The organism is Idiomarina sp. HB, from assembly GCF_048059115.1.
In the GTDB taxonomy this organism is placed as follows: domain Bacteria; phylum Pseudomonadota; class Gammaproteobacteria; order Enterobacterales; family Alteromonadaceae; genus Idiomarina; species Idiomarina abyssalis.
The window spans coordinates 57,424-518,796 of sequence record NZ_JAYLVU010000001.1 but is presented as its reverse complement, the minus strand read 5'-3'; the positions used below and the strand labels follow the sequence as shown (position 1 = coordinate 518,796).

The window sequence follows — 461,373 nt, the reverse complement described above, 5'->3', positions numbered from 1 at the left end:
GCAATTGCAGTTTCGTTAAGACCTGCTCTATTCGCGTATTCACCTGCCACCCGTTAATGGCGTCCAATTGATTCTGCAATTTATCCATTTCATCAAGTGTGGCACTGCTTGGCGAGTCAGTAAGGCTGGCTGAGAGTTCATGATAACGAGCCAACGCTTTACCCGATTCCGCCAGGGCTTCGGCAACGTAGTCAAATACTCTCTGCTCTGACTGTTTGGGCGGGTCCTGAGGTAAGCGTGTTACCTTAGTATCTCCAACCCACTGTATTTGTCCCGAGTCCAGAACCACTTCACTGTCGATAGCTTTCAGTAAAGTTGATTTGCCCGCACCATTTCGGCCAACTAAACAAACCCTTTCACCCGCTTCAATAGTAAAATCAACACCGTCTAAAATGGCATCGGCGCCAAAGGCCAGGTGCGCATCCTGTACACGTAATAAACTCATTGCTCTACAAACTCCAGCAATTGATTAGCATCGAAAGGCCAACGCAACTCGGCGTCGTCTTTTCCTCGAATAAATACTGGCACTAACCAGCCGTATTCTTCCTGCAGCTCCTGCTGTTCGGCTATATCGACCACGCCAAGTTCAACCGGCTCTTCCAGATCAAGCAAATGCAATAACTGAATAGCCTGCGTGCAAAGCGGACAATTTGGTTTGGTTAGCAAATAAAAATCCGACATTAATTACGCTCTTGAAATAATAAAATAGTGGTGAATACCCTTATGACGTTTAAAATCTTCCGGTATCGACGCTTGAGTTTGATCATTTACTTCAAGACCGGCTTTATCCAGGCCTTCGGTGTCGATGCGGAATTTCTTTCTATTGTTAGAGAATAGAATCACGCCATCCTCTTTCAACATTCCCGTGGCGGTTTTTATCAAACCGACGTGGTCACGCTGTATGTCTAAGGTTCCGCTCATACGTTTTGAGTTACTAAAGGTGGGCGGATCAAGGAAAATAACGTCAAACAGTTGCTTGCCCCTTTGTTCCCGCATCCAGCTAAAGCAGTCAGCCTGAATAAACTGGTAGTCGCCTCGTAAGCGGTTTAAGGCAAAGTTACGCTCGCCCCACTTCAGGTAAGTTTTCGACATATCAACAGAAACGACTCGTGCGGCTCCGGCTCTGGCGGCCTGAACAGAGGCTGTGCAGGTATAGGCAAATAAATTCAGCACATCCAATTCTTCGCATTTATCCAGTAGCTCTTTACGCACTAATCTGTGGTCCATAAATAAACCGGTATCCAGGTAGTCGGTTAAATTCACCTCAAACTTGGCGCCGTATTCGTTAACCGCTAATACTGTGCTTTCCTGCGACTGCTTTTCGTATTGCTGTTTACCGCTTTGGCGCTGGCGGCGTTTCAAAATGATTTTATCTTCTGACACCGGCAAGGCTGAACTCAAAGACTCGAGCATGAACCACAAACGGTCATTGGCAACGCCTTCCGGAATGTCTTTTGGAGCTGCATATTCCTGCACAACCACGTAATCCTGGTAGATATCGATAGCGGCGTTGTACTCAGGAATGTCCGCGTCATAAACACGCCAGCAATCCAGTCCTTCCTTGTCCGCCCACTTGCTTAATTTTGCGTAGTTTTTCTTAACCCTATTAACCAAGTCATCAGCTTGACTCTCTGCGAAGTCAGGTTGCTCTTTAGTTAAGTCGTAAAGCGCCAGATTAACCGGAATTGCACCGTTTAATAGCGGATATTTCTTATGGCTGCGCAATTTAAGGCGTTTAAGTAACTGTTCGTCTCCAGCCAATACGGCTATATGCCAATTGTGGAAAGTGTCTTTTAATTGACGGCCAAAACGGCGGTACAATAGTAAGGTTTCAACGGCCTCACCCAGACGTTCCCCGTAGGGAGGATTACAGACTAACAGGCCACTTTCCGCCGGTGCTACACAGTTTGTCGCATCTGCAACTTCAAACTCTATCACTTCATGTAATAACACCCGCTTGGCGTTATCTTTAGCTTTAGCGACCAGGTGTGGGTTGTTGTCAGAGCCTTTTAACTGGCCTTTAAAGCTCATCTTCCCTTCTTTAAAGCGCTGTTCTGCCTGCTCGAGTACGTCATGCCATAATTGCGGCGAATGCTCATGCCAATACAAAAAGCCCCAATGCGCGCGGCTCAAGCCTGGTGCGTGATCCATAGCCATCATGGCTGCTTCTATTACTAAGGTGCCTGAACCACAAAACGGGTCAAAAATAACAGGTTCATCTTTTTCTAATTCATTTTTGATGCCCGCACGAACTAATATGGCGGCGGCTAAGGTTTCCCGCAACGGCGCTTCGCCCTGCTGCAGGCGGTATCCCCTTTTGTGCATACCGTCGCCGGTAAAGTCTAAAGACCAGGTTAGCTTGTCTTTATGCACTCGTACCGCAATACGAATGTCCGGATCCTGCTTATCAATACTGGGGCGTTCAAACCCGTTATTGCGAAAGTTGTCGACAATGCAGTCTTTAACTAACTGTGCGCCAAACTGGGTATGGCGAATGTCGTCATTACCGCCGGAAAAATCAACCACGAAAGTTCTGTTCGCATCGAAAACCTTGCTCCAGGAGAATTGAGTCAATGCCAGTTTAATCTCATCCAGGCTGGAAACTTCCTTTTCACCCAGTTGTAATAGCATACGGCTTGCTAACCTGGACCACATAGCTACGGTATAAGCCTGCTGCAAATCAGTCTCGATATAGCAACCCGCAAGGGTTTGCTTAACATGACTTAAATTGAATTCTTGCAACTCATCAAACAAAAGCCCTTCAAGACCTTTGGAGCACGCAATAAAAAAACGATACATAGAAACTTCGCCTAAAAAATTAAGGGGACAATTATAACGGAGAGCTCAGTGGCTGTCTGTAATTCCAGCTGAAATAAGGGAATTACAGAGAGAATGACTAATAAAGCAACAGTTAAACCGTATTTGTATAAATACTATGCGGTTGGTTTAAATAAAGCTTGCGCGACACGAATTATGACTATACTATGCGCTCTCAATCGGACGCGGGGTGGAGCAGTCTGGTAGCTCGTCGGGCTCATAACCCGAAGGTCGTAGGTTCAAATCCTGCCCCCGCAACCAACGTCCGGACAGAAATATCTTCATATTAATTCCCCAGAACACATCTGTACTTTCTGTACTTCCCTGAAAAAATTAATAAATAAACTTACTAAGCCAGCTGTTGGCTCCAGTTAGACTGCGCTGACATTGCTAAGTCGACTGTCGCAGGTAAAAGTCGATTTAATGTGACTTTTATAACGTAAAACTGTTTTAACGACTTAATTGCCGAAAGCTGCATTCCATCGCTTAATAATAAGCAGGTTGCAAATTCATCATCTGCATCAAGAATTAAAAATAACCCTTGGTCGAAGCCTGAATTTAACTCGCATAAGGTGCGCTCTGCCGGCCATTCATTAATGTCGGACTTTTGGAAATGCCAGCTTTGAGGCATTTGAGGACGACCAAAACGACTCCATGCAGTTGCATTGAGTGCCGCACTACATGGGGTACAGGGGATTTTATCTGAAGGATAAGACTCTAAAACCTCACTAACCTTTTGGAAGGTTGTAGCATCCTCAATATCCATTAGCTGTTCACTAAAGTGAATATTGACTAATTGACTCGGTTTGTAAGGTGTTTCAAAGACGCTGTCTTCGTTCAGCTTAATGCTGAGCTTGCCAGTTTCTGCATTGAACAACCATAGCCAATGGGATTCCGATTCCACAGTGTTAGCCTTTATAATTAGAAGAATTTAAGCCTTGCGATAAGATACTAAACTCGCACGGCTATTACAAGCGGTTAACAATTGAGCGAATAAGCCCCGGCCCCTGATAAATAAACCCTGTATAAATTTGCACCAGGCTAGCTCCAGCCCTGAATTTGGCCTGCGCCGCCTCGGGTGAATCTATGCCACCAACACCAATTACTGGTATCTGCCTTTGCAAAGTTTTACATAAGAGCTCTATCACTCGAGTACTTTTATCCTGTAGTGGTTTACCGCTTAAGCCCCCTGCTTCCTTAGCCTTATCATCACGCAAACCATCTCGCGAAAGTGTCGTGTTTGTGGCAATCACACCATCCATTTTATTTCGCAACAAAGACTGAGCCATGACTTCAACTTCGCTTTCTTCAAGATCCGGAGCTATTTTCACAACCAGCGGAACATAACGATCATATTTATTCGCCAGTTCAAGTTGCGACTCCTTAAGCCCGGAAAGCAAAGCATCAAGACTTGAACCATGTTGAAGATCTCTTAAACCAGGTGTATTAGGTGATGAAATATTAATTGTCACGTAACCGGCGTAAGGGTAAACCTTTTCCAGGCACGCAAGATAATCATCAAGGGCTCGCTCTTCCGCGGTGTTTTTATTCTTACCGATATTGATGCCCAGCACACCTTTATAAGATGAAGCCTTTACGTTTTCGAGCAATACATCCACACCGTGGTTGTTGAACCCCATGCGGTTGATAATTGCTTCATCTTCAACCAGTCGAAATAAACGCGGTTTATCATTTCCTGGCTGTGCTAAAGGCGTAACTGTACCAACTTCAATAAATCCAAAGCCCATTTGTGCAAAGGCATCGATACACTCAGCATTTTTATCAAGCCCCGCCGCTAAGCCTACCGGGTTAGGAAAGTCTATCCCCATAACCCGGACAGGTTTACTTGGTAGGTTTTGCTTCCAAAGCAAAGACAACGGAGTCCGATGCCATTTACTTAAGATCCCGAGCGTAAGCTCGTGCGTTTTCTCGGGATCTTGTTTAAACAACCATGGTCGAATCAGCTTATACATTAACTGACAACTTTCGGTGCACAGTTGTGGCTTAACAGCATCAGCTCTCTCAGAGCAACCGAGAACTTAGCAAACTCATGGCTCTTCGTTGTACGGAAATCCGATAACATCTGCTGCCAACGGGAAAGCAAGACTTCATTTTGCTCTATCCACTCACTGATCATTTTCTCAGGGTCACTGACATCCGGTGTGGAACGCAGCACAACCTGAGTCAAAGAACGTTGCTGCCAGTCAAGCTCTTCCCGGAACGCTGCTCGTGCCAGTGCCTGCCAGTGATTTGCAACAGGTTGATTATTAATTTGAGTTAAGAACCAATGCAGGTTTATCTCTGCGCCTAAACGGAAATACAGTGTGCCCACAGTCTTAAACGATTGACCTGTTTCGTTAGCCACTTCCGCTAAGTCCATAGCAGAGAACACTGTGCTCAGGCTGGCAACCTGCTTAGCAAGGTTAGCCGGGAAGCCATGTTCTTTGTACTTCTCAATGCTTTGCTCAATGACATTCGCTTCCTCTTCCACCATGTACTTAAGGCTATTTTTGCGCAAGTCATCGAAGGCGCCCATATAGAAGTCCAGGTGTTCCTGCACTCCGCTCAATGCCGGGTTACGATGGCGTAAGAACCAACGCGTTGCCCGACGCACCATACGACGGAGCTGGAATAGAACGTCATTCTGAACTTCAGCCGGAACTTTGTTATTCAAGGCTTCAATTTGTTCCCAGAGCTCTTCAACTTTAAAACATTCACGTGCAACCACATAAGCTGATGCAATTTCTGCATACGATGCGCCGGTAGCTTCTTGCTTACGGAATACGAAGTTCGGTCCCATATCGTTAACGATATTATTAGCCAACTTAGTAGCAATAATCTGACCTTTTAGCGGATGTGATGTCATGCTATCCGCAAAGCTTTCACGCAATGCTTCCGGGAAAGAATCAAATAACTCGCGCATGTGATACGGATCTTCAGTAATTTCATCCGTAATCAGTTGCTCTTTCAGAACCATCTTCCCATAAGCCGTTATAGTGGCTAATTCTGGGCGTGTCAGGCCTTGGTTAGCTGCCTGACGTTCGACCAGTTCGTCATCATCGGGTAAAAACTCAAGCTGACGGTTTAATGCATGTTCCCGCTCGAGATGATGAATGAAGCGCTGGTATTCTTTAACCTGATCGGTACCACGCAATGCCGTTACAGAGATAGATTGTGTTTGTCTGTTACAGTCATCAAGCACAATCTTTGCAACGTCGTCGGTCATATCATAAAGCAGCTTATCGCGTTGCTTCTTAGTAAGGTCGCCATTATTGACCAAACCGTTTAGCAATATTTTGATATTAACTTCGTTATCCGAACAGTCGACACCACCAACGTTGTCGACGAAGTCCGTATTGACTCGACCGCCCTTCTGGGCAAATTCAATACGTCCTAACTGAGTAAAGCCTAAATTACCGCCTTCTCCAATAATTTTAGCGTTTAGATCCCGGCCATTTACGCGTAATGCGTCGTTAGCGCGGTCGCCAACATCACTGTCCGTTTCGGCCTTACCTTTAACATAGGTACCAATGCCGCCGTTCCAGATAAGATCGACTTCCATTGTTAAGCAGGCTTTTATTAACTCGTTAGGCGTCATGGATTTCTTCTGGGTGCCCAGCATTTTCTTAATTTCAGGCGTTAGCTCAATAGCTTTCGCGCTTCTTGAGAATATGCCACCACCTTTTGAAATTAAGTCGCGATTGTAGTCGTCCCAGCTTGAACGAGGCATTTTAAACAAGCGATCTCGTTCTTCCCATGACTTCGCCGCATTCGGTTCAGGGTCAATAAAAATGTGTAAATGGTTAAATGCCGCCTGCAAGCGAGTGTGTTTGGACAGCAGCATACCGTTACCGAAAACATCCCCTCCCATATCGCCGACAGCGACACAGGTAAAGTCGGTTGTTTGACAATCGATACCCATTTCCCGGAAGTGACGTTTTACAGACTCCCAGGCGCCGCGAGCGGTGATACCCATTTTCTTGTGGTCATAGCCAACGGAACCGCCTGATGCGAAAGCATCACCGAGCCAAAAGTTGTACTCAGCAGAAATGCCGTTAGCAATGTCAGAGAAAGTAGCGGTACCTTTATCAGCAGCAACCACTAAATAAGAGTCATCTTCGTCGTGACGAACCACATCTTTAGGTGGAACAATCTCACCTTCAACAATGTTATCTGTGATATCCAGCAAAGCACGGATAAAGGTTTTATAGCACTCTTTGCCTTCGGTCATCATACCTTCACGGTCTTCTGGTAACGCTTTGCAAATAAAGCCACCTTTAGCACCAACAGGAACGATAACTGTGTTTTTAACCTGCTGCGCTTTAACCAATCCAAGCACTTCAGTACGGAAGTCTTCCCGACGGTCAGACCAACGCAAACCACCACGCGCTACTTTTCCACCACGAAGGTGCACACCTTCCACTCTCGGAGAGTAAACAAAGATTTCAAACTTAGGCAACGGCAATGGCATTTCCGGAACAAGTTCAGGTAAGAACTTAACCGAAATATAGGGTTTATCGTTACCTTGTTCATCCTGCTGGAAGAAGTTAGTGCGTAACGCGGCATCAATGAGCTCAACATAGCGACGAATAATACGATCGTCATCAAGGTTTGCTACGTTATCCAGTTCAGTATTGATACGAGTATGAAGCGCTTCAATTTTCTTCTCTGCGCCTTTTGTTCCCGGCTCAAACTTGCTGTAGAACATTTTCACAACCAGCTTGGCCAACAGCGGATACTTACTGAATGTGCTCTCTATGTAACTCTGACTGAATGTCGTTCCAATTTGACGCATATATTTGGCAAACATGCGCAAAATAGTTGCCTGGCGACCATTCATGCCAGCACCTAGCACCAGACGGTTGAATCCATCATCTTCTAATTTACCATTCCAGACGAGTGCAAACGCTTCCTGGAAAGTTTCACGACTTTCTTCCAGGTTCAGTGAACCTGCGGTATGCAACATATGAAAGTCCAGTACCCAGTACACATCGCCATCGGCTGTTTTTATCTGGTACGGACTCTCACCAATGACGCGCAAACCAAAGTTTTCCAACATCGGTAAAACATCTGACAAATGAATCGGTTCATCTTTATGGAACAACTTCAGGTGCAAATGCTTGCTGTCGTCTTTTTCTTCCTGCGCACGGTATAAAACCATACCCAACTTATGTTCGTCATTTAGCGACTCAAGCTGCTTAATGTCTGATATAGCAACTGAGGGAAGTACGTCTTCTTTATAAGCTCGTGGGAACGCTGTGGCGTAACGTTTGTTTAAACGCGTTGCATTGGCTTCCCCAAATGTCGACTGCAAAATACGTTCGAAATTATCTTCCCATGTGCGGGCCGCTTCAATTAAATTCTGTTCTAATTCTTTCACGTTCACATCCTGATGATCTTGGCTCAAACGCACAGTGTAATGTGTTCTCGCTAATGAAGACTCGGAGAAGTAAGTGGTAAAGTCCACGTCATATTCAGTTTTTAATGTACGGGCTAAAACGCTTTGAGTTCTCTGGCGCAACAGCGTGTTATAACGCTCTTTTGGTACGTAAACCATGCAGGACATAAAGCGGCCGAAGATATCACGACGCAGAAAAGCGCGGGTCATGTCACGCTCTTGCATTTGTAAGACGCCCAGGCCAACAGTCAGCAAGTCATCTTCTTCAGCCTGAACGATTTCATCTCGCGGATACGTTTCTAAAATGTTCAATAACGCTTTTGCGGCGTGGGACTGTGGAGCAAAGCCTGACATCTCTAACACACGAGAGATTTTTTCGCTGACAAGCGGAATATCACGGGCGCTGTTATTGTAGAAGTTTGCTGAATAAAGACCGATGAAACGATCCTCACCGACCACTTCGCCTTTCTCGTTAAATCGCTTAACACCGATATAGTCAGAATATGCCGGGCGATGCACCCGCGATTTAGAGTTCGTTTTTGTTAACAACAACAAACGATCATTTTGGGTAATTTCGCGGGCATCTTCCGGTAAACTTGAAACCATACGGCCTTTGTCGCTGACGGAATTTTTCATCAGACCCAGGCTGGAATCTTTTACTTGTTTAAGTTCGTAGTCCCCTTTTACCGGGGTTAATTCATACGAGCGATAACCTGTTAACGTGAAATTATCGTTTGCCAGCCACTGTAAAAAGCGCTGAATTTCTTTTTTCTCTTTTTTTGAGCCTGGGTAATAATCATTACTCAATTGTTCCGAAACAACCTGCAGACGGCTGCGCATCGACTGCCAATCTTGCACCGCAAGACTGATCTCTTCCATAACAGAAACCAGTTCACTTTTTAAAGTCTTAATTTCTTTCTGGCTTGTCTGACGGTCTATTTCAATCAAAAATACCGTATCTACATAGTTGTCATTGCTACGGGTGCCCGGCTTTTGCAGCTCTGTAACCTGGCCTTTATTGTCGCGTTTATGGCTTAAAGGCATATGCAACAGCAAATGAGAGGTGATCCCTAGTCTAGCCAACGCCATCCGCACAGAGTCGACCATAAAAGGCATGTCACTCTGAATGATTTCAATAATGGTATGCGGTGACTCCCAGCCATCGGTTGGAACTTCAGGGTTGTAAACTTTAATCAGCGCTTTATCACCGGACTTATATTCATTAAAACTGTGCCACAGGCCTAAAACCGCACCATACATATCGCTGTCGTGGCGGTTAGTTAAGTCATCACTGGCAATATTACGATATAGGCGCTTGGCAAAATCTGCTACTAAGTGCGCCTGAGAGGAAGGAACTTTCTTATTTATCAATTCAACGACTTTTTCCAGTAAAACCGGAGATTGACTATCGACCAACGACATAATTACAGAGTCCTTGAGGTTGTTGGTGAAACGTCGTAGGCAAGCCCAAATGCGGCCCACGGCCAGAGAATATATGATTGATGTTATTGTCGAACATTTACGCTGGGGTTTCAACGCTTATTCGCGCTAAAAACAGGTGTTTAGACCAGATATGACGGGGAAACTAATATAAGTATTTAGTTTAACTGAATGGACTCTAGGTCAGTCGCTTTAAACCTACAAACTTTTGTTGCTCGTCAACCTGTAAAAGGAAGCGTCCGTGTATTCCCTGGGTGTCAATAAAAGGAATTAAACGACCCGCGGGAAGTGCAACCCGCGTGCCGTTAACCGTTGTAACAACGACTTGTTGATAACCTTTACTGTAATAAACATCGCAGAACTCTTGATAGCTCATTCCCAGGTTAAAAACATATTCAATGATCACCGTCGCGTTATACCTTTAGATAATTATTCACTTAGACAACTTTCTATCTTTTCAAACAAATCACTCGCCAAGTTTGGCAGTTCTCGTAATGTCTCAAGCTCTTTACGCATAAGTTGCTGTCGGCTACTGTCATAACGTCGCCAGCTAACAAAAGCGGAAAGCAAACGCGAAGCAACCTGAGGGTTGCTGGTATTTAATTGCTGAATGACTGAGCCAATTAATTCGTACCCGGTTCCATCAGCTCTATGAAATTGCGGCTGATTCTGCGTAAATGCTGCTAATAAAGAATATATACGGTTAGGATTTTTCAGTGAAAAGTCCGGATGCGTCATTAAACTTTTAACTCGTTCAACCGTTTTTTCATTGTTAGCAAGTGCCTGGGTGCTGAACCATTTATCCATAACCAGTTTTTCACCACGCCACTGTTCTTCAAACTGATTTAACAAAGGTTCCGCAACGACGTTATTCGCCCAGACAGCCGCCTGTAAAGCGCCAAGCTGGTCGGTCAAATTATCAGCCTGGTTAAATTGTTGCTTTAAGCGATTAGAAGTTTTGTCACCAAGTTCAGCTAAGTAGCTTAAGCAAACCTGCTTCAATTGACGCTTAGCAATATCCTCGCCATTTAACTGGTAAGCTTTTTCAGAGACACAAACATCCAGAAGCTCTTTGAAGTCATCCTCTAATGCTTCGGCCAACTGCAGTTTTAGCGACTTCAACTGAGCATTAATGGCTTCAACCGGAATGGTTTCATAACCATCAGCGATAGTTGATGCCGTTGGCAGAGTTAAGGCGAGAGCTTTTAAAGCCGGATCCGTATTTGCCTGAAGTAAGTTCCGGCACGCCTGAATGGTTTGTTCGGACAGTTCGGCGCTGCTTTTAGTAGCAATGCCCTTTTCCACAATACGTGTAAACAGAGACTGGGCAGCATCCCAGCGGCTGAAATCGTCTTCGCTATGAGCAAGTAAGACTCTTAGCTCGTCATCGGTTAACGACCGTTTTACTTTTACCGGAGCCGAAAAGTTGTCAAATAAGGACAAAATCGGTTTCTCTGGAACATTGTCAAAAGCAAAAGTTGCCTCGGCATCTTTCAAATGCAAAACATCATCATCGCTTAATGACAAACGTTGACCTTGTTCGCTATAAGCGGACCATTTAACGGGAATATGGAACGGGGCCTTTTCTTCTTGGCCGGGAGTTGAAGCTGTTGACTGTTTTAATATCAACGTAAGACGTTTTTCGTTTTCTTCGTAAACTTCCTCAACGGTCACAACCGGTGTGCCAGCCTGCGAGTACCAGTTACGGAAGGTGCTGAAATCTTTACCGTTAGCATCTTCCATAGCTTTGACAAAGTCTTCGCAGGTTACTGCGTTGCCGTCGTGACGCTCAAAATAAAGCTTCATGCCTTTTTGGAAACCTGCTTCGCCAAGCAGAGTGTGGATCATACGAATAACTTCAGCACCCTTATTATAGACCGTTACCGTGTAGAAGTTGTTCATTTGAACCACTTTATCCGGTCTAATTGGGTGCGCCATTGGACCTGAGTCTTCAGCAAATTGGTGGCTACGAATAACCCGAACATCCTGAATTCGGTTAACTGCGCGAGAGCCTAAATCTGAACTGAATTCTTGATCACGAAACACCGTTAAGCCTTCTTTTAAGCTCAGTTGAAACCAGTCACGACAAGTGACTCGGTTGCCGGTCCAGTTGTGAAAATACTCGTGACCTATAACCGACTCAACATTGAGAAAATCCTGATCGGTTGCGGTTTTTGGGTTCGCTAGTACATACTTTGCGTTAAAAACATTCAGACCTTTGTTTTCCATCGCCCCCATATTGAAGAAGTCCACAGCGACGACCATGTAGATATCAAGATCGTAAACCAGGTCAAAACGCTCTTCATCCCACTTCATCGCATTTTTAAGCGACAGCATGGCATGATCAGCGCGATCAAGATTGCCTTTATCGACAAAGAGTTCTAAATCAACAGTTTGCCCTTCCCGGGTGGTAAACTCATCACGTAAAATATCAAAGTCGCCGGCAACCAGAGCGAACAAGTAACAAGGCTTAGGAAAAGGGTCTTGCCAGGTGGCCAAATGCTTACCGTTTTCAAGCTCAAGATGTTTGATCCGGTTACCATTTGATAGCAAGTACGGAAAGTCACTCTTATCGGCAATAACAGTCGTGGTGAATTTAGCTAAAACATCCGGGCGGTCAAGGTAGAAGGTTATTCTCCGAAAACCTTCCGCTTCACACTGTGTGCAGAACGTATTTTCTGCCAGGTATAAACCTTCGAGAGCTTCATTAGCCGTCGGATTAACACGGTTCTCAATTTCTAAAGTAAAAGAGTTGAGAGGCGTTTTGAGGGTCAGACTATGCTCATCATGCTGGTATAAGTCTTCCGAAACCTCTTCCCCATCAACTTTGATACTCAGCAAAGTTAACTGTTCTCCATCAAGTACCAAAGGCTTTTCATGTTCGCCTTGTCGTACAACTTTTAAGACGCTCTTTACCCGAGTTTCAGTCGGATGAAGATCAAACGTTAAATCGACATCCGTTATTGTGAATTCAGGTTCTTGATAATCTTTACGATATTTAGCCTTTGGTAATTGTGTCATAGCTTCCTTCTGTATTGATTAAGCTTTAGCTGTCTCTTCTTTAGGGTTTAGATACAGTATCGTCCAACCCGTGTAAGCAAATACAATGGCAATAAGCGGTGTCAGATAGTTAAAGAACGCATAAATACCATATTCAAACGGGCTCACTGCAAGTACTGAGAACATATAAGCACCACAGGTGTTCCATGGAATAAGAGCCGAGGTGATCGTACCGCTGTCTTCCAGAGTTCGGGACAGAACGCGAGGGTCTAAATTACGGCGCTCATATTCTTCTTTAAACATACGCCCTGGCAATACAATAGCCATATACTGATCAGCCGTTAACACGTTTGCCCCAAAGCAAGTAAAAATGGTGCCTGTAATTAGCGAGCCAACACTTTTAGCCGACTTCAGCATGCCGCGGATAAAGCGTTCTAACAGGCCGACTTTTTCCATGATAGCGCCAAAAGTCATAGCACTTAAGATAAGCCAGACAGTGTTCAGCATTGACACCATTCCGCCCCCACTTAGCAGGGAATCTAAATTGGCACTGCCGGTACTGACCTCCACACCGTCTGATAATGCTAACCAAACGACTTTAATGGCCGGCACCCAACCTTCTTCTCCGGCAATAAAACTGATCATTTCAGGCTGAAAAATAAGCGCCCAGGCACCGCCCAGTAATGCGCCAAAAAATACCGTTGGTAACGCAGGCTTTCGAGTTGCAGCCAAATAAAGCAATACAGCTAATGGAACTAACATCGGCCAACCGATATTAAAGGTACCCTGCAACTGTTCCTGCATAAGCTCCAGGCGCTGTAAACTCACATTAGTATCGGCATTAAGGCCAAGAATTAAAAACAGCACGACTGAAATAACAAACGCAGGGCCTGCGGTGTAGCCCATATAACGAATGTGTGCGAACAGTTCCGTCCCCGAAACCGCTGGCGCAAGGTTTGTGGTATCCGATAATGGCGACATTTTATCGCCAAAATAAGCCCCTGAAACAATAGCGCCCGCTGCAATGCCTGGCTCTAAACCCATTCCTGATGCTACGCCCATTAAAGCCACACCAATAGTCGCGGCGGTAGTCCAGGAGCTACCGATAGACAAGGCAACAACACCACAGATAATACAGCTAGCGGCATAGAATAAGCTCGGATTTAGCAGCTCAAGGCCAAAATAAATGAGTGTAGGGACGGTACCCGATAAGAGCCAGGTACCAATCAATGAGCCAACCGCAAGAATGATAAGCATTGCACCCAGAGCAACGGAAATGCCCTCGGTAATACCCTCTTCAATTTGCTGCCAGCTAAAACCATTTCGGAAGCCGATAATAACGGCAATGCCAGCCGCAACTAACAATGCTATCTGGTTCGGTCCGTAAGAAGAGTCTTCGCCAAACAAATAAACCGACGAAGACAACATAGCAATTAGCGCAATTAAAGGGATCAGCGCTTGTAATAAACTGGGTGCTTTTGTTTTATGACTCATTAATTATTCAACCTAAAGTTTTATAAAGCCAATTAGCTGTAAAAAAATAATAATGATGGCGACTGGAGAAATGTATTTAACACAAAGTAACCAGACATCGAAAATGCCTTTTTTGGTATCCAGTTCGTCTTTTGTGAATTCAGAACGCATCACCCAACCTGCTAATACCGCCAACAGTAAACCGCCTAGTGGTAGTAACAAGCTCGATGTTAAAACATCTATGATATCAAAGAGTGAATTAATTGGCTTACCAAACCATTCTCCGCTTAACTGCGCCCATTCAGACCCGGCAAAGGAATGGATCGTTAACTGCCCAAGAAGCCACAATACTCCGGCCGATACGATTGTTGCCGGCCAGCGACTTAAGGAAAATTTTTCAGCAACAAAAGCCACAGACGACTCAATCATCGCAATGGCCGATGTAAATGCTGCAATAACCAGCATGATAAAGAACACTGTTCCGACAAAACCACCCGCCGGCATCTCACTAAAGGCTAAAGGCAAGGTTGTGAAAATAAGCCCGGGGCCTTCACTTGGAGTTAAGCCATAACCAAAAACCAGCGGGAATATGGCCAGACCGGCAAGCAATGCTACAAAAGTATCTATAACAGCAATCCAGAGGCTGGTTTGCACAATTGAAGTTTCACGTGGAAGGTAGGCGCCATACATAATGACAACGCCAGAGGCCAGGCCTAAAGTAAAGAATGAATGGCCTAGTGCTATCATGACACCATTAACACTGAGCTTGCTAAAGTCAGGCTCAAACATAAAGCCTATTGCAGCAGAGAAATCGCCAATACTGCCGGAGTAGACCGCAATGACCACCAATAGAACAATCATGCAGGGCAGTAATAATCTAACCGACCTTTCAAGGCCATTTTTTACACCATTACCAACAACCAAAACTGTGGCTATGATCACCAGGCTGTGCCAAAGCATTAGCTCACCAGGAGATGCCAATAAACCTTCAAAGGTTTTTCCTATCTCTTCAGCTGAAGCCTGGGTAAATGCACCCTGTCCTGCTTTGAATACGTAAGCTAATGCCCAGCCTGCGATCACGGCATAGAAGCTTAAAACTAAGTAGCCGGTAAGCATGCCCAGCCATCCGGCCGATTGCCAGGCAGAGTGCTTACCGGATTCTAACGCAACTGATTTTGCGGCATACCCTGGAGAGTGGCGCCCACGCCGTCCTATAATGACCTCAGCCATCATAATGGGTATGCCAATAGCCAAAATACAAAGCAGATAAACAAGGACAAAAGCACCGCCCCCGTTTTCGCCCATTACATAAGGAAACTTCCAAATGTTACCTAAGCCAACAGCAGCGGCAGAAGAAGCCAATATAAAACTTAGCCGGCTTGACCACCGGCTCGAGATAGCTTGATTATTTGTTGTCATTATTATTAATCGTTTGTGTTTATTAACGCGCTATATGACCACAAAAACAGGGTCTATGACAAGTTCACAAAAAAATACCGCCGTAAAGGCGGTACTTTAAAAATTACACTCTTAATTCGAAGCAAGTTGCTTATCATCAATAAAATCGAATGCAACCAGAGCGGCCTGGTCAAGGTAAGGATCCACCTCAACAAAGTCTTCCGGCGCTTCTTCAATATCTTCAACAGGCTTTTTACCCGCACGCTTTAAACGTTCATTAACGCGCTCTAGCTGTATTGCTTTCTGCTTTTCCTGTTTCTCTTCACGCTCAGCTAAAACCAGGCTAACCCAGGTTTTATCACGTTCCTTTCTGAATCTTTCGATTTCCTCAAACACATAAGAAAATTCAGGATCATCCTCTATTCGTTGATTCAGCTGTTGTTGCAACTCTTTTACCTCTGCACTATTGATGTTGCCAACTGTGCTATATGTCGCTTTATCAATTTTATCCCAGGGCAAAGCATTGTCTTCTTTACTTTCACCCCATTCAGAAGCTTCAACAAAAGAAGGGAAAACAACGTCAGGCTGAACACCTTTCAGTTGGGTGCTACCACCGTCAATACGGTAAAACTTCGCAATCGTATACTGTACGCTTCCTAACGGATTATCGTAAAAGTCAAAGCGACGAGCCAGACCGCGATGCTGCTGTACAGTGCCCTTCCCAAAGGTGTTTTCACCAATAATAAGTGCCCGTTCATAATCTTGCATAGCTGCAGCAAAAATTTCAGAGGCTGATGCACTGTAACGGTCGACCATAACGAACAATGGTCCTTCATAATATGTCTTTCCGTCTTTATCTTCACTGACGTCAATTCGGCCACGCCCATCGCTCACCTGTACAACCGGCCCCTTATCAATGAATAAACCACTTAAGCTAATAGCCTCTGTTAACGCTCCGCCGCCGTTACCACGTAAATCTACGATAAGGCCTTCGACATCCTTGCTTTCTAAGTCTTCTATTAGCTTTTTAACATCAGCAGTTAAATTATTGTAGAACCCCGGGATTTCAATAACTCCCAAGCGTCGGCCTTTATAAGGGCCTTCTTCAAATTCTTTTACTTCTGCTTTGGCCGCGCGATCTTCCAGCTTAACTTTGTCACGGACAATCTCAACTTCGCTTGGCGTACCGCCAGCGCCCTGGCTAGCCTTTAAGACCTGTAAGCGAACCGTGGTTCCTTTTGGCCCTTTAATGAGTTCAACAACGTCATCCAACCGCATGCCAATAATATCAACGAAGTCTTCTTCATCTTCACCTTTACCCTGGCCAACAGCGATAATCTTATCTTCAGGTGAGAGCTCTCCAGTTTTGTCCGCCGGCCCCCCCGGAACCAGGCTACGGATTACGGTGTAATCATATTCTGACTGCAAAACGGCACCGATACCTTCAAGTTCAAGGTTCATATTCTGCTGAAAACGTTCTGAATTAGAAGGAGATAAATAACTGGTATGCGCCTCAACCGAGCGAGCAAATGCATTCATCAAGGTTTGAAAAACGTCTTCACTTTTAGATTTGGTCAATCGGTTTAATGCGCTGTTATAACGCTTGCCTAAGGTTTCAACAATTTCCGGCCATTCTTTACCGGCAAGCTTCAAGTTAAGAGCGTCGTATTTAACCCGGCTTTGCCAAAGTTCATTGAGCTCTTCCAGAGACGATGCCCATTCTGCGTCTTCCCGGTCGTAGTAGTACTTGTCATCTTTTGCTGAGAAGTCCATAGGCTCCTCTTCATCAAGCAAAGACAAGGCATACTCATAACGCTGGAAACGGCGTTCCAGGCTTTTCTGATAGATATCGAAAGCAACATCCAACTCACCACGCTTCAACATGTCATCGAATAAATGGCGATATTCAGCAGCCGCTTCTATATCTTCTTTGAGTAAAAACATCTTGCTGTAATCAAGCAGCTCAAAATAGCGTTCGTGGATATCTTCAGACAGCTCATTATCAAGCGTCAGACTACTGAAGTGATAACGGGTAAAATAAGAGGTAATACGCTCACTGGCTGTATCGTGTTGAGCTTCTTGCTCTAATTCTGGTAACTCACTGATTTTGTGTTCTGGCGGTATCGCAACCGCAGCAGGAACAACACACATCAGTGCCAATGCACATTTTCTTACAGCCCAGTGTTTCATCGACTACTCCTACGCGCGCAGAAAAATTTTATCTGCTTTAACTTTCATGGTTAACCCGTTTTGCAACTGAACCTGAACATCATCTTTGTCCAGTTCCAAAATTGTTGCTGACATTGGGGTATTCCCTGCTTTTACCTGTACCTGTTGACCAACGGAAAGGTTATTGAGTTCCACATCGGCCAATTTAACTTCAGGTTTGTTAGCTTTTTTGGTGGGCTTAGACTTAGGTTTACCTGCACCTTCCGTTTTCTTCTTAGCCGGCGCCTTCTTTGCATTAGCCTTAGCAGAAGCCTTATTCTTTTCGGCAACTTTCGCCTTTGACTCTTTTAATGTCTCCTGAGCGTGTTGCTGATGCTCTTCAGTAACCGCTTCAACTGACTTACCATCAAGATCCACGCGCTGACTACCAGCTTTAATACTGTGAAGGTAACGCCAACTGTTCGTATAATGACGTAACGCTGTTCTCAAGCGCGTTTTACTCACTTTGTCATCATTTTCCAGACGTTTCGCTAAGTCTTCAAAAATACCGATTTTTAATGGCTTAGCATCGCCTTTAATACTAAAACACTCAGGAAATTGCTCAGTTAAGTAGGCAATAACATCTTTGCTCTTCGTCAGCTTTTCAGGTTCACTCATTCCATTCTTCTTCCTGTTCGCGGACAACTTTCATTAAGTTTCGAACATAGTCGTCCATTTCATCAAATGACAAATCTAATAAGGCAGGCTCTTCGATCCAGTCGTACAGCGTACGACGAACCATTTCTTCAAGCTGCTCTGTTGTATCGTCATCCTCTCGTAATGCATTAATGTGATGAAGCATTTCGTTGATTCGGTCAGCGGCTTCTTCTTCCTGCTCTTCGAAAAAAACAACGTCCTGCTTCGTCACTAAATAGCTATGAATATCGAATTCAACAAACATATCAGCGCTGCAACCCTGACCAATCTAATGATTGGCAATATTCAGCAATCGCTTTAATACCCTTTTCATCTTCTTCACTAAAACGGCCGATTGATGGGCTATCGATGTCCAGTACCGCAACCGTTTTTCCATTTACAACAATAGGTGCCACCACTTCGCTGTTTGATGCCGAGTCACACGCAATGTGTCCGGCAAACTGATGAACATCTTCGACTCGCTGGCACTCTTGTGACTGTGCCGCTACTCCGCAAACGCCTTTGCCAAAAGATATCCGGACACAGGCAACTCGCCCCTGAAAAGGACCAAGCACTAATTCATCGTCTGAGCGGGTTAAATAAAAACCTAACCAGTTAACGTCATCAATATGTTCGTAAAGTAGCGCAGAAATATTCGCAAGGTTTGCAATTAAATCGGGCTCGGCCTCTGTTAATGCCCTGCTTTGGGCTAACAAATCTGAATACAGCTGAGAGCTCATAGTCCGCCTTCTTGTCCATCGAGTTTAAAACGCGCGATTGATTCTTCGGGAGTGTCTTTAAACTGCTCTTTAAGCTCGCGTTTTGTTTTTGTCACCATCTCTCCATTAGCACCAATAGTAAAGGCCTCATCGGAGCTTGCATAGCGCGCCTGATAAGCCATAACTAATTGAATGGAGTTTTCACGTTGCTCGTCAGATAAACGGTTGCCGTCAGGCCATTTCCCCGTTTCAACAGCTTGTACCAGGCGTTCATAGACTTCCTGGTTCATACTTTTAATTAAATCGTCGAATTGCATAGGGGTTACCGCTTTTTCTTTTTTAAGAAGAGAAGCTGCACACGGTTGATTAAAAACCAGACGACTCCACCAACCATTGCACCAACAGCAATACCGTATTGCCAGGTATTAGGCATAGGCTGCTGCATGAACAAATAAGTAAAAGCAGCAATAGCAATAAGTAAGGCGAGCATTGAACGTGAAACCAGCTTATCAGACTTTTCTTGTTTAAGTCTTAGCCACTCACGTTCCATATCTTCCTTTGACTGACCGGCCAGCACAAACTGGCAATGCGGACATTCTTTTACTTTGCTTGAAATTCGTTTATTACACGAAGGACATTGTGTTAACGCCATATACAACCTATCTCTTATGCAGTCCTTGCAATATAAGGCTTTTGCTCTTAATTTCAAGCGTTACCCGGGAATAAAAGTAAAACGGCCAACTTATCGTTGGCCGCTTAGCTTCAGTTTATTGCAATAAATCACTTCTTCTTATCGGCATCACCAAAGTCTTTCCAGTACGACTTAACGGTCGATTTCATTTCGCGGTGAAGCAAAATCATGCCCAGTAAGTTGGGTAATGTCATTAAGACAATGGCAACGGCAGAGGCTGTCCAAACCAGCGTTGTATCGGCAAAAGACGCCCAGAAGAAGCCCGCCACATACAGTATGCGATAAGGCATGACCCCTTTCTGTCCAACCAGGTAGACAACCGCCCTGTCACCATAATAGGACCAGGCAATGGCCGTTGAAAATGCGAACATTAACAAGGTAATTGGAATAATATACTGACCGTAATCACCAAAGTAACCGTTTGCAAAAGCCAGTGAGGTAAGAGCCGCTGAGTGCACTAATGACTTACCAACAACCTGAATATCCTCTTTGATCAGATTACCATTTTCAATTCTAACCTGACCGTTGTAGGCATCTTCTCCTGCGATAACAAAACGTACATCTTCAGCAACAGAACGCGCGTGTAAAATCGTGATTTCACCATTCGTCTGAGCCTGGCCATCTACAACTTGTAAAGTGCCCGAGTAACGTTTTATTTCAGTATCGCTAATACCATTTAAGTACTTATACAGTTCTTGTCTGTCTTCGCTGTCAACGTCGTTGTATTCACCGACAACAAAATCCAGATCACTTCGGGCAAAATTGTTCTCAAACTTCTCAGTCCAAACACCCGAAGATAAAATAACCAAACCGGTTAAAGTACAAATTAAAATGGTATCCAGGAACGGCTCAAGAATCGAAACCAAACCTTCAGCTACAGGGTCTTTCGCTTTTGCCGATGCGTGTGCAATAGGAGCAGAACCCTGACCGGCTTCGTTCGAGAATAAACCACGGTTTACACCACGGTTAAAGGCATAAGCAAAGCTTGCACCAAGGAACCCGCCAGCCGCAGCTGAACCAGTGAAGGCATCACGAAAGATAGAAACAAACGACTCACCAATGTTATCGATATTGAAGAAAATAACGCTCAAAGAACCGATAACATAAAGAATCCCCATTATCGGTACGATTTTCGAGGTAACCGCCGCGATTCGTTTAATACCGCCAATAATAACCATCGCCAGCAAAATCGATAAAATGGCGCCAGTCCAGATCGGATCAATCTCAAAGGTCTGTTCCATCGACTGGGCGATATTATTAATTTGCGGCATATTCCCGGTGCCAAACGAACTGATGATTGTTGCAATGGCAAAAATTACAGCCAGCCATTTCATATTCAGACGACGATCCATGTAATACATTGGACCGCCTGCCATCGTTCCGTCTTCGGTTTTAACACGATATTTATGCGACAGAGTAACTTCGACAAATTTCGTGGTCATACCAAGGAATGCTGTCATCCACATCCAGAAAATAGCCGCCGGACCACCTAAAAAAATGGCTAGTGCGACGCCGCCGATATTACCGGTACCGACGGTACCGGATAAAGCGGTAGATAACGCTTCAAAGTGGCTGGTATCACCTTGCGAGTCTTTTTTATCAAACTTGCCCGCTAGTACTCTCCAGGCATGCCGAAAATAGCGCACTTGAGGAAAGCCAAGATATAAGGTGAAAAATAAACCGACACCGAGCAAAATAAATGGGAAATAGGCTGCAGAACCTAAGAACCCATCAATCCAAAGCAAAAAATTGTTGAGCACTTCCAAGGAAGACCCCCTTTGTTGTTATTATTTTGTGATACAACTCTAGTTTTAACGTAATTTAGGTGAGACTGCCAACATTGCCGTTAAAACATCTTCCCCTAACCGCTGACAACGGGCGACAGACCAACCGAAATCTTCGTCTGGTAAATTCGCGTTATCTTTAAACGGCATTTCAAGCGTGTAAGACAAACACTTGAAGCGCTCGCCAACTGCCGAATTGGCAACCGTCATGTTAGCTTTACCCGGCTCATCTCGTTCGTAGCCATATTCCGTCTGGAATTCAGGTGTTGCTGCCAAGAACGCTGCTTTAAAGGTATCTTCCAGCTCTTTATGGCGATCATCGTAAGATGGAATGCCTTCACAACCTGCTACGAAGTTATAAGGTAAGTCTTCGTCACCATGAACATCAAGGAACATGTCAACGCCCGTTTCCTGCATGCGTTTTAGCACGTAGAAAACTTCCGGACTTTTTTCCAGACTCGGCTCAGCCCATTCACGGTTCAGGTTAGTACCTACGGCGTTGGTTCTCAGATGGCCACGAACGCTGCCGTCTGGGTTCATATTCGGCACGACATAAAATACGTTTTCATCAAGCAATTTGCGAGCTACGCCGTCTTCGTCGTCCAATAAGCGAGTAATAAAGCCTTCCATAAACCATTCGGCCATTGACTCACCCGGATGCTGACGAGCGGTTACCCAAATGGTATTTTTACTCTCATCCGGCTCGCCAATTACTAGCAAGTTCAACTCACGCCCGTCAATGGTTTCACCCAGTAGCTCATGGTAGCAATCGATAGACTGTTGAGCAGATTGGATAAGATCCTGATGACGCTCATACGAATAAGGAATAAAGTAAGCGTAATAAACACTTTCTTGTTCCGGTGTGTGACGAATAACCAGCTCTTTACCATTATATTCAGTCGGCACACGGAACCAGGTTTCACGATCATAAGAAGCTAATGTCTGATAACCTTTCCAACCGTCTGGATAAGCTGACCCAGATGCGTTCTCTATTGTCATTACATGCTCTTCGCCGGCTTCGGCAAACAGCTTAAAATGGAACCATTGGTAAAAATCGGATTGGTGATCTTTTCTGATTGCCAGGCGGATATCATCTGCATTATTTGCGCTGATAACCTGAATATTGCCACTGTCAAAGTTTGCAGTGATATGCATACGTCACCCTTTGCTTTGTTAAATAAGAAATACTAGAAAAAAAGCGCCTTAAAGGCGCTTTTTCAATTATTTAGGTAAATTAGGTACTTTTAGCCCAGCCATAGCTTCTGCTACACGTACAACCTGGCAACTGTAACCAAATTCGTTGTCATACCAAACATACAGTACAGCCCTGTCATCCTCTACGATGGTCGCCTGAGAGTCGACAACGCCGGCATGACGCGAGCCCACTAAGTCCGACGAAACAATTTCGGTTGAGGCGGTATAGTCTATCTGATTAACCAACTCTGAATGCAACGCTACCTGACGCAGATAATCATTTAACTCATCACGGTTAGTCGATTTTTCAAAGTTCAAATTCATGATAGCCATTGAAACGTTCGGTGTCGGTACACGAATAGCGTTTCCTGTCAGCTTTCCTTCCATTTCAGGAAGTGCTTTTGCAACGGCCTTAGCAGCACCTGTAGAAGTAATAACCATGTTCAATGGCGCAGAGCGACCGCGACGGTCGGCTTTATGATAGTTATCAATCAAGTTTTGATCGTTTGTATACGAATGCACCGTTTCAACGTGACCGTTACGAATACCATACTCATCATTCAAGGCTTTAAGAACAGGTGTAATAGCATTCGTTGTACAACTTGCAGCTGAAACGATGCTATCGCTGTCTTCAATCATATTGTCGTTAACACCGAATACGATATTCTTAATGTCACCTTTTGATGGCGCCGTCAGAAGAACTTTATTCACACCTTTTGACTTAAGGTGCAGACCTAACCCGGCTTCATCCTTCCAAATACCTGTGTTATCGATAACGATTGCGTTATCAATACCGTATTGGGTGTAGTCAACTTGATCTGGTCCATCAGAGTAAATAACTTTAATATTAGTGCCGTTGGCTTTTATGCTCTGGTTTTCGTGATCGACGGTGATTGAACCGTTAAACAGACCATGGATAGAGTCGCGACGTAATAAACTTGCCCGTTTCTCTAAATCTCCGTCACGGCCACCACGAACAACAATTGCACGCAAACGCATTTTATTGTTCGCACCGTTACGCTCAATAAGTAAACGCGCCAGCAAACGACCGATACGGCCAAAACCATATAGAACGACATCGCGCGGCTCAATGTTATCTTCCGAGTCGATGATGTCCGCTAATTCACGCTGAACATACTCAGTAACCGACAAGTTATCGCCTTTGCCACCAAACAAATAACCATAGGCAAGTTTACCCAAATCAACTCGGGCTGGTGACAGCTTCAGTTCTGCCATAGCCTGCAGGAAAGGAAAGCTTTCACGTAAGCGAACTTTCTGCCCTTCGTGACGAAGAATAAGACGATGTGCCTTAATGATATTGATAGTTGATACATTCAATAATGAACGTCCGTAAACTAAAATTTCGACACCGAAGTTGCGGTACAACTTACCAAGCAACGGTTGCATTTGCTCGGCGAATTCCTGGCGTTCCTGCCAACTTGATAAGGTTGGATCTTGCTGGTTAGAGTTCATAGTGAGCCCTGTCCTCTATGCTAATGTCAGTGAGCTAATTAAAATGCTACGCTTTAAAAACCGCGATATTGTACTGAAAAGCTTGGCATGAAGCCAATTTTAAGAAACAATCGTATTTCACTAATTAAATGTTGAAGCCTATGTTAAAAAGAATCGCCATTACAAGTGCTGTCGTTGCCCTCGTCGGTTGTGTTGAAGGAAAACCAACTGTACGTGAAATTTGCCAGTCCAACCCCGCAATGTGCAGTGACTTAAATGACGATAACTGGTGTAACTCTGAGCGCAGGCAGCTTATATTCAGTCGTTACGAGCGACACCAGAAAGATACCAGTGAAAACCAATACTTTTTAATGCGTGACCTGCAAGAGTACGCCCAATGTATGGAATTAGCTTCAACTATTGAGCACAAAAAGCTCAAGCAAAAACAGTCAAACCGTATTGAAGCCTATATCAACTCGCAAAAAAACATTAAAAAGTTAGCCGATAAAACGGCCGGTTCCGACCACCCGCTTTGGTTATATTGGCATTGGTCAAACCGGGGAAACGACCAGGCTTTACAAAAACTGCTGTCCTTAGAAGGGACTCCGCAAATGGAGACGCCTGAACTGAAGTTGGCCCTGGCCACCTATTATGCAAAGCAGGACTCGCAAAAAACATTCGAGCTTCTCTACAATGCATTACGGTTATATAAACCCGGTGATCGTATTAACCCTGAAATACCGTCAACCTTAGTCTCCATGTACCTCAAAGAAGGTAATGGGTCTCAAGCCTATATATGGTCTCAGGTTGCCTGGCAGCTTGGTCAGGACAACCTGGAGAAAAACAGTATGAAGAACATTGTTAATGCCAGCGAAGAACAATACGAACAGTGGGACGAACAAGCCGAAGACATAGTTGAGAAAATCGAAGAAGGAAACTTTCGCGGTTATTACTCATCGTCTTCGTGACGCATAGCTAGCGAGTTAACACAATAACGCTGTCCGGTCTCGGTGGGCCCGTCATCAAACACGTGGCCCAGATGACCACCACAGCGACTGCAGAGTATTTCCGTCCTTATCATCCCATGGCTTGCATCTTTTACGTAGTCAACTGAACCTTGTATTGCCTTATCGAAGCTTGGCCAACCACAGTGTGCATCGAATTGATGGTTAGCGTCGAAAAGTTTTTGCCCACAGCCCGCACAACGGTATATGCCCTCTTTATCACAACTTAGATACTTACCTGAAAAAGGCCTTTCCGTGCCTTTTTCCCTTAAGACATAATAGGCTTCATCACCTAGCAATTCACGCCACTCCTGCTCGCTTTTATCTTCCCAGTTATGCTCACTCATAAAGGACTAACCTCTTTATCTTTCAATTAAATTTCGTACTACTGTCATACTGCGTATGCTAAACTTAAGCTAACATTCATGGCTAATTTTTGCTGAGGTTTTGCATGCTTCGTCGTACCAAAATTGTGACCACTCTTGGACCGGCCACAGACTCTGAGGAAACTCTCAGAGAACTTATCAGAGCTGGCGCCAATGTCGTTCGCCTTAACTTCTCTCACGGTAATGCAGACGATCACAAACACCGAGCTTCAATGGTCAGAAAAATAGCCCGCGAACTAGAAGCGCATGTTGCTATTTTAGGTGATCTACAAGGCCCTAAAATTCGCGTAGCGCGCTTTCAACAAAATAAAATTATGTTATCCGTTGGCGATAAGTTCATTTTAGATGCTGAGCTTGAAAAAGACAGTGGTGACCAGAACAGAGTCGGGCTGGACTATAAAGATTTACCTAATGACGTTAACCCCGGCGATATTCTGTTACTTGACGACGGCCGTATTCAATTAAAAGTTGAAGAAATTAACGGCAGTCAGGTAATGACTGAAGTAACCGTTGGAGGTCTCCTCTCCAACAATAAAGGGATTAACCGTCAGGGCGGTGGTTTATCAGCCGCAGCATTAACTGAAAAAGATTATACTGATATAAAGTTGGCCGCAGAAATTGGTGTCGATTACCTCGCAGTTTCTTTCCCCCGCTCCGGAGACGACATAAATCAGGCACGTCACCTACTGCGAGAAGCTGGCGGGCAAGGCGTGTTGTGCGCAAAAATAGAACGCGCAGAAGCTGTCGCCAGCGAGCATGCTTTAGACGATATCATCAGAGCTTCTGACGCTGTTATGGTTGCCCGTGGTGACTTAGGTGTTGAAATTGGCGATGCACAATTAGTTGGCAAGCAAAAACAGATTATTTCTCGTGCTCGTCAATTAAATCGTGTTGTTATCACAGCGACTCAAATGATGGAGTCGATGATCGAAAACCCTATGCCAACTCGTGCTGAGGTAATGGATGTTGCCAACGCTGTATTAGATGGCACAGATGCCGTTATGTTGTCAGCTGAAACCGCTGCAGGAAAACACCCGATAGCGACAGTTAAAGCAATGGCGGATATTTGTCTTGGCGCTGAAACTCACCCTTCAGCTCAACTGCGCCATCAGGACCTGGAAGAAATGTTTTCCAGTATTACCGAGGCTACTGCAATGTCTGCAATGTACGCTGCCACACATCTCAATGGTGTGACCGCTATTATTGCTCTGACAGAATCGGGCTTTACTGCCAAGTTAATGTCTCGTATTACCTCGCACCTGCCAATATTCTCGTTATCACGCCATTCTCACAGCCGCGATAAGTCAGCGCTTTATCGTGGTGTCTATCCTATAAACTTTGATTCCACCAGTGTAGAAAACCCAATCACTGAAGCTATCGAAGTGGTTAAAAAGAGTGGTCACATTAAAGCGGGTGATTTAGTCATACTCACTCATGGTGACGTTATGGAAACCGTAGGCTCAAGTAACACCTGTAAAATTATTGAAGTGCGCTAGTTACTAAAATCTTTAATTAACGAATCGAGAAGGTCGATATATTCATCGGCCTTTTTAATCACATTCTTACGCTGTTCCTGAGTCAAACTTTGATACATATCCCAAAGAAATTTATTTCGCAGTTCACTGCTTTCTTCTGATTTCTGTTGAAAAGACTCACTTCTGAGTTGTTTAGGATCAAGGATTAAAGACGACATCCTTTCTTCATCAACAGGCTGTTTCAGTAGCGCCTTTTCAAATTCGGTTATCCAGCTTGCACGGTAACTTAACCAAGGCTCCCGTAGCCGGGGTGAATCACTTACCCAACTACGCAATAACTTATCTTGCTCTGTTGTTAAGTCACCGAGGATATCCTCTAAATCTTCCTCAACGTCGGAAATGCGATCAAGACGTCGTAGTATGTCACTCTGTTCTTTATCTTCTTTCAAACGCTGATAGCGTTCTTCCTGAGCTTCCTCTAGTCGGCTTACCAGTTGCTGGCGCTGTTTTACAGAAAGTGTTGCGAGTAAGTCGGCTTCGGACTCAATTTTTATGAGTACGTTTTCCCAAAAAGCCCATAAAGTATCTTCAAAATCACCAATATCGTTTTGTGTTAACGACTTTTCTTTAACCTTATCGCGCAATGCTTTTAGTTCCTTGCGGTACAAAGGAAGCTGTGTCTGAGCATGCCACTGATGAAGTTCATCGACTTTTTCTGATAGCAGCTCTTGTTGTTCACCGTTCAAGTCAACGTAGTCCTTTACCTTCCACTCCACCAGAGTATCAGCAAACTGATAGCCTATATTAGCTGTACAACCAGCAATAAAAATAAGAACGGTAAGCACGCCTGTCAGTCGATACATGTTCAGCTCAGAATAAGTTGTTTAATACGGTCTTTATAACTACGGCTGACTTTCAGTTTTTGACCATTTTTTAATTGTAAATGATACTCACCATTTTGCTGGTTACACAACTTCTCCACCTGTTTTATATTGACGATAGCTGAGCGGTGAACCCGTTGAAATAACTTAGGGTTTAAGTCCTGTTCCAGCTCTTTCATGGTACGACGCAGTATGTGGGTCTCGTCTCCGGCATGTATGCACATGTAGTCACCTGCGGCATCAACCCACTTGATATCTTTAACCGCCACCCGAGTAATTTCGCCACTATCTTTTATTGCAATGTAATCCGGATATTCATCAGCAGTAATGTTCTCTCCTGCTGACAACCTTTCCAGCAAGGTGTCAGCGTCCTGCCCGGTCACCTCAGCTACAAGGCTGATTAATTTACTCTGCTGTTCGTCATTGACATTTTGATGCTCACTTATCACACGTTTAACGCATTCCGCTAAGCGAGCATCATCCACGGGCTTTAACAAGTAATCCAGTGCCCTGACTTCAAATGCCTTTATCGCATATTCATCATAAGCGGTTACAAAAACCACAATAGGCAAGTCCTGCCCTTGCTCCTTAACCGCTTTCAACACTTCAAATCCATTAAGGCCAGGCATTTGAATATCAAGAAAAATCAAATCGGGCTTTTCTTTTACAATAATTTCCACAGCCTCTCGACTGGTTTTACACTCGGGCATCAGCTCCAGTTGCTCAAATTCTTTTAAACGAATAGCCAAACCTTTTCTGGCAAGTGACTCATCGTCAACAACCAAGGTTTTCAATCGATTCATTATTGATTCTCCACCGTTTCGATCGGAATAGTAATGCGAACACAAAGACCACTTTCTTCACCTTTGAGCATCTCAAAACGATAATGCTTGCCGTATAAAGATTTTAATCGTTGTCGAGTGTTATTGAGTCCCACACCATCTTTACGGAAAAGCCTTTCAGGGTCTGTTTGTATTTCGGGACCGTTGTCACAAACTTCCAGTATCAAATTGCCATTATCAGCCCACGAGCGCACTTTTATTAGCCCGACCCCTTCAACGTTAGAAATAGCGTACTTTATTGAATTCTCAATCAAAGGCTGGCAAATCAAACTTGGAACCAACGCGTGTTTTGTCTCATCGGACAAATGAATATCAATTTCAAGTTGCTCGTCAAAACGAACTTTCTCGATATCCAGATACAGCAACAGCGCGTCAACTTCTTTCTCTAGCGTCACTTTTTTAATCGGCTCATTATCTAACGAAAAACGCAAAAAGCGGCTAAGTTTGTTTACCATTAAATTGGCTTTTTCGTTGTCTTTTAGCAGAATCAGTGTCGATATCGCATTTAAAGTGTTGAACAAAAAGTGCGGGTTCAACTGATATCTCAGCATTTTTAACTGTGCCTGATGCGCCATAGACGAGGCAAGCAACGCTTTTTGCTTTTCTTCTTGCAGCATCTGATAGTACTTAATGCCAAAGTACAATCCGCTCCAGCTAAGAACAATGTAGAACTTAGCCAAACTGTTTTTTAAATAGAAAAAAGGACTGTCCGGCCGAAACCCAAATTTGTAAATTTCCCAATAGGTTGCGTTATCAACAATGGCCCAGGCTACCGCTGTAATGTATGAGACACCTATTGCGATAAGGACCATCAAAGGTGGCGGCAGCTCCCATATTCTGCGATACAAATACCGCAAAGGGATTGTTATCAAAAAACCAGCATAGGCACCAAGAATGATGATCAAGGTGTATATGTCTCGCATTTCATGCATTAGTGAGCCAATATAATTCACTAATGCGTAGCCTATCCAGCCACCCGCCTGCAGCAACCAGAAAAAGCGGTTACGATTGTCCATCAGTAACTGCCACTGCGTTTTTATCGGTTTTTTCATCGCGCTGAAGACTCTAGTCTCGATAGCTCATCAATATCAACTAAGCTTCCTGAGAAAAGTGAATTGACTTGCTCCTTCTGATTTCCCATAAACTGCACGCCTAACTCAACCTGCTCCTCAAGCACTTTTATTTGTCGGACTATTGCATTAAGGGTGAGATCACCATTTCTTTTTTGTTCTATATTCAGAACAATTTTACTGCCATTTTCCCATAGTTCTTCCAGCTTACCGTCCGGTTTTTCATGCTTTAACCGACAGCCACTTTCTGAAACATCCAACACGTGGCCTTTAAAAGATACTTCGTCACCGCTCACCGACTTTCCGGCTACTTCGGCAGGCAAAAAAGCGTCAAACCGACGCCCTTTTCTAATGACTCTGTGCTCTATCTGGTTAGGCCACAAAATGAAAAGCATTTTTGTTGGATGTGAGATGACGTAACTTACCTCGCTACGAAAAGCACAGATCTCCCCATTTTCATTTTCGAGTACAAAACGAACAATAACTGGCGTTTTCTCTTGCAAAAAATCTCGAACATCCTTGTATTTGCGTACGTCCGGCATATTAATAATGACCCAGCGGTCATTAACTGCACCTATAAACTCTGAGAAAAAACGAGCCGGGACATTTGAGCTGGCTAATTGAACTTCTATTCTTTGACCGGTTACGAGCTCCGAAATTTTGCTTGTCATAGGGGTCTCTTTGAGATGAATCGATATGTTACTATGATCGCTAGTTGTCTGGCTGTGTCAAGCAAAGGAGAGTCCCTTGGTCGCTTACGATATAACCCCCATCGATTTACACGGGCATTTATTTAATGTCTCGCTCACTATTGAACGAGCGGTTGACGAACAAGAACTTTGGTTACCGAACTGGATCCCGGGCAGTTACTTAATACGAGACTTTAGTAAGCACATCATAGGGCTACATGCTGAAAGTAACGGACAAGAGTTAACGATTGAGCAAATAGCAAAGAATCGTTGGCGTCTCGACAAATCAAACCATCCCATTACCGTCTATTATCAAGTCTACGCCTGGGACTTGTCTGTTCGCTCCGCATACCTTGATCAGTTCCAGGGGTTCTTTAACAACACAAGTTTATGTCTGGCAGTTGAAGGACAGACCGATCTTCCCTGTGAACTGCATCTTCACGCGCCACCTGAAGCACCTCAGTGGAAAGTGGCAACCGGTATGCCAAGAAAAAATGGACAAGCACACTCATGGGGAACATTTCAGGCGGAAAACTACGACGCTTTAATTGATTATCCGTTTTTAATCGGTGACTTGACCATTGAGGAATTTATCGCTCATGGGATAAAACATTCCTTTGTTTTAAGTGGCAGGCACTTTGCGGATACCTCAAGAATAACCGCTGACCTTGCTCGTATTTGTGAAACCCAATTGCAAATGTTCGACGAAGCCCCCTTCCAGTCTTATACATTTTTGACCATGGTTGTCGGTAACGGCTTCGGTGGACTCGAGCATAGAAACTCAACTGCCCTACTATGCAGCCGTAAAGATCTTATTAGTGCTCATCAATATGAAATGAATGACAACTATCAAACTTTTCTGAGCCTTTGTTGCCACGAGTATTTTCATAGTTGGAACATTAAAACCCTAAAGCCACGAGCGTTTCTGCCGTATCAACTGGACAAAGAGTCCTATACCGAGCAGCTCTGGTTCTACGAAGGAATGACGTCGTATTTTGATGACTATCTGCTTCATGCCAGCGGTATCATTGATGAAAAGCGCTATTTAAAAGTGCTTGGTGATACGCTCTCAAGAGTTGAACGAGGCGCGGGTCAGTATCAACAAAGTGTTACCGAGTCGAGTTTTCTGGCGTGGACTAAGTTTTATCAACAGAACGAAAATGCGCCTAACAGCATTGTCAGTTATTACGCTAAAGGTGCATTAATTGCTTTAAGTCTGGATTTAATGTTACGCCTGCAATCTGAGCATAAGTTAACTCTGGGCAACGTCATGAAAGACCTGTGGCACGAATTCGGTAAAACCTCAATTGGCACAGCCGATGATACCGTTCTGAGTTGGCTAAATCATTATCCTGGCATTGATGTTTCCGACTTCTTAAAAGACGCGCTATACAACAAGGACTCCATACCACTTATCGAGTTGCTGCAAAACTTCGGTATCGACGTTCAACGGCAAGTACCAGTAGATGACAACAACAGTGGAGGCAAAGCAGCCGATCAGCCAGCCAGAGTAAACTTCGGCGCAAAATATAAAGCATCTGCACAAGGGCTGGAGATCATCAATGTTTACCACGACGAAAGCGCCTATCATGCAGGGTTGTCAGCCGGAGACCGAATTATTGCGGTTGATCACTTGCAGGTAAATGAGCTGTCCATAAAAACCATTCTTGAACGCTACGTTCCCGGGGATACAGTAACGGTTCATGCATTCCGAAGAGATGAATTGATGACCCTGGAGCTTACCTGGCTGGAGCCCGCGAAAAGCAGTTACCTGTTAAGCGTGAAACAACCTGATAAGTTGAAAGGCTGGCTAACGCCTTCCGGTTAGTCCTGATAAAGCTGGGGAAGTAACGCTGGATCGAGTCGTTCATTTCCCCAGTTAACCCGCCAGTCAAGATGAGGCCCGGTTGCACGACCGGTAGCACCAATAGCACCGATTAACTCGCCCTGCTTAACCTTGTCGCCAACGTCCACGTTAAGTTCGCTCAAGTGCAAGTATGTGGTCGTGACTTTATAGCCATGCTCAATAATAATTGTGCCGCCCGAATAGAATAAGTCGGGTTCAGCTAACACCACCTCACCCGGCCAAGGGGCTTTTACCGGAGTACCCGTCGGCCCTGCGATATCTTCACCATAATGCGGGTTACGAGGTTCTCCGTTAAAAACTCTCTGACTTCCGTAAACACCACTAATACGCCCCTTTGCAGGTTTAACGACTGGGGTTAGAAAGTCCGTTCTCTGCGTTTCTTTTTGCCGCGCTACCCAAACTTTCTCTGCTTCTTTTCTTGCCCTTTTAACCTGTGCGGGATCTGGTGTTACCGTCTTTTGAGGCACTCCGTCGACACGGTCAATTTTATATTCACGAGGCGTTAACGTGAGCTCTTTGGTTATTCTGCTGTCACCTTTCTGAATTACTAAGGTGTTTTTAAGCGGAGCTTTTCGTGCGAAACCAAAAACAATATAACCCTGCTCGGTCACTTGCAGAGGTTCGTCATTCAAAGTGGCAGTAACTCCGGGCTCAGATTTAGCTAAAATAAGCGCTCCCTGAGTCAATGGCCCTTTTATCTCCAGTTCAATAGGTTCGTCCGCCAATGCAACGTTTATTGAGCAAAGCGACAAAATAAAAGCGGTAATTGTTCTACGCATAGGCAATGGCTCCCTTCCCAACCCCTTCAAACGCACGAACTTCGACTTTTTTATCGGGGTTTTGTGATTTTATTTCTGCAACTAAATAATCCGCGATACATTCAACGGTTGAGTCGGTATCAATAACAAAGTTTTCTGCATTAGGAACCACAAGCTCAAACAGGCCCTGATCAGCAATATAGCTATAAAAAGTATGGTTGGAATCAGAGCTCAAATCACTGGCTGCGTCAGATAATTGAAGATTGCTGCGAGTGCAGACATCTTCCGTTGTACCTAAATAAATATCCTGCCATTTATCCGACCACTCTTTTTCAAGTACCGGCTGTCGTATGTTATCCAGCTTAATCTGGATTTTTGAGCGATGGCCATGGGCTATACGTTGGCAATTTCCATCGTGCTTTTTCAGACCATGAGTGTAGTGGTAATAAAAACCATCAATATTCTCAGGTCGTAAAAACAAGCTAAGCCCTTCAACGTTAACCGGCAACTCTCTTTTTATGACGGCTTTAAGGTAGTCAGTAACCGTTTCAATGGAGACAACTTCCGCATCTATAAAAGCAAAGGCATCCGCAGGACAGAACAAATGGATAGAGCGCTGTTCCGGGCGCACAAAGTCAACCCAGTTAGCACTGTCGTCGGAGTTATGCGTGACTTTTGTGTATGGATGTTCCGCCGGCACAACCAACTTATGATCAACCGAATTATCGATAATGGCTTTAACTTGCTTTTTCACACGACCAAAATCCAGCACCATAGATTGCTCATTTAGAGCGCCATCCAGCACAATATCAACAATCCAGCTCTCACCGACTATTCCCCTCTCAGGGCATAGGTAAGAGCAATCAATAACGGTCAAATCATTCACAAATAACTGCATAGTGAGCTTTTCTCATCTCTTCTTTAAGAACTGCAACCAGTATAACCTGAAACGCCTTATCCGATAAGCTCAATCAGGTTGGCCCATTCCCACAATAATTTCAGTGAAAGCAAAATTAATGCAGCGCCCATGGTGCGATCTACCCAGTGGCTGTAGTGCCAGAGTGTTTTAAAAATACGGGGCTGAGTAAGTAGCCAGGTTAAAAACAAAAACCACAGCCCAGTTGCAACAATAAGGTACACGCCGTACCCAAATTGGATACTAAAAGGTGTTTCCGGCGCAATAATAGTAGTAAATAGGGTTAAGAAGAAAATTGTTGCCTTAACATTGAGACCATTGGTAATAAAACCAACAATAAAGGCTTTACGCTTACGTGGTTGAGTAGAGGCAAGCTCGCTGTCCGACATATCTTTTCTTGGCTTCGCTTTAATTGCCTGAGTTCCGATAAAACCTAAGTACAATGCACCTGCACAAAGCAGGGTTTGATATAGCCAGTCTGTCTGGTGAATGATGAGCGCAACGCCAACAAGTGAATAAGTCACATGAATGACAATTCCTGCGGCTATTCCAAGACTCACCCAGTAACCTGCCTTACGCCCAAAACTTAAGCTATAACGTGATACGACCGCAAAATCAGGGCCAGGGCTTGCAACCGCGAACAGATGAATCAAGGCAATGGTTAAAAACTCACTCCAGTAAGACAACACAAACTCCTTATTGCGTATTTACACTTTAACTGCCAGAATCAAAGTTACTTTTTATTAATTACAGATTACTATTAATCAATATGAAAAACTCGAAACTCCCCTCATTAAATGCACTGAGAGTGTTTGATGTTGCTGCCAGAAGCGGATCGTTTAAGCAAGCCTCACAAGAGCTTGGAGTCACTCAGTCCGCGGTAACCCGGCAAATACAAACTCTGGAAGAGCAGCTCGAAGTTCGCTTGTTTCAACGCGACAACCGAGTTCATTCGCTCACCCCGGTAGGTCTTGAGCTAGCTCCTCAAATTGAACAAATATTCGAGCAGCTGGAACGGACGATAGAACGCACCCGAAACCTAAGTGACAATACAACAACACAGCTAACCGTCGCAATCAGTTCCGAGCGTTTACGTTTCTGGCTGGCCGGAAAGCTTGCAGACTTTCATTCTCTGTATCCTCACATACAATTGAGTTTTAGTCGTTGTAATGAGCATTTTGTTAATGAAAGTGCCGCGGAAATGGCATCAGCAATACAACACCAAAGCTGGGATCTCGCTATTGGTTATGGCAAGACGACGGACAAAAACATTCAGTCTGTTACATTACAGAAGAACCAACTGGTACCGGTTTCTGCTATTCAGACAAATGAAAGCCCGTTTCATTTACCCTGGTTAATCAACCCGGATAACCCGGATCATCAGGCTATGTTAAAAGCTTACAGCCAGGAGTTAGCCTCTACACGTATGATCCACTGTAACGATGTACAAATGTCTCTCGACTTATCTGCGGCAGAACAAGCAATTGCACTTATCGACAGCAGCCTTATCACGCCCGGTCTGTCTAACTTAAAAGTTTATAATGATTTCGCCCGACCCTGTCAGTATCCGTTAAGTGTTTACTATCGTAAGCGACAAAGACAGCCTGTTGCCCTTGTTGCTTTTATAAAATGGTTACAGCTAATCATTTCATGAATTAACGGTGACGTCCTTGTTTACATACATTCATGTTTGTATGTAAAATATTGCTCTTTTTTATTATTGGAGAGTGATATGTGGCGTATAGCATCACTGGTTGTACTGATAATCTTAAACTTCCCATCTTTTGCTGATGAGGTTCACTTTACCGGAGCTTATTCTGCGGATCAGCTAAGGGGCGTCAGGGCTGGTTACAGGGTAACAAACTTACCAGTCGAATTGCCGACATGGATTGGCTCACCAAAACTTCATGTCGAGGCGGCTTTAAACCACTGGCAAGACTCAAACAATACAGAAGATAATATAACGGCTTTTACTATCAGCCCGATTCTTTCCTGGCACATAGCAGGAGCTCAGCGACCGTTATTTTTAGAGGCTGGTATAGGTGGTAGTTATTTCGACAAAACACAAATAAGTAATCGCCGCTTATCAACCCAATTTCAATTTGAGGACAGAATATCACTCTCCTGGCAATACAACCGCAGCTCTACTGCTCGTATCGCCTTGGGGTATACCCACTATTCAAACGCTGATATCAAACGGCCTAACGACGGACTCGATTTCTTTTGGTTAAGTTGGGCCCTACCATTTTAACCTCCGGATGAATTAGCGTTATCTGTCTGAAGTTGCTACATTTAGTCTTAAGTTCTATTCAACTGGAGGTCAAATGAGAAAACAACTTCTTAAACTATCGGCTATTGCGGCTACGGGACTCTTTGTTTCAGCTTGCGGCAGTCCTGAATCAGGAATGACGCAGTGCACTATGGAGCCTAAAGAAAACTGGTTGGATCAGGAGCAATTTCAGAGCTCGTTGAAAGAGCAGGGTTATGAAATAAACGAGTTTAAAGTAACCGACGGGAATTGTTATGAAATCTACGGATTTAACCAGAATAAGCAGAAAGTTGAAATTTACTTTAACCCAGTAGATGGCAGTATTGTTAAGCAAGAAACTGAATAATAACGGTAAAGGCAGTGCCAATGATCATTTGGGATAAGTTTATAAGAACCTTTCATTGGTTATTGGTACTGTGCTTTTGTCTGAACTATTTTTTCCTCGAACATGGCAGCAGCATCCATCAGGCAGTAGGTTATACTGCCGCAGCTTTGGTTATGAGTCGTGTTGTCTGGGGCTTTATTGGGCCTCCTAATGCGCGCTTTAAAAGTTTTCTCCCTTCATTTTCTGGTATAAAAAAACATCTTAATGAACTGAAAGAGAGAGAGGTGAAGCAGACTCAGGGTCATAATCCACTCGGTGGCCTTATGGTGTTTTCTATACTAGCTTTGTTTTTAGTTCAGGCTGTTACTGGCTTTCTTCGTGAAGAAGTGGATGCACTATATGGAGACAGCTTTTTAACCTCATTGCACGGCATATCCGCCAACATCATTTTTACGCTCGTGATTATTCACATTATTGCCGTATTTATTACCGCTTACTTTGGTAAAATAGAGCTTATCCGACCTATGATTAACGGCAAACGCCGGGTAAAGCGCCATGACTGAGGAAAAAGAACCCAGAGAACGTATATACCAGGTTTCCACTAACCGTGAGCGAGCATCTCATAAACTGCGTTATGTCGAAGCCTCAGCCCCCATCGAGGAGGACTGCCGTTTGTGTGTCGGTTCGCTAACAGCAACTGCTCACAATGAGAATGAGTTCTCCATCGCCAAAACGGTTTATGATGACATTGCCAGAATGGCGTTTCTGGAAAAGCAGCTCTACTCAAACCAGGCATACCCTCCTCTATTTTTTTATCAGGCTTTGCAACAGTGGCGCGACACATTTTTATCACTGAAAGTTGATAACAAAGTGGCTGGCTACAGCCTTATGGTCCCTCTGGCTGACAACGCTTTAGCACTTATGTCCTTGCTTATTGGAAAAAGCTTTCAGGGACAGGGATTGGGTAAGGAATTACTGCAGCAGTCTATTTTGCTTGCCCAGTCACTTCATTATAAACGCCTTGAGTTGAGCGTTTCCCCGGAAAATAAATCCGCCGTTTGTTTATATGAAAGGTTTGGCTTTCAGGCGACTGATTCTTATAAAGATTACTTAGGGCCTGGTGAAGATCGCATTCTAATGAGCTTACCTTTAGCAAAGACATAACATGACCTCTCTGGATTTATTCGGCAACCTGGGTTCTGAACCACTGCGTTCAAATATTAGTGAACAGGCAACGCTGTTTCATCAGTTTTTAGCTAAAAGTGACGATGCTTTGCTAACTGACGTTCGCGGTGTACTAAAGAGCGCTCCCTTACGTCACTTACAAACGCCCGCCGGGCATAAAATGTCGGTTAAAAGCAGTAATTGCGGCGAGTATGGCTGGCTGAGCGATAGCCAGGGCTATCGGTACCAGAAGATTGACCCAGTCACCAAAGCGCCCTGGCCCCAAATGCCCTCTCTCATTAAAACTAAAGCAATAGAAGCGGCAACACTTGCGGGGTTTGAAAATTTCAAACCAGACTCCTGCCTTATTAATGTTTATTTACCCGGCACAAAAATGGGCCTGCATCAGGATAAAGATGAGGCGGACTTTACAAAGCCTATCGTTTCTTTTTCCTTTGGCTTACCGGTTAACTTTTTATGGGGTGGTTTTAAGCGTTCGGAAAAATACCAGAAGTTTCAGCTTCAACACACGGATGCTTTAGTTTGGGGTGGGAGTGACAGACTCCGGTATCATGGGGTACAGCAGCTTAAAGACGGCATTCACCCCGTTACAGGGCGCTGCAGAGTTAACCTGACCATTCGTCAGGCAGAATAATTAAAAGCGCTTTAAGTTCTGCATATAGTGATGAATGTCATAGCTTTTAGCCTTCTCCATAAGCTCATTTCTTTTTTCAAAACACAGGCTTTCCGTCGCAACACTAAACTCTTCAAGTAGCTGAAAGCTCTGCGACAGTAATGCTTGGTCTCTTTCATTAAAGACACCCTGGTGCCTGCTGGCCCAGTAATGAGCATGATGAAAGAGTTGCTCTGAAATTCGGGCAAATACAATAGGGTTCAGTACTCGATAATGCCGGTACTGTTGAAAACGTTGGTAGTTAGTCTTGCCCTGCTCCGTTAAAAGATCCATAGGCTCATCAATCAACATATACTTGTAAAGATAACTGTTATTGAATGCTGCAAGACGTTGCCAGTACTCACGCTCATCCTCATCTTCGCTACCGTCAATGCGAGCGCTTAAATCCGATATATCGTAAAACCGGAAATTGGTTAAAAGATGACTGCGCATGAACCGGACAAAAGATTCAGGTTGTTGCACTGAAAAATTTTCAAACACTTCAAATAACTCAAGTGTTACGTAATTAAACCGAGGCTTAAGTGCTTCGTACTTCCGTGAAAGCTGACGAAACCTTCGGTTTTTTCTAAGTCCCTGAAGGTCTTCATCTGCTAATAAACTGCCCATACCTGAATAACGGAAGTTAAGAGCTAACTCGATGCAATCGAGAGCATTCTCCTGCTCACCGGCTAACCAGTAAACACAGGCCGCATTATGCAGAATAGATGGGTTTAGCCAACTGTAATGAGCCATACTTAAATAAAACTCAATTCCTGCATCCAAAAATGCTGTGTCCGCCTTTTGTTTATAAGCGTCGCAGCTAAGTGCCAGGTAGTATTGAATAAGATTGTAAAATTCAGAGGTTTCTCTATAGGCTTCCCATTTAGCTTCAAAGTCCGTATTAAACCATTCCTCTATCCTGGTTAACGATTTTATCGGAGACAATTGCTCGATGGTAGGAAGTGCCGGATGTTTACCCGGGCTATTATCATTGGAAGCATTTGCGACAGACACTTTACTTCTGGCTTTTTGAGCTTGTGTGACAGAACGAAATGCCTTATCACCGATAACAACGTAATGCTTATCGACCAATCCGTAAGGCTTAACTATGGTAGTAGCAACATCGAGCTCAGTAAGGCAGGCACAACGACCTGTCGTATGGTTGTACGAATAGATGAAACAGCCATTAAAGAAATAACTGTACTGAGCATCATTTTCCAGCGGATTACTACTTCCCAGAAACGCTGGGCTATCCGGCGTCACATTGACTGCTGTATTGGTTATCGTGCTCACGGTCAGCTCCTGTCACAAGTTAATCAAAGCCATTACAGGTGAATTATTAGACAGCTCTCAGACTATCTTTGTCACTCAGCCTATAAAAGAGCCTTTACAGAACTTTAACCTTTGCTAGCAATTTCTGACTAGAAGCCAAAGAAAATAACGGGTAGACCTGAAGTCAGCGCAATTAATTATATAAACTTATGATAATTGGCACTTAAGAATAAGTGGGTCAACTATTTCTATAACAATAGAGTATACCCTCTTTATGAGTTGGTCAATTTTTATACAGAACACTAACTTGTAGAGAACCCAAGTGCTGGTTATATTGATTAGACTACAATTGGGACTTAGCGTTTATCAAAGGGAATGATATCGGAATGAAGCTATGGCGCGTACTGCTTACAATATTAGTTATTGCATTCGCTATAGGTCTATTAGGTTATTCCTATTTGAATCAACAACTAAAATCGCTTGGTATCAGCGACTGGAGCATAGAGTTTGAACGCTTATCGATTAATCACATTGTTATTGAGCGGCTGGAGTTAACAATAGACTCATTACCAGAGTCCTCCGCAAGTCAGTCATCAACCGTACTAAACCTAACACAGATACTCTCCGCCGAAGTGCCGGCCATAGTTCCGGAACGCTTTGATATCAAATCTCTGCGCGTAAAAGGAACATTATTACCAGAGCCAATTTCAGCGACTTTTAAGTTATTAAACCGAGAACCGCTCCAGCTAAAAGTTAACAGCCGGGAGCCTGTTACAGCCTCTCTGCAACTGACCCGAGAAAATGGCAGTCTTGATCTCTCCGCTCAACACGACAGTGCAACTTTGCAGGCAAATTACAACTATAGCTCAGGCCAGCTCACCGCCGATGCGAGCTACTTACTCGCAGCACAGAACGTTGCAGATAGCCTAAGCACCGGGCAAATTCCAATGAGTGCACAATGGCAAGGTAACTTTTCACCTGATACTGAATTCACAAACCTTGAAAGCATTACATCCGCCCTGTCCGGTGAATTATTGCTGTCGGTTAAAAATAGCGTTGAAATAGTCGCGGCTGATAGCACCACCGCAGCATCTGGCAAGCTTCAGCTTAATTTGAGTAAAGGCGTTATTAACTTCTATACACTTGAATTGAATGGTGAAACCAACAATCTAATGTCCTTAAACGTGCCTGAGTTGCCGGTACAATTAGAATCAGTAACATGGCAGTTAAGTAGCAATGATCAGCTTGCATTGCCGCTGCTTAAAATTCAGCAGGCAGTAAATAGAACTCACTGGCCTGTTAGTGCCAAAGCCGTTGCTAAAGGCAAGAAAAACGAAACACTCAACCTCTCATCAGAGCTGTCCGTTGAGCAAAAACAGTGGCAGTTTAATTCAGTTAATTTCGATCATTTAAACCTTCAGCTCCACAACGTAGCTTTACCCGTTGCAGAGCAATCATTGATTATTAATAAGCTTACAGCAGCGTTTTCCGGTCAGATTTCAAATGAGACTGCCACGCTCCAAAGCACTGAGTCGATGCACATTGAGTTCTCGCACTTAACTGACGATGCCACTGCAGTCGTCAATTTCTCACATGTTTTTTATCCATACTCAGAGCCTGACGACATTACCGCTGAGCTTGGTCTCAGTATTCATGCCGACGCGCTTAGTTTTGATCAGCTACCTCAAATAAAGGCGGCTTTTAACAGTGACTTTAAATATCGACAGCAAAAGCTTATCGGTAACGGAGAACTTAGACTTGGCGAGCACATTCGTGTACAACATCACAGCGAAATTACAACCAACCGCTTACAAAGTAAGGTTAAAATTCACGACTTTAACTGGAAGCAAACACCACAACTCGATACGCTACTCAAGCACTTCACGCCTCAGGTTGTTATCAGTAAAGCGACGATTAATGGTCACGCAGACGTAAACTTCGACTGGAATGATAATCGCTGGCAGCTCGATAACGGTCACGTCGATATTCAGCAAAGCGACTGGGTTGCGGATACTTTATCGGCGGTTGATAGTAGCCTCAACTTTCAGTTTAATGCCAATAACGAACAGCTCCATGTTAATAACGCTCAACTTTACATCGGTAGTGTGCAACAGGGATTTACGCTAGGCCCTGTAACGGCTGAGTTTGGGGCTCAAATACCCTTTGATAACCCCAAACAGTCCACGCTTAACTTAACCAGCCACAGCATAAAAGGCCTTGGCGGAAGTATCAGTATTCCTAACCAAAGCTATTCTATGGCCAACAAGTTTGCACTGCCCGTTGTTTTCGAAGAAATTTCTCTGGGCGAGCTTATGCGCCAATACCCAAGTAATAAAGTGGCGATAGACGGTAATGTCTCCGGAACCATACCAGTGCACTGGGACTCTAACCAGTTTACAGTTGACCGAGGTTATTTAAATGCCCTGGCTCCCGGTGGTCACTTGCAGGTAGATTCATCGGCGTTAGTGTCGGTAGCCGGCAATAATCCGAGTTTACAGACTCTGGCCGGCGTTCTTAGTAACTTCTATTATCAGCAGCTATCCACGGTGATCGACTATGATAAAAACGGTAAGTTGACCTTAGCGGTGAAATTAAAGGGCTCAAACCCTGAGGTAGAAAATGGACGCCCGGTAGAACTTAACGTAAATTTAGAAGAGGACTTACCTGCATTGATGAAAGGACTAACACTTAGTAACAGCTTGAACGAAGCCATTCGTAAGCGAGTACAACAGAAAATCAATTAATCAGGGGATGATATGAGACAATTGTTTTTACTAGTAAGCGTACCTTTTTTTGTTTTGGGGTGTACCCCAACTGTTCAGGTAGCTGCGCCTAAAGAGCCCATTACTATCAACCTAAATGTTAAGATTGAACACCAAATTTACGTCAAAGTTGATAAAGCGCTCGACGATGTAATTTCTGAATCCAGTGGCTTATTTTAACGACAAAGGAATGCAACTATGAAATATTTACTGACGCTGCTATTAGTTACTTTTATTGGTTTATCAAGCCCGCTGGCGCAAGCACAACAGTTAGATTTGCAACAGGCAAAGGCACAATTAAGTGAAGCGAAGGAACAAGGCCTGGTGGGCGAAAAAGCTGACGGTTACCTGGGAGTAGTAGAATCGACAGAAGTTACTGAGCAAATCGTTAAGAAAATTAACGAGGCTCGCCGTAAAGAATACACCCGAATTGCTAACGAGAACGACATTGCTGTTGCCGATGTTGAGTTAGTAGCCGGAAAGCGTGCCATTGAGCTGACTAAATCAGGCCTTTACATCAATGTCGATGGAGATTGGCGAAAGAAGCCTTAAGCGGCTTCTGAATGCTACCTTCCAGATGTCTTAGAGCGACTCCCAGTCTTGTGCTGGGTATGAGGGCAGTTCTAACGGTTTTGACGGTGCTGCACGTCCTTGCTCTGCAAGGCCACAAAATGCGAGAGGAATGATTGTGAGACCAGCAATACTAGTTAAAGTTAGCTAGGGAAAACACTAAGATAGTTCAAAAGGAACTGAAGTTTAATCTAATCGGAATTGGTGCCCGGGGCCGGACTTGAACCGGCACGAAGTTACCTTCGAGGGATTTTAAATCCCTTGTGTCTACCAATTCCACCACCCGGGCACTACATAGAAGTGTTCTCGAATAATGGAGGCGGGTCCCGGAGTCGAACCGAGATCCACGGATTTGCAATCCGCTGCATAGCCATTCTGCCAACCCGCCAGAATTTGGAGCGGGAAACGAGATTCGAACTCGCGACCCCAACCTTGGCAAGGTTGTGCTCTACCAGCTGAGCTATTCCCGCACCGTCATCTGCCGTGGCATTCTACTGTTTAATCATTTTCAGTCAATGACTTTTTATCAATTTAGTGACTGTTTGCGCAAATTTACGGCAAAGCTGTTATTTTCTGGTCAATTCACCCTTGGCTCCGCGTAAATATTCCCACATTGACCAAACCGTTAATACAAAGGCTGCGTAGAATAAAAACATCGATAACCAATAAATATAAATATTAGCGTTCCAGAGCAATCCAATTAAGGCAATCATTTGTGCCACCGTCTTCCACTTTCCTAAATTGGAAACCGCGACTTTTGCTCTATTGCCACTTTGTGCCATCCACTCCCGCAGGGCGCTCACAATAAGCTCTCGGCAAATCATTGTTAAAGCGGGAATAGTAATAAAGGCGGAGTTGTAATCTTCGACAATCACCACCAGAGCAGCAACAACCATCGCTTTATCTGCTACCGGATCAAGAAACTCACCAAACTTAGTGAATTGATTAAAGCGCCGGGCGATATAGCCATCTAACGCATCGGTAATTGCAGCTAACCAAAAAATAAATGCAGCCCAAAAGCGCGCATCTTCCATTGGTAAATAGAAAACCACCAGAAACACCGGTATCAGTACTATCCGAAAGCTGGTCAAAATATTAGGGATATTCCACTTCATTATCCGCTCATTCCTTATTGTTTTTACTCATCACGAAATGAGTAATAAATTTTTTCCGCCAATGCTCGGCTAATACCAGGTACGCTGGCAAGTTTCTCAATACTAGCGTTTTTTACCTCTTGTAATCCACCTAGATTTTTCAAGATTGTTTGTCTGCGCTTTGCCCCTACCCCTTCAATTTGTTCTAAGGTTGAGGTTTTCTTAACTTTCGCTCTTTTCTGTCTGTGTCCCGTTATAGCAAAACGATGCGATTCATCACGTATGTGTTGAATCAAATGTAGCGCGCTGGCGTCTTTACTTAACGGAATAGTCTCGTGACTACCGGCCATAATTAAAGTTTCCAGTCCGGGCTTACGCGACTCTCCCTTCGCAACACCAATTAAAACCGGCGCCTCTTTGCCCCAGTCACTAAAGTAATTCTCTGCTTGGGCCAACTGTCCCTTACCGCCGTCAATAAACAATATATCGGGTATGTTGCCTTGTTCTTTGGCGTTATCATAACGCTTAGCCAGAGCTTTTGACATTGCTGCGTAATCATCTCCCGGAGTAATGCCGGTAATATTATAGCGACGGTAGTCAGACTTTTTAGGTCCGTTTTGATCAAACACCACGCAGGAGGCTACCGTTTGTTGCCCCATAATATGGCTAATATCAAAACATTCCATACGCTGTATGGGCACGCCGAAATCTAACACTTGTTGTAATGCCTGAGTACGACGGTTCATTGTACTTTGTTGATTTAACCGGCTTTCCAGCGCATTAACGGCATTTTTCTGAGCCAGCGACTGATACTGACGTTTATCCCCTCTCACTTTGCTTTGCAGTTTGACGGGTTGTGACAATGCATCACTCATCACTTCGGCTAATACGTTGTCCGGCTGAATATCGACGGGAAGAACCACTTCCTTTGGAATTTTGCGTCCAGCCGTATCCGACAAATAAAACTGCAACAAAAAGGCTCTGAGCACTTCATCGTCAGGCGTATCGGTTGGCACCTTAGGAAAATAGCTACGACTGCCCTGTAAGTGGTTATCTCGGATAAAAAGCATCTGTACTGTGGTCATTCCATTACCACGCGCTAAACCAATAACGTCCAGTTCCTGCTGGCTACCGGTCACCGAGTTACGCTCCTGCGTTTTTCTTAATGCGGCAATCTGATCACGAAACCTTGCAGCCCTTTCAAAGTCCAGGTTTTCACTCGCCTGCTCCATCTTGCTCATAAGCTCGTCAATAACCTGCTGGTTTTTCCCTTGCAGGAATTGCCGCGCCAGAGCCACTTGCTCACTGTATTCCTCATCAGTGCAGACATTAACGCAAGGCGCAAGGCAGCGTTTCAGCTGATGCTGCAGGCAAGGCCTGGTACGTGCCCGATAATAGGTATCGTCACATTGGCGAATCGGAAACAGCTTTTGTAGCAGGTTTAAGCTTTCACGCACTGCTGAGCCATTTGGAAAAGGCCCGAAGTATTCGCCCTTGGTGCGACGGGCTCCGCGGTGAAAACCCAGCCTGGGATGTTGGTGCGCTGTCAGAATAATGTACGGGTAAGACTTATCGTCCCGCAGTAACACGTTGTAACGTGGGCGATACTTTTTAATAAAGGAGTTTTCGAGTATTAAAGCTTCAGCTTCGGTGTTGGTTACGGTGACATCCATAGAAGCAATTTGCTTAACCATGACCTGAGTCTTTACACGATCAACTTTATCGCGAAAATAGCTGGATACGCGTTTTTTTAAGTCTTTTGCTTTACCAACATAAATTACGTCACCCGACTCATCGTACATGCGGTATACACCGGGTTGATGAGTCAAGTGACGAAGAAAGCTGTCGCTATCAAAATGTTTCTGTGTATTACCTTCCGTCATCTACCTTCAAACTGAATTAGGTCGACAAGACCGTGCTGAATTGCAAGATGGGACAATTGTACATCACCATCGATACCGAGTTTAGAGAAAATACGATAACGGAAAGTATTAATTGTTTTACTACTTATACACAGATGCCGGGCTATTTCTCTGACACGAATACCACGACTGAGCATTTGCGCAACTTGCAACTCGCGTTCACTGAGCATATCAACCATGCTTTTCTGTTTCTGAGAACGTGGGTTTTGCGCCAAATATGCCGCTACCGGCGCCGCGACATAAACATTGCCCTGTTTTAATGACCGAATTGCCTGAACTAAATCGGAGCTGTCACATGAGTCAAGCAAGTAGCCATCGACAACACTGATACCACACTGAAAATCCAGTATATCCTGCTGGTTTCTTCCCCACACAATGAGCTTTAAGTCGCAATGACGCCTTTTTAGACGCCGCCAGTGCTCAACTGTAGCGGCCCCGCCAAGTTGACTGCAAAGTACCACCACAGCATCTTCATATTCATAACACGTGCGACGCAAGTCAGCTATTCCCGTAACAGTCAGCACCTTGTCGCTAAAATGCTGCTGTAAAACAGAGGCCATACCGGCACTTATAATTGGATTGGGAATAGCTAATATAATACGGTTCATAGGTTACATTCCTTATTTGTATACCTTGTTGGTCATCCTTATTAGTTTAAATCCGTACCGCCCTGCCCGAATTCGCGTCGCATATTCTGAGCTTTTAACGACGATAACAAGTTGCTTTTACAGAATTTTACAAAAGCTCGGGAAAAGCCAGTTTCAGGGTTTGCCAATAGCTATTGAAGACAAGCGAAAGGTGGAGTTTTTGAGTAGAGGTTACAGGCGGGCCTGGTCCAACATATCCCACAAATAACAAGCCAGGTAGCTTCTGTAGGGTTGAGCCCTTTCCGGAATAATTAGGATATCCTGATCTTTTAAAAGACTCATAGCTTTACGAAGCGAGCTGTCCTGAATTGGGAAAAGATCCTGATGGGCAAAGTGAAACATCGCTAAAATAGAGGCAGTCCACGGACCAACCCCCTTAAGCCGGGTCACATCGGTAATTAACTCTTTCGACCTCATGCCAGACCACGACTGTACCCTATCCGGTTCTTTTTGCTGACATTGCGCAACACGACTAATAGCGGCAGCTTTGGTGCGACTAACTCCGCAACTCATAAGTTCTTCGACCGGAAGATAAGCGATACATCCGGCACCAAGTGATTTAGCCTTTTGCTCAGCTCTTTCAATGATGGTCGCCGACGCTTTCAATGACAGCATTTGACGGATAATGATCCGGGGTAATGCCTCAATTACCGGCATATGTGAAGGAGCCAGCAATTCTCGTGACGGTAACTGTAACAACAGCAAATCGATACCCGGTTGAGTATCGATAAGGTGCTGTCGGATTATTTCAGGTGTTGTTTCCATAAACCTATTATGCGAACACAGTGAAGCTCTGTCGACTGATAGCTAACAATTTCCCTTCTTCACTCCATAAGCCTGCTCTGCTGTGGCCATAGCCATGTTCCGCATGCTCAATAAAAGCTTCGTACTGAAACCAGTCGTTGGTGTTAAATTCGTCCAGGGGGAGATCCGGAAATTCGATAGTCCAGGTAAGTGACGAAGCCGGTGCGGGGCTATCCAGGTGAGGGAGTACCGCAGGTGGCCAGGCATCAACTAACGCCAAAACTGCTGCTGTGGTCAGTTCTTGCTGCTCTTTACGAAAGCGTATCCACCCACCAAAGGTTCGACCCGGCTGCCCACTAAATGGCATACCGCCGGAAGTAATACGGTAATCAAAGTTTTTTGCAAATTCAGGAACAATATCGGCTTCAGGTAAGCCAGGACCGTCATTAATTGTTTTTAAGTCAGGCGGTGTTTCACCGCTAACCGATACAGAGGATGAGCGCCCTTTACCTAAACTGGCTAATCCAGCTAATATGACTTCGTCATTTTGTGTTATTTCAACCGACACCTGCAACACAGAAGATCCCTGTCTTAATACCCGATAACTTAACGTTGCATCCCCTGGTGTCGCCGGCGCGACAAAAGAAATAGCTAAACTACGCAAATGGTAATCTCCCGGGAACTGTCGCAATAGAAACTGTGCAGCTAAAGCCGCACTAAAACCACCAAAAAATGCCCTACCCTGTGCCCAGCCTTCCGGTAGCTTAATGGTTTGATTGTTTTTGTCGTTTTCTATTAACGCTAAAGTCTCGTGAAACAGCATGACGCTTCCCTGTTAAACAGTTGTTTGAATTAGCTATTAAGAATACCAATTATCACCATGATGACAAAGGATGTTATTAGCAAAAACCAATAAACCACGTTAATACCATAGAGGTTTTATAAACATATCAGCTTAGGAGAAATTGTCGAATAACTCTGGAGGTGCGTAAAAAGCAAAAAAGCCCAACTCAAGGAGCTGGGCTTTTTTGCTAAATTTGGCGGAGAGGGAGGGATTCGAACCCCCGGTGGGAATGAACCCACGCCTGATTTCAAGTCAGGTGCATTCAACCGAGCTCTGCCACCTCTCCGTATTGTTTGTTCTCTTCAACTGCGTCGTTGAGAACGAAGCGAATATTAAAGACCTAAATTACGCTTGTAAAGGAAAAATTTGAACAAAGTGTCCGTTTGGGCGTTTATTAGACAAACTGAACGTTTTTCGCTAGAAATTACCCTTTAATTTCCTACCCAAGGCCCCCATTAATGCTGTAGTATTTAGGAAACTTTTTAAATAAAAAACCGTCTTAACAGACAGTAAGTTCAACACGGAGAAATCTATGAACAATCGCAGTCAGACTTATGTCGGTCAGAACGAATCGACGCTGGCCGTTAATAAGGTACTACGCAACACTTATACATTATTGGCAATGACACTGGCTTTCAGTGCTGTTGTTGCAACTATCAGCACTATGATGAACTTACCTTATCCGGGCCTCATCATTACTTTAGTTGCCTACTTTGGTTTGCTTTTTGGTATTCACAAGACCAAAGATAGCGGCATGGGTATTGTATTAACCTTCGCTCTAACTGGCTTTTTAGGTTACACCCTTGGCCCTATCCTTAATATGGCACTGTCAATGCCTGGGGGCGGCGAGATGGTTGCTACTGCGCTAGGTGGTACAGCCCTGACGTTCTTTGCAACTTCAGCCTATGTCTTAACCACTAAAAAGGACATGTCTAAATTAGGTGGCCTGGTTACTGCCGGTATTATCATGGTCTTTGTAGCGATAATAGCTAACCTGTTCTTCCAGTTGCCAGCATTACAGCTTGCAATCTCTGCTATCATGATTCCATTAATGGCTATGTTGATTATGTGGCAGACCAGCGACATCATTAACGGTGGCGAGCGCAACTACATCCTCGCAACAGTGACTTTGTATGTCTCAATTTATAACTTATTCCTTAGCATGCTACAGCTGCTAATGGCGTTTGGCGGCGACGAATAAAAGCGACTGCCTACAGGGTTACAATAAACGCCCCGCCATGCGGGGCGTTTTTGTTTAAAGTGAGTATTTATGGCCAAAATAACGCTCATAGTTCAACACAGTGCTGAAGAACAGCTAAAGTCTCAGGAAGCTTTATCCTTTGCTCTCGCTGCAATTAACGGGGGCCATGAGATTGCTTGTATCTTTTTCTACCGGGAAGCCGTGAATCATGCACTACTGACAACATCGGTTGAAAATAAGGCTTTAATAAATCAATGGGAAGCAATGAGCCGTCAGCATAATGTCCCCTTAGTGGTATGTCACACGGTAGCAGAGCGTAAAGGAATTGAAGAGTTCCACCCAAGTTTTCAAGCTTCGGGCTTGACCGCTCTGGCAACAGCTATTGCCGACAGTGACCGGACTTTACAATTTTAACCATTATGAAGAAAATCGCTATTTTACAATGCAGTTCAGACACTAACGCAGCAACCGAAGCATTAGATGTCGCTTTATCGCTGGCAAGCTTTGATCACCCTGTTCAACTCATACTGGCAGGCGAAGCAGTTAACTGCCTACTCAATAGCCCCTCAAAGCGTTACGGCATGCTGGAGCTACTCGATGCAGAACCTATCGCTATAAGCTCAGAGTCTACAATTAACATAGACGCTCTGCCGGATTCGTTAGACACAGTAATTATTTCTGCAAATGAACTAAAGCAGCACCTGGATCAATTTGACGAGGTTCTACAGTTCTCATGACATCTACCCTGCACTGGTTAAGAAATACGGCACTAACTCAATGGTTAGCACAGTACAGTCATTTACTCGGCAATAGGGACGCTCTGCTTATTTCCGGGGAACAACTGGGTCAGTTACCTGATAAACAGCCTGTAAAGCAGTCAATATATGCCAGAAAAAATGACGCTGAGTGTTTAGGAAATACCTTACCAACTTATGTCATGTTAAAATCTGACGAAGAGTGGGTTGAACTGGTTCTCAGTTTTCAGCAGCAAATTACCTGGTAGTCCGCATGATTGAATTTAACGGTAAAACATACGAAACCGACAAGCACGAGTATTTAGCCAATATTGATGACTGGAATGAAGAGCTGGCCCTGCATATTGCGGAGCTTGAAAGCATTGATATGACACCGGCACACTGGGAAGTTGTCAATTTTGTACAAGACTTTTACCGAGAATTCGATACCAGTCCGGCTATGCGTGTTTTGGTGAAAGCCATGAAAAAGCAGTTGGGGGAAGATAAAGGCAACAGTCGTTACCTTTACAAATTGTTCCCGAAAGGCCCGGCTAAGCAGGCCACACGAATTGCGGGCCTGCCTAAACCGGCTAAATGCATTTAGGGTTAACCTTAGCCCTTAATAACTTCAAGGCCACCCATATAAGGCCGCAGAGCTTCAGGCACAACTATTGAGCCGTCTTCCTGTTGGTAGTTCTCCAGTACAGCGACTAACGCCCGGCCTACTGCCAGTCCAGAGCCATTTAGTGTGTGCATAAGCTCTGGTTTTTTCGCACCCTTGCGACGAAAACGAGCCTGCATACGACGTGCCTGAAAGTCCTGCATATTTGAGCAAGAGCTGATTTCACGGTACGCCTGTTGCGCTGGTAACCATACTTCTAAATCGTAAGTTTTAGCGGCGCCAAAGCCCATGTCACCTGTGCAAAGCAGTACCTTACGGTAAGGCAGCTCAAGCTTTTGCAACACGGTTTCAGCGTGGCCAGTCAGTTGCTCTAAAGCGTCCATTGATTCTTCAGGTTTCACTAGCCAGACAAGCTCGACTTTATCGAACTGATGCTGTCGAATAAGGCCTCGAGTATCACGACCATGAGAGCCAGCTTCACTGCGGAAACACGGTGTATGCGCCGTAAATTTAAGCGGCAGTTCGTCTTCGTCGGCTATCTCGTCACGGTATAGGTTCGTTAACGGTACTTCGGCCGTTGGAATCAATGACATTGGTATTTGGTCTTGTGACTCGCCTTCAATGTGGAATAAGTCTTTACCAAATTTAGGTAACTGCCCTGTTCCCAGCAAAGAATCCTGATTCACCATATAAGGCACGTAGGTTTCCAGGTAACCGTGCTCTTGTGTATGCAAGTCCAGCATGAACTGAGTCAGCGCACGATGCAGACGAGCAATGCCACCACGCATAACCACAAAGCGCGCACCGGTTAATTTCGCTGCAGCTTCAAAGTCCATGCCTTTGGCTAACGCTTCGCCAAGATCAACGTGATCTTTTACTTCAAAGTCGAACGACTTAGGTTCGCCCCAGGTCAGTACTTCCTGGTTTTCACTCTCGTCTTCACCTTGCGGCACTTCGTCTGCCGGCAGGTTAGGGACACCCAGAATAATGTCGTTTAGTTCATCCTGAATGGCTTTAAGTTCTTCTTTTGCGCTATCCAGCTGGTCACCTAAATCACTCACCGCATCGAGTAACGGCTGTATATCTTCACCCGCTGCTTTCGCTTTACCAATCGCTTTGGAGCGACTGTTACGTTCAGCCTGAAGTTGTTCAGTACGTACCTGTACCTCTTTACGTTGTTCTTCAAGCTTGCTGAGTTTAGCAACGTCTAAGTCGAAGCCTCTTTTAGCAAGTGCTTCTGCGGTATTGTCTAATTCCTCACGGAAGTATTTAGCGTCTAGCATGAGTGTCCTATTTAACCGTTGTTGAGTACAACATCATTGCTGCAACAACAGCAGCAATACAGATAATTACGTTTAAGCCTATGTGTAAGGCGGCTTTTAGCATTTCGCCCTGGCTGGCAAGCGTCACAACCTCAACCGAGAACGTTGAAAAGGTTGTAAATGCCCCTAAAACCCCAACACCAAGGAATAAGCGGGTTGTCTCTGACACGGATTGTTGTTGCCCATACGCCAGTAACAGCCCCAATAAAAAAGAGCCTAATATGTTAACGGTCAGCGTCGCAAAAGGGAATGCCCGCAGTCCAAATGATTGCATCCCAAGGCCAATAGCGTAACGTCCCGAGGCGCCAATGGCTCCGCCGGCAGCTACGCAGAAAAAATGCAGCAATAAGTTATTCATCCGGCTCCCTTTTCCAGTCTGACTTAGCGTCCATGTCCTGTAGCCAGCGCAGCTTTTCCTGCAACTTAATTTCTAAGCCTCGCGGCTCGGGCTGATAAAACTGCGCTTCTGCCAGTTCTGACGGTAAATAACGTTCACCGGGCACATAAGCATTTGGGTAATTGTGCGCATATTGGTAATCAGCACCGTAGCCCTGCTCTTTATGCACTTTGGTGGGTGCATTGCGTAGGTGTTCCGGTACCGGCGCGTCGCTGTGCTCTTTTGCCGCCCTGAGTGCCCCTTTAAACGCATTGTACACCGCATTACTCTTAGCGGCACAAGCACAATAAATAACGGCCTGAGCTATGGCTCTTTCGCCCTCTGCCGGCCCTACTCTGTGATACGTATCCCAGGCGTTTAACGCTAGCTGCAGGGCTCTTGGGTCAGCATTACCAATATCTTCAGAGGCAATAGCCAGTAACCTACGTGCTATGACCAGAGCGTCACCGCCGCCTGTTAATAAGCGCGCGTACCAATATAAGGCACCGTCTGGCGAAGAGCCTCGTACCGATTTATGAAACGCCGATAGAATATCGTAATAATGGTCACCCTGATGGTCGAATGCGGTTGCCTTTTCACCAATAGCGGCGGTAATTAGCTCAGGCGTAATAGGCTGACTGCTGCTTTCAACAAAGTCGGCCACCACCTCAAGGTAATTCAGTAGCCGTCGAGCGTCACCACCGGCTAAGTCCAGTAACTTTGCTCTGGCCTCTCCTTCAAGTTGAAGCTGTCTTTCTCCCAGCCCTCTTTCAGAGTCTTTTAACGCTCGCTCCAAAGCAACTTCAAGATCGTTTTTTGACAAGGTTTGCAAACGATAAACTCGAGCACGTGATAACAACGCATTGTTTAATTCGAACCCGGGGTTTTCTGTCGTCGCGCCAACAAACACAATAGTACCGTCTTCAATATGGGGTAAAAATGCGTCCTGTTGGCTTTTATTAAAACGGTGCACCTCGTCGACAAACAAAATAGTCCGTCGCCCCTGCTGTTGGGCAACCTGCTTTGCTTCTTCAATGGCTTGTCTTATGTCTTTTACACCGGAAGTAACCGCACTGATGCGACTGACAGTGGCATTGGCGGTAGTGGCGATGAGCTCAGCCAAGGTGGTTTTACCGGTACCCGGAGGCCCCCAGAGAATCATTGAGTGCAAATGACCTTGTTCAACCGCCACTCGCAACGGCTTTCCGGGGGCTAATAAATGCTGTTGCCCGACATACTCTTCAATAGTTTGCGGACGCATGCGCGCCGCAAGAGGTTTGAAATCAGGCTGAAAGTCTAAATCAAGGCTGGCCACAACAGTTAACTTTGGTCGTCAACATCAACGCCGTCAGGCACGTCAAAAACGAATTGCTCATCATCAATACTTTCGTTTAAAACAACGTCACTTAACATCAACTCGGTGCGTTCACCTTGTGCCTGAACCATCGTTATCTCTTTTAACTTTTCATCGGAGAAAAGAAGCTCAAGCTTCCGACCATTGGTTTCATGCTCAACGAAATAACGTCCTGCTTCTGAACTCACGCTATAGTTTTCCCATTGCTTGCCATTGCTGTCCAGCACCAACAATAACGGACTGTCATCCACCATGTCCTGCTGTGCATAGACAGTGACTTGCTCGACAAATGGGTTGTAGTACCAAACCTTAGTACCATTAGCGATCATTACACTCTCATCCGGCTCTTTAGTATGCCAGTAAAGGCTTGCCGGACGCTTTAGCTTTAATGTGCCACTAAGGTTTTGCAATACACTGCCCTGCTCGTCTCTCACCCTTTGCTGAAAGTCGGCAGATAGGCTTTGCGTTTGTTTCAGGAGTTTCTGTAACTCATGCTTATATGACTCAGGCTCTGAAGCAAATGCACTAAAAGAAACGGCCATAATCATGGTAAATACAACTGCTTTCATGAATTTAATCCCTTGGAGTTCTTGGGGCCAACACTTCGCGCTGGCCATTGTTACCGGCACTGGTTACGACACCGGACATTTCCATTTGTTCGACAATACGTGCAGCGCGATTATAACCAATACGGAATTTCCGCTGTACACTGGACACAGATACTCGTTGAGTTTCGGTCACGAAAGCAACAGCTTCGTCATAAAGCGGATCGGACTCTGCGTCATCCATTTCTTGTTGCTCACCCGGCAGTAAACCCTCTTCACCCTGGTCGCCGGACAGTATTTCTTCCAAATAATTTGGTCGACCGCGTTTCTTCCAGTCTTTAACCACGGCATGCACTTCGTGATCATCAACAAAGGCTCCGTGAACACGCACCGGAGAACCACTTCCCGGCGGTAAATAGAGCATGTCACCCTGACCTAAAAGCTGATCTGCCCCCGGTTGGTCAAGGATAGTACGAGAGTCCACTTTGGAGGACACCTGAAACGCAATACGGGTTGGGATGTTAGCTTTTATCAAACCAGTAATAACATCCACTGACGGGCGCTGTGTTGCCAAAATAAGATGGATACCAGCGGCTCGGGCCTTTTGAGCTATGCGAGCAATAAGCTCTTCTACTTTTTTGCCAACAATCATCATCATGTCGGCGAATTCATCAATGACAACAACTATGTTTGGCAACTTCTCTAACACCGGTGGCAACTCATCCATAGAGTCACCCGGTTTCCAGATAGGATCCCGCAGCGGTTCGCCGGCTTTTTCTGCCGCTTTAACTTTGGCGTTATAGCCTTTTAAGTTACGCACACCTAATGCTGACATTAACTTATAACGACGCTCCATTTCGCCGACACACCAGCGTAAAGAGTTTGCCGCATCTTTCATGTCGGTCACAACTTCTGTCAGCAAGTGTGGAATACCCTCGTAGACAGACAACTCGAGCATTTTCGGGTCAATCATAATGAGTCGGACATCTTCCGGTGTGCTCTTATAAAGCAAGCTCAGAATCATCACGTTGACACCAACGGACTTACCTGAACCTGTCGTACCTGCGACCAGGAGGTGCGGCATTTTAGCTAAGTCCACAACCACAGGTTTACCCGCAATGTCTTTACCTAAAATCATTGTCAGTGGCGAGTCGCTGTTCGTGAATTGGTCGCTGTTGATCACCTCACTCAGCTGTACGATTTCGCGATGCTTATTCGGAAGCTCCAGCCCCACATAAGACTTACCGGGTATAACCTCAACTACCCGCACTGCAACAGCGGACAACGTACGAGCAATATCTTTTGCTAAATTCGATATTTTCGAAACCTTAACCCCCGGCGCTAAGTCCAGCTCAAACCGGGTGATAACAGGTCCCGGCTGAACGTGGGCTACACGAACATCAACGCCAAACTCTTTTAATACGGTTTCAACCGTACGTGAAACTTGATCAAGTTCTTCCTGGGTAATGGGGTTGTCTTTTTTGTTTGGCCGGTCCAGAAGCTCTATCGACGGTAAAGGAGGAAGTAATTCGCCTTCGTCTGCATCATCGCTTTCCGGCTCTTTTGTTTTTGGTGTTGCCGGTTCGCTACTGTTTGTTTTTTTCTTCGCAGCTTGTTTGCTGAACCGTGGTGCACCACTCTCATCATGCTCATCATCGACAGAGTTTATCGACGGCAGGCTCAATACCGGCTCTTGTTTATCCGCGCCAAATAAGTCGCTGGTTAAGCTCGAAGCGCTTTTTTCTTCCAGCGCTTGCTCTCGCTTTTCATTGTAGGTTTCGTCATTTTCACTATCTGATGCTTCTGTGCTACCTCGGCTATTCCATAGAACTTTTGCCTTTTCTATCAGCCATAAAACACCGTCGATAACCCACTCACCTAATTTGTCTGCAACCTGTAACCAGCTTATTCCGGTAACTAAGGTTACTCCGGTAAAAAAGAAAGTCAGTAGCAGTAAGGTGGTACCCACAAAATTCAAATACGGCAGTAATGAAGCGGCGATAACGTCGCCAATGACGCCACCGGCTGAAAAGTAATAAATATCATCGAAGTTAATGGAAGACAGCGCAGAAGCGCCAATCAGCGCGAGCATTGCGCCAATCATACGTAAACTAACTGCCAGGTAATCCATTTCCAGCAGTTGGTAGGTTTTTCGGAATAATAAGTAGCCTACACCGACAAAGCCAAAAGGAATAAGATAGGCCACAAAGCCAAAAGCAAATAGAAGGACATCGGCCACCCACGCGCCTACGGCTCCACCCGCATTATGTATGCTTCCTTCATAACCTGTTTGTGACCAACTGGGATCAGCCGGGTTAAAGCTCACCAATGACAAAAAAATGAAAATGGCTAGCGCACCACTTATTAGCAACCCTGCTTCTAAAACTCTTTGTACACCTGTCATTATCTTATTGCAGCGCCTTCGTTAATATTATTATTGGTATTCATTAGTATTCGCATGATTGTAGCGGATGTCAGCCCTAATGTTACCCCTTTACTAATACTTTATTTTCCTGTTTTACCTCTTCCATGACCACATAAGTTCGTGACTCATCAACCCCGGGCATCATTAACAAAGTTTCACCCAGTAATTTACGATATGCACGCATATCGGGAACTCGTGCCTTTATCAGAAAATCGAAATCACCCGCCACTAAATGGCACTCTAGAATTTCATCCGTTTTTCGTGCTGCCTCACTAAACTCCGCAAAAGCGTCTGCGGAAGTTCGCGTCAACGTTATTTCAACGAAAACCATCAGGTTAGCACCTAATTTAGCAGGATTAATTTTAGCATGGTAACTTTCTATAACCTGTTCGCGCTCCAGCTTGCGAACACGCTCCAGGCAGGCTGTCTGGCTAAGGCCTACACGCCTTGCCAGCTCCACGTTTGACATGCGTCCATCGTCTTGCAATAGACGAAGGATCTTCCTGTCAGTTTTATCAATAGTGACTTCTACGGGCTGCTCGGCATTAAACATCATAATTCTCTAAATAATTAACTTTAAATAGTGTATCACACCAAAAAATAACTTAAAAAAAGTAAGTAATACACTAGGGTTTACGTCTATAATTTGCGCCAAATAATTTCCCTTAAACACGAAAATTTTAAGAGGCAGACAATGCTAATTGGTGTACCAAAAGAAATTAAAAACCACGAATACCGCATCGGCTTAACACCTGCTGCTGTGCGCGAGTATGTGGAGAATGGCCACGACGTTATCGTTGAAAACAACGGTGGTGCTGCTATTGGCTTCACGAACGAACAATACATGGAAGCCGGCGCGACTATTATTGATACACCAGAAGAGATTTTCCAGCGTGCCGACATGATTGTAAAAGTAAAAGAACCTCAGCCAAACGAATGCAAAATGCTTCGTGAAGGCCAAATTCTTTATACTTTCCTGCATTTAGCCCCAGACCCAACTCAAACGGAGTTACTGGGTAAAGCAGGTTGTACTGCTATTGCTTACGAAACGGTCACAGATAACCGCAACGGTTTGCCTCTTTTAGCACCGATGAGTGAAGTTGCCGGTCGTATGTCAATTCAGGCAGGTGCACACTACTTAGAAAAAGCACACGGTGGCAGTGGTACCTTATTAGGTGGCGTTCCTGGCGTAGCGCCGGGCAAAGTACTGATCATCGGTGGTGGTGTTGTTGGAACTAATGCTGCAAAAATGGCTATTGGCCTGGGTGCTGAAGTCACTATTCTAGATCGCTCTCTGCCTCGCTTACGTGAACTGGATGATATTTTCGCTGGCCGTGTACAAACGGTTTACTCTACCGTTGATGCCATCGATAAATATTCTCAGGAAGCCGATTTAGTCGTTGGCGCGGTTCTTATTCCCGGCGCTGCAGCACCTAAACTGCTTACGCGTGAAAACATCAGTAAGATGAAACCCGGTTCAGTACTGGTTGACGTAGCTATTGACCAGGGCGGTTGTTTTGAAACATCAAAAGCGACAACGCACCAGGACCCTGTTTACATCATTGATGACGTTGTTCACTACTGCGTCGCTAATATGCCAGGTGGCGTTGCACGTACCTCTACTATCGCTCTTAACAATGCAACTTTGCCTTACGGCATTGCACTTGCGAACAAAGGCGTTAAAGCCATGTTGGAAAACGAGCACCTGTTACGCGGCCTGAATATGCACAAGGGTAAAATTACCTACAAAGCTATTCACGACGATCTGGGTCAGCAGCTAGGTCTGGACTACCAGGACCCACGCGAAGCTCTGCAGGGTTAATACTGACTCTAATAGAAACAAGCCCGTGAACAAAAGTTTGCGGGCTTTTTTGTTGCGGTTCTTGTCGGTCAAGCTTGTAAACCCTACAATCAATCCCCATAGCTAAATAATAAACAATCAAAAACGCATTAATGGAGTTTTTCTAATGGCTGAAGCCAAACACTGTAAGTTACTTATTCTGGGATCAGGACCTGCTGGCTATACAGCTGCAGTCTATGCTGCACGCGCTAATTTAAACCCTGTTATGGTCACAGGTATGCAACAAGGTGGGCAGTTAACCACCACGACCGATGTAGAGAACTGGCCCGGGGACGCAGAAGGTCTGACCGGTCCTGATCTTATGGTGCGTATGCAACAGCATGCGGAACGTTTTGATACAGAAATTGTGTTTGATCATATCAGCAGCGTCGATTTTTCTAAGCGCCCTTTCCAGTTAAAAGGTGACGTTGGCGAGTATACCGCGGACTCAGTTATTATCAGCACAGGCGCTTCAGCTAAGTACTTAGGCTTAGACTCAGAAGAAGCCTTCATGGGTAAAGGCGTTTCAGCTTGCGCAACGTGTGACGGCTTTTTCTACAAAAAGCAAAAGGTCTGCGTTGTCGGCGGTGGTAATACAGCCGTTGAGGAAGCGCTATACCTGTCGAACATTGCCAGCGAAGTACACGTTATTCATCGCCGCGACACTTTCCGTGCGGAGAAAATCCTGGTTGACCGGCTGCATGAAAAAGAGCAAAACGGGAACGTTACCTTCCACCTCAACAAAACCTTAGATGAAGTTCTGGGTGATGATGCAGGCGTTACCGGTGTTCGTATTAAAGACACCAAAGACGGCAGTACAGAAGAGCTGGAAGTCGCTGGTTGCTTCATTGCTATTGGACACCAGCCAAATACCGGTATTTTTGACGGCGAACTGGAAATGCAGGACGGTTACATTCAGGTGCAGAGCGGTCTTCAGGGCAATGCAACGGCAACCAGTGTACCGGGTGTTTTCGCTGCAGGTGATGTCATGGATCATATCTACCGTCAGGCTATTACTTCTGCAGGCACAGGCTGTATGGCTGCATTGGATGCCGAGCGTTACCTTGACGCACTGACTAAGTCTTAGTCGTCTACAGTGATTGTCCAGCTCGATCCGGCATCGATCAGTTTCCCACCAACAGCGACAGCTTTGCACGAACCCAATGGGCTACTCGCTGTCGGTGGTGATTTATCGCCGGGTCGGCTAATACATGCTTACCAACAAGGTATATTTCCCTGGTTTTCTGATAACGACCCTATTCTTTGGTGGTCTCCCAACCCCAGAGCCGTCTTTTTTCCGGACAAAATTCACGTCAGCCGCTCTCTTGCCAAGGCAAACCGGAAACCAAACTGGCAAATCAGTATTAACCGTTGTTTTGTTGATGTTGTTCGTGCCTGTGCCGATCAGCGTTCAGAGAACGAAGGTACCTGGATAACCGAAGAAATGATTGAGGCTTATTGCAAACTTCACCAGTTAGGTCATGCACACTCGGTCGAGGTTTGGTTCGATAACGAACTCGCCGGCGGTTTATATGGTATTTCTGTTGGTCGTGCATTTTGTGGAGAAAGCATGTTTCATTATAAAACTGATGCCTCTAAAATTGCATTAGTGCGCTTTGCCCAGCATTTTAATAACTGTGGCGGACAACTTATCGATTGCCAGGTCGGTAACCCTCATCTATTTTCATTGGGTGCGGTTAATCTGCATCGGGAACGCTTTTTAATGAAATTGAATATAGCTCAACAACAGTCCATGCCGGAAACTTTCTGGCAAACTCGCGAGCTTTCTAATTTCGGAGAGTTATAGTGCAGTTTGGAGTGACGAAAGAAAGTCAGTGTCACTACTTAACGGCAGAAGACGAACGTCTCGTTGTCGCCCTCCCCAATGAGCTGGAACCACTTAACGCCGATCTTTATCAGCAATTAATGCAACACGGCTTTCGAAGAAGTCACAACGACGTTTACCGCCCTCATTGTCGTTTATGCAGCGCCTGCCAGTCTCTCCGGGTAGTTGTGCCCGAGTTTCGCTTTAGTAAGAATCAAAAGCGACTGTTAAACAAAAACAGCGATTTAACTCTTAGCATTAAACAAGCACCGGAGGCTGACTATGATGAGCTATTCTCGCGCTTTATTAATGAACGTCACTCTGACGGCGAGATGTACCCGCCTGACCCTGATAAGTTTTGGAACTGGGTTTCCTGTGACTGGTTAACACCGGAATTATTAGAATGGCGTAATGACCAGGAAGAGCTCATTATTGTTTCGGTTGTCGACAGAACCGCGGACGCCATGTCAGCAGTTTATACCTTCTTTAATCCTGATCACGACAAACGCTCACCGGGAACATACGCCGTACTGGAAATGCTCCGCTTAGCGCAGCAAAGACAGGTATCGAGACTGTATCTTGGGTACCAAATTGATGACTGCAAGAAGATGAATTATAAGACTCGATTTGCGCCATATGAACGACTGGTTGGCAATCATTGGAAAAAAGAGCTAAAATCGCACACACTTTAGGCTTCAAACAAATATTAGAGGATTTTAATGGCGAAAGAAGACAGTATTGAGATGCAAGGAACGGTTCTTGAAACCCTTCCTAACACTATGTTCCGAGTAGAGTTGGAAAATGGTCATGTGGTTACTGCCCATATTTCAGGAAAAATGCGCAAGCACTATATCCGCATCCTGACAGGCGATACCGTGACTGTACAGTTAACTCCGTACGACCTGACTAAAGGCCGCATCGTCTTCCGCGCACGTTAATCCGCACTGAGGATTAAAAAAACCGGCCTGGTTAACGGGCCGGTTTTTTCATTTCTGACTGACGTCCTAAATTAGCCTTCGACAGTTTCGTTCTTACTGTCGTAGTCAAAGGTTAATCCGTCTTTGTCGTTCGCGCTGACCTTCACGCTTCCGCCACGGGCAAGCTTACCGAACAGAATTTCATTGGCTAACGTCTTTTTCAGGTGTTCCTGGATAACCCGGCTCATTGGACGGGCACCCATTTCCTTGTCATAGCCCTTCTCTGCTATCCAGGCATGAGCTGAAGGATCAACCTCAAGAGAAACGCCTTTCTTATCCAACTGAGCCTGCAACTCGCAAATAAACTTATCAACGACTTGTTCAAGCACTTCCCGCGTCAGGTGGTTAAACCAAACAATACCGTCCAGGCGGTTACGAAATTCCGGCGTGAAAATGTTGTTAATTTCAGCAAGCGCATCAAAACTGTGATCCTGCTGCTTAAAGCCAATGGATTTACGAACAGTTTCACGAACACCTGCGTTTGTTGTCATAACAATAATGACGTTGCGGAAATCAGCCTTACGGCCATTATTATCCGTTAAAGTACCGTTATCCATTACCTGCAGCAGTATGTTGAATACATCGCTGTGAGCTTTTTCAAGCTCATCCAGCAACAACACACAGTGTGGCTGCTTGATAACCGCATCGGTTAACAAACCACCCTGCTCATAGCCGACATAGCCGGGAGGTGCACCGATTAAGCGACTCACTGCGTGGCGTTCCATGTATTCCGACATATCAAAACGTACCAGCTCAATGCCCATAGCTTTAGCCAGTTGCTGAGTAACTTCCGTTTTACCAACACCCGTTGGCCCGGCAAAAATGAAAGAACCTATTGGCTGGTTTTCGTTAGCAAGGCCTGAGCGTGACAAGCGAATAGCCGCTGTCAGCTTATCAATCGCTTCATCCTGACCAAAGACAACCATTTTCAGATTGCGATCAAGCTGTTTCAACAAGTCTTGATCGGACTGGGAGATCGACTGCTCAGGAATACGGGCTATTTTCGCAATAATGGTTTCAATATCCGATACACCGACCGTTTTACGACGTTTCGATGGCGGCAGTAAACGCTGTGAAGCACCGGCTTCATCCATGACATCGATGGCTTTATCCGGTAAATGCCGTTCATTAATATATTTAGCAGAGAGTTCTGCCGCTGCTTTAATAGCTGGCTGCGTGTAGCGAATGCCATGATGGCTTTCGTATCTCTCTTTTAGACCCATTAATATTTTTGTGGTGTCTTCCACTGAAGGTTCAACCACATCTACTTTCTGGAAGCGGCGAACTAATGCTCTGTCTTTTTCAAAAACGTTCTTAAACTCGTTATATGTCGTCGAGCCAATACATTTTAACTGACCACTGGAAAGCAGAGGTTTTATCAGGTTAGACGCATCCAATACGCCACCGCTGGCCGCACCGGCCCCAATAATGGTATGAATTTCATCGATAAATAAAATGGCATGCTCTTTTTCCTGAAGCTCTTTCAAAAGCATTTTAAAACGCTTCTCAAAATCCCCCCGGTATTTTGTTCCCGCCAGCAGGTCACCCATATCCAGTGAATAGATGGTTGCATCGGAGAGAATTTCAGGCACTTCGCCCTTAATAATTCGGTAAGCCAGGCCCTCGGCTATGGCTGTTTTACCCACACCGGCTTCACCCACTAAAAGCGGGTTGTTTTTGCGCCGACGGCAGAGAATTTGAGCGCAACGCTCAAGCTCGTAATCGCGGCCTATCAGTGGGTCTATTTTGCCTTCTTTAGCCTGCACATTAAGGTTAGAGCAGAAGCGTTGTAAATAACTCTGCTGCTCGTCATTACCTTTCATTGCCTCTTCTTCGACCATTTCTTCATCTATCGGCTCGTCATCAATACGAGATATTCCGTGTGAAATGAAGTTAACAATATCCAGCCGGGTAATGTCGTTCTTATTCAATAAATAAACAGCTTGGGATTCTTGCTCACTAAAAATAGCGACAAGAACGTTCGCTCCGGTAACCTCAGCGTTGCCAGAAGACTGCACATGAAACACAGCGCGCTGCAGCACACGTTGGAAGCCTAATGTCGGCTGTGTATCAGGACTTTCCTCGTCAGGACCGAACAATGGTGTACTACGGTCAATGTAACTCAGCAGTTCTTCTTTCAATTGTTGAAAGTTTGCCCCACAGGCACGAAGCGCTTCAGATGCATCTGGGTTATCCAGCAATGCAACCAATAAGTGCTCAACTGTCATCAGTTCATGATTACGTTCGCGCGCTAGCCGAAACGCATCGTTTAGCGTTAATTCAAGGGCTTTATTCAACATAGACCACTCCTTCCCAGACAACTCGGCTCATTCCTGCTCCATAGTACACAATAACGGATGCTGATTTTCCCGAGCGTATTGGTTTACCTGTACGACTTTAGTTTCGGCGATTTCCGCAGAATATACACCGCAAACGGCCTTCCCTTTATAATGCACCTGTAACATGGTGTCCGTGGCGCGCTCCTGATCCATCTTAAAAAATCTCATCAACACTTCAATCACAAAATCCATGGGCGTGTAGTCATCGTTATTAATGATGACTTTGTACATGGATGGTGGCTTGAGCTCCTGCTTTTCCTCTGTATCGCTAAGGTGCTGGTGGTCAAACTGACTCATTTATTAACAACCTGCCATAATAATAGTTTTAAATTTACCCGAAATGATAAAAAAACAACCAAAATATTAACAACGTAGGTTATTTTTTAAACTTTAGGGCTTGACTAATCACTCACGTCACCTAGAGTTAAACATGGTGCTAAATCGGCGATTTTTCAAGCCACCGCACCTAATAATAATAAACTATCTGTTACAGAAGAAGGATGTAGAAGTATGGCTACCGGAAAAGTCAAATGGTTCAATAATTCGAAAGGCTTCGGCTTTATCGAAAGCGAGGACCGCGAAGGTGATATTTTCGCTCACTATTCAACCATTGAGATGGAAGGCTATCGCACACTGAAAGCGGGACAACCCGTAGAGTTCGAACTCGAGGAAGGTCCCAAAGGTTTGCACGCCAACAACATTGTTCCCGGTCCTGCCGATAAATAATACCGGCTTAACCAAACAATTAAGTGCCTTTAAAACGCCGGCTTGTCCGGCGTTTTAATTCACTAAAACATCTTCTAACTATCTATACCAAAATAACGCCGTAATTGATCACGTAAATTCGGTGGCGTCCCGTTTATTGTCAACGTATCAGTGGCTGCATCGTAATGCACTCTCTCACCTAAGGCTGTGTGATCAAAGCCGACACTAACACCGCCCCCCTGTCCTTGAAACTTCACCAGCTTACGCAATGTCGACTTATCCGCCGGAAAATCATCAACTAATTCGCGTGAATTCTGTTCTGCAAAATCTTTAGAGAAACTTTCAAAGCTTTTCTCTGCAGGATAAGCCTCTGCAAACTGCTCTGAGAGATCTTTAATTTTTACCGTATCGCCTTGCTTCCATTGGTCGTCACAGTATTCATAAGCGGCTTTGCTTAATGCTTGCCGTTGCTCATTTTCCAGCTCAGACTGCTTGGCATACTCTTGCACGGAATCAACCAGTTGTTGTGTATGAGCTTTTGAATTTAAGCGCTCGGTACAGCCTAAAAAATCTAAAAAGAAATCGGAAACCTTACGTCCGGCACGACCTTTAATAAAAGAAATGTACCTTTCGCTTTCAGGCGCCGTTTTCCATTCAGTTAAATCAATTCGTGCCGCTAACTGTACCTTTGTAATATCAAGTTGAGACGAGCGGTCAACAGCTAAGTCAGGGTTAATTGTGACCCCTTCCTTTACCGGTAAGAAACACACCAATAAATATTCAATACTAATGTGCTGGTAACGAGTAACCAACAGGAAACCCGCTTCCAATAAGTTATAGTTTTGCAGCTCTTCTAAAAGTAACTTGGCAGACTGCTGACTGAATTCAACAAAGTCCAGTTGTCCGTCATACCAAGAGGTTAGCTGCTCGGGGAAAGGCCCCGGCTCGCCCTCTTCGCCTTCTTTTATAAAGCTGGCATAACCTTTTGCGGGTTTGCTGGTATAGACATCCGTTAACTCAACTAATAAGTCATGTAACTGGTCATCTTCCGTTAACGCTGAGGGAGCCAGTCGCAAGCCGACCTGTCCGTCATTTTGGTAAAACTGGTGAATAATGCTTTCTTCTATCCGCAATTGCATAACGGGGACTATCCTTGCTGTTTTGCTGTGTTACTATACCGACATTGTAACACGGGACTGACGAACGATGGGAAAGTACCAACGTAGAGATAAAATTGCCCGACTAATAAGCTGGGGACATTGGTTTACCTTTGCCAATATCATTCTTTGCTTATTTATTGGCCTTTTATATATTGAAGCGGCTCCCAAGCCATCTAGTGCTATTGGCAACCTCTATATGTTGGTTAGCTGGGTTGGCCACTTTGCATTTTTACCCTTCGTTTTCTTTATCATTCTGATATTTCCATTCTGTCTGGTTGTGCCATACTCAAAGATACTTAGAGGTTTTGCCGCATTAATAACCTCGTTCGGCCTGATAGCACTTATCGCCGATGCATTATTTTTCCGTCAATACGGTTATCATTTAAATACCTATTCTCTGGCGCAAATGACCCGGGACGCCGAGGCCGTGTTCACCGGAGCCAGTTTCGTTATCATTTCTGCCATTTTACTTGGCTTCCTGCTTATTGTCGGTATTCAGCTTCTGCTCGCTAATTTAGCCTGGAAGCGTCTCGATGATCTGCAAAACCGTAAAATTGGTGCTCCGGTCACAGCGGTTTTTGTTCTATGCTTTTTTGTTAGTCACAGCGTTCATGTGTGGGCTGATGCGGTGCTTTACGACCCCATTACGCAACAAGACGACATGTTCCCCTTGTCCTACCCGACAACGGCAAAAACCTTAATGGCGAAACACGGGGTAATAGACGTTGAAAGTTATCAGGCCAGACAGCAAATGCTCATGGCGACTGATCAGATCAAACTAAAATATCCTCAGCAGCCCCTACTGTGTTCAAAAACCGACACACAGCAGTCAACCACTCTTGTACTCTTTGACCGGGCAAGTTCCGACATACAGCAGGTATTAGAGACTCTGGCAGCTAAACACCGGCTGGAGAAGCCCAAGCTGCAATTGCTGGCACACCCTAACCGCGAAGGTGGTCTGTTTCAGGTTCTGTATGGTCTGCCCGACTTTTATCAGGAATCTATTGAGCGTCAGCAACTCACTCCGGCGTATCTGAAGCCGCTGAATGACTTTAACTTTGATATTCGCTGGTATCATAGTCAGAACTGGGAAGATTCGCTTAGCCTGAGCCAGTTCAACAGTGATTGGCACAGCCAAAATCTCACAGAGTTTTCGGCCCGTAGTCAAAATCAACTGAATGTTGTTCTAATGACCGAAAGCGATATTTCAGCACTAGACAAGGTACTTCAGCAAACGGCAGGTCATCAGTTGCTGATAACATCCTTATCACCCGCACAAAGTGAAGAGTTGTTAGGGAATAAGCAGTTTGCACTTGAGAATATGCAAGTACCACTTTGGCAGCGTGACTACCAGCTGGCTAATCAACCGATTGCCGGGCTAATGGACATTGTACCAACCATGCTGGAAAACCGAATTTCCTGCGCAGGCTCTCATAAAAATTATACAAATGGCGAAAGCTTGCAAACACTTAAACGCCGCTGGCCTTTAGTTGAAACCTACAGCCCTTACATTGTTATCTACGATGAAAAAGAGATTACGATTCTGGATAACAGCGGTCAGTTTAGCGTATACAGCAGCGACAAATTTGAATTGAAGAAACAAGCCGAGCCACCGGTTCCTGTGCTGATTGACGCACTTAAAGACTTGAAGCGCTTTAGCAAAACGGAAGAAACCAATTAATTGATGAAAATAGCAGCAGTTGACTGCCCTAAACCGCGTTCGTGCTTGCTAATTCAGACCAATACAGTAACATAGCACTCCTCGGTCGGCGTGTAGCGCAGCCTGGTAGCGCACTGTCATGGGGTGTCAGGGGTCGGAGGTTCAAATCCTCTCACGCCGACCAATTCTTCCATAGGATTTCAAACAAAAACAGTACGTTAGAACACCTCACTCAACATCTTATGTTTCAGTTGGGATGTTCCTTTTCACCAAATGTAGCACCAGTGTAGCGTCCTGTTTTAAGCCTAAACATTAAAATTAATCATACGAATACCTGATACCCGAACCAACTTTCAATTCTAAAAGAAGCCCGTCAGGTCTAGTTTCTCAGAGTGATATTTAAGAATACAGTACCTAAACCTTCCCCCCTTTTATAAGGCATCTGTCTTTTCCTTTTTATCTCACTAGCCTTAGATTCGAAACTAAGCTAAATTGGTGTTTAACAAGGTTTTTAAAGCTAATGTATTGCGAGTTTCCTATACAAGCTACTTAGCTTGCCGAAGTTTTGCTTTAATAGGTTTAAGGGAATAGAAATGAGTAGATGGATTGAAAACTTCGAAAATCACCCATTTCAGGCAAAGTGGTCGGAAATACTAGAAGCATCAGATGCACTTATAATTGACGACTCCTCTGTAACTACGGAAGTTCAAGAGCTCTCTAGATTTAAGAAAGCAGTTACTTTTGTCAATGAATTGCTACAGTCTATTGATCCAGAACTTACTCCAGAACAAACTTGGGCTAACTTTGATGGGCAAGCTCAACACTGCCTTCAAAGGTTGAGAAATTATCAATCGGATAGAAATGTCGGTCATATTAGGAATGCAAATACTCACGTTGATAACCTTTTAACCTATATTCGCCCTTATCAGGTAACGGCGTCCAACCAAGCAAAGTCTGCGAAGAGATCTTATACGGAATATTCAAAAACCATTAAACAGCATTTATCAAGCTTTCATGATACTGCGAATAGATTATTAGAGGATATTAAAGCGTTAAGAGACAGTGATGCTACGGAAACAGTCAAGAAGCTCAATGAACTACTAGATGAAGGGCAAAACGCTCTAAATAACTCTAGAGATATCGAGTATGAGATAGAGTCTCTTCGAACACGTCTTCTGGTTGATACTGATGAAGCGGATAGTGTAGAAAAGCAGGTTGATGAACTGGTCATTCAACTTGAGGAGTCAAGCCGAAAAATTAATGGCTTTAAAGCTCAGTTACTTGAGGGGGATGACGACGAGCCGTCTATTGCTTATGAAATTAAAGAAGCAAAACAGGCTGCTGCTGACGATAGTACGGAAATAAAAGAGCTTCTATCTGACACTAAGAAGAAGCTCTCTCAGTTTCACGACTATTATTCTGAGGTTTTTGGTTCTGTTGATGAAGCCGGCAACAGGCAAGGCGGGTTAAAAAGTGAGCTCGAACTGAGGAAAAAAGAACTAACTGATTTTGAGGCGGTTCAAAAGAAAAGGTATGAAGAGCTGAACTCTGAAATAAATAGCCTTATTCCTGGCGCTACGACTGCTGGATTGGCGTCCGCTTACAGAGAGTTAAAAAACCAGTTCTCTGGCCCTATCAAAATATATACATGGGTATTTTTCGGCTCAATAGCGCTCATAGCTACAGTTGCTCTGTTCACGGTTGATGCAAAGAGCTTTTCTGAACTGTCTAGTAACTTTATCAACCGTTTACCTATTTATATACCACTAATTTGGATAGCCATGTTTTCGTCTAAACGAAGAAATGAAGCACACCGGCTACAACAGGAATATGCCCATAAAGAGGCTATCGCTAAGTCTTACCAAAGCTTTAAGATGCAAATAAATAACCTTAATGATAGCGATGACGCAATGATGAAGCAGCTATTAACGGCCGCAATCAAAGCTATTTCGCGTAACTCGTCAGAAACCCTTGATAGTGCGCGCAGCGACGGTTCACCGGCTCAAGAAACCATAGAGAGTATAAAAGGTACAGGTAAGTCCACAAAGTAGAAAATTTAACGACTATTGCTCTGACAGACTCATCATCGCTATCGACTATGGAGTTATTGATAAGTCCTATTTTAGCTACTTATCCGATTATGCGTCTTAAGTGAAAAGTACTTCTTAATTTTAAATTTTGTTTGAAATACTTTTAGCTATAAAGGGCGGACAACAAACACAAAAAAGCGACTTTTTTTTGATGGCGGGTTTCTTTCAACTGAATGGACACGGTCGGAATAAAGAAAGCTTAGAGGACAGGCATCGGTCTAAAGCGCCCACAGACTCGGCCTTTTAGACCAAAAAAAAGGGATGAGCGAGGGAAAACACAATATAGTCTGTGCAAAAATTAATTTTCAGATCTAAACAATATAAAAGACCTTCAGATTTCGTTACTTCAAAAACTGGACATGTCACTTTGCAGCACTACTATCCAGGTGATTTTCGCTGAATATAGAGGTTAAAAAACAGCACATGTGCTGTGCTCGGTATTAACCATAGACTTCGCGACAAGCAAAAGAGTTTGAAAAAACGGAAATGTCCAATTTTTAAAGTGAGCCAGTGGCCTTGCCTTTACGCAATAAGATCGAGCGCAAATTACTGCATTAACAATAGTTGACGTATTCAAATACGCGGTAGGAATACTTATTTAACGTAGTTCTCTAAAGCATCGAGCAATTCGTAAACATCGACATAAGGATTAAGTTGGTAAGGCGCTGTTTTTCCGTGTTCAGCGCAATCCATAGATTGTTGATTTATTCTCTTAGCATTATCAATAGCTACTGCCACTTTATCTTTAATCTTATCGTAGAGTTCGGGCTGAACTTTGTCGTAATCTAGCCCAATACTCTGATAATACTCTTTGATCCCACTATGCTTTTCAAGGTCAGCACAATTGCTGTAAGGGGTTGTCGTTTTTTGGAAATGAAGTAATATCCAGTATTCGAAACACACATTCGAAAAGCCTATATTTATCCCGTGAGCTTCAGCTTTTTGTCTAGCTCGATGGTGAAGCTCATCTTCGTACTTTGCCGGAGACTCTCGGTCATAAACAACCCACACCTCGTCTCCTTTCACACCTGCCTTTTTACTTTTTATCGCTTGTTCCACCAACTGTACAGGAGTGTTTTTGTCAGTATCTTCAATGACGATTATACTTCGATGTTCAGGATATTTATCTTCTTTCAAGCCTTTAAAATAAAGAGGTTCAGTCTTTTCTCCCTCACAGAATATTCTGAATACTGGCTTTACCCTTTTTTCCTTATTCTTTCGGCGTTTCGGCATCCCTTACTCCATATTCTTCAAAGTATTCGCAATATCTTTGTAATTAATTTCGGGAATCCCACCAAAACGTCCCTCGTTGTACCATTTTGAAAATGGACTACTATCTCTCAAGGAACTATCAAATTGATCCAAAGAACTATACTCGGTTCCCGTTTTAGCAGTTTTGGAACACAGATAAACCTGGTCCTTACGAAGCAACCGCTGAGACATCAGAGAAATATCATGAGTCGTAAAGATTAGCTGGGCACCATTTCTGTTAACACTTTGATCATTAAACAATCTAATAACTAGTTCTGCAATGTGAGGATGCAAACTCGATTCAATCTCATCTATCATGAGAACCTCCCCATGCTTTAAGACCATCGAAATATACGGTATTAAATCCAAAAGACTCCGAGTTCCGTGCGACTCGAGTTTGTAATCAAACTCGATTAACTCCCCACTTTCTCCCTTGTGATAAAAGAGCCGCTCTTTGCCAAATCTATCGAGTACCTCTTCTCTTATAGGTTTCGGCATGCTATCAGGAAATTTTTCTAGTCCCTCTGGCAAGTCGATCTCATTTATTTCAAATTTCTCGATCCCGAAGTCAGCTTTTGATAAAAAAGCGTCGACAACGTTCCTTATATATGAGCTCTTTTCCCAATCCCTAACACCAAATCTTGCACCATTTTCAAGTACGTTCACAGAACGATAAAAGTAATTATAAATATCCCGAATGAAATCCGGAGACTCAGGGTTATTACCAGCTTTGGACAAGTAAGAGTTGTTTCGGAAAAAAGCGTGAGCTTTCCTCCCCCCTCTAAACGAATCTCCAAACTTTATCGTCTTTGGATCTGAGAACTCATCTCTAGTGAATAGATTTGATGGTCTAGAACTTCTGTACACATCTAGTTTTTCAAAAGAGATTCGCTCTCTATTATAATGAATACTGTAGCTGTAACGAGTTTTCTTTACTATAAACTCAATTTCGAACTTAGTGTCACTTTCTCTAGAAGAACTGGACAAGAGGTAAGGCTCATAACCTTTTATTGCGTCTCCATCTTTCAAGCTTCCACTTTCTACTACCATTTCTCGCAAAGCGTCTACAGCCAATAGTAGATTGGTTTTCCCTGAAGCATTTGCTCCATAAATCGCAGCTGTCTTAAGAATACCGATATCAGGATCTATAAATTCAATATTTCCAGCATGATGTTTCGGTTTTCTCTCAGCATACATACTGAAAAGTTGCTCGTCTTTAATAGATCTAAAATTTTCAACAGTAAAGTCGATGATCAATTTATCGTCCCTCTTGGGCGTATTCGTCAATTTTCGACGAGAAAATTAGTTTCAGCACATAGGTTAGCCGATTTATGTGTTTATTGCCAACCCTTTTGCGGAGGGGATATCACCTAAAATCCTACTCTTTTGACTAAAGCAGATATCTGTTATAGGATTTTTTTACTTTCAAATGGCGCTTGGGCTGCCGAATAACCTCGAGGAGAACGTAAACTTAAAAATGCCCGAACCCACCACTGTATCAACTTGATACTTCGGCTAGTTAGCCGCTTGAGTGCTTGCCCCTTTAATGAATCATCATGCTTAAAAAGTGCGCTTTTTGAGCGGGGTTTAAAACTCACCAAACTTCACACGCACTCAATATTCGGGCCTTTATTTTATTTGGAGGAGACGAATATGAGCCAGCTAGGTTACACAATCAATCAATTGATAAAAAAGCATCGTGGAGGCTCCTTTGCAACGCAAACAGCATCGAAAAGAATTTTAAATCAGATAGCAAACGAGCTTATAACTGGCGGCTTTAAGCTCAGAGCCCCGAACCAACTAAAGCCAAAGCACGTTGAATTTCTCGTTACCGAGTGGAAACGAAAAGAGTTATCCTCTTCCACAATCAAAAATCGCATGTCTGAACTACGCTGGTTATCAAGAGTAATCGGCAAGCAAAATATAATTTTACAGCTCTAACGGGTCGTATTCAATTGATAGGTGAGTATTTGTCGGACCAAACAAAGCGAGAGATCTGGACATGTCCAGATTTCAAAACGTGAGAGACATCCAAACACGCTATTCGTTGCTTTTACAATCTCATTTCGGGCTCCGCAGAGCCGAAAGCATAATGTTCAACGTTGCATACGCAGACAAAGGTGACCATATTCGATTAAAAAGTACATGGACCAAAGGCGGCAAAGCACGAGAAATTGCTATAATCCCCCCAGAGCAAAAAACACTAATATCTGAGCTCCGGCAGAAGTTGGGAGCGAGATCTCTCATCGCTTCGGATCGTAACTTCAAGGAACAACTAAAAGTGTACGAGTACGAAACATCCCGAGTTGGTTTGGATCGGAACCACAGATTGAGACATCAGTTTGCCCAAGAGCGTTTTTATGAAATCAGCGGATACAAATGTCCTCATCAAGGAGGCCCCTCACGCAGAAATATGACAGATTTGGAGCGACATATCGATAGCGCTCATAGAGCAACTCTCAGCAAAGAACTCGGACATGAGCGAACTCAAATTACCTCTATCTACATAGGGACCTAATATGCTCGTTCTTACAAATGAATGGTCTCAGATGAGATCCCGATACAATGTCCCCCAATAACAAAGTGCTTCTCTCATCTCATCAAAATAATCGTGTTGGTCATACACTTCGATGCATTCCTCCTAGGGAGTGACCTAATATTCGTTCTGCACATGCCACGCTAAACGTTGAATAACGACCTGTCGAACCTACATTTTTGACGGAGATTAGGTGGGTTCTGATCGATCTGCGTATGTCGTGAGGTGTAAAGTCCGCAAGCTCAATAACGTGTTTAGAACGTATTCTATTCATTGCACGATTAAGGGTCTTTGTGTCCATATTTCCATCGGCTGTAGAAGCTGTGCTCGAGTCTCGTTTACGCGGAAATACAAATTCACTTTTTAGGTGCTCAGTTATAGTAGCCTGATGTTCGAATACTTTTCTGAGTTCTGGGGACATTAGTACAGACTGGTATATATCGTTATGTTTAGTGCTTTGCTTTTCATTTATCGCGTTCCAGACATCGTTCTTAAAGTCTATATCCTTCCACTTGGCCGTTATCTCAGCCTTACTTCTCACACCACTTAGCGACAAAACCTTAAAACAATTGAGGTTCTGGAGTGAAATTCCTCCTGCAACTAGTTTGTTCAAGCTGTCTCGGAGTACTTCAACACTTGGGGTAACTGCTCTGGGTGAGTATTTGCCCGCATACAGTGTTTTTGACGCGCCTTGTAAAGGATTTACGTCCAGTCGGCCAACGCCTACCGCGTAGCTAAAAAACTGTTTCATAAGAGCCACTGTCTTTCCTGCTTGGCTTGAGGCCCCTCTCGTAGCTATTGGTTGAAATACATCATCGTGAAGTTGCTCTCTAGTAACATTCCCTAACGCCACATGCCCAGCTCTCGGTAAAATATCCTTCTTGAAACTTGCTTCAACTATCTCAGGACGCTTTCTTTCCTTTAATATTTTATTGTTAAAAAACTCTTCATAAAAGCTCGCAATAGTATGGTCATTCTTAAAATTTGAAGCCCCTTGCTTCTTGCGCTCCATTTGTATATCAAGCCAATCTCTTACTTTTGCCTTGCATTCAAGCGCTATATTGCGAGCTGTATCTATATCAACCTCATGGATATTTCCAATACGGAAGTTCGCTGTTCGAACAGGCTTAGTTCGAGTTCGATAAAATAAATAAAAGACTTTTGACCGGACACCGACGTTATCCACCTTCCCCAAGCGGACATGTAACCCCTTAATTTCTGGATCGTTTATTCTATAAACTTCGTCATCAACGTTGTTCAAAAGTGTTTTTGTAAGTTTCTTTGTCATCGACCGCGAGCTCGTGTTGAAACTCAAGCTACTATTTCCCCGCCCGATATCTTCTTTATGTTGCAAGTTCATAATAGTTTCCCAAGCAAATGTTTCACGTATGTAGCAACGTAATTTCTGTCCGCTTGTTATGGGACATATCCCTTCAATAACGGACAACCGAAATCCCTTCAAATAGACGTAGAAATACTAAACTAATCATGAACTTATAAAAGGATGACATCTACCTTCATGGACGGACATTACAAAAAAATTAATGCTAAATTTGCTTGGATTTGTCATGGGGTATCAGGGGTCGGAGGTTCAAATCCTCTCACGCCGACCAATTTCCTTCTTCCAACAATTCAATTCACCACACGAATCTAAACACGTCGCTTCTTATCTGACTTATAAATGAATTCACCTAAAGCCCACCCAAGGCTTGCGGCAACAATGATATAATAATTACGCTTGAAATTTTCTATGCCTAGATACTCTGAGCTGAGTCCAACAGCATACAAAATGTAACTCACACCATGAAACAGCACGAGAAGAACGAGAAAAGCCGCTAGAGCACGTAAAAGAACAAACTTAATAAACCGAGTCACAACCTAACATCCAGATAAACCAATCATTTAGTTCCAGTCGGCTGGCAAGCTCAATTGCTCTTCTATTTCGGTTGTTACTCTCCAGTAACCTCCTCTGGCAGAACCTTTTCGAACTAACAGGCCCTGATCTTTCAGTTTTGAAATGTGTTTTTCCACCGCCCGCGAAGAAATATTCAACACCTCTGCCACTCTGGCCGCGCTCCAGTCAGGTTGTTCATTAAGTAGTCTAAGAACCATATTTCTTGTATTTACACCAGAATAAGCTCGCTTCTCCGAACCATTAACCGAACAAAACAACGAACTTTTAACCGAACCTTCGGCTTGCTGGAGAGTTAAAGCATTAGCGGCATTACTCTCTTTTTTAGCAGTCGCTTTAGCTGTCTCGGATTTAACTGTGCGGGAAATTGTCTGCTGCATACAGCTCAGAACGAATTCAACCATCGGCACCTTGTCATTCTCTGCAATTGATCGTCTTAAGCAGTCAAGGTACTCATCTTTACTGGCTTTAAATGTCTCTTCAAAACTCAACCATGCAACGGCCGGATGCCAGTCCGCAAGAATGAGGCTAAACCAGAGCCTCCCGATACAACCATTTGCCACAGAAAAAGGCTGGATAAACTCAAATTGCTGCAAAAATATCGCCGCTTTAAGCAATGGATGTTCGTCGCTTTGCTGCAGCCAGTTAAGCAGATCTCTGACCGACTTTCGGGCTTGCCCGGCCGGCGCAGTCATATGTACAAGTTTATTATTCTGATAAACGCCCATTCCGGTAGCACGATAGCTACCAGCACTTGGAGTGACACCTGCACAAACTAACTGATGAGCATTCTTTAAGTCAGCCTCTGAAGAAAAGCTCCACTGCGCCAACTGCGTATAAGCTTCATTTAAACGAATGTTCTGCAACAATTGTGATTGTTCTTCAATGCCGACCGAAGCAAATACTTTCAACGGCATTTGTTGAGACTGAAACTCTGCTAAGTCGCTACCCTCTGACTCTAACAAAGCCAGCCATCGTCCAAATTCAGTACTAATTTGCGCCACTAGGTTAACGCATCGACTGGTAATCAAATAATCTGGTGTTGCCATTATTCTTTTAGTAACCCAAGAGGTTACTCTCCGTTATTTGTTCTAATATTTGTATTATTCTGGTCGATACAACATCTATCAGCTTAACGCATATAATTGCGGTCGGGTAACTATTTGAGGTTCTCATGAATTTACAGAATAAACTCACTCTCAGCATGGCAATTGCGTTAACCACGTTACTTGTCATCGCCCTGGGAATATCAACCTTCATGATGCGCTCTTTAATTGAAGAGCGCGTAACCAAACAAGAACTCCCGGCCACACTGGGTGAAATTAGAGGGGAAGTTGGCCAATTAATAGCGACTCCAATGTTAATTTCCCAGGAACTGGCTAATAACCAGTATTTAATTGACGCATTAAAGAATGGTGAGTCGCAAACCGATCAAAACGAAATTGTTAGCTACCTTAACCGTATTTACCAGCAGAGAAATGCCGTGGCAGCATTTACAGTCAGCGCCGAAAGTAACAACTATTACACCGCAGAAGGTCTATTTAAAACCGTTTCAGCTAACGAAGAAAGAGACCAGTGGTTTTTCGACTTTGTAGAAAGTAATACCGAGCAAGAACTTAATTTTGATGTTGATGAACAGTCTGGAATTCCCACTGTTTTTGTCAACGTTCGTATTCAGGATAACGGGCGCACTCTTGGCGTCGGTGGTATAGGGCAAAGCCTCGAAGCACTGCAAAATGCCATTGCCGATTTTAATGTGGGAGAAAACGGTATTGCTTACCTGGTAGATGCTGAGGGACGTATTCAAATTCACCCTAGCATTAGTGATTTTCGACAGCTGTCATCGGAAGTCGGCAATAAAGTCGCGAATAAATTAATGAGTAATAATGAAGTAGAAATTGATTACACCAGCCAAAGTGGCGATGACCTCATTGTAGCCAGTACCAACCTGCCTAACAGTGACTGGCGAATTGTCATTGAACTGCCGGAAGATGAACTTTATTCAGGCCTGAACAATACCATTACGGCAATTGTTTTTATCAGTTTAGTCATTGGACTGGGCTTTGTAATTGCCAGTTGGTTTTATGCCCGCCGTATTGTTCGTCCTATTAAATATGTCGCTAATAGCCTCAACAGAATGTCCAATGAAGGCGGTGACTTGACTCAGCGTTTAGATATAGAGAGTAATGACGAGGTCGGTGACCTGGCGAAAGGCTTTAATGCTTTTATAGCCAACTTAGGCAGTATTATTACCCACGTTCGAAATACAGCCTACGAAGTTAATGAAAAAGTACAAACTATTGATAAGTCCATGCTGCAAATTGATGGTTTGTCTTCTGAACAGGAAAACAAAACCGACCAAGTTGCGGTGGCTATGAACGAAATGGAAACCACTGTCAGGGAAATAGCTGAAAACGCAAACCAGACGGCCAATCATGCCAGTGAGTCGCGAACGACCACCTCGCAGAATCAGGAGCAGTTGCAACTGGCCGTGGAGACCATGCAGGAACTATCAACTTCCATGCAAAGTGCCGCAAGCTCAGTTGAGCAGCTCGCCGATGAAGTAGCCAGCATTGTTACAGTGATTGATACAATTCAGGGTATTTCCGAACAAACCAATTTGCTGGCATTAAATGCAGCCATTGAATCAGCGCGCGCTGGTGAAGCGGGACGAGGCTTTGCTGTCGTCGCTGACGAGGTTCGTACCCTGTCTCAACGCACCAGCCAGTCAACCGAAGAAATACGGGAAAAAATTTCACGACTGCAAAAAGGGTCTAAGTCCGCCGTTTCAGCTATGGAAACCAACCGAACCCAAGCAGATAGCACCAGCGAGCGTATTCTGAACGCGAATCAAAAACTTAATGAGTTAGTTGTGCTCATACAGGAAACCGCAGATATGAGCACACAGATTGCCACCGCAACGGAAGAGCAGGCATCGGTCAGTCAGGACGTCGCTAAGAACATTCAGGCAATTGCCGATTTCTCCAGTCAGGTTTCAACGGCGGTTAAAGGCAGTCACAACGAGTGTGATCAAATGTCTGCACTCGCAGATAGCCTGCGCAACCAACTGGAGCAGTTTAAAACGTAATATCAGCAAATACCGATTGCAGCCGTGCTACCTCCCCATCATTCAGAGGTTGCATTGGCTGCTTCCCCCATATCGGAGCCGGCCAGGCAACATCCGTTTGAAAACGTGCAATGTGGTGCACATGCAACTGCGGAACCACATTGCCTAGCGCCGCAACATTCAGCTTGTCCGGTTGGTATTCTGCTTTTAACCAATGGCACAAAAAACGACTTTCTCTTAACAACTGCAGTTGGTCGTCTTCACTTAAATCAATTACTTCGCGCACATCGGCCACTTTCGGCACTAGCAAAAACCAGGGAAACTGTCCGTCATCCATTACCCTGACTTCACATAATGGCCAGTCAGCTAAATGGTAACTGTCTCTGGCTAATTCCGGAGCTATTGTGAATGACATAAAACCACCCTTATTTTTAAAGTGTTTGAAGAAACCGTTTAAACAGTGCGTTAGTCTGCTGCAGGCTGTCAACTAAACGATGGTCGTCATCAACGACGTGCAACTGCGAGTGAGTCCTTTTAGCGTAGCGCCAACTGTTTTCTACCGGGACAATATCATCGTTCCAGCCGTGGACAATTTCCGTTACGCAAGTTGGCGTTATTTTGTCAAAGTCGGCTTCACCACCTAAATAAAAGGCCGGCGCCATTAAAAACAAGCCTTTGCAATCAGGTGCTTCTGCTGCAACAGTCGCGACATAGCCTCCCATACTCGAACCAACGAGCACAAAAGGCTCTGATATAGAGCGAATAGCTTGCTTCAAAGTGTCCACACGTTGGTCTGGATTATCAATGCCCTGATAATCAATACTGCTCACTTCCATTCCCAAAGTTTCAGCTGTTTTTGCTAATACTTTGATCTTAGTCCCCCAGGGACCGCTTTCTTTACCGTGATTAAAAATAACCTGCATTTAACAATTGCCTATTTTTCGATGCTTAGATAAATTGGAATGAACGTTAATTATTTGGTAACAAAGTTAACCCATATCATGACAGTAAAATTAGACAGCGTGAAACTGTTAATTTGTTTCTTATTATTGAGCGGCAGTGCAATTGCTCAAGAAGATGAGCTGTCCGCGCCCTTGATTTTTGGCGTCAATGAGTCTCCCCCCTTTCATATTACGCAGGGAGACCAAGTGAATAGCGGTTTTTGTGATGTTTTGGTTGAAACCATCAAGGCCGAACTGCCCGATACTGATCAGGTTATTCGTAAAATGCCACATGGTCGAATCCGAACCATTATGAAACGCGAAGGCAGCATGTGCTTTCCCTGCATGATAAACCGTACCAGCTACAACCCTAACTACTACTTTAGCAAAACCACACATTTGTACGCTCCTCACGGCATTATTACCCGCGCTTCTCTGGCTAAAGACATTACAGAGAGATACGGCAACCCTGTGTCACTTGAAAAGCTACTAGCCGAGTCTGAATTGCGTTTCGCTCAACCTGTTGGCCGCCGTTACGGTGATATTCAACACCTTATTGATGAGCATTTGGTGGGTACCAAACACCATAAACAAGTATATGGCGAACTTGCGTTATACAATTTACTTGCCATGATCCTTATTAACAGAGTTGATTTTACCATCGACTACGAAATGATGATTCAGTCATACCAACGGAACGCGGGAGCTCAAAAGAGTAAGGAAGCTCTTAGCTTTATTCCAATAAAAGAATATGAAGGCAAAGTCATTAGAGGAGCTGTCGGTTGCAGTAATAACGAATGGGGTAAGAACGCAACTCAATTGATTGATAAGGCCATTAATGACATCCGTCGTAATAAGGATTTTCAACAAAGCCTTGATTACTGGTTGGGTACGGACAGGCCTAAGTTAAACGAGCTAACAACCAAATGAGGGTAGACTCTATGAGTTTTCAAAAGCTAGTAACTGCTCTTTTTTTTACCCTGTTGCTTTGTCAAAACAGTCACGCTGCGTATGAAGAAGATATTATATGGGGAGTAAATTCATCGCCTCCTTTTCATATTTTTTATGGCGAATATAAAGACCTTGGCTTTTGTGACGCCTTAGTTACAGCGTTTCAGCGTCAACTCCCTGAGCTGTCCCACAAAATACGTAAGTTACCATCCCGTCGAATTACCATGCTCATGAGAAAGAATAAAAACCTGTGCTTTCCCTGCCTAATTAAAAAAACAAACTACAACTCGGAGTTTAGTTACACCGAAACAACTCATCTCTATCAGCCTCATGGCATTATTACTCGTGCATCCATCGCTTCTCGAATTATAAAAAACTATGGCCAGCCCGTTGTATTTTCACAGTTAGTGAAAGATCCGGATTTACGCTTTGCACAGCCCACTGAAAGGCGATACGGCCGATTACAGGCTGTTCTTGAAGAGCACCTTATTGATTCAGATAACTTTAGTTTCATTAGCGGCGATAATGCAAATGTTAACCTATTAACGATGATCGTGAACGAACGAATCGACTACACCATCGACTACAGCAGCATTATGACCTACTACAATGAAACTCAAAGTAAACGAAGTGAATTAGTATTCTTGCCAATCGCCGAGTACGACAATGAATTCATAGAAGGTGCAGTTGGTTGCAGCAATAATGAATGGGGCCGCAAGGCTGTCAACCAACTCAATCGAGTTATTCCTCAGATAAAAACCGACCCGGACTTCCAACGCGCTCTGGATAAGTGGATGGGAAGTAACCGCCCCAGAACAAACTAAGCGAAACGGTTTTCTAAATACTGGTTAATATCGTCAGATTCGTACATCCACTGTACTTTATCACCCTCTTCAATTCGCAGGCATGGCACTTTAACGCGTCCGCCACCATTCAATAACGCATTGCGATGCTCATCGTTATTCTTTGCGTCTCGTAACTCAATGTTCAAATTAAGACGGGCTATTTCTTTGCGAACTTTCACACAAAACGGACACGCAGCAAACTGATACAAGGCAAGTGACTTGCACGCTTCGTCAACTTGCTTTTGCTCTTGTTCTGAGCGTTCTTTTCCCTTTGGCGTTGTTAATTTTTCAACCAATAACACTATGGGTGTCAAAACAAGTCGCAAACCCCGGAAAAAGTAACGAATAATAATTCTCATAAATACAACCAAATAGCTTGTTTAAGATGGCTCTATTCTAACGCGTTTAAAGCATCAGCGGCAATTTCAAAGGAGCGTAACCGGGCGTCATGATCAAACACATGACTGGTAAGAATAATTTCATCTATTCCGGTATCGTCAATAAACTGTTGCAGGTGTCGCTGAACCGTTTCCTTGGTACCTACTGCTGTATAAGTTAACGCATGGTTCGCGCCTGCCAGCTCATGCGGAGCCGCGACCGCTCTTATATCATCCACGGGGGCTTTTAGAGGACCCGGCATACCACGACGTAACGCAATAAACTGCTGTTGCATAGAACTCATCATTTTACGTGCTTCACTTTCATCATCTGCCGCAAAGATATTCATTGCCGCAGCCACGTAAGGTTTACTGAGGTAACGTGACGGTCGGAAATTATCACGGTAAGCTTTTAATGCATGTTGTAGATAATCTGGTGCAAAATGCGATGCAAAGGCGTATGGCAGACCTAAATGCGCCGCGAGCTGAGCACCAAATGTGCTTGAACCTAACAACCATACCGGAATTTTCTGTTGAAACCCGGGAACCGCTTTAATCGCATCGCTTTCCTGGGCTTCTTCCAAATACCCCAATAGCTCCTGGACATCGTTCGGGAACTGCTCGGCATCGTCCGGCTTACGCCTTAGCGCTCGTAAAGTACGACCGTCTGTTCCAGGTGCTCTGCCCAGACCAATATCCACACGGCCAGGGTACAACGCATCCAGCGTACCAAACTGTTCAGCCACCACAAAAGGTGCATGGTTAGGCAACATCACACCACCCGAGCCAATTCGAATTTTGTCGGTTTTACCAGCGACATAACCTAAAGCAACCGCGGTTGCGGCCGAAGCGATTCCGGTCATATTGTGATGCTCAGCCATCCAGAAGCGGTGGTACCCCCACCGCTCTGCATGCTGGGCTAAATCAGCAGAGTTACGCAATGATTCAGCCACTGACCCACCTTCCGTGACAGGCGCTAAATCAAGAACTGAATATTTCATAACAAATTACAGTTCTTGCTTGGTTGGACGAATGATCATTTCATTCACATCAACTTGCTGAGGTTGTTCAATAGCAAAAGTAATGGCACGAGCAATAGCAGCTGAATCAATTGCATCTGAATATAAATCGTCAGCCATTGCTTTCGCGTCTTTGTCGCTAATGTGGTCCGTCAGTTCTGTTGCTACAGCGCCGGGCGAAATATTCGTTGCACGAATTTCACCATTAGATTCCTGGCGAATTCCTTCAGAAATCGCTTTTACTGCAAACTTAGTTGCACAATATACCGTTCCGCCAGCAAAAACTTTCTGACCAGCAACCGATGATAAATTGATGATATGACCCACGTGCTGTTCACGCATGACCGGTAACACAGCGGCAACACCGTATAGAACACCTTTAATATTCACATCTATCATAGTGTCCCACTCGTCCACTTTCAGTGCATCGAGAGGCGCCAGCGGCATTAGTCCAGCGTTATTAATCAATACATCAATACGACCAAATTCAGCTTTAGTGTCATCTGCCAGTTTTTGAACTGCGACTTTGTCAGTCACATCAACTACTCGGTAAGCTGCCTGACCACCGTCCTTTTTAATTGACTCAGTCAATTCTTTTAAGCGATCTTCACGGCGCGCCGCTAACATCAGTTTTGCGCCTTTTTTAGCAAGCATACGAGCTGTTTCTTCACCTAAACCACTGCTTGCCCCTGTAATAATCACAACTTTATCTTGTACTTCTGACATAGCTTTACCTCCGGTTGACGCTATTGGTCCACTGCCCCTAACTGCTTTAAAATCATGTTTTCAAAGCGCAGCAGCGGCAGCATAGAACGTTGTACTTTGGCCCGCAGCAATGCCCCCTGCCAACCAGACAGGATAAAAACGCCCATCTGTTCAGTGTCGACATCCGGCTTAATTTGCTGTGTTTCTTGCGCCGCTTTTAAACAATGCGCAATACGCAACTCCCAGTCAGAAAAAATATCGTCTAACCGTTCACGGAAGAGCGGGCTCTGCGAGGCCAATTCCTGCCCCAGATTGCCTATCAGACAACCCTTGGAAAAATCACACGACTTCATATCTTCAACTGAACAACGCAAGTACGAACGTAACCGATCGACCGGCTGTAAACTTTCGTTGCCCAGAGTTTCATTCATACGCGCTTCGTACTCTTCTGCGTATGTTTCAATGACCGCCAGACCAAAGTCGTTCTTACTTTTAAAGTAATGATAGAACGAGCCTTTTGGTACCTGCGCTTCACTCAAAATTTTGTTCAAACCGGTGCTGCCGAAACCATGAATGGAAATCAGGTCAGCACCTATGGTGATGATGTGTTGTCGTGTATCGTTCTTTTTCATGCTTTTAATATTAGACCAGTCGTCTAGAACTTTCAAGGCAAGTCATAAATAAGCCCTCATAGAGCTTCAGCTATAGGCTCTGGCCATACCCCACACTGAACTTTGGCAATATGATCGCTTTGCAGTATTTGCATCACCACGCGAGACTGACCTACTCCCCCACCAATAGTTAAAGGCAGCTCGTCAGCCAAAAGTGACTGGTGCCAGGCTAACTGAAGCTTTTCCTCCTGGCGTCTTAAACGTAACTGTCGTTTTAACGCCTGCTGATCAACGCGTATTCCCATAGAGGACAACTCCAATGCGTCATTCAACCCCGGATGCCAGACAATAATATCGCCATTTAACCCCGTACTGCCCTGCTCATTAACAGAGCTCCAGTCATCGTAGTCTGGCGCGCGCGCATCATGAGCATGACCATGACTCAGTTCACCACCAATACCGACCAAAAACACAGCGCCATACTGTTTTACGATTTTGCGTTCTCTCTGTTTAGCCGTGAGCTCCGGATAGGCTTTCATTAACTCTTCCGTATGAACCACATGGATAGTTTCAGGCAGAACATTTTTAGCGTCATAGTTCTCAGCATACAGGCGCTCCGTTTCACGCAAAGCCGAGTAAATTTTCTCAACTGTCTGGGTTAAAAAGTTCAGTGAACGCTGCTCCTCTGTAATGACTTTTTCCCAGTCCCATTGATCAACATACACCGAATGCACTGAACTCAAAGCTTCCTCATCAGGCCGCAGTGCCTTCATCTGTGTAACGATTCCTTCGCCAGCACTAAAGCCATAGCGACCTAAAGTGTAACGTTTCCATTTTGCTAAGGAGTGAACCACTTCGTAGCTTTTGTCCGGCACGGCTTTAACCTTGACCGAAACGGCTTGCTCCCAACCTGAGAGATCATCCTGAATACCACTACCATGCTCACTAAGTAATGGCGACTGCACCTCAATAAGCCCCAGTTGATTTTGTAGTTGCTGGGTAAAGCCGCTTTTTACAAATTGAATTTTCTCCTGCTGTAACCTGTACTTTGATTTCATAAACACTCCGAATCGTTAAACAAAAGAACCAAAAAACGATTCAATTAATACCTTTTTGACTTTTTTATTCAATATTATTTAACAGAAATAGCTTTACTTAATAATTTCCGTTAATTTAAAGACACATTAATTATTGAAGCATTAATAAACGATGAAAAAATCAGCTGAAAATTATCAAATCGATGATCTGGACCGCTCAATACTTAACGCCTTAATGGAGGATGCGCGCACTCCTTATGCTGAGCTGGCCAAACGTTACAACGTCAGTCCGGCCACTATCCATGTTCGCGTTGAAAAGATGAAACGAGCCAAGATTATTGAAGGCACGCGTTTACAGGTTAACGCCAAACGCTTAGGCTACGATGTCTGTTGTTTCATCGGTATAACCTTAAAAAGCGCAGGTGACTACCCGGCAGCAATAGAGAAACTGGAAAAGCTCGAAGAAGTTATTGAGGCTTACTACACCACCGGACAGTACAATGTTTTTATTAAGATCATGACACCGTCAATTAACCAGCTGCAGCACACGCTTATCAATCGAATTCAGGCTATTGATGAAATACAATCAACAGAAACGCTCATATCGTTACAGCAACCTATCAACAGAGATATACAGCCATGAGTCAGGACGTTAAATTAACTGAGTACAGTCACGGCGCCGGTTGTGGCTGCAAAATATCCCCACAAGTGCTATCGACCATATTACAAAGTAAGCTCGATATAGCACCCGACCCTAAACTGTTGGTGGGAAACAGCACCCGTGACGATGCCGCAGCTTATGACATGGGCAATGGCCAGGTTGTATTAAGTACCACCGACTTCTTTATGCCTATCTGTGATGACCCTTTCGACTTCGGCCGCATAGCTGCTACCAATGCCATTAGCGACATCTATGCCATGGGCGGTCAGCCCTTAATGGCTATCGCTATTTTCGGCTGGCCAATCAACAAACTGTCAGCGGAAGTCGCCCAACAGGTTATTGACGGTGGGAGACAAGCCTGCGCTGACGCGGGTATTATGCTGGCCGGCGGACACAGCATTGATGCGCCAGAACCCATTTTTGGGTTAGCGGTAACGGGTCAGGTTGAGAAACAGAAACTCAAGCAAAACGATACGGCTCGCGAGGGAGATGTATTAATGCTGACTAAGCCTTTAGGGGTTGGCATTTTGACGACCGCGCAAAAACAGAAAAAACTGTTACCCGAACATAGCGGAATTGCGATTGAAACCATGTGCCAAATGAACAAAATTGGTCCTGTTTTGGCCGATATTAAGGGCGTGAACGCAATCACTGATGTTACCGGCTTTGGTTTGGCCGGACATTTAATCGAGATGTCCGAAGGTGCCGACCTCTATGCAAAAATTCAGTTCGACAAGATCCCAACACTGCCTCACGTACACGACTACCTGAGTCAGGGATGTGTCCCCGGCGGTAGCTCGCGAAATTTTGATAGTTACGGTCAACATATAAGCCCGGTGCCGGAGCAGCAGCGTAACCTCTTATGTGACCCACAAACTTCTGGTGGTCTGCTCATCAGTGTGGCAAAAGAAGACGTTGAAGTTGTTTATCAAACCTGTCGCGAGCATAATCAGTTAATACAGGTTATTGGTGAGCTTTATTCTGCGCAGTCACAAACATACCGGGTGGTCGTCGAATAAATGACCGGTAAATGGATAACTCGCTCACAATTCGACGAGCTGTTTATTAACGATACGCCGTTGCTTGATTTAAGGGCACCTTCAGAATTTAAAAAAGGCGCTTTTAGCACAGCCGTTAATTACCCGCTGATGACGGATGACGAACGGGCGAAAGTTGGCACTTGTTATAAACACCATGGCCAGAAAGCAGCAATTGAACTCGGCCATGCGCTGGTCAGCGGCGAGACTAAAAAACGTAGAGTGAATGTCTGGAAAGATTTTTTCAGTGCTCAACCTAAGGGTGTTATCTATTGCTTTCGCGGCGGTTTGCGCTCTGAAATAGTGCAACAATGGCTAATTGATGAAAACATACAACGCCCTCGTGTAAAAGGTGGTTACAAAGCTTTAAGACAGCATTTAATACAACGTACCGAGGAGCTTGTCTCGCAGTTTCACTGGATTGTGGTCAGTGGCCGCACCGGGTGCCAGAAAACCGAGTTTATTAAAGAAAAAGCCCACTCCATTGACTTAGAAGGTTTAGCGCATCACCGAGGTTCAGCGTTCGGCCGTCTTCCTGAACCTCAGCCGACCCAGATAGACTTTGAGAACCAGTTAGCTATTGAGCTTATTAAGTTAAAAGCACAAGGTGCAACGACCCTTTTCATTGAAGACGAAGGCAGCCATATAGGCTCGGTTTCTGTTCCCGAGTGCCTGCGTCTGGCAACTCAAAAAGCAGAGCGCTATCGTATTGAATCCACCGTTGACCAACGTGTGGAAGTTATTTACCAGGAATACGTTGTTGAGGCGGAAAAACGTTACTCAGCAAGAGCGCAGTTTGAAAACTACCTGCTGGACAGTTTGGCCCGCACTCGCAAGCGATTAGGCGATCTCAGGTTTCGTCAACTTAGCGATACGTTGCAGCAGGCTCTGGGCAGCAACAGTAAAGAGCTGCACAAGCAATGGATAAAAGGACTACTGGTCGACTATTACGATCCCATGTACGACTATCAAATGAAAAAGAGATAAGCATCGCTAAAAATCTGCGACCTACCGAAAACAGCAGTTAATCTCCAACGCTTTTGTTATGGTGGAAAAATAATAACACCAAGGGGATCTATCTATGTTGAAGCGAATGTTAAGCCGTTTAACAGCGGCCGCATTGGTCATCGTTGCCCTGCCCTCTATGGCAGCAACAAAAGACCTTTCGTATTACCTACCACAGGATGTCAGTTACAACCCGGAAATTACTAAGCCAAAAGATGTTCTTGGTTACCAGGTTGGTGAGTGGCATGCACGTCCCGAACAAATCGTTAAGTATATGGAAGTTCTGGCCGAAGAGTCAGACCGTATTACACTGGAAGTTACCGGTCGTACGCATGAGCAACGTCCGTTATTGCTGCTTACGGTCACCTCAGAAGACAACCACGCCAATATTGACAATGTTCGCGAACGTCATTTAGCGGCAGCCGACCCTGACCGTGATGCTGATCCGGACAATACACCGGTAGTCATGTATATGGGTTACAGTATTCACGGCGATGAATCCAGTGGCAGTAACGCAGCGATATTATTCGCCTACTACCTTGCCGCTGCTGAAGGAGAAGCCGTTGACGAGCTTCTGAATGATTCTGTGATTCTGCTTGACCCCGCATTCAATCCTGATGGATTGGCGCGTTTTGCACAGTGGGCAAACCAGCACCGTAGCCAAAACCTGGTTGCCGATCCACAGCACCGTGAACACGTACAGCCGTTCACTCGTGGCCGGGTTAACCACTATTGGTTTGATATGAACCGTGACTGGTTGTTATTACAACACCCAGAGTCACGTGCACGAGTGGCTAACTTTCAAAAGTGGAAACCGAACGTTCTGACCGATTACCACGAGATGGGCACCAACAGCACCTATTTCTTCCAGCCTGGTATTCCGTCGCGCAAAAACCCGCTAACGCCGGATGAAAACGTTCGTTTAACAGAGATTCTAGCCGCAGAACACGCTGACTCTTTAGACGATATTGGCAGCCTTTATTACACCGAAGAATCGTTCGACGACTTTTATTACGGCAAAGGTTCAACCTATCCGGACATTCAGGGATCAGTCGGCATTTTATTTGAGCAGGCCTCCAGCCGTGGTCATTTGCAGGATTCGGTTAACGGTGAAGTCAGCTTCCCGTTTACTATCCGAAACCAGTTCGTAGCTTCGCTTAGCACCATTTATGGCACGCACAAGAACAAAAGTCGTTTTATAGAGTTTCAGGAACGGGCTTACGATGAAGGCCTTGAAGCCGCTAAAAAAGCGAACTTTGATGGTTACTTAATTGGTGACTCAAGTGACCCTTCACGCGTTGAAGGCTTGCTGGAAATTTTTAAGCAACACGATATTAAAGCTTACCGTGTCGAAAAAGACATTGAACAAAACGGTAAAGAGTTTAAAGCCGGAAGCAGTTACTACATACCACTGGCACAAGCGCAGTACGGTTTAATTCAGGGTATTTTCAGCACTCGTAAGAGCTTCCCTGACAATACCTTCTATGATGTATCTGGCTGGACGCTTCCGTTAGCCTTTAATGTGCCATTTGAAACACACCGTGGTCGCATCCAAATTGCTGACGCAGCCTGGGATGCTCCTGAGCGTAAGTCCTCGGCGCTTACCGACGCTTACGCCTACGCGTTTAACTGGGATGACTACCACGCTCCGGGTTTGCTCCAGGAGTTGTTAGAGCAGAATATTCACGTACGTCAAAGCACCAAGCCGTTTACTGTCGAGGCTCAACAAGGTCGTCAGGAGTTTTCTCCCGGCTCTGTCATTGTGCCTAAGGCTTACCAGGAGAGTGACTGGCGAGATGTTCAGCGTCGCCTGGCAACTGCAGCAAAAGAAAAAGGCGTTCACGTCACTTCTATAGAAACCGGGTTGACCCCAGAAGGTATTGATTTAGGTAGCCGCAATATTCAGCCAGTAGAAGAGCCCAGCGTCATGATGCTGACTGGTGCTGGTGTAAACCTCTACGAAGCTGGCGAAACCTGGTACTACCTGGACCGTCATGTGGGCATTCCGCTTTCTATGATCGATACAGAGCGACTTTCACGCGCCGACCTAACTCGCTATAGCCATATCATTATGGTTGATGGGCGCTACGGTAACCTCGACAAAGCGTTACGCAAAAAGCTCAAGCAATGGGTTAGTCAGGGCGGCACAATAATTGGTCAACGTGGTGGTGCTGAATGGCTGGCAGAAAATAACCTTCTGCATACACGCTTCATCGAAGACTCCGTCTTTCAGGATGCCTTCGCTAAAGATCGTATGAGTTATGACGATCGCGATAGCTTCTATTCGGAACAACGAATTGCCGGTGCGATATTCTCCATGGAAGTCGACACGTCTCACCCACTCTTCTTTGGCTTCCCACGTGAGCAAATGCCGGTATTTAAGAACTCGGTTGCTGCCATGGAAGAGCCTGAGTCTCCTTTTGTTTCAGTAGCTCGTTATTCAGAACAACCATTAATGAGTGGCTACACTGATGAACGGAACCGGGAAATTCTGAAAGGAAAAACCAACATTGCCGCTCATCGCTATGGTAGTGGACAGGTTATTGGTTTTGCCGACAACGTCAATTTCCGCGCCTACTTCTGGGGAACAGCGAAATTGCTGAGTAACGCTATTTACTTAGCGCCCCGCATTCAGGTTTACGCCGATAAGCTAGATGATAAAGCAGCAGCGGACGCAGCAGCAGAAGCTCACTAATCATCACTCCTGAAAAACTGAAAACTGCTAAGGTTTATACGCCTTAGCAGTTTTTTACATTTCTGAATACTAGTTATTCTCATAATCATGGTCTACCTTACTAATTGAAACTTCTCAAATAATTAGTGAGGTCACTATGTTACGTTGGGTTCTTATCTTTTTCGTCGTTGCAGTTATCGCAGCCATTTTAGGATTCGGTGGTATTGCTGGAGCAGCCGCTGAAATCGCTAAAATTATCTTCTTTATCTTCGTCGTTCTATTCGTAATTTCATTGGTTGTGCGCCTGCTTCAGGGGAACAAAAGGCTCTAAACGCTTTAAGCTTCTATAGATATTAGACATTGGTCGTATGCCATCGGTTATTGAATCTACGCTACAATAACCGATGGTACTTTACGTTATCTGTCTAACACCACAACAATGAGGCTTTGCCATGAACGCAATCGTAATGATGGTTCTGGGTTTAGGCGCTATGTTTCTCGGTTATGTTTTTTACTCAAAATTCATTGCTGAGAAAATCTTTAAGCTTGATCCAAACTTCAGAACACCAGCTCATGAATTAGAAGACGGCGTTGACTTCGTCCCTACCAATAAATATGTTCTTTGGGGTCACCACTTTACATCTGTAGCCGGCGCAGCGCCTATTATCGGCCCTGCTATCGCCGTTATTTGGGGCTGGGTTCCCGCCTTCCTATGGGTCATTTTCGGAACCATATTTTTTGCTGGCGTACATGATGCAGGTGCTATTTGGGCAAGCAACCGTAATAAAGCAAAGTCTATTGGTAATTTAACCGGCGACGTTGTCGGAAAACGCTCTCAAACCTTATTTATGATCGTGATATTCCTCGTGTTGTTGATGGTTAATGCCGTTTTCGCCACAGCAATATCAGGTCTGCTCATCAAGTTCTCGAGTTCTGTAGTTCCTGTTTGGGGAGCGATTTTCGTTGCACTTATTATCGGTCAGATAATCTTCCGTAAATGGATGGGTCTTGGTGCCATATCGATCATTGGTGTTTTGGCACTATATGCACTTATTTGGGCCGGTCCATCTTTCCCACTTCAGTTACCTGAAACCGTTATGGGAATCAGTGATAACGCCCAATGGGTACTTATCCTGTTTGGTTACGCTGCTATCGCCTCATTGTTACCTGTTTGGGTATTATTGCAGCCTCGTGATTATATTAATGGCCTGCAGTTATTTATTGGTCTTATTCTGCTTTACGGTGCAACTTTACTGCTCGCCCCGGAAATATCAGCTCCGGCCTTTAACAGCAACACCCCGGAAGGCACTCCTTCCATGGTGCCATTGTTGTTCGTCACCATAGCCTGTGGTGCTATTTCTGGTTTCCACGGGCTGGTAGCTTCAGGAACAACGTCCAAACAGCTGGATAAAGAAACCGATGCCCGCTTTGTTGGTTACTTTGGTGCTATTGGTGAGGGTTCTCTTTCGTTGGCAACCATTATTGCTGCGACAGCAGGTTTTGCTACGTTAGCCGACTGGGAAGCCGTCTATTCTTCCTTCGGTCAGGGCGGTGTAGCAGCTTTCGTTGAAGGTGGTGCCAATATCATTAGTCAGGGTCTGGGTCTGGACGTAGGTATTTCCGAGACTTTACTGACTGTCATGGCGGTGCTGTTCGCCGGTACGACCATGGATACCGGTCTGCGCTTACAACGTTATATTTTTCAGGAATGGGGCAACCTGTATAACATCAACTGGATGCAGAAAGCCCTTCCGGCAACTCTGTTAGCTGCAGGTAGCTGCTTATTACTGGCATTTGGTGCCGGTGGAGCGGACGGTACAGGGGGGTTAGTCATCTGGCCTCTGTTCGGTACCACAAACCAGTTACTGGCCGGTTTAACTTTATTGGTCATTACTGTCATGCTGGTACGCTTGGGTCGTCCTATGTACTACACCCTGTTACCCTTAATTTTCTTACTGATCATGACCGTATTCGCGCTTATCGTTCAGCTTAAAGGCTTCTACGATAGTGGCGACTGGTTCTTAATGGGTCTGGATTTAGTGGTACTGGTTGCGGCTATCTGGATTGCCCTTGAGGCCAGTGCCGGATTATCTAAAATCCGTAAAGAACAAAAGGCTCAGAAACAAGAATAAACAGGAGTAAGTAGCATGAACATTCAGTCCGTGCGCCGTTGGTTTAGTCGTGCAAGCGACTTAGCAAACGAGTTTTATAATGCGCCCTATCGCTCTGCTATTGCCCGTGCAAAGCGTGATGAAGACGACTTGTTCATGCTACTGGTTTTTTCTGAAATGATGGGCGTGCCGAACCCGGCCGCCTATTATACGCTGGAGCTACAACCACTAATGTTGGAACGCTTCCACGAGTGGCATCAACGCATGGGGATGGAACACTCACCTCTTGATCACTTCCGTTGCTGCTAATTTATAACCCGACCAGATACAGGGTTCATTTCTCATGTTGTTAAGCGATAAAAAAGTTTTGCTGATTGGCGGTAAAGGCGGCGTTGGTAAAACAACGGTTTCTTCTGCGCTGGCGGTGCTGGCGGCTCGTCATGGCAAAAAGGTTTTGCTGGTCTCAACTGACCCCGCCCACAGTCTGGCTGATGTTTTTGATCAGCAAATCGGTGATCACAAAACGGTTGTACGAGAAAATTTAACCGCATTAGAAATCGATCCTGACCACGAAGTAAAGGCACATATCGAGCGTGTCAGTTCACAGATGAAGCGCTTTACTAACCCTGATCTTTTTCCTGAAATTGAACGGCAGATGCGCTTAACACAGCAGTCGCCCGGAGCACAGGAAGCCGCTTTGCTGGAGAGAATTTGTGCCGTTATTGATGAGGCAGAAAAAGATTACGACTTACTCATTTTCGACACAGCCCCCACTGGCCATACATTACGCTTGCTAACTTTACCCGAAGCAATGGCAGCCTGGACTCAGGGCATGCTGCGTTCACAAAAGCGCTCTGAAAACTTAGATTCGGTATTGGATCATTTATCCCCTAAAGCGGGTAAAGACATTAATAACCCCATGTCCGATCCTAAAGACAACGCCAGCGATGGTATGACCGACCGCACTCGTGCAATTACCGAACAGTTGTTAAATCGGCAACGCTTGTTCCAGCGAACCCGCCGATTATTACAAGATGAAAATTACACCTCTATTTTCTTTGTTTTAACTCCCGAGCGGCTTCCTATTCAGGAAACGGACCGGGCGCTGCAGTCTCTAACCACTGAGAAGTTGCCTGTTGGCGGCGTTATCATTAACCGCATTTTGCCTGAACAAGCTGACGGAAGCTTTCTTGCAAAACGACGCACACAAGAAAAGTCTTATTTAGAAGACATAGCAAAGCGTTTTAACGCCTGGCCAAGTTACTCTCTTTATTTATTAGAGGAAGACATTCAGGGAGTCGCTGCTCTGGAAGCGTTTGCAGATAACCTGGAACAAGCCGGCTTTTCTTCTTAACTGCCACTTTTTTGTCATCGCTTTCTCTTATAATACGTATACAGTGTCATCATTGTTACTAAGGAGAGCACTATGCGCGCTGTAGGATATAAAAAATCACTTCCTGTAGAAGACTCAAACTCATTACTGGACATTACGGTTGATGACCCAAAGCCAGAGGAAAACGACTTACTCGTTAAAGTAAAAGCTATTGCAGTTAACCCCGTCGATACAAAAATTCGAATGCGAATGGCACCTGAATCCGGCCATAAAATTATAGGCTGGGACGCTGTTGGTGAAGTTATATCAATGGGTAATAAAGTGACAGGTTTTGAACCAGGAGACAGAGTCTGGTACGCAGGTGATTTAACCCGTCCAGGTTGCAATGCTCAAATGCAGGTTGTTGATCACAGAATTGTCGGAAAGGCACCTGAAAACCTCGACGACTGTCAGGCAGCAGCCCTGCCTTTAACCAGCATTACCGCCTGGGAAGTACTTTTCGACCGGTTGCAAATTGATAAACCCTCTACTCACGCAAAGAGGACTTTATTGGTCATTGGCGGTGCAGGTGGTGTTGGCTCCATCTTAATTCAACTCGCCGCTCAATTGACCGATGCTACGATTATTGCCACAGCCTCACGCGCCGAGTCTCAGCAATGGGTGAAAGCCTTAGGCGCAGACCATGTTATTAATCATTACGACGATTTAGCCGAACAAATTGAAAGCACGGGTTCAGCTCCGGTAACGGACGTTGCCTGCCTGACGCATAGCGAGCAATACTTTACTCAGTGCATGAAGTTTATGGCGCCTCAAGGACGCTTTTGCTTAATAGATGATCCTGCTGAAAATATTGATATTACATTAATGAAGCAAAAGAGCATCAGTCTTCACTGGGAGTTTATGTTTACCCGGTCTATGTTCAATACTGACGACATGATAAAGCAACAGGAGTTACTTAATCATATTTCTGAAATGGTCGAAAAAGGTCAAATACGCTCAACACTTGGTAAAACCTTTGGCGAAATGAATGCAGAGAACCTTCGCAAAGCACATGAAGCAATTGAAAGTCAGAAAACCATAGGAAAAATTGCATTAACTGTTGCCGAATAGTTTTACAAACATACATGAATGTATGTATAATTCCGGAATGCTAATAAATTTATAGGCCAGAGGTAGGTTTAATGAACACGCGTTTTAGGTTTGTCCCAATTTTAGCAACGGGTATCCTGTTAACAGGAGCACTAGCCGCTTGCAGTGACCAACAGCAGCAACAGCAACAAGGCCAACAGCAAGCGGCCCAAGTAGAAGTGGTTACAATAACCCCTGAATCATTGAATCTAAGCGTTGATCTACCGGGTAGGACTGCCGCCTACCGCGTAGCACAGGTTCGGCCTCAGGTCAGTGGTGTCTTGCTTGATCGAACCTTTGAGGAAGGTACTTTTGTCGAAAAAGGACAACAGCTCTATCAAATTGATCCCGCCGTTTACGAAGCAGAATTAGCCAGTGCTGAAGCCGAGGTTGAGAGTGCTAAAGCCGTATTACGCAGCTCTGAGCTACGTTATAAACGTTTTCAGGAACTCCTCAATGAAAACGCCGTTAGCAGAGATGAATTTGATAGTGCAGAAGCCACTTTCTATCAAAATAAAGCGGCGGTTTCTTTAGCTGAAGCTCAGTTGAAGAATGCCCGTATTAATCTTGAATACACGAAAGTAAACGCCCCTATCAGTGGGATTATCGGTCGTTCAAACTTTACTGAAGGGGCATTGTTAACCGCCTCACAAGCCGACCCTCTGGTTACTATTAACCAACTAGACCCAATCTACGTCGATATTAATCAGTCCAGTAAACAGTTTATGAAATTACAGGCTGACATTAAGTCGGGTCGTATTCAGGCCAACGACAAAGGAAACGCTCCAGTTCGGTTAAAATTGAATGGTCTCGATTACGACCAAAAAGGCGAATTACTCTTCTCAGAAGTTAGCGTTGACGAAGACACCGGTGCCATTTTACTTCGTGCGGTATTCCCTAACCCGGATAAGACGCTCTACCCTGGTATGTTCGTGCGCGCTGAAGTCAGCGAAGGCAGCATAAGTGACGCCATTCAGGTACCGCAAAAAGCCGTTACCCGAGACCCACGTGGACGCCCTTATGTCATGCTGGTTAATGACGACAATACTGTCGAACAGCGAATGATTACAACGGAACGTGCCATCGACAACAAATGGCTGATCTCTGATGGCCTGAAAGAAGGAGACACTGTGGTCATCTCAGGCTTACAAAAGATTCGTCCTGGCGATGAAGTCACTATCGATTCGTCAAACTCTGAACAGCAGCAGTAAGGGAAGTCAGTAATGGCCAAGTTTTTTATTAATCGCCCGATATTTGCATGGGTTATCGCACTGCTGACAATGATGGCCGGTGCCATCGCTATGATACAGCTGCCTATAGCTCAGTATCCAACCATTGCTCCGCCTGCTGTCGAGATTCAGGTGAGCTACCCTGGTGCTAACGCTGAAACGGTGTCTAACACAGTTACCAAAGTGATCGAACAGAACATGACAGGTATCGATAACCTGCTTTACTTCTCTTCACAAAGCAACTTTGGTAATGCAAGTATCAGCCTGACTTTTGCGTCAGGAACAGATCCGGATATTGCTCAGGTTCAGGTTCAGAATAAGCTGTCACAGGCAACTCCACAACTACCTCAGGAAGTACAAGCTCAGGGCATTACTGTCAGTAAATCCAGCAGTTCGTTCCTGATGGTTGCGGCGCTTGTTGCGACCGATGACCGCTACACACAAACCGACTTAAGTGACTATATTGCCTCGAATATTCAGGACCCTATAGCCCGTACAACCGGCGTTGGCAATGTTCAGTTATTTGGTGCGCCTTATGCTATGCGTATTTGGGTCGACCCTTCTGCGTTAGTTAATTACGGCATGACCATGGCCGATATAAAAGACGCTATCCGAGCACAAAATGCTCAAGTTGCGGCGGGTGAATTAGGCGGAACCCCGGCTGTTGACGGCCAACGTCTTAATTCGACAATTATTGCCCAAACCAGAATGTCTGACGCAGATCAATTTGAAAACATCACCTTAAAGGTTTTACCTGACGGTTCTCAGGTGCGTCTAAAAGATGTTGCAGAGGTCGAAAAAGGTGCTGAAAACTACTCCATTAAAGCAAATTACAACGGAAAGCCTGCCACGGGTCTCGCTATAAACTTGCAGACTGGTGCTAACGCGTTAGAAACTGCCGATGCTGTTAAAGCCCGCATGGACGAACTTGAACAGTTTTTCCCGGATGGAATGGAATTAGTCACGGCTTATGACACTACACCCTTTATTAAGATTTCAATTTCAGAAGTTGCGCAGGTACTAATAGAGGCGATCATTCTGGTCTTCCTGTTAATGTTCGTTTTCCTGCAGAATTTACGGGCAACCCTAATTCCGACGCTGGCAATTCCAGTTGTTATTCTGGGCACTATGGGTGTCATGTCTTTGGCTGGCTTCTCAATTAACACCCTGACCATGTTCGGTATGGTACTTTCCATCGGTTTATTGGTTGATGATGCCATCGTCGTTGTTGAAAACGTTGAACGCTTAATGTCTGAAGAAGGTTTATCACCCAAACAGGCAACAATAAAATCGATGGGGCAAATTACCGGCGCACTGGTTGCCATCGGTGTGGTAATGGCAGCGGTATTCGCCCCCATGGCCTTCTTCCCGGGATCCACGGGTGCTGTTTACCGACAGTTCTCATTGACCATTATTACCTCTATGGGTCTATCGGTTCTTGTGGCGATAATTTTCTCACCGGCACTGTGCGCTACTTTACTTAAACCGGTTAAGCATGACAAAAACAGTGGCTGGGGACCGCTTGGATGGTTCAACCGTACCCTTGAGAAATGGACCGTCAAGTATACAAACTCCATTCATTCAATTTTACGCCGCACCATTCGCTTTGGCTTGCTGTATTTGGGTATTATTGGCGTGCTTGCCTACCTCTTTACTCAACTGCCATCATCTTTCTTACCAGACGAAGACCGTGGCGTATTTCTGACCCAAATGCAGTTACCGGTTGGTTCTACCATAGAACAATCGGTCAACACTATGGACAAAATTGAAGACTACTACCTGAACCAGGAAGATGCAGTGCAGTCCGTCTTCTCCGTTGTTGGGTTTAGTTTCTCAGGACGCAGTCAGGCTAACGGTATCGCTTTTGTTCGCTTAAAAGACTGGGATGAGCGTGACGAAAGCCAGAGCGTTGAAGCTGTTATTGGACGAGCTTTTGGTTTCTTTGCGACCATTAAAGAAGCCATGGTCTTTGCCTTTAACCTGCCACCAATTCCGGAACTCGGCGTTTCCAGCGGTTTTAACTTGTTCTTGCAAGACCGGGGGAACCTGGGTCATGCCGGTTTGCTCGAAGCCCGTAACCAATTACTGGGTATGGCCGGACAAAACGATAAACTGGTTCAGGTACGCCCGAACGGACTTGAAGACGCTCCACAGCTGAGAATTGATATCGATTTTGAAAAAGCTCAGGCACAGGGGCTAACTATCGCAAGTATCAACGACACCTTGAGCACTGCCTGGGGCTCATCCTATGTGAATGACTTTATTGACCGGGGAAGGGTCAAAAAAGTGTACCTTCAGGGCGAAGCTGAATCTCGTATGCTGCCGCAGGATATTAACGACTGGTACGTACGAAATAACCAGGGCGACATGGTGCCATTCAGCTCCTTCTCCAGTTGGGAATGGACTTATGGTCCACAGCGAGTGGAGAGCTATAACGGCGTTTCTGCAATGGAGATCCAGGGGCAAGCTGCTCCGGGCGTTAGCACCGGTGAGGCGATGCTTGAAATGGAGCGAATGATCGAGCAACTGCCGCCGGGAATAGGCTTTGAGTGGACAGGTATTTCACTGCAAGAACGTCAATCCGGTGATTTCGCCCCAATTCTTTATAGCGTATCCCTGATTGTCGTATTCCTTTTCCTTGCGGCGCTTTACGAGAGTTGGTCGATACCTTTCTCTGTCATGCTCGTTGTACCTTTGGGAATTTTAGGCGCTGTTATCGCCGTCATGCTGCGGGGTATTTCTAACGATGTCTATTTCCAGGTTGGTCTGCTAACCACTGTTGGTGTATCGGCACGGAACGCGATACTCATCGTGGAGTTTGCCAAAGACTTACAGGAACAGGGCAAGGAGCTGTTAGAAGCTACTCTTGAAGCCGTGCGTTTACGTCTGCGCCCTATTCTTATGACATCTCTGGCCTTCGTATTCGGTGTTATGCCTCTGGCACTAAGTGATGGTGCCGGTGCTGCAAGCCGTAATGCCATCGGAACCAGTGTTATCGGCGGTATGATAGGCGGTACTGTGCTGGCAATCTTCTTTGTTCCACTGTTCTTTTATGTGGTACGACGAATTTTCCCGCCCAAACAACCTGAAGAGTAACAGAAACAAAAAAACCGGAGTTTGAACTCCGGTTTTTTTTGGAAGCTGAAAGCTATTATTAAACAGCCTTTTTAAAGACCAACAACTTTTGACCTCTGTAACTCAATAAAAAGACCAACCCTTCCGCTAGCGGTTTGCCAATAAATGGTGTCAGCCCTATGTATCTAAACGCCTCTGTCAGCCCATAGTTAGCAGCGACCAGAACTACCGCTAAACATCCGTATTTTGTCGCATCCCACGCAATATGAGAACCTTGCTTGAATACCCACTGACGGTTTAAAGAAAAATTAAACACTCCGGAAATCACTCTGGCTAAAATAATCGACTCAAGCACTTGTCCTGAAAAAAAGTAAGCCGTAGCAAAAACCGAGTAATCAAGTCCGGCAGACAAAATACCAATACTGGCAAATTTTAAAAACTTTCGATAAATTTTTATGGAGTCGACAATGGGCCGATAATGACTGGTTTCATTGCCTTCCTCATAGACCGTGGTAATTTCCTGAGACTTTATCCGGTAACCATAACGTTTAGCGGATAAAAGCATCTCTAATTCAAACTCATAACCGCAGCTGTTGAAGTCAACAAGCTTTTCCAAAAAGCCGACAGGAACTCCCCGCAGTCCAGTTTGTGTGTCTTTAATATCCTGCCCTGTTACAAGCCTGAAAATAACACGGGTTAACTTATTACCCACTTTAGAACGCAAAGGAATGTCATTTTCATCAAAAGTTCGGCTACCCAGCCATAACTTATCCGGATACCCCTTTAGGCGTGTGCAAACAGCAAGTATGTCTTCAGCAAGATGTTGTCCGTCAGCGTCAGCAGTAACCGCTCCTGAACAACGTTCCTCTTGCTGCGACAAAATCCATCGAAAAGCGGTCCGTAATGCAGCACCTTTTCCCTGGTTTTCCTCATGCTCTAAAATGTGAATGCGGTGTCGGTTGGCAAGTTCCTGGAAAACGGATTTGGACTGACTACCATCATCAACAATGACAATTCCCAGAAAGTGGCTCCAGTCCGGGTCTTTCGCTGTGACCTCATCAACAAGCGTCAGCAAGTGATGGTCAGGGTCCAGCGCAGGAATAACTATATAAGGTTTTTTCATTCGAGCACTGGACCCTGTTTTTTAAGATTTTTTGTCCTGATCGTCTTTAACTTCGTATTCCCCGTCGATAACCGATCCGCCATCCTCTCGCCTATTCTCATAATGTTCTTGTTGTTTTTGATGTTGGCGTTGTTGTTCCTGGTAGTGCTCTTTGGCTTGTTTACGCATTCGCCAAACCTGTTTAATTGTGTGGCGCTGACGCCACATTACAGGAATTGCCAGCAGCAATAAAACTACCGCAATGACCATACCAAACGCCAGTCCAAGACCCACTAAAACCAGCAATAAAAAAAGGCCCAGCAAACGACTGAGCCAGTTACCGGAGGAACTTCCTCCGGTACGTGAACCTTGGTTGAAACGGACATAAACTTTATCTCGTTTATGAGTCATAACTGCTCCTAAAAAATGACTGCAAAGTTAAGACAACTTACGGCAGCGACCGTTCCTACAAGGTTATCTTAACGCTTATTTTCGCATATCTTCTGTTGCTTTACGCGCTGCCTCAAATTCATTTCCGGGTGCCCACTGAGGCCACTCGCGTGAATTTGCCAACTCGTTACCTATTGAGTAGAAGATAGACATATCCTGTTGAACACCGCGCAGGTCCCAATCTTCATTATACTCATCTGCTGGTTTGTGATAGGCGTCGCGATTAAAGATAGCACGTTGCTCTTCGGTCCATTCACGGCCTTTCTCGACGTGATCGTTTCCGCCTTTCGCATACAGCATAGGCACACCTCGTTTCGCCAAATTGAAATGATCTGAACGATAGAAAGAGCCAACTTCCGGAGTTGGTTCAGGTGCTACATAACGATCTTGGGCCTTTACGTAGCGTTTCAAGTAGTCTTCCATAGAAGAATTACCATAACCCACCACAACCATGTCTTTCATCGGGCCATAGACGTTCATAACGTCCATGTTAATACCACCAACCGCTTTGCCCAGCGGCAGCATGGGGTGAGTCGCGTACCAGTCAGAGCCCAATAAACCACTTTCTTCTGCACCTACAGCAGCAAAAACAATTGAGCGTTCAGGCTGAGGTCCTTTTGCAAACTGCTCTGCCATGGCCATTAGCGCGGCAGTACCTGAAGCATTATCCTGCGCTCCGTTATAGATAGGATCATCTTCACGGACAGGATCCGTTCCCAGGTGATCGTGGTGAGCCATATAAATAACGTGCTCTTCAGGATATTCAGAGCCCTCAATATAACCAATCACATTGTTGGTATCTAAATACTCAAATTTATTATTAACTGTTAATGACGCTTCAATATTCAATGGCTCTGGCTTAAACTCACCACTCAGCGCCAGCTCCCGCATTTGTTCCAGATCTTTACCGACGCTGGCAAAAAGTGCATTTGCGCTTTCCTCAGTTACCCAGCCTTCAATCGCCGAACGATCCATATTTTTGTTTTCACGTTTTAAGTCAAAACGCACTGGTGAGCCACCAGCCACAACGCCCCAACCGTAACCGGCAGGTCCTGTTTCGTGTATTACAAAGGCGGCTTCAGCCCCCTGCCGAGCAGCTTCCTCAAACTTATAAGTCCAACGGCCATAGTAGGTCATTGCGTTACCATTAAATAGCTCTGGGTCACCCGTTGCGTAGCCCGGGTCATTAACCAACATGACAACGGTCTTACCTTCAACGTCCAGTCCCTCATAGTCGTTCCAGTCATATTCAGGAGCAACAATACCGTATCCGACAAAAACAACATCGCTGTCTTCAACTTTCACTTCATCCACAACGCGAGGCGTCCAGGCCATCATCTCGGTGCGGTATTCCATAGACTCAGGAGCTGACTCACCACTGAAGTTTAAAGAAGTGACTTTGTACGGCATAAGCTTTACAAGTGGAACCGGCTGACGGTAGCTATCATTTTCTTCGTCATAAGGTTTCAGTCCCCATTCACGAAAGTGGCTTTCGATAAAACTCACCGTTTTTTCGCCGCCAGCAGATGCAGGAGCACGCCCTTCGAACTCATCAGAAGATAAGGTTTTCAAATAATCTCTGTAGTTAGGGTTAAAGGCTGAGTCCTGAATATCTGCAACAGCTTTATCGGTGTCATTATCTGACTGAGTGGCCGGTCCACAGGCTGCTAATACAGTCAAACTCAGCGCCCCCATTATGACGTACTTCATGGTCTCTCCTATTATTTACTTTTCGTTATTGTTATTTTCTTTTGCCGACTCGCAATTACCGTCCGGGCTTTTATTTAATTGATCACCCGTACGTATATCGTGCTCAGCAAAAAATCCCGCATTCACTTCAAGCACACTCCAGTAACGTTTACCCGGAGAATAGCTTCGACAGTTATTCGGATCGTTACTGCCACAAGGTCGCATCGTAAAAGTTTTTACAATACGACGATTTTTATCAAGGTATGCGATATCCAGTGGAATCAAAGTCTGGTACATCCAGAAACCGCTATAACCAGGCCTCTCCTGCCCATAACGAAACCACATGCCATTATATTTGCCCAGCGACTCCCGTTGCATCAATCCACGAGCATGCTGCTCTTGAGTATCGGCAAGCTCTACCGTTAAAGGTTGAGACAAGTCACCCAGGCAAACTTGAGTCGTATCAAATTCCTGAGGCTCAGGAACTTGCCACTGCTGCGCCTGAACGCAAAATGGCAGCATAAAAATTAAAGCGAAAAACACTCGGTAATTCATTCCATTACCCCTGTCATTATTCATTCCTTCGATTCTGTCCTATCCAACGGGAGATCGCAATTCAAACCTCAGCTGGAACACGACAATTGAGATACCTGTTCATTGGGCTTCGGGGGCCTGGCCCAGACACTGTCACTTAAAGCATCGTCAAACGGATTCATTAACGCCTGCGTATACTCTTCCAATAATGAATTATCACCAGCCTCTGACGCCTCTATTACACGCTGAGCATGATGGGTTCTGACAATAACCCAGGGGTTTACCTGCTTCATGACATCAATGTCAGTATAACCATTAATTGCTGATTGATACTCCTTCCACCAGCTTTCTCCACTTTGCTTAAGCAGTCCTTTCGGTGCGCCGGATTCAAGCGAATCAATTAAATCTCTGAACGAGAGCTGGTAATCCGCGTTATTGACTTCAAGCAAACTCAACCACCCCCCTATTAACGCCATTTTCTGTTCATCCGGAACAGCGGATAAGCCCAGCCGCTTGGTCATAAGATTAAGATACGCCTGGCGCAACTGAGTTTCATAATTATCAAGTGCGCTCTGTAACTCGTCAGGCTCTACCATGGTACTCAATGCCTGAGCCAGCCGCTTTAAATTCCATAACCCAATGCCCGGTTGCTGAAAGAATCCGTAGCGCCCGCCGGCATCGGTATGATTGAAAATCTTTTCAGGTTTATAATTATCTAAAAATGCATAAGGCCCAAAGTCAAAGGTTTCCCCGGCTATACTCATATTGTCGGTGTTCATTACGCCATGAATAAACCCATAGGCCTGCCATCCTGCTATCATCTCCGCGGTGCTTTTGACCACCTGAGCAAAGCCTTCAGCAACGCTGGCATCGGCTAACTGTGGCCAGACCGTTTCAATAGTGTCCTGCCACAGGCGTTTCATAGTATCTTCAAGGTTACGATGAAAACAGTGCTCAAAATGCCCGAAACGCACGTGAGTTGCCGCAGTGCGGGCCAAAATCGCGCCTGGCTCCAGACGTTCCCGCTGTATCTTTCCTTCAGTTGATACTAACGCCAGTGCCCGAGTTGTCGGCACGCCCAGTGTGTAAAAGGCCTCACTTGCCAATAACTCACGCACAGACGAGCGTAAAACAGCTCTGCCGTCCGCCCCTCTGCTGTATGGCGTTGGCCCTGCTCCTTTTACATGAATGTCCTGTAGCTTTTCACCAACAACAACCTGACCCAACAGTAACCCCCGGCCGTCTCCTAAATAAGGATTAAAATGGCCAAACTGATGCCCGGCATACTTCTGAGCCACAGGCTCTGAGCCCGGCCATGGCTCCAGACCGCCCAGCCACTCAGCAAGTTTAGCCGGCGGCTTATCCCCTGCTGATAGTTCAGCCCATAACGGTTCGTTCAACCACAATAAGTTAGCCTTACCATCCGGCTTAATCGGTTGACTTGTTGTTATTTCAGGGAACTTACGAGCATAACGGTTATCAAAAACTATTGGCATACATCCTCCTGCTCATTAGATTGTTACACAGTCAGCGAGGCTTGCATAATTCATAATAAATCAGCTAAGGTCGCAGCGTTCGACCAAAGGCAGCAAAGGAAGCCGGATGCAATTGCACTCATTACGACGTATTACCGCAATAGGTGGTGGTCATGGACTCGGTCGAGTTTTATCGACTCTGTCCTTTATGAAACATAAACTCGTAGGTATTGTCGCGACTACAGACAACGGCGGTGCTACTGGTTTATTGCGTGAATCGCAGCATTGCATTGCCTGGGGTGATATTCGCAACTGCTTGTCACAGCTTGTGGAGCAACCGCTCGCGGCCGAAGTGCTCAACTATCGCTTTGACTGCACTTCCTCTCTTCATGGCCATAATTTCGGCAATTTGCTGCTTTATACACTGGACCAACTCAGTGCCCGCCCGTTAGACGGTATTCAGCTTTTAAGTCGTCTATTGAATATCGACAACCGAATTTTACCGATGTCGGAATGCCCGACAGATCTTATAGCAACAACGGCGGACGGCATTCAGTGCCATGGCGAAATTCGTATTGATAAGCTTCCTGCCATGCCTCGAAAGCTGTCTCTATCAGGCACAGTTAAAGCCACTCCTGAAGCCATTCGCCATATACAGAATAGCCAGTTAATATTGCTGGGACCGGGCAGCTTTATGACGTCGGTTATGCCTCCGCTATTGGTTTCTGGTATACGCGACGCGCTGCTGACAACAAATGCGAAAGTCGTCTTTATTGATAACCTGGCTGATGAGAGCGGACCGGCTGGCGCAATGACTCTAGCCGATAAAGTTTCATTTATTGAAAAACAGCTCGGTCAGCAAATTATCGATTTAGCACTAAGCAATAAAGAAGAGAAAGACCTGAAGTTACCGGTTATTGGCGGCCTGGAAAGTGATAAAGATGTCCATTACCGCCATAACACCAGCAATTTATTGGCTAAGCTGCAAGAGGCCAGCAAGCAGCTGTTAACAGAAAGTGCTTAACCGCCGTCAGCTGAAATCCGCGAAGCCACCGCTCCATGCTGATCTTTATATTTAGCATCGTCTCGTTTGTTATAAGGTCTTGCACAGGGACTGCTCAATTTCTCAAAGCTGATGGCACCAATTTTCATACCGGCTCTCAGAGCCAGAGGTAACTTTCCACTATTGTAAAATTCCAGCACTATTTGCCCTGACCAACCCGGGTCAATACGATGCGCCGTTACGTGAACCATTAAACCTAAGCGTGCTAACGACGAACGTCCGTCCAGCCAGCCAACCATATCAGCCGGCAACGTAATTGATTCATGCGTTACGGCCAGGGCAAACTCGCCCGGGTGAATGAAGAAAGCCTGATCATCTTTTAGCACAATTTCATCACTCATGACTTCGCGAATCGCCGCTTCAATGGCTTCACGCGAGCCACTGATATCGATAAAAGGTGCGGCATGATCCTGCAATACACGAAAATCGTTGCCTAAATGAATATCCAGTGTCACGCCTGAAATATTACTGGCTTGGGGTGCAGGTTCGACACCTATAATTCCGTCTTTCAAATGTTGTTCTATTTCAGTGTCGTTTAGGCGCATGGTTGATCTATCTCCGTGTTGTCGTTTAAGACCTTAAGGCCAGTACTATAACGAATTTTCCTGTTGATAATAGAGGTTTGCCGCAACTTGTTGTGCAGAATTAAAAATTAACTGACTTAACGGGTGTTGTGGCTGTGCTATTAACAAGGGTGTATCACCATCAAGACTTTCTCTTAGCTCACTATTTAAAGGCCACTGGCCGAGTAGCGGCAAGTGATGCTCTGTTGCCATGTCCGCTCCCCCATTTTTGCCAAAAACCGGATCTTCATGCCCGCAGGCCGGACATTGGTAATAGCTCATGTTTTCCAATATACCCACTAATGGAATATTCAGTTTTTTAAACATGGCCACACCTTTTTCTGCGTCTTTCAACGCTACCGTTTGCGGTGTTGTCACCACAACCGCCCCGGTAACCGGCAGCTTCTGAGCCATGGTCAGCTGAATATCGCCAGTGCCGGGTGGCATATCGACAATAAGATAGTCCAATGCCGGCCAGGCAGTATCTTTGTAGAGTTGCTGCAACGCACCACTGGCCATTGGTCCGCGCCAAATTGTCGCGTCTTTATCATCGACTAAGTAACCCAGCGAATGCACATGCAGGCCGTGTCGTTGCAGTGGCTGCATTTTATTGTTTTTTGTTAGCTCCATATCGCCGTGCCTTCCACCTAACATGGTAGGAATCGAAGGGCCATAAATGTCGGCATCAAGCAGGCCAACACTAGCACCAAGCTCAGATAAGGCCAAAGCCAGGTTAACACTTACCGATGACTTACCAACGCCGCCCTTACCGGAAGAGACGACAATGACATTTCCAGTCGTTAGCGGTAACTCTGGTTGAGAATTTTTCAGCTTTTTGATGTGACAGTTAAGTTGCCATTCAAACTCCCCCAACTCGGCGTCATTCTGAATGGCCTGAAGTAAACTCTCGCCGGCAACAAAAGGTAAGTTCAGGACCCGCTCTTTACCTGAACCGGTCACCCAGTTCTCAGGAATACCATTCGGCAATAAGGGGTGAGTAAAATCTGTCATCATCAACCTCAAGGATCTGTGTATCAGGCAAGAGCTATGCTAACATGAGCGGCATAAAACTTTGGGTTTAGATTCGATTAATCAACGAAACGGAAGCAGATTTTCGCATGAGCCAATCCGCACGTAAAATACTGGTTACTAACGCACTACCATACGCTAACGGACCTATCCATATTGGTCACATGTTAGGTTATATTCAGGCCGATATCTGGGTACGCTTTCAAAAGCTACGCGGTAACGAGTGCCACTTTGTTTGTGCAGACGATGCACACGGCACCCCAATAATGCTGAAAGCTCAGCAGCTTGGAATAACGCCGGAGCAAATGATTGGCGACATGCAACGCTCACATGAATCGGACTTTAGCGACTTTTTGGTCGGCTTCGATCACTATTACAGCACACACAGTGATGAGAACCGTGAGCTGGCTGAAACCATTTATACGCGCCTTGATAAAGCCGGTCATATCAAAACAGAAGTCATTGAACAGCTGTATGACCCGCAAAAAGAAATGTTTCTTCCCGATCGTTTCGTTAAAGGCGAATGTCCCGACTGTGGTGCCGAAGACCAATACGGAGACAACTGTGATGTCTGCGGAGCAACTTATGCGCCGACCGACCTGAAGAATCCAAAGTCAGTCGTCTCTGGTGCTGAGCCGCAATTGCGTGAATCAGAACACTACTTTTTTGACCTTCCGGCATTTGGTGACATGTTAAAAAGCTGGACCCGTTCAGGCTCACTGCAAAATGAAATGGCGAACAAGCTGAACGAGTGGTTCGAGCAAGGTTTACAGCGCTGGGATATTTCCCGCGATGCCCCCTACTTCGGTTTCAAAATCCCTGGCACAGAAAACAAATACTTCTACGTCTGGCTAGACGCTCCAATAGGTTACATGAGCAGCTTTAAAAACTACTGCACAACCACAGGCAAAGCCGACTGGGATACCTATTGGCAAGCTGACAGTGAAGCAGAGCTTTATCATTTTATTGGTAAAGATATTATCTACTTCCACAGCTTATTCTGGCCTGCCATGCTTAAAGGCGCAAACTTCCGCCAGCCAACCAATGTGTGGGCGCATGGTTTTATCACAGTTAACGGCACTAAGATGTCCAAGTCTAAGGGCACTTTTATTAAGGCTCGTACTTACCTCGAACATCTTGATCCGGAATATCTGCGTTATTACTTCGCAGCAAAATTAACCAGTCGTATTGATGATTTGGATTTAAACCTGACGGATTTCACTCAACGAGTGAACTCTGATCTCGTCGGTAAAGTCATTAATATCGCCAGCCGCTGCGCCGGTTTCATTCAGAAAAAATTTGACGGAAAGTTGTCTGCCAATATTGCTGACTCAACACTGCTAAAAGATTTTCAGATCGCCGGTGATGATATTGCTGTCCTTTACGAAAAACGCGAATTTTCCCGTGCTATGCGCGACATTATGGCATTAGCGGATCGTGCCAATCAGTATATTGCTGATAAAGAACCCTGGCAGTTAATTAAACAGGAAGGCAGCGAGCAGGAAGTTCATGAAATCTGCTCTTTAGGGATCAACTTGTTCCGCGTGTTAATGGTTTACCTTGCGCCGGTAGTTCCTAAGTTGACTGAAGAAGTACAACACTTTTTAAACGATACTTTTACCTGGGAAAGTCACAAAACAGCTTTGACCGACCATCCTATTAATAAATTTAAAGCGCTCATGCAGCGTGTTGAAATGGACGACGTAAACGCCATGATTGAAGCATCAAAAGAAGAGCAAGCATCGCAAGCGCCAGTGACTGAAGTTAATGATGAGCTCAAAAAAGAGCCAATTGCTGATGAAATTAACTTTGATGATTTTGCTAAAGTTGACTTAAGGGTTGCTCTTATTGCCAATGCTGAGCACGTTGAAGGTGCTGATAAACTATTGAAACTGACGCTGGATCTGGGTGGTGAAACTCGACAGGTTTTCGCCGGTATTAAATCAGCTTACGAGCCAGAAGCTCTGAAAGGCCAACTGACTGTTATGGTCGCCAATCTGGCTCCCCGTAAAATGCGCTTTGGTCTATCCGAAGGCATGGTGCTTGCAGCTGGTCCGGGTAAAGATGAAATCTATATTCTGAACCCGCATGATGGCGCAAAACCAGGCATGAGAGTTATGTAATAACCAGGCTGTCAATCCATTGAAATAATACGACAGCCTACAAGAGAGTCTCCGCTGTTGTCGTCCAGTCGCTGGCTGCGAACGACTTCAGCGTTGATTTTTAAAGGCGCAACTGGGCCCGAAGACGAAATTTCAACAAAGACTTTATCGCCAACCTCGAGATTAGCCGACAGCTGAAGTGACAACCCCTCTGCACTCAAATCAAGACAAACGCCTTCGAGTACTTTTTTATTCTCACCCTCTGCCAAAGTAACTTTCGCATCCGCATTGACAGCCATCCGCATAAAATTCCGGTTTTCCTGCGATTCCAGCATGTTGCCCTCAACTTTGTTTAAAAAGTGTAAATCTTACTTCAGTTTTAGCACGGTCTGGCCGATAAAAAAATAGTATCGGATAACAAGGAACCGTCATCATGGTAGAAGCAAAATTTTCAATTGGTCAACTCATCACCCACAGTCTTTATGGTTATCGTGGTGTGATCATTGATGCTGACCCCTGCTTCACATTATCTGACAGTTGGTATGACAAAATGGCGACCTCTAAACCGGCAAAAAATCAGCCTTGGTACCATATTCTAGTGAACAACTCGTCAATCCAAACCTATGTCAGTGAAAGCAGTCTGGAAGCTGACTTTTCAGAACAAGAAATTCAGCACCCTATGGTGGACCTTTTATTTTCCGGGAAATCTGCCAGCCAATATAAGTTGTCTGAAAATCTTAACTAAATTTGCCGATGCCCACTGCTATAGTTACCATAGACTAAAATAGCGTAATAAGGGCAAGGTAATGGCAGAAGAGACAATTTTTACGAAAATTATTAACCGTGAAATTCCTGCGGATATTATCTACGAAGACGATCAGGCGCTTGCGTTTAAAGACATCAACCCGCAAGCACCTTTCCACTGTTTAATAATTCCTAAAACCCCTATTGCTACAGCTAACGACATTAATGAAGACAACGCCGCATTAGTGGGACACCTTTATGTTGTAGCCGCTAAGTTGGCTGCTGAGCATGGTTTTGCAGAAGATGGGTATCGGCTTGTAATGAACTGTAACGAATACGGCGGCCAAACCGTATACCACATTCACCTGCACGTTTTAGCAGGAAAGCAAATGGGCTGGCCACCTTATACCGATAAAAAGAAGCAGGGCTAAGCCGTTATGGGCGGTATCTGGCGTCGAGGATTTTATCGACAACCCAGCTGCCGTCCTGTTGAATCAGAACCACATCGCGGCTGTCTTTAATATTATCGCCTTCGTAAGTTCCTTCAAAAATAACCGTTGCTCGTAGCTCATTTGAATCGTTCAAATAATCGGTAAGCGAATCACTGACAACTTCAATTTCAACGGTATCGAAATAACGTCCAAGCACATAACGCTGAACCTGACTGACAGCTCCGTAATGCGTAATTAGGTCAGCCAGTCGGTTCGACGAAAGCTTTTTCGCCTGTTCCAGGTCTTCCTGTTCGTACACCGCCTTATAAAATCCGCTGATCACTTCAGCAGGTTTCGCAGATGTATAGTCGTCGGGCTGTTCGTCACCGCCACAAGCGGAGATAACGGTTACGACCAGAGCTAAAAAAGCTACTCGTAATAGTGTCATGATACTCTATTCTCCTTTTGCCACGCCTTCACGGCGCGGATCAGCGCCACCCACCAAAGTGCCGTCTGAATTAATAGTAATTCCATGTAAACCGCTGTTTAAGTCGATTACCCTGACATCATGCTTTCGCTTCTCTAAAGCCGCTTTGAGTTCGCTGATATCCCGTCCTTTCTCCAGAGAGGTGTAGTCATTACGGTTGGTTACATGACCAAGGTTAATCGCTTCCTGCACGTTAAGGTTCCAGTCCAGCATACCCACTAACGTTTGAGTAACGTAGTTAATAATTCTGCTTCCACCGGGCGAGCCAATAGCATGTATAAGCTGCTGCCCTTCTTTATCAAGAACCACAGTCGGCGCCATTGAGCTACGAGGCCGCTTGCCAGGTTCCACACGGTTCGCAAACTTCTCTTTACCGTCACCCGGCGCCAGAGAAAAGTCCGTTAATTGATTATTGAGCAGAAAGCCACCAGCCATAACAGTGGAACCGAATCCCATTTCAATACTGGTGGTCATGGAAACCACGTTACCTTCAGCATCGACAATAGAAATGTGGCTGGTATTAGGCAGCTCGTAGGCAATATCTTGCTCGTACGCGGGCTGCAGTTGAACACCCGGCTTGGCTTTCCCCATATCGTCTTTCTTTATGGTTTCTGCCCGGCTCGATAAATAAGCTTTATCCAACATAGCCTCGATCGGAATCTCAACAAAATCAGGATCAGCTATCCACTGGTTTCTGTCGGCATAAGCTAAACGCGATGCCTGAGTGAACCAATGCACAAATTCTTCAGAATTTGGTTTCAGTTTACCTAGCTCAAAATTCTCCAATACGCCCAATGTCTGCAGCGTTGTTATTCCTCCCGAGCTAGGCGGCCCCATACCGCAAACCTGATATTCACGGTAATCATTACATACCGGTTCGCGCAGTTTTGCGCTGTATTGACTCAGGTCTTCAAGGCTCAACACACCAGGTTCAATAGCACTGTTCTGCACGGCCTTAACAATTTTCTCGGCTAATTTTCCCTCATAGAAGGCATCAGCCCCCTGCTCAGCAATCAAACTAAGGCTCTTTGCATACTCAGGATTTTTCAGTGTGTCTCCAGCTTTTAAGGCGTTACCATTAGGGAAGAAGTAGCTGCTGGCCGCCGGCATTTTCTTAACACCGGGGTTAATCTCCATTTCCACTAACTTAGCGAGCCTTGGCGACACTTCAAACCCCGCTTCTGCCAACTCAACGGTTTCACTAAAGAGTGAAGACCAGTCTGACTTACCCCAGCGTTCATGAGCCAGCTCCAGTCCGCGAAGAACACCGGGAGTCCCTACTGAGCGACCGCCAACGACAGCCTCTATCCATTTGGGTGGATTACCCTTGTCGTCCAGGAAGAGTTCCTCTGTAGCAGCCTGAGGTGCAGTCTCACGCGCATCAATGGTATAAAGCTTGTTTTCGTTGTTATCCCAATAGAGAATAAAAGCGCCGCCACCAATACCTGAAGACTGAGGCTCAACTAATCCCAGCATTGACTGAACTGCTACAGCCGCATCCACGGCAGAGCCGCCTTTTTCTAATACATGATACCCGGCTTCAACTGCATGTTTATTTGCGGCAGCAACCATGTACTTATTGGCGGTCGCAGCGGTTTTCTCGGAAAAACCAGTAGCCGCTTCCGGTTCACGGACTTCTTGTTCAGTACCAGGGCTACAGGCAGATAAAACACCGGCGGCTATTAAACCAGGGAGCCAGAACTTCATAAGGCCTCATTCATATTAGGAACAATTTGCCCTATCATACGAACCAGAAACCAATGACGCAACGAAAAGGAAAGTAAATGGAGAGGTTTAACCAATATTGGGCAGGGCTCATTCTGGTTCTGCTACTATCGGTTTTTCTGCAATTGATGCCTCACTGGCATGCGACACTGAGCTTTAACTCAAGTACTGTCATGTCCGAGGGTTGGCCACTCATTACGACCCATTTTATTCATCTTGACTGGTGGCATGCCTTATTCAATTTTATTGGCTTAACACTTATTGTTCTAATTTGGCGGGAATACTGGACCACCCGCTGGTTAATTAATGCGTTATTGCTCAGTGGCACTGCAACTGCTGTATTGCTCTGGCTGGCTCCATTGAACCTTAGCTTTGTTGGTTTATCAGGAGTACTCCATGGCTTACTGGCTTACTGTTTAATAAAGGACATTCGTTCGGGTAAGAAATGGATGTGGCTTATATTGATAGCACTGGTTGCCAAAGTCATTGCTGAACTCCTGGGCTGGCGACCTACCCATTTCGTCGGAGAGCACGTTAGCTATATTCACGCAGCGGGTTTAGTGAGTTCTTTATTGCTGTACAAACTAGAACGGCGCCGCATTAGCGACGCCGTTAGTCGGGATGAGTAAAACCAACAAGTTTACTTTAAGTTTTCCTCAAACAATTTAAATATCCGACGGTATTCGTTCAGCCAGCTTTCTGGCTGGCGGAAACCGTGCGGCTCTACCGGGTAAATTGCCGTTTCCCAGTCTTCTTTCTTCAACTCAATCAACCGCTGAACAAGGCGAACACTGTCCTGGAAGAAAACATTGTCATCAATCATGGGTGAATTGATTAACAAGGCATCCTCTAAGCCTTCAGCAAAATAGATGGGTGAACTGCGACGGTACGCAATTGCATCATCCTGTGGCAGGTTCAAGATATTAGACGTATAGCCTGTGTTGTAATGAGCCCAGTCTGTAACAGGACGCAACGCCGACCCAGCTTCAAATAATCCGGGTTCGTTAAACAAAGCCATAAAAGTCAGGAAGCCACCGTAAGAACCGCCATAAGTTCCTAATTTGTCACCATCAACGTTCAGGTCACTTTCTAAGTAACTTGCAACATCGACCAGATCTTCAACTTCCGGCGTTCCCATTTGACGGTAAATAGCGGTGCGCCAGTCGCGTCCATAACCTTTTGAGCCACGGTAATCGAGGTCAGCAACCACGTAACCGTGCTTATTCAACAGACTATGGAACATGAACTCACGGAAATACCCTGACCAGCCCATGTGCGCATTTTGCAAATAGCCAGCACCATGAATGAACACAACCGCAGGATATTCTTCAGCTCGGTTTTCATCAAAGCCTTCTGGCTTATAGATGCGGGTATAAATAGGCTCGTCAACATGAGAGGAATCCACCCCCACCAACTCAGGAGCCGTCCAGTCAATACTTAAAAACTTCTCCGAAACCGTATGAGTCACACGCTCTGCTGTTCCAGAAGCATTGACAGACTTATGGTATAGCTCTGGTGGCATTAACGGCGTTGAATGCGTCAGCAATAACTCATCATCTTCAGGGCTGAGCTCAAAGGCTGTCATACCATCAAGGTCCGTCAGCGCTTCCGGGTCACCACTACCATCAGTCTTCACCCGGTACACTTCATAGATACCCGGGTGCTCGATGTTTGCCTGAAAGTATAAGTAATCGCCATTACTGCTTAAGTCTGCATCTTCAACGACATAACTTCCGTCAGTCAATTGACGCGTGCTGCCGTCAAGCGGTTTAACATACAAGTGCGAATAACCATCGGCCTCTGACATGAACCACAACTCATCGCTGTCTAACCAGCCGAATTCGTTATGAGTGTAGTTGATCCAGGCGTCATCGTGTAAACGGTCTTGAGAAACCAGTTTTCTACCGGCGGTGTCTACCGTTGCAAGCCAGCGATCTTTGTTGTCCCAGGCTTCCAGCATAACCGCAACTTCAGTGCCCTCTTCATTCCACTGAATAGCGCCGTTTTCCCAGCCCCAGTCAGCCATTAGCGTAATTGGGCGAGGTTTCTCTTCCGACTTATAGGTTTCACCACGAGCTTCATGGTTTTCACGTTTAACTTCTGCCAGAACATCTTCATTCCAGCCCGGTAACGTGTTGTAGGTTAGCGTCGACTGGCTGCCGTCGCTTAAATTAAGTAAAACCAATTGGTGTTCAACCGGTTTTGCATCGGCCACACGACGACGCACATTTTCGCTTTTTACACGGCCATCTTCGCTAATGTAATTCGGCATAATATCGCCTTCGTCACGCCAGCTTTGCGGCTCGGTAATGGCTATCAGCATGAAATCGCCTTTTGGCGATAAGCTTGCAGAAACCAGTTCCTTATCCTTTGGCAAATAGAACGGCTCCGGCGCCAATGTCGAATTTCGGTTTTGTAACTCAGAACGCTGAGCAAAACGCTCTTCAGACGCTTTTCGCTCTTTCTGCACGTACTGAATTAACTGTTGTTCTTCACGGGCCAGGTAATCCTTCGGCTCTTCATTCGCTTTCGGCTTTTCCTGAAAGGCCAAAGCAGCGACCTGACGGCTTAAACCTGAGTTCACATCAATAATGAAGAAGTTATTACCCTGCTGGTAACTCAGTTGTCCATTTGCCATAGGCTGAAGGTTGTGCTGCCTGGCGTCGTCACGTGTCAACTGGCGAACCGTACCATCATTAAAGCGAACAAAAACATTGCCTTCAAAGGTATAGGCTAAAAAGCTGCCATCCGCTGCATGAACCTTTTCATCTGCCACGTACTGGTGCAGGTTTTCTACAGCAACTTTCTGCGGTTCTCCAGCCCCATTTTCCAGCATCATTAGGTCACGAATATCACTACCTTCGCGCTTCTGGTAAAACAGAATGTCTTCACCGTCCATGCTCCAGAAAGCCTGTTCAGGGAATCTCCCGATCCAGTCTGGATCAGCCATAATTTGTTCCATAGTCAATTCAGCCGTTCCTTGCGCACTGGCAAGTGAGTTGGCTTGTATGGTCGGTGTGTTTCTCTGCGTATCAGCAGTGGTCGTGCCTTGTGGGGAGGTTGATGCGCAAGAGGCAACAAACAATGTCGCCCCAATGGCCATCACCAGACGTGATTTCACCATATTATTTTTCCTTTTTAGGATCCGCTGGATTATTGTGCATCCGCTTGATTTTCAGGCCGAGCCTGTTGCACCGCGTCAAGCGCTTGCAAACGTTCATGCACAGCCATTAAGGTTGGATAAGAAGACAAATCCAAATTAAAGCGTTGTGCATTGTATACCTGAGGTATCAAACAGATATCAGCCAATGTTACCGAATTACCATAGCAATAATCACCTGCATACTCGGTCAGCCGCTGCTCAAATGCGGTAAAACTTTTTTCTACCCAGTTTGCTATCCAGTCTGAGCGTTGTTTATCGCTGCAATTCAACTCACCGGTTAAATACTGTAACACCCGTAAATTGGTAACGGGTTGCAACTCGCAGGCTAAATCATAAGCCAAGGCTCTGACTCTGGCTTTATCAGCGGGAGCCGACGGTAATAATGGGTTTTGTGGGTAACACTCTTCCAGATACTCAATAATGGCTAAGGACTGGTTTAACTTAACATCGCCATCGATAAAGGTAGGAACCAACCGCGCTGGATTAAGCTTTCGATAAGCCTCACTGTGCTGTTGCCCGCCATCTTTTACTAAATGTACCGGTTCATACTCGTAGGATAAGCCCTTCAGGTTTAAAGCAGTACGAACACGGTAACTGGCGCTTGAGCGCCAGTAGCCGTAGAGTTTCATCACTTTTGAGGACCTTCGTATTGAACAACTTTCTGATTAATGGTGCCGAATATTGACTGATCACCATCATCTTTCATTTCAATTTTAATGGTGTCGCCAAATTGCATAAACTGAGTTGCCGGCTTGCCATCACGAATAGTTTCAATCATGCGCACTTCGGCAATGCAGCTATAACCTACGCCACCTTCATCGATGGACGTACCGTGATCAGTCCCCTGTTTATTTGAGACGGTTCCTGAACCAATGATAGCTCCGGCACCTAAGTGACGTGTCTTCGCAGCATGAGCAACTAACTGACCGAAATCAAAGGTCATATCTTCGCCAGCGTTAGGCTTACCAAAGGCCTTACCGTTGTACTCTGACAATAACGGTAAGTGGACTTTATTCGCTTTCCAGGCATCGCCCAGTTCATCGGGTGTTACCGCTACCGGCGAAAAAGCTGACGATGGTTTACTTTGGAAAAAGCCAAAACCTTTACCCAGTTCGCCCGGAATAAGACCGCGCAATGATACATCGTTAACCAGCATCAACAGCTTAATATGCTGCCCTGCGGTTTTAGCATCAACGCCCATAGGGACATCATCAGTAATAATGGCGACTTCGCCTTCAAAGTCGATCCCCCAGTCGGTGCTGCCCATTTCAATGTCGTCATACGGCGCTAAGAAGTCATCAGAGCCGCCCTGGTACATCAAAGGGTCTTCCCAGAAGCTTGGTGGCATTTCAGCACCACGTGCACGGCGAACCAATTCAACATGGTTCACATAGGCACTTCCGTCGGCCCACTGATACGCACGAGGTAAAGGCGATTCACATAAAGCTTCATCGAACTGGACGCTGCCATCAACGTCACTGTCATTCAACTGCTGATAAATTTTCTCAAGCTTCGGTGCAATACCGTCCCAGTCGTCCAGCAACTCTTGCATGCAAGATGCAATGGCCGGAACCGCTACTGCTGAACTTAAATTTTTGCTGACCACCATTAACTGGCCGTCACGTGTACCATTTCTGTATGTGGCGAGTTTCATAAGTTGTTATTTCTCCTGCCAACTGTAGACGTAGTCCGGGTTCTCTACTGCCAATGCCTCGTCACTTGCTTGCAAGGCATCGCGGGTGTCGAGCATGACCGCAACTTCGTCAGTGAATTTCTTTTTATGCTCACGCCCGGCTTTAAACGCTTTCGGGTGTGGGCCATGAGTAAAGCCTGCCGGATGAAAGGTTACCATACCGCGATCGATATTATCACGGCTGAAAAAGTCACCTTCATGATAAAAAAGCACTTCATCGTAATCGTCATTGTTGTGGTAGAAAGGCACCTTCAATGCGCCCGGGTCTGACTCAATAGGACGCGGAACAAAGGTACAAACCACAAAACGATCAGCAACAAAAGTCGTGTGCGCCGACGGCGGCAAATGATAACGATGACTCATTAACGGCCGGATATCACGCCAGTTCAAACGAACCGGAGCTAACTCACCGTGCCAGCCTATCGCATCCAGCGGGTTATAAGGGTACGTAATAACCGACACTTGCTGATGACGTTTTACATACACCTGCCACTGCTCTTCGCTGTATTGCGCCTGAAACGCCTCATCAATATCCGGCGTATCCAGAACCGCAGGGTCAAAAATGGCATGATTACCGACCAGACCTTTTTCCGGCAAGCTATAAGAACCATTGGTCGCTTCAATCATCAGCAACTGCATGGTTTCATCAGGTTCCAGACGCCAGTTAGTAGAACGGGGAATTAAGAAGTAGTCCCCTTTCACTAAGTGAATGTGGCCGTAGTCGCAATGTAAATGACCGCTACCTTCATGCACAAAGAGTAAGTCATCGCCATCGGCATTACGCACTAAATAATCCATTTTGCTGTGGCAATGCCACAAACGAAAACGACAGTTACTATTGTGCAGTAAGTCAGGCGTTAACCAGGGATTTTCCGGAGCTATGGCTTCTAACTTATTAAAGTCAAACGCCCGTGGACGCAAGGGCCCACGCCACTCCGACCAACCGGTCGGAGCATGCTGATGGTGAAAATGCGTGGCCGGGCCAAAAAAGCCACTACGGCCAGCTTCACGTTCATAAATGGCCTGCTCCGGAAAATCAGCATGAGCTTGTCGAGACGACTTGCCCACCTGTTTCGGAAAGCTGATCCATTTACGCATCGCTTAACACTCCCCGGCGGATCTGGTCTTCTTCAATGCTTTCGAATAGTGCTTTGAAGTTACCTTCGCCGAAACCTTCGTTGCCTTTACGCTGAATAATTTCAAAGAACACCGGACCAATGACGGTTTGAGTAAAGATTTGGAGTAAAATGCCGTCTTTCATTGGCGCACCGTCAATTAGAATGCGCTGTTCACGCAGTGCGTCTAAATCTTCCTGGTGCCCTTCAACGCGCTCATTGACTTTCTCGTAGTAGGTTTCAGGTGTGTCCATGAAATCCATACCAATAGAACGCAGATCTTTTACGGTTTTGTAGATATTGTCGCTGGTTAAAGCAATGTGCTGAATACCCTCGCCTTTGTACTCTTTTAAGTATTCTTCAATTTGCGATTTGTCGTCGTGAGATTCGTTAATTGGAATACGGATCTTACCGCAAGGCGCTGTCATAGCGCGGCTTAACAAGCCTGTCAGCTTACCTTCAATGTCGAAATAGCGAATTTCACGGAAATTACCAATGCGCTCATAGAAACCTGCCCAGGTATCCATGTTTCCACGGAATACGTTATGCGTCAGATGGTCTATTTCGAACAACCCGGCTGCATGATCGCTCATTTTCGCTTCCCAGCTTTCATAGAAATCGAAATGCTGGTTATAAATTTCATGGTTTTCGTAGTTATCGACAAAATACAACGCACTTTCGCCAATACCAAACACCGCCGGTACACCTTCAACAACACCTTTATCAGCTGGGAAAGCTTTGGCGCCGTTATCAAGAGAGTGCTTTAACGCGTGGTCAGCGTCTTTAACACGCCATGCCATACCGCAGACACTTGGGCCGTGGTCTTTAGCAAACTCTTCAGCCTGTCCGCCCGGCTCAGCGTTAATGATGAAATTAATGTCGTTCTGTTTGTACAACCAGGCCTGTTTGCTTTTGTGCTTAGCCACTTCAGTGAAACCCAGCTTGTCGAACAAGTCTTTTAACGCATCAATGCCTTTTTGATCCGGAGCGGTATACTCAACGAATTCAAAACCGTCTGTGTTTAACGGATTAATCATCTTATCTGTCATGGTTACTTCCTCTTATTATTCGGTTGTTAACAACATGACTGTAGCGGTACATGAGGGAAAAAGGCGAATAAGAGAAAAAGATAACTGAGCGGGGAATTTATGACCAGAACGTAAAGTTTACTGTACAGGCTACACACTTGCTCTGGATCAAGGTGCAGCCTTGTTAAGGCGTAAAGTTAAATTTACAACTCTAGTTTTTTGTCCGTTCTGCTTTACGAGCGCGTCCGCTGCGCTGCTTTCCAATGCCATAATCACGCAGTTTATTCGCAACGGCAGTATGTGAGAGTCCCAGGCGTTTCGCCAATTGGCGGGTACTCGGAAAGCTGGGGTATAAACGGCGCAGTACGTGGCTTTCAAAACGGCGTACCGCATCATCCAGGCTCATGTCATCAATGTCTAATGCTAACTGGTCGTCTTCCTGATTCAACTCGGGCAAACGTATATCGGCGGGCTCCAGCGTGTAGCCTTCTATCATTGAGACAGAACGAAACATGGTATTTTCCAGTTGGCGAACATTACCTGGCCACTGATACCGTTTTAGTCGCTCTTTTGCTGCCCTGCTTAAGCTCACCTGACTTCGCCCGAGCTTCTTGCAGGCCTGGGTTACGAAATGCTCCGCCAACAACAAAATATCACTTTTACGTTCGCGCAGTGGTGGAACATTGAGCGCTAATACATTGAGTCGATAATACAAGTCTTCACGAAACTCACCGCTTTCAACCAACTCATAGAGATTTCCCTGAGCGGTGCAAATGACCCGCACATCGACGCTCACTTCCTGCTCTTCGCCGATGCGTCGAAAAACGCCGTCTTCTAAAAAACGCAGTAGCTTAGCCTGCAGACCAATAGACATCTCACTAACCGAGTCCAGTAACACGGTGCCGCCGGCGGACTGCTCTAAAACGCCAGTTTTACGAGTGCTTTGAGCACTCAGGCTGCCTTCACCATGGCCAAAGAGTTCGCTCTCTGCAACATTATCCGGTAGCGCTGCACAGTTTATCGCCAAAAATGGTTTGTCTTTACGCGGGCTGGCCAGATGACAAGCTTTTGCCAGCAGCTCTTTGCCAACTCCGGTCTCACCTTCAATCAAAAGTGGTGCATCCAGCTCAGCCATTCGCTGAGCGTCTTTAATCACCCGCTTCATTGTGCTGTTGTCTGTCAGCAAGCGTTCAAAGGCTTTTTCGTTACTCTGACTCTGCCAGCTTGCTGTTACCGGTTCTGACTTACAGGTCATTACCGCCCCCGCAAACGCGGTGCTTCCTTCCTCGTCATTCACCCAGATAGGTAAAAGCTGAGCATAGTATTCCGAGTTACCAATGGTAACCGCTTCATAAATAGGGTCCTGAGGCTTTTTGTCCAACCACCGCTGCAAAGAGATACCGTGTACATACTGCATCAGCGGCTCGCCCTTAAGACTGTCTTCGTGGCCAGCCAGTAGCCGCAGTCCGGCGTCATTAATAATGTCTATACAGCCTTTGCTATCAATGGACAGCACCGGATCAGGTAACGTGCTCAACAACAAACTGAACTCATAGTGCTCGCGTTCAAACGGCATATAAGGAATGGTTTTCACATCAATAACGTTAGGAATGCGACGAATTTGGGGCATTAAATGCCGAAAGTCATCGAAAGCGAGTTCAGGAAAGTTCAGGAAGATTTTTCCTTTAGGATCGACCTCAATACCACGTAAATCAATCTCGTGGTCTCGCAAGATTTGCAGAACGTCCTGGCAGATACCCAGACGGTCATCACACGTTATCTCAAGTCGCATAAACCCTACTGCATCGAACTAAATGTAAAGCAAATAATACACTATTGTTCCCATTTAAAAAACAAAAACCCCGGCCAACAGACCGGGGTTTTATGTCATTCATCGACAAAAGCGAGTTATGCGTCAAGCACGCTGTCGGTTTTTGCTGCCATAATAAAGTCATTTTTATGCAAACCGTTGATGGCGTGAGTCCACCAGGTAACCGTTACTTTACCCCATTCAGTGATTAGCTCAGGATGATGTTTTTCTTCCTCAGCAATGTCACCAACTCGGTTAGTAAAAGCCAGCGCCTGTTTAAAGTTTTTAAACTTAAACTCGCGCTGCAGCATCATAACGTTGTCTTTTGTTACCGGAGTCCAGTCCGGTATTTCACGCATCAGCTCTTTCAGTTCTTCATCGCTTACTTGTGGCGCGTCTGCATGACACGCTTCACAACGTGCATTTTCCAAGTTTGACATTATTTATTACTCCTTTGCCTTAAGCTGCATCTTTTGGTGGAAATTTCGGCTCAAACAACCCAAGCTCCATAGCCTCATGAACCAACGCCATAATATCCATGTCGGATATCTTAAACAGCTCGTCCACACTCTCTATGGTGTAGTAGATAGGTTGAATGATATCAATTCGGTACGGTGTACGCAGTGCATCCAACGCTTTTAGCGGTTTGCGCTCTGGCGTATCACTATTAACGGCATATTCTGTTTCCGCAGGTGACGATAAAATACCGCCGCCATAAATTCGAATGCCCTCTTCGGTTTTTAATAACCCGAACTCTACGGTAAACCAGTACAGACGAGCCAGATAGACCCGTTCTTTAGGTGTAGCTGCATAACCCAATTTACCGTATTGGTGAGTAAAATGCGCAAACGCCGGGTTGGTTAAAAGCGGGCAGTGTCCGAATATTTCGTGAAAAATATCCGGTTCCTGCAAGTAATCAAACTCTTCCCGTGTGCGAATAAAGGTTGCTACCGGAAACTGCTTGTTTGCCAGTAAGCGAAAAAACTCGTCAAATGGAATTAACGCTGGAACTGCTGCAACTTGCCAGCCTGTCTCTCTCTCCAGTACTTCATTAATTTCATGCATCTGTGGTAAGCGATCCTTCGGCAGGTCGAGTAATTCCAGTCCCTTCATATACTCATCGCAAGCTTTTCCTGGTATGCATTCCAACTGACGTTCAACAAGATCTTTCCAGATACCGTTCTCTTCGTCGCTCCAGTGAATAATACCGTTTTCGTCCGGTTGCTTTGATACGTATTGACTTTGTTTACCCATAATTCAGCCTTGTTGCTTCCTCATTAGTGTTAGATCGTTGTTGTTATTATTAGTTCAGATTACGCAGATTGCATCCATTGCACGCGGCACGCTTCCAACGCTTGTTCAAGATCAGCAATAATATCGTCCGCCGCCTCTAAACCCACGGCAATTCGAATCAATGTATCCGAGATACCTGCTTTAGCCCTTGCTTCAGGCGTATATGGCGAATGTGTCATCGATGCCGGGTGCTGAATCAAAGTCTCTGCATCTCCCAGGCTCACAGCCAAAGTAATCATCTGCAGTTGATTCAAGAAATAACGCGCTTTTGTTTCATCACCTTCCAGCTCAAACGCAATAACCGCGCCGTGACTGCTCATTTGTTTACCCATTAAGGACTGCGCTTCGTGATCCGGCGCTCCAGGGTAGTAAATCTTCTTAATATCATCGCGCGCTGCCAGAAACTGATAAACCGCGTCAGCATTTTCACAGTGGCGCTGCATACGCACATCCAGAGTTTTCAGACCTCGTAATATAAGCCACGCGTCATGCGGGCTGATAGTTGCCCCCATGTCTTTTAACGTCGTACTTTTAATGGTGCTAATATCTTCGTCACTGCCACAAATAATCCCGGCAACCACATCGCCGTGCCCATTCAGAAACTTAGTTGCGCTATGCACAACAATATCGGCGCCATGCCTTTTGGGTTGCTGCATCAGTGGCGTCATAAACGTATTATCAACCACGAGTCTAATGTCTAAATCAGCAATTACCGCATGAACCTTTTCGATATCAACCACTTTCAGGTGAGGGTTAGCCGGAGTTTCCAGGAATACTAAGCGGGTATTTTCACGCAAAGTTTCTTTTAACAGGCCTTCGTCGTTTAAATCAATAAAGTCGGCTTCGACCCCAAAGCGTTCAAACAGCTCGCTGAACAATGCGAAGCTGCAGCCGTAAATGGCATCAGATACCACAATATGATCACCGCTGCGCACAAAAGCCATAGTCGCGGCAGCTATAGCACCCATTCCGGTCGCAGCAGCTGCCGCTGCCTCATAACCTTCAAGCGTTGCCATACGGCGTTCAAGCTCGGCTGTTGTGGGGTTGCCTAAACGGCTGTAAATATAACCTTCTTCTTCGCCTGCAAAACGGCGAGTGCCCTGCTCTGCAGAAGAGAACTTAAATGTGGACGTTTGATAAAGTGGTGAGGTTAACGCCCCATGGGGGTCATCGTGCGCTGCACCGGCATGAATAACCTGAGTCGCTGGCTGCCAATTATTATTATATGTTTTTACATCAGAGGACATGCGTTTTGGGCTCGTTTGTCAGAAATTTGTTAACGAGCAACAGAGTGCAACGAGCTTACCTTAATTGGCAATCTTTGCGCTGCGTCAAAGCTTGGAAAAACTGTAACGCTAATTTTCCACTTCCTGCTCTGAGGCCGCTTTAGCCTTTGCCTGACGAGACTTATAGACAAAAGGCAAAACGCTCTTTAACTGGCTTAGTAAGTCCTTTTGTAATTTAAGGTAGCCTGGCTTTTTTACGTTAACAAAAGGCATCGGCCGACAAAGTTCAATGACCTGGTATCCCAGGCGAGCTGTGAGCAAACCAGCACCGAGCCCTTGTCCTGCCCGGGTAGACAAGCGTGTTAACAGCTCCGCACTTACCCACTGCGCACCCAGGTCAACGGCAACTTCACTAAGCCCGGCGTAAGCAATATTCGCGAATACCTGACGCCATAAACGAATACGGGCCCAGTAACCCAGTTTTACGCCGTAAAGTTCAGCAATACGCGATATCATGCGCTGGTTACGCCACATCACAATCAACATATCCAGTAAAGCGAAGGGACTAACAGCCACCATAGCGGCAGCTTCAGCTGACCAGCGGCTGATAACCCGGGTCGCCTGCTGATCAACCCGGCTTAGAATATCGACTTCAAATCGCTCACGCTCTTCATCTGCGGACCAATACGGCTGCTTGATTTGCTGCCAGCGGTGCTCTAAATCGGGGTGTTGCAACAACTGCAGCTGTTGCTCTGGTTCCGGCTCATCAGATTGCTTTTTCCAACGCCGCTTCAAGCGCTGTAACAACCAAACTTCCCGCACAATAAAACTTAAAAATGCCAAAGCAATAACGCCAAAGCCAACAGCCCATAAACTGCCTAAGAAAGTATTCTGCTGCAGCCGCTCAAGAACCATCAATACCGCTTCAATTAAGGCGGCCGACAACGCAAAAACCACACCCACTGCCAGCCACTTACCCCAACGGCCGGGTTTGCGGTCAACTGTGCCTGCTGTCGCCTCTGGCTTTAATCCATCTGGCACATTACTGCTTTCTGAGACTTCAACTGCCGGTTCTTCCACCGAATAATAAGTTAGCTTGCGCGAGTCACTCACTTCAGTTTATCTCCTAAAACGTATTCAAGTAGCTGATCGAGACGAATATGTGGCAACGGCGAGTCTTGCACAGTGAAACCTGGATAAAATTGCGGATAAACATAACCCCGTCGCCAGTCTGCTCCGGTTGGTATAGCGTCCGGCATCTCCGGAGCCCCCACCCGCACAAACTCTCGCTGTTCATTAATACCGTCAAGCACCGTAGTTCCGTCACTCAGTTTCTTAATTTGACTGGTCGCAATGCCCGCAACACTAAATACTTGATGCGGAATTTGATCGAACTGAAGCTCCTGACGCTGCTTTTGTGTCATCAATCGTAATAGATTAGTCAGTTTTTGATGGTCTTGCGGAGCTATGCTGTCAGCTTTAGTGGCAACCAGAGCCACTTTATCAATCACGGGTGAAAACAATCGTTTCAGCAAGCTGTTATTGCCGTAAGAGAAGCTCTTCATCAGCTCATTGATAGCCAGTTGCAGCTCGGCAAAATGGTGTTCACCATTTTGTAGCGCCTGCAGCACATCAACCAATACAACCTGTCGGTTAAAATACTTAAAGTACTTTTGGTAAAACGGTGTAATAACGTGTTGTTGATAATAGCGGTATTTTTCCTGCAGTCGTTTTGCCCAGACATCAGGTACTGGCCGGGACAAGGGCCAGGGGAAGAATTCAAGAACCGGAGCTCCTTCAAGCTCACCGGGTAACACCATCCGCCCGGGCTGCAACAGTAATAATTTTCGACTTCTGCACTGACGCAAGAAGGCGCGATAGTCGGCCGCTAACTCGCGTAACTGTTGCTCAGCATTGTCTTCCGATGCCTCATTTGCCATTGAGTTAACTTTTTCGAGCCACTCACTGGCCAGTTTATGGCGCAATTCGGCGTTAAGCAGCCGCTGCTGTTGCTGGCTCCATTCATCATAATTCAGCTGCAACAAGGGTAAATCGAGTAACCATTCACCCGGGTAGTCAATTAAGTCTAAGGTTAATCGGCGCGTATCCAAAACCCGCCCAGCAAGACCACTTCGCGGCTGATATTTTACTTCTACCCGTATTTCGCTAACGTCGCGGGTTGACTGAGGCCACTTTGGGGTGTCTCCGGTTAAACAATTAATAGCCCCCTCATAATCGAAACGGGAAACCTGCCAGTTGCTGCTGGTATGTAAACGACAGCCATTAAGCCGCTGTTGCTGTTTCACCTTAAAGTACGGCAGTTGCTGAGTCTCGTTGGCGTAGAGCAGCTGCTCTAAAATTCCGGTAATTAAAGCAGTTTTACCGGCACCACTTAGACCTGTTACAGCAAGACGGATATGACGATCAAACCCGCGATGAATAGCGTCGCGGGTTTGGTGTTTAAACTTCTGAAAACGGCTCACAGACGATTGAATTCTCGTTGAAGATTATAGTGATTCGAGGTTACGTATTTCTCCATTGATTGCAACTGCTCTTCCAGCTCATCAAACTCACGTTTAATGTCACGAAAAGCATCTCTTGGCGGCTCTCCGCCCTGCCATACCTTGGTCTTCACATCGACATTATGACGTATGCCATTCGCGGGCTTTTTATCCAGAATCAGCCAACCTGCCATATAGAGAACAAAGAAGAATCCGCTGGAAAAAATTAAGCCGGTAAAAAATACAACGCGCACCAACCAGGGTTCTAAATTAAGGTATTCCCCCAGCCCGGCGCAAACACCGGCAATTTTCCCTCTTTCTGAGTCACGACGTAGTTCACGTTTCGGTAATTGCACACTCATTGTCTGTTCCTCCAACCCGGAGCGTCAGCATCCAAAATGCGTTCCAGTGTCTGTACACGCTCCCGGATGCGTTTCGCCTGATCGGCCAGTAACGCCAAAGATTCCCTTTCTTCCTCGTTCAATCCCTGGTTCATTTGCCGCTTACTGCGATAATGAAGGATGATCCAGATGGGCGCGACCACCAAAACAAACAGAATGATCGGCGCCATAAACATCCCTAAAATTGCTTCAATATCCATTTTGTTCAGCCTGCTTTAAGAGTCTTGTTTTGTTTTTGAGCTCATACGAGCGCGTAAAGCTTCCAACTCGTCATTCACTTTACTCTCGTTTTCCAGCTCTGCAAACTCATCACGCAATGTCCGCTTACCCATATCGTAGGACTCGACCTGAGCTTCTAAATCATCAATCTTCGCTTCATACCGGTCAAAACGCTGCATTGCATCATCGACTTTACCACTATCAACCTGTTGCTTAACCTGTAAGCGGCTGCTCGCAGTTTTCTGACGCATTAAAATGGTTTTTTGACGAGACTTAGCATCGGCCAGTTTTTCCTGAAGCTGACCAATTTCATCATTCAGCTTATCCAGGCTTTCGTTAACACGATCCATTTCCTGCTGCAGCGCATCAACGCCTTGCTGTGCTTTTTGCTTTTCAACTAAAGCCTGGCGTGCTAAATCTTCACGCTCTTTAGTTAACGCCAGTTCAGCTTTGTTTTCCCATTCCTGAACTTCGTTTTCCATACGCTGCTGCTGACGCTGAATGTCTTTCTTTTCAGCCAACAAACGTGCAGATGTTGAGCGTACTTCAACTAACGTATCCTCCATTTCCTGAATAATCAGGCGCACCATTTTCTGCGGATCTTCAGCTTTATCCAATAAAGAATTGATATTGGAGTTCACGATATCGCTAAAACGTGAAAAAATACCCATAATAATTACCTCATACTGGTTTAATAAACGATTCGGTAATTTATTATTCAAGTATCAAGCCAACTTTTATTTATTTTTTAACAAGCTGTTTTATAAAAGTTTTTTTGATTTTACGAACATTTTGCACTTGCGCCAGTTCGTAAAATAAACTAATAATTAGCAAAAATAACTATAATATAAGGCATTCGACATGCGCCCTGAGCGACAACCCGACAACCTCATTGGCCAGTCCAACAGTTTTTCCGACGTGCTGGAACAAGTTTCGCAAATTGCGCCTCTCGATAAACCCGTCCTTATTATTGGGGAACGCGGCACCGGTAAAGAGCTTATCGCCTCACGCTGTCATTACCTTTCCAAACGTTGGCAACAACAATATATTACGCTTAATTGTGCTGCGCTGAATGAAAACCTGTTAGACAGTGAGCTGTTCGGGCATGAAGCCGGCGCATTCACCGGAGCCGCTAAAAAACACGAAGGCCGCTTTGAACGCGCCGACGGCGGCTCGTTGTTTCTTGACGAGCTGGCAAATACTTCATTACGAGTACAAGAGAAACTCCTGCGCGTTATTGAGTATGGAGAGTTCGAACGAGTCGGCGGACGCCACCCGGTTAAAGTGGATACGCGCCTGATAGCCGCTACAAATGAAGACCTTCCTTCACTTGCTGCCAGTGGTAAATTCCGCTCAGATTTGCTTGACCGCCTCGCTTTTGATGTCATCACCCTGCCACCCTTACGTGAAAGACGCGACGACATTATGTTACTTGCTGAGCATTTTGCGATTTCAATGGCCAGAGAAATGGAGCTTGAACTGTTTAGCGGTTTTTCAGAGAAAGCCCGAAAAACATTAATGGAATACCACTGGCCCGGTAACGTAAGGGAATTAAAGAATACCGTTGAGCGCAGCCTGTACCGACTGGGCAATGGGCATGTCCCTATTCACGATATTATTATTGATCCGTTTAATAGTCCGTTCCGCCCTAAAACTTCAGTCACGAAAACTGCGGCACAGGAGCCGGTGGTCAGCGAAATAGCGCCTCAGGACAATAACGGATCGAACGACCTGCCTAAGTTGAACCCAGAACAACCCATCGACTTTAAGCTGAAGTCTCAGGAGTATGAAACTGAAGTCTTGTCACAAGCCTTACGTTTATGTCAGTTTAACCAAAAGAAGACAGCAAGTTTTCTCGGACTGACATATCATCAATTACGTGGTTACTTAAAAAAGTACCAGTTATTGGAAGGGGCTTCTGCAGCTAATGATTAAAGCGTACGCCAACGTCGCTGTTATTGCGGCCGCACTGGTATCGGGTTGCCAGTCGGAAGAGCCAGAGCCCGCGCCTCTGGCTGACGGCATTATTTACTGCTCAGAAGGCAACCCGGATACCTTTAATCCGCAGCTCATCACTTCCGGAACAACAGTAGATGCTACGGCAGCTCAGTTATACGACCGCCTAATAGACTACGATGCCAAGCAGCAAAAGTTTGTACCGGCATTAGCAAAGCGCTGGGAAACTTTAGACAATGGAACACGCTACCGATTTTATTTACGTGAAGGCGTTCAGTTTCATAAAACCGACTACTTTGAACCAACAAGAGAATTAACCGCTGAAGATGTTCAATTTAGTTTTAACCGTTGGCTCGATGAAACCAGTCTTTACCATCATGTCGGCGGAAGCTATCCGTTTTTCAGTGCTACCGGCCTCGATCAACTCATCAATAAAGTCGTGAAGATTGACGAAATGACAGTCGATATTGTACTTAACAATGCCGACAGCTCATTCCTGGCAAATTTAGCAACAGATTTCGCTATCGTTTTGTCCGCCGAGTACGCACAGAAACTTTTAGTCGCGGAACGACCAGAGCAAATTGACAGCTTACCGATAGGGACCGGCCCTTATCGTTTTGAAAGTTACCGAAAAGATATCTTAATTCGGTACTCGCGTCACCCTGACTACTGGCGTGAAGGGCCAGGTATTAAGCACTTGGTTTACTCTATTACCCCCAACGCCAATAAACGCATGCTGAAATTAGTTACCGGCGAATGTGACATCATTCCTTACCCATTGGTCAGCGAGTTGAAAGCTCTTAACCGGGAGCAACTCATGGTCACCAATGAGGTCAGTCCTAACGTTTCATTTTGGGCTTTTAACACGCAAAAAGAACCCTTTGATGATCCTCTCGTTCGTCAGGCTTTAAGTCACGCGATTAACCGCGAAGCCATTATTCAGACAATTTATTACGGCAACGCAGAGCTGGCGCAGTCGATATTGCCCCCAACATCCTGGGCATACGATGACCGGGGCATTCAGTATCAATACGATCCGGAAAAAGCCAGACGCCTGTTACAGGAAGCAGGCCACTCCAGCCTGAACATTACGATTTGGGCGATGCCCGTGCAGAGAGTCTACAACCCCAATGCCCGTAGAATGGCAGAGTTGATGCAATCGGATTTAGCTCAAATAGGCGTATCTGCGCGCATTGTTTCATACGAATGGAATACCTTTCGGCGACGCCTTTCTCGGGGGGAACACGATACAGTACTTATAGGCTGGTATGCCGATAACGCCGATCCTGATAACTTTTTCCGGCCCCTGCTGAGTTGTGCCGCAGTAGCGACCGGCGGCAATCGAGCTAACTGGTGCCATACCGGTTTTGATCAACTTCTGTACAGTGCCATTGCAACGACAAACCCAGAAGAGCGCAAAGCTTTATATCGGTCAGCGCAGCACTTGTTGAATCAACAACAACCTTTACTGCCCATTGCTCATTCAAAACGTTTTCAGGCACAACAGAAAAGTATTAGCGGTGTCGAATTACCCCCTTATGGCGGCATTAACTTTCGTCTTGCGACTAAAAAGCCTGTACAGGAGCAATCGCAATGACTCGCTATCTTGTTGGCCGCTTAAGTGTTTTTATTATTGCCGTTTTTTTACTGACAGTTTTTAGCTTCAGTCTTAATTACCTGTTTCCGGGTGACCCGATAACCAATATGACCGGTGTTCGTACCTTCCAGAACAATTATTCATTAGTGATGGAGTTACGCGCCGGAGACGAAAACATTGCCGCGCAGTATCTGCATTACTTACGCCACTTGTTCGCAGGTGACTGGGGGCTGTCGTTAAGTAATAGCACACCAGTGTTTGCTGACGGTCTCCAGCATTTTATGGCGTCAATGGAGCTGATTATTCTGGCGTTATTGGTTGCAGTCATCTTTGGTTTACCTTTGGGCGTGTTTGCAGCGACCCGCTTCAGACAACGCTCAGACAAGGCAGTAATAAGCCTGGCAATGATGGGCTACTCTATTCCGGTATTCTGGCTAGCACAGCTCTTGATCTTACTGTTCGCTATAAAGCTGGGCTGGTTTCCCATTACGGGCCAAATTAATCCACTATATGGCGTAGAACCACAAACCGGCTCTATTCTAATCGATGTATTCCTTAGTCAGTCAGAGTATAAAGCTGAAGCACTTCAGGACGCTTTAAACCATATTGTTTTGCCGGTGCTGATATTGGCCATTATGCCTATGATGTTGCTACTCAGACTTATGCGAAACGCAACTCAGGAGATGCTGCAGAAACCTTTTGTCAAAGCAGCCAGAGCCCGCGGTTTAAGCGAATGGCGCGTACTAGTAAAGCACGCTATTCCCAACGCCGTGCAATCGGTACTGCAACAAACCACGCTACTTTTTAGTTTACTGTTAACGAACAGTATTGTTGTCGAGTCCATTTTTAACTGGCCCGGAATGGGTAATTGGCTTATCCGCAGTATATTTGAACGCGACTACCCTATTATTCAGGCTGCAGTGCTTATGTTCGCTTTCGTGATTTTACTATTCAACCTCCTGGTTGAGCTGTACCACGGCTGGCGCTTTCCAATAGTGAGGCATGAACAAAATGCCACAGATTAACCTCTATCATCACGACGAAACACCGTCTCCGCTGCAACTGGTCTGGAAAAGCTATCGAGCCAGGTTTTTATCCATGGCAGCGCTTTATGTTTTATTAGCAATGATTCTCGTGGTTATTTTGTCGCCACTGCTGGCGCCGTTTAACACTTCAGCTCAATTTTCTGACGCTATCGCACTACCACCCTCATGGGTTGAAAGCGGTAATATGAAGTATTTATTCGGTACGGATGATCTTGGTCGCGACATGCTTTCAAGGCTTCTGATAGGCGGGTTATACAGCCTTGGCCTTCCCATACTTATGGTTGCTGTATCGTCATTAATAGGAATGAGTATTGGCGCACTTGCGGGCATTGATCGCACCATCAAGTATCAAAGTCTGTCGCGATTATTTGATACTCTGCTATCTATCCCATCCTTTTTGATGGCTCTTATCATTATTGCTATTCTCGGCACCGGTTTTAACAACGTTGCCTTTGCTATAACACTGTCGCTCATTCCACAGTTCATTTTTGTCACGCGCAATGCTGTTCACGAAGAGTGGCACAAAGACTACGTGACAGCTTCGCGGCTAAATGGTTGCTCAAAGGCTTATTTGCTTTATCGGGTTATCTTACCCAATGTTACACCAACACTGGTCATGCAGTTAACGGTGTCTCTTTCTGTTGCTATTATGGATATTGCTGCGCTTAGCTTTCTTGGCCTGGGTATTCAGGCACCTACTCCAGAGTGGGGAAGCATGTTAGCGCGGAGCCTGGACGAAGTTTATTTATCACCCTGGTCAATGGTGTTACCGGGCGTTACCCTGTTCATTACGATAATGGCTATTAATATTGTTGGAGACAGTTTACGTCGCGCCTTAAAAGAAAGGGTTAACAGCTAATGCAGTTACTCGACATCCGCAATTTGACGGTTGAAATGCAAACGCCACAAGGTGTTGTTCGCGTGCTCGACAAGGTCAACCTGCAACTCAGCGAAGGCGAAATACACAGCATAGTGGGCGAATCTGGCTCAGGTAAAAGCTTGCTGGCTAAAGCGATTGTCGGCTTTATTAATCCTAACTGGCAGGTTACTGCAGACAGACTCTGGTGGAACGGTCAGGATTTGCTGGCAATGACACCTAAGCAACGTCGGCACATTACGGGTCGCGACATGGCAATGATTTTTCAGGATCCTAACGCCTATCTTGACCCTAACAGCACGGTTGAACAGCAAATTATTGAAGCCATTCCACAAGGCGATGTGCGCGGCACCTTTATGCGCCGCAGAGTAGATCGTAAAACTCGGGTAAAAAGATTATTGCACCGGGTTGGTATTCGCGACCATGAATCAATTATGGACAGTTACCCTTTCGAATTGTCTCAGGGCATTGCACAGAAAGTGAGTATCGCCATCGCTATAGCTCACCGCCCCCGTCTACTCATTGCTGATGAGCCAACCACTGCCATGGAGCCATCGACACGACTGCAGATTCATCGTTTGATTGCCCGGCTGGCTGTCAGTCAGCAGATGTCAGTCGTACTTATTTCACAGGACGTAGCGTCAATTTTGCCGGAAACTAAGCGGCTAACAATGCTCTACTGTGGTCAGTTAATGGAAACCGGCCCGGCAAATGAAGTATTGTCAGAGCCTGCGCACCCTTACACCGACTCAATGATTCGCATGTCGTTACAAACACAACAGCAGCTTCCTCATAAAGCTCGGCTACCGACCTTACCAGGTACTATTCCAACGCTGCGCCATATGCCCATTGGTTGCCGCTTAGGACCAAGATGCCCATACGCGCAAAAAACCTGTGTAAAAGCACCTGTAGCAACCCATGAACGGCAACGTGTCTTTCATTGTCACTTTCCGTTACTGGATACAACACCATGAGTCATTTACTCGAAGTGCGCAATTTGGGTAAAACCTTTCGTTCGCGTAAAGGCTGGCCTTGGTCACCCAAGTCGGTCGCGATAGAACCACTTTCATTTACACTTGAAGCTGGCGAAATACTGGCCGTTATGGGCGAAACGGGTTCGGGAAAATCCACTCTTGCGCAAATTATTGGCGGCGTTGCGACCGCCAGCAGCGGAGAAATTTGGCTCAATGGTCAAAAAGTTCATAGCAAGAACTACTCTCAGTTATGCAACAATATTCGCATGATTTTTCAGGACAGCGAAAACTCACTGAACGCTCACCTCACCATAGGTAAGCAGCTGGAAGAGCCTTTGTTGTTCAATACGGAGCTAAGTCCTGCTGAGCGCCGGGAACGGGTCAATCTGACTTTACAGCGTGTTGGTATGCTGAGAGAGCATTGGGAGTTTTACCCCCATATGCTCTCTAGTGGCCAGAAACAGAGAGTGTGCATTGCGCGGGCTATTATTCTTGAACCACAAATTGTGGTTGCCGATGAAGCCTTGGTTGCACTTGACCCATCAGTTAGAGCTCAAATCATTAACCTAATGCTCGATCTTCAGAAAGATATGGGTATATCTTACATTTTAGTGACACATTCGCCGCAAATCGTGAAACACATTGCTGATAAGATCTTAATTTTATATCGTGGTAAAATGATCGCGTTTGATAAAACAGACATAGTACTAGAAGACACGCAGCAACCTTATGTTCAACAGTTGCTGCATGAGCACTTGAAACAGAACATTCAATATAACAGCGACAGAAGCGCTAAGATCGCTGACTAAAACTAAAAAAACAGGAGTTTAATGTGGAAACAGGTACTCTGATATCACTAGCGCTGTACTTTATTGTCATGCTAGGTATTGGGCTTTATGCCTACAAAAAATCTACTGACTCAGTTTCAGGCTATATGCTTGGAGGACGGGGTTTAGGACCTGGTGTTACAGCATTGTCAGCTGGTGCATCCGACATGAGTGGGTGGATGTTGATGGGCTTACCCGGTGCAATTTACGTCTCTGGCGTATCACAGTTGTGGATTGCAGTGGGTCTGGTCATCGGTGCGTATCTTAACTATGTTATTGTTGCACCACGCCTAAGAACCTATACAGAAGTCGCTAACGACTCTATTACTATTCCCGACTACTTTGCCAATCGCTTTAACGATAAAGGTCGTCGGCTGCGTATTTTTTCTTCCGTCGTTATCATTATATTCTTCACCCTATACACCTCTGCCAGTCTGGTTGCGGGAGGCAAGCTGTTCGACAGCTCCTTCGGCATGGACTACACCACCGGCCTCTGGGTAACAGCCGGTGTTGTTTGTGCTTATACACTGTTCGGAGGCTTCCTTGCGGTCAGTATGACTGACTTTGTGCAAGGCTGTATCATGTTTGTCGCTTTGGTCTTGGTGCCTATCGTGGCCTTTTCCGAACTCGGTGGCTACAGCAGTGTTGTCGGTCAGGTGGGAGACATTAATCCGGACTTCCTTGCCTTCTTTAAGGACGGAGCTACCGGGGAGATGTTAGGCACACTGGGTATCATTTCGCTTCTGGCCTGGGGTCTTGGCTACTTCGGTCAGCCACATATTATCGTGCGCTTCATGGCGATTCGTTCAGTGAGTGACGTAAAAGCGGCTCGCCGTATTGGTATTTCCTGGATGACCGTTTCTATCATCGGTGCCATGGCAACTGGTTTTGTCGGCATAGCTTATGTGGCAGAAACCAAAATGAGCCTGCCCGATGCTGAAACTATCTTCATCATTTTCTCGCAGTTCTTGTTCCACCCATTAATTGGTGGTTTCCTGCTGGCAGCTATTCTGGCCGCAATTATGAGTACCATCTCATCGCAATTGTTGGTTAGCTCAAGCTCTTTAACAGAAGACTTTTATAAGGCCTTCCTGCGTAAAGACGCCAGTGATAAAGAACTTGTTTTTGTTGGACGCATGTCGGTTTTAGCGGTTTCTTTAGTCGCTATTTGGCTGGCATGGAACCCGGAAAACACCATCTTGAGTCTGGTCAGTAACGCCTGGGCTGGCTTCGGTGCCGCATTCGGCCCCGTAGTTATTCTGAGTCTATTCTGGAAACGCATGAACCGTAATGGCGCATTAGCAGGCATGTTAGCCGGTGCCATCACTGTACTGTTCTGGATTTACGGACCAACCTTTGGCGGCGAGCACCTTTCAGCGTACGTCTATGAAATTGTGCCCGGCTTTATTCTGTCTACTCTGGCTATTATTATCTTCAGTAAATTTACCGCTGAACCAGAGCAAGAGCTTCAGGATAAATTTGTTGAAATGGAAAGTGTCATTGACGACTACTACCATGGTGACAAAAAAGGCTAAAGTAGCTTTCGCTATGTAACTGATAAAAAGACCAGCCCATCGCGGCTGGTCTTTTTTGTTTTAAGAGTCCAGCCTATAGTGATAGAAAACAAAAAAGGTAAACACTATGGCTAAATTAAACATTATTGCATCAGCCGCAATCGCTTTCTCATGCGCTGCCGCAACTCTACCAAGCAATGCCAGTGACCGAATTACCGGCCATCACTTCGCGACCCGATCTGAAGCTATGGCACCGACAGCTATGGCTGCAACCAGTCAACCCCTAGCTACTCAGGTTGCGTTAGATATTATGCAGGAAGGCGGTAACGCTATTGACGCGGCAATTGCTGCCAATGCTGTATTAGGACTGGTTGAGCCCACAGGTAACGGTATAGGCGGCGACTTATACGCCATTGTATGGGATGCCGACTCAGAAAAACTCTATGGGTTGAATGCCTCTGGCCGTTCGCCACAAAGTCTTTCGCTGGAATACTTTCAAGAGAATGGCTATGAGTCGATTCCGGCCCGGGGCGTATTGCCACTGTCTGTACCCGGTGCCGTAGATGGTTGGTTTGAATTACACGGCCGGTTTGGCAATTTGAGTATGGATAATATCCTGCAACCGGCCATAAACTATGCCGAATCCGGATTCCCGGTTACCGAAGTCATCGCTTATTACATGGAGCGTAATGCTGCAGTACTGGAAGACATACCAGGGTTTGCAGATGTCTTTATGCGTGACGGTAATGTACCGGAAAAAGGAGAGCGATTTAAAAACCCTGATCTGGCAAATACTTACAAAATGCTCGCCAACGAGGGTCGTGACAGTTTTTATAAAGGTGAAATTGCCCGCACCATTAGTGACTTCGTGGAGGAGCATGGTGGCTTTCTTTCCTACGAGGACTTAGCTCAGCATACATCAACCTGGGTCGAGCCTGTCTCGACTAACTACCGCGGGTACGATTTATGGGAATTGCCGCCTAACACCCAGGGAATTGCCGCTCTTCAAATTTTAAACATGCTTGAACAGTTTGATATCAAAGCGATGGGTTATGACAGCCCGGAGTACATTCATCATTTTGTTGAAGCCAAGAAGCTCGCTTTTGAAGACCGTGCTAAATACTATTCCGATCCGGACTTTAGCGACGTACCGGTTGAAGGTCTTATTGACAAAGAGTACGGCAAAGAACGCGCTAAACTGATTAACTCTGAACGTGCCGGACGTTCTTATGAACCGGGAAACCCGCCAACTGAGGGCGATACTATTTATCTCACCACGGCCGATAAAGACGGCAACATGGTTTCTCTTATCCAGAGTAATTATCGTGGTATGGGCTCTGGTGTCACCCCGACAGGCTTAGGTTTTGTTCTGCAAAACCGTGGAGAGCTCTTTGCTTTAGATCCAAACCATCGCAACGTATTTGAGCCAGGAAAGCGCCCTTTCCATACCATTATTCCTGCCTTTGTGACTAAAGATGGCAAACCAGTAATGAGCTACGGTGTTATGGGGGGCGCAACACAGCCTCAAATGCATGCACAGATTCTTATCAATATGATTGATTTTGGTATGAACCTACAAGAAGCTGGTGACGCTCCTCGCATACTGCACACAGGCTCAAGTCAGCCAACAGGATCTAAAATGAACGACGGAGGTGTCGTTAGTCTGGAAAATGGCTTCTCAAAGCATACACGCCGCGAGTTAATTAAAATGGGGCACACCCTACAGGAGGCTGTTGGTCCATACGGTGGTTATCAGGCTATTTGGAAAGACCATGAGCAAGATGTCTACATTGGTGCTTCTGAAAGCCGTAAAGACGGCCACGCAGCTGGTTACTAATTAAGCGCCCGTTTCGCTGCTTACCGAGCAGCGAAACGGCTTTGTTTTTACTGTATCGAACTAACCTCTTCGCTCGCGATACAGGTCAATTTCTTCCATGATCAAATCACGCATTCTCGTTGTTGTCTCATAACCAAGATCAATGGCTTCCTGACCACGATAAAACTCCATAATACCAATATGACCAAGCTTTGGTTGTACGAGTATGTCCGGCGGATCACCCGCCATACGGGCCTTAGTAATACGCTCCTGCATAATGTCTATGGAGCTGGCCATAACACTGAACATACCCGGTGCTTTTTCACCATTATTTCTAAAGCGTTCTTTAAAACTATCCAGATATTCTTTACTACCAGACCACATGTTATCGAAAAAGCCATTTTCGTTATCCTGAACTTCCATATCAGCTTTTTCTTTTTCAAGCTGTTCAGCTTCTGTTTGAGGTGGAATACTGCGCCCACGCCGTTGTAGTGCTTTAGAATTCAACTGCGAGTTAAGATGTACTGCAATAACAAAGTCTGCGCCTAGAGCTCTGCACAAAGACACAGGTACCGGGTTAACCAGACCACCGTCAATTAGCCATCTTCCGTCAAAAGATTTAGGGGATAAAACCCCCGGCATCGCACAAGAAGCGCGTGAAGCATCGTAGAGGTCGCCTTCGCGCAACCAAATTTCGCGGCCGCTGTATAAATCTGTAGCCACGGCACCATAAGTAATTGGCAAGTCTTCTATATTTCGCTGACCGAACTCTTCCCGCGCACGGTTAAATACCTTTTCGCCGCCAATAATACCGCCATGGTTAAAGCCGAAATCCAGCAAATTGAATACTTCCCAGCGGTTCATGCCCTGAACCCATTGCTCGATTTCAGCTAACCGACCTGAAGCATAACCCGCTCCGACTAAAGAGCCTATTGACGTTCCTGCCACCATATTAATCCGGACGCCCATTTCTTCCAGCGCCTTTATAACCCCAATATGCGACCAACCCCGAGCAGCACCAGAGCCCAGAGCCAAAGCGACTTTCACTTCCGACATGTTCTTTTTCCTGCTTTTCTTACTAATGCATCTATCGTACTATGATTATTCATTCGTCAACAACATCACTGAGCAGTTAGATGATTTGGACAGAACGCCAGTCAGGTACATCAGAGCAGCGCCCGAACGATACCCGCACGGACTTTCAACGCGATAAAGCCCGGATTCTTCATAGCGCTGCATTCAGGAGACTGCAGGCTAAAACACAAGTCATGTATGTTGGTATGCACGACTTCCCGCGGACTCGACTGACACATTCGCTCGAAGCCAGCCAAATAGGCGCAAGTCTGGTTGTTCATTTAAGTAACCAGAATCCAGACGTCGCTTCTCAGCTTGAACTGTCAGAGCCGTTACTTGAATCATTATGTCTGGCTCACGATATAGGCCATCCACCATTTGGTCACGGCGGCGAAATTGCCCTTAACTACATGATGCGAAATAACGGAGGGTTTGAAGGTAATGGCCAAACCTTTCGCATTGTAACTCAACTTGAAGCCTACACGCCCCAGCATGGCATGAACTTAACCCGGCGAACCTTAATGGGGTTACTAAAGTATCCGGTCTTAGCCAGTCGTATTTGCCAACAGAAACTCCCTGCCGATGTCACTAACTTTCGCCATTTACGCACCCGCGAGTGGTTACCTCCTAAAGCCTTATACGATGATGACTCTGAGCAGTTGAACTGGGTCCTTCAACCCTTAAGTGATTCAGATAAGAAAGGCTTCCAGGAATTATTACAGCAACCTTCTGGCAATACCCATGGCAAAAGCGCGCTCAAAAGCATTGATGCATCCATTATGGAAGCTGCAGATGACATCGCTTACGGCGTCCACGATCTTGAAGACGCTATTGTCGTAGGTCTTATTCAGCGACATCACTGGGAAGACCAAATGCTTTCTGACCTGCGACAACTGGAAGCAGAGCTACCTAACTTTAATGCAAAGGAACTGACAGAGGATCTCTTTTCCGGAAGCCATCACCGTCGAAAACAAGCCATTGGTGGCTTAGTGAACCGCTTACTGACATCTGCAAAGTTAGAACGAACGGCCTATGACTTCGAATGTCCGTTACTTCAGTATCAAGTTCAGCTCGGTGAAGCCGAGAAAATTCTGCTGAACTCATTGAAACAGTTTATTTTTAATTGGGTAATTCGTAAGCCGGAAATGCAGGCTCAGGAGTTTAAAGGCCAGCAAATTGTCATGGAATTATTCGAAGTTCTGGCCGTAGAACCTGAACGGTTGCTTCCGGAAAATACGCGCTTACGTTATATGCAGCAAAAGCAGAAAGGCGAAAATGCATTACGCGTTATTTCCGACTACCTGTCAGGCATGACCGACGGTTACGCGGCTAAGCTGTATCAAGAGCTGTTCTCTGTTAGCTCACCCAAAAGCGCTTTTCAGTAACACTTCTAGACAAAAAAGCCGAAGCAATAAGCTTCGGCTTTTAACTCTGATAAGAAAGCTTTTATTTATGACAGACTAATGTCATCTTTCTCATTGGTTTTTGCTTCGTTCTTAGCTTCTTCTTTCGCCGCAGCGCGTTCAGCTTCGCGGTCTTCTTTCGTTCTCTTTTCTGGTCTGGATAACAACAGCTCACGCAGACGACCTTCTAGTTCATCAGCAATTTTCGGGTTGTCTTGCAAGAACTTCATTGAGTTCGCTTTACCCTGTCCGATTTTATCGCCGTTATAGCTATACCAGGCTCCTGCCTTGTCGACCATTTTGTGCTTAACACCCAAGTCGATTAGCTCACCTTCTTTAGATATACCTTTTCCGTATAAAATTTGGAAGTTTGCTTCTTTAAAGGGCGGTGCAACTTTGTTCTTAACGACTTTAACACGGGTTTCATTACCGACCACTTCGTCGCCTTCTTTCAATGCGCCGGTACGGCGAATATCCAGACGAACCGAAGAGTAGAACTTCAAGGCGTTACCACCTGTTGTGGTTTCAGGGTTACCAAACATAACACCAATTTTCATCCGAATTTGGTTGATGAAAATACACATGGTGTTTGATTTCTTAATGTTCGATGTCAATTTACGCAAAGCCTGTGACATTAAACGTGCTTGCAAACCAACATGGCTGTCACCCATTTCGCCTTCAATTTCGGCTTTAGGTGTCAAAGCCGCTACAGAGTCGACAATAACCACATCGACAGCGCCTGAGCGAACTAACATATCGCAGATTTCCAGCGCCTGCTCTCCGGTGTCTGGCTGTGATATCAATAAATCATCGACATTAACCCCGAGAGCTTCAGCATAGATTGGGTCGAGTGCGTGCTCAGCATCAACGAAAGCACAGGTCTTACCCATTTTCTGGGCTTCAGCGATAACTTCCAGAGTTAACGTTGTTTTACCGCTCGATTCAGGACCATAAATTTCTACGACCCGGCCAAAAGGCAAGCCGCCAATACCCAGAGCAACATCCAGCCCTAATGAACCGGTTGAAACAGAGGCAATATCCAGAGTCTGGTTATCGCCCAGACGCATGATAGAACCTTTACCAAATTGACGTTCGATTTGTCCGAGCGCTGCATCTAACGCCTTTTGACGATCATTGCTCATTATAAGCTCCGTTATTAATCACTGGTTTTATACACAGTATACTGTACACATTTACAGTATCAAGTATTGTTCTGACTTTTTCCTTGAAATACAACTAAGTTATTGTAATTCAATTGTATTTATCAGTTTATTTAAAACTGAGTCCATTGTTTTCAAACGAATCTCTGCGCGATTACCTGAAAAGTGCTCATGCCAGGTCCAGCAGCTTTTACTATTCGCAATAGCCATCCAGACCAAACCAACCGGTTTATCGGCAGTGCCACCTCCCGGCCCTGCTACACCGCTAACTGCAATACTCCAGTCAGCACCGCATAAGGACAAAGCCCCGGAAGCCATTTGTTCAACACAGGCTTCAGAAACAGCCCCATGTTTTTCCAGTACTTGTGTTTCAACCGCCAGCAGCTTTTGTTTGAGCGCATTAGTATAGGTGATTATTCCACCATTAAACCAAGCAGAACTTCCAGCAACTTCGGTAATAGCGTATCCTATTCCTCCTCCGGTACAGGATTCTGCGGTACAGACTGTCTGCTGTTTTTGCTGCAGGCGTAGACCGACTTGTTCCGCGAGTTCAAAGGTTTGCGGCGCGACTGCCGTGGTTGCTAACATAACAATGGCTCCAGATAAGAATATTCAACTATGCCTGAATTCTCTGACAAACAGATCCAATCACATACCCCGATGATGCAGCAATACCTACGTATAAAAGCAGAACATGCTGACATGCTTTTATTCTATCGTATGGGGGACTTTTACGAACTGTTTTTTGAAGACGCTAAACGTTCGGCACAGTTACTGGATATTTCTCTAACGGCGCGAGGCCAAAGTAATGGCGAACCTATCCCTATGGCAGGTGTGCCTTATCATGCGGTAGAGAACTACTTAGCACGCCTGGTTAATATGGGAGAATCCGTTGCGATTTGCGAACAAATTGGCGACCCCGCGACCAGTAAAGGCCCGGTTGAAAGAAAGGTAGTCCGCATTGTCACTCCCGGAACTGTCACCGATGAATCACTATTAACTGAGAAGCAGCAAAACCTTTTAGTCGCTATTTGCCCTCTGGATCCGAAACAACCAGAAGGCGAGTATGCCATTTCCAGTCTTGAGCTTAGCAGTGGGCGCTTTTGGTTAACCAAAGCGCACTCAGCCGAGCAGCTTGCAGCAGAAATGCAACGCCTTGAACCCGCTGAACTTCTTTACCCAGAATCGATTTCTCTGGCCGGGCTGCCACTGGCAAAAGCTAAGTGTAAACGCCGCCCTGCCTGGGAGTTCGAACAACAAACAGCTTTCATGTTGCTGACCCGTCAATTCGGAACTCAGCACCTTGAAGGCTTCGGTATTAAAAACAATGAGCCGACCCTTGCTGCTGCCGGAGCTATTCTACACTACGTAAAAGAAACTCAACGTGCCGCTCTGCCCCATATTCAGGCCCTGGTAACTGAACATCCGCAGGATGCCATTATTCTGGACGCGGCAACGCGGAGAAACCTAGAGCTGCAACAAAGCATGGGCGATGGCAACACCCATCTTTCTGCGGTACTCGACAAAACTGTTTCCGCTATGGGAAGCCGGCAGTTTCAACGCTGGTTACAGCGCCCTATCCGTAACCATGAGGAACTGAACCAACGTTACGACGCTGTCGACGCTTTAAAGGGCAACAATAGCTACGAAAATATGCAGTTGTCGCTGAAGAAGCTGGCCGACATTGAACGTATTGTCGCGCGGGTTGGTTTGAGAAGTGCCCGCCCCAAAGACTTTGCCAGACTGCGCGACAGCCTTGCGCAAGTACCCGAAATCCGCGACTACCTGTCTCATAACGCTTTAAGTTATTTGAAACAGAACATCCAACCCTTTCCGGAAATTGTCGATCTGCTGACCAGAGCCGTAATTGAACAACCGCCCTTATTGATTCGTGATGGTGGAGTCATTGCAAAAGGCTACGACAAAGAACTCGATGAATTACGAGATCTCGCCACCGGAGCTACCGACTACCTTAAGCAGTTAGAGCAGCGCGAACGGGAAAGAAGCGGCATTGCCACACTAAAAGTTGGATACAACAAAGTCCACGGCTACTTTATTGAAGTCAGCAGGCAGTCATCAGAGTCCGTACCAGATGATTATCAGCGCCGTCAGACGCTTAAAAACACTGAGCGTTATATAATTCCCGAGCTAAAAGAGCACGAAGATAAAGTACTTAACGCTCAGGCTCGCTCGCTGGCCAGAGAAAAATGGCTGTACGATCAGCTTTTTGAACATCTTCTACCGCAGGTCAATGCTTTACAAAAGAGTGCCTCCGGCCTTGCGCAACTCGATGCTCTTTGTTGCTTTGCAAAGCTAGCGGATAACTACCGCTACTGTCGGCCTCAACTTAAAAAAGACAATAGCTTAATTGAGCTGGAAGCGGCCCGTCACCCAGTTATTGAGCAGCTAAGTGACGAGCCTTTTATCGCTAACCCGATGTCTCTGACACCCGAGCAGCGAATGCTAATGATTACAGGCCCGAATATGGGCGGTAAGTCGACTTATATGAGGCAAGCAGCGCTCATTGTTATTCTGGCTCACATGGGCTGCTACGTGCCCGCGGATAAGGCGATTATTGGAGATATCGATCGTATTTTCACACGTATTGGGGCTTCCGACGATCTAGCCTCAGGCCGCTCAACGTTTATGGTAGAAATGACAGAAACCGCTAATATTTTGCATAACGCTACCGCAAAAAGCCTGGTTCTCATGGATGAGATAGGTCGTGGCACGTCAACCTACGATGGTTTATCTCTAGCCTGGTCCTGTGCGGACTACCTGTCCCGACAGCTTAAATGTTTAACTTTATTTGCGACACATTACTTTGAACTAACGGAGCTTGCTGAAGAGCTGCCGGCAACCATCAACGTGCATGTTGATGCTAAAGAACATGGCGACACCATAGCGTTTTTGCATAAAGTCAGTGCGGGAGCTGCAAGCCAAAGTTTTGGTCTGCAAGTTGCGAAGTTAGCCGGGGTTCCCGATAATGTCATAAAAAGCGCAAAACAAAAGCTAACAGAGCTCGAACACACGCACCATGGCATTTCAAAAGCACCCCAACAAAAAGCTATGGAACTCCCCTTGCCAACTGAAGAGCAGAACCCTTTGCTTAGCGAGTTAGAACAGCTCGACTTAAACGATTTAACACCAAGACAGGCACTGGATATCCTTTACCAATGGCAGCAGAAACAAAAAAGCTCAACCTGAGGTTGAGCTTTTTCTTCTAACGACTTCTATTCCGGGCTAAACAACGAATCAAGTGTTAACCCTTGCTGCTTAAGGGAGTCCCTCAGTTTTCGCAAAGCCTCAACCTGTATCTGCCTAACACGTTCACGCGTCAGCCCTATTTCATGGCCAACATCTTCCAGTGTTGACGGCTCATAACCCATAAGCCCAAAGCGACGAGCAAGTACTTCCCTTTGCTTAGGATTCAAAGACTGCAGCCACTCGGTAATGTTAATTTTCAGATTTTCATCCTGAAGAATGCCTTCCGGGCCCGTGTCAGAATCATCCGTTAATATGTCTAGCAATGCTTTGTCGTTATCACCACCAATGGGCGTATCAACTGAACTTATTCGTTCATTCAAGCGCAGCATTTTGGTAATGTCACCGACCGGTTTATCCAGACTTTCTGCAATATCTTCAGCCGTTGGCTCATGATCCAGCTTATGCGCTAGCTCCCGAGCAGCACGAAGATACACATTCAGCTCTTTAACTACATGAATTGGCAGACGGATGGTTCGCGTCTGATTCATAATAGCTCGCTCGATAGTTTGTCGTATCCACCATGTGGCATAAGTTGAAAAGCGAAAACCACGTTCAGGGTCGAATTTTTCGACTGCTCTGATAAGACCCAGGTTGCCTTCTTCAACTAAATCCAAAAGGGGTAAGCCCCGGTTAGAATAACGACGGGCAATTTTAACCACTAATCGTAAATTACTCTCGATCATTCGGCGGCGAGCTGCCTTGTCGCCTTTTAAGGCTCGGCGGGAATAAAAGACTTCCTCTTCAGCAGTCAATAAAGGGGAGAACCCTATTTCTCCTAAATAAAGCTGCGTTGCGTCCATCTTTTTTTGATAACTGGTGGATGATGACAATAACGCTTCTTCCAGCTCTTCTGCAGAACTGTCCGCGCTATCGACTAACGTTTCTTCGTTAACTTCACCATTAACTTCTGCATTGTCGACTGATTCTTCCTTTATGCGGCTCATAACAAGCTCCTGTTATACTGAACACCGTGTTACTACACACGTCGACTTCCCTATCTTGTTATTATTATTCCCACACTACTAGCGAGATCTTGGTAAGTAATGCCTCGGATTAACCGACTTACCACGGAAACGAACTTCAAAATGTAACTTCACTCGCGGACTGCCTGAATCTCCCATTCGGGCAATTGTCTCACCTACGTCCACCCATTCCTGTTCCTTTACGAGAATTTTATCGTTGTGGGCGTAGGCAGTAATAAAATCATCGTTATGTTTCAATATGATTAAATTACCAAATCCGCGTAATGCATTTCCGACATAAACGACTTTTCCAGCTGCTGCAGCATTCACCGAATCGCCGCGCTCACCTGCAAAATCAATACCTTTATTACCCTGTTCCTGCAACGAAAAATCAGCTAAGACTTTTCCCGATGAAGGCCAACGCCAGACAATTTTATCGTTACTGGGCAGATCAACTTCAGGCCTTTTAATCTGCTGCTTAGGCTGTCTCTTACGACGCTTATCGGTTTGTTTTGCAACTGTTTTTTTTGTGCTCGTTTTTTGACCATACTCTTTCTGTTCAGTATTAGCAACGGGCGTTTTTATATTATTTCGTGCGTTATTTGAGGTTTTATTATTCTGTTTAGCACTAGTCGTTCGCTGCGCCTTTCTGGCTGAGGTGGCCCCGTATTGCGGCTTACTCACCAGACTCAGTTTCTGTCCCGGATAAATAGTGTAAGGTTTTTGTAAATTATTAATTTGGGCAATATCCTGAACATCCATATTGGCTCTGAATGCGATTGAATAGAGGGTTTCGCCGCGTTGAACTTCATATTCTTTATCGTTCAATGAGTTTGGCTCAAAATCCCGGTAGGTTTTTCCGGTGTACAGTTCATCGACCGGCGCAGGTGCTGATCGACCGCTGCAAGCCTGAAGCAGAGTAATGGCAAAAATCAATAATATTAATTGCTTGATTGCCCCGGACGATAAAACCATCATTACACCAATTGCGCTATTACGTACCCAATAATAACCAGTATTACCAGTGTCCAGCCAATACGGTCAACATATTCACGCAGTTTCACACCCATTTCAGGACCGCCGGTACGTAGTAACCATGCGACAAGATAGAAACGCATTCCACGGCTAATAGCGGATGCAATAACAAAAGGGAAAAAGGCTATCTGCATGACACCTGCAGTTACCGTAAATAGTTTATAAGGAATTGGTGAAAATCCGGCAATAAAGACTATCCATACGCCCCAGTCGGCGAACCAACCCTGTACGGTTAAGAGTTTGTCTTGATAACCGAGCGTTTCCACAGCAGGCAATACCAGTGACTCATAAGCCCAATAACCGAGGAAGTACCCCAGAATCCCCCCAGCTACTGAAGTAACGGTCGTTAAAAACGCCAGCCTCCAGGCTTTTTGGGGTTGAGTCATAGCCATTGGCGCCAGCATGACATCGGGAGGGATTGGAAAAATAACGGACTCAGCAAAACTTAATAAACCGAGGATGACATTCGCTCTGGGGTGTTGTGCCCAGGATAATACCTTATCGTACAGTGCTGAGAACAACTTCAAATGACATCTCCCTTAACTAAAGGCACAAAACGAACATCGCCAATGCGCTGTTGCTCTAATGAGTCTCCAAAACGACGCATAACGACCAAACTTTGTGATTCATTCTGTTCACCAACCGGAATGATCATCACACCGCCATCCGCAAGTTGATCGACTAAATCCTGAGGGATATCGCTTGCCGCAGCCGTGACAATAATACCGTCAAACGGACCTTTACTGCGCCAGCCTTTCCAGCCATCACCGTGGCGCATAGACACATTATGCAAGTCAAGCTGACGCATACGTCGCTTCGCCTGATACTGCAAAGTAGCAATACGTTCGACGCTAAAGACCTTATCAACCAGCTGAGCCAGCACTGCCGTCTGATAACCCGAGCCTGTACCTATCTCCAGCACGTTTTTACAATGATGCTGCATTAACAACTGCGTCATTGTTGCCACCATTAACGGCTGCGAAATGGTTTGCCCGTTACCAATGGGCAACGCCGTATTTTCATAGGCTTTATGAGCTAATGACTCAGGCATAAAAAGGTGCCTCGGGGTATTAGCAATAACCCGCAGCACCTCTTTATTCGTAATACCCAGTTCTTCCAGTTGTTGAATCAGCCGCTTTACCCGCGACTGTCCATTACTAATCATCATTTTTGTTGTTCTAACCAGTCTGTCAGTGTGTCGGTATGTCGTTGAGCTGTCATGTCCAGACTTAACGGAGTTATAGATACATAACCTTCATGTATTGCTGTGAAATCGGTATTTGGCTCGTCACTTGCGTGGTGACCAATTGGGCCATACCAAAATATCTCACTGCCAAAAGGGTCGCGATCGTGGACCATAGTTTCTGCACGGTGCCGACGACCCAGTTTAGTTACCCGCGTACCTTTTAACTTATCGTAAGTCGTGTAAGGCACATTAATATTCAATACTGTGTCCAGGCGAAGCGGATCATTTTCCATGCTGGCAACAATCTCGGCGACAACACGTCCGGCAGTATCGTAGTAGTCGTGTCCTCGACCGCCCATCGACACTGCAATAGAAGGAAGCCCCATAAAGCGCCCTTCCATTGCCGCTGCAACAGTGCCGGAATACAGCACATCGTCACCCATATTGGGGCTGTCATTAATGCCGGAAACAACTAAATCCACGTCTTCCGCCATCGGTGAGTTCGTGCCCAAATGAACGCAGTCGGTCGGTGTGCCGTTAACTGAAAAGAAACCGTTATCCAGACGACGTACCCGCAATGGATTATGCAGTGTCAATGAATTACTTGCGCCGCTGCAGTTACGATCCGGGGCGATGACTCTTACATCAGCGACTTCCTTTAACGCTTGATACAATGCCCGAATCCCCGGTGCATGGACGCCATCGTCGTTACTTAATAGAATTTTCATCATCTGGATTCACCACTTAAGTCCACAATTTCATTTAACACAGTCGTTGCATAGGTGCCTGAAGGCAGCGTAAAACGCAATTCAGCATCCTTGCCATGCCAGCTTAACTCTGGCTCTTTTACGCGCAATAGTATACTGCGTCGCGCCGCATCGACCCTTAGTTTTCTCAATGCTTCCAGCCAGTTTTTATAAGGCTCTAAAAAACTTGATTCAAACGCTTCTGCCTCATCTTTTACCAACGGTTTATTGGTCGTGCCAACCAGAGGTGCGGTTAAATAAATGTCATTATTTGCAAAACGTTGTCTGAGTTCATCGTCCCATTGTTCAACGGTAAAAACAGACTGAGAGCCTTTTAACATGACACAATCACCCGCCAGTGTGCCTCCTGGCCCAAACTGACGCAGTCGTTCGGCCACAATCTGGTTGAATAAATAACTGCGCAGAGACGATAAATACAAGCTTCGTTTATTACGGCTAATTCGTGCAGGACGGCTTGCCATCAACCAGCGTTCAGCCTGTGCAACGTTGTCGCCGTTGCGACCAAAGCGTTGCTCACCGAAATAGTTTATAACACCCTTCTCAGTAACGCTTTTCCATAACGCTTCCAGCCGCTGCGGAGAGCTGACACCGCCAAGCCGAATCACAAATCGGTTACCGTCGTGAAAACCAGACTTTAGCTTTTTTGTTCTGCGAATGACTCGCTCGACGGACATTTCCTCGTCGTTCAACTCTTGCCAGTTCAGCGTTTCTTTACCCGGCAATTGAACTGAAAACCACTGCCAGGTTACCGCCTGACGATCTTTTAATCCTGAATAGCTCACGTTTTTTACCGATACGCCAGCAAAACTCGCTATTTTCTCAGCACAAAAATTGGTGTTTGCACCTTCTTTTCTGACCCAAAGCCACTGATGTTCGCCTTCCCCGTCATCGGGTACATCCAATTGCTCAATTACCTGAAAATCCTGCGGTGTTTGCTTAAACTCAGCCTCTGGCCGATCGCCATGATTTAAACGCGGCAGCTCATCAAGTGTCACTTTTTGCGGAGCCAGCATTAAAGAGACTCCATCAGAACCACTGCATGGCAAGCTATACCTTCTTCACGCCCGACAAAGCCGAGCTTTTCAGTTGTTGTAGCTTTAACATTGACGTTATCAACACAAGTTTTTAAGCACTGAGCAATGCTGGCTCGCATATCGTCGATGTGCGGTGCCATTTTAGGTGCCTGAGCAACAATGGTTACGTCGATATTTCCCGTTCGGAATTCTTTCTCCTGACAAAGTTGAACGGCATGACTTAGCAGCTCAGCGCTGTCAGCACCCGCATACCGCTCATCGGTATCTGGGAAATGCTGTCCTATATCACCTAATGCAAGAGCCCCTAATACAGCGTCGGTTACTGCATGCAACACCACATCGCCATCAGAATGAGCCAACAATCCCTGATGATGTTCAACGTTAACACCACCCAAAATCAAAGGTTTATCAGAGCCCCAGCGGTGAACGTCATAACCATGACCAACACGGATTTTCATGAACCATTTTCCTTATTGTTGTCTTTGGCAAGCAACCAGTCACGAACACAGTCGAAATCTTCCCGGTGAGTCACTTTTAAATTGCGAATAGAACCCGTAATAAGCGCCGGCTGGAAACCACACCATTGCATTGCCGATGCTTCATCCGTTAACTGGGGATTTTGTGTGCCCATATGTTCAATGGCATGTTGCAGTTTCTCTGCACTAAAAACCTGAGGGGTTTGAGCCTGCCATAGGGCTTCGCGTTCAACGCTGGATTCAATGTGGACAGATCCCTTTCCTGACTCCGTTGAAATAAGTGAACGCTTTAATGAATCACGCACAGGGATAGCCAGAATAGCACCCTGAGGGTCAAATAAACCGGTATCGATAACACGCTTTAACGCAGGTTCAGGGAGACACGGGCGCGCTGCATCGTGAACCAGTACATGGGTTGCTCCCTGCGAAACCGCGGCCCGTACTCCGGCTAACACAGACTCAGCTCTACTACTTCCGCCTTTTAACCAGGCTACCGGTAATGACTGTCTCTTTTTAATATCATCTATGAACTCAGCATCGGGATCTGAAACAGCAACAAAAACCTTCTGTACGCGAGGATCCTGACAAACCGCGTCAATGCTATGCTCCAATAAGGTCTTTCCAGCGACGGTCAAAAACTGCTTAGGAACATCGGTTTGCATGCGGCTTCCGTTGCCGGCAGCCGGAATTACTGCCATCAATGCATTATTCACCTGACTCTCCACCTGATTATCCATCTGACGCTACGGGTTGCGGTCAGGAACAAGACGGAAGAAAACTTCATCCTTTTTAATCATCCCTAGTTCGTTGCGAGCACGTTCTTCCAGCGCATCCTCCCCTTCACGCAAATCTTCAATATCCGCGTAAATCAGTTGATTGCGCCGTTCCAGGTTTTCGTTCGTTGTTATCTGATTGCTGACTTCTTGCTGCAACCGCCAATAGTCAGGTAAGCTATTTTTCCCAAACCACAGACGATACTGTAACGCAATAAACAAGGCCAACAACACGACCAGAGTCACCCGCATACCCAGCTCCGTTGTTTTTCCTGTTATCATTATGAAGACTATTCGCGTGGCTGAAAAGCCGTTTTCAGAATTTACAGATAAAAGAGGTTAATTTGGAGTATTTTGCTGCTGCTTTGGTGTTCTTTTTTGCGGCCTTACTGCAGGGTATCAGCGGCTTTGGCTCTGGACTGCTCGCCGTGCCAATTCTTGCTCTTTGGTTTCCGATTAGCGTTCTTACTCCAGCGTTATCTGTTATTAATATTATTGTCGGCGGTTGGATCTACTGGAAAAACAAAGAAGCAGCGCGACCGTCGCAGTGGAAGTGGCTTATTCTGTCCGGCGTTATCGCCTCTTTAATTTCAGGCTCTTTGCTATTAACCGTTAATGAACAATTTATTAAACTCATTCTTGGGTTTGTCATACTTGCTGTCGCGCTTATCCTCGCCAGCGGTAAGCAACTGCCGACAGCTGAGCACGCTCCCGGGCACATTGCCGTAGGCACTGGCTCTGGGCTACTCAATGGTTTAATGACTTTAGGCGGACCGCCCATAGTATTATTTTTGGCCAATGCTCGTATCCCTAAACAGCAGTTCCGCGCCACCCTCAGCTTATTCTTTTGCTGTATTGCCATTGCGAATGTCGCAAACTTTTCGCGCCAATCGATTTACGCCGAACCGCATCTTTATCTCATTTTGACCCTACTACCTTGCGCCCTGATTGGCGCAAGTGTCGGCCATAGGCTTCAGCACCATGTTTCAGAGAGACGTTTTCGTCAGTTTACTCTCATACTTATGATACTTTCCGGCCTAAGCGTCGTAATACAAAGCATTAAATAGTCTTAGTACTCAAGCCACCGGCTCTGGTAAAGTCAAGATTATGCAAGACACTCTTTATACATTTTTTGATTTAGGTCAGTTTGCCCGGCTACCACTGACGGGGTCCCATCACTCTGGTTTGGTGGCGCTCTCCTACTGTGTCGCATTATTAGCTTCTTATACCGCCATTTTAACACTTGAGCGAGTGCAGCTTCATACGCGAAAGGCCTCCAGATACAGCTGGTTATTAGTCAGCTCAATTATTGCCGGCATAGGCGTCTGGAGCATGCATTTTATTGGTATGCTTGCCTTTGAGCTTAACTTACCAATGAACCATGGCGTAGGCTTAACCTTACTTTCCATCATTCCGGCAATAGTCGGTAGCTTTTTCGCTTTAAAAGGGCAAGTAGCTGCGCCATCGGTACGACAGACTTTATTCGGAGGAACTGTTTTAGGTGCCGGTATAGGACTCATGCATTATACGGGGATGGCCGCGATGATATTGCCAGCGTCGCTGCGTTACGATCCTTTATGGTTTCTGTTTTCTGTCGTTGTTGCTGTCTCGCTGGGCATAATTGCACTGCTTACCTACCGTCGTTACCGACATGCAGAAAATATGACGTTAAGCAACCGTCGAACGGTTCAAATTATCGTTGCGGCCATTATGGCATTGGCCATATCCGGGATGCACTATACCGCCATGATTGCCGCTAACTTTTATCCAACGGGCGAATCGGAAGCTCTGTTTACCGGCCATAGTAGCTGGCTTGCATACGGTGTGGGTATTGGCGCTGCTTTCAGTGCGTGTATGGCAATTGTTGCAACCCGAATTGATCACCGTCTTCAGCAACAGCAGAAATTAGCTCAAATGTCTGCCAAACAGCTTTATGAGGTCATCAGTGCAATTGATGATGGACTGCTGTTATTTGATGAGCGCAACCGCGTACTTCTCGCTAATGAAGCCTTTGCAAGGTTAACGGGTGACAACCTGGATAAAATTAAGGCTCAAAAGCTGGATATCGAACACTATCTCGAACACGCGAATGAGTTATTAGAATATATACAAAGTACACTGGACAGCGGTAAAGCCTGGCATGGCAAAGTCAAAGTAAAGGAGCGCTCGGGGGTTAGCTTCCCAGTACGTTTAAGCATTTCCGAAGTGCGTTATCAGGATCAAAAAGAACGTCATTTCGTTGCCACAGTAACAGATATCACCGCAGAGGTTGAGGCCAGCGAGCGTATACGAAACCTAGCTTATAACGACGCATTGACCGGACTGGCAAACCGCCGCTCATTACTGGACCATCTACACCAAGAGCTGACACATAGTGAGAAAAATGATGAAACCGGCGCGCTAATTCTTTGTGACATTGATAAGTTTAAAATACTCAATAATACTCTGGGCTCCGATATGGGCGACCTGTTACTGAAACGTGTGGCAGAAAGATTACAAAACTCCACCAAAAGTAACTCCTTTCTCGCTCGTTTAAGCGCTAACGAGTTTGCAATTGTTTTAACTGAAATAAGCAGTGGTAACCTTGCCAATGTAAAGCAACAATTATTAACCCGAATTTATCAGTTACAGGAACAACTCCAGCAACCTTATCAACTGAATAGTTATACTCACCTATGCTCTTTTAGCGCCGGAGCCTCGCTTTTCGAGGACAGTCAACTAAACGCAGAAACTTTAATGACACAGGCAGGGCTGGCGTTATCTCACTCTAAGCGCAAAGGCATTGGTGAGGTCTCACTTTTTCATCAAGAGCTTGCTGATGCCGTAACAAAGCGAGTGAAACTCGAAGAACAGTTGCGCCATGCCATTAAACAACAGGAGTTCGAGCTCTACCTGCAACCTCAGGTAAATTCCATTGAAGAGATAACCGGAGCAGAAGCACTTATCCGTTGGCCACAAAAGAACGGCAGCTTTATCTCTCCCGCCGACTTCATACCACTTGCGGAAGAAACGGGATTAATCATCCCTTTGGGTTATTGGATAACGGAACGAGCTTGTAGCATTTTGCAGCAATGGCAACAAGACCCGGTTAAATCCACTTTGCAGTTGTCAATCAATGTCAGCGCTAAGCAATTTCAACAGCCTGACTTTGTTGAGCAAGTAAAGGGATTAATCAAAGCATATGCAGTCAAAAAGCATCAACTGAAACTGGAATTAACGGAAAGTTTGCTCATGGATGATATTTCCGATATTACGAACAAGATACAGCAGCTAAAAGAGGTAGGCGTCGAGTTTGCACTGGATGACTTCGGAACCGGCTATTCTTCCCTTTCTTACCTTATGCAAATTCCGTTCGATACACTTAAAATTGACGTTTCTTTTGTTCGCAATATGTTAGACAGCGAAGAAAAAGCACAGATTGTTCATACCATCATTCAGTTAGGGGAAAGCCTGAAACTCAGCATCGTTGCTGAAGGCGTAGAAACTCAGCAACAGTTCGATTATTTATCGAGCTTGGGCTGTAGTAATTTTCAGGGGTATTTATTCAGTAAACCCCTGCCTGAAGCTGAGTTTTCTATAAGCGATAACTCCTCTATTTAACGAAGTTGGCTGTCTTTACTTCCGCGTCGATTAAAGCTGCCTTCGCGTGAATCTTGCTTATCTTGCTCAGCCTGACAGTCGACACATAAACGAACACCGGCAATAGCTTCTCGCCGGGCCTGAGGAATGGGCTCACCACACTCTTCGCAATACTCCAGGCTCTTGCCATCCGATAATTGGCTTCTTACCCGTTTTACTTCGTCTTCTGTGCTTGCATCAATTTGTTCCTGCACCGCACCATCGTGTGACCAGCCACCGGCCATAATTAACTCCTCAAAACAAAATGGAGAACACAAACGAACTCTTAGTCTGATACATTAATTATAACGTAAAAACCACAAACACTTTAGTGACAGCCGAAGAAGGCCTTATGAAACTTATTTATACGCGCGAAAACAAACTATTGGTGGAAAACGCCCGTAACTTACTGCAAATGGAAGGTATTGAAACAGTAATGAAGAACGAGTTTTCCAGTGGCGCGGCGGGTGACCTGGCGCCACAAGACACCTGGCCTGAGCTTTGGCTAGTCGATGAGATACAACTGGACAAAGCCAAGGCATTGCTTGAGAAAATGGAAGAGCAGGCTGAAGGTGATGACTGGCGCTGCAATAACTGTCAGGAAGTTAACGGAGCCGCTTTTGAGGTCTGCTGGAGTTGTGGAAGCCCGGCTTAACTAACTAAAAGTAACTGAGGGATATCATAATATGCTGCTATGGATTCTTGGCTTTACGTTATTAGGCAGCTTAGGTGCTATCTTTTGCGCCGGCCTTTTTCTGACCTTCCCGCACAGTGTGCGTAAGTTATTAACGCCCAGCTTAATGAGTTTTGCCACCGGTACCCTGTTAGCTGCGGCTTTTCTTGGCATGATACCCGCCGCTTTAGAACTAGCTGACGGTTATCAGGTATCGGCCAGTGTACTGGCCGGTATTATTTTATTCTTCGTAGTAGAAAAGCTGATTCTCTGGCGCCACTGCCGCGACCGCGACTGCGACCCTCACGAACGTGCAGGCCCCTTAATTCTTATTGGCGACGCTGTACATAACTTTACCGACGGTGTGGTTATTGCCGCGGCTTTTCTCACCTCTGTACCTTTAGGCATTGCCACCGCAGTCGCAATCATAGCGCATGAAATACCGCAAGAAGTCAGCGACTTCGCTATTTTACTGGAGAGTGGCTTTGAACGGAAAAGAGCACTTTTACTGAATAGTCTGGCTTCATTAACAGCCATCCCCGGTGCTTTAATTGCTTATTTCTGGCTTGCCCAGGTCAGCGCCGCTGTTCCCTACGTATTAGCAATTTCCGCTTCAAGCTTTATTTATATTGCAGCAGCGGATCTTATCCCGACGCTGCAGCGACAACACAACCCTGCCTCATCGGTTCGGCAGTTTATTATGATAATCATTGGTATCGCAATTATCGGCTGGGTAAATACCCTGGCTTAATTTGAAACAGGAGACATAAAACATGAACGGAAGTGAAACTTATACTATGGCTTATTGGGGTGTGCTCATTGCACTGGTCATTTTGCTGGTTCAATGGCTTATCGCCAGCGGTCAGAAAGCAAAACAACCCGGAGCTGTACCCGGAAAAATTGATGACTCGCTCAGTCACTCATCTTTTGTATTTCGTGCTCACCGCACCTTAATGAATTCACTGGAAAACTACCCATTGATGCTGGGAACGGTATTTCTTGCCTTTTTCATCGGCACCAGCGCTTTCTGGACTGGGTTATTCATCTGGGTATTCGCAATTGCGCGCTTAATTCACATGATTCTCTACTACAAAATTGCTACAGAGAAAAACCCAAGCCCACGCAGTTATTTCTTTATGATTGGCCTGGCAGCCAACGTCGCTTTACTGATTTTGTGCGGTATAACCCTCGTCTGAGTATGTTTCTAAAAGGGCTGATTAAACATCAGCCCACTCTCTTAGCAGGTTATGAAATACTTTCGTCAGCCGGTCAAAGTTTTCAGATTTACCATTGGTATCGAACTCTGCTTTTAGGGATTGCTCCAAATCAAACAGCAGTTCTCTGTGGGAAGGCTGCTTCACTAAGCTCTGTACCCAACCTATCATCGCCAACCTCTCCCCTTTTGTTACCGAATTAACCCGATGGAGGTAATGACTTGGATACATGAGAATATCACCCGGCCCCAGACGCCAGCTTCGCTCACCACTGGTATCCTCGATAACTAATTCTCCGCCTTCAAAGTCAGACAATGGTGATAAGCCCAAGGTAAAAGAAATATCCGTTCTCACGCCGTTCATTAACGAATCATCCATATGAGTACCGTAATACTCTCCCTGTTGATACCGGTTGATAGAAACCCTGGCAACCTGCTTAGGTCGCATTACTGATTGCACCAGGCTATTTTGCTGCAGCCTGTCCAGCAATACCTCCGTGGCTGCCTGCGATTTCTTGCCGGCTAGTTGTTGGTTGTTTTTCACATCCTTTGCCGCCCAACCAGCCGTGCTTTTACCGTCACTAAACTGACTGACATCCAGACCGGAAACAACGCTGCTTATGGTCTCTTTATCAATGGCATTACTGATTTGTAATATCATACTGCTGCATTTCCAACTTGCGAATAGTTATCATTTCTGCAAATATACAGAAGTTCACTCTTTTAAAAAAGCTTACTAAGGTTTATCTATGTTTGAAAAGAAAAAAGTCTGGTTAGGTGTTGGTAGTGTTCTTGCCACCACCGTAGCCGCGTCACAAGTATCAGCCACGGTGCTCACGCAACCCAGTGCGGCACCGACAATGTTTATGGCTGCCCCTATGGCAGAAGGCGAAATGGCGGCCCCGGAAATAGATCTAAACACGAATGACACCGCCTTTCTGGCGCAGCTTGGTTTTATTCGTGGTCACTTGTGGGTGGGCATGAAGCTTTATGAACAAGGCCACATTGAAATGGCCAAGACCCATATGAAACACCCCGGCGATGAGCTTTACAGTGGTCTGACTGAAGCCTTTGAAGCCCGTGGCTTACCGGGTTTCGCTGAACCTTTGAATACACTGGCAGAAAGCGTGATTAATGACCAGAGTAAAGACGTTGTTATGAATAATTACAACGAACTCCGGGATGCTATCAGCGCTAATGAGCCCATTGATAATATGTTGGCTAAAGATGTGATACTAAGCATTTCATCAATGTTAATGGTTGCCGCCGACGAGTACGCCGTTGGCATCCAAAACGGCGAGGTTGCAAACGTACACGAATATCAGGACGCCCTGGGCTTTAAAGAGATTGCGTTGGATCGTTTGAATCGCATTAACGATGCAGAAGCTCATAAAGCCCAGGATGCAATCAATGAAACTCGTCAAGTGATTAATAACCTGAATAACCTCTGGCCGACTACCACTCCGGAAGCCAAAGTTGATGGCGAACCCAGTAAAATTTATGGGGCTGCATCTCGTATTGAATTAGAAGCACGCAGTATTTAGTACCCCTTTCTTGGTTTTTGACCTACTCCCATTATACCCATAGGAGTAGGTCTTTCTTACCTCTTCATATCACTAGCTAAAACCCGCCACAGCGCTATTCTAGGGACATCTTAAGTCAGTCACTAAGGTGTCATTATGAGCATTCATTCTTTCGTTAAAGTATCACTCATTGCAGTGTCACTTGCCGGTCTATTTATAAGCCAGCCAGTCAGCGCCAGCGATGGCGAGAACGTCTATAAAAAATATTGCCAAGCCTGCCATCAGCCAAACGGTAAAGGTATGCAGGGCGTTTTTCCTCCGTTAGCTAACAATTCAAACCTTAAAGACAAACCAGCTTATATCGCTGAAACCATCATTAAAGGTAAGTCAGGTCCTATCACTGTCAAAGGAACCAACTACAACGGCTCAATGCCGCCCATGGGTTATCTAAAAGACGCAGATATTGCAGCGTTAGTTAATTACATCAACACAGAACTGGTGCAAGGCAGCGAAGAAACAACTGCCGATGCGGTTAGCAGTTTACGTTAAATCTATTTATTAGTTGTTAAAGGAAATATCACTATGAAAACTCTAAGCTTATCCATTATCAGTGCGTCTCTGCTTGCCGCTATGGCTTCTGTATCAACTCCAGCTACTGCTGCCGATATGAAACTTAAGCACGACAGTGAGTATGTTATTGACGGTAAAATCTATGGCTTACCAGAAGCTAAGGTTTATCGTGAAGACTACAATGGCCCAGCCGTTGTGGGTGACTATCTCACTCAGGTTCCAAACATAGCGAAGCTTGACTATGAGGGTAACAAAACTCACGACGTACGCATGGACGTTTTTTCACAGAAAATTGAGGTTGCCCCTGGCGTCAGCTATTCAGCCTGGACATTCGGTGGCTCAGTACCAGGTCCTGTATTGCACGTACGTGAAGGCGACCGCGTCATTTTTAAAATGAAAAATCGGTCTGATGAAGAAGTAACTATTACAAAACCGGTCAAAAATGGTTCACCATTTTTCCAGCAAGTACAAGCGAACAATTATCAGAATAATCAGCCAGTGATTAATCCTATGCCACACTCTATGGATTTCCATAGCGGAACAGTAGCGGCGGAAGACAAGTGGCGTACCATTTCTCCGGGTGAAACTATTGAGTTTGAATGGATAGCCAACTACGCCGGTACTTACATGTACCACTGTGGTACTTCCAGTGTGCTTATGCACACAGCTATGGGCCAGTATGGTGCGGTTGTTGTATCGCCCAAAGACGGTTACACAACTGATAAAGACGTTGATCACGAGTACGTTTTGGTGCAATCAGAGCACTATTTGGAAGAAGCGGCTGAAGGTAATTATATTTACAACCACGGCGCAGCGCTCGATCGTCAACCAAGCCACGTTACTTTTAATGGTCATGTTGCAGCTCTTAGCGACAACCCATTACGTGCAAACGAAGGTGACCGGGTACGCCTACATGTATTAAACGCAGGCCCGTCCGGCACATCAAGCTTCCACGTTATTGGAGCGATTTTTGACCGCGTGTGGTACGAAGGCGACCCGCGTAACGAGTGGTACGGAATGCAAACTGTTTTGCTGGGTGCCAGTAACAGTGCAACCATCGACTTTATTGTTCCGGAAGAAGGCATTTACAAACTGGTTGATCATGAATTTGCTGATGCAGAACGTGGTGCAGCTGGTGCGTTAATTGCCGGCCCTCGTAAAGAGAAATAAGGGGAAAGGTTATGGTTAAGTGGCTTGGAGTTGCAGGTGTTTTGTTTTCACCGTTAGTGCTCGCGGACCCAGTCCTGATTAACGGTGGTCCTTTCGAACCTCCGGTATTACTGGACAAAGAGCGCCTCAGCATTGAAATGGACAGTTTTATGCTGGATGCAACTCCGGTCACTAACCAAGCTTACCTGGAATTTGTACATGAGAACCCTCGTTGGCAACGAGATAACATCGCTGCCCTGTTCCACGATGGAAACTATCTGAAACACTGGAGTGGGAACACCGCTATTGCAGAGGATAGAGAAAACGAACCTGTGACTTATGTTTCCTGGTTTGCCGCACGAGAATACTGCGCCGCTCAAGGTGGTCGGTTGCCCAGTCTTAATGAGTGGGAATATGCTTCTGTGCTATATCGGCAACAGCAAAACATTAGTGACAATGACTACGCACGCAAACTGTTTGCCTGGTATAGCCAGCCACACACGAGTAAACAACAAACTGTTGATCCAAACGCAGACCAACTGATGCATATGCACGACCGCGTCAACGAATGGGTGAACGACTATCAATTATTATTAAGTAACGGCGATGATGTCGATTTGCTCTCCGGTTCTTGTGGCGACGGAGCGCGCTTTATGTCCAGTTTCACCAACTCCAATTACGCCACATTTTTCCGTTATCAGTCTCGCAGTGATTACGCTCCTCAAAGTGCAACCAGCACTATGGGATTCCGCTGCGCATACGACCTGGAGAACGACCATGAATAAATTCTTTCAACTTACTGCTCTGGCTTCATTGGTGTTCTCTGCGCAGTTAATGGCGCAAGATCATTCACACCACAATAAGCACGGTGACCATAGCAATCACACAACAATGAATGCGGCAGAAGTGTCTCACTCCCAGTCGGTATACCAAATTGATGCGTCCTGGAAGACACATCAAAAAAATGAGTTAAAACTGTCTGAGCTTGAAGGAACACCGGTAATTATTTCGATGATTTACGGCAGTTGCACCACCGCCTGCCCGGTGTTGGTTCATGACGTAAAACGCTTATACAGCAAGCTGGACGAAGATACCCAAAAGCACGTTAAGCTTGTTATGGTGAGCTTCGACACTAATCGCGATACACCCGAGGCACTAGCCGACTACGTTAAGCAATATAAGCTTAACAACGACAACTGGCTGTTTCTGAACGGTTCAGAGCAGGACATCAGAACACTTGCTACAGTACTTGGAGTGAGATATCGCCAACGTCCCGACGGTGATTTTGATCACAGCAATTTGATCACCATTCTCGATAAGCAAGGGGTTATTGCTGAGCGTATAGAGGGCTTAAGCCAGCCGATGGATAAGCCTGCAAAAGTTGTCACTAAACTGGTTAGATAATAACGGCGGTTGCATTCGCTCTAAGATTTTGTTCCACTAAAAAAGAATCTTGTCGGAGTGCCGGTTACTTTATTGAGTAAGTAGTCGGCTGAGACCGCAATTGCGGGATCCGTTGAACCTGATCAGGCTAATACCTGCGAAGGGAACAAGAGAGCACCAGCATGACACAACCGTCGTTTCTGCGCTGGTGTTCCTTTCAACACTCCTGACAAGCATCTCTAACATCAACAAAATGAGAGAATGCTATGTCAACTGCACCATCGAATAACCGTTTAAACCGCCAACAGGCTGAATCTTTTTTATCCTCACTTTCCGGGCATTATTACCCTAATTCCAGCCGTGAATTTCTGTCCGGCACTAACGATATCCAGGTGCCCTTTCGCCGCATTCATCTAAGCGAAACTTTGCACCAGCCCACGCCTGGCGTTAAGTTACCACCTAACGAACCGGTGGATGTGTATGATACCTCCAGTGTCTACGGTGACCCGGACGCTACAATTGACGTTAAAGCGGGTTTGAAAAAGGTTCGTGAGAACTGGATTCAGCAACGACACCGCGAGAGTCAACAAAACAATCACGGTATTACTCAACTGGCCTACGCCCGGCGTGGCATCGTTACTCCGGAGATGGAGTTCATTGCACTGCGCGAGAATATGGGTCGGGAGCATCTGGAAAACCCCATAACGCCCGAGTTTGTTCGCGATGAAGTTGCCAGTGGGCGCGCAATTATACCCGTTAATACCCATCATCCCGAATCAGAACCAATGATCATTGGACGCAACTTTTTAGTGAAAGTGAACGCCAATATCGGTAATTCCTCGGTCAGTTCGTCCATTGAAGAAGAAGTTGAGAAGCTGGTATGGGCCACGCGCTGGGGCGCTGATACCGTTATGGACTTATCGACCGGCCGTAATATTCACCAAACTCGGGAATGGATCTTACGCAACAGTCCAGTCCCTATTGGTACTGTCCCCATTTACCAGGCACTAGAGCGCGTCAATGGCATTGCCGAGGATCTGAACTGGCCAGTATTTAAAGACGTACTGCTGGAACAGGCTGAGCAAGGAGTCGACTACTTTACGATTCACGCCGGCGTACTGCACGACTTCATTAAACTGACCGCAAAGCGGGTTACCGGCATTGTTTCGCGCGGCGGTTCAATTATGGCGAAATGGTGTATGGCGCACCAGCAAGAGAGCTTTCTTTACCAGCACTTCCGGGATATCTGCAAAATTTGTGCGAAATATGACATATCACTGTCTTTAGGTGACGGCCTGCGCCCCGGATCAATAGCCGACGCTAACGATGAAGCTCAGTTCGCAGAACTTCGGGTACTCGGCGAGTTGACTCAAATAGCCTGGGAATACGATGTGCAGGTGATGATAGAAGGCCCAGGCCATGTGCCCATGCATAAAATTCAGGAAAATATGGATGAGCAGTTAAAGCATTGTCATGGCGCGCCGTTCTATACCTTAGGGCCGCTAACCACCGATATCGCCCCCGGTTACGACCATATTACTTCAGGTATTGGTGCTGCCATGATCGGCGCTTTTGGCTGTGCCATGCTCTGCTACGTAACACCGAAAGAACACTTAGGTCTGCCTAATAAAGAAGATGTTAAACAAGGGATGATCGCCTACAAGATAGCTGCTCATGCCGCCGATTTAGCCAAAGGTCACCCGGGTGCTCAGGCGCGGGATGACGCTATGTCAAAAGCCCGCTTTGAGTTTCGCTGGGAGGATCAGTTTAACCTGGCGTTGGATCCTGTAACTGCCCGCAGCTATCACGACGAAACGCTGCCGCAGGATTCGAACAAAACCGCGCAGTTTTGCTCCATGTGCGGTCCTAAGTTCTGCTCCATGAAAATTTCTCACGAGGTGCGTCAATACAATCCGGACACTCGCATTGATGTAAAAGTAAAAGATGCGGCGACCGAAGGAGCAGAATGATGTCGGTACCTGTCGTATGGACCATCGCAGGTTCCGACAGCGGCGGTGGCGCAGGCATTCAGGCGGACTTGCACACGTTCCGTAGTCTGAACGTGCATGGCTGCAGTGTCATAACCACAATTACCGCCCAAAACTCTGTTGAAACCACCGGGCTATTCCCTTTAGCTGCTGACGCCATTCGTCAGCAGTTGGAATGCCTGCAACAGGACATGCCGTCTGCTGCGATAAAAATTGGGTTGCTTAGTAATGTGCAACAGCTTCAGTGTGTGGCTGACTTTTTAAAGCAATGGCCTGATACCCTTCCCCGACCTTTCGTGGTTTGGGATCCGGTCGTTGTCAGCACTCAGCAGGATAGGCTGTCAGAGCTGCTCCCGGAACACTGTACGGAGTTGCTCCCACTGGTTGATATTATGACACCGAATTTGGATGAGCTCAGTTGGTTGAGCGGCGTAGAAGTTATTGATGAAAACTCAATGTGTCGCGCCGCCGAAAAACTCTTTCATGCGGGACTAACTCAGATCCTTATCACTGGTACTGAGTTTGGTCACTCCGATGAAATCTCTGACTATTACCTTAGCGCCGATGAGCATATTCAGTACATTCAGCAAAAGCTGGAAACAAAGCACAGCCACGGAACCGGTTGTACCTTGTCTTCTGCCATTGCCGCGGCACTAGCACATGACTATCCACTTGAGGATGCCATAACAGTCGCTAATGCCTATGTCCATCAGGGCCTGATTGAGGCGAAAGGTATAGGCCGCGGACCAGGCCTTGTTGCTCATACACACTGGCCACAGAAAATTAAACATTTTCCAAGGATTAAAACGCCGGAGTTGCCCTGCGTTGACCTCCAGTTTCCCAGGCTGGACAAGGAACCCGGACTGTATCCGGTAGTAGATTCTTATGAGTGGATAGAAAAGCTCTTAAAACTGGGCATTAAAACGCTTCAGCTGCGTATTAAAGACCCAGATGCTCCTCAGTTGGAAGCCGCTATTAAAAAAAGCATTCAGCTGGCGGAGCAATATTCAGCTCAGTTGTTTATTAATGACCACTGGCAACTCGCTATTAAGCACAGCGCTTATGGCGTGCATTTAGGTCAGGAAGACTTAACGGAAGCTAACCTTCACGCTATTCAGCAAGCGGGGTTGCGGCTGGGCATTTCCACTCACAGCTACACCGAGTTATTAATTGCTCAAGCGTACACGCCCTCTTACATCGCTCTGGGTCATATCTTTCCAACTCAGACCAAGGCTATGCCGTCTAAACCCCAAGGTCTGGAGCGACTGCGCCGCTATGTCGCATTACTAGCGCCAACTAACATACCGACAGTCGCTATTGGTGGCATTTCTTTAGATCGCGTAGCTGCCGTAAAAGCTACCGGAATTAACGGCATAGCGGTTGTTAGCGCGATTACTGCTGCGAACGACGTCGAGCAGGCTGTCCATCAGTTACTGACTGCGATGGACGCTGAAGCCGAAATTAAGGAAGAGAACGAGGCTGCCCATGCTGAGTAACGAACAACTTCTGCGCTACAGCAGTAACATACTGATGAAAGAAATAGGCGAAGTTGGACAACAGCGTTTGCTGAAAAGGCATGTGCTGATTATTGGATTGGGTGGTCTTGGTTGTCCTGCCAGCCAATATCTGGCGTCATCGGGCGTTGAGCAAATCACACTGGTCGATCATGACACCGTCAGCCTCAGCAACTTACAGCGGCAAACACTCTATTCCAGCGATGATATTGGCTTGTCCAAGGCGCGGCAAGCTGGTCATTCTTTGTCGCGGTTAAACCCGGACATTCGTATCACCGCTATTGAAGAAAAGGCCTATGAAGAAAACCTAGACGCGCTCGCCGAACAAGCCGATTTAGTCCTCGACTGCACCGACAATCGTGAGACCCGGTACCTGATCAACCAAAGCTGCTACCGCGTGAATACGCCGCTCATTTCTGCCGCGGCGCGCGGCTTTAACGGGCAACTTATTGCGCTTAACCCAGAGAATTCCCACGGCTGTTATCAGTGCCTTTATCCCGACGCTGTTACTGAGCCACTGAACTGCAGTAACGCGGGTATAGCCGCTCCTGTTGTGGGCATTATGGGATCCAGTCAGGCGCTACAGGCAATTAATTATTTTACCGGACATAAGCTTGCCTGGGGTTACCTGCACACCTTCAATGGACTATCACAAAACTGGCAACAACTCTATTTACCGCGGGCCGCTTCATGCCCTGTATGCGGAGGTCAAAATGCGCATTCAAATTAATGACAAAGATTTTGAGATCACTGAGAAAAGCAATTTATCGCAGCTATTGTCTGCTCAGAACGTAGATACCTCGGCCGTTGCCGTCGCTTTAAACGGACAAATTATACACCGGGAACAATGGCAACAAACCGAGCTTAAAAACAACGATACCATTACACTTGTTCAGGCCGTGGCCGGAGGTTAAACCATGCTGAAAATAGCCGATCGCGATTTTCATTCCCGATTACTCATAGGCTCCGGCAAATACAGCAGTGCGGACGTTATGCAGAAGTCCCTTGCTGCTTCCGCTAGCGAATTAGTAACGCTGGCGTTAAAGCGCGTTGAACTTGAACGCCCCACTGACGACATTGTCACGCCTATACAAAACTTAGGTTTACAGCTTTTGCCAAATACCTCTGGTGCCAAAACTGCACAAGACGCTATTTTTGCTGCACGTCTTGCCCGTGAAGCTTTAGGTACCCATTGGCTTAAACTGGAGATACACCCCGACCCTAACTACTTGCTGCCAGACCCCATAGAAACCCTAAAAGCCGCTGAAGCTTTGGTAAAAGAGGGCTTTACCGTACTGCCCTACTGCGGTGCTGATCCGGTATTGTGCAAACGCTTAGAAGAAGTTGGCTGCGCGGCGGTTATGCCGTTAGGCGCCCCCATAGGTTCAAACCAAGGCCTGGTTACTCGAGACTTCCTACGAATTATTATCGAGCAGGCATCGGTGCCGGTCATTGTCGATGCGGGCATTGGCGCGCCAAGCCACGCCGTTGAAGCCATGGAAATGGGCGCAGACGCTGTGCTGGTGAATACCGCCATAGCCACTGCAAACGACCCCGTCGCTATGTCAAAAGCCTTTCGCGATGCGGTTATTGTTGGGCGTCAGGCCTTTGAAGCAGGCTTAAGTCAAAACGCTTCGCTAAAAGCGTCCGCATCCAGCCCGTTAACGGAGTTTCTGGAGTCGCTATGAGCTTTTATACTACCTGGGAGCAGACCAGCTGGGATGATACCCGCCTGCAGCTTTACAGTAAAAACGCGGCTGACGTTGAAACCGCTTTAAGCAAAAAACATCTGAATACGGACGACTTCATGGCCTTACTGTCGCCGGCGGCGGAGCCTTATCTGCCCCTTATGGCCGAACGCTCACAGCAACTGACCCGGCAACGCTTTGGTAACACTCTGCACCTGTTTATTCCGCTTTATTTATCAAACCTTTGTGCTAATGATTGCAGCTACTGCGGCTTTTCTATGAGTAACCGCTTAAAACGCAAAACCCTGTCGCCAGCTGAAATCGAGCAGGAATGTCAGGCCATAAAAGCCAAAGGTTTTGACACCCTGCTGATAGTGACTGGCGAGCATGAAGCCAAGGTAGGTATTGATTACTTTCGTCAGGCGCTCCCCATTGTCAAACGCTATTTCAGCTATGTCATGTTTGAAGTGCAGCCATTGGCTACCCATGAATACGCTGAATTACGCACGCTGGGTCTGGATGCGGTTATGGTGTATCAGGAAACTTACCAGGCCGCTACCTATGCTAAGCATCACTTAAAAGGCAAGAAACGCGACTTCCGTTGGCGGCTTGAAACACCTGACCGCCTGGGCGAATGCGGTATCGATAAAATTGGCCTCGGCTCGCTGATTGGACTGGAGGACTGGCGTATCGACAGCACCTTTACCGCCATGCACCTGGATTATCTACGGAGACGCTACTGGCGCAGTCGTTATTCATTGTCATTTCCCCGGCTACGTCCCTGTGCCGGAGGTGTCGATAACGCAAAAACAATTTCTGATAAACAACTGGTTCAGTTAATTTGTGCGTATCGATTGCGGTTTCCCGATGTAGAGCTCAGCCTTTCCACCCGCGAACAACAAGCGCTTCGTGATGGGTTGTTTCGACTAGGTGTGACCTCGGTCAGTGCGGAATCTAAAACGCAGCCCGGCGGTTACGCCAACGAGCAACAAGAGCTGGAACAGTTTTCGATAGACGATGACAGATCAGTAAGTGAGGTAGCACAGGCAATTAGAGCGAAAGGATTACAACCGGTATGGCAAGACTGGCTTAACGAGCTATCCGCAATGCCACCTGAAACTTTTTCCAGTCCAGAGTAGCCACTAATAACAGCTCACGCAGCGTTAAAGTGCGTGGGTTAATGCGCCCTTTATGATTCCACTGATGTCCACAGCTGGCTGCGGTCATAATGCGTTTATTGGGCTTCAGTAAGGTATCCTGAGTGTGCTCACCCTGCCCGGAAAAATCAAACCAGCCACGGTAGTTAAGGTGCAGACGCTTTTTATCAGGATCCACCCGGTCGATACTGTCCAGCATTATGGTCGTAAATTCAGGGGTTTGATAGCGAACCGGAACCACCAACCCCAAAGCGGCATGCTTAGCAAACCATTGGCTCTGCCCTTCAGCAGATATACCAGCTGAAGGAACTTTTGTCGGCTGAGGGGCTTGCCAGCTGGCGTTCTGAACATCCAGTTTTAACGGCGAATGTTGTACCGCGTTAAGACAACCATGAGCGGCGTGACGAATATAGTGCGGAAGACTGGCTAAACGACGTTGCAAAGCCGCAACAGGCATATCATTAACCTGCGCAAGTTGAGGTAATTCGCGTTCATACAGCGCTGAACACAGCTCGGCAAAATCGCCTTGCTGTGCCAGCGGCTGAAATATGTCCGCCTGTTGATTAGCCAGCGTTGACTTCCTGTCGTCCGCGGTAAGGCGCTTGGCCATTAAGATCGCCCTCTATACGCAATAATTGGTTGTACTTAGCAACCCGGTCAGAGCGACACAGTGAACCGGTTTTAATTTGACCCGCTGCGGTGCCTACTGCTAAATCGGCAATGGTGGCGTCTTCGGTTTCACCCGAACGGTGAGAAATAACCGCCGAATAACCCGCTTCGCGCGCCATTGCTATAGCTGCTAAGGTTTCTGTCAGGCTACCAATCTGATTAAATTTAATCAAAATTGAATTAGCAATCGACTTGTCGATACCTTCTTTCAGAATACGCGTATTGGTCACAAACAGGTCATCACCGACCAACTGCACTTTGCTGCCCAGTTTTTCGGTTAAGACTTTCCAGCCGTCCCAGTCGCTTTCATCCAGGCCGTCTTCAATAGAAATAATTGGGTAACGATCGCAAAGCTCTGCCAGGTAGTCGGCAAACTCTTCCGCAGTAAAGGACTTGCCTTCACCGGACAATTCATATTTACCATCACGGTAGAATTCAGAGGCCGCGCAATCCAAAGCCAGGGTAATGTCGCTGCCCATTTTATAGCCCGCGTTTTCAACCGCTTCGACAATAACTTGCAAGGCTTCTTCGTTAGACGCCAGATTGGGTGCAAAGCCGCCCTCGTCACCAACTGCCGTACTTAAACCGCGCTTCTGCAAAACCTTTTTCAGAGCATGGAACACTTCAGCGCCCATACGCAGGCCTTCTTTGAAGCTTTCAGCGCCAACCGGCTGGATCATGAACTCCTGAATATCCACGTTATTATCCGCATGTTCACCGCCGTTTAAGATGTTCATCATTGGCAATGGCATGCTGTATTTACCGCTGGTGTTGTTCAGGTTAGCAATGTGTTCGTACAGCTCGATGCCTTTACTCAAAGCCGCTGCTTTAGCCACCGCCAGAGAAACAGCCAGAATGGCGTTAGCACCCAGCTTTTCTTTGTTATCAGTACCATCGAGCTTTAGCATAATGTTGTCGACAGCGTCCTGGTTAGTCGCATCAATACCGCTTAATGCTTCAGCAATAGCACCATTAATGTTAGCAACCGCCGTTTCAACACCTTTGCCCAGGTAACGCGACTTGTCACCGTCACGCAGCTCCAGAGCTTCACGTGACCCGGTTGAAGCGCCACTTGGTGCCGCTGCACGGCCCATATGGCCCGACTCTAAATAAACGTCAGCTTCAACGGTTGGGTTACCGCGGGAATCCATGATTTCGCGACCAATAACTTTAACAATATTACTCATGCTTTAATCCTGTTTAATGCTTAATCATTAGCCGGGTTATTAACCCAAACGCTCTTTATGAAATTCGCCTGCAGCTTCTATAAAGCCTTTAAATAACGGGTGCCCGTCACGCGGCGTTGAAGTGAATTCCGGGTGGAACTGTACCGCAACAAACCAACGGTGTTTCGGGTTTTCCAGAATCTCAACTAACTGCTTGTCATGCGAGTAACCCGTGATTTTTAAGCCTGCTTTTTCCAGCGGTTCAATGTAATGGTTGTTCACTTCGTAGCGATGGCGGTGACGCTCTTCAATGGTTTCTTTGCCATACATTTTAAGCGCTTTAGAACCTTTTTCTAAATGACATTCCTGTGAACCAAGACGCATAGTGCCGCCTAAGTCAGAATGCTTGTCGCGCAGTTCTTTCTGACCACTAGCGTCCATCCATTCCGTGATAAGACCAACTACCGGGTCACTGCAATTTTCATCAAACTCAGTGCTGTTAGCGCCGGTTAAACCAGCAACATTACGGGCAAACTCAATCATTGCCACTTGCATGCCTAAGCAAATGCCTAAGTAAGGAATGTTATTCTCGCGTGCGTATTTCGCCGCAATAAGCTTGCCCTCTATGCCACGATCACCAAAACCGCCTGGCACCAAAATAGCGTCCACATCTTCAAGCTTAGACGTACCTTTGGTTTCTAGGTCTTGAGAGTCGATGTAACGAATGTTTACCGTTAAACGATTTTTAAGGCCGGCATGAGCCAGCGCTTCGTTCACCGACTTATAGGCATCCGGCAGTTCAACGTACTTACCGACAAAACCGACGGTCACTTCACCATTCGGATTAGATTCTTGATACAGAACCTCTTCCCATTCATGCAAGTCGGCTTCGGGGCAATCTAAATTAAAGCGCTTGGTGACTATGTCATCCAAACTCTGGGCCTTTAACATAGAAGGAATTTTGTAAATGCTGTCTACGTCGCGCAAGCCAATAACCGCTCGCTCTTCTACATTGGTAAACAAAGCAATTTTCGAACGCTCTGTTGCCGGTAAAGAGCGATCTGAACGACACACCAATACATCTGGCTGAATACCAATAGAACGCAGTTCTTTCACAGAGTGCTGAGTCGGCTTGGTTTTCACCTCACCTGCAGCGCCTAAGAATGGCACCAGAGTCAGGTGCATAAATAAGGTGTGATCACGACCTATTTCCGTGCCCAACTGGCGAATAGCTTCAAGGAAAGGTTGTGACTCTATGTCACCTACCGTGCCGCCAATTTCAATAATGGCAATATCAAAGCCTTTACTGCCTTCAATAACACGACGTTTAATTTCGTTGGTAATGTGAGGAATGACCTGAATGGTCGCTCCTAAAAATTCACCTTTACGCTCACGGCGGATAATGTCTTCATAGACACGGCCGGTGGTGAAGTTGTTGCTGCTGGTCATACGGGTGCGAATGAAACGCTCGTAGTGTCCCAGGTCAAGATCGGTCTCAGCCCCGTCTACAGTGACAAAAACTTCACCGTGCTGAGTTGGGCTCATGGTACCCGGATCTACGTTAATGTAGGGGTCCAGCTTCATGATGGTAACGTTGAGGCCCCGTGCTTCTAGAATTGCCGCCAGAGAGGCTGCAGCAATGCCTTTACCCAGCGAGGATACAACTCCGCCGGTTACGAAAATATAGTTTGTCGCCATGTGATACCTAGTTGGTCAGGTCAAATTTGGGATTGCATTCAGACGGGAAAGTAGTATACCGAAAGACCGCCCCAACAACAAATAAAAAGCGCGCCGCCTAGTCTTTTGCAAAGCTCTTTTGTTAGTATAGCGCCAGCCAAACCCATCTGGAGTTACCTTATGTCATCCTGCTGTGGCACCACCGCACAAGAACACATCGATAAAGCACAAAGACGATTGTTATGGACTGTACTGGTTCTTAACGGCGTTATGTTTTTCGTTGAATTTATTGCCGGTTGGTTAGCACAGTCCAGTGGCCTTATTGCTGACTCACTGGATATGTTGGCCGATACATTGGTTTATGCGGTCAGTTTATACGCAGTTGGCAAAGCCATTAAATACAAGGCCAATGCCGCAATTTTTAACGGTACACTACAAACCGTCCTAGCGCTGATGGTTTTGGCTGATGTGTTGCAACGTTTAATTTTTGGCAGCCAACCCAATGCAAACATGATGTTATGGGTGGCAGGCTTAGCGCTGGTGGTTAACGTGCTTTGCTTTGCGCTTTTATACAGTTCCAGAAACGGTGATATTAATATCCGCGCCAGCTGGATATGTTCTCGCAATGACATGCTCATGAACACGGGTGTAATTGCTTCTGCTCTGCTGGTTGCTCAGCTAGACATGGCATGGCCAGATTTACTGATAGCCACAGTAATTGCTTTAATTGTGCTGCGCTCTGCAATACGCATTATTCGCGATGCTCGAGCAGTAAAAGCCGGTGATAAAACCGATATTTCGGGATGTTGTGGTTAATTTTCTCGCTAAAACTTAAAGTTCATCGACTTTTTGTCCAGGTTCGTTGCTTATTCTTCGCTTCTTTCGCTAGAAAAGCTTTTTCAAGATCTACGTTGTAACGGTTAGCAATAGCGCATAAATAAATAAAAACATCTGCCAGTTCATCATTGACCTCACCGATCTCAGATTGGTGATCTATCGCTAGCCCTTCAACTTTTCTAACAGCATTAAATAACTCACCCACTTCCTCTCCGAGTAGCAAGCACTTGTCTTTAACGGTTTGTTCAGAAAAACCCCGTTCCGCTTCAAGCTCAGTAACATAATCCTGAAAATCGGCTAAAGTAGGCTGGCTTTTTAAAGTCGGCATTATTTCTTACGCTCTCTAGCTTCCTTTTCTTTTTTGCAGTTAATTTGGTCTTCAGGATGACCATAACTGCACTCTTCTTTCATTTCCCCCAGAATAAGTGCCGCTCCTGTATAGATAGCCGCCGTAGAAGGTTTATCGGAAGAGTCGGTAGGATGAGTCAAATAGTAAAGCATGTCCGAACTTGTGCATCCCGATAAAAGTAAAGCGCCGAGAAGTAATAAAATTCTATTCATATAAAAACCTTTTATTCTGAGACCCGAACGTCATTTTTAATCACTAATGCCGCTACATAGATTAACGCCAATGGCGGGATAAAAGCTAGAATAAGCCCAATTAAGGTTGCCAGCTTAGGTGTTTGTGTTTTCCTTTTCCCAAGGTAGTAGCTTAAAATGACTATTATTGGGATAAAGATTAAAATTACTTGACCTAACAGTGTTGCATTAATATTCAAAACTTAATTCCTTATGTCGTTAAACGATTGATTCGTTCTTAGCCCACTTATAGCCTTCAAACAGGCTTCATTGGAAAAGTTTCTTACACGCTAATCTTCTTACCTTTTAGATGAGCAATTCTCAATATATTCATGGTCATCCGGGGCTTCTTTTATCGCAAAGTTTAACTGAACGGTCTTTAATATCGGTGTACGCCCCGAATTTTTTTCAGTTGCTTCCCACCTCCATTTTTGAAGTGCCGCAACCGCGTAGTCATCAAATACGCCCTTTGGATAAGATGAGCGAACTTCATACCCTTTAGCGCGTCCATCTGAACCAATACCTACAGCAACTTTGACGCAACCGGACACATCATTCCGCGCGGCTGAAGCCGGGTATTGAGGAGGGATATGTTTGCTGATAGTCCAGTACTCATCAGCAAGTTCCGAGTGCTCGGCAGCTGACAGATCCAGGAATTTTGTCTCTGTCTTATCGCTCTGGGTATTTGAGCTACAAGAAATAACGAATAGCGTGCTCGCAAAAATAACACTTACTTTTTTCAACGTCCTGTCCTTAAGCTTAAATAGCCTTCCAATGCAAAGTTGAAACATTATTTATACAGAAGTATATACCTAATTAAAAGATCAGTTCAGGATCTCTAAAGAGGTTTCGCTAGAAAAACATCACGAATACTTCACATGAAACCTTATTTACTTTTAAGTTGCTTATCATGACTCTTGGACAAGATAAACAACGAGAGAATGGCACCAATCAGAGCAAACCCCATGTCAGATTGAGTATCCCAAGCGTAACCCTGAGTACCAAGAAAGGCTTCAGCATCCTCACCGGTTGCAAGGGCAACCCACCATTCCAGTAACTCGTAAAAGGCGCTAAAGGCCAGGCATATTGAAACAATAATAATGTTGCGCCAGACAGTCCCGTTCACAATGTTTTTTCGAATTAATATTTCTCTTGCCAACAGCGCAGGCACAAAGCCCTGAAAGAAGTGACCTAACTTGTCATAGTTATTTCGCTCTGCGCCGAATAGCCCCTCGAAGAAAGGCACTTCCGCGTATGTGTAGTGTCCGCCCACCATTAAAACCACACAATGCGCCAGAATAAATGCATATAGCAGAGGCGTTAAACGAAATGAATTATAAGTGAGAGCCAACAGCACAGCCCCAATTACCGCCGGAGCTACTTCAAGCAACCAGGTAAACGGGTCTTTAGGGTTAATACCCGACCAGACTAAAACTATGATAAAAATCACTATCCAGAGGTATTTAATGGGAGTCTCCTAGTGTTCTTTCTTGACTACCTTAAAAATTGATTGATAGAGGAACGAAGCAATCACAGCAATGGCTACAAATACGCCCATATCTATCGCAAAGTTTGCAATATCAAATCCGTCACTTATTGGGTTATATTCAAAACCAAACTGATTCAGCAATATAGGGGCTCCAATAGCGGCAATAATGCAGGGAATAAGGAGCGAACCAAAAGGCATTTGATAAGATGAATCACTCACAACTTTTCTCCGAATGTCGTTAGCACGTTTTTCACTAGCTAATATGTCTAAATCTGACGTATTCCATGCAACGCATTACAACACTTCCCTAATAACTCTCTGTTTTAAGCACTTTTCGTTCTCGGTAAGGCATAATCAGAAGCCTCCAAACCCAATAACCGGTGCCTAACGCGTAAAGGATATTTTTACCAAGAAACATCCAGTCAAAGCCGGTGCCTGGCCAGTAAAAAACAATGTCAATTATTGCTCCGATGAAAACTAATAAGCAAACAACTGCGACTACAAACAAAAGAGAATCTTTTAAATCTTTCATTATTTACTCCCAGTTAACGCACCTTCATCCCACGTGAATAAATAATATCTTCCCCCGGGCAGGAATACTCTGGCTCTATCGTTGAGCAAGCCTGGTTCGCTTTATCGAAACAGAAATCGAAGCGTGTTTGTGTTTTAACGGGCTCAGAAATGAGGTTGTTGGGAAGGTCTTTCCATCTCCAGTTTGTAATAACGTCTTTGGCTGCCACAGAAAAATGCCTATTAGTAGACTCGACAACCGCAACGTCTTTGATTTCGTTATCCGGCGTTATAACGTATTCAACTGTGGCGCAGCCCTCTAGCGAATTAACAACTGCTTGCTCGGGATACCTTGCGGGAAACCTTTTTAAATCAGCCCACTTAGGCTGTGCCAACTCATTATCGGTTACTGCTAAGCTAGGGTATTCAACGGTGTTTTTTGTGGATGCGCAGCCGCTGATAGCGAGGAGACCAACTAGAGTAAAAATAAACTGCTTTATCATGCCACTTCCTCTGTGTTTTACTCATTAATCTTGCTTAACTTCTATTTAAAAGTCCGAGCAAATCGTTATAAAAACGTTAACTACAATATTTTCTTTAACCCAGAAAAGCAAATCAAGTGGCTATGAGTTTTTGCCCGCACACAACTGCTTCAACAAACTAACGTATACGCCGAGCGTCTTTGTCCATCTCTTGTTTATTCAGTTTATTCACGGCGTTTCTGAAACCGTCCCTCTTATTACTCTTTGTTCATGACGCAATTCGGTCATACAAGTATTCAATGAGTCATATACTGCGCACAAAAGGAGTGATTTTTCATCCTCTTCTTCCAGTCCCAGCCCGGGTAAAAGAGTATTCTTACAAACTCGTCGATCTGACCGACTGGAAAAATACACCGAGAAATAAGAGTAAAGCGTATCCCTGTAGCGTTTAAATTCTTCCATGTTACTCATGCGATCAGACACCACGTCAATAATACTATTCATAGCTACAAGTTTAGGAAAATCACTAAGATTATCCTCGCCACTAGCTCTCAACTCCTCAGCCGCTATAGAGCATTTCTCTAATGTCGGTATCAGAGTGCGACTCACTTTTTTTACATTTTCTTTCAGCTTCTTGTTAGGGGACGAAGAGCCGCTATAGAGAGAAATATCGCTTGAAACGTCCTCGGAAAACTTCAGGTGTGATGCAGACCCCGCAAGAGCAATAAGCAAAATTTGCGAGTAAATCCTCTCGCTCTGCTCTTCTGTGCGTGGTCGTATCGACATTAAATAGAGTTGGTCTACCAATTCGGTCCCCGGAGGATTTTTCAGTGATTGTCCCAGCTCAATGATCTCGGTAGGAGTCATACCGTGCACAATGTCACCTACCTCTTTTACTGCAGAAGGTAAGGGTCGAAATACTTCCCCATGGGACCGGTCAATCACCATTAGATTCAACGTGTGTATCATAGCTTCGTAGTCAGCTTTGGTCGTCGTGTAAGAAAGCTCGTCCAGCGACTGTGCTAATTCTTCATGAGAAGTTGCATCCAGGGTGGCGCCCTGAGAACTCTGAGCATAAGACTGAGGTGTAAAGCCAAGAACGCCAATCAAGAGCGCTCCGAGCATAAGCTGAGAACTGCATTTTAAAGCAGCAGACATTAATTTATATGATAAAAAATTAGGCATCTTCAGTCTCCAGTTTTTCAGCTTTACACTCTATAACTTACATCCACAATCGCATCACTGCCTCTATTATTTTATTTCGGAAAGCAGCTCAGGATCCGTTACCAGGTTTCTCACCCCATGAGCATGATCTTCTTCAAAGATATTACCTTCGCACCAATCACCCACCGACTCAACATCAACTTTGGCAACTTTAGAGCGAACATTCCAGGTGCCTGATTTGAATGTCAGGCTACGCCATACCACTAGACCTGCTTAGCTTGCTGCCAAAGAGCTTCAAGTTCATCGAGGTTGCAGTCGGTAGCGTTTTTACCCTGCTCACTCAAGCGCTGCTCTATAGTCTGAAAACGGCTTTTGAACTTTTCATTGGCGCGTTGCAGTGCGGCTTCGGGGTTTACTTGTTTGTGGCGGGCTAAATTTACAACGGCAAACAGCAGGTCACCAATTTCCTCTTCAATGTGGTCCTGGTCTGTAGCTTCTTTTACTTCCTGTATTTCTTCGTCCACTTTGGCGTAAACAGGCTCCGCCTCGGTCCAGTCAAAGCCCACTGACGCAGCACGTTTTTGCAGCTTAGCGGCTTTTAAAACGCTGGGCAGTTGACTGGGAATGTCATCAAACACGGAGCCTTTAGCGTCTTTCTTTGTACGCTCCTGCTGCTTTATTTGTTCCCACTGAGCCTTAATTTCCGCGTCAGACAGGTTCCGTTCGGCATCAGTACCAAATACATGAGGATGCCGGCTTATAAGCTTATCGGCGGTGTGTGCAGCTATGTCATCGAGCTCAAACTGCTGTTCTTCTCGCGCTAACTGGGCGTAGAACACCACCTGAAACAACAAGTCACCCAGTTCGTCCTTTATCGACTGCCAGTTTCCCGACTGAATAGCATCAACAACTTCATAGGTTTCCTCAATGGTGTAAGGAATTAACGAGGTCATGTTCTGCTTTAAGTCCCATGGGCAACCGCTTTCCGGATCTCGCAACTGTGCCATAACCTGTTGCAGCTGTTGCATTCCTTTCACTGAGGTACCTCCACTGTTTTATTGGCTGATGTTTTAAAGGGCTAATGTTTTAACGTGATTCGCTGGATCTGTTCAACACCGTGCACCTGTCGCAGTCTGTCCATAATTCGACTGAGTGCGTCGCTGTCTTTTACCGTTAAGGTTAACACCACCGTAGCTGACTGTGACTGAGCATCGCTTTCACTGTCCATTTGCGCTACCGCAGCCTTTTCGTTCGACAACACGCTGGTGATATCATGCAGAAGCCCGTTACGGTCTAATGCGGATACTCGCAGACTGGCACGGTATTCCTGTTTGGAGTGCCCCGACCAGGACACTTCAATGCCGCGTTCAGGGTGTTGATGCAATAAATGCGTTAACTGATCACAGTCTCTATGGTGCACAGATACGCCCCGGCCCTGAGTAATAAAACCGGTAATAGGCTCACCCGGCAAGGGCTCGCAACAATTGGCAAAGTGCATCATTAAATTACCAATGCCTTCTACCGTTACATCAGACTTCGGTGTTTTCGGCGACTGCTTGGCTTTACGACGTTTAGTTAAACGCTCAACTTTTTCTACTTCGGTTTCCTGAGGTTTCAGGAAATTAACCACCTGATGCAGGCGCACATCACCAGCACCAATGGCGGCAAGTAAGTCATCCAGTGTGGGTACATTAAATCGCCCTACCGCTTTGCTCGCGTCCTGCACATGCAACTGATGCTTCTGCAGTTCGTTTTCCAGCAGTTCTTTACCCGCCTGAAGGTTCTTTTCTCTGTCTTCTTTTTTGAAGTAGGTATGAACCTTGGCTCGCGCCCTAGAGGAATGCAAATATCCGAGCTGTGGGTTAAGCCAGTCACGCCGTGGTTGAGCATTCTTCTGAGTTAAAATCTCAACCCTGTCACCATTCTGCAATTGATAGGTAAAAGGCACAATGCGACCGTCGATCTTTGCGCCAATACACTTGTGGCCAACCTGGCTGTGAATATAATAAGCAAAGTCCAGCGGCGTAGAGCCCATGGGTAAATCGACTACCTCGCCTTTCGGGGTAAAAACGTAAACGCGGTCTTCAAATACCTGCGAGCGAATTTCATCCACCAGAGTTTCGCTGCCGGCCATATCTTCGTGCCAGGCTAATAGCTTACGCAGCCAGGCTATTTTGTCTTCAAAGCCGTGACGTTTACCAGCCGACGCGCCTTCTTTGTACATCCAGTGCGCGGCTACGCCCAGCTCGGCGTCGTCGTGCATGTCGTGCGAACGTATCTGAATTTCGACGTTTTTGTGCTCGGGACCAATAACCACCGTATGGATAGACTGATAACCGTTTGGCTTTGGTGTTGCCACGTAGTCATCAAACTCGGACGCGATATGCCGCCAGCGCGAGTGCACCACACCCAAGGCTGCGTAACAGTCTTTCAGGTTGTGCGTCAGAATACGTACAGCGCGAATATCGAACAGCTGATCAAACTGCAGATGCTTTTTCTGCATTTTGCGCCAAATCGAGTAGATGTGCTTAGGGCGCCCGTAAACGTCCGCATCGATACCTTGCTGTCTCAGCGCGTTTTGCAGCTCAGAGACAAAATTATCAATATATTGCTCGCGGTCGGTCCGACGCTCATGCAGGCGTTTGGCAATGGTTTTATAGGTATTAGGGTGCAAATAGCGAAAGGAGATGTCTTCCAGCTCCCATTTCAGCTGGCCTATGCCTAAGCGATTGGCCAACGGCGCGTAAATTTCAGCACACTCTTTGGCGGCCAGCACCCGAGTTTCTTCATCGGCTTTTTTCACTTCACGCAAGTAGCAGATACGCTCTGCCAGTTTTATCAATACGGCACGCACGTCTTCTACCATGGACAATAGCATGCGTCGCACATTATCTATTTGGCCGCCGTCGGGCTGGCCGTGCTGAAAATGCTGTAAGTCACCGATACTCTGCATTTGTTGCACATTGCGCAACAGCACTACCAGGGTTTTAGACTGTTTACCGTTTAATTTATCTAAATCGAGTTTGCCGGCTTCTAAAAGAGGCATATACAGCGCCGCCAGCAGCGATTCGGCATCGAGCTTGAGCGGAGCCAGTATTTCAACCATTTCCTGGCCTTTTAACAGCGCTGCTTCTTCTTTCGGAAATTGCTGCTTTAACTGCTCCAGAGTGCTTTCTAATGGCTCAGGATCACTCACAGCGTTCAGCCAATGCTGTTCACTGTCTTTATACTTGGGATCATCCACGTGGGTACTGCGTACATGGACCATGATTTACGACGCTCGTTCCAGACAAACCATGGTTTCAATGTGATGCGTTTGCGGGAACATGTCAACTGTGCAGAGCTTAGTTATACGGTAGTCGGAGCTCTTTTTATCAGATTTTAACCCAGCGATTATAGCCAAGTCGCGCGCGAGTGTGTCAGGCGCACAAGACACATACACAATTCGGGAAGGTCGTTGCTCAGGTTTGAGCTTTTTGAGTAATGTCATAACACCTTCCGCGCCCGGACGTGCCGGGTCCAGACACCATAAATCTGCAGGGTTCTTTAAGTCGGACGCACTAATGTCATTCAAGTCAGCAGACAGCGGCGTTAAGTTATTCAAACCGTTGGCTTCTGCGTTGCTGAGCGTTTGCTTCGCCATGCGGTAGACTCCTTCGACGGCTAACACAGATTTCGACCGGCGTGCCAGTGGAATGCTGAAATTACCAATACCTGCGAAAAAGTCATACACTCGCTGTGTTTTCTCAGGTGCTAGCCAGTCAATGGCCTGCTGCACCATACGTTCGTTAATACCGCCGTTAACCTGCAGAAAGTCACCCGGCTGAAAGTAGAGTTTGTCACCGTCTATGGAGGTATCAAAGGGTAAACCTGCGTTGTTCAGTGGCGTTAATTCGTTTTCGCTTTGCAGCCAGATATCGATATTATGTTCTGCCTGCCAGCTCCCTAGTGACTGCAGAGCGTCTTTTGGCAAGCTATCCGTTATACGCAATAAAATAACTGGCTTATTGGTGTGAATAGCTTCTAAATGGCCCAGCTTAGTTGCAATACTTGAAGTATTCAGTACCGGATACAGCCTATTCACAGCTTGCAACAAACTTTCGTCGGCCACTAAGCAGTCATCAACCGCAACAATCTGATGGCTTTGCGCTTCCCGGAAACCAATAAGCAGCTTTTGCTCTTTACCTAACCAGCGCGTTGCTAACCGCACTCGTCGGCGGTACCTTGTGGGCTCGCTAACTAGCGGTGCCTGCCAGGGCAAACTCTCGGTCGCTGAGTCAAACACACCAAACTTCTGGAACAGCTCTTCCACCACTTGTTGTTTGTGGCCTAACTGATAACTTTCAGCCACATGCTGAAAGTCGCAACCACCGCATTGGTCATAGTATTTACAAGGAGCATCCCGGCGGTCAGCGCTTGGCTCCAGAATGCGTTCAAGCGTGCCACTATGCTTGCCGGTTGTTTTGTACTGAATAACTTCGCCGGGTAAGGCCCCCATAATAAAGCGTGTTTGCTTTTTACTACCCTCACCCCGGATAACCGCCCGCGCCTGATGATCCAACGCAGAAACCTGCGCTCTCAGGGTTTTACTCACGGATTTATTACGCTTCTGCGGTTTAAAGAATTGCGCCATTTTGGTTGTTTTTAACCCAGTTTATTCAGATTCTAAAATGACCGTTGCCACGGCGTAATGCTGCTCGTCGCTTATCGACAAATGACTTGCAACAACCTTCATCTCTTCAATCCATTGTGCGGCAGTATCTGTGAAATGCCAGCCCGGCTTACCAAACTCGTCGTGAATCACTTGCATATGTTGGAATGAAAGTCCGGCCGAAATACCCCGCCCAAAGGCTTTAGCACAAGCTTCTTTAGCGGCAAATCGTTTGGCTAAATACGCCGCTTCGTCTACCGATGCGCTCATTTCTTCCTGTTCTGTCGGGGTCAATACACGCTTGGTCAAACTATCGCCTCGCGCTAACGACTTCTCGATACGAGACACTTCAATGATGTCCGTACCCAGTCCTACTATCGCCATTACCTTGCCTTATCGAGTATCTCCCGCATATCGCGGACAGCTTTATCCAGACCATCTAGTACCGCACGGGCAATAATAGAATGACCAATGTTCAGTTCTACCATTTGTGGTATTTGTGCAACTTCTAATGTGTTGTGGTAGTGCAGACCATGTCCGGCGTTTACCTGCAACCCAATAGAGTGCGCATATTCGGCAGCTTCCATTAAGCGAGCTAATTCCCGTGTTTTCTCTTGCTCGGTTTCTGCTTCAGCGTATTGCCCCGTATGCAGTTCAATAATAGGGGCACCAGCATCTTTAGCGGCGTCTATTTGCTCGCGGTCAGCATCAATAAACAACGACACCTGAATACCAGCCTCAGTCAGTCGTTGAGTTGCCTGGGTAATAGAGTTCAGTTGACCAGCAACATCAAGGCCGCCTTCTGTCGTCAGTTCTTCACGCTTTTCCGGCACCAGGCAACTGAATGTCGGCTTTGTTTTTATCGCTATATCCAACATTTCCTCTGTTACGGCCATTTCTAAGTTCATTGGCACATTCAGAGTCTGCTTTAGCATGGCAACATCGCGGTCAGTAATGTGGCGACGGTCTTCACGCAAATGAATGGTAATGCCGTCAGCACCTGCACGCTCGGCAATGCCAGCCGCAGCAACGGGGTCGGGGTAGCGCACGCCTCGTGCATTACGCAAAGTGGCTACGTGGTCAATGTTAACGCCCAGACGCAGACCTTTCATCATTTAGCTCCTTTCACTTGGGTGATTTCCGCGGAACAATTCACGACTGCGCAGTGGTTTATCGCCTAAGTAAACAGATAAAGCGTCACGCATAATGTATTTCAATTGCCGTAAACGGCTCTCGTCATCAACGTCCCAGGCGGCCAGTTTTTCAATATCAGCCACCAAATACGCTCGTTGTTGATCATCTCTGGCTTGTGTCACAAAACCATGATCGGGAATAAAATAACACCAGTCGTAATTCGATAATGCCTGACCACTATCAGCATCATAATACCAGTCAAAAGCAGCGCCAAGGTGTTGCAACAAATGCCATTCGAACTGACGTAAAGCTGGCTCTACACGCTCACTCGCGGTCATATTATGCAAAGTGGATAAATAACTTTGGAACAATTCAGAAGCTTCACCTTCTGCTGGTACCAAGCGCTGAATCAGCTCGTTAAGGTAAAAGCCGCTATAGAGTTTCTCGCCTTGTAGCTGCAACCTTTCGGTGGTCTGCTGCGGCTCGAGTAAGGTTAAGGTTTTTAACTCGCTGCGCCCCTGAAACTCGGCCAGTAGAGGTATAAAGGGCTGAGCCAGACCGCGCCATGGGCTTTTCGGGCGTTTTGCGCCTTTGGCAACAACCCGGACTCGACCGTCATCTTCGGTGAACAAGTCCAGTATCAGACTGGTTTCCTGATAGTCCCAACGATGCAACACCAGTGCCCGCTGCGCCACTGTTTAGTCCTCGCGGTAACCCAGACTCTTCAATGCACGCTCGTCGTCTGACCAGCCCGATTTCACTTTTACCCAAAGCTTCATCATCACCTTATTATCCAGCAGTTTTTCCAGGTCACGACGAGCTTCAGTGCCTATCGTTTTCAACTTACTGCCGCCCTGCCCAATAATCATACGCTTCTGCGCGTCGCGCTCTACCAGTATTAACGCATGAATATGGGTAGTTCCCTTATCAGAATGGCCGAACTGCTCAATTTCTACCGTGGTTTCGTATGGCAGCTCGTCGCCGGTAAAGCGCATCAGTTTCTCGCGAATAATTTCTGCCGCCATAAAGCGTACTGAACGATCGGTGACATAGTCTTCCGGATAATAGTGATACCCCGGTTGCAAATGACTGCGGACAATTTTGCGCAACTCGTCGATATTATCACCGTGAGTCGCCGATATTGGCAAAATAGCAGCAAATGAATGCTGTTCATTCAACCACTGCAAATGCGGTAATAATCGTTCTTTGTCTTTAAGCTGGTCGACCTTATTAACCAATAGTACAACGGGTGTTTTGCTGCGCTGAATTTTCTCCAGCACCATTTTGTCATCTTCCAACCACTTTAAGTTTTCAACAACAAAGAGCACTAAGTCGACGTCTTTTAGAGCAGACGAAGCGGTTTGGTTCATAACACGGTTAATCGCACGGGGTTCTTCTTTATGCATACCCGGCGTATCCACATAAATAGCCTGGCAGTCGCCATCAGTATCAACGCCCAGAATACGGTGTCGGGTCGTTTGAGGTTTATTGGAGGTAATACTGATTTTTTGTCCAAGCAAATGGTTAATCAGTGTCGACTTACCTACGTTAGGACGACCAACGATGGCAACAAAGCCACTGTGTTTATTCTCATCCAGTTCAATATCCAGCGTCATGCGCTCTCCTGCAAATGTTCTAAAGCGGCCGTTGCTGCTGCCTGTTCGGCTTTACGGCGGCTGGTACCTGTGCCTTTAAAAGGGTCATCGATACCTTCTACAGAACAGTTTACGGTAAATTGTTGGTTGTGAGCCTGACCCTGCGTAGCAACAACGTCGTACTCGGGTAAAGGCTGTTGGCGTGATTGCAGTAATTCTTGCAATCGGGTTTTAGGGTCTTTCTGACTGACGCCTGGCTTAATTTGTTCCAGTTGTGGCTGAAACCAGTTCAGTATCACTTGGCGGACAGTGTCTATTTCACTATCGAGATAGATGGCGCCAATAATTGCCTCTACTGCGTCAGCCAATATAGATTCACGACGATACCCGCCGCTTTTCAGCTCGCCTTGCCCCAGAGACAAAAAGTCACCCAAGCCCATCTTCTTACCAAGCTTAGCCAATGAGCGCCCACAGACTATGGCTGCGCGCATACGGCTTAAATCACCTTCGGCGACATTAGGAAACTGCTGGTATAGAGCCTCGGCTATAACCAACCCCAAAATGGAGTCACCTAAAAACTCTAAACGTTCGTTATGATTCGATGACGCACTACGGTGGGTCATTGCCTGGCGCAGCAAATCCTGCTGCTCAAAACGATGACCAACAATTTTTTCCAGTTCCGTGAACGGTGGTCTGGGCAAACTCACTCAATACTCCCTAGCCTTTCAAATCGAACTCCGGTAGGAAGCCATGACGGCAACCAACTATCGCGACTGCGATCCATTTCAAAACTCATCCAGATAAATACGGCTCGACCGACCAGTAATTCCTCATCAACAAATCCCCAGTAGCGGCTGTCACGAGAGTTATCGCGGTTATCACCCATTGCAAAGTATTGGCCTTCCGGTACCACCCATTCATCTCTTTGGGTGCCCGGCTGATTAAAGTACATTGCCATACGTGACGCAACACGCGGGTCTACGAGAATATCGTGAGTTACGTTACCTAAGTCTTCGCTGTATGTCCGTAGCGGTGACGAACCGGAAAAGTAGGTTCCGTCTTCTTTTAATGACGATTTAACGACTTTCATTTCTTCACAGTCGCGTTGACCTTCAGCACACGCCGGTTGAATATAAAGCGTTTTATTACGGTATATAATGCGATCACCGGGCAAGCCCACGATACGTTTTATATAATCAATATTTGGGTTTTCCGGATACTTAAACACAGCGATGTCACCGCGCTCAGGTTGATTTGTTTCAACTAAAGTTTCCTGAAAGACAGGGTCCTTAATACCGTAAGAGAACTTCTCTACCAGAATAAAGTCACCTTTCAGCAAAGTTGGCATCATTGAGCCGGAAGGTATCTGAAATGGCTCATACAGAACGGTGCGAACCACTAACACCAAAGCGATAACAGGAAAAATGGACTCACTCAGTTCCATTAATTTAGGCTGAGGTGCCAGACTCTCTCTTTGTTCATCGGTTAAAGCACTGGTTGTTTTGTTCTCAACCTCAGCAATAACCGCTTTGCGCTTTGGCTTTAATACTCTGGCATCGTAGAGCCAGAACAATCCGGAGATAACAGTAATAAAGGTTAAAATAATTGAAAAATAATTGGCCATTTCCTATTTGCCCACTTTTAAAACCGCAAGGAAGGCTTCCTGAGGCACTTCAACGTTACCCAGGTTCTTCATGCGCTTTTTACCTTCTTTTTGTTTTTGTAAAAGCTTCTTCTTACGACTAATGTCACCGCCATAACATTTAGCTGTTACGTTTTTACGCAGCTGCTTGACCGTTGAACGTGCAATAACATGGTTGCCAATGGTCGCCTGAATCGCGATATCAAACATTTGCCGTGGAATTAACTCACGCATTTTATCAACCAGCAACCGGCCTCGCCCTTCCGCATGATCACGGTGAGTGATCATTGCTAAAGCATCGACGCGGTCGCCATTAATCAATATATCGACACGAACCATGTCCGCAGGTTCAAATTTCTTGAACTGATAATCTAACGATGCGTAGCCACGGCTGGTCGACTTTAATCGGTCAAAGAAGTCCATAACCACTTCAGCCATAGGCAGTTCGTAAGTTACCGAGACTTGTTTACCATGATAAGCCATGGCAGTTTGCACACCACGCTTATCAACACAAAGAGTGATGACATTCCCCAAAAATTCTTGAGGAACCAAAATATTAGCTTCTACAATCGGTTCATAAATGGTTTCGATATCGTTAACCGGCGGCAAGTTAACCGGGTTATCAACTTTCACCATGCTACCGTCAGTTTTTTCAACTTCGTAAACCACGGTCGGCGCAGTGGTGATTAAGTCAATATCGTACTCACGTTCAAGTCGCTCCTGGATAATTTCCATGTGCAACATACCAAGGAAGCCACAACGGAAACCAAAGCCAAGCGCTGCTGAGTTTTCTGGTTCATAGAAAAGCGAGGCGTCATTTAACGACAGTTTCCCTAAGGCATCACGAAACGACTCGTAGTCGTCCGAGCTTATCGGGAACATACCCGCATAAACCTGAGGTTTTACTTTTTTAAAGCCCGGAACCGGTTCTTTCGCCGGATTACGCGTGTTGGTCAGCGTATCCCCAACCGGAGCACCTAAAATATCCTTAATGCCAGAAATTACATAGCCCACCTCACCGGTATGCAAAATACCGGTTTCGTGCGGTTTAGGGTCGAAATAACCAACTTTATCTATTTGATGAGACTGTCCGGTAGACATCACAGTCATCTTCTCACCAGCACGTAAAGTACCATTACGCACTCGAACTAAAGAGACCACGCCCTGATAGTTATCAAACCAGGAATCGATGATCAGGGCCTGTAATGGCTCTTCTGGTTCGCCCTTGGGCGGCGGTATTTGCCGGACAATGCGCTCAAGCACGTCGTCAATACCTAAACCAGTTTTAGCCGAACACTGAACTGCATCAACCGCTTCAATGCCCACAATGTCTTCAATTTCCTGAGCAACACCCATGGCATCGGCTTGTGGCAGGTCAATTTTGTTCAGTACCGGTACTACTTCCAGGTCCATTTCAATTGCGGTGTAACAGTTTGCCAACGTCTGGGCTTCTACACCCTGAGCAGCATCAACAACCAGCAAGGCACCTTCACAGCCAGCTAATGAACGTGATACTTCATAAGAAAAGTCAACGTGTCCGGGCGTGTCGATAAAGTTTAGCTGATAGGTCTCACCGTCTTTTGCTGTGTAATAGAGCGTTACACTTTGCGCTTTTATCGTAATACCGCGTTCGCGCTCCAAGTCCATGGAGTCCAGCACTTGCTCGGCCATTTCGCGGTCTGTCAGTCCTCCACAATGCTGGATCAAGCGATCCGACAAGGTCGATTTACCGTGGTCAATGTGAGCGATGATCGAGAAGTTACGAATATTACTTTGCTTGAACGCCCTATTCGGCATTGATGATACCTCTGTAAAACTAAATTCTGGAACTTAAAAAATTAGCCCCGATCATACTCATGTTAGCGGCAAGAACAAAGGACTTTATGCCAGTTCAGGGGTTTGAGTGCTGAACCTCAGCTGAAGCTTCCAGTTTAACCATCGCGTTGACTTGAATATCACGTTTGCGAAACCAGCGTTTTAACCCCCAAAAGGTTAAAGCGAAGCCCGCAAAAGACAGCAAAATAATAAAGCCTTCAGTTAAGGTGCCTGTATTCTCAAGTAATACGGCTATTAGAAGCAGCATCAGTATAGGTAAGCCATAAAGTAATAAAGCAAAACGCGTTACAGCGGTATCAGGTACTTCAAGTTGCACAAGTTCGCCAGGACGAAAAGCTTGTTCCGTTACTACCGTGAACTGTGCATTTCTGTCAGCAAAGACCTTGCTCAGAATACCGGCACCACAGTTAGAAACCTGTGCACACCCAGAGCAGGCTGTTTTAAGTTCAGTTGTTACTGTAACCCGGTTGCCTTCAACCGCGGTAACTTCGGCAATCTCTTTCATTATTTAACTTCTGTCGCTATACGTTGAGCCATGGCCAACGGCACCTGCCCCACAACGGTCACAAGAAAATTATTATACCGCTTTGAGAATAAAGTTTGTGAGGAAGATAGCGCAAGATCGGTTTCCATGCCCTCAGTAAGTTCTGCAACATAAACTGAATACTCTGCCAGACCATCTGAAAACAAGTAATGGTCGACTGGCGTTGAATCTAACACCAGGGTATGACTTTGCTGACTTAATAATCTAAAACCTTGTGGTGCCCAGCGGGGGTGCGCATCATACTGTGTTGGCCTTTTAACTCGAAGGTCCTCAAGCATGGGAGGCATTTCAATATTTTTAATTTCGGTCATTATTTCGGGCGCAGTTTCACGAACAGATAAGCTCGTCAGTTGTACCTGCTCTACCACGTCGCCTGACTGATTCAACATAATGACCTTGAGCGGCATACCATGCTTACGATCAATCCATAACGAATAGCTGTAACGCTGGCTGTCTCTGCTTAATATGCGAATATGTTGCGCATTGCGCCCCAAAACCCTCGCGCCTCCACCAACTGTTACCTGGTAGCTATGACTTAAGCGTTCAAAAGGTTCAGCAAAGGCCGCTGGAAGAATTGCAGTGATGCTATCAGATTTCAATGCGTAATTACTGGCAGAGGTATTGAAGTGAGCAACCCGATCATCGACTCTTAAAATACGAAAATCAGGGCCGTTCATTTGAATTAAAAGTTCGGCACTTCCTGCGTCAGGATCGTTGCCCTGTAACCATTGGTAGGGCTCGATTTGATCGCCATGCGCGTGAACTAAAGAAGCTTCAAAATTCAGTTCTGTTAAGGCGACCGCCATACGGTTGAACCAGTCAGCACCGTTCTCTGTTTGTTCGCTATTTTGCTGTGCACTGACAACAGAGCTTCCTGCTAATAAAAAAGCCCCGCATAAAATGGACCGGTACAACCGAGATATCATGATTTTAATTACCTTTGTTGAGCTCCTGCTCAGATTGTTTCTCTTCGCTTTCTGCTTTTTGCTGCAACATAAGTTGTTGCTGGTGATCAATCATGTACGACTGAACCTGGCGACGGCGTTGCTGATCGTTAATTTGTGACATTGGTTCAACCCGATTCAGGCTGACAGGCTCACGACCACCTCCAATTGGGCTGGTTAGTAACGCAGGTTCCGCACTCCCCCCTTCAGGCGTTGCCGGCTGCTGGTAAGTTTGTACAGTCATTACCGCAACAACAGCAACACTGGCCGCGACAGCCACTTTAGCGAAAGGCTGGAACCAGCGTGACGCAGCTTTATTTTGGCTCTTAGAGCGACCAAAACCTGGTGTCACAACTTTATTAGATTCCTCATTAACACTAATACGAACCTGTTCACTAATGTCCAAGCTGATATCGGCGTTTAAATCCCCTTTAATGGCTGCACGAATAACACTATAACGATGCCATTCCTGCGTTGCCTGTTCATCATCCAGTAGCGCTTCTATTGCATCAGCATTGATGACCTGGTCATCAAACAGCGCGGATGTTGATTCTGATTCATTCCGAGACATAACTGCCCCTCTTTAGTTTACCGTTCCAGCAACGGTCGGAGTTGATTATCTATTGCTTCCCGAGCGCGAAAGATGCGAGAGCGGACAGTCCCGATAGGGCAATCCATTTCTAGCGCAATTTCCTCGTAACCGAGACCCTCAATTTCCCTTAATGTAATTGCCCGACGTAAATCTTCAGGCAAATCATCAATTGTTTTAAGTACCACATCTCTGATTTCATCAGACAACATTTGTCTTTCCGGAGATGCACTGTCTCTGAGTGCTCCAGCTCCTTCATAGAACTCTGCGTCTTCAGCATCAATATCGGATGCGGGCGGCTTTCTACCTTGCGAAACCAAATGGTTTTTCGCTGTATTCACCGCAATTCGGTACAACCAGGTATAAAAAGCACTGTCACCACGGAAGTTCGGTAGCGCTCGATACGCTTTTATAAACGCTTCCTGTGCAACATCAGCTACATCACCCTGTTGTTTGACATAACGCGATATCAAACTCATGACTTTGTGCTGATACTTCTTTACCAGCAGATCAAAAGCCCGGTTATCACCTTGTTGTACTCTTTCGACCAGCTGTTGGTCACTCACCTGTTCGCTCATCCGAGCCTGTTCTCCCTTAACCCAGGAACTGCTGGAACTGGCGGCCCGTCCTGTATCTTACTGACTGTGACAGGACCGCATGTAAAAAGTTCGCAAAAATATCGCCAAATGCGTAAAATCGTTCAAAATTCACATTGAGTACTTTATGGAACCTGTTGCAAATTATCAATGCGATGTGCTGATTATTGGTTCGGGAGCCGCGGGTTTAACCACCGCTTTACAGTTGGCTGATGATTTAAAAGTCACCGTCCTAAGTAAAGGCCCGCTGACTGAGGGCTCAACGTTTTATGCTCAAGGCGGCATCGCAGCTGTTTTCGATGAAAATGACAGTATCGAAAGCCATATCGAAGATACCTTAATTGCCGGCGCAGGTCTCTGTGACCCCGAAGCGGTTAAGTTTACCACAGAAAATGCCCGCGCAAGTCTGCAATGGCTTATTGATGCAGGAGTGGGCTTCGATCAGGTGCAGTCGAAGGATGACAGCCCTACCTACCATTTAAACCGGGAAGGTGGGCATAGTCACCGCCGAATTCTGCACGCTGCTGACGCCACCGGCAAGGCCGTACAAACCACCTTGCAGAAGAAGGCTTTAGAGCACCCGAATATCACCATTTTAGAACGTTACAATGCCGTTGATTTAATTACCGGTTCACGCATTGGGAAACCTGCCGGCTGTTACGGCGCTTACATCTGGAGTCGCCCTAAAGAACAGGTTGAAACAGTCGCTGCTGGCTGTGTTGTTCTGGCAACAGGCGGAGCCAGTAAAGTGTACCAATATACCAGTAACCCGGATATTGCCAGCGGTGATGGTATAGCCATGGCATGGCGAGCAGGTTGCGCCGTTGCTAATATGGAGTTTAACCAATTCCACCCAACCTGCTTGTTCCACCCCAACGCACAAAGCTTTTTACTCACCGAAGCCTTGCGTGGTGAAGGCGCATTACTTAAGCGTCCGGATAGCAGCCGGTTTATGCCTGATTTTCACGAGTCAGCAGAGTTAGCGCCACGCGACGTCGTTGCCCGGGCTATAGACTACGAAATGAAGCGCCTGGGTGCCGACTGTATGTACCTGGATATTTCTCATAAACCTAAAGAGTTTATCCAGCATCATTTCCCCACTATTATGGAGAAATGCCTGTCGCTTGGGATAGACATCAGTAAAGAACCCATGCCTGTGGTGCCCGCTGCACATTACACTTGTGGTGGTGTAAAGACAGACCTGAATGCTGCCACCGATTTACCGAATCTCTATGCAGTTGGTGAAGTTGCCTGTACTGGCCTGCACGGCGCAAACCGCATGGCCAGTAATTCGTTACTGGAGTGCTTGGTCTTTGCTCGTGCCGCGGCTAAAGATATTTTGTCGAAACAGTCACAGCGACAAGCCTTAACTCACCTGCCAGGCTGGGATGAAAGTCAGGTAGCAGACTCCGACGAGGAAGTTATTATTCAGCATAACTGGCACGAGTTACGACTCTTTATGTGGGATTACGTCGGCATTGTCCGCACTACCAAGCGGCTGGAGCGTGCGTTACATCGCATTGAGTTGTTGCAGCGCGAAATTCACGAATACTATTCTCACTTTAAGGTGAGTAATAACCTGCTTGAATTACGGAATTTGGTTCAGGTATCTGAGTTAATCGTAAGAAGTGCTATGAGTCGCAAAGAAAGCCGAGGCTTGCACTATACACTCGATTATCCTGAAACTTTGCCTGAAACAAAGCCAACCGTACTCTCTCCTAAGTTAATCACCCAGGCTTAGCTCTTGAGTGTTAATAATCAGACAACTGCTGCAGTTGGCGTCGCAATTTAAATTGCTGCGCCTGCGGCAGCTGAAACCACCAAATCCATAGCCAGTGGCGTACTTCTTTATTCGTTTCAGTTCTACGGGTGAGAGGTAAAAGCACCAACAAGCCAGCAATAACCAGCGCTTTACTAAAAAACTGCCAGCGCTGCTGTTGCCACCACCAATAACGGCCACATGAAGAAACAGACAGTGTCCCCATTGGCCGCTGTAAATTAAAGAAATGAGCAGGATTCACACTTTGACGCGTGACAGCATAAACTGAACCATGGCGTCGAGCTCTTCATCTTCACACTTCTGGTGTCCCATAAACCAGGCAAAAAGATCCGGGTCATCGCAGGTAACCAGACGACGAAATACCGCTTTCTGCTCTTCGCTCAATTCGTCATAAGCCTGATCGACAAAAGGTTCAAATAATACATCCAGCTCCAGCATTCCCCGGCGGCAGGCCCAACGTAAACGACGCTTGTCTTTAAGTGCTTCTTCCGATTGTTTTAACGGCAACATAAAATCTCCGCAGCAATTGCCCTTGTAATTCGATAATGTGCCCTAATATTACCACGTAAGCCATTTAATAAGGAGTCATTGTGGTTGAGTTAACACAGCATTTTAGTGACGCAAATCTGGACAGCCTTTCCGTTCAACTGACGGATTATGGTATCCTTTCTGTTTCCGGTGCAGATGCTGACAGTTTTTTACAGGGTCAGCTGACATGTGATTTACGCAAACTCGACCAGAATAATTGGTTATATGGCGCACATTGTGATCAAACCGGAAAAGCCTTTAGCGTTTTTTGGCTTTGTCGTGAAGCCGATGCCGTATTGCTGATTATGCATCGCAGTGCAATTGAAGGCTCTTTGGCACAATTAAAGAAATACGGTGTGTTTAGTAAAATTACAGCTGAAGATGTCAGTGACGACTGGAACATTGCAGGTGTTTTTGGCAATAAAGCAGCCAGCGTTGCATCAGAATTTGATGGCCGGGTAATACAGGTTGGGACAAGTCCCGACCAATATCTGTTACTCAGCCAACAACCAATTTCTACGGATTATTCGCAACCCTACTGGGATGCGTTGGAAATTGAACGGGTTCGCCCACAACTTACGTCTGAAAACAGCCAGGCGTTTGTCCCGCAAATGATGAATTTGCAGGCGTGGGATGGAATCAGTTTTGACAAAGGATGTTATATCGGCCAGGAGACTATTGCCCGAATGAAGTATTTGGGCAAACAGAAACGGGCACTCTTTCGCTTATCCGGTAAAGTAACGGCTCAAGTTACACCGGGTGTGCAATTAGAGAAAGCCATTGGCGATAACTGGCGTCGTGCAGGTACGGTCATTATGGCAGTGAACCGCACCGACACCCACGTGGACTTACTAGCTGTTTTACCCAGCGATATAGACGCTGACACAGCTATTCGGGTTCGGGATGACGACGCAAGTCTTCTGGAAATACACTCACTGCCTTATCAATTAGGTTAAACTTATGAGCGAAACCATTGCACCAAACAAAGTCGTGGCTATTAACTATGCCGTTAAAACGGAAGATGGCCAGACACTGGACCAGTCTAAAGATGGCAGCCCACTGAACTTCATCCACGGTCGTGGCATGCTGATTCCTGGTCTGGAAAATGCACTGGAAGGCAAAACTGTTGGCGATAGCTTCACCGCAGAAGTTAAGCCAGAAGAAGCTTATGGCGAACGTCATGACGGCTTAATCCAGACTGTACCGCGCAACCTGTTCGGCGACAACGAAGTTCAGCCTGGCATGCAGTTCCGCGCCAGCACGGATCAAGGCGAGCAGTCTGTCGTTATCGTTGAAGTAAAAGACGACGAAGTGACTGTTGACGGTAACCACCCATTAGCAGGTGTTAACCTGAACTTTGACGTAGAAGTGCTTGAAGTTCGTGATGCGACTGAGCAAGAACTTGAGCACGGTCACGTGCATACTGAAGGCGAAGATCACTAAGCACAGCTTTTTGATTTCGATAAAAGAAACCCGGCTAATTAGCCGGGTTTTTTTATGCGCATTAGATTCACTTTTCAGCCGGTTAAATTAGTCGGCTTTTGGGCGCATGTGCGGGAATAAAAGTACGTCACGAATAGAGGCTGAATCAGTTAACAACATCACCAGACGGTCAATACCAATACCCTCGCCCGCTGTTGGGGGCATGCCGTGCTCAAGAGCCGTAACATAGTCTTCATCGTAGAACATCGCTTCGTCATCGCCCGCTTCTTTCTGTTCAACCTGTTCACGGAAGCGCTCAGCCTGGTCTTCTGCGTCATTCAACTCAGAGAAACCATTCGCTAGTTCACGTCCACCGGCAAAAAACTCAAAGCGGTCCGTGACAAATGGATTGTCATCGTTACGACGAGCAAGCGGTGATACTTCTGCCGGGTATGCGGTAATAAAGGTCGGCTGAATTAAGCGGTGTTCTGCAACCGTCTCAAATATCTCAATTTGAATTTTACCCAGGCCCCAGGAAGGCTTAACGTTAACACCTACCTGCTCAGCAATTTCTGTCGCGCTGTTCAGATCGTTCAGCTGCTCGACCTTCACTTCCGGCATATATTTGAGAATAGCTTCCAGTACCGTCATACGCTCAAATGGCTTACCGAAGTCGTAATCAACACCCTGGCTGGTAAACTGAGCGGAACCCAGCACGGCTTCCGCCGCTCCGCGTAACATTTGCTCGGTTAAGTCCATCAGGTCGTGATAATCGGCATAGCCCCAGTAGAACTCCAACATTGTGAACTCTGGGTTATGACGCGTCGATAAACCTTCGTTTCGGAAGTTGCGGTTAATTTCAAAAACTTTTTCAAAACCACCCACCACCAGACGCTTCAAGTAAAGTTCCGGCGCAATACGTAAAAACAGTTCCATATCCAGCGCATTGTGATGCGTACTGAATGGACGCGCTGCCGCACCGCCAGGAATTGCCTGCATCATAGGCGTTTCCACTTCCAGAAACTGACGTTCACTTAAAAAGCGACGAATGTAATCAATAACTTTAGAACGAACCACGAAAGTGCTGCGTGACTCGTCATTAGTAATAAGGTCTAAGTAACGTTGGCGGTAACGTGTTTCCTGATCGGCTAAGCCATGAAACTTGTCTGGCAATGGGCGTAATGCCTTAGTCAGCAAGCGTATGTCGTCTACCTGAACACTCAGCTCTCCGGTACCGGTAATGAACAACGTACCTGACGCGCCAATAATGTCGCCTAAGTCCCACTTTTTAAATTCAGTGTTGTAGTAACCTTCAGGCAGATTGTCGCGGGCAACATAAAGCTGAATTTTCCCGCTCATATCCTGAATGGTGGCAAAGCTCGCTTTACCCATAATACGGCGGGTCATCATACGCCCGGCAACTTTGACTCGAATGCCCTTTTCAGCCAGCTCTTCTTTGCTCACTTCATCGTATTCTGCATGTAAGTCGGCCGCTAACGAGTCCCGACGGAAATCGTTCGGGAATGCGATACCCTTATCGCGAAGCGCCGACAGTTTCGCCTTTCGTTGCGCGATCTGTTCGTTTACGTCTACTTCGGGTGCTTGCGATTTATCAGTCATTATCGATTTTCCTCTGTCGGGATACTTAAATTAAACTTACAGCCCGCTTTTTAAGCTGGCTTCAATAAATGGGTCTAAAGCGCCGTCTAGCACGGCTTGCGTATTGCGGTTTTCAACGCCGGTACGTAAGTCTTTTATACGTGCATCATCTAAAACATATGAACGAATTTGACTGCCCCAGCCAATGTCTGCTTTCGAGTCTTCCAATGCCTGCTTCTCTTCGTTCTGCTTCTGTAACTCAAACTCATACAATTTTGCCTTTAGCTGCTTCATTGCTGAGTCACGGTTCTTATGCTGCGAACGGTCACTTTGGCATTGTACAACAATGCCTGTCGGTTCGTGTGTTAAGCGAACGGCGGAATCAGTCCGGTTAACGTGCTGACCACCTGCGCCAGAAGCACGATAGGTATCAACTCGTAAATCTGACGGATCAATTTCAATGTCTATATCGTCGTCAACTTCCGGGTAAACGAATACCGATGCGAAAGATGTATGCCGACGATTACCTGAGTCAAAAGGTGACTTACGAACCAGGCGATGAACACCAGTTTCGGTTCTTAGCCAGCCATAAGCGTACTCTCCGGCTACACGCACCGTAGCCGATTTTAGTCCGGCAACATCCCCTTCTGACAGCTCAGTAATTTCCGCTTTAAAGTCATGCGCTTCAGCCCAACGCAAATACATGCGCAGTAACATATTGGCCCAATCCTGAGCCTCGGTTCCGCCAGAGCCTGACTGAATATCCAGATAACAGTCGGCAGAGTCATTGTCTTTTGAGAACATCCGGCGAAACTCTAAGTTTTCAAGCTGTTTTTCTAAGCCTGATAATTCTTCCTGAGCTTCGTTAAAGGTATCTTCATCATCAGCCTCTACAGCTAAATCGACGAGGCCTTCTACATCATCCAGACCTTGCTGAAGTTTATCCAGAGTTTCTACTACTTGCTCTAATGCGGCACGTTCTTTACCTAACGCCTGCGCTTTTGGTGGATCATCCCAGACATCGGGCTGTTCCATTTCACGGGTAACTTCTTCCAGACGCTCTAACTTAGCATCGTAGTCAAAGATACCCCCTAAGCGCATTGCTACGCTCACGCATATCTTTAATGTTATTGTAGGTTGCGTTGGTCTCAAACATGCGACTACCTAATTCTGTTTATTTTAAAGGGGCGTAGTTTAACGTATTGCGCGGATTTGCTCCACCAACAACTGGACGTTTGTGCGTCCGCGGAAGTGATTAAGTTGCGGCTTGTATAAAAGTTCAACAACCGTAGCCTGCCGCGCTGGCCATTGTTGTGTATCAACGTTAAAAGCGATGCCGTCTAACAACTCCCCCTGAGGATGACGCACCACCAATTTTAGATGGCGTTCGCCAACAATGCGTTGATCAACCAGCTCGAACTGCCCGTCAAACATGGGCTCAGGAAACTGCTGCCCCCATGGACCTGCATTTTGCAGAGTATTCACACTGTCGAGTGACAACTGCGGTACAGTCAACTCACCATCTGACCAGAATACCCGCTGCTTTTGTTCTTCCGATAACCATTCGGATGCGACTTGTTCAGCCAGTTCGGAAAACCGCGTTAGGTTCACTTTTTTTAGCGTTAACCCCGCTGCCATAGCGTGTCCGCCAAAACGTTCCATAATGCCAGGCTCCAGACTATGAATACGCTCCAATAAGTCACGCATATGCAAGCCACTGACCGAACGCGCCGAGCCTTTTAGTAAGTTGTCATCGTCATTCGCCAATGCAATAACCGGACGGTTCACCTGTTCTTTTACCCGGCCCGCAACAATACCAATAACACCAGCATGCCAGTCTGGCTGATAAAGGGTAACTAAATCCGGTACCTGCCCCTGGTCAAAACGTAATTTCGCGACTGCACTTTCGGCATGCTCACGCATTTCCGTTTCAATAGACTTACGCTGTTGGTTTAAATCGTTAAGTTGCTGCGCTAACTGCTTTGCCCGGGACTCACCCGCTAATAAACATTCGATTCCGAGCCCAATGTCGTCTAACCGGCCTGCAGCGTTAATACGCGGACCCAGGGCGAACCCCAAATCACTGGCTGCCAACTGACTCGCGTCACGGTTGGCAACTTCCAGCAATGCTTTAATTCCGGGGCGGCTCATACCTTTACGAATACGGGCTATACCCTGTTGCACTAATACGCGATTGTTATAATCCAGCGGTACGACATCGGCGACAGTGCCTAAAGCCACAAGATCAAGCCAGTCTGCCAGATTCGGTAAAGGTTCTATGCCTTCTTCTCTTAACGCTGCGCGCAACGCCAGCAACACGTAAAATGCAACACCAACCCCGGCTAAATTCTTACTTGGGAACTCGCAGCCCTGCTGGTTTGGGTTAACAATGGCGTCAGCAAGAGGAAGCTCCGCCGGAGGTAAATGATGATCGGTTACCAAAACTTGTATGCCGTTATCCCGCGCAAGAGAGATGGCGTCGTGTGCCGCAATGCCGTTATCAACAGTAATAATAAGATCGACGTTGTCTGCGGTCAGTTGTTTTACCATAGCAACAGAAAGCCCATAGCCGTCTGTCATTCGGTTCGGAACACGGTAACCAACCTTTTCTAAGCCAAAAGCCTGCAAAGCGGAAACCATCAGCGCCGAGCTGGTCGCTCCATCAGCGTCAAAGTCACCACAGATGCATACGCGTCGCTGCTTTTTTAATGCAGTTCGAAGCAGTTCAACAGCTTTAGCAATATCTTTCAGCGAAGAGAAATGAAGAAGCCCTGAAGCTTTAAGAGACAATTCGTCCGCACTGCGAACTCCGCGCCGTGCATAAATTTGCCGCAACAAAGGAGGCATTTGCTGCGGCAGAAAACCATCGTCAACAACCTGATAACGACGTATTTCATAGTCACTCATGAATTACTGCGACTCACCTTTTTTGATTTCAGCCACTAATCTTGAGGCCGGTAATGCGCCAGGCACCATACGTCCGTCCGGCAGGATAATAGCTGGTGTACCGGTTACGCCAAAGGATTTACCCAGTTGATAATGCTCAGCAACCGGATTTGAACAGTTAGAGCTGCCGCTAAAACTTTCTTCATCTTTAAAGGCGGCAATGGCTGCTTTTTTATCATCAGCACACCAGACGGTCTGCAACTGACGCGCACCTTTGCTACTCATACCACCACGAGGGAAGGCTAAGTATTTAATGGTAATTCCTTCAGCATGATAACTGCTCATGTTTTGATGCAAACGCTGACAATAGCCACAGGTTGTATCGGTGAAAATGGTAACTTCATATTTTTCGTTCTCTGCCGGATAAACAATCATGTCATCAGTGAAACCTTCCAGCATTTTTAAGCGCACATTGGCCATTGCGGCTTCGCTTAAATTAACAGGCTCCTTACCGGTAATATCGAAAACATTTCCACTGATTAAGCGCGTACCATCGTCAGAAACATAAAACATGCCCTGATTAGTAACAGCACGGACATAACCGTCTATTTCACCCGGCGCGGTCGACAACACCTCAATACCAATTTTATTCAAATGGCGGGCATCAACTTCATTTTGTACAGCACCAACAGCGCTGGTACTAAAGCCGACACTTGCCAGCCCCGCAAACCCTAATACAAACATCAAATTGCGCATAATAACCTCGTAAATTAACTGTCCGAACCCTACCCTTTTAACGGCTAAAATGCAATTAACCGCGTGGGTGATGCTGAGCATGCAAGGCCTGCAGACGCTCGCGTGCAACCTGGGTGTAAATTTGAGTGGTCGACAAGTCGCTATGCCCCAAAAGCAGCTGTAATACGCGCAAATCGGCGCCATGGTTCAACAAATGCGTGGCAAACGCATGCCGTAACGTATGGGGCGACAAATGAGCATAAATTCCGGCTTCCTCTGCGTAATGCCGCAAACGGTACCAAAATGCCTGACGCGTTAGTAACGAACCTCTTTGTGTCACGAATATCCAGGGACTGCTTTTATCCGTTATCGCCGGACGGCCATGTTTTAAGTATGTATCCAGCCATTCCAATGCTTCTTCCCCCAAAGGCACCAAACGCTCTTTGTTTCCCTTCCCAACAACCCTTACCAAGCCTTGCTGGCGGCTCAGTTGGTCATACTGCAGACGAATAAGCTCCGTTACCCTTAACCCCGTAGCGTAAAGCACTTCCAGCATGGTTCTGTCACGCAGGCCAATGGGAGTTTCTGTATCAGGCTGCTGCAATAACGACTCAACGTCAGCTTCGCTTAATGAGTGAGGAATGCTCTGTGGCAATTTAGGACGCTTCAGGCGCGCAGTTGGATCAACCGCTACCCATTGCTGTTTTACCGCAAATTGGAAAAACTTTTTTGCCGAACTTAAAAATCTCGATGTGCTTCTTGGCGAGAGCCCTTGAGTTCTGCGCCAAAGCAAGTAGTCCTGAAGTACTAATTCATCGGTGTCCATCAGCGATTTTTTCGAGGGTATAAGGTACTCACAAAAACGTCGTAAGTCGCTACGGTAAGCCGCCTGAGTGTTTTCGCTGGAACCATGATGCAGCCACAAATGCTCAGTAAAGGCGTCAATACGATCTTCGTCCTCTGGGCGCAGTTGCTTCATGTTTTATCGAATTTGCGAAATGGTAACAGCATTATGCAATATAGAGAGGTTGTCGGGAACTCTTTAACACCAATAAAAAGCTTAGTGGGTAATTCCCAGTTTTTGCAGCACATCGTAAAGACCGGCGGGCCCTTTGTGTCGGTAGTCGTTTTTGTCATCAGCCTGAGGTTGCTTTTTCTTCTCAAGTCGCTGCCGTACTTTCCAGTCCAGGTTCTGAATCAGCTCTAAAGGCAAACGATCCGGCGTTGCATCCGGAATGAGGGGTTGAGGATGAGTCGCGTCCTGTAATTTAAAGTCCGACAGCTGGCTTACGGTTGCATAAACGCCTGAGGCCATCACAGCACCTGGCTGAACATCTAAAGGTCTTGCCCTGCCTGCACCGATAGAGCGCTGCCAATTCACCTCAGTTGGGCGTTCAGAGACAACCGGGTCAGCGCCGAGTGCCGAGACCCAATAAGCGAACTCACCGGAGAAACCGTGGTTAACGGCTTCGCTCGCGTGTTGCTCAAAAAAATGAGCGGCATTGTTCTGAACAGCAGAAACTTGACTCATTAAGACTCTGGATTATCAATTACCGATAGTTCTGTATCGGCCAAAGTCCTAAAAGTTTAAGTTTTCTCTTTACAGCTAAGCTAAGACTGTTATTATACGCGCCACTTGAGTGGAGGGGTTCCCGAGTGGCCAAAGGGATCAGACTGTAAATCTGACGGCTCAGCCTTCGCAGGTTCGAATCCTGCCCCCTCCACCATTTACTACTGCTCGGCCAACTTCAGTATTACCTTTCCCTGCGTCTTATTCGCCGCAACATAGTCCAGCGCTTTTTGAATATCATCAGCCGTAAAAACCTGATCGATAATCGGTTTTATTTTGCCGGTTTTAAACTTATCGCTAAAGTCATGCCATAAACCGTTTAAAATATGACCTTTTTGTACTGAAGACAGCGCCCGCAACGTCGAGCCCATAAGCTTCTGACGCTTCATTAGCATTCGCCCGAAATCAACTTCTCCCGTACGACCGCCCATTAAGCCAATCAAAATAATACGACCGTCTTGCTTTAAATACTGCTGGTCTTTTGCGATAGATTCGCCGGCAACCGGATTGAGGATGACATCGACTTCTCCCAGCGCCTTAACTTCTTCAACAATATCTTGCTGATATCGGTTAATAACATGCTTCGCACCGAGGTTCAGACAAAATCGTGATTTTTCATCGCTGCCTACGACCGCAATAACGTCATTACCGCTTTCACGGCACAACTGTATTAGCGAAGTTCCGACCCCACTGGCACCGGCATGCGCCAATACCCGCTCTCCCTGTTTTAGCCCGGCTAACTGGAAAACATTGAGATAAGCAGTAGCAAAAGTCTCAAGCCAGCCAGCTGCGGTTTCATGACTCCAGTCATCCGGCACTTCCAGCAGTTGTTTTGCCGAAACGTTGACCCGCTCTGCAAAACCGCCTCCGGCTAGTAAGGCACTAACACGTTGCCCTGTCTTCCAGTCGGAAACCTGGCTGCCAACCTGCTCTATAACGCCACAGACTTCTAACCCGGGAATATCGGATACGCCGTTAGGCGACGGATACTTCCCTGCTATTTGCATTAGATCGGCGCGGTTAACCCCGGCGCTTAAAACACGCAACTGAACCTCATCTGCACGCGGCTCGCTTAAATTAATACCGTCTTTCCATATCACTTTTTGCTCTGAAATCTGAATTGCTTTCACATCAGCCTCCGTTGCCGCTTAACATTATTGAAATTAGCCAGTATGCTGTCGGTATTGAATACTATCAGGATACTGTTTGACACTAATGGACAAAACCTTAGAGCTCAATGATAAACGTGTGTTATTGATTGATGACCAGAAGCCCTTTCAGGTTATGCTCAAAGGCCTGCTGTTAAACTTGGGGGCAAAAGACGTCCAAATCAAGACAACGGGTGAAGCGGGCATTGCTGCCTACATCAAAAACCCGCACGATATTCTGTTGGTAGACTATAACCTCGGCCGTGGCCGAAATGGCCGACAGGTACTGGAAGAGCTTCAGGTTCGCGGTTTAATGAAAGAACACACCCTGTTCTTCATTATTACCGGCGACAATACCCGTCCAATGGTTTTAAGCGCGCTGGAGCTGCAACCAGACGACTATTTAATGAAGCCTTTTTCCCATCGTGTTTTGCGCTCTCGTTTAATGCGTGCCTACAAGCGTCGCATGTGGTTAAAAGATGTATTTAAAGCTCTGACTAAACACGATTATGAGGCCTGCATTAGCGCTTGCCAGAAACACATTCAGTCAAACAGCCGTTACAGCAATTATTGCCGAAAACTGCAAATTGAGCTGTACAATAAAACCGGGCAACTGGATAAAGCCGAAATAGCCATTAAAGATCTGCTGGAAGAGAATTCCCATAGCTGGGTGTTTCTAAAGCTGGCGGAAACCCGACTGCTGCAAAACTCACCAGAAGAAGCGCTTAATATTCTTAATCATATTATTAAGCGTATGCCCAATGCCATTGAGGCCCATGATTTAAAAACCGAATGCTACCTGCAACAACAACAGCTTGAAGAGGCACTGGAAAGCGCACGCGATGCAATAACCATGGCGCCCTTTTCTATTGAACGACAAACCAAACTGGCCCACATAGCACGCGACAATGGTGACTTTGATATAGCCAAGCAAGCCATGAATAACGTTTTGCAAATAGCACGCAAATCGGTCTTTCGTAATGCGCAGCACTTATGTAATTACTTGCGCAGTATTCTTGATGCAGCTGAACACAGCGACACGCCACAGCAGATTAGTAAATACCAAACCGAAGCTACGATGGAGCTTCAGCGAGCCCGTTACGATGAGCATCTATTGCATGCCGATATTTCATTTGAAGATTTAGAAGCCATTTTACTGTCACGAATTGATTCGTTTAACGGTCGTTTACGCGAAGCCCAACAGCGTTTAAACGAAGTTGTCGGGGAAAATCTGGCAACGAACCAACCTATCAACAAAGATTTATTACCAGACGTTATTGCGATTCTGCTCGATGTCGGCGAGTACGAAAAAGCCAATACGCTCGCCGCCTATAAAGACGACAACCTGCTACTTGACAGTTACACCACTAAAATCCTGCAAGCCAGACTTGCCGCCGCTCAAAAGCAGCAGGACGCCTTCTTTAAAGTGCACAAAGCAGGTGCTGAAGCGTATCAGGAAGGTCATTACAGTCGCGCATTAGAGCTGTTCCGTGAAGCGATGGAGGTGGCTCCAATGAACAGTGGCGCTGCACTTAACTTTATCCAGGCGGCCGTGCGCTTTATCGAAGAAACGCCTAACGCAGAACGAAAGTTATTGAAAAAGGAATGTGACCAGTGCTTTAAAGTATTAGAAGGTCTGCAACTTTCCAGCAGCCACAGTAACCGCTATGAGCGATTACTGGGGCAGACTGAAGCATTAGAACTGCGCTAACTTAGCTTTTGATTGGCTGCCAGAGTCCCTGCCTGGTAGTCTTTTATCGCCTGTTCAATCTCACCTGAGTTATTCATGACAAACGGCCCATACTGAGCAATCGGCTCTTCGATGGGTTTTGCCGCCAGAAGAATAAATCGTGCACCTTCGTCAGTAGTGCACGTTAACGTGTCCGCCGGATCAAGCACGAGCAATTCACCTTCCTTTGCGAGCTCTCCATTAACCGTTAAACCGCCCTGATAAACATAGAGTAAGCGACGTTTTTGTCCCTGAGAAGGCAAACTAAAAGCTTCTTTACCTAAGTGTACGTCCAGCATTAAGAAATCACGCCCGGGCGCTCTTACCGGACCTTCTTGCTGCTGATATTGGCCCGAAATAACTCTGACAAGAGCGCCATCACTTTTTACTTCGGGAATAGTCGCCGATGGAAAGTCATGCCAATCAGGCTCACTCATTTTTTCGTCAGATGGCAAATTAACCCATAGCTGAAAGCCCCACATCAGACCTTCAACCTGCTTCGGCATTTCAGCGTGTATGATGCCTTTAGCTGCTTTCATCCATTGTACGCCACCGGCCTCTACTGCGCCCGTATTGCCAACCGAGTCTTTGTGCTCCATGGTTCCGGCCAGCATATAAGTCAAAGTACAAAATCCGCGATGCGGATGAGGTGGAAAGCCTGCAATATAGTCATCAGGATTATCCGAGCGAAATTCATCCAGCATTAAAAATGGATCCTGATGTTTCAAACCCGGCTGATTAATAATGCGGGTAAGCTTAACCCCAGCACCGTCCTGAGCAGGCATACCCCGGTGTTTTGCCAAAATAGCGCTCACGATTTTTTACCTCCATTTTGACCCCGATTATGTGTTTGATGAAAATTGATTTCAGGGCCCTTAGGCACCACCTGAGTCGGGTTAATTGTGGTATGGCTGGCGTAGTAGTGAGTTTTTATATGATCCATCACAACCGTTTCTTCCACACCCGGGTGTTGATACAACTCCAGCAAGTAGTTCCACATATTAGGATAATCGACAATACGTTTCTTATTGGTCTTAAAGTGACCGAAGTAAACCGCATCAAAACGAACCAAAGTTGTAAATAGCCGCCAGTCCGCCTCTGTCAGTTCATCACCGGCGAGGTAACGGCTCTGACTGAGAATATCTTCGACTTTATCCAGTGCCGCAAACAAAGACTGGTAAGCCTCTTCGTAAGCCTTTTGTGTGGTCGCAAAGCCGCTGCGGTACACACCATTGTTAATGTCGTTGTAAACCCACTCGTTGATTTCTTCTATCTGCTTTTGCTTATTCGCCGGAAAAAAGTCCAGAGTATTTCCGGTCAGTTCATCAAACGCAGAATTGAAAATTCGTATAATTTCCGCTGACTCGTTATTGACTATGGTCTGGGTTTTCTTATCCCATAACACTGGTACCGTAACTCGCCCGGTATATTCCGGATCGGCTTTCAGATAAATTTGATAAAGAAAGTCAGCGTCATAGAGAGGCTCGTTAAGAGGAGCTTCAGAAAACTCCCAGCCATTCTCCAACATCAACGGATGTACTACCGAGACATCGATATGACTTTCCAGACCTTTTAGCTTCCGAAAAATTAATGCCCTGTGAGCCCAGGGGCAGGCATAAGAAACGTACAGATGATATCGGCCGGATTCGGGCTCAAACTCTGTACCTTTAGCGACTGTATTTCGAAACTGTGACTCGCTGCGCACAAAGCGGCCACCATGTTTCTTTGTGTCATACCACTTATCGCGCCACTGACCATCCACTAATAAACCCATAATAAATTCCTCTTGTTTAGATACCTCTATAATAAGGTCTATTTTTTGGAATTATTAGCGCATTGTGTTCAGGTTTTATTTCTAAAAAATAGAATTATAGAAAGGAGTCTACAACATTAGCCGCTTTTTCGCTGGCTGAGACTTTCAACTGCTGATGGATAGTTTTGAACTGTTCAAGCAAAGCGGTGTTGTCCTGCTCGATTAACTCAACTAAGGCCTGCTCGATACCTTCTTCAGACGCCTCTGACTGAGCGAGTTCCGGCACAATTTCTTTGCCCGCTAAAAGGTTCGGCAATGAAAAGAACGGCGCATGGAATAAACGCTTAATAATTTGATAAGACAGCCAGTGGAACCGATAAGCTACCACCATAGGGCGTTTAATAAGTAATGCTTCAAGCGCCACAGTTCCCGATGTCAGTAGCAGGTAATTTGATGCCGCCATAACCTTACGGCTTTCGCCTACAGGAAGCGCAATGGTCAATTCTGGACTGTATTGTTTAATGAGTTCCTGAAACTGCTCAGCACGAGCGTCGCTTATCATCGGTGCCACGAAACGAAGGTTCGGATACTTCTCTGCTATTTTTTTGGCAACTCGCAAAAATACAGGCGCCATACGGGCAATTTCACCTTTTCTGCTACCAGGCAGAATAGCCAAATACTCGCTTTCAGGTTCGAGTTTTAACTCCTTTCTCGCTGGAGCCTGCTGCCATTGCATTGGGATGTCATCGGCCAGAGGGTGGCCGACAAAAGTCGCCGGGAGACCGTGCTTATCGTAAAAGTCCTTTTCAAAAGGCAGCAAGCACAGTACATGATCTACTGCCTTCTTAATGCCTTTAATACGCCCTTCTCGCCACGCCCACACCGATGGACTGACATAATGAATCGTTGCTATACCAGCATTTTTAAGGCGAGTTTCAACCGTCAGGTTAAAGTCCGGAGCGTCAATACCTATCATTACATCGGGTTGTTCTTCGATAAGATATTGCACCAGTTTTTTCCGGTGTCGTAGTAGCTTAGGAAGTTGCTGTACGACTTCGGCTATCCCCATAACGGCTAAGTCATCCATGGGAAAGTAAGAGTCCATTCCCTGCTCAGCCATTAATGGTCCGCCGACGCCAATAAAGTATGCACCGGGGTGACGCTTTGAAATGGCCTGCATTAGTCCGGCCCCTAACAGATCACCCGAGTGCTCACCGGCAACAATGGCAATTTTCGGCGGCTTTTTGCTACTCATTACGGACGAATAATGCCTCGTGAACTGTTTTCTACAAAAGCCGTGAAGCCGTCAAGTGCCGGTTCATTTAGTGCAGTAATACCTTCCAGCGCTTCTTCTACTGTCAGGCTGGAGCGATACAATATTTTGTATGCCCGGCGTACATTCTGAATTTGTTCAGGAGTATATCCCCGACGCTTTAATCCTTCCGCATTGATTGTTCTGGGCTTAGCATTATGGCCCTGCGCCATAACAAATGGAGGAATATCCTGCACCACTATTGAATTCACCGCAGCAAACGAATGTGAACCAATATGGCAAAACTGGTGCACTCCCGTCATACCTCCCAGGATAACCCAGTCTCCAACATGAACATGACCGGCTAATGTCACCTGATTAGCAAAAATATTGTCGTTACCTATTACACAGTCATGTGCCACATGCACATATGCCATAAATAAGTTGTTGTCGCCGATCTTGGTGAGCGAGTCATCCTGCACGGTGCCACGATGAATGGTTACGGATTCACGAAATACATTATTATCGCCAATCACTAATTCAGTTGGCTCACCATCGTACTTTTTATCCTGACAATCCTCGCCAACAGAAGCAAACTGATAAATAGTGTTGTTTTTCCCAATGGTCGTAGGGCCTTTTAAAACAACGTGCGAGCGAATGTCGCAGTTATCGCCAATAACAACATTTGGACCAATGACTGTCCATGGGCCAACGCTGACATTGGCTCCAATCTCTGCGCTCGGGTCAATAATTGCGGTTTCGTGAATCACTTAAACTTCTCTTCTTGCACAGATAATTTCAGCAGTACAGGCGACCTCGCCATCAACTTCGGCACGCCCGGTAAACTTCCAGATACCACGGCGTTCTTTTTCAAAGGTGACATAAAAGTCTACTGTATCGCCCGGGATAACCTGACGCTTGAAACGCGCGTTGTCAATACCAGCGAATAGGTATAAGTCGTTTGCGCTCTTTTTACTCTCTGTAATTTTAAAACCGAGTAAACCACAGGCCTGAGCTATTGCTTCCAGCAACAAAACTCCCGGGAAAATTGGTTTGCCCGGGAAGTGGCCATTAAACATCGGTTCATTAAAGCTGACATTCTTTATCGCGTGCAAAGAGTCTTTCGAGTTTGTCTCGATAACTCTGTCTATTAATAAAAACGGATAACGATGGGGAAGTAAATCTAATACCCCTTGAATATCAAACCCTGATTCCGTAATTTTCAAACCTTTCACCTTACTCAGTTGTTATTGTCAGCTTGTTTTTCCAGTTCTTTTACACGCTTAAAGAGATCATCCAATTGGCGGAACCTGGCACCATTACGCCGCCATTCACGGTGTCCGCTAGCAGGTATACCTGACGCATAAACGCCCGGCTCAGTGATCTCTTTTATTACCATAGCAAATCCCATGATTTGCACATCATCACATACGCTAATATGACCATTAATGGCTGAGGCACCACCAATCATACAGCGTTTACCGATATGACAGCTACCGGCTAAAACGGTACAACCGGCAATAGCAGTGTCTTCGTCTATAAATACGTTATGAGCAATCTGGCACTGATTATCAATGATACAACCCGATGAGATAACGGTGTCATCGAGTGCGCCACGATCAACCGTAGTACTAGCCCCAATTTCAACGTTGTCTTTAATAACAACACGGCCCAGTTGGGGAATTTTCAACCATTTACCATTTTCAGGTGCCCAACCAAAGCCATCAGCTCCAATAACCGCACCTGCATGAAATAGACAGTTATCACCAATAACACAACGGTGATAAACTTTTACTCCCGACCAGAGCGTACAGCCAGAGCCAAGCTGTGTTTCAGCTCCAATATAGCAGTGAGCTCCAATACTGGTGTTATCCCCAATGATGGCCCCGTCTTCAATAACGACGTATTCACCAATACTAACGTTAACTCCAATACTGGCAGATTCAGCAATTTTCGCGGAATCAGCCACGCCCTTCGCAGGCTTAGGCGTGGTATCCAATAACTGTGCAATTTTGGCAAATGCAGCATAAGGGTTGGATACCCGAATTGCGTTATTAACGGCATCACTGTCGTCTTTTTCGGAGACAATAACCGCCCCGGCAGACGTAGTTTCTAGCTGACTTTTGTAACGACTATTTGCCAAAAAAGCTATAGCGTCACCAGTAGCAGACTGCAAGGTCGCCACGCGCAAAATGGGGAGCTGCGCATTTCCTCGCACCTCCCCACCCACATGGTCAGCCAACTGCTGCAATGTGTACTCAGTCATAGATTAGTTACCTGAGGTCATTTTCTCGACAACCGCACCAGACAAGTCGTTATCTGCTTTCATGTAAGTTACAGCGTTACTTTCAAGAACCATATCGTAGTCTTTGTCTTCAGCTACTGCAGTAATTGCATCCTGTACCTTGCCAAGCAACTTGTTACGCTCTTCGTTTTGACGACGACGGGTGTCTTCCTGAAGCGCTTTGCTTTTTAGCTGAGCCTGAGAGATAGTCTCTTCCAGGTCACGCTCTAGCTGAGTTTTTTCAGACGCAGACATAATTGACGCATCACGTTCTTGCTTTTGACGCAATTCCTGAACCTTTTGCTCAAGACGACGCATTTCTTCAAAGCGATCCTGGAACTCGTTCTGTAACTGCTCTGAAATTTGCTCACGCTGTGGTAACTGCTGGAATACTTCCATCATATCGACCACACCAATTTTCTGCTGTGCTTGCGCGGCGCCTGCAAAAAGTGCTGTTGAAACAGCAACAGCTGCAGCTGTAGATTTAATTAACTTTTTCAAGGTAAAACTCCTTCAAATTTTATTACTAATATTTAATTATTATTATCAGAATGTGGTTCCGATATTAAACGAGAACACTTGAGTTTCATCACCCTCAACTTCTTTCAGAGCCCGCCCCAGTGAAAAGGTCAGCGGACCCATTGGTGATATCCATTGAACGGATACACCCGCTGAAGCTCTGAAGTCGCCTGGCGAACTGTAATCCGTTAACGGCTGACTTCCCTGAGCCAGCTCCAGGTCTTTATACCTATCGTAGTCGAATTCTGTATCCCAGACCATACCGAAGTCAACAAAGACACTTGTTCTTACGCTATTACGCATACCTTCATCGACAAAAGGTGTTGGTACGATAAGCTCAAGCCCACCGACAACTTTTGCGTTACCGCCAACGGCAAAGCGGCTCACCTGAACTTGTTGTGAATCTGAGCCAGATGGCAAGCCATTTGGCGCACCGGTTACGTCTGGTGGTGCCGGTAGCTGGCTTGCCGAACTGTAAATAGCTCGTGGTCCAACAGTGTTAGCTTCGAAACCACGTAAGTCGCCCTGTCCGCCAACTCGGAAAGACTCCCAGAATGGCAATAAGTAATCATTGCCTCTGTCATCTGTACCATAACCATTACCATAACCTAGGTTAAGGCGTGTCAGGAATGTCCATTGCTGGTCACGCGTTAGTGGGTAGTAATGTTTATATTCATAGTTCGTCCGGAAATACTGGACGTCACTAAACGGCGCAGAGATCTCAATACCAGCGCGTTGAGAAGAACCACTGGTTGGAAAGCGTCCTCTATTTAAGGTTACACGGGACCAGCCCATATTAAACTCATAAATATCAAAAGCGACACCGTCGTCAGGGTTCTCCCGATTTAAGTATGCGGAATAAAATTTCCGTATTTGCTCATAACCGTCAACGTTCGTTACTTCCTGGTTTTTATAACCAATACCAAAGTTAAAGCTGTTGATTTCGTCAACCGGGAAGCCTACACCGCTGGAAACACCAAAGGTTTTCTGATTGTAACGAATTAAGTTTTCCGCCTGACCGGCATCAAACTCACTCATATACACTTGTCCTGAAAGGCTAACGCCATTCATTGTGAAGTACGGGTCAGTATAGGAAACGTTAACGTTTTTATTAAAGCGGCTGGTGCTGACATTAAATCCAACTCTGTTACCAGTGCCCAGAAAGTTATTTTGCTGAACACCCGCATTAAGTTGCAAACCTGAGTAGTCACCATAACCAACGCCGGCGTTAAAGGAGCCCGATGGTTGCTCTTTCACCTTATAGGTCACGTCAACCTGATCATCGCTGCCTTCGACTCGCTCGGTCGATGTTTCAACTGTCTCAAAGAAACCAAGACGTTCAAGACGAACCTTACCTTGTTCAATTTTATTGTCAGATAACCAGGCACCTTCCAGTTGGCGCATTTCACGACGAAGCACCCGGTCTTTTGTCGCACCGTTGCCTTCAAAATTAATGTGACGTACATAGACACGCTTACCCGGTTCTACCGAGAAAGTAATTTTAACCGTTTTGTCATCGTCATTATGTTCAGGGATAGCTCGAACTTCGGGATAAGCATAGCCGTAACGACCATAGAAGCGGCTAATCATATCCTCGATATAAGTCACCTGTGCGGCGTTATAGAGGGTACCTTCTTCAATAGTCGCAATTCGGCTGACTAGCTCTTCGTGGCCTTTTAGATCCCCAATAACATCGGTTTCGCTTACGTTGTATTTATCACCCTCTTTAACATTGATGGTGATATAAATACCTTCACGATCGGGTGTCATAGAAACCTGAACGGATTCAACCTGAAAACGCAAATACCCACGGTCCCGATAAAAAGACTCTAAAGTCTCTAAGTCACCACTTAACTGCTGTTTCTGGTAGCGCTTTTCGCCAATAACGTTCCACCACGGGAGGTCATCGCGAAGTTCGAAAGCATCAAGAAGTTGCTCATCGGCAAACGCCTTATTACCCACAATATTAATTTGTGCAATTTCAGCAGCGTCGCCTTCGTCGAAGTTCATACGCAACTCAACTCGGTTGCGCGGCAAATCAACAACTTGTATATCCACCGATGCATTATATTTACCAACACTATGATAGAAATCTTCCAGACCTTTTTCTATGCCTGAAATAGTGGTTCTATCCAGAGGTTCGCCAGTAACAATATTATTATCAAGCAAGCTCTCTTCAAGCTGCTCGTCTTTGATATCGCTGTTACCTTCAAAGGTAATTTCAGCAATGGTTGGTCGCTCACTGACGGTGAAAATTAACGTATCGTTATCTCTCCGTGCATCAATATAGTTAAAGTGAGTCGAAGAGTAGAGTGAGCGAATGGCGCTACGAATCTGTAACTCACTCACCTCATCCCCCACCCTAACCGGAATATAAGTTAACGCAGCACCTAAAGCGACACGTTGTAACCCTTTAACTTCAATATCCTGAACAACAAACTCGTCTTGTGCGTAGGCTGGTGCTACTGCACCTGCAATCATGGCACTCACTAACAGCTTTTTAAACGTCATTATCACTAGCTACTTTTTTGTTAATTCGTGACTCAGAATGCGAAACGGGCGATGTCATTTGATATTGCTAACGCCATCAACGCGAATACCAGCACCCCACCAATCCTATAGCAAACGTCTTGCACTCTTTCGGATACCGGCTTACCACGAACCCATTCAATGCTGTAAAACACTAAATGACCGCCGTCTAATACCGGTAAAGGTAATAAATTTATTATCCCTAAATTGACACTTAATAATGCCAAAAAACTTAAAAAATAGACGAACCCGTTACTAGCGCTAACACCAGCACCTTCAGCAATACTTAAAGGCCCTGCCAGGTTCTTTACAGAAACATCTCCGGTCAGCAGTTTACCTATCATTTTCACGCTAACAACCATCAACTCCCAAGTTTTTTCTGCGCCTTTCGCTAAGCCCCCGAAAAACCCGTATTGATGGTTGAAAACATAATTATCAGGTAACGGTTCAGTCACCGGAACTACGCCAAGGTAGCCTATGACACCATTTTGACTTTCCCGTTCCCCTATTTGAACAGAAACTTCCTGCTCAACGCTATTTCTTTCAACCGTAAACAAGAGACTCTGCCCAGCCGACTGAGCAATAATCTCACGTATTTTTTCCCAGCTATCGACTTGCTCACCGTCAATAGAAATAATAGTGTCGCCCGCTTTAAGGCCGCTCGCATCAGCTGGTGAGTCTGCTTCAACCTGACTAAGCTCGGTGTAAACTTCAGGCTGATAAACCTCAATACCTAAACTTCCAAAGGTCGACTCTGTCTCAGGATCAAACCGCCAGCCGGTCAAGTCCAGCCTGCGCTGAACTTCACTTCCCGCCGGCGTTCTTAACGTTATTATCGTCTCGTCATCGCCAATAGCGGACATTAAGCCCAGCTGCACTTGTTGCCAGTCATAAGCTTCTACATCGTCGACTGACAAAATTTCACTGCCTCTTTCCAGATCTGCTTTTGCAGCAATGGAGTTTTCTTTGATATCACCAATAACAGGCTTTACCGTCGGCACACCAATACCGAACATGAGCCATAGCACCGCTACCGCAAGGACAAAGTTAGCAACAGGACCCGCCGCTACTATGGCAAAACGTTTATAAACCGACTGTGCATTAAAGCTTACATCTCGCTCTTCTTCGGTAACATCATCAATGCGTTCATCCAGCATTCGAACATAACCGCCAAGAGGGATAACACCTAGTTGATAGACCGTACCGTCTTTTCCGGTACGCTTCCAAATAGCGCGACCAAAACCAACAGAAAAGGTTATTACCTTAACGCCACAGCGTCGAGCAACCCAAAAATGCCCGAACTCGTGAAACGCAACCAAAATTCCCAATGTGACAACAAACGAAAAGAAATACCAAATTGCGTCTATCACTGTGCGTACTCCTGCAACCATTGTTTAGCTGCTAAACGCGCTTTTTTATCGATAGCTAATAGCGTCTCGATGCTATCAGCCTCATGAGTTGTTACCGACTGTAATACGGAATCACAGACTTTAGCGATATCGGTAAAGCCCACCTGTTCCTGCAAAAACGCATCAACGGCTATTTCATTGGCAGCATTTAAGGCTGTCGTTGCCCACTGCCCTGCCCAACACGCTTCTATTGCAAGCTGCAGACAGGGATAACGAGCTGACTCTGGTTGTTTAAACGTTAACTGTCCAATTTGAGTAAAATCCAGATTGGATACACCGCTTTCTAATCGCTCAGGATACCCCAGTGAATGGGCAATTGGGGTGCGCATATCAGGCTCCCCCATTTGCGCCAGAACCGAGCCATCGGTGTACTGGACCATAGAATGGATAACACTTTGAGGGTGAATCACCACTTTCAACTGTTCACGTGAGCAATTGAATAACCAGCGGGCTTCAATATATTCCAGTCCTTTATTAAGCATAGTGGCCGAATCGACAGATATCTTTCGTCCCATAGACCAGTTGGGATGGTTACATGCCGCCCCTGGAGTTTGTTTCGATAGCTCTTCAAGTGGTATATCCCGAAACGGGCCACCGGAGCCAGTTAATAACAGATGCTGAATACCATGCTCTGCTAAAGACATAGTGCCAACCAACTGCTGGGCAGCCTGGGGTAAGCACTGGAAAATAGCATTGTGTTCGCTGTCTACTGGTATTATTCGAGCGCCAGAACGTTGTGCGTGGTCAATAAACAATTGACCGCTCATTACCAGGGCTTCTTTGTTGGCCAGCAAGACATCTTTACCCGCATCAATAGCAGCTAATGTCGGGACAAGTCCTGCAGCGCCAACTATCGCTGCCATAACAATATTGACGTCGCCTGCGGCACTAACTTCTGCTAAAGCTTTTTCGCCGTAGGTTACCTGTGTTGATACCTGAGTGCCTAAAAGTTCTTTGAGCTCTGACGCACTGCTTTGAGAGCCCATAACGGCGTATTGTGGATGGTGCTTCAAACACAGCTCAGCCATAACCTGAACCTGGCTGTGAGCGGTTAGCGCAAAAACCTCGAAGTCTTCCGGGTGTCGTGCAACAACATCCAGAGTGTTTTGACCAATGGAGCCTGTTGCTCCCAAAACCGTAATTCGACGCATAGGTTTAATGCAAAAACTCCAGATAAGCTAAGGTGAAAATAGGCACTGCAGCTGTAAGACTGTCAATACGGTCAAGAATTCCCCCATGCCCCGGTAAAATTGATCCGCTGTCTTTTACTCCGGCACTGCGTTTAAACATACTTTCGTTTAAATCTCCGAATACCGACGCCACTACAGTAAACAACCCGGTTAAGTAATAACCGGTAAATTGATCAGCGGGCACTTTAGTCCAGTGCGCCACAACCATCATCACCACAAAAGCCAGAGTTACCCCGCCACATAAACCTTCCATCGTTTTGCCCGGACTTACGGCTGGCATCATTTTGTTGCGCCCATAACGAACGCCGGCAAAATACGCACCGACATCGGCAGCCCAGACTAAAAGAAGAATAAACAGAACAACCCAGCCACCAAAGAAGCGTGACTCATCAATATCGATAGAGCGGACCGTGACTAATGCAGCCCATGTAGGAATAAAAATCAGCAACCCAAAAACACCAACAATGGCGCGGGTTCGCGACCACATACGGCGGCTTGAGGGGTAATTAACTATCATTGCCAAAGCTACGACCCACCAGATGCCACCGGCAAGGATAGTGTAATAAATCAGTTTAGAAAGCTCGCCATCGCGCCATAAGTGTTCATACGGTGCCAGCCATGAAAGCACACCAATTATAGCTCCAACAAACAGAGTATAAGCAATACGCGCTGATGTACGACGCACGCCCATTAAAGGAGACCATTCCCAGGCACCCAGCATTAAAACCGCCTGAATGAACAGAGAAAAGCCCCAAAGCGGCAGCATAAAAACCCCGTATAGTGCCACTGGAACCAGCAATAATGCTGTAATAATACGTTGTTTTAGCAAGTGTTATTCCTCTATCCGAGTTTCTATGCCTTGCATAAGCACGGTCAATTGTTCGCTGGTTAAACCGAAGCGACGTTCACGTTGAGCAAAATCCGTTATTGCTTTAGCAAAAATGGCATCGTCAAAGTCTGGCCACAATGTTGAAGTAAAATACAACTCTGCATAAGCCAACTGCCATAATAGAAAATTACTAATACGACGCTCACCCCCCGTTCGGATGAGTAAATCCGGTAATGGCTGATCGGCCATCATAAGTTCACCGGATATTGCCTCTTCGGTAATTTCTGAAGGCTCGATCTCGCCGGTTTTCACTTTATCAGCCAACTTACGACTGGCTTGAGTGATATCCCATTGACCACCATAGTTTGCAGCGATATTTAAATTTAGCCCACTATTATTCTGAGTCTTTTCTTCGGCTTCTTGTATTCGCTTTTGTAAACGCTTTGAGAAAGCACCTTTATCGCCAATAATGCGCAAGCGAATATCATTATCGTCTAACTTTTTTACTTCGCTTTTCAATACTGACATAAACAACTCCATCAGTACCGATACTTCAGTAGCGGGACGCTTCCAATTTTCGCTACTAAAAGCAAATAAAGTCAGAGACTCTATACCGTTACGGCGAGCAAAAGCGACCGCTCTGCGCACAGCTTCTGCTCCGGCCTTATGCCCAAAAGTTCGTATTTTACCGCGTTGTTTCGCCCAACGACCATTGCCGTCCATGATAATGGCAACGTGTCGGGGAACTAACTGCTCTATTGACGGTAATTCTTTCATTCAATCTGCCGTAAACATTAAAAAACGCCGTGCGAGTATACCTGACACGGCGTCATAGACCAACGTAGGTAAGGTTTGATGGTTAAATTTCCATCAAGTCCTCTTCTTTTGCTTTCAACGATTCATCAATTTGCTTGACGTATTTATCCGTCAGTTTTTGAATCTCATCTTCAGCACTACGTTCTTCATCTTCAGTAATTTCTTTTTCTTTCAGAAGGTCTTTAATATCGCTGTTCGCGTCACGACGAATATTGCGTACCGCCACTCGCCCCTGCTCTGCTTCCGCGCGCACAATTTTAACCAGGTCGCGACGACGCTCTTCAGTCAATGGTGGCAAAGGAATGCGAATAACAGCTCCGGCTGATGCCGGATTTAACCCCAAGTCCGAGTTAATAATTGCCTTTTCAACCGCAGCTGAAGCCGACTTGTCAAATACGGTCAACGCTAAAGTTCTGGAGTCCTCGGTGGTGATATTAGCCAACTGTTTCAGCGGCGTGTCAGTACCGTAATAGTTCACCATAACACTATCTAAAATGCTGGGGTGAGCTCGTCCGGTGCGTACTTTCGACATTTGACTACGCAATGACTCAACACTTTTTTCCATGCGATCTTTAGCGTCTTCTATAATTTCTTTTATCACTGTCTTATACCCTTCTATTCAATAGCGGCGATTACTCTGCGTCTTTACTAATTAGTGTACCTTCTTCTTCACCCATAATCACGGCTCGTAAAGCACCCGGCTTATTCATATTAAACACCCGGATAGGCAAAGCGTGGTCTCGCGCCAGAGTGAATGCCGCTAAATCCATTACTTTTAACTGTTTTTCCAGTATATCATCGTAATTAATATGCTTATACAAGGTTGCATCCGGATTACCCACAGGATCATCCGAATAAACCCCATCAACTTTCGTTCCTTTAAGAACAACTTCAGCTTCAATTTCAATTCCGCGTAAACACGCCGCTGAGTCTGTCGTAAAGAAAGGGTTGCCAGTTCCGGCAGAGAAAATCACCACCCGACCTGACTTTAATAAACTAATAGCTTCTGCCCAGTTATAGCTGTCACAAACACCCGTTAATTCAATAGCTGACATTAAGCGCGCGTTAACAAAAGCACGATGCAGAGCGTCACGCATTGCCAGACCATTCATCACTGTTGCCAACATACCCATATGGTCGCCCACAACACGATTCATACCAGCTTTGGCTAAACCTTCTCCACGGAATAAGTTACCACCACCAATGACTAAGCCTACCTGAACCCCAAGTTCAACTAATTCCTTAATTTCCTGTGCCATACGATCAAGCACTTTAGCATCAATGCCAAATGGTTCGTCCCCCATAAGGGCTTCACCACTGAGTTTTAACAATATGCGTCGATAACTGGGTTTCGGATGGGTGCTCATCATTGCCTCTACTCTTTCCTTTAGTTTAAAAAAAACCGCGTCCTGAACGCTCAAGACGCGGTTTATAATTTTCTATTTCATGGGGCTGGTCGAGACCACGCTGTTAGCCTTTGCTCGCTGCCGCCACTTGTGCCTGAACTTCAGAAGCAAAATCTTCTTCTTTACGTTCAATACCTTCACCCACTTCAAAGCGAACGAAAGTAACAACATCGGCACCAGCTTTCTTCAGTAACTCACCAACAGTCATTGATGGGTCTTTCACGAAAGGCTGACCAGTCAGGCTGATTTCACCGGTAAACTTACGCATACGGCCTTCAACCATCTTTTCAGCGATTTCTTTCGGCTTACCGCTTTGCATTGCGATATCAACCTGAATAGAGCGCTCTTTCTCAACAACTTCAGCTTCAACGTCTTCAGGCTTAACAAACTGTGGATTACTTGCTGCAACGTGCATACATAAGTCACGAGCCAAGTCTTCATCACCACCGGTAAGAGCAACTGCAACACCGATGCGGGCACCGTGAGTGTAAGTTGCAACAACATCGCCAGCTTCAAGAGTTTGAACACGACGAACGTTCATGTTCTCACCAATTTTAGCCACTAAGTCTTCACGAGTTTTCTCAACCGTTTGACCACCGATGTCAGTCGCTTTTAACGCTTCAACGTCATTTTCTTTGTTAGCAAATGCAACGTTAATGACTTTATCGCCAAATGCCAGGAAGCTGTCGTCACGTGCTACGAAGTCAGTTTCGCAGTTTAGCTCAACTAACGTTGCCTGGTTGCCTTCAGACTTAACTAAAATAACACCTTCAGCTGCAACACGGCCTGCTTTCTTCGCTGCTTTGGCCTGACCGCTTTTACGCATCAGGTCAATTGCCGCTTCCATATCACCGTCGACTTCCTGCAATGCTTTTTTGCAGTCCATCATGCCAGCGCCTGTGCGCTCGCGCAGTTCTTTTACTAGAGCTGCTGTAATTGCCATGATTCTATTCCTCGATTATTCAGTTGCTTCGACGAAATCGTCAGAGTCTTTTGCTTCAACTTGCGCTGTACGTGCTTCTTTTACCGCTTCTGCAGCAGTGTTCAAATACAATTGAATTGCACGGATCGCGTCATCGTTACCCGGAACAATGTAATCAACACCGTCAGGGTCAGAGTTTGTATCCACAACAGAAACAACTGGAATGCCCAGGTTATTAGCTTCTTTAATAGAGATGTGCTCGTGATCAGCATCGATAACAAACAGAACGTCTGGTAAGCCGCCCATGTTTTTGATACCGCCTAAGCCTTTTTCCAGCTTTTCCATTTCACGAGTGTTAACCAAAGCTTCTTTCTTGGTTAGTTTGTCGAATGTTCCGTCCTGGCTCATTGTTTCAAGGTCTTTTAGACGCTTGATTGATTGACGAACTGTTTTCCAGTTAGTCAACATGCCGCCTAACCAACGGTGGTTTACATAATACTGACCACAGTTAATAGCTGCTTCTTTAACCGCTTCTGCTGCTGCGCGCTTAGTACCAACAAACAGGATTTTACCTTTGTTTGAAGCAACGTGCTGCATGTAGCTCAACGCATCGTTGAACATAGGCACAGTTTTTTCGAGGTTAATGATATGAATTTTGTTACGAGCACCAAAAATGTAAGGTTTCATTTTTGGATTCCAGAAACGAGTTTGGTGACCGAAATGGACACCTGCTTTCAGCATGTCACGCATTGACACGTTAGCCATAATATTTTTCCTTTTTAGGGGGTTAAGCCTCCATACATCCCATAAGCCGACTTGTTCTTAGACAAGCACCCCGTCTTATGTGTCGATGTATGTGTGGATTATCATTTACATACAAGTTTACTTTGTTGGCATAAGGCCAAAAAAGCGTGCGTTTTATACCATAACGAGCACACTTACACAACAAAAAACGTTACTTAACTTATGTTTTAACCCGCCTCAAAGATAGCGAATTCTATCAGTCGCTGTTAAACTGTCGGCTTTTCCAGCAGTCACGGACAGGAAGAGAATGACCATCTCAATTAAGACACCCGAAGAAATCGAAAAAATGCGCGCTGCAGGCAAGCTTGCCGCTAGTGTTCTTGAAATGATTGGTGAATACGTAAAACCCGGTGTAACCACAGAAGAGCTGGACGATATCTGCCACAAGTATATTACTGACCATGGCGCTTACCCTGCTCCGTTAAATTACCATGGGTTCCCTAAGTCCATTTGCACCTCTGTTAACCATTGTGTCTGCCACGGTATTCCTGGTCCCAAAAAGCTTAAAGATGGCGATATTATGAACATTGATGTCACCGTAAAGCTTGATGGTTACCACGGCGACACCTCAAAAATGTTTGTGGTAGGTAAGCCTACTATTATGGCAGAACGTTTGATTAAAGTGACCCAGGAGTCCCTTTACAAAGCGATAGAAATGGTCAAGCCAGGGATCAAGCTCGGCGACTTTGCGGAAGTTATTCAAAAGCACGCGGAAAGCCACGGCTACTCAATTGTCCGCGAATACTGCGGACACGGTATTGGCTCCGTGTTTCATGAGGATCCACAAATTCTTCATTATGGCCAGGCAGGTACCGGCGAAGAGTTAAAAGCCGGAATGTGCTTTACTATCGAGCCTATGGTTAACGTTGGCAAGCGCCACACGAAACTGATGAAAGACGGCTGGACCGTACTTACCAAAGATCGCAGTCTGAGTGCACAGTGGGAGCACACTCTATTAGTCACGGATAACGGTGTAGAGGTTCTCACATTACGTAATGACGAACCTGACTTAGCGCGAGTTATCGAGCACAACTAACTGACTTCAGGGGGTATTATGGCTGATGTTGAACAGGATAAAGACTTCCATGGCCGTTGGCCTGACAGAACTCATACCCCTTGCATTAAAGACTATAAAACACTTCTGGAGAGCTACCGTAACTGGTCTGCGGCGCGTTTTGTTACGGCCGACATTGATGAGCTTGTTCATCACCGTTCGACATTTTTTGATCAGCTCATTTGCCAATTGTGGCAACAGTTTAAACTTAACAATGAACCCGCCACTATATTAGCTGTTGGCGGTTATGGCCGTGAAACACTGCATCCGGGTTCAGATATCGATTTACTCATTTTAATTGCCCCCCAGAGCGAAGACGCTGAAACCAGGTTGTCTGAAAAGCTCAGTCAGCTTATTACCTTTTTATGGGATCTTCATTTAGATATTGGCCATTCGGTACGCACCATCGACGAATGTTTTAGTCAATCAGAAAACGATATTACTATTGCTACAAACCTTATTGAGAGCCGTTACCTTGATGGCTCTGAGGATCTTTATAACGAATTTCATCAACAATTATTGAATGACTTTCCATGGTCGAGCCGAGACTTTTATCAGGCCAAACTTGATGAGCAAAAACAACGACATCAGCAATATCACAGTACGTCCTATAATCTCGAGCCTAATATCAAATCAAGCCCCGGTGGACTGCGTGACATCCAGACCGTTGGCTGGATTGCTAAGCGTCACTTCCGCACCCATTCGGACGAAAACCTGGTTGAATACGGTTATATGACGGCCGATGAGTTCGTCGAGCTACGTGACTGCATGAACTGGTTATGGCGCATCCGCTTTGCCCTCCATCTTGAAGCTGGTAAACGCGAAGACCGCCTGTTATTTGACTTTCAGCCCGGCGTAGCGGTTCGTCTGGGTTATGGCAATGACGGTAAAGCATCCGTCGAAACCATGATGAAAGATTACTTCAAAGTGGTTCTTCGTGTCAGCGAGCTCAACCAGATGTTACTGCAATTCTTTCATCAGGCCATACTGGGCACACAGGACTTACAACACGCAGAGCATATTAGCGATGACTTTGCGGTCTCAAATGAGTTGCTCACTGCACGACATGACAACGTATTTGACGACCACTGCAATATTGTCCGGGCTTTTGTCTGCATTGCCGAACACCCACAGATAAAAGGCATCCATTCAAATACCATTCGTTTACTCAGAAACGCGCGCGCTCAGTTAACCGAGCCTCTTAGCCATGACCCTGAATGCAGAAACCTGTTTAACCAGCTCATTCAGCATCCCCGTGGCTGTGGCCTGGCGTTTGCACTTATGCATCACCACAGCGTATTGGCCAGTTATTTATCCCAGTGGCAACAAATTGTGGGGCAAATGCAGTTTGATCTGTTCCACGCTTACACTGTTGATGAACACACTTTTCGTCTGGTGAGAAACCTATACCGCTTCAGCGACGAAGACTACCAGGACCAGTTTCCCTTATGCGAAAAGCTGGTAGCACAGATGGATCGTCGCTATTGCCTTTATTTGGCGGGTATTTTCCATGATATCGCCAAAGGCCGCGGAGGTGATCACTCTGAATTAGGCGAAATGGACGCGCGCAACTTCTGTCATCAGCATGGTTATGACGAAGAAGACGCTGAGTTGGTTGCCTGGCTGGTAAGACACCACTTAACCATGTCAGTTACCGCGCAGAAACGTGACATTCATGATCCTGAGGTTATACAAGACTTTGCTAATCAGGTTTCAACGCTCGAGCGGCTGGACTACCTTTATTGTCTTACGGTGGCGGATATTCGCGCAACCAATCAGTCGCTCTGGAATAACTGGAAGGCAACCCTGCTGGAAGAGCTATACAACGCAACATCTTATTTGCTGCAACAAGACAGTAATAAACCAACTCTGGATATTCGCCAGAAAATAAACGAAAACAAAGCCAATGCAATGGCTTTGCTGTTAAGTGCCGGGTTTGAAAAGTCAGAAATTCTCGCTTTGTGGGGCCGTTTTACTGCCGATTATTTCTTCCGGCATACGCCAGAGCAGATCAGCTGGCATTCACAGCATATATTAAACTTGCCGACCGACCAGTTACCACTGATTCTAATTGGTGATGAAAACAACTATGGTACAACCGAGCTGTTTATTTATCATCATGAAGAAAGCCACTTATTTGCTTCTGTTGCCGGTGTTCTGGATAGCCAGCAGTTAAATATTCTGGATGCACAAATCCTTGCCACCCGTGACGGTTTTGTCATGGATACTTTCGTTGTGCTGCAACGGGACGGCAAGCCATTGACAGAACCGCAGCGCATTGAAGAAGTCAAACAACAATTGCTGGACGTTCTGCATAAACGCATACCTGTCCCCAGTACAAAACGCCCCTTGTCACGGCGCATGAAAAACTTTTCAGTCGCCACAGAAGTGACATTTATACCAAGTAAGCATCACGGTCGCACAACCTTTGAGCTAGTAACTCTGGACAGACCCGGCCTTATTGCTAAACTTGCGGCTATTTTACAGCAACAAAATGTCACCTTACTTGCCGCAAAAATTACCACCATAGGCGAGCAGGCAGAAGATTTATTCATTGTCACCACGGAGCAACAAACCGCTTTGGACGACAAGCAGAAACAAACGTTAAAAAAACAAATTATCAAAGACCTGGAGTTTTAAATCCTTATCATGGAAAACATAAAACAACGCATCATCGATGCATTTGAACAACGTGATCAGCTCAACGCCCATACTGAAAATGACGACTTGCGTGAAGCAGTTCGCTACGTCATTGACGAGATTGACCGCGGTGAGTTGCGAGTCGCTGAAAAAATTTCGGGCGAGTGGGTTGTTCACCAATGGCTGAAAAAAGCCGTTCTGCTGTCGTTTCGTTTAAACGACAATGACCTAATTGAAGGCGGCGAAACACGTTTCTGGGACAAAGTTCCGGCTAAATTTGCTGATTATGACAGTGCTCGTTTCCGTGCCGAAGGCATGCGTGTTGTACCGCCGGCGATGGTCCGTAAAGGCGCCTTTATTGGCCGCAATGTCGTTGTTATGCCGTCATACGTAAATATTGGAGCCTATGTTGGCGAAGGCACTATGGTTGATACCTGGGCTACTGTCGGCTCCTGCGCACAAATCGGTAAAAATGTGCACCTTTCAGGTGGCGTGGGTATCGGTGGTGTATTAGAGCCACTGCAAGCCAACCCGACCATCATCGAAGACAACTGCTTTATTGGTGCACGTTCAGAAATTGTTGAAGGCGTTATTGTTGAGGAAGGCGCTGTTATTTCAATGGGCGTTTACATTGGCCAGAGCACACGCATTTATGACCGCGAAAATGATCGCATTCTATACGGTCGTGTACCTTCAGGTTCCGTTGTTGTACCAGGTTCATTGCCTTCTGCAAACGGAACGCACAGCCTTTACGCTGCCATCATTGTTAAGCGGGTTGATGCTAAAACTCGTGCCAAAGTGGGTATCAATGCCCTGCTACGCAGCGCGGAATAACTTTTACTTAAGAAATGGCTGGTGAAACTCATCCGGCAGTGGTATTTCCAAATTGATGGACTCGCCACTGACCGGATGTTTAAAGCTAAGTCCAGTCGCTGCCAGCAGTAAACGGTGGCAATTAAAGTGCTCGCGAAAAAAGTTATTATGCCGTCCATCACCATGGTTTGTATCACCGACAATGGGATGCCTAATATGTGCCATGTGTCGGCGTAACTGGTGCTTACGTCCCGTTTCTGGTTGTAACTGAACCAATGAATAACGCGTGGTATCGTGCTTTTTGCTGACTTTATAAGGCAATTCAACCTGCTTTAAACATTTATAATGCGTCACCGCCGGCTGTTTTTCTTTATCGGTATCGGCGTCAGCGTCCGCTAATTTATCCAGTTCTTCTTTTAGCGCGTAATCAATAGTACCGCTTTCAGCTACATAACCTCTGACGACCGCATGATAGGTTTTTCTTACCTCACGAGCGGTTAACTGTTCAGTCAAAGTTCGTGCGATATCACTACTAAGAGCAAAGATGAGTAACCCTGACGTTGGCCTGTCCAGCCGATGCACAGGGTAGACATGACGCCCCAATTGGTTTCGCAGCATTTGCATAGCAAATTCACGGGCACCGCTTGCTATGCGGCTTCGGTGAACCAGTAAGCCACTGGGTTTATTAATAACAGCTAAATGTTCGTCTTGATAAACAAGTTCTAACTGCTTCACCGTTAGACGTCTTCCTGCAGAGGGTCAGTGCCACTTAGCAGCACATCAAACTCACGGATTAAAGCGATAAGTTGTTCGTATTGTTCAAGCTCGTTACGGTAGGTATGAGCAGCCATTGGACTAACCGCGACGCCCTCAGGCAAAGGTCGTTGACTGTCGACCAGAGACCACATCCGCGGCAACATAATAAATTGCAGCCACTGATGAAACTCCAGCGTATCAACGGCAAAAGGCTGCTGACTTTCCAAAGCCTGCACGGGAGGCTGGTGAGACTGCCATAAGCCAAGACTGTTCAGTTCGCGCTCTATTCTATCAAGTAATCGAGCGGCTTTCTGATACTGCTCCATATCAGACTCCGTTACCACATCATTGTATAAACCGATATAATGGCGCCATAGTGATTTAATACGCCTTAAAATTCAAGCAAAAAGGGAGCGCCTGTGTCAGCACCGACCATCACCACCTTGGGTGAGTTTTTGCAAGCCGGCCAAGCAGAGTACAAAATTTTTGATATTGGCAGATGCCTTACTGAACTGTCTCAGGATGACTTTGCTGCTATTGAGCACCAACAACGTCCTTACCCCTACCCGATAGCCAGACAGGCTCAACTGGCGATATTGTTTCAGCATAAACAGCATGATCAGCAGCCTTTCATCTGGTTTTTGCAATTCCCTCTGGATGAGCGTGGGCTTTTAAATTTAGCGGCACGTAATCAATACCTTGAATATGTGATTAACGCATTAGGCCACGAAATTACCGGTGAGATGACCGAGGAGCAACAAAAGCAACTGCAGCAGAATCCTTATTTACTCACTCCGAATGAGCATCAGCGGGCTGCGTTGCATGCACGGGTTCAGCGTCAGCTAAAACTGTCACCCTCAATTCACTTTGAAACAGCTGAAGCCTATTTAAAACACCCAAAAGCTGATATTGACTGGCAGCAAATTGGCTTACAAGGCCTGCACGACTGTGCAGCCCGATTAGAGCAACTGCCGGAACTGAGCGAAGCCATAGCAACACATTTTTCGACTTACCCTAAAGCGGTAAGGCAGCCGCTCGCCGTTGCCCTTGAACAGCAAAACATCACGCCACGACTACGAGATTCATTACTTGAGTATGTTAAGAGTAATGATGCAATGCTTTGTACAGACAGCCTGAGAGCGTTAGCTTCCGTTGCGGCTCACCCGCGCGTACAAAAGTCCGTCAACGAGACCATTCCTGATGCAAACGCTGACCAACTGGTTGTTGTCGCCGCCCGATTATGGCCCGTACTTAACGATGAGCACAGCTTGTTAAGCTATTTAGATGCAATCGCTTCACTGGATAACGCCCTGTTTGATGCGTTATTTCAGGATATTATTGCCTTACCGGATATACGTCCCCTGCTTCTGTCCATATTGGCACAGCAGAAACAGTCGGAAGCCGTTGGCGAAGCTTTAAACCGATTAAAACAGCAAACCCGGAGCGCTTGATGAACTTACTTGATGTTATTGTTTTTCTCGGGTTGGCAACCGCAATATGGGTTTTCTGGCAACACCGCCAGCAGTCGGAAAGCGCGCAGAAACACGCGGTTTTTTATTGTAAACAACAAGGTTTGCAGTTTCTGGATATTCGTCGTGAGGATACCCGATGGTCTTTTAAAGGAAGCCAACCGGGCTGGCGAAGTACATTTAAAATGGGGTTTAGCAGCGACGGAGAAACTCGTTATGAAGGAGAACTGACTCTTCATAACCAGCGCTTAGTTGGTGTTGAATTACCGCCGTTTCGAATTCCCGGTCAATAATTTAACCCAGGCATCTTTATACATAACCCAGTCACCCAGTAAGCTATATAAAGGATACTGAAAAGTGGCTGGCTTATTCTTCTCAAACACAAAGTGACCCAGCCAGGCAAATCCATAACCAATAACCGGCAAAGCCAGCAACCACCAATAGTTAGCGCTAACCAAAGCGTAAACTAACACAGCCAACACCAGGGTGCTGCCAATATAATGTAGGATCCGACAACGCTTGTCAGAGTGCTCTTGCAAGTAGTAAGGGTAAAACTCTTTAAAACTGGAATAACTCATTAGCTTTAATCTTCTTGCCTAGGGTAAAAGAGTACTTCACCGGGTAGCTTTTCAACTTCTATCTGGGCCTGCAAACGGTAACCGCGCTTCTTGAAAAATGCCTGATAATCAGAGCGGGTGACGTAGACTGCAATGCCCTGCGATTCAGGATCTTCTTCAAATACCGTTTTAGCAGCCTCAACCAATAAATGCCCTACCCCTTGAGATTGATACTGCGGCGCTACGGCAATAAAAGCTAACATATGGTAGGGAACATCGGGCATCGCTTGCTGAATAAGACGTTCTTTTTCAAGCACCTGTCGGGTACTTAAAAAACCTGCAGTCAGCAGCATACTAATGCGCCAATGCCAAAAACGGCCAGGACCAAAGCTCTTACCAGGACGGGTGAGACAGGCGACACCTAATAGTGTGCCGCCGTCACGGATACCAATAATGGGTTGTCCACTTTCCCAAAACGCATTCAGATCTTCACGAATTGCGGCTCGTAGACGCTTTTCGTAATCCGGCTTATCGGCCCGAAAAATCTTTTGCAACAATTCATCGTCATAGTAAGTCTGAAACAAAAGCGAAGCCGCTAATTTAAGATCTTCGGCAACAAGATAGACAAGCTCTCCCTGAATATGCTCGCTGCTGTTCTCACTTGCCTTATCGATTTCACTTTCTGTTTTTTCGGTTAAGCCTTGCATAACAACCACTGGTTAGTTTTTTATAACACCAAGTTAACCATTTTTCGGGATCCTGTCGAGAGCCATTTCTCCGGTACCTGCCAGGGTACCGTCAATGAACACAATAGCTGTGCATTCATCACGGGTCGTCATACCATCAGCATGCTTTCTGTGTGTGCGATAATACAAAACCTGATATCGATGTTGTTCAGATTCCCAGGAGTCATTAAAATCGGGAGTTCCTAATCGGCTCAAGGCTTCGCTAACCGAAAGCGAGGGTGGTAATGCCGCAATCGAAGAGCGGTTTCTTTGCTCTGACTGCTGCCCTTCATATTTTTCGCTACTACCATCGTAACTCGACTCTTTTACAACAACACAACCGGATAAAGTTAACGCGCTTAGCAACGCAACAGCCAATAAAGATCTTTTCAGCATGCTTCATATTCTCCTGATTATTTTATTAATAAGTTTGCTTCAATATATTTTCAGCAGCTCATTTCAAGCAAGCTTCAGGCCAAAACGTAACTCTATGTTTTTATTGCGCTTTATATTTTTCAGGTTTTGCTAATTTGCTAATTAATCGTTATTTTCACTAATTTTAGGCTCGCATTCATTGAGCCACCCAGACAAAGAGTCGGCAAGGACTTCATGCTGTTCCTTCCCCACCCATTCAAGTCCAATAGCACCGCTGTGGTTATCTATCGACAACAATAAGTCTTCGTTATCTACTCCTAACCCAATAAACACCGTTTCTGGCTGTTTTAACCGGCGTTTCATTAAAATATGTCCGGTTATATTTGCCAACAACCGCTCACCATCTTCTTCACTTTGGATCTGTAATAAATGTATCGGATGTCCCTGATAAGAAAGCGCCAGGTCGCCCGCATACCAGCGCCCAAATAGCGCTTTAATGCTGTCATGGAAGGTTGTTTCTAAGGCTTTTTCCAGCTCATCAAAAGCCAGAGGCTTAGCTTGTAAAGACGGTGTCCATTCAACCGTATCGTCATCAATAACCTCACCATATATTGGACTGCTCCACTCTTCTACATACTCCGTATAACGGACAGGAACCTGATTTTGATAACGCTCCATTAAGGCATCGATAGTTTCTTCTAACGTCTTCATCTGGCACTTACACCTAAGAAAATTTACAATAAGGGCATTGTACTTACGGAGCGACTTAAATGCCAAAGAAGCACGCACTCGACCACTTATCGCTGGGGCAAAGCACAGACTACCCGAGTGAATATGACCCGAAGCAGCTACAACCTGTCCCCCGCTCGCTGAATCGTGAGCCCATTGGTCTTGTTGGTAAGCTGCCTTTTTCCGGTGTCGACTTATGGACTGGCTACGAAATATCCTGGCTGAACTCAAATGGCTTGCCACAAGTCGCTGTCGGTTACTTTGAAGTGCCTGCGGAAAGTCCGAATCTCATTGAATCAAAGTCCTTTAAGCTTTATTTAAACAGTTTCAATGACTCTCATTTTGGCTCCTGGCAAGAGGTTCAGGTAGTTATGGAAAAGGACTTATCTGCATGTGCCGGAGCCAGGGTCAGTGTTACCTTAAAGCCGTTGTCTGAGCTAGAAGGTGAATCCATTGCAACCTTTCCCGGTCTTTGTATTGATAAGCAGGACATCACAATTTCGCAATATGACTACCAGCCGTCATTATTAATAACGGAGCATAATGAGACAGAAGAGAAGCTACACAGTCACCTGTTGAAGTCTAACTGTCTTATCACGAACCAACCCGACTGGGGATCCGTCTATATTCATTACCAGGGGCCCAAGTTGGATCATGCGTCATTATTGGCGTATTTGGTCTCATTCAGGCGCCACAATGAATTCCACGAACAATGCGTTGAACGTATTTATCAGGACTTAAAGGCGCTGGGGATGAAAAAACTGACGGTTTATGCCCGCTATACTCGCCGCGGAGGCCTCGACATAAACCCATTTCGTTCGGACTTCGAACCAGCGCTGCAGATGCAGCGCATGGCTCGACAATAAAACCTTAGGCATTAGGATGAGGAATTTGTAACCATTGAAGAAACCGGGCCTGTTGCTCAGCCGTTGGCTCATCCACAGGCTCAATTTTCGCATCTGTGGCGGGTTTTGCTTTTACGCTCAAGGTTTTTTCATGCAACTGGTCACGACGGAAAAACGTAACGGTTATAGAATCTCCTGCCTCATACTCTTTAAAAGCATCGCTGAAACGACCATCAACCACTTTGTGTCCGTCAAAGGCGACAATAACGTCACCGGGGGTAAAGCCAGCTTCCCACGCGGGGCTTCCTTTACTAACACGAGTCAGTTCCATACCGCCGCTTGTGTCATTAGCATTCCAGCCTGCCCACACTTCTGGCTCGTCATCTTTCTCATAAACCAGTTCCAAACCAACTCGTTCCAACATGGTTTCAAACGGAATATCGGCAGGCGTTTCAACATTATTCTGCCACCAGTTCTGCCAGGAGCGGCCTGTCAGCTCTTTTAGAATGGTTAATACATCCGCGGCAGTAAAACCTTCATGGTCAGCATCAAAGCGCTGATAGAGTTCATTATGAACATCGCGGTAACTCACTTCACCTTCAGTTGTTTCCAGAAGTTCACTGTCCAGCATCCAGGAAACCAGCGCCCCCTCTGAATAAATATTAACTGAATCGTTATGAGCCCTGTCACCGTATTGGTCTATCCATGCTTCAAATGACGCCTCAGCTACCGACATCTCTTCACGCCCCGGTTTCGCTTTGTGCCGATCAATACTTGTGGCCACACGTTCAAAGTATTCTGACGGTTCCATAATGCCTGCGTGTAACAACAGATGATTCTGGAAATAACTGGTGGAGCCTTCTGCTATCCAAAATAAATCTGTGTAGTTTTCTTTTTGATAGTCATAAGGAACTAAACCACTGGGGCGGTATGCTTTTACGTTCCAGGTGTGAACAAACTCATGCGATGCTGTCGACATAAAAGACAGGTAGTCATCGCGGCTGGCAAAGCTATAACGTGGTCGCTGAATAACCGTGGAGTTCTTGTGTTCCGTTGCGCCACCGGCACCAGTTGTTGCGTGGATCATGAACACATAACGCTCGAACGGATAATCACTCCATATAGAATCACCAGTTCCCACCAGCTTTTTTAAATCCGAAACCGTCTTTTCAGCATCGTAATTTCCTTCACCCCAGAACACCACTTCATAGTTCCGTTCATCCTGAGTAAATGCATAGTGTGTGTTAATACCAGTCTCTATTGGGGAGTCAACAAATACATCCCAATTCTGAGCAGTAAACTGATGATCTCCCTGGCGCTTCATTCCCGAGTAGCTTTTCCAGTTCTCAGGAACGTCAAGAGAAACTGAAATTGGTTCATTGCGCCACGCGTCAGCATACATAAAGACGGCAGATGCATCCAAATAAGCGTGAGTGTCGTCTATATGGCGACTACGACGCCCCAACTGATTCGCATAGATTTCGTAATCAACGGTAACCTCACCGCTTTGCTCTGGCAGGTATATGCGCCAGGTACTTTTATCAACTTTTTCCCAACGCAGTTCTTCACCATTGCTGCGCACTTCGAAGTCGCGCACGCCATTCGCCAAGTTTAAAATTCGGTAATAACCTGTTCTCCAGGCTGGCATTTTTATATCCAGGAACTTTTCTTCGCTGGCCGGAAAAGTAATTGAAACTTCACCTTTATGGTGTTCTGGTTGCGTCAGGTCAATTTTATAATCGGTATTTGCCAATACTACTGAAGGGGCTAACATAACACCAACAGCCAATAAGCTCTTACGCACAGTCAGTCTCCGTTAATTTCGAGTTTTTTGTTAGTCTGTTTTTGCAAAGACTACCACAATTCACCAATAGTAAATAAATTCAGATAGGTTAGACTTTATAATAATAATTTTCGTATCATAGCTATTGCATTCAGTATTGGGTAGGTGAGCATTGGCAGTACCTGAAACACCACAAGAAAAGATTCAGCATCTTAGCAAAAAGTTGCAACAGAGCATCCAGTCTCGTAAGCAATTAGAAGATGACTATTTACGTGACTCACAAAGATACTCAAATTTTGTGAATGATCTTTGCTTAGCGTTAAGTGGTGTTGATACGGAGCTGGACACTCTGCTGCATAAGCTGCGCGGACACCTGCAGCAGAATGCTTCTGCGGCCGTTCTCGAGCCAATTATGCAGAAGCTTAGCGACGCAATATCGCAGCATACGATTCGTTTGCAGACACAGCTAAAGCTAACCAACGAAAGCATCCGTCAGGCGCTGGCTTCAATTAAACCGCACGATAATAACAGCCGCTCTAAACTGCAGCGTGTCGCCAGCGAATTTGAGCAACCGACAATGACGGTTTCTCACTATCTTCCGTTGATGAACCAATTACTGGCACTTTCCTATCAACAGCCTGCTGTTAAGACAGAGACTCAAGTTAGTCAGTACCAGAGCCAATTGCTCGACTTACTAAGCGAAGTTGAGTTTTCAGGAAACGCTGCCGATACTCTGCGACAAATGAAAGTTGCCCTGCAAAAACCGCAGACAAGTGAAACTCTGCTCGCCATCACTTTAAAAATCATGCGGTTAGTTTTCAGTAACATTAATGATGAACGAAAGTCGGCACAGCATTTCTTAAAGCAACTGAATGCTTCGCTGGAATCGGTTCAAAGTGTGCTGGGTAAAACTATTAATCATTCTTCAGACTACGCTGACCAGCGCGTTCATCTGAATCAAAAACTGAAAAATGGCGTCTCAGAGATCAGTGCATGTGTCACCGATGCCTGTGAGCTTTATGACTTAAAAGAGTCCGTTGGCAAACAATTACAGACATTAAGTGAAACACTGAATCAACACTTGAAGTTGCATGATGAAGAGCGTGAAAACTTTAACAGCAACACGCTGGAAATAAAGCAGCAGCTAAGGGATACCGAAGCTCAGGTCGAGTACTATAAAAAAGAATTAGCAAAACAGCAGTTTCGTAGCTTACAGGATAATCTGACCAAGTTACCCAACCGGTCGGCTTTTGAGGAACGCCTAAACCTCGAGTTTGAGCGTTGGGTAAAAGGTGAGACACAGCTTACTATCGCGGTAATAGACGTCGACCACTTTAAAAATATTAACGATAACTTCGGTCATATTGCCGGCGATAAAACTCTGCAAGTTATTGCAGGAACCCTCAGCAAGGCACTCAAAGAGTCTGGTTTTGTCTGTCGCTACGGTGGCGAAGAGTTTGCTATTATATTCTGTTCGGATGATCGGGAAGCTTATCAGCACATCGAAAATGCACGGGGAAAAGTTGCGACTATTCCGTTTAAATTTAAAAGTGAAGACATTCGTATTACTATTTCAGCAGGAATAGCGAAGTGTCAATACAACGAAGATACGCCATTAGCGGTTTTCGAAAGAGCAGATAAAGCTCTATATGATGCAAAAAATAGCGGGCGCAATAAGGTCATGAAAGCGAAATAGAAACTAGACGCACGACCAACGCCGGCACAAGGATGACGCCGAGTCATCGTTTTTACAGGAGTATGAAAACATAATGAGAGCAAGCATTTCTCCAAGAGGCAGTATGTCTCTTTTGTCACAGCTCGAAATAGAGCGTTTAAAGCAGTCCTCAAACAGCCAACTTTATAAATTATTCCGTAACTGCTGTCTTGCGGTTTTAAATGCCGGTAGTAACACCGACAGCAGTGCTGAAATCTACGATAAATACAAAGACTTCGCAGTTAATATTATTCGCAAAGAGCGCGGCATTAAAATTGAACTTATAGAACCACCTGCCGAAGCCTTTGTTGACGGCGAACTGATTGTCGGAATACGTGAACTACTCGAGTCTGTATTACGTGACATTCTTTTTACCGGAGACCGTTACTCGGAAGAAGAACTTAAAGACGCTGATAGCGCTACCCTCACCCATGTGGTATTCGATATTTTACGCAACGCCCGCACCATTCAGGCGATGCAAGAGCCGGACATGGTAGTTTGCTGGGGAGGCCACTCCATTAATGAAGGCGAGTATAAATACACCAAAGAAGTGGGTTATCAACTCGGTTTACGAGGCCTCAACATCTGCACAGGGTGTGGCCCTGGAGCAATGAAGGGTCCAATGAAAGGCGCTACTATCGGACACGCTAAACAGCGCATTAGCAGTGGCCGTTACTTAGGTCTTACAGAACCCGGAATTATTGCAGCAGAGCCACCTAACCCTATTGTCAATGAGCTGGTTATTCTGCCTGATATTGAAAAACGTTTGGAAGCTTTCGTGCGCTGCGCCCACGGAATTGTGATTTTCCCGGGTGGCGCGGGTACGGCAGAGGAACTGTTGTATTTACTTGGCATTTTGATGCACCCGAAAAACCAGCAACAAAGTTTGCCCGTAATTTTGACAGGCCCCGAAAGCTCTAAAGACTACTTTGATGCTTTAGATACTTTTATCGTCGATACGTTAGGCGAAGACGCCCGCGGTTTTTACCGTATTATTATCGCAGACCCTGCCGGTGTCGCTCAGCACATGCATGCGGGTATGGCGGCGGTAAAACAGTATCGCCGTGACTCAGGCGATGCTTACTACTTTAACTGGACCCTCTTTATCGATGAAAACTTTCAGCGTCCTTTTTATCCGACTCATGAAAATGTTTCATCGCTTAACCTGCACCCAGAGCAGCCCAAAGAAGAGCTTGCCGCTGATTTACGTCGCGCCTTCTCTGCCATTGTTGCCGGTAATGTGAAAGACGATGGTATTCGCCAAATTAGAGAAAAAGGCGTATTTACTATTCATGGTGAAAAACAGTTAATGAAGCGACTTGACGTATTGTTAAGAGCATTCGTCGAACAGGGTCGTATGAAACTGCCGGGTTCGGTGTATCATCCTTGTTATAAGGTTGTTACTGACTGAAGGATTTATGAAAAATAAAGTCTTTGTCATACTTGCTATTGGTGCCGTAAGTTATCTGGCTATTGTCGGAGCAGTACTGATGCTTTATCAGGCTGACCCCGCCGATTTGCAGTGGCAGGAACGGGAAACCTACAACGCCAGACAAATTGGTCAGTTGGATCTCGGTATGTCCAAAGACAGCGTTATCCGAATTTTGGGCTCCCCGGATATCAACGAAGCAAAAGCCTCACCCAAAGGTGACATGCAAGTATTGTTTTATCGTACACATCACGTGACTTCTGACGGTATCACTACGAAAGATGAGTGTACCCCTCTGGTTTTCCGAGACAATGAGCTCATCGCCTGGGGTAACGATTCATACCGCGACTATCAGGATAATCAGAGGCGCGAATGAATAAACTGACGGAGTGTTGTGAAAAAGCCGGTAATTTACTGAAACAACACGATATTCGTCAGCTTTATCGTTTAGTTCAGTTTATTGATGAGGAATACCAGCAAAACCGCTGGCCGGAGCTTCTTCCAATTTATGCCGAGCAACAGTACCCGGAAGACAACCACGCGATAAGTGAGATACTTGCCGTTTGCGTTAACGCCTTAAAGTGCGGTTATCAGTGGTCTTTACACACCCATTATCGCCGAATTCTGGCTGCGGCCTGTATCAGTGCAAAACTTAATCCCGACCCTGGCTATTGGAAAAAGCGTCAGCTGCGACAGTCACTGTGGCTTTCTGCTTTAGAGACATTGACGTTAAGCTCACCCGATATCGTTGTATTTAGATACTGGGTTGAAGCACTGACTCAAGTGCAGCTAAAACGAATCGAACCCAGCCTGGCGTTTTTTCCGTTATTAAACGGAGACTTTCGCTATCGTTTCTGGGCGCTTCTAACCCAGCAAGACACCTTCTCAGTGCGGCTGACAGGCCAGAAGTTTTCGAATGAACAAAACAAACAAACTGCCGTATTGCTGGGCTTTGAAGGCAAGCATGCCGTCGTAGCCTTAATTCATAAGTTGGACAGTCCATTTTACCTGAGCCCGGAAGAGTCAGGAAATTGGCAAATAAACAATCGAGCTCTGACGAATGAACAACTCAACGCTCTGAGTAGCCATCGCTTAATGAAACAAGAGCAACAGAGCTCAATACAGCAAACACCGCGTTCGCTGTTAAAAGCGATTAATCGATACGCAAATGCAAATGGCGCCTTGAATGCCGTCATTCAACAGGTAAACCAGCTTCCTTTTTTAGCCAATAGTCTGCACGCTGCAGTCCAACAAAGTGAGCGTATTGGTTACAGCGAAGCGAGCCGTATGGATTTAAAACAGGCATACTTGTGGCTGGGTTCTAAGCGAGCTTCCGTAATTCTGGCCACTGCATTCCTGCAGCACCAGTTTTCTTTAAACACTATTCCTTTGCATAAAAATTTGATGCAAAAGCTCGGCTTATTAACCACTTTATTGCAGCGTTTATCAGATACCACAAGCATTAATTTACCCACACCGGCGCCGCTACTGGCTTTACTTTCAGGTTCCGACTTATTTCGACACCCAGAGCTGATAAAGTCCGCTAAATGGCCTCGGCCTAAATACGTTGAGCATTGCTACAGCACCAGTTGGGTAGGCTCAGCGCTGGATATTAGTGATTTTCGCCGGAGTAAGCAGTTGGTCAAACGCTGGCAGCTGCCTCCGGCTACTGAGCGCCTATTAGATCCAGATAAGGAAGAAAATGATGAGTTAAGTGCCCTTTTCTTTTTGTCACACTATTTGACCTTAAGCACTTATTACCCCGATGTATCATTAAGCAGCTCAGTCAAATCCCTGCTAAAATCCAGTTGTCAGCAATTAAAAATCGATGCTGATCAATTGACAAAAATTAAAACAAAAGCAGCCTTCGACAGTCATTGTTACTCACCGTTATAGTGCTTATTCGCGTGGTGAATAGTACAGAGCTAGTCAGTATTATCAACGCGGTGGTAGAATGACCGTTCCTGTTTTTTGTTGTAACACGGTTTAAAGGAAGCAATTCATGAGTAGAACCATCACAGTTATTCCAGGTGACGGCATAGGCCCGGATATCGTTAAGTCAGCAACCGCAATTTTAGATAAAGCGGGTTGTGACTTTCAGTATGAATACGTAGAAGCCGGCCTGACTGCTTTGGAAAAAACCGGAGAGCTATTACCGCAAAATACTCTTGATGCGATTGAACGTAACGGTGTTACTTTAAAGGGGCCATTAACAACCCCAGTTGGCGAAGGCTTTACTTCAATTAATGTCAGCCTGCGCAAACATTTTTCTCTCTACGCAAATGTGCGCCCTGTATTGTCCTTTAAAGGGACTCAGGCCCGCTATGAAGATATTGATATCATCACCATCCGCGAAAATACCGAAGGTATGTACTCGGGTTTAGGACAAAAAGTCTCTGAAGATGGTAATGAAGCTGAAGCTATGAGCAAAATCACGCGCGAAGGTGCAGAGCGTATCGTGCGGTTTGCTTATGAAACAGCGCGCCGCGAAGGTCGTAAAAAAGTTACGGCAGTTCACAAAGCCAATATCCTGAAGTCAACGTCAGGCTTATTCCTTAAAGTTGCTCGTGAAATTGCAGAAGAATATCCGGATATCGAGTCGACAGAAATGATTGTCGATGCGGCTTGTATGCGTCTGGTAATGAACCCGGAAGAGTTTGATGTGATTGTTACCACAAACCTGTTCGGCGATATTCTATCTGACCTTTGTGCTGGTTTGGTCGGTGGGCTAGGTATGGCACCAGGCGCTAACATTGGTAAAAACTGCGCCATTTTCGAAGCCGTACATGGTTCAGCTCCGGATATCGCCGGTAAAAACCTGGCAAACCCAAGCTCAGTAATTCTGGCTTCGATTCAAATGCTTGAGTATTTGGGAATGCAAGAACAAGCAACCAATATCACCAAAGCACTGGCCGACGTCATTGCCAGCGGCGACCGTACAACTCGCGACTTAGGCGGTTCACACGGCACAACAGACTTTACTCAGGCGGTTATTGACCGACTTTAAGATTTTCGGCATGGCCATGTCTCTCATGGCTATGCCGAAACAAGCTAACTCCGTGGCAGCCAACGTAAGTGTACAGTGACTTCTTCACGGTCGTGATAAAGGTGCTTAGCCTGAATTTCAAAAGGCTTGGTGCCTTCAGTCTGAAGCTTATCGGTAATCTGACTTAAATACTCTTTCACTGCCGCATAGCGCTGTCGCATTGGCAACTTCAAGTTAAAGATGGCTTCTTCACAGTCGCCTTCCAATAACCAACTGGTCATCAACTCACCGACTCGTGCCGGCTTTTCGACCATGTCACAAACCAACCAGTTAATATTCTTACGTTTAGGACGAAACTTAAAACCATCTTCTTTAATATGCTTAACCTGACCTGTCTCCATTAAAGACTCAGCCATCGGTCCGTTATCGACCGCCTGTACCATCATGCCACGACGTACTAACTGATAAGTCCATCCGCCTGGAGCAGCACCTAAATCCACGGCTTTCATGCCCGAGTGAACACGTTTTTCCTGCTCATTTTCAGGTACAAACACCTGGAAAGCTTCGTCCAGTTTCAGGGTTGACCGGCTAGGTGCTTCTTTGGGCATACGCAAACGAACAATACCGCCTTCGTGCACTGTCTGGTTATAGCTATAAGAATACCCCACCAGCGCATGTGCCGAGTTAACAAATAACACGTGTAACATAGGTCGCTTAGCCAAAGGCTTATTACTTAAAAGCTCTTCTTTACGCAAGGCCTGGCGCAGCGGAACACTGAACTTCCGGCAAAACTTTGATAGCTGATTAGCTTCGTTGGTATCCGGCGTTTCTACTCGCAGTTCACCCGCTAAACCAAAAGTTTCTCTGTGAGGTTTCAGCACATCAATAACTTCGGACGCACGATCTTCAATACCGGCCAATTTTACCGGACCAAGTAAGGCAAACATTTCTCGTGCAAAAACCAGATCTTTAAGCGACAGCTTACGGGCAATGTGTTCAGCTTCTTCATGCTGGCAGTTATAAGTGACATAGGCCTGATCAGGTTGAGTCTGACAGTAGCCGTAAACACCCAGCTCTGCCGTTTTATCCTGAATTTCAGCCGCACAATCGCCTTCAAACCCAGCGCGACACAGTAATACAATACCACTGCCTTTGCCGCTAACGATGTCTTTCATTAACTACCTGCTCCTAACTTCACTGCGCCAACTAACAAACTGAGCCAACCGGCAATAAATAACAATCCGCCGAGCGGCGTTATTGGCCCGAACCATTTAATGCCCGTCAACGCTAACGCATACAAACTGCCCGAAAACAAAATAACACCCGCCAACCATAAATAACCGCTGGCAACAAACCAAACCGAATGTGACTGCTTTAACCAAAGCGCTAAGGCAAATAATGCCAGGGCGTGATAAAACTGATAAGTAACACCAGTTTCAAATGCGCTTAACAAGTTTTCGCTTAACTTCGATTTAAGCCCATGGGCAGCAAAAGCCCCCAGCATAACGCCTGTACCGCCTAAAATGGCCGCCACAATTAAAAATAACTGACTCATTGAATGAACTCCTTAATAGCATCTGCAGCCTCTTGCCATAGCTTAGGCGTATCCGCCGCTTTGGCTTTTGTGGCGGCAAAACCGTGATCGGCACCCTCTAGCCATTGTAACTGCCAGTTGTGCGGTAACTCCACGCATTGCCCCTGCTCCGCTCTTTTTAAAAGAGGCTTACTAAATGGGTCTCGAGTGCCCTGTAAAATAAGGCCGGGAGCCTGCGTCATTTCCAACTCTTCCAAACGTGACTTTTCCGGCTTATGCGGCGGATGAAACGGAAAACCCAGAGCAATTACTGCTTTCGCGCTGTACTTGTCAGCTAAGCGCAACATCACCCGGCTTCCTAATGACTTACCCATCAAAACTAACGGCTTATTATCTTGCTGTAATTCGCTCAGCAGCTCGTCAATTGCATCGACCAGCACCGGCATTTTATTAGGAGGTCGTTGCTTACCGGTTTCCCGGACCATTTCCCAATAAGGAAAATCTGGCCGCACAACTTCCGCGCCAAGCACCGCACCCTGCTCCGCAAAAAAATCCATAAACTCTGTATCCGGCCCACCACCTGAACCGTGCAAAAAAACAATACGAAAGGTTCCGTTCAAATTCTGCTGTTGATAGCGCATTATTGATTAAACTCTTGCTCTTCTTTTTGAACCAAACCAAGTAGCCATTGACGGAAAGTCGCGATTTTACCTATCTCCGCCTGATTGTCACGACAAACAAGATAAAAGGCTTTATTCCGCTGCAAAGTCTGAGGAAAAATACGAACCAGGTGTCCGCTGTCAATTTCGGATTTAACCAGCACATTATTCGCTAATGCAATGCCCTGTCCGTGAACCGCTGCCTGCAAAGCCAAACTGGAATGGCTGAATACCGGTCCGTTATCGCCTTTATACTGGGGCAACCCTACCAACTGAAACCAGTCCTTCCAGGCATTTCGGGTTTCATCATGCAGCAGCGTTTGTTTGAATAAATCTATCGGCTCTTGAATGTTGGCTTTGTCTAACAACAAGGGAGAACAGACTGGCCATAAATATTCTTCATGCAACTGGTAAGCTTTTACGCCGGGCCAGCGGCCATCACCATAGTAAATAGCAACATCAACATCGTCCGTCAAAGAGCCACTAATTTCATCCACCGCTTTAATGCGTATGTCCATATCGGGGTGCTCTTCACGAAAACTACTGAGCCGTGGGACAAACCATAAAATAGCAAAGCTGGGGGGAACCGAAACGGTCAACGCGCCTCGTTCAGACACTAGCCGAAGCTTATCGGTGGCCTGTGCCAGTTGTTCAAAAATATCCCGTAACTCTAAGTAGTATTCCTGCCCTTCTTCGGTCAGCAACAGCGAGCGGTTACGTCGAATGAAAAGTTTAAGCTCAAGGAAATCTTCTAACGCTTTTACCTGATGACTGACGGCCGCCTGAGTCACAAATAACTCTTCGGCTGCTTTGGTAAAACTAAGGTGACGCGCTGCCACTTCAAATGATTTAAGCGCGTTTAAGGGAGGTAATTTCCGCATGCCATTAATTAAAAAGCGTCTCTGTTTAGTAGATAACTACCACTATAACAGAGACGCCCTTAGTTCGGCTATTTATCATTACTTTAACTAATGTGACTTACAGACGAACGCCGCCGTCAATCTCGACCACACGGCCGCTGAAGAAGTCATTTTCAATAATGTAGCGAGCGCTGTGAGCAATTTCATTGGGCTGCCCCCAACGTTTCAACGGAACCATAGATAACGCGCGATCAACCGCTTCAGGTTTCATCTGCGCAGTCATTGGGGTTTCGATAAAGCCAGGCGCAATGGCACCACAGCGAATGCCGTAGCGACCCAATTCACGAGCCCAGGTGACTGTCATGGCAACCACACCGGCTTTGGTTGCGGAATAGTTAGTCTGTCCCATGTTGCCGGCACGCGCGACACTGGAAATATTGATGATAACGCCTTTCTTACCAGCTTTTACCATCTGCGCTGCGGCTTCACGGCCGCATAGGAAGGTACCGGTGAGGTTCACATCCAGAACCGACTGAAATTGCTGCAGTGGCATCTTCTGTTTCAGTTCGCCGTCTTTGAATTTAATCAGCAGGCCGTCACGCAGTAGGCCTGCGTTGTTTACCAGCACATCAATACCATCAAACTCTTGCTGAATTTGTTCAAACACGGTTTCTACCGACTCTTCGTCAGTAATATCAACTTCATAGCCAACTACTTTGGCAGCACCCAGCTTTTCGCAGTGCTCCTGAGCTTCACCTAATACGTCGCCGTTAATATCGATAAGTGCAAGTTTAGCGCCTTGTTTGGCGAAATCTTCAGCCATTGCAAGGCCCAGCCCCTGGGCACCACCGGTAATAACAATAACACTGTCTTTAATTTGCATGTGCTTCCTCGTTTCTTAGGTTACTTCTGTGACTTAGGTGCCACATAATTAAAAATACTGGAAAAATCCTGACGACCGTGGCCTTGCTCAGACCAGCTATGGTAAAGATTACGAGTCAGTGACCCCATAGGCGTTGCGGCACCGCTTTCTAATGCGGTTTGTTGCGCCAGGCCTAAATCCTTAGCCATTAAGTCAACCAAAAAGCCGCCCTGATAGTCGTTACTTGAAGGCACGTTGTCCATTACGCCAGGACACGGATTATAAACCTGTAAAGTCCAGTTGCTACCTGAGCTTGCCAGCATAATTTCCGATAAAACTTTCGGGTCCAGCCCGTTCGCCTTACCTAATTGCAGAGCTTCTGAAGTACCCACCATTAACACCGACAACAGCATGTTGTTGCAAATTTTTGCAATCTGTCCGGCACCGACATCACCGGCGCGGAAAACATTTTTCCCCATGTCGTTAAGCACGGTGCGAGCGCGGTCCACATTGGTTTCTGTGCCGCCGCAAATAAAGGTTAAGGTGCCGGCTTTCGCGCCACCCACACCACCAGAAACCGGCGCATCAATAAAGGCAATACCGGCTTTCTCGAGCTGTTCACCCACATACATAGCGGTATCTGATGAAATGGTACTGCAATCAATGACAAGCTGATCTTTGGTCAGCTTATTGATTAAACCGTCGTCTCCAAGGTAAACAGCTTTTACGTGGCGGTCTGCCGGCAGCATAGACACCACAAACTCAACGCCGTCGATGGCTTCAGCCGCTGTTTTCGCTGCCTGTGCACCGTCCGCAACTATAGCTTTCAGCGCGTCTTCCGATAAATCAAAAGCCTTAACGGTGTGGCCTGCTTTTGCCAGGTTGCTGGCCATAGGGCCACCCATGTTTCCCAGTCCAATAAATCCTACGGTTGCCATACAGGCACTCCTTCTTGTTAATTCGTTTTATTTATCAAGATCGGCTAATGGATGCGTTCGCTCGCCCCAGGGCGGTAAAAAGAATGCATCAACCTCTTCTGCTGGTACTTCGCCTACCGAGCTATGCTGCCATTGTGGGTTCTTATCTTTATCAATCAGCAATGCCCGAATACCTTCTGCAAAGTCACCACGAACCGCACAGTTACAAGACAAGGTCAGCTCTAACCGGAAACAATCCGCCAACGACAAATCAGAGCCCTGCTGCAGTTGGTTCCAGACCAGATGCGAAGTAAACGGACAACCATTTGCCAGATTCTTACGCGCCCGCGCCAGCCATTTATCATCGGTTTCATTATTCACAATACGTGTAACAATATCGCCAATGTCATTGCCGGCTGTTAATTCTGTAATAAGCGACTGGTGTGGCTCAACCTGAGGGTTAGGTAAGGCCGTTGTGTCGTTGCTGGCAACTGAACTTAATAAGTCGGTCACTTTCTGCTTATTCAGTGCGGAGGTATTACCCCATTCCATTTCTTTAAGCTGAGTCAGAATCGTTTCTTTACTTTCGTGACCCACGAAATGGTCTGCCAGGTTCAGATATAACGCATCATTTGCGTTCATCGTTGCACCCGTAATACCTAAGAATAAACCACAGCCTTGTGGCATGCGATTAAGGAAGTAGGTAGCACCAACGTCCGGATACAAGCCAATCGTCACTTCCGGCATGGCCAGTAACGAGCGCTCAGTCACAATACGGTGGCTGGCCCCGTTCATTAAGCCCATACCACCGCCCATGACAATACCGTCACCCCAGCAAATGAAGGGCTTAGGGAATGTCTGGATAAAGTAATCAAGCTGATATTCCTGGGTAAAGAAGTTTTCAACCTCTTCAACTAATTTACCTGGCTCGGCCTGCATAGCTTTATACATAGCGACAATGTCACCACCGGCACAGAAGGCTTTTTCACCAGCGCCCTGCAACCAGACACAAGCCACTTTGTCGTCATCTGCCCATTTCTTGAGCTGTGGTAGCAGCTTTTCAGCCATTGCCAGACTCAGAGCGTTCAGTGATTTTTCGGAATTTAATGTAGCAACGCCGATGACTTTGTCACCGGCGTTTAGTTCTTCAAAAAGTACAACGTCTTGCATGGAGTCTCCTTACAAGATTTCGCGGTCATTATCCGCCAACATACGGCGACCAATAATCATACGCATGACTTCGTTCGTGCCTTCCAGAATCTGGTGAACACGAACATCACGCACATGGCGCTCTAATGGATACTCTTTTATGTAGCCATAACCACCGTGCAGTTGCAGTGCGTCGTTACACACCTTAAAACCAACATCGGTCGCAAACTGCTTCGCCATAGCGCAATAGGTGGTTTTGTCAGCGTCGTTGTTATCAACTTTACTGGCTGCCAAACGCACCATTTGACGGGCTGCTACCAGCTCAGTGGCCATATCAGCTAACTTAAACTGTAGCGCCTGAAAAGCTGCCAACGGCTTACCAAATTGCGTACGTTCCTGCATGTAGGCTTTAGCGGTATTCAGCGCCGCTTGTGCGGTACCGACAGAGCAAACCGCAATGTTGATGCGTCCACCGTCTAAGCCCATCATGGCAAACTTAAAGCCTTCGCCTTCTTTACCCAGCAAGTTTTCTGCCGGAATACGAACGTCTTCAAACGTTACTAAGCGAGTTGGCTGGGCGTTCCAGCCCATTTTCTCTTCGGCTTTACCGTAAATAACACCTTTGGCATCGGCCGGTACAGCAAAGGCAGAAATGCCTTTAGGACCATCTTCGCCAGTGCGTGCCATAACCACCAGAACGTCAGTTTCACCGGCACCAGAGATAAACATCTTAGAGCCGTTCAGAACGTACTCGTCACCATCTTTTTTTGCACTGGTGCGTAAGCTGGCAGCGTCTGAACCTGAACCGGGTTCTGTCAGGCAGTAAGAGCCCAGCTTCTCGCCGGTAACCAACTCTGGTACCCACTGATCAATCACTGACTGTTGGCCGAAGGAGCCAATCATCCAGGTGACCATGTTATGAATCGTCATCATAGCCGTGGTTGCTGTACAGCCACCCGCCAACTGCTCAAAAATGAGCGCTGAGTCTAAGCGGCTCATTCCAAAGCCGCCAGCTTCTTCCGGCGTGTACATGCCCATAAAGCCCATTTCACCGGCTTTACGGAACACTTCAATTGGGAAGTGGTGTTCTTCATCCCACTTAGCCGCATTAGGCGCCAGCTCTTTATCAGCAAACGCTTTAGCCGTATCAACAAAGGCTTGCTGGTCTTCTGTCAATTCGAAATTCATCGCTATCCCCTACTACCTTAGGTTAATTGACATGTTAGGGCCGGCTGGATCTTCCAGATCGCTCTCAAACCAACGCGCCGTTACTGTCTTCGTTTCACTGTAAAAACGAACGCCCTGCTTACCATAAGCATGAAGATCACCAAAGAATGAACGCTTCCAGCCGGTAAATGAGAAGAAAGGCAGTGGTACCGGAATTGGGATGTTAATTCCTACCTGACCCACTTCAACTTCGTGCTGGTATTTACGCGCTGCCGCACCGCTTGCAGTAAAGATAGACGTACCATTACCGTAAGGGTTGTTGTTAACCAGCTCTAATGCGTCTTCTAAGCTGTCCACTTCTGTGGCGCACAATACCGGACCGAAAATTTCCGTTTTGTAGATTTCCATATCCGGCGTTACGTTAGAAAATACTGTTGGACCAACCCAGTTACCGTTTGGCAGGCCATCAACTTTGCAATTACGACCATCAACCAACAATTTCGCGCCTTCTTTTTCACCCTGAGTAATCAAAGCTTCAACGCGCTCTTTTGCTTGTGGGCTAATAACCGGACCATAAGCGGCATTTTCATCATTCCATGCGCCCGGACGAACTTTCGCAATGGCTTCAGCAATTTCAGGGATCCACTCTTTTGCCGCACCAACGAATACTGCGACAGAAATCGCCATACAACGTTGACCCGCTGCACCGACAGAAGAACCAACCATGTTGTTGATCACTTGCTGTTTATTGGCATCTGGCATAATAACGCAATGGTTTTTCGCACCAGCAAAGGCCTGTACCCGCTTACCATTTTCTGTACCACGACGGTAGATGTACTCTGCAACCGGCACAGAACCAACGAATGACAAGGCACGAACTGCCGGATGATCCAGCAGGAAATCAACCTGATCTTTATTGCCATGCAGGACCTGCAACACACCTTTAGGCGCGCCAGCTTGTTCAAATAATTCCACCAAACGATTTGGCGTTAATGGATCTTGCTCAGAAGGTTTAAGAATAAAGGTGTTACCACAAGCAATTGCCAGCGGGAACATCCACAGTGGGATCATAGCCGGAAAGTTAAATGGCGTAATACCTGCGCAAACCCCAAGTGGCTGAGTGTAGCTGTAAGAATCAATTTTACGGGCAACGTTTTCAACAGTTTCACCCATTAATAACGAAGGAATATTGGCTGCGTGTTCAACTACTTCGATACCACGCCAGACGTCACCTTTTGCATCTTCAAAAGTTTTACCGGTTTCCTGCGCCAGAGTTTCTGCTATTTCTTCCTGATGTTCTTTTAACAAGGCCTGATAACGCATCATGACACGAGCGCGTTCAGAAACAGGCACTTCTTTCCAGGTTTTAAAAGCTTCGCGTGCACTCTCAACCGCTGCTTCCATTTCACTCTGGGTAGCAACTGGCACTTGTGCGATAACTTCCTGTGTCGCTGGATTGGTGACAGGAATCCACTGTTCTGACTTCGAGGCGACAAATTCGCCATCTATATACAGAGGCACTTTCTTAGACATAATTCACCTTCTTATTGTGTTATTTTGTCATCTATTGATGAGCTAAATTTAGTTAAGTGAGCCTTAACGTGACCCTCTTAATTCTGATTACTTTACTTTGGGCCGCCAGTTTTTCGCTAATCGGCGTTTATCTTGCCGGTCAGGTTGACGGTTATATTGTTGTGTTTATCCGCATGATTTTAGCACTGATAACCGTGTTACCGTTATTTCGTTGGCGGCATTTGTCTCCCAAAAGTGGGCAGCTACCTCAACTGACTAAACTGGCCGTTATTGGCGCTATACAAATTGGCGCCATGTATTTGTTTCTTTACCATGCGTTTTTGTATTTGAGCGTTGCCGAAGTGCTTTTGTTCACTATTTTTACACCGCTCTACATAACCCTCATTGACGAACTCATACTCAACCGCAAGCATTTACCTCTTTTATGGTGGATTGCTGCGGCAGTATCCGTTTGCGGCGCTGCCATAATTCGGTATCAACCGCTGTCTGATGATTTCATCACTGGTTTCTTTTTAATTCAGGCCGCCAATGCTTGCTTTGCCTTAGGTCAAGTTGCTTATAAACGTTTACCGACCGGTAAGACATTGGCACAAAGTCAGCAATTTGCTGCGTTTTTCTTTGGTGCCAGTGTTATTGCCGGCCTGGGTGTTTTGCTTTTTGCTGACCTAAACATGATGCCTGCAACTAACCTCCAGTGGGGCATTTTACTGTGGCTAGGTATTGTCGCCTCAGGCCTTGGTTACCTTGGTTGGAACCTTGCCAGTAAATGGGTCAACACCGGACAGCTTGCCACTATGAACAATGCCTTAATTCCCGCTGGAATTCTGGTTAATGTCTTATTCTGGGAACAGTCCTTTGACTACACCCGTTTAAGCATTGGTGCTTTGATCATAGTGCTTGCCGTTTGGCTAGCCGGGCGGGTTCAAAAGCTGAAACCCGCAGGCTAGCCTATACCGGCAAAGCCCGACTAGATCATTTCCACAGCCAGAGCGACAGCTTCGCCGCCACCGATACACAACGAAGTAATGCCTCGTTTCTGGCCTTTTTGTTTTAAGGCGTGCAACAGCGTTACCAGCAAACGTGCACCGCTTGCGCCAATAGGATGCCCTAAAGCGCAAGCTCCGCCATGCACATTCACTTTGCTCGCATCCAGTTTCATTTCCTGAATTGCCAGCATGGTTACCATGGCAAAGGCTTCGTTAATTTCCCATAAATCGACGTCGTCTTTTGTCCAGTCCAGCTTGCTCAACAATGAGTTCATTGCGCCAATAGGTGCAATAGTGAATTCAGACGGTGCCTGCGAGTGCGTTGTGTGACCCATCACCCGGGCCAACGGCTGCAGACCTTTGGCTTTTGCTTCACTTTCACGCATTAAGATAAGCGCCGCAGCACCGTCAGAAATAGAGCTTGAGTTAGCCGCGGTGATCGTACCGTCTTTTTTGAACGCCGCACGTAACTGAGGAATTTTATCCAGTCGTGCTTTACCCGGCTGTTCATCGGTATCTACGGTAACTTCACCTTTACGAGTTGAGTAAGTCACCGCTGTAATTTCATCTTTAAACAAGCCGTCTTTAATGGCTGCCTGCGCTTTGGTTAAAGAATGAATCGCAAATTCATCCATTGCTTCACGATCAATACCGTACTCATCAGCAGTACTTTGCGCGTAGCTTCCCATGGCTTTATTCTCGTAAGCATCTTCAAGGCCGTCGAACATCATGTGATCCAGCACTTGTCCATGCCCCATGCGATAGCCGCTGCGACCTTTAGGTAGCATATACGGCGCGTTGGACATGCTTTCCATACCGCCCGCCAGTACAACGTCAGCAGAACCGGCTTTGATTAAGTCATGAGCCATCATCGCGGCTTTTAGGCCCGAGCCACAAACCTTGTTTATCGTTGTAGCGCCGGTCGAACGAGGTAAGTCAGCATAAAGCATCGCCTGACGAGCCGGAGCCTGACCTAAGCCTGCCGGCAAAACATTACCCATGATAACTTCCGAAATATCATCGGCTTTCAAACCGCTGTTACTCAGTGCTGCCTTAATGGCTGCTGCACCCAAATTAGGAGCAGAAACTTCACTCAGACAACCCTGAAAACCGCCCATTGGCGTACGGTTGGCCGCCACAATCACGATGGAATCGCTTGACATCTTTCCTCCAAATGCACTTTACGTTAACGTAAACTTCCTCTAAGCTTAGATCCCAGAGCAACCAAAAAGCAAGTACCGATGGACAATAAAGTAACTTACAGTATTGGTGAACTGGCAAAACAATTTGACATTACCACTCGCAGCATTCGTTTTTACGAAGACGAAGGTCTGCTCTCTCCCAGACGCCAGGGCCAACAGCGCATTTACACCAATAAAGACCGGGTTCGTTTAAAGCTGATTCTACGCGGCAAACGGCTGGGGTTTTCACTGGCTGAAACCGGCCGTTTATTTGAGTTGTACGATGCAGACAACAGCAGCGCGGCGCAGTTACAAAAAGTACTTGAGCTCATCGGTGAGAAAAAGCTCTCGCTCAAACAACAGATGGAAGATATTAATGTGTTACTGACCGAGTTAAGCGGTCTTGAGCAACGTTGTCAGGACGAGCTTAAGACCATTAGCTCATCAGTTTCAGAAGTTCATTCTCAGGAGTCGTTATGATCAGTCAATACACCACCTTTAACTTTGGGCTCGGCGAAACAGCCGACATGATCCGTGAGCAAGTTAATGCCTTTGCGCGTGACGAAATTGCCCCTCGCGCCGCTGAAATCGATGAAAAAAATGAGTTTCCCAGCGACTTATGGCGCAAGCTTGGCGATATGGGTCTGCTCGGTTTAACCGTTGCCGAAGAGTATGGTGGTTCTGGCATGGGCTACCTTGAGCACGTTATCGCGATGGAAGAAATTAGCCGTGCATCAGCCTCTGTTGGCCTGAGCTATGGGGCACACTCCAATTTGTGTGTGAACCAGATTCACCGCAACGGTAATGAAGAACAGAAGCAAAAATACTTACCTAAGTTATGTACTGGCGAACACGTTGGTGCCTTAGCAATGAGTGAACCTAACGCCGGCTCTGACGTTGTCAGTATGAAGCTACGCGCCGATAAAAAAGGCGACAAATACATTCTGAACGGCAACAAAATGTGGATCACAAACGGTCCTGAAGCGAACGTCTTTGTTATTTACGCAAAAACCGAACCCGAAAAGAACTCTCGTGGTATCACCGCTTTTATTGTTGAAAAAGACACGCCAGGGTTCAGCCAGGCACAAAAGCTCGACAAACTGGGTATGCGTGGTTCAAACACCTGTGAACTGGTGTTTGAAGATGTCGAAGTGCCTGCAGAGAACATTCTGGGTGAACTTAACGAAGGCGTTAAAGTGCTGATGAGCGGCCTTGATTACGAGCGCGCTGTTCTTGCTGCTGGTCCTTTAGGCATTATGCAGGCCTGCCTTGATACTTGCGTACCTTATATTCACGATCGCAAACAGTTCGGTAAAGAGATCGGCGAATTCCAGCTGATTCAGGGCAAAGTTGCTGATATGTACACTCGCACTAATGCGGCGCGTGCTTACGTTTACGCAGTAGCTCAGTCTTGTGACCGTGGTGAAACTACCCGTAAAGACGCCGCAGGCGCTATTCTTTACGCAGCCGAATTAGCGACTCAGCTTGCGCTGGACGCTATACAGTTATTGGGTGGTAACGGCTACATTAACGAGTATCCGACAGGCCGCCTGCTGCGCGACGCGAAGCTTTATGAAATCGGTGCCGGTACGTCGGAAATTCGTCGTATGCTTATTGGTCGCGAACTGTTCACTGAATCAAAATAATAAGGAGGCAACGCCGTGGCGATTTTATCCAGTAAAATCAACACCCGCGATGCACAATTTGCGGCTAACAGTGAGTCTATGCAAGACGTCGTTAACGACTTGCAGGAAAAAGCGACAAAGATTCATCAGGGCGGTGGTCCTAAGTATCAGGAGCGCCACTTATCTCGCGGTAAATTACTGCCTCGTGACCGTATTAATAAGTTGCTGGACGCTGGCTCGCCATTTTTAGAAATTGGCCAGTTTGCCGCCTGGGAATGCTATGAAGATTACGTTCCTGCTGCTGGCGTTGTCGCTGGCATAGGTCAGGTTGAAGGCACTGAGTGCATGATCATCGCCAACGATGCCACTGTGAAAGGCGGCACCTACTACCCGCTGACCGTGAAGAAGCACTTGCGCGCTCAGGAAATTGCCGAGCGTTGTCACTTGCCCTGTATTTACCTGGTGGACTCTGGCGGTGCCAACCTGCCCCGTCAGGACGAAGTATTCCCTGACAAAGAGCACTTTGGCCGCATTTTCTTTAATCAGGCGAATATGTCAGCCAAAGGCATTCCTCAAATTGCGGTGGTTATGGGCCTTTGTACTGCTGGCGGTGCGTACGTACCCGCGATGGCGGATGAAAGCGTTATTGTTAAAGAACAAGGCACCATATTCCTGGCAGGTCCACCTTTGGTTAAAGCTGCAACGGGTGAAGAAGTTTCAGCCGAAGAGCTTGGCGGCGCCGACGTGCACACTCGTATTTCCGGTGTTGCCGACCATTTTGCTCACAACGATGAGCATGCTTTAGCTTTAGCACGCCGCTCGGTAGCACGCCTTAACCGAGGCGAGCCAACTAAGCTGGATCGTCAACCATCAAAACCACCGCGTTACGACGCCAAAGAGCTGTACGGTATTGTCGGCACCGACTTGCGTAAGCCTTATGACGTTCACGAAGTCATTGCGCGCATTGTCGATGATTCAGACTTTGACGAATTTAAAGCTAACTATGGTAATACACTGGTGACGGGTTTTGCCCGCATTGACGGCTACCCCGTTGGTATTGTCGCGAATAACGGCATTTTGTTTTCCGAGTCGGCACAAAAAGGTGCTCACTTCATTGAGCTTTGTGCCCAACGTAAAATTCCACTGGTGTTCTTACAAAACATTACCGGCTTTATGGTCGGTAAAAAGTACGAAGCCGAAGGCATTGCCAAACACGGCGCGAAAATGGTTATGGCCGTTTCCTGTGCGAAAGTTCCTAAGTTTACCGTCTTAATTGGTGGTAGCTATGGTGCCGGTAACTACGGCATGTGTGGTCGCGCTTATGACCCAACCATGATGTTCATGTGGCCAAATGCGCGTATCTCGGTCATGGGTGGTGAGCAAGCTGCAGGCGTTATGGCGCAGGTCACCAAAGATAACTTAGCCCGTAAAGGCGAAAGCCTGAGTGAAGAAAAAGAACAAGCGCTGAAAAAGCCGATTGTTGAGCAGTACGAGAAACAAGGTCATCCGTATTATGCGTCTGCCCGCTTATGGGATGACGGCATTATTGACCCGGCACAAACGCGCGAAGTTCTGGCACTAAGCCTTGCCGCTTCATTAAATGCACCGATTGAAGACAGCCGTTTCGGCGTCTTCCGCATGTAATCGGAGGTTATTAACCATGGCAAAATACACAGAGCTTGATATCAACAGCCAAGGCGTTGCGACGCTGACGTTAAACCGCCCGGATGTTCACAACGCTTTTGACGATGTGATGATTGCGGAACTCCTGAAGGCATTAGAACAAGTTGAGGAAAGTAATAGCGCGCGCGTGCTGGTGCTTCGTTCAGAGGGTAAAAACTTTTCTGCCGGTGCGGACCTGAACTGGATGCGTTCCATGGCTGATAAAAACTACCAACAAAACGTGGATGACGCCGGAGAGCTTGGGCTTTTAATGGAGCGTCTGGACTTGCTCAGCAAGCCCAGCATTGCTTTAGTCCAGGGTGCCGCTTTCGGCGGTGCCGTAGGCCTTGCTGCCTGCTGTGACATTGTACTGGCGCAACCGCGCAGTAGCTTTTGTTTGAGTGAAGTGAAAATTGGACTGATTCCCGCGGTTATCAGTCCTTATGTTGTCCGCACCATTGGCGAGCGCCAATCACGCCGATATATGCTGACAGCAGAACGTTTCTTTGCCGATAAAGCGCAGGAACTGGGCTTAGTTAATGACGTTGTTGAAGACTTCGATGAGCCCCTGAACAAACTTTTGGAAGCGCTTTTAGCGAACAGTCCACAAGCGGTAGGAGCCTGTAAGAAACTAATTCGCAATGTCGGTTCACGACCAATCGATAAAGACGTACGTGAACACACCATTAAAGCCATTGCCGAAATTCGCGTGTCGGACGAAGGTCAGGAAGGACTCAGTGCGTTTCTTGAAAAACGCCCCGCCGCCTGGCTTAAACAGAGTTAACAACAGGTCTCATTATGATCAAAACATTATTGATTGCGAACCGTGGTGAAATTGCCTGTCGTATTATTGCCACAGCTAAAAAAATGGGAATTCGCACCGTAGCGGTATTCTCTGACGCCGACCGCAAATCGCGCCACGTTAAACTGGCCGATCAGGCTGTACATATTGGTCCGGCAGCAAGCACTGAAAGTTATCTGCGTGGCGATAAAATCATTGCTGCGGCTAAACAAACCGGTGCCGAAGCCATTCACCCCGGCTATGGATTTCTTTCAGAGAACGAAGATTTTGCTGACCAATGTCAGGCTAATGACATTATATTTGTTGGCCCGCCGGTATCGTCCATTGCCGCTATGGGCTCTAAGAGCGCGGCTAAATCTATTATGCAGGATGCCGGCGTTCCACTGGTTCCGGGCTATCATGGTAGCGAGCAAGACATCGAAACCTTAAAAGCAGAAGCTGAAAAAGTCGGCTTTCCGTTACTGCTGAAAGCGGCGTACGGCGGCGGTGGTAAAGGTATGCGTGTGGTCGAAAACATGGGCGAATTTGATGAAGCTCTGAATTCGGCGAAACGCGAAGCTAAGTCCTCTTTCGGTAATGATAAAATGCTCATGGAGCGTTTTATTCGTAACCCCCGCCACGTAGAGATTCAGGTGTTCACCGATGAACACGGTAACGCCGTTTATTTGGCAGAGCGCGACTGTTCGGTACAACGCCGTCACCAAAAGGTGCTTGAAGAGGCTCCGGCTCCGGCATTAACCGAAAAAACACGTAAGGAAATGGGCGAAGCCGCCATTCGAGCCGCTCAGGCAATAGACTACGTTGGTGCAGGTACGGTTGAGTTTCTATTTGACCAAAGTGGCGAATTTTATTTCATGGAAATGAACACCCGCTTACAGGTTGAGCATCCGGTTACAGAAATGATTACCGGACAGGATTTAGTCGAATGGCAATTACTGGTTGCATCCGGTCAGCCACTACCTCTGGCGCAGAATGACATTCAGGTAAACGGTCACGCGTTTGAAGCCCGAATTTACGCTGAAGATCCGGACAACGACTTTTTACCTTGCACCGGTACCATTAAACACTTACGCACTCCGGCAGAAGAAAACGGCGTTCGCATTGATACCGGTATTGAAGAAGGCGATGAAATTTCCGCCTTCTACGACCCTATGATTGCGAAGCTCATTGTCTGGGACACCGATCGTACTCGTGCTCTGCTACGCTTACAAAAGGCCTTACGTGAGTACCGTTTAACCGGCCTGACGACGAACGTCGACTTTTTGCATCGTTTGGCTTCACACCCAGAGTTTGTGAAAACCAACCTGACAACAGAGTTTATTCAGCAATATCAGGAAGACCTGCTGCCGGATAACTCTGTGAATTATCAACAAATTGCGACCGAAGCCGCTTTATTTGATATTAGTCAGCGTCAGCAGCAACGTGGCAGTTCACCATGGCAAAGTGGTAATGCGTTTAGAATGAACTCAGCAGCTACACATACAGTTCCACTGCAGTTTGGCGAAGAAACCTATGCGATATCGCTCATTGAAACTGCCTCAGGCGAATTCCTGCAGAAAGTTGATGAGGAAAGCATTCGCTGGCAGGCGTCTTTAACCGACGACAAGCTCACGCTGACTGCGGGCAGTATGCGTTATCATCGTTATGTCAGCGCCGATGATCAGCAAATTACCGTATTTACTGACAACGGCCCTGTCATTTTCCATCGGCACCGTGTGGCAGACACCCTTTCCGATGACGCCGCTCATGGTGGCCATGTTGCGCCAATGAACGGTACCATCATGGAAGTGCTGGTAGAAAAAGGCGATACTGTTGAAAAAGACCAACCGCTTGTCATCATGGAAGCCATGAAAATGGAATACACCATTCGCGCCGGGCATGAAGGTGAGGTGACCGACATTTTCTTCGCCGCTGGTGACTTAGTCAGTGACGGTGACGAGCTTATAGCAGTTAATGAAGCGGAGTAACAATGAGCCTTGCAGACAAGATAAAGATCGTTGAAGTAGGTCCGCGTGACGGCTTGCAAAATGAAACCGCCGTTTCTGTCGATGCAAAAGTTGCTTTGATTGAAGCGCTGGCTGATGCTGGCGTTTCCTACATTGAAAGTGCCAGCTTTGTGAGCCCTAAATGGGTACCGCAAATGGCCGACAGCAGTGCCGTTATGGAACAGATAACGCGCCGTCCAGGCATTACCTACGCGGGTTTAACACCCAACCTGAAAGGCTTTGAAGCAGCCGTTGCAGCCAATATGGACGAGGTTGCCGTATTCGGCGCAGCGTCGGAAGCCTTTACACAAAAAAACATAAATTGCAGTATTGATGAATCGCTGGAGCGGTTTAAGCCGGTTATTGCAGCCGCCAAAGAAAAAAACATACCTGTCAGAGGTTATGTATCCTGCGTTTTAGGTTGTCCGTATCAGGGTGAGGTGCCGCTGGAAAATGTAGTCAAGGTTGCTGAAGCGCTTTACAACATGGGCTGCTATGAGGTTTCACTTGGCGATACCATAGGTGTCGGAACCCCCTTAAAAGCACAGGAAATGCTCGCTGCGGTAGCCGAAAAAGTGCCCATGGAAAAGCTTGCATTGCACTTTCACAATACCTACGGACAGGCTTTAGCTAATATTATGGCTTGCCTTCCATTAGGCGTTGCCACTATTGATACGGCCGTTGCTGGTTTAGGCGGATGCCCTTACGCTAAAGGTGCCAGTGGTAACGTTGCCACCGAAGATGTGGTGTACATGCTAAACGGTATGGGAATTAAAACCGGTATTGATCTGGACAAGTTAATCGCAGCCGGGGCCGATATTTGTCAGCATTTAGCGCATGGCCCCCGTTCACAAGTCGCGATAGCAGAATTGGCAAAACAAGGGGATTAAACATGACTTCAGAAGCATTGTGGCAACCGTCAGCAGATACCATTGCCAATGCCCGCATGACGGATTTCCTGCAACAGGTGAATACAGATAAAAATGTAGCACTGGCCAATTACCATGACCTTTACCAGTGGTCAGTCGACAACGACGAAAGCTTCTGGTCGATGGTATGGGACTACTTTGATGTTATTGGCGAAAAAGGTTCTACCGTCGTTACCGATAAAGAAAAAATGCCGGGTGCCAAATGGTTTCCTGAAGCCAAACTAAACTTTGCTGAAAACCTATTACGCCATAAAGATGATCACATTGCGCTTATTTTTCGTGGTGAAAACGGCGTAAGACAACAACTCACGTATGCTGAACTAAACCACGAAGTAGCCGCCTTTGCCGCGGGGTTGCGTCAACGCGGCGTCGAAGCTGGTGACCGTGTTGCTGCCATGATGCCCAATTGCATTGAAACCATTATTGGTATGCTGGCAACTACCAGTATCGGTGCTATCTGGTCATCCTGCTCTCCGGACTTTGGTGTTCAGGGTGTGCTTGACCGCTTTGGTCAAATTGAACCCAAAGTACTGATAACCGTTGACGGCTATTTTTATAATGGCAAAAACCTCAACATAAAAAGCAAAACCGCGGATATTATAAAAGAAATAAAAAGCATTGAAGCCACCGTTGTGGTCAATTTCAGTCGACAAAAAGACCGCCTTAAAGGTGAAAATGTTTTTGCCTGGAATGACTTTGGCGATGCCGAACAAACACAAATAGACTTTGTTCCTCGTAATTTTAATGATCCGCTCTATATTATGTTTTCATCTGGCACCACGGGCGTACCTAAATGTATTGTTCACGGTACCGGTGGCACGCTATTGCAGCATGTAAAAGAGCACGGCCTGCATACCGACTTAGACCGTGACGATAACCTATTCTATTTCACCACCTGTGGCTGGATGATGTGGAACTGGTTAGTCAGCGGTTTAGCTGTTGGCGCTACCCTCACCTTATTTGATGGCTCTCCTTTTGCACCGGAACCTGAATTTTTATGGGACGTTGCAGACGAAGAAGGCATTACCGTATTTGGTACCAGCGCAAAATACTTAGCGGCACTTGAAAAAGCCGACGTTAAACCAAGAGAAAGTCACAACCTGGAAAAGCTGCGTAGTATCTTAACAACCGGTTCTGTACTACCGCCAGAAAGCTTTGATTACGTATATCGCGACATTAAAAAAGACCTTTGTCTTTCGTCTATATCGGGTGGTACTGACATTGTTTCTTGTTTTGCCCTTGGCTGCCCTATTCTGCCTGTCTACCGTGGTGAATTGCAGTGCCGCGGGCTTGGTTTAGCCGTGAATGTTTATGACGATAACGGCAAGCCGGTTCGTGGCGAAAAAGGCGAACTTGTCTGCGAAAATTCCTTCCCTTGCATGCCAGTGAGCTTTTGGGGAGATGATGACGGTGAGCGCTATTACAACGCCTACTTTGCCCGTTTTGAAAATACCTGGGCCCACGGTGATTTCGCCGAGCTAACTCAGCACGATGGCGTGATTATTTACGGCCGCTCTGATGCGGTTCTTAATCCTGGCGGCGTGCGTATTGGCACTGCTGAAATTTACCGTCAGGTAGAAAAAGTTGATGAAGTATTGGAAAGTATCGCTATTGGTCAGCAATATCACGATGACGAGCGTGTCGTTCTTTTCGTTAAGCTAAGAGAAGGTATAGAGCTTAACGACGAGCTGCGTCAAACCATTGCAAAAACCATTCGTAAAAACGCGACTCCACGTCACGTTCCTGCTGTAATTTTGCAGGTTGACGATATACCCCGTACTATAAGCGGTAAGATAGTTGAATTAGCGGTACGTAATGTGGTTCACGGTGAGCCTGTTAAAAACACAGATGCTCTGGCAAACCCAGAAGCACTGGATTACTTCCGTGATAGAGAGGAGTTGCGTTAATCCATGATGTTCCTGCACGGATCACGGCAGGCGGTCGTAGCAGCCATTGTAGGCCTGGTTATTACGGTTACCGCTTTTAGCTATTTGCGTTACCAAGAAAACCAAGTTGTCCACGACGCACTGGAAGCTGAAACTTACAGCTTACAGCGTGATATCCGGCAAAGTCTGGTTTCACATTTATTTGTCGCTGAACTTCTGGCGAGAGAGTGGGAACGCAGTGATCTGACCATAAAGGAACGCTGGAAGGAAAATGCCGATATCGTTACCTTGTACTATCAAAACGTGCAAGGTATCGCCTGGCTTAATGACGACCTCAACATTGAATTAATCTATCCCCAAAATGAACAGCCGGAGTTATTAGGCACCTCTTTCTCTAAAACTTCACTGGTTGGAAAACTGGAAGCATCGGAAGGTAATAGGCATGCCATGATGGGGCCTGCCGGAAATCTCGGTCGTATTAGCAGCGACATTGCCATTTTCGTCCGGGTTGAACGAGAGCAAAATCCAGGCTTTCTGGGGTTCATCATTAGCCTACAGAGTCTGTTCAGCAATGTTGTTCGCAGTAATATTAGTGAAGGCTTTCAACTGAGTGTACGAAGTGAAGACGACGTCCTTTTCCAGTTTGCCGGAGACTCTTCGTTACGTGATGAATGGTCCCATTATCACTCATTACAGTTGGTCGGCAACAGTTGGGAGCTTTCGGTTTGGCCTACGACGAATCATTTGGAACAGCTGCGCGGTGGTATCTCAGTAGCGGCCTTAATTGCCGGGCTACTGGTTACCAGTATGTTGACTTTTGTGCTTTATATTCTGGGGCAAAGCCGCTTTAAGGCGCAACAACTGGCCGATTCAAACATTGAGCTTTATAGTGAAATTGACGAGCGAGAGCGCATTGAAAAGCAAATGGCATACCTGGCCGAACACGACTCGCTCACCGGACTGGTAAACCGTAATGCGCTAAAACGTATTTTGGGTGAATGGCTGGAAACTGAATCACCGCATAAGAAAGCAGCTTTACTTTTCATTGACTTAGACAGATTTAAAGAAGTTAACGACGCGCTGGGGCATACCGTTGGTGACGAACTCTTACGCAGAGTTGCGCGCCGTATTACGAAGCTGGCTCCTAAGTCCAGTGTTCTTGCCCGGGCTGGTGGTGATGAATTCTTACTCGCTATAGCAGAGCCGGACAGTCGCGAGAGCGTTATAAAGCTATCTGAACAGTTACTGCAAGCTCTCGACACCCACTTCTTTGTTGATGTGTACGAGTTATTTATTAGTGCATCCATTGGTATTACCTTTGCTGAGGATGCCGACTTTAACGCTGAATACTTTATTCGTAATGCCGACACAGCGCTTTACCAGGCTAAAGAGCATGGCCGTAACACTTATAAAGTGTACGATAAAGCCATACACAGAGACTTGACCAAGAAGCTGGAACTCGTTAAACGACTGCGCCATGCTGTTTCTAAACAACAATTAACGGTTTATTACCAACCTAAGGTTGAGTTAAGCAGTCGCCGTATCAGCGGCCTTGAGGCCTTGGTGCGCTGGGTTGACGACGACGGCAGCATTATTCCACCGGATGAGTTTATTCCATTGGCTGAAGATACCGGTTTGATTATTCCGATATCAGAATACGTTATGGAAGAAGCGTTTCTCCAGTTGAAGCAATGGCACGATATCGGCTTTGAAGAGCTCAGTATCGCGATCAATATTTCAGGAAAGCAGCTACACTTACCTGAGCTGGTTGATGATATTATGGAGCGCGTAAATGAAGCTCAGATACCACCAAACAAAGTCGAACTAGAGCTTACTGAGCAAGTCTTTATTGAAAATATTCAGTCACATACCCGCTTTATGCATTCGGTACGTGAACACGGAATGTCACTGGCAATCGATGATTTTGGCGTAGGTTACTCTTCATTGTCGTATCTTAAGAACTTCCCGGTGACTTCATTAAAAGTTGACCGCTCCTTTGTTAAAGACCTGCCCCACAACGAAGATGACGCAACCATTACGCAGGCGATTATTAGTCTTGCACGCAACCTGAATATTCAACTGGTTGCAGAAGGTATTGAAACAGAAGAACAAGTCGAATTTTTATTACAGCGTGAATGTAGTACCGGCCAGGGGTTCCTTTTTAGTAAACCCGTACCGGCACGACAAATCACCCAATTATTACAGCAGTATAAAGGGCTTATCCCTATCCAGATTGCCTGAATATAGCGGAGGTTAACGTGGAACGCGAAAGTATGGAGTTTGATGTCGTAATTGTTGGTGCAGGCCCTTCTGGGCTGGCAACCGCCTGTCGACTCGGTCAACTCGCACAAGAAAGTGAGCAAGAGCTCATGATATGCGTTGTTGAAAAAGGCGCCGATATTGGCGCGCATATTTTATCAGGTGCCGTTTTTGAACCACGTGCCTTAAATGAACTTTTTCCTGACTGGAAAGAGCGCGGTGCGCCGCTTAATACAGAAGTCACCGGCGATGATATTCTGCTGTTAAAAGATGAAGATAGTCACACTCGTCTACCTGACTTTACCGTGCCAAACACCTTCCATAATAAAGGCAATTATATTGCCAGTATGGGGAATCTTTGTCGCTGGATGGCGGAACAGGCAGAACAACTTGGTGTAGAAATATTCCCGGGCTTTGCAGCCTCAGAAATCCTATACAACGAAGACGGCAGCGTTGCCGGTATTCAAACTGGTGACATGGGTGTTGCTAAAGACGGCAGTGAAAAAGATGGCTACATGCCAGGTATGGAACTGCGTGCTAAATACACTTTGTTTGCAGAAGGTTGCCGTGGACACTTAGGTAAAGAACTGATTAATAAGTTTGAACTGGATAAAGACAGTACACCTCAACACTACGGTTTAGGCTTTAAAGAAATTTGGGATATACCAGAAGAGCTGCATGAACCCGGGAAAGTGGTTCACACCGCAGGCTGGCCGCTAACCGATAGTAATGCCAGCGGTGGTGGTTATCTTTATCACGCTGAAGACGGGCAAGTGTATTTAGGCCTAATTGTGGACCTCAACTACGCAAACCCGTATCTGAACCCTTTTCAGGAGTTCCAACGCTTTAAAACGCACCCTGCAATTAAAAACGTGATAGAAAACGGTAAGCGCGTATCCTACGGGGCTCGTGCCATTGCCAAAGGTGGCTATTACTCGCTGCCGAAAATGACATTCCCGGGCGGTTTACTTGTCGGCTGTAACGCCGGTACTTTGAATTTCGCCAAAATTAAGGGTAACCATACTGCCATGAAGTCGGGCATGGTTGCCGCTGAATGCGTCTTTGAACAGCTTAAAAATGGTAAAGCCAACGACGACATCAGTAACTTTAAAAACGCCTTTGAAAACTCATGGGTATTTGATGAGTTATACCGCTCTCGTAACTTTGGCGGCGCGGTTCATAAGTTAGGTACCATGTTAGGCGGCGCATACAACATGGTTGACCAAAATTGGTTTGGCGGCAAATTACCCTTTAAATTTAAAGAGTGGACACCGGATTATAAAGCCACCGGTAAAGCCGAAGATTTTAAGGCAATTGACTATCCTAAACCTGATAATAAACTCACATTTGATCGTTTATCATCTGTCTTTTTATCTAATACTAACCATGCTGAAGATCAGCCTTGCCATTTAAAGCTGGAAAACGCTGATATTCCTTTAGAGGTTAATTTACCGAAATACGCCGAGCCCGCGCAAAGATATTGCCCCGCCGGCGTTTATGAGGTTGTTGAAGAGGACGGGAAACAAGTTTTCCAGATTAACGCTCAAAACTGTATACATTGCAAAACCTGTGACATTAAAGATCCCAGTCAGAATATTACCTGGGTTGTTCCGGAAGGTGGTGGCGGACCAACTTATCCTAATATGTAAGTAAAGTGTAAATCTCATAACAAAAAACACCAAAGCATGCTAAATGTTTTGGTGTTTTTTCATTTTAGGAACTTGTAAATTTTTAACCTGTCGACTTATTTAAGTCCTAAGTGTCCCTTAAACGAGGTGTATTATGAAACTATTAACGTCCTTAGCAATATTATCTTTATTAGCCTCCCCTTTCGCTCTGGCTCAGCAATCTGAAGATAATAACAATGAAGAACAAGAGCGCAGCGAAGAAGTTCGCAAGCAGCAAGACGACTTAAAAGCTGACATGGAGGCCATGCGAAACGAGCAAAAAGCTGAAATGGAAGCTATGCGCAACGAGCAAAAAGCGAAAATGGCAGAACGTAAAGAGGAACGGAAACAACAAAAAGCAGAGCGCAAGGAAGACAAAGCTGAGAAAAAAGAGAAATGGAAATCGATGAAAGAGAAACGTAAATCAGAAAAAGAAAAAATGAAAGAAAAACGCCAATCGCTTAAAGATAAGTCTGACGACTCAGATAAGAATGAAGACAAAGACGACGATAATAACGATGATGACAATGGTAACAATTAATTGTTAATAACTGAGTGTATAAAAGGCGGATCAATGATCCGCTTTTTCTGTTTGACACATAATTTTTAATTAATAATAAACTTCAATTAAAATACTTTATCTCGCTATAATGAAAACAAATCAACATGAAATTTAAGTCAATCAAATAAGGTAAGCATCAATGAGTGATTTCATTAATATTCTGCGTCATGAGCGTCGTTTAAAAGCTGCACTAAAAGAACTTAACTTAAATGAACTGGAAAGCATTAAAGAAAAGTTCGATTCGGTTATCGCTCAGCGTCGTGAAGAAGAAGCTGAGAAACTGCGCCAGCATGAAGCCAAACAAAAGAAAATTGAAGAGTTTAAAAGTGCAATGGCAGACGCCGGTATCGAGCTTTCAGACATATTAGAGCAAGAGCTGGGTGGAGAGCCTATTGTTAAAACAACTCGCAAGAAAAGAGCGCCTAAGCCGCCTAAATATGAATACACTGATGAAAATGGTGAAAAGCAAACCTGGACCGGTCAGGGGCGCATGCCAAAAGCTATGAAAACAGCGATTGATAATGGCAAACCTTTAGAGTCTTTTTTAATTAAGTAATAAGACGAATTTATGCGTAGTCGCGATGAATAATTAATCAAGACTACGCTTTTTGTTGAACAATAGACTCAGCTTGATTAGGCTATAGAAAATTCAAACTGGCAAGGATCGACATTGCGCTATCGTTTCATAGCATTCGTATTAACGCCATTATTCGGCCTTTCTGCCTGCAGCATCTTACCTCAGATGCCAGGAGGCTTTAATCAAATCGACTCGGGTGACATAAGAATTTACCATACAGGCGACACGCCATCGCGGGCGTACGAGCTCGTTAGTGTTGTAAATGGTGAAAGCTGCCAGCGGCAATTTAACGGTGAACCGGCGTCAGATAACAAAGCTATTCAAGCTCTGCGGGTCGACGCTGTTCGATTTAAAGCACATGCCGTCATTAAAACCCAGTGTTTTTCATTAAAACCTAAAGCCGACTCCATCTGTTACAGTGAAGTCAGCTGTGTAGGCCGTGCAATTCGGTGGCGTGATTAGTTGCTTCTGGTTAACGTCACGTCACCTACCCCAACTTCAACCTGAACATCCGTCGAACCATTACCCCGATAACTGGATTCCGATGTTACTAACATTCTGTTTTCCTGAGTATTACCGAAGTTTCTCAAGCTGGTATCGCCAACACCTACTGAAGCTTCAACCAAACCATACTCACCGTTGGCAAGGTTCAGTGACACATCGCCTACGCCCAAATCTACTTTTACATTGTTGAATGGCAAGTCACCGGATATTTCGCCAACACCCAAATTTACTTCCAGTAACCGTGAGCGAGGAACTGACACCTTCCAATGTTGAGACATATCATCGTGCGGTGTGGCGGATATTTCCAACTGATTACCGCTACGCTCCCCTTTTATGAGCACCTCTGACAAATCACCACCACTGGCAAACCAGCCGTCATCATCAGATTCAACGCGCAGTTCAATTTCAACCACCTCACCTTCAGTAACCCTTAGCTCAACAGTCCCGACCGTTGCATCCAGGCGAATTTCTGTATCGCTGCTGACAATATAGCTGTCAGTCAGAGTGCGCTCGCTATCATTTGCAGAGAAAGCCGCTGTGCTAAGCGTAACTAAGCCGATAAAACCTAAAGTTAAAGGCCAAATTTTATGTTTCATCATTTTTCTTTTCCTATTGTTATTAAAACCGTTCATGCCAAACTCTAAAGCACGTCATGTAATTTATTGATTAGCTCTGCAACGCTTATGCCAAAGATTAAAACCTTTTAATATCAAATACTTAAACAAATCGAAAAGTAATCAGTTAGCGAAATAGCTAACTATGTGGTGAAATTGGCTACCTGTATTTCGCGTGTTCACTAACGGAGGCGATATGAAAAGCCAGCAACAACTGACACAGGTTGCGGTTATCCGTACGCCTTTTCCTGAGAAATTCAGCGTTCCCCGACAGCCGGGGTTGGTTCCTTCTGCACTTGCTCAAGTGGAACTGGTTGGTGACTACCAGCACGCACAAGCCATAGAAGGCATCGAGCAGTTTTCACACCTTTGGCTAACTTTCGAGTTTCATCAGCACGATACCTGGCAGGAAAGAGTCCGGCCGCCGCGCTTGGGCGGTAACCAACAGTTAGGGGTATTTGCCACACGTTCTCCGTTTCGGCCTAACCAGTTGGGTTTGTCCGTTGTCGAACTGATTGCGGTACAAACGGAACCGAATGTCGTCTTGACTGTTCGCGGAGCAGATTTAGTCGATAAAACGCCAATTGTCGATATAAAGCCTTATATTCCCTACGTTGACTCTATTACCGATGCCCGAGCGGGATTTGCACAAGAAAAGCCTGAGTCTCGTATGAAAGTAAAATTTTCGGACGCCGCCGAGGCCGTGTTGAAAAGCGCACACTCGAGCTCTTCCGGCCTAAGGACACTGGCTACTGAGGTACTTAGTCAGGACCCTCGGCCGGCCTATCACAAAGCGCAGTCGCCCCAGAGAACGTACGGCACCGCACTTTTAAACTATAATATTCGTTGGTATGTACAACAAAACACCGTTTTTGTTGAAGAAATCTCATTAAAACAGCCGTAAAAGGCTTTTGAGCTGAGTCAGACACTGCTAAACTTCGCTCTAATTTTTGACCACTATAAATTGCAGAGATGCCGGACTATGCGCAGCAGCCAATATTTATTATCTACGCTTAAAGAAACACCTTCTGACGCTGAGATCGTGAGTCATCAGCTTATGTTGCGGGCAGGCATGATCCGTAAGGTCGCCGCCGGACTTTATACCTGGACTCCCACCGGCCTGCGTGTACTACGTAAAGTTGAGAATGTTGTCCGTGAGGAAATGGAAGCCATTAACGCATTGGAAATTTTAATGCCAATGGTACAACCGGCCGATCTCTGGCAGGAATCTGGACGCTGGGATGATTACGGCCCGGAGTTATTGCGTATCAAGGATCGCAATCAACGTGACTTCTTACTGGGCCCAACCCACGAGGAAATTATCAGTCAGTTGGTACGCAAGGAAGTCAGTAGCTATAAGCAACTGCCATTAACCTTATTCCAGATCCAGACAAAATTCCGCGACGAAATTCGCCCTCGTTTTGGCGTTATGCGTGCACGTGAGTTTATGATGAAGGACGCTTACTCTTTCCATCTCACTGACGAGTCGCTGCAAAAAACTTACGATGACATGTACAAAGCGTACAGCCGTATTTTTGAGCGCCTGGGTCTGGATTATCGTCCGGTTATTGCTGACACAGGCTCTATTGGCGGAAGTCACTCGCACGAGTTCCACGTTTTGGCCAGCTCCGGTGAAGACGCTATCGCATTTTCTGACTCGTCAGATTATGCCGCCAATGTGGAAATGGCCGAAGCTTTGGCCCCTGCAGGAGAACGCCCTGCTGCAACGCAAAAAATGGAAAAACATCAAGTACACGGTGATGAACTGGCCGCTGTATTACAGCCACTATCTGTAGAAAGTCAGCAAGCTGTTAAGTCCGTTATTGTCAAAGCATCAGATGACATTGAAGCCGAGTACATTCAACTTGTATTACGCGCGGACCATGAACTGAATACAGTGAAAGCGGAAAAACTCGAACAAGTCGCGGCTCCGTTGGAAATACTGACTCAAACTGAAAAAGCAACGGGTATAGAAGCGCCTTACATTGGCGTAGTAAAGGCAAAGCTCCCATTGCTGGTTGATCGCAGTGCCGCTCACCTGGCCGATTTCGCCTGTGGCGCCAATGAAAATGGTCATTGGCTGACGGGCGTCAACTGGGAGCGCGACACTCCGGACTCTACCGTAGTGGATATTCGCAATGTTGTTGCCGGCGACCCAAGCCCTTGTGGTCAGGGTAAAGTGAAAATTGCCCGAGGCATTGAAGTGGGCCATATTTTCCAGCTCGGCACAAAGTACAGTGATGCCATGAAAGTTGGTGTACTGTCTGAAACCGGTAAACATGAAACTCTGACTATGGGTTGTTATGGTATTGGTGTATCGCGCATTGTTGCTGCAGCAATAGAACAGAATAACGACGAGCGTGGTATATGCTGGCCAGATGCCCTGGCGCCCTTCCAGGTCGTTATTGTGCCAATGAACATGCATAAGTCAGCACGTGTTCAGGCGGCCGCTGAGAAGCTTTACGAAGACTTGAAGGCTCAAGGTATTGATGTTCTGTTTGACGACCGTAAAGAGCGTCCTGGAGTCATGTTTACAGACATGGAGCTCATAGGTATTCCACATCAGGTTGTGGTTGGTGAACGTAACCTGGATGAAAACCAGGTTGAGTACCAGAGTCGTAAAGGCGGCGAGAAGCAAAAAGTCAGTTTAGACGACTGCGTTAACTTCATTAAACAGCAGTTCTGAACTCAATAAACAAAGAAAAAGGCCTGATAGCTAAACTATCAGGCCTTTTTACCTTAACAGAGCGAGTTTTAAGATTCCTGCCCTGCCAACGGCTCAATGTAATGCAAGTGCATGTCCCAGGGGAAGTGAATCCAGGTGTCTTGTGCTAAATCAGCAACAAAATCATCAACCAATTCCATTCCTGCCGGTTTTGCATAAACCGTAACAAACTTTGCTTTTGGTAAGCGGTCACGTAAGAACTTCAGGGTATTACCTGTATCAACTAAGTCGTCTACAACCAAAAAGCCTTCACCATCAGTCGTTGCGGTAACATCTTTCATTACCTGTAAGTCGTCTCGTTGCTCGGTGTGATCATAGGAACTCACCGCCACACAGTCGACCACACGAATATTTAGCTCACGCGCCACAATAGCCGCTGGCACTAAGCCGCCACGGCTTACCGCAATAATACCTTTATATTGCTCCGCCGGTAATTGACGGCGCGCCAGTTCACGCGTCGCACGGTGCAACTCTTCCCATGATACAAAAAACTCGCGGTTTGAATGCCATCCCATAATTTCGTTACCCTAACCAAATAAATTTAGCGACAAAAAGCGCGCCTAAGAAAATTACGCTCGGTGTTAAATCTTGATAGCGTCCGCCGAGTAATTTCACCACAACGTAACTGATAAAACCTAACGCAATACCATCTGCTATTGAAAATGTCAGTGGTGTCATCAATAAAACCACAGCAACAGGTGCGGCCTCCGTAATGTCATCCCACTTTACGTCTTTGAGTGTAAACAACATTAAAACAGCAACGTAAATTATTGCCCCGGCGGTTGCGTAAGCTGGGATCATACCAGCCAACGGCGCGAAAAACATTGCCAAAAGAAAGAGAATACCGACCACCACCGCAGCAAGCCCGGTTTTGCCACCCGAAGCGACTCCTGCTGCAGATTCTATGTAGCTGGTGGTGGTTGAAGTACCCAGTATTGACCCCGCGACGGTGGCAGTACTGTCCGCCATTAGCGCTTTATTCAGCCGGGGCATTTCACCGTTGGCCTTTGCCAGACCCGCTTTTTGTGCAACGGCCAGCAAAGTGCCTGAGGTATCAAATAAGTCCACGAACAGAAATGCAAAAATAACGGACAACATACCAATATCGAAAGCTGCCGCTAAGTCCATTTGCATAAAGGTGGGAAGCAGACTTGGAGGGGCCGATACAATACCATTATATTCAACTAACCCCGTTGCCCAGGCAATAAGAGTGACCAGCAAAATACTGATTAATGCCGCACCCTGTACTTGCCGTGCAACCAAACCAATAATAAGGAAGAAGCCTGCTGCTGCCAGCAGCACAGAGGGTTCAGATAAAGAGCCTAAGCTCACCATTGTTGCGTCGTTGGCGACAATTATGTTGGCATTCTGCAAGCCAATTAACGCCAAAAATGCACCAATACCGGCGGCTATAGCCAAACGTAAGGTGGTAGGAATGGATTTTATAATCCACTCGCGCACCCGAAAAGCAGAAAGTAAAAAGAACAAACAACCAGAGAAGAATACAGCCCCCAAAGCCGTTTGCCAGGTATACCCCATGCTAAATACAACGGTGTAAGTGAAAAAGGCGTTTAACCCCATTCCCGGCGCCAGTGCTACTGGGTAGTTCGCCCACAACCCCATAATCAGACAACCAATAGCTGCCGCTAAACAAGTGGCGACAAATACAGCGCCGTAATCCATACCCGTTTCGCTCAAAATAGACGGGTTAACAAAGATAATGTAAGCCATGGTCAGGAAAGTTGTCAGTCCACCAATAATCTCGGACTTAACAGAACTACCACTTGCTTTAATTGAAAACAGCTTTTCCAGCATGAGAAACCTTGAAAGTTTGGCGTTGTGGTTAAAAGGCAGGTATTTTATCCTAATTGCCGCGTAATTTGTTGTTCACTTTTTATTTTTTAAACAGGATACAGAATTTATCATGCCAACCGTTTATTTCGTCGATGCCGATGGGAATCAGTTTGAAGCCACAGTCGACTCGGGAACCAACGTTATGGAAGCCGCAGTCGAGAACTTTATTGACGGCATTATTGGAGAGTGCGGCGGCGTTATGTCGTGTGCAACTTGCCATTGCTACATTCCGCCTGAGTGGCAGGATAAGCTCCCTGCTCCGTCAGAGCAGGAAGAAGATATGATCGATATGGTCATGGAGCCGCAGGAAAACAGTCGGCTTAGCTGCCAAATAGAAATAACTGACGAGCTGGACGGCTTAGTGGTCCATATGCCTAAGTCTCAGTTCTAAATAGATTAGAGAGACTAATTGACGGCTGCCACCGGCATAAGAACTTCGTCGTGGTAGCCGGTAATTACCCGGATAGTTCCTGAAAGCGAACTGTCTAATTCAGCATCGCCCGTATCGACCCGCAACGGCTTATTGTTCAGTGCCTGTAGCTTAGTCTTAGTTGCAACGACCCATATATTGTCTTTACCAATATGGCGAATAACTCTAGGACTCAACTGCTGATTACCCCGGCCAAATAAATGACCTTGCCCGCCTATTAGGGTGATAACCAATTTAATGCTTCCCGTTTTATGCTGACTCAATTCTTCATACAAACGGCTTTCAGTAACATCGCTGGCTAGTAAGTTATCGTTTTGAACCAAGTCAACGCCAAGTAAGGTGTTCTCGTGCCCCATTGCCTGCATAACGGCTTCCACTGTAGAACCCGACCCCATTACTAAAAGTTCATCATCAACCCGTTCAATAATCTCTGCAGCAATATCGTCCAGAACCAGTTCATCACTTTCTTTGCCGCCCATTTTTACTGCCTGAACGTATTCCAGCTCCGCCGGTACTGACATTTCACCAAAACGTCTGGCTTTTACCGTACCTTTTCTAAAAGCCTCTTCGTCAATATCCATAACGTCGGCATTATGAATACTTGATAACTCTCCCTGAAGAATTTTCTCAATAACTCGCCCCGCGGCTGTAGGGCTAATAGCATACACTCCAGAATGGATTTTTACCCCGGCGGGTATCCCCAATACCAGTTGTTGTTCAGGCACCATTTCATAAATATCGCGTGCGGTACCGTCACCTCCGGCAAATAAAAGGATATCGACCTTGTGAGCAATAATTGCTGACACTGCTTTTTTAGTGTCTTCAGGCGAAGATGGTGATTCTGCAGCTGAATAAACCGACTCAAAAGAGAAGCCGAGGGTATTTAGACTGTCTGCCCCCATTTCATTCTCAGCGGTGACAAAATTCAACTGTTGCTTGTATGGTTGGAGTAATTGTAATGCGGTTTCTGCGCGTTTCGATGCCTTTTTTTCAGCGCCGGCAGATAATGCTTTTTCGCGAATATCGGCGCCATCGCTTCCTTTCAAAGCTAAGGCGCCGCCAATCCCCGCATAGGGGTTTATAATGAGACCAACGGTCAGCTTACTGCTCACTTCCATTATTTATTCGTCGTTAGCCTCATCTTGAATCGCTTCGCCTGCTTTTTCTAAGTCACGCCCCGCGCCTTCTATCGTTTCGCAGGCAGATAAGCCTAATACCGCTATAGCAACTAATAACGCTCTTAAGAACATAAGTAACTCCTTGTTATTAACTAATAATGAATACGAACTTTTTGGCGGTTAGGCCAGCTACAATTAAACTCCCGACACAACGCTTTTGCAAACGTTACCGCACGCTTTGGTAGCGCATCAGTTTCCAGCAATTGAGTGAGTTGCTCTGCCACCTTTTCGGTAAAAGCCTGCCTGTCTACTTCCACGCCATTGAGATTATCTACGCTGACTTGAAAAGGAAAGTCACAGCATAATGAAAATAACCATTCCAACGCTTGCGGTTTTCGTTCAACCTGCTCAAAAGACTTTTGCTGGGCTTCATTTCGTCCGTCGGGTTCATACCAATAGCCGTAATCAAACTGCTTGCGCCTAGCTTCACCGGCTATGCACCAATGAGCCGTTTCGTGCAGTGCTGAAGCAAAAAAACCATGCGCGAACACCACCTGGTTATACTCGCCTTCATGCCTTGCTGGTTGATAATAAGGCTCGTCCTCGCCTGCAACCAATAAGGTGTTGTAATCTTCTTTGAAACAGCGCTTAAACACCTGAATTAAGCGCTGGTAATGATGTTCTGACTTCTGACTCATATCCGCTTAACGACTAATATCCGGCGTTTCAGTTTGTGCTAACAAGTTGTGCGCGCGCTGACGTAACCAATGGTCCGCCAGGACTAGGCTGGTCATAGCTTCAACAATAGGAACCGCACGTATACCAACACAAGGATCATGACGGCCTTTGGTGACGATAGCCTGCTCTTTGCCCCAGCGGTCAATTGTCCGGCCACTAATGGCAATGCTGGATGTCGGCTTTAACGCAATATCGGCAAACACAGGTTGCCCACTACTAATACCACCTAAAACACCGCCAGCATGGTTCGACAAAAATCCGTCCGGCGTCATTTCATCACGGTGTTCACTGCCCCGCTGACTGACCACGTCAAAACCGTCGCCAATACTGACCGCTTTCACCGCATTAATACTCATGAGAGCTTTGGCTAAATCAGCGTCTAACCGGTCAAAAACCGGCTCTCCCCAACCCGGCGGAACACCGGTGGCCTGAACGCGAATTTTTGCGCCAACCGAGTCGCCTTCTTTTTTCAGTTGACGAATAAGATCCTGCATAGGCTCTACCGCATTGGCATCGCCACAAAACAGTTCATTATCACGTACTTGCTGCCAGTCAATATTACTGGCCACAACATCACCCATTTGTGTCAACGCGGCCTGAACTTCAATGCCCTGCTGCTGCAATAGTTTGTACGCTATAGCACCCGCAGCTACCCGCATTGCAGTTTCACGGGCGGAAGAACGACCGCCACCCCGATAATCTCTTACACCGTATTTATGCTGGTAGGTGTAGTCGGCGTGGCCCGGGCGAAAAGTATCTTTTATATCAGAGTAATCCTGACTTCGTTGATCGGTATTTTCTATCAGCAGACCAATAGGCGTGCCGGTTGTGACACCTTCAAAAACACCGGAAAGAATCTTTACCTGGTCAGACTCGCGGCGAGCCGTGGTGTAACGGTTTTGACCCGGTTTACGGCGATCCAGTGCTTCTTGTAAATCAGCTTCCGTCAGCGCCAGGCCAGCCGGACAGCCGTCCACAACGGCGCCCAGCGAAGGGCCGTGACTTTCACCAAAAGTGGTTACTTTAAATAACTGCCCAAAACTGTTTCCTGGCATTAGCTGACCTTAGTCTCTCGTTGTTTATGTTCAATAAGCTGTTCTTTTGTCAGAAGGAAAACGCCGTCTCCACCATTGGCAAACTCAAGCCAGGTAAAAGGCGTTCGTGGATACTTTTCGGCAAGTGCCGGCATCGAGTTACCCACTTCACAGACAAACAAGCCACCATCGTTTAGTAAGTCAGGTGCTTCTAACAGCATTTTATCCACCAGAATTAAGCCGTCATTGCCTGCAGCTAAGCCAAGCTCAGGTTCATGATGATATTCCGGCGGCAAGTCAGCCATATCTTCTGCATCCACATACGGCGGATTACTGACAATTAAATCGTACTTCTCAGCTTTAACCGCCTCAAATAAGTCAGACTGAATAGGCGTTACCTGATGGGTTAAACCGTGTTGCTCAATATTAAATTCCGCTACTTCCAGGGCTTCGGTCGAAATATCCAACGCATCGACCTCTGCTTCAGGAAAAGCGTAAGCACAGGCTATCGCAATACATCCTCCACCCGTACATAAATCTAAAACGCGGCGCGGCTGTTGCGTCAGCCACGGCTGAAAGCCGTTCTCGACAAGCTCAGCTATTGGCGAGCGTGGTACCAGCACTCGCTCATCAACATAAAAGGGCAAACCCGCGAACCAGGCTTGATGCGTCAGGTAAGCTGCCGGAATATGTTGCTCAATACGCTGCTTCAGCAATTCAGTAAACTCGTGCTTCTCAGCAGTTAACAGTCGGCAATGACCCATGTCAGCCAGCTGAACAGTGGTAAGTTGTAATACATAGCTTAATAAAGCCCGTGCTTCGTCAATTGGGTTGTCCGTGCCATGGCCATAATACACATCGGACTGGTTCAGCTGTGTTACGCTCCAACGGATAATGTCATCAATACTCACTAACTCTTGAATGGCTTGTTCCAGATTACGCACTTGCAAAGGCTGTCTCCCGACCACTGAATGTTTTATACTGAATAAACTTAATGCCTTAAAGATACCTTAATTCAGCGCGGTTTTCATCAATCATGGTTGCAAACAAACGTCAGTCCTCATCACTTTCTGAAGACGATATTGAGCTTTTTCGTGAAGCCGCGAAAGGTGCTGCCCGTATTAAGCAGGATAAACTGCCACCCGAGCCACCAAAGATTGCAGAGCTGCGCAAACGTCGACAATTATCACAACACCCCAGCGCGCAACAGATTGCAGACGCAAGCCGCTCTGCCAGCCACTACTTTTCCGATGATTTTGAAGCACATTTTGGTGAAGGCCCGGTGCGTTTTGCTGCCGAAGGTGAATCTGCTTATTTGGTAAAACAACTGCGTCGGGGAGACTACACGCCCGAGTTGTTGCTGGACTTACACGGTATGACACTGGCCACGGCACGCCAGGAGCTGGCGGCATTATTACTGGCATGTGAGCGCGAACATATAGACTGCTGCTGTATTATGCATGGACATGGGAGCGGTAAGTTAAAACAACAACTGCCACACTGGTTAGTGCAACACCCGCATGTTCGGGCGTTTCATCAGGCTCCGCTGGAATGGGGTGGCGCAGCCTCGTTGCTGGTTTTGTTAAAGGTTGCGAGCTAACATTTAACCCGCACAGCGCTCCGCTATTAATAACTGCTGAAATTTACCGCGTAAGGTTTCCGGCGAAAAATCGACAACCGCAATGCCGGCTGTTGGAAAAATAGGCGGCTGTACACTGGCATCCAGTTCATGCACCAAGTAACTCACCAATGGCATGTGCGACACCAGCACAACGCTGTTAAAGTTATGCTCCTGAATTTCCGCAGCAAGCCAACTGACAACCGAAGCAGCATGGCCGTCGGGCGTAATGTCATCGCAATCCTGGCGTTGCCCGGTTTTCAAATGTGACAGTAAAATAGAAGCCGTTTGCTGGGCCCGCAGGTAAGGACTGACATAAACACAGTCAACTTCTGGCTGCTTGTCTATCAGCCAGGTCGTTGTTGTCATTACTTCGCGTTCACCGTTGGTTGTTAAACGGCGTTCGCGGTCAGAATAACTGCCCTGTGGGTAGTTCGCTTCACCATGACGCATGATATACAGCTTCATTCTGGCTTAGACTCCTCAGCCTGCGCTCGGCGTTTTGCATCAGGTCTGCCGCCGGTAACACGATCAGCACGACCTGACTGCTTGGCTTCTTCCGCACGGCGTTTACGTACAGCCTTGGGATCGGCAATTAGCGGACGATAAATTTCAATGCGATCGCCGTCTCTTAGCTTTGCATCTAATTTCACCGTCTTATTCCAGATACCCACTTTTTGCTGTTCAAGATCAATTTCCGGAAAGTGTTCGAACACATCCGACATTTTAATGCACTCTTCCACCGTCGCGCCCTCTTTTGGGTGCACCGTCAGTAACACCTGCTTTTCGGGCGTCGCATAAGCCACTTCTATGGTTAACTTCTTATCCATGTTGGTTGCCGTAAACCTGCTCGGCTCGTTTAACAAAGGCATCGACCATGCGCGAGGTTACCTCACTGAATATTTTACCGAAGGCCATACCCAGCAAACGACTCGAAAATTCAAAATCCAGCTTAAGTTCAACTTTGCAGGCGTCATCTGCCAGTGGTGTAAACACCCAACCACCGGTCAATTTTTTAAATGGTCCGTTTACTAGGTCCATATCAATACGTTCAGGTTCGAGCAGCGTATTTCGGGTCGTAAAGGTTTTACTGATACCCGCTTTACTGATGTCTAGCGAAGCCACTTTTTGCTGGCCAGATGACTCCAGTACACGCGACGCAGCACAACCGGGAACAAACTCCGGATAAGCTTCAACATGATTAACAAGATCAAACATTTGTTTGGCGCTGTACGAAACTAAGGCACTTTTTTGGATACTGGGCATTTTTTTCCCTACAACAAAAATCAACTGCGCAATAATAACGCAACCAGAAACGCTTTGAAGCCCTTAAAGCAATTTTCTTTTCAGTGCGCATAGGTATAATAGCCGCCATGAGTAAAAAGAAACCACAACAATCGTCCAATACCATCGCTCGTAATAAAAAAGCGCGGCATGAATACTTCCTTGAAGACAAGTTCGAGGCAGGTATTAGTTTGCAAGGCTGGGAAATTAAGAGCATAAGGGCTGGCAAGGTCAACATTAGCGACAGCTACGTCATTATTAAAAATGGCGAGGCTTACCTTTTGGGTGCCGAAATTCAGCCACTGAACCAAGCCTCAAGCCACGTTTATTGCGAACCCGACCGCAGCCGTAAGCTGCTTTTAAAGCGCCGCGAGCTCGACAAACTTATTGGTGCTTCAGAGCGTGAAGGCTATTCCATAGTAGCAACAACTATGTACTGGAAAGGTCCATGGGCAAAGGTGGAAGTCTTTTTAGCCCGGGGTAAAAAGTCACACGATAAACGCGACACCATTAAAGAGCGCGACTGGCAACGCCAGAAGGCTCGAATAATGAAGCATTCGGTTCGTTAACCAATCATCAGGTAATTAGGGCAGCTCTGCGTGCCCTTTGCCGCTTTGATAGTCAAGCGTAACGACAAAGTGTTTAAAGACACCATAGCCGGCTAGCCCCTCAACCTTAACGCCTCTTATGCGACTGTGTTGAATTTTGTAACGTTCTCCAAAGTCTGCTTCTTCACCGGCAACAGGTACAGCCACATCCACATTCTTCACTTTGAACGGTCCAAAAATAACGGACGGTAAAGTAAAGGTGTCGGTGTAAGCAATACCGTTTACACCGCGTGACATGGTCTTACCCAGCGCAAACTCATCGAGCCATCCCCTGTCGTTTCATATAAATTCCGCCGCTGTTACCGGTATCAAGAATCATCCAAATATCTTTTTCATCATTAAGAGTGACCCGGACCAATGGCCTACCCGACCCTTTTTGAGCTCTCATAGGCAAGTTAGCAACTTCATCCAGATTAAGAGCATCACGAGTGGCAAGGCGTAAGCGCCCGTTGGGATAGTCAAACTGCACAATAAAGTTTCGTAAAAACGGAGCACCAATAATGAGAGCATTACCGGAGTGACCAAAGTCTGCACCAACCAGGTTAAGCTCCATTTTAGAGCCAAAGAGTTGGGTCGGGACGCTTTCATATATAGGTTGACGCGATTTATGATGAACGCCGCTAACGCCCGTAAAAGTTGAAATTTCGTACTCTAAATCATGCTTTTCTATAAATTTTTTATTAATAACATTGAGCTGAGAACCTGAGTCAATTATTGCATTGCCTTCAATGCCATCGACTTCAACGGTAATTCTTACGTGACCACTGTCCAACTCAAAAGGGATCCAATCGGTAACTTCAGCATGACTTGTAAACGCAAGCGCAAGCAGCAATAAACCCAAAAAGCGCACATCGACCTCCATGTATTGATTAGCGTAAGAAAAAATAACATTTTAGCAACAATCCTACTAAAATATTATCCAGCCGCCAATAGGGTTTTCATACTCAGATGCCGTATGCGTTAGCTTTATTTGTAACCTTTCAATTGATATAAAAAAGCCCCTGGTTGAATCTCAGGGGCTTTCGTGTCGACAGGAGCTATCTGAGCCTAAAACTCTACGCAAATTTTACCGAAGTGTTTGCCTGATTCCTCATAACGAAAGGCTTCAGCCAACTCTTCCAACGCAAAAGTTTTATCAATCACCGGTTTAACGCCATTGGTCTCTAAGGCGCGCACAAAGTCTTTTTGATGGTCACAACTGCCAACAATGAGTCCTTGCAAACGGGCTTGTTTAGCCATTAGTTTTGCGGTTGGAATTTCACCTTCACTTCCGGTTAGCACACCAATTAGCGCAATATGACCAGCAATAGCGACAGCATTAATAGACTGAGGCAAGGTACCCGGTCCACCGACTTCAACGACGTGGTCGACACCCCGGCCATTGGTCAATTTGCGAACTGTTTTACCCCATTCAGGGTCTTCTTTATAGTTGATCAGGTGATCCGCTCCCAACCTCTTGTAATGCTCCAGCTTGTCATTGGAAGACGAAGTTGCAAATACGGTCGCACCCAGGCTTTTTGCCAGCTGGCAGGCAAATACGGAGACGCCACCACTACCTAGTACCAGCACCGTATTACCCGGTTTAATGCCGCCGTCCACCACCAGAGCACGCCACGCAGTAAGCCCGGCCGTGGTCAGGGTAGCTGATTCAGCATGACTATAATTTTTAGGCTGGTGAGTAAAGAACTGAGTTGGGCGCACTACGACTTCCCTGGCGTAGCCATCAATTCCATCACCCGGTGTATTGCGGAAGTCGCCAACAGGCGCCGGCCCACTTTGCCAGTACGGGAAAAAGGTAGAAACGACATTGTCCCCTACCTTAAACTCCTCCACTCCGTCGCCAACAGCTTCCACTACACCGGCTCCGTCTGACATAGGAATACGCCCGTCGTCGGTCGGTATAAAGCCGGCCGCAACACCGTAATCATGAAAGTTAAGAGAGCTTGCTTTTATTTTTACACGAACTTCTCCAGGCCCTGGCTGGCCTGGATCATCCATTTCTGTCACCTGAATATTATCAAGCCCGAATGGCTCTTTCAGTCTTAACGCTTTAATTTTATCAGTCATGATCGCAGTCCTTTAACTAAAACATGTGTTGAATAGTAGTTCTTATAAAGGGGAACTGGATCATCAGACGCAGACTAAAAAGCCCGGTCGGTTTCAAAATAGCCAAACAACACCCAGTTAATGATGTCAGGCATCGGCCATAGCAAAGCTTTTAATTGACTTTTAGCCAGCTGATAAAGAGGATATGGAAGCATTCCTTTAACACTAAGTGGCCATTTGATGCACGCAAACGTAAACGACATAATCGAGTCAGTATTATCACCTTTTTCCTATGAACAGTTTTTCGACAATATCTTGGACCAGAAACCACTTGTGTTAACTGAAGACAATAATCAAAGGGAGAGTTTAGCGGGTCAGAATCCGCGCCAGCAATTGCTCAAAGGTTTTGCTCAATACGCTCCCAATCTTACCAGCCACTCATATGCACCTAAAGGACCCGCGCCCAAAGCCCGAGCAGTGCAAAGTCCGGACGCTTTTCGTGAGTTAATTCAGGAGTATTTTGACGCCGGATATACCGTACGCATCCCTGATGTTACCGATCTTTCCGACAGTCTGACATTATTTACCCGTGCGCTGGAGCGGCAAATACAGTCTGCCGTTAATGTGGTTATCTTTTGGAGTGAGCAAGGCGGAAACGCGCCCATTCATCACGACGAAGTCGATTTAATCGTTATTCAGTTGGAGGGCACCAAACGTTGGTTTATTTCGGAAGAGCCGCCTGTTTTACCGAATAAATGGAAGTCTGCCGGGGAGAAGCCTCCAGTGATGAACAACTACCACACCGTCGATGTAAAGCCCGGTGACTTAATTTATCTTCCCCGCGGCACCGCGCATACGGTACAGTCGACATCTGAGTCTATTCATGTTGCTATTGGATTTGTTCCCGTCACGATTAGAGACGCTATCAACGCAGCGCTAGATCATTATTCGGAGTTACATAAGCCTCTAAGAATGGGACTCGGCCCACGTGGAGATTGTCTAACCGAGCAACCAAACAATCCTCAAATTCCTGAGCAAATTCGTCACTATCTAAAGAGACTAAGTGAAGCTTGTCAGGATGATGCATTTATTGAGCGCGCACTCAGCCGAAGAAAAACTCGTATGATTCGGGAGTTACCCAAGTTACCCAACAGCAAATCTGATCAGTCTATTACTTTGACAACACAAGTTAAGCATCACCCTCTGGCAATGTCCGAATTGACAGTTACCGAAGACATTCTTGATTTTTGCCAACCCGGTGAACAGATTTTTATTCACCTTGGCGCGCAAAAGTGCATCGAGTTCATCATTAAGACGCCCTGTTTCTATGTTAGTGATATTCCGGATCAGATTAATGACGACGTAAAGGCTGCTCTGGTAGATCGATTGGTTACTAGTGGTTTTTTGGTTGTAGACACTAAAAAGCAATGAGCAAAAAATATAAGTGTTGTTATTGAAACAGAAAGAAAAAAGGGGATGTCGTGAGACATCCCCTTTTTATGGAATTGGTGGAGCTGGCGGGAGTTGAACCCGCGTCCGCAATACCTACATCCTCGGTCCTACATGCTTAGTCAGTCTTTTAGTTAATCAGTGTGACGCCGACTGACAGGCTTCACAACTGACGAGTCCGATTAAGTTTAACGCTTCAGCTCCGGACAAAGCATCCACGCGAGTCTACATTAGGTTGAGCCATCCTGGTCCGGTCTCGCAGACAAAGCGCCGGGGGATGGGCTTAGCGGGTTATTAAGCCGCTAGAGCGTAGTTGTCGTCGTTTGCAACTATTAGGTTGAGGCTTTTTACGAGGCCTGCCTCACCTCGGCATGCACCTTGGGTTTCGTGTATCCCGTCGAATCCAGATCAGCCCCAAAGCTATTACTTACGTAACCTGTGTACTATAACTCAGACACCGCTTAAGTGCTATAAGTTCCGCACTTAAGCGGTTATTTATTAGGCTTTAAGTTCGGTGTTAGGCCGCCATATATAAGACTTTTTCAACCAATTTGCTGATGCCCTCTTCCGCATCGAGCAAATTTTCAGCCAACATATAGGCCGGTGTGGTGACTAATTGGTGTTTATCATCCACAACAATATCGCGAACACCGCAGTTCACATGCTCGCCGCCCATTTTATTAATAGCGCTGGCTACTTCGCCATCGTTACCGATGGTGACTTTGACCCCTTTCCCGTAAATATGCGGCAATAACACTGGCGCAATACACATATAGCCCGCAGGTTTCTTGGCATCGACAAAAGCCTGACCAACTTTTAAAACCTCGTCATTGATCGTCATATCGGCGCCTTTTACAGCAAAGTCACACAGGTTCTTCGCCACACCAAAGCCGCCTGGCAAAATTAACGCATCAAATTCAGTTGAATCCAAATCGCTTAGCGGCCGAACCTCACCACGGGTAATGCGCGCGGCTTCCTCAAGCACATTGCGTTTATCACCGCTTTCTTCACCTTTAAGGTGGTTAATGGTGTGCATCTGCTCTATATCTGGCGCAAAACATTCGTAGCTTGCGCCTTGCTTCGCTATATGCAATAACGTCAATACCGTTTCGTTCACTTCGGCGCCGTCAAAGACACCGGAGCCGGATAAAATAACTGCTACTTTTTTCATCGTAGAAACCTCCTGTCCGCTACTTAAAAACCGCTTCAATCCAGTTCAATGTGCGCGTCATTTTCGTCCCGCCATTTCCACTCATTTTCAAGTGTAGCGGTTGGTTGAAGCATGGCAAAATCTAACTGGCGTAATGGCTCAGAAGACTTTATCCGAATTGGAAAATCCGGATTCGCCAATGACGTTTTCGCCATAGCCAGTAACGCATTCGGATAATGTGCCGCTACATGCTCATAGTTTTTCTCACTAATGCCGCCATTAACAATTAACGGAATATCTGAGAACTCTTGTACAACATCACCCAACGTTTTATTGCTTCCACCTTTAAACGGTTTACGCATAACATCAGTGTCTGTTGTATGAATGTAATCCACACCAGCTTTATCCATAGCCTTAACCACTTTTATCATGGCGTCTTCACCTTCCGGCCACTGATATTCTGAATCCGTCACCGTAATTTGACTGAGTCGCACACCAACAATGAAGTCGTCTCCGGCTGCCGATTTCGCCGCCTTAACTACCAACTCAAGAAAGTGCATACGTTTCGCCATGCTACCGCCCCACTGGTCCGGGCGCTGGTTAAAGTAATCACTCAAAAACTCGTTCAGTAAATAACCATTAGCCGCATGCAGCTCAATACCATCAAAACCAGCTTCTTTAGCGCGGTTTACTGCACCAACAAAGCCGTTCATAACAGCATCAAAATCGGTCTCATCCATGGCTTTCACTTCAGGCCAACCGTCTGTTTTACCATATAAATCTAATGGCTCGCCCTTAGGCTTTACTTCGCTAGGTGCAATTGGCGTATCGGTGTATTCATTGTGTTGAAACTGGGCGCCAGCATGCATCAACTGCATAATGAATTTGCAATCGTGCTTGTGAACACGCTCGACAATTTCTTTCCAGGCATCGGTTTGAGGAGCATCGGTAATACCCGGCTGGTTTTCGTAACCCTGACTTGCCTGGCGGTCAGTGTAAACGCCTTCACTGATGATCATACTCCAGCCACCTTTGGCGAAGCGTTCGTAATATTCACCCATTAACTCGGTTGGCTTACCTTTTTTATCGGCACTGGTTCGTGTCATTGGGGCGACGACAAAACGGTTTTCCAGTTTGTGGCCTTTTAGTTCAAAATCATCAAATGCTGAGCTCATAAGGAATTCCTTTATCATCTGGTACTGTTACATGACTTTGAGCATAATTACGGATAATTCAAGGGCAATTGATCACTTTGTTACCTAATTAGCACAAAGCACAACCGCCGCTTTTTGCTTACGACCGCCGTAGCCAAAGGCTTTGCTGAAAGTACTTATAGGCACAGGCAAATATTGACGTTCAGTTGGAGATTCCCAGGGTAACGTATCGTAATCCGGGTCATTGATGTAAATAAAGTCATCGTCTGCGGCGCAAATTAAAACCCAGTGTGGAGCGCGAATACCGTCGAACTGATAAGTTGAAATCAGCGCCATAATTAAACAACCCTGACTCAAATCTTCTTTTATTAAATTAACGTCATAATCACGTACAACAATGGGCACATCATGTTCACGTAAATAGGTCATATCGGCCTGCTGTATACGCTGCATCACAGTCTTTTTCTGTTCCTGACGAACTGAATCTACAAACAGGGGCTGCTCGGTATTAACTTCCACCCGTACTTTCAAGCCACGTTGATACGCCGCGCGCGCCAGCCCATGTGGCCCACAACCACCATGTCCGGAGGTCATATAAATGGTGGTTGCCTGACGCCAAATTTCCAGCTCTTCAGCTTGCGGATCGCTGCTCGGCCGGCCGAAATAATCCATCGCCATTAACAAGCTGGCTGGTCCGCAGGTAAACTCTGTCGACTGAGTCAGCATAGGAACATATTCATCCGTTGCTCCCACACCGGAGTCCTCGCCCATTTCATATCGGGGAAGCAGCTTTTGTAAAACTAATGCGTCGGTGGATTGTGAAGATGAAGGAGGAAAATACGCCTCGCGCAGTTCTATCGCACGGAACCCTTCACTGTTCATCAACTGTTGCGCAACCGTATTAGAGGTAGCGACTTCGGTACGCAGAAACAGTGAATGTCGCTTATCCGCGAGCTCCTCTGCAGTTTGTAGCAAACTCCGTCCATACCCCCGACTCCTGGAGCCTTCATCGACAACCAGCGCATAAAGCCGAGCCAGATTAGTATTATTTCGGTAAAGAACAACGGTATAGCCAATTACCCGGGCATCGGCCACCAACACATGAAAGTCTGCAGTGGATGACTCAATGAACCGCCGAAAGCTACGCTTACTAATAGCATCTTCGGGGAAAGTAAGAGCTTCCAGCGCAGTTACCGCATCTAAATGCGACGTTTGTGCGGGGATTATTTGAGTTCTTTTACCAGTCATAAATTTACGATCTCTCCAAGCGCTGCTCCCGAGGTAATAACCTAAGGCTTCAGGCTACCTTTTGTACCACGAATCGTGTTAAACTTGCGCGCAAATTTTGCCAGTCGGGATTATTCTGTGAGCGATAAAAAACCTTCTTTAAGTTATAAAGACGCGGGCGTCGACATTGACGCTGGTAATGCATTGGTTGAACGTATTAAAGGCGTTACCAAGCGCACGCACCGCCCTGAAGTCATGGGTAACATTGGTGGGTTTGGTGCTCTGTGTGAAATTCCGGCGGGTTATAAGCAACCGGTTCTGGTTTCCGGAACCGACGGTGTGGGTACCAAATTACGCTTAGCTATCGATCTTAAACGTCACCGTGGGGTGGGTATCGATTTGGTTGCTATGTGCGTTAACGACCTTATTGTACAGGGTGCTGAGCCTCTGTTCTTTCTCGACTACTACGCAACAGGCAAACTGGACGTTGACGTAGCAGCCGATGTGGTTGCCGGTATCGGTGACGGCTGTGAGCAATCAGGCTGTGCCCTGATTGGTGGCGAAACCGCAGAAATGCCAGGCATGTACGAAGGCGGCGATTATGACTTAGCCGGTTTTTGTACGGGTGTGGTCGAAAAGTCAGAGATTATCGACGGCACTAAGGTTGCCGACGGCGACGCTCTCATCGCCCTGGCATCAAGTGGTCCTCATTCGAACGGTTACTCGCTTATTCGTAAAATTATTGAAGTCAGCGGCGCAGATTTAGAGTCTCACCTGCAAGGTAAAACACTGGCAGACCACCTATTAGAACCTACACGCATTTATGTGAAATCGGTTCTGGAATTGATTAAACACGTACCGGTACACGCTTTGTCGCACATTACCGGTGGCGGCTTCTGGGAAAACATCCCTCGCGTACTGCCTAAAGGTAGTAAAGCCGTTATTGATGGCAACAGCTGGGACTGGCCGGTTATCTTCGACTGGTTAAAAGAAAACGGCAATGTCAGCATGAAAGAAATGTACCGCACCTTTAACTGTGGTGTGGGTATGGTTATTGCGGTTCCAAACGAGCACGCAGACAAAGCCATCCACATTCTGACCGATGCTGGCGAAGACGCCTGGAAAATTGGCCGTATTGCCAATGCAGCTGAAGGTGAAGAGCAAGTCGACATTCTGGCCGACGAGACTCACTAATGAAGCGTATTGTTGTACTAATTTCAGGCACGGGCAGTAATATGCAGGCCATTCAAAAGGCCTGTGAAGACGGTAAAGTCGCCGGTAAAGTTGTTGCGGTTATTTCCAATAAAGCCTCCGCTAAAGGTTTAGAGAAAGCTTCGTCTAAAGGCATTGATACCGAAGTATTAAGCCACAAAGAGTTTGACTCTCGTGAAGCTTATGACGCTGAGTTAAAGACATTGATAGACAGTTACCAGCCCGATCTGGTCGTACTTGCCGGCTTTATGCGTATTCTGACAGGCGAATTTACGCGCCACTACGAAGGCCGCATGTTTAATATTCACCCATCTCTGTTACCCAAATACAAAGGGGTGAATACGCACCAAAGAGCTTTGGACGCAGGCGATACCGAACATGGTGTGAGTGTGCACTTTGTAACAGAAGAGCTGGACGGGGGCCCGGTCGCATTGCAGGCTAAGGTTCCTATTTTCGAAGGCGACACGGTAGAAGATATTCAGGCCCGGGTTCACGAGCAGGAACATCGTATTTATCCACTGGTGGTTAACTGGTTCTGTCAGGGGCGTCTGAAGCTGGAAGGTGGGCGCGTCACCCTCGATGGCGAAGTGCTAGGCGCCCAAGGCTACGCAGCAGATTAATTTACATAGACAAGCTCTTAAGCGACATGGTCGCTTGCTCGTCACCTTCTTTAAACTGCTGCATTTTAACCATCACATAGTTTAGCTCCGGCGCAAACCAGAAAAAGGTCTGACGCCGGTTATTATCCCTTATGCGCCCTACTTTTATTGCTTTAACCTCGCCGTAAGGTAAAGATAACTGCTGGTCTCGCGCTAATACCTCAAAACGGTACTCATCTTCGTTCCCTTTTTCATCAACAAGCCGGTATTCGAAGACTTCAGAACCATTGGCTAAATCAACACGCAACTGCTCCGTCACGTTAGCTTCATCAAACAAGGCATCTTCCCAGTTCACATCCAGCATGCGCCCGGTATCAACATTACGGACTTTCTTCTCATCCGCTATAAATTCGCCATGAAAGGACTTATCCGACCCCGTTCCGGTTCTCATATAAATAAATTCGCGCGGTTCCAATCGGCTATTTTTTTCATCCACAATAAATACGGAGCGAGCTTCACGCGTATCGGACAAAATAAACCAGGAAATATCGGACTTCGTTCGCAACTGCCATTCGTCCTCAGGCGACACTTCCAGGTAACGATAGCCTTCCCCATATTCGCTATCACCACGCGTGATCAAATAATCAGCCTGATAAGGTTTCATTGACTGTTCGATAGGCTGTTCGGCATTTTGATGGTTATCGGCGTTGGCATAGCTCATTGTCATGCTGCCTACTAAAACGCTCGATACCAGCCAACTGACTGTCCTTTTCACTTTCACTTCTCCACTTTATTTACTACTGGACGTTTATATTGACAACAAAATTCAAACGCCCGTTCAATTTTTGCTTGAAAATAACCGCTCGTTGATCTAACTTGCACAGTATCACTGGTCAGACCTCCACGTCGGAGTATTACACTATGAGTATTGCACTTTGGATTGTCGCTACTGTTTTAGTTGCGGCTGCATTAATTTACAAACGAGCCAGCCTGGCAATGTTCAGCGCCGGTTTAGTTATTATGTTCGCTATTGGTAGCGCAATCGACATTGTTGGCCCGGTTCTTTGGGTTATCTTAGCCATTGTGCTGGTACCACTCAACTTAGCACCGGTTCGTTTGAATCTGCTGACTAAGCCTATTCTTAGCGCATATCGCAAGGTAATGCCAGAAATGTCTGACACCGAGCGCGATGCACTGGAAGCCGGCACCGTATGGTGGGATGGTGACTTGTTCAGCGGCGACCCTGACTGGAAAAAACTTCACGACGTACCTAAGGCCGAATTAACGGCTGAAGAAAAAGCTTTCTTAGAAGGCCCCTGTGAAGAAGTCTGTAAAATGCTGAACGACTGGGAAGTCACACACGAACTAACGGATATGCCCGAGCATGTCTGGCGGTACCTGAAGGATGAGAAATTCTTCGCCATGATCATCAAGAAAGAATACGGTGGTCTGGAGTTTTCTGCTTACGCGCAGTCTCGTGTGTTACAGAAGCTGGCCGGCGTTAGTACGGTACTGGCTTCAACCGTCGGTGTACCTAACTCATTAGGCCCGGGCGAGTTGTTGCAGCATTATGGTACCAAAGAACAGCAGGACCATTACCTGCCTCGCTTAGCCAGCGGTGACGAAATTCCATGTTTCGCACTGACCAGCCCGGAAGCTGGCTCTGACGCCGGTGCTATTCCTGATTCAGGTGTAGTCTGTAAAGGCGAATGGAACGGCGAAGAAATCGTCGGTATCAAACTGAATTTCAACAAGCGCTACATCACGTTAGCGCCAGTCGCTACTGTACTAGGTCTGGCATTCAAAATGTACGACCCTGACAACCTTATTGGTGAAGAAGAAGAGCTGGGTATTACCTGTGCCCTTATTCCTCGTGACACTAAAGGTGTTGAAATAGGTCGCCGTCACTTTCCGCTTAACGTCCCGTTCCAGAACGGTCCTATTCGCGGTAACGGCGTATTCGTTCCATTAGATTACATTATTGGTGGTCAGAAAAACGCCGGTAAAGGTTGGCGTATGCTGGTTGAATGTCTGTCAGTTGGCCGTTCAATCACTCTGCCATCAAATAGCGCCGGTGGCATTAAATCAATTGCTCTGGCAACGGGTGCTTATTCGCGCATCCGCCGTCAGTTCAAATTGCCTATCGGTAAAATGGAAGGCGTTGAAGAGCCAATGGCACGCATTGCTGGTAACGCTTACCTGATGGACGCGGTCACCATGTTATCGACCAAAGGTATCGACCTGGGCGAAAAGCCTTCGGTTATCGGCGCCATTGCAAAATACCACATGACTGAAAAGTTACGTTCTTGCATGGACGACGCTATGGACATCCATGGTGGTAAAGGCATCTGTTTAGGTCCGAATAACTACTTAGGCCGTGGTTACCAGGGTGTCCCGGTTGCTATTACCGTTGAAGGCGCCAACATTCTGACTCGTAGCATGATGATCTACGGCCAGGGCGCCATCCGTTGTCATCCGTTTGTTTTAAAAGAAATGGAAGCATCAGCGGAACAAGGGCCTGAAGCTCTGAAAAAGTTTGATAAAGCCGTATTTGGTCATATTGGTTTTGCCATGAGTAATTTCGTTCGCTCGGTATTTTATGGCTTTGGTGGTCACCGTCTGAGCTCTGTTCCGGCAAGCGACGAAACCCGTAAATACTATCAGCAGATGAACCGCTTTAGTGCCAACATGGCGTTATTGTCAGACATTGCTATGGGTAAACTGGGTGGCAGCCTCAAACGCAAAGAGCGCGTTTCTGCACGCTTAGGCGACATGCTTAGCTACTTGTACATTGGTTCTTGTATTCTGAAGCGTTTCCATGACCAGGGCCGCATTAAAGAAGACCTGCCGTTAGTTCACTGGGCTATGCAGGATACCTTGCATAAGCTGCAGGAAGCACAGTTAGAAATGCTGGCAAACTTTGGTGGTGTTGGTAGCTTCATGCGTGCAGTAATGTACCCGTTAGGCCGCATTGCTAAACGTCCTTCAGACAAGAACGATCACAAAATTGCCCGTATGCTGATGTCACCTAATGACGTACGCACACGCTTAGGCGAAGGTCAGTTCCTGAGCCCTGAAGGTCACTTCGGTTTCCTTGAGCAAACACTGCAAGACGTCATTGCTGCCGAGCCGTTGTACGACAAAGTCTGCAAAGCAGCCGGTAAACGCTTTAGCTTTACTCAGTTAGACCAAATTGGTGCTAAAGGTAAAGAGCTGGGCGTACTAAGCGACGATGAAGTTGCGTTACTAGAGCGCACTGAAGCGGGTCGCTTACGTACCATCAATGTTGATGACTTTGCTCCGGAAGATCTGTTAGCCGGTAAAGCAGCATTTGATTACGCATTAAAAAATCTAAAGAAAGGTGAAGCGGCATAATCGCTAACCTCTAAGTAAAAACGGCGCCCTGGTTTCAGCGGCGCCTTTTTTTTATGCTAGAATCTTGCGCTGGTTTAAAAACTTATAATAAAGGCGTGAGTTATGCAGTCTCCCAATAACGACTACAACGCAACCAGCAAGCGCGGTTGGTTTACCCGTTTTCTTGATACCGTTGAGTGGCTCGGTAATCTGTTACCCCACCCAATTACCTTATTCGCTCTGTTCTGCCTCTTCATTATTTTCATTAGTGGCATTGCCGCTTACTTCGGTGTCAGCGCAATAGACCCCAGAGACGGCGAAACCGTTATAAAAGCCGTCAGCTTACTGAATGCTGAAGGGATACAACGCATTGTGACCAACCTGGTCACTAACTTTACCGGGTTCACGCCTTTAGGTACGGTTTTGGTTGCTCTTTTGGGTGTGGGCGTTGCTGAACGTTCGGGCTTAATCTCAGCCGCCATGCGCGGACTGGTCATGAAAGCCCCGCCACGTCTTATTACCGTTACTGTGGTCTTCGCCGGTGTCGTTTCCAATACCGCGGCCGAGCTTGGTTACGTGGTTCTGGTACCTCTTGCTGCCATGATTTTTTATGGACTGGGTCGTCACCCCCTGGCTGGTCTTGCAGCAGCTTTTGCCGGCGTCTCTGCCGGTTACAGTGCCAACCTGTTAATTGGAACGGTTGACCCTTTACTGTCGGGCATTACCGAAGAAGCCGCTAAAATAATCGACCCAAGCTATACCGTCGGCGCCGAAGCCAACTGGTACTTTATGATGGTGAGCACCTTCTTAATTGCCATTATGGGTGCTTTGATCACAGATAAAATTGTTGAGCCAAAACTGGGCAAATACAACAAAGACGAAGCCTCTATTGATTTATCCGATCAATCGTCCATGGATCCACTCAACCAAAAAGAAAAACGCGGGCTAATTTACGCTGGTATCAGTGTGTTGATTCTCGCCGGCATTCTGGCGTTAACGGTCGTGCCTGAATGGGGCATTCTGCGCCACCCTGAAACCGGTGAAGTCACAGGCTCCCCGTTTCTCAAGGGCGTTGTGGTTTACATCTTCTTCTTCTTTGCCATTCCGGGTTATGTTTATGGTCGCACCGTTGAAACCATGCGAACCGACCGTGATGTCATTGACGCTATGTCGCACAGTATGAGTACTATGGGCATGTACATTGTGTTGGTGTTTTTTGCCGCACAATTCGTCAACTTCTTTAAATGGACTAACTTCGGAACCATTTTTGCCATTAACGGTGCCGAGTTCCTGACCAATATTGGCATGACCGGTCCTATCATTTTCTTGTTCTTCATTATGGTTTGCGGCTTCGTTAACTTAATGCTGGGCTCGGCTTCGGCACAGTGGGCTATTACTGCGCCTATCTTCGTACCTATGCTTATGCTGATTGGCTACTCGCCGGAGGTTATTCAGGCCGCCTACCGTATTGGTGACTCGGTAACGAACATCATTACCCCTATGATGAGCTACTTCGGTTTGATATTGGCAGTCGCCGCTCGTTATAAGAAGGACTTGGGTATAGGGACCCTGATTGCCATGATGCTGCCATACTCTATGGTCTTCTTTGTCGGTTGGTCAGTACTCTTCTTCCTGTGGGTGTTTGTGTTTGGCTTCCCTGTTGGGCCTGCAGCACCAACTTTCTATAACTAAAAAAGTTATTCTGGCCGGCGCATTACGCGGTATGCAATAACCGCTAATAAGCCGGCCACACCTATCACCCACGCCATAGCGTAGTCAGTAAACGAACCAGCCTGACTCACTCCGGCAGACACCAAACCCGCAATTAAAAACTGTAAACTGCCGGTCACTGCCGAGGCTGAACCCGCCCGTTCTTTTTGTTCTGCCAAAGCCCCGGCCATAGCATTGGGGAAAACCAAACCAAGCGTTGAAATATAGGCGAATAAAGGCAGCAAAATTCCCCAGAAGCTCGCATTTAAGTAAGCCATAACACACATTATGACCGAAACTATTGCCAGCATAGGCAAAGAAACATTAAGAATTTTTTCGAGAGGAATGGTACTTCAACAACCAACCATTTAATTGAGAAAGCCCGATAATACCAATAGCATTCAGACCAAATAACCAACTGTAGTGAGTTGGCGAAAGACCGAAAACTTCAATAAACATTTTCGGCGAACCAGTGATGTAAGCAAACAGACCCGACTGAGCAATAGCACCTGTTAACGAATAACGAAGAAAAGACGGATCGCGAAGCACTGACCAATAGGTGCTGCCGGTGTTCCGCATACGCACATCGTAGCGGCGCCCCCGCGTTTCCGGCATGACAAAGTGAATGGTTACCGCTGACGCAACGCCCAATGCAGCCACAATCAGAAACAAAGCGCGCCAGCCCATCCATTCCGTTACATAAGCCCCAAACAGCGGAGCCAGAATAGGCGCGACGCCCATAACAAGAATGAGAAAAGAGAACACACGAGCTGACGCTTGTGGTGTGTATAAGTCACGCACCACCGCCCGGGCAATAACAATACCGGCACAGGCCCCAATGGCCTGGAAAAAGCGTAAAACGATAAGCCACTGAATGTCCGGGGCAAAAGCACAACCAATAGACGTCACCACGTAGATTGCCAGCCCGATATACAACGGATTCTTGCGTCCGAACTTATCGGTCGCAGTACCGTAAAGTAACTGACCAATAAAAAGACCGAAGAAAAAGGCAGTAAGCGATAATTCAACGTGATGTGTATCGGTTGCATAATCAGACGCAATAGCGCTGAATGCAGGCAGATACATATCGATGGAAAGCGGGGCAAAAGCCGTCAATAACGCCAGAATGACAACAATAAAATCAAATCTGGCGTTATCTGAAACAGGTGCAGACTCGAACTGTCGAGCCACTAATTATCTCCGGCAGGAACGTAAGACTGTGTTGCAAAATCCTGTGGGCGTTTTAATACGTCCTGAGTACGGGCGTAATTCACCAAAGACTCAGCGTAGTCTATTCCTGTATTGCGGGCCCGACCTCGCTCACTGACACGATAAAACGTGTCGTAGCCATCCTGACCGCCGGCAATAAAGCTATTGGTGACCATGACATAGGTTGCCCTTGCCGTCATTGGTTGCCAACTGTTGCTGCCTTTATCCCACACCTGCAGATTAGACACACGGCTACCCTTTTCTTTGGTTAAATCAACCGAGTAACGAATACCGGCACCATAAGGGTAAGCTCGTGTTGAGCCGCCGTCAGAGACGGAATAAGCTAACGCTTCTTCCATTGCCTGTTTGAACTCAGAACCACTGAGCTCCAGTTTCACCAGCGTATTCGCAAAAGGCAGTACGTTAAATGCGTCACCGACTGTGAAGTCTCCCTGACTAATATCAGAACGGACACCGCCACCGTTTTGTATCGCAAAGTCGGCCTCTGGCACTGAATGCAAAAAGGCTTCGGCTACCAGGCGATGGGCACCTGAACTCATTACATCAGCGCAGCCGTCGCGTCGTGGTAAATCAATTTCCTGACTGCAAATTTGTTGTGGAACTTGCGCTAACACTTCAGCAGAAAAGTCCTCAACTTTGCTTTGATAATCTTCCAGCATATTTTGCAGCTCAGCATCCGGCTCGACAAAGCTGAACACACCACTTTCTTCAAATGCAGTTTTGATGGGTTCATAAGTCGTCACAATGCCGTCACTCACTTGAATATCATTACTCAAAAGGTAGTGTGGCCGGCCGCCGCATTCTTCAATTTTGTCACCGTCAAAAAACGCCTGCATTTCACCAACTACGAGTGAATACTGGTAAGCATGAGCAAGACAAACTTTGTCGCCATCGGCATTCGTTAACTCAGTTGGGTATGGTCCATCAGATTCCATTCCAAAACCGCTGAAATCACCCAGTAAGGTGTGTGAGTCACCGCCAATGACAATATCGACGCCAGGCAGTTGCTGTACCAGCTCTTTGTCACGTTCGTACTGAATATGAGTCAGCAGGACAATTTTCTCAATGCCCTGCTGTTGAACTTCGGCAACATATTTACGCGCCGTTTCCAGTTCATCTAAAAACTCAGTAGTTTCATCGGGCTGTGACGATTTTTTAGTTTTACTGGCGATATCCAGACCAATAATGGCAATTTCCTCACCATTACGCTCAACAACGGTATAGGGTTTGAACATCTCCCAGTCGCGATTCGGCGTTAAAGGAGAATCGCCCACTTTAGGCTTAATGTTTGCCCCCAGCTTAGCTGTCGGACAACGTTCAGTACCCAACTGCTGCAGAAACTCAGCCAACCCGGCGTCACCATTATCAAACTCGTGATTACCAATTGTGAAAGCGTCAAAACACACGTTATTCATCATACGGGCGTCGGCTTCACTGCCAAATAACGTAAAATACAAACTACCAGTAAGAGCGTCGCCAGCATGCAGAGTCAGCACATTGCTATTCGCTTCTCGCAGGGCCTTGATTTGAGCCGCAACCCTTGGGAAACCGCCTGCTTCAACCTGCCACTCCTGATCACCCCAAACCAGAGTTTGCTGTTTTGGCGCCAAAGTGGAGTGATGATCATTAATGTGTAACAGCGTTAATTGGAACTTATTGCTTTGGGGCTCCTGAGGAGCTGAGACACAACTGATTAACAGCGCAGAAGCTGCAACAGCCGTCCACCCTCGAACCATACGTTTTAAATTAAACTCGCCTGTTTTCACCAGCTGATCCTTTTAGTCTTTTATCAACCCAATTTCACGTAAGCGTTGCATTAGATAGTCATCCGCAGTAATCGGTTCATCGCGCTGCGGATTTTCTTCGGAAATACAGCTTTCCAAAGGCGTAATCATCACATCCGGATTAAAGTGCAAAAAGAACGGAATAGAGTAACGTGATTTAGCATTGTATGGTGCGGGAGGGTTAACTACCCTATGCGTCGTGGATGGCAACACATGATTGGTCAGCCGCTGTAGCATATCACCCACATTACAGATAATAGCACCTTCGATAATTGTTACTGGTACCCACGTCCCGTCTTTAGCTAAAACTTCCAGCCCTGGCTCACGCGAACCCACTAATAAGGTTAAAACGTTAATATCTTCATGTGCGCCGGCGCGAACAGAAGGGGTATCTTCATCAATAATAGGCGGATAATGCAAAGGACGCAGAATTGAATTGCCGTTGTTGACCTTATTTCGGAAAAAGTCCCGCGGTTGGCCTAAATAAACGGCTAAAGCATCCAGTACCTGATTACCCAGCTTATCTAATGCCGCGTATATAGCGAGCATGTCGTCCTTAAACTTAGGCAGTTCCTGCGGCCACACGTTAGGTAACAACTGTGGGTAAACCGGCTCACCTTCCACTTCCCGGCCCACATGCCAGAACTCTTTCAAGTCAACATGTGTCGCGTCTTTAGCAACCTCGGTACCAAAAGGAGTATAGCCGCGCGCGCCACCCTCGCCCGGACGATGATATTGTTTCTTAATGTCTTCCGGTAACGCGAAAAGCTCACGGCAGGTATCCAGTGCCCGTTCAATAAGCGTTGTATCAACTCCGTGCTGAGTTAAGGCAATAAAGCCATATTTCTCATAACCGTTGCCTACATCTTGAGTAAAGGCATCAAAGTCGTCATGGTAACGACGCATATCAACGTGCGGGATAGACTGCATGGTGGCTTCCAACTTCCTAAAAGAGCTCAATGAATAGGCCTGTATTGTATGAATATTCAGGTTAAATCACAAGTTTGCGAGCACACGCTTCACCGGGTTAAAGCCCTTGCGATGTATAGGGCACGGCCCATATTTTTCTAATAGTTCAAGGTGCTTGGGAGTGCCATAAGCCTTGTGCTTGTCAAATTCATACTGTGGGTAGAGTTCATGCCACTTTAGCATCTGTCTGTCCCGTTCCACTTTCGCTAAAATCGATGCTGCCGCAATGCACTGTTCACTCGCATCTCCTCCCACTATAGCTTTTGCAGGGACGTTTAATTCAGGCACCCGGTTACCGTCCACTAAAACCATGTCAGGCTTAACCGGAAGTGCTTCAATGGCTCTTTGCATGGCTTTCATCGACGCCCAGAGAATATTAATAGCCTCAATTTCATCAGGATCAGATTGAGCAATAGCCCAGTAAAGCGCCTTTTCCTTTATTTCCAGACTGAGCTTCTCGCGCTTTTTCTCGCTCAGCTTTTTCGAGTCGTTTAGCCCTTCAACTGGATTCTCCGGATCCAGTATCACCGCTGCCGCCACAACCGGCCCTGCAATAGGCCCCCGACCGGCTTCATCTGTACCACAAATCATTGACACTTTTTTCACCCTGTTTGCTTTGTTCCGCTGCACAATAATGGTTATGATACCTGCGCATAATAATTAGACCAATAAAATAACAATCAGGGGTTACACCATAGCTCAATCTCCACAACCAGACCGTTCGCAAAAGGAAAAACCGGACAGTCTGCTTAACCGCCTTCTTGATGGCGTTGAAAAGGTCGGTAATAAACTACCTGACCCGGCCGTTATGTTTTTTGGCCTGCTCGTTATTGTCTGGGCAATGTCCTGGCTATTATCCGGCGTCAGCTTTGACGAAAAACACCCGCTAACCGGGGACACAATAGGCGTTACTAACCTATTAAGTGGTACCGAAATGGCCGCATTCCTTGCCAATATGGTTGACACCTTTATGGGCTTTGCGCCTTTAGGTGTTGTGCTGGTTGCCATGTTAGGTGTCGGCGTAGCCGAGCGCTCAGGTTTTATTAATGTCGCCATTAAGTTAATGCTGAACGTCACGCCCAAAATGTTGCTGACGCCAGTGCTGATTCTGGTTGCTATTGTCAGCCATACCGCCGTTGATGCCGGCTATGTGCTGGTTATTCCTTTGGGTGGTGTTATTTTTTACGCTGCTGGTAGACATCCATTGGCCGGTATCGCCGCCGCTTTCGCTGGTGTTTCCGGTGGCTTCAGTGCCAACTTTGTTCCTTCCGCTATCGACCCGTTGCTACAAGGTTTTACTGAAAGTGCCGCACAAATTATTGATGCGGATATGCAGTTAAACCCATTAAACAACTATTACTTTACCGCCGCTTCGTCAGTTATCGTTGTCGCTATTGGCTGGTTCCTGACCGATAAGGTGGTTGAACCTCGTTTACGCGGTGCCGAAATTGACGGTGATGCCGATGACATGCCTGCACTGGATGATGTTTCCCCGCGTGACCGCAAAGCGTTTTACGCTGGCGTAATCACCATGGCAGTAGGTTTGGCCCTGTTGTATTTTTCCGCAACGGCTGAAAATACACCATTAGCTGACCCGGCAACGGGTGAATTGGCATCCTACTCAGCCCCTCTTATGGGCATGATTGTGCCGCTTATTTTCCTGCTGTTTATTATTCCGGGCATTGTTCATGGCTACGTTTCCGGTAACTTTACCAACTCGCAGGACGTTATCGGCGCAATGACCAAGTCGATGGAAGGTATGGCTTACTATATGGTCATGGCGTTCTTCTGTGCCTTATTTATTAAAGCCTTCGGTGACTCTCAGCTCGGTACGCTAATTTCCGTTAAAGGCGCGAACTTCTTGGCCAGCCTGGAGCTGTCCGGTGGAGTTACCATGGTCGGCATCGTCATTCTGGTAGCCTTTATCAACCTATTTGTGGGTTCAGCTTCAGCAAAATGGGCACTGATATCACCAATTTTTGTACCTATGCTAATGCAGCTGGGTTACTCACCGGATTTAACTCAGGCTGCTTATCGTGTCGGTGATTCATCCAGTAATATCATTACTCCGTTGCTGCCCTACTTCCCGCTGGTTGTGCTTTACTGCCAACGTTACGTAAAAGGCACCGGCATTGGCACATTGGTTGCGATGATGCCATACACTATCGCTCTGTTGATTTTGTGGTCAGCGTTCCTGATTTTATATTGGACACTTGGGTTCCCACTCGGTATTCAGGCTAACTACGTTTACCCGGCGGGCTAAACTCATGACCTCTGTTAACAATAAAACAGTCTGGCTAACCGGTGCTTCTTCGGGCATCGGTCTGGCTTTGGCACGTCAGTTAGCCAATCAGGGTGCCAGACTGATTTTAACCTCACGCCGTGAGCAACAATTGGAAGAGTTACGACAAAGCCTTCCAAACAGCGAACAGCATCAGGTATTAGCTCTGGACTTAAATCAGCCTGAGAAAGCCAAAGAAACAGCGTCTGCGGCATTGAGAAATACACCGGTCGATATACTTATTAATAACGCCGGTGTTTCTCAGCGCAGCCCGGCTATGGAAACTGATCTCACTGTATACAGAACGCTGATGGAGGTCGATTACTTCTCGGTAGTGGCGTTAAACCAGGTGGTATTAGCTGATATGGTAAAGCGCCGTAATGGCCATATTGTCACCGTTTCTAGTGTGGCAGGTAAAGTTGGAACCAAACTACGCAGTGGTTATTCAGGCGCTAAGTTCGCAGTCATCGGCTATATGGACTGCCTGCGAGCGGAAATGGCCGAGCACAATGTGCGTTGCACCACGGTGCTTCCCGGTTTTGTACGCACACAAATAGCGCACAACGCATTGACCGGCGACGGCTCTTTAAGAGGTAAAGAAGACCAGGACAACGCCAGCGGCATTAGTCCTGAGCAATGCGCCGCCGATATTATCCGCGCTATTGAAAGCAATAAAGCGGAAGTCATTAGCGGTAAAGGCATGAGCAAAGTAGCACCGCTACTACAACGATTCTTCCCTGGTTTACTCAGAAAAATGTTGGCTAACCGGTGAGTTCGCTTACCGGTTTTAATTCCAGGCAGGGTTCCAGGTAATTTCCCAAATATGCCCATCCGGGTCTTTAAAAAAGCCCCCGTAGCCGCCCCAGAATAAGTCTTTTGCAGGTTTAATAATCTCAGCTCCTGCTCGTTCCGCTTCCACCATAACTTCATCAACCGCACTCCGGGAACTGACATTATGGCTCAGCAGAACTTCATTAGCCGCACGAGCGACATCAACGCCCATTTCTGCCGCAATACTTTTACGTGGCCATAACGCCAGTCTGAGTCCACTGGGTAATTTAAAGAACACCACGGCACCATGCTCAAACTCTTCACCTATAATGCCGTCGGTTTCCCAACCCAGGCCGTCCTGATAAAACGCCAACGAACGTTTCAAATCATCAACGCCTAAGGTGATCACACTAATACTGGGGTTCATAGAACCTCTTCACGATTAAGGCTAAACTCTTACAATGTACTCTAATCAACATTGATACTCCGGTCAAAACATGGATAAAGAACTGCTAAGCCATTATAAGAATACAGATTACTGGTTCACAGTTGATGACAAGACAATCACTCTGAATATAGGGCGGAAGAATAATGACTTTAACCGCTTATGTGAACGTTTCGGCTGCACTACGGGTGCTTTTATCACAGCCTGTAACCCCCAAAGCCAACTGCTCGCAGATGACGAAAACAAACGCAGAAACAAACAATTAGCCACTCATTTAGAGAAATTAAGCCAAGTTTACTGCTTTTCTGGTGCAGGACAGGACCGCGATCAACAATGGCCGCCGGAAGCCAGCTTTATGATTTTAGGACTCAGTCAGGAAACAGCCATTGACCTGGCACGAGAGTACCAGCAGAATGCGCTGGTCTGGATTGAACATCAACAAGCTGCAGTGCTCATCGACGTATGAGTTAAGGGGACATCATGCCATCACACCATAGCCGCTGATAAACAAGCTTTTGCTTATGCGATCATCGCCGTACTGTTATGGTCAACGGTCGCTACTGCATTTAAAATAACTCTTCAGTACATGACACCACTGCAGATGGTCACGGCTGCCAGCACGGTATCTTTTGTCATTCTAGCGCTGGTCTGCTTTATTCAGAAAAAAAACTCTGAGCTGATACTTGAGCTGCGTAAAATGCCTCTGTATTACCTGCTGATGGGGCTTATTAATCCACTAATTTACTACCTGGTGCTTTTTCAGGCTTATAAACTATTGCCGGCTTCCGAAGCCCAGCCACTTAATTACACCTGGGCCATTGCCCTTAGTATTATGGCCGCGCTGTTTTTAAAACAAAGCATACGTCGTCGCGACTGGATTGCCTGCGCCTTAGGTTATTTTGGCGTTTTGGTTATTGCCACACGAGGTAATGTGCTGGCTCTTAGCTTCAGTGACCCCTGGGGCGTTACGCTAGCGTTAATTTCCACTTTCTTGTGGGCTGGTTACTGGATCCTGAATACACGCCGCAACGCCGACTCCGTCGTGAGCTTAGTGCTTTCCTTCGGCCTGGCTTTACCCATACTCGTTGTGGCTAGTTTTATCTGGAGTGACTGGTCTGCAATACCCTGGCAAGGCTGGGCCGCAGTAAGCTATGTGGGATTATTTGAAATGGGAATAACCTTTTTATTCTGGTTAAAAGCCATGAAGACAGCCACCAATACGGCGCTTATCAGTAACCTAATTTTTATTTCGCCTTTTATCTCACTGTTGCTGCTCTCAGTAGTGATTGGCGAAACCATTTATCCAAGCACCCTTGTTGGCCTTATGCTGATTATCTTCGGGCTGTTAGTTCAACGTATTCACTTTCGGCGTAAGCTTAAGCCATAGCCTTGTTCACAATCTCATCGGCGGCTTCTTTGTCCTCTTCATCTGGTGAAGGGCCGTCATCCACACCGTTCTCTCCCGGTGCCAAAGCAAGCTCCGTCAGTAACGGAAAGTGATCGGACCCAAAGCCCGGTAAACGCGTCATTGAGACCAAAGCAAAATGATGACTGTGGAAAATATGGTCGAGCGGCCAGCGTGCAAACCAATATTCCGCATGAAAGGTATTGAACATACCGCGCCCAATTCGAGGGTCTAACAAGCTGCTGATTTTTCTGAAAAGAAGCGTGGTACGTGACCAGGCAACGTCGTTCAAGTCTCCGGTGACTATGGTTGGGTATTTCTCCGGCTCTACCCTACGAGCAACCAGCACCAGTTCGGCATCCCGCTCTTCCGACTCTTCATTCTCAGAAGGACTCGGTGGCGCCGGATGCACAAAATGCGCTTCTACTCTCTGTCCGCAAGGCAGTTCAATAAAGCAGTGTACCGACGGTTTATCGTCTTCAACCAAATATTCAACACTGACATCAGACAAAACATAACGAGAATACACATGCATGCCATAAAGGTTATCCAGAGGTACCTTTACCGTATGAGGATAATCCGATTCAATTGCATCCAGCTTCTCCTGCCACCAGTCATCCGACTCAAGCGTGACCAGCACATCTGGCGTAAAATCATGAACAAGCTTAATCAAGCCATCGCTATTATGGTTAGGGGTAAGAACATTGGCCGTCATAATACGTAAACGCTCGTAATGACTACCCGCCCGGACAGCTTCAACTTCCTTAGGAAAGAAAAACGTATAAGGCACAACCCACCATAGCTGACAAACTAAACAACCAATGAGGAGCCCCGAAGCAATAGCAGTAACAGACGTCCAGTCACGAATAACAACCAGACCCACAACCAGCAAGGCCACTAATAACACCGACAGCTGCAAACGCGGGAAGTCCAGACCCCGTATCCACCAAACCTGCGACCACGATAACGGAGCCAATGTGAGCACCATCAACAATACCGCTAAAGAAAGGTAAATAGTTTCAAACATGCTGGCTCTCAATGCTTCTCAGATAAGAAAACCATAGCACAGCTATAGAAAATAAGGGGAAAGGAAGTGTTAAGGCTCCTACGGACATTGCGCTCCGCTGGAAGTCAAAACCCTCTGATACAGGAGACGCAGCGAGCTCATCCATGAGAGCTTGACGAAGGCCATCCATGGCCTTCGACACTCCTGTATCAGAGGGTCTTAACTTCCGGCACTACGCACACTATCCGTAGGAGCCTTAACCTTATTAAACAAACCTAGATAAGAGGTAGGGAGTCAGGAACAAAAAAGAGTTAGATAAAAGCGAAGGAACTGTGTGACGCCATGGATGGCGTCACCCAAGCCCCCAAGGATGGGTTTACGGCGTGTTCCGAAGCTTTATCTAACTCTTTGTTTCTGACTAGACCATGTTTACCAGCATGCTGGTTGGGTCTTCGAGATATTCCTGCCAGAGTTTGTTGAAACGGGCAATGGTACCACCATCGATAATGCGATGGTCGCCTGACCAGCTTACCGTCATTATCTTACGGGCTACCACGTTACCGTTGGCATCAAAGCGCGGCAGTTCCTGCACTTTACCTAAAGCCACAATCGCAGCTTCCGGCTTATTGATGATAGGAGTTGCCACTGTACCGCCAATAACGCCGATGTTTGAAATACTGATAGTACCGCCTTTCATATCGGCTTGCGGCAACTTGCCTTCACGCGATGCCTGAGTCAGACGAGTGACTTCATTGGCTACATCAATAATGCTCTTGTTTTGTACCTGTTTGACGTTAGGTACTAACAGGCCAATTTTGGTATCAACGGCCATGCCAATGTTGTGGTCATCAAAGTAAGTGATCTCTGTACAGTCTTCATTCACCTGTGCGTTCATCACCGGGAACTCTTTCAGTGCCAGCGAAAGAGCTTTAATGAAGAATGGCATTACAGTTAAACGAATACCTTTCTCTTTGTACTGCTCTTTCAGCTTTTCACGCAATGCGATTAGCTCAGTAACATCAAACTCATCAGCATAGGTGAAATGTGGAATGGTGCTGACCGAGCTCATCATTTGCTTAGCCATAGCCGCTTTAACACCGCGGATAGCCTCGGTACGAGTACCACCAGTAGTAGCCGTTTTTTGTGACGGCTGACTATCAGTTGTTGTCTGCGCTTTCTGGTCACCTGACTTAAAGGCTTCAATATCTTGCTTCAGAACCCGGCCTTTTTTACCTGAACCCGATACTTCCGCAATATTAATATCGTTCTCACGTGCCAGACGGCGTACTGCCGGGCTTGCAATGGCTTTGCCCTGACGTCCTTTCGCTGGCGGTTCAGCCTCTGCTTTGGAATCCGATGACGGTGTCTTAGACTCAGGTTCAACATGACTCTCCGGAGCATTTGAATCCGATTCTTGAACGCCACCCGCGGGCTTCAACGCAAACAACGGCTTGTGTACTTCCGCAATATCACCCTTCTTGTGATACAGCTTAACCACGGTACCGTCGTCTTTCGCCGGAATTTCAACCGTTGCTTTGTCCGTCATGACTTCAACAACCGGCTGGTCTTCTTTTACTTCATCGCCTTCAGACACCAGCCATTCAACAATTTCACATTCAACAATACCTTCGCCAATGTCCGGCAAAATAAAGTCGGTTGTATCGCCACCGGCTGAGGTTTGTTTTTGCTCAGTTTTCGATTCTTCTTTTTTAGCCGGCGCGCTGTCTTTTTCTTTGGCCGGCGACTCATCAGAAGAGCCGTCAGCTGGCTTAATGGCAAATAACGGCTCGTGGACCTTAGCGATATCACCTTTCTGGTAATACAGCTTTTCTACAACGCCGTCGTCTTTAGCCGGGATCTCAACCATGGCTTTATCGGTCATTACCTCAACCACAGGTTGGTCTTCTTTAACCTCGTCACCTTCGGCAACCAGCCACTCAACGATTTCGCACTCTACGATCCCTTCGCCGATATCGGGCAGAATAAAGTCTTTACTCATGTCGATGGGTCCTTAGTAGTTCATTGAGCGTTTGATCGCTTCATAAATCTTCAAATGATCAGCCATGTACTCTTTCTCATGACACAGCGGATACGGTACATCGATACCGCAAACACGGGCAATTGGAGACTCAAGATACAAGAAGCATTTGTCCTGAACGGTTGCCGCGATTTCGCTGGCAAAACCACCGGTAATAGGTGCTTCCTGGCTAATCACCAGGCGTCCGGTTTTCAAAACTGACTGAGTCACAGTTTCAACATCCCACGGGGAGATGGTGCGCAAGTCAATCACTTCGCATGAAACGCCATCTTCTTCGGCTTTTTCAACTGCTTTTTCGGTCATTTCCATCTGCGCGCCCCAGCCAAGAACGGTAATATCTGTACCTTCTTTGACCACGTCAGCTTTGCCTAGTGGAATAGTGTATTCTTCTTCAGGAACCTCACCTGTTGAGGCGCGGTACAACCGCTTCGGCTCCATGAATAACACCGGGTTTTTATCAAAAATAGCGCTCAGCAGTAACCCTTTTGCTTCGTACGGGTTACGTGGAGTCACAATTTTAATGCCCGGCGTATGCGCAAAGTAGGCTTCCGGAGACTGTGAGTGGTAATGACCACCGGCGATACCGCCACCGTACGGTGTACGAATGGTTAAACCACCAACGTTGAACTCATTACCTGAACGATAACGGAACTTGGCCGTCTCATTCACAATTTGGTCAAATGCCGGGAATATGTAGTCACCGAACTGAATTTCAGCAATAGCAAAGCTACCCTGCGAAGCAAGACCATTGGCAAAACCAATAATGCCTTGTTCAACCAAGGGTGTATTAAAGTTGCGATGTTTGCCGTATTTTTCGGTCAAACCTGAGGTTGCACGGAATACACCGCCAAAACCACCAGTATCTTCACCAAAACTGTATACGTTGTCATGTTTGGCCATCGCCAGGTCTAGCGCGCTGTTGATGGCCTGTAGTAAATTCATTTTAGCCATTAGTCCAGTCTCCCCGACGTTTTACTGTAGGCATCCGGGTATTTGCGGATGTGCTCTTTTAACTCGTCTAACTGCTCTTTCAGCATGTCAGTCGGTTCGTCGTAAACATCATTGATCAGTTCATCAATGTGCGGGACCGGTACTTTTTCTGACTCTTTTAATGCTGCCAGAACTTTCGCTTTTACTTCTGCGTGATGCTCTTCAACGTGATCTTTATCCAACCAGCCTTCATTCATCATCCACTTCTGCAAACGATCAAGTGGGTCTTTGGCCTGCCAGTCTGCTTCTTCATCACGAGTACGATAACCTGTAGGGTCATCTGACGTAGAGTGACCTGACATACGATATGACATAGCTTCAATCAATACAGGCTCGTTTTCTTCTACAGCTAAACGACGAGCTTCCTGCGTTGCCTTCAACACAGCGAAAACGTCGTTACCATCAATACGTATGGTTTTCATACCATAACCAATACCACGCGGTGCGATACCGTCACCAGCATACTGCTCGCCTTGCGCTGGTGTAGAAATAGCGTAACCATTATTACGGCAGAAAAAGATAACCGGCACTTTATAAACTGATGCCATGTTCAGAGCGGCGTGGAAGTCACCTTCAGATGCTGCGCCTTCACCAAAGTAACAGATAGTGCACTTTTCGGTTTTATCCATTTTCTGACCAAACGCATAACCTGTTGCCTGTGGAATTTGCGTTCCCAAAGGCGACGATATGGTCATGAAGTTTAAGTCAGCGCAACCGTAGTGAACCGGCATCTGGCGGCCTTTACCTAAGTCTTTCTCGTTAGAAAACAGCTGATTCATAAACTGTTCAACGGTAAAACCTCTATATGCTAAAGCGCCCTGCTCACGGTACTGGCCCATGATCATGTCACCGGCATCCAGCGCGGCGGCAGAAGCCACGCTTTCAGCTTCTTCCCCCCGGGAGGCCAGGTAAAAACTGATACGACCCTGACGCTGAGCGGCAATCATGCGTTCATCAAGAATACGGATAAATTGCATAGTGTCGTGAATTTTCACGATCAGCTCTTTATCGTACTCCGGCATATCGGCATCTTTATGGAAACTGCCATCTTCTTTTAAGATTTGCAGCATTGGAATTGTGACTGAGTCTTTATCAAACCATTTCGGTTTGGTCACAATCTCTGTGTTGTGTTTTTTATCCTTGGCCATAACCTTCTCTTTCGGTTTTAAGCTGGGTGGAAAATTGCCGCTACTTTACCTTTACGTAAAGTGACATGCAAACCACACACTAATGAAAACTGAGTGCGCTAAGTGTAAATAGAAACGAACAGTAATAACAACAAAGCCTGACTACTTAGACCAGTGAGTCTCAGACCAGGTCGAGCGATTCTGTCGGTACCCGTACCACAGTTAATAGCGCCCGATGTCCCAGCGCCACTTTGGCATTGGGGAAAATAATATGTTCACCATCGTGCTGAGCGTAATGCTTTTTGTCACCGTCCCGCGCTAGTAAATCCCCTTTATTAAAAGAGGTAAAGTTAGCAACATTATCCGCAAAGTTTAGCTCAAAGTCCTGCTGAGTGCGGTTAATGGTTTGTGCTTCTTTAAAGACATAGTGTTGTTCTGGCTCAAAGGGACCAAATTCCAGCTCCATTTCAGAAATCAATTTACGCAATGAATTTTCGGCTCCGGCAAACTGAGTACGGTCATTTTCGCCAAATGGACGCACCTTACCTAATTCAACCGTAAATGCCTGCGCATTAAACTGCCTGACACTGAAGTAAGAAAAGGTGGTTGTCGGCGCTTGGTTTAATAAAACGGTATCGACCCCACAGGCCAGTAAGAACTGAAGCTGTTCCCGACTATAAGGTGCTCCGTGTGTAAACGGATAAACGGCAAACTTCTCGCGTTTTGAGTCCCGAATTGCTGTATGCAAATCATAGTGCAGTCGCTCTCGGGAGCCATCTGGGGCTTCCTGGTAAAACCGCTCTACGTAACTCTCAATTTTAGCCGCACGCTCGCGTTCTTTGTTCTGGGTATCACCTTGACTATGCGCGCCGCTGAATAACCGGTTCATGTTTTCTTCAACAAAGCGTTCGCCTTTATTAATTGAAGCCGGGTTTGCAATTAGAAACAGAGTGCGATGTGTCACTGTCTGCTTTTCATTAATAATATCGTTAATAATGTCACGGCAAATTTCGATAGGAGCCGTTTCGTTACCATGCACTGCACAAGATAAAATAATGTCCTTTCGGCCAGGATTTTTTGGAGTAACTTCTAGTACGCCACTGTCCCAAACCGACAATTTCGTGCCATCGGCAAGCGTTAAATCATGACTTTCATCACAGCCCCACTGGTGCTCGCGAGTCCAGGCAAGAAAATCAGAAAAGACTTTATTCACAACGTTCTCCTATTATTTTTTTCCCGGTACATAACCTTTAGTCGCCAATAACTCGCGTAAAACGCGCGAACGGTACTCACGACGATACAGAACTGCAACAACAATAGTGCTTGAAATGATCAGCATGACGGGGTGTAGAAACCAGGATAAATAGGCCAAAGCAAAGTAGTAGGTACGTAAGCCTTTATTGTACTCGTGACCGGATTGATCCAGTACTTTGGCTGCATGCATAGCAAAACGCTGACGCTCCTCCTCAGGTTTATTCTCCTGATGGTACTCGACTGAAGCTCCTAACAGCACCGATACAAAGCCAAACTGACGAATTGACCAGGTAAACTTAAAAAAGGCATAGATAAAAATGAGCGCCAGAACCGACAGCTTAAACTGCACTAAAATAGGAACCGTATCCGGACTCATTGGAATTTCATTTAAGACCAAAACGACTTCATCGGCATGAGCTAATACAGTAATGACACCAGCCAGCACCAAAATCGTAGAGGATGCGAAGAAAGTCACTGTACGCTCCACATTGCCAATTAAAGACGCATCGGCAACCTGATTGTCCTTGTGCATCACGGCACTAAACCAATCAATTCGTAATGAACACAGGATACTCGATAGGCAGTGAGTGGTTCTGGCACGCTTACGTGCAAACAATGAGTAGCCTATCCAGCAAAAAAAGAAAAACAGTAAAGCGCTAAGATCAAGAAGTGACAGCAACATGTCAGCGTTTCCTATGAAATGATCCATTTATTAAATAGTGTAATGACATTAGTTTACCAGTTTATGACCGCTCATACGATAAAGCCGGAGACTTAGCTCCGGCTTTATTTTCTCTTCTCAGGCACTTAGTAGTTTTCTAATGCCTCTTTCGTACTCATATCTTTGGGTTCCGGCGGTTTTGCCAACCCATACCAGGACAACATAGTACGCAAGCCCCGTTTACTATCGGCCAGAATGAGATACAGGCAAGGTATCAACAATAAGGTGATAACGGTGGCAAAGATAATACCGAATGCCAATGATATCGCCATTGGAATCACTATTTTCGCCTGCAGACTCTTCTCCAGTACAATCGGTAGCAAACCAAAGAAGGTGGTCAACGAGGTTAAGGTAATGGCCCGGAAACGGCGACAACCGGCATCCAGAACAGCCTTACGTAAGTCGGTTCCCACTTCACGTGCACGGTTAACATAGTCGACCATAACCAAACTGTCGTTTACCACAACCCCAGCCAGCGCAATGATACCGAACAGACTCAAAATGCTAACCGGCATACCAATTACCCAGTGCCCGATAACCGCACCGATAACCCCAAAAGGTATCACCGACATAATAATCAACGGCTGACTGTATGATTTCAATGGAATAGCCATTAGCGCATAGACTGCAAACATCGCCAACAAACCACCAATTGCCAACGAACCAGTCGCTTCCGCCTCGTCTTGAGTAGCGCCCTGTAATTCAAAGCTGACACTTGGATACTTATCCAGAATAGTCTGGATTTTCTCTTTACGAACCTCTTCGACAATGCGGAAAGGCTCAACTTTATCTTTATCCGCACGAGCACGAACATTCACAGAACGTTGACGGTCTATACGAGTAATGGTGCTGTAACCTTCAGCAAACTCAATATCCGCCAGTTCGGTAAATGGAATTTCAGACCCGTCCGGAGCGCGCAGTTTCATATCCTGTAAGTTACCAACAGACTCGCGTTGATCACGAGGGTAACGAACCATGACTTTTACTTCTTCGTCTCCCCGCTGAATACGCTGTGCTTCAGCCCCATAAAATGCGTAGCGAACCTGCGTAGCCAACTCAGCCAGGTTAATACCCATGGCTGTAGCCAATGGCTTAGTCTGTAACAGAATCTCTTCTTTACCGTCCCCAAAGGTATCTTCTATATCGAAGACACCATCGTATTCGGCAAGTACGAGCTTCAGTTCATCCGCTGCGGCTTTTAGTTCGTCCAGGTCTTCACCTACTAGCTGAAATTCAATGTCAAAGCCACTACCTCCACCTATACTTCCCTGGAAGTTAAGCGCTCTTACACCGGCCAGTTCAGGCACCGCCTCACGCCATTGATTTACAATTTCAAAACCGTCTATCTGGCGATCTTCGCCTTTTTTCAACTCAACAAAAACCGTACCTGCCGTAGTGCCATTCATCCAGATATTGGTATGTCTGACAGCTCCGTCACCCTCTGTTTCCTTAATACGATTATCAACTGCCGTCAGAGACTGCTCTACACTATTCAAAACCTCAATAGTCCGTGTTTCTGACGTACCAGGCTGCATTTCTACATTTGCCTGAACAAAGTCACTCGGAATATCCGGGAAGAAAACCCAGCGAACGATACCGCCGCTCATAAGGCCTATCATTAAAATCAGCAGACCAACAAAACTCGCTAATGTTGTATAGCGATAATGCAGGCACTTTTTAAGAAACGGTCGGTAGTAATTTTCAACGAAAGATTTAATGGCACCGGCAAATTTATTGCGGAATCGCTGAAACGCATTCGCTTTTTCACCTTCTTGCTTGGAGTATTTCATTTTGCTGATGTGCGCAGGCAGAATCAGCTTTGATTCGACCAATGAAAACGCCAGACAAAGAATAACAACCCAGGCAATAGACTCCCAGATTGCGCCCATACCACCTTCAACAGTTAACATGGGGACGAACGCAACCATGGTAGTCAACACGCCAAAGGTTGCCGGCATAGCAACTCGCTTAGCCCCCGCAATAACGTTATCAACTGTCTTACCGTTTTCTTCTATTTCGGTGTAAGCACTCTCCCCTATGACTATGGCATCGTCCACCACTATCCCTAACACTAATATGAAGCCAAACAGCGATATCATATTAATAGAAACGTCAAACATGGGGAGTGGCATTAATGCAATGGTTCCCAGGAAACAGACAGGAATACCTATCATGACCCAGAACGCCAAACGCAACTGCAGGAAAAGCGACAACATGAGGAAGACCAGCAAACCACCCATCCACATATTGTTTAGCATAAGATCTAAGCGACCCTGGAGGTAATAAGAGGAATCTCCCCATTGCGCCAATTGGACCGCATCGGGCAATTCCTTATTTTTTCTTTCTACGTAATTTCGAACGTATTCTGCTATTTTCAAATCATTTTGATCACCGACCGATTGCACCCGAACAAAGGTTGCCGGCTTACCGTCAAAACGAGTGTAAGACTCCTCTTCCACAAAGCCGTCTTGCACTTTAGCAATATCACCCAAAGTTAAACGAGTACCATCAGCCCGGCTTAACAGAACAATTTTTTCAAACTCGCCGCCAACATAAGCCTGGTTATTCGCGCGCAATAGAATATCGCCATTAGGCGTTTTAATTGAGCCGCCAGCCACATCAATTGAGGTACCACGCACCGCTTCAACTATTTGCGAGAAAGTCAGTCCATAACGCTCAAGATCTTGCTGCGAAATTTCGACTGAAATTTCATAATCACGGTCACCAACAACATCAACTTTGGTAATGCCGCCCACCGTCTTCAGTTCATCACGAACTTCCTTGGCCAGTTCTTTGCGCCCCCTCTCATCCAGGTCACCGTATACTGACATCCAGATAACTTGTCGCTGGGGACGAACCCGGTAAATATTCGGCTTTTCAATTTGCTGAGGGAAGTTAGGAATAGCATCCACCAGCATTTTTACTTCATCCATGACAACCTGTACATCATAATCAGGCTCTACTTCTAATGTGACTGTACCGCCGCCCTCGCGTGAGCGTGAAGTCATTTCCTCGATACCGTCAACATCTTCAATAGCGTCTTCTATCAGCATAATCACACCCTGTTCAACTTCCTGAGGTGCGGCGCCGGGAAATGGCACCTGAATGCTGATAATATTTAATTCAACTTCTGGAAACATTTGCTTGCGTACACTAAACACCGATAACGCGCCAGCAACCAGAATAATGATCATTAATAGATTTGCGGCCACTGTATTGCGTGCAAACCACGCAATCAGGCCAGTCTGTTTTTCTGTCGTCATGATACTTACCCGCCTACATTTTCAGAGTCAGTGTCTTCTTTGTCACCGTCATCTGACTTGGCTGCTGTTTCCATTTGTTCTGGTAAAGGATCGCCCGGCAAACGCACTTTCATACCCGGTAAGGCATTTTTGAGCTGAGTAAGCACCACTTTGTCGCCACTTTCCAAACCAGAACTTATTAGGCTCTTGTTACCTTGCGTACGCACTACCTCTACATCGCGTTTTTCCAGTTCACGACTTTCCGGAACAACCCATACAGAGCTATCTGGATTCAACGCATAGGTAGGAACTTCCATTAAACCTTGCGCATATCTGCCTTCAACCTGGGCTTGGACAAATCGGCCATAGCGTAATGGCACTTGGTGTGTTTCACCCTCTAAGTTATAAGGGTCAGGGATTTGAACAACGCCATAAATGACACGGCTGTTTTCATCTAATACGCCCTCGGTACGAACCAATCTGCCTTGCCACGTCGCCGACTGACCCGAAACGAGCGACTCTAGCTGAACGCGAGGCTTTTCTTCAGCAACGGCCGGATCCAGAATATACGTCATATCGAGGTCACTTAAAGGCAAGCGAACTTCTGCAGTACGAGTGTCAAACACCAAGGCTATTTGGCTGCCCGTTGAAACGAACTGCCCTAAGTTTGCTTCTTTACTTCTTAATACACTGTCAAATGGTGCCTTAATGGTTGTACGCTCTAAATCACGCTCTGCTTTTGCAAGGTTTGCCTCTGCAGATTCCACCGCCGCGATAGCACTGGCCAGTTGCGGCTTACGTAAACCTAACTCGGGAGCCTTTCCGTCTTCAAATGCTGCCCATTCTTCTTCTGCAACTCTTGCCCGTGCTTTCTCCTGCTCAAGTTCCGATTGAGCTTGCAACAGTGCTGCCCGAGCTTGTTGGACAGCGACTTCGTAATCAGAAGGATCGACCTGAATCAGCATGTCACCTTCTTTAAAGAAACCGCCGGCATTATAGTTATCGGCCACATCGACAATCTGACCGGTGACCTCAGCTACCAGCATAGTGGAATGCTTAGGTCTTACTGTTCCCTGGGAATCAACAATAAAAGTCATGTCGCGGGGACTGACTTCGAGAACCTCAACCATTGCTGCAGGCTTTGTCTGGTCGCGTTGCTTTGGAGGCTCAGCAGTCATACTGGCCAAGACTGATAAAACAATAGCACCCACAATGATTAAAGGTGGAATAAAGGCGCGTTTTGGAAATTTCATTTTATTGTTCTGCTCTTATTGATTAATTCACAGCCTCATTATCGCTGTTAATATTGTAAAATGTTAGACGTTAACTGTTGCCAGTTGTGTTAATACGCCGGAAAGTTGTAACGGACTGTTTCAACCCTCCAGTAACCAACGTTCGGCTGCCTCTACATAACGCGGTTTACCCATTAACAAAACCACATCCTGTGACTCCAGTTCTGTATCACTGTCGGGCTCAGGAAACTCCTCGTCATCACGTCGCAAAGCTTTCAACTGAACCTGATGCTTGTCCCAGTCGAGTTCATCAATGCGTTTACCGATAGCCCAGGCACCTTCCGGCAAAGTTAACGCTTTCAGAAACTCCAGCTTATCCGAAAGCTCTGGGTCCATATCCGTTTCCGAGCCCTGGAAGAAACCATGCATCTCGCCATAATGGTTACGACGTTCTTTATCCAGCCGGGCAAGAATACGGCGTATCGGAATCCCGCTACGGTTCAACACATGAGAAATAAGCATCAGGCTTGCTTCCAATGTATCCGGTACCACCTGAGAAGCGCCAGCTTCCTGCAGCTGAGTCAATCTCATATCATCTTTACTGCGCACAATAATGTAAGCATCAGGGTTCAATTGACGCAGTTCTTTCAATACATCCAGTGCGCGTAGGTCATCGGCAAAGCTGATAATAATCAAGTCCACCGTTTCAGCTCCTACGGCTCGTAAAATGTCTTTACGGGCACTGTCTCCGAAATAAACCCGGGCGCCACCGGCGACTGCTTCCTGAACCCTCATCGGATCATTATCGACGGCAATATGCGTAATTCCCTCAGCATCAAGAAACCGGCTCATGGTTTGCCCAACCCGACCAAAACCGCAAATCAGTACTTGATTTTCAAGACCCTCACTGCCCGTTGTGCGTTGCTTCTCAATATCGACTAATGGATCAGGGTGACGAACCACTAAGTTAACCAGGGGTTTAAGACGATGAATAATTATAGGGGTCATCGCCATACTCAGTACGCCAATACCTATCATGCTGGTCACAATTTCTTTACTCAGTAAACCATGAGTGCTTGCTAACGCCACAATAACGAAGCCGAACTCACCCATTTGAAACAGCGAAATACCACTGCCCCAGGCGTCTTCATCTCGCTCACCCATAAAGCGTGCAACCGAGCTTATCAGGGCAATTTTAATCACCGCCATAATAACCAGCGCCAGAAGTATCCAGTGAAAATTTTGAACAAAACCATAAAGCTGAAGCTGCATACCAATGGTGGTAAAAAAGAGCCCCATCAAAATGTCACGGAATGGACGAATATCGGCTTCTAGCTGGTGCTTATATTGGCTTTCCCCCAGCATCATACCTGCAAGAAAAGCCCCCAGTGCCATGGAAAGCCCAAAGATATGCGTCATACCACCGGCAACCAGAGCGACCAGTAACGTAGCAAGCACAAACAGCTCATCGGTTCTCTGCTTAGCTATTTCCTTAAATAAGTAAGGTAATACCCATTTCCCAATAGTCATAAGCACGGCAATAACCGCGGCACCTTTGGCTAAGGCAAACAATAAAGTGGTGCCAATATTGCCGTCATCGGATGCTAATAGTGGAATGATAATAAGCAGGGGAACAACGGCTATATCCTGAAAAAGCAGAATAGCGACACTCATCTGCCCTCGCCGGGTGGAGGTTTGCGCGCTTTCTTTCAACTGCTTAATAACAACCGCCGTCGATGACAGAGCCAGCGCACCGGCTATTGCTAACGAAGCTGCCCATTCATCTAACCAAATAAAAGCTATGAGCAAGAATACCAGCAATGAACCAAGAACCTGTGCGGCTCCTAACCCGAATACCCAGCGTCGCATTGCAATCATTTTAGGCAACGAGAACTCCAGGCCGAGCGAGAACAACAGCAACACAATTCCCAGTTCTGCGACCAGATGATAATCATCGGGATCGGCTATCCAACCCATTACATCTGGGCCTGCGATAATACCTGCAACTAAGTAAGCCAAAATTGCGGGTAACTTAATTCTCCGGAACAACCAGACCAGAATCACAGCAACGGCTAATAAAAGCAGCAGACTGGAAAAAGTACCGTTCATTCAGAAGCTCCTGAGTCGTTTTGTTTTTGTAGTGTCAAAATAGTAACACTCTTTTGTTTCAGAAAAACTAGCTCTTATAAAGTTTTGTAAATTATAAAGATTTTTATTTTGGCTCGAATTTTGCAAAGTTAATTTCAATTATTAAATTCAGGCACAAAGGTTTGTCATGTTAAACAGAGCTGTCGCTAAAGCTGAGACTAAAACAACTGAGAACAAAACTCAGGCGATTATCAGTCAATTAACATCATCAACAGAACTAAAGTCCAAGTCGGCTCCGCTCAGCGAGCGCTTGCAAACCTCTCTCGACTTAAATCAAGTGCTGTCAATTTATGCCGACTATATGCTGCAACGACTGCCTGTTAGCGCATTACAATTCATCTCAGACGATCAAATTATTAACTTGGTTGGTAATTACCAGGACCAAAATAGTGAGTACTCGGTCATGCTTTACGCTGATAACGAATACTTAGGACAAATGGTCTATCAATTTAAACGCACCCCTTCCTACGTTAATAAACTGCGACTGGAACAAATGCATAAACACCTGACCTTCCCGCTGAGAAATGCAATACACTTCTCTCGTTTACGGAAAGTTGCGGTGCGCGATCATTTAACCGGCTTAGGCAACAGAGCTCTTTTAGACGAGACATTAGAGCACCTCAGTGCTCGCCTAAAACGGGACAACAGCCAGTCTCATATTGTCATGCTATTGGACATGGACGGCTTCAAAGCGGTTAATGACCGACATGGCCACCAACAAGGTGACGAAGTACTTAAGCAGTTTGGTCAATTATTACAACAGCAGCTGCGAGATACCGACCGGGTGTTTCGTTACGGTGGTGACGAGTTCGTACTCATTCTCGAAAACACTCAACCGGAACAAGCCGAGGAAGTGTTCCTACGCATACGTAATGCGCTTAATAACGACATTAAACTTGCCACTTTTAACATTGGTGTCAGTGCCGGCAGTTTGGCCATGGAAAGCTTTCACAGCGCACAAGACATTATTGATGAAGCCGACAGACGTCTTTACGCCGCTAAAGTAGCGGGAAAAGGTCAGCATCTGAGTTAAACCATACCGGCTCCGGCAAACTGAGAGTGTCCTCAGTCTGAAAACTGAACCAACCCATACCGGCAACCCAAAGGTATTTTTCATTGAGTTCAAGTATGGGTCGTCTTTGTCTTAACCAGGGCGGAACACCGGCCTGCTTTAGCCACTCCTTAAGTTTTTTTCGTCCCTGACGTCCGGGCTTTGCCAGTTTTTCCGCGGGCAATGAAAAGGTCAGTTTTAGCTGATTACTGCCGTTGACAAGCTCAATCGGGACAGTCAGTTTACCCCACTTGCCCAAGTCGACGTTCGTTTCAGTTACTAAAGAATCACCGGGTAATTCGGCTACTTTAACGTCACACCAAAGCGCATGCTGAAAATACCGTACAACGTAACCGTCACACTGTATTTGTAGCTGACTGTCATCTCTTGCTGTGAGTGCCTGACGGCGAATTTGTTCTAGCTGCTCGTAACTTGGTAACGGCTTTTTCTGCTCTTGCAGCCAAGTGCGTAGCAAGGCACGTTGCATTGCTTCTGAGCGCTGATTTAGTAACAAGATAGGAAAGTGATGGGTATGGCTCTGTTGGTTATGTAATTTTTCTAACAACAGTTCATCCATAACCTGCTGTTGTTCAGCACAAAGCTTTGCGGCACGCAAAACACTTTGACCAAACTGAGGCCAACGTTGTTCCAGTACAGGAACGACATCATGCCGGAGAAAGTTTCGCTCAATGCTTGTATCGTAATTGGTATCGTCTTCTATCCAGGTCAAATTACGCTGCGTTGCGTAATCTAAAATTTGTTCTTTACTGACACTCAGCAGAGGTCGACATAATCGACGGTTTCCTGCCCACGGCTGAATACGTGCCATAGAAGACAAGCCCTTAGGACCGCTGCCACGTTTTAACTGCAGAAAAAAGGTTTCAATTTGATCGTTACGGTGCTGACCAAGCAGTAGCACGGCGTCATTTTGAGTCAGTTCAGCCATCCGTTGGTAGCGCCCTTCACGACCTGCGGCTTCTTTGCTCTGCCTGTTTGCAACAGGCACATCGAGTGGCTCAAAAATGGTTGGAATACCGTAAGCTTTTGCTGCTTCCTCTATGGTCGAGGACCAGTCAGCAGAGCTTGGATGGAAACTGTGATCCAGATGAATCGCCAGGTAGTCATACTGAGGATGTTGCTGACGATAACGCATCAGCAAATCAAGAATGGTTTGTGAGTCAGCCCCACCGCCCAGAGCAGCAACTAATTGCTGCCCCGGCTTTAATGCGAGAGATTCTAAAGCGTCACAAAATAGGTCGTATAGACCGTCAACCGTCATTGGAAATTAGCAGTAACCGAAAGACATCAGTTTACGATAACGCTGGTCCAGCAACTCTTCGTGGCTTAGGTCTTTTAGGCTTTCTAAGTCTGACACCAACTGCTGCTTCAGTCGCGTTGCCATTTCTTCCTTATGGCGATGCGCACCGCCCAGAGGTTCAGGAATGATAGCGTCGATTAAACCGAGCTCTTTACTACGCTGCGCAGTTACCCCCATAGCTTCTGCTGCTAAAGGTGCTTTACTGGCACTTTTCCATAAAATTGAGGCACAACCTTCGGGAGAAATAACCGAATAGGTACTGTACTGCAGCATATTAACCCGGTCGCCAACACCAATAGCCAGTGCTCCACCAGAGCCGCCTTCGCCTATAACAGTACAAACAATCGGAACAGTTAAACGAGCCATAACTTTTAAGTTACGAGCAATTGCTTCACTTTGCCCGCGCTCTTCAGCGCCAATTCCAGGATACGCTCCGGGCGTATCAATAAAAGTTACTACCGGCATATTGAAACGTTCAGCTGTCTCCATAAGCCGCAATGCCTTCCGATAACCTTCCGGTTTTGGCATACCAAAATTACGGCGAATTTTTTCTTTCGTTTCACGCCCTTTCTGCTGACCAATAACCATCACCGGCTTGCCATCCAAACGTGCAATACCACCGACAATTGCTTCGTCATTCGCAAAAGAGCGATCACCCGCCATTTCATCAAATTCGGTGAAGATCATACGGATATAGTCAAGCGTGTATGGACGTAGCGGATGACGCGCCAGTTGTGCTACCTGCCACGCACCGAGATCAGAGAAGATTTTCTCTGTCAGCTCCTGACTTTTTGTGGTCAGCCGCTGGACTTCTTCTTCTAAGTTGAGATCCAGTTGCCCGCGGTCACCAACAGATTTCAGTTCTTCAATCTGCGCTTCAAGTTCTGCAATCGGCTGTTCAAAATCCAGAAAATTAAGGCTCATTCGCTGTCATTTCCTTTAAAATTCGAGTGAAACTTGCTGAGTTCCCAACAAGTTCTGTAATTCGTATAGTAGTTCATCAGACGGATTCACATACCATTGTGCGCCAACATTTAAAGTGGCTTCAACACGTTCCGACTGATACCGCATTTTTATCGGGCAAGTCCCTTCAGCAAAGGGTTTTAATAGCTTTTCCAGTTTGCTGGCAAGGCCATTAGTGAGCTGCTCATCGGTGACTGTAATTGCTATGTGTCTGAGATACGTTTCCCGAGCCTGCTCAATTGCCATCACTTCTCTGGCTGTCATTGTATTGCTATTACTGAAGTTATCAAATCTGACCTCACCTTTTACCCACAAAATTCGGTCTTTTTCTAGCAATTCTTGATAACTTTCGTACTCATTGCTGAATAAACGCACATCCATGCGCGCTGTTTTATCATCTAAAGTAACTATAGCAAAACGCTGACCACGTTTATTGGTCAATACGCGAATATCGATGACCAGCCCCGCAATTGCGATACTTTCATCTTTGCGCGTAGGAGTCACACTGGACAGCGTGCTATTAATGTAGTGCTTGAGCTCTTTACGAAAGCGATTGATCGGGTGTCCGGTTAAATATAACCCCAGAGTATCACGCTCACCCTCTAACCATACCGCTTCTGACCATTTGCGCACGCTAACAAACTCTTGTTCAACCGCTTCGGGTTCGGTCGTCAGAACCCCAAACATGTCAGACTGACCAATTTTCTCAGCATTAAGGTGCTGCTCTGCCTGGCGAATCGCTTTTTCCAACGTTGCCATCAGCGCTGCACGGTGCGGTCCAAGGTTGTCCATTGCGCCGGCGCGAATTAAGCGTTCGAGAATACGCTTATTCATGCGCTTCAGGTCAACCCGACAACAAAAATCGAATAAATCCCGAAACGGACCACCCTCTTGTCTCGCCTGAATGATCGATTCAATAGGACCTTCACCGACACCTTTAATGGCCCCAATGCCGTACACAACCCGCTGCTGCTCGTCGACAGTAAACTTGTACTCACCTTTATTCACATCGGGTGGTAATAAATCAAGCCCCATGCGTTCGCATTCATCAGCTAAAGTGACAATTTTATCGGTATTGTCCATGTCTGCTGACATCACCGCAGCCATAAACTCTGCGGGGTAATGGGTCTTCATCCATAAAGTCTGGTAAGAAACCAACGCATAAGCGGCAGAGTGCGATTTGTTAAAGCCATAACCGGCAAACTTCTCAACCAAATCAAAGATTTTCATGGCCAGTTCAGGGTCGATGTTATTTTTAGCGGCCCCTTCACGGAAAATCTCGCGCTGTTTGGCCATTTCCTCTGGCTTTTTCTTACCCATTGCGCGACGTAATAAATCTGCACCACCAAGCGTGTAACCTGCCAGAACCTGCGCTATCTGCATTACCTGCTCTTGATACAGAATAACCCCGTAGGTAGGCTCCAGTATCGGTTGCAAGCTATCATGCTGATACTTAACATCCGGGTAAGAGATCTCTTCACGACCGTGCTTTCGGTCGATAAAGTTATCAACCATTCCCGATTGCAATGGCCCCGGACGAAACAACGCAACCAAAGCGATAATGTCTTCAAAGGAGTCCGGCAGAAGCTTTTTAATCAGCTCTTTCATGCCACGAGACTCTAACTGGAAGACCGCCGTTGTTTCGGCCTTCTTCAATAATTTAAAACAAGCCGGATCGGTTAAATCAATTGCGGTAATATCTATAGGGTCTTTGCCACTTTTAGCGTGGCGCCGGTTTACCATGTCCACAGCCCATTGGATAATGGTCAACGTTCTGAGGCCTAAGAAGTCAAACTTAACCAGGCCCGCTGATTCAACATCGTCTTTATCAAATTGAGTAACCGGGTTGTTGCCTTCATCGTCACAATACAGTGGCGAAAAGTCAGTTATTTTGGTTGGAGAAATAACCACACCACCAGCATGTTTACCGGCATTACGGGTCACACCTTCCAGAATACGGGCCATATCTATAATGGCCTTAACTTCTTCGTCTTGCTCGTACGCAGCACCAAGTTGAGGCTCTACCTCAAAGGCTTTAGCCAGAGTCATGCCCGGGTCACCCGGTACCAGCTTTGAAATTCTGTCGACAAAACCGTAAGGATGGCCCAGCACCCGGCCAACGTCACGGATGGCCGCTTTAGCCGCCATGGTGCCAAAAGTAATAATCTGCGAGACCGCTCCACGCCCGTAAAGATCCGCTACGTGGTCAATAACCTCGTCACGGCGATCCATACAGAAGTCGACATCGAAATCGGGCATGGAAACCCGTTCTGGGTTTAAAAATCGTTCAAAAAGCAGGTCAAACTCAAGCGGATCAAGATCGGTAATTTTAAGCGCATAAGCCACTAAAGAGCCCGCACCCGAGCCCCGGCCCGGGCCTACGGGTATACCGTTATCTTTACTCCACTGAATAAACTCCATAACGATAAGGAAATAGCCAGGAAAGCCCATATCGTTAATAACGCCCAGCTCGCGTTTCAGCCGTTCATCGTATTCAGGACGCTTTTGTTGCCGCTCCTCTGCGTCTGGAAATAAAAACTCTAAACGTTCTTCCAGACCTTCTTCTGAAGCTTTGATGAGAAACGCTTCAGTAGTCAGGTCGCCCGTTGGAAACTTGGGAAGAAAGTACTCCCCTAAACGCACAGTAACATTACAGCGTTTGGCTATCTCAACCGTGTTTTCTATTGCTTCAGGAATATCAGAAAACAGCTCTATCATTTCTTCGCTGGAACGAAGGTACTGCTGCGGAGAATATTTTTTAGGACGGCGCTTGTCTTCTAGCTGATAACCATCATGAATGGCTACTCGAATTTCATGCGGGTCGAAGTCTTCTTCTTTAAGAAAAACAACTTCGTTAGTCGCAACGACAGGGAGTTCCGTTTGACCAGCTAAGGCAACCGCTTTATGCAGGTAATCTTCTTCCTGAGGACGCCCTGTACGCACCAACTCAAGATAATAGCGATTTGGAAAGTACTGCTGATAAAAATCCAGAGCAAGATCAAGTTGGCTGTCATGCCCTTTAATCAGAGCCTGTCCAACATCCCCTTGTCGACTGCCCGACAGAAGGATAATGCCCTCGTTGTGCTCTTTAAGCCAGTCCTTATCGATAACTGGCTTACCTTTAATATTACCTCTTAAATACGCCTTTGAAATCAGCTGTGTAATTTGCTGATAACCTTCATTGTCCATCGCCAGGGCGGTTAACCGAAAAAGCTCGGACTCCGGGTAATCGGCCTGAACCCAAAAGTCGCAGCCAATTAAAGGCTTTAACCCTAACTTGTGCGCCGCGCCATAGTAGCGGACTAAACCACAAAAGTTCATTTGGTCAGTAATTGCCAACGCCGGCATACCGGCATCAGCAACCGCTTCACAAATGGGCCCAACTTTCGCCAGGCCATCTATCATGGAAAAGTCACTATGAATTCTTAGGTGAACAAAGTTTGGTGCAGTCATTTTACGAATACAGTCTGGCTTTTTTCGTTATCATTTTATGGCCTTTATTGTGCCTTAAGCGGCTTTCGAAGTATATCGTCAGTGTAACTTCAGGCGCGGTTTTACCACATGGTTCAGTTTATCCACCATCAACAACAGCAACATTTTCCACCAGCCATGTAGGGCTCTCTGGTGCATCCGGTATAAACTGGCGTAAGCCCAACGCGCCAGCGTGCCTTCAAGCGACATTGATAAACTTTTACTTTGCATCAGGTTGCCAACAGCAGAAAAACGACTTAATGAAACTAACGAGCCGCGATCTTTATACTTAAATGCTTTGGCTGACTTGCCTTTGTATTCACGAACAATATTGTCATACAAGCACTCTGCCATTTGATGCGCAGACTGTGCTCTGGGCGGCACCCAGCGCTCATCATCGATTTTGCAGCCCGCACAGTCGCCTATGGCATAAATACTTTGATCAGATACCGACTGAAGGTACTCGTTAACTTCAATCTGATTATTTTTTCTAACAGTCAGGCCCCATTCCTTAACCACATCCGGCGCCCTGACTCCTGCCGCCCAAACCATTAGGTTTGCCTGAATCGGTTCGCCTTCCGACAGAACCAGTGTGTTTTCTTTAACCTCTGTCACTGGGTTATCCAGAATAACTTCGACGCCAAGCGACTTTAGTTTTTTCTCCACTGACTTCGACAGGCGTTCAGGCAAAGCAGGCAATAATCTTTTACCGGCTTCAATTAAACGTACTTCAAAATGCTTTTGGTCCAGATAAGACAAACCATAAATCGATAGCAACGAAACCGAGTGAATTAACTCCGCTGCCAATTCAACTCCAGTAGCGCCGCCGCCAACGATAGACAACGATAATTTCGTTTCCTTACCATCTTCAATTGACTGATTTACCCGTAAGAATTCATTTAGCAGGTGTTCGTGAAACTCATCTGCCTGGCGCAATGAATCCAGGAAATAACAGTGATCACCAACTCCGGGAGTTCCAAAGTCCGCGGTAACACTGCCTATCGCAAGAATTAATCTATCGTAGTGAATGCTTCGCGGCGCTAACACTTCATGACCCTGTTCATCTTTTATCGCCGCTAATTGAATCGACTTTTCATCTTTATCCACCGACTCTAAAGTGCCAACCAGAAACTGAAAGCCTTCGCGAGCGCTTTGCCCGCGATAATCCAGCTCAGCCAGGCGCGAATCTAACGCACCTGAAGCAACTTCGTGTAATAGCGGTTTCCATAAATGAGTGCTATTACGATCAATTAAGGTAATCTTTGCTTTCTTTTTACGACCCAGCTTTCTCCCCAGCATGGTCGCTAACTCCAGTCCACCTGCACCACCACCAACAATGACAATCCGTTCTTGCATTTGTGCCTCGCCTATCTGCAGATAATAAAAAAGCCACTGACGATGATAACGCCAGTGGCTTTAGATAACGACTGTTCAGTCGAAATTATTTCAGTATGACTTAGTCGATACTTGGGTCTGTCAATCCGCGACGTTCAAGCAGAGCTTCAACAGTCGGCTCCTGACCGCGCCAGTCGATGTACTGCTGCATAGGATCTTTGCTGCTGCCTTTCGACAGAATTTCCTTACGGAAAGCCTGACCGTTTTCGAGGCTTAAGCCACCATTATTTCCCATGTGTTTGAACGCATCGGCCGCCAGCACTTCACTCCACATGTAAGCGTAGTAACCCGCTGAATAACCGCCGGCAAATACGTGAGCAAAATAAGTCGAACGATAGCGTGGTGGTACCGCTTCAACGGCTACACCGTTTTTCTCCAGTGCCTCTTGCTCAAATGCCGCAACGTCGTCAATCTCAGTTCCTGGCTCCACAGTGTGGTATTCAAGGTCAAGTAATGCAGCAGAGAGATACTCTAAGGTATCAAAGCCCTGGTTGAAGTTACGTGCATCCAGTACTTTTTGCAGCAGTTCGTCAGGTATCTGCTCACCGGTTTCGTAATGCTTCGCATACTTCGCGATAACTTTTTCGTTCAGTGTCCAGTCTTCCTGGAAAGTGGATGGAAACTCTACGTAGTCACGAGGTACTGAAGTACCAGCCTGAGACGGGTATTTAACGTCAGAGAACATACCATGCAAGGCATGTCCCATTTCGTGGAACATAGTTGATACTTCATCAAAGCTGATTAAGGTTGGTTCACCTTCCGGCGCTTTAGTGATGTTCATGTTGTTCAGGATAACCGGCTTCTGGTTCATCAGCTCAGACTGAGTACGGAATGAGCTCATCCAGGCACCGCCACGCTTGCTGTCGCGAGTAAAGTAATCGGCATAGAACAAGCCAATACTTGAGCCGTCAACGTCTTTTACTTCATACACAACCACTTCGTCATGATAAACCGGAATGTCGTTGCGCTCTTCAAAGGTGATACCAAACAATTGGTTCATTGCGTAGAAGACACCGTCTTCTAATACGCGGTTAAATTCGAAGTATTGTTTTACTTCGTCTGCGTCAATTGCGTATTTCTCTTCACGCACTTTCTCAGCGTAATAGAACCAGTCCCAAGGCTTCAATTCGAAATCTTCGCCTTCTGCTTCAATCATTGCCTGAATTTCTTGCGCTTCTTTCTCTACGTTGCTGACAACAGCCGGAACCAGGTCACGCAGCATTGACTGAGCAGCTTCTGGAGTACCCGCCATGTTATCGGCTAGTACGTAGTCACCCCAGCTGTCATAGCCTAATAGTTTTGCTTTATCAGCACGAAGCTTAGTTAAACGCTGAACCATAGGACGAGTATCAGTCGCGGTATTACCTGAGCCACGATTCGCTGAGGTTTCCCAGATTTTCTGACGTAATTCGCGATTTTCCAGATCAGTAAGAATTGACTGACGAGTGGTGTTTGTCAGAGTAATTGCATACTTGCCTTCCATATCACGACTTTCTGCCGCACTTGCCAAAGAAGCAATCTGGCTGTCGCTTAATCCGGCCAACTCTTCTTTAGTATCTACGACAATAACGTTTTCCTGCGTCAACGCCATCAAGCTCTTCTGGAACTCAGTGGTTAAACTTGAAAGTTCCTTGTTGATATCCCGGATTTGCTGCTTTTGCTCATCGTTCAGTTCCGCACCAGCACGAACAAAGCCTTTATAAGTGTCTTCCAGCAAACGCTCAGATTCAGAGTCCAGTTCCAATGATTCACGGTTATCAAATAACTGCTTAACCCGCGCAAATAAGTCTGCGTTTAGCATGATATTGTCACGGTGCGACGCCATCTTAGGTGCTAACTTACCTTGTAAGTCACGAATTTCATCGCTGCTGTTAGAAGATGAAAGGTTATAAAATACTGAGCTTACGCGGCTAAGAATTTCTCCCGCTTTTTCCATCTCAACAATGGTGTTTTGGAACGTAGGATCTTCTGAGTTTGTCGCAATAGCCTCAATCTCGGCCATGTGCTCTTCCATACCACGCTCAAATGCAGGTTCAAAATGTTTGAACTCAATGGCATCAAAATTAGGAGCTTGATAAAGCAATGAGCTTGCCTCGAAGAAAGGGTTTGATGCTGTTGCTTGTTGACTGCTGTCAGCAGATGCAGCTTGGTTTTCAGTAGTTGATGAGTTATTTGCATCACTGCAAGCTCCCAACGATACTGCTGCGCCCACAGCTACAGCCAGTAAAGTTTTACGCATGGGTATCTCCCGTTGTCTTTGTTATGTCATTGTGATTTTGGTGACAATACTCTAGCCCCAGGAAAGCTTTGGCTCAAGAGTTAAACGGCAAAAAGCATGATCTGCAGGGTAAAAATGTGAAACAAACTGTGATCACGGAAATACAGGCGTACTGTAATGGATAAAATGGTAAGGCAAATCTATAATATAGGGAGATTAAACAGAATAATGGCGGAGTGGACGGGACTCGAACCCGCGACCTCCGGCGTGACAGGCCGGCATTCTAACCAACTGAACTACCACTCCGCAAAATTCTTGGGGGCGTACTAAATGGCGGAGTGGACGGGACTCGAACCCGCGACCTCCGGCGTGACAGGCCGGCATTCTAACCAACTGAACTACCACTCCGCATTAGTACTACACGTTGAAGTCTCCCTCAACGCGGCGTGCATATTACGAGTGAGGGGCAAATGAGTCAACACTTTTTTTAAAGATTTTTGCCGACTGTCTGATTTATATTCAGATCTGCGCTTTTTTAACCACAAAGGTCATTTTTTACCACTTTTCTCTGCATTTCCTGTTTCAGGATTAGCCGCTTCAGTGGATACTTTCTTTTGTCTGAATTTAAACCACCACAGCGCAAACAAAGCCAGTCCAATCAAAACAAAATTTACGACAACAATGATGATCAGGTTCGTCATTGCCTGCTTTTCTTTTATTGCTCGTTCCTGGCGAGCCTGCTCCCGCTGTCGCTCTAATTCTCTTTGCTGCTGCTCAGCAAGTTCGGCTGCGGTAGGCTCAGGTGGTGGAGGCTCTTTTGCAATAAAGCTGAAGTCGTCAATTCTGGCCTCAAACTCCCTACCATCGGCAGTCGTCGCAAAAATATCCAAGTCGACTAAATGCTTACCAAAGGCCAGGTTTGCAATCTCAACATGGTGCGGAAACCCTTCGGTTTCGCTGACAGTGAATTTACGTACTTCACCATTAGGAAAAGCTGTTTCACCATTAATAATCAAACTGTTTGGGTCTATCCAGTTGTCATCCACTTCAATCTGCAACCGGTGATTCTCGTCGACAGATTCAGACTGGATAACTTCAAATTCAACTGGCAAGGGCTCAACTTCAAGCGGGCCAAACTCAAACACTCGTTGATACAACGGTGTTGTCATTTCATAAGTCGCCATCCACTCACCGGGTTCAACACTCAGGTTAAAAAAGCCGGTAAAAACACCGTCACCAGCTTGCTCATCGTGTCCCCGTCCATTATCTTCAAATTGGGCAACCCGCGCTGGATTAGCACCAAAATTATCAAAATCCGGGTTATTCGTGCTGACAAAAAGCACATCTAATATGACCGTTTGGCGAAAACGTGCAGTTTCGACTATTTCATCGCCATTATAGAGCTTACCCTCAACTTTTAGCTCTTCATGCTGAAATAAAGGATTCGGCAACGGTTCGGCTTCAAAACGAATATCAGAAATTACCAATGCTTTATTATCTTCATCGATACGACCCGCAGCCTGCCATGGACCCGGCTGAGGTTCTTTAATTCGAATAATGTCAAAATTAGGATCGGTATACCACGTAACTTTATTTTCTGGGTAGCGTGAGTCATACCATTTACTGCCATCCGGTTTTATCAAAACCAGAGGTTTACTGCCCGGCTCCCGAAAAAACAGTAAGGTAATTTCCTCGACATTGTCGTCGATACGAAAGCGTTGGCCTTTAATTGGCAACTTATTGGTAATATCGCCCTCTATCAGGCTCATCGCCTGCTTTTCAACTTCCTCTTTAGAGTCAACATCACTAAAACTCTGTATCGCGAGTGCTTTTGAGCTAGTCGCCAGAACCAGTAATAAAGCTAAGAGTCTTGCCACAGACAGCGCCCACCTTCTTCTTTAACTCGCGCTAAACGCGCCTCATGTAATGCTTCTTCATCGGCCGTTGCGCGTAAAACCTTTAATGCCGGAGGGTTAGTCACTCGCTGGTGCTCAACTTTTTGCGAACCATCCTGATGATTTTTTCCGTGGCTAGCCAAGTTCAAATCTGTCTGACCGCCTGTCATCATTAAATAAACATCAGCCAGAATTTCAGCATCCAACAATGCGCCGTGCAGTTCACGAGACGAGTTATCAACACCAAAGGCACGGCACAAAGCATCCAAATTATTTTTTTGCCCTGGCCGCATTTCGCGCGCTAACTGCAAAGTATCCAGTACCGTACAGTAGTCATTCGTTAAGCCGACATTCGGTCTTATACGGCTGAACTCAGCGTCCATAAAACCCACATCAAAAGGTGCGTTGTGAATCACTAACTGCGAACCTTTAATGAACTCGATGAAATCGTGGACAACCTGAGCAAATACAGGCTTGTCGGTCAGAAAGTCGTTCGTTATTCCATGAACCTCAATGGCCTCCTGCTCAACCACCCGCTCAGGATTAATATAAACATGGAAATGATTACCGGTTAATTTGCGGTTAATAAGCTCCACACAGCCAATTTCGATAATTCGATGGCCCTTGGCAGGGTCAATACCGGTAGTTTCTGTATCTAATACGACCTGACGCATGCTGAAATCCTGATATACTCGCTGAAAACAATGGATATAGTAGCAAGTAACATGTCGAACTCAAAAACTGTTCATTTATATACCGACGGCTCTTGCCTGGGGAACCCCGGTCCAGGCGGTTATGGTGCCGTGCTGGAATATGGCAAACATCACAAAGAGCTAAGCCAGGGGTATCAGCTAACAACCAATAATCGAATGGAGATGCTGGCTACTATTGAAGGTTTACGTGCTCTAAAACGTTCATGTCACGTTATTCTTACAACGGACAGTCAATATGTAAAACAAGGCATTGAACAATGGATGCAACGCTGGAAACAAAATGGTTGGCGTACGTCGGCACGTAAAGCGGTAAAAAATAAAGATCTTTGGCAACAACTGGATCAGGAAGTTAGTCGTCATAAGGTAGAGTGGAAATGGATTAAAGGCCACTCCGGACATAAACAAAATGAGCGTTGTGATGAACTGGCCCGCAACGCCGCAACGCGCGAGCCACTACTAGAAGATAAAGGGTTTGAAGGCGAGTAAATTACTCGCCGGCAACTACCGGCAGTTTTTTCTCCTGCCAGGCACTCATCCCTCCATCGACGCTATAAACGTCGTTGAATCCCATGCGCTGAAGACTTTCCGCAGCCAGAGCTGAACGCCCACCGGTGCGACAAATAAGATACAGAGGCTTCTCAGCAATGCGCTCAAGTGCATTATCATAACCTGCCACATCGGGGTGTTGATTCAATTGCATTTCCAGCACACCCCGGGGCATATTCACTGCTTCGCGAATATGACCCTGACCGTATTCCGCAGGTTCTCTCACGTCGATGACACGAGCGCCCTGCTCTATTGCCTTTTGTAAGTCATCGGTTGTTACTTCTTTTACATTAGATTTCGCTTTGCCACATAACTCTTGTGCTGTAATCATAAATTCAATACCTCTTTAATTGCGTTTAGATTTTGAAAACTGTTTTGTCGTCATTGCCGCTGCCGTTTGTCTTCCATTTACGGCAAGCTGTTTGCGCTGAACCGAGGGTTTCAATCGAGTTATTAAAGTTTGTTTCCTGGCCACAATAAAGTAAGCGGCGCGCATTCCCGGTATCACTTCGCTCAGCTTTGTTGACCAGTCGCTTCCTCTGTGTTCGCTGTGGTGTAAAAAGTGTGAAACATAAAATTCAGACTCAAGCACCTCAAACCCTAAAACTTCCAGCCAGTCTTTTACTCTTATCAACGTAAAATATCGCCCACACCAGGGAAAGCTCTTTTTATGACGAACAAAGAATCCACTCGCTACTGCCGGGCTATATGGGTTAAAGCCCGTCAACACCAGCACACCGTCATCGTCCAGAACTCGAGTAACCTCTCTTAATAGCTTGTGTGGGTTTTGGCAAAATTCAAGGACAAAAGGAGCAATGAGGTTATCCACACTGTCTTCTTTTAGCGCCATGTCAGTCAGCTCACTGCGCACCGCCACCTTTCCTGCGGCACCTAAAGTCAGCCAGTCTGCGTTACCTCTAAAGCACTCATTGAGTCCCGGCCCCAATGAGCTAATTGCCACCGTCTTTCCTGGTTTCAACCTGCGTTGATGAGACCGGATAAGCTCAGCCGTTTGCTCCACCATGTACTGCCCACAAGCCATTTGCTGCCAATCTTCCGGAGCTGCTAAATCAATTTTTGAGTACGCTGGTTTAATTAACACGGCTAATTCCTGTATTATGAACTTATCTTCAACTTACTCGCTGGGTTTCTCATCCTAGCGTTATAGGGGTTAACATGCGAGTTCATGCAATTGAAGCTTTTGATGACAATTATATATGGGCGATTGAAACCAGTAATAATGACACGGTTATTATTGTAGACCCTGGAGAAGCTAAACCCGTTCAACAATGGCTGAAACAAAACAATAAAAGTATTGATTCTATTCTGGTCACTCACCACCATTACGATCACACAGGTGGTATTGCTGAATTGCTCCAGGAAACTCCATGTCAGGTCATTGGCCCGAATAACCCTGAAATAAAAACCTTAACTAAAACGGTCAGCGAGGGTGACACAGTAACGGTTGGCGGCACTTCATGGCAGGTTTTTAGTACGCCGGGACATACTTTAGATCACATTAGTTTTTATACTCCAGGTTTCCTATTCTGCGGTGACACGCTATTTTCTGGCGGATGTGGCCGAATGTTCGAGGGCACACCAGAACAGTTTACCCATTCTCTTTTAAAGCTACGCAAGCTTCCGGGTGAAACCCGAGTGTTCTGTGCGCATGAGTACACCCAGGCAAACCTCTCATTTGCATTAAAAGTTGAGCCAAACAACGCTGTACTACAAAGTTATGCCGAAAAGGTCAAAATGCTGCGTGAGCAAGACCTAATTACTCTACCGAGTACGTTACAGCTGGAGTTAGCCATTAATCCCTTTCTTCGTTTTGATCAAAAAAGTGTTATTGCAGCAGCCAGTGAACATGCCGGAAGTGTAAAAAACACTCCTGAGGACGTTTTTTACACAATTAGACAGTGGAAAGATAACGCGTGATTCTTTAAACTCCTCAAGATTTTAATAATTATCGGAAGTAAATTACGCATGACAAACAGCAAACGAAAGAACACATGGTTTAAGTACTGTATGGTAGCCAGTGGCCTGGCATTAGGTGGCTGCCAAAACACGATGCTGTTTAGCGACAACGACCCGATAGAAACCAACCAGCCATCTGAGCTCAAATTAACACCCATTCCTGAAGAAGTGATTAGCCAGCCCGCTGAAGAGGAAGTTGCTGCGACCAAACCTGTCGAGCTGACACCTCAGGAGCAGGATGACCTATGGGTAAGAATTCGGCAGCAGCTGCATTTTAAGGTACCGGATGTACCCAGAGTACAAAGCCAGCGCAACTGGTATGCGAGTCACCCCGAATATTTGGACCGCGTAGCTAAGCGAGCCGAGCCTTACCTTCACTTAATTGTTGAAGAGCTGGAAAAGCGCGACATGCCGGTTGACCTGGCCTTATTGCCGATAGTAGAAAGTGCCTTCGACCCATTCGCATACTCCCACGGCAGTGCTTCGGGTGTTTGGCAATTTATTCCGGGTACAGCGCGCCAATATGGGTTAGACATCAACTGGTGGTATGACGGTCGCCGTGACGTTTTCGCAGCAACTCATGCCGCGTTAGACTATTTACAAGCGTTACACCGTTACTTTAACGGCAATTGGATGCATGCCCTTGCAGCCTACAATTCGGGTGAAGGCCGTGTTGCCGCCGCTATTCGAAAAAATGAACGATTAAACAAACCAACTGACTTCTGGAACTTGTCTCTGCCGCGCGAGACAAGAGCTTACGTACCCAAGTTGCTTGCGTTATCAGAAATACTCGCCAACAGTGAAGAGTATGGTATCACGTGGTACCCCATTGAAAACCAGCCAAAACTGGAAGTGGTTGAGACTCCGGCGCAAATTGATTTAGCTTTAGCTGCCGACATGGCTGATATGCCGCTGGATTCCCTGCACCAATACAACTCAGGTTATAACCGTTGGGCAACGGCACCAAACGGCCCTCATCGTTTACTTCTTCCTCACCAGAATGCGGGAAAGTTTAAACAGGCATTAAGTGAAACTGAGCCTAAAGACTGGCTGAGCTGGACGCGCCATGAGGTTAAATCCGGTGAAAGCCTGTTAACCATTTCCAGTAAATACAATACATCGGTCGACGTCATTCAACAGGTGAATGATATCAGTAGTCATATCATCCGTGCTGGTGAACATCTGTTAGTGCCTGTTGCAACCCTGAATATCGACAACTATAAACTATCTAAGGATCAACGACGTGAAGACCGTCAAGACCAAAAACGTCAGGGTAAACGTCTAGAGCACGTTGTTCAGTCGGGTGATACACTATGGGATCTTAGCCGTGCTTACAGCGTTAATTTACGAGATTTAGCACGTTGGAATTCTATGGCTCCTGGTGATTATTTAAGACCAGGGCAAGAATTGGTGGTTTGGACGGAATCTGAACCCTCTTCGGCAGTACAAAGCGGTATCAACAGCATTATGCGTAATATCCGATACCGTGTACGCACCGGTGACTCACTGGCCAGGATTGCTGATAAATTTAATGTCACCATTCGTCAAATAGAGCAATGGAATAATATTCAGCGCAATCGTTATCTACAGCCAGGGCAAATGCTTAAGTTAAAAGTAAATGTCACTGAGGTGAGTAGTTGAGGCAACCTATGAATAACTTAAAATTTGTTTTTGTCGTTATAGCATTACTTTTTAGTGCGCAAACTTTAGCTGACTGGAAAGCAGAGGGAAGCGGGAAAGTCATTTACCCTTCGGGTCGCACTGAGCCTTTAAATTTTGGTTTCGAATATAAAAAGGTTTATGACACCATTATTTTCACCGCAGGAAAATCTCAGATGCGGACCTCAGAAATGCCGCCGAACTATATTCTCAACCTGTTCGTTAATAAGCAGGGGCAAGTTTATGTAGCTGAATTTGCTAACGGCTTCTTCAAAGGTTTTGAATTAAATATTGGTGAGCATAAAATCAGTGTGAATCACCGTCAGGAATTTGATGAAGAGGAACCTCTTCGGCATCTGCGCGTACAAATTAATGACCGTAGTTTCTTGCTGGATACAACACACCCTACGATCAAATTTGAATTCGACGAAGAAAAAGGCATTATTGATATCAATGGCTCAGGCCTGTTAAAAGACCTGAGCTCCCGCGGGCGCTAGTCTTTTAACAACTGATGCAATGCATCTTCGTCAAGTATTGAAAGCCCAAGGGACTGGGCTTTAGTCAATTTCGAACCAGCATTCTCTCCGGCAACCAAAGCCGTTGTCTTTTTAGAAACACTGGAAGCGACTTTTGCTCCCAGCGCTTCAAGCGCCGACTTTGCTTCATCACGAGTCATCGTCGACAAAGTACCGGTAATAACATAAGTATTACCCGCCAGGCGATCACTTTGAACAGAGCTGGCGTCTTCGCCTTCCGGCCAGGAAATAAACTTCCTTAGTTCCGCCACAACCTGCTGATTATGAGATTCATGAAAGAAAGACACAATGTGGTGCGCTACAACAGCCCCTACATCCGGGACTTCCTGTAACTGCTCACTATTAGCTGCAACGAGCGCATCCAGGTTTTTAAAGTGATTTGCCAGCGCGTTGGCCGTCGCTTCACCCACTTCCCTAATACCTAATGAATAAATAAAACGGGCTAACGTTGTTTCTTGTGTTGCTTTAATCGCATTTCGAAGATTTTCAGCAGATTTACTGCCCATTCGGGGTAAAGTTGCCAACTCGGCTTTTGATAAACGATAAAGATCCGCAGGTGACTTTATCCAGTCTCTTTCAACCAGTTGCTCTACAATTTTATCGCCTAACCCGTCGATATCCATGGCTTTGCGAGAAGCAAAATGCTTAATCGCTTCTTTGCGCTGGGCCGCGCAATACAAGCCTCCCGTACACCGGGCTACAGCCTCACCTTCGACTCGCTCAATATCTGACTGACAAATCGGACAGAACAGAGGAAACTCAATAGCTTCGGTTTTTTCAGGACGTTTATCTTTTACCACACTCACAACTTGCGGAATCACGTCTCCGGCGCGACGAATACTCACACAGTCACCAATTCGCACACCTAAACGCTCAATTTCATCAGCATTGTGCAAGGTTGCATTCGATACCGTTACTCCTCCGACATTAACCGGCTCTAAGCGTGCTACAGGAGTAATAGCGCCTGTTCTGCCAACCTGGAAGTCGACTCCGGTAATCGTCGTCAGCTGTTCCTGCGCAGGAAACTTACGAGCAATAGCCCAGCGCGGAGCCCGGGCTACAAAGCCCAAATCTTGTTGCAAACGAACAGAGTCGACTTTAAAAACGACACCATCGATATCGTAGTTCAGAGAGTCCCGACGCGCTAAAATAGATTCATAGTAGTCATCACAGCCCTGCACTGAATCAACGGTTTTAATTTCAATGTTGACCGGCAGCCCCCAGTCTTTCAGTTGCTGTAAACGCACATAATGACTATCAGGTAATTGAGTGGTTTCCGAAATTAACCCCAGACTGTAAGCATAGAAATGCAACGGCCGCTTAGCCGTAATTTTAGAATCTAACTGCCGCAAACTGCCTGCTGCCGCATTACGCGGGTTAGCAAACACTTTTTCATCGCGCAAACGAGCTTGTTCATTGAAGCGTTCGAAAGCACCTAGCGGCATCACTACCTCACCGCGCACTTCGAGCCGTTCGGGAACATCGCCGGAAAGCTTTAGTGGCACATTACGAATGGTTTTCACATTTTCTGTAATGTCTTCGCCGCTTTGACCGTCGCCACGTGTTGCCCCTCGTACTAATAGCCCATTTTCATAAAGGAGACTAACTGCGGCACCATCGAGTTTAGGCTCACAACAAAAAGTCACTGTTTGATTAGTATCTAAGCGCTGCTCAACTCTTTTACTGAACGCTTCAAACTCTTCAACGGAAAAGGCGTTATCCAGTGATAACATAGGGACTTCATGCTGAACTGTTTTGAACTGACCGAGCGGCTTCCCGCCAACTTTCATCGTGGGCGACGAAGCATTTTTTAAATCGGGACGCTCAGTTTCTAATGCCTTTAGCTCATGAAATAAACGGTCATACTCAGCATCAGGTACGCTTGGTTCGTCGTTTTCGTAGTATTCTTTATTGTAACGATTAAGTAACTCTTCCAGCTCTTGCATACGCTGGGAAACAGACTGATTCATAATGACCTGTAGTTAAGCTGAATGTTTACGTTCAAACTCACGAATACGTTGGCGAGCTTCGTGAATCGACTGGCGGGTCAATAGCTGGCGCTGCCCATCCAAAACCTGTCCTTGCGGAATTTCGGTGGCGAGCTTCTTAGCCGCATTAAGCATCATATTAAAGGCTTGCTGGCCGTCAAACTTCATGGGTAACGCCATGAAAAAGGCAACACCTTCAGTTTCGAAGTTTTCCATATTATCCAGATCAAAAGTTCCCGGGTTGAACATATTCGCCACACTGAAAATCATCGGTCCCGTACCGGCCGTATTTTCATAGCGATGGAAGATACCAAGCTCGCCGAACTTACAGCCCAGCTCCGTCATCATTTGCAATAAGACAGCGCCTTGTACCGGCCCCTTAACATGCAAGGCTATAACTTCTTCCGGAACCGCCTCAAAATCTTCAGAGTTTTTCTGATTATCTTCCTCTAACGTTTCGTACTGCTCGACTTCCTCGTCATGTTCGTCGTTATCGTCGAATTTAAGCTCCGTTTGCTCAACGTCAACTTGCTCTTCATTACTGACACGCATAGAGGGTAGTGACTCGGAAAGCTCGTCATCACGATCTAAATCCATCGACATTTGTTCAATATGCTCGTTGTCGTCCTCTTTCTCTGAGGTCGAAGAGCTTAGTTCAGGCGCAACAGACTCTTTGGCTTCTGCCGCTTCTTCCGCCTTATGTTTAACGACACGTACTTCGCCTATACCGTCGTCATCAAAAGCTGACGACTGTTGTTGCCTATTTTCAGCGACGCGTTGTTCACGTTGACGCTGTTGCGCATTGCCTTTACGTATTTTCCAGACGCCATGTGCAACAATGCCGGCTATTGCCAGAATCCCAAGAATACTAAGGGTAATTTGTAAACTGCCCATTTTCGCTCCATAAAGCCTGTTTTAACCAGCGTCTGTCATCGCCACAGCCTGTTCCACATCAACGGCTACTAACCGCGAGACACCCGCTTCTTGCATGGTGACCCCGGCCAGGTGAGTTGCCATTTCCATAGCCACTTTGTTGTGACTAATATAAATAAATTGTACCGATTCCGACATTTCACTGACCAGGCGACAAAAACGACCCACATTGGCGTCATCTAGCGGTGCATCAACCTCATCTAGCAAGCAAAAGGGTGCCGGATTCAAGCGAAATATCGCGAACACCAATGATAATGCGGTCAGCGCCTTTTCTCCACCGCTCAGCAAATGAATTGTACTGTTTTTCTTACCCGGTGGCCGTGCCATGATAGTAACGCCTGTTTCCAGTAAGTCATCATCGGTAAGTTCCAGCGTAGCACTACCACCACCAAAAACTTTAGGAAACAAAATTTGTAAATCATGGTTTATTGCATCAAAGGTTGTTTTAAACCGGTGACGCGTTTCTTTGTCAATCTTACGGATAGCAGCTTCCAGAGTCTCTAACGCCGATGATAGATCATCCACCTGCTGGTCGAGATACTGTTTACGCTCTCTTTGCGCTTCGGCTTCATCAATTGCCGCTAAGTTTATCGCACCGAGTCGTTTTATCTTACTCTGTATTGATTCCAGATCTTGTTGCCACTGCTTTTCGTCAGCTTCAGAGGACAGCTCTTCCAATATACTTTTCAAAGTAAGACCTGTCTCAGCCAGAGTTTCAAGCACGGCCTGACTGCGTTCCTGAAGCTTAACCTGCTCAATTTCAGTGGTTTGCATCGCCTCTTTGGCCTGACCTATTTTGCTTTGAATTGCACTCTGTCCCTGAGTTATTTGTTGCAAGTCATGTTCTAACCGCGACAATTGCTGACGTTGCTCCTGCAATTGTTCCGCAACTTCACCGCGCTTATCCAGTAACTCCGTCAACCGCTCATCGAGTGCATCTTGATTCTCATCTGTGTCTGCAGCCTGTTGCTCACTGCGTTCCTGCAGAAGTTGCTGGTAGCGTTGTTCACTGCGTTGCAGTAACTTCTGCAACTGCGCGGCCTGAGCCTGTAAATTCTGCTGTTGCAGTGTCATCTGTTGCTGTTGACTGCGCAGTTGCTGCAACTGTTCATCTTCGGCACGAACTTTAGATTCCAATTGTTCGCCAAAGTCTTCATCAACCTGCTCAGTTTGTCCCAGCATCGATTCAAACTCTTCCAGCTGCATTTCAATTTGCTGTTGCTGCTCTGCCGAACTTTCAGCATGCATTTGTTGCTCTTGCTGCTTATCTTGCACGTTCGCTAATTGCTGCTGTATTTGCTCAGCCTGCTGCATATTCCACTGCAATCGCTCTTCGACTTTACCCTGCTGATTACGAGTCTGCTGAACCTGCTCCTGAACCTGCTCCAGTTGCTCTTGTGCCTGCTCAACCTTCGTCTGAGTCTGTTCCAGCTGCGCTTCACTTTCAGACAACCTGGCTGCCAGCGACTCCAATTGTTCGAGTAACTTCTGACGCTGTGTCTGCAGGTGAAGGACACTATTATCCTCGTCAACACGAGCTGCAATAAAGCCGTCCTGCCAATACCAGTTACCGGCTTTCGACACGGCAAAACTTGCCTCACTCTGTTGCAACTGCTGTCTCGCACTTGCTTCCTGGTCAATTGCCAGGCACTGCTGCAACGGCGCCCAATAACGTAATGGACCTTTGACTTTATTAGCCAGCGACCAGCTCTCGGGCTCTTGTGCGCTTGCAGGCCAAATCAACTTTACACCGGAAACTGCTTGTGTGTCTTCCGGAGCTTGCTCCAGAACCACGGCATCCAACCAGTCATAAGCCAGCTGTTCAACCGCCATTTCCCAGCCACTTTCAGCCTGCAGTAATTCCCTGACCTTCAAGTTGTCTGGATACTTCTCCTGTATCCATCTTTCACTGCGGCTGTCGTTATTTTGCTTCCCTTCCAGCAATTGCTCAATGGCGGTTAACTGAGCCTGAGCTTTATCTTGTTGCTGTTGAGTCTGTCGATGTTGTTCCTGTTGTTCTTTAAGAGCTTGCTGAAGTTTCTGCAGTTGGTCTTTACTGTGCTGATACCGAGTTTCTTCCTGCTCCAGCTGACCCTTTAACTCAACCAGAGCCTGTTCGTTCTCGTCAACAGATAATGCTTGTTCCTGTTGCTGCAACTCTTGTTGCTGGCTGTGAAGTTGCTCGACTTGTTGCAACGCATATTGCTGGCTTTGTTTGAGCTCTTGCAGCTTCAGTTGCGCCTGCTGTCGCTGTTTTTCAACATCGCGTTGCTGTTGTTGGTGTTGTCTTTGTTGTTGCTGCCACTGCCGCCATTGCTCATTAGCTTGTTGAGACTGTTCTGATACTCTTTCGAGCTGTTCCTCAACCTGCTCCAGCTGAGGCTCAAGCATCAGTTGCTGCTCTTCCAGTTGTTCTCTTTGCAGGCGATCGTCCGCCAGTTGCTCGTTAAGCTGCTCTATTTCTTCATTTAACTGCTGCTGCCGCTGGCTGCGCTGCTCTTTTAACTCTTGCTGATGTTTCAGTGTTTGTTCAATACGGGTTATTTCATTACCCACCGAGAACATCTTTTCCTGCGACTGCTCAACCTTATCGCGCGCTTCTTCTGCCTGCTCTTTCAGCTCAATGGCACCCAGCTCATCACCACTTTGCTGTGCCTGCCAGCGTTCAAGCTCCGTTTGCTGCTCTGCGTACTGCGCCTGCAACTGCTGTCGTTGATTATCCAATTTCAGCCAGCGCAGGGCCTGCAGTTCACCTTTGAGTTTACGCTCACTGGCTTTCAGTTCTTTATAACGAATGGCAGCAGCTGCCTGACGCTCCAGCTTCTCGAGCTGTTGACCGAGCTCTTCGCGAACGTCACTCAGGCGTTCAAGGTTCTCGCGTGTATGCAGCATCCGGTTTTCGGTTTCTTTACGACGTTCCTTGTATTTTGAAATGCCTGCGGCTTCTTCAATAAACACCCGCAGTTCCTGCGGACGTGATTCAATTAGGCGGGAAATCATGCCTTGTTCAATAATGGCGTAACTTCGCGGACCCAGTCCCGTTCCCAGAAATAAGTCGGTAATATCACGGCGTCGGCAACGGCTGCCGTTCAAAAAATAGTTCGACTGGCCATCGCGGGTCACCAGACGCTTAACTGAAATTTCATTGAATGCTGCGTACTCACCCTGAATACGTCCCGAACTGTTATCAAATACCAGCTCAACACTGGCCTGAGAAACCGGTTTACGGGCACTGGAGCCATTAAAAATCACATCGCTCATGGCATCGCCACGCAAGTTTTTGGCTGAACTTTCACCCAGCACCCAGCGCACGGCATCAATCACATTGGATTTGCCACAGCCGTTCGGACCGACGACGCAGGTCATTTGGTCAGGGAAAGGAACTTTGGTTGGATCCACAAAAGATTTAAAACCAACCAGTTTGATGTGTTTTAGGCGCATTCAGTTGTTTTTATTCGTTATTAGCACGACAGTTTATTATCACAAGACTCTAGCAGATCCGGTAGCCATTTGTAACAATTTAGCCCTCACATTGCCACTGTATTGCCTTATTATAATAAGCAAATTTAAACCTCTGGAGTTTTCATGCAAAAAGCAGCCTACAGCGATTCTGGACTTGCTTACATAGGTCGAGGGTTACAACTTATCCGAACTAAGGGCCTTCGTCGTTACGTCGTAGTACCTATTCTGACCAACCTTATCCTGTTCTCGCTTGCTTTCAGCTGGCTGTATAGCCAAGTCGACTATTGGTTGAATCGCTTTATGAGCTGGCTGCCCGACTTTTTCCAATGGCTGGAATTTCTTTTATGGCCACTTGCAGTTATTACCATTATCGCGCTCTTCTCGTTTATTTTTAGCACCATCATGCATTTAATTGCGGCCCCTTTTAACGGGCTTCTGGCAGAAAAAGTAGAGCGCTATGAAAGCGGCGAGAGCTTAGGCGACGAGGGGTTCTTAGGTCTGTTTAAAGACATTCCAAGAACTTTAAAACGGGAAATGCAGAAACTCATGTATTACATTCCCCGAGCGCTTGGCTTTTTTCTGTTGTCGCTCATTATTCCCGTTATCGGGCAGGTGCTTTGGTATATCTTTGTTTGCTGGATGATGTCGATACAGTACCTTGATTACCCCTTCGATAATCACAAACTGTCCTTCCCGAGGATGCGTTCCGAGTTGCATAAACGCCGCGGTAAAACACTGGGGTTTGGTTTCGGTGTCACCGTACTAACCATGATACCACTGATTAATTTAATTATTATGCCGCTGGCGGTTTGTGGCGCGACCTCATTGTGGGTTGATCATTATCGTCGCAGTGCATTAAGTTGATAAAAGTAAACGACTGAGCGTTGGCTCAGTCGTTTTTCTTATCCGCACCATCGGATTCAATACCTTCCGGAGAGGTTTCTTCGGAATCAAGGTAATCCGGATTTAATCGCTTATTCGTTTGCACACCCATCTGACGGAATTTATCCACTCGGCCAATGAGGTTACCGCGCCCGGTACTCAGCTTCTTCATGGCTTCCTGATAACGGTTATCCAACGTTTGTAAGCCGTTACCAATTTTTTCTAAATCTTCAACAAAACCCACAAACTTGTCGTACAAACGTGCGGCATCGGTCGCTATTTTTTCAGCATTCTGGTTCTGATACTCATACTGCCAGATATTGTGAACGGTACGCAGCGCAACCAGTAAATTCGTAGGACTTACCAGCATAATCTGGTTGTCCAGCGCCAGCCGAATAAGCTCAGGATCACGATCAACCGCCAGCAAGAACGCCGGCTCAATAGGAATAAACATCAACACGTAATCCAGCGTGCGTAACCCTTCCAGTTGATGGTAGCTCTTTTTACCCAACTGTTTTATGTGTTGCTTCAGCGACTGAACATGCTCATTTAACGCCCGTTCGCGGTCTGCATCATCGTCAGAATTAAAATACCGCTCATAAGCCGACAAACTAACTTTTGAGTCGATAACTACGTCTTTTTTATTCGGCAAATGCACAATCACATCGGGCTTGAACGACTTGCCGTCTTCGTCGCGGTGATGCGCTTGTGTCTGATACTCGTGCCCTTCACGCAGACCGGACTGCTCCAGAATACGCTCCAGTACTACCTCGCCCCAGTTCCCCTGTTGCTTGGTGTCGCCTTTTAATGCGCGGGTTAATGCTTCAGCTTCAGACGCCATTTGGCGATTCAAATCCTTAAGCGACATAACCTCATTTTTTAAAGCAGAGCGCTCTTTGGTTTCGTCAGTATACTGCTGAGTAATTTGCTTTTTAAACGCATCAATTTGTTGTTTGAAAGGCTCCAGCGTAGCCTGCAAGGACTGTTGATGATGCTGTTGCAGTCCTTTCGACTTTTCATCGAAAATACGATTTGCAAGGTTTTCAAACTGTTGGGTCAGACGTTCTTCACTGACTTTTAATAAGTTCAGCTTCTCTTCTGCGGTTTTCTGCTCATGCTCAGCTCTGGCCAGCGTTTCGCGCAAACGACTGTCTTTTTCATACACTTCACGCTGAAGCTCATCAACGCGCTCACGAAGAATATCCGAGTCCTGTTCCAGTGCCGTATTTTGCTGCTCTGCCTGTAAACGCAAACGGCGCTGCTGTTGCCAAAGCAACAACAACGCCGTAATGACAGTCACAACCGGCACTCCAATTATTGCCATCCATTGCCACAGTGCCAGCGACATCATTAAGCTCCTAATTTTTCATTAAGGTCAGCAATTTTGGCTTTCCAAATAGCAGGACCTTGAGTATGCGCGTTTTGACCATCGCTATCCACAGCAACAGTGACCGGCATGTCTTCCACTTCAAATTCGTAAATGGCTTCCATACCTAAATCTTCAAAGGCCACCACACGAGATTTCTTAATAGCTTTAGCCACTAAGTAAGCCGCGCCGCCAACGGCCATCAGATAAACGGCTTTGTGCTTACGAATACTTTCTACGGCTTCAGGGCCACGCTCTGCTTTACCGACCATGCCGATAATGCCGGCTTCTTCCAGCATCTGATCAGTAAATTTATCCATACGAGTTGAAGTTGTAGGACCTGCCGGACCAACAACTTCATCACCCACAGGATCTACTGGCCCTACGTAGTAAATAAAGCGGTTGTTGAAATCAACCGGTAGTTTTTCGCCGTTATCCAGCATGCCTTTAATGCGCTTGTGAGCGGCATCGCGACCAGTGAGTAACTTACCGGACAAGAGCACAGTTTCACCCATTTTCCAGTCCTGAATGTCTTCTTTAGTTACTTCATCCAGGTTCACCCGACGAGCATCATCGCCTAGCTCAAAGGTGACATCCGGCCAGTCTTCCAGTTTCGGCGGAGTTAAATCTGCTGCACCACTACCGTCTAACGTAAAGTGAACGTGGCGAGTAGCCGCACAGTTTGGAATTAAGGTCACCGGCTTAGAGGCTGCGTGGGTCGGCAGTGATTTAATCTTCACGTCCAGCACCGTTGTTAAACCACCCAAGCCCTGAGCACCAATACCTAACGCGTTAACGCGGTTAAAAATTTCTAAACGCAGCTCTTCTTCGGCATTCTGCGGGCCACGCTCAATAAGCTCATGGATGTCGACAGACTCCATTAAGGATTCTTTTGCCAATACCGCAGACTTTTCAGCCGTACCGCCAATACCAATACCGAGCATACCCGGCGGACACCAGCCAGCGCCCATCTTCGGCAAGGTTTCAACAACCCAGTCCGCAATAGAGTCACTTGGGTTTAACATGGCCATTTTGGATTTATTCTCTGAGCCACCACCTTTTGCAGCAATCATGACTTCAATTTCACTACCCGGTACCATATCAATATGCACCACGGCCGGAGTGTTGTCGCCGGTGTTCTTACGGGCGCCCGCAGGGTCAGCCACAATCGATGCACGCAGTGGGTTGTCCGGGTTGTTATAAGCACGACGGGTACCTTCATCCACCATTTGCTGAACGGTCAGGTCGGTTTTATCCCACTGCACACCCATGCCCACTTTCACAAAACAGGTGACAATACCGGTGTCCTGACAAATCGGACGGTGCCCTTGTGCAGACATACGCGAGTTAGTCAGTACCTGAGCAATGGCATTTTTTGCCGCTTCGCTCTCTTCACGCTGGTATGCCTCATCCAGTGCTTTAATAAAATCCAGTGGGTGATAATAAGAAATGTACTGCAACGCATCGGCAATACTGTCAATAAAATCGGCCTGACGAATGGTGGTCATGGAACTGCCTCTTGGTTAACTTTTGCGTGGCGCTATAATAGCGTTTTCGCTAACAACTGACCAGTGCCACTGACCGGCGAATATTTGCTGTGGTAGTATATTGGTAATGAGTAACCAGCCTGAATTGCGAGCATGATGTGAGTGTTTTCCCGGATCTCTGTGCGATAAAACTTAATTGCCAGGCCTCAGCTATTGAGTTGTTTCAGCGCTGTCAGCATGAAAGCTACGCACTGTTACTGGACTCTGCTGCACAAAGCCATGAAAACTGTGCCTATGATATTATCTTCCGACAGCCAGAACTGGTTTTAAGTTGTAAAGCAGGCAAACTGAAAGTAACAACAGACAAGCCGTCAAAACTTCCCCCCGCTCCCGAGTCGGCAGCCCAGCTTTGTCATTATGCCGAGCAATTGAACCAGTTATCCGGTCATTATTCCGGGCCTGCTGAACTGCCTTTTCAGGGTGGCTTTGCCGGTGCTGTTGGCTATGACCATGGTCGTTCACTGGAAGTCATTCCTGAGTTTAATGCGGATACCTACCAGTCTCCCGATGCGGTACTGGCCTATTACAGCCAGGCGTTGATTATCGACCGGAAGAACGACAGGGTATGGCTAGTTGCGCCAGTCGATCAGTTAGAAGAGCTAACCGAGTTTTGGGACCAGACCACGAAGCCTAAGAAGGCTGCAGCCTTTCAATTAGTCAGCGACTGGCAAAGTAACATGAGCGAGCAGCAGTACACTGGGAAATTTAACGCGGTACAAAACTATCTGCTGGCTGGTGATGCCTATCAGATAAATTTAGCACAGCGATATTCAGCCAGGTATCAAGGCAGTGAATGGTCGGCTTACCTGAAGTTACGGCAAGCGAATTCAGCACCATTTTCTGCTTTTATGCGACTTCCCGGCAGCGCTATTCTGAGCCTGTCGCCGGAACGCTTTTTGCTCACCGATGCCAAGGGTCAGGTAGAAACAAAACCCATTAAAGGTACGCGTCCGCGGTTTGACGATACGCATAGAGATCAAGCCAGCCAGCAGGCTCTGTTAATCTCAGAAAAAGACCGGGCAGAAAACCTGATGATTGTTGATTTGCTGCGTAACGACTTGAGTAAGAACTGTGAGCCGGGCAGCATTAAAACCCCCAGCTTATTTGCCATAGAGAGCTTTCCTGCGGTTCACCACCTGGTATCAACGGTTATTGGCAAACTGCAACCCGGCCGCACCGCATTGAGCCTGTTCAACGGCGCTTTCCCCGGCGGTTCTATCACCGGAGCCCCTAAAATTAGAGCCATGCAGATTATTGAAGAGCTAGAGCCACACCGTCGTAATATTTACTGCGGCAGTGTGGGCTACTTTTCTCAGCACGGGCGCAGTGACACCAGCATTACCATTCGTACACTGCTCGCCGAAGACGGTCAGCTTTACTGCTGGGCCGGCGGAGGTCTGGTCGCGGACTCAACGGCCTCTGAGGAGTATCAGGAGACTAAGGACAAAGTGTCACGCATCCTGCCGGTATTAGCATCATGACGATTAACACCCGCGCAGACTTTATTCGTCGCTTTAGCCTTTACCCATCCCCCCCGGTTGAGCGCAGAATTGATGAGCCGTTGCGTAAGCGTTTGCGTCCGGCAGCGGTGTTAATCCCCATTATTGAGCGACCACACGGACTCTCACTCATACTCACACGGCGCTCCAGTAAACTGCGTAAACACGCAGGCCAAATCAGTTTTCCTGGTGGCCGGTTTGACAATACTGATACTGACCTGCTGGATACTGCGCTGCGCGAAACCGAAGAAGAAATTGGCCTGCCCCGCAGTCAGGTCGAAGTCATAGGGCGTTTACACGACTACCCGGTCTTATCGTATTTTATGATCCGCCCTTATGTGGCTTTTGTCTCACCACAACAGCCCTTGGTTGCCGAGGAAAGTGAAGTCGCAGAGATTTTTGAAGTACCACTGGCTGATATTCTCGATCATGGAAACCATTACGTTTACCGTATTCGTAAGTTTATCTACGACCGGGTGTATTTCATCCCCTGGCAACATCGAAATATTTGGGGGGCAACCGCCGGGATCTTGCGCGAATTGTCAGAACAATTACAACCCGACGGGAAAAATCATTTCAGACCACTGAACTGACCACTTATTTTTGTTTAAAACTTGCTTCCCCCCACATGAATCATGCGACAATACTATAATAATCAGAACGAGCATGCGCGACAGGTAAGGATAACTATGATTAGCGTTTTTGATATCTATAAAATTGGTATTGGTCCTTCCAGTTCTCATACGGTAGGGCCGATGAAAGCAGCCTATGACTTTTTACATATGGCAAAAGAAGCCGGGCATCTCGACAACGCCGACGGCATAAAAGTCGAATTGTTCGGCTCGCTTGGTCAAACCGGTAAAGGTCACGGTACAGGCAAAGCCGTTATTCTTGGACTTGCCGGCGAAACGCCTGAAAGCGTCGACACTGACAGTGTTGAGGACTTTCTGGAACAAACGCGTAAAACCGAAACTTTAAATTTATTGGGTGAGAAGGAAGTTTCCTTCCCGAGTGAAGGTGCTATTACCTTTCACCGCCGCAAAACCATGCCGAAACACGCTAACGCCATGGAGCTCAAGCTGTTGAAAGACGGTGAGATAATCTATAGCGATCTTTACTACTCTATTGGTGGTGGCTTCATCGTTCGCGATGAAGACTTTGACGAGACTCTGGAAGAAGCGATAGAACAGTCCGCCAAACCTATTCCGTACCCGTTTGACAGTGCCGCTGACCTTCTGGCGCATTGCAAAGAACATGGTATGCGCATGAGTTCATTAATGATGGCCAACGAAAAGGCCTTTCGTAGTGAAGAAGATATTCGTGCCGGTTTAATGAAAATCTGGCGCACCATGCAGGAAAGCATCAAAAACGGTATTACCACCGAAGGCATTCTTCCCGGCGGTCTCAAAGTGCGCCGTCGCGCGTCGTCTTTATATCAGCGCCTGAAGAAAGAGAAATCCAGCGATGCCATGCAGGTAATGGATTGGGTAGATTTATACGCATTAGCCGTTAATGAAGAAAACGCTGCGGGTGGTCGTATAGTCACAGCCCCCACCAACGGTGCCGCAGGTATTATACCGGCAGTAATGAGCTATGCTGACAGATTCATCGAAACCCTGGACGAAGATGCCGTCGTGCGCTTTCTGCTAACCTCAGCGGCTATCGGTATTCTGTATAAGAAAAACGCTTCTATTTCTGGCGCTGAAGTCGGCTGTCAGGGTGAAGTCGGTGTTGCCTGTTCAATGGCCGCAGGTGCGTTAGCCGAATTTATGGGCGGTGACCCATCCAGAGTCGAAAATGCGGCAGAGATCGGTATGGAACATAACCTTGGCTTAACTTGTGACCCTGTGGGCGGTTTAGTACAAGTACCCTGTATTGAACGAAACGCAATGGGTTCTGTGAAAGCCATTAACGCTGCCCGCTTAGCCATGAGAGGCGAAGGCGACCATAAAGTGTCTCTGGATAAAGTGATTAAAACCATGTGGGACACTGGAAACGATATGAAAACCAAATACAAAGAAACCGCTCGTGGCGGCTTGGCGGTCAATATTATTGAGTGTTAACGACAAAAATCATTGCCGGTGCTTAACGCATCGGCAATGAGCAGTTCTCAAACAACTTATCAATTTCTTCCTGAGTTTTCAGTTGCGTCGCTTTTTGTACCTGCTCCCTGGTTAGGTGCGGTGCAAAATTCTCTATAAAGTCATACATGTAAGTGCGTAAAAACGTACCTCGGCGGAAACCTATTTTGGTCGTGCTGTGCGCGAACAGGTGTTCAGCTGGTATCGCAACAAGATCTGTATCAACTTTAGGGTCATAAGCCATACTCGCTAATACGCCAATTCCTAACCCCATCCGCACGTAAGTTTTTATGACATCAGCGTCGGTTGCCGTAAAAACAATTTTAGGTTCATGCCCGGCCTCGGCGAAAGCTTTATCAAGTTCAGAACGACCGGTAAAACCATGCACGTAAGTCACTAACGGGAATTGAGCAATATCATCAATACTTATTTTGCTGAGCTGCGTAAGCGGGTGCGATTTTGGTACCACAATAGAACGATTCCAGTGATAACAGGGCAGCATGATCAGATCATGATATAAGTGCAATGCTTCAGTGGCGATGGCAAAATCAGCTCGCCCCTTTGCTGCTGCTTCACTAATTTGTTCAGGTGACCCCTGATGCATATGCAGCGATACTTTAGGGTAATGCTGAATAAAACGTTCAATAACGTCAGGTAATGCATAACGAGCCTGAGTATGAGTTGTCGCAATATTGAGTTTCCCCTGATCTGGCAAGGTATGCTCAGCTGCAACGGTTTTTATTGACTGAACGCTATCCAGAACTTGTTGTGCAACCGAAATAATGTCTTTACCAGCAGGTGTTACGTGGGTTAAATGCTTTCCTGTCCGGCCAAATATCTGCACGCCCAGCTCATCTTCCAGCATTCTCACCTGTTTACTGATTCCCGGCTGCGACGTAAATAAGCTTTCAGCCGTAGCGGAAACATTCAGGTTGTGATTCATTACTTCAACAATGTAGCGTAACTGCTGTAATTTCATCGAGGAACGTGCCACTCTGTTTGCGAAATGTGATATAAGAAAATACTATAATAATCTTAATAACTATGACAAATAAAGAACGGATAGCAACGGTATTTGTCAAAATTGCAGGAACTGCCTTCTATGACTCAGCCCACATTTGATTTTTCAACCGTACTGGCGTCCTCTGTGCACGACATGAAAAACTCATTGTGTTTACTTATTCAAATGATAGAAGAAGTATCTGAACAGGTCACTGACAGCAGTGCAACAGAAAAAATGGCAAAAGTCCATTACGAAGCTCAGCGCATCAACTCCAGTTTAATGCAGATGTTGACTCTCTATCGTGAAAATAACGACGCGCTGCCATTAAATATCGACCAACATCATCTGGATGAGCTGGTCGAAGAGCTGTTATTAAACAACGAACTGTACCTTGAGCAACGCGGTATTACTGTCAGTACAGAAATTGATGAGAGCGCTGTAGCATGGTTCGACAGAGACCTGATTTGTAATTTGCTTAATGACATCATCATTAATGCAATGCGTTATACCGCCGATAAACTCTTTATTGAAGTACAAACAAAAAATGACGGTGGCTGCCAAATCAGAGTTCATGACAACGGGGATGGCTTTCCCCCTGTTATGCTCAAAAATGCCGCTATGCTCATGCAAGAGTTAAAGGTTCAACAGGCACGAACCGGCCTTGGGCTCTACTTTGCGCAGTTAATCGCAAATGCACATGAACGAAATGATAAAAAAGGTTTTATCGAACTAAAAAATAATGGACACTTAGGTGGTGGTGTTTTCTCTTTAACATTACCCTGAGAACAATAATAACCTAATGAGCGTAATATGATTTACACCATTGTTATCGCACTGATTATATTACTGATAATACTGGCAATTGTTGTCGGTGCGGTGCAGCAACATAAGCAACGTTTAGAGCTGGAACGGCGCAAGAAAATGGCGCGTTTGAGAAGCTCGCTTGAGCAAATCGAAGACCTCATTCACATGTCGAGCTTTTTCCCTATTGGTAAGTCGATGCTGGCAGTGTTAAATAGTCGCGCCTATGAAGTGCTCAAAAATATGAACAGCGTCTCACCGTCAAAGGACTATCAGGCACGAATACAGGATTACGAAGAGCGCATTCAAAGCGTCGACCGCAACGATACTTCTCTTATTAGTGAAGACTTTGAGATTCCGCAAAACAATAAACAAATTATTGCTATGATAAACGGACTCAAGCGCTTAAGAGCAACACTGAGAAGCGAGCATTCCCGGGGCCGAGTTGACAGCAATGTCTTTAGTGTCGAGGATCAGCGTTTAACTAAGTTGCAGTTAAAAATCAGTATTGAAACTCTTATACGCAGAGGCCGCCACGCCTATGAAAGTCAAATGTTGGGCTCTGCTCGTCAGTATTATGAGAAGGCTTTACGCACCATTGAAGACCAGAACTTCAGTGATGATTACACAACCTCGCGGCAGCAATCAATAAAACAGGCGCTGGAGCAAATAGCTCAGGAACTGAAAGATGCTCACGCACGAGACAAAGAAAGACACAAAAAAGAAGACGATTTAGAAGAACTGTTTCAACCGAAGAAGAAGTGGTAAATGGCATGCCAGACTGGAAAGACCAATTAAGCCAAGTAGTATATTCAACAGATTCAGGCCGAATTGATCCGGAACCAGAACCCGAAAGTGTTCCAGAAGGCGACGGTATTGTGCGCCTGAGACGGGAAACTAAAGGTCGTAAAGGCAAAGGGGTGACTATTGTCAACGGACTGAACAAACCCCAGGCAGAATTAAAAAGCATCGCAAAAAAATTAAAACAGCTTTGCGGTGTTGGTGGCGCAGTTAAAGAGTATGAAATTGAGTTACAGGGCGACCAGAGGGACAGTATTGAAAGCTGGTTGAAAAAAGAGGGTTACAAGGTCAAGCGCTCGGGAGGCTAAGATCATATTCAATATACAAGCAGCGCCCATTGTCGCGCCACTCGACGTGACTCGAAAAGTTCCTGATAAGCTGTAATCCTCGTCCGAAAGCCAGCGACTCATCTTCTTCTGTATCATTTACAGGTTCATTGAAACCGTTTTCGCTGTTAGAGGACAGGCTAAAAGACAACAGGCTGCTCTTTGGCCGATACTCGATATCAATTTCTATCTCTACTCCTTCCAACTCTGCCAGTCGTTCTTCACGCGCCCGGTAGTACTCATCAAAGCCCTGGCCTGTCTGTTTTATTTCAGAATCAAGCTGAAGAAAACTGTGCTCCAGCGTGTTATTGAAGGCTTCGGCAAGCAATAAGTACAAAGTTGTTTTATGTGCCCGGATACCTTCCAGATGGCTCAACGAATCGACCAGCTTAATAATTGGATCGCGCCCTCTAATTTCATCTTCTTTTAAATAGACTACCAACCGGAAAGGCAGATGCGTCACATTTGTATCAGGTCTTATGACTGGCAAATTAGTTGGTGCACAATCCAGGCACACCAATGAAACATCATCAAACTGCTCCTGACCTTGCTGGAACTTTTGTAAAGCCGTTACCAGGCCGTCAAAATCACGTTTGCACGCATAGCGCCGCAATAATTCTTCAAACCCATCCTCGGACAACCTTTGATCGTCCTGATTTGTCATTTCGACCACACCATCCGTATAAGTAATAAGACGGATGCCCTTCCCAATAAAGCAGTGGCTGACCTGACTGCTAAATTCTTCAGGAGGCAAAATACCTAACGCCATATGTTCCGGCACCAAACGATTTTCAACCTGACCAGCTTCATTAATCAAAAGAGCGTCGGGAATTCCGCCGTTCCAATAGGTAAGGCGCTCGCCATTTGCCGATAACTCCGCAACGAAGGCAGCACAAAACATATCGTCAGGTAAGAGTTTAACCAGCTTGCGGTTAAACTCTTCAACCATATTGGCTATTGAAAGGCCTTTATCAGCCAAATCAAAAAAGGTTTGAGAAACGGGAAGAGCCCCTGTAGCCGGTGCCAATCCGTGCCCGGTAAAGTCACCAACAAAAAGGTAGAAGTTGCCTAAGGGCCCAGCTTTAGTCAGAACTAAGTCGCCATTGAACTCGCTGGCAGGCGCCAGATAGGTTTTCAGGAAAGGATATTGTGTTTCATTTTCCTGCAAAGCATTCGCCAGCATGTGACTGACAACGTTTTGCTCGCGCTCCATACGGTTTGAGTGATAAGCCAGGGCTTCATTTTTTCCTTTTAACGAATAACTGAGTTCACGAACCCGTGCGTGAGCATTCAACTTAGCCTGCAATACCACAGGTTCGAAAGGCACGCTAATGAAGTCATCGCCACCCGCTTCCAGACACTTCAGCAAGGTTTCCTGATCATCCAGTGCGGTAATAAATAAAATAGGTAGATGAACATCGCCACTTAAAGCCTTTAAACAGGGTGCGGTTTCAAACCCATCCATAATAGGCATCATAACGTCCAGCAACACGACGTCCGGCTGCAGATCAGAAAAAACATCTATTGCCTCAATGCCGTTTGAAGCGCACCTTACCTGATGACCAAAACGTTTAATTAACCCGCTTAACATGACTTGGTTTGCGGGTTGGTCATCAACAATTAAAACCTTCATTAAGCGATAACAAACATCTTATCAAAGCGCGAAATATCAAGAATACGGCGTACGTCAGGCTTCGCATTCACTAACTGGATACCTTTGACACTACTACCTAGAGATTTACGCATATTAAGCAACATTCCCAGCGCAGAACTGTCTAAATAGTCCGTTTCCCTCAAATCAATAATAACCGTGGGTTGGGAATCACCAATATGACTGTAGGCCTGGCGAAACTCCTGAACCAGACTAAAATCAAATTTACCTTTTATGGCAATAACTAACTGCTTACCATCATTTGAAAAATCGCGACTAACGCTCATACTTCCCCCTTTTTTTAATGAGCTTAACACAGATTTTCTGATTGAGTTTATCTGCTGAATACCCTACTCTTTCGGACACAATAAATCCTAGTTATTTTATTATGGCTATAGCCTTCGACGAACTGCGTATTTTGCTCATCGAACCATCCGATGTGCAACGAAAAGTCATTACTCAACACCTGAATCAAGCAGGTATTCAGCATACCCGCGGCGCTTCAACCATTGCAGAAGCCAAAGAAGAAATACTTCGTTGGCAACCTGATATTGTTACCAGTGCTATGTATTTTTCCGACGGTACTGCCCATGAGCTGATTCAGTTTATTAACGCTAAGGACTTAAAAGATACCTTACACTTTATGTTGGTGTCATCTGAACATCGTGCGGATCAACTCGAACAGTTCAAGCAAGCAGGTATTATTGCCATTTTACCCAAACCTTTTACGCCGGATCAGCTGCAACGAGCCATAACCGCCACCATGGATATGATGGAGCCGGAACCACTGCACCTTGAGCTCTATGATATAGAAGACTTAAGAGTGTTAATTGTGGACGACAGTATGACCTCGCGACATGTTCTACGCCGTGTATTTGAAAACCTTGGTGTTGAAAGCTTTGTTGAAGCGGAGAACGGACAGCAAGCCATTGATATTCTGGCAGAACACCAGTTTGATTTAATTGTCACCGACTTTCATATGCCACAAGTGAACGGTAGCGAACTGACGCAATACATTCGTAACAGCTCAGCACATGCTCATACACCGGTACTCATGGTTACAGCCCGCGCCAATGAGCCTCAACTAGCCAATGTGAAGCAAAGTGGCGTTGATGCCCTGACGGATAAGCCATTTGAACCGGCAACGCTAAGAGCCCTTATAGCACGCTTACTAAATAGCTAAATTAGGATGTCTGAAATGAAAAGCCCCTGTCGTAAATGACAGGGGCTTTTTTGTTTGCCTAACTAAAACATTGTCTTTATTCAGATGGTTTCTGGCGATACTTCTCGTAGAGTTCGGTATGGCGGCTACTTAAGCTCACTTTACGTCCGTCAATATAAAGGTGCGTTAACTTTTGCCCAATAGGGTCCAGTAAGTCACCTTCCGATACACTAAGTGAGGCACTTTTCCCGACTTCCAGCGAGCCCAGTTTATCCGCAACCCCAAGAATCTCTGCAGGTTTCAATGTGATTGCCGCGAGCGCTTGTTGCTGATCCAGACCAAATGCGACTGCATTACCAGCCGCAAAAGGCAAGTTACGCACGTCCCAATAGCCAGGGTAAGAAATCGCAAAGTTCACTCCCGCCTCTGCAAGTCGAGCCGGTGATGAAAAGTCTTGATCATAACCTTCATCGTCACGACCTGGCAGACCATATGGAGAGCCAAAAACAACCGGAACATTCAGCTCGGCGAGTTCGTCGGCAATACGCCACGCATCTCTGGCGCCCATCAATACCAAGTCAAACCCATACTCCTGAGCGGTATCAATGGCCTGCTCTAACTGACGCTTGTCATCAGCATGAACATACAGCTTTTTGCTGCCATCAAACAGTCCCAGCATAGCTTCCCAGCGCTGGTCTAAATCAATAGCGCGATCAGCCTGCTTGGCGTCGTAGTAAGCTTTAGCACCGGCAAATACTTTCATCAGCTTCTGCCGATTTTCTTCATTGGCTTTACGCTGCTCTTCGGCAGAACGACGTTCCCACCAGGTATTAACAACGTATGTCCGTGGCCAGGAAATGTGTACGCCCAGCTCACCGGCAACCAGCGCATCCTGGTAATTCCAGCCATCGAGGTGCATTAACGACGACTGGCCAGCCACAAGCGAGCCTTCAGGCACTACCTGAGCATGAGTAATGCCGTGATAACGTACGGTCGGTATAATTTCCGAGTCGGCGTTAAACGCAATGTGCCCTGCTACTTCCGGGTGAATGTCACCCACTTCGCGAGCATCTCGTGTAGCACGTACCGCTTCAATTTCATTCAAACCAATTGTTGTATCCATTGCAATAACGCCTGGATAAACGTGTTTTCCTGAAATATCAATTACCTCGGCACCTTGGGGAATACTGACATCACGACCAATAGCGGTAATTTCCCCATTCTCGAAAACTAAGTCTGAGTCGGTTAGTACGCCATTAGATACCGTGTGCAGAGTTCCTCCCTGAAGCACAACAGGAGCCTGCTGCTTTTCACCCGGAACTTCATCATGTGCCATTGCACTATTCAGCGTCAGCGCACTAACTAATGCGGCACTAACAGTGGTAAGTAGTTTATTCATTAGTGTTGTCCTCCGTGCTGATGCCCTTTACCGGTAAAGTGATCCAGCCAAAAATCATGCTCAGTATCACAGTGCCAGGTTGGCTGTTCCGGTTTATAACCATCTTTAGCACCCTGCTTAGCATCATCACCTGCTGCTAAAACTTTCTGGATAAGTGCGTTTTTCTCTTCTTTAACGGCTTGCTGACGTTGCTTGTCCAGCTCACGATCAAAGAACTTACGACCATTTATCCAAGTCTGCTCTGCGCGGGCATACGCACTTAAAGGATAATGACTCCATAAAACAAAGTCGGCGTGCTTGCCTTTTTCGATAGAGCCGACATAGTTATCAACTTTTAGCTGTTTGGCCGGGTTAATCGTCACCATTTTCAGCGCTTCGTGTGGCTCCATACCGCAGTAACGAACTGACTTAGCTGCTTCAGTATTCAAACGGCGCTGCAAGTCGTTGCTGTCCGAGTTAATACTGGTTAATACACCACGCTCTTTCATCAAACACGCGTTATGTGGAATAGCGTCGTAAACTTCAAACTTATACGCCCACCAGTCAGCAAAAGTTGAACCGCTGGCACCATGTGCAGCCATTTCATCAGCAACTTTGTAGCCTTCAAGAATGTGGGTGAAGGTATCCAGCGTGAAGCCAAAATCCTCAGCCACTTCCATTAACATCAGAATTTCTGAAGCAACGTAAGAGTGAGCATGAACAAAGCGTTCACTGTTTAAAATCTCCAATAGCGTATCCAGGCGATAGTCCGGACGTGGAGCAGAAACCTTATTACGCTCCGAACGGCTCATACGGTCATAAGCTTGTTTACGCTGCTGGTACTCAAGTGCAGCCTGGAAAGCATCGCGCATGATAGTCTCAACACCCAGTCGAGTTTGTGGGTAGCGAACCGTCATATTGTCGCCCCAGTTACTCTGCTTAACGTTCTCACCTAATGCGAATTTAATCGACTCCGGTGCAGCATCAAACTTCATGATATTGGCATCGGTACCCCAGCGTAGTTTAATAACCTGCGCCTGGCCCCCAATTGGGTTGGCTGAACCATGAAGCAATTGCGCCATAGTTGTACCACCGGCCAACGAGCGATAGATGTGAATATCGTCCGGGTTAACCACGTCACCAATTCTGACCTCCGAAGTCACAGCCTCGGAACCTTCGTTCACACCACCTTCTATAGCAATGTGCGAATGCTCATCGATGATGCCCGGAGTTAAATGCATGCCTGCACCGTCAATTTCTGTGACGCCGGAAGGAGCCGACAGGTTATCGCCTATAGCCGCAAACTCACCGTTTCGGACCAAGACATCCGTCTCTTCCAAAATGCCATCATCAGTGGCTGTCCATACAGTTACGTTGCGAATAAGCACATCCTGACGCTCTGGCAAGCCATCCAGACCATAAGCAACATTAGGGAAAGTCAGCTCACTGACGTATTCAACCTGGCTATCTTCTTCTGGAGTTTCAGTGGCACCTTCAGGTGCATCCATCTGCGCCTGTAAGGTGACTTCTTCACCCGCTGGAGAAACCGCCGTTACAGCAAATGTTTGCTGTGCCTCAGGCACTAGCTTAAAGCGCCAGTTACCCGCAGGCTCTATGTCCAGGTCAGCAACAAAGGATAAAGACTCAGTGCCCGACTGAACATTACGCAACCCACTAGACTGCTCACCAACGTTCACTTCACCAGTAAGCACTGGACCTGGCTTAATCGAGATTTCAACATCGCGATCATTCCAGTCGATAGTGTAAGTGCCAACAAAGTCGACTTTATCTCTGGATACCAGTTCGTTTTCTTCACCCTGTAACCAGACCGACTGAATGGTACCGTCTTCGAACAAATCGCCTTTTACCATGACAAAGTCGGCCATATAGCCTTGTGCCAGCTTACCCACTTTGTCTTCGACACCTGCAATTTTTGCCGGGACCGTTGTTAAAGCAGCTAGAGCTTTGTCTTCACTTAAACCATGCTTAACGGCTTTACGCAGGTTAGGCCAGAAGCTTTCCGATTTCTCCAGGTCATGCAGAGTCAACGCAAAGTTAACACCAGCTTCAGCTAACATTGCCGGGTTAGAAGGTGCGCGCTCCCAATGACGCAGTTTGGCTAAATCGACATCCAGATGGCCGTCAACGTCACCCACTTCTGGTGCAGCCGGAAAGTTTAGCGGCAGAATCAAATCGCTACCCGCGTTTTTCACAGCTTCCAGACGAGAATACTCATAACCTGAACCGACATAAATGGAAGGGACATCAAATTGGTCAAGGACATCATCAGCTCGCAATAGTGATTTTTCGTCACTGACTTTAAAAACGATTCCGGTACTTTCAATGTCCGTCAACGAATCCAGAGCCGCATTAAACTCAACCGGTTGGTTGTGTGATTGTTTACCGTAAGAATTTTCGTACCAATTAGCATCTGAAAGCGTCTGTCTAACTAACGCAATACTGCCCATTAAAGACGAAGGATATTGTTGCTGCGATGAACCTTTGTCAAAAGAACCGAAATGTTTGGCTTCGCTTTGATAAATGACGTCGTTCGGTATTTTATCAGCAAGCGAAACCGTTACGGCACGCCCCTGGAAAATACCATCCAGATTTGCTGACTGAACACTGGTAAAACCTTGTGAAACCCACTTTTTCGCATCGTCGGAGTTCGTTTTAAACTCACTAAACCAACGCTTTTGTGAGTGGATAGCGTCATTGGCCGCATTACCACCTTCACGTTCATTATTATAAATTGGCGCATCCGAACGTTCTTGCTCGGCGCTCGCTTTTATACCGTAGCTTCCGTAAGGGTCAATAAAGCCTGGATAAATAGTGTAACCAGTTCCGTCAATGACTTTTGCACCCGCCGGCGCACGATTATTGCGCTCAATAGACTGGACGGTGCCATTTTCTATAACCAGAGTCGCGTTCTCAATAGACTTGCCTGGTTCGGTTATGATTGTTGCGTTTTGTATCGCGGTCAGACTCGGCGTGTTATCTCGCATCCCGTTAGTCCGGGAAGTTTGATCAGCCGCAACCGAAGCGGTCAGTACAGACGTTACTGCTAACGTCAAAGCACTGAGCTGATGCACTTTTTTCATGAATTGTTCCCCATTTTGACTTATTTTTAGTCTGGTTGTCCCATAAGACAAGTTACTTTGTTATATATAGAGGTGACAAGCATTAACCGACAGATCGTGTATTATTAACGATCAGTGAACTCAACAAACCGGAGTGTTTTCGATGAAAAAACAATTATTAATAACGGCTATAGCAGGCTTTATGGGCCTTTCGTTTAACGTTTCTGCCGATGAAAACGCCTTTAACGACGGCGATAAAGCCGTAGAGTACCGCCAAAAAGCCCTGTCCGTTATGCAACAGAATTTTGCCGCTATGGCAGCCATGGTTAAAGGCGAAGTTGAATACAATGCTGACTTCTTCCAACGCCGTGCCGACGACTTTGAAAAAATGTCCAGCATTCCATGGTCCGGCTTCGCCGTTGAAGGTGCTATGCCGGGGGACAACTCCGATGCACTGACCGCAATTTGGGACAACTGGGAAGATTTTCAGCAGCGCGCTAACGACTTACAAGAATACGCAGCAAAACTCTCTGAAGTCAGCCAGCAAGGTTCAATTGACTCAATTAAACCTGTATTTATGGATGCCGCGAAAACCTGTAAAGGTTGTCACGACAATTATAAAGACTGATTAAAGCAACAACATTAAAACGAGCCAAACAGCAACCGCTAATATCATGCCCTGCCAACCGGGTTTTAGGTTAGGGGCTTGCTGTTTGGTTATGCGGTAACCGTGTACCATTGACGCAATAAGAGGCGTTCCTTTAAAGCGGTAAAAAACCACGGCCAGAATATGGATGGCAATCACCACTAATATGACGTCAAACTGACTCTTATGCCAGCTGGTTACTGCTTTTTGCCCATCAGATGACAACCAGTTTGATAATGGACCGGAAAACAAAATCCCGTCTGTTGAAAATAGCCCCGTCATCACCTGGCTTAACAACAACGCCAGCATTAAAACAACCGCCCATCCACCGGCTACGCTGTGCGTATTTTCGGCTTCATAAGCACCACTGAACAGCCTTCTCAAATGCTTTAAAATAGCGGCTGGCGATTTCAAAAAAACATGAAAACGCGCATTCTCACTACCGAAAATGCCCCAACCTATTCTGACCACAAGTAACGCCAATAACGCCACTCCAATATCTTTATGCAGCTCCATCCGGCCGTTTTCGACGGTCCACCAGAGCCCTCCCAGAAAAACAATGAGTAAGCCATGGAACACCCGGATAAAGCTGTCCCATACTTTAATAGAATTTCCTTTCTGTTTCATATTGTTAGCTCCAAATAACTGGGAATATAAACAGCTAAGTGCTAGGGTATAATTAATTATGGCAAATAGGTAGTGACTATGCGTAAAGTTCTTATTGCTGACGATGATTTTATCAGTATCGAAGTGTTAAAAGCGATGCTGGCTAGCTTTGAGGTTGACCTGCTTGTCGCAATGACAGGAGAGGAAGCTTTAAACTTGGCAGAACAGGGACCCGAGCTTATCTTTCTCGACTATGAAATGCCCGATATGTCCGGTGCTGAAGTCTGTCAGCATTTGCGACGGACCGAAAAGCATAAAACAACACCGATTATTGCTATTACCAGTCACCAAAGTGCCAGCGAAATGAGCGCTTGCCGTGAGGCGGGAATGGACGCCACGCTGCATAAGCCTGTTTCTCCGGAGGCACTCAGTGAACTCATGTCGGAATATCTGCCATAAACATTATTCGTGTTTGAATCTTTGGTCATCCGCCAGTTGCACCAAAGATTCACTTTCCTGCAAAAATTGATTGGAAAATTCACCAAAATATTGACTAACTTCTTCGAAAAGAAGAACAAAGTCTCCTTTCTTACCATTTTCTATATCATCGAGTATCTCAGAGAATCGGCGCAAATAACGTCTAATTGAGGAAAACTGCGATTTATTTGCGGCGATGATATCAGCATAGAGTTCTGCGTTCTGAGCAAACAAACGACCTATCATCATCAGTTCCATCCTATAAATAGGTGAGCTGAGTTCTAGCAGTTCCTTAATGTCTACCCGCTCTGATGCCAGATGAACGCCATAAGCGAAAGTACTTAAATGGCGCATAGCCTGTATCCAGCCCATAGCATCATCGTGCTTATTTGCATCAACCTCGTGTAAATGCGCTCCCCAGTTAATAAATTGGTCTAACAGCCACTGATAATGCTGCCGCTGCCTGCCATGAGTAACAACAACCAATTGTTTTGCCAGGTTCTGTACCGATGGCCCGAACATGGGATGTAACCCGACGACCGGTCCGTCATGCTGCTCCAGCATTGCATTTAAAGGGGCAGCCTTAATGCTGGTCACATCGGCTAAGACACAATCATCGGGCAACGGCGGTAAGCGCCTTATCAGTTCAGCAGTCTTATTAACAGGCACACTCATGAGTACTAACTGTGCCTGACTTAACTCATCCTCTGTTGGCCACTCATTGTTTTTATCTATCGTTATGACCCGATAGCCTGTTTGCCTTAACTGAGCAACCAAACGTGCCCCCAGAGCGCCCTCGCCACCAAACACAAAAACGGGTCGTTCAAGATGGCTGGAGGTAGCTGCCGCCTGGGATGTTTGCGTGCGATATGACTCACGAATAATGCGGCGCACGACGTCTTCAATTAAGTCCTCAGACAAACCGGCCTGTTTTGCTTTTACTCTGCGAGCCTTCACTAAAGAGCGCTCTCTCTCCGGTACATAAAGCGGCTGCTTCAATGAACGTTTAACCTCACCAACTTCGGCCGTTAGCTTAGCTCTACGCGCAATAATTTCAATTAACTCATTATCAGCCGCATCAATGGCATTACGCAGTTCTGATAATCGTTTGTCCGGTTCTTGACTCATGGGTGGCTACTTTGTTCCTCTTTAATGACACCAGTAATACAGCGATACGCCTTTTGAATTTTTTGCATCTTAGCAACACTTCCACCTTTATCCGGGTGGTATTTATGCACTAATTTTCGATACTGCTTTTTAATCAGTGCACGACTGGCCGGTGGTTCAACTTCCATCAACTGCCAGGCTTCTGCGACTGGCATATCTGCCGTTACAGAAGAATGCCCCATTCGTTGCCAAAAATCATCAAGCATTGACTCGACATCGGCTCCCGATGTGCTACTTAATTGATTTAAGTCCAGGTAGTACTCTGCCAATGGGTCATTTTCAGATAAAGCAGAAGTTCCTTTGTGCCAGGGCTGGCATTCAATATTTAATGTATGAATAAAAAGCTCATACTTTTTCTGCTCACGCCAGCGCTCACGTAATTTATACAAACAATGAAACAATAAAAAATGCGTTTGAAACAGAGTTAAGGGGTCCCGCAAGGCGCCCTTGTCAAAAAATTCATAGGGCTGAGACTGCAGCCGTTCTATAAGCTCAAGCTCAGTCCAGTGAGGCTGCGTATTGAGGTTCTCAGCCAAAATCTGCGTCAGTATTTCTATATCTTCTTTCATTTTTAAAACACTAACAAAAAACCCAGCACAAGGCTGGGTTTTTCTTTGCTATTTCGTTTTTTTGCTAAAAGCTTAAGACAGCTTCTCGCGGATACGTGCAGACTTACCAGAACGCTCACGCAAGTAGTACAGTTTCGCGCGACGTACCGCACCACGACGTTTGACTTTGATGCTGTCAACTAATGGGCTGTGCGTTTGGAAAGTACGCTCTACACCTTCACCGTTCGATACTTTACGTACAGTGAACGCTGAATGCAGACCGCGATTACGAACACGGATAACAACACCTTCAAACGCCTGAAGACGTTCGCGGTTACCCTCTTTTACTTTTACATTTACAACAACAGTGTCACCTGGTGCAAACTCAGGTAAATCTTGTTTCATCTGCTCTTCTTCAAGAGCCTTAATGATGTTTTGGCTAACTTTTGCCATTTTCGTATCTCCTATCCTAGATAAACTGTACTTTATTCGCTGGATGATTGCTGCGCGATAAACTCGTTCAACAATGCTTCCTGCTCGTCAGTCAGAGCTAGGCTATGAATTAACTCTGGTCGTTGCAGCCAGGTTTTACCCAAAGACTGCTGTAAACGCCAGCGACGTATCTTTTCATGATCACCGCTTAATAAAACCGGCGGCACTTGCTGTTCATTATAAATTTCCGGTCGAGTATAGTGAGGGCAGTCCAGTAACCCGCTGGCAAAAGAGTCTTCTGCCGCTGAATCCTGGTGTCCCAACACCCCGGGAATTAATCGTGAAACCGCGTCAATAAGCACCATTGCCGGTAACTCACCACCGCTTAATACGTAATCCCCTATCGACCATTCCGCATCGACGTACTGCTTAATAACGCGTTCATCAATGCCTTCATAACGGCCAGCAATCAAAATCATTCGATCATTTTTGGAGAGCTGCTGCACTCCGCTGTGATCAAGTTTTTGCCCTTGTGGTGACAAATAAATAACAGGAGTGTCCTCACCCAGGCTTTTTTTTGCTGCATTGATAGCATCCACAAGTGGCTGCACCATCATCAGCATACCCGGACCACCGCCATAAGGCCTGTCATCAACAGTCCTGTGGCGATCATGCGTGAAATCACGAGGATTCCAAACACTCACTGTCAGCAAACCTTCCTTTATTGCTCTGCCAGTCACACCATAGTCGGTGACTGCAGCAAACATTTCAGGAAACAAACTGATGATGCCAACCTGCAATGGTTTACTCATCAAAAGTCTGACGGCCACTCAACCTGAATACGCTTCTCTTCCTTATTAACCTCAGTGACATACTCACTTTGAATAAAGGGAATTAAACGTTCAGACTTTCCGAACCCGTCGTTGCTGTTTGCCTTTACGACCAACACATCGTTCGATGCAGTGGGCATAATTTGTTCAACCACACCCATATCATAGCCTTTAGTGTTTACTACACGCATACCAATAAGGTCGCGCCAGTAAAACTCGTCATCAGCTAATGCCGGTAACTCATCTGCAGTAATGCAGATATCCGCACCAGTAAGGCGTGCAGCCTCATCACGATCGGATATACCTTCTAACCTGGCGATAAGTCCGTTGTTGTGGCGACGCCACTCGACAACTTTCATTTCGCGCTCAGTTTTCTGGCTAAGTAACCAAGGGCTGTATTCAAATATCGATTCTGGATCATCAGTAAATGACTGCACTTTCAACCAGCCTTTAACGCCATACACCGCACCAAGGCGACCAACGACGATTTGTTCTGATTGCTGCATTAATTTACCTACCTGAATCTATTAATGCTTACGCCGCAGCGCTTGCATCTTTAACAAGTTTAGCAACACGATCAGATAACTGAGCGCCTTTGCTTACCCAGTGCTCAATGCGGTCAACATCAACACGAAGTTTTTCTTCCTGACCACGAGCTACAGGGTTAAAGAATCCTACTTTCTCAATGAAACGACCGTCGCGTGCATTGCGACTGTCAGCAACTACCATTTGGTAGAAGGGGCGTTTTTTAGCGCCACCACGTTGTAAACGAATGGTTACCATTGCGTTCCTCAATATAACTGTTTTGTAAATGTAAAAAATAGCAAAGCCCTCCGACAGAGTCGGAAGGCTCGGCAATTCTACTGATTTTTACTGCAAATGCAAGCTTGACGCGCTTTTTCCTAACGCCCGGGGAACATTCCCGGAGGTAACTTTCCACCCATGCCGCGCATCATTTTTTGCATGCCGCCGCCTTTCATTTTTTTCATCATTTTCTGCATTTGGGTAAACTGCTTAAGTAATTTGTTCACGTCCTGAACCTGTGTACCTGAGCCGGCCGCTATACGGCGCTTACGAGAGCCTTTAATAACATCCGGTCGGGTCCGCTCTTTTGGGGTCATCGAATTAATGATGGCTTCCATACGTAAGGTCATTTTATCGTCCATCTGACCTTTCATTTGTTCCGTCATTTTACCCATGCCCGGCATTTTGGTCATTAATCCCATCATGCCACCCATTTCCCGCATTTGAACTAATTGGTCACGAAAATCCTCCAGTGAGAACTGGCCTTTTTTCATGACTTTTTTAGCAACCTTCTCAGCTTTTTCTTTATCGACTTTTTGCTCAACTTCCTCAATTAAAGAAAGCATATCGCCCATGCCGAGAATTCTGGAGGCTACACGGTCAGGATGAAACGGCTCCAGCGCATCGTTTTTCTCACCAACACCCAGGAATTTAATGGGCTTACCGGTAATATGACGAATAGACAGGGCAGCACCACCGCGCGCATCACCGTCGGTCTTAGTCAGAATAACACCGGTTAGCGGCAGAGCTTCACTGAATGCTTTGGCCGTATTCGCCGCATCCTGACCAGTCATAGCGTCAACCACAAACAGCGTTTCAATTGGGTTGATGGCTGAGTGCAGTTGCTGAATTTCCTGCATCATGTCTTCGTCAATGGCTAAACGACCAGCGGTATCCACTAACACTACATCAATAAACTGTTTACGAGCCTGGGCAATGGCAGCATTAGCAATATCAACCGGCTTCTGCTCTGTCGTAGAAGGAAAAAACTCAACCCCAACCTGCTCAGCAAGCGTTTCCAACTGCTTAATAGCCGCAGGACGATACACATCGGCACTGACTACCATGACTTTTTTCTTCTGGCGTTCAGTTAGATATTTGGCCAGTTTGCCCACACTGGTGGTTTTACCCGCACCTTGCAGACCCGCCATTAAAATAACGGCCGGTGGCTGAGTGTTTAACTGCAACGGAGCATTGGCCTCGCCCATTGCCGCTTCAAGCTCAGACTGAACAATTTTTACAAATACCTGACCCGGCGTGAGACTTTTGTTCACCTCGGTGCCAACAGCCCGCTCTTTCACTTTGCCAATAAAGTCTTTGACCACAGGCAAAGCAACATCGGCTTCAAGTAAAGCCATGCGAACTTCGCGTAACGTCTCTTTAATATTGTCTTCGGTCAGTCGGCCCCGGCCGCCAATAGAATGCAGCGTTTGCGACAAACGTTCCGATAAATTCTCAAACATGTCGATCGTCTCTTATATTGCGATTTCTGACGGAAATAGTAATGGGGGCAGTATATCTGATTTGCAAGAAAGTTTCGCCCCGTAAGTATTGGGTTTAACTGACTGACATCGTATACTCATGACTACGAACAACAGGAATCAGGGAATTCGAGCGCGTGATGCTCTCTTTATTGTTGCTAATCAGCTTATTGGGTTATAGTGCCAGCGCTTTTGTTATTCTGCGAAATATACTTAAAAACAAAACGCTTCACCCAACTTACCAAATTGTACCTGCTGCCTTGGCAGTCATCGCCCATGGTTGGCTCATCCTGCTGCAACTTTCTTACGACGACTTCGATCACATTAATGTCTCGTCAAGCTTAGCTATTGTGGCCTTTTTAATAGCCACCCTGACTTTGCTAAAAAATAATCAAGCCAGTAATTTATTTCTAAAGCCTGTTATTTATCTGTTTTCAGCCCTGACTACCGTGCTGTTAGTTTTCACTCCGGTTGACTGGGGCGCTGATATTAGTGCCGGGCATGGGTTAGTTTTTCATATTACCTTGTCATTGGTTGCTTACGGCATTTTAGCCTTAGCCACTCTTTACGCGTTACAGACAAGTTACTTAAACCGGGTTCTTAAGAATAGAAAAGGTCATATTCTCTTAAGCAAGCTACCGCCCTTAATGACCGTCGAAAAATATTTCTTCAACCTTCTGGCTTTAGGCACCTTTGTTTTATTTATTGCGCTTGGCTCAGGTTTTGTATTTTTGGACGATATGTTTGCACAGCAACAAGCACACAAAACTATTCTGACTAGCCTAGCCGCTCTTCTCTATTTAATTGCGGTAATTTTACATCGCGCATCGGGGTTACGTGGACGCATTATTGTTGTACTGACGGTTATTGCCAGCACTTTGCTTACACTGGGTTATTTTGGCAGTCGGTTCGTGAAAGATTTTCTCTTATCCTGAATGGTACTTGACTTCATCGCTGAGAACTCTACATTGTCACATTCACAGTTTAATTAAGGAATAACGCGTTGGACGAGATATCGACGGGCATGTTGCTCGTGATTTTAGCCGTACTGATATTTTTATCCGCATACTTCTCTGGCTCCGAAACTGGCATGATGTCTATCAACCGGTATCGGCTGCGCCACTTAGTACAAAATAATCACCCGGGTGCCAAACGTGTCCAGTATCTTCTTGATCGTCCTGATCGGTTGATAGGCTTAATTCTCATTGGAAATAACCTGGTCAATATCGGTGCATCAGCTATTGCCACCATACTTTGTCTACGCTGGTTTGGTGACGCTGGGATCCTTATCGCAACGTTAGGTTTGACCTTAATTATTCTCATTTTCTCAGAAGTCACCCCAAAAACGATAGCCGCCCTGCATCCTGAGCGTATTTCATTCCCTAGCTCTTTTATTTTACTGCCGCTACTAAAAGTCATGTACCCCATCGTTATTGGTATGAACTTCATCACCAATTCGTTTATGCGACTACTGGGCGTTAACCCAAAACAATCGCAAATGGCAGACGCCTTGAGTTCAGATGAGCTACGCACAGTGGTTAACGAAGCCGGAAACTTAATCCCGACTTCGCACCAGGAAATGTTGGTCAGTATTCTAGACCTTGAGAAAGTCACGGTTGAGGATGTCATGATCCCCCGCAACGAGATTGTCGGCATTGATATTAGTGACGACTGGAAATCTATTGTGAAACAGCTATCAAACGGCCAGCACACTCGCGTTTTGCTTTACCGAAATGAAATAGACGATGCTATTGGATTCCTGCACGCCCGCGATGTTATGCGGTTAATGAGTAAAAACCAGTTTACTGCCGATAAATCCATTTTAGTCCGCGCTGCACGTGACGCTTATTTTATTCCGGAAGGAACACCTCTGAATGTTCAGCTATTAAAGTTTCAACGACGTAAAGAGCGTATTGGCCTGGTTGTTGACGAATACGGCGACATTCAGGGTCTGGTGACTTTGGAAGACATCCTTGAAGAAATTGTCGGTGATTTCACTACGTCCATGGCGCCGGCTCCCAGTGAATCCGTTACTCTGGAAAGCGATGGCAGTTTCTTAGTGGACGGTTCCGCTAACTTACGCGAGCTAAACAAAGAAATGAATTGGGATTTTCCAATAGACGGGCCTAAAACCTTAAGCGGTCTGATTATTGAACAATTTGGTGATATCCCTGACTCCAGATTGTCGCTACGTTTAGGCGGCTATCCGGTAGAGCTCATCGAAATTGGCGACACCATGATCAAACAAGTCAGAGTTTTGCCTAAGCTTTACCGAAAACCAGATGTTCAATCTAATGATTAACCAAAGAACAATCGCCATAGCCAACCGCGTTTTAAATCTTCTTCGCATTTATTCAATTGTGCGGCATAAGTCATAGAGCGGCTTTTCACTACCCTGGATACTTTAACCAGCCAGGGTTTCTTCAAATAAGATTTTCTCTGATACCCACCCCAACCTTCGTGATAATTAAGGTATTGCCCGTAAGCATCCCATTTTGAGACGCCATTAATTTTGTGCGTTTTAGAAATAAACCAACCCATGAAGTCAATCGCGTCTTCAAAGTCGTCACGACTGGCCCAGCCATTACCGGTTTCTCGTTGATAATCTTCCCACGTCATGGTTTTAGCTTGTGAATAACCGTAAGCTGAACTGACTCTTCCCCAGGGAATGAAGCCCAGCAAGTAGTCTCTCGGAGGCAGAGCATTATGCTTAAATGAGCTTTCCTGATACATCATAGCCATTGGCACATGAATGGGAACTCCCCAACGCTCACGTGCATCGGCAGCGGCGTGATACCAATCTCGATGCTCTTCAAAAATATGGCAGACATTTTCCGGGTTCGCCGGTGGAGGTGTCGCGCAGCCGCTAAGCGTCACAATGAACAGCGCACTGGTTAACAGTTTCGGCTGAATAGGAAAAAAATATTTTATTGCCATTGAACTTTATTCACTCATTAAACTCTTAGTAATTGAATACAGGTTGTAACTGAGAAAATGCATTCATGTTCATCCCTGAACGTTTTGTTTAACGCAGTCCTTTTGGGCTGCGTTTTTTTATGTCTTTCAGTTAGATACCTGACCAGACTTTGCCGCCTGACTAAAATAATTTGCCAGAAAGGTATCAAAGTCAACTTTATTGTCTTGTTTGTAACGGTCTGCAAAAGCTTGTTCCGACTCTTGCGCCCATTTAGTAAAGTCACTCTGCACGTAATAACTTAGTGGCTCATTATTAGACTGCTCACGGTATTGCTTAGCTAATTGCATACCTAAACTGCTGTTGTCTCTATTTTGTTCTTTAAGCAGTCCTAAAATCTGGCCTGAAAGCGTTCGTTCCGGGTTCAAAACCCACTCGTAAAGATCAGCTAAATGGTTTTGGTAGCGTTTATCACCTGCACTATCATCTAAAGCTTTTGCCAGCGGAGTAAAGTCAGCAAACAGCTCTTCTAACCAGTCCGCCATTAAACGGTCAATACCATTTTGTTGCAGACTCAGGCGCGGATCCCGACCCTGCATAACCACTTTAGTAAAGTTCTTATCAGCTTGTTGCTGTTGTTCCCAGCTCATGTCTTCACTTGGTTGCAACAAACAATACAGCAACATCAAATCAAGAAAATGCATTTGCTGAGCGGTAATACCAACATCGCTAAACGGATTTACATCCAGAGCTCTGATTTCAACATATTCTACACCGCCTCGCTCAAGAGCCTGACTTGGTGTTTCGCCGTCATGCGCGGTTTGTTTAGGGCGGATAGGTGAGTAAAACTCATTTTCTATCTGCAAAATATTATCGTTAAGTTGACGGTAGTCGTCGCCTACTTTTACACCAATTTTCGAAAACTGTTGAGACGGTGTTGTAATGGCTTTACGTAATCCTGAAACGTATTCCTGCAAAGAGTTGTAGGTTATCTTAAGCGTTGCCTGTTCTTTGTTGGTATAACCCAAATCACTCATTCGTAATGACGTACCATAAGGAAGATAGACTGTTCCTTTACCAACGGTCTCGAAATTCCACTTGTTCAGTATTTCCTCATTATTGGTCTGGCAGAAAAACGACTTACACAAAGCCGGAGACGCTCCAAACAAATAAGGAATAACCCAGGCTATGCGCTTGAAGTTACGAATCAGTGCAAAATATTGATTAGTGCGAAAATCCTGGCTATTGCTAACGCCTTCAATCGCAGCCAGCTCTTCCCACATTTCATCGGAAACCGAGAAATTGTAGTGCACACCGGCAATGACTTGCATAGTGGCGCCATAACGATAGGTTAAACCGCGGCGATAAAGACTTTTCATTCGCCCGGAGTGAGAGTCACCATACTTAGCAATACGGATATCCTCGTCAGACCCGATATAACAAGGCATGCTCATTGGCCATAACAGCTCATCACCAATAGCTTTATAAGTTACCCGGTGAATATCACGAAGCTGTTCAAGTGTGGTTTCAATATTACTTGCCACTGGGGTAATAAACTCAAGCAGATTCTCTGAGTAATCGGTCGTAATTGTTGGGTGAGTCAGGGTTTTTCCTAACTCCTGCGGGTGATCGCCTGGTGCCAGCGTTCCATTTTCTTTTATGCGCAAAGCTTCTCGCTCAATACCACGCCCGATGCCCTGCCAGACTGCTGTTTTACCCGATTGCTTAAGCTTTTCGATAACTGCTTGAAATGTTGCTTGCAAAAGACAACTCCATTCACTGAGGCGGATAGTTTTCTGCCGATTAGCTTACTGGTAATTCGCTCAAAGGTCTATGTTTGTCACTGTTAATTTGCGTTCATACCTTGGCGATTCAGGCTCAACGTGGCAGACTACATGCCGATTATATAACCACTCGGTTACGGATTAACCATGAACTCATTCTGGACGTTTTTACAACTAATTTTTGTCATCCTTCAGGTAACCAGTCTGGCGTTGTACGCACTATTGCCTGCACCCTGGAGCGACACAGTATTAGTAGCAATGATATTGTTCAGTTTGATTATCGGTGTCGTTATTTGGTGGTGGTCGAGACGTAATGCTCTGACCGCACCTTTTCGCCAACCCTTTCTGTCGTCCGACTCACTGCAACTATTTGAGCAAGTATTTAATGACCTGCCAACACGAGTTTACTGGCGCGATCCTCAACTTAAACTGCTGGGCGGAAACCGCGCTTTTGCCAACGATTTTGGCGTTGCACCGGAGTCTTTGACTGGTAAGTCAGATGCCGAAATTGAATCACTTTCTGCTAATGACGTTTTACTGGAAAGAGATAAAAAGACATTTAGCCAGAAAGCCCCTTCTGTCAACGCAGAAATAGAACTAAAAGTTGACAATAAGAGCCAATGGGTAGAGCACTCCAGCGTTCCTCTTTACGATGATGACCATAACATTATTGGTATCCTTGGCAGCTACTACGATATTTCTGGTATTAAGTCGGTTGCTGAGGAGATGGAGAAAGCAAAAGAAACAGCTGAACGCGCTAACCAGTCAAAAGGCGAGTTTCTGGCTAACATGAGCCATGAAATTCGTACCCCAATTAACGCCATTGTGGGCATGGCAAACCTTTGTCTAAAGACAGAACTGAATCAAAAACAGAAACGCTATATAAAGGTCATCGATTCCTCATCACAGGCACTTCTCGGTGTTATTAACGACATTCTGGACTTTTCAAAAATTGACGCCGGCAAACTAACCGTTGAGCGAATTCCTTTTGATTTACAGGACGTACTAACCTCTCTTGCAGACATGTTTGCCTACCGGGCCTATGATAAAGATCTTGAATTTATCATTAATTTGCCGGCCAATATACCCACCCGCCTGATAGGCGATCCGCTGCGCCTGAATCAGGTTTTGGTTAACCTCATTAGCAACGCTATTAAGTTCACTGAAGACGGCGAAATTAATGTCGCCGTTAACTTGCTGGATAGCTCAAAAGACAATGTTTTGTTGCGCATCTCCGTCACCGACACCGGTATCGGTATGGATGAAGAGCAGCGAGCCAACCTGTTTAAAGCCTTTACCCAGGCCGATACCTCGACAACCCGAAAATATGGTGGAACGGGCCTTGGGCTGGCTATTTCCCGTCGCCTTATATTGCTTATGGGTGGCGATATCGGTGTCACCAGTGCGGCTGGGCAAGGCTCAACTTTTTACATAGAAGTGGAGCTCCCCCTACAGAAAGAACAAGACAACAGCCACCATCAATATCTTCTGCAAAAGCTCAGCGGCGTGCGTATTCTTGCCATTGATGACAACTTAAGTACTCGTGAAATGTTGTATGAAATGCTGCGCAGTTACCAGGTTGATGTAAAAGTTTGCCGCACTGCAGAACAGGCGTTGCAAGTTTTCCAGCAGTCCGTAGAAGAGGACAACCCTTATCAATTAGTATTAGTTGACTGGCGTCTCCCCGGCATGGATGGTCTTGAATTTTGCCAGACAATAACAGAACGTTACGCAGACGATGTTCGTCCTAAACTGACTCTGGCAACGGGTTACTATGCCGAAGAGTTATCGGAAAAGGCCAAACAAGCGGGAGTCAATGACATCATTTCAAAGCCTTTTACCGCGTCAACTTTGGGTAGGAGTCTGGCTTCGACGTTATTCCAACGTGAACTCCCTGATGAAAGCGATGCAGAGAGCGGCGACGGTATCCCGGAGAGCATTCTGCGGGCCCCCATTTTGGTGGTAGAAGACAATGAAATTAATCAGCAAGTCGCCAGAGAAATTCTTACAAGCCATAAGTTCAAAGTGGATATCGTAGAAAATGGGCAGTTAGCCGTAGAGGCCGTTCACAACAAAAATTATTCTTTGGTTCTAATGGATATTCAGATGCCTGTCATGGATGGGCTTAAAGCAGCCCGGACCATACGTGCGGACTTTAACTATCAGCAGCTTCCTATCCTGGCAATGACCGCCAACGCAATGAGTGGTGATGAAGAGCGATCATTAGCCGCTGGCATGCAGGGGCACATTGCCAAGCCTATTGATGAGCAGCAGTTGATTAAAGCCATTATTAAATGGGCTGTTCCCGGCGACTACACGAATAATCAGCAGCCAGAAGTGCCTGCCGCTACTGAAGAGGATGAACCGGCTAAGCCACCCGTTCGTATACCACAGGTGAAAGGTATTGAATTTGAGACCGCATTAAAACGGTTACAGTATAACGTAGAGCTTTACCTTAAGCTGGTTGAGCAGCTTTATGAAACGTACCAGGGCAGCGCAACCAAGGTCTCTGATTTTATCACCCGGGGTCAGCACGACAGCGCTCGTCGTTACTTTCATTCGTTAAAAGGCGCAGCGGCTAACCTTGGATTTACACAATTACAAAATAAAGCGGCTGATTTAGAGCAGTTTATGGCCGAAGGCAATATCGATAAAGTTGCCGACCAGATTACAGAGCTGGAAAAGCGTTTACGTTATGCCCATCAGGCAGCAGTTGATTTAGAAGCCATTCAGCAACATCAGTCTTAAGGACTTGCCATGACAAGATACTTTTTTATTATTCCGTTATTACTGAGTCTGCTTTGGTTGCTGTATTTGCGCGCTAATGGCTGGAGTATCAAACAGGGTTATAAAGGCTTTGTATATATTGCAGTAATAAGCGCTGTCATCGCCGCTTTTTACACGGCGATGATGTTTCTTACCGGACGTTAAACCAATGCCAGTAAAACGCCCGCAGCCACTGCTGAACCTAATACTCCGGCGACATTAGGGCCCATAGCATGCATCAGCAGGAAGTTTTGCTGGTTTGCCTGTAACCCAACTTTATTCACCACCCGAGCCGCCATAGGAACGGCTGAAACCCCTGCGGCTCCAATTAACGGATTAATCGGGTCTTTACTCAGTTTGCCCATCAGCTTCGCCATTAAGATGCCACTGGCGGTTCCAATGGAAAATGCCACCGCACCTAATACCAAGATGCCCAGCGTTTGGAAACTGAGAAATTGATCTGCCTGCAATTTAGAGCCAACAGCCAAACCAAGGAAGATGGTCACAATGTTAATCAGCTCGTTCTGAGTGGTTTTTGTTAAACGCTCAACCACACCCGATTCACGCATCAGATTTCCGAGACAGAACATGCCAACCAAAGGCGTTGCTGAAGGTAAAAACAACAACGTCAGGCCCATAGCTATTAGCGGGAAGAAAAGCTTTTCACGACGAGCTACCGGGCGCAGTTGCTCCATTTTAATCTCACGCTCAGCTTGAGTGGTTAGCAACTTCATTATCGGGGGCTGGATAATAGGTACCAATGCCATATACGAATACGCCGCGACAGCAATTGCCCCCAATAAATCAGGTGCCAGCTTTGATGCCAGGAAAATCGCTGTTGGCCCGTCAGCCCCACCAATTATAGAAATTGCAGCAGCATCCGACATCGAAAACTCAATGCCCGGAATTCCGTTCAGGGCAATAGCTCCAAATAAGGTTGCAAAAATACCGAACTGAGCAGCACCACCCAAAAATAGCATTTTGGGGTTTGCCAATAACGGCCCGAAGTCGGTTAATGCGCCAACCCCCATGAAAATAAGCAACGGGAACATACCCGTATCGATGCCAATACTATAAACGTAATAGAGAACACCACCCGGCTCTGTGAAACCGCCTAAAGGAATGTTTGCCAGAATTGCACCAAAACCTATTGGCAGCAGCAATAACGGCTCAAACTTCTTTGAAATTGCCAGGTACAACAACACACCACCAACAACAATCATACTGAGTTGGCCGAACGTCATTGCGGCAATGCCAGTGGTTTCCCATAAGATCTGCAGCTTATCCATATTAGCCTACCGTCACCAGAGCATCGCCGACGGTCACAGCATCACCCTCTTTCACGTGAAGAGACTGAACCTTACCGTCTTTCTCCGCTTTAATGTCGGTTTCCATTTTCATCGCTTCCAATACCAGCACAACATCGCCTGCTTTAACCGTTGTTCCCTCTTTGGCGACAACCTTAAAAATGTTACCGGCCAGCGGCGCTTTAATGGTTTCTCCCTCACCAGAACTTGATTCACCGGAGGCGTCGGACTGCGTTTCAGATGACTTAGACTGTTCGTCAGATGAGGCTGACTTCACTGAATCTAACTTACCTGTAGGCCCAACTTTGACGTTATAGCGTTTACCGTCAACTTCAACTTCGTACTGCTCGACACTACCCGTTGTTGCAGGCGCTTCTTTTTCTTTGGCCTCAGCTTTTTCTTCAGGCTCTTCACCCGGCGCAGGTTCAAAAGCATCGGGGTTATCGCGATTTTTAAGAAACTTCAAACCAATTTGAGGGAAGAGTGCATAAGTCAGAACATCATCCACAACGTCATCAGCAAGACGAATATCTTCATCAGTTGCTTTATCTTTAAGTTCTTTCGTGAGTGCATCCAGTTCGTTGTCCAGCAAATCTGCCGGACGACAGGTAATGGCTTCTTCACCATCCAAAACTCGTTTCTGTAGCTCTTTATTCACCTCTGCTGCAGTCGCGCCGTATTCACCCTTCAAAACGGCAGCTGTCTCTTTAGAGATGTTGGAGTAACGCTCACCGCTCAATACGTTCAGAACCGCCTGGGTTCCTACTATTTGTGACGTTGGTGTAACCAGAGGAATAAAGCCAAGGTCTTCGCGTACTTTTGGAATTTCTTCCAGTACTTCATCAAATTTATCCAGTGCACCCTGTTCTTTCAGCTGGCCTTCCATGTTGGTCAACATACCACCCGGAACCTGGGCCAGAAGAATGCGTGCATCGACGCCTTTTAAAGAGCCTTCGAATTTCGCGTACTTCTTCCGAACTTCACGGAAATAACTGGCTACTTCAGCGAGGTCCGGCAGAGACAAGCCGGTGTCCCGGTCTGTATTCTCTGTCATTGCAACCAAAGTTTCAGTCGGCGAATGACCATAAGTCATGCTCATTGAAGAAATAGCGGTATCCAGCATATCAATACCGGCATCGATTGCTTTTTGATAGGTCGCAACACTTAAGCCTGTTGTTGCGTGACACTGCATTGCAATAGGCAAGTCGGTGTTCTTCTTCAACGCACTAACCAGCTCATAGGCATCGTTCGGTCTTAATAACCCAGCCATGTCTTTAATGAATAGAGAGTCACAGCCTAAATCTTCTAACTCCTGTGCCATTGCTACCCATTTATCCAGTGTGTGCACCGGGCTGACAGTATAGGCAAGTGTTCCTTGTGCATGGCCTTCAACATCTTTGGCCGCTTTAATCGCAGTTTTTAGGTTACGAACATCGTTCATCGCATCAAAAATACGAAAAACATCAACGCCATTTTCTTTAGCTCGTTCAATAAAACGTTTTACAACATCGTCAGCGTAATGACGATAACCCAATAGGTTCTGGCCTCTGAGCAACATTTGCTGACGAGTGTTAGGCATCGCTTTTTTCAATTCACGAATGCGCTCCCAAGGGTCTTCGCCCAAGTAACGAATACAAGAATCAAAGGTCGCTCCCCCCCAGGATTCCATTGACCAATAGCCGATGCTGTCCAGCTTCTCGGCAATAGGTAACATGTCTTCCAGACGCATCCGCGTTGCGAGTAGTGACTGATGAGCGTCACGAAGTACCAACTCTGTCAGTAACAGGGGTTTACTCATTATGATTTCTCCTTGTTATTCGCTGCTTTCGTGCCATTGCGATAATGATGAATGGCAGCTGAAATTGCAGCCAGTACCGCAGGAGGTGCCGTATCAGAGTTTTTATCTTTGACTGGAGAGTGACGGCTGGTAACAGCCTCCGGCGTTGGGATCAAACGCTTCATCGCGCTCATGGCAACGACCAGTAGACAAAGAAAGATAATGACTGCACCCATACCAACGAGCATGAGTTGCGCAGCTTGACTGAGCAGTTCCGACACGAAGCACTCCTAATTGGTTGCTAAGGTATTGTTATAAAATTATTAAATACTATGGTAGCAAGTCACGCAAGGAGATACAGCAGTAAATAGTGGGTATTCAGAGATTAAATGCGATTGAAAATTAAGCAGGATACACTATAGGGAGTAAAAAGAATGGCGCGCTCGGGAGGACTCGAACCTCCAACCGCCTGGTTCGTAGCCAGGTACTCTATCCAGTTGAGCTACGAGCGCGTATTCAGGTTAGTAACAATATGGCGCGCTCGGGAGGATTCGAACCTCCGACCGCCTGGTTCGTAGCCAGGTACTCTATCCAGCTGAGCTACGAGCGCGTATTGTTACTATAAACGACTGGCGGAGAGGGAGGGATTCGAACCCTCGATAGGGCTACAAACCCTATACTCCCTTAGCAGGGGAGCGCCTTCAGCCACTCGGCCACCTCTCCAAATCGTTGTGGCGTGAATTCTAGCGATGTTGGCAATAATGTCAATCGCTTTTTTAAAAACTCGGGTCTAAGTGTGGGATAATTAACCATCTCGCATGAATTTTCTGCAAAATGGCCGAAAACATAAAAAAAGACCGGCTTTCGCCGGTCTTAGTCTGAAAGTTTATTCTTTATCTTGCTCATCGTCCTTTTCGGACTGAATACGCATATAAATCTCTTCGCGATGAACGGAAACGTCTTTCGGGGCATTAACACCAATACGCACTTGGTTTCCCTTAACGCCGAGAACAGTGACCGAAACATCATCACCTATCATCAATGTTTCACCTACACGGCGAGTTAAAATTAGCATAGATTGCTCCTTCAATACTGTTCCGATTCTTACCGCGAATATCGAACATTTCCCTGAACTGTCGTAAGCAGTCTACCAATACTGAGAGCGATTACACTATAACGAAACGCATAATTTTTCGTTGTGTTTTTAACCCTCGGTACGACAACTAGAGTTGCTGTTGTAACCAAGTTGTTGCGGTAGCCAGAGCTTCATTTAACTGTTCCGGGAGTGAACCACCCGCCTGGGCCATATCAGGGCGACCACCGCCTTTACCACCAACCACGTTAGCCGCCTGATTCACAATATCCCCTGCTTTAACTTTAGACGTTAAATCGGCAGTAACGCCAGCTATAAGACTGACTTTATTACCATTTGCAGTTCCTAATAATACGATGCCGGAACCAATTTGGTTCTTCAGGTCATCAACTAAACCGCGTAAAGATTTAGGATCCGCCTGATCCAACTCCGCAATTATTGCTTTAACGCCATTAATATCAATGGCCTGGGCGATTAAACCGCCACCAGCTTGCTGTGCTAATTTCTGTTGTAACTGTTCATTTTTACGCTCAAGCTCACGAAACTTCTGCTGCAACTGCTGTACTTTTTCAGCGACAGAGTTCGACTCGGTTTTTAACTCACCGGCAAGATTTTGCAATATAGACTGTTGTTGTTGGGTGTAGCGAATAGCGGCTTCACCGGTTACAACTTCAATACGACGGACACCCGATGCGATTCCCCCTTCAGAGGTTATTCTGAATAAACCGATATCACCAGTCGCTTTTACGTGCGTGCCACCGCAGAGTTCCATAGAGAAGTCTCCCATGCGCACAACACGCACCTGATCGTCATACTTCTCTCCAAACAACGCCATGGCGCCGGCTTCTTTCGCTTGATCAATTGCCATGAGTTCAGTTTGTAATGGCAAGTTAGTTCGAATTTGAGCATTCACCTCACGCTCAAGCTGAGCCAGTTGTTCATTTGTAACGGGTTCAAAATGCGAGAAGTCAAAGCGCATTTTATCGGCCTCAACTAACGAACCTTTCTGCGTAACATGTTCACCCAACAAGTTTCTAAGAGCGGCATGAAGCAAGTGAGTCGCAGAATGGTTGCGTTTAATATTTTCTCTACGCTCTGAATCAATTTCAGCTTTTACACTGTCATTTAACTTCACAGGCGCTTTGGCAACACCATGGTGCGCTATTGCTTTACCAATGTATTGAGTATCAGTAACTTCAAAAGCGTTACCGCTTGCAACTAACACACCTTTATCGCCTATCTGACCACCACTTTCTGCGTAAAACGGTGTTTCTGAAAGAACAACAATACCTTTGTCACCAGCTTGTAACTCTTCCACCGGTTGCCCTTCTTTGAAAAGCTCAACCACTTTTGCCTGCCCGGCAACATCATCGTATCCGGTAAATGTCGTTTGATTTTCAGACTTTAACTGTTGGTTATAATCCATACCAAACTGAGACGCCTGTTGAGCTCTCAGACGCTGTTCAGACATAGCTTGTTCAAAGCCTTCCTCATCAACTGTCAGCTCATGCTCACGTGCAATATCCGCCGTTAAGTCAACCGGAAAACCATAGGTGTCATAAAGTTTGAATACGACATCGCCGGGTATCACTTTGCCTTTAAGCTGACTAATTTCATCAGACAAAATAGCCAGGCCTCGCTCAAGTGTCCGGGCAAACTGCTGCTCTTCTCGCTCCAGCGCATCTTTAATGATCTGCTGTTTCTGAACTAACTCAGGGTACGCATCGCCCATCTGTCGTGCTAACTCATCAACTAAGCGGAAAAAGAAAGCATCTTTAGCACCTAATAAATGTCCGTGACGCACGGCTCTTCGTATTATACGACGCAGCACATAACCACGGCCTTCATTAGATGGCATCACGCCGTCAGTAATCAGGAATGAACACGAACGAATGTGATCAGCGATTACCCGCAACGACTTATTATCAAGATCGTCGGTACCAATAATTTCAGCTGCCGCTTTAATCAAGGCCTGGAATAAGTCAATTTCGTAGTTGCTGTGAACGTTCTGCATAATGGCAGAAATGCGCTCAAGCCCCATGCCTGTATCAATCGACGGATCGGGCAATGGTTCAAAAGTTCCGTCAGCCTGACGGTTATACTGCATAAAGACCAGGTTCCAGATTTCGATATAGCGGTCGCCGTCTTCTTCTGGTGTTCCCGGAGGACCGCCCCAGACTTCCGGACCATGATCATAAAAAACCTCAGAGCAAGGTCCACAAGGACCAGTATCACCCATAGACCAGAAATTATCCTTTTCACCAATGCGTGAAATGCGGTCTTCCGGAACACCGATATCTTTTGCCCAAATATCGTAAGCTTCGTCGTCTTCAGTGAAGACCGTTACCCAAAGCTTTTCCGCCGGTAATTTCAACTCTTTGGTTAAAAAATCCCAGGCATATTGAATTGCCTGCTTTTTAAAATAATCACCAAAGCTAAAATTCCCCATCATTTCAAAAAATGTATGATGACGAGCGGTATAACCAACGTTTTCGAGGTCGTTATGCTTACCTCCGGCACGAAGACAACGTTGCGCAGAGGTGGCTTTGTTATAACGGCGCTTGTCAGTACCCAGAAAAACATCTTTGAACGGAACCATTCCCGCATTAGTAAATAAGAGGGTTGGATCGTTGCCTGGAATCATTGATGACGAAGGCACTTTTTCGTGTCCTCGTTCAGCAAAGTAATTTAAAAATGCATCACGAATTTGGGCACTGTTCATGCTCATGTTGAGTCCTACTTTTCTTAACTGAGTGACTTTAGGTCAATATTTTAATGGCCTAAGACTATCATGAAGTAGCCGCCTAGCCTAGCGTCGTGGTCGATTGACACAAGCGAAAATTTGCTCTGGAGTAAACCCTCTTTGCTGCAAAAAACGAACCTGACGGCTCCACTCTTTTTCGTCCGCAGGCTGGTCATCGCCGAATTTCTTTTGTTTCAACTCTGCACACAACTCAAACCAGTCAACTTCCATTGAATCGAGCACACTTTCGGCAATCTGCGCAGAGACGCCTTTTTGTTGAGTTACTTGAGCAAGGATTTTTAACCGCCCTTGCTTTTGCCCTACTTTCTCGCGAATAAAACTTGCGGCAAAACGCTCGTCGCTCTGCCATCCTTCGTTATCAAGTTCATCAACAACGCGCTTAACCATGTCTGCGGGCCATTGCTTTTGTATTAATTTACGCTTTAATTCAGTACGACTTTGTTCGCGCATAGCAAGCAACCTGAAGGCACTGTCGCGCAACGATTTCTCGTCATATTCTGAACTTTCGTCCATGGTCTATACTCCAACACGTAACTATGGAATTTGGTCTAAGGATGATTAATATGACTCAGAGCCACACAAAATCAAGGTTTCTCTTAACCTGTCTTGCTTTTCTTACAGTAGCATTTAGCACTGTCACTCAAGCTAATGAACGGACATTGTCGACCTCGGGCAGTGGAAGCGTATCGGCTATTCCGGACCAAATGTCACTCACCTTCTGGATTGAAGAGCGCGGAAATAAGCTCAGCTCGCAAAAGACTTTAGTCGATGAAACAACCAACCGTCTGATTAACGATTTAAATAATAAAGGAGTTGAAGATAAAGACATCCGCTCCTATCAATTGCAGATTTATCCACGTTATGAACAAAATGACGATGGCAAAACAGAACAAAACGGATTTGTCGTGCAACGCGAAGTTCAGGTCACTTTGCTGGAACCGGAGAATTACGACAGCATTATCGATCTTGCCCTGGCGCGCGGGGTTACTCGTGTTGGTCAGGTTAAGTTTGAAATTAGCGACCAACAAGGTTTATATGAACAAGCACTGGTGAATGCATACCAACAAGCCAAGGCGAAAGCTGAGCGTCTTGCTACAGCGGCAGGACTGGAACTAAAAAGCACATTAAGCATTGCTGAGCAATCAATGTCACGGCCGGTAATTATGCAAATGGCCGAAATGAGTAGTCGCTCAGATAAAGTATCGCTACCGGGCCAGCAGACCATTGAAGCACGTGTTGAAGTCACTTTCTTAACCCAAAGTCAGTCTTCCTCTGACAATTAAATCATTGCTATGCGCTGCACTCGGAGTAAGATACTTGATACTTCAACACTTTTTTAACAGTCAGGGTCGTTTTGTTCCAAAAAATCCGTAACATCTTATTCATCATTCTGCTGGTAGCCGCTCCTATGGTAATGGCTCAAGAGTGGCAGCAGCAGCGTGTTGAAGCCAGCAGTAACCCCGATGTATGGATAGAAAAGACTTCGGAGCTCATAGAGCAGTACGATAACCAGCGTCAGTTTGAAGAATTGGCTATGGCCTACGCATTGCAAGCAGAGGCTTACCGTTATTCTGGTAAAGAAAGTGAAGCACAACGTGCAATTCAGGAAGGCTTGCGTTTTGCAGAGTTGGCAGAGTCAAAAATTGCAAAAACGCTGTTGAAAATGAACCAAACCTGGTATTTCCTGCAGCGAGGGAAACTTCGGCAGGCTAATACAAGCATTGTCTACGCAATAGAGTACGCAAAAGCTTCCGGCAATAAAGACTTGCAGATTGAAGCAGAGATTCTGCACGCTCAAGTCATGCAGAACACGGGTGATATTGCCCGTGCCCTTCAAATTTTGGAGCAGCTAAACCGAAGCGCTTACACTGCGCGCCCCAGACTGCAAATGGAATTCCACGCCCTTATCGGCTCTATTTATATGGATGTCGGGGCTAATGACATCGCGTTAGCACACATACAGGACGCTCTGGATATAAGCAGGGAGCACCTTGGTGAGTGGGATGTCTCGGTATTGGAATATAACCTTGCCCGGGCCTATCAGGCCGCAGGAAACGACAATCAAGCCGAGCAACATTTTAAAGCCGCTTTAGAAATCAGCGAAGCAATTAATGATGATCTGGGTGTTGCATACGCACTGTTTCAAATGGCTTCAATAGATATTGCAGACAAAGATTACCAGCAAGCTTTAACACGCCTTAATGAGGCACTCCCCCAATTTAAGTCTGCCGCCGCACACCCCATGGAAGCACAAAGCCGATTAAGTATGGTGTCGGTCTATTTAGGCACTGATAAACTTGATAATGCTCTGAGTCAGTTAGAGGCTGCAACTTCTATCATCAATACACTCACAAATGACGAGCTACATCAAACTCTGCACGAACATTGGTCGGACTACTATCAGAGAATAAGTAACTACGAAGCTGCTCTTAAGCATTATAAAATGTCCGTAAACTTCATGCAGAAAGTTCAGCAACAAACTCGTGATAAACAGGTGCAGGAAATTATGGTGCGCCTGGAAATTAAAGAACAGGAAACAACTAACGAATTGTTAAAGAAAGAGAACGAATTGCAGCAACTGGAGCTCCAGGAGCAGCAAACGTCGTATTACCTCCTCATATGGATTATCATTTCCGGTTTCCTGGTTGTCATTATCGTTTCAGCCTTTTTATACCAACAATGGAAGGCTCGTAAGAATTTCGCAGAACTCGCTCTGAAAGATGATCTGACGAATGCCCCCAATAGACGAGCTATTGTTCGTATATGCAAAAAAGGGCTGGAGCAAGCTCAGGAGCAACAGCGCCAATTGGCATTAGCCGTTGTAGATTTTGACTATTTTAAAACGATAAACGACCAGTTCGGCCACGATGTCGGCGACAATGTACTGAAACGTTTCGCTGCAGTTGCTAAACAAAGTCTGCGTAATCATGACAGTTTTGGCCGTTTGGGCGGAGAAGAATGGTTAATGGTGTTTTTCGACGCCAGTAAAGAAGACGCGAAAAACATTTTCGAGCGCATAACTGAAGAACTGAATAAAAGCCCCATTGACGGTTTACCAAATGATTATCGCGTGACCTTTAGCATGGGCTTCACTAACGCCCACCCGGACGATAGCTTTGACTCGCTCTATAAACGCGCTGACAAAGTCTTGTTTGAAGCTAAAGATAAAGGCCGCGAGCGTTTGATTATTACTGACTAGCCAGCGGTTAGCTTCAATCAAGCTGGCAGATTATGGCTTATACAATGCAAACCGCCACCTCCAAGGACAAATTCCCTGGCGTTAAACGACAACACTTTCCTCTCAGGCAAAGCATTTTGAATTCGCTGAAAAGCCTCATCATCTGTTTCTAAACCAAATTCAGGAATCACGAGCAGCTTATCGGTCTGCAGCACATTCACGTAGCTGCAAAGCAAAGGCAAATCAATGGTTCGCTTTAAGCTCAGTTCGTTAAGTTCTATATCCTGTCTTTCTTCTGGCATTGCTGACTGCGGCCGCGGCAAGGGAAGTGGAATTGCGTTAATAAACTTTGGTAATTGACTGACAAGCTTCTGCAACTGCTGGCAGGCTTCATAGTCCGGGTGTGTTACGTCGTCGGTAAACACATATAACAAGGTGTCAGAATCGACAAAGATCGCCATATTGTCAATGTGGCCGCCGGTTTCATCAGCCGACAAAGAGTTATTGAAAAAGTAGAGACGCTGGCCAGGTAATAACTTACTGAGTATCGCTTTTAATTCATTATGACTCAGGTCCGGGTTTCTTCGTTTTATGCACGCTAACCCAACTATCCAGTCACCTTTCCCGTTGTGGGTAAAAGCACCACCTTCTGCAACCAGTTGTGCTTTGTCGTGCGACAAATTGAAATAACCGCATAAATTTTCAGCAAACTGACTGTCCGCAGTTATCGCTTGTTGCACACCGCTCCAACCATCAAAGTTGAAGGATAAGGCTTTTACCTCTTTTCCATTATTCAGCCAGAGCGGAGCAATATCCCGTAACCAGATATCGTCATAATCAACTTCAATACGGTGAATCCGTTTCAGAGAGTCAGGCAAGTTACCTTTAACCTGAGAGGATACTACCAACGAAACTGGCGCCGAGGCCGGTAACTGATCCAATAACCTGAGCAAGGCGTTTTGCGCCGGTTTTGCATGACTACGCCAGACATCTCCCCGGTACGGCCATGCTAGTAACAAGCGCTGGTTTGCCACAAAATCTGGCAACCAGCCTTCACCGATAACCACTTATTTACCCCGTCGTTTGCTCTGCTTTTTATCCTGCCGATGACGGGCTGTAGCTTTACGTATTTTCGCAAAACGACGCTGTTTAGATTCTTCATTGCGAGGATCAAGAAATGAGTGCTTCTCTGGGGGTAAGTTCACTTGCGCCCTTAATGCATTAACCTGCTCAAGCTTCATCTCCGCCCAGCCACCTTGCGGCAACCCGGCTTCCAGAGGAATATCGCCGTAACGAACACGGATAAGACGGCTCACCTGTACTTCCTGAGACTCCCACAAACGGCGAACTTCACGATTACGCCCTTCGCTTAAGGTGACATGAAACCAACGGTTCATGCCGTCACCGCCTGCCGGCTTTATGCTATTAAAATGTGCCGGCCCATCTTCCAGTTGCACACCTTTTCTCAGGCGTTGCATCATAGCCTCATCTACTTCACCAAACACACGTACGGCATACTCCCGCTCAACCTGCTGGCTGGGGTGCATCAGGCGATTAGCAAGCTCTCCGTCAGTGGTGAAAAGCAACAGACCAGATGTATTCACATCCAGACGCCCTACAGCAACCCAGCGTGCGCCGCTCATTCGTGGTAAACGGTCATAAACGGTCGGCCGCCCTTCGGGGTCTTTACGCGTACAAAGCTCACCTTCGGGCTTGTGGTAAATCAAAACACGGCAAATGACCTCTTCTTCAGGTTTAATCTGAACTTCGTGGCCATCAATGCGAACCTTAGCGTCTGCGTCGATACGCTCACCTAACTGTGCCACTTTACCGTTCACACGAATGCGGCCCGCGGAAATTTTAGCTTCAATTTCGCGGCGTGAGCCATGTCCAGATCGGGCTAAAACCTTTTGTAATTTCTCGGTCATTACGAATCATCTCTCTCGTTAGTCGCTGTCTCAGCGGTACGTTCATCATCTTCACTGAGTGTATCGATATCGGGTAATTCCGATAAGTCACTCAAATTAAAATCATCTAAAAAGTCATTGGTGCTGGCATAAAGTTGAGGGCGTCCCGGCACTTCTTTGTGCCCGACCACTTTGACCCATCCCCTTTCCTGCAACGTCTTCATTATGTGGCTACTGACACTTACGCCACGTATCTGTTCAATTTCACCGCGGGTTATTGGCTGCCTGTAAACAATTAAAGCCAAAGTCTCCAATAAAGCATTTGAGTATCTGGGTGGCTTTTCCTGCCACAACCCCGCTAGCCGCTGCCCAAGCTCAGCTCGTGTTTGGAAGCGGTAACCAGAAGCCACTTTTACTAATTCAATACCCCGCTCCCGGTAATCCAATTGCAGCTCTTTCAGCTGTTGCTTTATTGCCGTAAGTGACGCTTCCCCTTCATTCAGCAAAAGCTGATGCAGTTGCTCAGCCGATAAAGGCTGAGGGTGTGCAAATAAGGCCGCTTCGATAAGTTGTTTAAGCTGTAACGGATTCATCTTGGCTGTGCTGTCTCAAACTCAGGCGAATATCACTCATAGGCTCTACTTGTGACAATTCTACCATTGATTCTTTCACAAGTTCTAAAATTGCTAAAAAACTAACCACAGCCCCAGCGCGCCCCTCTTTGCGGGTGAACAGCTGACTAAAAGAAACATATTTTTTATTGCTTAATAGTTCCAGTACCTGGCTCATTCTTGCCCGTGTGGATAGCTGTTCCCGTTTTATCTGATGATGTGCTTTTAGCTCAACCTGCTGCAATACCCGACTAAAGGCAAGCGTCAAATCCTCTAAAGTAACTTCCGGAGGTGTTGATGTTACCCACTCACGCGCATTGGTATTAACCTCACTCAGCAATATATCCCGCCCTACTTGAGGTTGCTGGTCAATATACTCTGCACCCTGACGTATGGCTTCATACTCCTGCAAGCGCCTGATTAATTCGGCTCTTGGATCTTCTTCTTCATCCTCTTCCTGAGGCGGCTTCGGTAATAGCAGTCGACTTTTAATTTCCGCCAGTATGGCGGCCATCACCAAATAATCAGCGGCCAGCTCCAGCTTAAGCTCTTGCATCATATCCACATACTCAACGTACTGTCGGGTAATGGCCAAAATAGGCATATCAACAATATCGAGCTTTTGTTTACGGATTAAGTACAACAGCAAGTCCATCGGACCACTGAAAGTATCCAGAATAACTTCCAGCGCATCCGGTGGTATATAGAGGTCTTCTGGTTTTTCTATAACCGGTTCGCCGCGGACAAAACCTAAAGGCAGTGACTGCTGTTCAGCCATAATTAACCCAAATGCCTAGCAAGTTATTAAAAGTCAAAAGGTTCTGTGTCTCCGGAGCCTTCACGGCGAATGGTCGGCGCGCCTTCAGACAAATCCACAACCGTGGTTGGTTCTTCACCTTTATGACCGCCGTCAATAATTAAATCCACTAATTTTTCCAGCTTATCCCGAATTTCTTCCGGATCAGATTCTGCCAACATTCCTTCACCAAGGATCAAGCTGGTCGACATTAACGGCTCGTTCAACTCTTCCAGCAAGGCCATTGCTATACGGTTGGTCGGAACCCGTATGCCGATAGTTTTACGTTTGGGATTCAAAAGTCGCTTGGGAACTTCTTTAGTACCTTTCAGAATAAAAGTGTAAGGCCCCGGGGTGTTATTCTTCAGTAGACGGAAAGCATCGTTATCAACTCTGGCATAAGTCGCAAGCTCAGATAAGTCACGGCACATTAAGGTAAAATTGTGCTCTTTGTCTATTTCTCGAATCTGACAAATACGATCCGCCGCTGCTTTGTCACCAATTTGGCAACCAATGGCATAACCCGAGTCCGTAGGATAAACCACCACACCGCTTTTACGAATAATTTGAACCGATTGCTGAATTAAACGTGCTTGAGGATTTTCCGGATGAATTTCAAAAAATTGACTCATAATCTCCCCCTCAATCCTTCTACTGTGACCAATGCTCCCATATTGGCACACAGTCCGCCGGCAGACAAAGATTTTTGCCAAGTTCGCGCCAATTCCCCGGATAGTGAAAGTCGGAACCCTGAGAGGCTAACAGCCCGTATTCCTGGCTCATTTTTGCCAAAGCGTCACGATGGCCCGGAGACTGCTGACACAAACTGACTTCCATTGCATCAAGCCCCCACTCTTTACCCTCTACCAAAAGTTTACGAAGCCACTTGTTTGACATCTTGTAGCCATGCGGATGCGCCAGCACCGCCTTGCCACCAGCACTATGAATAGCATCTATTGCTTCAGGTATATCACACCATTCAGGGTTTACATAAGCACTACTGCCTTTACCAATATAGCGGTCAAAAGCCTGCTGTGGTTTACTGACAGTTCCCTTGCGTACCATGGCATCGGCGATGTGCTTGCGTGTAGGCATACCATCCGCCTGACAATCCTCTGCGGATAAACTAACGCCACGTTGGTATAACTTCTCAAGCATGGCATCAAAGCGATCATAACGACGTTGCTGCTGTTCGTTTAACAATGTCTTTAACTGCCCCTCTTCTGGATCGATATTGAGACCGACGATATGGATCTCAAAACTGTGCCAGCGACAACTGATTTCAACACCGTTAATCAATTTAATCGGCAGGCTTTCCTGAGCAATCAGGCTGTTCGCTTCGGGCAGGCCGTCAACACAGTCATGATCGGTAATAGCCAGTACATCCACCTCCTGCTCACAAGCCCGGTGCAAAAGCTCAGAGACAGACAATGAACCATCCGAGTGCGTGCTGTGACAATGTAAATCATAAACTGGCATTAAATCTCCGCCGCCAGTTCTGTACCCTGGCGAATCGCGCGTTTAGCATCAAGCTCGGCAGCAACATCGGCACCACCAATTAGGTGCACAGTCTGGCCGGCTGACTGCAATGCGTCGTGTAATGACCGTTGCGGTACCTGCCCCGCACAAATAATCACGTTATCAACTTCCAGCAATTGTTTTTCACCTTCACGCTCTATTTCTATACCTTCTGGCACAATGCGGTGATAAGTCACCCCATTCCACATATTCACAGACTTACTTTTTAACTCGTTACGATGAACCCAGCCAGAGGTTTTGCCTAACCCCTTACCAACTTTACTCTCTTTACGCTGAAGCAACCAAACCTGACGCGGGCTCTGCTCTGGCTGCTGAGGTTTTAGGCCGCCCCGATCACTGTAGCTTTTATCAATACCCCAACGCTCTGACCACTCAGGTTCATCCAGTGTCAGTGACTTTTCGGTGGTCAGGTATTCAGAAACATCAAAACCGATACCACCGGCACCAATCACAGCCACTTTTTTACCCACAGCTTTGTGGTCACGTAAAACATCTAAGTAGCCCAGAACATGCGGTAAATCGATACCCGGAATATCGACCTGCCGTGGGCTGACGCCAGTTGCCAGAACCACATCATCGTATTTTTCTGCCAGCAGCCCTTCGCAAGTTTGCTCTTTTCCAAGCTTCAAATTAACCCCAGTGTCTTCAATGCGGTACTTAAAGTAGCGCAAGGTTTCATAAAACTCTTCTTTACCCGGAATCTGCTTGGCGTAGTTAAACTGACCACCAATTTCATCGGACTTGTCGTATAAATCGACCTGATGACCACGCTCTGCTGCGTGACAGGCAAAGGCAAGCCCTGCCGGGCCGGACCCAATGACCGCAATGCGCTTTTTCTGCTCAACCGGTTTCATGACCAGTTCCTGCTCAAAACACGCCTGCGGGTTAACTAAACAGGACGCCCGTTTATTCTCAAACACATGATCCAGACAGGCCTGATTACAGGCAATGCAGGTATTAATGCGTTCAGACTGACCTTGCTCTGCTTTATTCACAAAGTCAGGGTCGGCCAGTAATGGCCTTGCCATAGACACCATGTCAGCCTGGTTGCTTTCTAAAATATGCTCGGCAATTTCCGGGGTATTAATACGGTTAACGGCGACCACCGGTACCGACAACTCACGGCGTACGCGTTCAGTTATCCAGCTGAAGGCGCCACGTGGCACCGAGGTCACAATGGTCGGAACCCGTGCTTCGTGCCAGCCAATGCCGGTATTAATAATGGTCACGCCCGCCTGCTCCAGTAGCTTACCCAGCTGCAGCACTTCGTCCAGCTTATGTCCGTCTTCCACCAAATCCAGCATCGACAAACGGAAAATAATAATCGACTTTTCACCCACCGCGGCCCGCACGGCTTTAACAATTTCTAACGGAAAACGCATGCGGTTTTCAAAGCTACCGCCCCAGTCGTCAGTACGCTTATTGGTTCTTGGGCACAAAAACTGGTTAATCAGATAACCTTCCGAACCCATGATCTCAACACCATCATAACCGGCTTTCTGCGCTAACTGAGCGCCGCGGGCATAGTGTTTAATAGTTTTGAGAATTTGCCGTTCAGACATGGCTTTGGGTTTGAACGGATTGATAGGCGCTTTGACTGCGCTCGGCGCTAACGAAAACGGATGGTAGCTGTAACGACCAGCGTGCAGAAGTTGCAGACAGATTTTACTGCCATACTTATGAACGGCATCAGTCACCTGACGGTGTTTACCCACATGCCAGGGCTTTGACATTTCACTGCCAAAGGGCGCTAAGCGTCCTCGAAAGTTTGGGCTGATACCGCCGGTAACAATAAGACCTACGCCACCTTTTGCACGCTCTTCATAAAAGCTGGCTAATTTACTAAAGCCATTTTTTTCTTCTTCCAGGCCAGTATGCATTGACCCCATCAAGACTCGGTTCTTTAACGTTGTGAAGCCAAGATCCAGGGGTTTTAGTAAATTTGGGTATGAATTTGCCACGCCAACCTCTTATTTTAAACGGGTGTTTAACTTTTCCTAACTGTACTGCTTAAACCCGTTTAACTCAAGCTCAGAACGCCATAGCTTCACGCAGCAAGAAGCGGGAAAGCGCCATACTATCTACCTGTAAATTGGGGTTACCATCACGAACTTGCTCAGCTACCTGCTCTAGAATGGGCCACAGCAATTCTTTAACCTGTGCATCAGCACTTTGCATTGACTGCAGATCAGTCAGCTCAAGCTCTCTTACATGTACGCTTAAAATGGGTTCACCTTTGTCAAACAAGTTAATAGTGACGTCTTCCATCAGCCACTCATCAACTCGCCAGTTTAACGGTACCGAACTCACTTTCTGCACTTTCACTGAGTTCATCTGCTTTAAAAACTCATGCAAATTCGAGCGCCCGGTGCCGTAATATGCCACGGTCAGTTGAGCACCGGACATGGATACTTTTGAAATATCAACACGACTGCTGCCAAGCGCCTGCCAGTCACCAGTTAACACCAACTGCTTGGCTAACAACAATTGATTCTCAGGCTCCGACAAGGCATCCACACGAGTTGCAAAGCGAACGTTATTTGCCGTCAAGCCATCAGTTAGTGAGTTAACCTCAAGCTCCTCCACTTCGAGATCGGCATTTAACTGCTCCGACGCCATTGTCTGTAAACCGTCTTTCATTGCATCAGACAGGTTTTGGGCATTAACTGACAAGCTGATAACCGGAAGCAAAAGCCAGCAAAAAGCCTGTGTTAAATGTGTAATTTTCATCGGTGACCTCATTCAATTAGGATCCAGTCGCAGGAATAAACCCAATAATCGCATAACCTTTGACTCTTTAAAGTAATTATTTGTTAATCTGAAGCGACATTATAAAAAAACGGAGAACAATCTCATGCGAAAGAGCCTTGCTTTAATTGCTTCTTTGTCACTGATGGGTTGCTCGGTAGTATCAGCACCTGTTGTTGCCGAAGAAAGCTCAACGAATCATAAACGCATGTTGCCGGTAGACACCGAAGTGGTTACCGAACACAGCGTAGAAATTAATGGCGAAACTGTCGACTACACAGCCACAGCCGGCACTCAACCGGTATGGGATGACGAGGGCAACCCAACCGCATCGTTATTCTATACCTATTATGAACGCCAGGACGTTGATAACCGTGAGTCTCGCCCTGTTGTTTACTCCTTTAACGGCGGCCCTGGTTCAGCATCGGTTTGGATGCACATTGCCTACACAGGCCCAAAAGTATTAAATTTGAGTGACGAAGGCTATCCGGTTCAACCTTATGGCGTGCAGGACAACCCGCACTCCATTCTTGATGTCGCTGACATTGTTTTTATTAACCCAGTCAATACCGGCTACTCACGCGTGTTGCCAAATGAAGATGGCGAAATGCCGTCGCGCGAAAAGCAGAAAGACATGTTCTTCGGTGTTAATGCCGACGTTAAATATCTTGCCGAGTGGATGAACACCTTTACTTCGCGCATGAACCGCTGGCAGTCACCTAAGTACTTAATTGGCGAAAGCTATGGCACAACACGTGTATCGGGTCTTGCACTGGAGCTGCAAAACAGCCAGTGGATGTATCTAAACGGCGTTATTCTAGTGTCACCAACTGATATTGGTATTGACCGCGATGGCCCGGTAAAACAAGCTAACCAGCTGCCTTATTTTGCTGCAGCCGCCTGGTATCACGATGCACTGCCAGACGCATTACAGAGCAAAGATCTGGACGAGTTACTACCAGAAGTTGAACAATTCACGCTGAACCAGTACTTACCGGCACTGGCGAAAGGCGCCATGCTAACGGGTGAAGCCCGAGAGCAAATGGCCGAACGCGTCGCTTATTACTCAGGCTTATCAAAACAAGCGGTATTAGATAACAACCTGGCGCCGAGCACCTGGTATTTCTGGAAAGAACTCCTGCGTGACCGCGACCGCACTATTGGCCGCCTTGACTCACGCTATTTAGGCCTGGATGAAAAACGCTCGGGCGACCGTCCTGACTATAACGCAGAACTGACGTCATGGTTACATTCGTTCACGCCAGCCATTAACTACTACCTGCGTGAAGAGTTAAATTTTGTAACCGACATTAAATACAACATGTTCGGTCCGGTTCATCCGTGGGATCGCTCGAACAACAACACCGGTAAGCAATTACGTCAGGCCATGGCGCAAAACCCTTACCTGAATGTGTTAATTCAGTCAGGTTATTTTGACGGCGCTACTAACTACTTCGATGCTAAGTACAACATGTGGCACTTAGATCCAAGCACGCAAATGAGCGACCGCATCGACTTTAAAGGCTACCGCAGTGGCCACATGATGTACCTGCGCCGTGCCGACTTAGAGAAAGCCAATGACGACTTGCGTGAGTTTATTCGTAAGTCTGATTCAAAAGGCAAACCAGCAGAATATCAATAGAGAAGAATAAAAGCAGAAAGAAAACAACTGTTGACAGACTTTCGCTCAAGCGTTAGTTTGTCAGCATTAAAACGAATTAAGAGAGCTATACAACTTATGTTTTTACGTACAACAACCCAACATTGGTGGTGGCACTTCCCGAACGAGCGGGTGGTGTAGTTGTGCGTGTAACGTAAATAGCTTCACTTTGAGAAACCCGCTCCTTTGAGCGGGTTTTTTATTGCCGTTTCACTGGAGCAGGTTTAAAAATCAACAAGAGAAAACGAGGTCTGAGGTGAAAAACCTGACAACTGAACAAGACGGCAATTTAGAGACACTGAGAGTGTCACTGCCTTATCAGGCGGAGCCACTACAAGTATTTCAGAATACTTGCAGCACACAAGGTGAGCATTTACTGCTGGACTCAGCTGATATCGGCACCAAGCAGCAGGTAAAGAGCTTGCTGCTGATTGATGCAGCGTTACGAATTACCTGTAACGACCAACAGGTCACTATTATTGCTCTGACTGATAACGGCTCTGCCTTGCTCAGCTGGATTGAAGAACAGCTTAAAGATAGTGCGACTATTGAAAGAGCACCAGACCAACTGACATTAACCTTCAGTGCTGCAACTATGCCACTGGATGAAGACTCCCGCTTACGTCAAATCAGTAACATGGAGCCGCTGCGACTACTCCAGCAAAACCTCAATAAAGCAAACGACACAGCAAAACAGCACCCGTTTTCTGTCTTTCTCGGCGGCGCTTTCGCCTATGACTTTGTTGCCAGCTACGAGCGGCTGCCCGAAGTTGAAGAAGGCGAAAACAACTGCCCTGACTATGTCTTTTACCTGGCAGAAACTTTGCTGATTATTAATCATCAACAGCAAACCACTGAGCTTCTTGGCAGTGTTTTCAGCGGTGACGGTCACGACCAGCGTTATCAGGCTATGAGTCAGCGTATAGGAGAACTGGCAGCGCGCTGTCAGCTGCCGGTAATAGAACCTCAACCTCAGCCGATTGATGTAAAAGTAACAGCCACACCCTCAGCAGAAGAATTTGCAGGCATTGTTACCCGGCTAAAAGAAAACATTGTGGCGGGCGATATTTTTCAGGTAGTGCCGTCCCGGCGTTTTAAAATGCCCTGCCCTGATCCGTTAGCCGCTTACCAACAGTTGAAGAAGAATAACCCCTCACCCTATATGTTTTTTATGAGTCATCCGGATTTTTGCCTGTTTGGAGCCTCACCTGAGTCCGCACTGAAATATCAGCAGGACACCAATCAGGTAGAGCTTTATCCTATTGCCGGTACCCGTCCACGCGGTAAAAATGCCGACGGCAGTATTAACCCGGACTTAGACAGCCGCATGGAACTGGAACTGCGACTTGACCAAAAAGAACTCGCAGAACATTTAATGCTGGTTGATTTAGCCCGTAACGATTTAGCCCGTATTAGCGAAACCGGCACTCGTTACGTTGCCGACCTGCTTCAGGTTGACCGTTATTCTCATGTTATGCACCTGGTTTCACGCGTGGTGGCAAAACTGAGGAACGACTGCGATGCTCTTCACGCTTACCGCGCCTGCATGAATATGGGCACTTTAGTGGGAGCTCCAAAAGTTAGCGCCGCGACTCTTATTCGTCAGGTCGAACAACAACGTCGCGGCAGCTACGGCGGCGCTGTTGGGTATCTGGCCGGTAATGGCGACATGGATACCTGTATTGTTATTCGCTCCGCGTTTGTTAAGAACGACGAAGCCATAGTGCAGGCCGGTGCTGGTGTAGTGCATGACTCAGATCCGGCCAGCGAAGTCGCCGAAACAGAGAATAAAGCTAAGGCCGTTATCCTGGCAATTCAGCAGGCCCACACTTTACCTGAACAGGAGACGCTATAATGACTCAGTCAGCTCGTATCGTACTGATAGATAACGTCGACTCGTTCTCGTACAACCTGGTGGATGAGTTGCGCCAGTTAGGTTTTCCGCTGGTCGTTTATCGTAACCAACTGGCAGCAACCGATGTGATTGAACAGCTGGAAAATTACAGTGGCCCTCAACTGGTATGCTTGTCACCGGGGCCCGGGCACCCATCAAATGCCGGAAACCTGATGGAAGTGATCCGATACTGCAGCGGCCGCATACCCATGCTGGGTATTTGTCTGGGCTTTCAGGCGTTAATTGAGCACGCAGGCGGACGAGTTGATACCTGCGGTGAGATTGTCCATGGCAAAACCGCTAAGGTCGATACTGTGACGCATCCCGTATTTACCGCCGCAACGGATAACAACCAGTGCGTTGTAGCGCGTTACCACTCATTAAGTGGTTACGACCTTCCGGAAGCAACAAAGGTAATCGCCAGTTTAGATGGCCCCGATGGCAGTATCCCCATGGCTGCCGAGTTTTTTAATGAAGCAGGAACCGTTAGTCATGCCATTGGCTTTCAGTTTCACCCGGAGTCGCTTTTAACGCCAAAGGGAAAACAATTACTTAGTAACAGCATTCAGTATTTATTAACAGGAGCAAAGCCATGAAAGCCCTACAAACTCTGATGTCTGGTGAGGCTCTGACGCAAGATCAAACCCGTGAATTTTTCCAGCGCTTAATTAAAGGCGAGCTCAACGACATTCAGGTGACCGCGGCGCTCATTGCCATGAAAATGCGCGGCGAGACTCCCGGCGAGTTAGCCGGTGCCGCTGAAGCAATTTTATCGGCCGCAAAACCTTTTGTTCGTCCCGATACCACAGTTATTGACAGTTGTGGTACTGGTGGCGATGGCAGTAACACCATCAACATTTCCACCACAGCGGCTTTAGTTGCCGCCAGTATGGGCCTGGCAGTTGCCAAACATGGTAACCGAAGTGTGTCTTCACGTTCAGGATCAGCCGATGTACTCGAAGCACTTAAACTTCGCGTTAATCTGGATCCTTCGGATGCCTCTGCCCAACTGGCCGATAACGGCTTTTGCTTTTTATTTGCTCCGCATTATCACCCAGGCATTAAACACGCTATGCCGGTAAGACAAACCCTGAAAACACGCACCTTATTCAACCTGATTGGTCCTTTAGTTAACCCGGCGCGTCCCGACGCTCAACTGCTCGGTGTTTATAGTGAGGAATGGGTAAGACCAATGGCTGAAACCCTGCAGCGACTGGGGGTTAAGCGTGCTATGGTCGTACATGGAAGTGGACTGGATGAACTGGCTCTGCACGGCCCAACTCAAGTCATTGAACTGCGTGACGGCGAGCTGAATGAGTACCGGGTTACTCCTGACGACTTTGGTGTTCCCAGCGCCCCGCTTGACGAGTTAAAAGGCGGCGATGCTGACTTCAATGCCCGTATTCTGGAGGACATTCTTGCCGGAGGCGGCAGCCCCGCTCAGCGCCACTCAGTTGCTATGAACGTTGCAGCTTTGCTTTATTTAAGTGGACAATACAGCGATATGAAAGCCGCAACTGCAGCAACATTGGAGCATTTAGACACCGGCCAGGCTCTGTTGCATTTACGCCGCGTACAAGACGCCCAGGAGACTTACCATGTCTGACAGCATCAGCTTAAAAAAGAATGTGCTGAAAACCATTGTCGATCGCAAAGTTGAGCAAAATAAAGCTCAGGCTGACCTTATGCCCCTGAGTGAAATAAAGTCTCAGCTCAGCCCCAGTGACCGTAGCTTATATGAAGCCTTAAGTGGTGAGCAGGCAGGTTTCATTCTGGAGTGTAAAAAAGCGTCACCATCAAAAGGTCTTATTCGTGCTGACTTTGACGCACCACAGTTGGCAAAAAGTTACCAGCCTTATGCCGCAGCCATTTCCGTACTAACCGAACCTGAGTTTTTTCAGGGCCGGCTGGACTACCTGACCGCCGTGCGCCAACAAGTGACTCAGCCGGTTTTATGCAAAGACTTCTTTATTGATGAAGAGCAGGTTTACCGAGCTCGTTACTTTGGCGCAGACGCTATTTTGCTTATGCTGTCTGTACTCGATGATGCGCAGTATACCATCCTGCGTGATATCGCCGAATCGCTCGCGATGGACGTGCTCACCGAAGTCGCTAACGAAAACGAAATGAAACGTGCCGCAAACCTGGGCGCGAACATTATTGGTATTAACCACCGCGACTTAACGGACTTAAGCATTGAGCCGAACCGCAGCGCACAGTTAGCTCCGCTGGCACCGGAGAATGCCTTACTCATTGCTGAGTCGGGATTTTCCGAACACGCGGACATTCGCCGGGTAGCTCCCTTTGTTAACGGTTTCCTTATTGGCAGCGCATTGAGCGCTCAGCCAGACGTTGATTTAGCCTGTCGAAAACTGCTTTTCGGGCAAAACAAAGTCTGCGGCCTGACCCGCGCAGAAGACGCTATAAACGCCCGCTCACAAGGCGCCGCATATGGTGGGTTGATATTTGTTGAACACTCTCCCCGCTGCGTTACCCAGCATCAGGCAAAAGAAATAACAGCAGGAGCCACTGGCCTTGAGTACGTCGGTGTTTTTGCTGATCAGCCATTAGATAGCCTTATCGAAACGGCCGGAAAAGTCGGTCTTTCCGCTATTCAACTGCATGGTCATGAAGATATCGACTATGTTGTTCAATTGCGTCAGCAATTACGCCAAGCCGGTCTGCAAGCCGTAAAAATATGGAAAGCTTTAGCGATTGAAAGCCCGGCACAATTGCCGGACCTGCCGGTTGATGCCTTTGTTCTGGATAACCGCGGTGGCGGCAGCGGCAAGGCCTTTAACTGGGAATTTTTGGCGCCATTGAGCACTGAAGAGCGTCTGCGCTGCCTGCTGGCAGGAGGCATTGGCCCCGACAGTATTACCAGTGCAATTGAACTAGGCTTTGCCGGAGTCGACATTAACTCTCAAGCAGAGTGGAAGCCCGGCGTTAAAAATAGCAGTAAAATAGCTCAAACATTCACGAAAATTCGCCACTACGGTCGATTTTCGTCAAACAGAATATCAGACAAGCATACCCAACAGGAGGCTGTATGAGTCAGTCATTACCCGCTTACTTTGGCGATTTCGGCGGCCAGTTCGTTCCTGAAATCTTATTACCGGCATTAGAGCAGTTGGAAAAGGCCTTTATCGAAGCGCAACAAGATGAAGATTTTCAAGCTGAGTTTCGCGGATTGTTGAAAAATTACCTGGGTAGGCCAACGCCGCTCAGCTTGTGCCGTAACCTGCCGCTGCACAGCCCGAATAAAACAAAAATTTACCTTAAGCGTGAAGACTTACTTCATGGCGGCGCCCATAAAACCAACCAGGTACTGGGGCAAGCATTGCTGGCTAAACGCATGGGCAAAACCCGTATTATTGCCGAAACCGGCGCAGGGCAACACGGGACCGCGACAGCCCTTGCCTGTGCCCTGCTGGACTTAGAGTGCATTATTTATATGGGTAAGAAAGACGTTGAACGCCAACAACCCAATGTCTTTCGTATGGAATTAATGGGTGCAAAGGTTGTGCCCGTCGATACCGGCAGCGGTACTTTAAAAGACGCGGTCAACGAAGCGCTGCGCGACTGGACTTCCAGCTACCCGGATACTCATTACTTATTAGGAACTGCCGCCGGGGCACACCCCTTCCCGACCATAGTACGCGAATTCCACCGCATGATTGGTGAGGAGGCTAAGGCCCAAATTAAAGAGCAGGCCGGTCGTTTACCCGATGAAGTTATTGCCTGTGTCGGTGGTGGCTCAAACGCCATTGGCATGTTCGCCGACTTCATCGACGAAGAAGACGTCGAGCTGGTTGGTGTTGAACCTGCCGGTAAAGGTGTGGAAACCAAGCATCACGGGGCCACACTCACTGCAGGAAAGCCCGGTATTTTGCACGGTTGTCTGTCATTTTTAATGCAAAACCCGGAAGGACAAATCGAAGAGTCCTATTCCGTATCGGCAGGTCTGGACTACCCTGGCGTCGGTCCCCAGCATGCGCATTTAAAAGCCATTGGTCGTGCACGCTATGAATCGGTTACCGATGAGGAAGCACTGGAAGCCTTTAAATTACTGTCGCGTCATGAGGGTATTATTCCGGCGCTGGAATCAGCCCATGCTTTAGCTTATGCATTGAAACGCGCAGCCGAACCAGATGCACCTGAAATTTTATTGATTAACCTGTCGGGACGCGGCGACAAAGACATCGATCACGTACGTCGTATATTCAGCGCTCAGGAGAATGCTGGAGTTAGTGCTACGGAGGAACAACAATGAGCCGTTATGAAACGTGTTTCGCACAATTAAAAGATGATAATCAGGGCGCTTTTGTGCCATTTGTCACCATAGGAGACCCGACTCCGGGGCAAAGTGTTGAAGTTATCAAAGCACTTATCGATGGCGGCGCCGATGCGCTGGAACTTGGGCTCCCATTTTCGGACCCTGTAGCTGACGGCCCCATGATTCAACGTGCAAACCTGCGGGCCTTAGACGCGGGCACAACCTTTAATGACATTTTGCGGATTTTAAGAGAAGTTCGTGACTATTCACCGCAAATACCCATTGGGTTATTAGTTTACGCCAACTTAATCTACGCTAAAGGTGTTCGCGACTTTTATCAGCAAATGAAAGATGTTGGCGTCGACTCAGTGCTTATTGCCGATGTTCCGACCAAGGAAGCCAAACGTTTTGCCGCCATTGCAAAAGAGATTGGTATAGACGCTGTATTTATTGCCCCACCGGATGCCAGTGATGCACTGTTAGTCACTATTGCTGAACAATGCTCAGGTTATGTCTATCTGCTGAGCCGCTCGGGGGTTACCGGAGCCGACACGCAAATGCAGGCTCCGGCATCTGAGCTGATTAACAAACTTAAAGAAGCCGGTGCGCCGCCGACTTTGCTTGGGTTTGGCATATCCCGGCCTGAGCATGTACAACGGGCGCTTGCGGCAGGTGCCGACGGTGCAATTAGTGGCTCAGCTGTGGTTGCGCTTATTGAGAAAAACCTCGACAATAACGCGCAGCAAACAGCGGACCTTAGAGCTTTTGTAAAAGGCATGAAGGCCGCAACCCAATTGTCATAGAGTTGCCACCGGAGTAGTTAATGGCCCTGTTGTTAGAATATTTACCCATAATCGCTTTTTTTGTGTTTTACAAAATGGCCGATATTTACGTCGCTACCGGCGTACTAATGGCAGGGACAGTGGTTCAGTTATTGGGCCTTAAGCTGCTAAAGCAACCACTGACAACACGCCACTGGGTGATATTAGTCGTTGTTATGCTATTCGGTGCAGTAACGCTGTTATTGCGTGACGACTGGTTCATCAAAATGAAAGTCTCTGTTGTGTATCTCGCTATTGCATTTCTACTTTTGGGCGGCTTAGTTTGGAAAAAACGCAGCCCGATTCAGGCTATGATGGGTAAAGATATCAAACTGCCTGACATTGCCTGGCTGAGGCTGACCTACGCATGGATCATCTTTTGCGTGGCATTGGCAGCCGTGAACCTCTACATTGCGGAGTATTGGAGTCAGGAAGCCTGGGTTAATTTTAAAGTATTCGGCATTTTGGGTATTTCACTCATATTCACAATTGGCACCGGGTTTTACATGTACCACCACGCCATTGATGAGGAGAACACACACTAATGTGGTTTGTTATTTTCGCAGAAGACCATGAAAACTCACTGGAAGGCCGCAAGCAGGCACGCCCTGCTCACCTTGAGCGCTTAAAAGCCTTACAGAACGACGGTCGCTTACTGGTCGCCGGTCCCTGCCCGGCTATTGCAGAGCTTGACCCGGGTGTACTCGGTTTTACCGGCTCAGTGGTCATCGCTGAATTTGACTCTCAGGAAGAAGCGGAACAATGGGCCAACGACGATCCTTACTGGCAAGCCGGTGTCTACAAGAAAGCGACGGTGAAGCCATTCAACGCCGTTTTACCAAACTAACCGAATTAATCAGTGACTATGAAAAGCGTTGAACTCACCGCCAATAACCGCTACCTGCATTGTGTACGTTTTGAACCTGAGTCAACCGCTAAGGCCACAATTGTTATAGCCGCCGCCCTAGGTGTGAAGCAACGTTTTTACCAGCCTATAGCCCGCTGGTTAAGCGAACAGGGCTACCGGGTCATTACTTTTGACTACTACGGTATTGGCCAGTCGGTTGATAAGCCACTTAAGCAAATAAAATCCGATATTATTGACTGGGCTGAGCTCGATATCACCTCGGTACTTGACTATGCGCAGTCCTGTCAGAAGGGCGCCCCCCTAATCTGGCTGGCTCACAGCCTGGGTGGGCAAATTGTTGCCATGGCACATAACGCCAATAAGATAGATAAGATGGTAACCATAGCCAGCGGTACCGGTTACTGGCTGAAAGCCAGCAAACAGGTCCGCTGGACATCCTGGTTGTTATGGTATTTTGCCGCTCCTATTAGCACTCCCATTGCCGGTTATTTTCCGGGGAAGCGCCTGAATATGGTCGGTGACATGCCTGCAGCAGCCATGAAGCAATGGAGTCGCTGGTGCCGCAGTAAAGACTACTTGTTTGACAATATCAGCACGGAACAAAAGAAACGCTATAAAGCATTTTCAGCCCCTATCAGCGCCTTTCATATTGCTGATGACGAGTTGTTGCAACGCTCCAATATTGAAAACCTGCTAGCGCATTACCCTAACGCAGACAAGGTGTTGAAAGACCTGACCCCGGAAATGACCGAGAGTAAAGGTATTGGCCATTTCAACTTCTTTCGCAGTCAGTTCAAAGAGTCTCTCTGGCGTAAAAACTTGCTAGACGCACTGAAGGTCAATTAAAGTCATTATAAAGTCAGTGCAATTAATAAGGACGCTTCACAATGCATTACCAAATGGAACTAGCGTTATCCTTACTGGCAGCTCTGGCATTGGGCCTGATGATAGGCATTGAGCGCGGCTGGAGCGGTAGAGACAGTGATGACGGCACGCGAGTTGCCGGCGTAAGAACCTTCAGTTTAATAGGACTCAGTGGCGGCGTTTTTGCGATTTTAGCTCAACAATGGGGCGTGTGGCTTATCGTTACCGGGTTCTTTGTTGTTGCCATACTCATTGCATCGTCTTATATCAGTCATAGCAAGCTCTCCGATGACGCGGGTATTACCACCGAATTCTCAATGCTGCTGACTTTTGCACTGGCAATTTGGGCAGCCTCCGGCGACCCTTTACCTGCACTCAGTTGCGGTGCTGTAGTGGTTGCTCTTCTCGGCCATAAAAAGAGTCTGCACAAATTGCTTAAACGCATTTCACCTAAAGCCTTTTACTCCGGCATCACTTTACTGCTGATATCTGTGGTTGTTCTGCCTTTGCTGCCAGATGAAGGTTACGGCCCCTGGCAGGCACTAAACCCCTACTGGCTGTGGTGGATGGTGGTATTAATTTCGGGTCTCTCTTTTATTGGCTACCTGTTTACTCAGTTGCTGGGAGAGAAGCGCGGCACCTTAATTACCGCCATTGCCGGGGGCTTCGCATCATCCACCGCAGTGACCTTAACGATGGCTCGTTTTGCGAAAAAGAATTCTCACAGTGTCATTTACGCCAGTGGCATGCTGCTCGCCTGTAGCATTATGTTCCCACGTGTTCTTATTGAGGTCTTTGTTGTTAACCGTGAGCTTCTAACGCTATTGTGGCCGCCTATTCTTCTCATGTTCGCTGGGTTATTAACTGTCATAGCACTCATGTACAGACAAAATAAACGTAAACCACCATCGAAGGCCGGAGAGATAACCATCAGTAACCCACTGCAACTGACCACTGCCATTCAGTTTGGTATTTTGTTAGCGGTTATTCTGCTAATGGCGGAGGCAATGAAAGACTGGTTTGGTGATGCCGGAATATACAGCCTGGCTATAGTATCCGGTCTGATGGATGTTGACGCCATTACCCTGTCGCTGTCACGCTCGGCTCACGGCGAACTCTCCGGTCAGGTAGCAGCAATGGGAATTATCTTAGCCTGTGCCAGCAATACTCTGCTTAAAGGCGTAATGTTCGCCTCTGTCGCAGGCATTAAATTACACTATCGCTACGCTGTTTACATGATTTCAAGCGTTATTCCCGGCTTGCTTTACGGCTTTTGGCAGTTTTAATCATCACAAATGCAGGACAACAATTATGAAATCCGCTCCTGACTGGATCACACATCCGGATACACCTTATTTGCTCATCGATGAAGCTAAATTAAAAAGTAACATTGGCTATCTTAAGCAACGGGTTGAGTCTCTGGGCAGTCATTTACGCCCACATTTAAAAACTCTACGTACTCTGGAAGCGGCTGAATACCTACTCGATAGTAAGAATGCTCCGGCTACAGTATCAACCTTAGCTGAGGCAGAAGCCTACGCGAAGGCAGGTTATACCGATTTACTCTATGCCGTCGGCATAGCTCCCGAAAAGCTCAAAAGGGTAGCAGCGCTAAGACTGCAAGGTATTCACCTACATATTCTGATAGACAATATGGTGCAGGCGCAGGCCGTTTCCGATTTTGCTGACCAGTTCGGGCAAGACTTTTCCGTTTTCATCGAAATAGACAGTGATGACCACCGTGGTGGTATTAAGCCGGGAGATCCGCAATTGTTAACCATTGCCAAAGAACTGGGCGCTCATTTCACCGGTTTAATGACCCACGCCGGTGGCTCGTACGCCTGCAATACGGAACAAGGGTTAAAAAAATTCGCCAAACAAGAATGCGATGCCGTTAAAGTTGCTCAGGACAACCTTCAGGCGGCCGGCATTAGCTGCGCTATAACCAGCGTTGGTTCAACGCCGACAGCACATTTTGGCGAAGACTTTAGTGACATTAGTGAGGTCAGAGCCGGCGTTTACACCACCTTTGACTTAGTTATGAAAAACATCGGCGTGTGCGGCTTTTCGGACATAGCCATGTCGGTAGTCACAACAGTCATTGGCCACAACAAAGAAAAAAACTGGTTGCTGACCGACAGCGGCTGGATGGCCCTGTCGCGTGATCGCGGTACAGCAGGCCAGAGCCAGGACTTTGGCTACGGACAAGTCTGCAGATCAGATGGCTCACTGCTGGACGGCTTGTGCGTTAACAGCACCTCGCAAGAGCACGGTGTCATTGAGTTAACCGAAGCTTACCAACCAGAAGACTTTCCTGTTGGCCATCAGCTGCGCATTTTACCTAACCATGCCTGTGCCACTGCGGCTATGCATCCGGTTTACCACGTATTAATGAGTGACGGTTCGCATAACACTTGGCAACGCATTATTGGCTGGTAGGTTCTCCCCGAAAGGTTTTTCGCCACTCACTTGGGGAGACATTAAATTGCGCTTTAAAATGATTACGTAATGAAAGAGCTGAGTTGAAACCGCATTGGCTCGCAATGACTTCAATTGGCAAGTCGGTCGACTCCAGAAGATCCTGACTAAAACGTAAGCGTTCGTTCACCAACCAATCTCCCACTGACATGCCGGTGGCTTTCTGAAACTGGCGGCTAAATGTGCGGCGAGTCATCATGACACGTTCAGCCAACTCATCCAGGCTGTGGCTTTCTCCCAACTTCAGCCTTAAATAGTCTAGCAGTTGGTTAATACGGCTATTGGGTGTCGACTTTGGTACCGGTCTGTCAATAAATTGTGCCTGCCCGCCGTTACGGTAAGGCGGTATCACCATACGTCGCGCCACTCTGTTGGCAACTTCGCTGCCGTATTGCTGACGCACCAAGTATAAACAGCAATCAAGCCCGGCGCCGGTTCCGGCCGATGTGACAATATTTCCACTGTCCACATACAGCGAGTTAGAGTCCAGAGTTACATCTGGAAAACGCTTTTGAAAGTCAGGCTCAAATTCCCAGTGCGTTGAAGCTTTCTTGCCAGAAAGCAGACCCGCATAAGCCAAAACATAAGTTCCCAGACACAAACCCACAATCTGTGCACCCCGTTCGTAGGCTTTTCTCAATTCATCCAGCAATGGCTGAGGAGGACGTTCCGCCGGGTTTCGCCAAAAGGGCACAATGACAATGTCCGCACTTCTTAACCCGGTAACATCATATTCAGGCGTTATTTGAAGCCCCGCATTCGACTTAAGCTCCCCAACTTCGCCGGCGCAGACCCTTAAATCAAAAAGAGGCTGCTCCGGCATAATGTCTTTAAAAATAATGCAGGGGACAGAAAAGTGAAATGAGCTGAACTGATTAAATGCCACTAAAGCAACAACTGGGGCAACAACTGGCTGTTTCATAACTGTCCCTCTGAAAAACGTTTAAAAACTATAACTTTCACCGTCTTCCGGCACCAACACTGAATTAGTAATATTCTTTTCTACTAAAAATTGACGCAACTCCACGCGCGATAATGCGGCGTGATTCACCGATTCCATATGGCTGGCAATTAATGTCGCTTCCGGCGCCGCTTTATGAACCTGGTAAACGTCTTCTTTATCCATAATAATGGAACCTAGCTGAGGTATCTGAGCATCTCCGGCGTTCAATATAACTACCTCTGGTTGGTATTGTTTCAAGCTATTTTCAACATAAGCATTCCAGACCGTGTCACCCGCCAAATAAAGCGTCTTTTCCCCATCATGCTTAAAGACAACACCGCAAACCTCACCCAATAGATCTCTGGCCATCGACAAAGTCACATCACTGCCATGCTGTCCCGGTGTTTTGTGTAATGCCATGCCTTCAAACTCAGTATTTTCGGTGAGTATTTGAAGGTTCATGAAGCCTTGCTCTTTAAGCACATGAGCATCCGCTTCGTGCTGCACGAAAATCAGCTTGTCCTCCGGAATGTTCTGTACTGCCACTTCATCCCAATGATCGGGGTGCGTATGTGTGACAATCACCGCATCCACATCTAAAATTTCATCCATCGACAAGGGCAAACCAACAGTAGGATTACGCAAATGGCTGTTTAGCGTGCCTTCAAAACCAGGATAGCGCCCTTTCTCCGCCAGCATAGGATCAATTAAAAAGGTTTTTCCGGCAAAAGTAAGTTTTAGTGTCGCATTACGAATTTGTGTAAATTTCATCATAGTCTCCGCTGTTGTTAACGGAAGCTATTGTTATCAATAAACACAACAAAGAAGAGTGGCCTGATGGACACTTAACGATAGAATCGGGACAACCTCAATTGTTCTTATCATAATTACCTGTAATACTTATTACCAACAATAATAAAAAGGAAAAGGAGTTCGCTATGCTAGTAAGAATCACAATGTTCGTTTGCGCACTATTCATGGCAGCTGCATTGCAGGCCGAGGAATTTAGCGAGAACAGGCACTACGAAGTTTTAGATAACCCGGCTTCGAAAACGCCTGAAATTATTGAGTACTTCTCTTTTTATTGCATGGCCTGTTACCGTTTCGAGCCCATCGCAAAAGAACTTGCCGCTACATTTCCTGAAGCCTTTAAGAAGTCACACACGTCAGGATTGAGCCCTAAGCCGGGCATGGGCAGCAAAATGACCCAAGCCTATTCGTTAGCCTTAATGCTGGGCAAAGAGCAAGCTATTAGCGAAAGCATTTTTAAGCAGCAGTTTGGGCAACGTCAGTCGATTGATGCACAGGAAAAAATTAAAGATATTTTTGTTCAGGCAGGCGTTTCTGAAAATGACTTTAAACGCGGCTTCAATAACTTTTCAGTCAAAGCTCGCGCAAAACAAATGGATAAAGACGCTCGTGATAAAAACGTCACCGGCACCCCTACACTTATCGTGAACGGCAAATACAAAATTCTGATGAATGGCTTCCGCAACAGCGATGATCTTATTGGTGACTTAAAACTGGTTATTGAACAGCTTATGAATAAGTCGTCATAAAACATAAGGGAAAGCTACAAGCTTTCCCCTTCGTTTAAAATAACGATTTCAGCTGAGGTACCAACTTTCTCTGCCATATTCAGAAAACGAGTTAGTGCGGAGTGAGATGACAAGTCTCCCATTCCCCAGCTTGCGTTGCCGTAGCCCCAGGGAATAAATACTTTACAGTTAAGGTCATCGGCTGCGGTCAGGGCATCTTCAGGGGTCATATGAACGTAGCGGTACCATTCAGGTGACTCCTCGCTGTAATAAGACGCTATTGGTAACAAGCACACATCAATATCACCATAACGCGTATTTATTGCTTTAAAGTGCTCTGAATAGCCGGTATCTCCGGCAAAAAGCAATGTTTTCCCTTTGCTTTCTATCAGCCAGGCATTCCAGGAGTCTTTATTGTTATCTTCGTAAATAAAGGGCACCCAGGTGCGGCTGCTAAAGTGATGAGCAGGCACCGCAGTAACCAAAGTCTGGTCTATCGTTTTAGAAGAATACCAGCCCAGCTCAGTTATATTAGCCCCGATTGATGGAAAGTGCTCGGCCACATTGAGAGGCACCAAGTATTCGGGCTTGAGCCCGATCTTTTCGATATCACTCTTATTAAAATGATCGTAATGAAGATGGGAGTACAATACGGCATCTGTGGCATTAATCAGTTCTGGTGACGGTTCCAAATTCATTTCTCGCTTTTTGCCACCATCAAGTGAGAACAGCCAATTTATTGGCCAGTCAAAGTCATTGAAAACAGGATCCGTTAAAAACGTCTCTCCGGTTGAGGTTTTAATGGCAAAAGTTGCGTGACCCAGCCATTTCACAGAGAAATCCGTCACCCCGTGAAAGGCCTTCTTATTTCCAGTGTACTGACACAATCCATCGCTACCACACCGAATATCGCTACGAGGCTTGTAGCAATCTTGTTTACACGTTAACGGATAGTTCTTCTCACCTGCGTCCAGGTTTTGGAAACGTCTGGTTTCCCCATTAGTCGGCTGGGGTTCCTCTTCTATCGTTGTCACAGAGTTTGCGCTACAACCTGTTAATACCAGTGTTAGCAATGCCAAAGTATTTACTGATACTAAAGTTCTAAACATTGACACCAGCATCCCACCTCTAAAGTTTAATTAAAACAAGAAAGCTAATATCAATACGTTAAGAGGTCACGCGCTAAATTGTTAGTTTTTGTAACACTAAGGTATGGGCTCTGATATTACCTGATAACCTCAGTAGTCACTTTGATAACCCCTAAATCAAGATCGGCTATTTTATCGAAAGCTGAGCGGGATAAATCGATGATTCTGCCGTCAATAAAAGGACCACGGTCATTAATTTTGACCACAATACTTTTATTATTAGCAATATTGGTTACACGCACTTTAGTTCCAAACGGTAAGGTTCGGTGAGCCGCCGTGCTGGAAAAGTGGTTATAACGTTCACCGCTTGCGGTCGTTCTGAATTGGTATTTCATAGCGTAATAAGAAGCCTTTCCGGACTCGCTAGTACCAACTAAGTTTTCAGGACTTTCAGCAGGAATCGAAGTACACCCTGTCAGCGCCAGCATAAAAATGCCAACGCCAAGGGTTAATCGTTTAAGTGGATACGGTTTTTTTGTTTTCATTCCTCAATTTTACTGAGTTACAAAAACAATGTCCGTTAAGAAATTCAAAAGGCGTGTAAAGAGTTACACACTGACCTGAAAGGCTTCCCGCACCGTAGGGTACTCAAATTCAAAACCATGGCTGCGCAACTTATCAGGCACCACAGCCTGACCTTTAAGCAGCATCGATGACATTTCCCCCAGACCTAACTTGAGCACAAAACCCGGTACTCTCATAAAGTGCGGTTTATTCAGTACCGACGCCAGAGTACGGCTAAAGGCTTCATTAGTAACGGGTCCCGGAGCGGTCATGTTAACTGGCCCAGACAAATTGTCGTGTTCCAGCAGATACTGAATCGCGCGGATCATATCCTCAAGCTGTATCCACGACATCATCTGCTCACCATCGCCCAAAGGGCCACCTAAACCAAACTTATATGGAAAAAGCATTTTGGCCAGAGCGCCCTCACCTTTTGCCAGAACCACACCGGTGCGTAGCAGAACCACGCGGGTTGCATCCTCTGCAGCTAAAGCCCGACGCTCCCATTCCTGACATAAGGTCACCGCAAAGTCAGTATGCTTAGGGCCATCGTTCTCATCTACGGGCTGAGCGTCACGCGGGCCATAGTAGCCAATAGCGGAACCACTCAGAAATACCTTAGGAGGCGTTTCTGCAGCCTTGATCATAGCCGCCAGCTTTTCGGTAACCTGCCAGCGGCTGTCTTTTAACGCCTGTTTGCGGGAGTCGCTCCAACGCTTATCCGCAATGCCTTCCCCTTGTAGATTAATAACGGCTTCAAATTGACCAATATCCGTTACTTCGTCCACCGAAGAGAGCAAAGTGACATCATCACCCAAGGCCTTTTTTGCGCGTTCCTTGTTGCGGGTAGTGACCGTAAACTGATGCTCACTTAGGTACTTGCGAATAAACGCTGAGCCAATAAGCCCGGTACCACCTGTCATTAAAATGTTCATTGGTCACCTCCCTATTTTGTTAAGTCAGCTTGCGTATTAGCTGCGCGGTATTTCTCTGAATAAGTCGGTAGCAGGATAAGCGGCCTAAAACAGCAACCACTACGGCACCAAATGCCGGCCCTAACAGCCACAACTTCCAGTGAATAACCGGCGTCATGTTAAACACCTGGTTCTGCAGTATGAACAGTGATATCTCCATTGCCAAAGTTGCTATCAGTCCACTAATGGCACCTAACACCAAAAACTCATAAGTAATACTACGGCTCAGTAATTTACCCGATGCCCCCAGTGTTCTTAGAATAACTAATTCTTTCTGGCGCTCTTCCATACTCGCCTGAACTTGCGCTACCAGCACTAAAGCGCCAGCAATGATCACAAGTACCAATACAAACACAATCGCTAAGCTCACCTGCCCAATCACTTCCCGTATTTGATCTATCATGGCATCCAAATCAATTAAAGATGCCTGTGGGAAAGGCTTGAACAACTCATACAGGTCACTTTTACGTTCTTCATCCAGTCTGAAACTGGTGATATAAGTCGCCGGAAAATCTTCCAGAGTCGAAGTATTGAAGATCATGTAAAAGTTTGGCTGCAATGTATTCCAGTCAGCTTTACGCAAGCTGGTCACCGGTACAGTGAATTCTTCGCCACCTAAGTTAAAGCGTAGTTCATCACCAACTTTAATATCCAGTCGTTCTGATACATTCAGCTCCACCGAGACCTGAGGTTCGGCATTGTCGCCCCACCACTCTCCTGCGGTAAGTTCGTTGTTAGGAGGCAAACTGTCACGCCAGGTTAAAGAGAGCTCCCTGCCTATGCCTTCACGACCGTCATTTTCTGACGCACCTTCGTCAGAGACTTCCTCATCACGATCCTCTTTGGTAACTTCGTCCTCGAGTTTCTCCCCGTTAATATGAGTTAAACGTCCCGGCACAATAGGATAGAGATCGGTCGACGGAATATTTTCCCGCTCGAACATTGACTGCATGTCATCAACGTTATCTTCAGCAATGTTAATTGCGAAATAATTTGGCGCATCGGCAGGTAGCTGACGTTTCCAGTCTTCCAGTAAATCGTTCCGTAGAACAATGACAAGCAGCAACAGCATAATGGCCGTTGAAAAGCTCAGCATTTGAACGCTATTTGCTGCCGCCCGACGTTGCAGGCCAGCCATTGCCAGTCGCCAGCTGCTGCCTGCCTGCATACCCGCTTTACGGCTGGCTGAAATAAACAAACGACCCAGCCCCAGTAAAATAACAGCAGCAACTGCGCCACCGGCAAACAAGGCCGTGGAAAGCCACCATTGCTGACTGTAAATCACCAGCAGTGCGTAAATGGTTCCGCCACTCAGTACCCATTGCAACCAACGCACCGCATTACCAGCCGTCAATTGACGGTGCAATACGCGTAGCGGTGGAATTGATACCAACCTGAATAATGGATACAGGGTAAACATAACCGCACTGATAACACCGGTCGCTCCGGCTAATGCGTAGGGCTGCCATCCGGCTTGAGGTAAGGTCGCATCCAGTTTCTGTGCCACCCATTCAATAACCACATATTGAATGGCCCAGCCAAGCGCCATACCCACCGCCACACTGGCAGCTGTAAGCAATAACAGGTGAAGTAAAAAGATACGTCGTATCTGCTGGCGACTGGCCCCTAAGGTTTTGAATATGGCAACCACATCGTAATTTCTCTGACAATAGCGCTGCGCTGCTACTGCCACCGCTGTTGCAGCCAGTACCACACCGAGCAGGCTGGCCAGCATCATAAAACGCTCAGCACGATTCAAAGAACGCGACAACGGACTGTCACCATCTTCTATACTGCGCCAGCTATGCGTGTCGTCATTCAGGCGTGGTAGCAACCAGTCTTCATAGGCAGTAATGTCGCTGTTGTCACCCGCCATTAACACATTAAAACGCACTCGGCTGCCGGGCTGGATCAAGCCCGTTTCTTCCAGTTGTGAGTGGCGAATAATAACGTTTGGACTATCAGTAAATACTGAAAAACCAACGTCCGGCTCATAGGTAACAACTTTCGTTACTTTAAAGCTGCTGTTGCCAACCTCAATGTCATCGCCGATATCTAACTGCAGCGCCTGAAATAACTGAGAAGCGACCCAGGCCTCACCTTCTGCAGGCAAACCTTCGGCCACATAACCTTGCCCAAAAGGTTCATCAGCAATTTCCAGCTGACCTCGTAACGGGTAGCCATCGCTTACCGCCTTAATATCCACCAGGGTCATGTTCTCATCAGCAAACGCCATTGAGTTGAACACAACTTTCCAGGAGGTTTTCAAATTCATTTGCCCGGCTTGCTCTAACCACTCTTGCGGTATATCTCTCCGCGAGCTCAATACTCTGTCGGCAGCAAGAAACTCACTACTACGCTCAGTTAATCCAGCCTGTAAGCGATCGCTGAAAATGGACAGTGACAACACGGCAGTGACTGACAAAATAATTGCCAGCGCCATAATTGTCAGCTCACCTCGTTTCAGCTCATGCTTCAGCAAACGAAACGAAATTTTATGCCACATCCTGAGCTGCCTCCGATAACTGCCCTGCATCCATTTGCAACACGCGCTGACAGCGCTTTGCAAGCCGTTGATCATGAGTTACCACAATCAGCGTGGTGCCATAATCCTTGTTTAAATCAAATAACAGCTCTTCGACTTTTCCACCGGTTTTCGCATCGAGGTTACCCGTTGGTTCATCGGCAAAAAGAATCTTCGGTTGTCCGACAAAGGCTCTGGCAATAGCTACTCGCTGCTGCTCGCCACCAGATAATTGATTTGGATAGTGATGCCAGCGATCTTCCAGCCCAACCTTCGCCAGTAATTCTCTGGCTTCTTTCTCTGCGCCTTTATGTCCGGCCAGCTCTGCCGGGAGCATAACGTTCTCTAAGGCACTTAAACTAGGTACCAGCAGGAACGACTGAAAAATGAATCCGACTTTGTCAGCACGAACTTTTGCGCGCTGCTCCTCATCCAATTCGCTTAATTTTTCGTTCTCTATAAGAACCTCTCCGGAGGATGCGAGGTCTAAACCCGCCAGTAGTGACAATAGCGTCGACTTACCGGAACCCGAAGCGCCGACAATGGCTACGGTGTCACCGGCATTGATACTGACGTTAATTGGCTGCAGAATCTGTAATGGACCCTCAGAGGTGTCTACGGTTTTTTCCAGTTGTTGAGCTTGAATGAGCATAAGATGAAAAACTTCCTTTTGAAAACGTGTTTATTTTTAGCGCTGTTGTTGGTTATACGCAGCGTTTCCGCAAATGTCTCACTTGTTGTTTTAGGTGACAGCTTAAGCGCCGGTTATGGGCTTTCTCAGGAACAAACCTGGGTTGCCGAGTTAGATCGTCGCTGGGAGAGCTCTCATCCCGATATAAACATCATTAACGCCAGTATTAGTGGCGAGACCACTCGTGGTGGTTTGCGCCGCTTAGAAGGCGTTTTAGAGCGTCACAAGCCCGACGCTTTATTTATCGAGCTAGGCGGTAATGATGGCCTTCGTGGGTTCGACCTAAACACAGTTCGCTCGAATTTAAAACAAATCATCGACCAGGCGCAGAAACAAGGCGTTAAAGTCGGCTTAAGTCAGGTTATGGTACCACCTAACTATGGCCAACGTTTTGCAGAACAGTTCCGCCAAGTATTTGAAGAGGTTGCAAAAGAAGAAAATGTAACGCTGATACCATTTTTCATGGAAGAGATAGCCACCAATGCCGATTACGTGCAGGACGATGGTATTCATCCCACCGCTGAAGCCCAGCCAAAGATAGCTGATTTTCTGGAGCCTTATTTGCTGGAGTTGGCGAAGTAGTGAAAGCCAGAAACAAAAAAAACCGCCTGCGGGCGGTTGATTTAAGTGGCGTCCCCTAGGGGATTTGAACCCCTGTTACCGCCGTGAAAGGGCGGTGTCCTAGGCCACTAGACGAAGGGGACCCATGGACTTAATTCTTAAGTGTTTAAAAGTAATGGCGTCCCCTAGGGGATTTGAACCCCTGTTACCGCCGTGAAAGGGCGGTGTCCTGGACCACTAGACGAAGGGGACGCAGTTATTACTTTTTACACTTCAGTATTTGAATGGCGTCCCCTAGGGGATTTGAACCCCTGTTACCGCCGTGAAAGGGCGGTGTCCTGGACCACTAGACGAAGGGGACGCAACCAAATACTTATTACTACCAGTGTGCTTTACCAAAACAACTTGGTGGAGCTAAGCGGGATCGAACCGCTGACCTCTTGCATGCCATGCAAGCGCTCTCCCAGCTGAGCTATAGCCCCGCACTAAACAGTCTCAGACTGCCCTGACAGCGGGGCGCATTCTATTGTGACCTGAGCTAATGTGTCAACTATTTTTTCTAAAAATACTGTTGTTTGAGCATTTTTATTGCAGTTTGCTCAGTAATTCATCAAATCTTAACCACGAACCGCTTTTGGCAGTTTTTGATGGTAAACGTGGTAAACCTGCTCCAACCCTTCCCGGCTCGAAACCGATACATTCATATCATTGACTAAGCCGTTATCCAACCGATAAACCCAACCGTGTATCGTCAATGGCTGATCTTTATCCCAGGTTTCCTGAACAACGTTGGTCTTTGCCAGGTTTTTAACCTGCTCCACCACGTTTAACTCACACAAGCGATCAAGCTGGTCATTTTCATTCAACCGCTCTAACTCTTCTGCATGCTCACGGTAAACGTCGCGAATAGGATACAGCCAATGGTCAACCAAACCATGGGGTTTACTCTCAATTGCAGCCTTCACACCACCACAACCGTAATGACCAACAACAAGAATATGCCGTACTTTAAGCGCTTCAATAGCGAATTGAATAACTGATAAGCAGTTAAAATCTGTCTGAATGACCTGGTTTGCCACATTTCTATGAACAAAGAGTTCACCCGGCGCCATGCCGACAATTTCATTTGCCGGAACCCGACTGTCAGAACAACCTATCCACAAGTACTCGGGAGACTGCTGACCCACTAAACGTTTGAAAAAATCAGGATCTTTTTTTACCTGCTCTTCTGCCCACGCTTTGTTATTTTCAATCAAGTGTTTTATATCTGGCATTATTTATCCCATGGTCCCGGTAGCCTGATAAGACGCTTCCACCAAATTTTAGGCATCGTTAATCCTATATAGAGGTCAAAGCTTCTATATAAACAAAGTGGAGAGAACTAAAGGCTATTGTAACCAGAATTGCACTGAATTTGGCAAAGGATTTTATTCAGATTTTTGCGCTAGATAAAACCAGCGGAGAAAAGTGGGCAGTCAGTCACTCAGGTTTTATTGAATTCCTGAGCACTCCGACTGACTGCCGTTATAAAAATGACAAAAAAAGAGAATTACCACTCAATAACCACGGGCTGCTTTAAATAGGGATTGTCGTGAGCACGTAAACTCTCTTTCATGGCCTCTTCCGAGTTCAGACCGTGATCAACACTGCCATCGCCATAACGCAGAGCAAATGGCTGATTAAAAGGCCGTGAGCGAACATGCTCGTAAAGTTCTTTAAATGTATAACAGGTTACCCCGTTAGCAGGCGTTATTCTGCTGTTACTTGGCATAACTCACCTCCTGCATTCAGCCGATACAGATTGATCCACTGCTGCTGAAATAATTCGTTAAACGCGGTAGCACCAGCTAACGCACGCTGAATAGTGGCTTCATCGGCTTCAATAATCACCTGCAGCCGTACCGGTCTGTGTACAAAGTCACTACCATCGTGCACCGACTGCCAGGCCAGTCCCTGACGTAAGTCACCACCATTTCCCTCGAAAATACCAATGTCATTCGCGACCCGGTTGTGCAGCAATTTATTGCCGCTACCCAGCTGTTTCGGATCAGTCACCGAGCAGTAGTACTGCCAGTTTATCCAGTTGGCGACCAGTCCCGGGGCACTCAACAGTTGTGTTAGCAACGCCCCTTTAGGGTCACGCTCGCTGCAGTAGTCATGCAAAAAGTTACTGCCGACCGTTTCCGACGACGTTAATCGGCTAGCTCGCCCGAAAAACAGCACATTATTATCGGCTAACCCCCACTCCGGACGCAGTTCCGCCCAATGGTTCGCCTGCTTTTTAAGCTGTTTAGCTGACCCATTGGTCGACGTGGTTAATGCCTCTGTGGCATTGCTGAATAAACACTTAACCTGATCCGGTACGGAATCGGATAGCCACACTACCTTGTCGGTTACTGTTTCATGCAGCGCTGAGTAAAACCGAGTGTTCGCGGGGATCTGAACTCCCCGGTCAACGAGGTGCTTTCGGATTTCACCGTCGTTTAATAAACGGGTTAATACTCGGGCACTTAAGGCTCCGGACTGACCGCCACAAGCCCCACAGTTGAGACCTGCGCGCTGAGCATTATTGCTGTGATGTGAACCGTGTCCTACCAGAATTACGTGCTTCCCGAACGAGTCGAACTGCATACCCGCCAATGCCTGCTCGCATAAGCTCACCAAAGACTCTACTGACGCCTGACCATCAGCCTGAAAAATAGCGCTGCCGGAAACGGCAGTATCGTCGGCGGTCGCCAGCTTTCCGGGCGCTCCTGTCAGCAACTCTTTCAACTTGCCAAGTCCAAGCGCTTCAACGCCGCTGAACATCGACACTGGCGTATTAAACAGGTTACTGAGTAATGACATAACCGAATGCTTACGCTCCGGTGCCTTAACGTAATAGGCTGGCTGCAACAGACCTGGCGCATGGGGAACGTCCTGCTCCTTCGTCTGAACCGCCAAAGGCACACCAAAAAAGCCGGCAAAGCCTTTGCTTTGTGTACTTACCCCCAAGCGCTCCCCTGCTTGTTCTAGCGCACGACGATAACGCTCAGAGCGCACATCGATACAAAACACCGCCTGCACCACTGAGGTTTCATTCGCGGCCTTATCTGAGTTTTCCGGGCTGAATTTCAGTGTCTTCAACTGTGAGCGTTCATAAGCCGCCTGCCACTGCCACAGAACATCGTTATATTCTTCAATATGAGACACTTGCCCTTCACAGTTTTCTATCTGCGTCGCAAGCGCTTGCTGCAACTGCTGATAAACAGCCGTGTTGGTCCGCTCAGCCAGTTGCCAGAGAATGTACTCCCAGGCCAGTCGAATGCATAACAACTCAAATACCCACTGACTCTGCTGGCGGGCGTCCTGATAAGCCATAGCTGCGGCCCAGCCCCACAGGTCACTGATAAGAGCCTGGCAGTAACAGCGCAGTGCATAGTCAGACGCATCGGTTAAAAAACTCGCCTGACAGACGCTAATAAGCTCATGCGGATCATCCGGGAGCTCCGCAAATAAATCGTTTAAGTCGGCCTCGTCCATCAAGGTTTCAATACCGCGGTCAGCACGGGATATCGTCAACCAATGTTGATACAACGAGCTGTCCTTACCCGCTTGCTGGAAGCGTGTAGGAAACTGCATAAACAAGCCGCAGGTCTGGCTAATTTGCAGCACCACTTCGTCATTCCAGCGCATTTTTCGGCGACGCTGCTGATATTTATCCACCCACTGGCTTAGGTTTCGCCATTGCGGCAGCAACTCACGGGACTGAGTTCGTTGATCCAGCTCCCGCACCATGTCTTCGGTCACTAACTCTGGGGCAATTTGATTCTGCTGCCACTGCTGCCAATAGAAGTCGGGGCTCATTAGCAGTCGACTCCCCGCACAGTAACGCCAATGTGCAGCGACACCGCTAACCGGTTGCTGACGATAGTGCCAGAAAGGGTTAACCGCTATCCATTGAGACAAGGGCCACTGCGGCGCAATGGACTGACTGACCTGTTCCGCGATAGACACAAAACGACTGACGGTGATCATAAGCGCCCCTCTTGTCGGCTACGACGTTGGTAATAACGAATGGGATGACTGGGCCACAACCACAACACCAGTCGCGTCAGCCACTCATCCAAATAAAGTCCGGCGTTCAAAGTGATGAACCAGCGTTGGCTCAGACGACGCGATGGCGTGTGATGAACCAACCAATAGGTAAAAGCGAAGATATTGAACAGCACGGTAATAATCGGCTCCAGTAGCAAGCTGTTAAACGGCGGTTGTGGCTCCACAACTTGTTGTACCAGCGCACCAAGAAGCAGGTAAGCAGCTATCGCCAGCACTGAAACAGCAAATCGCAACAGCCATTGGTGGAGATTCATCCAAATAGTCGCTAACGCCATGGCTAATAGAGCCGACGGTAACCACTTCGGATCACCCAGTAACCACCAACAGGTAGCAGCAACGAGTGCCTGAAAAATCAGAAAGACCAGACTCACCCGTAATATTGAGCGCGCCTGAGGCTGTTTAATGACAGCAACTTCGCTGACCGATAAGAAGGCATGAGCTTTGTAAACCGAGTGTGCAACCAGGTGAAGCAAGGCTAAGTCGTAGTATCCCAAACCAATTTCCAGCAACATCAGACCCATTTGCGCACAGGTTGACCATGCCAGACGCACCTTGATGCTGATTCGTGTTGCCATAATTAATGCAGCAAAACAGCAGGAGGCAGCCGAGACCAGGCACAATAACCACACGGCGAGAACACTATTGCTCCATAAAGGTACGGTAACCAGCAGCAAGAAGCCGCCAAGGTTAATAATGCCTGCGTGTAATAATGCAGAAACCGGTGTTGGTGCTTCAACGACCTGAATGAGCCAGCCATGCAGGGGCAACTGAGCGCACTTTATCAATGCCGCCATAACCAGACAGACTGCCGCAATGTGCTGGGGAATACTGGTAGGTGCCGTAGCAAACTGCTTGAGTATGGTGTCTAATTGAAAACTGCCCGTGTTGAGGTACATAAGGACAAAAGCCGTGCCTAAAAAAGCTTCTGAGCAGCGTGCCAGAATGAATTTTTTATGAGCCGCCAATACCGCTCTGTCACGCTCAGGATAAAACATGAGCAGTCTGTGCAGTTGCAGGCTGATGCTCATCCAGGCCACAAAGAAAACCACAATGTGATTACTGACGATAAGTACGAGTACCGCTACTAAGCAGCCAACCAATTTAGAAACGAAAGAACGACGGCGCGGATCCAGCCGGAAGTTTGTGACAGCGTAGCGCGTTACTACCAGTGCTAATAAAGCCACCAGAGCCAATAACACAGGGCGAACGCCAGATAATGTCAACCATTCAGTCATTGATGCATCCTGGGTATTTTGTTTGGGGCAATTATGGGGGCGCCTTTAATGTTAAGTAAAATAGATATAAAATATAATATTGTTCTATTTTAAAGAACGGTTATTAGCAACTATGAATTACAAACATCTCTTTTACTTCTGGCATGTGGCGGAAAGTGGCCATTTAACCCAAACCGCTCAAAAACTTCATGTATCGCAATCGGCGTTATCGGCGCAAATAAAACAGTTGGAAGAATGGTTAGGCACGCCTTTGTTTGAGCGTCAGGGGCGACAACTAGTACTGACTCAGGCCGGGTACATTGCTCGTCAGTACGCCAACCGGATTTTTCACGAAGGTGAGAACCTGGTCAAACAGCTGAAACAGGGAATGGACGGTGCTGATTTAGTGATTCGCATTGGTCACGCCTCGACCATGTCACGTAACTTTGTCGAAGCATTTATCAGCGACTTAGTGCACCAGCAGGACGTGCAATACCGGCTGCACTCAATGACCCCCGACCAGTTATTTAATGAGTTGGCTAACCATCAAATTGACCTGGCGCTGGCGAATACCAACGTACGGGGCAGTGACAAGCAATTATGGCAAAGCCGCCTGTTAGCGCGTCAGCCAGTATCCGTTATAGGGCCGCCGGGACGCGATATAGAACGCCTGACAGATGCCTCTTTACGTAACAAAAACTGGGTTCTACCACCGGAAAACATGCCCCAACGTGCGGCATTCGATATGTTAAGCGCCGAATACAAATGGCAACCACGGGTACTTGCCGAGGCAGACGATATGGCAATGTTGCGACTACTGGCGCGTGATACCGGAGCCCTGGCGGTTATTCCGGATGTTGTTGTGAGGGATGAATTGAACAACGGGCAGTTAAAACGCTACCTGACTCTGCCCAACGTGTTCGAACACTTTTATGCGATTACTCTAAAGCGCCCTTTCGAGCATCCAATGGTGGCTCGGCTTCTCAAGCGCTTTGCGTAGCCCGTTGCCGGACAACCGGCTACGCCTCCAGTTCATCAGAGTAAGTTACGCATTCTCGCGATTCGCAATAAACTCTAAAGCAAGGTCAATACGCGCCAGAACCGTCTTTTGGGGGATAAGTTCCAGCGTTACATCTAACGAAGGAGAGTTGCCTCCACCGGTTGCTGCAACACGCAGCGGCATACCTACTTTGCCCATGCCCACGTCCAAGTCAGCGGCTGTCTGATTAATTGCCGCCTGGATATTCGCCGCATTCCACTCAGCAACAGCCCCGAGCAGTTCTTTGGCTTTTACCAGAGGCTCCTTAGCTACCGGGCGCAAGTGTTTCTTCGCGGCCTTTTCTTCAAACTCATCCACCGACTCAAAGAAGTAACGGCTAATTGCTGCCATTTCTTTTAAGGTTTTTACCCGGTCAGCCTGCAACGACACAACTTGCTCTAGCGCTGGACCATTGCTTGTGTCCACACCTATTTGGTCAAACTGCCATTGCAATTGCGGTGCAACTTGCTCTGCAGGCAAAGTTTTCATGTAGTGCTGATTTAACCAATTAAGCTTTTCGGTATTAAACGCTGACGCTGCTTTGTTAACGTCATCCAGCTTAAAGTACTCAACCAGCTCCTCACGGCTGAATATTTCCTGGTCACCATGAGACCAGCCCAGGCGTGCTAAGTAATTCACGACCGCTTCCGGCACATAGCCGTCATCGCGATACTGCATAACACTGACCGCACCGTGACGTTTCGACAGTTTCTTACCATCGTCACCTAAAATCATCGACACGTGAGCGTACTGAGGTACCGGCGCGCCAAGAGCTTTCAGAATATTAATCTGACGCGGGGTGTTATTAATATGGTCTTCACCACGCACTACGTGAGTAATATCCATGTCCCAGTCATCAACCACCACACAGAAGTTATAAGTCGGCGTGCCGTCAGTACGGGCAATGATCAAATCATCCAGTTCGGTATTAGCGAATTCAATGCGCCCACGAATGTGATCATCAAAAACCACACTGCCGTCTTGCGGGTTACGGAAGCGGATCACGTACTTATCACCGCCTACGTCAGGATTGTCACGGCAGTGACCGTCGTAACGAGGCTTTTCACCAGCCGCCATTTGCTCTTCACGCATTTTCTCTAAGCGCTCCGTTGAGCAATAACATTTATAGGCTTTGTCTTCTTCCAGTAACTTGTCGATTAACTCTTTATAGCGCTCAAAACGTTGAGTCTGATAATAAGGTCCGCGATCCCAGCTTAAACCTAACCATTCCATACCCTCTAAAATGGCATCAATAGCAGGTTGCGTTGAACGTTCACGGTCGGTATCTTCAATACGCAGCACGAACTCGCCGCCCTGTGCCTTTGCAACTAACCATGAATACAATGCCGTACGGGCACCACCAACGTGCAAATACCCAGTCGGGCTGGGGGCAAAACGCGTTACCACACTCATGTTTATTCCTTTCTTTGAAACCGGTCAATTTAATGAGCGTAAGTTTATCAAGACTGAGCGCTTGACGCATCTGCTATTCGAAGTGATTAAAATGTCAGCAAACGAACCAAAGTTAGCAATTTTTATTTGACAGTTTATATCTGCGCCCTATAATGCCACCTCGCAACGACGCAGAAGTGTCACAGTGAGAATGGTTGCTTAGCTCAGTTGGGAGAGCATCGCCCTTACAAGGCGAGGGTCACTGGTTCAAGCCCAGTAGCAACCACCACTTCTCTTCTTCCCCTTAGTTGCAGACCTTCAGGATGGTTGCTTAGCTCAGTTGGGAGAGCATCGCCCTTACAAGGCGAGGGTCACTGGTTCGAGCCCAGTAGCAACCACCATTTTTTATCCCTCAGCTCTCTATTTTTCCAGTATTAATTTTTCAGATAAATAATCCAGTAGCACCCGTACTTTAGGAATCACCTGACGATTTTCCGGATACAACGCCCATATACCATCATCCGGTTGTCGAAAATCCGCTAACACTTCCTCTAACTGTCCATTTTCCAACGACTCAGTCACGTAATAATCCGGCAGCATTGCCAACCCCAAGCCTTTTATTGCGGCATCACGAAGTGCCAGGCCATTGTTGCAATGCAGGTACGACTCCGGTCGCACAGTTTCCAGCTTGCCATCAACCTGAAAACGCCATTGCTTAACCGTTCCGGTAAAACAGCGATGCTCATCCAAGTCATCAATGTTTTGCGGACATCCAAATTGACTAAAATAAGCCGGTGAGCCTACGACAAAATGCCGGCGTGACCCTAGTTTCCGGGCGCGTAACCTCGGGTTCCCCAGTTGCCCTAAACGTATAGCCACATCATAACTGCCTTCAATTAAGTCGACCTGCTCGTTTGTCAGCTGTAAATCCAGACGGCAATCCGCATAAACCTGCAAAAAATCATTCAACAGAGGGGCAATAAACCGCTCGCCATAGTAGACCGGTGCCGTAATGCGAATTAAACCCTGTGGCTGTTGTGTGCGCTGCTGAATGGCCTGATCGGCATCTCTCAGGCTGGCAACGAGGTGCTGGCAATGGGGTAAGTAGAGCTTTCCCTCTTCTGTTAAGCTGACACTTCGAGTTGAGCGATACAGCAGTTGCATCTGCAGCCTTTGCTCCAGCGCTGCAATATTTCGGCTTACCTGTGCCACCGACAGTCCCAATTGGTGAGCCGCTGCGGTAAAACTATGCAATTCAGCCACTGCCGCAAATTCGCTAATTCCCTGCCAAGGCTTCATACTGCCCCATTATTTCATTAATGAAAAAGTAATTTGTAAAAACAGTAGATTACCTGCTTATGAGAAAAAGTTAAACTTAGGCTACGCTTTTACGTAATGAGACGACGAATCAAACAGTATAAGGAATCAATATGGAAACGATTAAGTCACGCGCTATGGTTGCCTGGGGTCCGGGCGAACCGCTGAAAGAAGAAACAATTGATGTTGCACCACCGAAAAAAGGCGAAGTTCGCGTTCGCATTATTGCAACCGGTGTCTGCCACACTGACGCTTACACCTTGTCAGGTAAAGATCCTGAAGGCATTTTTCCTTCCGTATTAGGTCACGAAGGTGGCGGTATTGTTGAATCTGTCGGCGAAGGCGTCACTTCGGTTGAAGTCGGTGACCATGTCATTCCTTTATACACCGCAGAATGTGGTGAATGTAAGTTCTGTACCTCTGGTAAAACCAACCTGTGTCAGGCGGTTCGTGCCACTCAGGGTAAAGGTTTAATGCCGGACGGTACCAGCCGCTTTTCAAAAGACGGCGAGACCATTTATCACTACATGGGAACCTCGACCTTCTCTGAATACACCGTTCTACCAGAAATTTCACTGGCGAAAATTCCAAAAGAAGCACCGCTTGAAAAAGTGTGCCTGCTTGGCTGTGGTGTCACCACTGGCATGGGCGCGGTTAAAAACACCGCCAAAGTGCAGGAAGGCGACACGGTTGCGGTATTTGGCCTTGGTGGTATTGGTCTGGCGGTTATCATTGGTGCCGTGCAAGCTAAAGCTTCCCGCATTATTGCCATTGATGTGAACGACGACAAACAAAAAATTGCCAAAGAGCTAGGCGCGACCGACTTTGTGAACCCAACCGAACACGACAAATCCATTCAGGAAGTCATTGTTGATATGACCGACGGTGGCGTCGACTTCTCATTTGAGTGCATTGGTAACGTAGACGTTATGCGCGCTGCACTTGAGTGCTGCCATAAAGGCTGGGGTGAATCTGTCATTATTGGTGTTGCCGGAGCCGGTGAAGAAATTTCTACCCGTCCGTTCCAGCTGGTTACAGGCCGTGTATGGCGTGGCAGCGCCTTTGGCGGCGTTAAAGGCCGTACCGAACTGCCTGACTATGTTAAACAATACATGGACGGTAAGTTTGATTTGGATACCTTTATTACCCATACCATGCCGTTAGAAGACATTAATAAAGCGTTCGACTTAATGCACGAAGGCAAGTCGATTCGCTCAGTCATTCATTATTAATGGAGTCAGTAATGAAACAAGTTAGCGAAACCCGCTGTTTTGGCGGTCGTCAGCTGCGCTTTGAACATGACTCTGAAGTACTGAACTGCACTATGCAGTTCAGTGTCTTTTTGCCATTACGCGCAGAGAAAACAGAGGTTCCGGCGGTCTACTTTTTATCGGGCTTAACCTGCACTGATGAAAATTTTTCCACCAAAGCCGGTGCGCAGCGAGTGGCCACAGAGCTGGGTATTGCCTTAATTATTCCCGATACCAGCCCGCGTGGAGACAATGTAGCCGACGATGCAGACCGCGCTTACGACTTAGGTTTAGGTGCAGGCTTTTACGTCAACGCGACTGAAGAGCCGTGGAAGTCGAATTATCAAATGTACGACTACATTGTGAAAGAGCTGCCGGAATTGGTTGAAGCGGAGCTGCCGGTTAATGACAAGCGCGCTATTGCAGGTCATTCCATGGGCGGACACGGAGCTTTAGTTATTGGCTTACGTAACAGTGACCGCTACACCAGCATTTCCGCATTCTCGCCGATTACCAACCCAACACAATGCCCCTGGGGTGAAAAAGCCTTTAGCGCGTATTTGGGCGATGATCGCGAACAATGGAAGCAATACGACGCTGTTGAGATCGTCAAATCTAAAGGTCAGACACTCCCAATTCGAGTTGATCAGGGCTTAGCTGACGGATTTTTAGACGAACAGTTAAAACCTGAGAACTTAAAAGACGCCATTAGCGAAGTTAACGGCGGCGGTACGGTTCATTTACACGATGGTTACGACCACAGCTATTACTTCATCTCGTCATTTATCGAAGCTCAGCTTCGCTTCCATGCGAAGTACCTCACCGCTTAACAAAACTCCAGAAACCCAGTAGGTATTACTTACTGGGTAAATACCCCTATTCGTTAAACGGTTATACTTCTGATCTCGCTCAATACTTCTCGCTTAAAAAGGAAGCAGTAATGAAGGTAAACTCAGCGGTAGAAGCCCTGTCAATTCTCAATGATGGCGATGTCATCTGGTGCCAGTCGATGGCTGCCACCCCTTATAAACTTCTTGAAGGTCTGAAAGAGGTAGCTACACAGCGTAAAGACCTGACGTTGTTACAGTTGCATACAGAGTACAGCGAGATACTCTGTGACCCTGAGCTTAAAGGACATCTTCGCCAACGTGCTTTCTTTGTTGGGGCCTCAACTCGGCAGGCGGTGAACCAAGGGCTAGCCGACTATGTCCCTATTTTTCTCTCTGAAATTCCCAAGCTGTTTCGCTCTGGCGAACAGCCATTGGATGCCGCAATCATTCAGGTGTCACCACCGGATAAACACGGTAATTGCAGTTTAGGTATTTCAGTTGAAGCAACCCGGGCCGCACTGCAAGTTGCAAAAAAAGTGGTTGCCTGGATAAACCCCAACATGCCACGGACGCACGGCGATGCGTTAGTCTCGTTAAAGCGGTTTGACCGTTTTTACGAAGAAGCGGCTCCTATTCCACTGCACAACCAGCCACCACAAAACCCAGTGACACAAAAAATTGGCGAGCGCGTTGCCGGCCTTATTAATGACGGGGACTGTTTGCAAATGGGTATTGGCGCAATACCAGACGCGACTTTAGCCTGTCTTCATCATCACAAAGACTTAGGCATTCACACCGAAATGTTCTCTGACGGCGTATTACCGCTGGTTGAGCGTGGCGTCATAAACAACAGCCGCAAGCGTAAGCACCGTGGCCGCATTGTCACCACTTTTGCGATGGGTTCTCAGGCACTTTATGACTTTGTTGATGACAACCAGGAAGTTTTTTTCCTTGATGTTGAGTACACCAATGACACCTCGGTTATTCGCCAGAATAAACAGGTTATGTCCATAAACAGCGCTCTTCAGGTCGACCTCAGTGGACAAGTCTGTGCGGACTCTATTGGCACGAAAATATACTCGGGCGTCGGCGGCCAAATGGACTTTGTACGCGGTGCCAGTTTGTCGGAAGGCGGTCGTTCGGTTATTGCTTTGCCTTCAACGGCCTGTGGCGGAACAGTGTCGCGCATTAGCTCTCTGCTTGCTCCTGGCGCCGGCGTGGTCACCACTCGTGCCCATGTGCATTACATTGTCACTGAACATGGTGTCGCTAACTTACGCGCCAAGAGTATGAGTGAACGCGCGCGCGAACTGATTCATATTGCCGACCCTAAGTTCCGGGATGAGCTGGCACAAGCAGCTTATAACGATTGGGGACTGAACATAACCTGATGCAATGGCATCAGGTTACTTCTTCTTCGTAGGCAACGGTACCAATGCCTCAGTTTTAGGCAGCGGCTGCTGTTGCTTACCAAGCGCTATGTAAACAAAGCAACACAAACCAATACCAATAACCAACGCACCAACCCACTGAATTTTTATAAACTGAACACTAAATAATACAGTCAATGACATCATCAAAAAGGCGTGTAAGGCCATATACTTTTGTTTGCCAAAACGCGCCACCGTCAAGTTTAGATTGTCGGAGTAAAGCCGGATTAAAGAGTCCAGCGAGTTGATCACGAAAACAATTCCAACAAACACCATCGCCAGATTAATGAATCCGGAAGTATCCAGTCCTTTTAAGTGGAATAAGTATAAAACACTAAACCAGAGACCAATGGACAATGACGGCCATATCAGCATGGCTAAGAACAGCCAGATGGTGCGCATGTTACCAACAAAGCGCGCAGTGAACTGACCAATCATAATGCTCCAGGCAAACCACCAGAACAGGTAAAACGCATGGTAATCATTAATCGGCAGAACAAACCGGTGTAGATGTTCAAAGTAGTCGGTCAATAAGGGTAAGGTACTAAAATAATCAGGCGCAGAAACATTGTCAGACAGTAAGGCGATACTGCCGAGCCCAAGAATTAACGCAAAGAACAGCCCACCAGATGACAAGCTAAGAATCTTAACAAACTTAAGCTCGGTACTTGAGTACACCGCAAATAAAATGGTGCCGCCGACAATCAGCGCATAGTACCAGGGGAAGCCTTCGCTGACCGCAATACTGGGTAGATACCAGCTTAAGTTGGCAAATAACAAATGCGCGGTAAAAGCACAGGTGCCAATTATCACGATGTTATTAATCCACTTAACCCAGGTAATCTCAAAGAATTTTACTTTGGGTTCAATTGCACAGAAATAAAAACAAGTGACAAAGTAAATGGCCCAGACCAGAAAACCCCAGAAGCCAAACTCAATAGCCAAAGGGTTGGCAAAAGCGTACTCGCTGTTTTCTTTTATATCGGCGTAAACCGGGAACTCTGTCAGCGGAAACATGATGAGCCCCACATCCAGACCCGAGGTAAACAAAATGGCAATGAATGTCAGAGTAGACACTGGGTAGCGACCGTTAAGTTTCAGCCGCCCCCAGCGCATAACAATAAAGACCACCATGGCCATGAAAAACAGCATGCCAATACTGACAAGAGTTAACATGACGTGCTCCGCTTGGCCTCACCACTGCGCTGACGCTGTTGCCATTGCGGGTCTTTATAAACATCAACTTCAGCTCTCGGCAAGTTCTGATGCTTGATGATATCAGCCGCTCGCTCCGCGACCATGATGGTTGGCGCGTTCAGGTTGCCGTTTGGAATCGTTGGGAAAACCGACGAGTCAATAACTCTAAGTCCTTGCAAGCCCCGCACACGCATTTGTGAGTCAATCACTGCCATGTCATCATCTTCGGCACCCATACGACAACTGCCGCAGGGGTGATAAGCACTTTCTACGGCATCACGCACGAAAGCATCTATCTGCTCATCGGTCACAATGTCTTTTCCGGGCTGTATTTCCTGGCCGCGGTATTCATCCATTGCCGGTTGAGCAATAATCTCGCGGGACAATCTTACGCAGGCTCGGAATGCTTCAATGTCGTCCTGGTGCTGCAAATAATTGAATTGAATCTGAGGCGAGGTAAAAGGGTCCGAGCTTTTCACTTTAACCCAACCACGGCTTTTAGGTTTATTGTGCCCAATGTGCAACTGAAAACCATGCCCTTCAAAAGCAGATTTACCATCGTAGCGAATGGCTGCCGGCAGAAAATGATATTGCAGATCCGGCCACTCAACACCTTCTTTCGAGCGAATAAAACCGCAGGACTCAAAATGATTCGTTGCGCCCAAGCCGGTTTTGAATAAAATCCAGCGTACACCAATAGCCAACTTGCTCAGAGGTCCTAGCTTACTGTTCAGCGTCAGCGGCTTTTTGCATTGATACTGAAAATAAAACTCCAGATGGTCCTGCAAGTTTTCCCCGACACCAGGCAGCTCATGCTGAGTTTCAATGCCTGCTGCAGATAAAGTCTCGTTGTTACCAATACCCGATAGCTGCAGAATATGCGGAGAACCAATGGAACCTGCACTTAAAAGCACTTCTTTATTCACAAAAAAGCGAGCAGTGTTGTTCTTCTCATAAAGCTCGACGCCAATAGCCCGCTTGTCTTCCAGCAGCACTTTACTGACCTGAACCCCGGTTTTTATTGCCAGGTTAGGTCTGCTCATAGCTGGCCTTAAATACGCATTAGCAGCGGACCAGCGCACACCATTTTTCACGGTCATATGCATGGCACCAAAACCTTCTTGCTGAAAACCGTTATAATCATTGGTTTCCATATAGCCGGCATTTACTCCGGCTTTAATAAAGGCTTTATACAACGGGTTTTGCATATTGTTACCGTTATTCACCGCCAAAGGGCCATCTTTCGAACGGTATTCATCGGCACCAAAAGCCCAGTCTTCCGCCTTTTTAAAGTACGGCAGGCAATTCTGGTAGTCCCAGCCTTCAGCACCATGCTCTTGCCACTCATCAAAGTCCCGCGCATGACCGCGAACATAAACCATGCCGTTAATCGACGAGGAGCCACCAAGAACCTTGCCCCGGGGGCAATGCATTTCACGATTATTCAGATAAGGCTCAGGTTCCGAGTGGAACTGCCAGGCGTACTTTTTCGTATTCATCGGAATCGACAGCGCGGTTGGCATCTGAATAAAAATGCTTTTGTCTGAGCCGCCAGTCTCTAATAACAATACCGAGACATCCGGATCTTCTGTTAACCGATTGGCCAGCACACAGCCGGCCGAACCCGCCCCCACAATGATGTAATCGAATTTCTCATTCACTGTCATTAGAATGGACCTTCCAGCTTATCCATTCCGACATAAATTGATTTTGTCTGAGTATAAGACTTAAGTGCTTCCACACCGTTTTCACGACCAATACCCGATTGCTTGTAACCACCTACCGGCATCTCTACCGGCGAATTAGCATAGGCATTAATCCAGCAAATACCGGCTTCCAGCTGAGCGATGACACGATGAGCTCTGCGCAAGTCCTGACAGAAAATACCAGCTGCCAGTCCGTAATCGGTATTGTTAGCTCGTTGAATGACCTCTTCTTCCGTTTCAAAGGTCAGAACGGACATCACCGGACCAAAAATCTCCTCGCGCGTAATGCGCATGTCGTCCGTGCAGTCAGTAAAAATAGTGGGGCCAATAAAATAGCCATTCTCACAGCCCGCAGGCGTTAATCTTTCGCCACCAAATGCCAGAGTAGCGCCCTGCTCTTTGCCAAGCTCAATATAAGCCATGACCTTATGCAGGTGATTTTCAGAAATTAGCGCGCCCAGGTTGGTTTCAGGCTCCATAGGATCGCCGACTACGATATTGTTCTTGGTGCGTTCTAATAAACGCTCCATAAAAGTGTCGTAACAGTCTTTGTGCACGAAGACCCGAGTGCCATTGGTACAGACCTCGCCCTGGGTGTAAAAGTTGCCCATCATGGCACCAGTTACCGCTTCATCAATGTCAGCATCGTCAAAGACAATCAGCGGTGATTTACCGCCCAGTTCCATGGTCACATTCTTCAGGGTACCTGCCGCCGCGGCCATTACCTTTTTGCCCGTGCCTACTTCACCTGTCAGCGACACTTTCGCAATTGACGGATGCTGAACCAGATAATTACCGACAACACCATCGCCATGCACCACGTTAAATACGCCTTCCGGTACGCCTGCTTCGATAAATATTTCTGCCAACATCGCCGCGCCACGAGGTGTCTCTTCGGACGGCTTGAAAATCATACTATTACCTGCAGCAAGGGCCGCAGCCGCTTTCCAGCAAGCAATTTGCAACGGGTAGTTCCAGGCGCCAATACCAAAACAGACACCTAAAGGCTCGTGCCGTGTGTAAAAGAAGTCGTTACCGACACTTTGTTGCTCGCCCATCATTGACGGGCATAAATTACCAAAATACTCGATAGCATCCGATCCAGTCTGAACATCAACTTCAACAGCTTCCTGCCAGGGCTTACCGGTATCCAGCACTTCAAGCTTTGCCAACTCGTCATTGCGCTCTCGTAGAATCGTCGCTGCACGTTGTAATACTCGGGCTCGCTCAATTGCAGGGGTTTGTGACCAAACCTCAAACCCTCTTTGAGCACTTTCCACCGCGTCTTCCAACAGCGACTCTCCTGCCGACTCTACGGTGTAAATCACTTTCCCGGTACCTGGGTTGATCACGTCAAAGTATTCATGGTTACTGTCGTCGACGTAACGCCCATGAATAAAGTTTTTAAGTAATGTAGAGGACAACGATAACTCCCTTATAATTTGGCAATGGTTTAACTGACACCGTGCTGTTCCAGCACACCATTAATGTATTTTTTGCAGTATTTTTTTGCCTGACTGAACTTCTCTTCATTTGCCCGGCTTAATGCACAGCGCAACCAAAAACCATCAATTAACGCGGCCGTCACTTCCGCTGCCTCACGCGCACTTTCGGGATTCAGTAGTTGCTTGAAACTGTAACGCAAATTACTCACAAGCCGGCGCTTATTCAGCTCCTGTAAGCGATATAAGTCAGCGTCATGCATTGACTGCCCCCAAAAGCTTAACCAGGTTTTTGTGCTTGAATCTGCCTGTTGCACATCAGAAAAGTTCAAATCAACAATTTTCATCAAGCGGTCATACGGATTATCCGGTGACTGCTCCATTTTGAGCTGAGAAAGCAAATACCGCACAGAGGCCTCAATTAGCGCCTGCTTACCGCCAAAATAATGGCTGATGATACCGGACGACATCCCCGCCCTGCGCGAAATCAAGTTTATGGTTGCTCCTCGTAAACCTACGTCAGCAACCACATCGATGGTGGCATCGATTAACTGCTGACGCCGCATTGATTCCATTCCTACTTTTGGCATAGCTTTCTCACATGGTTTAATTTTTATTCGTAAGGTTCCAGCGTTGACAGCCTGAAGCGATGCTCGTTAACTACATCACCTGCTTCATCGTAAAGTCCAAGAGTCACAACCGGATCGTCTTTTTCCCAGTCAACGTCCAGCGCACCATAATTTACCTTATTGATAAACTGACCGATGCGGTGTTTATTGGGGCTAACGTCTTTCCACTCCTGAGTCAGTCCTGATGACGTAACTTCCCATAGTGGGTAGTCTAAATCTTCGTCGTAGTAACTGATTTCACCCCAGTGGGTGTCGCCGCTTATCAAGATAACACCATTAACCTTATGTTTTTTAATAAGATTAAACAAACGTTGGCGGTCAGAGGGGAAATTCGCCCACGACTCCCAACCGGTAAAATCAGCTAAAAGCTGTAAGCTGGAGCCAATGACTTTAATACGCGCCGGCTTTTGTAACTGTTCTTCCAGCCACTGCCATTGTTTTTCGCCAATCATACTGGCGTTAGGGTCGCTGTGAACTTTATAAGGCCCCATGTTTTTCGGTTTGCGTTCGTTTGCATACTCTTCTCGCGTCACGTGGGCAATATCATCCCGGTTCCAACGCAAATCGGGCAAAATTACGTGAATGCTTTCTTCGCCCTCACCGTAGGTGTATGAGGTGTAAATACCATCTTCACGAGTGCGACGCGGAGAGCTCTCCGGCTCACCCCAAAAGTCGAGCATGATATCTCTTGACGCTTCTTTTTTAGGGTAATCCTTGCCGGCGTCGTTCGCACCGTAGTCATGATCATCCCAAATAGCGATGAGCTCTGCTTGCTCTTTTAGTTCTTTAAAACCCGGCTTAGAGCCCAGTTTTTCATATTTATTCTGCAACACTGACATGTCTTCGGTGTCGCCATAGACATTGTCCCCAAGAAACACAAAAACTTCGGGGTCGTCTTCAATAATGCTGTTAAAAATGGGAATGTCTTTGTCCTGATGCGAACATGAACCAAATAAAATCCGGCCGGGTGCATCAGCAAAAACAGAACCACTCAGTAATAATGTGGATAGTGCTAATAGTTTATACATGTGTATTGATTACCTTGTTGTTGCTTGCTACTAAAGCAACCACATGCGGCGTTAACCGCATGTGGTTCGGGTTAGTTTTAAAATACAAACTTAGCATTAAGTGCAACCGTACGTGGCGCACCAATCCAACCTGCGCCCGGAGCGATAGTACCAAGGTAATCTTCGTCAAAGACATTATTCACAGTGAAGCTCAGCTCCATGCTGTCAATTGCACCACCAATGTCATAAACGGTTTTACCAATGTAAAGGTCACTCACAACGTAAGAATCGCTTTCCTGAGTGTTAGCCTGGTCTAAGTAGCGTTCACCCACATACTTAGTACTAAAGCCCGCATAGAAGTCGCCTTTAGTGTAATCAAAGCTAACAACGGCCATGTCCTGAGCACTGCCCAGTACGGTATTGCCTCGGAACGCTTCATCCGTATAGGTTGAGTCGTTTTTTGTGTAAGACACATAAACACCAAGATTATCACTCAGGTTGTAATCCAGTGATGCTTCAATACCGTCAGACTCAATACCACCTGTGTTGACATAACCACCGGCTGCCGCTTCTAAGAAGTCGATACCGTCAACGTCTTCATTACTGACAAAAGTAATGCGATTTTCGAAGGTAATATCATAGTAAGTCAAACTTGCATTAAAGCCCGGCGTTGAATAGCGCAAACCTAGATCAATGTTGTCCGCTGTTTCCGGTTCAACCTGGCTTACATCCGTATCATCACGCTCTAGTACAGCATCTTTAACGGCTGCAAAGTTTTCAGCATAACCACCGAACACTTCCATTCCGTTAACCGGCAGAGGCGCAACAAAACCAGCTGACAATAAAGCATCCGAGTCCGACGATACACTCAGGTTGTTGTCAGGGTTAAACTGATCTTCTTTTGAAACCTCAACATCAAACTTCTTCGCACCCAGACGGAATTTCGCAAATCCGGCATCAATCTCGTCTTCAATGTAGTACATCAAAGTTTCGACCGGGAATTCACGGCTGTACTGAACCCAGTAAGGGTTACTTTCAGGACGCGGGCTCGCTGCTGCATCAATGGTTTTATGCCAGTCACGGTACTCATCACGCTGGTAATCTTCGTACCAGAAACCACCACGTAAGGTGTTTGCCATACCGGCAATTGTGGTATCCCATACAAAGTCACCATTGACGCCGTAGCGTTGCTTTTCGTAGTGAGTATGGCGATGCGAACTGACCGGCATAGCGCCTTGCTCATAGCAACCCGGGTCTACTTCGGCTCCGCCGCCGCCATAAGGGTAACCAATTGAGCTCTCGCAGCCTGCTTCAGGTGATAATGACTGGCCGTCGCGGTTAACAAAATAGATAAAACCTTGTGAAGAACCGCCGTAAGCTGTGGTTGAAGGGTCCAGTTCCGAGTGAGGGTTTCCTGCACCGTCGTCGGTAACATCAGCGATGTAATATGGAATCCACTTACCAGCACCTTCGTTTTCGTGATAGTAAACGTTAGTGCTGACATCCACTTCACCCAACATGAAGTCGGCTTTTAGGTAACCAAACAGGTTTTCACGTTCAGTTACCCAACCTTCACGCCATGCCTGGTCTTGATAAGGAATGCCTGTCCAGTCTTCAGTCAGGCCGTCCCATTCAGAGTTTTGTTCATACTGTGCTAAACCATAAACTCGTTGATAGGTATATTCCTGAGCGTCGTCGTAACTCACGTAACCCGTTAAATCTACGTCACCAACACGACTGATAATTTTACCTTCAGCATGGTCACGCGTATTGGTTACCGAACCATCCATGTAGTCATCGTTTTGTTGGCTCGAAAGAGAAAACCACGCGTAAGTGTCTTTAGCGATTTCGCCAGTATCGTAACGTGCATACAATTTTTGTGCGTTATGCTCGCCAATCGTGGTGCTAACGGTAAACTGTTCTTCGTACGCAGGACGAATAGTCGTAAAGTTCAAGGTACCACCCAAAGCCTCGTTTGAACGAGAACTAATGTCGGCTGTACCCTGAGAAACTTCCGTGCCACGTAAGTTTTCAGTGTCAATGTAACGGCTGGCTTTAGTACCACCGCCGTAGTTTGAGTTGCCGTTAGAAATACCATCTACAGTCATACCAATTTGCTGAGATTCTAAATCTAACTGGAAACCGCGAATTGAGATGCTGGTTGACCATTCATCAGATCCGAACGGGTCACCTTCGTTTACCAAAACGCCGGGTAAGTTATCAACCATTGCCAAAGCGCTGGTCATAGACGTTTGTTGCTTTTTCATTTCTGCAGAAGCGGCGTTATTCGCATAAGAAACACTGCGGCCAGTAACCACAATGGCTTCCATTTGTTCTTTTTCTTCTTCTGCTTGCTGATCTTGAGTGTCTTGCGCCATTGCTGGCAGGGAGGTAGCAGATAATGCTGATAGTACAGATAGTGCGATTAAGCTTTGCTTCATAGGCACATAAGTTTTCATAAAAGTTCCTGTTTCTTGTGTTGTAGTGAAGTTCCTTAATGTATGGGGCTAATGTGACAACGGCGTTAAGGTTAATTGATCATTCAATTAAAATCAAACTTAGTTAATTGACCGTTCAATTAAAATAAATGCAATATAAATTAGATATTTTTCATCTAAACTCTGCGTTAACTTGCTTAAGAAACTAAGGTAGGCTGTGTTTAAAAGACGGTTGCGGAGGCTTTAATGAAAACAGTCGGCATTATTGGTGGCATGAGCTGGGAATCAACCAGCACTTATTATAAGCGTTTGAACCAGCTAATAAATAAGCGCCTGGGAGGCTTGCACAGTGCTGAAATTCTTCTGGCCAGCCTCGACTTTGCGCCTATTGAAGAGATGCAAAGTAAGGGTGACTGGGATGCAGCTACACAAGCTCTTATTGCCAAAGCCCGGCAGTTGGAAAAAGCGGGTGCTGAAAGTATTATTATAGCAACAAATACGATGCACAAAGTGGCTCCACAGGTTGAAGATGCCGTTAAACTGCCTTTATTGCACATTGTCGACGCCGTGGCGGAGCACCTTAAACAAAACAACGTTAACCAGGTTGGGTTGCTGGGTACACGCTTCACCATGCAGCAACCGTTTTATAGAGAGCGCCTTGAACAACAAAACATTAAGGTACTGATACCCGGTGAAGGTGACGGCAATACAGTCGACAACATTATTTTTAAAGAACTGTGCCATGGCCAATTTACTGATAGCGCGCGCAAACAGTACCTAAGAATTATTGAAGATCTGGCAGCGCAAGGCGCACAAGGCGTTATTTTAGGCTGCACTGAAATTGGTCTGCTGGTTCAACAAGAACATTCTGCCCTGCCATTGTTCGATACCACCGAACTTCATTGCCGCGCCATTGCAGACTGGATGCTAGATTAAAAAGCAGGAAGACCATGACCGATATAACAATCAACTTTTCTCGTTTCTATGACAGAGCCTGCCAGCGTAAAGGTGGCGAAAGTGCGATGCTTGCACGCCTGCCTAAAGTATCGTCCGTAACCCAATTAGAACAACTCGAAGACCGGGATGTACTTGCTACTATTACCCGCTGTATTTTTCGGGCGGGCTTTGTCTGGAGAATTATTGAGGCGAAATGGCCGGGTTTTGAGGAAGCTTTTAAAGGTTTTGTTCCGCTTTACTGGCAACAAGTACCACCAGAGATATTAGAAGAACTGTCAAAAGATGAACGCATTGTTCGTAATCAGCAGAAAATAAATACCGTTCCAGCTAACGCCCGTATGATTGTTGAAGTATCCGAAGAGTACGGCAGCTTTGGTAAGTTCTTAGCGCAGTGGCCATCAAACCGGCAAGCAGAATTGCTGCACTACCTTAAAAAGAACGGATCTCGGCTGGGCGGCGTTACTCCGCAATACGTTCTGCGCGAACTTGGCTGGGACGGTTTTATTATGTCTAATGACGTTGTCACCGCGCTGACCAATTACAAGCTGATAGATGCCTCCCCCACCAGTCAAAAAGGCCTGAAGCAGGCACAAAATGCCTTTAACCACTGGCACGAACAAACCCAACTGCCCTATAGCCATTTGTCACGAATTTTGTCCTATAGTGTAGGTAAGTAAACCACAATGGGAGTTAAAATGAGCTCAACTAAAAACACTCTGATACTCGGTATTTCACTGATCATCAGCTTCGCCATTATTGCTGTGATTGGCTCAAATGCAGTACTTGAGCATAAGTCGATGGAACGCACGGTTACTGTAAAAGGGCTGTCAGAGCGTGAGTACCTTGCTGACACCGTCATCTGGCCCATTCAATTTACAACCGCCAGCAATGATTTAACCGCTATTTATCAAACCATTGAAGAATCCAACCAGAAGATCATTGAGTTTCTGCAAAGCAAAGGAATTAACCGGGATGAAATTTCCTCGTCAGCGCCTTCTATCACGGATAAATCGGCACGAAGTTACGGTTCTTCACAGCCTGCAGAGTTTCGCTATACAGCCACAAAAGCTATTACGGTCTATTCCGAGAACGTTGAGCAGGTTCGTGGTGTTATGAGTCTTCTTGGCGAGCTGGGTAAAGAAGGTATTGTCTTTACTACCGATAGCTATCAGGCCCAACCGGACTATTTATTTACGCGCTTAAACGAAGTAAAACCTGAAATGATAGAAGAGGCGACCAAAAAAGCGCGGGAGGTAGCCGAAAAGTTTGCCTTAGACTCTAACTCTGAACTGGGCAAAATAAAGCAGGCTCGACAGGGGCAGTTTAGTATCAGTGCACGCGACCGTCATAACCCTCACCTGAAGAAAATACGGGTGGTATCCACCATAGAATATTACTTGTCCGATTAAGCTATTACTTTCACAATGTGACTCAATTTACGCCACAAGGGCCGGATAATGAAAAGAACCTTACAGTATTTGTTTAAAGGGTTAGCTATTTTACTGCCCATTGTCGTGACTTTTGCCTTATTACAATGGCTGTTAGTCACAATAGAGAGCTGGCTGAAGCCAATTTGGACAACGTTACTCAGTGAGTCCTCTTACTTCCCTGGTTTGGCTTTTATTAGCTTTTTAGCGATTGCACTTCTTATTGGTTTCAGCTCTCGTTGGAATTTTATTGATTCACTATGGCAACTACCCGGCAAACTGATGAATAGACTGCCTTTGTTGCGCAGCTTATACGGCACAATTAATGATGTGTTCGAGATGATGTCAGGTAAGAACTTTGCTGAAGAATCAGTTGTACTGGTGACCCTGCCCGGCAGTAATCTGCGTCTTATAGGCATTGTTACTAAGAAAAGTGGCATTAAAGGCGATCGCCTGTCCGAACTCATGAAAGAAGACCAGGTCGCCGTGTTCTTACCCATGAGTTATAACGTAGGCGGTTATATGGTGATTGTTCCGGGTGACTGCGTTGAGTCACTGACCATGAAGCCAGCTGATGCCTTACAGTTAACCATCAGTGGCGGACTGGGTAAGAACCATTCGGGTAAAACCGACTAAAATTGCAGTTGAAATCATAGCGCGTACTGGTAAAGTTCGCGCTATGAAAATGACAGAACCCTGCCCTTGCGGCTTAGATAAAACCTATCAGGATTGTTGCTACGCTTACCATAGTGGTGAAGCAACAGCCCAGTCTCCGGAAGCACTTATGCGTTCGCGCTACAGTGCCTTTGTCGGCCGCCTGGCCAGCTATTTAGAAGCCACCTGGCACAGTAGCTCGCGCCCGCCGTTGCTCGACTTAAGTGACTCTCCTAACTGGCTTAAACTACAAGTTATTTCATCCAGTGTTGACCAGAACAAAGGGCAAGTACATTTCCGGGCTTTTTACAAAGACGGTAATGACGTAGCTTTTATGGAAGAACAGTCTGACTTCGTGCAAGAAGATGGTAAATGGTATTACCTGAATGGCCGTGTTAATAACGACTAGCTAAATGTCGACGATAGAACCGCCAACGCCTGGAATTTATTAAGTACCAACCACAAATAAACCAGCCAAATATAATGCCAGCCCGGCCGAAAGAAAACGCACCATGCTGTTCAATAAACATCCACAGAATTAATGTTGCATCGACAATAAGCGAGAGTAATAACAAGGGTTGGGCAAAACGCATTAATACATTGGCCCAGTTGCGCTCATCTTCACCAGCAAAGGTCGTTGCCAGCAGAACAATTAACGCCGGTAATCCGACCAGCAGCATCAGTCCAAATTGCTCTGAACTGGTATAAAAGAGTTTTAGCAGTCGGGTACGATCTTCAGCAAAAGTCAGAGAAATAATGGCGGCGACATAACCGCGCATTTCAAATAACAGAACCAGCAAGAGCGAGAGCGGGAAGCTCGCTCTGCCCTCTTTATCCAAGTATCGCGCTTTCTCGACCAACCGCTGCCCGGCGCTTATCTCCGCGCTGCCAGATTTTTTCATGAAAATAGTAACCTACTGTGTTCACTAAAGGCTCAATCAAGGCGATTGCACCACCTAGTACGATATCGCCTGTCATCAGCCAGACAACGCCAAAGGCTATAGTAAAATGCATGATACCAAATGATACTGTTTTTGCTGCGTCTTTCATAACAACCTCCCACTTCGACTTAGTATAAAGTATTGCCGATTAAGGTTGTTAAAACCAATTGAAAAAAGCGATAACCCTGTTCGTCTCAGAGTATTCTGTTAAACCGCTCGTTTTAATTGTTCACGCAGTTCGGCCACTTCGTCCCTAAGCTTTCCAGCTAGTTCAAACTCAAGGTTCTGCGCCGCTTTGTACATTTCTTTTTCCTTAGCTTCAATTTCTTTCATAACAGCTTTTGCGTCTTTAACAACAACGGTACGGGCGTCATAGCCAGAAGCCACTTCAGCCAGAGCTTTTTCAGCTTTACTCTTACGAGCTTTGGCTGAGCCCTGCCCTAAGTCCATCACATCAGTAATACTTTTATTAAGCCCCTGAGGGGTAATTCCGTGTTCTTTGTTATGCGCTATTTGTTTATTACGGCGGCGTTCAGTTTCTTCCATGGCGCGCTGCATAGAGCCGGTAATGCGGTCAGCGTATAAAATAGCCCGGCCATTAACATTACGCGCCGCACGGCCAATGGTCTGAATAAGTGAACGATCAGAACGCAAGAAGCCTTCCTTATCAGCATCCAAAATTGCCACCAAAGACACTTCGGGCATATCCAAGCCTTCTCGTAAAAGGTTAATCCCCACCAACACGTCAAATTCGCCTAGCCGTAAATCGCGAATAATTTCCATGCGCTCAACAGTATCTATGTCTGAGTGCAGGTAGCGTACCTTTATTCCGTGTTCATCCAGATAGTCCGCTAAGTCTTCTGCCATTTTCTTGGTTAAAGTGGTTGCCAATACCCGTTCGCCCTGCTCTGTGCGCAAACGAATTTCAGACATTAAGTCATCCACCTGTGTCGCAACCGGTCGCACTTCTATCTGCGGGTCAATAAGACCTGTCGGCCTGACCACCTGCTCTACCACTTCGTTACTGCTGCGTTCCAGCTCATATTTACCGGGCGTTGCAGACACATACATTGTCTGTGGCGCTATGGCTTCAAACTCATCAAATTTAAGTGGTCTGTTATCCAGCGCAGACGGCAACCGAAAACCGTATTCAACCAGGTTCTCTTTACGTGAGCGGTCACCTTTGTACATGGCCCCAACCTGAGAAACGGTCACGTGAGACTCATCAATAATGAGCAGAGCGTCATCGGGTAAATAGTCCATTAAGGTTGGTGGCGGCTCGCCGGGCGCACGACCGGACAGATAGCGAGAATAGTTTTCAATGCCTGAGCAATAACCAAGCTCCAGCATCATTTCAATATCAAACTGTGTCCGCTGACTAATCCGTTGCTCTTCAATCAATTTGTTTTGTTTAAGCAAAATTTCACGACGGTCTTTCAGTTCATCTTTTATCTTTTCAATGGCTTTAACCAATACTTCCCGCGGCGTCACATAATGTGTTTTCGGGTAAATAGTGGCGCGCGCAACGTCTTTTTCTGTTACCTGACCTGTCAGCGGCTCAAAAAAGCTGATGCGGTCAACTTCGCTGTCGAACAACTCGACTCGCACAGCCATTTCTTCAGATTCTGCCGGGAAGATATCAATCACATCGCCACGAACCCGGTAAGTGCCGCGCTCAAAAGCCGCATCGTTGCGTTTGTACTGAAGTTGCGCAAGGCGTCGAATAATGTCTCGCTGATCAATAATGTCGCCACGACGCAAGTGCAGCATCATTTTCATGTAAGACTCGGGGTCACCCAAGCCGTAAATGGCCGATACCGAAGCAACCAGAACTACGTCGCGCCGCTCCATAAGCGCCTTGGTAGCGGACAAACGCATTTGCTCTATGTGGTCGTTAATTGAAGCGTCTTTCTCAATGAAGGTGTCGGTTGTCGGAACATAAGCTTCGGGCTGATAGTAATCATAGTAAGAGACAAAATATTCCACCGCGTTATTGGGAAAATACTCTTTCATCTCACCATACAGCTGCGCCGCCAATGTTTTATTGTGCGCAAGTATCAACGTAGGGCGTTGCGAACGCTCAATTACATTCGCCATGGTAAAGGTCTTACCTGAACCAGTGACACCCAGAAGTACCTGGTGCGCCAAACCGGCATCCAGATTATCGAGCAGCGATTCGATGGCTTTGGGCTGGTCACCCGCCGGTTTGTATTTAGAAACCAGTTCAAATTTCTTAGCCACGTTCTCTCCTCAACTCTCGTGAAAACCACCAATACGCAATAATAGCGGTAAACAGATTAGCGACGACACCACCGATGAATAAACCGGTCAAATCGGCCAATAAACTTCCCAAATAGGAAAGTGGCACGAACAACACAAATAAACGAATAATACTCAGCCATAAGGCATTCATTGGCCGGTGCACAGCATTAAAGCTGGAATTTGTCAGTATAATAATGCCCTGCAATCCGTAACCCAACGGCATAATATAAATAAAGAGTTTAACAATGTCGGCAACGGCTTGCTCTTCAGCAAAAATCTGCGCTATCCAATGCGCACCAACCAACATAAGCAGATAAATCACAGCCTGAATCGCCAACACCGCTTTTAGAGCGGTTCGATACGCTTCTTTTACTCTGTCTATGCGGTCGGCACCGTAATTTTGGCTAATTAAAGGCGGCAACGACATAGACAGCGCCAGAATAATAACGCTGGCCAGCGATTCAAGCCGCGAACCGACACCAAAAGCGGCCACCGCAGGCGCACCGTAGGAAGCAACAATAGCGGTCATTACTGACATGGCTAAAGGCGTCAGCATATTTGCGCTGGCTGCCGGCATACCAATTTTTAAAATACCTCTGGCGGACTTTACCCAGGCGTCAATAAACAGTCTGCCGCCCGGCGGTTTTGAAGACACCAGTTTATTCCGACGCAGCAACCAGAAGACTAAAAAGACACCGCTGAACCAGGAGATGACACTGGCCAGCGCCGCGCCCTGAATTCCCATAGCCGGAATAGGCCCCAAACCGAAAATTAAAATAGGATCAAAAATAGCGTTAGCTAAGCCACCGGAAGCCATAATAAGCGAAGGCGTGCGAGTATCCCCCGATGCACGCAATACGGCATTACCCACCATAGGCGTCACCAGCATGACACAACCAAAATACCATAGCGTCATGTAGTCCCGGATAAGTGGCATTAACCTATCCTGAGCCTGCAGCAAGCTGAAAATTGGGTCCATCAGCAAGTAGCCGATTAAGGCCAAAGCCGCAACTAATAACGCCGACACGGAAAGTGCCGAAAAACCATCAAAGTGAGCCTCGTCGGGTTTATCTGAACCGTACTTTCGGGCAATAACCGCAGAAGTTCCAATACCCAGACCAATAGCCAGGCTGACAACAGTAAAGGTAACAGGGAATGTAAAACTGACAGCCGCTAAGGGGTCAGTTCCAAGCATACTAATAAAGAAGGTATCGACAACATTAAAACTGATAAGGGTAGCCACACCGAAAATAACCGGCCAGGTCATTTCCCAGAGTTTTTGTCCTACCGGCGCGCTGATAAGACTTCTTGATGCGTCGGCAGCTGCCATTCAATCCCTCCTCAGTTCGATAGCCGAACAGTGTACATGAGACTGCGCTTTGTGGCTACGGAGAATGGACTTTAGCCGCTCTGATCCGTATAGTAATGGGCATTTCAACCCTTGCGAAAAACAGGATCTGAACGTGGATTACCAACTCTCTGATCGTATCAATGCAATTCAGCCGTCACCGACTCTGGCGGTGACTCAAAAAGCCAATGAATTACGTCAACAAGGCAAAGATGTTATTGGTCTGGGTGTCGGCGAGCCAGATTTTGATACACCTGATTTTATTAAAGATGCTGCGATTCAGGCTATCCATGACGGTAAGACCAAATATACGGCTGTTGATGGTATCGATGAGCTAAAAGATGCTGTTATTAAAAAGCTAAAACGCGACAACAGCCTTAGCTACCAACGTTCAGAAATTATTGTGTCAGCCGGTGGTAAACACAGTATTTTCAATTTACTCAGTGCCTGGTTAAATCCGGGAGATGAAGTTGTTATTCCCGCACCTTACTGGGTTTCGTATCCTGACATGACCAAGTTGGTTGGCGCTACGCCAGTTATTGTTAAAGCCGGCATAGACCAACGTTTTAAAATTACACCAGAACAATTGCGTAACGCACTAACGGATAAAACACGTTTAATGTTCATCAATAGTCCGTCCAACCCGGCCGGAACAGCTTATACCGCGAACGAGCTTGAAGCCCTTGCGGAAGTGCTGCGTGATTATCCAAATGTACTTATCGCCACCGACGATATGTACGAGCATATCCTCTGGAGCGACTCGCCCTTTGCTAACTTTCCAATGGTGGCTCAGGATCTTAAAGATCGCACCGTCATCCTAACGGGTGTCTCCAAAGCTTACGCTATGACGGGCTGGCGCATCGGTTATGCTGCAGGCCCTAAACCAATTATTGCTGCTATGAAAAAAATGCAGTCACAAAGTACATCGAACCCTGCCAGCATTAGCCAGTACGCGGCAGCGGCAGCATTAAACGGCGACCAAAGCTGTATTAAAACCATGGTGACTGCATTTAAAGAGCGTCACGACTATTTGGTTGATGCTCTAAACAGCATTGACGGCATTGACTGCGTACCAGGCGACGGTACTTTTTACGCTTTTGCTCAGGTCGATAAGCTAATGGCTAAAGCCAATGTCAGCAGCGACGTTGAACTGTGCGAAAAACTGCTGACAGAAGCCAACGTAGCCCTTGTGCCAGGTTCAGCTTTTGGCACGGATGGTTATTGCCGTTTATCCTTCGCTACCGGAATGGATGTTTTGAAAGAAGCGGTTAAACGTATCAAAAGTTTCTCAGAAAGTTTATAAAATGAAGGTTTTGGCGCCATTTTTTGCAATGAGCGCCAAAACCCTATTAATTGAACGCTTGTTACAGCATAAATCCCATCAATACCAACTCTTTTCACTTTGATACTTTTATTACAAGTTACTAAAAATTCCTTCCTGCCATTAGTGATCGGAACCAGATCTAAGTGACCGATGTCAAGCCTAATAATTCAATTTAACATGAGATTTTTTGGCGCGTTTTTTAGTCAAATTCACTAAGAAATACACAAGTTGCTGATTCTTCACGCATTGACTGGTGAATCGATCACCAACCTGAAGATTTATTCACCAGAATAAACTAACCTATTGTTTATTCTGTATATTTTGTTTTATCGTTACTTTTTAACCACTACGGAAATCGCCCTCAAAGCCGCATCATTATTACGACTTCACAGAGTTAAACACAAGGTTATCCACAGATTCCGTGGATAAGATCATGTAGCCTTTATCTACTGCGACATTCAGATATCTGTGGATAATCAGATCCTCGAAAAAGCTAATACTTATGTTATAGATGTAAACTTGACAGTTACTTGACATTGTCAGCGATAAGGATTAGCTCATCTTTTTGCATTGATGTGACTAAAAAAATCAATTTGCTGACTTTTTCGACAACCGAGCCCTTTTCCTTTAAAAACCTTCGCAGAATAGTTGACACCCCTGCGTATGAGCTTTAATATTCGCAGCCGTTGAATGTTGTTCCCCAGTAGCTCAGTTGGTTAGAGCGGTGGACTGTTAATCCATGTGTCGTTGGTTCGAATCCAACCTGGGGAGCCAAACAACATCCAGCCTATTCCAATCCCCAGTAGCTCAGTTGGTTAGAGCGGTGGACTGTTAATCCATGTGTCGTTGGTTCGAATCCAACCTGGGGAGCCACATTCAGAAGAACCGCCTATATGGCGGTTTTTTCGTTTCTGGACCAAAGCTCTGCGCTGAGTTCAGCAACTGGTTGCGTTGCGCCATCGGCAATCCATTGTGCCAGCGTTTCCGCGACATTAGGCCAGTACAGTCTATGAGGTTCCCGTTGCGCTAGCCAGCTGTCAACTTCACTGGTCTCAACTCGTTTTAAGACACTCGCCAGCCCATGCTCCTGTAATATGCGGGCATTCCACTTTTGTTCAAACTGGCCTGCTAAAGGTTTTACTGCCAAAGCCTTTCCCTGGCTCAGCGCTTCGCAACTCGTTTCGAAACCGGCATTCGACAAAATAGCGGACGCCTTACTAAAGTGCTGAGCAAACTCCGTTCGTGAGGGCGGATAGCATTCGATGTGCCCCAACGACTTCCGCTCTACCTTAGGATGAAAAAGCGAGAACTCATAGTTATCCAAGGGTTGAAGCTGGTCAATAATATCTCGGGGATCCTCAAAAGGGAGGTAAACCACAACGCGCTGCATTAACCCGACACAGGCGTTTTCTTCCTGTCTTACTACTGGAGGGATCGCATTGCCACTAGCCAGCCAATGCATACCAACGGGTTCTGAACATGGTGCAAAGGAGGAAATCAGCTGCTTTTGCCACCAGGACAACCGTTTAAACAAATCGGGTTCATGAAAAGCGTATTGTCGGCCCAAACCAACACAGCGCACGCCTTGTTTCTTCGCCGCCCAGGCGGTTACCGGCTCATAGTCAGTAATTACCAGGTCATAGTCGGTAACCGGTAAGTTTTTCACATCTTGCCAAAACTGCCGCCAATGGTTATTGAGTAATGTCTTGCGTCGGCGAAGCCTCCCCCTTTCGGTGACAAACGACAAGCCCTGACGCCATTGGTAGTCACCGAAAACCTCCATGTCAAAAAGCCCTGAAGGCTGGCGACCCGATATGAGGTAATCAATTTCAACATTACGATGTTTAGTCAAAGACTGAGCTAATGTGTGGCAACGACTTAAATGACCATTCCCTGTACCCTGAACTCCGTAAAGAATTTTCATATCGTCAGTTCCGAAACTAAGACAGCCAGTGCAACACCGGCAACAATATCACTCGGATAATGAACCCCGACCACCACTCTTGACGCCCCAATAGCCATTGCCCAGCCAAAACAGGCTAACCCCGCGGCAGGATAATAGTGGTAGGTAACCGTGGCGAATAAAACCGCTGCCGCCGTATGCCCGGAAGGAAAGCTAAACTTGTCGCTGGCAACAATAAGCGCCGCAAAAGACAAGTTACGCTCACAGGGACGTTGCCGACGAAAACTGTTTTTCATGATCCAGTAAAGAGGAAGTTCAAGAGAAAATGCGCATATCAGACTGGTAAAATATTCGTCACCGCTGTCATCGAGCATCCAGACCATTAAAGCAATAGCGAGGTATCCATAGCCATCGCCGCTGCGGGAAGTCAGTAGAGCAATTTGTCCGGGAAGATCTTTCGCCCTCAACCCGGAAAACAGGCAATAACAGTAACGATCAAAGCGTTGTAAATAACTGAACAATACCATGGTAGAAAACCCAAGTTGGCTTCAGTTGGGGCTACTTTGCCAAGCCTTTATGACACTAAATAATCAGTTTCGTGAATAAAAGATGACAATGTCGGAATTTTCTCCTAAACCCATGCTCGCTGTCTGTTGTTTATGGCGGCCAAAACACCGATAATATGCGGTCTTAAATAACCACAGTACCCGGAAAGGTAAATGACCGATTACTTACTGCTACTGATAGGCACCGTGCTGGTAAACAACTTTGTGTTGGTAAAGTTCCTGGGCTTGTGCCCGTTTATGGGCGTTTCCAGCAAGTTAGATACCGCCATAGGTATGTCCGCTGCCACCACATTTGTGCTGACACTGGCCTCGGTCTGCAGTTATCTGGTCAATCAGTATTTGTTAGAGCCGCTGGATTTAATGTCATTGCAAACCTTAAGTTTTATTCTGGTTATTGCCGTAGTTGTGCAGTTCACCGAAATGGTGGTGCACAAAACGAGTCCAACGCTGTACCGGTTGCTGGGCATTTTTCTGCCTCTAATTACCACCAACTGTGCCGTTCTCGGTGTTGCTTTGCTTAACGTCAACGAGCAACACAACTTTGTGCAGTCCATTGTTTATGGCCTGGGTGCCGCAGTTGGGTTCTCCTTGGTACTGATTTTATTCTCAGCTCTGCGTGAGCGCTTAGCTGCCGCCGATGTGCCGGTAGCATTTAAAGGCTCAGCTATTGCAATGATCACCGCAGGGCTTATGTCTCTTGCCTTTATGGGCTTTAGCGGATTGGTGAGCGGTTAATGAGTTTATTCGGAGCAGTTATCGCGCTGGGCGTATTAGCGCTGATATTCGGGGTGATACTCGGCTTTGCCGCGGTTAAATTCCGTGTCGAGAGCGATCCCATTGTTGACCAAATTGACGAAATTCTGCCACAAACACAGTGTGGGCAGTGCGGATATCCGGGTTGCCGCCCATACGCACAGGCCATTGCCGATGGCGATGACATTAATAAGTGTCCTCCCGGTGGCGAAGCAACTATAAAGCAGCTTGCCGACTTAATGGGCGTTGAACCCAAACCCCTTGACGATGCACACGGCGAAGAAGACGTTAAAAAAGTCGCGATTATTCGCGAAGACGAGTGCATTGGCTGTACCAAATGCATTCAGGCATGCCCGGTTGATGCCATTTTAGGCGCTGCAAAACAAATGCACACCGTTATTGAACATGAATGTACAGGTTGTGACCTTTGTGTCGAACCTTGCCCGGTTGACTGCATTGACATGGTGGCGGTTAAGCCTAAGCCTGAAACCTGGCAGTGGGACTTAGACACCGTAAAAGAAAACATAAAAGCCAACAGTATTCCGGTGAAGGTGGTTGAATGAGCGATGTAAAAACAGTAAACCGCGACTTTAACACCGGTATCATCGGTCAGTTCCCCGGTGGCGTTCATCCGCCGGAACGCAAGCAACCGGCCAGCAGCCGTCCAATAAGACGTTTGCCATTGCCAGCAGAGCTCATTTTACCCGTACGTCAGCACATAGGTCCTTCTGGCAAAGTATTAGTTGAGGTCGGTGAGCGTGTTGATAAAGGCCAACGCCTGACTGAAGCAGGATTAAGCCAGGGGTTACCGCTGCATGCTCCAACCTCGGGTATTATTGCGGCCATTGAAGAACGCCCTACGGCCCATGCCTCGGGTCTGCCCGAGCAAGCCATTGTCATTCATCCGGATGGAGAAGAACGCTGGGGCAACAAACATGCTCTGCCCGACTATCACGATGTTGAAATATCGCGTTTGCTGGAGCTGGTTCAGGAAGCGGGTATTGCCGGTCTGGGTGGCGCAGGTTTTCCTACTGCGCAGAAACTGGCACAACAAAAACCCCTTAAGCATTTAATTATTAACGGAGTTGAATGCGAACCCTATATTGCCGCCGATGACCGTCTAATGCAGGAGTATGCAGACGATATTATTGCCGGCACCCGAATTTTACAGTACATCACCCGGTGTAACTCAGTATTGTTTGCTATTGAGGACAATAAGCCCGAGGCAATAAAAGCCATAGCTGCGGCTATTGATGATGACACGCAGATACAGCTTAAAGTAGTGCCAACCAAGTACCCTTCCGGTGGCGAAAAACAATTAATTGAGCTGCTAACAGGCCATCAGGTACCCAGCGGCAAGCTGCCCATGGACATTGGTTTACTGATGCAAAACGTAGGTACCGCATATGCTGTTAAGCGCGCCATTATTCACGGTGAGCCTTTATTAGAGCGAGTGGTGACCCTAACCGGCGAAGCATTAGAACAACGCGGTAACGTCTGGGCCTTATTAGGTACCCCTATTCAACATTTGCTGGATGAATCCGGTTTTAATCCGGAAAAGAAACAACGAATTATTATGGGCGGCCCGATGATGGGGTTCACCTTACCCAGTACCGAAGTACCGGTCATTAAAACCACAAACTGCATTTTAGCACCAACCGATCACGAGCTGCCGGCTCCTGGCCCCGAGCTGGCCTGTATTCGTTGTGGTGCCTGTTCGGACGTCTGCCCCGCAACTTTGCAGCCACAGCAATTGCAGTGGCTGGCCAAAGCGAAAGACTACGACGAACTGGAAAAGCATCATTTATTTGACTGCATTGAGTGCGGCGCCTGCGCCTATGTTTGTCCCAGCGAAATTCCGCTGGTGCACTATTACCGCAAAGCTAAGGCTGAAGTGCGTAACATTGCCCGTGAAAAGGCCAAAGCCGAACAGGCTCGGAAGCGCTTTGAAGCTCGCCAGGAAAGGCTGGAGCGTGAAAAGCAGGAACGTTTAGAACGCCATCGCAAAGCCGCCGAAGAGCGCAAAAAAATGCAGCAGGAAAAAAACAGTAGACCTGACAGTAAAACTGACAGTGGCGACGAGAAACCAGCTGGGAAATCCGCCGCAGTTGCAGCCGCTATTGCCCGCGCTAAAGCCAAAAAAGCGGCACAAGCAGCAAAAGACAACGCCGATGAGGACAGCTCAGCCAAAGGAAATGAGTCATGAGTTTCAAAATTGCACCATCACCCCACGGGCATAACCAAAGAACCACCAGCGAAATGATGCGCTGGGTCTGCTATGCCTTAGTGCCCGGCGTATTGCTGCAAAGCTACTTTTTTGGTCCCGGAGTCTGGTTTCAAATTACACTAGCCGTTGCTACTGCAGTATTAGCCGAAATGGCCTGTACGGTTGCCCGCGAGCGACCGGCGTTTTCCGCGCTGCGTGACAACACCGCAATAGTCACCGCCATTTTACTGGCCATTAGCATTCCCTCACTTGCGCCCTGGTGGGTCATCGTTATAGGAACCTTATTCGCCATTGTTGTGGTCAAGCATGTGTATGGTGGCATGGGTCAGAACCTATTTAACCCGGCCATGGCAGGTTATGTGCTGTTGTTAATTTCGTTTCCGGTACAAATGACAAACTGGCTACCGGCTTCCACTATTAGCGAGCACTCGCTAACTTTGTGGCAAACACTGCACACCATATTGTTTGAATACACCCCTGCCGGTTACAGCGTAGAGCAACTGCGTGCAGGTATTGATGGTGTCACCATGGCAACACCGCTGGATACCATAAAAACAGAACTGACCCGGGGTTATACGCTGACAGAAATTTATCAGGGACCAGAGTTCAGTTATTTTGCCGGTGCCGGCTGGCAGTGGATTAATCTGGGCTTTTTAGTCGGTGGCTTACTTTTAATTCAGCAACGCATTATCAGCTGGCACATTCCGCTGGGGTTCCTTGCAGGCCTTTGCCTACCGGCTTTTATTGCTCATATTTTTGCGCCCGACCTTATGCCCGGACCTATCGTCCACGCCTTAAGCGGCGCAACCATGTTAGGTGCTTTCTTTATCGCAACCGACCCGGTATCGGCCGCCACGTCAAACCGGGGCCGCGTGATTTTTGCCTTATTGATTGGCTTCATCGTCTTTGTTATTCGCAGTTGGGGCGGCTACCCCGACGCCGTAGCCTTTGCCGTGTTGCTTGCCAATATGTGTGTACCATTAATAGACCGGTATACGCGGCCTGTTGTTTACGGCCACGGAGACTGATATGACCTTTAACAGTATGCAGAAAAATGGTTTATTACTGGCCGCTTTTGCGGTCATTGCTACCGCTTTAATTATTGGTGTGCAACTGCTGACAGAAGACAAAATCGCCAGGCAACAGCAACAGCAAGTGCTTCGCACACTGAATCAGTTGATACCGCCGGCACTGCACGACAACGACTTATACCAATCCTGTCGATTACTACAGGATCCGGCTCTGGGCAGTACTAAGCCGCAGCCGTTGTATCGCGCATGGGTTAACGATGAGCCCACTGCTTTAGCGGCTGAAATTGTAGCTCCAGACGGCTACTCCGGCGCTATCCGTTTGCTGCTGGCTATTCAACCCAATGGCGAAGTTTTAGGTGTAAGAACCTTGCGCCATCAGGAAACCCCGGGGTTAGGCGATAAAATTGAAATTCAGAAAAGTGACTGGACAAAGAGCTTTGCTGAGAAGCGTGTTCGCGGTGAAGATGATAACCGCTGGGCTGTTCAGCGCGACGGCGGCATGTTTGATCAGTTCACCGGCGCGACCATCACCCCCCGGGCTGTGGTCTCTGCCGTAAAACGTGCGACATTAAAGCTTCAGCAGCAAGCAGACGTTCTGTTTAACGCCGACTTACCACATTGTCAGGAGGCTCAGGAATGAACGAATACAAAAACCTGACCAAGCAAGGCCTATGGGAAAACAATCCCGCATTAGTGCAGCTTTTAGGCTTGTGTCCACTATTAGCAGTGACTGCCTCAGTCACCAACGCCATGGGCCTGGGTCTGGCGACCTTGTTCGTACTGGTTGGCTCAAATATCACCGTGTCTCTGGTGCGTGAGTTTATCCCTTCGGAAATCCGCATACCTGTTTTTGTCATGGTCATTGCTACCTTCGTAACCATTATTCAACTGCTCATGAACGCCTATGTGTTCCAGCTGTATCAGTCGCTGGGTATCTTCATTCCGCTCATTGTGACTAACTGTGCCATTATTGGCCGCGCCGAAGCTTATGCCTCTAAAAACCCATGGCAACGCGCAGCGTTCGACGGGCTGGCAATGGGGGTTGGCTTTGCACTGGTACTGATAGTACTGGGCGCTATGCGAGAAATTATTGGTAACGGCACCCTGTTTGATGGCGCAGAATTGCTTCTGGGTGAGTGGGCAGCACAATTGCGAATTGAGCTCTTTACCGTTAATTACCCTTTATTACTGGCTATATTACCGCCAGGAGCCTTTATTGGCATGGGCTTTATCATTGCCCTGAAAAACAAGATTGACGCTGTGCGGAGTGCCCGTGCCGAGAAGAAAACCGTTACCCGGGCACGGGTCACGGCCTAATAAAAAAACACAAATAAAAACGAACTCTTATGAATAAAAACAAGCGCTACGAAATTTTGAGTCGGCTGCGGGACAATAACCCGAACCCAACAACTGAACTGGAATATAACTCCCCTTTTCAGCTGTTAATTGCAGTCTTGTTGTCCGCTCAGGCAACCGACGTGGGTGTGAATAAAGCCACCCGTAAACTATTCCCTGCCGCACCTACCGCTGAAGCCATGCAGGCCCTGGGAGTAGATGGAATAAAAGAATACATAAAGACCATTGGTTTGTTTAACTCCAAAGCCGAAAACGCTTACAAAACCTGCAAAATTCTGGTGGAAGAATACGGTGGCAAAGTACCGGAAGACCGGGCCGCGCTGGAAGCTCTTCCGGGTGTTGGCCGAAAAACGGCAAACGTGGTTTTAAATACGGCTTTTGGCTGGCCCACTATCGCAGTCGACACGCATATATTTCGGGTGTCTAACCGCACCAAACTAGCCCCCGGTAAAAACGTTAAAGAAGTGGAAGAAAAACTGATAAAAGTGGTGCCGGCTGAGTTTAAAGTAGACGTGCACCACTGGTTAATCTTGCACGGACGTTATACCTGCATAGCCCGTAAACCAAGGTGTGGTTCCTGCGTCATAGAAGACTTGTGCGAATTTAAAGAAAAGACCAGTGACTGAGCCTTTTACAGCTCAATCATGGGTGGTTTGCTTAACTGCACAATAACACGGCGGTTGATCTGACGGTTTAACTCGCTGTCATTCGATTTAATCGGCCGGTCTTCACCGTGAGCAACGGTTTTAATACGCTCCGCATCTATACCCCGTTCGACGAAAAACTGCTGAATTTCTTTCGCCCGCTCCTCAGTTAATTCTTTGTTCGGGCCTCGCGCGCCAAGCGAATCGGTATAAGCGTCGACTAAAACCAGTTCCAAATCGTTATCCACCTGCAGGTAGTCACTAATTTGTTTTAGCTTACGCTGCGACGCAACAGTCAACTTTTCGCTTTCGGCTTCGTGGTTCAGCACCGTATACGCAATGTCGTCAAAACTGAACGGTAATAACGCATTAACACAGCTCATGAAGTCATCGTAAGCACGGCGGAAGTTCACTGAAGAAATAGAGACAGCAACTTCATCGCGGTTGTTATACCAGTCGTTGTAAAAGAATGTCGGGTAACGCCCTTTTTCCAGCTCACTCAATAAGGTCCAGGCCAGTTGCTTCTGCAGCTCGCCATCAAACTGCTTATAGAGCTTCATGTCGCCAATACGGTAACTGGACTCGCCTGGCTGCCAGCGCGGCGGAACGGACTCAATGGCAGACACACCATAGCTGTCCGGTAACTTGCGCATTTCCATTTTCATACGTAAGTTGAGCTCTTTACTCGCCTCGCTTTGAAAGCGCACCTTACCGTAACGGGGAATCTCATGCTCCATTTCACAGGCTAAACGGTTCTCTTCGCTTACCTGCCAAGCGGAGTTATCCAGGTTTGCACTGTAGTGCCTGACTGAGTTTGCCTGCGCCTGCCCAATTGATAGCAGCACAGAAGCTGAAACAGCAGTCAACATCGGCCAATTTTTCATAAGCGCCCCTGATTTATTTCTGATACGTCTGTTATCGGCACGCATTGCCGTTGCTTTAGTATTTCTGCAAGCAGAGCGTGATGATCTTTGGCATAATAGCGTTATCTTTAAGACACTACGGAAATTCTATGTCAGACAGCTCTAACTCGCTTATGAAGCAACGTTTTCGCGGATACATGCCCGTCGTGGTCGATGTCGAAACAGCGGGGTTTAACGCAAAAACCGATGCGTTACTGGAAATAGCTGCCGTCTTGCTGGATTTCGATGACAATGGTCTGTTAAAGCCCGTGGACTCTGTTCATTACCATGTACAGCCTTTCGAAGGCGCCAATATTGAACAGGCAGCTATCGACTTTAACGGCATTGATCCGCACTGCCCATTACGCGGCGCGGTAGAGGAAGGTGAAGCCCTGCGTGAGCTTTTCAAACCCATTCGTAAAGCGCAGAAAGCCGCGGGTTGTCAGCGTTCAGTTTTAGTCGGACACAACTCAAACTTTGATCACGGTTTTGTTATGGCCGCCGCCGAACGTGCTAGTTTAAAACGTAACCCGTTTCACCCTTTTGTCAGTTTTGATACCACGTCGCTTGCGGCAATGACCTTAGGGCAAACCGTACTGATTAAAGCATGTCAGGCAGCCGGTATTGAGTTTGACAGCAAACAAGCACACTCAGCCTTATATGACACCGAACGCACCGCAGAGCTCTACTGCTGGATGATCAATCGCTGGAAAGAACTCGGTGGCTGGCCACCTGAGTCTCGTCAGGACAACAGTTAATCCGAGTACAAATTTCAGACATAAAAAAAGCCGCTCAAACGAGCGGCTTTTTCGATTCAGTAAACGCTTACAGTTTGTCAGCGTTTTTAGACAGGTAAGAAGCAACGCCTTCTGCGTTTTCTTTCATGCCTTCTTTACCTTCTTCCCAGCCTGCAGGGCAAACTTCGCCGTGTTTCTGGTGGAAGTTCAGCGCGTCAACCATACGCAGCATCTCGTCGATGTTACGGCCTAATGGCAAGTCGTTAACCACCTGGTGGCGAACCATACCGTCTTCATCAATTAAGAATGAACCACGGAATGCAACACCGGCTTCTGGGTGTTCAACGTCGTACGCTTTACAAATGCTGTGACGAACGTCAGCAACCAATGGGTATTTCACCTGACCGATACCACCAGCGTCAGTTGACGTGTTACGCCATGCACTGTGAGTAAACTGAGAGTCAATTGAAACACCAATAACTTCTACGCCACGCTTTTTGAATTCGTCTAAGCGCTTATCAAATGCGATTAGCTCAGAAGGACATACGAAAGTGAAGTCCAACGGGTAGAAGAAAACAACAGCTTTTTTGCCTTTGATAGCGTCTGACAGTTTAAAATCTTCAACAATTTCACCTGAACCCAATACTGCTGCTGCAGTAAAATCAGGTGCTTTACGACCTACTAATACAGACATCGATTCTCTCCATTTAATGTTGAGTGTTAAAGCTTCACCCGTAGTGATGGGGATCCCTAAATAAAAAAACAAGGGCATCCGTCAATTTCACTACAGATTGTCTACTGTTTGCTTAAACTTTATTCAGCCGAAGGCTGCTTATTCCGCTGAAGGCTCTTTACTCAGCTGAAGGCTCTGGATGCCGCTCAGCAACCTCAGAAACCAACTCTTGCAGCTCGCCGTTCTGGAACATTTCCATAATAATATCACAACCGCCGACCAATTCACCTTCAACCCACAGCTGCGGGAAGGTTGGCCAGTTTGCGTATTTAGGCAATTCTGCACGAATATCCGGATTCTGCAGGATATCGACGTAAGCAAACGCCTGGCCACAGCCCATTAAGGCCTGTGATGCTTGTGAAGAGAAACCACAGCTAGGCAACTTCGGAGAGCCTTTCATGTATAACAGGATTGGGTTTTCTTCGATTTGCTGCTTAATTCTGTCAACCGTTTCCATAACACCTCTGCTTAATATAATGGTTGATTAAAACACTCAGGTATTTTAACACAGCCTATAAAGTTTTGTCCTAAATTGAAAGATTTCCTTGAAAAGCAAACCAGTCAGCCCTATATATCGTAAGGTATAACAAGAAAAGAACTTGCACGCATTAAAGTGCGAGTCGCAAATTTGCACTCAAAAAAGAACTACGGAGAGAAAATTATGGCATTTGAACTACCGGCTCTTCCATACGAGAAAAACGCTCTGGAACCACATATTTCAGAAGAAACTCTGGAATACCACTACGGTAAGCACCACGCTACATACGTGAGCAAGCTGAACGACGCCGTTAAAGGTACCGACCTTGAGAGCAAATCTCTGGAAGACATCATCAAGTCTGAAAAAGGCGGACTGTTCAACAACGCCGCACAGGTATGGAACCACACTTTCTACTGGAACTGCCTAAGCCCGAACGGCGGCGGTGAACCAACTGGCGCAGTAGCAGAAGCTATCAACGCAAAATTTGGCTCTTTCGAGAAATTCAAAGAAGAGTTCAACGCAAGCGCTGCTGGTAACTTTGGTTCTGGCTGGACTTGGTTAGTGAAAAAATCTGACGGTTCTGTCGATTTACTGAACACAGACGATGCAGACACTCCTGTCGCGCACGACGGCGTAGAAGCTCTGCTGACCGTTGATGTTTGGGAACACGCTTACTACATCGACTACCGTAACTCTCGTCCTAACTACTTAGAAGCTTTCTGGAAGCTGGTAAACTGGGACTTCGTTAACAAGAACTTTGCTTAAAGCAAACTTGTGAATGATTAAAAAAGGCGCCGTTTGGCGCCTTTTTTTAGCTTTTATCAATTAATGTCTCGAACAAGGCGCACTGTATTACCAGCGTTTTTGGGAGCTTCCCGAGCCGCACCTATTTCGAAGTCTACTACTATTGCTTTTTCGCCTCTTTCTTCAGATGTCCAAAAAAATGGATAGGTTGGATTACCAAACAAAGGTGACATTGGTATAGAAAGTCTTTCAACTATCTTAGTACCTTGAGACTTACAATTACTATCCAGAATAGTCATCAATTCTTTTTCCGTAGGCACCCGCCAGTCTGTATAGCCTTGTATTTGACTGTTTTCGGCTTTAGACATTGCTCCTTCCCAGCCAACCCAACGATTTCCACCAGATAAAGTCTCATAAAAATGATCGTTAGTTACCCACATTAAATTCGTTTCTGTGTCGGTAATAGTTCCGTCTTGGTTATCTACTAAAGAGGGTTGGCAGTCCAGCTCACTAACTTTTGAGGTAGAGGCGCACGCCGAAACAAAAAGAGATACAAGGGTTACAATTAAAATTTTAAACTTCATTTTTTTCCTTTAACAGTTTCGTTTATATTAAAAACTTACCGGCCATATGGACGATTAGATTCATCGACACCTATAGCTACTTAGCTATAAATGTAAAATCTCTAATATCACCTTTACTATTGGCTCGTAACAAATAGTCAGAATGCAAACTGCCGGTATTTTCATAAAACCGAATTCTGTAACCACCGTTCCGATCACTGGAAACTCTATACTTGCTACTTACTTTTTTCTCAATGAGCTGCTTATCTATTTTGCCTTCTACTATTTTTCCCGACCCTATAATATAAGTAAGCTTATTTTCGGATAAATCATCGAAAGTAAGGATAGCGAATCTGTTATTGGTTGAAGTCGATTCGAGAGATTCTGAGTTTAGGTTGAACTTAGCCAATTGCTCTTCAATTGCTTTTTTTGCTTTTGAATTGCCGTCAGAGTAGTAAAAGCCATTGGTTTTAACTAAAGATTCGAACTCAGCTTCTGGATTTTGAAAGATAGAGGCACAGCCTGACACCCCCACAATGGCTAAAGTCATTAGCCCCCACTTATTAAACATCAGTCACCTATTTTTGTTGTAATAACCCCATTAAGATTACTACATTAGTTTACCTGATTTGCCGGCTCAAAACCGGTGGAAATTCATTTTTTTATCCTATATGACATGATCTTGATAACCCTCTTCGTTATTATTTTAAGGTCACCTAAAAGATTTTATCCAACTGCTCGCGATAGCGATCAAAAGCCTCAAACTGCGGCATATGACCAATACCTTCCAGTTCATAAAGGTAGCCGTCCGGAATTTGCTCTACCACAATTTCACCGAGTTTATCGTAGCGACCCAGTTCGTAATTAACGCCCTCTTTCTTCCAGCCTCGACCGGGGCCTGTAGTATCACGCGTTCCCAGAATCAAATGTGTCGGCACCACCAACTGGTCAAACTCATTAGACACATTGCCGGTAAAAATCATGTCGTAGGTTAGCGCATTATTCCAGGCAACCTGATTCCAGTCATCTCCATTTATCCAACCTACGTGAATTTCAATAAGCTCTTCATAATCTTCTGACCATTTACCGTCATAGTAGTTTTTGCGCTGGTAGGCGCGGATCTGGTCAATGGTTTTACCCTTCTCATTCTCGTAAAAGAACGCTGGGTCTTTGTATTCCACATAGCGCAGATAATCTTCCAAGCCAACCGGGTTAACTAACACCAGTTTCTCAACACTACTGGAATGGTTCAGCGCATAGCGAGTAGCCAGCATTCCGCCCATGGAATGACCCATAACAATCACTTGTTCAATACCCTCAGACTTTAATAACGCCTTAGTGTTATTAGCCAGGGCTTCGAAAGAAAACTGATAATGTGCCGGTTTGGACGACTTACCAAAACCAATTTGGTCAGACATAAGCACCCCGTAACCTTTTTCATGAAGGTAATTAGCGGTTTCTTCCCAATAGTCGGCGGCAAAGTTTTTGCCATGTAACAGCAACACGGTTGACTGCCCCTTTTCGGCGGGCAAATGCATGTAGGCCATTTCCAGGCTCTGTCGTTGGCTATCAAACTCAAAGGTCTGAACGTCAAATGGGTACGAATAACCACTTAAGCGAGCATCGTATTCGGGGGCTTTGTCGTCTGCAAAAACAGGTGCTGTCAGCCCGAGTAGAAAAGCGGTAAACAACGTACACATCCAGCTACGCATAGGGACTCCTTGAAAGCTAGTTCGACATCATTATTACAGCTGCACGCCTATTACCCAAGGTATTGCGGCCCCAACAGAGTAATAGGTTCTTTGCAGGCTCTACGCGTTCGAAGGAATAGTCGGAACGGCAATTTCGTACATTACACAAGAAGCTCGTGCCTTCATGAGAGCATTTCTTCTCTCTTCAAACGTCTTTGCTCCGTCACTTGCAACCTCAATCTGATCAGTCACACCGCGGATAATCTCGTTTCTGGTTTGTGCGATTGCAGAACCGCTTAATCCTGACTCCTTCAAAGCCTGACCTGCAAAGTTTGTAGCGCCAGCCCAACCGCCTAAACCAGCAACCCAGGCCGCATTTGCGCTAGGACTCGCCGCCGCTAATGCAGGCACTGCTACTGAACCAGCTAATAATCCACTCATTGAAAGCCAGTACGCCATTCTTGCCTGATTCGCAGATTTTTGTTCGTAGCCTGATAAACGGGGAAGACAAAAATTCAGTACTTCGGCAAGCTTTGCCTCGATCAATTCCTGATTTTCTTGATCGAGTTGTTTCGTCGACTTACTACTGTCAGTAATTTTCTTCACAGAAAATGTCTTCGCTGCACTTGCATCGACACTAATATCAGTTGGTGCACTCGTACATCCAGCAACAACTGTTGATAAAACAGCCAATACGGTCAGTTTCATATTGCCCTCTATATTGTTGCTCTATCGAGCTCCAATGTTGCCATATTGAGATTAGTTATAGACCTATTATTCAATTAACACAATAAACACTAAAACTATAACTTTAGTCTTTAGCGTGCAGAGTGACAGTGAGCATATTGCTATGGAAGTGAGCGTTAGCGCAGAGTAATTAACAAGGAGTCTGGCGGTAGAATTGACACAATAACCGGTAGACCTTCGGCATATGCTCTTTCATCGTTTCTGGGTCTTCAAAAAAAGTCTCGCTGCAGACGGCAAAAAATTCAGCCGGGCTGGTTAACGAGTAACCGTCTAGTGGTAACGGTCTGTGATGAACTGAGTCACTCTGCAGCCTTTCCCAGGCCGCTGAAAAAATATCGTGCCATTCTCCGGGCTTCATATCGGGATGCATGGGTGGCGCGCCATTGGCACCATCGCGCAACATATCAAGCTTGTGCGCAAATTCGTGTATGACAACGTTCGCGGCCTTTCCGTGACGGGAATGAGGGCCTGTATGACACACCGACTGCCATGAAAGAATCAGCGGGCCTTGCAACCAGGCCTCGCCGCTTAGCCCCGGGCTATGAGCGTGAACAACACCGTCGTCACTACGGTAAGGACGATTAGGTACAAAGTCGCCTTCATAAAGAATAATGCTATAGATGTGATCGTACCAATCTAACCCAAGGTGCAAAACAGGTACGCAGGCCATAGTTGCTATTTTAAGGCACATAGCGTCGTTGAATTGGAAGCCGCTGCCTGAAGCAAAGTTTTTACGAACCAAAAAGCGAAGAGTCATATCCCGCAGTGCATCACGCTCAGCACCTTTGTATCGCGCCACAACGGGCCAGTCAGCAACTGCGGATTCCCACTCGCTTTCTGTGAAGCCCATTTTTTTAATGCGCCGGTTTTCAAACCACGTACGCAGTCTTTTAAACATCTGTTGTTACGGCCATACTTCTTTCCATGTACGCACTATAAAAGCACTGAGGTTAATCCTCAACGCCGCTATCAGACTCTTCAGATTCGGCAGCCAGTTCCAGCATTTTTTCACGAAAGTTATCCAGACCTTTCATAACCAGCTCATAGGTTTTATCGACATCGCTTTCAACATCACCTTCATACACCTGAAAGCTGGTAAGAATATCCTTAGCGCCTTTAAAGCCCGTTTCGATACCACCACGAATAATTTCCATAAACTTGTTCAGGGTTTCTTCTTCAGACTCGCCTGCATTGATTTCTTTATAGCGACTGTAAAAGTTGGTCGCAAAAGAAACAATACGATCCGCCGTTGCTTTGGGAGAAGTATCCGTGCCGGACTCATAGGTTTTCTTCACCGCATTTTTGCCCATTACCGGCTCTAGCTCAGTATTAATGCCTTCCAGTGCCGTTTTATACAGCAAGCTTAGGGCATCATTATTGCTGCTAAGCGATACTCTCTCATGGGCACGTAAAATGGCTTCGTTTTGTGCCTGCCTGGAATTTGGAGCGACCTCTTTCGTATTGCGATTATCATCCGCTTTTACGCTATTAGCGTTTTGCTTACCAACGCCCGCTACAGAAGTGCCATTGCCTGAGATAATTGACATGATGTTGTTCCTGATAAGTCGACTATAACTTGATTTTAGTATAGCCCGTAACTGGTTATCGGCAGGTAGTGGTTAAAATTTAGGCTTTTATTAAAATGGTGCTGTGAACCTATGGATTTTTAACCGAAAGGAAATAAAGCGAGCATAAAAAATGCCTGACAACTCAGTAAGAGTCATCAGGCACTAAATAATAAGAAATTAGGCTTTATCAACAAAACTGAAAAAGCTCCCCTAATCAATCCACCAAGTCATTCGGCATATCACCACGCAGGCCATGCCAAATTTCAGCGGACTCATAACCGTACCGGCGAACCAGATTTACCGACTCGTTGTAGTCGCCTTCGCGCGCTACGGCAATTAGGTCGGCGTAGTAGTCGCGTGCTAACTGGCGAGCTTCTGACGATGAAAAGTAGTACTGGCCAATACGTGCGTACAGACCTTTAAAGCCGTTTAGTACCAACACGTAAATAGGGTTGCCGGAGGCCATAGCTAAGTCGTGGTTTAACTGGTAATCGAACTCGGCAAAGGTCTTTTCGTTGTCTTCCAGCTCACTGGTGGGCTCCAGTAGCTCAATAACCCGCTGTGGGTTATGACGAATAGCGGCACGAATATAAATAGCACTAATATTGGTGCGCGCAGATAACAGCTGATCCACAAGCTCCGGCATACCGTCTTCGTCCAAACGTGCCAGGGTTTCTAAAATATTCAGGCCGGAGGTTTCCCAAAAGTTGTTCACTTTGGTGGGTTTGCCGTGCTGAATGGTCAGCCAACCGTCACGTGCCAGACGCTGTAGCACTTCACGCAGAGTGGTTCGTGTAACACCAATAAGTTCAGACAGCTCACGCTCTGCGGGTAAGATAGTGCCCGGTGCAAAATGCCCGTTCCAGATAGATTTTACGATGTACTCCTCGGCAAAACCCGCCGGACTTTTAGCTTTTATTATCATATTCCCGCCTGTGTACTGACTAATAGAAGGATTCTAGCAGTCTTCTGTGAGGTCGGACAAGATAACTTCTGGCTTTATATCGACAACACCAAGCTATTTGGGTATGGTTTCTACGTTTTTACAGTTTCTTAAGGAAAATCACCATGCTATCTGTGGGTCAGTGGCCTAACAAACCTTTTGCCTGGTTATTATTGTTTTTGGGATGTTCGGGACTGTTAGCGGCAGCGTTGTATTTCCAGATGGTTCTGGGTTTAGAGCCCTGCGTCAAATGCGTGTATCAGCGTATGGCAGTGGTCGGCATTGGCCTGGCTGCCATTGTTGGCCTGTTTGGTTCGGGCTTTTGGTTAACTCGCTGGGCGGCTTTAATTGGCTGGCTTTACAGCAGTTACCAGGGTTTGCTCATTGCTTACGATCACTGGGACTTACAGACTTCAAAAAACGCATTTTTTGCCGTGTGTGAAAGCGCGCCAAACTTCCCTGGCTGGGCACCGCTGCATGAATGGATGCCCGGGCTTTTTGCCGCCCCCGGCTTATGCGGTGACATTGACTGGCAATGGCTTGGCTTAGGTATGCCGGGCTGGATGACAGTGATTTTCGCAGGCTTTTTACTGATAGGTATTATTGTGGCTGTCTGTCACATTATTGCGTCGTTTAAGAAAAAAGACGGGCTGGTGCTTTACCACAAATAGTTCAAAGCGCTTTTAAGTTAAGGGCCAGGTCACTATTCTGTCTTCAAGATCGCCTTTAAACTTCGCTTCACTGACACAATGGCCGGCGACATGATAGCCGGCTTTTTTCATTGGCTCTTTGCTACCCTCATGCCTTAATGGATGCCACTCAGGCAAGGGTTGTCCTTCTGCCCGCAGCCGGTAAGCGCAGCTGGCAGGCATAAAATAAACATCTTCGAGGTTATTCGGCGTTAAAGTAACGCAGGCAGGCACGCGTTCGCTTCGGTGTGCATAGTCAGTACAACGTGCGGTGTCGGTATCTAATAACCGACAAGCAACGTCAGTGGAATACAGATTATCTTCTTCGTCTTGCAGCTGATTTAAGCAGCACTGCCCACAGCCATCGCACAAGGCTTCCCATTGTGCGTGACTCAGCGTATGCAGTGGCTGCTCGTACCATTTCATCAATACCGACAAGTCATTACCTTGGGAAACGAATGCGGTCGGACAAATAGCCCACTGCCGCTACGAAGTAATGCGAACGATTCCAGCGCATTAACGCATCGTAGTTAGCGTAAGCCAGATAAACGCGGCCTTCGTTATCATCAGGAATAACAACTGAGGCGACAATATCATCACGCGACGGTAATTCCGAACCATCGAAACGGGTAATACCCAGATCGGCCCATTCGGCCAGTTTTTTCTTGGTATCCAGGCCTGCCAGTGACTCATCGAAGCCTTCAGGTAGTTGCACCTGACGTCCCCAGGTTACGTCGTCTTTCCAGCCAACAGAGCTTAAGTAATTAGCCGCTGAAGCAAAAACGTCCGGAAAGCTGCCCCAAATGTCTTTTTTGCCGTCACCGTCGTAGTCCACTGCGTAACTCATAAAAGAACTGGGCATAAACTGAGTTTGCCCCATAGCACCAGCCCATGAACCCTTCATCTGTTCGGGCGCAATATGGCCTTCTTCAATAATGGTTAAAGCTTCCCAAAGCTGTTTCTTGAAAAACGCTTCGCGACGACCATCAAAAGCCAGGGTAGTTAAAGCCGAAACCACATCAAAACCGCCGGTGAACGAACCAAAGTTGGTTTCAATTCCCCACAGCGCCACAATAAAGCGTGGCTGCACACCGTACTCTTTACCGACTTTTTCCAGCAGTTCTTTATGCTCGTTGTATTTTTCCAGTGCCTTGTCAGCCTTCCACTCCGGAACCGCACGCGGCAGGTAGGTGTCGAGTGTGAGCTTAAATTCAGGCTGATTTTTATCCAGTTCGACTGCACGCTCGTAGTACTTCACCTTAGCAAAGGCTTTGTCTAAGGTGTCTTGCTTATAGCCGCTTTCAATGGCTTCAGCTTTCAGGGCTTCAACGTAAGTAGCAAACTGTTGGTCAACCTGTTCACTGCTCTCTTCTTTCGCTTTCTTATCGGTATCCTGGTAAGCAAAAGCCGGCGCACTCAGCGTAACTGCAGAAGCCAGACATAACGCCAGCCCTGTGAATTTTATTGTATTTGTTAACATTGAAGTTCCTCTCGTTTCGGTGGCAACTGCAAATAGAAACCATCGTTTTGCAAATGTTCCTGTAGCTTTTCGACCGTTAAACGGGCCAACTGTTCACGCCCGGCAAGGTTTATTGTCATAACCTTTTCGGCGCGACCAAACTGTTCACACAAAACGTCAGGTACTTCTGTGAATTCATTACCGTGAGGCAAGTAAAGGTAGGTATCGGCTTTCTTTAAGCTGCGATAAACATCACACAGCATGGCAGTTCTCCTGAATAAGGGCTAAGCGCACTAATGGTTAACAAATACTATGTTAACCAATTATAGCCTGTAATTCTGCCCCAATTGCTTGCTTGCGCCAACCCATCATTAAGTCGGGTTGCGGCAAACGCTGTTGTTGCTGCGTTGAATACTGCCAGTGAAAGTTAATAACGTCATTAATTTGTTTACGTGACGCGACCAGGGATGCAGGTACCTGCAGTTTTTCGGCAAGTTCAGACACCACTTTTTTTATGGCTTTAAAGGTTGGCTTATAGCCTTCCATGTCGTCTAAGCGTTCAAGCGTTTTTGGCAGTTCGGACTCAGGCACCTGCTCAGCTTGCTGAATGCAGCGAATAATATCCCGCCCAGAATACTTCCGGGACATAGGCGCTAAGTCCGGAATTCGGCTTAGCTCCTCGTCGCTTTTGGGCATTCTGCGAGCCAGTTCAAGTAGCACGCCGTCTTTGGCTATAAAACCCAGTGGAATGTCCCGCTCGCGCGCTTTATGCAAACGCCATGGCGTCAGAATTTTAAGTGCGCCCAGCTGGCGTGCATTTAACTGCCAGGCATTACCTACAGCTAAATACAACAAATCATCCGGCCAGCTTTGTGTGCGTTTTCGAACCTGAATTTGCGACTCCTCGTACACAATATCCAGACAGCCCTTTTCCTCACACAAAGCCTTCAAATAAGGGTACATTACCGCCAGGTAGCTGGCGTCAGCCGCGGCATAATCCAGCTGCTCTTCGCTTAACGGGCGCTTCAGCCAGTTGGTGCGTGACAAGCTTTTATCTAACTCAACGCCATCAAATAAGGCATCGACCAAACGGGCGTAGCCCATAGAATCACCGAGCCCACAAAAACCTGCGGCTATTTGACTGTCAAAAATACGGTTAGGCTGACGGCCATTACTTTGCTGGAAAAACAGCTCAATATCTTCACCGCCGGCATGCAGGACTGTTTCAACGGAGTCATCTGCAATTAGCTCCCACAGTGGCTCTAAGTCGATATCGGCGAGAGGATCCACAACAGCAGTTGTGCCGTTGGCATAAATTTGTAAAAGCCCCAACTGAGCATAGTAAGTGCGCTCGCGGACAAATTCAGAGTCAATAGCAAACCAGCCAGCTTCTTTAGCTTGCTGACAAAGACGTTCTAATTCCTGAGTTTCAGTAACGAGCCGGTACTGACGTACCGACTCGGGTAGGTTCAACGGCAGAGTCAAGCGTCTTCCTCGTCGCGTAGCTCGCGGCGAAGTATCTTGCCTACGTTAGACTTCGGCAGTTCATCACGGAACTCAACCAGCTTAGGTACTTTGTATCCGGTCATGTTCTCGCGAGAAAAATCAATCACTTCACGTTCTGTTAATGACTTGTCTTTTGCCACAATAAAGACTTTAACCACTTCACCCGAAGACTCATGCGGTACGCCAATAGCAGCCGACTCAAGAATTTTAGGGTGATCGGCTAAAACATCTTCGATTTCATTTGGATAAACGTTAAAGCCCGAAACTAAAATCATGTCTTTTTTACGGTCTACAATTTTGAAGTAACCACGCTCGTCAGCGGTTGCCATGTCACCCGTTGCAAACCAGCCGTCTTTAATCGACTCAGCAGTAGCATCAGGACGGTTAAGGTACCCGACCATAACTTGCGGACCTTTTACTTCCAGTTCGCCGGGTTCACCTAAAGGCACTTCTTCGCGGGTTTCAGGATCAACAATACGCACATCGGTGCTGGGTACCGGTAAACCAATGCTGCCAGTATAATGTTCAATGTCATACGGGTTAACGGTAACAACAGGCGCACACTCGGTTAAGCCATAGCCTTCAAGCAAACGAGACTTTGTGACACGTTCCCATTCTTCGGCAACCGCTTTCTGAACTGCCATGCCGCCACCCAACGCAACTTTCAGGTTAGAAAAGTTAACGTCTTTAAAGCCTTTGGTATTCAACAGACCATTGAACAAAGTGTTAACACCGGAGATCATTGAGAAAGGATACTTGTTCAACTCTTTCACAAAGTTCGGCATATCACGCGGATTAGTAATAAGTACATTTTTACCGCCATGTTTAATAAAGGTCAGGCAGTTCGCTGTTAACGCAAAGATATGATAAAGCGGTAGCGCAGTAATAATCGTTTCTTCGCCGTCACTCATAATAGGAGTGATACACGCAGACACTTGCTCCAAGTTAGCCACCATATTTCGGTGAGATAACATGGCACCTTTTGCTACACCGGTTGTTCCGCCAGTGTACTGAAGAAACGCAATGTCATCACCGGTAACCTCAGGGCGCTGGTACTCGGCTATTGCGCCTTTGGCCATAGCCTGATTCAAGCTAACGGTATCTTTGACGTTATGAGAAGGCACCATGCGCTTTATGTACTTAACAACAAAGTTGACCAAGAAGCGCTTATGCACAGGTAACTGATCACCAATTTGTGTGGTGATAACTAAATCAAGCGGAGCTTCGTCTTTTATTTTGTCGTAGGTGTGAGCAAAGTTTTCTAAAATAACCAGGGCTTTCGCCTGAGAGTCGACCAGCTGATGCTTTAGCTCGCGCGGAGTGTACAGTGGGTTGACGTTAACAACAGTCATTCCGGCACGTAAAATGCCGAACAAGGCCACCGGATACTGAAGCAGGTTTGGCATCATGACTGCAACTGCATCGCCTTTTTTCAGTCCTTTACTTTGCAGGTAGGCCGCAAATTCGCGAGACTTCAAACCCAGCTCTTTAAAGCTCATTTCTGAGTCCATATTGACGAACGCCGTTTTCTCGCCGTACTTTTCTATGGACTGTTCCAGTATATCAACTAATGACGCAAAATGATCCGGATCAATGGTTTCCGGTACGCCTGCTGGGTAATTTTTCAGCCAAATTTTATCCATAAAAGGCTCCGCCTCTCACTATTTATCATTATTTTCAGTGGCGCAATCATCGCATATCCGACCAGTTAATCCTAGTCGTTAACAACCGCTAAACGTGTGATTTGAGCAATTCAGCTATTTTTTCAGGTTGTTCCATATGCACGTGATGCCCACCTTCCAGCGTTACACAACTGAGCTTTGAGACTTTATGCTGCCACTTGTCTAACGCGCTTTCTAACTTGTCATAGCCTTTACTGCCACGCACTACGACAACCGGCATAGTCAACTCTTGCAGAAGGTCATCGACAGCTGCACTGGGCAATCTATAGGGCGACGTTGCTTTCACTCTGGCATCTGCCCGCCAATGCCAGCGGCCATCTGAACGAAGTTCAGAACCGCGCTCTACAATTAGCTTAACCAAGTCGGACGAGAAGTCTGCCTGTGCAGCACGAGCATCCACTGCAGAGTCAAAATTACTGTGGCTGCGCCAACGTGGCGTCTTTAATTTTTTCCGGCTTACAAAGCCCTGCTGTAACTGTTCTCTGGCATTGGTTCCGTCAGAGACCAGCAAGCCAAAAGCTTCGACTAAAATTAAACTCTTTATCCGTTCGGGGCACAAAGCCGCCACAACATTACTGACAAAGCCACCCATGGAATGACCTAACAAGATTAACTGCTGCCAGCCTTGCTGCTCAATCAACTGCCATAAGTCATAAGCATAGTCGATAAAATGATAGTAGTTACCTGTAGGTCTGTGGTCACTGTGACCATGCCCGGGCCAGTCAAGTGCTAACAGGCCACCGCGATCAGCTGACCAATTTGCGGCCAAAGGTAAAAAGCTGTGGCTATTGTCTAACCAACCGTGAGTTGCGACCACACGAATATCGTTTGGGTCACCCCAGCAAAGGCCTCTTACCGTGCCCCAGTCGAGTTCATAACTGACTGGGGTGGCTTGGTCTAATGCAATGCGGTAATCCATTATTTGGTGGATTAATTGCGGTCTTTAGCAGGTGTACCAGAGTTGTCCTGAACGCGAACACGCACCGGAACAGGGTAACGGTATGGGTAATAAGGTGAATAGAAGTTGTGACGGAACCAAAGCGGTGAGTAATCAACTTCTACGTGGCTTTTCTTGCGCTCAGGCTGCCAAAGGTAATAGCCTGTTGCTTCAATAACCGGATAGGTATAAACGTACTCGCCAATTTTGCCTTGTTGCGTTTGGCCAATGGTACCAACAAAGCTCATTGAACGCCCTTGCTTATAAACATCGGGATCAATGAAGTCATTTACCACGGCTAAAAAACGACCCTGGCTATTATCGCTGACCTCAGGACGACCCCAACGCTGCAGTGGAAAACTGACAATTTCCAGAACAGTATGGTCTTCGGCGTTGCGAACATCGGCAATAACTCCCCCCCAACGGGCAGGTTCACCGGCAACTTTCTCGCCCTGGTGTTTAGCGACTTTATAGCCAACTAAAGCCTCTTCGTTTTCACTGGCAATTTCATCAGGGACTGAGGAGCAGCCCACCAACACCAATGCCATTAATGATGCATAAATAATTTTCATAACAGACCTCACTCAGGCGTAAACATCAACACCAAACATTGACGTGATTTGTTCTCTTTTCTCACTTAACGCGATATTTTGATACGCATTGAGTGCTTTCTGAGAACGCTGTGGTGGTTCATCGTAAAACGTATTCAATGACTCCCACCGTTCCGCACGCCGCTGACTTTGCCGCACATCAGGGACAACTTGCCGGGACTCAGCAACTTCCGCCCGGTTGTTCCCCTGGCGTTGCTGATCCTCTGGCGCAGGCCTTTGCGGTGCCTGCTGCTGATTGTTTAGCGGCTGAACCGCTTGCGGATTAATTCGCACGTCAACGATGACTCATCTGTTACTAAGACTAGTTTTATTATGGCGAGTTCAGTGCCATTCGGCAAGTTACCGACCCGGCAATTTTTTCCAGGTTACTTCATTACGTACATAAAGCGGTTCCAGATGCTCCGCACTTACGGCTGAAACCTCACCTTTCACAGCGACTGTAAGCATATCCTCTGCCAGTGGCAGCCGACAATCGTTGCTGTATTTTAATTTTTTATCAGGGTCCAGTACGTCAGAATAGTTATCCCAACCAGTACCCGCCGTATAGAATCCTTGCAGATCATGCTCTGAAAACAAGTCCGCAGATGGCACCGCAACAGCCGGTTCTGTTATAGCTTCCGCAACACCATTCTTGCTGCGATAAAGGCCGTAATAAATTTCGCCCATGCGTGCATCAATGCAGGCAACAACGGCTTCTGCACCATGCTTGCGTATAGCCTGCTGCGCTAACGCCTGCAAGCTACTGACTGGAAACACCGGCAGTTCGGAGCTAAAAGCCAGCCCCTGCGCCATCGACACGCCAATACGTACTCCGGTAAAACTTCCCGGGCCGACACCGACAACCAGCCCGTCCAACTGATTCAAGTTTGTTTCTGCCTGCTGCAGTACTTTTTCAACAAAAGGCAGTAACCGCTGAGAATGCTCTCTTGGGCTTTCAATGGCTTCACTGAAAAAGGTGTTTTGCCACTGCAAAGCCACGGAGCAATTTTCAGTCGAGGTATCAACTGCTAGTAAGTTCTTCATTTTTGATTTCATCTTTCTCTGCAACCTGCGCTAAAAATTCCAGCGCCTGATTTAAGTCGCGGGTTCGTGACATAGCCGGAAGGCTGGATAAAAACTGCTTGCCGTATTGACGCGTTACCAGACGACTGTCGCAAACAATTAATACGCCGGAGTCGTCTTTGTCGCGAATTAAGCGCCCTGCCCCCTGCTTTAAAGCAATGATGGCCTGTGGTAATTGTATCGTGCTAAAAGCATCAACGCCACGTAGCCGTGCGTCTTCAACACGGGC

451 protein-coding genes, 20 tRNA genes, 1 other RNA gene, 1 riboswitch and 1 other annotated feature (2 of these 474 cut by a window edge) are annotated in these 461,373 nt (G+C 46.5%); of the genes, 177 read left to right on the top strand and 295 right to left on the bottom strand.

Annotation, left to right across the window (positions count from 1 at the left end):
* The 3 genes in view from VBY75_RS02650 to rlmKL are tightly spaced (at most 3 nt apart) and all read right to left on the bottom strand, a layout consistent with a single transcriptional unit that may run on beyond the window.
* On the bottom strand, window positions 1–445 hold the 5' portion of the coding sequence (locus VBY75_RS02650; protein WP_416510895.1) for an ATP-binding cassette domain-containing protein. Its footprint begins 1,502 nt before the window's first position; 445 of the gene's 1,947 nt are visible here — the first part of the coding sequence; the start codon lies at window positions 443–445; its stop codon lies off the left edge, out of view.
* Window positions 442–681: a glutaredoxin family protein gene (locus tag VBY75_RS02645; RefSeq protein WP_416510893.1), complete on the bottom strand. Its 240-nt coding sequence runs from the start codon at window positions 679–681 to the stop codon at window positions 442–444. The genes VBY75_RS02650 and VBY75_RS02645 overlap by 4 nt, the downstream gene beginning before the upstream one ends.
* Window positions 682–684: 3 nt before the next feature.
* Window positions 685–2,799, bottom strand: coding sequence for a bifunctional 23S rRNA (guanine(2069)-N(7))-methyltransferase RlmK/23S rRNA (guanine(2445)-N(2))-methyltransferase RlmL (rlmKL, locus tag VBY75_RS02640; protein ID WP_416510891.1), 2,115 nt, complete (start codon window positions 2,797–2,799; stop codon window positions 685–687).
* 202 nt (window positions 2,800–3,001) lie between these two features.
* Here rlmKL and VBY75_RS02635 point away from each other — a divergent pair.
* Window positions 3,002–3,078, top strand: a tRNA-Met gene (locus VBY75_RS02635).
* An 88-nt stretch (window positions 3,079–3,166) separates the two neighbouring features.
* Here the strand turns inward: VBY75_RS02635 and VBY75_RS02630 are convergent.
* The 16 genes from VBY75_RS02630 to VBY75_RS02555 all read right to left on the bottom strand — a co-directional run bounded on the left by VBY75_RS02630 (window position 3,167) and on the right by VBY75_RS02555 (window position 24,231).
* A complete protein-coding gene (locus VBY75_RS02630; RefSeq protein WP_054487759.1) occupies window positions 3,167–3,721 on the bottom strand; it encodes a cell division protein ZapC domain-containing protein in 555 nt (184 codons plus the stop codon).
* Between the two features lie 64 nt (window positions 3,722–3,785).
* Window positions 3,786–4,790, bottom strand: a complete 1,005-nt coding sequence (gene pyrD / locus VBY75_RS02625) for a quinone-dependent dihydroorotate dehydrogenase (RefSeq protein WP_278354993.1) — start codon at window positions 4,788–4,790, stop codon at window positions 3,786–3,788.
* Window positions 4,790–9,637 (bottom strand): NAD-glutamate dehydrogenase, encoded by a 4,848-nt coding sequence (locus tag VBY75_RS02620; RefSeq protein ID WP_416510888.1) that lies wholly within the window; start codon window positions 9,635–9,637, stop codon window positions 4,790–4,792. Before VBY75_RS02620 ends, pyrD begins: the two co-directional genes overlap by 1 nt.
* 196 nt (window positions 9,638–9,833) lie before the next feature.
* Window positions 9,834–10,061 (bottom strand): DUF2835 domain-containing protein, encoded by a 228-nt coding sequence (locus tag VBY75_RS02615; RefSeq protein ID WP_054487765.1) that lies wholly within the window; start codon window positions 10,059–10,061, stop codon window positions 9,834–9,836.
* Window positions 10,062–10,084: 23 nt separating this feature from the next.
* Complete coding sequence (gene pepN, locus VBY75_RS02610) at window positions 10,085–12,676, bottom strand: aminopeptidase N (protein WP_416510885.1); 2,592 nt, start codon at window positions 12,674–12,676, stop codon at window positions 10,085–10,087.
* An 18-nt stretch (window positions 12,677–12,694) separates the two neighbouring features.
* Window positions 12,695–14,149: a Na+/H+ antiporter NhaC gene (gene nhaC / locus VBY75_RS02605; RefSeq protein WP_054487770.1), complete on the bottom strand. Its 1,455-nt coding sequence runs from the start codon at window positions 14,147–14,149 to the stop codon at window positions 12,695–12,697.
* Window positions 14,150–14,161: 12 nt separating this feature from the next.
* Complete coding sequence (locus VBY75_RS02600) at window positions 14,162–15,547, bottom strand: sodium-dependent transporter (RefSeq protein ID WP_054487772.1); 1,386 nt, start codon at window positions 15,545–15,547, stop codon at window positions 14,162–14,164.
* A 111-nt stretch (window positions 15,548–15,658) separates the two neighbouring features.
* Window positions 15,659–17,716: a carboxy terminal-processing peptidase gene (gene prc / locus VBY75_RS02595; RefSeq protein ID WP_416510882.1), complete on the bottom strand. Its 2,058-nt coding sequence runs from the start codon at window positions 17,714–17,716 to the stop codon at window positions 15,659–15,661.
* Between the two features lie 9 nt (window positions 17,717–17,725).
* Complete coding sequence (gene proQ / locus VBY75_RS02590; protein WP_278354997.1) at window positions 17,726–18,352, bottom strand: RNA chaperone ProQ; 627 nt, start codon at window positions 18,350–18,352, stop codon at window positions 17,726–17,728.
* Complete coding sequence (locus VBY75_RS02585; RefSeq protein WP_054487779.1) at window positions 18,345–18,635, bottom strand: hypothetical protein; 291 nt, start codon at window positions 18,633–18,635, stop codon at window positions 18,345–18,347. The genes proQ and VBY75_RS02585 overlap by 8 nt, the downstream gene beginning before the upstream one ends.
* 1 nt (window position 18,636) lies before the next feature.
* Complete coding sequence (locus VBY75_RS02580) at window positions 18,637–19,110, bottom strand: GAF domain-containing protein (protein ID WP_416510879.1); 474 nt, start codon at window positions 19,108–19,110, stop codon at window positions 18,637–18,639.
* Complete coding sequence (locus VBY75_RS02575) at window positions 19,107–19,406, bottom strand: YeaC family protein (RefSeq protein ID WP_199494822.1); 300 nt, start codon at window positions 19,404–19,406, stop codon at window positions 19,107–19,109. The genes VBY75_RS02580 and VBY75_RS02575 overlap by 4 nt, the downstream gene beginning before the upstream one ends.
* Window positions 19,407–19,411: 5 nt before the next feature.
* Entirely contained in the window at window positions 19,412–19,741 is a 330-nt protein-coding gene (locus VBY75_RS02570) for a hypothetical protein (protein WP_054487785.1), read from the bottom strand.
* 128 nt (window positions 19,742–19,869) lie between these two features.
* The gene (locus tag VBY75_RS02565) at window positions 19,870–21,546 is read right to left on the bottom strand and encodes an alanine/glycine:cation symporter family protein (protein ID WP_199496412.1); all 1,677 of its coding nucleotides are present in this window, start codon (window positions 21,544–21,546) and stop codon (window positions 19,870–19,872) included.
* 45 nt (window positions 21,547–21,591) lie between these two features.
* The gene (locus VBY75_RS02560; RefSeq protein WP_271331374.1) at window positions 21,592–22,719 is read right to left on the bottom strand and encodes a M14 family metallopeptidase; all 1,128 of its coding nucleotides are present in this window, start codon (window positions 22,717–22,719) and stop codon (window positions 21,592–21,594) included.
* A gap of 66 nt (window positions 22,720–22,785) precedes the next feature.
* The gene (locus tag VBY75_RS02555) at window positions 22,786–24,231 is read right to left on the bottom strand and encodes a glyceraldehyde-3-phosphate dehydrogenase (RefSeq protein ID WP_054487791.1); all 1,446 of its coding nucleotides are present in this window, start codon (window positions 24,229–24,231) and stop codon (window positions 22,786–22,788) included.
* A gap of 140 nt (window positions 24,232–24,371) precedes the next feature.
* Between VBY75_RS02555 and VBY75_RS02550 the strand changes: the two genes are divergently transcribed.
* The gene (locus VBY75_RS02550; protein WP_244994771.1) at window positions 24,372–25,178 is read left to right on the top strand and encodes a DUF2989 domain-containing protein; all 807 of its coding nucleotides are present in this window, start codon (window positions 24,372–24,374) and stop codon (window positions 25,176–25,178) included.
* Here VBY75_RS02550 and msrB read toward each other — a convergent pair.
* Complete coding sequence (msrB, locus tag VBY75_RS02545) at window positions 25,160–25,561, bottom strand: peptide-methionine (R)-S-oxide reductase MsrB (RefSeq protein ID WP_054487796.1); 402 nt, start codon at window positions 25,559–25,561, stop codon at window positions 25,160–25,162. The genes VBY75_RS02550 and msrB overlap by 19 nt on opposite strands.
* A 104-nt stretch (window positions 25,562–25,665) precedes the next feature.
* Between msrB and pyk the strand changes: the two genes are divergently transcribed.
* Window positions 25,666–27,096: a pyruvate kinase gene (gene pyk, locus VBY75_RS02540; RefSeq protein WP_278355000.1), complete on the top strand. Its 1,431-nt coding sequence runs from the start codon at window positions 25,666–25,668 to the stop codon at window positions 27,094–27,096.
* Here pyk and VBY75_RS02535 read toward each other — a convergent pair.
* Genes VBY75_RS02535 through VBY75_RS02520 form a run of 4 tightly spaced genes read right to left on the bottom strand, consistent with a single transcriptional unit; the run spans window position 27,093 to window position 30,539 of the window.
* Entirely contained in the window at window positions 27,093–27,938 is an 846-nt protein-coding gene (locus VBY75_RS02535) for a DUF6279 family lipoprotein (RefSeq protein ID WP_054487800.1), read from the bottom strand. The genes pyk and VBY75_RS02535 overlap by 4 nt on opposite strands.
* Before the next feature lie 2 nt (window positions 27,939–27,940).
* A complete protein-coding gene (locus VBY75_RS02530; protein WP_054487802.1) occupies window positions 27,941–28,759 on the bottom strand; it encodes a LytR/AlgR family response regulator transcription factor in 819 nt (272 codons plus the stop codon).
* Window positions 28,759–29,850, bottom strand: a complete 1,092-nt coding sequence (locus VBY75_RS02525; protein ID WP_416510873.1) for a sensor histidine kinase — start codon at window positions 29,848–29,850, stop codon at window positions 28,759–28,761. The genes VBY75_RS02530 and VBY75_RS02525 overlap by 1 nt, the downstream gene beginning before the upstream one ends.
* Entirely contained in the window at window positions 29,847–30,539 is a 693-nt protein-coding gene (locus VBY75_RS02520) for a flagellar brake domain-containing protein (protein ID WP_199494566.1), read from the bottom strand. The genes VBY75_RS02525 and VBY75_RS02520 overlap by 4 nt, the downstream gene beginning before the upstream one ends.
* A 76-nt stretch (window positions 30,540–30,615) precedes the next feature.
* Between VBY75_RS02520 and VBY75_RS02515 the strand changes: the two genes are divergently transcribed.
* Window positions 30,616–32,385: a M61 family metallopeptidase gene (locus VBY75_RS02515; RefSeq protein ID WP_416510871.1), complete on the top strand. Its 1,770-nt coding sequence runs from the start codon at window positions 30,616–30,618 to the stop codon at window positions 32,383–32,385.
* On the opposite strand, the gene VBY75_RS02510 is transcribed toward VBY75_RS02515, so the two are convergent.
* From VBY75_RS02510 to VBY75_RS02500, 3 genes are read right to left on the bottom strand one after another with little or no spacing between them, the layout of a single operon-like run.
* Window positions 32,382–33,203 (bottom strand): M23 family metallopeptidase, encoded by an 822-nt coding sequence (locus VBY75_RS02510; protein ID WP_271331368.1) that lies wholly within the window; start codon window positions 33,201–33,203, stop codon window positions 32,382–32,384. The genes VBY75_RS02515 and VBY75_RS02510 overlap by 4 nt on opposite strands.
* Window positions 33,196–34,080 (bottom strand): 6-carboxytetrahydropterin synthase, encoded by an 885-nt coding sequence (locus tag VBY75_RS02505; RefSeq protein ID WP_199494563.1) that lies wholly within the window; start codon window positions 34,078–34,080, stop codon window positions 33,196–33,198. Before VBY75_RS02505 ends, VBY75_RS02510 begins: the two co-directional genes overlap by 8 nt.
* Window positions 34,081–34,136: 56 nt before the next feature.
* Window positions 34,137–34,787, bottom strand: coding sequence for a LysE family translocator (locus VBY75_RS02500; RefSeq protein ID WP_325082619.1), 651 nt, complete (start codon window positions 34,785–34,787; stop codon window positions 34,137–34,139).
* Between the two features lie 80 nt (window positions 34,788–34,867).
* Here VBY75_RS02500 and VBY75_RS02495 point away from each other — a divergent pair, with 80 nt between their 5' ends.
* The 6 genes from VBY75_RS02495 to alkB all read left to right on the top strand — a co-directional run bounded on the left by VBY75_RS02495 (window position 34,868) and on the right by alkB (window position 38,511).
* Window positions 34,868–35,752 (top strand): LysR family transcriptional regulator, encoded by an 885-nt coding sequence (locus VBY75_RS02495; RefSeq protein WP_278356162.1) that lies wholly within the window; start codon window positions 34,868–34,870, stop codon window positions 35,750–35,752.
* A 78-nt stretch (window positions 35,753–35,830) separates the two neighbouring features.
* Window positions 35,831–36,349, top strand: a complete 519-nt coding sequence (locus VBY75_RS02490) for an acyloxyacyl hydrolase (protein WP_271331366.1) — start codon at window positions 35,831–35,833, stop codon at window positions 36,347–36,349.
* A 73-nt stretch (window positions 36,350–36,422) separates the two neighbouring features.
* Window positions 36,423–36,713 (top strand): PepSY domain-containing protein, encoded by a 291-nt coding sequence (locus tag VBY75_RS02485; RefSeq protein ID WP_054487821.1) that lies wholly within the window; start codon window positions 36,423–36,425, stop codon window positions 36,711–36,713.
* A 20-nt stretch (window positions 36,714–36,733) separates the two neighbouring features.
* Complete coding sequence (locus VBY75_RS02480; protein WP_224797426.1) at window positions 36,734–37,255, top strand: cytochrome b/b6 domain-containing protein; 522 nt, start codon at window positions 36,734–36,736, stop codon at window positions 37,253–37,255.
* Window positions 37,248–37,856 carry a GNAT family N-acetyltransferase gene (locus VBY75_RS02475; protein WP_416510866.1) on the top strand — a complete coding sequence of 203 codons (609 nt, stop codon included), beginning with the start codon at window positions 37,248–37,250 and terminating at the stop codon, window positions 37,854–37,856. Before VBY75_RS02480 ends, VBY75_RS02475 begins: the two co-directional genes overlap by 8 nt.
* 1 nt (window position 37,857) lies before the next feature.
* Window positions 37,858–38,511, top strand: coding sequence for a DNA oxidative demethylase AlkB (gene alkB / locus VBY75_RS02470; RefSeq protein ID WP_416510864.1), 654 nt, complete (start codon window positions 37,858–37,860; stop codon window positions 38,509–38,511).
* Here alkB and VBY75_RS02465 read toward each other — a convergent pair whose 3' ends face one another.
* Window positions 38,512–39,822 (bottom strand): TPR end-of-group domain-containing protein, encoded by a 1,311-nt coding sequence (locus tag VBY75_RS02465; protein WP_416510862.1) that lies wholly within the window; start codon window positions 39,820–39,822, stop codon window positions 38,512–38,514.
* Window positions 39,823–40,187: 365 nt separating this feature from the next.
* On the opposite strand from VBY75_RS02465, the gene VBY75_RS02460 reads away from it, so the two are divergent.
* Genes VBY75_RS02460 through VBY75_RS02450 form a run of 3 tightly spaced genes read left to right on the top strand, consistent with a single transcriptional unit; the run spans window position 40,188 to window position 43,115 of the window.
* Window positions 40,188–42,545 carry a YdbH domain-containing protein gene (locus tag VBY75_RS02460; RefSeq protein ID WP_416510860.1) on the top strand — a complete coding sequence of 786 codons (2,358 nt, stop codon included), beginning with the start codon at window positions 40,188–40,190 and terminating at the stop codon, window positions 42,543–42,545.
* A gap of 12 nt (window positions 42,546–42,557) precedes the next feature.
* Window positions 42,558–42,743 (top strand): YnbE family lipoprotein, encoded by a 186-nt coding sequence (locus VBY75_RS02455; protein ID WP_199494555.1) that lies wholly within the window; start codon window positions 42,558–42,560, stop codon window positions 42,741–42,743.
* A gap of 18 nt (window positions 42,744–42,761) precedes the next feature.
* Entirely contained in the window at window positions 42,762–43,115 is a 354-nt protein-coding gene (locus VBY75_RS02450) for a YdbL family protein (protein ID WP_271331360.1), read from the top strand.
* Between the two features lie 220 nt (window positions 43,116–43,335).
* Here VBY75_RS02450 and VBY75_RS02445 read toward each other — a convergent pair.
* The 9 genes from VBY75_RS02445 to VBY75_RS02405 all read right to left on the bottom strand — a co-directional run bounded on the left by VBY75_RS02445 (window position 43,336) and on the right by VBY75_RS02405 (window position 48,670).
* Window positions 43,336–43,422, bottom strand: a tRNA-Leu gene (locus VBY75_RS02445).
* Between the two features lie 25 nt (window positions 43,423–43,447).
* Window positions 43,448–43,521: transfer RNA gene (locus VBY75_RS02440), tRNA-Cys, on the bottom strand.
* 6 nt (window positions 43,522–43,527) lie between these two features.
* Window positions 43,528–43,603, bottom strand: a tRNA-Gly gene (locus VBY75_RS02435).
* A 96-nt stretch (window positions 43,604–43,699) separates the two neighbouring features.
* Window positions 43,700–44,248: a CDP-diacylglycerol--glycerol-3-phosphate 3-phosphatidyltransferase gene (gene pgsA / locus VBY75_RS02430; RefSeq protein ID WP_271331359.1), complete on the bottom strand. Its 549-nt coding sequence runs from the start codon at window positions 44,246–44,248 to the stop codon at window positions 43,700–43,702.
* 23 nt (window positions 44,249–44,271) lie between these two features.
* The gene (uvrC, locus tag VBY75_RS02425; RefSeq protein ID WP_416510857.1) at window positions 44,272–46,110 is read right to left on the bottom strand and encodes an excinuclease ABC subunit UvrC; all 1,839 of its coding nucleotides are present in this window, start codon (window positions 46,108–46,110) and stop codon (window positions 44,272–44,274) included.
* Entirely contained in the window at window positions 46,107–46,757 is a 651-nt protein-coding gene (locus VBY75_RS02420; protein ID WP_222235374.1) for a response regulator transcription factor, read from the bottom strand. Before VBY75_RS02420 ends, uvrC begins: the two co-directional genes overlap by 4 nt.
* Before the next feature lie 210 nt (window positions 46,758–46,967).
* Complete coding sequence (locus VBY75_RS02415; protein WP_416510854.1) at window positions 46,968–47,561, bottom strand: DNA-3-methyladenine glycosylase family protein; 594 nt, start codon at window positions 47,559–47,561, stop codon at window positions 46,968–46,970.
* A 7-nt stretch (window positions 47,562–47,568) separates the two neighbouring features.
* Window positions 47,569–48,363 (bottom strand): thioesterase family protein, encoded by a 795-nt coding sequence (locus VBY75_RS02410; RefSeq protein ID WP_416510852.1) that lies wholly within the window; start codon window positions 48,361–48,363, stop codon window positions 47,569–47,571.
* Window positions 48,364–48,578: 215 nt separating this feature from the next.
* A tRNA-Ser gene (locus tag VBY75_RS02405) sits at window positions 48,579–48,670 on the bottom strand.
* Window positions 48,671–48,916: 246 nt separating this feature from the next.
* Between VBY75_RS02405 and VBY75_RS02400 the strand changes: the two genes are divergently transcribed.
* From VBY75_RS02400 to VBY75_RS02380, 5 genes are all read left to right on the top strand, one after another.
* Window positions 48,917–49,585 (top strand): Bax inhibitor-1/YccA family protein, encoded by a 669-nt coding sequence (locus VBY75_RS02400; RefSeq protein WP_054487847.1) that lies wholly within the window; start codon window positions 48,917–48,919, stop codon window positions 49,583–49,585.
* Between the two features lie 69 nt (window positions 49,586–49,654).
* A complete protein-coding gene (tusD, locus tag VBY75_RS02395; protein WP_416510850.1) occupies window positions 49,655–49,999 on the top strand; it encodes a sulfurtransferase complex subunit TusD in 345 nt (114 codons plus the stop codon).
* 5 nt (window positions 50,000–50,004) lie between these two features.
* Window positions 50,005–50,322 carry a DsrE family protein gene (locus tag VBY75_RS02390; protein ID WP_222235378.1) on the top strand — a complete coding sequence of 106 codons (318 nt, stop codon included), beginning with the start codon at window positions 50,005–50,007 and terminating at the stop codon, window positions 50,320–50,322.
* Window positions 50,319–50,588 carry a hypothetical protein gene (locus VBY75_RS02385; protein ID WP_054487852.1) on the top strand — a complete coding sequence of 90 codons (270 nt, stop codon included), beginning with the start codon at window positions 50,319–50,321 and terminating at the stop codon, window positions 50,586–50,588. The genes VBY75_RS02390 and VBY75_RS02385 overlap by 4 nt, the downstream gene beginning before the upstream one ends.
* A gap of 5 nt (window positions 50,589–50,593) precedes the next feature.
* Window positions 50,594–50,923, top strand: coding sequence for a TusE/DsrC/DsvC family sulfur relay protein (locus tag VBY75_RS02380; RefSeq protein ID WP_053953594.1), 330 nt, complete (start codon window positions 50,594–50,596; stop codon window positions 50,921–50,923).
* A gap of 8 nt (window positions 50,924–50,931) precedes the next feature.
* Here VBY75_RS02380 and serS read toward each other — a convergent pair whose 3' ends face one another.
* The 6 genes from serS to lrp form a co-directional block, all read right to left on the bottom strand.
* The gene (gene serS / locus VBY75_RS02375) at window positions 50,932–52,224 is read right to left on the bottom strand and encodes a serine--tRNA ligase (protein ID WP_416510847.1); all 1,293 of its coding nucleotides are present in this window, start codon (window positions 52,222–52,224) and stop codon (window positions 50,932–50,934) included.
* 7 nt (window positions 52,225–52,231) lie between these two features.
* Window positions 52,232–52,621 carry a fluoride efflux transporter CrcB gene (crcB, locus tag VBY75_RS02370; RefSeq protein WP_278358705.1) on the bottom strand — a complete coding sequence of 130 codons (390 nt, stop codon included), beginning with the start codon at window positions 52,619–52,621 and terminating at the stop codon, window positions 52,232–52,234.
* The gene (locus tag VBY75_RS02365; RefSeq protein ID WP_416511476.1) at window positions 52,614–53,900 is read right to left on the bottom strand and encodes a replication-associated recombination protein A; all 1,287 of its coding nucleotides are present in this window, start codon (window positions 53,898–53,900) and stop codon (window positions 52,614–52,616) included. The genes crcB and VBY75_RS02365 overlap by 8 nt, the downstream gene beginning before the upstream one ends.
* 59 nt (window positions 53,901–53,959) lie before the next feature.
* Window positions 53,960–54,562 (bottom strand): outer membrane lipoprotein chaperone LolA, encoded by a 603-nt coding sequence (gene lolA / locus VBY75_RS02360; RefSeq protein ID WP_416510845.1) that lies wholly within the window; start codon window positions 54,560–54,562, stop codon window positions 53,960–53,962.
* Between the two features lie 4 nt (window positions 54,563–54,566).
* Window positions 54,567–56,942 carry a DNA translocase FtsK 4TM domain-containing protein gene (locus VBY75_RS02355; RefSeq protein ID WP_416510843.1) on the bottom strand — a complete coding sequence of 792 codons (2,376 nt, stop codon included), beginning with the start codon at window positions 56,940–56,942 and terminating at the stop codon, window positions 54,567–54,569.
* An 82-nt stretch (window positions 56,943–57,024) separates the two neighbouring features.
* Complete coding sequence (gene lrp, locus VBY75_RS02350) at window positions 57,025–57,519, bottom strand: leucine-responsive transcriptional regulator Lrp (protein ID WP_222237000.1); 495 nt, start codon at window positions 57,517–57,519, stop codon at window positions 57,025–57,027.
* Between the two features lie 138 nt (window positions 57,520–57,657).
* Here lrp and ald point away from each other — a divergent pair, with 138 nt between their 5' ends.
* The 5 genes from ald to infA all read left to right on the top strand — a co-directional run bounded on the left by ald (window position 57,658) and on the right by infA (window position 61,566).
* Window positions 57,658–58,785 (top strand): alanine dehydrogenase, encoded by a 1,128-nt coding sequence (gene ald, locus VBY75_RS02345; RefSeq protein ID WP_054487867.1) that lies wholly within the window; start codon window positions 57,658–57,660, stop codon window positions 58,783–58,785.
* A 145-nt stretch (window positions 58,786–58,930) separates the two neighbouring features.
* Window positions 58,931–59,890, top strand: coding sequence for a thioredoxin-disulfide reductase (gene trxB, locus VBY75_RS02340; RefSeq protein WP_224797382.1), 960 nt, complete (start codon window positions 58,931–58,933; stop codon window positions 59,888–59,890).
* A 9-nt stretch (window positions 59,891–59,899) separates the two neighbouring features.
* Window positions 59,900–60,610: a leucyl/phenylalanyl-tRNA--protein transferase gene (gene aat / locus VBY75_RS02335; protein WP_222235386.1), complete on the top strand. Its 711-nt coding sequence runs from the start codon at window positions 59,900–59,902 to the stop codon at window positions 60,608–60,610.
* Window positions 60,610–61,320, top strand: coding sequence for an arginyltransferase (locus VBY75_RS02330; protein WP_278358707.1), 711 nt, complete (start codon window positions 60,610–60,612; stop codon window positions 61,318–61,320). The genes aat and VBY75_RS02330 overlap by 1 nt, the downstream gene beginning before the upstream one ends.
* A 27-nt stretch (window positions 61,321–61,347) precedes the next feature.
* On the top strand, window positions 61,348–61,566 hold the full coding sequence (infA, locus tag VBY75_RS02325; protein ID WP_054487875.1) for a translation initiation factor IF-1: 219 nt from the start codon (window positions 61,348–61,350) through the stop codon (window positions 61,564–61,566).
* A 71-nt stretch (window positions 61,567–61,637) separates the two neighbouring features.
* Here the strand turns inward: infA and clpA are convergent, their stop codons facing one another.
* Both clpA and clpS read right to left on the bottom strand, forming a co-directional pair.
* Complete coding sequence (gene clpA, locus VBY75_RS02320; RefSeq protein WP_416510839.1) at window positions 61,638–63,905, bottom strand: ATP-dependent Clp protease ATP-binding subunit ClpA; 2,268 nt, start codon at window positions 63,903–63,905, stop codon at window positions 61,638–61,640.
* Between the two features lie 27 nt (window positions 63,906–63,932).
* Window positions 63,933–64,241 (bottom strand): ATP-dependent Clp protease adapter ClpS, encoded by a 309-nt coding sequence (gene clpS / locus VBY75_RS02315; protein WP_011233927.1) that lies wholly within the window; start codon window positions 64,239–64,241, stop codon window positions 63,933–63,935.
* A 213-nt stretch (window positions 64,242–64,454) separates the two neighbouring features.
* On the opposite strand from clpS, the gene cspD reads away from it, so the two are divergent.
* Window positions 64,455–64,670: a cold shock domain-containing protein CspD gene (gene cspD / locus VBY75_RS02310; protein WP_054487879.1), complete on the top strand. Its 216-nt coding sequence runs from the start codon at window positions 64,455–64,457 to the stop codon at window positions 64,668–64,670.
* A 74-nt stretch (window positions 64,671–64,744) separates the two neighbouring features.
* On the opposite strand, the gene yejK is transcribed toward cspD, so the two are convergent.
* Window positions 64,745–65,788 carry a nucleoid-associated protein YejK gene (gene yejK, locus VBY75_RS02305; RefSeq protein WP_416510836.1) on the bottom strand — a complete coding sequence of 348 codons (1,044 nt, stop codon included), beginning with the start codon at window positions 65,786–65,788 and terminating at the stop codon, window positions 64,745–64,747.
* A 67-nt stretch (window positions 65,789–65,855) separates the two neighbouring features.
* Here yejK and VBY75_RS02300 point away from each other — a divergent pair, with 67 nt between their 5' ends.
* The 3 genes from VBY75_RS02300 to VBY75_RS02290 all read left to right on the top strand — a co-directional run bounded on the left by VBY75_RS02300 (window position 65,856) and on the right by VBY75_RS02290 (window position 69,520).
* Window positions 65,856–67,490: a DUF3413 domain-containing protein gene (locus tag VBY75_RS02300; protein ID WP_416510834.1), complete on the top strand. Its 1,635-nt coding sequence runs from the start codon at window positions 65,856–65,858 to the stop codon at window positions 67,488–67,490.
* 86 nt (window positions 67,491–67,576) lie between these two features.
* Window positions 67,577–67,653 (top strand) — tRNA-Pro (locus VBY75_RS02295).
* Between the two features lie 409 nt (window positions 67,654–68,062).
* On the top strand, window positions 68,063–69,520 hold the full coding sequence (locus VBY75_RS02290; protein WP_416510833.1) for a hypothetical protein: 1,458 nt from the start codon (window positions 68,063–68,065) through the stop codon (window positions 69,518–69,520).
* A 633-nt stretch (window positions 69,521–70,153) separates the two neighbouring features.
* Here VBY75_RS02290 and VBY75_RS02285 read toward each other — a convergent pair.
* Together VBY75_RS02285 and VBY75_RS02280 are read right to left on the bottom strand one after the other, a co-directional pair.
* Entirely contained in the window at window positions 70,154–70,792 is a 639-nt protein-coding gene (locus VBY75_RS02285) for an RloB family protein (RefSeq protein WP_416510832.1), read from the bottom strand.
* 3 nt (window positions 70,793–70,795) lie between these two features.
* Window positions 70,796–72,067, bottom strand: coding sequence for an AAA family ATPase (locus VBY75_RS02280; protein WP_416510830.1), 1,272 nt, complete (start codon window positions 72,065–72,067; stop codon window positions 70,796–70,798).
* 396 nt (window positions 72,068–72,463) lie between these two features.
* Here VBY75_RS02280 and VBY75_RS02275 point away from each other — a divergent pair, with 396 nt between their 5' ends.
* Together VBY75_RS02275 and VBY75_RS02270 are read left to right on the top strand one after the other, a co-directional pair.
* Window positions 72,464–72,751 (top strand): phage integrase N-terminal domain-containing protein, encoded by a 288-nt coding sequence (locus VBY75_RS02275; RefSeq protein ID WP_416510829.1) that lies wholly within the window; start codon window positions 72,464–72,466, stop codon window positions 72,749–72,751.
* A gap of 61 nt (window positions 72,752–72,812) precedes the next feature.
* Window positions 72,813–73,328 carry a hypothetical protein gene (locus VBY75_RS02270; protein ID WP_416510828.1) on the top strand — a complete coding sequence of 172 codons (516 nt, stop codon included), beginning with the start codon at window positions 72,813–72,815 and terminating at the stop codon, window positions 73,326–73,328.
* A 100-nt stretch (window positions 73,329–73,428) separates the two neighbouring features.
* Here the strand turns inward: VBY75_RS02270 and VBY75_RS02265 are convergent, their stop codons facing one another.
* Together VBY75_RS02265 and VBY75_RS02260 are read right to left on the bottom strand one after the other, a co-directional pair.
* On the bottom strand, window positions 73,429–74,706 hold the full coding sequence (locus tag VBY75_RS02265) for a tyrosine-type recombinase/integrase (RefSeq protein WP_416510826.1): 1,278 nt from the start codon (window positions 74,704–74,706) through the stop codon (window positions 73,429–73,431).
* Window positions 74,707–75,248: 542 nt separating this feature from the next.
* Window positions 75,249–76,307, bottom strand: a complete 1,059-nt coding sequence (locus VBY75_RS02260) for a Fic family protein (RefSeq protein ID WP_278358709.1) — start codon at window positions 76,305–76,307, stop codon at window positions 75,249–75,251.
* Window positions 76,308–76,432: 125 nt separating this feature from the next.
* Here VBY75_RS02260 and VBY75_RS02255 point away from each other — a divergent pair, with 125 nt between their 5' ends.
* A complete protein-coding gene (locus tag VBY75_RS02255) occupies window positions 76,433–78,346 on the top strand; it encodes a methyl-accepting chemotaxis protein (RefSeq protein ID WP_222235391.1) in 1,914 nt (637 codons plus the stop codon).
* On the opposite strand, the gene VBY75_RS02250 is transcribed toward VBY75_RS02255, so the two are convergent.
* Window positions 78,336–78,740 (bottom strand): HIT domain-containing protein, encoded by a 405-nt coding sequence (locus VBY75_RS02250; protein ID WP_222235392.1) that lies wholly within the window; start codon window positions 78,738–78,740, stop codon window positions 78,336–78,338. The two genes, VBY75_RS02255 and VBY75_RS02250, sit on opposite strands and share 11 nt — an antisense overlap.
* A gap of 16 nt (window positions 78,741–78,756) precedes the next feature.
* Window positions 78,757–79,248, bottom strand: a complete 492-nt coding sequence (locus VBY75_RS02245; protein WP_416510823.1) for an alpha/beta fold hydrolase — start codon at window positions 79,246–79,248, stop codon at window positions 78,757–78,759.
* 78 nt (window positions 79,249–79,326) lie between these two features.
* On the opposite strand from VBY75_RS02245, the gene VBY75_RS02240 reads away from it, so the two are divergent.
* Together VBY75_RS02240 and VBY75_RS02235 are read left to right on the top strand one after the other, a co-directional pair.
* Window positions 79,327–80,196, top strand: a complete 870-nt coding sequence (locus VBY75_RS02240; RefSeq protein WP_278358711.1) for a hypothetical protein — start codon at window positions 79,327–79,329, stop codon at window positions 80,194–80,196.
* An 11-nt stretch (window positions 80,197–80,207) separates the two neighbouring features.
* Window positions 80,208–81,041, top strand: a complete 834-nt coding sequence (locus VBY75_RS02235; RefSeq protein ID WP_054487900.1) for a TIGR02285 family protein — start codon at window positions 80,208–80,210, stop codon at window positions 81,039–81,041.
* Here VBY75_RS02235 and VBY75_RS02230 read toward each other — a convergent pair.
* From VBY75_RS02230 to asnA, 5 genes are read right to left on the bottom strand one after another with little or no spacing between them, the layout of a single operon-like run.
* On the bottom strand, window positions 81,038–81,421 hold the full coding sequence (locus tag VBY75_RS02230) for a glutaredoxin family protein (RefSeq protein ID WP_054487902.1): 384 nt from the start codon (window positions 81,419–81,421) through the stop codon (window positions 81,038–81,040). The genes VBY75_RS02235 and VBY75_RS02230 overlap by 4 nt on opposite strands.
* Window positions 81,422–81,453: 32 nt before the next feature.
* Window positions 81,454–82,440 (bottom strand): LLM class flavin-dependent oxidoreductase, encoded by a 987-nt coding sequence (locus tag VBY75_RS02225; RefSeq protein WP_224797374.1) that lies wholly within the window; start codon window positions 82,438–82,440, stop codon window positions 81,454–81,456.
* 6 nt (window positions 82,441–82,446) lie between these two features.
* Window positions 82,447–83,184: an SDR family oxidoreductase gene (locus tag VBY75_RS02220; RefSeq protein ID WP_222235396.1), complete on the bottom strand. Its 738-nt coding sequence runs from the start codon at window positions 83,182–83,184 to the stop codon at window positions 82,447–82,449.
* Between the two features lie 20 nt (window positions 83,185–83,204).
* Window positions 83,205–83,795 (bottom strand): TetR/AcrR family transcriptional regulator, encoded by a 591-nt coding sequence (locus tag VBY75_RS02215; protein ID WP_271331344.1) that lies wholly within the window; start codon window positions 83,793–83,795, stop codon window positions 83,205–83,207.
* Between the two features lie 56 nt (window positions 83,796–83,851).
* Entirely contained in the window at window positions 83,852–84,832 is a 981-nt protein-coding gene (gene asnA / locus VBY75_RS02210; RefSeq protein ID WP_271331343.1) for an aspartate--ammonia ligase, read from the bottom strand.
* Between the two features lie 151 nt (window positions 84,833–84,983).
* Between asnA and asnC the strand changes: the two genes are divergently transcribed.
* The 11 genes from asnC to VBY75_RS02155 all read left to right on the top strand — a co-directional run bounded on the left by asnC (window position 84,984) and on the right by VBY75_RS02155 (window position 99,085).
* A complete protein-coding gene (gene asnC / locus VBY75_RS02205; protein WP_222235399.1) occupies window positions 84,984–85,454 on the top strand; it encodes a transcriptional regulator AsnC in 471 nt (156 codons plus the stop codon).
* The gene (selD, locus tag VBY75_RS02200; protein WP_416510817.1) at window positions 85,451–86,491 is read left to right on the top strand and encodes a selenide, water dikinase SelD; all 1,041 of its coding nucleotides are present in this window, start codon (window positions 85,451–85,453) and stop codon (window positions 86,489–86,491) included. Before asnC ends, selD begins: the two co-directional genes overlap by 4 nt.
* Window positions 86,492–87,496 (top strand): tRNA 2-selenouridine(34) synthase MnmH, encoded by a 1,005-nt coding sequence (mnmH, locus tag VBY75_RS02195; RefSeq protein ID WP_271331341.1) that lies wholly within the window; start codon window positions 86,492–86,494, stop codon window positions 87,494–87,496.
* A gap of 94 nt (window positions 87,497–87,590) precedes the next feature.
* Window positions 87,591–90,209 carry a M14 family zinc carboxypeptidase gene (locus VBY75_RS02190; protein ID WP_416510815.1) on the top strand — a complete coding sequence of 873 codons (2,619 nt, stop codon included), beginning with the start codon at window positions 87,591–87,593 and terminating at the stop codon, window positions 90,207–90,209.
* 136 nt (window positions 90,210–90,345) lie between these two features.
* On the top strand, window positions 90,346–90,519 hold the full coding sequence (locus tag VBY75_RS02185; RefSeq protein ID WP_074930764.1) for a DUF1328 domain-containing protein: 174 nt from the start codon (window positions 90,346–90,348) through the stop codon (window positions 90,517–90,519).
* A gap of 121 nt (window positions 90,520–90,640) precedes the next feature.
* Entirely contained in the window at window positions 90,641–92,320 is a 1,680-nt protein-coding gene (locus tag VBY75_RS02180; RefSeq protein WP_199493727.1) for a carbon starvation protein A, read from the top strand.
* A gap of 15 nt (window positions 92,321–92,335) precedes the next feature.
* Window positions 92,336–92,608, top strand: a complete 273-nt coding sequence (locus tag VBY75_RS02175) for a cory-CC-star protein (RefSeq protein WP_011233950.1) — start codon at window positions 92,336–92,338, stop codon at window positions 92,606–92,608.
* 34 nt (window positions 92,609–92,642) lie between these two features.
* A complete protein-coding gene (locus tag VBY75_RS02170; protein WP_199493726.1) occupies window positions 92,643–93,653 on the top strand; it encodes an ArsA family ATPase in 1,011 nt (336 codons plus the stop codon).
* Window positions 93,654–93,725: 72 nt separating this feature from the next.
* Entirely contained in the window at window positions 93,726–94,742 is a 1,017-nt protein-coding gene (locus VBY75_RS02165; protein WP_416510811.1) for a zinc-binding alcohol dehydrogenase family protein, read from the top strand.
* Window positions 94,743–94,813: 71 nt separating this feature from the next.
* Window positions 94,814–95,971, top strand: coding sequence for an efflux RND transporter periplasmic adaptor subunit (locus VBY75_RS02160; protein ID WP_271331337.1), 1,158 nt, complete (start codon window positions 94,814–94,816; stop codon window positions 95,969–95,971).
* 12 nt (window positions 95,972–95,983) lie between these two features.
* A complete protein-coding gene (locus VBY75_RS02155; RefSeq protein ID WP_199493723.1) occupies window positions 95,984–99,085 on the top strand; it encodes an efflux RND transporter permease subunit in 3,102 nt (1,033 codons plus the stop codon).
* A gap of 58 nt (window positions 99,086–99,143) precedes the next feature.
* Here the strand turns inward: VBY75_RS02155 and VBY75_RS02150 are convergent, their stop codons facing one another.
* From VBY75_RS02150 to VBY75_RS02130, 5 genes are all read right to left on the bottom strand, one after another.
* Complete coding sequence (locus VBY75_RS02150; RefSeq protein ID WP_222235404.1) at window positions 99,144–100,187, bottom strand: bifunctional glycosyltransferase family 2/GtrA family protein; 1,044 nt, start codon at window positions 100,185–100,187, stop codon at window positions 99,144–99,146.
* 21 nt (window positions 100,188–100,208) lie between these two features.
* Window positions 100,209–100,577 (bottom strand): hypothetical protein, encoded by a 369-nt coding sequence (locus tag VBY75_RS02145; RefSeq protein ID WP_054487928.1) that lies wholly within the window; start codon window positions 100,575–100,577, stop codon window positions 100,209–100,211.
* 75 nt (window positions 100,578–100,652) lie between these two features.
* Complete coding sequence (locus VBY75_RS02140) at window positions 100,653–102,326, bottom strand: M28 family metallopeptidase (RefSeq protein ID WP_271331335.1); 1,674 nt, start codon at window positions 102,324–102,326, stop codon at window positions 100,653–100,655.
* Between the two features lie 15 nt (window positions 102,327–102,341).
* Window positions 102,342–102,860, bottom strand: coding sequence for a DUF192 domain-containing protein (locus tag VBY75_RS02135; protein WP_199493720.1), 519 nt, complete (start codon window positions 102,858–102,860; stop codon window positions 102,342–102,344).
* Window positions 102,861–102,928: 68 nt separating this feature from the next.
* Window positions 102,929–104,335: a protein adenylyltransferase SelO gene (locus VBY75_RS02130; protein WP_416510806.1), complete on the bottom strand. Its 1,407-nt coding sequence runs from the start codon at window positions 104,333–104,335 to the stop codon at window positions 102,929–102,931.
* A 106-nt stretch (window positions 104,336–104,441) separates the two neighbouring features.
* Here VBY75_RS02130 and VBY75_RS02125 point away from each other — a divergent pair, with 106 nt between their 5' ends.
* Window positions 104,442–105,338, top strand: a complete 897-nt coding sequence (locus VBY75_RS02125) for a gluconeogenesis factor YvcK family protein (protein ID WP_287816839.1) — start codon at window positions 104,442–104,444, stop codon at window positions 105,336–105,338.
* On the opposite strand, the gene dcd is transcribed toward VBY75_RS02125, so the two are convergent.
* Together dcd and apbC are read right to left on the bottom strand one after the other, a co-directional pair.
* Window positions 105,335–105,922, bottom strand: coding sequence for a dCTP deaminase (gene dcd, locus VBY75_RS02120; RefSeq protein WP_054487937.1), 588 nt, complete (start codon window positions 105,920–105,922; stop codon window positions 105,335–105,337). The two genes, VBY75_RS02125 and dcd, sit on opposite strands and share 4 nt — an antisense overlap.
* Window positions 105,923–105,967: 45 nt before the next feature.
* A complete protein-coding gene (gene apbC / locus VBY75_RS02115; RefSeq protein WP_224797362.1) occupies window positions 105,968–106,954 on the bottom strand; it encodes an iron-sulfur cluster carrier protein ApbC in 987 nt (328 codons plus the stop codon).
* Window positions 106,955–107,058: 104 nt separating this feature from the next.
* Between apbC and metG the strand changes: the two genes are divergently transcribed.
* Complete coding sequence (gene metG, locus VBY75_RS02110) at window positions 107,059–109,092, top strand: methionine--tRNA ligase (protein ID WP_416510803.1); 2,034 nt, start codon at window positions 107,059–107,061, stop codon at window positions 109,090–109,092.
* 11 nt (window positions 109,093–109,103) lie between these two features.
* On the opposite strand, the gene VBY75_RS02105 is transcribed toward metG, so the two are convergent.
* Complete coding sequence (locus VBY75_RS02105) at window positions 109,104–109,406, bottom strand: PilZ domain-containing protein (RefSeq protein ID WP_222235407.1); 303 nt, start codon at window positions 109,404–109,406, stop codon at window positions 109,104–109,106.
* A 98-nt stretch (window positions 109,407–109,504) separates the two neighbouring features.
* Between VBY75_RS02105 and hspQ the strand changes: the two genes are divergently transcribed.
* Both hspQ and VBY75_RS02095 read left to right on the top strand, forming a co-directional pair.
* Entirely contained in the window at window positions 109,505–109,816 is a 312-nt protein-coding gene (gene hspQ / locus VBY75_RS02100) for a heat shock protein HspQ (protein WP_199493755.1), read from the top strand.
* Between the two features lie 61 nt (window positions 109,817–109,877).
* A complete protein-coding gene (locus VBY75_RS02095; RefSeq protein ID WP_271331331.1) occupies window positions 109,878–110,246 on the top strand; it encodes a histidine triad nucleotide-binding protein in 369 nt (122 codons plus the stop codon).
* Between the two features lie 4 nt (window positions 110,247–110,250).
* Here the strand turns inward: VBY75_RS02095 and VBY75_RS02090 are convergent, their stop codons facing one another.
* Both VBY75_RS02090 and ggt (VBY75_RS02085) read right to left on the bottom strand, forming a co-directional pair.
* Entirely contained in the window at window positions 110,251–110,694 is a 444-nt protein-coding gene (locus tag VBY75_RS02090; RefSeq protein ID WP_278354659.1) for a hypothetical protein, read from the bottom strand.
* Between the two features lie 6 nt (window positions 110,695–110,700).
* Window positions 110,701–112,440 (bottom strand): gamma-glutamyltransferase, encoded by a 1,740-nt coding sequence (gene ggt / locus VBY75_RS02085; RefSeq protein ID WP_416510800.1) that lies wholly within the window; start codon window positions 112,438–112,440, stop codon window positions 110,701–110,703.
* 77 nt (window positions 112,441–112,517) lie between these two features.
* On the opposite strand from ggt (VBY75_RS02085), the gene rrtA reads away from it, so the two are divergent.
* Window positions 112,518–113,087, top strand: a complete 570-nt coding sequence (rrtA, locus tag VBY75_RS02080) for a rhombosortase (RefSeq protein WP_054487955.1) — start codon at window positions 112,518–112,520, stop codon at window positions 113,085–113,087.
* An 11-nt stretch (window positions 113,088–113,098) separates the two neighbouring features.
* Here the strand turns inward: rrtA and VBY75_RS02075 are convergent, their stop codons facing one another.
* The 14 genes from VBY75_RS02075 to pspA all read right to left on the bottom strand — a co-directional run bounded on the left by VBY75_RS02075 (window position 113,099) and on the right by pspA (window position 127,578).
* Entirely contained in the window at window positions 113,099–115,582 is a 2,484-nt protein-coding gene (locus tag VBY75_RS02075; RefSeq protein ID WP_416510797.1) for a prolyl oligopeptidase family serine peptidase, read from the bottom strand.
* A 29-nt stretch (window positions 115,583–115,611) separates the two neighbouring features.
* On the bottom strand, window positions 115,612–116,250 hold the full coding sequence (maiA, locus tag VBY75_RS02070) for a maleylacetoacetate isomerase (protein ID WP_278358830.1): 639 nt from the start codon (window positions 116,248–116,250) through the stop codon (window positions 115,612–115,614).
* Window positions 116,250–117,275, bottom strand: a complete 1,026-nt coding sequence (locus VBY75_RS02065) for a fumarylacetoacetate hydrolase family protein (protein ID WP_222235412.1) — start codon at window positions 117,273–117,275, stop codon at window positions 116,250–116,252. The genes maiA and VBY75_RS02065 overlap by 1 nt, the downstream gene beginning before the upstream one ends.
* Before the next feature lie 6 nt (window positions 117,276–117,281).
* On the bottom strand, window positions 117,282–118,412 hold the full coding sequence (locus tag VBY75_RS02060; RefSeq protein ID WP_199493750.1) for a homogentisate 1,2-dioxygenase: 1,131 nt from the start codon (window positions 118,410–118,412) through the stop codon (window positions 117,282–117,284).
* Window positions 118,405–119,478, bottom strand: coding sequence for a 4-hydroxyphenylpyruvate dioxygenase (hppD, locus tag VBY75_RS02055; protein ID WP_199493749.1), 1,074 nt, complete (start codon window positions 119,476–119,478; stop codon window positions 118,405–118,407). The genes VBY75_RS02060 and hppD overlap by 8 nt, the downstream gene beginning before the upstream one ends.
* A 190-nt stretch (window positions 119,479–119,668) precedes the next feature.
* Window positions 119,669–121,249, bottom strand: coding sequence for a transcriptional regulator TyrR (gene tyrR / locus VBY75_RS02050; protein ID WP_199493748.1), 1,581 nt, complete (start codon window positions 121,247–121,249; stop codon window positions 119,669–119,671).
* Between the two features lie 116 nt (window positions 121,250–121,365).
* Entirely contained in the window at window positions 121,366–121,707 is a 342-nt protein-coding gene (locus tag VBY75_RS02045; RefSeq protein ID WP_054487969.1) for a 4a-hydroxytetrahydrobiopterin dehydratase, read from the bottom strand.
* A 19-nt stretch (window positions 121,708–121,726) separates the two neighbouring features.
* Complete coding sequence (phhA, locus tag VBY75_RS02040) at window positions 121,727–122,521, bottom strand: phenylalanine 4-monooxygenase (RefSeq protein ID WP_054487971.1); 795 nt, start codon at window positions 122,519–122,521, stop codon at window positions 121,727–121,729.
* Between the two features lie 59 nt (window positions 122,522–122,580).
* Window positions 122,581–123,807: a trans-sulfuration enzyme family protein gene (locus VBY75_RS02035; RefSeq protein WP_416510793.1), complete on the bottom strand. Its 1,227-nt coding sequence runs from the start codon at window positions 123,805–123,807 to the stop codon at window positions 122,581–122,583.
* Window positions 123,808–123,915: 108 nt separating this feature from the next.
* Entirely contained in the window at window positions 123,916–124,899 is a 984-nt protein-coding gene (locus tag VBY75_RS02030) for a YcjF family protein (protein ID WP_416510791.1), read from the bottom strand.
* Window positions 124,896–126,269 carry a YcjX family protein gene (locus VBY75_RS02025; protein ID WP_416510790.1) on the bottom strand — a complete coding sequence of 458 codons (1,374 nt, stop codon included), beginning with the start codon at window positions 126,267–126,269 and terminating at the stop codon, window positions 124,896–124,898. The genes VBY75_RS02030 and VBY75_RS02025 overlap by 4 nt, the downstream gene beginning before the upstream one ends.
* On the bottom strand, window positions 126,266–126,649 hold the full coding sequence (gene pspC / locus VBY75_RS02020) for an envelope stress response membrane protein PspC (RefSeq protein ID WP_199493745.1): 384 nt from the start codon (window positions 126,647–126,649) through the stop codon (window positions 126,266–126,268). Before pspC ends, VBY75_RS02025 begins: the two co-directional genes overlap by 4 nt.
* Complete coding sequence (pspB, locus tag VBY75_RS02015) at window positions 126,646–126,888, bottom strand: envelope stress response membrane protein PspB (RefSeq protein WP_199493744.1); 243 nt, start codon at window positions 126,886–126,888, stop codon at window positions 126,646–126,648. Before pspB ends, pspC begins: the two co-directional genes overlap by 4 nt.
* 15 nt (window positions 126,889–126,903) lie before the next feature.
* Window positions 126,904–127,578, bottom strand: a complete 675-nt coding sequence (gene pspA, locus VBY75_RS02010) for a phage shock protein PspA (RefSeq protein ID WP_054487984.1) — start codon at window positions 127,576–127,578, stop codon at window positions 126,904–126,906.
* A gap of 190 nt (window positions 127,579–127,768) precedes the next feature.
* On the opposite strand from pspA, the gene pspF reads away from it, so the two are divergent.
* The 8 genes from pspF (at window position 127,769) to ggt (VBY75_RS01970) (ending at window position 137,535) form a co-directional block, all read left to right on the top strand.
* Window positions 127,769–128,842, top strand: coding sequence for a phage shock protein operon transcriptional activator (pspF, locus tag VBY75_RS02005; protein WP_054487986.1), 1,074 nt, complete (start codon window positions 127,769–127,771; stop codon window positions 128,840–128,842).
* Window positions 128,835–130,460 carry an ABC transporter substrate-binding protein gene (locus VBY75_RS02000; RefSeq protein ID WP_416510786.1) on the top strand — a complete coding sequence of 542 codons (1,626 nt, stop codon included), beginning with the start codon at window positions 128,835–128,837 and terminating at the stop codon, window positions 130,458–130,460. Before pspF ends, VBY75_RS02000 begins: the two co-directional genes overlap by 8 nt.
* Entirely contained in the window at window positions 130,457–131,485 is a 1,029-nt protein-coding gene (locus tag VBY75_RS01995) for an ABC transporter permease (protein WP_054487991.1), read from the top strand. The genes VBY75_RS02000 and VBY75_RS01995 overlap by 4 nt, the downstream gene beginning before the upstream one ends.
* The gene (locus VBY75_RS01990) at window positions 131,472–132,365 is read left to right on the top strand and encodes an ABC transporter permease subunit (protein WP_074930767.1); all 894 of its coding nucleotides are present in this window, start codon (window positions 131,472–131,474) and stop codon (window positions 132,363–132,365) included. The genes VBY75_RS01995 and VBY75_RS01990 overlap by 14 nt, the downstream gene beginning before the upstream one ends.
* Window positions 132,365–133,357, top strand: a complete 993-nt coding sequence (locus tag VBY75_RS01985; protein ID WP_054487993.1) for an oligopeptide/dipeptide ABC transporter ATP-binding protein — start codon at window positions 132,365–132,367, stop codon at window positions 133,355–133,357. Before VBY75_RS01990 ends, VBY75_RS01985 begins: the two co-directional genes overlap by 1 nt.
* Window positions 133,354–134,166, top strand: coding sequence for an ATP-binding cassette domain-containing protein (locus VBY75_RS01980; RefSeq protein WP_054487995.1), 813 nt, complete (start codon window positions 133,354–133,356; stop codon window positions 134,164–134,166). Before VBY75_RS01985 ends, VBY75_RS01980 begins: the two co-directional genes overlap by 4 nt.
* 23 nt (window positions 134,167–134,189) lie before the next feature.
* Complete coding sequence (putP, locus tag VBY75_RS01975; protein WP_199494536.1) at window positions 134,190–135,719, top strand: sodium/proline symporter PutP; 1,530 nt, start codon at window positions 134,190–134,192, stop codon at window positions 135,717–135,719.
* 106 nt (window positions 135,720–135,825) lie between these two features.
* Window positions 135,826–137,535, top strand: coding sequence for a gamma-glutamyltransferase (gene ggt / locus VBY75_RS01970; protein WP_271331323.1), 1,710 nt, complete (start codon window positions 135,826–135,828; stop codon window positions 137,533–137,535).
* Window positions 137,536–137,595: 60 nt separating this feature from the next.
* On the opposite strand, the gene rssA is transcribed toward ggt (VBY75_RS01970), so the two are convergent.
* Window positions 137,596–138,570, bottom strand: a complete 975-nt coding sequence (rssA, locus tag VBY75_RS01965; protein ID WP_054488001.1) for a patatin-like phospholipase RssA — start codon at window positions 138,568–138,570, stop codon at window positions 137,596–137,598.
* Between the two features lie 80 nt (window positions 138,571–138,650).
* Between rssA and VBY75_RS01960 the strand changes: the two genes are divergently transcribed.
* A complete protein-coding gene (locus tag VBY75_RS01960; protein ID WP_054488003.1) occupies window positions 138,651–139,973 on the top strand; it encodes an anti-phage deoxyguanosine triphosphatase in 1,323 nt (440 codons plus the stop codon).
* A 65-nt stretch (window positions 139,974–140,038) separates the two neighbouring features.
* Here VBY75_RS01960 and recA read toward each other — a convergent pair whose 3' ends face one another.
* Together recA and VBY75_RS01950 are read right to left on the bottom strand one after the other, a co-directional pair.
* Entirely contained in the window at window positions 140,039–141,133 is a 1,095-nt protein-coding gene (gene recA, locus VBY75_RS01955) for a recombinase RecA (RefSeq protein WP_054488004.1), read from the bottom strand.
* 99 nt (window positions 141,134–141,232) lie between these two features.
* Window positions 141,233–141,739: a CinA family protein gene (locus VBY75_RS01950; RefSeq protein WP_222235420.1), complete on the bottom strand. Its 507-nt coding sequence runs from the start codon at window positions 141,737–141,739 to the stop codon at window positions 141,233–141,235.
* A 30-nt stretch (window positions 141,740–141,769) separates the two neighbouring features.
* On the opposite strand from VBY75_RS01950, the gene mutS reads away from it, so the two are divergent.
* The gene (gene mutS, locus VBY75_RS01945; RefSeq protein WP_271331322.1) at window positions 141,770–144,358 is read left to right on the top strand and encodes a DNA mismatch repair protein MutS; all 2,589 of its coding nucleotides are present in this window, start codon (window positions 141,770–141,772) and stop codon (window positions 144,356–144,358) included.
* A 26-nt stretch (window positions 144,359–144,384) separates the two neighbouring features.
* On the opposite strand, the gene rpoS is transcribed toward mutS, so the two are convergent.
* The 9 genes from rpoS to ftsB all read right to left on the bottom strand — a co-directional run bounded on the left by rpoS (window position 144,385) and on the right by ftsB (window position 150,903).
* Window positions 144,385–145,362, bottom strand: coding sequence for an RNA polymerase sigma factor RpoS (rpoS, locus tag VBY75_RS01940; RefSeq protein ID WP_271331321.1), 978 nt, complete (start codon window positions 145,360–145,362; stop codon window positions 144,385–144,387).
* A gap of 78 nt (window positions 145,363–145,440) precedes the next feature.
* Complete coding sequence (locus tag VBY75_RS01935; protein ID WP_271331320.1) at window positions 145,441–146,358, bottom strand: peptidoglycan DD-metalloendopeptidase family protein; 918 nt, start codon at window positions 146,356–146,358, stop codon at window positions 145,441–145,443.
* Window positions 146,358–146,942, bottom strand: coding sequence for a YqaA family protein (locus VBY75_RS01930; protein ID WP_199494542.1), 585 nt, complete (start codon window positions 146,940–146,942; stop codon window positions 146,358–146,360). Before VBY75_RS01930 ends, VBY75_RS01935 begins: the two co-directional genes overlap by 1 nt.
* Complete coding sequence (locus VBY75_RS01925) at window positions 146,939–147,580, bottom strand: protein-L-isoaspartate(D-aspartate) O-methyltransferase (RefSeq protein WP_404813262.1); 642 nt, start codon at window positions 147,578–147,580, stop codon at window positions 146,939–146,941. Before VBY75_RS01925 ends, VBY75_RS01930 begins: the two co-directional genes overlap by 4 nt.
* Window positions 147,580–148,332: a 5'/3'-nucleotidase SurE gene (gene surE, locus VBY75_RS01920; protein WP_054488018.1), complete on the bottom strand. Its 753-nt coding sequence runs from the start codon at window positions 148,330–148,332 to the stop codon at window positions 147,580–147,582. Before surE ends, VBY75_RS01925 begins: the two co-directional genes overlap by 1 nt.
* Entirely contained in the window at window positions 148,329–149,381 is a 1,053-nt protein-coding gene (gene truD / locus VBY75_RS01915; protein WP_271331319.1) for a tRNA pseudouridine(13) synthase TruD, read from the bottom strand. Before truD ends, surE begins: the two co-directional genes overlap by 4 nt.
* Complete coding sequence (ispF, locus tag VBY75_RS01910) at window positions 149,381–149,860, bottom strand: 2-C-methyl-D-erythritol 2,4-cyclodiphosphate synthase (protein WP_054488022.1); 480 nt, start codon at window positions 149,858–149,860, stop codon at window positions 149,381–149,383. Before ispF ends, truD begins: the two co-directional genes overlap by 1 nt.
* Window positions 149,857–150,615, bottom strand: a complete 759-nt coding sequence (gene ispD, locus VBY75_RS01905) for a 2-C-methyl-D-erythritol 4-phosphate cytidylyltransferase (RefSeq protein WP_199494545.1) — start codon at window positions 150,613–150,615, stop codon at window positions 149,857–149,859. Before ispD ends, ispF begins: the two co-directional genes overlap by 4 nt.
* 6 nt (window positions 150,616–150,621) lie before the next feature.
* Window positions 150,622–150,903, bottom strand: coding sequence for a cell division protein FtsB (gene ftsB, locus VBY75_RS01900; protein ID WP_054488026.1), 282 nt, complete (start codon window positions 150,901–150,903; stop codon window positions 150,622–150,624).
* A 92-nt stretch (window positions 150,904–150,995) separates the two neighbouring features.
* Between ftsB and VBY75_RS01895 the strand changes: the two genes are divergently transcribed.
* Together VBY75_RS01895 and VBY75_RS01890 are read left to right on the top strand one after the other, a co-directional pair.
* Entirely contained in the window at window positions 150,996–151,718 is a 723-nt protein-coding gene (locus VBY75_RS01895; protein WP_199494546.1) for a sulfite exporter TauE/SafE family protein, read from the top strand.
* A 40-nt stretch (window positions 151,719–151,758) separates the two neighbouring features.
* Window positions 151,759–154,251 carry an EAL domain-containing protein gene (locus tag VBY75_RS01890; protein WP_416510776.1) on the top strand — a complete coding sequence of 831 codons (2,493 nt, stop codon included), beginning with the start codon at window positions 151,759–151,761 and terminating at the stop codon, window positions 154,249–154,251.
* Here VBY75_RS01890 and VBY75_RS01885 read toward each other — a convergent pair.
* Entirely contained in the window at window positions 154,248–154,514 is a 267-nt protein-coding gene (locus VBY75_RS01885; RefSeq protein ID WP_199494548.1) for a DksA/TraR family C4-type zinc finger protein, read from the bottom strand. The two genes, VBY75_RS01890 and VBY75_RS01885, sit on opposite strands and share 4 nt — an antisense overlap.
* A gap of 107 nt (window positions 154,515–154,621) precedes the next feature.
* Between VBY75_RS01885 and VBY75_RS01880 the strand changes: the two genes are divergently transcribed.
* The 3 genes from VBY75_RS01880 to VBY75_RS01870 are packed head-to-tail and all read left to right on the top strand — an operon-like array spanning window position 154,622 to window position 156,138.
* Window positions 154,622–154,924: a DUF2007 domain-containing protein gene (locus VBY75_RS01880; protein WP_222235424.1), complete on the top strand. Its 303-nt coding sequence runs from the start codon at window positions 154,622–154,624 to the stop codon at window positions 154,922–154,924.
* A gap of 31 nt (window positions 154,925–154,955) precedes the next feature.
* The gene (locus VBY75_RS01875; RefSeq protein WP_199494549.1) at window positions 154,956–155,693 is read left to right on the top strand and encodes a ZIP family metal transporter; all 738 of its coding nucleotides are present in this window, start codon (window positions 154,956–154,958) and stop codon (window positions 155,691–155,693) included.
* A 22-nt stretch (window positions 155,694–155,715) separates the two neighbouring features.
* On the top strand, window positions 155,716–156,138 hold the full coding sequence (locus VBY75_RS01870) for an MAPEG family protein (protein WP_054488036.1): 423 nt from the start codon (window positions 155,716–155,718) through the stop codon (window positions 156,136–156,138).
* Between the two features lie 21 nt (window positions 156,139–156,159).
* On the opposite strand, the gene VBY75_RS01865 is transcribed toward VBY75_RS01870, so the two are convergent.
* Window positions 156,160–156,816, bottom strand: a complete 657-nt coding sequence (locus VBY75_RS01865; RefSeq protein ID WP_416510772.1) for a Fe2+-dependent dioxygenase — start codon at window positions 156,814–156,816, stop codon at window positions 156,160–156,162.
* 88 nt (window positions 156,817–156,904) lie between these two features.
* Between VBY75_RS01865 and VBY75_RS01860 the strand changes: the two genes are divergently transcribed.
* The 11 genes from VBY75_RS01860 (at window position 156,905) to thiH (ending at window position 167,109) form a co-directional block, all read left to right on the top strand.
* On the top strand, window positions 156,905–157,699 hold the full coding sequence (locus VBY75_RS01860; protein ID WP_278356109.1) for a hypothetical protein: 795 nt from the start codon (window positions 156,905–156,907) through the stop codon (window positions 157,697–157,699).
* Between the two features lie 135 nt (window positions 157,700–157,834).
* Entirely contained in the window at window positions 157,835–158,227 is a 393-nt protein-coding gene (locus VBY75_RS01855; RefSeq protein WP_416510769.1) for a c-type cytochrome, read from the top strand.
* Window positions 158,228–158,260: 33 nt separating this feature from the next.
* Complete coding sequence (locus VBY75_RS01850; protein ID WP_416510767.1) at window positions 158,261–159,418, top strand: multicopper oxidase domain-containing protein; 1,158 nt, start codon at window positions 158,261–158,263, stop codon at window positions 159,416–159,418.
* 11 nt (window positions 159,419–159,429) lie between these two features.
* On the top strand, window positions 159,430–160,182 hold the full coding sequence (locus VBY75_RS01845) for a formylglycine-generating enzyme family protein (RefSeq protein ID WP_416510765.1): 753 nt from the start codon (window positions 159,430–159,432) through the stop codon (window positions 160,180–160,182).
* Window positions 160,175–160,801, top strand: coding sequence for an SCO family protein (locus VBY75_RS01840; RefSeq protein ID WP_199494942.1), 627 nt, complete (start codon window positions 160,175–160,177; stop codon window positions 160,799–160,801). Before VBY75_RS01845 ends, VBY75_RS01840 begins: the two co-directional genes overlap by 8 nt.
* Window positions 160,802–160,844: 43 nt before the next feature.
* Window positions 160,845–160,963, top strand: a riboswitch (TPP riboswitch).
* Between the two features lie 83 nt (window positions 160,964–161,046).
* Window positions 161,047–162,750, top strand: a complete 1,704-nt coding sequence (gene thiC, locus VBY75_RS01835) for a phosphomethylpyrimidine synthase ThiC (protein ID WP_199494943.1) — start codon at window positions 161,047–161,049, stop codon at window positions 162,748–162,750.
* Window positions 162,747–164,264, top strand: coding sequence for a thiamine phosphate synthase (gene thiE, locus VBY75_RS01830; protein ID WP_416510762.1), 1,518 nt, complete (start codon window positions 162,747–162,749; stop codon window positions 164,262–164,264). The genes thiC and thiE overlap by 4 nt, the downstream gene beginning before the upstream one ends.
* On the top strand, window positions 164,254–165,012 hold the full coding sequence (locus tag VBY75_RS01825) for a HesA/MoeB/ThiF family protein (protein ID WP_416510760.1): 759 nt from the start codon (window positions 164,254–164,256) through the stop codon (window positions 165,010–165,012). The genes thiE and VBY75_RS01825 overlap by 11 nt, the downstream gene beginning before the upstream one ends.
* Window positions 164,996–165,196: a sulfur carrier protein ThiS gene (gene thiS, locus VBY75_RS01820; protein ID WP_054488062.1), complete on the top strand. Its 201-nt coding sequence runs from the start codon at window positions 164,996–164,998 to the stop codon at window positions 165,194–165,196. Before VBY75_RS01825 ends, thiS begins: the two co-directional genes overlap by 17 nt.
* 3 nt (window positions 165,197–165,199) lie before the next feature.
* The gene (locus VBY75_RS01815; protein ID WP_278357877.1) at window positions 165,200–165,970 is read left to right on the top strand and encodes a thiazole synthase; all 771 of its coding nucleotides are present in this window, start codon (window positions 165,200–165,202) and stop codon (window positions 165,968–165,970) included.
* The gene (thiH, locus tag VBY75_RS01810; protein ID WP_222235430.1) at window positions 165,967–167,109 is read left to right on the top strand and encodes a 2-iminoacetate synthase ThiH; all 1,143 of its coding nucleotides are present in this window, start codon (window positions 165,967–165,969) and stop codon (window positions 167,107–167,109) included. The genes VBY75_RS01815 and thiH overlap by 4 nt, the downstream gene beginning before the upstream one ends.
* Here thiH and VBY75_RS01805 read toward each other — a convergent pair.
* From VBY75_RS01805 to VBY75_RS01795, 3 genes are read right to left on the bottom strand one after another with little or no spacing between them, the layout of a single operon-like run.
* Entirely contained in the window at window positions 167,060–167,737 is a 678-nt protein-coding gene (locus VBY75_RS01805; protein ID WP_222235431.1) for a hypothetical protein, read from the bottom strand. The genes thiH and VBY75_RS01805 overlap by 50 nt on opposite strands.
* Window positions 167,691–168,983, bottom strand: a complete 1,293-nt coding sequence (eno, locus tag VBY75_RS01800; RefSeq protein WP_110014058.1) for a phosphopyruvate hydratase — start codon at window positions 168,981–168,983, stop codon at window positions 167,691–167,693. Before eno ends, VBY75_RS01805 begins: the two co-directional genes overlap by 47 nt.
* Before the next feature lie 39 nt (window positions 168,984–169,022).
* Window positions 169,023–170,660: a CTP synthase gene (locus VBY75_RS01795; RefSeq protein WP_199494951.1), complete on the bottom strand. Its 1,638-nt coding sequence runs from the start codon at window positions 170,658–170,660 to the stop codon at window positions 169,023–169,025.
* Window positions 170,661–170,819: 159 nt separating this feature from the next.
* On the opposite strand from VBY75_RS01795, the gene VBY75_RS01790 reads away from it, so the two are divergent.
* Window positions 170,820–171,455 carry a cation diffusion facilitator family transporter gene (locus VBY75_RS01790; protein WP_054488074.1) on the top strand — a complete coding sequence of 212 codons (636 nt, stop codon included), beginning with the start codon at window positions 170,820–170,822 and terminating at the stop codon, window positions 171,453–171,455.
* Window positions 171,456–171,477: 22 nt separating this feature from the next.
* Here VBY75_RS01790 and VBY75_RS01785 read toward each other — a convergent pair whose 3' ends face one another.
* From VBY75_RS01785 to rpoE, 24 genes are all read right to left on the bottom strand, one after another.
* Window positions 171,478–171,804, bottom strand: a complete 327-nt coding sequence (locus VBY75_RS01785) for a MazG nucleotide pyrophosphohydrolase domain-containing protein (protein WP_054488076.1) — start codon at window positions 171,802–171,804, stop codon at window positions 171,478–171,480.
* Window positions 171,804–172,037 (bottom strand): hypothetical protein, encoded by a 234-nt coding sequence (locus VBY75_RS01780; RefSeq protein ID WP_416510755.1) that lies wholly within the window; start codon window positions 172,035–172,037, stop codon window positions 171,804–171,806. Before VBY75_RS01780 ends, VBY75_RS01785 begins: the two co-directional genes overlap by 1 nt.
* A gap of 11 nt (window positions 172,038–172,048) precedes the next feature.
* Window positions 172,049–172,255, bottom strand: a complete 207-nt coding sequence (locus tag VBY75_RS01775) for a hypothetical protein (RefSeq protein ID WP_222235434.1) — start codon at window positions 172,253–172,255, stop codon at window positions 172,049–172,051.
* Between the two features lie 99 nt (window positions 172,256–172,354).
* Window positions 172,355–172,798, bottom strand: a complete 444-nt coding sequence (locus VBY75_RS01770; protein WP_416510753.1) for an energy transducer TonB — start codon at window positions 172,796–172,798, stop codon at window positions 172,355–172,357.
* Between the two features lie 143 nt (window positions 172,799–172,941).
* Window positions 172,942–173,523 (bottom strand): DUF2238 domain-containing protein, encoded by a 582-nt coding sequence (locus VBY75_RS01765; RefSeq protein WP_278356099.1) that lies wholly within the window; start codon window positions 173,521–173,523, stop codon window positions 172,942–172,944.
* A 9-nt stretch (window positions 173,524–173,532) separates the two neighbouring features.
* A complete protein-coding gene (locus VBY75_RS01760; RefSeq protein WP_416510751.1) occupies window positions 173,533–173,763 on the bottom strand; it encodes a hypothetical protein in 231 nt (76 codons plus the stop codon).
* Window positions 173,764–173,851: 88 nt separating this feature from the next.
* Window positions 173,852–174,076 carry a hypothetical protein gene (locus VBY75_RS01755; RefSeq protein ID WP_416510749.1) on the bottom strand — a complete coding sequence of 75 codons (225 nt, stop codon included), beginning with the start codon at window positions 174,074–174,076 and terminating at the stop codon, window positions 173,852–173,854.
* Between the two features lie 13 nt (window positions 174,077–174,089).
* Complete coding sequence (locus tag VBY75_RS01750) at window positions 174,090–174,557, bottom strand: energy transducer TonB (protein ID WP_416510747.1); 468 nt, start codon at window positions 174,555–174,557, stop codon at window positions 174,090–174,092.
* Between the two features lie 207 nt (window positions 174,558–174,764).
* Entirely contained in the window at window positions 174,765–175,721 is a 957-nt protein-coding gene (locus VBY75_RS01745) for a hypothetical protein (protein WP_224797322.1), read from the bottom strand.
* 66 nt (window positions 175,722–175,787) lie between these two features.
* The gene (locus VBY75_RS01740) at window positions 175,788–175,964 is read right to left on the bottom strand and encodes a hypothetical protein (protein WP_224797611.1); all 177 of its coding nucleotides are present in this window, start codon (window positions 175,962–175,964) and stop codon (window positions 175,788–175,790) included.
* Entirely contained in the window at window positions 175,964–176,737 is a 774-nt protein-coding gene (gene mazG, locus VBY75_RS01735) for a nucleoside triphosphate pyrophosphohydrolase (RefSeq protein WP_414653615.1), read from the bottom strand. The genes VBY75_RS01740 and mazG overlap by 1 nt, the downstream gene beginning before the upstream one ends.
* Window positions 176,738–176,778: 41 nt before the next feature.
* Window positions 176,779–178,968, bottom strand: coding sequence for a GTP diphosphokinase (relA, locus tag VBY75_RS01730; protein ID WP_222235445.1), 2,190 nt, complete (start codon window positions 178,966–178,968; stop codon window positions 176,779–176,781).
* A 3-nt stretch (window positions 178,969–178,971) separates the two neighbouring features.
* The gene (locus VBY75_RS01725; RefSeq protein ID WP_278356096.1) at window positions 178,972–180,333 is read right to left on the bottom strand and encodes a 23S rRNA methyltransferase; all 1,362 of its coding nucleotides are present in this window, start codon (window positions 180,331–180,333) and stop codon (window positions 178,972–178,974) included.
* Window positions 180,334–180,354: 21 nt separating this feature from the next.
* The gene (gene acpS / locus VBY75_RS01720) at window positions 180,355–180,735 is read right to left on the bottom strand and encodes a holo-ACP synthase (RefSeq protein ID WP_054488105.1); all 381 of its coding nucleotides are present in this window, start codon (window positions 180,733–180,735) and stop codon (window positions 180,355–180,357) included.
* On the bottom strand, window positions 180,735–181,463 hold the full coding sequence (gene pdxJ / locus VBY75_RS01715) for a pyridoxine 5'-phosphate synthase (RefSeq protein ID WP_224797603.1): 729 nt from the start codon (window positions 181,461–181,463) through the stop codon (window positions 180,735–180,737). Before pdxJ ends, acpS begins: the two co-directional genes overlap by 1 nt.
* A gap of 3 nt (window positions 181,464–181,466) precedes the next feature.
* On the bottom strand, window positions 181,467–182,180 hold the full coding sequence (recO, locus tag VBY75_RS01710) for a DNA repair protein RecO (protein ID WP_224797318.1): 714 nt from the start codon (window positions 182,178–182,180) through the stop codon (window positions 181,467–181,469).
* Window positions 182,181–182,183: 3 nt separating this feature from the next.
* Window positions 182,184–183,101, bottom strand: a complete 918-nt coding sequence (gene era, locus VBY75_RS01705; RefSeq protein ID WP_054488110.1) for a GTPase Era — start codon at window positions 183,099–183,101, stop codon at window positions 182,184–182,186.
* The gene (gene rnc, locus VBY75_RS01700) at window positions 183,098–183,787 is read right to left on the bottom strand and encodes a ribonuclease III (RefSeq protein WP_199494190.1); all 690 of its coding nucleotides are present in this window, start codon (window positions 183,785–183,787) and stop codon (window positions 183,098–183,100) included. Before rnc ends, era begins: the two co-directional genes overlap by 4 nt.
* Window positions 183,784–184,704, bottom strand: a complete 921-nt coding sequence (lepB, locus tag VBY75_RS01695) for a signal peptidase I (protein WP_416510741.1) — start codon at window positions 184,702–184,704, stop codon at window positions 183,784–183,786. The genes rnc and lepB overlap by 4 nt, the downstream gene beginning before the upstream one ends.
* Before the next feature lie 3 nt (window positions 184,705–184,707).
* Window positions 184,708–186,519, bottom strand: coding sequence for a translation elongation factor 4 (lepA, locus tag VBY75_RS01690; protein ID WP_054488116.1), 1,812 nt, complete (start codon window positions 186,517–186,519; stop codon window positions 184,708–184,710).
* A gap of 94 nt (window positions 186,520–186,613) precedes the next feature.
* On the bottom strand, window positions 186,614–187,063 hold the full coding sequence (locus VBY75_RS01685) for a SoxR reducing system RseC family protein (protein ID WP_054488117.1): 450 nt from the start codon (window positions 187,061–187,063) through the stop codon (window positions 186,614–186,616).
* Complete coding sequence (locus tag VBY75_RS01680; RefSeq protein WP_054488118.1) at window positions 187,063–188,028, bottom strand: MucB/RseB C-terminal domain-containing protein; 966 nt, start codon at window positions 188,026–188,028, stop codon at window positions 187,063–187,065. The genes VBY75_RS01685 and VBY75_RS01680 overlap by 1 nt, the downstream gene beginning before the upstream one ends.
* A gap of 4 nt (window positions 188,029–188,032) precedes the next feature.
* Window positions 188,033–188,617 (bottom strand): sigma-E factor negative regulatory protein, encoded by a 585-nt coding sequence (locus VBY75_RS01675; RefSeq protein WP_199494194.1) that lies wholly within the window; start codon window positions 188,615–188,617, stop codon window positions 188,033–188,035.
* Window positions 188,618–188,634: 17 nt separating this feature from the next.
* A complete protein-coding gene (rpoE, locus tag VBY75_RS01670; protein ID WP_054488120.1) occupies window positions 188,635–189,213 on the bottom strand; it encodes an RNA polymerase sigma factor RpoE in 579 nt (192 codons plus the stop codon).
* A gap of 145 nt (window positions 189,214–189,358) precedes the next feature.
* Between rpoE and nadB the strand changes: the two genes are divergently transcribed.
* The gene (gene nadB, locus VBY75_RS01665) at window positions 189,359–190,972 is read left to right on the top strand and encodes an L-aspartate oxidase (protein ID WP_222235450.1); all 1,614 of its coding nucleotides are present in this window, start codon (window positions 189,359–189,361) and stop codon (window positions 190,970–190,972) included.
* Window positions 190,973–190,982: 10 nt separating this feature from the next.
* On the opposite strand, the gene VBY75_RS01660 is transcribed toward nadB, so the two are convergent.
* Together VBY75_RS01660 and VBY75_RS01655 are read right to left on the bottom strand one after the other, a co-directional pair.
* Complete coding sequence (locus VBY75_RS01660) at window positions 190,983–191,252, bottom strand: hypothetical protein (RefSeq protein WP_054488122.1); 270 nt, start codon at window positions 191,250–191,252, stop codon at window positions 190,983–190,985.
* Window positions 191,249–191,521 carry a succinate dehydrogenase assembly factor 2 gene (locus VBY75_RS01655; RefSeq protein ID WP_054488124.1) on the bottom strand — a complete coding sequence of 91 codons (273 nt, stop codon included), beginning with the start codon at window positions 191,519–191,521 and terminating at the stop codon, window positions 191,249–191,251. Before VBY75_RS01655 ends, VBY75_RS01660 begins: the two co-directional genes overlap by 4 nt.
* 80 nt (window positions 191,522–191,601) lie before the next feature.
* On the opposite strand from VBY75_RS01655, the gene VBY75_RS01650 reads away from it, so the two are divergent.
* The gene (locus VBY75_RS01650) at window positions 191,602–192,495 is read left to right on the top strand and encodes a YgfZ/GcvT domain-containing protein (protein WP_222235451.1); all 894 of its coding nucleotides are present in this window, start codon (window positions 191,602–191,604) and stop codon (window positions 192,493–192,495) included.
* A 4-nt stretch (window positions 192,496–192,499) separates the two neighbouring features.
* The gene (locus tag VBY75_RS01645; protein WP_199494195.1) at window positions 192,500–192,982 is read left to right on the top strand and encodes an FKBP-type peptidyl-prolyl cis-trans isomerase; all 483 of its coding nucleotides are present in this window, start codon (window positions 192,500–192,502) and stop codon (window positions 192,980–192,982) included.
* Window positions 192,983–193,069: 87 nt separating this feature from the next.
* Here the strand turns inward: VBY75_RS01645 and lysS are convergent, their stop codons facing one another.
* From lysS to VBY75_RS01615, 6 genes are all read right to left on the bottom strand, one after another.
* Window positions 193,070–194,581 (bottom strand): lysine--tRNA ligase, encoded by a 1,512-nt coding sequence (gene lysS / locus VBY75_RS01640; RefSeq protein ID WP_054488136.1) that lies wholly within the window; start codon window positions 194,579–194,581, stop codon window positions 193,070–193,072.
* A gap of 36 nt (window positions 194,582–194,617) precedes the next feature.
* A protein-coding gene (prfB, locus tag VBY75_RS01635; RefSeq protein ID WP_143441131.1) for a peptide chain release factor 2 occupies window positions 194,618–195,716 on the bottom strand; the annotation gives its coding sequence in 2 pieces (ribosomal slippage) (window positions 194,618–195,640 and window positions 195,642–195,716; 1,098 coding nt in all).
* A gap of 38 nt (window positions 195,717–195,754) precedes the next feature.
* Complete coding sequence (gene recJ, locus VBY75_RS01630; protein WP_222235452.1) at window positions 195,755–197,467, bottom strand: single-stranded-DNA-specific exonuclease RecJ; 1,713 nt, start codon at window positions 197,465–197,467, stop codon at window positions 195,755–195,757.
* A gap of 3 nt (window positions 197,468–197,470) precedes the next feature.
* On the bottom strand, window positions 197,471–198,202 hold the full coding sequence (dsbC, locus tag VBY75_RS01625; protein ID WP_054488542.1) for a bifunctional protein-disulfide isomerase/oxidoreductase DsbC: 732 nt from the start codon (window positions 198,200–198,202) through the stop codon (window positions 197,471–197,473).
* Between the two features lie 55 nt (window positions 198,203–198,257).
* The gene (gene xerD / locus VBY75_RS01620; protein WP_054488138.1) at window positions 198,258–199,160 is read right to left on the bottom strand and encodes a site-specific tyrosine recombinase XerD; all 903 of its coding nucleotides are present in this window, start codon (window positions 199,158–199,160) and stop codon (window positions 198,258–198,260) included.
* 81 nt (window positions 199,161–199,241) lie between these two features.
* Window positions 199,242–199,712, bottom strand: coding sequence for a VC2046/SO_2500 family protein (locus VBY75_RS01615; RefSeq protein WP_222235453.1), 471 nt, complete (start codon window positions 199,710–199,712; stop codon window positions 199,242–199,244).
* Window positions 199,713–199,823: 111 nt separating this feature from the next.
* Between VBY75_RS01615 and VBY75_RS01610 the strand changes: the two genes are divergently transcribed.
* Window positions 199,824–199,908, top strand: a tRNA-Tyr gene (locus VBY75_RS01610).
* A gap of 4 nt (window positions 199,909–199,912) precedes the next feature.
* Here VBY75_RS01610 and VBY75_RS01605 read toward each other — a convergent pair.
* The gene (locus tag VBY75_RS01605) at window positions 199,913–200,881 is read right to left on the bottom strand and encodes an NAD(P)H-quinone oxidoreductase (RefSeq protein ID WP_416510732.1); all 969 of its coding nucleotides are present in this window, start codon (window positions 200,879–200,881) and stop codon (window positions 199,913–199,915) included.
* 85 nt (window positions 200,882–200,966) lie between these two features.
* Here VBY75_RS01605 and VBY75_RS01600 point away from each other — a divergent pair, with 85 nt between their 5' ends.
* Window positions 200,967–202,610 (top strand): tetratricopeptide repeat-containing response regulator, encoded by a 1,644-nt coding sequence (locus tag VBY75_RS01600; RefSeq protein WP_054488142.1) that lies wholly within the window; start codon window positions 200,967–200,969, stop codon window positions 202,608–202,610.
* Here VBY75_RS01600 and VBY75_RS01595 read toward each other — a convergent pair.
* The 16 genes from VBY75_RS01595 to rpsB all read right to left on the bottom strand — a co-directional run bounded on the left by VBY75_RS01595 (window position 202,607) and on the right by rpsB (window position 218,302).
* A complete protein-coding gene (locus VBY75_RS01595) occupies window positions 202,607–203,443 on the bottom strand; it encodes a pirin family protein (protein ID WP_416510730.1) in 837 nt (278 codons plus the stop codon). The genes VBY75_RS01600 and VBY75_RS01595 overlap by 4 nt on opposite strands.
* Window positions 203,440–204,402 (bottom strand): glutathione S-transferase family protein, encoded by a 963-nt coding sequence (locus VBY75_RS01590; RefSeq protein ID WP_199496393.1) that lies wholly within the window; start codon window positions 204,400–204,402, stop codon window positions 203,440–203,442. The genes VBY75_RS01595 and VBY75_RS01590 overlap by 4 nt, the downstream gene beginning before the upstream one ends.
* Window positions 204,403–204,496: 94 nt before the next feature.
* On the bottom strand, window positions 204,497–205,636 hold the full coding sequence (gene lpxB / locus VBY75_RS01585; RefSeq protein ID WP_416510727.1) for a lipid-A-disaccharide synthase: 1,140 nt from the start codon (window positions 205,634–205,636) through the stop codon (window positions 204,497–204,499).
* Complete coding sequence (gene lpxA / locus VBY75_RS01580; RefSeq protein ID WP_054488150.1) at window positions 205,636–206,403, bottom strand: acyl-ACP--UDP-N-acetylglucosamine O-acyltransferase; 768 nt, start codon at window positions 206,401–206,403, stop codon at window positions 205,636–205,638. The genes lpxB and lpxA overlap by 1 nt, the downstream gene beginning before the upstream one ends.
* Window positions 206,404–206,859: a 3-hydroxyacyl-ACP dehydratase FabZ gene (gene fabZ / locus VBY75_RS01575; RefSeq protein ID WP_416510725.1), complete on the bottom strand. Its 456-nt coding sequence runs from the start codon at window positions 206,857–206,859 to the stop codon at window positions 206,404–206,406.
* 14 nt (window positions 206,860–206,873) lie between these two features.
* Entirely contained in the window at window positions 206,874–207,899 is a 1,026-nt protein-coding gene (lpxD, locus tag VBY75_RS01570; protein ID WP_199494880.1) for a UDP-3-O-(3-hydroxymyristoyl)glucosamine N-acyltransferase, read from the bottom strand.
* Between the two features lie 3 nt (window positions 207,900–207,902).
* A complete protein-coding gene (locus VBY75_RS01565) occupies window positions 207,903–208,418 on the bottom strand; it encodes an OmpH family outer membrane protein (protein ID WP_224797305.1) in 516 nt (171 codons plus the stop codon).
* Between the two features lie 45 nt (window positions 208,419–208,463).
* Window positions 208,464–210,947, bottom strand: coding sequence for an outer membrane protein assembly factor BamA (bamA, locus tag VBY75_RS01560; protein WP_271331288.1), 2,484 nt, complete (start codon window positions 210,945–210,947; stop codon window positions 208,464–208,466).
* Between the two features lie 32 nt (window positions 210,948–210,979).
* On the bottom strand, window positions 210,980–212,335 hold the full coding sequence (gene rseP / locus VBY75_RS01555) for a sigma E protease regulator RseP (RefSeq protein ID WP_273021985.1): 1,356 nt from the start codon (window positions 212,333–212,335) through the stop codon (window positions 210,980–210,982).
* Window positions 212,332–213,525, bottom strand: a complete 1,194-nt coding sequence (ispC, locus tag VBY75_RS01550) for a 1-deoxy-D-xylulose-5-phosphate reductoisomerase (RefSeq protein WP_271331286.1) — start codon at window positions 213,523–213,525, stop codon at window positions 212,332–212,334. The genes rseP and ispC overlap by 4 nt, the downstream gene beginning before the upstream one ends.
* A 4-nt stretch (window positions 213,526–213,529) precedes the next feature.
* Window positions 213,530–214,393: a phosphatidate cytidylyltransferase gene (locus VBY75_RS01545; protein ID WP_222235461.1), complete on the bottom strand. Its 864-nt coding sequence runs from the start codon at window positions 214,391–214,393 to the stop codon at window positions 213,530–213,532.
* A 3-nt stretch (window positions 214,394–214,396) separates the two neighbouring features.
* A complete protein-coding gene (gene uppS / locus VBY75_RS01540; RefSeq protein ID WP_199494885.1) occupies window positions 214,397–215,170 on the bottom strand; it encodes a polyprenyl diphosphate synthase in 774 nt (257 codons plus the stop codon).
* An 82-nt stretch (window positions 215,171–215,252) separates the two neighbouring features.
* Window positions 215,253–215,810, bottom strand: a complete 558-nt coding sequence (gene frr, locus VBY75_RS01535) for a ribosome recycling factor (RefSeq protein ID WP_054488165.1) — start codon at window positions 215,808–215,810, stop codon at window positions 215,253–215,255.
* A gap of 31 nt (window positions 215,811–215,841) precedes the next feature.
* On the bottom strand, window positions 215,842–216,576 hold the full coding sequence (pyrH, locus tag VBY75_RS01530; RefSeq protein WP_222237006.1) for a UMP kinase: 735 nt from the start codon (window positions 216,574–216,576) through the stop codon (window positions 215,842–215,844).
* A 103-nt stretch (window positions 216,577–216,679) separates the two neighbouring features.
* Window positions 216,680–217,558 carry a translation elongation factor Ts gene (gene tsf, locus VBY75_RS01525; protein ID WP_416510720.1) on the bottom strand — a complete coding sequence of 293 codons (879 nt, stop codon included), beginning with the start codon at window positions 217,556–217,558 and terminating at the stop codon, window positions 216,680–216,682.
* A 15-nt stretch (window positions 217,559–217,573) separates the two neighbouring features.
* Entirely contained in the window at window positions 217,574–218,302 is a 729-nt protein-coding gene (gene rpsB, locus VBY75_RS01520) for a 30S ribosomal protein S2 (protein ID WP_054488169.1), read from the bottom strand.
* Between the two features lie 286 nt (window positions 218,303–218,588).
* Here rpsB and map point away from each other — a divergent pair, with 286 nt between their 5' ends.
* Genes map through dapD form a run of 3 tightly spaced genes read left to right on the top strand, consistent with a single transcriptional unit; the run spans window position 218,589 to window position 222,869 of the window.
* Window positions 218,589–219,377: a type I methionyl aminopeptidase gene (gene map / locus VBY75_RS01515; RefSeq protein WP_054488170.1), complete on the top strand. Its 789-nt coding sequence runs from the start codon at window positions 218,589–218,591 to the stop codon at window positions 219,375–219,377.
* 18 nt (window positions 219,378–219,395) lie between these two features.
* On the top strand, window positions 219,396–222,035 hold the full coding sequence (gene glnD / locus VBY75_RS01510; RefSeq protein ID WP_278354622.1) for a [protein-PII] uridylyltransferase: 2,640 nt from the start codon (window positions 219,396–219,398) through the stop codon (window positions 222,033–222,035).
* A gap of 9 nt (window positions 222,036–222,044) precedes the next feature.
* Entirely contained in the window at window positions 222,045–222,869 is an 825-nt protein-coding gene (dapD, locus tag VBY75_RS01505) for a 2,3,4,5-tetrahydropyridine-2,6-dicarboxylate N-succinyltransferase (RefSeq protein WP_054488173.1), read from the top strand.
* A gap of 3 nt (window positions 222,870–222,872) precedes the next feature.
* On the opposite strand, the gene truC is transcribed toward dapD, so the two are convergent.
* Together truC and VBY75_RS01495 are read right to left on the bottom strand one after the other, a co-directional pair.
* Window positions 222,873–223,583: a tRNA pseudouridine(65) synthase TruC gene (gene truC, locus VBY75_RS01500; protein WP_054488176.1), complete on the bottom strand. Its 711-nt coding sequence runs from the start codon at window positions 223,581–223,583 to the stop codon at window positions 222,873–222,875.
* Window positions 223,584–223,585: 2 nt separating this feature from the next.
* Window positions 223,586–223,930 carry a YqcC family protein gene (locus VBY75_RS01495; protein ID WP_054488177.1) on the bottom strand — a complete coding sequence of 115 codons (345 nt, stop codon included), beginning with the start codon at window positions 223,928–223,930 and terminating at the stop codon, window positions 223,586–223,588.
* Between the two features lie 93 nt (window positions 223,931–224,023).
* Between VBY75_RS01495 and VBY75_RS01490 the strand changes: the two genes are divergently transcribed.
* Window positions 224,024–225,055, top strand: a complete 1,032-nt coding sequence (locus tag VBY75_RS01490; protein WP_416510715.1) for a DUF3549 family protein — start codon at window positions 224,024–224,026, stop codon at window positions 225,053–225,055.
* The gene (locus VBY75_RS01485; protein ID WP_054488180.1) at window positions 225,055–225,366 is read left to right on the top strand and encodes a DUF3301 domain-containing protein; all 312 of its coding nucleotides are present in this window, start codon (window positions 225,055–225,057) and stop codon (window positions 225,364–225,366) included. The genes VBY75_RS01490 and VBY75_RS01485 overlap by 1 nt, the downstream gene beginning before the upstream one ends.
* On the opposite strand, the gene VBY75_RS01480 is transcribed toward VBY75_RS01485, so the two are convergent.
* The 4 genes from VBY75_RS01480 to syd form a co-directional block, all read right to left on the bottom strand.
* Entirely contained in the window at window positions 225,337–225,651 is a 315-nt protein-coding gene (locus tag VBY75_RS01480) for a DUF962 domain-containing protein (RefSeq protein ID WP_054488181.1), read from the bottom strand. The two genes, VBY75_RS01485 and VBY75_RS01480, sit on opposite strands and share 30 nt — an antisense overlap.
* 5 nt (window positions 225,652–225,656) lie before the next feature.
* Window positions 225,657–226,337 carry a GNAT family N-acetyltransferase gene (locus VBY75_RS01475; RefSeq protein ID WP_222235466.1) on the bottom strand — a complete coding sequence of 227 codons (681 nt, stop codon included), beginning with the start codon at window positions 226,335–226,337 and terminating at the stop codon, window positions 225,657–225,659.
* A gap of 33 nt (window positions 226,338–226,370) precedes the next feature.
* Window positions 226,371–226,751, bottom strand: a complete 381-nt coding sequence (locus tag VBY75_RS01470) for a DUF3192 domain-containing protein (RefSeq protein WP_416510712.1) — start codon at window positions 226,749–226,751, stop codon at window positions 226,371–226,373.
* A gap of 141 nt (window positions 226,752–226,892) precedes the next feature.
* Window positions 226,893–227,441 (bottom strand): SecY-interacting protein, encoded by a 549-nt coding sequence (gene syd, locus VBY75_RS01465; RefSeq protein WP_222235468.1) that lies wholly within the window; start codon window positions 227,439–227,441, stop codon window positions 226,893–226,895.
* 59 nt (window positions 227,442–227,500) lie between these two features.
* Between syd and queF the strand changes: the two genes are divergently transcribed.
* Window positions 227,501–228,325, top strand: a complete 825-nt coding sequence (gene queF / locus VBY75_RS01460) for an NADPH-dependent 7-cyano-7-deazaguanine reductase QueF (protein WP_222235469.1) — start codon at window positions 227,501–227,503, stop codon at window positions 228,323–228,325.
* 4 nt (window positions 228,326–228,329) lie between these two features.
* Here queF and VBY75_RS01455 read toward each other — a convergent pair whose 3' ends face one another.
* Window positions 228,330–230,108, bottom strand: a complete 1,779-nt coding sequence (locus tag VBY75_RS01455) for a M61 family metallopeptidase (protein WP_222235470.1) — start codon at window positions 230,106–230,108, stop codon at window positions 228,330–228,332.
* Between the two features lie 151 nt (window positions 230,109–230,259).
* On the opposite strand from VBY75_RS01455, the gene VBY75_RS01450 reads away from it, so the two are divergent.
* The 5 genes from VBY75_RS01450 to VBY75_RS01430 all read left to right on the top strand — a co-directional run bounded on the left by VBY75_RS01450 (window position 230,260) and on the right by VBY75_RS01430 (window position 236,237).
* The gene (locus VBY75_RS01450; protein ID WP_054488188.1) at window positions 230,260–231,783 is read left to right on the top strand and encodes a GGDEF domain-containing protein; all 1,524 of its coding nucleotides are present in this window, start codon (window positions 230,260–230,262) and stop codon (window positions 231,781–231,783) included.
* Between the two features lie 73 nt (window positions 231,784–231,856).
* Entirely contained in the window at window positions 231,857–233,212 is a 1,356-nt protein-coding gene (gene ppnN / locus VBY75_RS01445) for a nucleotide 5'-monophosphate nucleosidase PpnN (RefSeq protein ID WP_054488189.1), read from the top strand.
* 7 nt (window positions 233,213–233,219) lie between these two features.
* On the top strand, window positions 233,220–233,606 hold the full coding sequence (locus VBY75_RS01440) for a DUF3192 domain-containing protein (protein ID WP_222235471.1): 387 nt from the start codon (window positions 233,220–233,222) through the stop codon (window positions 233,604–233,606).
* On the top strand, window positions 233,603–235,126 hold the full coding sequence (locus tag VBY75_RS01435) for a hypothetical protein (protein WP_416510708.1): 1,524 nt from the start codon (window positions 233,603–233,605) through the stop codon (window positions 235,124–235,126). The genes VBY75_RS01440 and VBY75_RS01435 overlap by 4 nt, the downstream gene beginning before the upstream one ends.
* Before the next feature lie 106 nt (window positions 235,127–235,232).
* Window positions 235,233–236,237, top strand: coding sequence for an isocitrate dehydrogenase (locus VBY75_RS01430; RefSeq protein WP_199494893.1), 1,005 nt, complete (start codon window positions 235,233–235,235; stop codon window positions 236,235–236,237).
* A 44-nt stretch (window positions 236,238–236,281) separates the two neighbouring features.
* On the opposite strand, the gene rlmM is transcribed toward VBY75_RS01430, so the two are convergent.
* The 9 genes from rlmM to VBY75_RS01385 form a co-directional block, all read right to left on the bottom strand.
* Window positions 236,282–237,391, bottom strand: a complete 1,110-nt coding sequence (gene rlmM / locus VBY75_RS01425; protein WP_054488194.1) for a 23S rRNA (cytidine(2498)-2'-O)-methyltransferase RlmM — start codon at window positions 237,389–237,391, stop codon at window positions 236,282–236,284.
* A complete protein-coding gene (locus VBY75_RS01420; protein WP_054488196.1) occupies window positions 237,391–237,771 on the bottom strand; it encodes a DUF423 domain-containing protein in 381 nt (126 codons plus the stop codon). The genes rlmM and VBY75_RS01420 overlap by 1 nt, the downstream gene beginning before the upstream one ends.
* The gene (locus VBY75_RS01415; protein ID WP_224797295.1) at window positions 237,768–238,391 is read right to left on the bottom strand and encodes an alpha/beta fold hydrolase; all 624 of its coding nucleotides are present in this window, start codon (window positions 238,389–238,391) and stop codon (window positions 237,768–237,770) included. Before VBY75_RS01415 ends, VBY75_RS01420 begins: the two co-directional genes overlap by 4 nt.
* Window positions 238,391–239,290, bottom strand: coding sequence for a transcriptional regulator GcvA (locus tag VBY75_RS01410; protein ID WP_416510704.1), 900 nt, complete (start codon window positions 239,288–239,290; stop codon window positions 238,391–238,393). Before VBY75_RS01410 ends, VBY75_RS01415 begins: the two co-directional genes overlap by 1 nt.
* Window positions 239,291–239,387: 97 nt before the next feature.
* Window positions 239,388–240,152, bottom strand: coding sequence for an SDR family oxidoreductase (locus VBY75_RS01405; RefSeq protein ID WP_054488200.1), 765 nt, complete (start codon window positions 240,150–240,152; stop codon window positions 239,388–239,390).
* A 20-nt stretch (window positions 240,153–240,172) separates the two neighbouring features.
* The gene (gene mmsB / locus VBY75_RS01400; RefSeq protein ID WP_054488201.1) at window positions 240,173–241,069 is read right to left on the bottom strand and encodes a 3-hydroxyisobutyrate dehydrogenase; all 897 of its coding nucleotides are present in this window, start codon (window positions 241,067–241,069) and stop codon (window positions 240,173–240,175) included.
* A gap of 27 nt (window positions 241,070–241,096) precedes the next feature.
* The gene (locus VBY75_RS01395) at window positions 241,097–242,218 is read right to left on the bottom strand and encodes an enoyl-CoA hydratase/isomerase family protein (RefSeq protein WP_416510701.1); all 1,122 of its coding nucleotides are present in this window, start codon (window positions 242,216–242,218) and stop codon (window positions 241,097–241,099) included.
* Between the two features lie 9 nt (window positions 242,219–242,227).
* A complete protein-coding gene (locus VBY75_RS01390) occupies window positions 242,228–243,385 on the bottom strand; it encodes an acyl-CoA dehydrogenase family protein (protein ID WP_199494897.1) in 1,158 nt (385 codons plus the stop codon).
* 12 nt (window positions 243,386–243,397) lie between these two features.
* Window positions 243,398–244,897, bottom strand: a complete 1,500-nt coding sequence (locus tag VBY75_RS01385) for a CoA-acylating methylmalonate-semialdehyde dehydrogenase (protein ID WP_054488204.1) — start codon at window positions 244,895–244,897, stop codon at window positions 243,398–243,400.
* 68 nt (window positions 244,898–244,965) lie between these two features.
* Between VBY75_RS01385 and VBY75_RS01380 the strand changes: the two genes are divergently transcribed.
* A complete protein-coding gene (locus VBY75_RS01380; RefSeq protein WP_054488205.1) occupies window positions 244,966–245,844 on the top strand; it encodes an EamA family transporter in 879 nt (292 codons plus the stop codon).
* Window positions 245,845–245,864: 20 nt separating this feature from the next.
* On the opposite strand, the gene VBY75_RS01375 is transcribed toward VBY75_RS01380, so the two are convergent.
* Window positions 245,865–247,046, bottom strand: coding sequence for an acetyl-CoA C-acyltransferase (locus VBY75_RS01375; RefSeq protein WP_054488206.1), 1,182 nt, complete (start codon window positions 247,044–247,046; stop codon window positions 245,865–245,867).
* Between the two features lie 78 nt (window positions 247,047–247,124).
* Here VBY75_RS01375 and VBY75_RS01370 point away from each other — a divergent pair, with 78 nt between their 5' ends.
* The 12 genes from VBY75_RS01370 (at window position 247,125) to rcsF (ending at window position 261,480) form a co-directional block, all read left to right on the top strand.
* Complete coding sequence (locus tag VBY75_RS01370; protein ID WP_054488207.1) at window positions 247,125–247,544, top strand: MerR family transcriptional regulator; 420 nt, start codon at window positions 247,125–247,127, stop codon at window positions 247,542–247,544.
* Window positions 247,541–248,710 carry an isovaleryl-CoA dehydrogenase gene (locus VBY75_RS01365; protein ID WP_199494901.1) on the top strand — a complete coding sequence of 390 codons (1,170 nt, stop codon included), beginning with the start codon at window positions 247,541–247,543 and terminating at the stop codon, window positions 248,708–248,710. The genes VBY75_RS01370 and VBY75_RS01365 overlap by 4 nt, the downstream gene beginning before the upstream one ends.
* Window positions 248,711–248,725: 15 nt before the next feature.
* Complete coding sequence (locus VBY75_RS01360; protein WP_278354605.1) at window positions 248,726–250,333, top strand: carboxyl transferase domain-containing protein; 1,608 nt, start codon at window positions 248,726–248,728, stop codon at window positions 250,331–250,333.
* Between the two features lie 16 nt (window positions 250,334–250,349).
* A complete protein-coding gene (locus VBY75_RS01355; protein ID WP_416510696.1) occupies window positions 250,350–251,135 on the top strand; it encodes an enoyl-CoA hydratase-related protein in 786 nt (261 codons plus the stop codon).
* A gap of 14 nt (window positions 251,136–251,149) precedes the next feature.
* A complete protein-coding gene (locus VBY75_RS01350) occupies window positions 251,150–253,120 on the top strand; it encodes an acetyl/propionyl/methylcrotonyl-CoA carboxylase subunit alpha (protein WP_416510694.1) in 1,971 nt (656 codons plus the stop codon).
* 2 nt (window positions 253,121–253,122) lie between these two features.
* A complete protein-coding gene (locus tag VBY75_RS01345; protein ID WP_054488216.1) occupies window positions 253,123–254,028 on the top strand; it encodes a hydroxymethylglutaryl-CoA lyase in 906 nt (301 codons plus the stop codon).
* A 2-nt stretch (window positions 254,029–254,030) separates the two neighbouring features.
* Complete coding sequence (locus VBY75_RS01340) at window positions 254,031–255,974, top strand: acetoacetate--CoA ligase (protein ID WP_416510691.1); 1,944 nt, start codon at window positions 254,031–254,033, stop codon at window positions 255,972–255,974.
* Window positions 255,975–255,977: 3 nt separating this feature from the next.
* Window positions 255,978–258,194: a putative bifunctional diguanylate cyclase/phosphodiesterase gene (locus tag VBY75_RS01335; RefSeq protein WP_278356541.1), complete on the top strand. Its 2,217-nt coding sequence runs from the start codon at window positions 255,978–255,980 to the stop codon at window positions 258,192–258,194.
* 17 nt (window positions 258,195–258,211) lie between these two features.
* Window positions 258,212–259,861: an electron transfer flavoprotein-ubiquinone oxidoreductase gene (locus VBY75_RS01330; protein ID WP_222235480.1), complete on the top strand. Its 1,650-nt coding sequence runs from the start codon at window positions 258,212–258,214 to the stop codon at window positions 259,859–259,861.
* Between the two features lie 133 nt (window positions 259,862–259,994).
* Window positions 259,995–260,420, top strand: a complete 426-nt coding sequence (locus VBY75_RS01325) for a hypothetical protein (protein ID WP_199494208.1) — start codon at window positions 259,995–259,997, stop codon at window positions 260,418–260,420.
* Between the two features lie 160 nt (window positions 260,421–260,580).
* Window positions 260,581–260,997 carry an H-NS family nucleoid-associated regulatory protein gene (locus VBY75_RS01320; protein WP_054488227.1) on the top strand — a complete coding sequence of 139 codons (417 nt, stop codon included), beginning with the start codon at window positions 260,581–260,583 and terminating at the stop codon, window positions 260,995–260,997.
* Window positions 260,998–261,183: 186 nt separating this feature from the next.
* Window positions 261,184–261,480 carry an Rcs stress response system protein RcsF gene (gene rcsF, locus VBY75_RS01315; protein ID WP_199494218.1) on the top strand — a complete coding sequence of 99 codons (297 nt, stop codon included), beginning with the start codon at window positions 261,184–261,186 and terminating at the stop codon, window positions 261,478–261,480.
* On the opposite strand, the gene VBY75_RS01310 is transcribed toward rcsF, so the two are convergent.
* Window positions 261,477–262,121 (bottom strand): hypothetical protein, encoded by a 645-nt coding sequence (locus VBY75_RS01310; protein WP_278356540.1) that lies wholly within the window; start codon window positions 262,119–262,121, stop codon window positions 261,477–261,479. The two genes, rcsF and VBY75_RS01310, sit on opposite strands and share 4 nt — an antisense overlap.
* 211 nt (window positions 262,122–262,332) lie before the next feature.
* Here VBY75_RS01310 and tsaA point away from each other — a divergent pair, with 211 nt between their 5' ends.
* Window positions 262,333–263,040, top strand: a complete 708-nt coding sequence (gene tsaA / locus VBY75_RS01305) for a tRNA (N6-threonylcarbamoyladenosine(37)-N6)-methyltransferase TrmO (RefSeq protein ID WP_199494210.1) — start codon at window positions 262,333–262,335, stop codon at window positions 263,038–263,040.
* Window positions 263,041–263,118: 78 nt separating this feature from the next.
* Window positions 263,119–264,822 carry a proline--tRNA ligase gene (locus VBY75_RS01300; RefSeq protein ID WP_416510687.1) on the top strand — a complete coding sequence of 568 codons (1,704 nt, stop codon included), beginning with the start codon at window positions 263,119–263,121 and terminating at the stop codon, window positions 264,820–264,822.
* Between the two features lie 68 nt (window positions 264,823–264,890).
* Here VBY75_RS01300 and gpt read toward each other — a convergent pair whose 3' ends face one another.
* Both gpt and VBY75_RS01290 read right to left on the bottom strand, forming a co-directional pair.
* Window positions 264,891–265,376, bottom strand: coding sequence for a xanthine phosphoribosyltransferase (gene gpt / locus VBY75_RS01295; protein WP_054488237.1), 486 nt, complete (start codon window positions 265,374–265,376; stop codon window positions 264,891–264,893).
* Between the two features lie 7 nt (window positions 265,377–265,383).
* Window positions 265,384–266,676, bottom strand: coding sequence for an NCS2 family permease (locus VBY75_RS01290; protein WP_054488239.1), 1,293 nt, complete (start codon window positions 266,674–266,676; stop codon window positions 265,384–265,386).
* 109 nt (window positions 266,677–266,785) lie between these two features.
* On the opposite strand from VBY75_RS01290, the gene VBY75_RS01285 reads away from it, so the two are divergent.
* Complete coding sequence (locus VBY75_RS01285) at window positions 266,786–267,106, top strand: 2Fe-2S iron-sulfur cluster-binding protein (RefSeq protein ID WP_054488243.1); 321 nt, start codon at window positions 266,786–266,788, stop codon at window positions 267,104–267,106.
* Window positions 267,107–267,120: 14 nt separating this feature from the next.
* Here the strand turns inward: VBY75_RS01285 and VBY75_RS01280 are convergent, their stop codons facing one another.
* Genes VBY75_RS01280 through prmB form a run of 5 tightly spaced genes read right to left on the bottom strand, consistent with a single transcriptional unit; the run spans window position 267,121 to window position 270,985 of the window.
* On the bottom strand, window positions 267,121–268,263 hold the full coding sequence (locus VBY75_RS01280; RefSeq protein ID WP_199494213.1) for an ATP-NAD kinase family protein: 1,143 nt from the start codon (window positions 268,261–268,263) through the stop codon (window positions 267,121–267,123).
* Window positions 268,264–268,266: 3 nt separating this feature from the next.
* A complete protein-coding gene (locus tag VBY75_RS01275) occupies window positions 268,267–268,395 on the bottom strand; it encodes an entericidin A/B family lipoprotein (RefSeq protein WP_074930774.1) in 129 nt (42 codons plus the stop codon).
* Between the two features lie 20 nt (window positions 268,396–268,415).
* Window positions 268,416–268,961 (bottom strand): elongation factor P hydroxylase, encoded by a 546-nt coding sequence (locus VBY75_RS01270; protein ID WP_199494214.1) that lies wholly within the window; start codon window positions 268,959–268,961, stop codon window positions 268,416–268,418.
* Between the two features lie 6 nt (window positions 268,962–268,967).
* A complete protein-coding gene (aroC, locus tag VBY75_RS01265) occupies window positions 268,968–270,056 on the bottom strand; it encodes a chorismate synthase (protein ID WP_416510683.1) in 1,089 nt (362 codons plus the stop codon).
* Window positions 270,056–270,985 (bottom strand): 50S ribosomal protein L3 N(5)-glutamine methyltransferase, encoded by a 930-nt coding sequence (gene prmB / locus VBY75_RS01260; protein ID WP_222235488.1) that lies wholly within the window; start codon window positions 270,983–270,985, stop codon window positions 270,056–270,058. Before prmB ends, aroC begins: the two co-directional genes overlap by 1 nt.
* A gap of 86 nt (window positions 270,986–271,071) precedes the next feature.
* Here prmB and smrB point away from each other — a divergent pair, with 86 nt between their 5' ends.
* On the top strand, window positions 271,072–271,635 hold the full coding sequence (gene smrB / locus VBY75_RS01255; protein ID WP_199494216.1) for an endonuclease SmrB: 564 nt from the start codon (window positions 271,072–271,074) through the stop codon (window positions 271,633–271,635).
* A gap of 3 nt (window positions 271,636–271,638) precedes the next feature.
* Here the strand turns inward: smrB and sixA are convergent, their stop codons facing one another.
* From sixA to VBY75_RS01240, 3 genes are read right to left on the bottom strand one after another with little or no spacing between them, the layout of a single operon-like run.
* A complete protein-coding gene (gene sixA, locus VBY75_RS01250; RefSeq protein WP_054488255.1) occupies window positions 271,639–272,121 on the bottom strand; it encodes a phosphohistidine phosphatase SixA in 483 nt (160 codons plus the stop codon).
* Complete coding sequence (locus tag VBY75_RS01245) at window positions 272,118–272,483, bottom strand: RnfH family protein (RefSeq protein WP_054488256.1); 366 nt, start codon at window positions 272,481–272,483, stop codon at window positions 272,118–272,120. Before VBY75_RS01245 ends, sixA begins: the two co-directional genes overlap by 4 nt.
* Window positions 272,476–272,919 carry a type II toxin-antitoxin system RatA family toxin gene (locus VBY75_RS01240; RefSeq protein ID WP_222235490.1) on the bottom strand — a complete coding sequence of 148 codons (444 nt, stop codon included), beginning with the start codon at window positions 272,917–272,919 and terminating at the stop codon, window positions 272,476–272,478. Before VBY75_RS01240 ends, VBY75_RS01245 begins: the two co-directional genes overlap by 8 nt.
* A 107-nt stretch (window positions 272,920–273,026) precedes the next feature.
* Here VBY75_RS01240 and smpB point away from each other — a divergent pair, with 107 nt between their 5' ends.
* Window positions 273,027–273,506 carry an SsrA-binding protein SmpB gene (gene smpB, locus VBY75_RS01235; RefSeq protein ID WP_054488260.1) on the top strand — a complete coding sequence of 160 codons (480 nt, stop codon included), beginning with the start codon at window positions 273,027–273,029 and terminating at the stop codon, window positions 273,504–273,506.
* Window positions 273,507–273,521: 15 nt separating this feature from the next.
* Here smpB and VBY75_RS01230 read toward each other — a convergent pair whose 3' ends face one another.
* The 3 genes from VBY75_RS01230 to VBY75_RS01220 form a co-directional block, all read right to left on the bottom strand.
* Window positions 273,522–273,782, bottom strand: a complete 261-nt coding sequence (locus tag VBY75_RS01230) for a hypothetical protein (protein WP_416510679.1) — start codon at window positions 273,780–273,782, stop codon at window positions 273,522–273,524.
* A 19-nt stretch (window positions 273,783–273,801) separates the two neighbouring features.
* Complete coding sequence (locus VBY75_RS01225) at window positions 273,802–274,395, bottom strand: hypothetical protein (protein ID WP_416510677.1); 594 nt, start codon at window positions 274,393–274,395, stop codon at window positions 273,802–273,804.
* Between the two features lie 197 nt (window positions 274,396–274,592).
* Window positions 274,593–275,612, bottom strand: a complete 1,020-nt coding sequence (locus VBY75_RS01220; protein ID WP_416510675.1) for a zinc-dependent alcohol dehydrogenase family protein — start codon at window positions 275,610–275,612, stop codon at window positions 274,593–274,595.
* Window positions 275,613–275,831: 219 nt separating this feature from the next.
* Here VBY75_RS01220 and VBY75_RS01215 point away from each other — a divergent pair, with 219 nt between their 5' ends.
* Window positions 275,832–277,022, top strand: coding sequence for a JmjC domain-containing protein (locus VBY75_RS01215; RefSeq protein WP_416510673.1), 1,191 nt, complete (start codon window positions 275,832–275,834; stop codon window positions 277,020–277,022).
* Between the two features lie 75 nt (window positions 277,023–277,097).
* On the opposite strand, the gene ssrA is transcribed toward VBY75_RS01215, so the two are convergent.
* From ssrA to VBY75_RS01195, 4 genes are all read right to left on the bottom strand, one after another.
* Window positions 277,098–277,456: a transfer-messenger RNA gene (ssrA, locus tag VBY75_RS01210) on the bottom strand.
* A gap of 101 nt (window positions 277,457–277,557) precedes the next feature.
* Window positions 277,558–278,211: an isoprenoid biosynthesis glyoxalase ElbB gene (elbB, locus tag VBY75_RS01205; protein ID WP_416510671.1), complete on the bottom strand. Its 654-nt coding sequence runs from the start codon at window positions 278,209–278,211 to the stop codon at window positions 277,558–277,560.
* 35 nt (window positions 278,212–278,246) lie between these two features.
* Window positions 278,247–279,365, bottom strand: a complete 1,119-nt coding sequence (locus tag VBY75_RS01200; RefSeq protein ID WP_222235495.1) for an NADH:flavin oxidoreductase — start codon at window positions 279,363–279,365, stop codon at window positions 278,247–278,249.
* Between the two features lie 84 nt (window positions 279,366–279,449).
* Window positions 279,450–280,592 carry a peptidase C39 family protein gene (locus VBY75_RS01195; RefSeq protein WP_416510669.1) on the bottom strand — a complete coding sequence of 381 codons (1,143 nt, stop codon included), beginning with the start codon at window positions 280,590–280,592 and terminating at the stop codon, window positions 279,450–279,452.
* A gap of 117 nt (window positions 280,593–280,709) precedes the next feature.
* On the opposite strand from VBY75_RS01195, the gene purM reads away from it, so the two are divergent.
* Together purM and purN are read left to right on the top strand one after the other, a co-directional pair.
* Complete coding sequence (gene purM / locus VBY75_RS01190) at window positions 280,710–281,765, top strand: phosphoribosylformylglycinamidine cyclo-ligase (RefSeq protein WP_199494580.1); 1,056 nt, start codon at window positions 280,710–280,712, stop codon at window positions 281,763–281,765.
* Window positions 281,765–282,403, top strand: coding sequence for a phosphoribosylglycinamide formyltransferase (purN, locus tag VBY75_RS01185; RefSeq protein WP_278355596.1), 639 nt, complete (start codon window positions 281,765–281,767; stop codon window positions 282,401–282,403). The genes purM and purN overlap by 1 nt, the downstream gene beginning before the upstream one ends.
* Before the next feature lies 1 nt (window position 282,404).
* Here the strand turns inward: purN and VBY75_RS01180 are convergent, their stop codons facing one another.
* Window positions 282,405–283,157 carry a DUF3108 domain-containing protein gene (locus VBY75_RS01180; RefSeq protein ID WP_222235498.1) on the bottom strand — a complete coding sequence of 251 codons (753 nt, stop codon included), beginning with the start codon at window positions 283,155–283,157 and terminating at the stop codon, window positions 282,405–282,407.
* A gap of 146 nt (window positions 283,158–283,303) precedes the next feature.
* Here VBY75_RS01180 and fadE point away from each other — a divergent pair, with 146 nt between their 5' ends.
* Window positions 283,304–285,757, top strand: a complete 2,454-nt coding sequence (gene fadE, locus VBY75_RS01175; RefSeq protein WP_416510666.1) for an acyl-CoA dehydrogenase FadE — start codon at window positions 283,304–283,306, stop codon at window positions 285,755–285,757.
* Between the two features lie 102 nt (window positions 285,758–285,859).
* Window positions 285,860–287,428 carry an AbgT family transporter gene (locus tag VBY75_RS01170; protein ID WP_054488277.1) on the top strand — a complete coding sequence of 523 codons (1,569 nt, stop codon included), beginning with the start codon at window positions 285,860–285,862 and terminating at the stop codon, window positions 287,426–287,428.
* Between the two features lie 5 nt (window positions 287,429–287,433).
* On the opposite strand, the gene VBY75_RS01165 is transcribed toward VBY75_RS01170, so the two are convergent.
* The 5 genes from VBY75_RS01165 to rnhB all read right to left on the bottom strand — a co-directional run bounded on the left by VBY75_RS01165 (window position 287,434) and on the right by rnhB (window position 292,020).
* On the bottom strand, window positions 287,434–287,724 hold the full coding sequence (locus VBY75_RS01165; protein WP_278356522.1) for a hypothetical protein: 291 nt from the start codon (window positions 287,722–287,724) through the stop codon (window positions 287,434–287,436).
* Window positions 287,725–287,770: 46 nt separating this feature from the next.
* Entirely contained in the window at window positions 287,771–288,637 is an 867-nt protein-coding gene (locus VBY75_RS01160; RefSeq protein ID WP_416510663.1) for a multidrug effflux MFS transporter, read from the bottom strand.
* Window positions 288,637–290,442: a bifunctional metallophosphatase/5'-nucleotidase gene (locus VBY75_RS01155; protein WP_278356520.1), complete on the bottom strand. Its 1,806-nt coding sequence runs from the start codon at window positions 290,440–290,442 to the stop codon at window positions 288,637–288,639. The genes VBY75_RS01160 and VBY75_RS01155 overlap by 1 nt, the downstream gene beginning before the upstream one ends.
* Before the next feature lie 12 nt (window positions 290,443–290,454).
* Window positions 290,455–291,390: an isopenicillin N synthase family dioxygenase gene (locus tag VBY75_RS01150; protein ID WP_273022945.1), complete on the bottom strand. Its 936-nt coding sequence runs from the start codon at window positions 291,388–291,390 to the stop codon at window positions 290,455–290,457.
* 66 nt (window positions 291,391–291,456) lie between these two features.
* A complete protein-coding gene (gene rnhB, locus VBY75_RS01145; protein ID WP_054488285.1) occupies window positions 291,457–292,020 on the bottom strand; it encodes a ribonuclease HII in 564 nt (187 codons plus the stop codon).
* Between the two features lie 103 nt (window positions 292,021–292,123).
* On the opposite strand from rnhB, the gene VBY75_RS01140 reads away from it, so the two are divergent.
* Both VBY75_RS01140 and VBY75_RS01135 read left to right on the top strand, forming a co-directional pair.
* On the top strand, window positions 292,124–293,692 hold the full coding sequence (locus tag VBY75_RS01140; RefSeq protein ID WP_278356549.1) for an AbgT family transporter: 1,569 nt from the start codon (window positions 292,124–292,126) through the stop codon (window positions 293,690–293,692).
* Between the two features lie 4 nt (window positions 293,693–293,696).
* Complete coding sequence (locus VBY75_RS01135; protein WP_273022944.1) at window positions 293,697–294,482, top strand: SDR family oxidoreductase; 786 nt, start codon at window positions 293,697–293,699, stop codon at window positions 294,480–294,482.
* A 15-nt stretch (window positions 294,483–294,497) separates the two neighbouring features.
* Here VBY75_RS01135 and VBY75_RS01130 read toward each other — a convergent pair whose 3' ends face one another.
* Window positions 294,498–294,908, bottom strand: a complete 411-nt coding sequence (locus VBY75_RS01130) for a VOC family protein (RefSeq protein WP_273022942.1) — start codon at window positions 294,906–294,908, stop codon at window positions 294,498–294,500.
* Window positions 294,909–294,978: 70 nt separating this feature from the next.
* On the opposite strand from VBY75_RS01130, the gene VBY75_RS01125 reads away from it, so the two are divergent.
* Window positions 294,979–295,392, top strand: coding sequence for a DUF3293 domain-containing protein (locus tag VBY75_RS01125; protein ID WP_054488291.1), 414 nt, complete (start codon window positions 294,979–294,981; stop codon window positions 295,390–295,392).
* A 27-nt stretch (window positions 295,393–295,419) separates the two neighbouring features.
* Entirely contained in the window at window positions 295,420–296,313 is an 894-nt protein-coding gene (locus tag VBY75_RS01120) for a DMT family transporter (protein WP_416511470.1), read from the top strand.
* Here VBY75_RS01120 and VBY75_RS01115 read toward each other — a convergent pair.
* The 9 genes from VBY75_RS01115 to VBY75_RS01075 form a co-directional block, all read right to left on the bottom strand.
* A complete protein-coding gene (locus VBY75_RS01115) occupies window positions 296,303–297,358 on the bottom strand; it encodes an endonuclease/exonuclease/phosphatase family protein (RefSeq protein ID WP_416510659.1) in 1,056 nt (351 codons plus the stop codon). The two genes, VBY75_RS01120 and VBY75_RS01115, sit on opposite strands and share 11 nt — an antisense overlap.
* Before the next feature lie 397 nt (window positions 297,359–297,755).
* Complete coding sequence (locus VBY75_RS01110; RefSeq protein WP_416510657.1) at window positions 297,756–299,336, bottom strand: dihydrolipoyllysine-residue acetyltransferase; 1,581 nt, start codon at window positions 299,334–299,336, stop codon at window positions 297,756–297,758.
* Between the two features lie 12 nt (window positions 299,337–299,348).
* On the bottom strand, window positions 299,349–300,326 hold the full coding sequence (locus VBY75_RS01105; RefSeq protein WP_054488299.1) for an alpha-ketoacid dehydrogenase subunit beta: 978 nt from the start codon (window positions 300,324–300,326) through the stop codon (window positions 299,349–299,351).
* On the bottom strand, window positions 300,326–301,513 hold the full coding sequence (locus VBY75_RS01100) for a thiamine pyrophosphate-dependent dehydrogenase E1 component subunit alpha (RefSeq protein ID WP_199494570.1): 1,188 nt from the start codon (window positions 301,511–301,513) through the stop codon (window positions 300,326–300,328). The genes VBY75_RS01105 and VBY75_RS01100 overlap by 1 nt, the downstream gene beginning before the upstream one ends.
* 160 nt (window positions 301,514–301,673) lie before the next feature.
* Window positions 301,674–302,705: a succinylglutamate desuccinylase gene (gene astE / locus VBY75_RS01095; RefSeq protein ID WP_416510655.1), complete on the bottom strand. Its 1,032-nt coding sequence runs from the start codon at window positions 302,703–302,705 to the stop codon at window positions 301,674–301,676.
* Between the two features lie 12 nt (window positions 302,706–302,717).
* The gene (locus VBY75_RS01090) at window positions 302,718–303,428 is read right to left on the bottom strand and encodes a DUF599 domain-containing protein (RefSeq protein ID WP_054488304.1); all 711 of its coding nucleotides are present in this window, start codon (window positions 303,426–303,428) and stop codon (window positions 302,718–302,720) included.
* Between the two features lie 125 nt (window positions 303,429–303,553).
* The gene (locus VBY75_RS01085) at window positions 303,554–306,730 is read right to left on the bottom strand and encodes an efflux RND transporter permease subunit (RefSeq protein ID WP_222235509.1); all 3,177 of its coding nucleotides are present in this window, start codon (window positions 306,728–306,730) and stop codon (window positions 303,554–303,556) included.
* A gap of 5 nt (window positions 306,731–306,735) precedes the next feature.
* A complete protein-coding gene (locus tag VBY75_RS01080) occupies window positions 306,736–307,962 on the bottom strand; it encodes an efflux RND transporter periplasmic adaptor subunit (RefSeq protein WP_416510652.1) in 1,227 nt (408 codons plus the stop codon).
* A gap of 120 nt (window positions 307,963–308,082) precedes the next feature.
* Complete coding sequence (locus tag VBY75_RS01075; RefSeq protein ID WP_222235511.1) at window positions 308,083–310,050, bottom strand: monovalent cation:proton antiporter family protein; 1,968 nt, start codon at window positions 310,048–310,050, stop codon at window positions 308,083–308,085.
* 166 nt (window positions 310,051–310,216) lie between these two features.
* Between VBY75_RS01075 and VBY75_RS01070 the strand changes: the two genes are divergently transcribed.
* Entirely contained in the window at window positions 310,217–311,122 is a 906-nt protein-coding gene (locus tag VBY75_RS01070; RefSeq protein ID WP_416510650.1) for a GGDEF domain-containing protein, read from the top strand.
* Here the strand turns inward: VBY75_RS01070 and tilS are convergent.
* The 9 genes from tilS to dnaQ all read right to left on the bottom strand — a co-directional run bounded on the left by tilS (window position 311,088) and on the right by dnaQ (window position 323,074).
* Window positions 311,088–312,419, bottom strand: a complete 1,332-nt coding sequence (gene tilS / locus VBY75_RS01065) for a tRNA lysidine(34) synthetase TilS (protein WP_416510648.1) — start codon at window positions 312,417–312,419, stop codon at window positions 311,088–311,090. The two genes, VBY75_RS01070 and tilS, sit on opposite strands and share 35 nt — an antisense overlap.
* Before the next feature lie 6 nt (window positions 312,420–312,425).
* A complete protein-coding gene (gene accA, locus VBY75_RS01060) occupies window positions 312,426–313,382 on the bottom strand; it encodes an acetyl-CoA carboxylase carboxyl transferase subunit alpha (RefSeq protein WP_222235514.1) in 957 nt (318 codons plus the stop codon).
* A 15-nt stretch (window positions 313,383–313,397) separates the two neighbouring features.
* Window positions 313,398–316,874, bottom strand: a complete 3,477-nt coding sequence (gene dnaE, locus VBY75_RS01055) for a DNA polymerase III subunit alpha (protein ID WP_222235515.1) — start codon at window positions 316,872–316,874, stop codon at window positions 313,398–313,400.
* 78 nt (window positions 316,875–316,952) lie between these two features.
* Window positions 316,953–318,248 carry an NAD(P)/FAD-dependent oxidoreductase gene (locus VBY75_RS01050; RefSeq protein ID WP_199494177.1) on the bottom strand — a complete coding sequence of 432 codons (1,296 nt, stop codon included), beginning with the start codon at window positions 318,246–318,248 and terminating at the stop codon, window positions 316,953–316,955.
* 100 nt (window positions 318,249–318,348) lie between these two features.
* A complete protein-coding gene (locus VBY75_RS01045; protein WP_416510645.1) occupies window positions 318,349–320,526 on the bottom strand; it encodes a M3 family metallopeptidase in 2,178 nt (725 codons plus the stop codon).
* Between the two features lie 208 nt (window positions 320,527–320,734).
* Window positions 320,735–320,811: transfer RNA gene (locus VBY75_RS01040), tRNA-Asp, on the bottom strand.
* 25 nt (window positions 320,812–320,836) lie between these two features.
* Window positions 320,837–320,913, bottom strand: a tRNA-Asp gene (locus VBY75_RS01035).
* A 140-nt stretch (window positions 320,914–321,053) separates the two neighbouring features.
* A complete protein-coding gene (locus tag VBY75_RS01030; RefSeq protein WP_416510643.1) occupies window positions 321,054–322,382 on the bottom strand; it encodes a TIGR03503 family protein in 1,329 nt (442 codons plus the stop codon).
* Complete coding sequence (gene dnaQ / locus VBY75_RS01025; RefSeq protein WP_054488322.1) at window positions 322,367–323,074, bottom strand: DNA polymerase III subunit epsilon; 708 nt, start codon at window positions 323,072–323,074, stop codon at window positions 322,367–322,369. The genes VBY75_RS01030 and dnaQ overlap by 16 nt, the downstream gene beginning before the upstream one ends.
* 51 nt (window positions 323,075–323,125) lie before the next feature.
* Between dnaQ and rnhA the strand changes: the two genes are divergently transcribed.
* A complete protein-coding gene (gene rnhA, locus VBY75_RS01020; RefSeq protein WP_054488324.1) occupies window positions 323,126–323,599 on the top strand; it encodes a ribonuclease HI in 474 nt (157 codons plus the stop codon).
* Window position 323,600: 1 nt separating this feature from the next.
* Here the strand turns inward: rnhA and VBY75_RS01015 are convergent, their stop codons facing one another.
* Both VBY75_RS01015 and VBY75_RS01010 read right to left on the bottom strand, forming a co-directional pair.
* Window positions 323,601–323,990: a rhodanese-like domain-containing protein gene (locus VBY75_RS01015; protein ID WP_054488326.1), complete on the bottom strand. Its 390-nt coding sequence runs from the start codon at window positions 323,988–323,990 to the stop codon at window positions 323,601–323,603.
* Window positions 323,991–324,005: 15 nt separating this feature from the next.
* On the bottom strand, window positions 324,006–324,761 hold the full coding sequence (locus VBY75_RS01010) for a methyltransferase domain-containing protein (RefSeq protein ID WP_222235520.1): 756 nt from the start codon (window positions 324,759–324,761) through the stop codon (window positions 324,006–324,008).
* A gap of 74 nt (window positions 324,762–324,835) precedes the next feature.
* Between VBY75_RS01010 and gloB the strand changes: the two genes are divergently transcribed.
* From gloB to VBY75_RS00995, 3 genes are read left to right on the top strand one after another with little or no spacing between them, the layout of a single operon-like run.
* Entirely contained in the window at window positions 324,836–325,597 is a 762-nt protein-coding gene (gene gloB / locus VBY75_RS01005) for a hydroxyacylglutathione hydrolase (protein ID WP_416510639.1), read from the top strand.
* Between the two features lie 48 nt (window positions 325,598–325,645).
* Window positions 325,646–327,277, top strand: coding sequence for a LysM peptidoglycan-binding domain-containing protein (locus tag VBY75_RS01000; protein WP_416510637.1), 1,632 nt, complete (start codon window positions 325,646–325,648; stop codon window positions 327,275–327,277).
* Between the two features lie 8 nt (window positions 327,278–327,285).
* Window positions 327,286–327,792: a hypothetical protein gene (locus VBY75_RS00995; RefSeq protein ID WP_222235523.1), complete on the top strand. Its 507-nt coding sequence runs from the start codon at window positions 327,286–327,288 to the stop codon at window positions 327,790–327,792.
* Here VBY75_RS00995 and ligA read toward each other — a convergent pair.
* The 3 genes from ligA to smc are packed head-to-tail and all read right to left on the bottom strand — an operon-like array spanning window position 327,789 to window position 334,193.
* On the bottom strand, window positions 327,789–329,801 hold the full coding sequence (gene ligA / locus VBY75_RS00990) for an NAD-dependent DNA ligase LigA (RefSeq protein WP_416510634.1): 2,013 nt from the start codon (window positions 329,799–329,801) through the stop codon (window positions 327,789–327,791). The two genes, VBY75_RS00995 and ligA, sit on opposite strands and share 4 nt — an antisense overlap.
* A gap of 12 nt (window positions 329,802–329,813) precedes the next feature.
* A complete protein-coding gene (zipA, locus tag VBY75_RS00985) occupies window positions 329,814–330,713 on the bottom strand; it encodes a cell division protein ZipA (protein WP_416510632.1) in 900 nt (299 codons plus the stop codon).
* A gap of 21 nt (window positions 330,714–330,734) precedes the next feature.
* Window positions 330,735–334,193, bottom strand: coding sequence for a chromosome segregation protein SMC (smc, locus tag VBY75_RS00980; protein ID WP_416510630.1), 3,459 nt, complete (start codon window positions 334,191–334,193; stop codon window positions 330,735–330,737).
* Between the two features lie 144 nt (window positions 334,194–334,337).
* Between smc and cysZ the strand changes: the two genes are divergently transcribed.
* Entirely contained in the window at window positions 334,338–335,078 is a 741-nt protein-coding gene (cysZ, locus tag VBY75_RS00975; RefSeq protein WP_199494166.1) for a sulfate transporter CysZ, read from the top strand.
* A 25-nt stretch (window positions 335,079–335,103) separates the two neighbouring features.
* On the opposite strand, the gene rmuC is transcribed toward cysZ, so the two are convergent.
* Both rmuC and VBY75_RS00965 read right to left on the bottom strand, forming a co-directional pair.
* Complete coding sequence (gene rmuC, locus VBY75_RS00970; RefSeq protein ID WP_054488348.1) at window positions 335,104–336,447, bottom strand: DNA recombination protein RmuC; 1,344 nt, start codon at window positions 336,445–336,447, stop codon at window positions 335,104–335,106.
* Window positions 336,447–337,970, bottom strand: coding sequence for a fumarate hydratase (locus tag VBY75_RS00965; protein ID WP_273022273.1), 1,524 nt, complete (start codon window positions 337,968–337,970; stop codon window positions 336,447–336,449). Before VBY75_RS00965 ends, rmuC begins: the two co-directional genes overlap by 1 nt.
* 137 nt (window positions 337,971–338,107) lie before the next feature.
* Between VBY75_RS00965 and pabB the strand changes: the two genes are divergently transcribed.
* The 3 genes from pabB to VBY75_RS00950 all read left to right on the top strand — a co-directional run bounded on the left by pabB (window position 338,108) and on the right by VBY75_RS00950 (window position 341,571).
* Window positions 338,108–339,490, top strand: coding sequence for an aminodeoxychorismate synthase component I (pabB, locus tag VBY75_RS00960; RefSeq protein WP_416510627.1), 1,383 nt, complete (start codon window positions 338,108–338,110; stop codon window positions 339,488–339,490).
* The gene (locus tag VBY75_RS00955; protein ID WP_199494163.1) at window positions 339,487–340,101 is read left to right on the top strand and encodes a CoA pyrophosphatase; all 615 of its coding nucleotides are present in this window, start codon (window positions 339,487–339,489) and stop codon (window positions 340,099–340,101) included. The genes pabB and VBY75_RS00955 overlap by 4 nt, the downstream gene beginning before the upstream one ends.
* A 96-nt stretch (window positions 340,102–340,197) precedes the next feature.
* A complete protein-coding gene (locus VBY75_RS00950; protein ID WP_222235532.1) occupies window positions 340,198–341,571 on the top strand; it encodes an L-serine ammonia-lyase in 1,374 nt (457 codons plus the stop codon).
* 22 nt (window positions 341,572–341,593) lie between these two features.
* Here VBY75_RS00950 and cysB read toward each other — a convergent pair whose 3' ends face one another.
* The gene (cysB, locus tag VBY75_RS00945; protein WP_222235533.1) at window positions 341,594–342,568 is read right to left on the bottom strand and encodes an HTH-type transcriptional regulator CysB; all 975 of its coding nucleotides are present in this window, start codon (window positions 342,566–342,568) and stop codon (window positions 341,594–341,596) included.
* A gap of 123 nt (window positions 342,569–342,691) precedes the next feature.
* Between cysB and VBY75_RS00940 the strand changes: the two genes are divergently transcribed.
* Genes VBY75_RS00940 through yciH form a run of 3 tightly spaced genes read left to right on the top strand, consistent with a single transcriptional unit; the run spans window position 342,692 to window position 344,502 of the window.
* Window positions 342,692–343,375, top strand: coding sequence for a sensor histidine kinase (locus VBY75_RS00940; protein WP_199494160.1), 684 nt, complete (start codon window positions 342,692–342,694; stop codon window positions 343,373–343,375).
* 27 nt (window positions 343,376–343,402) lie between these two features.
* Entirely contained in the window at window positions 343,403–344,161 is a 759-nt protein-coding gene (locus VBY75_RS00935) for a hypothetical protein (protein WP_054488364.1), read from the top strand.
* A 5-nt stretch (window positions 344,162–344,166) separates the two neighbouring features.
* Window positions 344,167–344,502, top strand: a complete 336-nt coding sequence (gene yciH / locus VBY75_RS00930) for a stress response translation initiation inhibitor YciH (protein ID WP_054488366.1) — start codon at window positions 344,167–344,169, stop codon at window positions 344,500–344,502.
* On the opposite strand, the gene VBY75_RS00925 is transcribed toward yciH, so the two are convergent.
* Both VBY75_RS00925 and VBY75_RS00920 read right to left on the bottom strand, forming a co-directional pair.
* Window positions 344,483–346,153 carry a PP2C family protein-serine/threonine phosphatase gene (locus tag VBY75_RS00925; protein WP_416510622.1) on the bottom strand — a complete coding sequence of 557 codons (1,671 nt, stop codon included), beginning with the start codon at window positions 346,151–346,153 and terminating at the stop codon, window positions 344,483–344,485. The genes yciH and VBY75_RS00925 overlap by 20 nt on opposite strands.
* Window positions 346,153–346,458: an STAS domain-containing protein gene (locus VBY75_RS00920; protein ID WP_126779991.1), complete on the bottom strand. Its 306-nt coding sequence runs from the start codon at window positions 346,456–346,458 to the stop codon at window positions 346,153–346,155. The genes VBY75_RS00925 and VBY75_RS00920 overlap by 1 nt, the downstream gene beginning before the upstream one ends.
* Before the next feature lie 101 nt (window positions 346,459–346,559).
* Between VBY75_RS00920 and VBY75_RS00915 the strand changes: the two genes are divergently transcribed.
* Window positions 346,560–347,354, top strand: a complete 795-nt coding sequence (locus VBY75_RS00915; RefSeq protein ID WP_054488372.1) for a response regulator — start codon at window positions 346,560–346,562, stop codon at window positions 347,352–347,354.
* A 76-nt stretch (window positions 347,355–347,430) separates the two neighbouring features.
* Here VBY75_RS00915 and VBY75_RS00910 read toward each other — a convergent pair whose 3' ends face one another.
* Window positions 347,431–348,732 (bottom strand): amidohydrolase family protein, encoded by a 1,302-nt coding sequence (locus tag VBY75_RS00910; protein ID WP_416510619.1) that lies wholly within the window; start codon window positions 348,730–348,732, stop codon window positions 347,431–347,433.
* Window positions 348,732–351,812, bottom strand: a complete 3,081-nt coding sequence (locus VBY75_RS00905; RefSeq protein ID WP_416510617.1) for an amidohydrolase family protein — start codon at window positions 351,810–351,812, stop codon at window positions 348,732–348,734. Before VBY75_RS00905 ends, VBY75_RS00910 begins: the two co-directional genes overlap by 1 nt.
* A 142-nt stretch (window positions 351,813–351,954) precedes the next feature.
* Between VBY75_RS00905 and VBY75_RS00900 the strand changes: the two genes are divergently transcribed.
* On the top strand, window positions 351,955–352,419 hold the full coding sequence (locus VBY75_RS00900; protein WP_199494634.1) for a c-type cytochrome: 465 nt from the start codon (window positions 351,955–351,957) through the stop codon (window positions 352,417–352,419).
* On the opposite strand, the gene VBY75_RS00895 is transcribed toward VBY75_RS00900, so the two are convergent.
* Complete coding sequence (locus tag VBY75_RS00895) at window positions 352,420–353,064, bottom strand: cytochrome b/b6 domain-containing protein (protein ID WP_054488380.1); 645 nt, start codon at window positions 353,062–353,064, stop codon at window positions 352,420–352,422.
* 78 nt (window positions 353,065–353,142) lie between these two features.
* Here VBY75_RS00895 and VBY75_RS00890 point away from each other — a divergent pair, with 78 nt between their 5' ends.
* Entirely contained in the window at window positions 353,143–353,502 is a 360-nt protein-coding gene (locus tag VBY75_RS00890; RefSeq protein WP_199494633.1) for a response regulator, read from the top strand.
* Window positions 353,503–353,505: 3 nt separating this feature from the next.
* Here the strand turns inward: VBY75_RS00890 and tyrA are convergent, their stop codons facing one another.
* The 7 genes from tyrA to ffh all read right to left on the bottom strand — a co-directional run bounded on the left by tyrA (window position 353,506) and on the right by ffh (window position 358,764).
* Complete coding sequence (gene tyrA / locus VBY75_RS00885; protein ID WP_222235540.1) at window positions 353,506–354,648, bottom strand: bifunctional chorismate mutase/prephenate dehydrogenase; 1,143 nt, start codon at window positions 354,646–354,648, stop codon at window positions 353,506–353,508.
* Window positions 354,645–355,256 carry a DNA-J related domain-containing protein gene (locus VBY75_RS00880; protein WP_222235541.1) on the bottom strand — a complete coding sequence of 204 codons (612 nt, stop codon included), beginning with the start codon at window positions 355,254–355,256 and terminating at the stop codon, window positions 354,645–354,647. The genes tyrA and VBY75_RS00880 overlap by 4 nt, the downstream gene beginning before the upstream one ends.
* 72 nt (window positions 355,257–355,328) lie before the next feature.
* Window positions 355,329–355,688 (bottom strand): 50S ribosomal protein L19, encoded by a 360-nt coding sequence (gene rplS, locus VBY75_RS00875; RefSeq protein WP_054488388.1) that lies wholly within the window; start codon window positions 355,686–355,688, stop codon window positions 355,329–355,331.
* A 32-nt stretch (window positions 355,689–355,720) separates the two neighbouring features.
* Window positions 355,721–356,467: a tRNA (guanosine(37)-N1)-methyltransferase TrmD gene (gene trmD / locus VBY75_RS00870; protein WP_278358834.1), complete on the bottom strand. Its 747-nt coding sequence runs from the start codon at window positions 356,465–356,467 to the stop codon at window positions 355,721–355,723.
* An 11-nt stretch (window positions 356,468–356,478) separates the two neighbouring features.
* Window positions 356,479–357,003 (bottom strand): ribosome maturation factor RimM, encoded by a 525-nt coding sequence (gene rimM, locus VBY75_RS00865; RefSeq protein ID WP_222235542.1) that lies wholly within the window; start codon window positions 357,001–357,003, stop codon window positions 356,479–356,481.
* Between the two features lie 28 nt (window positions 357,004–357,031).
* Window positions 357,032–357,280: a 30S ribosomal protein S16 gene (gene rpsP / locus VBY75_RS00860; protein ID WP_011234962.1), complete on the bottom strand. Its 249-nt coding sequence runs from the start codon at window positions 357,278–357,280 to the stop codon at window positions 357,032–357,034.
* Between the two features lie 119 nt (window positions 357,281–357,399).
* The gene (gene ffh, locus VBY75_RS00855) at window positions 357,400–358,764 is read right to left on the bottom strand and encodes a signal recognition particle protein (protein WP_054488392.1); all 1,365 of its coding nucleotides are present in this window, start codon (window positions 358,762–358,764) and stop codon (window positions 357,400–357,402) included.
* A gap of 158 nt (window positions 358,765–358,922) precedes the next feature.
* Between ffh and VBY75_RS00850 the strand changes: the two genes are divergently transcribed.
* Both VBY75_RS00850 and VBY75_RS00845 read left to right on the top strand, forming a co-directional pair.
* Window positions 358,923–359,717 carry a cytochrome C assembly family protein gene (locus tag VBY75_RS00850; protein ID WP_416511468.1) on the top strand — a complete coding sequence of 265 codons (795 nt, stop codon included), beginning with the start codon at window positions 358,923–358,925 and terminating at the stop codon, window positions 359,715–359,717.
* A gap of 68 nt (window positions 359,718–359,785) precedes the next feature.
* A complete protein-coding gene (locus VBY75_RS00845; protein ID WP_054488396.1) occupies window positions 359,786–361,084 on the top strand; it encodes an HlyC/CorC family transporter in 1,299 nt (432 codons plus the stop codon).
* Here the strand turns inward: VBY75_RS00845 and VBY75_RS00840 are convergent.
* Window positions 361,081–361,719, bottom strand: a complete 639-nt coding sequence (locus VBY75_RS00840) for a hypothetical protein (RefSeq protein ID WP_054488398.1) — start codon at window positions 361,717–361,719, stop codon at window positions 361,081–361,083. The two genes, VBY75_RS00845 and VBY75_RS00840, sit on opposite strands and share 4 nt — an antisense overlap.
* A 126-nt stretch (window positions 361,720–361,845) precedes the next feature.
* Window positions 361,846–363,459 carry a glutamate--cysteine ligase gene (gene gshA / locus VBY75_RS00835; RefSeq protein ID WP_222235544.1) on the bottom strand — a complete coding sequence of 538 codons (1,614 nt, stop codon included), beginning with the start codon at window positions 363,457–363,459 and terminating at the stop codon, window positions 361,846–361,848.
* A 168-nt stretch (window positions 363,460–363,627) separates the two neighbouring features.
* Here gshA and VBY75_RS00830 point away from each other — a divergent pair, with 168 nt between their 5' ends.
* Window positions 363,628–366,228: a response regulator gene (locus VBY75_RS00830; protein ID WP_416510610.1), complete on the top strand. Its 2,601-nt coding sequence runs from the start codon at window positions 363,628–363,630 to the stop codon at window positions 366,226–366,228.
* Between the two features lie 9 nt (window positions 366,229–366,237).
* Complete coding sequence (locus VBY75_RS00825) at window positions 366,238–366,411, top strand: hypothetical protein (RefSeq protein ID WP_167336995.1); 174 nt, start codon at window positions 366,238–366,240, stop codon at window positions 366,409–366,411.
* Here the strand turns inward: VBY75_RS00825 and VBY75_RS00820 are convergent.
* The 9 genes from VBY75_RS00820 to VBY75_RS00780 form a co-directional block, all read right to left on the bottom strand.
* Window positions 366,408–367,535 carry a sodium ion-translocating decarboxylase subunit beta gene (locus tag VBY75_RS00820; protein ID WP_222235546.1) on the bottom strand — a complete coding sequence of 376 codons (1,128 nt, stop codon included), beginning with the start codon at window positions 367,533–367,535 and terminating at the stop codon, window positions 366,408–366,410. The two genes, VBY75_RS00825 and VBY75_RS00820, sit on opposite strands and share 4 nt — an antisense overlap.
* Before the next feature lies 1 nt (window position 367,536).
* Window positions 367,537–369,351, bottom strand: a complete 1,815-nt coding sequence (gene oadA / locus VBY75_RS00815) for a sodium-extruding oxaloacetate decarboxylase subunit alpha (protein WP_416510607.1) — start codon at window positions 369,349–369,351, stop codon at window positions 367,537–367,539.
* Window positions 369,351–369,611, bottom strand: a complete 261-nt coding sequence (locus tag VBY75_RS00810; RefSeq protein ID WP_054488408.1) for an oxaloacetate decarboxylase subunit gamma — start codon at window positions 369,609–369,611, stop codon at window positions 369,351–369,353. Before VBY75_RS00810 ends, oadA begins: the two co-directional genes overlap by 1 nt.
* A 154-nt stretch (window positions 369,612–369,765) precedes the next feature.
* A tRNA-Arg gene (locus tag VBY75_RS00805) sits at window positions 369,766–369,842 on the bottom strand.
* A 21-nt stretch (window positions 369,843–369,863) separates the two neighbouring features.
* Window positions 369,864–369,940 (bottom strand) — tRNA-Arg (locus tag VBY75_RS00800).
* A 20-nt stretch (window positions 369,941–369,960) separates the two neighbouring features.
* Window positions 369,961–370,053, bottom strand: a tRNA-Ser gene (locus tag VBY75_RS00795).
* Window positions 370,054–370,216: 163 nt separating this feature from the next.
* Complete coding sequence (gene csrA / locus VBY75_RS00790; RefSeq protein WP_011234973.1) at window positions 370,217–370,405, bottom strand: carbon storage regulator CsrA; 189 nt, start codon at window positions 370,403–370,405, stop codon at window positions 370,217–370,219.
* Window positions 370,406–370,553: 148 nt separating this feature from the next.
* Entirely contained in the window at window positions 370,554–373,151 is a 2,598-nt protein-coding gene (gene alaS / locus VBY75_RS00785) for an alanine--tRNA ligase (protein ID WP_054488409.1), read from the bottom strand.
* Between the two features lie 81 nt (window positions 373,152–373,232).
* Window positions 373,233–373,700, bottom strand: coding sequence for a regulatory protein RecX (locus tag VBY75_RS00780; protein WP_222235549.1), 468 nt, complete (start codon window positions 373,698–373,700; stop codon window positions 373,233–373,235).
* Between the two features lie 50 nt (window positions 373,701–373,750).
* On the opposite strand from VBY75_RS00780, the gene VBY75_RS00775 reads away from it, so the two are divergent.
* Together VBY75_RS00775 and VBY75_RS00770 are read left to right on the top strand one after the other, a co-directional pair.
* The gene (locus tag VBY75_RS00775) at window positions 373,751–374,470 is read left to right on the top strand and encodes an SIMPL domain-containing protein (RefSeq protein WP_222235550.1); all 720 of its coding nucleotides are present in this window, start codon (window positions 373,751–373,753) and stop codon (window positions 374,468–374,470) included.
* A 71-nt stretch (window positions 374,471–374,541) separates the two neighbouring features.
* Window positions 374,542–376,386 (top strand): diguanylate cyclase, encoded by a 1,845-nt coding sequence (locus VBY75_RS00770; RefSeq protein WP_416510603.1) that lies wholly within the window; start codon window positions 374,542–374,544, stop codon window positions 376,384–376,386.
* A 17-nt stretch (window positions 376,387–376,403) separates the two neighbouring features.
* Here the strand turns inward: VBY75_RS00770 and VBY75_RS00765 are convergent, their stop codons facing one another.
* The 8 genes from VBY75_RS00765 to VBY75_RS00730 form a co-directional block, all read right to left on the bottom strand.
* Complete coding sequence (locus VBY75_RS00765; protein WP_271331233.1) at window positions 376,404–377,432, bottom strand: agmatine deiminase family protein; 1,029 nt, start codon at window positions 377,430–377,432, stop codon at window positions 376,404–376,406.
* A complete protein-coding gene (gene rluB / locus VBY75_RS00760; RefSeq protein ID WP_199494624.1) occupies window positions 377,433–378,293 on the bottom strand; it encodes a 23S rRNA pseudouridine(2605) synthase RluB in 861 nt (286 codons plus the stop codon).
* Window positions 378,293–378,865 carry an SMC-Scp complex subunit ScpB gene (gene scpB, locus VBY75_RS00755; protein ID WP_222235552.1) on the bottom strand — a complete coding sequence of 191 codons (573 nt, stop codon included), beginning with the start codon at window positions 378,863–378,865 and terminating at the stop codon, window positions 378,293–378,295. Before scpB ends, rluB begins: the two co-directional genes overlap by 1 nt.
* On the bottom strand, window positions 378,846–379,661 hold the full coding sequence (locus VBY75_RS00750; RefSeq protein ID WP_199494622.1) for a segregation and condensation protein A: 816 nt from the start codon (window positions 379,659–379,661) through the stop codon (window positions 378,846–378,848). Before VBY75_RS00750 ends, scpB begins: the two co-directional genes overlap by 20 nt.
* Before the next feature lie 26 nt (window positions 379,662–379,687).
* Window positions 379,688–380,311 (bottom strand): L-threonylcarbamoyladenylate synthase, encoded by a 624-nt coding sequence (locus VBY75_RS00745; protein ID WP_199494621.1) that lies wholly within the window; start codon window positions 380,309–380,311, stop codon window positions 379,688–379,690.
* Between the two features lie 19 nt (window positions 380,312–380,330).
* A complete protein-coding gene (locus VBY75_RS00740; protein WP_416510599.1) occupies window positions 380,331–381,158 on the bottom strand; it encodes a PHP domain-containing protein in 828 nt (275 codons plus the stop codon).
* Window positions 381,158–383,179, bottom strand: coding sequence for an FAD-dependent oxidoreductase (locus VBY75_RS00735; protein ID WP_416510596.1), 2,022 nt, complete (start codon window positions 383,177–383,179; stop codon window positions 381,158–381,160). Before VBY75_RS00735 ends, VBY75_RS00740 begins: the two co-directional genes overlap by 1 nt.
* A 70-nt stretch (window positions 383,180–383,249) precedes the next feature.
* Window positions 383,250–383,948 (bottom strand): hypothetical protein, encoded by a 699-nt coding sequence (locus VBY75_RS00730; RefSeq protein WP_234972458.1) that lies wholly within the window; start codon window positions 383,946–383,948, stop codon window positions 383,250–383,252.
* A 124-nt stretch (window positions 383,949–384,072) separates the two neighbouring features.
* Between VBY75_RS00730 and VBY75_RS00725 the strand changes: the two genes are divergently transcribed.
* The 12 genes from VBY75_RS00725 to VBY75_RS00670 all read left to right on the top strand — a co-directional run bounded on the left by VBY75_RS00725 (window position 384,073) and on the right by VBY75_RS00670 (window position 396,788).
* Window positions 384,073–385,608, top strand: coding sequence for a S10 family peptidase (locus tag VBY75_RS00725; protein WP_224797216.1), 1,536 nt, complete (start codon window positions 384,073–384,075; stop codon window positions 385,606–385,608).
* A gap of 117 nt (window positions 385,609–385,725) precedes the next feature.
* Window positions 385,726–385,830 (top strand) — a sequence feature (Trp leader region).
* Between the two features lie 52 nt (window positions 385,831–385,882).
* Complete coding sequence (locus tag VBY75_RS00720) at window positions 385,883–387,481, top strand: anthranilate synthase component 1 (RefSeq protein ID WP_416510593.1); 1,599 nt, start codon at window positions 385,883–385,885, stop codon at window positions 387,479–387,481.
* Window positions 387,481–388,116, top strand: coding sequence for an anthranilate synthase component II (locus tag VBY75_RS00715; RefSeq protein WP_224797214.1), 636 nt, complete (start codon window positions 387,481–387,483; stop codon window positions 388,114–388,116). The genes VBY75_RS00720 and VBY75_RS00715 overlap by 1 nt, the downstream gene beginning before the upstream one ends.
* Window positions 388,113–389,126, top strand: a complete 1,014-nt coding sequence (gene trpD / locus VBY75_RS00710; RefSeq protein WP_416510591.1) for an anthranilate phosphoribosyltransferase — start codon at window positions 388,113–388,115, stop codon at window positions 389,124–389,126. Before VBY75_RS00715 ends, trpD begins: the two co-directional genes overlap by 4 nt.
* Entirely contained in the window at window positions 389,119–390,573 is a 1,455-nt protein-coding gene (gene trpCF, locus VBY75_RS00705) for a bifunctional indole-3-glycerol-phosphate synthase TrpC/phosphoribosylanthranilate isomerase TrpF (protein WP_416510589.1), read from the top strand. The genes trpD and trpCF overlap by 8 nt, the downstream gene beginning before the upstream one ends.
* On the top strand, window positions 390,570–391,793 hold the full coding sequence (trpB, locus tag VBY75_RS00700) for a tryptophan synthase subunit beta (RefSeq protein ID WP_054488440.1): 1,224 nt from the start codon (window positions 390,570–390,572) through the stop codon (window positions 391,791–391,793). Before trpCF ends, trpB begins: the two co-directional genes overlap by 4 nt.
* Window positions 391,790–392,599 carry a tryptophan synthase subunit alpha gene (gene trpA, locus VBY75_RS00695; protein WP_416510586.1) on the top strand — a complete coding sequence of 270 codons (810 nt, stop codon included), beginning with the start codon at window positions 391,790–391,792 and terminating at the stop codon, window positions 392,597–392,599. Before trpB ends, trpA begins: the two co-directional genes overlap by 4 nt.
* Before the next feature lie 20 nt (window positions 392,600–392,619).
* Window positions 392,620–393,162 (top strand): inner membrane-spanning protein YciB, encoded by a 543-nt coding sequence (locus tag VBY75_RS00690; RefSeq protein WP_054488444.1) that lies wholly within the window; start codon window positions 392,620–392,622, stop codon window positions 393,160–393,162.
* Window positions 393,162–393,464, top strand: coding sequence for a YciI family protein (locus VBY75_RS00685; RefSeq protein WP_222235561.1), 303 nt, complete (start codon window positions 393,162–393,164; stop codon window positions 393,462–393,464). The genes VBY75_RS00690 and VBY75_RS00685 overlap by 1 nt, the downstream gene beginning before the upstream one ends.
* Before the next feature lie 18 nt (window positions 393,465–393,482).
* Window positions 393,483–394,331, top strand: a complete 849-nt coding sequence (locus VBY75_RS00680) for an alpha/beta fold hydrolase (RefSeq protein WP_416510584.1) — start codon at window positions 393,483–393,485, stop codon at window positions 394,329–394,331.
* A gap of 41 nt (window positions 394,332–394,372) precedes the next feature.
* A complete protein-coding gene (locus VBY75_RS00675) occupies window positions 394,373–395,635 on the top strand; it encodes an MgtC/SapB family protein (RefSeq protein ID WP_416510582.1) in 1,263 nt (420 codons plus the stop codon).
* A 25-nt stretch (window positions 395,636–395,660) separates the two neighbouring features.
* The gene (locus VBY75_RS00670; RefSeq protein WP_416510580.1) at window positions 395,661–396,788 is read left to right on the top strand and encodes a DSD1 family PLP-dependent enzyme; all 1,128 of its coding nucleotides are present in this window, start codon (window positions 395,661–395,663) and stop codon (window positions 396,786–396,788) included.
* Here the strand turns inward: VBY75_RS00670 and VBY75_RS00665 are convergent.
* A complete protein-coding gene (locus tag VBY75_RS00665) occupies window positions 396,775–397,749 on the bottom strand; it encodes a GlxA family transcriptional regulator (RefSeq protein WP_416510578.1) in 975 nt (324 codons plus the stop codon). The two genes, VBY75_RS00670 and VBY75_RS00665, sit on opposite strands and share 14 nt — an antisense overlap.
* 21 nt (window positions 397,750–397,770) lie before the next feature.
* Window positions 397,771–398,544, bottom strand: coding sequence for an MBL fold metallo-hydrolase (locus VBY75_RS00660; RefSeq protein ID WP_416510576.1), 774 nt, complete (start codon window positions 398,542–398,544; stop codon window positions 397,771–397,773).
* A 164-nt stretch (window positions 398,545–398,708) separates the two neighbouring features.
* Here VBY75_RS00660 and VBY75_RS00655 point away from each other — a divergent pair, with 164 nt between their 5' ends.
* A complete protein-coding gene (locus VBY75_RS00655) occupies window positions 398,709–399,329 on the top strand; it encodes a thiol:disulfide interchange protein DsbA/DsbL (protein ID WP_416510574.1) in 621 nt (206 codons plus the stop codon).
* Between the two features lie 14 nt (window positions 399,330–399,343).
* Here VBY75_RS00655 and VBY75_RS00650 read toward each other — a convergent pair whose 3' ends face one another.
* From VBY75_RS00650 to VBY75_RS00630, 5 genes are all read right to left on the bottom strand, one after another.
* A complete protein-coding gene (locus VBY75_RS00650; protein WP_416510572.1) occupies window positions 399,344–400,417 on the bottom strand; it encodes an MBL fold metallo-hydrolase in 1,074 nt (357 codons plus the stop codon).
* A 116-nt stretch (window positions 400,418–400,533) separates the two neighbouring features.
* The gene (locus VBY75_RS00645) at window positions 400,534–400,941 is read right to left on the bottom strand and encodes a septal ring lytic transglycosylase RlpA family protein (RefSeq protein WP_416510570.1); all 408 of its coding nucleotides are present in this window, start codon (window positions 400,939–400,941) and stop codon (window positions 400,534–400,536) included.
* A 63-nt stretch (window positions 400,942–401,004) separates the two neighbouring features.
* Window positions 401,005–401,895 (bottom strand): TIGR01777 family oxidoreductase, encoded by an 891-nt coding sequence (locus VBY75_RS00640; protein ID WP_278354758.1) that lies wholly within the window; start codon window positions 401,893–401,895, stop codon window positions 401,005–401,007.
* Between the two features lie 19 nt (window positions 401,896–401,914).
* Window positions 401,915–404,440 carry an ABC transporter permease gene (locus tag VBY75_RS00635; protein ID WP_416510568.1) on the bottom strand — a complete coding sequence of 842 codons (2,526 nt, stop codon included), beginning with the start codon at window positions 404,438–404,440 and terminating at the stop codon, window positions 401,915–401,917.
* A complete protein-coding gene (locus VBY75_RS00630) occupies window positions 404,430–405,110 on the bottom strand; it encodes an ABC transporter ATP-binding protein (RefSeq protein ID WP_054488463.1) in 681 nt (226 codons plus the stop codon). Before VBY75_RS00630 ends, VBY75_RS00635 begins: the two co-directional genes overlap by 11 nt.
* 3 nt (window positions 405,111–405,113) lie before the next feature.
* Here VBY75_RS00630 and VBY75_RS00625 point away from each other — a divergent pair, with 3 nt between their 5' ends.
* The gene (locus VBY75_RS00625) at window positions 405,114–405,731 is read left to right on the top strand and encodes an arylesterase (RefSeq protein ID WP_054488465.1); all 618 of its coding nucleotides are present in this window, start codon (window positions 405,114–405,116) and stop codon (window positions 405,729–405,731) included.
* Between the two features lie 46 nt (window positions 405,732–405,777).
* Here the strand turns inward: VBY75_RS00625 and VBY75_RS00620 are convergent.
* The 8 genes from VBY75_RS00620 to VBY75_RS00585 form a co-directional block, all read right to left on the bottom strand.
* Window positions 405,778–405,853, bottom strand: a tRNA-Glu gene (locus VBY75_RS00620).
* Between the two features lie 33 nt (window positions 405,854–405,886).
* Window positions 405,887–405,962, bottom strand: a tRNA-Glu gene (locus VBY75_RS00615).
* Between the two features lie 33 nt (window positions 405,963–405,995).
* Window positions 405,996–406,071, bottom strand: a tRNA-Glu gene (locus tag VBY75_RS00610).
* Between the two features lie 45 nt (window positions 406,072–406,116).
* A tRNA-Ala gene (locus VBY75_RS00605) sits at window positions 406,117–406,192 on the bottom strand.
* A 135-nt stretch (window positions 406,193–406,327) separates the two neighbouring features.
* The gene (can, locus tag VBY75_RS00600) at window positions 406,328–406,984 is read right to left on the bottom strand and encodes a carbonate dehydratase (protein ID WP_054491278.1); all 657 of its coding nucleotides are present in this window, start codon (window positions 406,982–406,984) and stop codon (window positions 406,328–406,330) included.
* Window positions 406,985–407,259: 275 nt separating this feature from the next.
* On the bottom strand, window positions 407,260–407,481 hold the full coding sequence (locus VBY75_RS00595) for a hypothetical protein (RefSeq protein ID WP_222235568.1): 222 nt from the start codon (window positions 407,479–407,481) through the stop codon (window positions 407,260–407,262).
* Window positions 407,460–409,727, bottom strand: a complete 2,268-nt coding sequence (locus VBY75_RS00590) for a putative inorganic carbon transporter subunit DabA (RefSeq protein ID WP_416510564.1) — start codon at window positions 409,725–409,727, stop codon at window positions 407,460–407,462. Before VBY75_RS00590 ends, VBY75_RS00595 begins: the two co-directional genes overlap by 22 nt.
* On the bottom strand, window positions 409,724–411,043 hold the full coding sequence (locus VBY75_RS00585; RefSeq protein WP_054491281.1) for an NADH-quinone oxidoreductase subunit L: 1,320 nt from the start codon (window positions 411,041–411,043) through the stop codon (window positions 409,724–409,726). Before VBY75_RS00585 ends, VBY75_RS00590 begins: the two co-directional genes overlap by 4 nt.
* A 112-nt stretch (window positions 411,044–411,155) precedes the next feature.
* Here VBY75_RS00585 and VBY75_RS00580 point away from each other — a divergent pair, with 112 nt between their 5' ends.
* Complete coding sequence (locus VBY75_RS00580) at window positions 411,156–412,022, top strand: LysR family transcriptional regulator (RefSeq protein ID WP_199494522.1); 867 nt, start codon at window positions 411,156–411,158, stop codon at window positions 412,020–412,022.
* Between the two features lie 45 nt (window positions 412,023–412,067).
* On the opposite strand, the gene gltX is transcribed toward VBY75_RS00580, so the two are convergent.
* A complete protein-coding gene (gene gltX / locus VBY75_RS00575) occupies window positions 412,068–413,474 on the bottom strand; it encodes a glutamate--tRNA ligase (protein WP_416510561.1) in 1,407 nt (468 codons plus the stop codon).
* Window positions 413,475–413,666: 192 nt separating this feature from the next.
* On the opposite strand from gltX, the gene VBY75_RS00570 reads away from it, so the two are divergent.
* Both VBY75_RS00570 and VBY75_RS00565 read left to right on the top strand, forming a co-directional pair.
* Window positions 413,667–413,742 (top strand) — tRNA-Val (locus VBY75_RS00570).
* A gap of 36 nt (window positions 413,743–413,778) precedes the next feature.
* Window positions 413,779–413,854 (top strand) — tRNA-Val (locus VBY75_RS00565).
* Between the two features lie 19 nt (window positions 413,855–413,873).
* On the opposite strand, the gene VBY75_RS00560 is transcribed toward VBY75_RS00565, so the two are convergent.
* Window positions 413,874–414,752, bottom strand: a complete 879-nt coding sequence (locus tag VBY75_RS00560; RefSeq protein ID WP_054491284.1) for a LysR family transcriptional regulator — start codon at window positions 414,750–414,752, stop codon at window positions 413,874–413,876.
* Window positions 414,753–414,883: 131 nt separating this feature from the next.
* Here VBY75_RS00560 and VBY75_RS00555 point away from each other — a divergent pair, with 131 nt between their 5' ends.
* The 3 genes from VBY75_RS00555 (at window position 414,884) to VBY75_RS00545 (ending at window position 418,241) form a co-directional block, all read left to right on the top strand.
* Window positions 414,884–416,002: an S-(hydroxymethyl)glutathione dehydrogenase/class III alcohol dehydrogenase gene (locus VBY75_RS00555; RefSeq protein ID WP_416510559.1), complete on the top strand. Its 1,119-nt coding sequence runs from the start codon at window positions 414,884–414,886 to the stop codon at window positions 416,000–416,002.
* Between the two features lie 11 nt (window positions 416,003–416,013).
* Window positions 416,014–416,850 (top strand): S-formylglutathione hydrolase, encoded by an 837-nt coding sequence (gene fghA, locus VBY75_RS00550; protein ID WP_416510556.1) that lies wholly within the window; start codon window positions 416,014–416,016, stop codon window positions 416,848–416,850.
* A gap of 110 nt (window positions 416,851–416,960) precedes the next feature.
* Window positions 416,961–418,241, top strand: coding sequence for an acetyl-CoA hydrolase/transferase family protein (locus VBY75_RS00545; protein WP_054491287.1), 1,281 nt, complete (start codon window positions 416,961–416,963; stop codon window positions 418,239–418,241).
* A 15-nt stretch (window positions 418,242–418,256) separates the two neighbouring features.
* Here VBY75_RS00545 and VBY75_RS00540 read toward each other — a convergent pair whose 3' ends face one another.
* From VBY75_RS00540 to VBY75_RS00515, 6 genes are all read right to left on the bottom strand, one after another.
* The gene (locus VBY75_RS00540; protein ID WP_074930779.1) at window positions 418,257–419,456 is read right to left on the bottom strand and encodes a BCCT family transporter; all 1,200 of its coding nucleotides are present in this window, start codon (window positions 419,454–419,456) and stop codon (window positions 418,257–418,259) included.
* On the bottom strand, window positions 419,450–421,144 hold the full coding sequence (betA, locus tag VBY75_RS00535; RefSeq protein WP_416510553.1) for a choline dehydrogenase: 1,695 nt from the start codon (window positions 421,142–421,144) through the stop codon (window positions 419,450–419,452). The genes VBY75_RS00540 and betA overlap by 7 nt, the downstream gene beginning before the upstream one ends.
* Window positions 421,144–422,607 (bottom strand): betaine-aldehyde dehydrogenase, encoded by a 1,464-nt coding sequence (betB, locus tag VBY75_RS00530; protein ID WP_082332173.1) that lies wholly within the window; start codon window positions 422,605–422,607, stop codon window positions 421,144–421,146. Before betB ends, betA begins: the two co-directional genes overlap by 1 nt.
* Window positions 422,608–422,636: 29 nt before the next feature.
* Window positions 422,637–423,215, bottom strand: coding sequence for a transcriptional regulator BetI (gene betI / locus VBY75_RS00525; protein WP_034821844.1), 579 nt, complete (start codon window positions 423,213–423,215; stop codon window positions 422,637–422,639).
* 23 nt (window positions 423,216–423,238) lie between these two features.
* A complete protein-coding gene (locus VBY75_RS00520; RefSeq protein WP_054491290.1) occupies window positions 423,239–424,282 on the bottom strand; it encodes an alkaline phosphatase D family protein in 1,044 nt (347 codons plus the stop codon).
* Between the two features lie 77 nt (window positions 424,283–424,359).
* Window positions 424,360–426,720 (bottom strand): TonB-dependent receptor domain-containing protein, encoded by a 2,361-nt coding sequence (locus VBY75_RS00515; protein ID WP_287816822.1) that lies wholly within the window; start codon window positions 426,718–426,720, stop codon window positions 424,360–424,362.
* 225 nt (window positions 426,721–426,945) lie between these two features.
* On the opposite strand from VBY75_RS00515, the gene VBY75_RS00510 reads away from it, so the two are divergent.
* Genes VBY75_RS00510 through VBY75_RS00490 form a run of 5 tightly spaced genes read left to right on the top strand, consistent with a single transcriptional unit; the run spans window position 426,946 to window position 430,146 of the window.
* Window positions 426,946–427,635, top strand: coding sequence for an aspartate/glutamate racemase family protein (locus VBY75_RS00510; RefSeq protein ID WP_278358802.1), 690 nt, complete (start codon window positions 426,946–426,948; stop codon window positions 427,633–427,635).
* A 14-nt stretch (window positions 427,636–427,649) separates the two neighbouring features.
* Window positions 427,650–428,333 (top strand): DNA-3-methyladenine glycosylase I, encoded by a 684-nt coding sequence (locus VBY75_RS00505; RefSeq protein WP_271331210.1) that lies wholly within the window; start codon window positions 427,650–427,652, stop codon window positions 428,331–428,333.
* 18 nt (window positions 428,334–428,351) lie between these two features.
* A complete protein-coding gene (locus VBY75_RS00500) occupies window positions 428,352–429,065 on the top strand; it encodes an SIMPL domain-containing protein (RefSeq protein WP_416510549.1) in 714 nt (237 codons plus the stop codon).
* Between the two features lie 48 nt (window positions 429,066–429,113).
* Window positions 429,114–429,719, top strand: a complete 606-nt coding sequence (locus VBY75_RS00495) for a DUF502 domain-containing protein (RefSeq protein ID WP_416510547.1) — start codon at window positions 429,114–429,116, stop codon at window positions 429,717–429,719.
* Window positions 429,679–430,146 (top strand): YchJ family protein, encoded by a 468-nt coding sequence (locus tag VBY75_RS00490; RefSeq protein WP_416510545.1) that lies wholly within the window; start codon window positions 429,679–429,681, stop codon window positions 430,144–430,146. Before VBY75_RS00495 ends, VBY75_RS00490 begins: the two co-directional genes overlap by 41 nt.
* Here the strand turns inward: VBY75_RS00490 and VBY75_RS00485 are convergent.
* From VBY75_RS00485 to VBY75_RS00470, 4 genes are all read right to left on the bottom strand, one after another.
* Complete coding sequence (locus VBY75_RS00485) at window positions 430,133–430,639, bottom strand: DUF2919 family protein (RefSeq protein ID WP_222235585.1); 507 nt, start codon at window positions 430,637–430,639, stop codon at window positions 430,133–430,135. The two genes, VBY75_RS00490 and VBY75_RS00485, sit on opposite strands and share 14 nt — an antisense overlap.
* Complete coding sequence (locus VBY75_RS00480; protein WP_222235586.1) at window positions 430,569–430,787, bottom strand: DUF2061 domain-containing protein; 219 nt, start codon at window positions 430,785–430,787, stop codon at window positions 430,569–430,571. Before VBY75_RS00480 ends, VBY75_RS00485 begins: the two co-directional genes overlap by 71 nt.
* A 98-nt stretch (window positions 430,788–430,885) precedes the next feature.
* Window positions 430,886–432,919 carry an excinuclease ABC subunit UvrB gene (gene uvrB, locus VBY75_RS00475; RefSeq protein ID WP_222235587.1) on the bottom strand — a complete coding sequence of 678 codons (2,034 nt, stop codon included), beginning with the start codon at window positions 432,917–432,919 and terminating at the stop codon, window positions 430,886–430,888.
* Window positions 432,912–434,270 (bottom strand): MATE family efflux transporter, encoded by a 1,359-nt coding sequence (locus tag VBY75_RS00470; protein WP_416510542.1) that lies wholly within the window; start codon window positions 434,268–434,270, stop codon window positions 432,912–432,914. The genes uvrB and VBY75_RS00470 overlap by 8 nt, the downstream gene beginning before the upstream one ends.
* Window positions 434,271–434,334: 64 nt before the next feature.
* Here VBY75_RS00470 and VBY75_RS00465 point away from each other — a divergent pair, with 64 nt between their 5' ends.
* The 3 genes from VBY75_RS00465 (at window position 434,335) to VBY75_RS00455 (ending at window position 436,485) form a co-directional block, all read left to right on the top strand.
* Window positions 434,335–435,591, top strand: a complete 1,257-nt coding sequence (locus VBY75_RS00465) for a pyridoxal phosphate-dependent aminotransferase (protein ID WP_416510540.1) — start codon at window positions 434,335–434,337, stop codon at window positions 435,589–435,591.
* Between the two features lie 718 nt (window positions 435,592–436,309).
* Window positions 436,310–436,386, top strand: a tRNA-Asn gene (locus VBY75_RS00460).
* Between the two features lie 22 nt (window positions 436,387–436,408).
* Window positions 436,409–436,485: transfer RNA gene (locus tag VBY75_RS00455), tRNA-Asn, on the top strand.
* Between the two features lie 16 nt (window positions 436,486–436,501).
* Here VBY75_RS00455 and VBY75_RS00450 read toward each other — a convergent pair.
* Together VBY75_RS00450 and VBY75_RS00445 are read right to left on the bottom strand one after the other, a co-directional pair.
* Window positions 436,502–437,536, bottom strand: a complete 1,035-nt coding sequence (locus tag VBY75_RS00450) for a glycosyltransferase family protein (protein ID WP_416510538.1) — start codon at window positions 437,534–437,536, stop codon at window positions 436,502–436,504.
* The gene (locus VBY75_RS00445) at window positions 437,533–438,042 is read right to left on the bottom strand and encodes a phosphatase PAP2 family protein (protein WP_222235591.1); all 510 of its coding nucleotides are present in this window, start codon (window positions 438,040–438,042) and stop codon (window positions 437,533–437,535) included. The genes VBY75_RS00450 and VBY75_RS00445 overlap by 4 nt, the downstream gene beginning before the upstream one ends.
* Before the next feature lie 192 nt (window positions 438,043–438,234).
* On the opposite strand from VBY75_RS00445, the gene rsxA reads away from it, so the two are divergent.
* Genes rsxA through nth form a run of 7 tightly spaced genes read left to right on the top strand, consistent with a single transcriptional unit; the run spans window position 438,235 to window position 444,074 of the window.
* Window positions 438,235–438,816 carry an electron transport complex subunit RsxA gene (rsxA, locus tag VBY75_RS00440; RefSeq protein WP_054490984.1) on the top strand — a complete coding sequence of 194 codons (582 nt, stop codon included), beginning with the start codon at window positions 438,235–438,237 and terminating at the stop codon, window positions 438,814–438,816.
* A complete protein-coding gene (gene rsxB, locus VBY75_RS00435; RefSeq protein ID WP_054490986.1) occupies window positions 438,816–439,397 on the top strand; it encodes an electron transport complex subunit RsxB in 582 nt (193 codons plus the stop codon). The genes rsxA and rsxB overlap by 1 nt, the downstream gene beginning before the upstream one ends.
* Window positions 439,394–441,040, top strand: coding sequence for an electron transport complex subunit RsxC (rsxC, locus tag VBY75_RS00430; protein WP_416510535.1), 1,647 nt, complete (start codon window positions 439,394–439,396; stop codon window positions 441,038–441,040). The genes rsxB and rsxC overlap by 4 nt, the downstream gene beginning before the upstream one ends.
* Window positions 441,037–442,089: an electron transport complex subunit RsxD gene (rsxD, locus tag VBY75_RS00425; RefSeq protein ID WP_054490990.1), complete on the top strand. Its 1,053-nt coding sequence runs from the start codon at window positions 441,037–441,039 to the stop codon at window positions 442,087–442,089. The genes rsxC and rsxD overlap by 4 nt, the downstream gene beginning before the upstream one ends.
* 1 nt (window position 442,090) lies before the next feature.
* Window positions 442,091–442,732, top strand: coding sequence for an electron transport complex subunit RsxG (gene rsxG / locus VBY75_RS00420; protein WP_416510533.1), 642 nt, complete (start codon window positions 442,091–442,093; stop codon window positions 442,730–442,732).
* Window positions 442,729–443,409: an electron transport complex subunit E gene (locus tag VBY75_RS00415; protein WP_054490994.1), complete on the top strand. Its 681-nt coding sequence runs from the start codon at window positions 442,729–442,731 to the stop codon at window positions 443,407–443,409. Before rsxG ends, VBY75_RS00415 begins: the two co-directional genes overlap by 4 nt.
* Window positions 443,410–443,438: 29 nt before the next feature.
* Window positions 443,439–444,074, top strand: a complete 636-nt coding sequence (gene nth / locus VBY75_RS00410; RefSeq protein WP_273023656.1) for an endonuclease III — start codon at window positions 443,439–443,441, stop codon at window positions 444,072–444,074.
* Between the two features lie 5 nt (window positions 444,075–444,079).
* Here nth and VBY75_RS00405 read toward each other — a convergent pair whose 3' ends face one another.
* The gene (locus VBY75_RS00405; protein WP_278357867.1) at window positions 444,080–444,976 is read right to left on the bottom strand and encodes a flagellar protein MotY; all 897 of its coding nucleotides are present in this window, start codon (window positions 444,974–444,976) and stop codon (window positions 444,080–444,082) included.
* Between the two features lie 128 nt (window positions 444,977–445,104).
* Between VBY75_RS00405 and rnt the strand changes: the two genes are divergently transcribed.
* A complete protein-coding gene (gene rnt / locus VBY75_RS00400; protein ID WP_416510529.1) occupies window positions 445,105–445,752 on the top strand; it encodes a ribonuclease T in 648 nt (215 codons plus the stop codon).
* A 67-nt stretch (window positions 445,753–445,819) separates the two neighbouring features.
* On the opposite strand, the gene VBY75_RS00395 is transcribed toward rnt, so the two are convergent.
* On the bottom strand, window positions 445,820–446,425 hold the full coding sequence (locus VBY75_RS00395) for a peroxiredoxin (RefSeq protein ID WP_054491001.1): 606 nt from the start codon (window positions 446,423–446,425) through the stop codon (window positions 445,820–445,822).
* Between the two features lie 157 nt (window positions 446,426–446,582).
* On the bottom strand, window positions 446,583–446,921 hold the full coding sequence (locus tag VBY75_RS00390) for a Grx4 family monothiol glutaredoxin (RefSeq protein ID WP_011235037.1): 339 nt from the start codon (window positions 446,919–446,921) through the stop codon (window positions 446,583–446,585).
* A gap of 204 nt (window positions 446,922–447,125) precedes the next feature.
* On the opposite strand from VBY75_RS00390, the gene VBY75_RS00385 reads away from it, so the two are divergent.
* Complete coding sequence (locus VBY75_RS00385) at window positions 447,126–447,707, top strand: superoxide dismutase (RefSeq protein WP_054491003.1); 582 nt, start codon at window positions 447,126–447,128, stop codon at window positions 447,705–447,707.
* Between the two features lie 56 nt (window positions 447,708–447,763).
* Here the strand turns inward: VBY75_RS00385 and VBY75_RS00380 are convergent, their stop codons facing one another.
* From VBY75_RS00380 to fadR, 7 genes are all read right to left on the bottom strand, one after another.
* On the bottom strand, window positions 447,764–448,270 hold the full coding sequence (locus VBY75_RS00380; protein WP_054491005.1) for a DUF1566 domain-containing protein: 507 nt from the start codon (window positions 448,268–448,270) through the stop codon (window positions 447,764–447,766).
* Between the two features lie 76 nt (window positions 448,271–448,346).
* Complete coding sequence (locus VBY75_RS00375) at window positions 448,347–448,799, bottom strand: hypothetical protein (RefSeq protein ID WP_143441132.1); 453 nt, start codon at window positions 448,797–448,799, stop codon at window positions 448,347–448,349.
* A gap of 166 nt (window positions 448,800–448,965) precedes the next feature.
* Complete coding sequence (locus VBY75_RS00370) at window positions 448,966–449,961, bottom strand: alpha/beta hydrolase (protein WP_416510525.1); 996 nt, start codon at window positions 449,959–449,961, stop codon at window positions 448,966–448,968.
* Window positions 449,962–450,060: 99 nt separating this feature from the next.
* On the bottom strand, window positions 450,061–450,648 hold the full coding sequence (locus tag VBY75_RS00365; protein WP_416510523.1) for a hypothetical protein: 588 nt from the start codon (window positions 450,646–450,648) through the stop codon (window positions 450,061–450,063).
* Window positions 450,649–450,817: 169 nt separating this feature from the next.
* Window positions 450,818–451,585 carry a zinc-dependent peptidase gene (locus VBY75_RS00360; protein ID WP_278356313.1) on the bottom strand — a complete coding sequence of 256 codons (768 nt, stop codon included), beginning with the start codon at window positions 451,583–451,585 and terminating at the stop codon, window positions 450,818–450,820.
* Between the two features lie 52 nt (window positions 451,586–451,637).
* Entirely contained in the window at window positions 451,638–452,234 is a 597-nt protein-coding gene (locus VBY75_RS00355; RefSeq protein WP_278356314.1) for a DUF5610 domain-containing protein, read from the bottom strand.
* Between the two features lie 235 nt (window positions 452,235–452,469).
* Entirely contained in the window at window positions 452,470–453,180 is a 711-nt protein-coding gene (gene fadR, locus VBY75_RS00350; protein WP_054491016.1) for a fatty acid metabolism transcriptional regulator FadR, read from the bottom strand.
* Window positions 453,181–453,323: 143 nt separating this feature from the next.
* Between fadR and dsbB the strand changes: the two genes are divergently transcribed.
* Entirely contained in the window at window positions 453,324–453,869 is a 546-nt protein-coding gene (gene dsbB, locus VBY75_RS00345) for a disulfide bond formation protein DsbB (RefSeq protein WP_054491018.1), read from the top strand.
* Window positions 453,870–453,881: 12 nt separating this feature from the next.
* Here dsbB and VBY75_RS00340 read toward each other — a convergent pair whose 3' ends face one another.
* The 10 genes from VBY75_RS00340 to VBY75_RS00295 form a co-directional block, all read right to left on the bottom strand.
* Window positions 453,882–454,325: a YcgN family cysteine cluster protein gene (locus tag VBY75_RS00340; protein ID WP_414653923.1), complete on the bottom strand. Its 444-nt coding sequence runs from the start codon at window positions 454,323–454,325 to the stop codon at window positions 453,882–453,884.
* 4 nt (window positions 454,326–454,329) lie between these two features.
* Window positions 454,330–455,367 (bottom strand): lytic murein transglycosylase, encoded by a 1,038-nt coding sequence (locus VBY75_RS00335; protein WP_271331198.1) that lies wholly within the window; start codon window positions 455,365–455,367, stop codon window positions 454,330–454,332.
* Window positions 455,361–455,609: a YcgL domain-containing protein gene (locus VBY75_RS00330; protein WP_054491022.1), complete on the bottom strand. Its 249-nt coding sequence runs from the start codon at window positions 455,607–455,609 to the stop codon at window positions 455,361–455,363. The genes VBY75_RS00335 and VBY75_RS00330 overlap by 7 nt, the downstream gene beginning before the upstream one ends.
* Window positions 455,610–455,661: 52 nt before the next feature.
* Window positions 455,662–456,831 (bottom strand): ribonuclease D, encoded by a 1,170-nt coding sequence (rnd, locus tag VBY75_RS00325; RefSeq protein WP_054491024.1) that lies wholly within the window; start codon window positions 456,829–456,831, stop codon window positions 455,662–455,664.
* A complete protein-coding gene (gene fadD, locus VBY75_RS00320; protein ID WP_278356317.1) occupies window positions 456,828–458,495 on the bottom strand; it encodes a long-chain-fatty-acid--CoA ligase FadD in 1,668 nt (555 codons plus the stop codon). The genes rnd and fadD overlap by 4 nt, the downstream gene beginning before the upstream one ends.
* Window positions 458,496–458,583: 88 nt before the next feature.
* A complete protein-coding gene (locus VBY75_RS00315; RefSeq protein WP_416510517.1) occupies window positions 458,584–459,453 on the bottom strand; it encodes an alpha/beta fold hydrolase in 870 nt (289 codons plus the stop codon).
* A gap of 11 nt (window positions 459,454–459,464) precedes the next feature.
* Window positions 459,465–460,043, bottom strand: coding sequence for a Slp family lipoprotein (locus tag VBY75_RS00310; protein WP_054491030.1), 579 nt, complete (start codon window positions 460,041–460,043; stop codon window positions 459,465–459,467).
* A gap of 12 nt (window positions 460,044–460,055) precedes the next feature.
* Window positions 460,056–460,355, bottom strand: coding sequence for a hypothetical protein (locus VBY75_RS00305; RefSeq protein ID WP_199493837.1), 300 nt, complete (start codon window positions 460,353–460,355; stop codon window positions 460,056–460,058).
* A 66-nt stretch (window positions 460,356–460,421) separates the two neighbouring features.
* A complete protein-coding gene (gene tsaB / locus VBY75_RS00300) occupies window positions 460,422–461,105 on the bottom strand; it encodes a tRNA (adenosine(37)-N6)-threonylcarbamoyltransferase complex dimerization subunit type 1 TsaB (RefSeq protein WP_416510514.1) in 684 nt (227 codons plus the stop codon).
* Window positions 461,083–461,373 carry the 3' portion of an ATP-dependent DNA helicase gene (locus VBY75_RS00295; RefSeq protein ID WP_416510512.1) on the bottom strand. The gene runs 1,662 nt beyond the window's last position, so the window shows 291 of its 1,953 coding nt (coding positions 1,663–1,953); its start codon lies beyond the right edge, outside the window; the stop codon is at window positions 461,083–461,085. The genes tsaB and VBY75_RS00295 overlap by 23 nt, the downstream gene beginning before the upstream one ends.

Bases quoted from the DNA above. Each gene is read 5' to 3' on its own strand.
- VBY75_RS02645 (WP_416510893.1), bottom strand. From the start codon at position 681: ATGTCGGATTTTTATTTGCTAACCAAACCAAATTGTCCGCTTTGCACG.
- rlmKL (WP_416510891.1), bottom strand. From the start codon at position 2,799: ATGTATCGTTTTTTTATTGCGTGCTCCAAAGGTCTTGAAGGGCTTTTG.
- pyrD (WP_278354993.1), bottom strand. From the start codon at position 4,790: ATGTATAAGCTGATTCGACCATGGTTGTTTAAACAAGATCCCGAGAAA.
- VBY75_RS02620 (WP_416510888.1), bottom strand. From the start codon at position 9,637: ATGTCGTTGGTCGATAGTCAATCTCCGGTTTTACTGGAAAAAGTCGTT.
- pepN (WP_416510885.1), bottom strand. From the start codon at position 12,676: ATGACACAATTACCAAAGGCTAAATATCGTAAAGATTATCAAGAACCT.
- nhaC (WP_054487770.1), bottom strand. From the start codon at position 14,149: ATGAGTCATAAAACAAAAGCACCCAGTTTATTACAAGCGCTGATCCCT.
- VBY75_RS02600 (WP_054487772.1), bottom strand. From the start codon at position 15,547: ATGACAACAAATAATCAAGCTATCTCGAGCCGGTGGTCAAGCCGGCTA.
- prc (WP_416510882.1), bottom strand. From the start codon at position 17,716: ATGAAACACTGGGCTGTAAGAAAATGTGCATTGGCACTGATGTGTGTT.
- proQ (WP_278354997.1), bottom strand. From the start codon at position 18,352: ATGAGTGAACCTGAAAAGCTGACGAAGAGCAAAGATGTTATTGCCTAC.
- VBY75_RS02585 (WP_054487779.1), bottom strand. From the start codon at position 18,635: ATGTTTGTTGAATTCGATATTCATAGCTATTTAGTGACGAAGCAGGAC.
- VBY75_RS02580 (WP_416510879.1), bottom strand. From the start codon at position 19,110: ATGAGCTCTCAGCTGTATTCAGATTTGTTAGCCCAAAGCAGGGCATTA.
- VBY75_RS02575 (WP_199494822.1), bottom strand. From the start codon at position 19,406: ATGCAATTCGACGATTTAATTAAAAGTATGAACCAGGAAGTCTATGAA.
- VBY75_RS02570 (WP_054487785.1), bottom strand. From the start codon at position 19,741: ATGGCGTTAACACAATGTCCTTCGTGTAATAAACGAATTTCAAGCAAA.
- VBY75_RS02560 (WP_271331374.1), bottom strand. From the start codon at position 22,719: ATGCATATCACTGCAAACTTTGACAGTGGCAATATTCAGGTTATCAGC.
- VBY75_RS02555 (WP_054487791.1), bottom strand. From the start codon at position 24,231: ATGAACTCTAACCAGCAAGATCCAACCTTATCAAGTTGGCAGGAACGC.
- VBY75_RS02550 (WP_244994771.1), top strand. From the start codon at position 24,372: ATGTTAAAAAGAATCGCCATTACAAGTGCTGTCGTTGCCCTCGTCGGT.
- msrB (WP_054487796.1), bottom strand. From the start codon at position 25,561: ATGAGTGAGCATAACTGGGAAGATAAAAGCGAGCAGGAGTGGCGTGAA.
- pyk (WP_278355000.1), top strand. From the start codon at position 25,666: ATGCTTCGTCGTACCAAAATTGTGACCACTCTTGGACCGGCCACAGAC.
- VBY75_RS02535 (WP_054487800.1), bottom strand. From the start codon at position 27,938: ATGTATCGACTGACAGGCGTGCTTACCGTTCTTATTTTTATTGCTGGT.
- VBY75_RS02530 (WP_054487802.1), bottom strand. From the start codon at position 28,759: ATGAATCGATTGAAAACCTTGGTTGTTGACGATGAGTCACTTGCCAGA.
- VBY75_RS02525 (WP_416510873.1), bottom strand. From the start codon at position 29,850: ATGAAAAAACCGATAAAAACGCAGTGGCAGTTACTGATGGACAATCGT.
- VBY75_RS02520 (WP_199494566.1), bottom strand. From the start codon at position 30,539: ATGACAAGCAAAATTTCGGAGCTCGTAACCGGTCAAAGAATAGAAGTT.
- VBY75_RS02510 (WP_271331368.1), bottom strand. From the start codon at position 33,203: ATGCGTAGAACAATTACCGCTTTTATTTTGTCGCTTTGCTCAATAAAC.
- VBY75_RS02505 (WP_199494563.1), bottom strand. From the start codon at position 34,080: ATGCAGTTATTTGTGAATGATTTGACCGTTATTGATTGCTCTTACCTA.
- VBY75_RS02495 (WP_278356162.1), top strand. From the start codon at position 34,868: ATGAAAAACTCGAAACTCCCCTCATTAAATGCACTGAGAGTGTTTGAT.
- VBY75_RS02490 (WP_271331366.1), top strand. From the start codon at position 35,831: ATGTGGCGTATAGCATCACTGGTTGTACTGATAATCTTAAACTTCCCA.
- VBY75_RS02485 (WP_054487821.1), top strand. From the start codon at position 36,423: ATGAGAAAACAACTTCTTAAACTATCGGCTATTGCGGCTACGGGACTC.
- VBY75_RS02480 (WP_224797426.1), top strand. From the start codon at position 36,734: ATGATCATTTGGGATAAGTTTATAAGAACCTTTCATTGGTTATTGGTA.
- VBY75_RS02475 (WP_416510866.1), top strand. From the start codon at position 37,248: ATGACTGAGGAAAAAGAACCCAGAGAACGTATATACCAGGTTTCCACT.
- alkB (WP_416510864.1), top strand. From the start codon at position 37,858: ATGACCTCTCTGGATTTATTCGGCAACCTGGGTTCTGAACCACTGCGT.
- VBY75_RS02460 (WP_416510860.1), top strand. From the start codon at position 40,188: ATGAAGCTATGGCGCGTACTGCTTACAATATTAGTTATTGCATTCGCT.
- VBY75_RS02455 (WP_199494555.1), top strand. From the start codon at position 42,558: ATGAGACAATTGTTTTTACTAGTAAGCGTACCTTTTTTTGTTTTGGGG.
- VBY75_RS02450 (WP_271331360.1), top strand. From the start codon at position 42,762: ATGAAATATTTACTGACGCTGCTATTAGTTACTTTTATTGGTTTATCA.
- pgsA (WP_271331359.1), bottom strand. From the start codon at position 44,248: ATGAAGTGGAATATCCCTAATATTTTGACCAGCTTTCGGATAGTACTG.
- uvrC (WP_416510857.1), bottom strand. From the start codon at position 46,110: ATGACGGAAGGTAATACACAGAAACATTTTGATAGCGACAGCTTTCTT.
- VBY75_RS02420 (WP_222235374.1), bottom strand. From the start codon at position 46,757: ATGAACCGTATTATATTAGCTATTCCCAATCCAATTATAAGTGCCGGT.
- VBY75_RS02415 (WP_416510854.1), bottom strand. From the start codon at position 47,561: ATGGAAACAACACCTGAAATAATCCGACAGCACCTTATCGATACTCAA.
- VBY75_RS02410 (WP_416510852.1), bottom strand. From the start codon at position 48,363: ATGCTGTTTCACGAGACTTTAGCGTTAATAGAAAACGACAAAAACAAT.
- VBY75_RS02400 (WP_054487847.1), top strand. From the start codon at position 48,917: ATGAACAATCGCAGTCAGACTTATGTCGGTCAGAACGAATCGACGCTG.
- tusD (WP_416510850.1), top strand. From the start codon at position 49,655: ATGGCCAAAATAACGCTCATAGTTCAACACAGTGCTGAAGAACAGCTA.
- VBY75_RS02390 (WP_222235378.1), top strand. From the start codon at position 50,005: ATGAAGAAAATCGCTATTTTACAATGCAGTTCAGACACTAACGCAGCA.
- VBY75_RS02385 (WP_054487852.1), top strand. From the start codon at position 50,319: ATGACATCTACCCTGCACTGGTTAAGAAATACGGCACTAACTCAATGG.
- VBY75_RS02380 (WP_053953594.1), top strand. From the start codon at position 50,594: ATGATTGAATTTAACGGTAAAACATACGAAACCGACAAGCACGAGTAT.
- serS (WP_416510847.1), bottom strand. From the start codon at position 52,224: ATGCTAGACGCTAAATACTTCCGTGAGGAATTAGACAATACCGCAGAA.
- crcB (WP_278358705.1), bottom strand. From the start codon at position 52,621: ATGAATAACTTATTGCTGCATTTTTTCTGCGTAGCTGCCGGCGGAGCC.
- VBY75_RS02365 (WP_416511476.1), bottom strand. From the start codon at position 53,900: ATGCGTCCGCAAACTATTGAAGAGTATGTCGGGCAACAGCATTTATTA.
- lolA (WP_416510845.1), bottom strand. From the start codon at position 54,562: ATGAAAGCAGTTGTATTTACCATGATTATGGCCGTTTCTTTTAGTGCA.
- VBY75_RS02355 (WP_416510843.1), bottom strand. From the start codon at position 56,942: ATGACAGGTGTACAAAGAGTTTTAGAAGCAGGGTTGCTAATAAGTGGT.
- lrp (WP_222237000.1), bottom strand. From the start codon at position 57,519: ATGATGTTTAATGCCGAGCAGCCCGTAGAAGTCACTATTGATAAAACT.
- ald (WP_054487867.1), top strand. From the start codon at position 57,658: ATGCTAATTGGTGTACCAAAAGAAATTAAAAACCACGAATACCGCATC.
- trxB (WP_224797382.1), top strand. From the start codon at position 58,931: ATGGCTGAAGCCAAACACTGTAAGTTACTTATTCTGGGATCAGGACCT.
- infA (WP_054487875.1), top strand. From the start codon at position 61,348: ATGGCGAAAGAAGACAGTATTGAGATGCAAGGAACGGTTCTTGAAACC.
- clpA (WP_416510839.1), bottom strand. From the start codon at position 63,905: ATGTTGAATAAAGCCCTTGAATTAACGCTAAACGATGCGTTTCGGCTA.
- clpS (WP_011233927.1), bottom strand. From the start codon at position 64,241: ATGAGTCAGTTTGACCACCAGCACCTTAGCGATACAGAGGAAAAGCAG.
- cspD (WP_054487879.1), top strand. From the start codon at position 64,455: ATGGCTACCGGAAAAGTCAAATGGTTCAATAATTCGAAAGGCTTCGGC.
- yejK (WP_416510836.1), bottom strand. From the start codon at position 65,788: ATGCAATTGCGGATAGAAGAAAGCATTATTCACCAGTTTTACCAAAAT.
- VBY75_RS02300 (WP_416510834.1), top strand. From the start codon at position 65,856: ATGGGAAAGTACCAACGTAGAGATAAAATTGCCCGACTAATAAGCTGG.
- VBY75_RS02290 (WP_416510833.1), top strand. From the start codon at position 68,063: ATGAGTAGATGGATTGAAAACTTCGAAAATCACCCATTTCAGGCAAAG.
- VBY75_RS02285 (WP_416510832.1), bottom strand. From the start codon at position 70,792: ATGCCGAAACGCCGAAAGAATAAGGAAAAAAGGGTAAAGCCAGTATTC.
- VBY75_RS02275 (WP_416510829.1), top strand. From the start codon at position 72,464: ATGAGCCAGCTAGGTTACACAATCAATCAATTGATAAAAAAGCATCGT.
- VBY75_RS02270 (WP_416510828.1), top strand. From the start codon at position 72,813: ATGTCCAGATTTCAAAACGTGAGAGACATCCAAACACGCTATTCGTTG.
- VBY75_RS02265 (WP_416510826.1), bottom strand. From the start codon at position 74,706: ATGAACTTGCAACATAAAGAAGATATCGGGCGGGGAAATAGTAGCTTG.
- VBY75_RS02260 (WP_278358709.1), bottom strand. From the start codon at position 76,307: ATGGCAACACCAGATTATTTGATTACCAGTCGATGCGTTAACCTAGTG.
- VBY75_RS02255 (WP_222235391.1), top strand. From the start codon at position 76,433: ATGAATTTACAGAATAAACTCACTCTCAGCATGGCAATTGCGTTAACC.
- VBY75_RS02250 (WP_222235392.1), bottom strand. From the start codon at position 78,740: ATGTCATTCACAATAGCTCCGGAATTAGCCAGAGACAGTTACCATTTA.
- VBY75_RS02245 (WP_416510823.1), bottom strand. From the start codon at position 79,248: ATGCAGGTTATTTTTAATCACGGTAAAGAAAGCGGTCCCTGGGGGACT.
- VBY75_RS02240 (WP_278358711.1), top strand. From the start codon at position 79,327: ATGACAGTAAAATTAGACAGCGTGAAACTGTTAATTTGTTTCTTATTA.
- VBY75_RS02235 (WP_054487900.1), top strand. From the start codon at position 80,208: ATGAGTTTTCAAAAGCTAGTAACTGCTCTTTTTTTTACCCTGTTGCTT.
- VBY75_RS02230 (WP_054487902.1), bottom strand. From the start codon at position 81,421: ATGAGAATTATTATTCGTTACTTTTTCCGGGGTTTGCGACTTGTTTTG.
- VBY75_RS02225 (WP_224797374.1), bottom strand. From the start codon at position 82,440: ATGAAATATTCAGTTCTTGATTTAGCGCCTGTCACGGAAGGTGGGTCA.
- VBY75_RS02220 (WP_222235396.1), bottom strand. From the start codon at position 83,184: ATGTCAGAAGTACAAGATAAAGTTGTGATTATTACAGGGGCAAGCAGT.
- VBY75_RS02215 (WP_271331344.1), bottom strand. From the start codon at position 83,795: ATGAAAAAGAACGATACACGACAACACATCATCACCATAGGTGCTGAC.
- asnA (WP_271331343.1), bottom strand. From the start codon at position 84,832: ATGAAATCAAAGTACAGGTTACAGCAGGAGAAAATTCAATTTGTAAAA.
- asnC (WP_222235399.1), top strand. From the start codon at position 84,984: ATGAAAAAATCAGCTGAAAATTATCAAATCGATGATCTGGACCGCTCA.
- selD (WP_416510817.1), top strand. From the start codon at position 85,451: ATGAGTCAGGACGTTAAATTAACTGAGTACAGTCACGGCGCCGGTTGT.
- mnmH (WP_271331341.1), top strand. From the start codon at position 86,492: ATGACCGGTAAATGGATAACTCGCTCACAATTCGACGAGCTGTTTATT.
- VBY75_RS02190 (WP_416510815.1), top strand. From the start codon at position 87,591: ATGTTGAAGCGAATGTTAAGCCGTTTAACAGCGGCCGCATTGGTCATC.
- VBY75_RS02185 (WP_074930764.1), top strand. From the start codon at position 90,346: ATGTTACGTTGGGTTCTTATCTTTTTCGTCGTTGCAGTTATCGCAGCC.
- VBY75_RS02180 (WP_199493727.1), top strand. From the start codon at position 90,641: ATGAACGCAATCGTAATGATGGTTCTGGGTTTAGGCGCTATGTTTCTC.
- VBY75_RS02175 (WP_011233950.1), top strand. From the start codon at position 92,336: ATGAACATTCAGTCCGTGCGCCGTTGGTTTAGTCGTGCAAGCGACTTA.
- VBY75_RS02170 (WP_199493726.1), top strand. From the start codon at position 92,643: ATGTTGTTAAGCGATAAAAAAGTTTTGCTGATTGGCGGTAAAGGCGGC.
- VBY75_RS02165 (WP_416510811.1), top strand. From the start codon at position 93,726: ATGCGCGCTGTAGGATATAAAAAATCACTTCCTGTAGAAGACTCAAAC.
- VBY75_RS02160 (WP_271331337.1), top strand. From the start codon at position 94,814: ATGAACACGCGTTTTAGGTTTGTCCCAATTTTAGCAACGGGTATCCTG.
- VBY75_RS02155 (WP_199493723.1), top strand. From the start codon at position 95,984: ATGGCCAAGTTTTTTATTAATCGCCCGATATTTGCATGGGTTATCGCA.
- VBY75_RS02150 (WP_222235404.1), bottom strand. From the start codon at position 100,187: ATGAAAAAACCTTATATAGTTATTCCTGCGCTGGACCCTGACCATCAC.
- VBY75_RS02145 (WP_054487928.1), bottom strand. From the start codon at position 100,577: ATGACTCATAAACGAGATAAAGTTTATGTCCGTTTCAACCAAGGTTCA.
- VBY75_RS02140 (WP_271331335.1), bottom strand. From the start codon at position 102,326: ATGAAGTACGTCATAATGGGGGCGCTGAGTTTGACTGTATTAGCAGCC.
- VBY75_RS02135 (WP_199493720.1), bottom strand. From the start codon at position 102,860: ATGAATTACCGAGTGTTTTTCGCTTTAATTTTTATGCTGCCATTTTGC.
- VBY75_RS02130 (WP_416510806.1), bottom strand. From the start codon at position 104,335: ATGCCAATAGTTTTTGATAACCGTTATGCTCGTAAGTTCCCTGAAATA.
- VBY75_RS02125 (WP_287816839.1), top strand. From the start codon at position 104,442: ATGCAATTGCACTCATTACGACGTATTACCGCAATAGGTGGTGGTCAT.
- dcd (WP_054487937.1), bottom strand. From the start codon at position 105,922: ATGCGCCTAAACGACACTGAAATAGAACAACATTTGAAAGACGGAATT.
- apbC (WP_224797362.1), bottom strand. From the start codon at position 106,954: ATGATGACAGATTTTACTCACCCCTTATTGCCGAATGGTATTCCTGAG.
- metG (WP_416510803.1), top strand. From the start codon at position 107,059: ATGAGCCAATCCGCACGTAAAATACTGGTTACTAACGCACTACCATAC.
- VBY75_RS02105 (WP_222235407.1), bottom strand. From the start codon at position 109,406: ATGCTGGAATCGCAGGAAAACCGGAATTTTATGCGGATGGCTGTCAAT.
- hspQ (WP_199493755.1), top strand. From the start codon at position 109,505: ATGGTAGAAGCAAAATTTTCAATTGGTCAACTCATCACCCACAGTCTT.
- VBY75_RS02095 (WP_271331331.1), top strand. From the start codon at position 109,878: ATGGCAGAAGAGACAATTTTTACGAAAATTATTAACCGTGAAATTCCT.
- VBY75_RS02090 (WP_278354659.1), bottom strand. From the start codon at position 110,694: ATGACACTATTACGAGTAGCTTTTTTAGCTCTGGTCGTAACCGTTATC.
- ggt (WP_416510800.1), bottom strand. From the start codon at position 112,440: ATGAAGTTCTGGCTCCCTGGTTTAATAGCCGCCGGTGTTTTATCTGCC.
- rrtA (WP_054487955.1), top strand. From the start codon at position 112,518: ATGGAGAGGTTTAACCAATATTGGGCAGGGCTCATTCTGGTTCTGCTA.
- VBY75_RS02075 (WP_416510797.1), bottom strand. From the start codon at position 115,582: ATGGTGAAATCACGTCTGGTGATGGCCATTGGGGCGACATTGTTTGTT.
- maiA (WP_278358830.1), bottom strand. From the start codon at position 116,250: ATGAAACTCTACGGCTACTGGCGCTCAAGCGCCAGTTACCGTGTTCGT.
- VBY75_RS02065 (WP_222235412.1), bottom strand. From the start codon at position 117,275: ATGAAACTCGCCACATACAGAAATGGTACACGTGACGGCCAGTTAATG.
- VBY75_RS02060 (WP_199493750.1), bottom strand. From the start codon at position 118,412: ATGCGTAAATGGATCAGCTTTCCGAAACAGGTGGGCAAGTCGTCTCGA.
- hppD (WP_199493749.1), bottom strand. From the start codon at position 119,478: ATGACAGATAAGATGATTAATCCGTTAAACACAGACGGTTTTGAATTC.
- tyrR (WP_199493748.1), bottom strand. From the start codon at position 121,249: ATGCGACTTGAGATAACGTGTGATGACCGTCTGGGTATCTGCCAGGAC.
- VBY75_RS02045 (WP_054487969.1), bottom strand. From the start codon at position 121,707: ATGTCAAACTTGGAAAATGCACGTTGTGAAGCGTGTCATGCAGACGCG.
- phhA (WP_054487971.1), bottom strand. From the start codon at position 122,521: ATGGGTAAACAAAGTCAATACGTATCAAAGCAACCGGACGAAAACGGT.
- VBY75_RS02035 (WP_416510793.1), bottom strand. From the start codon at position 123,807: ATGTCCTCTGATGTAAAAACATATAATAATAATTGGCAGCCAGCGACT.
- pspC (WP_199493745.1), bottom strand. From the start codon at position 126,649: ATGAGTGTGCAATTACCGAAACGTGAACTACGTCGTGACTCAGAAAGA.
- pspB (WP_199493744.1), bottom strand. From the start codon at position 126,888: ATGGATATTGAAGCAATTTTAGGGATGTTTATGGCGCCGATCATTCTG.
- pspA (WP_054487984.1), bottom strand. From the start codon at position 127,578: ATGGGTATTTTTTCACGTTTTAGCGATATCGTGAACTCCAATATCAAT.
- pspF (WP_054487986.1), top strand. From the start codon at position 127,769: ATGCGCCCTGAGCGACAACCCGACAACCTCATTGGCCAGTCCAACAGT.
- VBY75_RS02000 (WP_416510786.1), top strand. From the start codon at position 128,835: ATGATTAAAGCGTACGCCAACGTCGCTGTTATTGCGGCCGCACTGGTA.
- VBY75_RS01995 (WP_054487991.1), top strand. From the start codon at position 130,457: ATGACTCGCTATCTTGTTGGCCGCTTAAGTGTTTTTATTATTGCCGTT.
- VBY75_RS01990 (WP_074930767.1), top strand. From the start codon at position 131,472: ATGCCACAGATTAACCTCTATCATCACGACGAAACACCGTCTCCGCTG.
- VBY75_RS01985 (WP_054487993.1), top strand. From the start codon at position 132,365: ATGCAGTTACTCGACATCCGCAATTTGACGGTTGAAATGCAAACGCCA.
- VBY75_RS01980 (WP_054487995.1), top strand. From the start codon at position 133,354: ATGAGTCATTTACTCGAAGTGCGCAATTTGGGTAAAACCTTTCGTTCG.
- ggt (WP_271331323.1), top strand. From the start codon at position 135,826: ATGGCTAAATTAAACATTATTGCATCAGCCGCAATCGCTTTCTCATGC.
- rssA (WP_054488001.1), bottom strand. From the start codon at position 138,570: ATGTCGGAAGTGAAAGTCGCTTTGGCTCTGGGCTCTGGTGCTGCTCGG.
- VBY75_RS01960 (WP_054488003.1), top strand. From the start codon at position 138,651: ATGATTTGGACAGAACGCCAGTCAGGTACATCAGAGCAGCGCCCGAAC.
- recA (WP_054488004.1), bottom strand. From the start codon at position 141,133: ATGAGCAATGATCGTCAAAAGGCGTTAGATGCAGCGCTCGGACAAATC.
- VBY75_RS01950 (WP_222235420.1), bottom strand. From the start codon at position 141,739: ATGTTAGCAACCACGGCAGTCGCGCCGCAAACCTTTGAACTCGCGGAA.
- mutS (WP_271331322.1), top strand. From the start codon at position 141,770: ATGCCTGAATTCTCTGACAAACAGATCCAATCACATACCCCGATGATG.
- rpoS (WP_271331321.1), bottom strand. From the start codon at position 145,362: ATGAGCCGCATAAAGGAAGAATCAGTCGACAATGCAGAAGTTAATGGT.
- VBY75_RS01935 (WP_271331320.1), bottom strand. From the start codon at position 146,358: ATGATGGTTTTATCGTCCGGGGCAATCAAGCAATTAATATTATTGATT.
- VBY75_RS01925 (WP_404813262.1), bottom strand. From the start codon at position 147,580: ATGATTAGTAATGGACAGTCGCGGGTAAAGCGGCTGATTCAACAACTG.
- surE (WP_054488018.1), bottom strand. From the start codon at position 148,332: ATGATGAAAATTCTATTAAGTAACGACGATGGCGTCCATGCACCGGGG.
- truD (WP_271331319.1), bottom strand. From the start codon at position 149,381: ATGCTGGCTCCGCAAAAAGTGACACTTGATGAGCTGCCGCGTTTAAAT.
- ispF (WP_054488022.1), bottom strand. From the start codon at position 149,860: ATGAAAATCCGTGTTGGTCATGGTTATGACGTTCACCGCTGGGGCTCT.
- ispD (WP_199494545.1), bottom strand. From the start codon at position 150,615: ATGGATAATCAGGTGGAGAGTCAGGTGAATAATGCATTGATGGCAGTA.
- ftsB (WP_054488026.1), bottom strand. From the start codon at position 150,903: ATGCGGGTGACTCTGGTCGTGTTGTTGGCCTTGTTTATTGCGTTACAG.
- VBY75_RS01890 (WP_416510776.1), top strand. From the start codon at position 151,759: ATGCAAGACACTCTTTATACATTTTTTGATTTAGGTCAGTTTGCCCGG.
- VBY75_RS01885 (WP_199494548.1), bottom strand. From the start codon at position 154,514: ATGGCCGGTGGCTGGTCACACGATGGTGCGGTGCAGGAACAAATTGAT.
- VBY75_RS01880 (WP_222235424.1), top strand. From the start codon at position 154,622: ATGAAACTTATTTATACGCGCGAAAACAAACTATTGGTGGAAAACGCC.
- VBY75_RS01875 (WP_199494549.1), top strand. From the start codon at position 154,956: ATGCTGCTATGGATTCTTGGCTTTACGTTATTAGGCAGCTTAGGTGCT.
- VBY75_RS01870 (WP_054488036.1), top strand. From the start codon at position 155,716: ATGAACGGAAGTGAAACTTATACTATGGCTTATTGGGGTGTGCTCATT.
- VBY75_RS01865 (WP_416510772.1), bottom strand. From the start codon at position 156,816: ATGATATTACAAATCAGTAATGCCATTGATAAAGAGACCATAAGCAGC.
- VBY75_RS01860 (WP_278356109.1), top strand. From the start codon at position 156,905: ATGTTTGAAAAGAAAAAAGTCTGGTTAGGTGTTGGTAGTGTTCTTGCC.
- VBY75_RS01855 (WP_416510769.1), top strand. From the start codon at position 157,835: ATGAGCATTCATTCTTTCGTTAAAGTATCACTCATTGCAGTGTCACTT.
- VBY75_RS01850 (WP_416510767.1), top strand. From the start codon at position 158,261: ATGAAAACTCTAAGCTTATCCATTATCAGTGCGTCTCTGCTTGCCGCT.
- VBY75_RS01845 (WP_416510765.1), top strand. From the start codon at position 159,430: ATGGTTAAGTGGCTTGGAGTTGCAGGTGTTTTGTTTTCACCGTTAGTG.
- VBY75_RS01840 (WP_199494942.1), top strand. From the start codon at position 160,175: ATGAATAAATTCTTTCAACTTACTGCTCTGGCTTCATTGGTGTTCTCT.
- thiC (WP_199494943.1), top strand. From the start codon at position 161,047: ATGTCAACTGCACCATCGAATAACCGTTTAAACCGCCAACAGGCTGAA.
- thiE (WP_416510762.1), top strand. From the start codon at position 162,747: ATGATGTCGGTACCTGTCGTATGGACCATCGCAGGTTCCGACAGCGGC.
- VBY75_RS01825 (WP_416510760.1), top strand. From the start codon at position 164,254: ATGCTGAGTAACGAACAACTTCTGCGCTACAGCAGTAACATACTGATG.
- thiS (WP_054488062.1), top strand. From the start codon at position 164,996: ATGCGCATTCAAATTAATGACAAAGATTTTGAGATCACTGAGAAAAGC.
- VBY75_RS01815 (WP_278357877.1), top strand. From the start codon at position 165,200: ATGCTGAAAATAGCCGATCGCGATTTTCATTCCCGATTACTCATAGGC.
- thiH (WP_222235430.1), top strand. From the start codon at position 165,967: ATGAGCTTTTATACTACCTGGGAGCAGACCAGCTGGGATGATACCCGC.
- VBY75_RS01805 (WP_222235431.1), bottom strand. From the start codon at position 167,737: ATGGCCAAGCGCCTTACCGCGGACGACAGGAAGTCAACGCTGGCTAAT.
- eno (WP_110014058.1), bottom strand. From the start codon at position 168,983: ATGAGTAATATTGTTAAAGTTATTGGTCGCGAAATCATGGATTCCCGC.
- VBY75_RS01795 (WP_199494951.1), bottom strand. From the start codon at position 170,660: ATGGCGACAAACTATATTTTCGTAACCGGCGGAGTTGTATCCTCGCTG.
- VBY75_RS01790 (WP_054488074.1), top strand. From the start codon at position 170,820: ATGTCATCCTGCTGTGGCACCACCGCACAAGAACACATCGATAAAGCA.
- VBY75_RS01785 (WP_054488076.1), bottom strand. From the start codon at position 171,804: ATGCCGACTTTAAAAAGCCAGCCTACTTTAGCCGATTTTCAGGATTAT.
- VBY75_RS01780 (WP_416510755.1), bottom strand. From the start codon at position 172,037: ATGAATAGAATTTTATTACTTCTCGGCGCTTTACTTTTATCGGGATGC.
- VBY75_RS01755 (WP_416510749.1), bottom strand. From the start codon at position 174,076: ATGAAAGATTTAAAAGATTCTCTTTTGTTTGTAGTCGCAGTTGTTTGC.
- VBY75_RS01750 (WP_416510747.1), bottom strand. From the start codon at position 174,557: ATGATAAAGCAGTTTATTTTTACTCTAGTTGGTCTCCTCGCTATCAGC.
- VBY75_RS01745 (WP_224797322.1), bottom strand. From the start codon at position 175,721: ATGCCTAATTTTTTATCATATAAATTAATGTCTGCTGCTTTAAAATGC.
- relA (WP_222235445.1), bottom strand. From the start codon at position 178,968: ATGGTCCATGTACGCAGTACCCACGTGGATGATCCCAAGTATAAAGAC.
- VBY75_RS01725 (WP_278356096.1), bottom strand. From the start codon at position 180,333: ATGGCGCAATTCTTTAAACCGCAGAAGCGTAATAAATCCGTGAGTAAA.
- acpS (WP_054488105.1), bottom strand. From the start codon at position 180,735: ATGGCGATAGTAGGACTGGGTACGGACATCATTGAAGTGTCTCGTATC.
- pdxJ (WP_224797603.1), bottom strand. From the start codon at position 181,463: ATGAAAGGTCTGCGTCTGGGCGTTAACATTGACCACGTAGCCACTTTG.
- era (WP_054488110.1), bottom strand. From the start codon at position 183,101: ATGACGCTGGATATTGAACTGGATGAGAATAAACACAGTGGCTTTGTT.
- lepB (WP_416510741.1), bottom strand. From the start codon at position 184,704: ATGGCCAATTATTTTTCAATTATTTTAACCTTTATTACTGTTATCTCC.
- lepA (WP_054488116.1), bottom strand. From the start codon at position 186,519: ATGCCGAATAGGGCGTTCAAGCAAAGTAATATTCGTAACTTCTCGATC.
- VBY75_RS01685 (WP_054488117.1), bottom strand. From the start codon at position 187,063: ATGAAAGAGATTGCCGAAGTTACCGCGGTTGAAGGCAACCGGGTTACA.
- VBY75_RS01680 (WP_054488118.1), bottom strand. From the start codon at position 188,028: ATGATATCTCGGTTGTACCGGTCCATTTTATGCGGGGCTTTTTTATTA.
- VBY75_RS01675 (WP_199494194.1), bottom strand. From the start codon at position 188,617: ATGTCTCGGAATGAATCAGAATCAACATCCGCGCTGTTTGATGACCAG.
- rpoE (WP_054488120.1), bottom strand. From the start codon at position 189,213: ATGAGCGAACAGGTGAGTGACCAACAGCTGGTCGAAAGAGTACAACAA.
- nadB (WP_222235450.1), top strand. From the start codon at position 189,359: ATGGAACCTGTTGCAAATTATCAATGCGATGTGCTGATTATTGGTTCG.
- VBY75_RS01655 (WP_054488124.1), bottom strand. From the start codon at position 191,521: ATGTTGCCGTTAAAACAATCGGAAGAAGCACTTAAAGACAAGCGTCGT.
- VBY75_RS01645 (WP_199494195.1), top strand. From the start codon at position 192,500: ATGAGCGAAACCATTGCACCAAACAAAGTCGTGGCTATTAACTATGCC.
- lysS (WP_054488136.1), bottom strand. From the start codon at position 194,581: ATGACTGATAAATCGCAAGCACCCGAAGTAGACGTAAACGAACAGATC.
- recJ (WP_222235452.1), bottom strand. From the start codon at position 197,467: ATGAGTGACTATGAAATACGTCGTTATCAGGTTGTTGACGATGGTTTT.
- dsbC (WP_054488542.1), bottom strand. From the start codon at position 198,202: ATGCGCAATTTGATGTTTGTATTAGGGTTTGCGGGGCTGGCAAGTGTC.
- xerD (WP_054488138.1), bottom strand. From the start codon at position 199,160: ATGAAGCAACTGCGCCCAGAGGACGAAGATCGTATTGACGCCTTTACT.
- VBY75_RS01615 (WP_222235453.1), bottom strand. From the start codon at position 199,712: ATGAGTCAAGTTTCTGCTGTTCAGAACAATGCCGCTCATTTTTTTGAG.
- VBY75_RS01600 (WP_054488142.1), top strand. From the start codon at position 200,967: ATGGACAAAACCTTAGAGCTCAATGATAAACGTGTGTTATTGATTGAT.
- VBY75_RS01590 (WP_199496393.1), bottom strand. From the start codon at position 204,402: ATGGGTTTATTAGTGGATGGTCAGTGGCGCGATAAGTGGTATGACACA.
- lpxB (WP_416510727.1), bottom strand. From the start codon at position 205,636: ATGAGTAGCAAAAAGCCGCCGAAAATTGCCATTGTTGCCGGTGAGCAC.
- lpxD (WP_199494880.1), bottom strand. From the start codon at position 207,899: ATGACTGAGTACACATTGCAGCAGTTGGCTGACCATGTGGGTGGGGAG.
- bamA (WP_271331288.1), bottom strand. From the start codon at position 210,947: ATGACGTTTAAAAAGCTGTTAGTGAGTGCCATGATTGCAGGTGCAGTA.
- ispC (WP_271331286.1), bottom strand. From the start codon at position 213,525: ATGCGTCGAATTACGGTTTTGGGAGCAACAGGCTCCATTGGTCAAAAC.
- uppS (WP_199494885.1), bottom strand. From the start codon at position 215,170: ATGAAAGAATTACCGTCAATAGAGCAGTTAGTTCCCCGACACGTTGCC.
- pyrH (WP_222237006.1), bottom strand. From the start codon at position 216,576: ATGAGCACCCATCCGAAACCCAGTTATCGACGCATATTGTTAAAACTC.
- tsf (WP_416510720.1), bottom strand. From the start codon at position 217,558: ATGGCAATTACAGCAGCTCTAGTAAAAGAACTGCGCGAGCGCACAGGC.
- rpsB (WP_054488169.1), bottom strand. From the start codon at position 218,302: ATGGCTAACGTGTCAATGCGTGACATGCTGAAAGCAGGTGTCCATTTC.
- map (WP_054488170.1), top strand. From the start codon at position 218,589: ATGACCATCTCAATTAAGACACCCGAAGAAATCGAAAAAATGCGCGCT.
- glnD (WP_278354622.1), top strand. From the start codon at position 219,396: ATGGCTGATGTTGAACAGGATAAAGACTTCCATGGCCGTTGGCCTGAC.
- dapD (WP_054488173.1), top strand. From the start codon at position 222,045: ATGGAAAACATAAAACAACGCATCATCGATGCATTTGAACAACGTGAT.
- VBY75_RS01495 (WP_054488177.1), bottom strand. From the start codon at position 223,930: ATGGAGCAGTATCAGAAAGCCGCTCGATTACTTGATAGAATAGAGCGC.
- VBY75_RS01485 (WP_054488180.1), top strand. From the start codon at position 225,055: ATGAACTTACTTGATGTTATTGTTTTTCTCGGGTTGGCAACCGCAATA.
- VBY75_RS01480 (WP_054488181.1), bottom strand. From the start codon at position 225,651: ATGAGTTATTCCAGTTTTAAAGAGTTTTACCCTTACTACTTGCAAGAG.
- VBY75_RS01475 (WP_222235466.1), bottom strand. From the start codon at position 226,337: ATGCAAGGCTTAACCGAAAAAACAGAAAGTGAAATCGATAAGGCAAGT.
- VBY75_RS01470 (WP_416510712.1), bottom strand. From the start codon at position 226,751: ATGCTGAAAAGATCTTTATTGGCTGTTGCGTTGCTAAGCGCGTTAACT.
- syd (WP_222235468.1), bottom strand. From the start codon at position 227,441: ATGAAGACGTTAGAAGAAACTATCGATGCCTTAATGGAGCGTTATCAA.
- queF (WP_222235469.1), top strand. From the start codon at position 227,501: ATGCCAAAGAAGCACGCACTCGACCACTTATCGCTGGGGCAAAGCACA.
- ppnN (WP_054488189.1), top strand. From the start codon at position 231,857: ATGAGAGCAAGCATTTCTCCAAGAGGCAGTATGTCTCTTTTGTCACAG.
- VBY75_RS01440 (WP_222235471.1), top strand. From the start codon at position 233,220: ATGAAAAATAAAGTCTTTGTCATACTTGCTATTGGTGCCGTAAGTTAT.
- VBY75_RS01435 (WP_416510708.1), top strand. From the start codon at position 233,603: ATGAATAAACTGACGGAGTGTTGTGAAAAAGCCGGTAATTTACTGAAA.
- VBY75_RS01430 (WP_199494893.1), top strand. From the start codon at position 235,233: ATGAGTAGAACCATCACAGTTATTCCAGGTGACGGCATAGGCCCGGAT.
- rlmM (WP_054488194.1), bottom strand. From the start codon at position 237,391: ATGAAAGACATCGTTAGCGGCAAAGGCAGTGGTATTGTATTACTGTGT.
- VBY75_RS01420 (WP_054488196.1), bottom strand. From the start codon at position 237,771: ATGAGTCAGTTATTTTTAATTGTGGCGGCCATTTTAGGCGGTACAGGC.
- VBY75_RS01415 (WP_224797295.1), bottom strand. From the start codon at position 238,391: ATGCGCTATCAACAGCAGAATTTGAACGGAACCTTTCGTATTGTTTTT.
- VBY75_RS01410 (WP_416510704.1), bottom strand. From the start codon at position 239,290: ATGCGGAAATTACCTCCCTTAAACGCGCTTAAATCATTTGAAGTGGCA.
- VBY75_RS01405 (WP_054488200.1), bottom strand. From the start codon at position 240,152: ATGCAAATTAAAGACAGTGTTATTGTTATTACCGGTGGTGCCCAGGGG.
- mmsB (WP_054488201.1), bottom strand. From the start codon at position 241,069: ATGGCAACCGTAGGATTTATTGGACTGGGAAACATGGGTGGCCCTATG.
- VBY75_RS01395 (WP_416510701.1), bottom strand. From the start codon at position 242,218: ATGCAAGACGTTGTACTTTTTGAAGAACTAAACGCCGGTGACAAAGTC.
- VBY75_RS01390 (WP_199494897.1), bottom strand. From the start codon at position 243,385: ATGAATTTCGAATTGACAGAAGACCAGCAAGCCTTTGTTGATACGGCT.
- VBY75_RS01385 (WP_054488204.1), bottom strand. From the start codon at position 244,897: ATGTCTAAGAAAGTGCCTCTGTATATAGATGGCGAATTTGTCGCCTCG.
- VBY75_RS01375 (WP_054488206.1), bottom strand. From the start codon at position 247,046: ATGTCAAGCGATTCCATCGTGATTGTGGCGGCCAACCGTACGCCAATG.
- VBY75_RS01370 (WP_054488207.1), top strand. From the start codon at position 247,125: ATGGACAATAAAGTAACTTACAGTATTGGTGAACTGGCAAAACAATTT.
- VBY75_RS01365 (WP_199494901.1), top strand. From the start codon at position 247,541: ATGATCAGTCAATACACCACCTTTAACTTTGGGCTCGGCGAAACAGCC.
- VBY75_RS01355 (WP_416510696.1), top strand. From the start codon at position 250,350: ATGGCAAAATACACAGAGCTTGATATCAACAGCCAAGGCGTTGCGACG.
- VBY75_RS01350 (WP_416510694.1), top strand. From the start codon at position 251,150: ATGATCAAAACATTATTGATTGCGAACCGTGGTGAAATTGCCTGTCGT.
- VBY75_RS01345 (WP_054488216.1), top strand. From the start codon at position 253,123: ATGAGCCTTGCAGACAAGATAAAGATCGTTGAAGTAGGTCCGCGTGAC.
- VBY75_RS01340 (WP_416510691.1), top strand. From the start codon at position 254,031: ATGACTTCAGAAGCATTGTGGCAACCGTCAGCAGATACCATTGCCAAT.
- VBY75_RS01335 (WP_278356541.1), top strand. From the start codon at position 255,978: ATGATGTTCCTGCACGGATCACGGCAGGCGGTCGTAGCAGCCATTGTA.
- VBY75_RS01325 (WP_199494208.1), top strand. From the start codon at position 259,995: ATGAAACTATTAACGTCCTTAGCAATATTATCTTTATTAGCCTCCCCT.
- VBY75_RS01320 (WP_054488227.1), top strand. From the start codon at position 260,581: ATGAGTGATTTCATTAATATTCTGCGTCATGAGCGTCGTTTAAAAGCT.
- rcsF (WP_199494218.1), top strand. From the start codon at position 261,184: ATGCCAGGAGGCTTTAATCAAATCGACTCGGGTGACATAAGAATTTAC.
- VBY75_RS01310 (WP_278356540.1), bottom strand. From the start codon at position 262,121: ATGATGAAACATAAAATTTGGCCTTTAACTTTAGGTTTTATCGGCTTA.
- tsaA (WP_199494210.1), top strand. From the start codon at position 262,333: ATGAAAAGCCAGCAACAACTGACACAGGTTGCGGTTATCCGTACGCCT.
- VBY75_RS01300 (WP_416510687.1), top strand. From the start codon at position 263,119: ATGCGCAGCAGCCAATATTTATTATCTACGCTTAAAGAAACACCTTCT.
- gpt (WP_054488237.1), bottom strand. From the start codon at position 265,376: ATGGGATGGCATTCAAACCGCGAGTTTTTTGTATCATGGGAAGAGTTG.
- VBY75_RS01290 (WP_054488239.1), bottom strand. From the start codon at position 266,676: ATGCTGGAAAAGCTGTTTTCAATTAAAGCAAGTGGTAGTTCTGTTAAG.
- VBY75_RS01285 (WP_054488243.1), top strand. From the start codon at position 266,786: ATGCCAACCGTTTATTTCGTCGATGCCGATGGGAATCAGTTTGAAGCC.
- VBY75_RS01280 (WP_199494213.1), bottom strand. From the start codon at position 268,263: ATGGAAGTGAGCAGTAAGCTGACCGTTGGTCTCATTATAAACCCCTAT.
- VBY75_RS01275 (WP_074930774.1), bottom strand. From the start codon at position 268,395: ATGTTCTTAAGAGCGTTATTAGTTGCTATAGCGGTATTAGGCTTATCT.
- VBY75_RS01270 (WP_199494214.1), bottom strand. From the start codon at position 268,961: ATGAGTCAGAAGTCAGAACATCATTACCAGCGCTTAATTCAGGTGTTT.
- aroC (WP_416510683.1), bottom strand. From the start codon at position 270,056: ATGCCAGGAAACAGTTTTGGGCAGTTATTTAAAGTAACCACTTTTGGT.
- smrB (WP_199494216.1), top strand. From the start codon at position 271,072: ATGGTTGCAAACAAACGTCAGTCCTCATCACTTTCTGAAGACGATATT.
- sixA (WP_054488255.1), bottom strand. From the start codon at position 272,121: ATGAAGCTGTATATCATGCGTCATGGTGAAGCGAACTACCCACAGGGC.
- VBY75_RS01245 (WP_054488256.1), bottom strand. From the start codon at position 272,483: ATGGATAAGAAGTTAACCATAGAAGTGGCTTATGCGACGCCCGAAAAG.
- VBY75_RS01240 (WP_222235490.1), bottom strand. From the start codon at position 272,919: ATGCCCAGTATCCAAAAAAGTGCCTTAGTTTCGTACAGCGCCAAACAA.
- smpB (WP_054488260.1), top strand. From the start codon at position 273,027: ATGAGTAAAAAGAAACCACAACAATCGTCCAATACCATCGCTCGTAAT.
- VBY75_RS01230 (WP_416510679.1), bottom strand. From the start codon at position 273,782: ATGTCACGCGGTGTAAACGGTATTGCTTACACCGACACCTTTACTTTA.
- VBY75_RS01220 (WP_416510675.1), bottom strand. From the start codon at position 275,612: ATGACTGATAAAATTAAAGCGTTAAGACTGAAAGAGCCATTCGGGCTT.
- VBY75_RS01215 (WP_416510673.1), top strand. From the start codon at position 275,832: ATGCACGCAAACGTAAACGACATAATCGAGTCAGTATTATCACCTTTT.
- elbB (WP_416510671.1), bottom strand. From the start codon at position 278,211: ATGAAAAAAGTAGCAGTTATTTTATCCGGCTCCGGTGTCTTTGACGGC.
- VBY75_RS01200 (WP_222235495.1), bottom strand. From the start codon at position 279,365: ATGAGCTCAGCATTTGATGATTTTGAACTAAAAGGCCACAAACTGGAA.
- VBY75_RS01195 (WP_416510669.1), bottom strand. From the start codon at position 280,592: ATGACTGGTAAAAGAACTCAAATAATCCCCGCACAAACGTCGCATTTA.
- purN (WP_278355596.1), top strand. From the start codon at position 281,765: ATGAAGCGTATTGTTGTACTAATTTCAGGCACGGGCAGTAATATGCAG.
- fadE (WP_416510666.1), top strand. From the start codon at position 283,304: ATGAGTATTGCACTTTGGATTGTCGCTACTGTTTTAGTTGCGGCTGCA.
- VBY75_RS01170 (WP_054488277.1), top strand. From the start codon at position 285,860: ATGCAGTCTCCCAATAACGACTACAACGCAACCAGCAAGCGCGGTTGG.
- VBY75_RS01165 (WP_278356522.1), bottom strand. From the start codon at position 287,724: ATGGCTTACTTAAATGCGAGCTTCTGGGGAATTTTGCTGCCTTTATTC.
- VBY75_RS01150 (WP_273022945.1), bottom strand. From the start codon at position 291,390: ATGCAGTCTATCCCGCACGTTGATATGCGTCGTTACCATGACGACTTT.
- rnhB (WP_054488285.1), bottom strand. From the start codon at position 292,020: ATGATTTGTGGTACAGATGAAGCCGGTCGGGGGCCTATTGCAGGGCCG.
- VBY75_RS01135 (WP_273022944.1), top strand. From the start codon at position 293,697: ATGACCTCTGTTAACAATAAAACAGTCTGGCTAACCGGTGCTTCTTCG.
- VBY75_RS01130 (WP_273022942.1), bottom strand. From the start codon at position 294,908: ATGAACCCCAGTATTAGTGTGATCACCTTAGGCGTTGATGATTTGAAA.
- VBY75_RS01125 (WP_054488291.1), top strand. From the start codon at position 294,979: ATGGATAAAGAACTGCTAAGCCATTATAAGAATACAGATTACTGGTTC.
- VBY75_RS01115 (WP_416510659.1), bottom strand. From the start codon at position 297,358: ATGTTTGAAACTATTTACCTTTCTTTAGCGGTATTGTTGATGGTGCTC.
- VBY75_RS01110 (WP_416510657.1), bottom strand. From the start codon at position 299,336: ATGAGTAAAGACTTTATTCTGCCCGATATCGGCGAAGGGATCGTAGAG.
- VBY75_RS01105 (WP_054488299.1), bottom strand. From the start codon at position 300,326: ATGGCTAAAATGAATTTACTACAGGCCATCAACAGCGCGCTAGACCTG.
- VBY75_RS01100 (WP_199494570.1), bottom strand. From the start codon at position 301,513: ATGGCCAAGGATAAAAAACACAACACAGAGATTGTGACCAAACCGAAA.
- VBY75_RS01090 (WP_054488304.1), bottom strand. From the start codon at position 303,428: ATGTTGCTGTCACTTCTTGATCTTAGCGCTTTACTGTTTTTCTTTTTT.
- VBY75_RS01085 (WP_222235509.1), bottom strand. From the start codon at position 306,730: ATGACGACAGAAAAACAGACTGGCCTGATTGCGTGGTTTGCACGCAAT.
- VBY75_RS01080 (WP_416510652.1), bottom strand. From the start codon at position 307,962: ATGAAATTTCCAAAACGCGCCTTTATTCCACCTTTAATCATTGTGGGT.
- VBY75_RS01075 (WP_222235511.1), bottom strand. From the start codon at position 310,050: ATGAACGGTACTTTTTCCAGTCTGCTGCTTTTATTAGCCGTTGCTGTG.
- VBY75_RS01070 (WP_416510650.1), top strand. From the start codon at position 310,217: ATGTTAAACAGAGCTGTCGCTAAAGCTGAGACTAAAACAACTGAGAAC.
- tilS (WP_416510648.1), bottom strand. From the start codon at position 312,419: ATGACGGTTGACGGTCTATACGACCTATTTTGTGACGCTTTAGAATCT.
- accA (WP_222235514.1), bottom strand. From the start codon at position 313,382: ATGAGCCTTAATTTTCTGGATTTTGAACAGCCGATTGCAGAACTTGAA.
- dnaE (WP_222235515.1), bottom strand. From the start codon at position 316,874: ATGACTGCACCAAACTTTGTTCACCTAAGAATTCATAGTGACTTTTCC.
- VBY75_RS01050 (WP_199494177.1), bottom strand. From the start codon at position 318,248: ATGCAAGAACGGATTGTCATTGTTGGTGGTGGTGCAGGTGGACTGGAG.
- VBY75_RS01045 (WP_416510645.1), bottom strand. From the start codon at position 320,526: ATGCGTAAAACTTTACTGGCTGTAGCTGTGGGCGCAGCAGTATCGTTG.
- dnaQ (WP_054488322.1), bottom strand. From the start codon at position 323,074: ATGCGTCAGGTCGTATTAGATACAGAAACTACCGGTATTGACCCTGCC.
- rnhA (WP_054488324.1), top strand. From the start codon at position 323,126: ATGTCGAACTCAAAAACTGTTCATTTATATACCGACGGCTCTTGCCTG.
- VBY75_RS01015 (WP_054488326.1), bottom strand. From the start codon at position 323,990: ATGATTACAGCACAAGAGTTATGTGGCAAAGCGAAATCTAATGTAAAA.
- gloB (WP_416510639.1), top strand. From the start codon at position 324,836: ATGCGAGTTCATGCAATTGAAGCTTTTGATGACAATTATATATGGGCG.
- VBY75_RS01000 (WP_416510637.1), top strand. From the start codon at position 325,646: ATGACAAACAGCAAACGAAAGAACACATGGTTTAAGTACTGTATGGTA.
- VBY75_RS00995 (WP_222235523.1), top strand. From the start codon at position 327,286: ATGAATAACTTAAAATTTGTTTTTGTCGTTATAGCATTACTTTTTAGT.
- ligA (WP_416510634.1), bottom strand. From the start codon at position 329,801: ATGAATCAGTCTGTTTCCCAGCGTATGCAAGAGCTGGAAGAGTTACTT.
- zipA (WP_416510632.1), bottom strand. From the start codon at position 330,713: ATGGGCAGTTTACAAATTACCCTTAGTATTCTTGGGATTCTGGCAATA.
- smc (WP_416510630.1), bottom strand. From the start codon at position 334,193: ATGCGCCTAAAACACATCAAACTGGTTGGTTTTAAATCTTTTGTGGAT.
- cysZ (WP_199494166.1), top strand. From the start codon at position 334,338: ATGCAAAAAGCAGCCTACAGCGATTCTGGACTTGCTTACATAGGTCGA.
- rmuC (WP_054488348.1), bottom strand. From the start codon at position 336,447: ATGATGTCGCTGGCACTGTGGCAATGGATGGCAATAATTGGAGTGCCG.
- VBY75_RS00965 (WP_273022273.1), bottom strand. From the start codon at position 337,970: ATGACCACCATTCGTCAGGCCGATTTTATTGACAGTATTGCCGATGCG.
- VBY75_RS00955 (WP_199494163.1), top strand. From the start codon at position 339,487: ATGACGATTAACACCCGCGCAGACTTTATTCGTCGCTTTAGCCTTTAC.
- VBY75_RS00950 (WP_222235532.1), top strand. From the start codon at position 340,198: ATGATTAGCGTTTTTGATATCTATAAAATTGGTATTGGTCCTTCCAGT.
- cysB (WP_222235533.1), bottom strand. From the start codon at position 342,568: ATGAAATTACAGCAGTTACGCTACATTGTTGAAGTAATGAATCACAAC.
- VBY75_RS00940 (WP_199494160.1), top strand. From the start codon at position 342,692: ATGACTCAGCCCACATTTGATTTTTCAACCGTACTGGCGTCCTCTGTG.
- VBY75_RS00935 (WP_054488364.1), top strand. From the start codon at position 343,403: ATGATTTACACCATTGTTATCGCACTGATTATATTACTGATAATACTG.
- yciH (WP_054488366.1), top strand. From the start codon at position 344,167: ATGCCAGACTGGAAAGACCAATTAAGCCAAGTAGTATATTCAACAGAT.
- VBY75_RS00925 (WP_416510622.1), bottom strand. From the start codon at position 346,153: ATGAAGGTTTTAATTGTTGATGACCAACCCGCAAACCAAGTCATGTTA.
- VBY75_RS00920 (WP_126779991.1), bottom strand. From the start codon at position 346,458: ATGAGCGTTAGTCGCGATTTTTCAAATGATGGTAAGCAGTTAGTTATT.
- VBY75_RS00915 (WP_054488372.1), top strand. From the start codon at position 346,560: ATGGCTATAGCCTTCGACGAACTGCGTATTTTGCTCATCGAACCATCC.
- VBY75_RS00910 (WP_416510619.1), bottom strand. From the start codon at position 348,732: ATGAATAAACTACTTACCACTGTTAGTGCCGCATTAGTTAGTGCGCTG.
- VBY75_RS00905 (WP_416510617.1), bottom strand. From the start codon at position 351,812: ATGAAAAAAGTGCATCAGCTCAGTGCTTTGACGTTAGCAGTAACGTCT.
- VBY75_RS00900 (WP_199494634.1), top strand. From the start codon at position 351,955: ATGAAAAAACAATTATTAATAACGGCTATAGCAGGCTTTATGGGCCTT.
- VBY75_RS00895 (WP_054488380.1), bottom strand. From the start codon at position 353,064: ATGAAACAGAAAGGAAATTCTATTAAAGTATGGGACAGCTTTATCCGG.
- VBY75_RS00890 (WP_199494633.1), top strand. From the start codon at position 353,143: ATGCGTAAAGTTCTTATTGCTGACGATGATTTTATCAGTATCGAAGTG.
- tyrA (WP_222235540.1), bottom strand. From the start codon at position 354,648: ATGAGTCAAGAACCGGACAAACGATTATCAGAACTGCGTAATGCCATT.
- VBY75_RS00880 (WP_222235541.1), bottom strand. From the start codon at position 355,256: ATGAAAGAAGATATAGAAATACTGACGCAGATTTTGGCTGAGAACCTC.
- rplS (WP_054488388.1), bottom strand. From the start codon at position 355,688: ATGGCAAAAGTTAGCCAAAACATCATTAAGGCTCTTGAAGAAGAGCAG.
- rimM (WP_222235542.1), bottom strand. From the start codon at position 357,003: ATGCAGCAATCAGAACAAATCGTCGTTGGTCGCCTTGGTGCGGTGTAT.
- rpsP (WP_011234962.1), bottom strand. From the start codon at position 357,280: ATGGTAACCATTCGTTTACAACGTGGTGGCGCTAAAAAACGCCCCTTC.
- ffh (WP_054488392.1), bottom strand. From the start codon at position 358,764: ATGTTTGAGAATTTATCGGAACGTTTGTCGCAAACGCTGCATTCTATT.
- VBY75_RS00850 (WP_416511468.1), top strand. From the start codon at position 358,923: ATGCTCTCTTTATTGTTGCTAATCAGCTTATTGGGTTATAGTGCCAGC.
- VBY75_RS00840 (WP_054488398.1), bottom strand. From the start codon at position 361,719: ATGGCAATAAAATATTTTTTTCCTATTCAGCCGAAACTGTTAACCAGT.
- VBY75_RS00830 (WP_416510610.1), top strand. From the start codon at position 363,628: ATGAACTCATTCTGGACGTTTTTACAACTAATTTTTGTCATCCTTCAG.
- VBY75_RS00825 (WP_167336995.1), top strand. From the start codon at position 366,238: ATGACAAGATACTTTTTTATTATTCCGTTATTACTGAGTCTGCTTTGG.
- VBY75_RS00820 (WP_222235546.1), bottom strand. From the start codon at position 367,535: ATGGATAAGCTGCAGATCTTATGGGAAACCACTGGCATTGCCGCAATG.
- oadA (WP_416510607.1), bottom strand. From the start codon at position 369,351: ATGAGTAAACCCCTGTTACTGACAGAGTTGGTACTTCGTGACGCTCAT.
- csrA (WP_011234973.1), bottom strand. From the start codon at position 370,405: ATGCTAATTTTAACTCGCCGTGTAGGTGAAACATTGATGATAGGTGAT.
- alaS (WP_054488409.1), bottom strand. From the start codon at position 373,151: ATGAGCATGAACAGTGCCCAAATTCGTGATGCATTTTTAAATTACTTT.
- VBY75_RS00780 (WP_222235549.1), bottom strand. From the start codon at position 373,700: ATGGACGAAAGTTCAGAATATGACGAGAAATCGTTGCGCGACAGTGCC.
- VBY75_RS00775 (WP_222235550.1), top strand. From the start codon at position 373,751: ATGACTCAGAGCCACACAAAATCAAGGTTTCTCTTAACCTGTCTTGCT.
- rluB (WP_199494624.1), bottom strand. From the start codon at position 378,293: ATGACCGAGAAATTACAAAAGGTTTTAGCCCGATCTGGACATGGCTCA.
- scpB (WP_222235552.1), bottom strand. From the start codon at position 378,865: ATGAATCCGTTACAGCTTAAACAACTTATCGAAGCGGCCTTATTTGCA.
- VBY75_RS00750 (WP_199494622.1), bottom strand. From the start codon at position 379,661: ATGGCTGAACAGCAGTCACTGCCTTTAGGTTTTGTCCGCGGCGAACCG.
- VBY75_RS00745 (WP_199494621.1), bottom strand. From the start codon at position 380,311: ATGAGTCAATTTTTTGAAATTCATCCGGAAAATCCTCAAGCACGTTTA.
- VBY75_RS00740 (WP_416510599.1), bottom strand. From the start codon at position 381,158: ATGCCAGTTTATGATTTACATTGTCACAGCACGCACTCGGATGGTTCA.
- VBY75_RS00730 (WP_234972458.1), bottom strand. From the start codon at position 383,948: ATGAAAATTACACATTTAACACAGGCTTTTTGCTGGCTTTTGCTTCCG.
- VBY75_RS00725 (WP_224797216.1), top strand. From the start codon at position 384,073: ATGCGAAAGAGCCTTGCTTTAATTGCTTCTTTGTCACTGATGGGTTGC.
- VBY75_RS00715 (WP_224797214.1), top strand. From the start codon at position 387,481: ATGACTCAGTCAGCTCGTATCGTACTGATAGATAACGTCGACTCGTTC.
- trpD (WP_416510591.1), top strand. From the start codon at position 388,113: ATGAAAGCCCTACAAACTCTGATGTCTGGTGAGGCTCTGACGCAAGAT.
- trpCF (WP_416510589.1), top strand. From the start codon at position 389,119: ATGTCTGACAGCATCAGCTTAAAAAAGAATGTGCTGAAAACCATTGTC.
- trpB (WP_054488440.1), top strand. From the start codon at position 390,570: ATGAGTCAGTCATTACCCGCTTACTTTGGCGATTTCGGCGGCCAGTTC.
- trpA (WP_416510586.1), top strand. From the start codon at position 391,790: ATGAGCCGTTATGAAACGTGTTTCGCACAATTAAAAGATGATAATCAG.
- VBY75_RS00690 (WP_054488444.1), top strand. From the start codon at position 392,620: ATGGCCCTGTTGTTAGAATATTTACCCATAATCGCTTTTTTTGTGTTT.
- VBY75_RS00685 (WP_222235561.1), top strand. From the start codon at position 393,162: ATGTGGTTTGTTATTTTCGCAGAAGACCATGAAAACTCACTGGAAGGC.
- VBY75_RS00680 (WP_416510584.1), top strand. From the start codon at position 393,483: ATGAAAAGCGTTGAACTCACCGCCAATAACCGCTACCTGCATTGTGTA.
- VBY75_RS00675 (WP_416510582.1), top strand. From the start codon at position 394,373: ATGCATTACCAAATGGAACTAGCGTTATCCTTACTGGCAGCTCTGGCA.
- VBY75_RS00670 (WP_416510580.1), top strand. From the start codon at position 395,661: ATGAAATCCGCTCCTGACTGGATCACACATCCGGATACACCTTATTTG.
- VBY75_RS00665 (WP_416510578.1), bottom strand. From the start codon at position 397,749: ATGAAACAGCCAGTTGTTGCCCCAGTTGTTGCTTTAGTGGCATTTAAT.
- VBY75_RS00660 (WP_416510576.1), bottom strand. From the start codon at position 398,544: ATGATGAAATTTACACAAATTCGTAATGCGACACTAAAACTTACTTTT.
- VBY75_RS00655 (WP_416510574.1), top strand. From the start codon at position 398,709: ATGCTAGTAAGAATCACAATGTTCGTTTGCGCACTATTCATGGCAGCT.
- VBY75_RS00650 (WP_416510572.1), bottom strand. From the start codon at position 400,417: ATGTTTAGAACTTTAGTATCAGTAAATACTTTGGCATTGCTAACACTG.
- VBY75_RS00645 (WP_416510570.1), bottom strand. From the start codon at position 400,941: ATGAAAACAAAAAAACCGTATCCACTTAAACGATTAACCCTTGGCGTT.
- VBY75_RS00640 (WP_278354758.1), bottom strand. From the start codon at position 401,895: ATGAACATTTTAATGACAGGTGGTACCGGGCTTATTGGCTCAGCGTTT.
- VBY75_RS00635 (WP_416510568.1), bottom strand. From the start codon at position 404,440: ATGTGGCATAAAATTTCGTTTCGTTTGCTGAAGCATGAGCTGAAACGA.
- VBY75_RS00630 (WP_054488463.1), bottom strand. From the start codon at position 405,110: ATGCTCATTCAAGCTCAACAACTGGAAAAAACCGTAGACACCTCTGAG.
- VBY75_RS00625 (WP_054488465.1), top strand. From the start codon at position 405,114: ATGAAAAACTTCCTTTTGAAAACGTGTTTATTTTTAGCGCTGTTGTTG.
- can (WP_054491278.1), bottom strand. From the start codon at position 406,984: ATGCCAGATATAAAACACTTGATTGAAAATAACAAAGCGTGGGCAGAA.
- VBY75_RS00595 (WP_222235568.1), bottom strand. From the start codon at position 407,481: ATGCCAAGTAACAGCAGAATAACGCCTGCTAACGGGGTAACCTGTTAT.
- VBY75_RS00590 (WP_416510564.1), bottom strand. From the start codon at position 409,727: ATGATCACCGTCAGTCGTTTTGTGTCTATCGCGGAACAGGTCAGTCAG.
- VBY75_RS00585 (WP_054491281.1), bottom strand. From the start codon at position 411,043: ATGACTGAATGGTTGACATTATCTGGCGTTCGCCCTGTGTTATTGGCT.
- VBY75_RS00580 (WP_199494522.1), top strand. From the start codon at position 411,156: ATGAATTACAAACATCTCTTTTACTTCTGGCATGTGGCGGAAAGTGGC.
- gltX (WP_416510561.1), bottom strand. From the start codon at position 413,474: ATGAGTGTGGTAACGCGTTTTGCCCCCAGCCCGACTGGGTATTTGCAC.
- VBY75_RS00560 (WP_054491284.1), bottom strand. From the start codon at position 414,752: ATGAAGCCTTGGCAGGGAATTAGCGAATTTGCGGCAGTGGCTGAATTG.
- VBY75_RS00555 (WP_416510559.1), top strand. From the start codon at position 414,884: ATGGAAACGATTAAGTCACGCGCTATGGTTGCCTGGGGTCCGGGCGAA.
- fghA (WP_416510556.1), top strand. From the start codon at position 416,014: ATGAAACAAGTTAGCGAAACCCGCTGTTTTGGCGGTCGTCAGCTGCGC.
- VBY75_RS00545 (WP_054491287.1), top strand. From the start codon at position 416,961: ATGAAGGTAAACTCAGCGGTAGAAGCCCTGTCAATTCTCAATGATGGC.
- VBY75_RS00540 (WP_074930779.1), bottom strand. From the start codon at position 419,456: ATGTTAACTCTTGTCAGTATTGGCATGCTGTTTTTCATGGCCATGGTG.
- betA (WP_416510553.1), bottom strand. From the start codon at position 421,144: ATGACAGTGAATGAGAAATTCGATTACATCATTGTGGGGGCGGGTTCG.
- betI (WP_034821844.1), bottom strand. From the start codon at position 423,215: ATGCCAAAAGTAGGAATGGAATCAATGCGGCGTCAGCAGTTAATCGAT.
- VBY75_RS00520 (WP_054491290.1), bottom strand. From the start codon at position 424,282: ATGTATAAACTATTAGCACTATCCACATTATTACTGAGTGGTTCTGTT.
- VBY75_RS00515 (WP_287816822.1), bottom strand. From the start codon at position 426,720: ATGAAAACTTATGTGCCTATGAAGCAAAGCTTAATCGCACTATCTGTA.
- VBY75_RS00510 (WP_278358802.1), top strand. From the start codon at position 426,946: ATGAAAACAGTCGGCATTATTGGTGGCATGAGCTGGGAATCAACCAGC.
- VBY75_RS00505 (WP_271331210.1), top strand. From the start codon at position 427,650: ATGACCGATATAACAATCAACTTTTCTCGTTTCTATGACAGAGCCTGC.
- VBY75_RS00500 (WP_416510549.1), top strand. From the start codon at position 428,352: ATGAGCTCAACTAAAAACACTCTGATACTCGGTATTTCACTGATCATC.
- VBY75_RS00495 (WP_416510547.1), top strand. From the start codon at position 429,114: ATGAAAAGAACCTTACAGTATTTGTTTAAAGGGTTAGCTATTTTACTG.
- VBY75_RS00485 (WP_222235585.1), bottom strand. From the start codon at position 430,639: ATGAAAAAATCTGGCAGCGCGGAGATAAGCGCCGGGCAGCGGTTGGTC.
- VBY75_RS00480 (WP_222235586.1), bottom strand. From the start codon at position 430,787: ATGAAAGACGCAGCAAAAACAGTATCATTTGGTATCATGCATTTTACT.
- VBY75_RS00470 (WP_416510542.1), bottom strand. From the start codon at position 434,270: ATGGCAGCTGCCGACGCATCAAGAAGTCTTATCAGCGCGCCGGTAGGA.
- VBY75_RS00465 (WP_416510540.1), top strand. From the start codon at position 434,335: ATGGACTTTAGCCGCTCTGATCCGTATAGTAATGGGCATTTCAACCCT.
- VBY75_RS00450 (WP_416510538.1), bottom strand. From the start codon at position 437,536: ATGAAAATTCTTTACGGAGTTCAGGGTACAGGGAATGGTCATTTAAGT.
- VBY75_RS00445 (WP_222235591.1), bottom strand. From the start codon at position 438,042: ATGGTATTGTTCAGTTATTTACAACGCTTTGATCGTTACTGTTATTGC.
- rsxA (WP_054490984.1), top strand. From the start codon at position 438,235: ATGACCGATTACTTACTGCTACTGATAGGCACCGTGCTGGTAAACAAC.
- rsxB (WP_054490986.1), top strand. From the start codon at position 438,816: ATGAGTTTATTCGGAGCAGTTATCGCGCTGGGCGTATTAGCGCTGATA.
- rsxC (WP_416510535.1), top strand. From the start codon at position 439,394: ATGAGCGATGTAAAAACAGTAAACCGCGACTTTAACACCGGTATCATC.
- rsxD (WP_054490990.1), top strand. From the start codon at position 441,037: ATGAGTTTCAAAATTGCACCATCACCCCACGGGCATAACCAAAGAACC.
- rsxG (WP_416510533.1), top strand. From the start codon at position 442,091: ATGACCTTTAACAGTATGCAGAAAAATGGTTTATTACTGGCCGCTTTT.
- VBY75_RS00415 (WP_054490994.1), top strand. From the start codon at position 442,729: ATGAACGAATACAAAAACCTGACCAAGCAAGGCCTATGGGAAAACAAT.
- nth (WP_273023656.1), top strand. From the start codon at position 443,439: ATGAATAAAAACAAGCGCTACGAAATTTTGAGTCGGCTGCGGGACAAT.
- VBY75_RS00405 (WP_278357867.1), bottom strand. From the start codon at position 444,976: ATGAAAAATTGGCCGATGTTGACTGCTGTTTCAGCTTCTGTGCTGCTA.
- rnt (WP_416510529.1), top strand. From the start codon at position 445,105: ATGTCAGACAGCTCTAACTCGCTTATGAAGCAACGTTTTCGCGGATAC.
- VBY75_RS00395 (WP_054491001.1), bottom strand. From the start codon at position 446,425: ATGTCTGTATTAGTAGGTCGTAAAGCACCTGATTTTACTGCAGCAGCA.
- VBY75_RS00390 (WP_011235037.1), bottom strand. From the start codon at position 446,921: ATGGAAACGGTTGACAGAATTAAGCAGCAAATCGAAGAAAACCCAATC.
- VBY75_RS00385 (WP_054491003.1), top strand. From the start codon at position 447,126: ATGGCATTTGAACTACCGGCTCTTCCATACGAGAAAAACGCTCTGGAA.
- VBY75_RS00380 (WP_054491005.1), bottom strand. From the start codon at position 448,270: ATGAAGTTTAAAATTTTAATTGTAACCCTTGTATCTCTTTTTGTTTCG.
- VBY75_RS00375 (WP_143441132.1), bottom strand. From the start codon at position 448,799: ATGACTTTAGCCATTGTGGGGGTGTCAGGCTGTGCCTCTATCTTTCAA.
- VBY75_RS00370 (WP_416510525.1), bottom strand. From the start codon at position 449,961: ATGCGTAGCTGGATGTGTACGTTGTTTACCGCTTTTCTACTCGGGCTG.
- VBY75_RS00365 (WP_416510523.1), bottom strand. From the start codon at position 450,648: ATGAAACTGACCGTATTGGCTGTTTTATCAACAGTTGTTGCTGGATGT.
- VBY75_RS00360 (WP_278356313.1), bottom strand. From the start codon at position 451,585: ATGTTTAAAAGACTGCGTACGTGGTTTGAAAACCGGCGCATTAAAAAA.
- VBY75_RS00355 (WP_278356314.1), bottom strand. From the start codon at position 452,234: ATGTCAATTATCTCAGGCAATGGCACTTCTGTAGCGGGCGTTGGTAAG.
- fadR (WP_054491016.1), bottom strand. From the start codon at position 453,180: ATGATAATAAAAGCTAAAAGTCCGGCGGGTTTTGCCGAGGAGTACATC.
- dsbB (WP_054491018.1), top strand. From the start codon at position 453,324: ATGCTATCTGTGGGTCAGTGGCCTAACAAACCTTTTGCCTGGTTATTA.
- VBY75_RS00335 (WP_271331198.1), bottom strand. From the start codon at position 455,367: ATGTTAACAAATACAATAAAATTCACAGGGCTGGCGTTATGTCTGGCT.
- VBY75_RS00330 (WP_054491022.1), bottom strand. From the start codon at position 455,609: ATGCTGTGTGATGTTTATCGCAGCTTAAAGAAAGCCGATACCTACCTT.
- fadD (WP_278356317.1), bottom strand. From the start codon at position 458,495: ATGGATAAAATTTGGCTGAAAAATTACCCAGCAGGCGTACCGGAAACC.
- VBY75_RS00315 (WP_416510517.1), bottom strand. From the start codon at position 459,453: ATGGATTACCGCATTGCATTAGACCAAGCCACCCCAGTCAGTTATGAA.
- VBY75_RS00310 (WP_054491030.1), bottom strand. From the start codon at position 460,043: ATGAAAATTATTTATGCATCATTAATGGCATTGGTGTTGGTGGGCTGC.
- tsaB (WP_416510514.1), bottom strand. From the start codon at position 461,105: ATGAAGAACTTACTAGCAGTTGATACCTCGACTGAAAATTGCTCCGTG.